The following is a 386,749-nucleotide window of genomic DNA, read 5'->3' as shown; positions in this document are numbered from 1 at the left end:
TGTCCCGGTCACCACACTGCTCGCCGCCCTGGTGGTCTCGGCCGACCGAACCGGCCCGGGCACCCCGGCACCGGCCGGGGCACAACCCGTCCCGGCACGCGGCGGCCGGGGGCGACGCCGGAAGCGGTAGGGCGAGCAAGCCGACGCGAGCGGCAGCGAGCGAGGTCGGCCTGCCGACTCTCGGCTCCTCGTGCAGAAGCGTTCCTGCACGATTCCACGCGGCACGGCGGAGCATCCGGTGCCCCATGCCGTAACGCTTCAGCCGGCGCTCTGCTCCTCGGCCAGGATGCGGTCCAGGGCCTCTTCCAGATGGGCGTCGAAGTCGGCCAGCGCGCCCTCCTGGCCGAGCGGCACGAGCTTGTCCGTCCGGTCCAGGAAAGCCACCAGCGGCGGCGCGGAGGAACGGAACAGGGCCTGGTCACTGCCGACCTGAAGCCTGATCAGCACCTCGCCCAGCACCTCGCAGTCGGCGGGTGCGATGTGCACATCCCCTTCGCCGCACGGCCGGCCGACGCCGTCGATCAGCAGTTCGCGCCCGAACGCCCAGGTCACCGGCGCATCACCGGGCAGATGGAAGGTGAGCCGGACGGCATAGGGATCACTGGTCTCGTAGCGCAACTCCACCGGAATGCGGAAGGAGAGCTCCTCCGACACGAGAAAGCTCATCATGACTTCTGCCTGTACGGACTCGCGCATCGTCTACCCCGTCGTATGGACGTCGACTGGCCGGGACTGATCCCTCTAAACCGTGGTCAAATCTTGCTGAACGTACACAGCAGATCACAAGGAGTAAGTTTTCAGATACTGATAGAGAGGGTGAGTGCCCCCAGATGCCGCCCGATCTCCGTCTGCAGCCGACGCGCCGCGGGCAACAGCCGGTCGGCCTGATGGGCGGGCAGCGACATGGCCATCGTGGCCACCGTGGTGCCGACCGTGATCGGGACCGCCGCGCAGACCGTCCCGAGCGCGTACTCCTGACGCTCCACCACCGGCTCCATGCGCGGCATCCGGGCGAGCCGGCGCAACAGGGCGTCGTTGTCACGCACCGTGTACGGAGTGATGGGCTGCACGGGATAGCGCGCGAGGTGGTCGCGGCGGGCGTCCTCGTCCAGCTGGGAGAGCAGACACTGCCCGATGGCATGCGCGTGACCGGTCTCGCGGAAGTCGGCCCACTCCTCGACCGCCGGCGCCTCGGGGGAGTCGGAGACGCACATGACCTCGATCTCGCCGTCCCGGTACATCGCGTAGTACACCGGCACTCCGATGGAATCGCGCCAGTGCGCGAGCGTGTCCGCCACCGCGCTGCGACGTTTCTGCTGTGCTCCGCTGCTGCCCAGCCGTTCGGCCGCGTCGCCGAGGAAGAACAGCCCCTTCTCGCGCCGCAGATAGCCCTCGTGCACCAGGGTGCGCAGCAGGTGGTAGGTCGTCGGGAGGGCCAGGCCGGTCTCGCGGGCGAGTTGTTTGGCGGGGGCGCCGTACACATGTGTGGCGACGGCCTCCAGCAGGCGCATGGCGCGCTGGACGGATCCGATGAGCGTCGCGGCGGCCGGCGAGCCGGGGGCGTCGGCGGGGTGCGGCACGGGAGGGTCCGTCCGATGCGGCGGCCCGCAGACGTCCGTGCGGTGGGGCACTCCGGGGACGTCGATCGTGTGCGGCGGCCCGGAGGAGGAGGTGGGCTGCGGTTGTCCGGGGACCACGACGGAGGGCGGCCGCTGGGCGGGGGGCGCGCAGGAGCGCGGTGGGGTGGGGGGTGCGTGCGGTTCTGCCGGTGCGGTGTCAACCGTGGCCAAGGGTCACTCCCGGAGCGCGAGGGGCAGCCCGTGCAGGGGAAGAGCACGGAGGGGATCTGCGCCGCCCGCGGGGCCGCACCCCGCGGGAGTCCGGACTCTAATCGTCCGCCGCCGCCCGCAGACGGCCCCACGGGGAAACTTCCCTCGCCCGAGGGAAACCGGTGATCGCCTTGCCAGGACCGGTGATGCCGTCGCCGGTCACCAGTTCCCCGGGTCCGTCACCAGTCGCTGCGTGACGATGAGTTCGACAAGAACTTGCGCACGATGTAGATGAGCCCGCCGACCAGGGCGACGAAGACCAGCGCCTTGAAGAGCAGGCCGATCACGATGTTGAGCACCGTTACTATCAGGCCGCCGAACACGACCAGGGCGATGACCGGCACCGCGACCCACTTCACCCACCACGGCAGTCCCGCGAAGATCTCTCGCATCGCCCTCGTCCTTTGCGTTCTCGTACGTCTGAGTGCTCGTACGCCTTTTCACGTACGGCCTGGATGTTCTGCACTCGATGCTAGGGCCGGCGAGGGGTCCCGCGGGGGCCTCGCATCCCTTGTCCTCCCCTGAGCCGTCCCCTAGGGAACCCTGGGGCCCCGGCTCACGCCTCGGGCGGAGAGAAGACGACCAGAACCCTCAGGTCCTCGCTGATGTGGTGGAACTTGTGGGCGACCCCGGCCGGCACGTACACCACGCTGCCCCGCGCCACCTCGGTGGTCTCCAGTCCCACCGTGATCGACGCCCGGCCGCTGACGACGAAGTACACCTCGTCCTGGTTGTGCGGCTTCTGGGGGTCGTGTTCGCCCGCGTTGAGGGCGTACAGGCCGACGGACATGTTCCGCTCCCGCAGGAACTGAAGGTACGCCCCCTCGTTGGCGGCGCGCTCCGCCTCCAGGTCGTCCAGCCGGAATGCCTTCATCGCCGCACTCGCCCTCGCCTCTGCTCTGTTCCGATCCGGTCTGCCACGATCAGACACATGAAGAATTTCGTAGTCAAGACGATCGCCAACGCGGGCGCCCTGGCGGTCGCTGTGTGGCTGTTGGACAAGATCACCCTGACGGGTGACAGCACGGCCAAGAAGGCCGGCACGCTGATCGTCGTCGCGCTGATCTTCGGCCTGGTGAACTGGCTGGTCAAGCCGATCGTGAAGGTCCTCACCTTCCCCTTGTTCATCCTGACCCTGGGCCTGATCACCCTGGTCGTGAACGCTCTGATGCTGCTGCTGACTTCCTGGGTATGCGGCAAGCTCGACCTGAGCTTCCATGTCCAGGGCTTCTGGACGGCCGTCGTCGGCGGTCTGATCATCTCCATCGTCTCCTGGGCACTGCACGTCGTCCTGCCCGACGAGGACTGAGCGCACCATGACCTACCGCGTCTGTTTCGTGTGCACCGGCAACATCTGCCGCTCCCCGATGGCCGCATCCGTCTTCCGCGCGCGTGTGGCGGAGGCCGGCCTGGATGACCGGGTGGAGGTCGACAGCGCCGGCACCGGCGGCTGGCACGAGGGCGAGCCCGCCGACCCGCGGACCGTCGCGGTCCTCGAGGAGCACGCCTACGACAGCGACCACGTCGCGCGCCAGTTCCAGTCGTCGTGGTTCTCCCACCTCGACCTGGTGATCGCCCTCGACGCCGGTCACCTCAAGGCCCTGCGCCGCCTCGCGCCCTCCGAGGACGACGCACGCAAGGTCCGCCTGCTGCGCTCGTACGATCCCACCGCCGGTCACGACCTCGACGTGCCGGACCCGTACTACGGACAGCGGGACGGCTTCGAGGAGTGCCTCGAGATGGTCGAGGCGGCGAGCGTCGGTCTGCTCGCCGCCGTACGCGAGCAGCTGGAAGGGCGGGCCGCATGACAGACATCCCCAAGGACCGGAGCCGTACCGGCGACGGCACGCGCGCGGTACGCGCCGGACTGCCCGAACCGGTCAAGCACGAGCCGACCCTGCCCGGACCGGTGTTCGCGGCGCACTTCCACCTGCCCGGCGAGGTGACGGGCCCGTACTCGTACGGCCGTGACGACAACCCGACCTGGACGCTGCTGGAGCGGGCCATCGGCGAGCTCGAGGCGCCCGGGCGGGACGACGTCGAGACGCTGGTCTTCGCCTCCGGCATGGCGGCGATCTCCTCGGTGCTGTTCTCCCAGCTGCGCGCCGGGGACGCCGTCGTGCTGCCCTCCGACGGCTATCAGGTGCTGCCGCTGGTCCGCGCCCAGCTGGAGGCGTACGGCGTCGAGGTGCGTACCGCCCCCACCGGCGGCGACGCCCAGCTGGAGGTTCTCGACGGCGCCCGGCTGCTGTGGATCGAGTCCCCGTCGAACCCGGGGCTCGACGTGTGCGACATCCGGCGGCTGGTGCAGGCGGCCCACGCGCAGGGCGCCCTGGTGGCCGTCGACAACACCCTCGCCACCCCGCTCGGGCAGCGTCCGCTGGAGCTGGGCGCCGACTTCTCCGTGGCCAGCGGCACCAAGCAGCTCACCGGCCACGGTGACGTGCTGCTGGGCTATGTCGCCGGCCGTAACGCCGAGGCGATGGCCGCCGTACGGCGCTGGCGCAAGATCGTCGGGGCGATCTCCGGGCCCATGGAGGCCTGGCTCGCGCACCGGTCCATCGCCACGCTCCAGCTGCGCGTCGACCGGCAGAACGCCACCGCCCTCGCGGTCGCCGAGGCGCTGAGACAGCGGCCGGAGGTGTCCGGCCTGCGCTACCCCGGACTGCCCGACGACCCCTCGCACAAGACCGCCGCGCAGCAGATGCGCCGCTACGGCTGCGTGGTCTCCTTCACGCTGCCCACACGCGCGCGTGCCGAACGTTTCCTCGAGGCCCTGCGCCTGGTGGAGGACGCCACGAGCTTCGGCGGGGTGCGTTCCACGGCCGAGCGGCGGCGCCGCTGGGGCGGGGACGCGGTCCCGGAAGGCTTCATCCGTATGTCCGTCGGCGCCGAGGACCCCGAGGATCTGATCGCCGACGTGCTGCGGGCCCTGGACGAGTCGGCCGAGTCCGCCGAGTGAGCCGTGGCCGTCCGGCCGACGGTGCACGACGGTCCGAGCCTCCCCCCTCGTGGCTCGGACCGTCTTCGGTTCCTGCGCGCGAAGAACCGCGCGAACAAGGCTAGTTGACTCTCTGTCAGTGTCCAATCACGCTAGCGACAGAGACCTATCGACTTATTTATAGTTGGGGCCTGCCTGGGGGCCGGAGGGGGGCAGAGACAGGGGAGGACACGCCATGGACCTGGCCTTGCTGCGCACTTTCGTCACGGTGCACCGGGCTGGTTCCTTCACCCGCGCCGCCGCCCTCCTCGGCCTCTCCCAGCCCGCCGTCACCTCGCAGATCCGCACACTGGAACGGCAGCTCGGCAGGCCTCTCTTCCTCCGTCAGGCACGCGGAGTGACCCCGACGACCATCGGCGACGAGCTCGCGCACAAGGCCGCTCCCCATCTCGACGCCCTGGTCGAGATAGCCGAGAGCGGCCTGGACGACGAGTCCTCGCTCAGAACCCTCCACCTCGCCGGCCCGCCCGAGTTCACCGCCGAACGCGCCCTGCCCGCCCTGACGGAGCTCACCGGTGACGACGGCCAGGGATTCGCGCTCCGCGCCTCCTTCGGCACAGCGGAGGAAACGCTGGAGGGACTGGCCGCCGGACATCATGATCTGGCCATCAGCACGGCGCGTCCACGCGGGGCCCTGCTCACCGCGGCTCCGCTCTGCGACGAGGAACACGTGCTGGTCGCCGCACCTCGCTGGCTGGAGCGGATCGGTGCGGAGGCGCTGCGCCTGAAAGGGGCGCCCGCACTGGAGAATCTGCCCGTCGTCGAGGTCCACGAGTCGCTGCCCTTCGTCTCGCGCTACTGGGCCTCCGTCTTCGACTCACGCCCAGCCGCCTCGGGCACGGTCATCGTTCCGGATCTGCGCGCGGTACTCGCCTGCGCGATCGCGGGTGCCGGACTCGCGGTGCTGCCCCGCTATCTGTGTGCCTCCGCCCTCGATGACGGCACGATCTCGATGCTGCACGATCCGGCCGTACCGCCTCTGCGCACCTACTTCCTGGTGGTGCGCACCGGCACCCTCGCCATGCCTCACATCGCGCGAGCCCATGAGTGGCTTCAGCGGGCGGCCACGGCTTGGTGCTGAGACTGCCGGCACAGCCTCCACGGAAGGCGATCACAAGGTGACTCCTCGCGATGTTTCACGTGGAACCAGCCGGGCCACATTTCTCCCATGACCGTCCGACCCGTGGTCAAGCGCACCGCCCGTGCCATTCTCCTCGACGGTGACGACCTGATCCTGATCAAGCGCACCAAGCCCGGTGTCGATCCCTACTGGGTCACTCCCGGTGGTGGGGTCGAGGCCGAGGACCCCACCGTTGTGGACGCCCTGCACCGAGAGGTGTCCGAGGAACTCGGCGCCAAGATCACAGATGTGGTGCCGTGCTTCGTCGACACCGTCGAGCACATCGGCGAGGACGGCGGCGCGACCGGCGTTAAGGTGCAGCATTTCTTCGTCTGCCGGCTGGAGTCCATGGACCCGGCCCGGCGGCACGGCCCCGAAGTGGACGAACCGGCCGGTGAGTACGAGATCGTCCGCGTCCCCTTCACCCGGGTCGGCATCGCCTCCGTCCACCTGGTCCCGCTGTCGCTGCGCCACTATCTGGACGGCAACATCGAAGGTGTGCGCGCCATGCACGCTCCCGACCTCGGTTAGCGCGCTCAGTTCCCGACGACGAGCAGTTCCTCCACCGAGTCATGCCGTATGCGGCCCGACGGGATCCCGATGTCCCGGAGCGTGTCGATACCGCTGCGGATCATTCCGGGCGGGCCCGAGAGATAGGCGTCGTACTCGTTCCAGGGGCCGTACTCGCGCAGGGCATCAGGGAGCTGGATGTGGGCCAGCTGGTCGATGACCGCCCGGACGGACAGCCAGGGGTGACTCTGCTGGAGCCGGAGCATGGTGTCGATGTCGTAGAGGTCGTGGTCGGTGCGGGCGCCGTAGAACACCTCGACAGGCCGACGCGCCCCACGCTCGGCGACGTCCTCGACCAGAGCCTTGATGGGCGCTATGCCGGTGCCGCCGCCCAGGCAGAGCAGTCCGCTGTCGGTCGTATGGTCGACGGTCATGGAACCGGTCGGCGGCCCGAGGCGTATGACGTCCCCGGGCCGCGCACGGTGCACCAGCGCATTGGAGACCCAGCCGGCCGGTACGGCCTTCACATGGAACGTCAGCAGACCGTCCGAGCGGGGCGCGGACGCGAACGAGTAGTGCCGCCACACCCGTGGCCACCAGGGTGTCTCCACGCTCGTGTACTGGCCCGCGAGGAAGGGATAGGGCTGGCCGGGGCGGACGGTGAGGACCGCGACATCGGGGGTTCTGAGGTCGTGGGTGACGATCTCGGCCTGCCACCAGGCCGGGGCCCGCAGTTCGTCCGCCGCCGCGGCGTCGATCATGACCTGGGAGATCGTCGTGTACGCCCGCACCCAGGCCGCCTCGGCCTCAGGGCTCCAGACCGAGGCGGCGTACCTGCTCAACGCGCCGATCAGGCATTCCCCGACGGCCGGATAGTGTTCGGCGCGCGTCCCGTACTTGCGGTGTCCACGGCCCAGGCCCTGCAGGTAGTCGACGAGGACCGAGGTGTTGTCCAGGTGCTCGGCCGCGGTGAGCAGCGCCTTCAGCAGGCGCTCACGCTGGCTGTCCATCGCGGCCGGGAACAGTGCCCGCAGCTCGGGATGGCGGACGAAGAGCAGCGCGTAGAAGTAAGAGGTGACCTTGTCGGCGATCGGGCCTATCTCGGCCATCGTGCGGCGTATGAGGATGGCGTCCGCAGACCCCTCCTCGACGGCCGGCGCCGGCCGCTGAGCAGGCACGAGCTCTGGGCTGTCCGGCGGCGGAGCCGGCGGTGCCGAGCGCGGAGTGAACCAGCCGGACCCGCCCGACATGCCGTTCTCCCCCGACGTGGTGGTCGGAGCGTCCATGGTGTGCCTCGCCTCGAACGTTTTGCGGTCGGTCTGCGCACCCCCTCCTCGAAGGAGGTGCATGCTTTCCCCCGGCGGGCGGCCTGCCGTAGCACCCCGCAGCGTTGCATCCCGATCGGATGCCGCGGTCGCATACCCGGAAACGCGGGTCTCGCGCTTTCCGTCCCGTTAGGCTGCTTGCCCTGCTCTCGGCCCGCACGGGACCGTGGACCCCATCCCGGACGTGAACCGGGGTCGACCCTACCGGCGATCGCCGCGCACACAAGTCCCCCCTTCCTTCCTCACGAATCCAGCAAGGGCGCGAACCATGCAGTCCGACAACTACAGGGCAGGACGAACCAATTCATAGGCGTCCCACAGATCCCGCCCCGTGTAGGAGTGCGTAGCGAGTCCTGCCAGGTGGGCGTCCCCATTGACCGCCACGGAAACCGGTACGACAGCAAACAGCTCCTTGTCCGACATCGAGTCGCCGTACGCCACACAGTCCGCCCGTGCCACGCCGAACTCCTCGCAGAGCCGGTCGGCAATGGTCACCTTGGCCGCGGCACTGAGCGCCCCGGACGGATCCACGGGCTCGGTGAACGGAACGGCCGGGAAGCGGGATCCATGGGCCGCGTGAGCACCCCAGTCGAGTAGGCGTTCCACGAAGAAGGACGGCGAGAGCGACACCACCGCGCAGTATTCGCCCGCCTCTGTGATCTCCGCCCAGACCTCACGGATGCGGGCCAGCCAGGGAGCCGCCTCGAACGCGGCGCTCACATGCGCCTCGGTCAGACCGGACCACAGGTCGTACACCTGCGCCGCATACTCCGGCGGACCGATCCGCCCCTCAGCGATCGCCCGGTCCAGCGCCACGGTCTCCTCTTCCAGCCCCAACTGGCGCGAAATCTCCACCGGAGCCGTACTGCCGTGCAGCAATGTGCCGTCAAGATCGAAGAGATGAAGTCTCGCCATGGCCCCCGAGGCTAACCGGCCGCCGATGTTTCACGTGAAACACGCCCAGCTGTCCGCCGGCCGTGCATAGGACCACGACATGACCAAAAGCACGTGTGTCTGCAGGGAAACGGGTGGACGTCGAGGGTGCCGGTCGGACAGCCTGACCTGCGTGTCGACTCCTTCCCTCGCCGCTCTGCCCATCCGCCGTCTGACGCTTCGTGATCTCACCGCCTGCGCCGACTTGTCCGAGGACCGGGGGTGGCCACGGGAGGAACACAAGTGGGGATTCCTCCTCACCGCCGGAAAGGGCTTCGGTATCGACGACCCTCAGGGTGGTCTCGTCGCCGCATGTGTCGTGACGGAGTACGGCCCGTGGGGGCGTCCGGATCTCGGCGCCATCGGCATGGTCCTGGTGGCCGGACGTCATGCCCGCCAGGGCGTGGGGCGCCGCCTGATGCGCCATGTCGTGTCGAGCATGGGGACCACACCGCTCACCCTGCACGCCACGCCCAACGGCCGCCCGCTGTACGAGGAGCTGGGCTTCAAGGTGACGGGCAGGGCGGAGATGCTGAGGGGCCGCTTCACTCCCGGCGGACCGGAATCCCGCGTGTTCACCCGTGCTGCCGCCGCGGAGGATCTGCCCGCGATCCTGAGTCTCGACGAGGAGGTGTTCGGCGCCGACCGCACTCCCCTGATCACCCGTCTGCCGGCCTTCGCAGACCAGCTGCGGGTGGCCGAGGAGGACGGCCGGATCATCGGCTACACGGCCGCGTGGCCCAACATGGACACCCATGTCGTCGGTCCCCTGGTAGCCCGGGACACGGAGACTGCCAAGGCCCTGATCACCTCGCTGGCGGCCCATACGGACCGTCCTCTGCGCACCGACATCGATGTGCGCCATGAGGGACTGCTGACATGGGCGAAGGCGCGGGGGCTGGCCTCCGTGGCCTTCAACGCCGTCATGACGTATGGCATCACGGATCTCCCGGGGGACTGGACCCGCCGGTTCGCACCGCTGACCGTTGCGGCGGGCTGAGCCCTCGTACGACGAACGCCGGTCCCGCCGCGTCATGCGGCGGGACCGGCGTTGTCCCTGTGGGGTCGCGGCTCAGGCGAGCGCCTGTACGGCCGCGGTGGCGAAGCCGTGGTCCTGCTCCGGTGCACCGCCGCCGACGCCGATCGCGCCGATCAGTCGTCCGTCCCGGTGGATGGGCACTCCGCCCGCGATGAACAGCAGGGGCCGGTCGAGGGCCGTCGGCAGCGTGTGGAAGAGGCCGCCCGGCTGCACGGCCTCGACCAGGTCGGCGGTGGGGGTGTTCAGCTGGAGTGCCGTGTAGGCCTTGCGGGTGCTGGTCTCGCCGGAGATCAGCACGGCCCGGTCGTCCCGGCGGAAGGCGAGCAGGTGGCCGCCCGCGTCCAGGACGGTGACGCTGACGGTCACCCTGGCGTCCTCGGCCGCGCGGCGGGCGGTGGCGACGAGAAGTTCGGCGTCCTCGATGGACAGCGGGGCGACGGCGATGGTGCTCATGGAGGTTCTCTCCTCGGGTGTTACGGAAGGGGTGCTTGCCGTGCCGGGGACGAGGGCCCCGGCACGGAGGTCTTTGGGATGCGGGGTGAGGGCTCTGTGGTGCGAGGGACTCAGCGGTGGACCGGCGCCTGCCGATCGGCGGGCGTCCCGGAGGCGACCACGGTGCCGCGAGCGCCGTTCCGGCGCTCGAGCGCCGCCGACAGGACGGCCAGGGCCAGTGCGGCCGCGGCGAGGGCGGCGCCGACCCAGTTGGGGGCCGTGTAGCCGAAGCCGGCCGCGATCACGATGCCGCCGAGCCAGGCGGACAGCGCGTTGCCCAGGTTGAAGGCGCCGATGTTCACGGCCGACGCCAGCGTCGGGGCACCATGCGCCTGGTCGAGAACGCGCTTCTGCAGCGGCGGTACGGTCGCGAAGCCCAGAGCACCGATCAGGGCGATGGTCACGGCCGCCGCGATCTTGTTGTGCGCGGTGAGCGTGAAGACCGCCAGGACGAGGGCGAGGGCGCCCAGCGACACGTACAGCATCGGCATGAGGGCGCGGTCGGCGAACTTGCCGCCGATGAGGTTGCCGCCGACCATGCCGAGGCCGAACAGGACCAGCAGCCAGGTCACCGAGCCGTCGGCGAAGCCCGCGACGTGGGTCATCATCGGCGCGATGTACGTGATGGCCGCGAAGACGCCGCCGAAGCCGAGGACGGTCATCGCCATGGCGAGCAGGACCTGGGCGTTCTTGAAGGCGGCCAGCTCGTGCCGCAGGTGCACACCCTCGGGCCTCGGCATCTCGGGTACCAGCTTGGCGATGCCGGCGAGGCCGACGACCCCGAGCACGGCGACCACGGCGAAGGTGACGCGCCAGCCGACGTGCTGGCCGACAAGCGTGCCCAGCGGGACGCCGATGACGTTGGCGACAGTCAGGCCGGTGAACATCATGGCGATGGCGCCGGCCTTCTTGTGGGGCGCCACCAGCTCGGCCGCCACGACGGAGCCGATACCGAAGAAGGCGCCGTGGGCAAGCGAGGCGACCACGCGTCCTATCAGCATGATCGCGAAGGCGGGGGCGACCGCGGAGAGCAGGTTTCCGGCGATGAAGAGGCCCATCAGCAGCATCAGCGTGCGCTTGCGCGAGACCTTGGTGCCGAGCACGGTCATCAGGGGGGCGCCGATGACCACACCGAGCGCGTAGCCCGTCACGAGCAGGCCCGCCGTGGGGATGGAGACCCCGAAGTCGCCCGCGACTTCGGGCAGCAAGCCCATGATCACGAATTCGGTCGTTCCGATTCCGAAGGCCCCGATGGCAAGGGCCAGGAGCGCGAGAGGCATGGGGGGTACCTTCCCAAACGATTGCAGGTGCGCTTTGCGTGCGTCCACAATAGTTGCAGACGCGGGATAACCGCAACCGCGCACTATTGCAGGCTTGCTCTACTCTGGATGCAGCCGCTCCAGGACGGAGGAGAACGCCAATGACAGCGACGGACCCCGCGCTCACCGCCCTCGCACAGGGCTGGTGCGCCCTCTCCGCCCTGCACGGAAGGATCGAGGCGCACATCGAGCGCGCCCTGCAGGCGAAGCACGACCTGAGCGTGCGTGAGTACTCACTGCTCGATGTACTGAGCCGCCAGCACGACGGCGAGGGCGGCCATCTACAGATGAAGCAGGTCGCCGACGCGGTCGTGCTCAGCCAGAGCGCCACCACACGTCTGGTGACCCGACTGGAGAACCGCGGCCTGCTGGAGCGCTACCTGTGCCCCACCGACCGGCGCGGCATCTACACCAACGTCACCGAGGCGGGCCTGCGACTGCTGGAGGAGGCGCGCCCCACCAATGACGCCGCCCTTCGCGAGGCCCTGGACGAGGCCTCCAGGAACCCCGAACTGGTCCCGTTGGTACGGGCCGTGGAGTCCTTGAACGTGCCTGCATAGGGTGCGTGCATGGGAGATCTTGAAATACGACGTGCGACCGCCGACGACCTTCCGGCGATCGTCGCGATGCTCGCCGATGATCCACTCGGCGCCCAGCGCGAGTCCCCCGACGACATGACCCCGTACCGGGCCGCGCTGGCACGCCTGGAGGCCGACCCGAACCAGCATCTCGTCGTCGCCGTCCGCGGCGACCGCGTGATCGGGACGCTCCAGCTCACGATCATTCCAGGGCTCTCCCGCAAGGGCGCGACCCGCGCACTCATCGAGGCCGTCCGCGTCCACGCGGATGAACGGGGCAGCGGCCTCGGCAGCCTGCTGATCGAGTGGGCGATCGGCACCGCCCGCCGACTGGGGTGCCGGATGGTGCAGCTGACGTCCGACAAGGCACGCACCGACGCCCACCGTTTCTACGAACGGCTCGGTTTCAGCGCCACGCACGAGGGCTTCAAACTGCCGCTCTGACAGCGCCGCCGGACCAGGTACGCCACAGGGGGTGTGTTTCACGTGAAACACACCCCCCTGTGCCGAGGAGGACTAGCCGATGCCCCGCCACCCCTCAGGATCCACACCACCGGGGACAGGCGCCTCGGGGTCGTACGGCTGACGGGTGAACACGAACGAGCCGAGGTCGAGATGGCTCAGAGACCCGTCCGTGCGCCGTACCGGCTGCAGCAGCTCTCCGGCGAAATAACCCTCCAGTCCCGTCCAGCTGCCGTCACCGTTGGAGCGGAAGCGGGAGCGCCGGCCGCTGCCGGTGAGCGGACCGAGCGCGAGCAGGCCGTCGGCGGTCACCCGAAGACCGAAGGCGTTGGTCCCCCAGTACCACTGCCCCGCCAGCTCCAGGACGACCGGGTCCACCTCGGGCAGCGGCCGCCAGGGCTCCGGGATCCGCGGTTCCGCCTCGGCGACGATCCGCACCAGGTCGGCACCCACCGCTCCCAGCAGCGGTCCGCTGGTGCAGTTGGCGAGCACCACCGCGGCCACGTCGTCCTCCACGCTGAGGGTGAGGTTCGCCAGGAAACCCGGCAGCGAACCGGAGTGGCCGACCAGGAGCCGGCCGTCACGACGTTGGATCTGCAGACCGAGTCCGTACGTGGCCCCGTCCAGCACGTCCGCCGCCTCGGCGGGCGCCGCAGGTGTGCGCATCTCCCGCACCGACGCCGCGCTCAGCACCCGGTCGTCGCCCGCGGCCAGAAACGCGGCGAACCGGGCCAGGTCCCCCGTGGTCGACCACAGTTGGCCGGCCGGCGCCATCCTGCCCAGATCCTCCAGCGGCTCCGGCAGCATCGCGTCCGCCCACGGATGCACGGCCCAACCGCCGGCATGCGGAGCCTGCGGCTGCGCGCTCGTACGGTGCAGTCCGAGAGGCTCGAGGATCTCGCTGCGCAGCACCTCTTCCCAGGGATCGCCTCGCAGTTCCGCCACCAGCGCGCCGAGCACGGTGTAGCCGGGGTTGGAGTAGTGGTGCCGTCGTCCGATGGGGTGCAGAAGGGGCTGCTCGCCGAGCACATCGCTCAGCTCCGGGCGCAGGGTGCCCGGGGTCCGCTCCCACCAGGGCCCGGGCGACTCGGCCGCCAACCCCGCGGTGTGAGCGAGCAGTTCGGCGATCGTCGCCTCGCCCGCGCCGGTACCGGGCAGATGCTTCTCCAGCGGGTCACCGAGGTCGAGCAGGCCCTCGTCGCGCAGCCGCATCACCAGGACGGCGGTGAAGGTCTTGGTGATGGACCCGATCCTGTACTGCACGTTCTCGTCCGGCCCGTGCCCGTCCACCGAGGTCCGCGCCCCGTGCCACACGGCCTGCCCGCCCCGCGCCACGGCCGCGACCAGCGACGGCGCCCGCCCTTCGGCCTGGGCGACGGCGATCCGGTGCAGCAGGGCGCGGCGCGTTCCGGGAAGCAGCTCTTCCTGAGATGACGTCATGCGCCAAGTTCATCTGCTCGGGCGGCGGACGTCGAGTTCATTGGCCCCGGGCGGAAGCCGTCCCCCAGGGCCGGCTTCCGGATCAGGTCTGGGCCATGTCCACGAAGCGGGAGTAGTGGCCCTGGAAGGCGACCGTGATGGTGGCCGTGGGGCCGTTACGGTGCTTGGCCACGATCAGGTCGGCCTCGCCCGCGCGCGGGGACTCCTTCTCGTAGGCGTCCTCGCGGTGCAGGAGGATGACCATGTCGGCGTCCTGCTCGATGGAGCCCGACTCACGCAGGTCGGAGACCATCGGCTTCTTGTCCGTGCGCTGCTCGGGGCCACGGTTGAGCTGGGAGAGCGCGATGACCGGGATCTCCAGCTCCTTGGCGAGCAGCTTGAGGTTACGGGACATGTCCGAGACCTCCTGCTGACGGCTCTCGGCACGCTTGGAGCCGCCGGACTGCATCAGCTGGAGGTAGTCGATGACGACCAGCTTCAGGTCGTTGCGCTGCTTCAGGCGCCGGCACTTGGCGCGGATCTCCATCATCGACAGGTTGGGGGAGTCGTCGATGTAGAGCGGCGCGGCCGAGACGTCCGGCATACGCCGGGCGAGCCTGGTCCAGTCCTCGTCGGTCATCGTGCCGGACCGCATGTGGTGCAGGGCGACCCGGGCCTCGGCGGACAGCAGACGCATCGCGATCTCGTTGCGGCCCATCTCGAGGGAGAAGATGACGCTCGGCAGGTTGTGCTTGATCGAGGCGGCCCGCGCGAAGTCCAGCGCGAGCGTGGACTTACCCATGGCGGGTCGGGCGGCGATGACGATCATCTGACCGGGGTGCAGACCATTGGTCAGCGAGTCGAAGTCGGTGAAGCCGGTCGGCACACCGGTCATCTCACCGCTGCGCGAGCCGATCGCCTCGATCTCGTCGAGAGCGCCTTCCATGATGTCGCCGAGCGGCAGGTAGTCCTCACTGGTGCGCTGCTCGGTGACGGCGTAGATCTCGGCCTGGGCGCGGTTGACGATCTCGTCCACATCGCCGTCGGCCGCGTATCCCATCTGCGTGATGCGTGTGCCCGCTTCGACCAGGCGGCGCAGCACCGCCCGCTCATGGACGATCTCCGCGTAGTACTCGGCGTTGGCCGCCGTCGGCACGGTCTGGACGAGGCTGTGCAGATACGCGGCCCCGCCGACCTTGTTGATCTCGCCGCGCTTGGTGAGTTCGGCGGCGATGGTGATCGGGTCGGCCGGCTCGCCCTTGGCGTAGACGTCCAGGATCGCCTGGTAGATCGTCTCGTGCGCCGGCTTGTAGAAGTCGTGGCCCTTGAGGATCTCGACGACGTCGGCGATGGCGTCCTTGGACAGCAGCATGCCGCCCAGCACCGACTGTTCGGCATCCAGGTCCTGCGGTGGCACCCGCTCGAAGGAGGAACCTCCGCCGTCCCAGGAGGCGTTCTCCTGGCCCCGGTCGTGCCGTTCGTCACGACCCCGGCCGTCGTCACCGCGTCGACGGGAGGCCGGCAGACGATCACTGGGTCCGGCATCGGCCCACGGATCGTCCAAGGGCTCGGAAATGCTCACCGAGCCACCTCCTCCCGTCCGCACGGCGGACCTCGCCGTGTCCTCTTTTGTACGGCACGACACTGACAAATGAGAGACCCAACTCCGGTTCCGACGCGTCGGATTTGCGACGATTCCCGGGCCGCGGAAAGCATGCTTTCCGGGCCGAGGGAAGGAGCGGGCGCCGGACAACGGTAGGCCCGTCGGCACCGTCAGCCAATCTGGTTATCCACAGGCCATGTGGACGACGGCCCGGATGCTGTGGAGAACTCGCCGAAACCTGTGCACGACCCGGTGGACAGCCCTGTGAACAAGCCCTCCCGTCCGCACACAAGATCGCTCTGACCTGCACCATTGCCATCCACCGGCTGTGCAGAAGAAAAACTTCTCCAGTCGGGCCGAGATCGCTTCGAACGGTGCGCGAAACGACACATCGAGAGAGCAGACGTAAGGACCACTAACGCATTGCATCACTTACCTGTGGACGATTAGATTAGTGCACATGACACAGGCTCCCCCGATACCCGAGGCCACCCGACAGCGGCACGACAGAGAGATCGTCGCGCTGGCCGTCCCGGCCTTCGGCGCACTCGTCGCCGAGCCTCTCTTCGTCATGGCGGACAGTGCCATCGTCGGCCATCTCGGGACCGCCCAACTCGCCGGCCTCGGCGTCGCCTCGGCCCTGCTCACCACTGCGGTGAGCGTCTTCGTCTTTCTCGCCTACGCCACCACCGCCGCCGTGGCCCGGCGCGTCGGCGCCGGCGATCTGCGGGCCGCGATCCGCCAGGGCATGGACGGCATCTGGCTGGCACTGCTGCTCGGCATCGCCGTCATCGCCGTCGTCCTTCCCCTGGCCCCCGGCCTCGTGCACCTCTTCGGCGCCTCCACGACCGCGGCCCCCTACGCCACGACGTATCTGCGCATCTCCTCGCTGGGCATCCCGGCCATGCTGGTCGTCCTCGCCGCGACGGGAGTGCTGCGCGGACTGCAGAACACCAGAACCCCGCTATACGTTGCCGTCGCGGGCTTCGTCGTCAACGGCGCCCTGAATGCGGGACTCGTCTACGGCGCCGGGCTCGGCATCGCCGGATCGGCCTGGGGCACGGTCATCGCCCAGTGCGGCATGGCAGCCGTCTATCTGACCGTGGTCGTACGCGGGGCCCGTCGGCACAAGGCTCCCCTGCGCCCGGACGCCGCCGGAATCCGTGCCTCGGCCCAGGCAGGCGTTCCACTCCTGGTCCGCACGCTGTCTCTGCGGGCGATCCTGATGATCGCGACGGCGGTCGCGGCGCATCTGGGCGACGCCGATATCGCCGCCCACCAGATCATCCTGTCCCTGTGGAACCTGCTTGCCTTCGCTCTCGACGCGATAGCGATCGCAGGACAGGCCATCATCGGGCGCTATCTCGGTGCGAACGACGCGCAAGGAGCGCGTGAGGCCTGCCGTCGCATGGTCCAGTGGGGCATCGCGACCGGTGTGGTCCTCGGTCTGCTCGTGGTGGCCGCCCGTCCGCTGTTCCTGCCGTTGTTCACCAGCGACTCCGTGGTCAAGGACGCGGCAGTGCCCGCGCTGCTGATGGTGGCGCTCTCGCAACCCGTCTGCGGGATCGTCTTCGTGCTGGACGGAATCCTGATGGGCGCCGGCGACGGGCCGTACCTGGCCGGAGCCATGGTCGTCACGCTCGCGGTGTTCGCTCCGGTCGCCCTGCTCATCCCCGCCCTCGGCGGAGGGCTCACCGCGCTGTGGGCCGCGATGACGCTGATGATGACCATGCGCATGCTGACCCTGTGGCTGCGCATGCGCTCGGGTAGCTGGATCGTCACCGGCGCCACCCGCTGACCGGATCACCAGGGACACACCGTCCCGGTTTCACGTGAAACATGCCGCGTCGGCGCGCAGAGAATTCCGGCACCGCACGCGAAGAGGGGCCGCCCCCGCAGGGGCGACCCCTCTCACCTGCTCAAACCGAGCGCAGCGTCAGGCCGCGACGACCTCGATGTTGACCTTGGCGGCAACCTCGGGGTGCAGACGCACGGACGTCTCGTGGGCGCCCAGGGTCTTGATCGGGGCGGACAGCTCGATGCGGCGCTTGTCGACCTCGGGGCCACCGGAAGCCTTGATCGCGGACGCGATGTCGGCCGGGGTGACGGAACCGAAGAGACGGCCGGCGTCGCCGGAGCGGACGGCCAGGCGGACCTTCACGCCCTCGAGCTGGGCCTTGACCTGGTTGGCCTGCTCGATGGTCTGGATCTCGTGGATCTTGCGAGCGCGACGGATCTGCGCGACGTCCTTCTCGCCACCCTTGGTCCAGCGGATAGCGAACTTCCGCGGGATCAGGTAGTTGCGAGCGTAACCGTCCTTGACGTCGACGACGTCGCCAGCGGCACCGAGGCCGGAGACCTCGTGGGTGAGGATGATCTTCATGAGTCGGTCACCCTTCCCTTAGCGCGCGGTGGACGTGTAGGGCAGCAGCGCCATCTCACGGCTGTTCTTGACGGCCGTGGCGACGTCACGCTGGTGCTGCGTGCAGTTGCCGGTCACGCGGCGGGCACGGATCTTGCCGCGGTCGGAAATGAACTTCCGCAGCATGTTCGTGTCCTTGTAGTCCACGTACGTGACCTTGTCCTTGCAGAAAGCGCAGACCTTCTTCTTCGGCTTGCGCACAGGCGGCTTCGCCATGGTGTTTCTCCTGTGTGATCAAGAAGTTTGGGATACGACCCACCCTCGACCAGGCCGGTCCCGCAGGACCGGGCCCAAGGCCTAGAAGGGGGGCTCGTCCGAGTAGCCGCCACCGCCGCCGGAGCCTCCGCCCCAGCCACCGCCGGCCTGACCAGCGCCCTGGTTGCCACCGGCGGGAGCGCCGGTCGCCCACGGGTCGTCGGCCGGAGCGCCGCCGCCCTGCTGGCCGCCACCGGGGCCTCCGCCCCAGCCGCCGCCACCCTGGCCGCCACCGCCGCCGTAACCACCCTGGCCACCGCGAGCGCCACCGGCGGTCTTGGTGACCTTGGCCGTGGCGTTGCGCAGGCTGGGGCCGACTTCCTCGACGTCCAGCTCGTAGACCGTGCGCTTGACGCCCTCGCGGTCCTCGTAGGACCGCTGCTTCAGCCGGCCCTGCACGATGACGCGCATGCCTCGCTGGAGCGACTCGGCGACGTTCTCCGCCGCCTGACGCCAGACCGAGCAGGTCAGGAACAGGCTCTCGCCGTCCTTCCACTCGTTCGTCTGGCGGTCGAAGGTGCGGGGAGTGGACGCGACGCGGAACTTCGCGACCGCCGCACCGGACGGGGTGAAGCGCAGCTCGGGGTCATCGACAAGATTGCCGATGACCGTGATGACGGTCTCGCCTGCCATGGGGGAACCTCTCGGCGGGTTTGCTGCTGGCTGCTTGGTGCTGCTACTCGAATCCCGAGATCAGCTGAGCGCGAGGGCTCAGTGCATCTCGGGGCGGAGGACCTTGGTCCGGAGGACCGACTCGTTCAGGTTCATCTGGCGGTCGAGCTCCTTGACGACCGCAGGCTCGGCCTGCAGGTCGATGACCGAGTAGATGCCCTCGGGCTTCTTCTTGATCTCGTAGGCGAGACGACGACGGCCCCAGGTGTCGACCTTCTCAACCTTGCCGCCGCCGTCACGGACGACGGACAGGAAGTTCTCGATCAGCGGGGAGACAGCACGCTCCTCGAGATCGGGGTCGAGGATGACCATCACCTCGTAGTGACGCATGTGGAACCCACCTCCTTTGGACTCAGCGGCCACGGTCGTTCCGTGGCAGGAGGGTTGTGATGCGTACGCAACGGTATCGGCCACCACTGACAATCGGGGGCCTCGGAGGGATCCCGCAGTGTTACCTGGGCAGGCGTGGGCAGACACCAGTGCAGACGGTACAGACTACCCGCACACCCGCTTCCGGTTGAAATCCGCCCGTGAAGGCCGTCACCCTGTATACGTCGGGTGTGTACGGCGCTACTGTGCGCCGTCTTCCGCAGGAGGTGCCCATGGCACAGGTATTGCATCCCAACGTCGCCGGTTCCCTCTTCGCCACGGACGGCAAGCGCCGTCCGCTCCAGGACGCGCTGACGGCGGGCACGCTCGTCCTCGGCGTGCTGGCATTCATCACGTCCTTCTTCCCCGGCCTGCACCTGCTGTCCTCGTGGACGGGGCTGGTGGGGCTGCTCGTTGGTGTCTACGGACAGTGGATCTCGGTGACCACGCGGGAGCGCTTCGGCCTCGTCGTGGGGATGGGCGCCTCGGGAGTCGGTTTCCTCATCAGCATGGCGAACGGCGGATTGTTCGGCGGCCTCTTCTAAGCCGTACGCCCAGTCGGGGCGCTCGCACGGCGCAGTAGGCTTCGGCGCGAGAGCCGGAGCCCCTGTACCCATGGGGACACACCAGCCCGAGGAGCGCCCCGACATGAGCCTGACCCTGAGGACCATCAGCCGCGAGCAACATCTGGCCTACATCCAGAGCCTGCCGGCGGCGAGCCACATGCAGGTCCCGGCCTGGGCCGATGTGAAGGCTGAGTGGCGCTCGGAGAACCTCGGATGGTTCGACGACCGCACCGGCGAGCTGGTCGGTGCGGGCCTGGTCCTCTACCGCCAGCTGCCCAAGATCAAGCGCTACCTCGCCTACCTTCCCGAGGGCCCGGTCATCAACTGGTACGCGCCGAATCTGGACGACTGGATCCAGCCGATGCTGGCGCACCTGAAGCAGCAGGGCGCCTTCTCCGTGAAGATGGGCCCGCCGGTGATCATCCGGCGCTGGAACGCCGAGACCATCAAGAAGGGCATCCAGGACCAGGACGTCAAGCGCCTGCGTGACCTGGAGGCCGACTTCATCGAGCCGCGCGCATTCGAGGTGGCCGACAAGCTGCGCCGCATGGGCTGGCAGCAGGGCGAGGACGGCGGCGCCGGCTTCGGCGACGTACAGCCCCGCTACGTCTACCAGGTGCCGCTGGCGAACCGCTCCCTGGAAGAGGTCCACAAGAACTTCAACCAGCTGTGGCGACGCAACATCAAGAAGGCCGAGAAGGCCGGCGTCGAGGTCGTCCAGGGCGGCTACCAGGACCTGGCCGAGTGGCAGCGGCTGTACGAGATCACCGCGGTGCGCGACCACTTCCGGCCCCGCCCGCTGTCGTACTTCCAGCGCATGTGGACGGCCCTCAACACCGAGGACCCGAACCGGATGCGGCTGTACTTCGCGCGGCACAACGGCGTGAACCTGTCCGCGGCGACGATGCTGATCGTCGGCGGACACGTCTGGTACTCCTACGGCGCCTCCGACAACATCGGCCGTGAGGTCCGGCCCTCGAACGCGATGCAGTGGCGGATGCTGCGCGACGCCTACGCGCTCGGCGCCACCGTCTACGACCTGCGCGGCATCTCCGACTCCCTGGACGAGACGGACCACCTGTTCGGTCTGATCCAGTTCAAGGTCGGCACCGGCGGTCAGGCCGCCGAGTACCTGGGTGAGTGGGACTTCCCGCTGAACAAGCTGCTCCACAAGGCACTCGACATCTACATGTCGCGCCGTTGAACCACGGGCGTTTGATTCCATAGGGTTCACAGCTTTCCCACCTCTGACACACCGCAGCGACGAGAAAGGTTCCGGGTCCGGCCATGGCGCTCACGCTCTACGTCGACACCGCGCGCTGGCGTGCGCACCACAAGCACGTGCAAGAGCAGTTCCCGGGCCTGGTCCCGGTCTGCAAGGGCAACGGCTACGGCTTCGGGCACGAACGGCTGGCGGAGGAGGCCACGCGGCTGGGCGCGGACCTGCTCGCGGTCGGCACGACGTACGAGGCCGCGCGCATCAAGGACTTCTTCGGCGGTGACCTGCTGGTGCTGACGCCGTACCGGCGCGGCGAGGAGCCCGTGCCACTGCCCGACCGGGTGGTGCGCTCGGTGTCGTCCATCGACGGGGTGTACGGCCTCGTCGGCGCCCGTGTCGTCATCGAGGTGATGTCCTCGATGAAGCGGCACGGCATCAGCGAGCAGGACCTGCCCCAGCTGCACCAAGCCATAGAGAATGTCCGGCTGGAGGGGTTCGCCATCCATCTGCCGCTGGACCGCACCGATGGCTCGGACGCCGTCGAGGAGGTCATCGGCTGGATGGACCGGCTGCGCGCGGCCCGCCTTCCGCTGCACACCATGTTCGTCAGCCACCTCAAGGCCGATGACCTGATCCGGCTCCAGCAGCAGTTCCCGCAGACCCGGTTCCGCGCGCGCATCGGCACGCGGCTGTGGCTGGGGGACCACGAGGCCACCGAGTACCGCGGTGCCGTCCTGGACGTCACGCGCGTGTCCAAGGGCGACCGGTTCGGCTACCGGCAGCAGAAGGCGGCCTCCGACGGCTTCCTGGTGGTCGTGGCGGGCGGTACGTCGCACGGGGTGGGTCTGGAGGCCCCGAAGGCCCTCCACGGCGTCATGCCGCGCGCCAAGGGCGTCGCACGGGCCGGCCTCGCCACGGTCAACCGGAACCTTTCTCCGTTCGTCTGGGGCGGCAAGCAGCGCTGGTTCGCCGAGCCGCCGCACATGCAGGTGTCGATCCTGTTCGTCCCCGCGGACGCCCCGGAGCCGCACGTCGGCGACGAGCTGGTGGCCCATCTGCGGCACACCACCACGCAGTTCGACCGGATCGTGGACCGCTGAGCCCGGCTCAGGACAGCGAGAAGGCCGTACACGCTCCCCGCGTGTACGGCCTTCCTCATGCTTGCTCATGGCCTTCCGACAGTGTGTTCGCTCAGAGCGAACGACCTTCGGCAGACGGCGGCTCCGGCCTCCCCCAGTCCACCTGAGGCCCCTCGAAGTGGGCGGCGTGCCGGGGCGGATGAGCTGCCGCGCCGAGCACGAAGACGTCCTGCGCGCCGTCGAGCACCCCGCCCGAGGGATCGTCGTCGCCCGACCGGCGCACCACGTCCCGCTCCGGCATGAGGATGTCCCGTACGACGACGGCGCACAGGTACAGCGTGCCCACCAGGTGCAGCACGATCGTCCAGTGATAGCCGAGCGTCGGCAGACCCTTGTGGGCGTCCCCGCTGGTCGTGTACGCGAGGTACATCCAGATGCCCATGAAGTACGCCACCTCGCAGGCCTGCCAGATCAGGAAGTCGCGCCACTTGGGCCGGGCGAGGACGGCCAGCGGCACCAGCCACAGGACGTACTGCGGTGAGTAGACCTTGTTGGTGAGGATGAAGGCCGCCACCAGCAGGAAGGCCAGCTGGGCGAAGCGCGGCCGGCGCGGCGCGGTGAACGCCAGAGCGGCGATGCCCAGGAAGGACAGCATCACCAGCACCATCGCGGCGGCGTTCACAAAACCCGTGCCCGGCGGGTTGCTGGAGTTCTGCGCCCAGATCAGCCAGAACGAGCCGAAGTCGACGCCCCGTTCCTGGCTGAACGTGTAGAACTTCGACCAGCCCTGGAAGGCGAAGAGCATCACCGGCAGGTTCACCACGAACCAGGCGATCACCGCGCCGCCCACGGCCTGGCCGAACTCCCGCCACTTGCCGGCCCGCCAGCACAGCACGAGCAGCGGGCCCAGCAGGAACACGGGGTAGAGCTTGGCTGCCGTGGCGAGGCCCAGGAGGACACCGAAGGCGACGGGACGGCTCCGGGACCACATCAGCATCGCGGCGGCCGTGAGAGCCACCGCCAGCAGGTCCCAGTTGATGGTCGCGGTGAGCAGGAAGGCGGGCGACAGGGCGACCAGCAGGCCGTCCCAGGGGCGCCGGCGGTGGGTGCGGGCCACACAGACGGCGATGACGGCCGCGCACACCAACAACATCCCGGCGTTGACGAACCAGTACCACTGCTCCTGGTGCTGGATGCTGCCGCTGTGCGGGGTCAGCCAGGACGCCACCTCCATGAACACACCGGTCAGCACCGGGTATTCGAGGTAGCCCATGCCCCCGGACATGTCGTCCGGGAGTCTGTCGAAGTACGGCACGAGATGGTCGGCGAACCCGCGGCCCTGGTAGAGGTGCGGGATGTCCGAGTAGCAGGCCTTCGTGTACTGGCTGCTCGCGCCGAAGAACCAGGCGGTGTGGTAGCAGGGCGCCTTCTGGACCAGGCCGAGGGCGAACATGCCGATCGCCACGAGCGCGACAACCCGAACGGGGGTCCACCAGGAGGTCCCGAGCAGGGCACGGCGCCCCAGGGGCCCGCCGATCAGCTCACTGCCGGCCCGGGCGATCTCGTCCTCACTGGTCGGCCGCACCGGCTCTGCGGTGGCGGGCCGCACGGGCTCGGGCTCGTGCATGCTCGCGGGCGTCATCTCTGCACTGGGCATGGGGCACATCCTGCCGCATTCAGCTGTGAGCGTCGCGAGGCCTGCACCCCTTTCAGATCATCTCATCGCAATGGTGAAGTTTGTTCATCTTGCCGTTATTCATCGAGCCCGGATAGTTTCGTGACCGGGTATTGACCCACCCAAAACGAGGGGTAAAAGAAGTGAAGAAGACGAGAATCGGACTGCCTGTCGCCATTTCGGCTCTGCTTGTGGGCTTTGCAGCCAGTCCGTCTCAGGCCGCCGCGCAGCACTACGCAAGCTGCTCCACCAGTCCGGCAGGCGCCTCGGGTTCCGTTTCGACCAGCGGCTGGGACTACGGTGACAGAAGCATCCCCAGCCTTGCCATGAAGGTGTACGACGAGGCTTCGGACGGAAATCACGTCCAGATAAGGCTGGTAGCGTCGTACGCGGATACCTTCAGCTATTTCCCGTGGCACTCCGACTATGACGGATACGGCACCTACAAGGAGTTCGACAGCTCCGTGCCCAAGGGCGGAAATATCTTCGACGTCGGAATTCAGGTTGCCGTGTACGACGGAAGCAAGCAGATACGGCACTGCACGAAGTGGGTCTCCGGTTCCACGAAGGATCCTTCCTAGTTTTTCGGCCGTCCGGAACGGCAGCCACAGAAAAGCGCGGAGGCCGGTGTGCGGCACCTTTCAGGTGCCGCACACCGGCCTCCGGCCATTCGGTCAGCCTGTCGGCCCGCCGAAGATGGTTCCATTTCCATTGCCACGGGTATTACCGCCGGTGCCAGTCGTATCCGTGACGCTGGGCGACGGATCGGTGCCTCCCGTGGTGCCGCCCGTGTTCGTGCCGCCGTTGGCGTTGCCATTGCAGGGGTTGCCCCAGCTCCACTGGCAGGTGTCGCTCGTCGACGGGGACGGAGACGGGGTCGTCACGCTGGGGCTCGGGCTCGGCGAGTTGCTCGGCGTCTGGCTCGGCGTGATGGTCACGCTCGGGGTCGGCGACGGGGCGCCGGCCTCGTCCTGGACCTTGCCGATCTCGGTGGCGCTCGGGAAGCCGAGGTCATTGGCTCCCTTCAGCGCGGCCTTCATGTACTCGGTCCACACCAGCGTCGGGATGTCACCACCGTGGATCGAGTCCTTGCCCGCCGTGCCGTTCATGGACAGCAGCTTGTGGTCCTTGGGATTCTCCCGGAACATCGCCACAGAGGTGGACAGCTGCTGGGTGTAGCCCACGAACCAGGCCGACTTGTTCTTGTCGGTGGTACCGGTCTTGCCCGCAGCCGTACGCCCGAGGCTCTTGGCGTTCTGACCCGTACCGTTCTGGATCACGTTCTGCAGGACGTCCGTGACGTTGTTGGCGATGTTCGGGTCCATCGCCTCCTTGGGGCTCGGCTTGGGCTTGGTGAAGCTCGGCGCGTCCACGCCGTTGGTCTTCACGGCCGTCACCGAGTACGGGTCCGCCTGCTTGCCCGACGCGGCGAACGTGGCGTAGGCATCCGCCATACGGATGGCGCTCGGAGTCGACGTACCAATCGCGAAGGACGGGTTGAGGTCCACCGACATGCTCTGCGGGAGGATGCCGGCCGACTTGGCCACATCCCGGACGTGCGTCATCCCCACATCGACACCGAGCTGCACGAACGGCGTGTTGATGGACTGCTCCATCGCCTTGCGGAGGGTGATGTATCCCCAGGGGTGAGGAGACTCGTTGTTCTGGTAGAAGGTCGAGTTGTCCTTGTTGAGGTAGTACGACCCATCCGGCTTGCGGACCTTGAGATGGTCGTTGCCGTTGTACTTGCTCAGTGGCGAAATGCCGGCGCCTTCCGAGTTGTACGTCCCGTACTCCATGGCCGCGGCCAGCACGAACGGCTTCCACGTCGAACCGACGGGGACACCCGAGGTGTCGGCGTTGTTGGTGAAGTGACCGTTCTCGTAACCGTCGCCTCCGTAAAGAGCGACGATCGCGCCGTCATTGGGCTTCACCGAGGCAGCACCGAACTGCACGTACTTGTCCAGATCCCGATGCTTCGGGTCGAGGCGTTGCGCCTGGACCTTCTTCACGGCTGCGGACAAGGCGTTGACCTTGTCCTTCTTGAACGTGGTGTAGATCTGGTAACCACCGCGGTCGAACTGCGCCTCCGTGATGTCGGAGTGCGCGAGGACATACTTCTTGGCCGTGTCCACCAGGTAGCTGATCTGGCCGGTCATGCCCCTGGTCGCCTTGCGGCCGTCGGGCATGGGGTAATGCGCTTTGGCTTCCTGGTACTGGGTGTCGCTCAAATGGTGATCGTTGTGCATCTGCTCGAGGATCCACGCCCAGCGTTCCGACGAGCGCTGCTTGTTGGCCTCGGGGGTCGCCGAGGGGTCGAGATCCGCGTTGCCCGCCGGGTCGAAGTACGTCGGGCCCTTGAGCAGCGCCGCGAGCACGGCGCACTGGCTCGGCGTGAGGTCCACGGCGTTCTTGCCGTAGTACGTCTGCGCGGCGGCCTGGATGCCGTACGCGCCCCGGCCGAAGTAGGAGGTGTTCAGGTAGCCCTGCAGGATCTGCTTCTTGTTGAGCTTCGTACCCACCTTGATGGAGATGAACATCTCCTTGAACTTACGGGTGAGGGTCTGCTGCTGGCTCAGGTACGTGTTCTTCACGTACTGCTGGGTGATCGTCGAACCACCCTGGGTCTGGCCGCCCCGCGCCATGTTGGCCACGGCGCGCAGGATGCCCATGGGGTCGACGCCCGAGTCCTGGTAGAAGCTCTTGTTCTCGGCCGAGATCACGGCCCACTGCATGGCGTCGGGGATCTGGGAGATGTCGATGTTCTGCCGGTTGATGCCCGTGCCGGTGGCCACCATCTGCTTGCCGTCGGCCCAGTAGTAGACGTTGTTCTGGGACTTGGCCGCGTCGTTCTCGTTGGGGATCGAGACCATCGCGTAGCTGACGCCGACCAGCACCACCAGGCTGCCGACGAAGCCGATGAACAGCCCGGAGACGAGCTTCCAGGAGGGCATCCAGCGGCGCCAGCCGTACTTCCCGGCTCGGGGATAGTCGATCAGCCGCTTCTTGCCGGGAGCGGTCGACGCACGGCCTCTGCCGCGCCCGGGACCGGTCGGGCCGCCGGGAGCGCCGCGCCGGCCGCCCGGGCCCGCGTTCTCGGCGCCTCTGCGGCGGCTGCCTCTCTGCGCCGCCCGGCGGGCCTCGGCTCGGCCGCCGTAGGGACGCTCTTCACCTTCCGGACCGCTGGAACCTGACCCATAGGAACTGGACCCATAGGAGTCGGCTGGAGATCCGGTGGCGCCTCGCGGTGCCGCACGGCGAGGCGAGGACGAGCCGGACTGGCCGCGTCGGGCCGCGGCACGTCCGCCTCCCTGCGGCTGCGGCGGTTTGCGACGGTGCTCGCTCATCGAACGATTACTCCTCGGGCAGGCGCACCCGTGCGCGCCTGGAACGGCGGCTGGTTTCCGGTCCCCCCGAAGTACGGATGTGGTCGGTGCTGCATTCACCCGTACTGCACCGGGGACGACGACGCTCCCCGGGCGTCACTTGGTTCCCGGTGGATTGCATGCCGCACAGACTACGCACCGCCAAAACCTGCTGAGCCCAGAAGTTCATCCCAAAACAGGCAACCTGCACCACATGAATCGGTGATGTGACCCCGTTCACCACCGTCCCTCTTGTCGCCTGCGCAAGGCCGTTCTATCGTCTTGATGTATCGAGTCGATACATCAGCGCGAGATAAAGATGCTGAGCGATCAGCGGGACCGAGGGGAGGCGACGATGAGCCGACGTTCCGGCATCCTCGAGTTCGCCGTGCTCGGCCTGCTGCGCGAGTCCCCGATGCACGGCTATGAGCTGCGCAAACGACTCAACACGTCCCTGGGTGTGTTCCGGGCGTTCAGCTACGGGACCCTGTATCCCTGCCTCAAGACGCTGGTCGCCAACGGCTGGTTGATCGAGGAACCGGGCAGCACCCATGAGGACGCCGCTCCTCTCGCCGGACGCCGGGCGAAGATCGTGTACCGATTGACGGCAGAAGGTAAGGAGCACTTCGAGCAGTTGCTCTCGCAGACCGGCCCCGACGCGTACGAGGACGAACATTTCGCCGCGCGCTTCGCCTTCTTCGGGCAGACGTCGCGGGATGTTCGCATGCGCGTACTGGAGGGCCGGCGCAGCCGCCTGGAGGAGCGCCTGGAGAAGATGCACGCCTCCCTGGCGCGCACGCGGGAGCGCCTCGACGACTACACACTTGAGCTCCAGCGCCACGGGATGGAGTCCGTGGAGCGCGAAGTGCGCTGGCTGAACGAGCTCATCGAGAGCGAGCGGGCCGGGCGGGACCTGAAGGGTTCCGCGTCCGGGGGGTCCGCTCAGCAGGACACCACCACTGGATCGACGGGCGGCCTGCCCCGTCGCGGGGACACCCCCCGCACGGATACGCCCGGCGACACCGCCACGTGAGACCCACTCAGGGCCTCACTCGTACACACAGGGAGCAACCGGAATGGGTTCGGTTCGCGTAGCCATCGTCGGCGTGGGCAACTGCGCCGCGTCGCTGGTGCAGGGAGTCGAGTACTACAAGGACGCCGACCCGGCGTCGAAGGTCCCCGGCCTGATGCACGTGCAGTTCGGTGACTACCACGTGCGCGACGTCGAGTTCGTCGCCGCGTTCGACGTCGACGCCAAGAAGGTCGGCCTCGACCTCGCGGACGCGATCGGCGCCTCCGAGAACAACACCATCAAGATCTGCGACGTGCCCAGCACCGGTGTCACCGTGCAGCGCGGCCACACCCTCGACGGCCTCGGCAAGTACTACCGCGCCACCATCGAGGAGTCCGCGGACGAGCCGGTCGACGTCGTCCAGGTCCTGAAGGACAAGCAGGTCGACGTCCTGGTCTGCTACCTGCCGGTCGGCTCCGAGGACGCGGCGAAGTTCTACGCCCAGTGCGCCATCGACGCCAAGGTCGCCTTCGTCAACGCCCTCCCGGTCTTCATCGCCGGTACCAAGGAGTGGGCGGACAAGTTCACCGAGGCCGGTGTGCCGATCGTCGGTGACGACATCAAGTCCCAGGTCGGCGCCACCATCACGCACCGCGTCATGGCGAAGCTGTTCGAGGACCGCGGTGTCATCCTCGACCGCACGATGCAGCTGAACGTCGGCGGCAACATGGACTTCAAGAACATGCTCGAGCGCGAGCGCCTGGAGTCCAAGAAGATCTCCAAGACGCAGGCCGTCACCTCCCAGATCCCCGACCGGGACCTCGGCGAGAAGAACGTCCACATCGGCCCGTCCGACTACGTGGCCTGGCTGGACGACCGCAAGTGGGCCTACGTCCGCCTCGAGGGCCGCGCCTTCGGTGACGTCCCGCTGAACCTGGAGTACAAGCTCGAGGTCTGGGACTCCCCGAACTCCGCGGGTGTCATCATCGACGCCCTGCGCGCCGCGAAGATCGCCAAGGACCGCGGCATCGGTGGCCCGATCCTGTCGGCGTCCTCCTACTTCATGAAGTCCCCGCCGGTCCAGTACTTCGACGACCAGGCCCGCGAGAACGTCGAGAAGTTCATCCGCGGCGAGGTCGAGCGCTAGCCCGACACGGCGCGACGCGCCGGCTCGACACGGCGCGTCGGGCCACGACGTCCGCTGAGGGCTGTCGCTTGCACCAGAACGCTCCTGCCAGGGCGGTGAAGGTCCCCGGGTTCCCTGATCCGGGGACCTTCCGCATGTGTGAGGCTGGGCCCCATGCCCGTCGTCCGTGACCTGCGCGTCCTGTTGCGCCTGCGGTACTTCCGACGCCTGCTCGCCATCCGCCTCCTGTCCCAGGGCGCCGACGGCGTCTACCAGGTCGCGCTCGCCGCGTACGTCGTCTTCTCCCCGGAGAAACAGACCTCGGCCACCGCCATCGCCTCGGCCATGGCGGTCCTGCTGCTCCCCTATTCACTGGTCGGCCCGTTCGCGGGCGTCCTGCTGGACCGCTGGCGCCGTCGGCAGATCTTCCTCTATGGCAACCTGCTGCGCGCTCTGCTGGCCGCGGCCACCGCCGTGCTGATGGTCAGCCAGGTCCCGGACTGGCTCTTCTACGTCTCGGCGCTGTGCGTCACGGCCGTCAACCGCTTCGTCCTCGCCGGGCTGTCCGCGTCCCTGCCCCGCGTGGTCGACGCCGAGCGTCTTCTGCTCGCCAACTCCCTGTCCCCGACGGCCGGAACACTGGCCGCGACCGCGGGCGGCGGTCTCGCCTTCGCCGTACGGCTCCTGGCATCCGACTCCGACGCGGCGGTGGTGCTCCTCGGCGCCTTCCTCTATCTGTGCGCCGGCCTGGCATCGCTGACCATGCCTCCCGCGCTCCTCGGTCCCGACCGGCAGCCGACACGGCCGCACATGGCCACGGCCCTCGCCACGACGGCACGCGAACTCCTGGCAGCCGTCCGCCATCTGACCGAGCCGAGGCGCAGGGAAGCAGCGTGGGCGCTGGCAGCGATGACGCTGATGCGCTTCTGCTACGGCGCGCTCCTCGTTCTTCTGCTGATGCTGTGCCGGTACGCCCTCTCCGCGACTCCCGAGGACGGGCTCCGGCTGCTAGGCCTCGCGCTGGCCCTGTCGGGTGCGGGATTCTTCGCGGCAGCCGCGGTGACGCCGTGGGCGGCGGGACGCCTCAGGCCCGGGCGCTGGATCGTGGTGTGCTCCGGCGCCGCCGCCGTACTGGAGCCCGCCCTCGGCCTCCCGTTCGCCACCGGGCCCCTCTTGGTCGCGTCCTTCGTCCTGGGGCTGATCACCCAGGGCGCGAAGATCGCCACGGACACGATCGTCCAGGCCTGCGTCGACGACAGTTTCCGCGGACGGGTCTTCTCCGTGTACGACGTGCTGTTCAACGTGGCCTTCGTGGGAGCGGCCGGAGTGGCGGCCCTGATGCTGCCGCCGGACGGACGCTCGGCAACGCTGGTCGTCACAGTTGCCGTCATCTACGCGGCAGTTGCGGCGGCTATGGCCCGCTTTGATCGTCGGTGAGTGTCACATCAAAGCCACAGAGTCCCCCTGGGTTACAGAACTGTCAGTGGAGCCCGGTAACTTACGTGCGTCTTACGCGCCGCTTATGTGCGCTGCTCACCAACTCTCTTAGGGGGACCCCCAAGTGACGACTCCGCCGCCCCAGGGCCAGAACCCATTCGCACAGGGCCAGCAGGCATACGGCCAGCCCCAGGCTCCGTACCCTCCGCAGGGCGGCTACCCGCAGCAGCCGGGCCAGCCTGGGTTCCCCCAGCAGGGCACGGCACCGTATGCACCGGTGCCTCCTCAGCGGCCGAAGCGCGGCGTCAGGTCGTACCTGCGCATAGCCGGCGGCGTCCTCGGCCTCATCGTCCTGGTCGGCGGCTGGTACTTCAACCATGAGGACGACACCAAGAAGCTGGCTGTCGGTGACTGCCTGACGAACAAGGGAACCGACAAGGACCCGAACATCGAGCAGCTGGACTGCAGCGACTCGAAGGCGGACTACAAGGTACTCAAGAAGGACGGCAGCACCAGCATCGCCATGCTCGCCTGCCAGTCGGTCAAGGGAACGACCGCTGCCCTCGAATGGAAGGAAGGCAGCGACTCGTTCGTCCTCTGCCTCGGAGACAACAAGTAGCGGTCGGACGTGCCAAGGGGCGATGTTTCACGTGAAACATCGCCCCTCGGGCTTGCTCGGTCCGGCCTGTGTTTCACGTGAAACATCGCCGATCCTGGCTCAGCAGAGATCAGCCCTGCTCCGCCCACCACTCCTTGAGGGCCCTCACGGCCGCGTCGTGCTCCATCGGCCCGTTCTCCAGACGCAGCTCCAGCATGTGCTTGTACGCCTTGCCGACGACCGGGCCAGGACCCACTCCCAGGATCTCCATGATCTGGTTGCCGTCGAGGTCCGGTCGGATCGCGTCCAGCTCCTCCTGCTCCTGCAGCTGGGCGATGCGCTCCTCCAGGCCGTCGTAGGCCCGGGACAGCGCGGCGGCCTTGCGCTTGTTCCGCGTGGTGCAGTCGGAGCGTGTCAGCTTGTGCAGGCGGTCCAGCAGCGGACCCGCGTCACGGACGTAGCGGCGCACCGCCGAGTCCGTCCACTCCCCGGTGCCATAGCCGTGGAAGCGCAGGTGAAGTTCGACCAGGCGTGAGACGTCTTTCACCAGCTCGTTGGAGTACTTCAAGGCGGTCATGCGCTTCTTGGTCATCTTGGCGCCGACCACCTCGTGGTGGTGGAAGGAGACCCGGCCGTCCTGCTCGAAGCGGCGAGTGCGCGGCTTGCCGATGTCGTGCAGCAGTGCGGCAAGCCGCAGCGTGAGGTCGGGACCTTCCTGCTCCAGGGCGATCGCCTGCTCCAGGACGATCAGCGTGTGCTCGTAGACGTCCTTGTGCCGGTGGTGCTCGTCACGCTCCAGGTGCAGCGCCGGCAGCTCGGGCAGCACATAGTCGGCGAGCCCGGTGTCGACGAGCAGGCCCAGTCCCTTGCGCGGGTGCGCGGACAGGATCAGCTTGTTCAGCTCGTCCCGGACCCGCTCGGCCGAGACGATTTCGATGCGTCCGGCCATCTCCGTCATCGCGGTGACGACCTCGGGGGCGACCGCGAAGTCCAGCTGGGCGGCGAACCGGGCGGCCCGCATCATCCGCAGCGGATCGTCCGAGAAGGACTCCTCGGGCGTGCCCGGCGTCCGCAGCACGCGCGCCGCGAGATCCTCCAGGCCCCCGTGCGGGTCGATGAACTCCTTCTCCGGCAGTGCCACGGCCATCGCGTTGACCGTGAAGTCCCGGCGGACCAGATCCTCCTCGATGGAGTCGCCGTACGACACCTCGGGCTTGCGTGAGGTGCGGTCGTAGGCCTCCGACCGGTAGGTGGTGACCTCGATCTGGAAGTTCACCTCAGTGTCTCCGACCCGGGCACCCTTGTGCGCGCCGACGGTGCCGAAGGCGATACCGACCTCCCAGACGGCGTCCGCCCAGGGGCGGACGATCTTCAGAACGTCCTCCGGGCGGGCGTCGGTCGTGAAGTCCAGGTCGTTGCCGAGCCGGCCGAGCAGCGCGTCGCGCACCGACCCTCCGACCAGGGCGAGCGAGAACCCGGCCTCCTGGAATCGGCGGGCGAGATCGTCGGCGACGGGGGCCACCCGCAGCAGCTCGGCGACCGCGCGCTGCTGCGCCTGGCTCAGGGCAGAGGGAGTGTCTTCGTTGGGGTTCGGCACAACAGAAAAGGGTACGTGCCCCGGCGACCAGGGACGCCCTCCATTTACCCGAAGGGCGGCCGGACGGCAGGGGCCACGGACAGCTCCCTTCATACCGTCGCAAGCACTGCCCTCGAGGCGTACGGAAGCTCTCCCCCGATACTGGATATAGAGGACGGGACGCGGCTGTTTCTCGATCTTGTGACGGAGACCGCGGCACTTCCCCTCCGCGCGCATCGTTACCATGCGTGGACGCACATTCCGACGACCACTGACGACGAGGGACGGGCGAGCGCGTGGCCGAGGCGGCTGAATTCCAGGGGACCAGTGCCTCACCTGCCCGCCGGTGGCTGCGACGCACCGGCGCGCTGCTCGCTGGTGCGCCGCTGCTGGCCGGGCTGCTCCAGCTGCCCGCCGCGGCGCCCGCCCAGGCCGCCTCCTCGGACACGGTGTCCGTCGCCCTGGACTCACTGACCCCCAGCGCCCCCACCGACGGGGACACGCTGACCGTGTCGGGCACCGTGACCAACAACGCCAAGCAGACCGTCACCGGCGCTCACGTGGGCCTGCAGGTGGGTCCCGTGCTGAGCACCCGCTCGGCGATCGATTCCGTCGCCGAGCACTCCGACGCCCTGCCGGGCGAAATCGGCTCCGAGGTCGGCGGCAAGTACGTGGAGAAGTTCGCCAAGCTGACCCCGGGCGTCGCCGAGCACTTCAGCATCTCCGTCCCCGTGGACAAGCTCGACCTCGGCGACGACGGCGTCTACGAGTTCGGTGTCTCCCTCTCCGGCAAGACCGCCGCCCAGCCCTGGGACCAGGTGCTCGGCATCCAGCGGACGTTCCTGCCGTGGCAGCCGTCCGACGCCGGCACCAAGACGAAGACGACGTACCTCTGGCCGCTGATCTCCACGGTCCACATGACGGCCAAGACGGGCGCCGGCGAGCTCCAGACGCCGGTGTTCCTCAACGACAGCCTGGCCAAGGAACTCGCGCCGGGCGGTCGGCTGGCACAGATGGTGGACCTGGGCAAGGACCTCGACGTCACCTGGGTGATCGACCCGGACCTGCTGGCCTCCGTGGACGCCATGGCGACCGGCAACTACCGGCTGCCCGGCAAGGCGGGCAGCACGACGCCCGGCCCGAAGGAGCACCAGGCGCTCGCCAAGCAGTGGCTGGCGAGCCTGCAGGACGCGGTGGCCGGCAAGGAGGTCGTCGCACTGCCCTTCGCCGACCCGGACCTGGCGTCCCTCGCGCACAACGGCACCAGCGTCACCGGCTCGCTCAGCCACCTCAAGGACGCCACCGACGTCGCCGCCACCACCGTCAAGACCGTGCTCCACGTCACACCGAGCACCGACTTCGCCTGGCCGGTGGAGGGTGCCGTGGACCCGGCGATCATGAAGGTCGCGACCTCCGCGGGGGCCGACCGCGTGATCGCCCGCAGCGACAGCCTCCAGGAGACCGCCGGACTGCCGTACACGCCCTCGGCCGCCCGCCCGGTCGGCGGTGGCACCACGGCGGTGGTCTCCGACGCCCGGCTGTCCACGGCCTTCGAGGGTGACCTGACCAAGGCGAACTCCGCCACGCTCGCCGTGCAGGAGTTCCTGGCGCAGAGCCTGGAGGTGAACGCGCAGACGGACAAGCAGCGCAGCATCCTGGTCGCCCCGCAGCGCATGCCCACCGCGGACCAGGCCCAGGCGATGGCGGCAGCGCTGAAGGCGCTCCAGGACGGGAACTGGTCCCAGTCCCAGGACCTCTCCACGACGGCCAAGGACAAGCCGGACCCGAACGCCACGACGCATATCCCGTCGGGTTCCGCCTACCCCTCCTCGCTGCGCTCGCAGGAACTGCCGCGGGCGGCCTTCGAGCAGATCGCGCGCACCCAGGACAAGCTCAACAGCTTCCAGGTGATCCTCTCCGACCAGTCCCGCGTCGTCACGCCGTTCGGACGGGCCATAAACCGCGAGATGTCCACGTCGTGGCGCGGCAGCAGCTGGCACGCGCAGCGCTACCGCGACGGCGTGGAGGGGTGGCTCGACGAGCTGGCCGACCAGGTCAAGCTGATCGACAAGTCGGAGACCAAGCTCTCCGGACGCAGCGCCACCATCCCGGTGACCGTCCAGAACAACCTCGTCCAGCCGGTCGGCCATCTGGTCCTGCGCCTGACCTCCACCATGCCGACCCGCCTGAACATCGGCGGCAAGGCGTACTTCGAACAGCGCGTCGAGGTCTCCGGCGGCCACAGCCAGTCCGTGAAGTTCACCACGTCGGCCAACGCCAACGGCCGGGTCACGGTGATCGCCCAGTTGTACACCGAGGACGGCCAGAAGTACGGCGACCCCGTCAGCTTCGACGTGAAGGTCACCGAGATCACTCCCACCGTGATGCTGGTCATCGGCGGCGGTGTGCTCCTCCTCGTCCTCGCCGGATTCCGGATGTACACCCAGCGCAAGCGCGCATCCGCCCGCCAGACGGACGAGAACGGCCCCGACGCGGAAGAGCAGGCCGCCGACGAGCCCGGGAACCCGGACGCCCCCGCAGACCGTCTCCCGGAGGAACCGGAGGATTCCGCCTCGCAGGCCGGGGCAGACGACCCGGAGCACCGGAGTGACCCTGCGCCGGACACCGCACCGGAAAGCCCCGACCCGTCCGGGACGGGTGAGAGAGTGGACCGTTGAGCGATGTCGTGGCCGGTGGGCCAGGGACGATGAGGTGGGGTAAGCATGAACGCGCCGTACGACGGTGATCGCGGCCAGGGCGCGGCCGGCTCGGGCTACCCCGAGACGCCGCCGGAGCCCGGTCAGGTGCCGCCGCAGCAGGCGGCCGACATGTACCTCCAGGACGCCTACGACCAGGACCCCTACCGGGGGCACGACCTCGCCGCCCAGGACCCCGTCGCCGAGGCGCTCTACGACCGCGCCGCGCACCCGCCGCCCCCTCAGGGCAGCCACGGGCAGCAGCCGCTCTACGGACAGCCCGCCCAGTCGCCGTACGCGCCCGACCCGCGGGTGTGGGCACAGACGCCGGCGCCGGAGCCGTACGGCGACGACCCGCGCACGACCCAGTACGTGGGCGTGGACGACCTGGTCACGCACTCGGGCGAGAACTACCAGGAACCGGACGCCTTCGCTCATCTCTTCAAGGACCAGCAGCAGAGCGGCGGGCACGCGCCCATGGATCCGCCCGGCTACTCCCAGCCGGCCACCGCTCCGGGCACCGGCTACGGTCCCGCCGGCCAGTACCCGCCGGCGCCCGGCCAGGGCCCCCAGCAGGGCAACCCGTACGCCGCGGCCTCCTACCCTGCTGCCCCGGGGAACCCGGCGCAGCCGCCCGTGCCCGCTCCGGCCGCGGCGCCGGATCCCGCCGGGCCGTACAGTGACGCGGAACCCGAGCCGGCAGCGGCCTCCGCAGTCTCCGCCGCACCCGCGAAGAAGGGCGGCAAGGCAACCGGGCTGCTGAAGTCCAGTGCCGTGATGGCGGCGGGCACGATGGTCTCCCGCCTCACCGGTTTCGTCCGCTCGGCGCTGATCGTCTCGGCGCTCGGCCTCGGCTTCCTCGGCGACTCCTTCCAGGTCGCCTACCAGCTGCCGACGATGATCTACATCCTCACCGTCGGCGGCGGCCTCAACTCCGTCTTCGTGCCGCAGCTGGTACGGGCGATGAAGGAGGACGACGACGGTGGCGAGGCCTTCGCCAACCGTCTGCTGACCCTGGTGATGGTGGCCCTGGCCGCGCTGACCGCTCTCGCGATGTTCGGGGCGCCGCTGCTGGTGCGCATGCTGTCCAACCCGGTCGCCTCCAACCCCGCGGCCAATGACGTGGCGGTCACCTTCACCCGCTACTTCCTGCCCTCGATCTTCTTCATGGGCATCCATGTGGTGATGGGTCAGATCCTCAACGCGCGCGGGAAGTTCGGCGCGATGATGTGGACACCGGTCCTGAACAACATCGTCATCATCGTGACGCTCGGCATGTTCATCTGGGTCTACGGCACCGCCGCCAACTCCCACATGACCGTCACGAACATCCCGCCGGAGGGCCAGCGCCTGCTCGGCATCGGTGTGCTGCTCGGTCTGGTCGTCCAGGCGCTGGCGATGATCCCGTACCTGCGCGAGACGGGCTTCCGGATCCGGCTGCGCTTCGACTGGCGCGGCCACGGTCTGGGCAAGGCCGCGATGCTCGCCAAGTGGACGGTCCTGTTCGTGCTCGCCAACCAGGCCGGCGCCATGATCGTCACCCAGCTGTCCACGGCGGCCGCCAAGGACTCCGGCGTCGCCGGCACCGGCTTCGCCGCCTACGCCAACGCCCAGCTGATCTGGGGCCTGCCACAGGCCATCATCACGGTGTCCCTCATGGCCGCTCTGCTGCCGCGCATCTCGCGGTCGGCCGCCGAGGGCGACGGCGGCGCGGTCCGCGACGACATCTCCCAGGGCCTGCGGACCACGGCCGTGGCCATCGTCCCCATCGCCTTCGGGTTCCTGGCGCTCGGCATCCCGATGTGCACGCTGATCTTCGGCTCCTCGGGCACCGGCGAGGCCACCAACATGGGCTACATGCTGATGGCCTTCGCCCTCGGCCTGATCCCGTACTCGGTGCAGTACGTGGTGCTGCGCGCCTTCTACGCCTACGAAGACACCCGCACGCCCTTCTACAACACCGTCATCGTCGCCGCCGTCAACGCCGGCGCCTCGGCGCTCTGCTACTTCCTGCTGCCCGCCCGCTGGGCGGTCGCCGGCATGGCGGCCGCGTACGGCCTGGCCTACGCGATCGGTGTGGGTGTCGCCTGGCGGCGACTGCGCAAGCGGCTCGGCGGTGACCTGGACGGCGCCCGGGTGATGCGGACGTACGCGCGCCTGTGCATCGCCTCGGTGCCGGCGGCCCTGCTCAGCGGCGCGGCCTGCTACGGCATCGGGCACACCCTCGGCCAGGGCGTCATCGGCTCCTTCGCGGCCCTGATCGCCGGCGGGGCCGTACTGCTCGGCATCTTCTTCGTCGCCGCCCGCCGGATGCGCATCGAGGAACTCAACTCGCTCGTGGGCATGGTCCGCGGGCGTCTGGGCCGCTGAGGCGGGGGTAGGCGCACAACCATCGTCCGCCGTCGCGTGTCGTGCATTGCGGCGGACTGTGGGCACAATTGGTTTCGGCGTCGGACAGCGTGCAACGGATGGGGAGGCAGGGACGACGGTGGCGGAACGGAGCACGGCTGCCGTCGACGTGGCAGACAACAGCGGTGAGCAGCCGCTGACCGCCAAGGCGGACCAGTCCACGGCCGACGGGGTGGCCATGAACCCGGAGCGGGACACGGACAGCGACAAGACGCAGGGGAGCGGGAGCGAGGATTCCGGACAGAAGGCCTCGCCTCCGGAACTGCACAGCGGTCACAAGCTCGCCAGACGCTACCGACTGGAGGAGTGCGTCACCCGTCTGGACGGATTCAGCAGCTGGCGTGCGGTCGACGAGAAACTCCGTCGTGCCGTCGGCGTCCACATCCTGCCCGCGGAGCACGTGCGGGCCCGTTCCGTCCTCGCTGCCGCCCGTTCCTCCGCGCTGCTCGGCGACCCCCGTTTCGTCCAGGTCCTCGACGCCGTCGAGGAGAACGACCTCGTGTACGTCGTGCACGAGTGGCTGCCCGACGCCACCGAGCTGACCACGCTCCTCACCAACGGCCCGCTGGAACCGCACGACGCCTACCAGATGGTCAGTCAGGTCGCCTCGGCCATGGCCGCCGCGCACCGCGAGGGCCTCGCCCATCTCCGGCTCAACCCCAACGCCGTGCTGCGCGCCTCGACCGGTCAGTGGCGCATCCGGGGCCTCGCCGTGAACGCCGCACTGCGCGGCATCAGCTCCGACACCCCGCAGCGCACCGACACCGAGGCGATCGGCGCCCTGCTGTACGCGGCGCTGACCCAGCGCTGGCCGTACGAGAGCGACGCGTACGGCCTGTCCGGCCTTCCCAAGGGCGTCGGCCTCATCGCTCCGGACCAGGTGCGGGCCGGTGTTCACCGGGGCCTGTCCGAACTGGCCATGCGCGCACTCGCCAACGACGGTGCCACCGCCTCCCGTCACGAGGCCCCGTGCACCACGCCGGAGGAGCTGGTGAAGGCGATCGGCGAGATGCCTCGCATCCGCCCGCCCGAGCCGGCGTTCACGGCCCCGCCGGAGTACCAGCGCACGACCTACCAGCAGGGCACGTACGGCCGCCCGGCGCCGCATCCCGGCGCCACCCAGCCGCTCACGACTCCGCCGCCCCCGCTGCAGAGCCGTACCGGCAAGGCCCTGAAGTGGGCGGTGTCGGCGCTTCTCATCGCCGCCCTGGGCCTGGGCAGCTGGCAGTTGGCGGACGCCCTGATGGACCGGAGCGGCAAGTCCGACGACACCAACAGAAGCCAGACGACAGGTGACGGCGACAAGGGCGACGCAAACCACAAGCCGACGGCGATAAAGATCCAGGGAAGCCAGGAGTTCATCGCCGAAGGAGACGCCCAGCACCCGGGCGACGTCCAGAAGACCTACGACGGCGACCCCTCGTCGTACTGGCGGACCAGGAGCTTCAACGAGGGACCGGCCATCGCTCCGCTCAAGCCGGGCGTCGGCATCGTCTACGACCTCGGCTCGCCCACGAAACTCGGCACCGCCACCCTCGACATGCGTTACGGCGGGGACCACACGACCGTCGAGCTGTACGCGGCCGACTCCCTGACACCGCCGTCGCTGGACTCGATGCAGCAGATCGGTAAGGTCACGACGACGACCAATACCGCTACCGTGAAGGTCACCAAGTCGGTGAAGACGCGGTATGTCCTCGTCTGGCTGACGGCCGTGCCGAATTCGGGGTATGACTCCACGCTGTACGCCGGAGCCGGCTACAAGCAGGCCATCGGCGAAGTGAAGTTCACGGGCTGACGTCTCACCCGGACCGGAGGGGGCAGATGGCGGAGGGCGCCGGATACGACGGAGTGAGCGACAAGGATCTGCTCGCCCGCCATGTGGAAGGCGACCGCGATGCCTTCAGCGAGATCGTGCGGCGGCACCGGGATCGGCTCTGGGCGGTCGCGCTGCGGACGCTGGGGGACCGCGAGGAAGCCGCCGACGCGGTCCAGGACGCCCTGGTGTCGGCCTACCGGGCCGCCCATACCTTTCGGGGCCAGTCGGCCGTCACAACCTGGCTGCACCGGATCACGGTGAACGCCTGCCTGGACCGCGCCCGTAAAGTGGCCTCACGGAAGACCTCGCCCGTCGACGACGCGGAACGGCTGGAGCAGCTGCTGGAGCCGCACGAGTCGGCCTCGGCGCCGGCCGAGCGCAACGACGTCCAGCGCCAGCTCCTCGAAGCGCTCGGCACCCTCCCGCACGACCAGAGGGCCGCACTGGTCCTCGTGGACATGCAGGGATATCCCGTGGCCGAGGCCGCCAAGATTCTCGACGTACCGACGGGCACGGTGAAGAGCCGGTGCGCCCGGGGCAGAGCGAGACTGTTGCCTCTGCTCACCCATCTACGACCCGAAGGTTCCGGAAGCGGAAAAGAACCCGGCGAGGGACGGAACCGGGTGGAGGGGACATCCGTCCCACCTGCAACGGGGACTCCGAGCGAGGGCCCCGAGGGCACGGGACCGAGCGATTCAGCCGTAGTGAAGGGCGGAGGTGGGCGAGCGTGACTTCGACGACAGACACGGCCGGGCACCCGGACGTCGAAGAGATCTCCAACCTCACCGAAGGCCTTCTGTCTCCTGGCCGCAGCGCGGACATACAGCGCCACCTGGAGACCTGTGAGCTGTGCGCGGACGTCCATAGCTCGTTGGAGGAGATCCGAGGGCTGCTGGGATCCGCATCGACAGCAGTGCGCATGCCTGCCGACGTGACCGGCCGGATCGATGCCGCGCTCGCCGCCGAGGCATTGCTCAGCGCATCCGGAGAGGAAAGCGCGAGCCATGTTTCACGTGAAACATCGGCTGCGACCGATCGTCCGGCGGGGCGCCCCCGTGCGGCGACCGGGCCAGGGCGGAAGAAGAGCGCGCGCAGCCGCCGCAGGACCATCGTTCTCGGCAGTGTCCTGACCGCGGCCGTACTGGGAGCCGGGGCACTGGTGCTCCAGGTGTTCGACAGTGCTCCGTCGACCATGACGGCTCATGGCAAGCCAAGTCCGTCCATCAGTGCCTTCTCCGGTGCCAGTGTCCAAAGCCAGGTACAGGACCTGCTGGCTTCCAAGAAGGGCACCCAGCGGGGACACACCAGTCAGCGACCGCGGTCCGGCACCGACTCCGGGCAGAACACGCCGGGGACCACGGAGAGCGCGAACACGCTGATTCAGACGGAGGTCCCGGTACCCGACTGTGTCCGGCGGGCGATCCCCGAGGGTGACCGCGCCCTGGCCTCGAAGGTGGGCACCTACGCCGGGAAGAGCGCCTATCTCGTCGTCCTGCCCGATAGCCATGACAGTGCCCAGGTCACGGCCTATGTCGTCGACGCGGCCTGCGTGCGTCAAGATCCCACATCTGCGGGCAAGGTCCTGGCGAAAGAGTCCTATCCCCGTCCCTGAACGTACCGGCCACCTCGGCCGCTCCGTCAGTTGCCCTGACGCATGCGTGTGCCCCGACACACCGGGAATGCGGGCCCCGTAGGATCCGTTGGGTGGGGTGAGAGTTTGGAAACGGGCTCCCACCGGTCGACCGACGCAGACCAGAGACGAGGAATCAAGCCGTGAGCGACGTCCGTAACGTGATCATCATCGGCTCCGGGCCCGCAGGCTACACGGCGGCGCTCTACACGGCGCGCGCGTCGCTGAAGCCCCTGGTGTTCGAGGGAGCCGTCACCGCCGGTGGCGCGCTGATGAACACCACCGAGGTCGAGAACTTCCCGGGCTTCCGCGACGGCATCATGGGTCCCGAGCTCATGGACAACATGCGGGCGCAGGCCGAGCGCTTCGGTGCCGAGCTCGTCCCGGACGATGTCGTCTCCGTCGAGCTCACCGGTGAGATCAAGACCGTCACCGACACCGCAGGCACGGTCCACAAGGCGAAGGCCGTCATCGTCGCCACCGGTTCCCAGCACCGCAAGCTCGGTCTGCCGAACGAGGACGCCCTGTCCGGTCGCGGTGTCTCCTGGTGCGCGACCTGCGACGGATTCTTCTTCAGGGACCAGGACATCGCCGTGATCGGCGGTGGTGACACCGCGATGGAGGAGGCCACCTTCCTCTCGCGGTTCGCCAAGTCCGTGACGATCGTCCACCGCAGGGACACGCTGCGCGCCTCCAAGGCGATGCAGGAGCGCGCCTTCGGCGACCCGAAGATCAAGTTCGTGTGGGACAGCGAAGTCGCCGAGGTCCAGGGCGAGCAGAAGCTCTCCGGTCTGAAGCTGCGCAACGTCAAGACCGGCGAACTGTCGGAGCTGCCCGTGACCGGTCTGTTCATCGCGATCGGCCACGACCCGCGCACCGAACTGTTCAAGAGCCAGCTGGACCTGGACGAGGAGGGCTACCTGAAGGTCGCCTCCCCGACCACCCGCACCAATGTGACCGGTGTTTTCGCCGCCGGCGACGTGGTCGACCACACCTACCGTCAGGCGATCACCGCGGCCGGAACCGGCTGCTCCGCCGCTCTGGACGCCGAGCGCTTCCTCGCCGCGCTCGCGGACGAGGACAAGGCGGAGCCCGAGAAGACCGCCGCCGTCTGACCTTCCCCTTCCCCCCTCCCCGCCTCACCGCACGACCGAGTTAAGGAGCCCGCCGTGGCCGGCACCCTGAAGAATGTGACCGACGCTTCCTTCGAGCAGGACGTCCTCAAGAACGACAAGCCCGTCCTGGTGGACTTCTGGGCCGCCTGGTGCGGTCCGTGCCGTCAGATCGCCCCCTCCCTGGAGGCGATTGCTGCCGAGTACGGTGACAAGATCGAGATCGTCAAGCTGAACATCGACGAGAACCCGGACACGGCCGCCAAGTACGGCGTCATGTCCATCCCGACCCTGAACGTCTACCAGGGCGGCGAGGTCGCCAAGACCATCGTCGGTGCCAAGCCGAAGGCTGCGATCGTTCGCGACCTCGAGGAGTTCATCGCCGAGTAAGGCGAAGAACCGAGCGGTGTCGTCCGAGCGACGGTGCGTGTTTCACGTGAAACACGAATGGGCCAACCCTCACGGGTTGGCCCATTCGCATGCAGTCCCCAGCGGATGCCCACTCCTGCGACGGCGTTCCTACAACGGCCTCAGCGCCGGTTCCTTCTGAACCGCTCCGAGGAGCCGGTCGAGAGCCATCTCCACGTCTTCCTTCCAGGAGAGCGTCGACCGCAGCTCCAGCCTGAGCCGGGGGTGCGTGGGATGCTGCCGGACCGTCTTGAAGCCAACGGCCAGAAGGTGGTCCGCCGGCAGAAGGCAGGCGGGTTCCTTCCAGCGGGCGTCACCGAAGGCCTCGATCGCTTTGAAGCCTCGGCGCAGCAGATCCTTGGCGACCGCCTGCACGAGGACGCGCCCCAGCCCCTGCCCCTGGTAGCCGGGCATGATGAACGCCGTCATCAACTGCACGGCGTCCGGCGAGACGGGACTCGTGGGGAAGGCCGTCGAGCGCGGGACATAGGCCGGAGGGGCGTAGAGAACGAAGCCCACCGGTACGTCGTCGATGTACACCACCCGGCCGCACGATCCCCAGTCCAGCAGGACGGCGGAGATCCAGGACTCCTTCTCCAGTGCCGAGGTCCCCGCCCTTACGGCTGCTTCTCCGCTGACCGGGTCCAGCTCCCAGAAGACACACGACCGACAGCGTTGGGGAAGGTCCTGAAGGTTGTCCAGCGTGAGCGGCACGAGCCGACGCCCCATGAAGGCTGATCCTCGCTTCCTTCGCCCGCCGCATCACGAGCGGCTGTCAGAGCGCTTCGCTCCCTGAGCAAGCTGCCGACGAATCCGCCGACCGCTCCAAGGCTCAGGCCCGCGCTCACCAGTCCGGTGCGGCTCATCGATCGCATGGCCCCCGTCTCCCCACTCAGAGATGCAGTTGCTGTCCGGTGGATGCGCCATACCCGTTCGCATCGTATCCACGATGCGATTCACTCGATAGCGCCTCAAAGCAAAGAGCGGGCCGTGTTCCGGTACACACCGGACACGGCCCGCTCTTGATACGGCATACGGCCGAGTGGGTCGCACCAGGATCAGTCGTCCTGGTCGTCCGTCGCGTCCTGAAGCTCCTGCGGCAACACCGGCCCCTCGCCCGGAGCGAGCGTGCTCAGAATCCGCTGGAGATCGTCCACCGAGGCGAACTCGACGGTGATCTTCCCCTTCTTCTGGCCGAGGTCGACCTTCACCCTTGTCTCGAAGCGGTCCGACAGGCGGGTCGCCAGCTCGTTCAGGGCCGGGGAGAGCCGAGAGCCGGCGCGCGGTCCCTTGGGACGCTGAGGCTTCTGGGGCCGCGAACCCATGAGGGTCACGATCTCCTCGACGGCACGCACCGAGAGCCCCTCCGCCACGATGCGGTGAGCCAGCCGGTCCTGCTCCTCGGAGTCCTCGATGGACAACAGTGCCCGGGCATGCCCGGCGGACAGGACACCGGCAGCCACACGCTTCTGTACGGCCGGCGAGAGCTTCAGCAGACGCAGCGTGTTGGAGACCTGAGGCCGGGAGCGCCCGATCCGGTCGGCCAGCTGGTCGTGCGTGCAGTTGAAGTCCTTCAGCAGCTGGTCGTAGGCGGCCGCCTCTTCCAGCGGGTTCAGCTGCGCACGGTGCAGGTTCTCCAGCAGCGCGTCCAGGAGGAGCTTCTCGTCCTCCGTGGCCCGGACGATCGCCGGGATGGCCTCAAGGCCGGCCTCGCGGCAGGCCCGCCAGCGGCGCTCGCCCATGATCAGCTCATAGCGGGCGGGCCCCAGCTGCCGTACGACGACGGGCTGGAGGAGACCGACCTCCCTGATGGAGGTGACCAGCTCCTGAAGCGCGTCCTCGTCGAAGACATCACGAGGCTGGCGCGGGTTGGGCGAGATCGCGTCTAGAGGGATCTCGGCGAAGTGCGCGCCCATCGGAGGAGCCGGCGTCTCCACGGCGGGGCCCGCCACGGGCTCCTCGGTTTCATGTGAAACAGGCGGCAGCGTGGCCACCTTCGCCGCGGCAACCCCGCGGTCGGTCGTCAGCACCGGGACGGCTGCGGGGGAGGCGGAGGCACCGCCCCCCAGCGCGGCCGGAGCCGGGGTCTTCTCCGTCGGGGCAGCGGGGATCAGTGCGCCGAGACCACGTCCCAGCCCCCTCCGTCGCTCACTCACTGGATCCCCTCCACCATGCTTGGATCGTTCTGGACGCCGATGTGGGCCTGGCTCGCGTCATAGCTGATGCCGATGCCCTTCAGCGCGATTTCTCGGGCCGCCTCAAGATACGAGAGGGCACCGCTCGATCCAGGATCGTAAGTCAGCACCGTCTGCCCGTAACTCGGCGCCTCGGAGATACGGACCGAGCGGGGAATGCTTGTCCGCAGCACCTCGTCGCCGAAGTGGGTGCGCACCTCTTCCGCGACCTGGGAAGCGAGACGCGTCCGGCCGTCGTACATGGTGAGCAGGATGGTCGACACATGCAGCGTGGGGTTGAGGTGCCCCCGCACCAGGTCGACGTTGCGCAGCAGCTGACCCAGGCCCTCGAGTGCGTAGTACTCGCACTGGATCGGGATGAGGACCTCCTGGCCCGCCACCAGCGCGTTGACCGTCAACAGGCCGAGCGAAGGCGGGCAGTCGATGAGGATGTAGTCCAGCGGCTGTTCGTATGCCTGGATCGCCCGCTGCAGCCGACTCTCACGGGCCACCAAGGACACCAGCTCGATCTCCGCACCGGCGAGATCGATGGTGGCGGGGGCACAGAAGAGACCCTCCACGTCAGGGACCGGCTGAACGACCTCGGCGAGAGGCTTGCTCTCCACCAAGACGTCGTAGATCGAGGGGACTTCTGCGTGGTGGTCGATCCCGAGGGCGGTGGATGCGTTGCCCTGCGGGTCGAGGTCGATCACCAGGACCCGGCCGCCGTGCAGAGCCAGCGAAGCAGCAAGGTTGACGGTGGTCGTCGTCTTGCCCACGCCGCCCTTCTGGTTGGCGACCACGATGACTCTGGTCTGCTCCGGCCGTGGCAGGCCTTCGCCGGCGCGGCCCAGAGCCTCCACCGCCAGTTGGGCCGCACGACCGATCGGAGTGTCGTCCATCGGAGGCGGTGTTTCACGTGAAACATCCGCCCCCATCGACTCGGTACGGGGACCGGGGACCGGATCGGTCATCGGTCCCGCGATGTTGGCGTCGGACCGCAAGGATTCACTCTCCTCGACTTCAGGCTCGCAATGAACAGAGCCTCCCATGTCTTCGGGGTCGTGAACCAGTGAGGCCTGGTGTTCTGTGGAGAAATCCACCTCTGTGGACAACTCCGTGCCCCTGGAGAGGGGCGGAGTGCCCCGTGACAGGGATGGAGTTCCCTGGGATACGGGATCCTCGCCCAGGGAACCGAGGGGCTTGCGGTCGCGAGGTTCGGCCGCAGCGCGGCCGCGACTGATGATGCCGTGGAGCAGTGAGCGACGTTTCACGTGAAACACGATGCACAGCGGCGGCGACCGGACCTTCGCGACACTCCGGCCTGCGTAGGTTTGGCAGCTTGTGTGGAGTACGTCTCGTCGTCAGGACGGATCAGAGCCGCCCCCTGCTCCGACCCAGGCTCCTGCCGCCACTCCTGCTCAACGGCGACGGCGGACCCGACCCGTCCGGGCCGCCTTGGCACGCTTGGCCGCGAACCGCACACCACCCGGGCTCTCCCCGACCTCGACCCGCACCACGGTGGACATGGGGTCCACGATGCCCTCACCCACATGCAGGATCGACGTCTCCACCGCGCCCAGCTTGCTGAGAGCCGTGGCGGCGGCCTTCAGCTCCTCCTCGGCGGTGTCACCCTTCAGCGCGAGCATCTCGCCGTAGGGACGCAGCAGCGGGATGCCCCAGGTGGCCAGCCGGTCCAGCGGGGCCACGGCCCGCGCGGTCACCACATGGACCGGCGGCAGCTTGCCCAGGACCTCCTCGGCGCGGCCCCGCACCACCGTGACGTGATCCAGGCCGAGCAGCTCGACGACCTCGGTGAGGAAGTTGGTGCGCCGCAGCAGCGGCTCCAGCAGGGTGATGTTGAGGTCGTTCCGGACCAGGGCCAGCGGGATGCCGGGCAGGCCGGCGCCGGAGCCGACATCGCAGACCGTCACTCCCTCGGGGACGGCCTCGGAGAGCACCGCGCAGTTCAGCAGATGCCGCTCCCACAGGCGGGGCACTTCCCGCGGGCCGATCAGGCCACGCTGTACGCCCGCCTCGGCGAGCAGCTCCGCGTAGCGGACCGCATCGGCGAAGCGATCACCAAACACTTCCCGCGCCTGCTCGGGCGCGGGGGGAAGCTCCGCTGCCTCCGTCACGGGGACCGTCCTTCCGTACAGCGCCGGTGCTTCGCGCACCGGCCACCAGAACTACCAGGCTGACAAAGTTCGGCCCCGTCTGCTCAACAGACGGGGCCGGTGAAACGTGGGGGCCGATCAGACGGGCAGCACGACGACGAACCGCTGCGGCTCCTCGCCCTCGGACTCGCTGCTCAGTCCCGCGGCCTTGACCGCGTCGTGCACGACCTTGCGCTCGAACGGGGTCATCGGCTTGAGCTTGACGGGCTCGCCGGTGTTCCTCGCCTCGGCGGCGGCCTTGGCGCCGATCTCGGACAGCTCGGCCCGCTTCTTGGCCCGGTAACCCGCGATGTCGAGCATGAGCCGGCTGCGGTCGCCGGTCTCCCGGTGCACGGCCAGGCGCGTCAGCTCCTGCAGTGCCTCCAGCACCTCGCCGTCCCGGCCGACCAGCTTGTGCAGGTCACGGCCGCCGGTGTCGCTGATGATCGACACGGAGGCGCGGTCGGCCTCGACGTCCATGTCGATGTCGCCGTCGAGGTCGGCAATGTCCAGCAGACCCTCCAGGTAGTCCGCCGCGATCTCACCCTCCTGCTCCAGGCGGGTCAGGGCGTCTGCCCCCTCGGCAGCGGCGGAGGTGGTGCCTTCCGTCACGGGATGGGCTCCTTCTTACTTCTTGGACGGGGACTTGGGCCGCTGCGGGCCACCCTTGCGCTGGCCGGACTGGGCCTTGCTGCGGGTGCCGGAGCCGGGCTTCTGGGCCTGCTGGGCAGCGGCGGGCTTGGCGTCCTGCGGCTCGTCGGACTTCTCCAGCGAGGTGGACCCGCCCGCTTGCTTGGGCCCGCCGGACTGACGCTGGGACTTGGACTGGCGCTTGGGCTGCTGGCGCCGGGCCGCGGTGCCGGTGCCGGCCTCGGTGGTGGTCTCCACGCCGTCCGCGGTCTGCGTCGCGGCCTGGGCCGTGCTCTTCACCACGGTGCCGTCGGCCTGGGCGGCGAGACCGGCCTTGTTCAGGGCATTGATGAACTTGCGCTCGAACTCGTTGCGCTCACGGCCCTTGGCGACGATCGCCTTGACGATGGTCTTCTCGCTGCGGCGGCTGACCTTGCCGGCGTGCGTGACGTGCTTGGTCAGGCGCTCCAGGTAGGCAGCCTGGGCCTTGGAACCCGGAGTCGGGTTGTTGCGGATGACGTACATCTGCTGACCCATGGTCCACACGTTGGTGGTCAGCCAGTAGACGAGGACACCGACCGGGAAGTTGATACCGAAGACGGCGAACATGACCGGGAAGACGTACATCAGCATCTTCTGCTGCTGCATGAACGGCGTCTTCACCGTCGTGTCGACGTTCTTCGTCATCAGCTGTCGCTGCGTGTAGAACTGCGACGCCGACATCAGGACGATCATGATCGCGGTGACGACCCGGACGTCGGTCAGCGTGGCACCGAGCGAGGCGACCTTGTCCGCGCTGTCCGTGAACTTCGCCGCAAGCGGTGCGCCGAAGATGTGCGCCTTACGGGCGCTGGCGAGCAGCGACTCGTCGAGGACGCCGATCGTCTTGCCCGTCGCGATCGCGTTGAGCACGTGGTACAGGGCGAAGAAGAACGGTGACTGCGCCAGGATGGGAAGGCACGAGGAGAGCGGGTTGGTGCCCGTCTCCTTGTACAGCTTCATCATCTCTTCGGACTGGCGCTGCTTGTCGTTCTTGTAGCGCTCCTGGATCTTCTTCATCTCCGGCTGGAGCGTCTGCATCGCGCGCGTCGACTTGATCTGCTTCACGAAGAGCGGGATCAGGCAGATGCGGATCAGGATCACCAGGGACACGATGGACAGGCCCCAGGCCCACCCGGTGTCGGCGCCGAAGATCGCGCCGTACATCTTGTGGAACTGGACGATGACCCATGAAACGGGTGTTGTGATGAAGCTGAAGAGGCTGGCAATCGTGTCCACTAATCATGCTCCTTGGGCATGGGACGAGGTCTCTGCGGCCGGGCTCGCAGGAAGCTCGGAAGACGGGCTCCCGGGCTTCGCTTCGGTGGCCGGTTCGGCGGCGGAGGGCCCGCCCTTGCGTGCGCGCCAGGCGTTGCGCAGCATTTCGTGCCACCGCGGGCGCTTGCGCGGCGGGACATGGTCCACACCACCCAGCGACCACGGATTGCACCGGAGGATGCGCCAGGCGGTGAGTGCCGTGCCCTTGATCGCACCATGCCGGTCGATGGCCGTGTAGCCGTAGTGGGAGCACGACGGGTAGTACTTGCACACCGGCCCCAGCAGTGGACTGATCGTCCACTGGTACAGCTTGATCAGAGCCAGCAGCGGGTACTTCATCGCGCGCCCCCTCCCAGCAGCCGCTGAACGGCGGCGTCCAGGTCTCGGGCCAGCTGTGCATGGTCTGCGTCGCCCGCTCCGGGCAGCGCTCGTACGACTACCAGGCTACCGGGGGGAAACAGGGCGACTCGCTCACGCATCAGATGACGCAGTCTGCGCTTCACTTTGTTGCGCACGACCGCGCCACCCACGGCCTTGCTGACGACGAAACCCGCACGCGTCGGGGGAGCGCTCTCCCCAGGCGCGTGCGGGTCCGTGGCACCGCTACGAAGGTGGACGACGAGAGTCGGGCGTCCTGCCCGGCGTCCTCGTCGGACCGCGGTCGCGAAGTCCTCGCGCCGCCTCAGCCGGTTCTCGGTGGGCAGCACGACGTCATGACCTGATCGGAATCAGGCGGACAGACGGGCGCGACCCTTGCTACGGCGGGACGCGAGAATCGCGCGGCCGGCACGGGTGCGCATACGCAGCCGGAAGCCGTGGGTCTTCGCGCGACGACGGTTGTTCGGCTGGAAGGTGCGCTTGCTCACTCGGGGGCTCCAGAAAGAAATCGGTAGTTGCGGGGTGCCGTCTTGGCTGTCACCGTGCGCCCACGAGTAGCTCGCGTCACGCCCGAGTGCACCGCTTCCCGATCACCTGACGTGACCTGTGCCCATCGGAGGCAGGCGGCAGCAGCCATCGACAACTCGACCTGGTTACGGTACGCGGGGCGGCGCCATCCGGTCAAACCGAGGGTCACGGAGAGACACTATCCACAGGCTGGGGACAACAACTTGAACCGCACCCGCCGCGCTGACTACCGTGGCTGAACTCCGATTCGTTCTTTTGTCCCCCGCCCCGGCGGGTTTGACCCACCGACCACCCGAAGTACACCCCGACCCGTCCCGCGATCACACGTTCGTGGGACCTGTGAGAGAGCGTGCCCTGTGGCTGACGTACCCGCCGATCTTGCCGCAGTGTGGCCGCGAGTACTGGAGCAGCTCCTCGGGGAGGGCCGCGGACAGGGTGTCGAGGCGAAGGACGAGCACTGGATCCGGCGCTGCCAGCCGCTCGCACTGGTGGCGGACACCGCCCTGCTCGCCGTACCGAACGAATTTGCGAAGGGCGTACTGGAGGGCCGTCTCGCGCCGGTCGTCAGCGAGACGCTGAGCCGCGAGTGCGGCCGCCCCATCCGTATCGCGATCACCGTGGACGACTCCGCGGGCGAGCCGCCGGCCCCTGCGGCGCCGGTGCAGCAGCCGCCCAAGCCACGCTACGAAGAGCCCGAGCTGCCGTCCGGCCCGTCGTACGAGGAACGGCCGTACGAGGGCTACGGCCGCCATCGCGCCGCCGAGCAGCCGCCGGCCGAGCAGCAGTCCCGCGCCGACCAGCTGCCCACCGGCCGCGCGGACCAGGTGCCCGTCGTGCGCCCGGCGTACCCATCCGAGTACCAGCGCCGTGAGCCCGGCGCCTGGCCGCGGCCAGCGCAGGACGAGTACGGCTGGCAGCAGCCGCGGCTCGGCTTCCCCGAGCGCGACCCGTACGCGTCGCCGTCGTCCCAGGACGCCTACGGCTCCGGATCCGAGGGCTACGGCTCCGGCCCGGACGCCTACGGCCCGCCGTCCACGGACTACCGCTCGCAGGGCAGGGACCGGCCGTCGTACGAGCAGCAGCGAGGCGACTACGACAAACCGCGCGCCGACTACGACCAGGTGCGCCCGGACTACGAATCCGCGCGCACCGAGTACGACCCGTCCCGCACCGAGTACGACCAGCGCGACCCCGTCCGCCGTGAGCTGCCCGAGCAGCCGGCGGTCGGCGGTCCTGCGCATCGCGGCGGCCCCGGCCGCCCGGACCTGCCCACGAGCGGCACCACCGGACCGCTCGGCGCACAGCCCGCGCCGGCGAGCGGTCCCGGCGAGCCGACGGCGCGGCTGAACCCGAAGTACCTGTTCGACACGTTCGTGATCGGCGCCTCCAACCGGTTCGCGCACGCGGCCGCGGTCGCCGTCGCCGAGGCACCGGCGAAGGCCTACAACCCCCTTTTCATCTACGGGGAGTCGGGGCTCGGCAAGACGCATCTGCTGCACGCCATCGGGCACTACGCGCGGAGCCTCTACCCGGGCACGCGCGTGCGGTACGTGAGCTCGGAGGAGTTCACCAACGAGTTCATCAACTCCATCCGCGACGGCAAGGGCGACAGCTTCCGCAAGCGCTACCGCGAGATGGACATCCTGCTCGTCGACGACATCCAGTTCCTCGCGGACAAGGAGTCGACGCAGGAGGAGTTCTTCCACACCTTCAACACGCTCCACAACGCCAACAAGCAGATCGTGCTCTCCTCCGACCGGCCGCCGAAGCAGCTGGTCACGCTGGAGGACCGGCTGCGGAACCGTTTCGAGTGGGGTCTGATCACCGACGTCCAGCCGCCCGAGCTGGAGACGCGTATCGCGATCCTGCGCAAGAAGGCGGTGCAGGAGCAGCTCAACGCCCCGCCGGAGGTGCTGGAGTTCATCGCCTCCCGGATCTCACGGAACATCCGTGAGCTGGAGGGCGCGCTGATCCGGGTGACGGCGTTCGCCTCGCTGAACCGGCAGCCGGTGGACCTCGGCCTGACCGAGATCGTCCTGAAGGACCTGATCCCCGGCGGCGAGGACAGCGCCCCGGAGATCACGGCCACGGCGATCATGGGGGCAACCGCCGACTACTTCGGGCTGACCGTGGAGGACCTGTGCGGCACCTCGCGCGGGCGGGCGCTGGTCACCGCGCGGCAGATCGCCATGTACCTGTGCAGGGAGCTCACCGATCTGTCGCTGCCGAAGATCGGGGCGCAGTTCGGCGGCCGTGACCACACCACCGTCATGCACGCCGACCGCAAGATCCGTGCGCTGATGGCCGAGCGGCGGTCCATCTACAACCAGGTGACCGAGCTGACGAACCGGATCAAGAACGGCTGACGGCGGCTGCGCCTGCCTTGCACCGACATCGAGGGCGCCTTCGGGATACGACTCCTGAGGGCGCCCTTCGGCATGGTCGCTGTCCGCAGTGGCGGGTGCCGGGCGCGGGTTTGCCCTGTGCCGCGGGCTGTGGAGTGTTCCTCGTTCGCCACCGGGTGTTCGATTAAGTGCCGGGTTACGGCCATCCTCCACAGATTCGCTGGGTTTCTTCCGTCCACATGCTGGGGACTGTGAAGTTGTCCCGAGCGGCGTCCACAGGAAGCCTGTTCATACGGCATTCGCCCAGCTCAGCTGCCTGTGGAATCGTGGACGAACGATCTCCACAGGCTGTGGACCGAGCGAAGATCCACAGCCTGTGCACGAGGTTTTCCACCGCCGGCCCACAGGCTGGGGCCCGTTGTCCCCAGTGATCCCCGGCTTCTCCACATGGCTGTCCACTGTTCGGCAACGCGACGCACCCTCTCACCGCGTCGAGTGAAAGCCGTCACACGAAGGTGCCGGATTGGGGTGTGGGAAACGTGGGTAAACCTGGGGACGCAGCTGGGGAGAACTGCCCTCGGGCTGTGGGCGGGGTGTGCAGAACTTTCTGTTCTCCACAGATGACCCCGGTTGTCCACCGCCGTCACCCACAGGCCCCGTGGACAAAATCTTGGCTCTGAGCTGGGAAAACGTGGTTATCCACGGTATCCACAGGCCCTACTACTACTCCCGACTAGAGAGAGCTCGGCAATCGTTTGGAAGCGGGGCCTGTGCACAACTCGCTGTCTCGTGTCCGGCTGCCTCCCGGAGCGACTTGACCCCGACGGGCACCTACTGTCAGTGCGGTGCGTCAGACTGGTCCCCGGTGTCCTTCCCTTCGCAGTGGGCGGTGACACCGAGTCGGAGGACTCAGTAGCAACAGCAGGAGGCGGCTTACGGTGAAGATCCGGGTGGAACGCGACGTACTCGCGGAGGCAGTGGCGTGGGCGGCACGCAGCCTCCCGGCCCGTCCGCCGGCGCCTGTCCTCGCCGGCCTCCTCCTCAAGGCCGAGGACGGCCAGCTGAGCCTGTCGAGCTTCGACTACGAGGTCTCCGCGCGGGTGTCCGTGGAAGCCGAGGTCGAGGAGGAGGGCACCGTCCTCGTCTCCGGCCGGCTGCTCGCCGACATCTCCCGCGCCCTCCCCAACCGGCCGGTGGAGATTTCCACAGACGGTGTACGGGCGACGGTGGTCTGCGGGTCCTCCCGGTTCACCCTGCACACCCTGCCTGTGGAGGAGTACCCGTCGCTGCCGCAGATGCCGAACGCCACGGGCACCGTCCCCGGCGAGGTCTTCGCGGCCGCCGTGTCCCAGGTGGCGATCGCCGCCGGCCGTGACGACACGCTGCCCGTCCTCACCGGTGTGCGCATCGAGATCGAGGGCGACACGGTCACCCTGGCCTCCACCGACCGCTACCGTTTCGCCGTCCGCGAGTTCCTGTGGAAGCCGGAGAACCCGGACGCCTCCGCGGTCGCCCTGGTCCCGGCCAAGACGCTCCTGGACACCGCCAAGTCGCTCGGCGCCGGTGACAGCGTGACCCTGGCGCTGTCCGGGTCGGGCGCGGGCGAGGGCCTGATCGGTTTCGAGGGCGCGGGGCGTCGTACGACCACGCGGCTGCTCGAGGGTGACCTGCCGAAGTACCGCACGCTGTTCCCGACCGAGTTCAACTCCGTCGCCGTGATCGAGACCGCGCCGTTCGTCGAGGCCGTCAAGCGTGTGGCGCTGGTGGCCGAGCGGAACACCCCGGTGCGCCTGAGCTTCGAGCAGGGCGTGCTGATCCTGGAGGCCGGGTCCAGCGACGACGCACAGGCTGTGGAAAGGGTCGACGCCCAGCTGGAGGGCGACGACATCTCCATCGCCTTCAACCCGACGTTCCTGCTGGACGGCCTGAGCGCGATCGACTCCCCGGTGGCTCAGCTGTCGTTCACGACCTCCACGAAGCCGGCGCTGCTCAGCGGGAAGCCGGCGGTGGATGCCGAGGCCGACGACGCGTACAAGTATCTGATCATGCCGGTGCGCCTCAGCGGCTGACCGTTCGTCCACAGCTGTGCACGGCGCCGGGTGCCTTTGTGGGTGCCCGGCCCCCGGCGCCTGCGGTTCGGCAGCCTCTGTGGAAAAAGTACAGGTCGCAGGGCCTACGCATGAGCGCGTATGCCCACAACTGTGCGTGAAGAGGGCGGTTTAGGCTCGGCTCGGCACCAAGGTGCCTGTCCCGCCACAGCGACCTAAGGAACACAACTGATGGAGCTCGGTCTCGTCGGCCTCGGCAAGATGGGCGGCAACATGCGCGAGCGGATCCGCCGCGCGGGCCACACCGTCATCGGATACGACCGCAACGCGGACCTCGCGGATGTCCACAGCCTGGAAGAGCTTGTGGGCAAGCTCAGCGGACCGCGCGTGGTCTGGGTCATGGTCCCGGCCGGCGAGCCCACCCAGTCCACCGTCGACCAGCTGGCCGAGCTGCTGGAGCCCGGTGACGTGGTCGTGGACGGCGGAAACTCCCGCTGGACGGACGACGAGAAGCACGCCGGGGAACTGGCGGCCAAGGGCATAGGCTTCGTCGACTGCGGCGTCTCCGGCGGCGTCTGGGGCCTGGAGAACGGCTACGCGCTGATGTACGGCGGCGACGCCGAGCACGTCGCCAAGGTGCAGCCGGTCTTCGACGCGCTGAAGCCGGAGGGCGACTTCGGCTCGGTGCACGCCGGCAAGGTCGGCGCGGGCCACTTCGCGAAGATGGTCCACAACGGCATCGAGTACGCGATGATGCAGGCCTACGCCGAGGGCTGGGAGCTGCTGGAGAAGGTCGACTCCGTGGAGAACGTCCGCGAGGTCTTCCGCTCCTGGCAGGAGGGCACCGTCATCCGCTCCTGGCTGCTCGACCTCGCGGTCAACGCGCTGGACGACGACGAGCACCTGGAGGGCCTGCGCGGTTATGCACAGGACTCCGGTGAGGGACGCTGGACTGTGGAGGCCGCGATCGACAACGCGGTGCCGCTGCCGGCGATCACCGCGTCGCTGTTCGCGCGGTTCGCATCCCGTCAGGAGGACTCGCCGCAGATGAAGATGATCGCCGCGCTGCGCAACCAGTTCGGCGGCCATGCCGTGGAGAAGAAGTAATCCACAGGGATCCACACAGATCCACAGTCCATCAGCACTCTGGGGAAGGCCGGCGAAACGACCATGCACGTCACGCATCTTTCGCTGGCCGACTTCCGCTCGTACGCCCGGGCCGAGGTTCCGCTCGACCCGGGCGTCACCGCCTTCGTCGGGCCCAACGGGCAGGGCAAGACCAACCTGGTGGAAGCGGTCGGATACCTCGCCACCCTCGGCAGCCACCGGGTCTCCTCCGACGCGCCCCTGGTCCGCATGGGTGCCGAGCGGGCCGTGATCCGGGCGCAGGTCCGGCAGGGCGAGCGGCAGCAGCTGGTGGAGCTGGAGCTGAACCCCGGCAGGGCCAACCGGGCCCGCATCAACCGGTCCCCGCAGGTCAGGCCGAGGGACGTGCTGGGAATCGTACGGACCGTGCTGTTCGCGCCCGAAGATCTCGCCCTCGTCAAAGGCGATCCGGGCGAACGCCGGCGGTTCCTCGACGAGCTGATCACGGCCCGTTCCCCGCGCATGGCCGGGGTGCGCTCCGACTACGAGCGCGTGCTGAAGCAGCGGAACACCCTGCTCAAGACCGCCGCCCTGGCGCGCAGGCACGGCGGACGGTCCATGGATCTGTCCACGCTCGACGTGTGGGACCAGCATCTCGCGCGCGCGGGCGCCGAGTTGCTCGCCCAGCGCCTCGACCTGATCGCCGCGCTGCAGCCGCTGGCCGACAAGGCGTACGAGCAACTGGCCCCCGGCGGCGGGCCGCTGGCGCTGGAGTACAAGCCGTCCGCGCCCGGCGAGGCCCACGCGCGCGAGGATCTCTACGCCCAGCTGATGGCGGCCCTGGCGGAGGCGCGCAAGCAGGAGATCGAGCGCGGTGTCACCCTCGTCGGCCCGCACCGGGACGATTTGATTCTCAAACTCGGTCAGCTGCCCGCCAAGGGGTACGCCTCCCACGGGGAGTCCTGGTCCTACGCGCTCGCCCTGCGCCTGGCCTCCTACGACCTGCTGCGGGCCGAGGGCAACGAGCCGGTGCTGGTCCTGGACGACGTCTTCGCCGAGCTGGACACGCGCCGGCGGGAGCGGCTGGCCGAGCTGGTCGCGCCCGGCGAGCAGGTGCTGGTCACCGCCGCCGTGGACGACGACGTACCGGATGTACTGGCCGGGGCGCGCTACACCGTGTCGGGCGGGACGGTGGAGCGCGTATGAGCACCGGCGAACCCACCCCCCAGGACCCGAAGAAGAGCGGAAACGAACCCTCCGGCGTCGACCTCGCGCGCGTGGCGTTGCGCGCGGCGAAGGAGCAGGCACGCGCGCGTGGGGACGCGGCGCGGCAGAAGAAGCAGGCCCGGCGCGGCGGCGGGCTGCGCTCCGGCGCGCGCGCCGACGGCCGCGACCCGATGGCGCTCGGCGCCGCGATCAACCGGCTGCTGACCGAGCGCGGCTGGGAGACCCCCGCGGCGGTGGGCGGGGTGATGGGCCGCTGGCCGCAGATCGTCGGCGAGGACCTGGCCAAGCACTGTGTGCCGCAGCGGTACGACGAGGACGAGCGCGTGCTGATCGTGAGCTGCGACTCCACGGCCTGGGCGACCCAGCTGCGCCACCTCGCGCCCGCGCTGGTCGCCCGCCTCAACGAGGACCTGGGGCACGGCACCGTACGGATGATCAAGGTGCTCAATCCGGGTGGCCCGGCCCGCCGCTACGGTCCGCTGAGGGCGCCCGGCAGCTCCGGTCCCGGCGATACGTACGGGTGACGTACGTCACGCCGAAAAGTTGGGCGGTGCCCTCGGAGCGGCGCCGTATCACGGGTGTGGAGAGCGGCTGCGGCACGGTCGGAGCGCCATCTGACCCCCCAGTAGCCAAGGGTTGACGCCTCGAAGCGCTGAATGCCGCTGTGAGCCCCTTGGAGCCCCCATCCGTATATCGGGACCCGGTCGAGCCCGGTTCAGGGCGGCACATGGGGACTCAGGTACCGGCAAACCCCCATCGATGTCAGAGCTACCGGTAGACTGGGAGACAATCCCGCCCCAATGTGGGGACCGCCCGGGAAAAGCTGAGCAACGCTGATCAAGGCTTACCAACGCAACATGCCGCAGCCGCTCCGGCAACCTGCCGACGAGCCCGGCTCGTGCTGTGCCAGAAAGGGCGCTTCGTGGCCGATTCCGGCAACCCCAACGAGAACATCCCGTCCACCGACGCCGGCGTGAACGGCGAGCCCGCCGAGGCCCCCGTGACCGGCGGGGCCGCAGATTCTGGCGCAGCCTCCGCCTCCTACGACGCCAGCGCCATCACCGTGCTCGAAGGGCTGGACGCGGTCCGCAAGCGGCCCGGCATGTACATCGGTTCCACGGGCGAGCGCGGTCTGCACCACCTGGTGTACGAGGTCGTCGACAACTCGGTCGACGAGGCGCTGGCCGGGTACGCGGACACGATCGACGTCACGATCCTCGCCGACGGCGGCGTCCGGGTCGTCGACAACGGCCGTGGCATCCCCGTGGGCATCGTGCCCTCCGAGGGCAAGCCGGCGCTCGAGGTCGTGCTGACCGTGCTGCACGCGGGCGGCAAGTTCGGCGGCGGCGGTTACGCCGTCTCCGGCGGTCTGCACGGTGTGGGCGTGTCCGTCGTCAACGCGCTGTCCACGAAGGTCTCCGTCGAGGTCAGGACCGACGGCCACCGGTGGACGCAGGACTACAAGATGGGCGTCCCCACGGCCCCGCTGGTCAAGCACGAGGCGACGGAGGAGACCGGCACGTCGGTCACCTTCTGGGCCGACCCGGAGATCTTCGAGACCACCGAGTACTCCTTCGAGACGCTGTCGCGGCGTTTCCAGGAGATGGCGTTCCTCAACAAGGGTTTGACGATCAAACTCACTGACGAGCGCGAGTCGGCGAAGGCCACCAGCGGTGCGGACGAGGCGGGTGCGGACGAGAAGGCCGAGGTCAAGGCCGTCACGTACTACTACGAGGGCGGCATCGTCGACTTCGTGAAGTACCTCAACTCCCGCAAGGGAGAGGCGGTGCACCCCACCGTCATCGACCTGGAGGCGGAGGACAAGGACAAGAGCCTGTCCCTCGAGGTCGCGATGCAGTGGAACAGCGGCTACACCGAGGGCGTGTACTCCTTCGCGAACATCATCCACACCCACGAGGGCGGTACCCACGAAGAGGGCTTCCGCGCCGCGCTGACGTCGCTGATCAACAAGTACGCGCGCGACAAGAAGCTGCTGCGCGAGAAGGACGACAACCTCACCGGTGACGACATCCGTGAGGGTCTGACCGCGATCATCTCGGTGAAGCTGAGCGAGCCGCAGTTCGAGGGCCAGACGAAGACCAAGCTGGGCAACACGGAGGCCAAGACCTTCGTGCAGAGGGCGGTCTACGAGCACCTCAACGACTGGCTGGACCGCAACCCGGTCGAGGCCGCGGACATCATCCGCAAGGGCATCCAGGCGGCCACCGCGCGCGTGGCGGCCCGCAAGGCCCGCGACCTGACCCGCCGCAAGGGCCTGCTGGAGTCGGCGTCCTTGCCGGGCAAGCTCTCCGACTGCCAGTCGAACGACCCCACCAAGTGCGAGATCTTCATCGTCGAGGGTGACTCCGCCGGCGGCTCGGCCAAGTCCGGCCGGAACCCGCAGTACCAGGCGATCCTCCCGATCCGCGGCAAGATCCTCAACGTGGAGAAGGCCAGGATCGACAAGATCCTGCAGAACCAGGAGATCCAGGCGCTGATCTCGGCCTTCGGCACGGGTGTGCACGAGGACTTCGACATCGAGAAGCTCCGCTATCACAAGATCATCCTGATGGCGGACGCCGACGTCGACGGCCAGCACATCAGCACCCTGCTGCTGACCTTCCTGTTCCGTTTCATGCGGCCGCTGGTCGAGGCCGGGCACGTGTACCTGTCCCGTCCCCCGCTGTACAAGATCAAGTGGGGCCGGGACGACGTGGAGTACGCCTACTCCGACCGCGAGCGCGACGCACTGATCGAGATGGGCCGCCAGCGCGGCAAGCGCGTCCGCGAGGACTCGATCCAGCGCTTCAAGGGCCTCGGCGAGATGAACGCCGAGGAGCTGCGCGTGACCACGATGGACCAGGAGCACCGGGTCCTCGGCCAGGTCACCCTCGACGACGCCGCCCAGGCCGACGACCTGTTCTCGGTCCTCATGGGCGAGGACGTCGAGGCCCGTCGCCAGTTCATCCAGCGCAACGCCAAGGACGTCCGCTTCCTCGACATCTGAGTCGGTCTCAGCTGACCGCACCAGGAAGGATCTTGACCAGCAATGGCCGACGAGAACACTCCGGAAACCCCTGAGACCCAGGGCGGCGAGCTCGTGATGCGCGTCGAGCCCGTCGGGCTCGAGACGGAGATGCAGCGCTCGTACCTGGACTACGCGATGTCCGTCATCGTGTCCCGTGCGCTGCCCGACGTCCGGGACGGCCTCAAGCCCGTCCACCGGCGCGTGCTGTACGCGATGTACGACGGCGGCTACCGCCCCGACCGCGGCTTCTACAAGTGCGCCCGTGTCGTCGGCGACGTCATGGGCAACTACCACCCGCACGGCGACAGTTCGATCTATGACGCCCTGGTGCGCCTCGCCCAGCCGTGGTCGATGCGGATGCCGCTGGTGGACTCCAACGGCAACTTCGGCTCCCCGGGCAACGACCCGGCGGCCGCCATGCGGTACACCGAGTGCAAGATGGCGCCGCTGTCGATGGAGATGGTCCGCGACATCGACGAGGAGACCGTCGACTTCACGGACAACTACGACGGCCGCTCCCAGGAGCCGACCGTCCTGCCGGCCCGCTTCCCGAACCTGCTGATCAACGGCTCGGCCGGCATCGCGGTCGGCATGGCGACCAACATCCCGCCGCACAACCTGCGCGAGGTCGCGGCCGGCGCCCAGTGGTACCTGGAGAACCCCGAGGTCTCCCACGAGGAGCTGCTGGACGCGCTCATGGAGCGCATCAAGGGCCCGGACTTCCCGACCGGTGCCCTGGTGGTGGGCCGCAAGGGCATCGAGGAGGCGTACCGCACCGGGCGCGGCTCCATCACGATGCGCGCGGTGGTCGAGGTCGAGGAGATCCAGGGCCGCCAGTGCCTGGTGGTCACCGAGCTGCCGTACCAGGTCAACCCGGACAACCTGGCGCAGAAGATTGCCGACCTGGTCAAGGACGGCAAGATCGGCGGCATCGCCGACGTCCGCGACGAGACCAGCTCCCGTACGGGCCAGCGCCTGGTCATCGTCCTCAAGCGGGACGCGGTCGCCAAGGTCGTGCTGAACAACCTGTACAAGCACACCGACCTGCAGACGAACTTCGGCGCCAACATGCTGGCGCTGGTCGACGGCGTGCCGCGCACCCTGTCCCTGGACGCGTTCATCCGCCACTGGGTGACGCACCAGATCGAGGTCATCGTCCGCCGTACCCGCTTCCGGCTGCGCAAGGCCGAGGAGCGCGCGCACATCCTGCGCGGTCTGCTGAAGGCCCTGGACGCCATCGACGAGGTCATCGCGCTGATCCGGCGCAGCGACACCGTCGAGATCGCGCGCACGGGTCTGATGGGCCTGCTGGAGATCGACGAGATCCAGGCCAACGCGATCCTCGAGATGCAGCTGCGGCGCCTGGCGGCCCTGGAGCGGCAGAAGATCGTCCAGGAGCACGACGAACTCCAGGCGAAGATCAACGAGTACAACCAGATCCTCGCCTCCCCGGTCCGCCAGCGCGGGATCGTCAGCGAGGAGCTGGCCGCGATCGTCGAGAAGTACGGCGACGACCGCCAGACCAAGCTGATCCCGTACGAGGGCGACATGTCCATCGAGGACCTGATCGCCGAGGAGGACATCGTCGTCACGGTCACGCGCGGCGGCTACGTCAAGCGGACCAAGACGGACGACTACCGGGCGCAGAAGCGCGGCGGCAAGGGCGTACGCGGCACGAAGCTGAAGGAAGACGACATCGTCGACCACTTCTTCGTCTCCACCACGCACCACTGGCTGCTGTTCTTCACCAACAAGGGCCGGGTCTACCGGGCGAAGGCGTACGAGCTGCCCGAGGCCGGCCGGGACGCGCGCGGTCAGCACGTGGCGAACCTGCTCGCCTTCCAGCCGGACGAGGCGATCGCCGAGATCCTGGCGATCCGTGACTACGAGGCGGCGCCGTACCTGGTGCTGGCCACCAAGTCCGGCTTGGTCAAGAAGACGCCTCTGAAGGATTACGATTCGCCCCGCTCCGGCGGCGTGATCGCGATCAACCTGCGCGAGCGCGAGGACGGAACGGACGACGAGCTGATCGGTGCCGAACTGGTCTCGGCCGACGACGATCTGCTTCTGATCAGCAAGAAGGCACAGTCGATCAGGTTCACCGCCTCCGACGACTCCCTGCGCCCGATGGGCCGCGCCACCTCCGGCGTGAAGGGCATGAGTTTCCGTGAAGGCGATGAACTTCTGTCGATGAATGTTGTTCGACCCGGTACGTTCGTGTTCACTGCCACCGACGGCGGGTACGCGAAGCGGACTGTCGTCGACGAGTACCGCGTCCAGGGCCGCGGCGGCCTCGGTATCAAGGCCGCCAAGATCGTGGAGGACCGTGGTTCGCTCGTCGGGGCGCTGGTCGTCGAGGAGACCGACGAGATCCTCGCGATCACCCTCTCCGGCGGTGTGATTCGTACGCGAGTCAATGAGATCAGGGAGACGGGCCGTGACACCATGGGCGTCCAACTGATCAACCTGGGCAAGCGCGATGCCGTGGTGGGTATCGCACGTAACGCCGAGGCGGGGCGCGAGGCGGAGGAGGTCGACGGCGGGGACGCCGTCGACGCCGTCGAGGGTGCCCAGGCCGTCGGCACGGACGAGGGTGAGGCGCCCTCGGCCGAGTAGCACGAGGAGTGAGTCATCGTGAGCGGAGCCACGGGCGCCGGATCGGCCGGTACCTCCACGGGTACTGACACGGACGGCGGCGGCCGTGGCTCCGCCGCGCACGCGGCGGGTGCGGGGAGCGCGACCGACCCGCACACCACCAACCTGAAGCCGGTGAAGGTGTCCGGGAAGGACTCCTCCGGCTCGTCTGGATCCCAGGGGGGAACTGTGACGGACACCCGAGGCCCCGCCGCGGCCGGCGAGGCACAGTCGTCGTCTCCGCTCCCCGGTGAGCGGCGCCCGGAGCAGCCCTCCGGGCCGTACCACCCGCCGCAGGCCTATCCGGCCCAGCCCCCGGCCGGTGCCGTACGACGGCCGCGTACGGGCGCCCGTACGGCGCCGCGCACCCGCAAGGCGCGGCTGCGGGTGGCCAAGGCCGACCCGTGGTCGGTGATGAAGGTCAGCTTCCTGCTCTCCATCGCGCTCGGTATCTGCACCATCGTCGCCTCGGCGGTGCTGTGGATGGTCCTGGACGCGATGGGCGTGTTCTCGACGGTGGGCGGCACGATCTCGGAGGCGACCGGCTCGAACGAGGCGAACGGCTTCGACCTCCAGGCGTTCCTGTCGCTCCCCCATGTCCTGACGTTCACGACGATCATCGCGGTCATCGACGTGGTCCTCGCCACGGCGCTCGCGACGCTCGGCGCGTTCATCTACAACCTCTCCGCGGGCTTCGTGGGCGGCATCGAGCTGACCCTGGCGGAGGACGAATAGGCCCTGCGGAGGCCCTCCGGACAGCCTGCGCGCCCCTGACCTGACGGTCCCCCGACAACCGATTTTGGGACTGACGTGGTCGTGCGCTAATCTTCAGGAGTCAGCGCGCGGGACACACACCGCACAGCGCGGCGGGGCTATAGCTCAGTTGGTTAGAGCGCATCCCTGATAAGGATGAGGCCACAGGTTCAAATCCTGTTAGCCCCACCAGCACGAAGGCCCCCGGTCCGGATGGATCGGGGGCCTTCGGCGTCTGCGCGGACATCCACCGGGTGGAACACGCCCAGTGGAACGAAAAGGCCCGACCGCTGGCGACGGGGGATGCACCAGCGATCGGGCTGTGGCCAAGGGTAACAAGCCCAGGGGCCTCGTGGGGGCAAGTCGATCGGAATTAAGTCAGCTTGGCCGATCAATGACCACACGGAGGGTCGTAGGAGAGCCGTGGAAGGTACTCGTCCCACCTCTGCGGGCTCAGTACGCTCCGGGTGACCGAGCAGATGTGCTCGATCGCCGCGCCGGCGTCCAGGTTCCACAGACGGACCGTGTCCGTGCCGCTGGAGACCCCGAGAACACGGCTCCTGGGGCTGAAGGACAGGAATGTGCCCGACCTGGCGTTGGGGCTCATCGACTGGCCGATGGGGCTCGCCGAGGCGGGGTTGCCGACGTTCCACAGCCGGACCGTGTTGTCATTGCCGCCGCTGGCCAGAACACGCCCGTCCGGGCTGAACGTCAGCAGCTTGACCGCCTCGGTGTGGCCGGTGAGCGGCGCGCCCAGCGCGGTCGCCGAGGCGGGGTCGGTGACGTTCCACAGCCGGACGGTGTCGTCGTCGCTGCCGCTGGCCAGAACACGCCCGTCCGGGCTGAAGGCGATCGCGTTGACCGGGCCGGAGTGCTTGGTGAGCCGGCCGAGGCCGGTCGGGCGGGCCGGGTCGGTGACGTTCCAGAGACGGACCGTGCTGTCCGCGCTGCCGGAGGCGAGGGTGTGTCCGTCGGGGCTGAAGGCGATCGCGTTGACGTAGCCCCGATGGCCCGTCAGCGGCTTGCCGATCGCGGTGGGATGCGCGGGGTCGGTGATGTTCCACAGCTGGATGGTGGTGTCGTCATAGGCGGTCGCCAGGGTGCGGCCGTCCGGGCTGAAGGCGATGGTGGCCGGCCCCGCGAAGCGCGTCCGCAGGGCGATGGGCGATCCGGCGACGACCGGGTGGGACGGATCACTGACGTTCCACAGATACACCGTGTGGTCGTAGGTGAGGACGGCGAGGACGCGGCCGTCGGGGGAGAACCGCAGCGAACGATGTCCGGCGTCTCCCCGCATGAACGGCTTGCTCAGCAGCACCGGCAGGTCGGGCCGCGTCACGTTCCACAGCCGGAGCCTGCCGTCCCGGGCCGCCGTGCCCAGCACCCGCCCGTCCGGCCGGAACGCGCTGGTGCGGCCGACGATGTCCGAGGTCGGCAGCGACCACAGGCGCACCTTGCTGTCGCCGCTGCCGGTGGCGAGGGTCCGCCCGTCGGGGCTGAACCCCAGGGCGTACATCTCCCCGCTGCTGCCCGCGAGCGGCTCCCCGACCTGCGACGGCGACGAGGGGTCGCTGACGTTCCACAGGCTCGCCGTGCTGTCCGCGCTCGCGGCGGCCAGCCTGCTGCCGTCCGGGCTGAAGGCCACCGACCAGATCGGCCCGGTGTGCCCGGCCAGCGGTGAGCCGAGCGCGGCCGGGTGGGCGGGGTCGGTGACGTTCCACAGCCGGATCGTGTCGTCCGCGCTGCCGCTGGCCAGGGTGTGCCCGTCCGGGCTGAACGCCACCGAGTGCACGAGGTCCGTGTGGCCCTTCAGCGCGGTGCGGTACGGCTTGGGGTGACGCGGGTCGGCCGTGTTCCACAGCATGATCGTGTCGTCGTCACCGCCCGCCGCGAGGGTGTGTCCGTCGGGGCTGAACGCGACGCTGCGCACCGCGGCGCTGTGCCCGCGCAGGGCGCCGAGCTCACCCGGCCGGCGCGGGTCGGACACGTTCCACAGCCGGACCGTGTGGTCCTCGCCGGCCGAGGCCAGCGTGCGTCCGTCGGGGCTGAACGCGATCAGGTAGATCGTGCCCCGGTGGCCGGCGAGCGGCTTGCCGAGCGGCTTCGGGCGGGCGGGGTCGGTCACGTCCCACAGCCGGATCGTCCCGTCGTCCCCGGCGCTGGCGAGGGTGTGCCCGTCGGGGCTGAACACGGCGCTGCTCACCCAGCTGGTGTGGCCGGTCAGCGGCCTGCCGAGCGGCTTGGGGTGGCGCGCGTCGGCCACGTTCCACAGCCGGACGGTCCGGTCGTAGCTGGCCGTGGCCAGCGTCCTGCCGTCGGGGCTGAAGGAGGTCAGATAGACCGCACCGGTGTGGCCGGACAGGGGTGTGGCCAGCGGCGCGTTCACGATCGAGATCAGCCTGCTGTACGTGCCCTCGTCGCCCGGGCGCAGATGGTGGGCGACCAGGTCGAGCTGGGCGGCCAGCGACGGATCCGTGCGCTGGACCCGGTCGGCCTCGGCGAGCACCTGCTCGAAGACGGCGTCGTCCCGTTGCTGCCGGGCGATCACCGCCGAACCGCCCGCGACCAGGGCCAGCACCACCAGCGCCGCCACCGCGGCCCGGCTGAGCAACACCGAGCGCTTGCGCAGCCGGACCGCCGCGGCCAGGAACTCCACCGCGCTGCGGGTCAGATACGTGTCCCCGGCCGACCGCGCCCAGTTGCGCGCCTGCTCCAGCCGGGAGCCGCGGTAGAGAAGGGAGCTGTCCCGGCCCGAGTCCTCCCAGGCCCGGCCGTCCTCCTCCAGCCGCTGGCGCAGCAGATGGTCGCCCCGGTCGTCGTCGATCCAGTGCCGTAGCCGGGGCCAGGCGTGCAGCAGCGCCTCATGGGTGATCTCCACGGTGTCCGCGTCCAGCGTCACCAGCCGGGCCCGTACGAGGGCCTCGAGGGACTCCTCCGTCTTGCCGGGGTCCGCCGACTCCTCCGCCAGCTGCCGCCGGGTGCCCCGCCGCCGCGTGGCCTGGGTGTCCTCGCCCAGCCGGACCAGCCGCAGCAGGAGCAGCCGGGCTGCCGCGCGGGCCGCGGGATCGAGCCCCGACCAGGCGCGCTCGGCGGTTGCCGCGACGGCCCCCTGGATGCCGCCCGCCGCGCGATAGCCGGCCAGCGTCAGCCGTCCGGCCTTGCGGCGCTGCCAGGTGGCGAGCAGGGCGTGCGAGAGCAGCGGGAGCACGCCCGCGTCGTGGGCGCCGCGCGGTCCGTCGGCGCTGACCTCGCGGACGATCAGCTCGGCGAGCCCCGGTTCCAGCTCCAGACCCACCGCCTTGGCCGGACCGGTCACCGCCTCGCGCAGCTCGGTGCTGGTCAGCGGGCCGAGCACCATGTGCCGGTGCTGGAGGGCGTCGGCCAGTTCCGGGTAGCCGAGGCACTGCTCGTAGAAGTCGGCGCGGATGCCGAGGACGACGAGCACCGGTGCGGGCTCGCCCGAGTCGGCGGGCGGGGTGCAGGCGGCGTGCAGGAGCTGGATGAACGTACGCCGGTCCGTCTCGTCGGCACAGAGGGTGAAGGCTTCCTCGAACTGGTCCACGACGACGACCGGGCGGCACCCGGCGGACGCCTCCCGTCGGGCCCACTCCGCCACGGCCTCGCGGGCCGCCTGGGCCACCCGTGGGGAGTCGGAGCCGGGAACCGCCGGGTTCTCCGTGGCCTCCTGTTCGGCCCGGCGCGCCTCGGCGGCGACAGTGCCGAGATCGGGGACGAGGCGGACCAGCTCACCGAGGGGGTCGGCACCCGGGACGAGGTGCAGGACGTAGTCGGCGGTGGTTTCCTGCGGATCCTGGGAGGTGGCGCTTGTGTGCGGTATGCCGGTGCCGCGTCCGTCGTGCAGCGCGCCGCCTCGTACGGCGGGGACCAGGCCGGCGTTCAGCAGGGAGGACTTCCCCGCTCCCGAGGCGCCCACCAGCATCACCAGACCGCCGGTCCGCTCGGCGGCGCGGAGTTGGGCGATGAGCGCGCTCGTGCTCCGTTCCCGGCCGAAGAACCACCGGGCATCCTCCTGCCGGTAGGGGGCGAGGCCCCGGTAGGGGCAGACGCCTCCGGTGAGGGGCGAGGCCTGGGCCGGAGACGGCCGGTTCTCCTCGGCGGGCGGTGCGGGCCGGTCGCCCACCGGGTCGGCCAGCGCGCGCTCCCACAGCCGCTGCCAGTGTGCGAGGTCGTACAGGCCCGTGGACACCGGCGAGGGCCGCAGCCGCCGTGCCTCCGGAATCAGGATGTGCAGCACCGCCGCGAGGGCGGCGAACTGGGCCGGTACGTTCCTGGCCCGGCGCCAGTCGCTGATCCGCTGCGCGGACACCCGCACGGGCCGCCCGCGTTCGTCGACCCGCTGCAGCCGTACGACCGCCTCGGCGACGCTCTTGAGGGGAGGGTTTCCAGCCTCCTTGTACAGCAGCGCGAGGCGCTCGGCGAAAGCTGTGCGTGTCCCTGAGTCGGAACTCAAGGTCCCACCCCTTTACGTTCCCCCCGCGTCTGGACGTCCGGACCGGAAAACCCACCCTATACGTCTGACCTGCGGATAAGTACCGGACCGGAGGCAGCGGTCTCCTCGCCGTGGGCAACAGATGGCAGGATCCGGACCCGGTAGTGAACCCGTCACACACCGTCCGGACAGGCCACGGCCCTGTGCGCGGGCAGACAGGCTTCGGTGCCGAAGGATCTCGGCCAACTTCGATCGAAGGCAGGGAGCGGCGACGAGACGGTCGCATGAGCCCGTGAGCCTGGAGAACCGGTTCCATTCTTCGATCGGTACCGAGCCGACGCGGCACCGATCGACACCTCTGCACCGTTCGGCACCGGTCCCCACGAGGGGAGGGACCGGTGCCGGACGGGCAGGGGGATGTGGCCGAGTGGGCCGGGTGACGTTTCACGTGAAACACCGCTCAGGCGAAACAGCGGGCGATGTCGGACACGTAGGCGCCGCGGCCCGGTCCGTTTCAGTCGGCCGTTGTGTTCACCTCGAGCCATCCGGCCGCGCGGGCGGTGGCCACGGCGTGGCGTTCGGCCTCCTCGGCGGAGGCGTTCAGAGCCGCGTCCTGCCCCCGCGCACTGCCCCCGGCCGCGAGAGCGGCGGCCTGGGACGCCGCCAGCGCCGCGCGCAGGGCGGCGGAGGCCGTGGAGGCCGTGCCGGATGCGAGTGAGTCCGTGGCTGCAGTCGCGCCGCGGTCGCCTCGTGCCGCGGCCACCTGGGCGGCCAGCGCCGCGGTGGCGGCGGCGTTGCGGGCGCAGCGGGCGTCCGCGGCGGGGTCGGGGGCGGACACGGTGAGCGCGGCGAGCGACTCGGCCGACAGTCGCAGCGCGTTGGCGGCCCGGCCGACGGGGTCCCTTGGGACGACCTCGGCCGCGTCCTGGCCGACACCGGCGTACCGGCACGCGGCTACGGCACGGTCGTAGGCGCTGTGCGCGCGGGCCCCGTGGAGCCTGCGCAGTACCTCGGCCCGGAGGCGGTGCGGCGCCTCGGCCTCCTCCGTGACCGCTCCGGCCGCCGCTTCTTCCCGTTCGCTCATCCTCGGCCTCCCTCGTCCGGGACGACATCGCACCCTGGTCCTGGGTGCGGGCAGGGTGCCACGTCGGCCGTGAAGAGGCCAGAAGCGTGGCTGCGGGCTCGGCGTGCCCTGGATATCTGACTGACCGTCAGATACGGTGCCCGTCGGTGGCTGTTCCCGAAGGTGAGCGTCCCGTTCCCGAAGGGGTGAGTGACATGCACAAACGTCCCCCGTGCCCGCGACCGCCCGGTGCTCCGCGCTGGGTCGCGATGTTCCACCTGCCGTCCCAGGACTCCTGGACGGTGGGCGCGGAGTCCGCCGACCGGGCTCCCGTGCAGTACGCCGTCGGAGACATGACCCAGACCGTGCGGGCGCGCGGCGAGGAGGTGACGGTCGCGCTGTGGGGGCCCAGGGACGGCGCCTGGCACCTCTTCGACACCCCGGCCGGCAAGGTGTCCGCTCCCGCTCCGGCCACCTCGGCCGGCCGGTCCGCGCCGGGCACCGGTGAACCGGCCAAGCTCGCGGAACGCATGACGGACCGCCGGCACCAGGTGCTCATGGCCGGCCTGAGCAAGGCGGGCCTGTACGACCTGAGCGCCGAGGACGGCGAGGCGGTGCGGACGATGGCCGACCTGCTCGACGAACCCACGGTCCGCCGGGTGGCCCACTGGCTCTCGGTCGCGGGCGGGGAGCGGTAGCGGGCACGGACCCGGTCGGGGAGCGGCCGCGCGTACAGGGGCCGGCTCACGGGAACGGGGCCGATCCGGCAGGCGATGGCGTGAACAGGGCTGATTCGGTGAGCGGTTCGCGGGGCAGTGACGTCCAGGAAGCCACCGTCCAGAGCTGGAGGACGCATGAAGGTCTCCGTCGACCGCTCCCTGTGCTACGGCTCTGCCGAGTGCGCACACCGGGCGCCGGGCGTGTTCGCGTTCGAGGACGGTTACGGCGTCGTACGGCCCGGCCGGGAGGGGGCCGCCGACGACCCGCAGGTCCAGGAGGCGGCCGAGAAGTGCCCCTCGCAGGCGATCGTGCTCACGGAGCGGGGATCCGGAGCAGGGACCCGGTGAGCCCTGATGACGTGACTCACGCGGTGGACGGCGTGGCGGCCGGCCCGGCCGGGTAGGACCACTCGAAGCCGGCCAGTGCCCGGGCCCGGGCCTCGGCGACCGCCATCCGGGCCGTGCGCTCGACGGGGTCGACGTGGGACGCCTGGCCCGTGACCTGGCCCTCCCACTTGCGGTACAGCAGGCCGGCCTCCGCGCAGAACCAGCCGCGGCTCACCGCGTCCAGCGCCAGCAGCAGCCCCGTGTCCTCCGACGCCGGCAGGGCCATCCAGCCGCCGAGCGCGAGGAGCAGCTCGCGCCGGACGCACAGGGTCGCCGGATGGACCGGTGCGCGGAAGTCGTTCCGCTTCCAGTGATCGAGCACGACACCGCGTTCGAGCGGGCCGTCGTCCGGATCGCCGGGGAAGCCTACCGTCGAGCCGTCCGGCAGCAGATCCAGAGCCCGGGACGTCGTCCAGCCGACGCTGCGGTGCGCCTCCAGTACGGCCACATCGCGGCCCAGCGCGCCCGGCGTGAGCCGGTCGTCGGCGTCCAGGACCTTGACGTACGCGCCCCCGGCGCGCGCCAGCGCGATCGTGCGGGCGATTCCGGGCCCGCCCGGCCGGCCCTGGCCGAAGCTCACGCGCGTGTCGTGCGGGACGTACGGGCGGACCTCGTCCGTCGTACCGTCCTGCTGGATCACCCACTCCCACTCCCAGCCACCGGGGAGCCGCTGCTCGCTCAGGGACGCGTAGGCGTCCGGCAGGAAGCGCGCGGACGGGCCGTGGACAGCGGTGACAACGGTGACGCGCCGGGTCACGGCAGCACTCACCACCTTTCCGGGATGTCGTCGGGGCATCCTCCCAGCTCATACAACAGCGCGAGACCCCCGGCCGAACCCGGCCGGGGGTCTTTTCGTGTCGACTGGTGCGTACGCAAGTCGCCGTGCGGTCGAGACGTTGCGGTACTGCGTGGGAGCGGGGGCTCAGCAGTCGAGCTGAGCGGCCGAGGGCCCTTCGGGGGTGGTCGTGGTCTCCGCCTGGGTGTCGGTGAGGGGACGGTGCCGGCAGCTGGGGGACTTACCGTGGGCCTCGGCCCGGATGCGCTGCTTCATCGTGGGGGGCAGGGCGCTGGCATGGGACCAGGCCCAGTGCCGTGGTGCCGGGATCGTCGGGATCGTCGGGATGGTCCTGTGCGCGGTGCCGGTGCTGGGGCCCTCGGGCCGGGGTGCGGCCGCCGCGGTCGTGGCGGTCGTGGTGGTGACGAGTCCGAGCGCGGTGCACAGCGCGAGAAAAGCGGTGACGAGAGCGGTCCACAGCTTCATGACCTTGTTCTGGGTCATGGCCCCTCACTTTCGGGTTGGGCGATTTGCGTACTTTGCTCATGATGTGTATGTGGGCCGCGAAGTGGTGGACCGACGCCCGCGACGCGTCGATGTTCCGATGAACACCACTCGGATGGCCGTAAGAGGGTCGGAAAACCCCAAAACCAGGTGAGAGTGAGCGAAGAGGGAGCAAAGTAACCGTCCGTGGGGGTGTGATCACCCTCCGATCGGAATGGCGCCGGACCTGGTTTATTGCGCTGCCGGAGGCGGGAGTTGGGGCCTCACGCAGGTCACCGATCGGTATCGGTCGGTGTGTATAGTCGGGCGCCAGAGGTCCCCTACGTCAAGGAAAGACGAGGTCGCGCGGTGAAGAAGCTGCTCCTGGTCGCACTGGCCGCCATCGGCGGGCTCCTCGTGTACCGCCAGATCCAGGCGGATCGCGCCGAGCAGGATCTGTGGACGGAGGCGACTGACTCCGTGCCCACGGGTTCGTGAGTGCCGATACCAGAATCTGAAACAGGCCCCGACCGCCCTACGCGGTCGGGGCTTTGTGCTGTCCGCGGTCCCGCCGGTCGTGTTGCGGGGACTCGCGGGGTGCTGTAGCCGCCGGACCGTGCGCCACTGGGCGTTGCCGGGCGTTTCGGACGGCCGTCCGCGTTGCCCGGATGGCGCAGGGGCGTACGGGGCAGGATGGAGCGCGGTCCGGTACGACTAGGGGAGGGCGGCACGTGTACGACTGGGGACGGCGGCACGTGCGGGAGCGAGGGCGGCGTACGGCGTGGTGGCGGCGGTACGGTCGCCGGGCGGTCTGCGGCGCCCTGCGGACGGCCCTGCTGCCGGGGCTGTGCGCGCTGCTGGTCCTGACGGGCGGTACGGCACCCGCGTCCGCGTACGGGAACGCCACCACCGCCGAGAGCGGGCCGCCGGAGCCGTACGCCTTCTCGCCCGGCGCCCGGAGCGTCGAGGGTGCGACGGGCGTCGCGACGGCACCCCGGCTGGACGCGGGCCGTACCTACCGCAGCTCCCTCCCGAGGAACGGCAGGCTCTACTACCGCCTCGAACTCGGGGCCACCGACACGGCCTACGTCCCCGTCACCGCCGTACCCCCTGCCGACGCCACCGTCTCCGCCACCGACGGCATCAGCGTGTCGGTCCAGGACGCCACCGGCACGCCCTGCTCCTTCGCCAGTGCCCGCTTCGGCGCCGGGCTCAGCCCGCGCCCGGTCACCGCGCTGGGACAGCGGGAGTACGGCAAGGCGGTGTGCCAGGGCAGGGGGACGTACTACGTGGTCGTCCGGCGCCTCGACGCCCAGGGCTCCGGTACGGCCGCCCCCTCGCAGCGCTGGGACCTGGAGATCGCGCCCGCCACGGAACCGCGTACGGCGCGAGCCGGGTCCACCGCGGCGCCGCAGGCCTGGGACTCCGCCACGCCCGAGCCGCTCACCGGTGAGCCCCGCGACCGTTCCGGCGGCGCCGGTTTCGCCTCCGCGAGCCCGCTCGGCCAAGGGGTCTGGCGGACGTCCCTCGTACCCGGCGAGACACGGTTCTACAAGGTGCCGGTCGACTGGGGGCGACAGCTCCACGCCTCCGCCGAACTGGGCAGCGCCACCGGGCACGGCTATGTCGGCGGCGCCCTGAACGTCTCCCTCTACAACCCCGTCCGCGGCCGTGTCGAGGACGCCGCCCTCGGCTACACCGGCACGCAGAAGCCCGCCGTACTCGCCCCGCTCCCGCCGGTGGAGTACGCCAACCGCTACGCCGTCCCCGCCGGGGTGACCTCCGTCCGCTTCGCCGGCGACTACTACCTGGTGCTGCATCTCAGCGAGCAGCTGGCCCGCACGTTCGGGCGGGGACCCTTCGGGGTGACCCTGCGGGTCCGGGTGGCCGGGCGGGCGCACGCCGGCCCGGAGTACGCCGGCCGGCCCGTGCCGGGGGAGGTGTTCACGGTCACGGAGCAGGACCGGGAGGAGGCGCTCACCGGGAGTACCGGGGGCGGGAACGACCCGGTGATGGGGCTCGTCGCGATCGGCGGAATCGGCCTGGGTACGGCGCTGCTGCTGGTGCTCGCAGGCTGGACGGTGACGGCACGGCGGGCCGAGCGGACCCAGCCGGCTCAGACGCGGGTCAACGCCCAGAAACCCACGGCGTAGCAGGCCAGCGCCAGCAGAACGATCGGGATCGCGACCTTGGCCGGCGGCCCGGGACGCCGGTTCCGCCTGGCCCGGCGTGCTCTCCGCCCTTGTGCGGGCGCGCCTGAAGCCGGCTGGGCCGGAGAGGGGACCTGCGCGTTCCGAGCGGTGTACGCGGCAGTGGAGGCATCGACAGGATCGCCCGCGCCCGCGCCGGGGGACGGTACGCCGCTCCAGGGGGCGGGGGCATACGGAGCCCGGGGAGCGTGGTGAGCGTGGGGGCTGTGGACCTGCGGGCCGATGTACGGCTCGTGGAGGGGGAGTTGAGGGGCGAGCGAGGGGGGTGGGAGCTGTTGGCTGTATGAGGGGTACGGGGTGGGATCCACGGCCCGCGGTCCGTGCTGCGCGCTGTACGGGCCCTGCTCGTCGGCATGCCGGGGCGCCCGCCAGGCGTACGGCTCGGAGGCCGGGGGTCCTTGGGAGGGGGTCCGGGGATCCTGGACGGACGCCGGGGGATCCAGCGGCGGCGGCAGACGGAAACTGCCGGTGTCCGAGAGCGAGCCGGTGCCCGCGTCGGCACCCGATTCCGTACCGTCACCGGCACTGCTGCCACCGGCTGCACCGCCGCCACCCACATCGGCGCCTGCACCCGTGGCCGGGCGCGTATCCGGGTCCTCGGTCGGTTCCGCGGCGACTCCGGAGGCCCTCCTGAAGGGGCCGTCGGGGCCGAACCCCGGCGGGAGCGCGCCGAGTTGGTCGAAGACCTCGATCAGCTCGTCGTCGGGTTCGGGCTCCGGCAGGAGTTCCACTGCCGAGGCGAGCGCCTTGCGCGTACCCGTGGCGGTGCGGAAACGCGCGGCCGGGTCGGGCTGGAGCAGACCGGACACGACCTGCCAGAGCGGCTCCGGGATGCCCTTGGGCGGGCCGGGCGTCCCGTGCTCCGCGAAGTACTGCACGAGCGCCTTGGCGTCAGGCTTGGCGCCCTCGAGCAGATACAGCGCGACCAGGCCCACGGCGAACAGGTCGGCGGGGAAGTCGGGTTCGGCGCCGAGCATCTGCTCGGGGGCGAGGTAACCGGGCGTCCCCACCACGAGGTTGGTCTCCGTCAGCCGGGGCTCGCCCAGCCGCATGGCGATGCCGAAGTCGGACAGCCGCAGCCGCGGCCGGCCGGTCCCGGTGGCCTCGAGCAGGACGTTGGCGGGCTTGATGTCCCGGTGGATGACGCCCTCGGCGTGCACGGCGGCGAGACCGGACAGCAGCTGGTCGAGGAGGGTGCACACGAACGCCGGCGGCAGCGGGCCGTAGTCGCCGACGAGGTGGACCAGGGAGCCGCCGGCCACCAGGTCCATGGTGAAGAGCACCTTGTCGTCGTCGGCGGCCCAGCTGGCCGGAGCGAGGACATGGGGGTGGTCGATCCGCAGGGCCTGCTCCCGCACGAAGCGCAGCAGGGAGTGGGCGTCACGCTGCTGGAGCACCTTGGCGGCCACATAGCGCCGTCGGCGGTGGTCCCAGGCACGCCATACGGCGCCCACGCCCCCGCGACCGATCGGGTCGGCCAGCTCGTACCGGCCGGCGAACACCTCACCCATGGCAGCCCATCGCTCCTCCCCCGGGACCGGCGCCGGTCCCCCTGCCCCTTGTTCCCCGATTCCCCCGCTTCCCCGCCTTGTTCCCTCCTGGTCTCCCCCGTGACGAGTGATACGACCCCGCTCCACCTTCGAGGACGGTCCACCCCCGTGGACCGACACCCCCCCCGCGCCCGGGCGTCCCTCCTTGCCGGACTCTGGCCCGGCCCACGGACCCCCTCCGTGAACCGGACCCGGCCGTGGAACCTAGTTCTGGTGGGACTGGTAGTGCGCGACGGCGTCGGAGGTGCGGCCGGCGCCGTAGACGCGGAGGAACTCCGCCAGCTCCGGATGGCTCGGCGCGAGGCTGTCCGCGGCGGCGATGATGTCGCCCGCGGCGGCCACCGAGCGCAGCAGCGACTGGATCTCGCGGACCACCCGCTTGACCGTCGGCGCCCCGGAATTGCTCGTGGTCTGGGTGGTGTTGCTGAGCACGGATCCCCCCTGAGACTTCTTGATCTCGTCCATGCGCTCGGTCGCCTCGGCGGCGCTCACACTGCCGTCCGCGACCTGCGCCGCCAGTTCCTGCAGCAGCTGCACCCGCTGGACCACGGCAGGATTGCCGATCTTCGCGCGCTGCCCGCTCATCAGCTGCGAGAGCATCGGAGCGGACAGGCCCAGGACCGCCGCGAGACGGGCCTGGTTGAGCCCGAGATCGTCGATGAGCTTACGGAAGAGCGCCCCCAACGGCTCCCCGTACCAGTTCCGCTGCAGCTCCCGCGCTCTCGCGGTGGCTTCCTGCTGTGCGGCGTCCATTGCGTCTCCCCATCGCTTCCCCTAAAAACCGCGCGGTTCGCTGTAGCGAACCACGTCGAGCATCTTACGGAGCGTGGTCATTCGCGGGGACCCCCAATCTTTTTGCGGGATACCGGGGGTGACCCGGTACTCTGGTCTGCGGCGCCCACCGGAACGCGGTTCCTCCGGACGGGTCGCTGCTTCCCGGGGCCTTAGCTCAGTTGGTAGAGCGCCGTCTTTGCATGGCGGATGTCAGGGGTTCGACTCCCCTAGGCTCCACCCCGAAATGCCTCCCGACCTGCGGAAACGCAAGGCCGGGGGGCATTCTTCATGTTCAGGCCGCTGTACGTACGCACAGTGGCGCGGCGGTCACACGGGGAAGCGGGGCCGCTGCTCGACGGGCTCGACGCGTGAGGGCTCGGGTCGGCGATCGCGGTGGACACCGGCCCGGCCGGACAAGGGGCCCAGCCGGACAAGGTCCAGCCGGACACCGCCGGACCCGGTGCTGAGGGGGCCTCTCCCGGACGGTGGGGGCATGCAGGTTGTCGGCGAGGTGAGGAGCGACGCCGGCGTCTCCTGTCCGGCCACCGGTTCACAGAGGACGAAGTCCGGTTGTTCTCTGCCCTGTTGGGCCTCGCCCACGGACGGGCCGGATGGTTTCACGTGAAACGGGCCGTGGGCAGCGGGCGTTCAACCCTGCTGGCCCACGGCCCGTTTGACGGCCGACGGTTAGGTGATCGTGTCTGCTGCTGCCCTCCGGCCGGGCTGCTACTGGTCGTCCTCGTCCGAGGCGTCCTCCTCGGCCTGCTTCGCCTGGACCTCGGGGTCCAGGGGCGAGGTGCCGTCCACCGAGCTGAGCCGGCCGCCCGACTCCGGTACCTCCGTCGCGGCCGGCGGTTCGACCAGCCAGTCGGGGTTGGCCTGCTTGTCCCACCACTTCCAGGCCGCGAAGGCACCCCCGGCCAGCACGGTCAGCAGTGCCAGCGCCTTCACGGCGCGGCCCGCCCGGCACCGACGCTCGTGCCGGCGGGCCAGCTTCTGGATCTCCTCCGCCGAGACCTGGCCACGCAGTGCGGCCAGGGCGGCTGCGCCACGTGCGGCGGCCTCCTCGCGGACAGGAGCGGTCGCTGCCACGGCCTGCTCGATCCTCGGACGCGAGTACTCGGCGGCCTGTCGCGAGTACTCGGCAGCCTGCCGGGCAGCCTTACGGGCGCGGACGGCCGCCTCCTGCGCGGCCAGGTCCACCCTCGGCGGTACATGCGCACGAGCCTGCTCCAGACGCGGGGCGAGCCGGGCGTCGTACTGCACGCGGGCCTGTTCGGCGGCCTGCGACACCACGGGCGCCAGCCGTACGCGTGCCTCCTGCGCGTAGAGCGCGGCACGCTCCTTGGCCGTGTCGGCGTAGGGCGCCACCACTTCCGCGGCGTGCAGCACGCTGTCCTTCGCCGAGCCGGTCGCGGCGCGCACGCTGTCGATGCGGGTCACGGGTTCCTCCTCCTCGGTGGCGTACGGTATTTCGACTTTCCACCCTTTTACGGATCATGCCTGCCAACGGTCCGCGCGGCATGCGCGGACGGGCATATGGGTGCCGATTGCTCCCTTCGGCGCGATTCCGGGTAATCCCTGGCAACCTGATCCTGTCGTCGACACTGCCACGAATCCCCGCCCAGCGCTGCCTTCCGGGCGGAACTCAGGCCTGCCGGGCGACGTACGGTCCCGACCGTGCGAGGATCGGAGAGTCACAGAAAGACAACGGAAGGCAGATCGTGGCTGAGCAGCTTTACGCCACCCTGAAGACCAACCACGGCGACATCGTGGTCCAGCTTTTCCCGAACCACGCGCCGGAAACGGTCAGGAACTTCGTCGAGCTGGCGCAGGGCGAGCGCGAGTGGACCCACCCCGGCACGGGTGAGAAGAGCAAGACGCCGCTCTACAACGGCACGATCTTCCACCGTGTCATCAGTGGCTTCATGATCCAGGGCGGCGACCCGCTGGGCAGCGGCATCGGCGGCCCCGGCTACAAGTTCGGGGACGAGTTCCACCCGGATCTGTCCTTCAACAAGCCGTACCTGCTGGCCATGGCCAACGCCGGCCCCGGCACCAACGGCTCGCAGTTCTTCATCACCGTCGCCCCGACGACGTGGCTGAACCGCAAGCACACCATCTTCGGCGAGGTCACCGACCCGGCCAGCCAGAAGGTCGTCGACGCCATCGCCGCCCTGCCCACCGGCCGCAACGACCGCCCGGCGAACGACGTCGTGATCAACGAGGTCGTCGTCGAGAAGCGCGAGGGCTGAGCCCACCGCTCCCCGGACACCCGCAGGGAAACGACGTCACGTCCCACCGGGACACACCGGAACGTCCCGCAGGGAACCAAACGCCCCGCTCGTCCGTACCAAGGATGAGCGGGGCGGGGCATTGCCGGGGGGCAGTCCCACGACGAACAAGGGGAACCGATGGACCACGCCGAAGGCAGCACGCAGAACGCCGCCCACCGCGTGCCCGTGTGCTACCGGCACCCGGACCGTGAGACCGGTGTGCGCTGCACCCGCTGTGAGCGCCCCATCTGCCCCGAGTGCATGGTCAGCGCCTCGGTCGGCTTCCAGTGCCCCGAATGCGTGCGCGGCGGCAGCGGCACCGGCCACGCGCCGACGGCGGCCCGGCCCCGCACGGTCGCCGGTGGCACGGTCACGGCCGACCCGCGGCTGCTCACCAAGGTGCTGATCGGCATCAACCTCGCCGTGTTCCTGGTGCAGATCGCCGTAGGTGACCGCTTCACCAACCGGTTCGAACTGATCGGACAGGCCTACGCCCCCCTCCTCCCCGGGGTGCAGGGCATCGCTCAGGGCCAGTACTACCGCCTGCTGACCGCGATGTTCCTGCACGGCGGCTACGCCCACATCCTCTTCAACATGCTCAGCCTGTGGTGGATCGGCGGCCCCCTGGAAGCCGCCCTCGGCCGCGCCCGCTATCTCGCCCTCTACTTCGTCTCGGGTCTCGCCGGCAGCGCCCTCACCTATCTGCTCGCCGCACCCAACCAGCCCTCCCTCGGCGCCTCCGGAGCGATCTTCGGCCTCTTCGGCGCGACCGCCGTACTGATGCGCCGGCTCAACTACGACATGCGCCCGCTCATCGCCCTGCTGGTGATCAACCTCATCATCACCTTCACCTGGGCGAACATCGCCTGGCAGGCCCACATCGGCGGCCTGGTCGCCGGCGTCGTCACCGGGTACGCCATGGTCCACGCCCCGCGCCGGCGGAGGACGCTCGTCCAGTACGGCACCTGTGCGGTCGTACTCGCCGTCGTGGTGGTGCTCACGCTGGTCAGGACCACTCAGCTCACCTGATACCGAACCGTTGTCCACAGGGTGTGCCGGATCTTGTGCACGCTGTGCGGGCACAGCTGTGCCCCCTGTCGCTCGGATGTGTTCCCGCAGGTCAGACAGGGGGCAAACAGGTGTATGGAGGGCGGTCGGCCAGTCATACCGGCGTCAACGCCCGATGGGTTATCCACAGATCGTCGTTCTTTTCCCCATGTGGAAAACGCCTGTGGATAACTCAGTGGATAGCCCTGGGCAGAGCTACTTCCACTGCGTGGAGACACCGAAGCCGGCGGCGATGAAGCCGAAGCCGACCACGATGTTCCAGTTGTCCAGCGCGTCGATGGGCAGCGAGCCGTCCGTCACGTAAAAGACGACGATCCAGGCCAGGCCGATGACGAACATGGCCAGCATGACGGGCGCGACCCAGCCACGGCTGTTCAGCTTGATCGCCTGTGCCTGCTTCGCCGCCGGTGGCGTGTAGTCGGCCTTCTTGCGGATACGTGACTTCGGCACGAGGGTCTCTCCTGTCGATGCGCTGCGTGGCCGCGCAGATAACCGGTTCGGGGCTCGGGGCAGCGTACAAGGGTCAAGACGACGACTCTGTGTGCTCCCCCGGGCGTCCGTTAGCGTAGTGCTTCCGTGGCGCCGAAGGAGATAAGGGTACGTTGAGCAATTCTGCCGACTCCACCGGGACGCAATCAACGGGCTCCGGCCCCGGCCGCCGCCTGCGTGTCCGCCCCGTGCGGATGCTCACCGCGGCCGTCTTCGCGCTCGCGGGACTGATCTTCTTCACCAGCTTCAACACGGCCAAGGGCACCGACATCCGCCAGGACGGCTCCCTGCTGAAGCTGTCCGACCTGATCCAGCAGCGCAGCCGCAAGAACAAGGAGCTCGACGAGTCCGACGCGGCCCTGCGCGGGAGCGTGGAGTCCCTCGCCGAGAGTGACGACGGCAGCAGCACGGCGCAGGACCGCAGGCTCAGTGGGCTGGAGGAGAGTGCCGGCACTCAGAAGCTCACCGGCCACGCCATCACCGTCACCCTCAACGACGCCCCGCCCAACGCCACCGCCAAGCTCCCCGGCTATCCCGAGCCGCAGCCCGACTACCTGGTCATCCACCAGCAGGACCTGCAGGCCGTGGTGAACGCGCTGTGGCAGGGCGGCGCCCGGGGCATCAAGGTCATGGACCAGCGGCTGATCTCCACCAGCGCGGTGCGCTGCGTCGGCAACACCCTGATCCTCCAGGGCCGGGTGTACTCACCGCCGTACAAGATCACGGCGGTCGGCGATCCGGACAAGCTGCAGCAGGCGCTCGCGGCGAGCAAGGCGATCCAGACCTACATGGTCTACGTCAACGTCTACGGCCTCGGCTGGAAAGTCACCGACGACGGGACGGTGACTCTTCCCGGCTACTCGGGCACAGTGGATCTGCACTACGCCAAGCCCGTGCAGTAGCCAGACACCCGTCAGCCGTCCGCCAGCCATCCGTCCCGGAGGCGCCGGTGCGAGTGATCGTCCGGACCGTCAGCGAGCTGTGCATCACCGTCGGCACTCTGATCGTGCTCTTCGTCGTCTATGTGCTGTTCTGGACGGGAGTGCGGGCCGACAGTGCCATGAACGAACAGATCGACCAGCTGCACCGGCAGTGGTCGAAGGGGAGTGTGCGGCCGGCGGCCGCCGCGCCGGGCGAGCAGACGGTCACCGCGACGAGACCGTCGCCCTACTACTACGGCAGGGCTTTCGCGATCATGTACATCCCGCGGCTCGGTTTCACGTGGAACAAGCCGGTCCTGGAGGGCACCGGCCGGGACGTACTGGCGCAGGGACTCGCCCACTACGCGGGCACCGCGCAGCTCGGCCGGGCGGGGAACTTCGCGGTGGCCGGTCACCGGCGCACGTACGGCGACCCGTTCAAGGACTTCCCCGCGCTGCGCCCGGGCGACGCCGTCGTCCTCACGGACGGGACGACCTGGTTCACGTATCGGATCGACAAAGGGCCCTACAAAACCGTGCCGACGGACGTTGAGGTCATCGACCCTGTGCCACGTAAGTCCGGGTATACGCGTCCGGGCCGGTATCTGACGCTGACCACGTGCGATCCGGAATGGGGGCACAGTCACCGGCTGATCGTCTGGGCGCACCTGGATTCCACACAGTCTGTGGAGGCAGGCGAACCGGAGGCGCTGCGCCGTTAGTCTGGTGGCGTACGGCGTGAGTCAGGTGCCGTGGGGATACGGAAGGAACGGCATGTACGGCTGGATCTGGCGGAATCTGCCGGGGAACGCGTGGGTGAAGGCGCTCATCTCACTCCTACTGATCCTGGCCGTGGTCTACATCCTGTTCCAGTACGTCTTTCCGTGGGCCGAACCGCTGATGCCCTTCAACGATGTGACGGTGGACAACCAGTGAGTGCGCGGATTCTCGTCGTCGACAACTACGACAGCTTCGTCTTCAACCTGGTCCAGTACCTGTACCAGCTGGGTGCCGAGTGCGAGGTGCTGCGCAACGACGAGGTGTCGACGGCGCATGCCCAGGACGGCTTCGACGGGGTGCTGCTCTCGCCCGGGCCGGGGACGCCGGAGGAGGCCGGGGTGTGCGTGGACATGGTCCGCCACTGCGCGGCCACCGGAGTGCCGGTCTTCGGGGTGTGCCTCGGCATGCAGTCGATGCAGGTGGCGTACGGCGGGGTGGTGGACCGGGCGCCGGAGCTGCTGCACGGCAAGACCTCGCTGGTGGAGCACGAGGGCAAGGGCGTCTTCGCGGGCCTGCCCTCGCCCTTCACGGCGACCCGCTACCACTCCCTGGCCGCCGAGCCGGCGACGGTCCCGGCCGAGCTGGAGGTGACCGCCCGCACCCACGACGGCATCATCATGGGCCTGCGCCACCGTGAACTCCTGGTCGAGGGCGTGCAGTTCCATCCCGAGTCGGTGCTGACCGAGCACGGGCACCGGATGCTGGCCAACTGGCTGGTGGAGTGCGGCGACCAGGGTGCCGTGGCGAGGTCGACGGGGCTGGCCCCGGTGGTGGGCAGGGCCACGGCGTGACCGCCCTGCGCCCGGAGCGCGAGACCGATGCCTCGTACGGGGATCAGTCGTACGAGGCTTCCGGTGCGCTTGGGGACTGGGACGCGGGGGCGTACCAGGAGCCGTACGGGGAGCCGTACGAGCGGACATACGAGCAGGAGTACGAGCGGGCGCCGCAGGAGCAGCCGTACCGGCCCGCGCTGGACGACGAGACGATGGCGCTGCGGGTCCCCGATCCGCTGACGGGCTCGGAGAGCGGGGCTCTCCGCGCCTCTGCGGCCCCGTCCGCCTCCTCCGCCACCGGACCGGCGGTCGGTGGCCGTGCGGCCCGCAGAAAGGCCGCCAAGCGCCGTGGCGGGCGTCATGGCGGCGGCCGGGAGACGGCACCCGCGGAGACGCCGGAGACCGGGGAGCCCGGCCGGCCGCTGTCCCGGGTCGAGGCGCGGCGGCAGCAGCGGCTGCGCAAGCCCAGCCCGGGCGTCGTCGCGAGCCGGGCGATCGGTGAGGTGTTCATCACCACCGGCGTGCTGATGCTGCTGTTCGTCACCTACCAGCTGTGGTGGACCAACATCCGCGCCAACGCGCAGGCGGGCAGCGAGACGCACCAGCTCCAGAACGACTGGGCGAGCGGCAAGCGCAACCCCGGGGTGTTCGCGCCCGGGCAGGGTTTCGCCATCCTGCACATCCCCAAGCTCGACGTGGTCGCGCCGATCGCGGAGGGCGTGAGCACCGAGAGGGTGCTCAACAAGGGCATGGTCGGGCACTACGGTGAGCCCCCGCTGAAGACGGCGATGCCCGATGCGAAGACCGGCAACTTCGGTCTCGCCGCCCATCGCAACACGCACGGCGAACCGTTCCGGTACATCAACAGGCTCGAGCCGGGGGACGCGGTCGTGGTCGAGACGCAGGACTGGTACTTCGTGTACAAGGTGACCTCGACGCTGCCGGTGACCTCGCCGACCAACACGAGCGTGCTGGACCCCATCCCGAAGGGCTCGGGCTTCACCAAGCCGGGCCGCTACATCACCCTCACCACCTGCACGCCGGAGTTCACCAGCAAGTACCGGCTGATCGTCTGGGGCAAGATGGTCGAGGAACGCCCGCGCAGCAAGGGCAAGCCGGACGCGCTCATCGAACAGGGCTGACGCGAGTAAGGGCAGAGGCAGAGGACACTGTGGCAGCGACCGCCGACGACACCGAAGAACACACGGACGCCTCCGATTCGAGTCCCGCCCGGCGGGGCCGGCGTCCGGGCCGCATAGCGACGGCGGTCAGCGTCCTTGGTGAAATCCTCATCACCGCAGGTCTGTTGCTCGCCCTCTTCGTCGTCTACTCCCTCTGGTGGACGAACGTAATAGCGGATCGCAAGGCGGACAAGCAGGCTGAAAAGGTGCGCCAGCACTGGGCGCATGCCACGGACTCCGGTCCCGGCGCACTGGACACCAAGGACGGCATCGGCTTCCTGCACGTGCCCGCGATGCACAACGGCGAGGTCCTGGTGGAGAAGGGCACGGGCACGGACGTCCTGAACGACGGCGTGGCCGGCTACTACACGGACCCGGTCAGGGCCACGCTCCCCACGAGCGGCAAGGACGGCAACTTCACCCTCGCCGCCCACCGGGACGGGCACGGCGCGAAGTTCCACAACATCGACAAGGTGGAGAAGGGCGACCCGATCGTCTTCGAGACGCGGGACAACTGGTACGTCTACAAGGTCTACTCGATCCTCCCGGAGACCTCGAAGTACAACGTCAAGGTCATCGATCAGGTCCCGAAGGAGTCCGGCAAGAAGAAGCCGGGGCACTACATCACCCTGACGACCTGCACGCCCGTGTACACCTCGGAGTACCGCTACGTGGTCTGGGGCGAGCTGGTCCGGGTGGAGAAGGTGGACAGCGAGCGGACGCCGCCGGAGGAACTGCGGGGCTGACGGCCGGGTCCCGGCGCCCCCTCGGGGGAGCCGGGTGCCCAAAGGGGCCCTTGGCACCACCGTGCGGTGCCAAGGGCCCCTTTGGCTGGGTCGGATTCAGTCTCCGTGCGCTAGCCCGTTATGCCGCCGAAGATGTTGCCCCCGTTGTTGCCGCCGTTGTCTCCACCGCCGAAGTCGGCGGTGGTGAGGACGATCTGGGTGTTGCCCGGGTCCGCCTGCGTGCCCTGCTGCGGGCTCTGCTGGATGACCCGCGCCTTGTCATCGGTGGGCCCGTTGACCTGGATCTTCGTGAAGCCCTGCTGTTGCAGGATCTGCTGAGCCTGCTTCAGGGTCTGGGTCGTGACGTTCGGCACCTGCGTCTGCTGGCTGCCCTGGAACATGCCGACGTTGATGGCGATCGGCGTGTTCTTGGCGACCTGCTTGCCCACCTCGGGATTGGTCGAGAGGACCTTTCCGTCGTCGTCCTGGTTGGGGGTGGGGGTTGGGGTGCAGGTGGCGTTGGGGGCCAGGCCCAGCTGCTGCAGCTCGGCCTTCGCGTCGTCGCAGGACTTGCCGATGACGTCGCCGGGAATGGTGACCTTGTCCTCGGGCTTGGCGACCGTGAGGGTGATCGTGGAGCCCTTCTGCTTCTGCGTGCCACCCTGCGGGTCCTGTTTGATGACCACGCCGGCCGTCCGGTCCGACACCTCGGTCTGCTTCTCGACCAGGAAGCCCTTGGCTTTGAGCTGGGCCTCTGCCTGGTCGTACTGCAGGCCCTGGACATCCGGCACGTCGACCTTCGGCGCGCCCGTCGAGACCACCAGGGTGATCGTGTCGCCCTTCTTGACGTCCACACCCGCCTTGGGGTCCTGGGAGCAGACGTTGCCCTTCGGCTGGTTGTCGCACGGCTTGCGGACGGGCGCCGCCAGTTTCAGGTCCGAGTTGGCGGCCATCTTCTGGGCCGTGGCGTAGCTGTTGTCGACGAAGTTCGGGGCCGGGAAGGTCTGGTCGGTGTTCTTCCCGTCGGCCACCCACTTCCCGATCAGGATCGCGCCGATCAGGACCAGGATGCCCGCGACCACCAGCAGGATCGTGGAGGTGTTGGACTTCTTCTGCGGCTGGCGGCGGCGGCTGGTGGGTTCGTCGTAGCCGTAGCCGCCGTCGTCCGGGTTCATCGGCGGGAGCATGGTGGTCGCTCCCGCGCCGGCGTCCGGGCGCAGGGCCGTCGTCGGCTGGTCGTCGGGGTAGCCGCCGTAGCCCACCGCGCCCATCGCGGCCGTCGCCGCGACCGGCTGGCCGTCGAGACAGGCCTCGATGTCGGCGCGCATCTCGTCGGCCGACTGGTAGCGGTAGTCCGGGTCCTTGACCAGTGCCTTCAGGACGATCGCGTCCATCTCGGGCGTGATCTCGGGGTCGAAGACCGACGGGGGCTGGGGTTCCTCGCGGACGTGCTGGTACGCCACGGCGACGGGAGAGTCGCCGACGAAGGGGGGCCTGACCGTCAGCAGCTCGTAGAGCAGGCAGCCGGTCGAGTACAGGTCCGACCGCGCGTCGACCTGCTCGCCCTTCGCCTGCTCCGGCGAGAGGTACTGGGCCGTACCGATCACTGCGGCGGTCTGGGTCATGGTCATGCCGGAGTCGCCCATGGCGCGGGCGATACCGAAGTCCATCACCTTGACCTGGCCGTTGCGGGTCAGCATGACGTTGGCCGGCTTGATGTCGCGGTGGACGATGCCGTTGCGGTGGGCGTACTCCAGACCCTGGAGGATGCCGATGGTCATCTCCATCGCACGCTCGGGCAGGAGCTTGCGCCCGGAGTGAAGAAGCTCACGCAGCGTCGAGCCGTCCACGTACTCCATGACGATGTACGGGATCGAGACCCCGTCGATGTAGTCCTCGCCCGTGTCGTAGACCGCGACGATCGCGGGATGGTTGAGCGAGGCGGCCGACTGGGCCTCCCGGCGGAACCGGGCCTGGAAGGAAGGGTCGCGTGCCAGGTCGGCGCGCAGGGTCTTCACTGCCACGGTGCGGCCCAGGCGGGTGTCATGCGCGAGGTAGACCTCTGCCATGCCACCACGGCCGAGCACCTGGCCCAGCTCGTACCGGCCGCCGAGGCGACGCGGCTCTTCCATAGCTACCTACCAGCCCTCTCCGTCGGTCTCGGCCGCGCACCCACGTGCACGGCCGGAGGCTGCCGTCCGGGCCTACCGTACCCGGCTCGCTTTGTGTGACCTGGCCAAGCCCGTAACCCGATACAGGACCGGTATCGCAACGTGCGGCGATGTGAAGGGGATGTGATGGGGGTCACTTCCGTCACTTCTTGGACTGGATGACCGCCTCCATGACGTTCTTGGCGATCGGCGCGGCCAGGCCGCCACCGGAGATGTCGTCGCGGTTGGCGCTCTCGTCCTCGATGACCACGGCCACGGCGACCGGCGAGCTGCCGTCGGGCAGCTTGGCGTAGGAGACGAACCACGCGTACGGGTTGGCGCTGTTCGCCACACCGTGCTGCGCGGTACCGGTCTTGCCGCCCACCGTGACGCCGGGGATCTGCGCCTTCGTACCGGTGCCCTGCTTGACGACCGTCTCCATCATGGACTGCAGGACCTGAGCGTTGGCCGGCGACAGGGGCCGGCTCATCTCCTGCGGCTGGGTCTTCTCGACCGGGTCGAGGTTGGAGGACTGCAGCTCGTCAACCATGTACGGCTTCATCAGCTTGCCGTCGTCGGCGACCGCCGAGGCGACCATGGCCATCTGCAGCGGGGTCGCGGCGGTGTCGAACTGGCCGATCGAGCTGAGCGCCGTCTGCGGGCGGTCCATCTCCTTGGGGAAGACGGACGCGCTCGACCGCACCGGGGTGAACTGCTCGGCGTTGAAGCCGAACTTCTCGGCCTCGGCCAGCATCTTGTCCTTGCCGAGCTGGGCACCGATGTGACCGAAGACCGTGTTGCAGGAGATGCGCAGCGCCTCCCGCAGGGGCACGTTCTTGCACTGGATGCTGCCCTCGTTCTTCAGCTCGCGCGTGGTGTCCGGCAGCGTGTAGGGCTGCGGGGAGTCCGTGGCCTCGTCCGCCGACTTGTACAGCCCGTTCTCCAGCGCCGCCGCCGCGGTGACCAGCTTGAACGTGGAGCCCGGCGGGTAGGTCTCGCGCAGCGCCCGGTTCAGCATCGGGTCGGAGGGGTCGTTCTTCTTCTGGAGCTTGTTCCAGTTCTTGGAGTCCGTGCCGGTGGAGTTCCCCGCGAAGGACGACGGGTCGTACGACGGGTAGGAGGCCAGCGCGAGGATCTTGCCGGTGGACGGCTCCAGGGCGACGACCGCGCCCTTGCCGCCCTGCGCCTTCAGCCCGCTGAACGCCGCCTTCTGCGCGGCCGCGTTCAGCGTGGTGACGACGTTGCCGCCCAGCTTCGGCTTGCCCGTGATCATGTCGAGGGTGTTGCGGAAGAAGAGCCTGTCGTCGTTGCCGGTGAGGATGCCGTCCTCGATGCTCTCCAGCTGGCTGGCGCCGAAGGCCTGCGAGGAGTAGCCGGTCACCGGGGACCACATGGCCCCGTCCTTGTAGGTGCGCTTGTACTTGAAGTCGCCGCTCTTGGACACGACGGATCCGGTTATCGGGTTGCCGTCGACGATGATGTCGCCGCGCGGGTTGGCGTACCGCTCGATGGAGACCCGGCGGTTGTCCTTCTCGGTCGCCAGCTGGTCGGCCTTGAGGTACTGCAGGTAGTTGTCGCGGATGAGCAGGGCCAGGATGAGGAGGCCACAGAAGATCGCGATCCGGCGCAGGGGCTTGTTCATGACGGGCGGACCACCTGGGTCATCTCGGCGTCGGGGTTCGTGGCGGGGGCGGGCGCCGGCCGCCGGGCCGTGTCGCTGATACGGATCAGGATGCCGATCAGCGCCCAGTTGGCCAGCACGGAGGAACCGCCGTACGCGACGAACGGCATCGTCATACCGGTCAGCGGGATGAGGCCCATCACACCGCCGGCCACGACGAACACCTGAAGCGCGAAGGCGCCGGACAGGCCGACGGCCAGCAGCTTGCCGAACGGGTCGCGGGCGGCGAGGGCGGTGCGCACGCCGCGCTCCACGATCAGGCCGTAGATCAGCAGGATCGCCATGATGCCCGCCAGCCCGAGCTCCTCGCCGAAGGTGGCGAGGATGAAGTCGGAGTTGGCGGCGAACCGGATCAGATCCGAGTGGCCCTGCCCGAGGCCGGTGCCGAGGGTGCCGCCGGAGCCGAAGGCCCACAGCGCCTGCTGCAGCTGCTCGGAGTGGCCGGCGACGCCCTGGCGGCTGAGGGTGAACTCCTTCATCGGGTCGAGCCAGGAGGCGACGCGGCTCTTCACGTGGGGCTCGAAGCTCGCCACGCCGACCGCGCCCACCGCGGACATCAGCAGACCGAAGACGATCCAGCTGGTCCGCTCGGTGGCGACGTACAGCATGATGACGAACATTCCGAAGAACAGCAGCGAGGTGCCGAGGTCGGTCTCGAAGACCAGGATGAGGATCGAGATCGCCCAGACGACCAGGATCGGGCCGAGGTCGCGGCCGCGCGGCAGATAGAGGCCCATGAAGCGGCGGCTGGCGAGGGCCAGGGCGTCCCGCTTCACCATCAGATAGCCGGCGAAGAAGATCGCGAGGACGATCTTCGCGAACTCACCCGGCTGCAGGGAGCCGAGGCCGGGGATGTTGATCCAGATCTTGGCGCCGTAGATGTTGGCCCCGAGGCCGGGCACCAGCGGCAGGATCAGCAGGACCAAAGCGCTGAACATCGAGATGTACGTGTAGCGCTGCAGGACCCGGTGGTCCTTCAGGAAGATCAGCACCGCGGCGAACATACCGATGCCCAGCGCGCTGTACAGCAGCTGGCGGGGCGCGGCTGCGGCGAAATGGGGCAACGACTGCAGCAGTTTCGACTGGTCCAGCCGCCAGATGACCACCAGCCCGAGCCCGTTGAGCAGCGTGGCCAGCGGCAGCAGCAGCGGGTCTGCGTACGGGGCGAACTTCCGTACGGCGAGATGGGCGACGCCGGCCAGCAGACCGAGACCGAGGCCGTAGGACAGCAGCCCGGCGGGCACCGAGTTGTTGATGGCCAGGCCCACGTTGGCGTAGGCGAACACCGGGATGGCCACGGCGAAGACCAGCAGGGCCAGCTCGGTGTTGCGGCGGCTCGGCGCGCCGATCGCGCCGATCGTGGACGTGTGGTGCGTCGGCGAGTTAGTCGTACTGCTCATCGTGTGACAGGGCCTCTCGCGGCTTCGCTACTGCTTGCCGCACTGATCGACGACCTTCTGCTCATCCTCGGAGAGGCTCGGGCCGGGGTTCGGAGTGGCGGTCGCGGACGGGGACGGGGACTTCGAGGGCGATGTCGGCTTCTTCGACGCCGACGGGTTCGGCGTCGGTGATGCCTTGGACGTGAAGGCGGTGGCGGTGGTTCCCGTGGTGCCTCCGGCCTGGCCCTGACCCGTCCTGGCGTTCCGCGTGGACTCGCCGGCCTGGCGCTCCGCCTGCTTCCGGCACGCGGAGGCCTGCACCGACAGTGCCTCGATCTTCGACTGGGCCTGCTGCAGACCGCCCGCCGTGATCGTGTTCTTGACCTGCTTCTGCTGGTACGGCGGCAGGTACTTGAGTTCGATCTCGGGGTGGTCCTTCTCCACCTTCGACAGCGACACCCAGGCCAGGTCCTGGCTGATCCCGCGGTACAGCGCCACGTGCTCGCCGTTGGCGCCGACGTAGTACTGGGTCTGCGTCCACCGGTAGCCGCCGTAGAGGCCGCCGCCGATGACGGCGAGGGCGAGGGCGCCGTAGAGGGATCTCTTCAGCCACTTGCGTCCGCCGCGCGGCTTGGTGAAGTCGCCGTCGGCGTAGTCGTCGAAGCTGCCCGCCGGGATGTAGCCGGTGGTGTCGCCGGAGCCGGGCGGGCCGAACTCGCCGCCGCCGTGCCCGGGCGCCCGGCGGCCCAGGTGGGAGGCGCGGCCGGCCGGGGTCTGCATGATGCCGTTGTCGTGCAGATGGTGCTGGTTCTCGGCGACCGCGCCGACCACGACCGGCTGGTCGGACAGCTGCGCGGCGAGCGTGTCATTGGTGTCGAGGTCCAGGACGTCGGCGACGATGACGGTGATGTTGTCGGGACCGCCGCCGCGCAGCGCGAGCTGGATCAGCTCCTGCACGGTCTCCTGCGGGCCCTGGTAGCTGGCGAGGGTCTCCTCCAGCGTCTGGTGGGAGACGACTCCGGACAACCCGTCGGAGCAGATCAGATAGCGGTCGCCGGCCCGCACCTCGCGGATCGACAGATCGGGCTCGACGTGCTCGGCGCTGCCGAGGGCGCGCATCAGCAGGGAGCGCTGCGGGTGGGTGGTGGCTTCCTCTTCGGTGATCCGGCCCTCGTCCACGAGCCGCTGCACCCAGGTGTGGTCCTGGGTGATCTGCGTGAGAACTCCGTCACGCAGCAGATAGGCGCGCGAGTCGCCGACGTGCACCAGACCGAGCCGCTGCCCGGTCCACAGCAGGGCGGTCAGCGTGGTGCCCATGCCCTCGAGCTGGGGATCCTCCTCGACCATGGCACGCAGCTGGTCGTTGGCGCGCTGCACGGCCGTGCCGAGCGAGGTGAGGATGTCGGAGCCGGGCACGTCGTCGTCGAGCGTGACCAGGGTGGAGATCACCTCGGAGGAGGCGACCTCGCCGGCCGCCTGGCCGCCCATGCCGTCGGCGATGGCGAGCAGGCGGGGACCGGCGTAACCGGAGTCCTCGTTGCCCTCGCGGATCATGCCCTTGTGCGATCCGGCGGCGAAGCGCAGTGACAGACTCATGCCCACCTCGCCCATCGGCTCCGGGTACAGCCGGTCGTGTCGAGCCACACTGCCCACCCTCCGGTCGGGAGCGCGCCGGCGGCCGGGTGGCGGCCTGCCGCTGCGTGCTCGCTCCGCTCGCTCATTGTCGTACTACTTCCGCAGCTCGATGACGGTCTTGCCGATGCGGATCGGCGCGCCCAGCGGGATCGGCGTGGGTGTCGTCAGCCGGGACCGGTCCAGGTAGGTGCCGTTGGTGGAGCCGAGGTCCTCGACGATCCACTGACCGTCGCGGTCCGGGTAGATCCTGGCATGGCGGCTGGAGGCGTAGTCGTCGTCCAGCACGATCGTGGAGTCGTGCGCCCGGCCCAGCGTGATCGTCTGGCCCTGCAGCGCGACCGTGGTGCCCGTCAGTGTGCCCTCGGTCACCACCAGCTTGGCGGGTGCGTTGCGGCCACGCCGGCCGCCGCCCTGCTGGCCGCGCTGCTGCGGCGGCGCGGCCTGCTGCCGGGCCGCCTGCTGCCGGCCCTGTTGCTGGGCACGCCCGGCCTCCCTACGCGATCCGCGCTGGGTGACGCGCGTACCGAACAGGTCGCTCCGGATGACCTGCACGGCCACGATCACGAACAGCCACAGTACGGCCAGGAAACCCAGCCGCATGACCGTGAGGGTCAGCTCTGACATTGCCCCCGCTTCACCCTTCGGCTTGCCTATAGATAACGGTGGTGCTGCCCACGACGATCCGCGAGCCGTCGCGGAGCGTAGCGCGGGTGGTGTGCTGCCCGTCCACCACGATGCCGTTGGTGGAACCGAGATCCTGGATCGTCGAGGGCGTTCCGGTCCGGATCTCGCAGTGCCGGCGGGAGACGCCGGGGTCGTCGATCCGCACGTCGGCGTCGGTGCTGCGGCCCAGCACCAGTGTCGCGCGGGAGATCTGGTGGCGGGTGCCGTTGATCTCGATCCAGTAGCGGGTGCGCCCGCCGCTCATCGGGGCGGCCGAGGGCCGCTGCGTGGCGGGCTGGGGGTAGCCGTAGCCGCCGGGCCGTGCGCCGGGCGGCGGCGCGGACGGCATCGGGGGCGCGCCGGCGGGCGTGGCGGGCGGGTAGCCGTACCCGCCCGGGGCGCCCTGCCCGGCACCGGGACGGCCGGGGGCCGGGGCCGCGGGGGCCTGCGGCGCCTGCTGTCCCGGCTGGCTGCTGGAGGAGGCGAGGGTGCGCGAGCGCACCCGGTACAGACCCGTGTCGAGGTCGTCGGCCTTCTCCAGGTTGACCTTGATCGGTCCCATGAAGGTGTAGCGCTGCTGCTTGGCGTAGTCGCGCACCATGCCGGCCAGCTCGTCGCCGAGCTGCCCGGAGTAGGGGCTGAGGCGCTCGTGGTCCGGCGCGCTCAGCTCCACGATGAAGTCGTTCGGTACGACGGTCCGGTCGCGGTTCCAGATCGTGGCGTTGTTGTCGCACTCACGCTGGAGCGCGCCGGCGATCTCCACGGGCTGGACCTCGGACTTGAAGACCTTGGCGAAGGTGCCGTTCACCAGACCTTCGAGACGCTGCTCGAACTTCTTCAGGACTCCCATGGGGCACCTCCTCCGTTCCTGCCGTTGCCTTGCCCTGCTGTGCGGCTGCTGTCCTGCCGGTTCCGCTGGTACTGCTCACTGATCGTATCTACGCGTCCGGCAATCAGCCGGTTCCCCCAGCGGCTCCCCTTCGAACTCCCGGTGCGCACTCCTGCTGCCATGGATCGTAGAGGGGGGCGAAGACCAGTGTCCCGCACCTGGCTGTGGACCCGGACCCCCTCCTGGGGAGATGCCGGGGACCGGTACGAGGTTGATACGTGAAGCGAGTCTGCTTGATACGTGGGGGAGGGAGGCGGCGGGGGTGGGATGTGGGTTTGAAGTGAGTGGGGGGCGGCTTGGGGTGACTGGGGTTGTTGGTGGGTGGTTGGTCGGCCACGGGCGGGCTGGATCGAGCCGGGGGAGGAGCGGGCTGAGCTGGGTCGGGCTGGGGTGAGGGCGGCTGGGACCGGACTGGAGAGAGCGGGCTCGGCCGGCGGGTGGGAGCGGGCGGGGGTGCGGCGGGGCTGGGGCGTTTCGGGGTGCGCGGTCCCGGGTCCGGGGCGGTCTCGGGCCGGGGGAAGGGATGTGAACCCACCCCGTACGGCGTGCTAATGTTCTGGGTGTCGGAAGGGGCCGGCCCGAAAGGGCAGGAGCCGGAAGACACACCCAATGCGCGGGTGGCGGAATAGGCAGACGCGCTGGATTCAGGTTCCAGTGCCCGCAAGGGCGTGGGGGTTCAACTCCCCCCTCGCGCACAGAGACGACACGGGTCTCTGCCAGTGACGGAAGTCACCGGCAGAGGCCCGTTTCGCGTTGTGCTCGCGGATGTGGCGTTGTGGCCGACGTGGCCGACAAGGGTGGCCGACCAAGGTGTCCGACGTGACGGACGTGAGGGATCGCACAGGGGGGTGTGCGGGGGCAGTCCGTCGGTACGTCGGTCTGACGGTGAGCTATCTCACGGAAGATGGCGGGGGCGGTTGGGCGATTGGGCGTCTGGGGCCGTTGGGGCCTGCGGTCGGCTAAGTCTTTGGCCGGTTGGCCGGCTGGGCGCTGGGGCGGTTGGGATCTGGGGTCGCTAGGTCTCTGGGGCGGCTGGGGCTGTGTGCGTGGAGCGCGGGGTCGGGGGGTGCCGGTCGTGCGCGGGCGCGGGCCGGGGTTACCAGTTGTGCGCAGGGCGCGTTGATCGGGCGGGGCTGTCATGCGGCGCGGCGGGGGCGGGTGACCGGTTGGGGCCGGTGGTGCGGCGGGGCGCGTGACCGGGTAACGGCCGGTGGTGCCGTGGGGGCGAGGAGACCGGGCGGGGGCCGGGTCTTCGGTCCTCCCGGGGTTCAGGTCCCGTCCGGCTGACACCGCGGGCACCACACCGTGCCGCGGCCTGCCAGGCGGGAGCGGCGCAGGTGGGTGCGGCAGCGGGGGCAGATCGGGTCGGGGTCGTCGCGGTGGCCGGTGAGCCACGCGTCGCGCGGTGGGACGCAGCCGGCGGTGACCGCGGAACGCAGCGTGCGCCGCATGTGGGTGTACAGGTGCCGGCGTTCGCTCTCCGTCAGTTCCCCGGCCCGGGCGCGGGGGTGCAGCCCGGCACGCCACAGGATCTCGTCGGCGAGCAGATTGCCGAGCCCGGCCAGCACGGACTGGTCGGTCAGCGCGGTCTTGAGATGACCCCGGCGTGCGCGGAGCACGGCCTCGAAGTCCGCACGGTCCACTGCCAGCGCGTCGGGACCCTGACGGTCCAGCAGCCGGGCCACGGCGGAGTCGTCGTCGGCCAGCCAGAGGCCCTGGAGCTTGCGCTGGTCGCGGTACCGGAGCTGGCGGTCGCCGCTCAGGCCGAACAGGACGCGGTCGTGGGCCTCCACGGCGTCGTCGGGACGGGCACAGAGCAGCCGGCCGGTCATGCCGAAGTGCAGCAGGACGGTGGGACCGCCGGTGTGGGCGAGCAGCCACTTGCCGTGCCGCTCCGGCTCGGTGAACCGCCGGCCCTCCAGCGCGCCGCGCAGCCGTCGTGCGCTCACCCCGTGCAGTACGCCCGCGTCGCGCACGTCGACGCGGCGGATTTCCCTGCCCTTCGCGCAGGACTCGAGCACTCTGCGGAAACTCTCGACGTCCGGCAGCTCAGGCACGGCGGACACCGCCCGGCGCGAGATGGGCGGAGCCCGTTGGAGCCGGAGTCGGCGCCGCAGCGGACGGGGTCGCAGACGCTCCCTTCTGCCTCAGGTCCACGGCGGCCTCCTAGCTGAGCTCGGCCGGTGCCGGTGCCGGTGCCGGTGCCGATGGAGATGGAGATGGAGATGGCGAGGCGACATCAATACCGATGCCGATGCCGGCGGCCGCCCCTCCCGAGTGCCCTGCACGTTGCCTTTCGTACCGTTCGCCTCCCCCGCTCCGCTCGACGAGAGCTTCCTCACATGCCGCTGGGCGGCTCGCTGTGCGGCGCAGGTTGTCCACAGGGCGTTGTCCACAGGGTCTGACGCGTTCCGGGCGTCGGCTGTACGGTCTGCACGAGTTGATGTTCGTGTCGATGTTCGTGCCGAAGGGCGTTCGGGGGAGGCGGTCGCGGTGACCGGAACCGGTCGGGAAGTGCTGGCGGACGCGGGGGACCGGGAGACGCTTCGGCTGCCGTGGGTGCGCGGGTTCGCCCAGTGGCCGCGACAGGGCTCGCCCAAGGAGGAGGGCAAGGCGCTGCGCAGGAGCGTGCCGCGCAGCGCGCACCGCACGCTCGACCTGGACGCCGCCCGCCCCGACGCGGTGAGCGCGGTCATCGAGTCCAACGCCGGCCGTATAGCGGAGCTGACCCCCATCCGCGTCGGACGAATGGCCGCGACCCCCTTCGCCTTCCTGCGCGGCTCGGCCGGGCTCATGGCGTACGACCTGGCCCGCACCCCCATGACCAGGATCGGCACCCAGATATGCGGAGACGCGCACGCGGCCAACTTCGGCCTGTACGGCGACCACCGCGGCGACCTGGTCATCGACCTCAACGACTTCGACGAGACCGTGCACGGCCCCTGGGAGTGGGATCTGAAGCGGCTCGCCGCGTCGCTGGTGCTCGCCGGGCGGGAGGCCGGCGCCGACGAGGACACCTGCCGTGCGGCCGCGCAGGACGCGGTCGGCGCCTACCGCCGCACCATGCGCCTGCTCGCCAAGCTGCCGGTGCTGGACGCGTGGAACGCCATCGCGGACGAGGAACTGGTCTCCCACACCGACGCCCACGATCTGCTCGGCACCCTGCAGCGGGTCTCGGAGAAGGCCCGCGCCAACACCAGCGGCCGGTTCGCGGCGAAGTCGACCGAGACGGCGGCGGACGGCGGACGCCGCTTCGTGGACGCCTCACCCGTCCTGCGCCGCATCCCGGACGCCGAGGCGGCGGCGGTCGCGGCGTCCCTGGAGGAGTACCTGACGACGCTGTCCGAGGACCGGCACCCCCTGCTCGCCCGGCACGCCGTCCACGACGTGGCCTTCCGAGTGGTCGGCACCGGCAGCGTCGGCACCCGGTCCTACGTCGTCCTCCTCCTCGACCACCGTGAGCAGCCGCTGGTCCTCCAGGTGAAGGAGGCCCGTCCCTCCGCGCTCGTCCCGCATCTGGCCACGGCCGGCTTCGAGGCGCCGCCGGTGGAACACGAGGGCCGCCGGGTCGTCCTCGGCCAGAAGCGGATGCAGGTGGTCAGCGACATCCTCCTCGGCTGGACCACCGTCGACGGCCGTCCCTTCCAGGTCCGTCAGTTCCGCAACCGCAAGGGCAGCGTCGACCCCGCCGCGCTCGCCGCCGACCAGATAGACGACTACGGCCGCATGACCGGCGCCCTGCTGGCCCGCGCCCACTCCCACAGCGCCGACCCCCGCCTGATCGCCGGTTACTGCGGCAAGAACGAGGAACTGGACGAGGCGACAGCCGCCTTCGCCGTCACCTACGCCGACCGCACCGAGGCCGACCACGCCGAACTGGTCACGGGCATCCGGTCGGGACGGATCGCGGCGGAGCTGGGCGTGTGAGGCGGGGCGGGGCTTTCCCAGGCGGAAGTGCAGCGTCCCGAAGGGGCGCGGGGCTCTGGCGACATGCGCTCCGCCCCGTGGGCACGAGCAACACGACGGGCTCGCAGTCGGCAGACGACCGGGAGCCGTGCGGCGCCCTAGGGCGCCGGGCCGCATCCATACCGCCTACCCTGTTCGCGTGACGACCCCCGATGCCGAACAGTCCCCGCGCCCCGAGGAGCGGCTCGAGCAGGCCGTGCGGGCCGCCGAGCAGGCGTTGATCGAGTACGAGATCGCCGTGGAGACGTTCCGCGTCGAGGTCGAGAACTTCTCCCGGCTGCACGAACAGCGCCTCGGCCCGCTCTACGCCCGCATCGAGGTGCTGGACGCCGAGATCGCCGAGGCCAGAGCCGCCCGCACCGGCGACCCGGAGGACATCCGCCATGCCGAGGAGGCCCGCGCGCGTGTCATGCCGATCCCCGGCGTGGAGGAGCTGCTGCACGGATGGATGGACGGCCACGGCCTGTTCCCGGAAGCCGCCGCCATGCTGACCGAACAGGCCGTACGTCCCCCGGAGCGGGTGCGGCCCAGCGAGGAGGCCCGCAGGCTCTACCGCGAGCTGGCCCGCAAGGCGCACCCCGACCTCGTACAGGAGGAAGAGGAGCGGAAGCGGCGCGAGGAGTTCCTCAGCCGCGTCAACGCCGCCTACGCCCGCGGCGACGAGACCCTGCTGAAGGAACTGGCCGAGGAGTGGGCGGCCGGCCCGGTGCCCCCCGAGCGGCGCCCCAGTCCGGCCGAGGAGCTGTACGCCCGTCTCGAATGGCTCGCCCAGCGCAAGGAACTGCTCACCCTCGTCGCCCGTGAACTGGAGGAGGGCGCGATCGCCGGCATGCTCCGGCTCGCCCCGGACGACCCCGACGGGCTGCTCGAGGAGATCGCCGCCAGGCTGCGCTCCGACATCGCCCAGCGGGAGGCGGAGCTGGCGGCCCTGCTGGGGCAGGGCTGAGCCGCGGCTCGTTTCGTCCGGCTGCGGGGACCGGGTAGCGTCGGGGACATGAGTTTCGGAGCTGGTGTGCCCACGGTCGAGGTCACGGACCTCAAGGACGACGACTTCCTGCTGGACGTCCGCGAGGACGACGAATGGCAGGCGGGCCATGCCGAGGGAGCGCTGCACATCCCCATCAGCGAGTTCGTCGCCCGCTACGGCGAGCTGACCGAGGCCGCCCCGCAGGACGGCCGTGTCCACGTCATCTGCCGCTCCGGCGGCCGCTCGGCGCAGGTCACCATGTACCTGGTCCAGCAGGGCATCGACGCGGTCAACGTCGACGGCGGCATGCAGGTCTGGCAGGCCGCGGGCCGCCCGGTGATCACCGACGACGGCCGGCCCGGCTTCGTCCTGTAGCTCGCCCCGCCTGCTGCCCGGGGGCCGCGCGGTCAGGCCAGCGGATGGGCGGCCAGCAGATCGCCGAGCCGCTCCTCGTACGCCGCCGCCGGGCCGAGCGCCAGCTCCAGGTGCTTGGCCCAGGCGTGATAGCGGTGCAGCGGGTAGTCGGTGTCGGCGCCGAACCCACCGTGCAGATGCTGTGCCGTCTGCACCACCCGACGCACCCCCTCCGCCGCCCAGATCTTCGCCACCGCGACATCCCCGGCGGCGGGCAGGGCCCCCGGCGCCCCCGAGGCGATCCGCCAGGCGGCCTGCCAGAGGGTGGCCTCCATGGCGCGCAGATCGATGTACCGGTCCGCGGCCTGCACGGCCACCGCCTGGAACGTCGCGATCGGATACCCGAACTGCTCCCGCTTCCCGGTGTACTCGGCGGTCATCGTCAGCACCCGCTCGGCCAGCCCGAGCGCCAGCGCGCAGCTGCCGGTGACGAGCAGCGCGTGCAGCCACTCCCAGGCCCCGTCGGCCTCGATGACACCGCCCGGGTCGATCCGCACGGACGTGAGCCGCACCTCGGCCAGCCGCTCCCCGCTGGTCGACACCTGCTCGGCGAGCACCACCCCGTCCTGCTCGCGCGGTACCAGCGCGAGCACGGTCCGCTCGGCTGCCGTGCCGTCGAGATGCGCCGGTACGACGACGAGGTCCGCGTCGTACGCCCACGGCACCGCCGTCTGCACCCCGTCCAGCACCCAGACCGGACCGTCCCGCCGTGCGCCGACGGCCAGTTCGGCCGGGTCGTGTCCGGTACGGCCGTTCGTCGCGACGGTCAGCACCAGTTCACCCCGCCCGGCCGGCGCCAGCACGCGGCCCGTCAACTCCGCGCCCCCGTATGCCTGTACGGCGGCTGCCGCCGCGCTGTGCTCCAGCAGCGGCACCCGGGCGAGCACCTTGGCGGCCTCCCGCAGCACCAGGCACAGCACGATCGCGTCCAGGCCGGAACCGCCGTACGCCTCGTCGAGCAGCAGGCTCAGCAGGTCCGCGTCGGCCAGTTGGGACCACAGCCCCCGGTCGAAGCCCTCGGCCACGGCACCGGTGGTGAGCGCCGGGCTGGGCACCGCGTCCGGTACCACGCCGCCGAACACCCCGCGCGCCGCCTCGGCCGCCGCCCGCTGCTCCTCGGTGAAGGTGAAGTCCACGGCCTGTCCCTCCGACGGGGTCGGTGATCTGACGGGCCGTCAAGATAGAACAGGTTCTAGAAGAAGGGAATGGCACGGACTCCCGGTCTTCCGGGGCTCCCCTCCCCCCCCCCGGCCCTCCCCCTCCCCACCCCGCCGCATTGGTCTCCTTGCCGAGTTGCCCCCAAACCGGCCCTCAGCGGTCGAAGTCCAGTTCCACCTGCTCGGTCAGCGGATGCGACTGGCAGGCCAGTACATAGCCGGCTTCCGTCTCCTCCGTCTCCAGGGCGAAGTTGCGGTCCATGCGGACCTCGCCGGAGACCAGGAAGGCACGGCACGTCCCGCACACGCCGCCCTTGCAGGCGTAGGGCGCGTCGGGGCGGTTGCGCAGGACCGTCTCCAGCAGCGTCTCGCCGTCGCGCACCGGCCAGGTGCCGCCACGCCCGTCGAGCCGGGCGGTGACCGAGCTGTGCGCGGGGGCCTGGGCGGTCGCGGCCGGGGGCGAGCCCGCGTCCACGTGGAAGATCTCCTGGTGGATACGGGACCGGTCCACGCCCAGCTCGCGCAGCGCCTGCTCCGAGCCCTGCACCAGACCGTACGGGCCGCACAGGAGCCAGCCCGCGACCTCGCCGACCGGCAGCAGCGCGGGCAGCAGCCCGGTGAGCCGCTCACGGTCGAGCCGGCCGGACGGCAGACCCGCCTGCTGCTCCTCGCGGGAGAGCACGGTCACCAGCTGAAGCCGCTCGGGATAGCGGTCCTTCAGGTCGGCGACCTCCTCCAGGAACATCGTCGAGGCGGCGGTGCGGTCGCTGCGTATCAGGCAGAACCGGGCCGCCGGCTCGCGGGCCAGCAGCGTGGAGACGATGGACAGCACGGGGGTGATGCCGCTGCCGCCGACGACCGCCGCGTACAGCCCCGGTGCCGGTTCCAGGGTGAAGCGGCCGGCCGGGGTCATCACCTCAAGCACGTCGCCGACGTTGATCTCCTTCAGCGCGTACGCGGAGAAGGCTCCGCCCTCCACCAGGCGCACGCCCACCCGCAGGGTGTCGGGGCCCGCGCCGGCCGGGTCGGGCGCGGGAGAGCAGATCGAGTAGGTGCGCCGTATCTCGGTGCCGTCGACCTGCCGGCGCAGCGCGAGGTGCTGGCCGGGTGCGTGCCGGTACTCCTCGCGCAGCTCGGGCCGGACGGCGAAGGTGAGGGCGACGGAGTCGTCGGTGATCCGGTCGACCTCGGCCACCGGGAGCGGGTGGAAGCGAGCCATCACAACTCCTTGAAGTGGTCGAACGGTTCACGGCAGGCGAGGCAACGGCGCAGTGCCTTGCACGCGGTGGAGGAGAACCTGCTGAGCAGCTCGGTGTCGGCGGAGCCGCAGTGCGGGCAGCGGACGGGCTCGGTGGATGCGTCCTCGGTGCGGCTCGCGGCCTCGGAGGCGGCCCGGGTCGGGCCGAGGGTCAGCGGGACCGGGCCGGAGGCTGTGCGCACGCGCGGGGGAGCGATGCCGAACTCCCGGAGTTTGCGTCGCCCTTCGGGGCTGATGTCGTCGGTGGTCCAGGCGGGGCTGAGTACCGTGCGGACCGTGACCTCGTGCATGCCGTGGGCGCGCAGCACCCGTTCGATGTCCACGCTCATCGCCTCGATGGCGGGGCAGCCGGTGTAGGTGGGCGTCAGGTCGACCTCGACCGTGCCGGGGCCCTGGAGCCGCACCGCGCGCACCACGCCGAGCTCCTGGAGTGTGAGCACCGGCAGTTCGGGGTCGGGTACCGAGCCCGCCAGCTCCAGCAGCTCCGTCTCCAGGGCGGTGGCGGTCACCATGTCGCCCCCGGGTGGCTGCGGTGCAGATGCTGCATCTCGGCGAGCATCCGGCCGAAGGGTTCGGTGTGCAGGCCCTGTCGGCCGGCGCCGGCCGACCAGGCGCCGGTGCGCGGTCCTTCGGGGAGGGGGAGCGTGGCCCGGCCGAGGATGTCCTGGACGGAGTCCTGCCACTGCTCGTCCAGGCGGGTCCAGTCGGCGTCGAGGCCCTCCACCGGCTGGAACATCTCCCCGGTGAACTTCCACAGGGCCCCGCAGGCGCGGCGCATCCGCTCGTGGCTGGTCTGCGTGCCGTCGCCGAGGCGGAGCGTCCACTGCTCGGCGTGGTCGCGGTGGTAGGCGACCTCCTTGACCGCCTTCGCGGCGAGGGGTGCGAACGGGCCGTCGCCTGCGGCCAGTTCGGCATAGAGCAGCTGCTGGTAGGTGGAGAAGTACAGCTGGCGCACGATCGTGTGGGCGAAGTCGCCGTTCGGCTGCTCCACCAGCTGGAGGTTGCGGAAGGCCCGCTCCTCGCGCAGGTAGGCCAGTTCGTCCTCGTCGCCGGCCATGGACAGCAGCACCCGGGCCTGGCCGAGCAGGTCGAGGGCGATGTTGGCGAGGGCGACCTCCTCCTCCAGGACGGGGGCGTTCCCGGCCCACTCCCCCAGCCGGTGGGAGAGCACCAGGGCGTCGTCGCCGAGGGCGAGGGCGGCGGTCACCGGGACGGTGGCGGTCACAGGTGCTTCACCCCTTCCGGGATCTCGTAGAAGGTCGGGTGCCGGTAGGGCTTGTCGGCGGCCGGTTCGAAGAAGGGGTCCTTCTCGTCCGGTGACGACGCGGTGATCGCGGCGGCCGGGACGACCCAGATGGAGACTCCCTCGCCGCGGCGGGTGTACAGGTCGCGGGCGTTGCGCAGGGCCAGTTCGGCGTCGGGGGCGTGCAGGCTGCCGGCGTGGGTGTGGGAGAGGCCGCGCCGGGAGCGCACGAAGACCTCCCACAGGGGCCAGTCGGTGGTGCTCATGCTCGCTCCGCTTCTGTCGCGTGGTCTGTCTCGTGTGCCGTCGCGCCAATGCCGGTGGTACCGGTGGTGCCACCGGTGTGCTTGGCCGCGTAGGCGGCGGCCGCTTCCCGCACCCACGCGCCCTCGTCGTGGGCGCGCCTGCGCTGGCTGATCCGCTGTTCGTTGCACGGACCGTTGCCCTTGAGGACCTCCCAGAACTCAGTCCAGTCGATCGGGCCGAAGTCGTAGTGCCCGCGATCCTCGTTCCACAGCAGGTCCGGGTCGGGGAGGGTGAGGCCCAGGGACTCGGCCTGGGGGACGCAGATGTCGACGAAGCGCTGGCGCAGCTCGTCGTTGGAGTGGCGTTTGATCTTCCATTCCATCGACTGCGCGGAGTGCTGGGACTCGTCGTCGGGCGGGCCGAACATCATCAGCGACGGCCACCACCAGCGGTCGACCGCGTCCTGCGCCATCGCGTGCTGCTCGGGTGTGCCCTTGCTGAGGGCCAGCAGCAGTTCGTAGCCCTGGCGCTGGTGGAAGGACTCCTCCTTGCAGATCCGTACCATCGCGCGGGCGTAGGGGCCGTAGGAGCAGCGGCACAGCGGAACCTGGTTGGTGATCGCGGCGCCGTCCACGAGCCAGCCGATCGCGCCGACGTCGGCCCAGGTCAGAGTCGGGTAGTTGAAGATCGAGGAGTACTTCTGGCGGCCGCTGTGCAGCTTGTCGAGCAGCTCGTCGCGGCCGGTGCCGAGGGTCTCGGCCGCGCTGTACAGGTACAGGCCGTGGCCGGCCTCGTCCTGGACCTTGGCCATGAGGATCGCCTTGCGGCGCAGGGAGGGCGCGCGGGTGATCCAGTTGGCCTCCGGCTGCATGCCGATGATCTCGGAGTGCGCGTGCTGGGCGATCTGCCGGACCAGGGTGGCGCGGTAGGCGTCGGGCATCCAGTCGCGCGGTTCGATGCGTTCGTCGGCCGCCACGGCCGCGTCGAAGGCGTGCTGGAAGGCCGCCGTGTCGACGGTGTCCGGTGCGCCGTCCGCCTCCGTGCGGGCCGTGCGCTGCGCGGCTGCTGTGGCCATGCGGTCCCCCTGACCTCGGGCTCTGCGGTTGATCTGTCCCGACCGATCGTTCGGTCCGTGCGGCATCAATGGTGTGCCGGGCCGCAGTGGGGTGTCAACCGCTGTGGAAAACTCGGGCGGGCCGCCTGTGGACAACGTGCGGGAGGGCAGGTGGTGCGGGGTGTCGAGCCGTACCGCGTGGCGAGGACCACGGCCGTGGCTCGTACCCGGGGCTGCGCCCGGCAGCCTGGGCTGAGTACCGTTTCGTGCTGACGCTGAGGAGTGGCGTACGTGAGGGGTGGGGCGCTCGTGGCAGGCGCAGCATCACTGAGCTGGACCACTGAACCGAACGACTGATCCGAAACGGGGGACGGGGCGGAATGGACGCGTACGACGAGGACCCAGGGGGCCGACCCGACCCCGGTGGGTCGGCCAGGGCGCGTCTGACGGAGGGTTCCCCGGCCGACGCCGGCTCCCCGGCCGACACGGAATCCCGGGCCGACACCGGCTCCTCGGCCGACACCGGCGCCCCGGCAGACACGGATTCCCGGGCCGACGTGGATTCCCGGACGGGCGCGGCTGCCGTCGGCGGTCCGGGTGCCGCGGCCCATGGAGCCGAGGCCCCCGTGCCGCCCCCCGCGCCCCGTACCGGCGTGGCAGCCCTCTCCCCCCGCTACCAGGTCGCCGCGGCGCTGGCGCTCGCCGTGATCGGTGTCGCCGCCGGTGTGCATCTGCTGATGGTGTTCCTCAGCCTCGCCCCCGCGAACACGGTGACCAAGCAGCACGGCAAGGCCGTCGAGGAATGGGTGTTCCCGGAGTTCGAGCAGAACTGGAAGCTGTTTGCGCCCAACCCGCTGCAGCAGAACATCGCCGTCCAGGTGCGCGCCGTGGTGCGGGCGAAGGAGGGCGGGCTGCGCACGACCGGGTGGACCGACCTCTCCGCCCAGGACGGCGCCGCCATAGACGGCAACCCGGTGCCGAGCCACACCCAGCAGAACGAGCTGCGCCGCGCCTGGGACTTCTTCACCGCCACGCACAGCGTCGACAACCGGGCCGTGGGTATGCGCGGCTCCCTCTCCGAGCAGTACCTGCGCCGGATCGTGGTGATGCGTCTGTACCGCACCTATCCGGCCGACCGCGACGGCGTCATCCAGCGCGTGCAGATCCGCTCGAGCACCAGCAATGTGCAGCCGCCCGAGTGGAGCCATGAGCGCGTGTCCGACAAGCCCGTCTACCGCGTGCTGCCCTGGTGGACCGTGACGGCCGACGAGGCAGCGGGAGGTGTGCGGTGAACAGGCTTTCCCTGACCCTCTCGCGCGGTATCGCCCGAGTCACCGAGTCGGCTCTCGGGCCGTACCAGAGCGCCGTGATCCGCATCGGGTTCGCCGGGACCTGGCTGCTGTTCCTGCTGCGCGAGTTCCCGTACCGCCAGGAGCTGTACGGCCCGGCTGGTCCCTGGGGGTGGAACCTCGCCAAGGAGCTGACCGCCGACAACCACGCCTTCACGGCCCTGCTGTGGTCCGACGGGCAGCTGTGGTTCGAGTGCTTCTACCTGCTGGCGATACTCGCCAGTGCGGCGCTGCTGCTCGGCTGGCGCACCCGGACGGCGTCCGTGCTGTTCATGGTGGGCGTGCTGTCGCTGCAGAACCGCAGCGTCTTCGTGGGCGACGGCGGCGACAACGTCTTGCACCTGATGTCCTTCTACCTCGTGTTCACGCGCTGCGGACAGGTGTGGTCCCTGGACGCGCGGCGGGCGGCGCACGCGCAGAGGGCACGCGCGCGTGGCGAGCGGGTCCCTGCCGACCGGGTGGGTCCGGCCCTGTGGGCGGTGTTCGGCCTGGCGCTGCTCCTGGCGGCGTTCACCGGCCGGTTCGACAACGACTGGCTGATTCCCGCGCTGCTGTGGACGGCCTGGGCCGTGCTCGGCCTGTGGTGGGCCGTGGGCCGCTGGGCGAAGTCGCAGCAGCCGCGGATCCTGCTGGACGTCGTCGCCAACGTCCTGCACAACGGCGCCCTGTTCGTGATCATGGCGGAGGCCTGCCTGATCTACGCGACGGCCGGCTGGTACAAGATCCAGGGCTCGCGCTGGCAGGACGGCACCGCCGTCTACTACCCGCTCCACCTGGACTACTTCTCGCCCTGGCCCGGACTCGCGGACCTGATGTCCTCCAGTGGCACGATCATGATGGCCGTCGCCTACGGCACGGTCATGGTGCAGGTCGCCTTCCCGTTCACCCTGTTCAACCGGCGGGTCAAGAACGTCCTGCTGGTGCTGATGATGACCGAGCACGCGATGATCGCGGTCGTGCTCGGCCTGCCGTTCTTCTCGCTGGCGATGATCACCGCGGACGCGGTCTTCCTGCCGACGCCGTTCCTGCGCCGGCTGGGCGCACTGGTCGCACGCGCGCGTGGGCGGCTCGGCCGGGGCCGGCCCGACGACCGCACGGTGCCCGCGCCGCGCTCCCTCGACGTGAGCCCCGAGGAGAGTCCTCAGGGCCGCGTAGGGTTCACCGCATGACCGACCCGCTGACCCGCTGGCGCGAGCACGCCGAAGACGCCGTGCTGCTCGACGGCTTCCACGCCCTCAAGCACGCGCTGCGCTTCGGGGCCGAGGTCCCGGTGGCGGTCACCACCGACCGGCAGGCGGCGCTCGCCCTCGCGGAGGAACTGGCCGGGGACGTACGCGACACGCTCGACGCGTTGCTGGCGCAGGTGCCCGGGGAGACGTACGCCTCCCTCGTCCCGCGGCCCCATCCGACCGGCGTGGCCGCGCTCGCCGTACGGCCGTCCCGCGAGGCCAACCTGCGCAGGCTCGCCCACACGCCCCGCACCGCGCCCGTCGTGGTCCTGGACCATCCGCGCAACCTGGGCAACGCCGGCGCCGTGATCCGGCTGGCCGCCGGTTTCGGCGCGACCGGCGTCGTCACCACGGGCACCCTCGACCCGTGGCATCCCACAGTGGTACGCGGCGGCGCCGGCCTGCACTTCGCGACGGCCGTGGAGCGGCTGGGCGTCGAAGAGCTGCCCCCGGGCCCGGTGTTCGCACTGGACCCCGAGGGCGACGACATCCGGGGCGTGAAGCTCCCGGACGATGCCGTCCTCGCCTTCGGCTCGGAGCGCAGCGGCCTGTCGGCGCAGCTGCGCGCGCGTGCAGACCATCTGCTGCGGCTGCCGATGCGCCCCCAGGTCTCCAGCTACAACCTCGCCACCAGCGTGGCGATGACGCTTTACCACTGGAGCGCGACCGGGGGCGCGCCTGCGGTCTCCTAGGCCTCGCGGCGGACCTCCACCACCCGGAACCGGTTGGCCACGAACGCTCCGTCGCACAGCGCGGCGTTCGCCGCCGGGTTGCCGCCCGAGCCGTGGAAGTCGGAGAACGCGGCGGTCTGGTTCACGTACACCCCGCCGGTCAGGTTGAGCGACAGCTGCGCCGCCTCCTCCAGGCACACTTCCTCGACGGCCTGCTCCACCTCGCTGTCGGTGGTGTAGGCGCCGACCGTCATCGCGCCCTTCTCGCGGACCGTGCGCCGCAGCAGCTCCACCGCGTCGTGCGCAGAGTCGACCGCGACGGCGAAGGAGACGGGCCCGAAGCACTCGCTCATGTAGGCGGCCTCGTCGTCCGGCTTGGCGCCGTCCAGCTTGACGATGACCGGGGTGCGCACGACCGCGCCCGGGAAGTCCGGGTTGCTGATCTCCCGGGAGGCGAGGGCGACTTCGCCGAGGCCGGCGGCGGCCTCCAGACGGGCCTTGACGTCCGGGTTGACGATCGCGCCCAGCAGGGCGTTCGCGCGGGCGTCGTCGCCGAGGAGGCCGTCGACCGCGCGGGCGAGGTCCGCGGTGACCTCGTCGAAGGTCTTGGGGCCCTCGTCGGTGCGGATGCCGTCCCGGGGGATGAGCAGGTTCTGCGGGGTGGTGCACATCTGGCCGCTGTACAGCGACAGCGAGAACGCAAGGTTGGACAGCATGCCCTTGTAGTCGCCGGTGGAGTGCACGATCACCGTGTTGACGCCGGCCTTCTCGGTGTAGACCTGCGCCTGGCGGGCGTTGGCCTCCAGCCAGTCGCCGAAGGACGTCGACCCGGTGTAGTCGATGATCCGGACCTCGGGGCGGGTGGCGAGGGTCTTGGCGATGCCCTCGCCGGGGCGCTCGGCGGCCAGCGCCACCAGGTTCGGGTCGAAGCCCGTCTCGGTGAGCACCTCGCGCGCGACCTGCACGGTGAGTGCGAGCGGCAGCACCGCGCGCGGGTGGGGCTTGACCAGGACCGCGTTGCCGGTGGCCAGGGAGGCGAACAGGCCCGGGTAGCCGTTCCACGTCGGGAAGGTGTTGCAGCCGATGAGCAGGGCGAGGCCGCGCGGAACCGGCGTGAACTGCTTGGTGAGGGCCAGCGGGTCACGCTTGCCCTGCGGCTTGGTCCACTCGGCCGTCTCCGGCGTGCGGACCTGCTCCGCGTACGCGTACGCCACCGCCTCCAGACCACGGTCCTGGGCGTGCGGGCCGCCGGCCTGGAACGCCATCATGAAGGCCTGGCCGCTGGTGTGCATGACGGCGTGCGCGAACTCGTGCGTCCGGTCGCTGATCCGCTTGAGGATCTCCAGGCACACCAGCGCCCGGGTCTCCGCGCCCGCGTCGCGCCAGGCCCGCTGCCCGGCCTTCATCGCGGGGATCAGCACGTCCACGTCCGCGTGCGGGTAGCCGACGCCCAGGTCGATGCCGTACGGCGAGACCTCGTCGCCCACCCAGTCGTCGGTGCCGGGCTGGCCGAGGTCGAGGCGGGTGTTCAGCAGGGCGTCGAAGGCGGCCTTGCCCGCCGCCGCGTCCAGGCTGCCGTTCTCGCCGTAGGCCTTCGGGTGCTCGGGGTGCGGGGACCAGTACGCGCGCGTGCGGATCGCTTCCAGTGCCTGGTCGAGCGTGGGCCGGTGCTTGGCGATCAGCTCGTGCGCGGTCAGTTCGGCGGCCATACGGGACCAACTCCTCGTCTGGAGAACTCTTCGTCGAGTCCATCGACCTGGCAGAAAGAGCAGCGGGATGGGACGGTCAGAGCTAGAGTAACCGAACGATCGGTCGGGACAAGGGGGCCTGCCGCATCTGTGGAAAACGTCGTGCGGGAGGATCGCGCACATGACAGCACTCGACCTCAGCAGCCCTGTGGCCGTCGTCGGCACCGGCACCATGGGCCAGGGCATCGCCCAGGTCGCTCTGGTCGCCGGTCACCCCGTGCGGCTGTACGACGCCGTCGCCGGGCGTGCCCGGGACGCGGCAGCGGCGATCGGCGCCCGCCTCGACCGGCTCGTGGAGAAGGGCAGGCTAGCCGCCGCCGACCGGGACGCTGCCCGCGCCCGCCTCGAGCCCGCGGAGAACCTCACCGAGCTGGCGGACTGCACGCTGGTCGTCGAGGCCGTCCTGGAACGGCTGGACGTCAAACAGCAGCTCTTCGGCGAGCTGGAGGACATCGTCGCCGAGGACTGCCTGCTCGCCACCAACACCTCCTCACTGTCGGTGACGGCCATCGGCGGTGCCCTGCGCCGGCCCGGCCGCTTCGTGGGCCTGCACTTCTTCAACCCGGCACCGCTCATGCCCCTGGTCGAGGTCGTCTCCGGGTTCGCCACCGACGTCACGTCGGCCACGCGCGCGTACGAGACCGCTCGCGCCTGGGGCAAGACCCCGGTGGCCTGCGCCGACACCCCGGGTTTCATCGTCAACCGGCTCGCCCGGCCCTTCTACGCCGAGGCCTTCGCGGTCTACGAGGCCCAGGCCGCCGACCCGGCCACCGTCGACGCCGTCCTGCGCGAGTCCGGCGGGTTCAGGATGGGTGCCTTCGAGCTGACCGACCTGATCGGACAGGACGTCAACGAGTCCGTCACCCACTCGGTGTGGCAGTCCTTCTTCCAGGACGTGCGCTTCACCCCGTCCCTGGCCCAGCGCCGGCTGGTGGAGTCCGGCCGCCTCGGCCGCAAGACCGGGCACGGCTGGTACGACCACGCCGAGGGCGCCGAGAAGCCCGAGCCGCACACCGCCGACAAGGAGCAGCCGCCCGCCTACGTCGTCGCCGAGGGCGGCCTCGGCCCGGCGGCCGAGCTGCTCACGCTGATCCGCGAGGCGGGCATCCAGGTCCGCGAGGAGGCCGAGGACAACGGCACCCGCCTGGTGCTGCCCAGCGGCGGCCAGCTGGTGCTCGCCGACGGCCAGACGTCCGTGGAGTTCCGCGACGTCGTCTACTTCGACCTCGCGCTCGACTACCGCACCGCCACCCGCGTCGCCCTGTCCGCCTCCCAGGACACCGCGCCGCAGACCCTCGCCGAGGCCACCGGCCTCTTCCAGGCCATCGGCAAGAACGTCAGCATCATCGGCGACGTCCCCGGCATGATCGTCGCGCGCACGGTCGCCCGGATCATCGACCTCGCGCACGACGCCGTCGCCAAGGGCGTCGCCACCCAGGAGGACATCGACACGGCGATGCGCCTCGGGGTGAACTACCCGCTCGGCCCGTTCGAGTGGGACCGCAGGCTCGGCCGCGAGTTCGCCTTCGACGTCCTGGACGAGATGCACCAGCGCGACCCCTCCGGACGCTACGCCCCCTCCCTCGCGCTCTACCGCCACGCGTACGCCATCGACGACAAGCGGGAGGGCACGTCATGACCACGGCCAAGCGCGACACCTACACGCCCGAGACGCTGCTCTCCGTGGCCGTTCAGGTGTTCAACGAGCGCGGATACGACGGCACCTCCATGGAGCACCTGTCCAAGGCGGCCGGCATCTCCAAGTCGTCGATCTACCACCACGTCAGCGGCAAGGAGGAACTGCTGCGCCGGGCCGTCAGCCGCGCCCTGGACGGCCTGTTCGCCATCCTGGACGAGGAGCACGCGCGCGTGGGGCGGCCCGTCGACCGGCTGGAGCACGTCGTACGGCGCATGGTCGAGGTGCTCATAGGCGAGCTGCCGTACGTGACGCTGCTGCTGCGGGTGCGCGGCAACACCGCCACCGAACGGTGGGCGCTGGAGCGGCGGCGCGACTTCGACCACCGGGTCGCGGAACTGCTGAAGGCCGCGGCGGCCGACGGGGACGTACGCGGTGACGTCGAGGTCCGGCTGGCCACCCGGCTCGTCTTCGGAATGATCAACTCGATCGTGGAGTGGTACCGGCCGGACCCGCGAGGCGCCGGTGAACGCGAGGTGTCCGAGGCGGTGGTCCGGCTGGTCTTCGCGGGCCTCAAGCAGGGCTGAGGTCAGACCTCCGCACGCCCCTGGTCACGCCTCCGGCTCCAGGTCCTCCTCCTCGAACACCAGCAGCGTGCGCGTGCTGAGCACCTCGGGGATCGCCTGGAGCCGGGTGAGCACCAGCTCGCGCAGCGCCCGGTTGTCGGGCGTGTGCACCAGCAGCAGCACGTCGAAGTCGCCGCCCACCAGCGCGATGTGGGAGGCGCCGGGCAGCTGCCTGAGCTGCTCGCGGACCGTGCGCCAGGTGTTCTGCACGATGTTCAGCGTGATGTACGCCGAGGTGCCGTGCCCCGCCCGCTCGTGGTCCACGCGCGCGCTGAAGCCCCGGATCACCCCGTCCTCGACGAGCCGGTTGATGCGCGCGTAGGCGTTGGCGCGCGAGACGTGGACGCGTTCGGCGACGGACCGTATGGAGGCGCGGCCGTCCGCCTGGAGGATTTTCAGGATGTCCTGATCGATGGCGTCGAGCGGGCGCGGCGGCGGCAGCACGGCGCCGTCCAGCGGGCGCGGGGGCGGGAGCGTGGTGTCGTCCTGCGGTCCGTCGGCCATTTGTTCAGCTGCCATTGCCTCCCGCTCCCTCGCCGTGGACGTACTGCGTTCATTCCAGGCTGTGGAGAACCGTTTGTCCACAGCCTGGAGGGGCCTGTAGCCAAAATGTGCCAACGACCGAACAATCGGTTGGTGAGGCGCCTCACAGCCGACGCGCCTCCCGTAGCCGCTCCCCACGAGGAGGTGCCGTCATGACGGTCATGGAGCAGCGGGGCGCGTACCGGCCATCGCCGCCGCCCGCCTGGCAGCCCCGTATGGACCCCGCGCCGCTGCTGCCCGACGCCGAGCCCTACCGCGTCCTCGGCACCGAGGCGACCGCCAAGGCCGACCCGGACCTGCTGCGCCGGCTCTACGCCCAGCTGGTGCGCGGCCGCCGCTACAACACGCAGGCCACCGCGCTCACCAAGCAGGGCCGCCTCGCCGTCTACCCCTCCAGCACCGGCCAGGAGGCCTGCGAGGTCGCCGCCGCCCTGGCCCTGGAAGAGCGGGACTGGCTCTTTCCCAGCTACCGCGACACCCTCGCCGTCGTCGCCAGGGGCGTGGACCCCGTTGAGGCCCTCACCCTGCTGCGCGGCGACTGGCACAGCGGCTACGACCCCCACGCCCACCGGGTCGCCCCCCTCAGCACCCCGCTGGCCACCCAGCTGCCGCACGCCGTCGGCCTCGCGCACGCCGCCCGCCTCAAGGGCGACGACGTCGTCGCGCTCGCCCTGGTGGGCGACGGCGGCACCAGCGAGGGCGACTTCCACGAGGCGCTGAACTTCGCCGCCGTCTGGCAGGCGCCGGTCGTCTTCCTCGTGCAGAACAACGGCTTCGCCATCTCCGTCCCGCTCGCCAAGCAGACCGCCGCGCCCTCCCTGGCCCACAAGGCCGTCGGGTACGGCATGCCGGGCCGGCTGGTCGACGGAAACGACGCGGTGGCCGTGCACGAGGTCCTCAGCGACGCGGTACGGCACGCGCGCGCGGGCGGCGGACCGACCCTCGTGGAGGCGGTGACGTACCGCATCGACGCCCACACCAACGCCGACGACGCCACCCGCTACCGGGGTGACGCCGAGGTCGAGGCCTGGCGTGCGCACGACCCGATCCAGCTGCTGGAGCACGAGCTCACCGAGCGCGGGCTGCTCGACGAGGCCGGGATCGAGGCCGCCCGGAAGGACGCCGAGGCGATGGCCGCCTCCTTGCGCGAACGCATGAACCGCGACCCCGAACTGGACCCCATGGCCCTCTTCGACCACGTCTACGCCGAGACCACCGCCCAACTGCGCGAACAGCGTGCCCTGTTGCAGGCCGAGCTGGAAGCCGAGCAGGAGCGGCACGGCGAGCAGGAAGGCGGCGCCCGATGACCACCGTCGCCGTCAAGCCCGCCACCATGGCGCAGGCCCTCACGCGCGCGATGCGCGACGCGATGGCCGCCGACCCGACCGTGCACGTCATGGGTGAGGACGTCGGCACCCTAGGCGGTGTCTTCCGGGTCACCGACGGCCTCGCCAAGGAGTTCGGCGAGGACCGCTGCACCGACACCCCGCTCGCCGAGGCCGGCATCCTCGGCACCGCCGTCGGCATGGCCATGTACGGCCTGCGCCCGGTGGTGGAGATGCAGTTCGACGCCTTCGCCTACCCGGCGTTCGAACAGCTCATCAGCCATGTCTCCCGGATGCGCAACCGCACGCGCGGCCGGATGCCCCTGCCCATAACCGTCCGCGTCCCCTACGGCGGCGGCATCGGCGGCGTCGAGCACCACAGCGACTCCTCCGAGGCCTACTACATGGCCACGCCCGGACTGCACGTGGTCACGCCCGCGACCGTCGCCGACGCCTACGGCCTGCTGCGCCAGGCCATCGCCTCCGACGACCCGGTCGTCTTCCTGGAGCCCAAGCGGCTGTACTGGTCGAAGGACTCCTGGAACCCCGACCACCCCACCGACGTGGAGCCCATCGGCCGCGCGGTGGTGCGCCGGCCGGGCCGCAGCGCCACGCTGATCACCTACGGCCCCTCCCTGCCGGTCTGCCTGGAGGCCGCCGAGGCCGCACAGGCCGAGGGCTGGGACCTGGAAGTGATCGACCTGCGCTCGCTGGTGCCGTTCGACGACGAGACCGTCTGCGCGGCCGTACGGCGCACCGGACGCGCGGTCGTCGTCCACGAGTCCACCGGGTTCGGCGGGCCGGGCGGCGAGATCGCGGCGCGGATCACCGAGCGCTGCTTCCACCACCTGGAGGCGCCGGTGCTGCGCGTCGCCGGTTTCGACATCCCCTACCCGCCGCCCATGCTGGAGCGGCACCACCTGCCCGGCGTCGACCGCATCCTGGACGCCGTGGCCCGGCTGCAGTGGGAGGCCGAGGGCTGATGGCACAGGTGCTGGAGTTCAAGCTCCCCGACCTCGGTGAGGGACTCACCGAGGCGGAGATCGTCCGGTGGCTGGTCCAGGTCGGTGACGTCGTCGCCGTCGACCAGCCGGTCGTCGAGGTCGAGACGGCCAAGGCGATGGTCGAGGTGCCCTGCCCGTACGGCGGTGTGGTCACCGCGCGCTTCGGCGAGGAGGGCACCGAACTGCCGGTCGGCGCACCGCTGCTGACGGTGGCGGTGGGACCGCAGGCCCCGGCGGCGGACACCGAGGGATCGGGCAACGTCCTGGTCGGATACGGCACCGCACAGGCTCCGGCCCGGCGCCGGAGGGTGCGCCCCACGCCGATGACCACAGGTGCCGCGAACGGCAGCACCGGTGCGGACAGCGGAACGCTCGCCTTCAACGGAACGGCGCACGCCGGGACGGCCCACGCACGCGTGGACGCGCTCCAGGCCGAGGGGCCGGTGCCGGTGATCTCCCCCCTGGTCCGCCGGCTCGCCCGGGAGGGCGGTGTGGACCTGCGGCAGCTGGCGGGCTCGGGCCCGGACGGGCTGATCCTGCGTGCGGACGTCGAGGGCGCCCTGCGGGCCAAGGCGGTCGTGGGCAGCCGTACGGCCGAGGCGCCCGCCACCGCGGCACACGCCACCGCCGCGACCCCCGTGGCAGCCGCTGCCGCTTCGGGCACGCGGGCCGCGGGCACCCGCGTCCCCCTCAAGGGCGTGCGCGGGGCGGTCGCCGACAAGCTCTCCCGCAGCCGCCGGGAGATCCCGGACGCCACCTGCTGGGTCGACGCCGACGCGACCGAACTCATGCGCGCGCGTGCGGCGATGAACGCGGCCGGCGGACCGAAGATCTCCCTGCTCGCGCTGCTCGCCCGCATCTGCACGGCCGCGCTCGCCCGGTTCCCCGAGCTGAACTCCTACGTCGACATCGAGGCCCGCGAGGTCGTCCAGCTCGACCAGGTCCACCTCGGGTTCGCCGCCCAGACCGAACGCGGGCTCGTCGTGCCGGTCGTCCGCGACGCCCACGCGCGCGACGCCGAGGCGCTGACCGCCGAGTTCGCCCGGCTCACCGAGGCCGCCCGCACCGGGACGCTCACACCCGGGGAACTCACCGGCGGGACCTTCACGTTGAACAACTACGGTGTCTTCGGTGTCGACGGCTCCACGCCGATCATCAACCACCCCGAGGCGGCCATGCTCGGCGTCGGCCGGATCGTCCCCAAACCGTGGGTGCACGAAGGCGAGCTGGCCGTGCGTCAAGTCGTACAGCTCTCGCTCACCTTCGACCACCGGGTGTGCGACGGCGGCACGGCGGGCGGCTTCCTGCGGTACGTGGCGGACTGCGTGGAACAGCCGGCGGTGCTTCTGCGCACGCTCTGACACACGCGGGGCCCTCGAAGAAGGGCCCCCGCGGAAGACACGAGTGAGGCCCCTCGGGACATACTCGGGGGGTGACCGACAACGCCCCCGCCGCTCCCGGGACGCCCTTGCCGTACGACGCCGTCGTGCTGGCCGGCGGCGCCGCCCGGCGGCTCGGCGGGGCCGACAAGCCCGGTCTGCGGGTCGGCGGCCGGGCGCTGCTCGACCGGGTGCTCGCGGCCTGCGCGGACGCCGCGACGACCATTGTGGTGGCCGGCCGGCGGCCCACCGTGCGGCCGGTGCTCTGGGCGCGCGAGGAACCGCCCGGCGCGGGACCGGTCGCCGCGCTGGAAGCCGGCCTGCGGCACACCACCGCCGAGCACGCCGTCGTACTCTCCGCCGACCTGCCCTTCCTCCGGCCGGCCACGCTGCGGCGCCTGCTGACCGCCCTCGGCGACAGCGGAGCCGACGGCGCGCTGCTCACCGACGCCGACGGCCGTGACCAGCCGCTCGTGGCCGCCTACCGCACCGCCGCGCTCCGCCGCGAGCTGGCCGCCCTCGCGGCCGGACCCGACGGCCTGACCGGACTGCCCCTGCGCCGGCTGACCGGCGCCCTCAGCCTCACCCGTGTCCCGGATCCGCTCGCGTCCTTCGACTGCGACACCTGGGACGACCTCGTCAACGCCAGGGCACGCATCAGGGAGCATGGGCACGTGTTGGATGAATGGATCTCCGCAGTCAAGGACGAGCTGGGCATCGACCTGGACGTCGACACCGGCGTCCTGCTCGACCTGGCCCGTGACGCCGCGCACGGCGTGGCTCGGCCCGCCGCCCCGCTGACCACCTTCCTCGTCGGCTACGCCGCGGCACAGGGCAAGGGCGGCCCCGACGCGGTCGCCGAGGCCGCCCGCAAGGCGACCGCGCTCGCGCTGCGCTGGGAGGAAGAGAACAACGGGGGCGGGAAAGAAAACGGCGGGGGCGGGCAAGAGAGCAGCGGGGGCCCGAGCGCCCCGGACGCCGGATGACCGCCCCCGGAACCCGGGCCGGAGCGCCCGCCGAGGACAGCGACGACCTCGACGTCGAGGAGGCCCTGGCCCTCGTGAGGGAAGCCAAGGACGAACGCGCGGGCCAGGTGCCCGCTCCGGCGCCGGAAGCACACGGCGAGCGGCACCGGGCCACCCCATGGGCCCAGGCCCGCGAGATCGCCGCCCGCGCCGCACGCTCCCGGGTCCGCAGCGCCCCCGTGTCCGTGCCCCTCGGCCACGCCCTCGGCCTGGTCCTGGCCGCCCCGCTCGACGCACTCACCGACCTGCCCTCCTTCGACACCTCCGCGATGGACGGCTGGGCGGTCGCAGGGCCCGGTCCCTGGGAGGTGCGCGACGAGGGCGTGCTCGCCGGGCACGCGCAGCCCGAGCCGCTCACCGACGGCGTGGCGGTCCGTATCGCCACCGGCGCCCGCATCCCGGCCGACACCACCGCGGTCCTGCGGAGCGAGCACGGCCGTACCGACGCGCAGGGGCGGCTCCACGCCACGCGGGAGATCGTGCACGGCCAGGACATCCGCCCGCGCGGCCAGGAGTGCCGCAGCGGCGACCAATTGCTGCCCGTCGGCACCCGGGTCACCCCCGCCGTCCTTGGGCTCGCCGCGGCGGCCGGATACGACACCGTCACCGCCGTACCGCGGCCCCGTGCCGAAGTCCTCGTGCTCGGCGACGAACTGCTGGCCGAGGGGCTGCCGCGCGACGGGCTGATCCGGGACGCGCTCGGCCCGATGCTGCCGCCGTGGCTGCGCGCGCTCGGCGCCGAGGTCGTCAAGGTGCGCCGGATCGGCGACGACGCCAAGGCCCTGCACCGGGCCGTCACCGGCTCCGAGGCCGACCTCATCGTCACCACGGGCGGCACCGCCGGCGGGCCCGTCGACCACGTGCACCCCATCCTGAAGCGCATCGACGCCGAACTCCTCGTCGACGGCGTCAAGGTGCGCCCCGGACACCCCATGCTGCTGGCCCGCACCAAGGACGCCCAGCACCTCGTCGGCCTCCCCGGCAACCCCCTCGCGGCCGTGTCCGGCCTGCTCACCCTCGCCGAGCCGCTGTTGCGCACTCTGGCCGCCCACCCGGCCCCGGAGCCGTACACGCTGCCGCTCGGCGAGGCGGTGCAGGGGCATCCCCACGACACCCGGCTGATCCCCGTGGTGCTGCGCGGCGACCGTGCCGTACCGCTGCACTACAACGGTCCGGCCATGCTCCGCGGCATCGCCGCCGCCGATGCGCTGGCCGTCGTACCACCCGGCGGGGCCCGGCAGGGGGAAGAGGCGGAGCTGCTGGACCTGCCCTGGGCGACCGCCGGAGTCGAGGTGTGTTTCACGTGAAACGGGGTGAGGTGGGCCGGCGGATCCCCATCGTGCGGGCGTGTTCGAGCGAGCGGGTCTGACCCGTGGACGGCATCCGCGGGGAGTAGCGTCACGGGCATGCATGCGATCACGATTCCCGAACCTGGTGGTCCCGAGGCGCTGGTGTGGGCGGAGGTCCCCGATCCGGTACCCGGCGAGGGCGAGGTGCTGGTCGAGGTGGTGGCCAGCGCCGTCAACCGTGCCGACGTCCTGCAGCGGCAGGGCTTCTACAACCCGCCGCCCGGCGCCTCCCCCTACCCCGGTCTGGAGTGCTCCGGCAGGATCGCCGCGGTCGGCTCCGGAGTGTCCGGCTGGGCCGTCGGCGACGAGGTGTGCGCGCTGCTCTCGGGCGGTGGGTACGCCGAGAAGGTCGTCGTACCCGCCGGGCAGTTGCTGCCCGTGCCCGAGGGTGTCGACCTCAAGCAGGCGGCCGCGCTGCCCGAGGTCGTCTGCACGGTCTGGTCCAACGTGTTCATGATCGCCCATCTGCGGCCCGGTGAGACGCTGCTCGTGCACGGCGGGTCCAGCGGCATCGGCACCATGGCGATCCAGCTCGCCAAGGCCGTCGGGGCCAAGGTGGCGGTGACGGCCGGTACGAAGGAGAAGCTGGAGCGCTGCGCCGAGCTGGGCGCGGACATCCTCGTCAACTACCGCGAGCAGGACTTCGTCGCCGAGATCAAGCAGGCCACCGGGGGCGCGGGGGCCGACGTCATCCTCGACAACATGGGCGCGAAATACCTGGACCGCAACGTCCAGGCGCTCGCCGTCAGCGGGCGGCTCGCGATCATCGGCATGCAGGGCGGCGTGAAGGGGGAGCTGAACATCGGCACGCTGCTGAACAAGCGGGCCGCTATCAGTGCGACCTCGCTGCGGGCGCGGCCGCTGAGTGAGAAGGCGGCGATCGTGGCGGCTGTGCGGGAGCATGTGTGGCCGTTGCTGGCCGGCGGGCATGTGCGGCCGGTGGTGGATCGCGAGGTGCCGATGGCGGAGGCGGCCGAGGGGCATCGCGTGGTGGAGGCCAGCGGGCACGTGGGGAAGGTGCTGCTGGTCACGTCGTAACGCCGGGGAGCTGGAGCGGCGCGGTGCCCGGTGCCGCGGGGTTGGCTGCGCCGGGTGCCGGGTGCCGGGTGCCGGGTGCGGGTGCGGGGGCGCCGGTGGTGCATGAGCGGCCGGTGTTGGTGCGGGCCGGGAGTGCGGCAGCTGGCCGGCGCTTGCCGGGGTGCCTCCCCCTCTCGGCCTCGCTCGAGCGGGGGGCCCACCGCCCACCCGTGCCGCCCCAGTGGCACGACTGCCCGCAGCTGTGGCGCCTCGACGGCCGCTGCTGGGCGGGCGGGGATCGGGTGGCACGCCTGTCGGCAGCTGCGCAGGGACGGCGGTCGGCCGCGACTGTGCGGTCAGTCTCTGCGGAGTCTGAGGCCCAGGAAGGCCAGGGCCAGGCCCAGGCCTATGAGGATCAGCCCGCTGCCCAGGGGGAGTACCTGCAGGACCGGCTCGGAGGGGTTCGTGCCCTGGGGGACGGCGTTCTGGGCCGGGGGGTGGGTGAGGCCGGCCTCGCCGGGGGCGGTCGGAGCCGTCGGTGCCGTGGTCGGGAGGTCCGTGGTCTCCGGTTCCTCCGCCCGGCCGGTGCGGGGGACCTGGGTGGGTACCGGGTCGTCGTCGCCCTCGACCTCGGCCGCGGGGCCGTCCGGTCGGCCCGGCCGCATCCGCCCCTCCCCGGCCCGGCTGCCCGCACGGGTCGGCTCGACGGCCGTCGGACGGTACAAGGCGGAGGCGGAATCAGAGGGCATGGGGAGGACTGGGGAGATCGGGAAGATCGGGGAGATCGGCAAGGGGCCGGTGGCCGGGAAGCCGCCGTAGCCGTGACCGTCACCGTGACTGTGGCCGTCATGACCGCCACCGTGACCGTGACCGCGACCGTGACTCGGACTGTGATCGGGGCCCATGTCGCCCGACGGCTCCCGAGCGGCGCCGTCCGTCGGTCCGCGGCCGCCGTGTGCTGAGTGTTCCGGGCGGCCGGTGCGGGCCGGGCGGCCCGCGTCCCCGGGCGCCGTGCGGGCCGGGTCTCCAGGGGCTGGGCGTTGCGCTTCGTCGGGCGTCGGCCGGTCCGGTGGGTCGGGGTCGGTGGAGCCTCTCTGGGCGGGCTCGGCGGCGTACGCGCTCGTGGCGTCGTCGGTGACGGTGCCGCACGCGGGCAGGGCCACCGCGAGGACGAGCAGCGGCCGTATGCCGAGGACGAGCAGCGGGCGTATGCAGCGGAGCGTGATGCGCAGCCATGGAGTCACGTCGGTGACCTCCCGGAGCCGGATGTCGTGATCGATGGGTGACCGGCAGGAATAAGCCTCACATTCAAGGGCGATAAGGGCATTTCAGATTGGGCCGTCGGGTCTAAACGGTGGATCAGCCCCACGAGGGGGCACCACGGTGATGAGGTGTACGGGTGCGAGAGAATGGCGGCATGGAGATGCCGAGGAACGAACGGTCGCCGGAGAACCCCCAGATCCTCGTCGTGGGCCAGGACGGGATGGCGCTCGGCGGCGGCAATGGGGACGACGAGTCCCGTGAGACCCCGCTGACGGAGCAGGTGGAACAGCCGGCCAAGGTCATGCGGATCGGCAGCATGATCAAGCAGCTCCTGGAGGAGGTGCGCGCGGCCCCTCTGGACGAGGCGAGCCGGGTGCGGCTCAAGGAGATCCACGCCAGCTCGGTGAAGGAGCTGGAGGACGGCCTCGCGCCGGAGCTGGTCGAGGAACTGGAGCGGCTCTCCCTGCCGTTCAACGACGACGCCACCCCGAGCGACGCGGAACTGCGCATCGCGCAGGCGCAGTTGGTGGGCTGGCTGGAAGGCCTCTTCCACGGGATCCAGACGACGCTGTTCGCCCAGCAGATGGCCGCGCGAGCCCAGCTGGAGCAGATGCGCCGCGCGCTCCCGCCGGGCGTGACCGGCCACGAGGGCGGCGACGACCCTCGCGCCGCCGGCCGCTCGGGCGGCCCCTACCTGTAACGAGGCGGGCGTACCCGTAATAAATGGAGCCCGGATGAATGGAGCCCGGCACGGACGACCGTGCCGGGCTCCCCTGTCTCCTGCCTGTCTACTGACCGTCTCCTGCCCGTCTCTCGCGGACGGCCGGTGTCAGGCAGGGTTGCCCGTCGAGACCGTGAGGTCGATCGTGCCCGGGTCCTTCTTGTCGACGTCCGTGCCCTCGGCCGGGAACTGGTCCAGGACGGTGTCCTTGCCCCAGGTGTTGTCGTCCTGCGTAGTGATCTTGTACTGCCAGCCCGCGGCCTGGAAGCAGGCCTTCACGGAGTTGATGTCCTTGTACCGGAAGTCGGGCAGCATGATCTTCTTCGCGTCGTCCCAGGACTCCGTCGGATCCGTGCACTTGGTCTTGTCGATGACCCGGGTCCGGTCCGGCCCGCGGTAGCCCGCCGGGTGGGAGGCGGACGCCGAGGCGCTTGCGCCGCCGCTGCCGCCCTTGTCGTCACTGCCGCCGCTGTTCATCGTCAGCGCGACGATCAGGGCGACGACCGCGACGAGCGACACCGCGACCGATCCGATGATCACCGGCTTGTTGCTCTTGCCGCCCGAGCCCGGAGCGGACGGCTGCGCGGCCGTCTGCGGCGAGATCGTGTACGGCGGCGGGGTCGACGCGGCCTGTGGCCCGTAGCCCATCGGAGGCGGCGTCTGGTAGCCGGCCTGCTGCGGATAGCCGTAGGCCGCGGCAGGCGTCTGCGGGGCGCCGTACGGGCCCGGCTGGTACGGCGTCTGGACCGGCCCGGGGGCCGCCTGTGCGGTCCGGTCGACCGGCGGGAACACCGCGGAGCCGACGCCCGCGCCGCTCTGCGTCGGCCCGGCGCCGGGCACGATGCTCGGCGCGGCCGCCTGGAAGGACGCGGCGACGCGCAGGCACTCGTCGCGCATGGCCTCGGCGGTCGGGAAACGCTCGTTCGGGTTCTTCTTCAGCGCGCGGGCGACCAGCGCGTCCACCGCGGGCGGCAGCGAACGGTTGATCGAGGAGGGCGCGACCGGCTCCTCCTGCACGTGCGCGTACGCGATCGCCAGCGGGGAGTCCGCGTCGAACGGGAGGCGCCCGGTGACCAGCTGGAACAGCATGATGCCGACCGAGTACAGGTCGGAACGGGCGTCCACGCCACGGCCGAGGGCCTGCTCGGGCGAGAGGTACTGCGGGGTGCCGACGACCATGCCGGTCTGTGTCATCGACGTCACACCGGACTGCATGGCCCGGGCGATGCCGAAGTCCATGACCTTGACCACGCCACGCCTGGTCACCATCACGTTGCCCGGCTTGATGTCGCGGTGGACCAGCCCCATCTCGTGGCTGATCTCCAGCGCGGCCAGCACGTCCGCGGTGACCTTCAGCGCCTTGTCGGCGGGCATGGCGCCGTACTGCCGGATGTCCTCCTCGAGGGCCGAACCCAGCGGGCGGCCCTCGACGTACTCCATGACGATGTAGGGGGTCGTCAGACCACCGAGATCGTCCTCGCCGGTGTCGAAGACCGACACGATGTTGGTGTGCGTGAGCTTGGCCACGGCCTGGGCCTCGCGGCGAAAGCGCTCGCGGAACGCCTGTTCCCTGCCGAGTTCCGTGTGGAGCGTCTTGATCGCGACCTGGCGGTCGAGCACGGCGTCGTACGCAAGGTGCACCGAGGCCATGCCGCCCTCGCCGAGCAGGTCCCGCAGCTGGTAGCGACCACCGGCCAGCGACTGCCCCGCGTACCGGCCGTGTGCGCCGTCCTGGCTCATCTCTCCGTGTCCCCCACTGGCCGTTCGGCGCCTTCGCTCATCGCACGGGCCTTGATCGAATGTGTCATTCCCGGCCAAGTCTGCCCCAGGGCACTGACACGTCAAGCTCGGTGCCCGTTCCGTGACCGTACGCGCCAGAAGCGTCGCGCAAGCGTTACAGGGGGCGTACGGCCGGCACACAGAATTTGCACGACAGCGCGTGCTACAGGTTTCATGGCCGGTCAGGCTTCGGCCGGTCCCGGTTCCGGTTCCGAACCGGTGGCTCACGCCGAGGCTGTAGCGTGGCCGACGGAGACCGTAACAACACCGCGCGCACCGCGGGCAGAAACGACGGCGAGGACTGATGGACCAGACGCAGCGCGCCCAGGGCCCGTCCGACCCCGAGGCGACTGGCGGCGGTATGTCGGATGCGCCGGAGATGTGGGGCAACGGAGGGCTCGTCGGCGACGGCCGGTACCGGCTGACGCACCGGCTCGGCCGGGGCGGCATGGCCGAGGTGTTCGCGGCCGAGGACGTCCGTCTGGGCCGTACCGTCGCGGTGAAGCTGCTGCGCGCGGACCTGGCCGAGGACCCGGTCTCCAAGGCCCGTTTCACGCGCGAGGCGCAGTCCGTCGCCGGGCTCAACCACCACGCGATCGTCGCCGTGTACGACTCCGGCGAGGACTTCGTCGGCGGCCAGTCCGTGCCCTACATCGTGATGGAGCTGGTCGAGGGCCGCACCATCCGCGATCTGCTGCTGAACGCCGAGGCGCCGGGCCCCGAGCAGGCCCTGATCATCGTCTCCGGGGTGCTGGACGCGCTCGCCTACTCGCATCAGCACGGCATCGTGCACCGCGACATCAAGCCCGCCAACGTGATCATCACGAACAGCGGCGCCGTCAAGGTGATGGACTTCGGCATCGCGCGTGCCCTGCACGGTGCGTCGACAACGATGACACAGACCGGCATGGTCATGGGCACGCCGCAGTACCTCTCCCCGGAGCAGGCGCTCGGCAAGGCCGTGGACCACCGTTCCGACCTGTACGCGACGGGCTGCCTGCTGTACGAACTGCTCGCCCTGCGGCCCCCGTTCACCGGTGAGACCCCGCTGTCGGTGGTCTACCAGCACGTCCAGGACATCCCGACCCCGCCCTCGGAGTTCTCCGACGGCTGCCCGCCGGAGCTGGACGGCCTGGTCATGCGCTCACTCGCCAAGGACCCGGACGACCGGTTCCAGACGGCCGAGGAGATGCGCGGCCTGGTCCAGTACGGCCTGCAGATGCTGTACGAGCAGGGCGGGCACACCGGCACCTGGCACACCGGCCCGGTGGAGGCGCACGACGGCCGGCACACCCCGGCGGGCGGCTTCACGGGGACGACCGCGATGCAGCACCCGGGCGACTTCGGCGCCGGGACCGCGCAGATCCCCCAGCCGATCCTGCCGCAGCGCTACGGAGGCGGCGACGACGGCGGCTTCGAGGGGCACGGGAACAAGGGCAGCGGCCGCGGCAAGATGTGGATCGTCGCCGTGCTCGCGGTCATCGCGATCGCGGCGGGCGTCGCATTCGCGGTCAAGCACACGGGCAACGGCACCGGCACCGGTACCGACACCAAGCCGCCGGCGACGCACTCGAAGTCCACGAAGGACCACTCGGACACCCCGACGCCGTCGGACGACACCACCGACCAGCCCACGGACACCAGCACGGACAACGGCTCGGACTCGGGTTCGGGCGGTTCCGGCTACACCCCGTCGGACCCGCAGACGTCCCAGTCGCAGACCACGGGGCCGACCGACGAGCCCACGGACCCGCAGACCTCCCCGTCGCAGTCCTCGGACACCTCGAACGGCGGCACGAACGCCGGTACGACGGACGGCGGCACGAACGCCGGTACGACGGACGGTGGCACCAACACCGGTACGACGAACGGCGGCACCAACACCGGCGTCACCAACGGCGGCACCGACGCCGGCACCACGACGGACGGCGGGGCCACGGGTGACCCCACCGGTTGAAGGACACCGGCCTCGCCTCTGACGGCGTCCCCCTGACTGTCTGACGGCATCCCCTGAGCGGTTCCCGCCGGGGGCGCCGTGACTCGGGCGCCGTCACTCGCTGAACGCGGCGCGCACCGCGTCGTACTCGCGTGTCCACCACACCACGAGCGCCGACGCGGCCGGGAACTGGCAGTCCGCGCGCGTGTCACCGCGTTCGTAGTGCCAGCGCAGCATCCAGAAGTCGTTCAGCCGCTCCCACCACACCCGGTGCACGGCCGCCGCCAGCTCGGCGGGTCCGGCGCCGGCCGCGCGCCGGTACGCGCGCGCGTACGCGCGTACCTTCGGCAGGTCCAGTGCGCCCGCGGGGCGTACGAAGAAGATCGCCGCGGCGCGTACCGCCTCCTCGGCGCGGGGCTGCACACCGAGCCGGTCCCAGTCGACGATGGCCGCCGGGGCGTCGTCCTTGTAGAGCACGTTGAACGGGTGGAAGTCGCCGTGCACCCAGCCCACCGAGCCGCCGCGCGGCGGGCGCCGGTCCGCGTGCTGCTCCAGGAGCGACCGGCGTTCCAGCAGCCGGTGCCGGGCCAGCTCGTCGAAGGCGTCGGCGGGGCGGTGCCGGCGCACATGGGCGAGCAGGTCGTCGATGAGGGCGAAGGTGTCGGAGGGGGCGGCGCTCTCCACGGGATGAGGGCTCGTGGCCGGCCGCGTGCGCCCCTTGGGCGGCATCACGCGCTCCAGGCAGGCGTGCACGGCGCCCAGGACCGCCCCGAGGTGTGCGCTCTCCGCGCGCGTGAGCTGTCCGCCGTGCCGGTGCCTGCCGTCGATCCAGGGGTGCAGGGCGTAGGCGTGGCCGCCGACGACGGCGACCGTACGGCCCTCGCGGTGCGCGAGCGGTACGGCGACGGGGACGCCGAGGTCGGCCAGGCGCTGGGTGGCGCGGTGCCGGCGTTCGATGGCGGCCGGGTCGGCGGTGTCGGGGTCGAAATGGTGCTTGAGGAAATAGCGGCCGCGGGTGGTGCGCAGCCGGTAGCCGCGGTTCAGCAGGCCCTGATCGACCGGCTCACAGGTGAGGGCGGAACCGGCGGCGTACAGGCGGAGCAGGGCGCCCAGAGGGGGCGCGTGGGGTACAAGGGGTGGTACACATGAGCGCGGCACGCCGCAGATGGTAGGGCACGAAAAACGGCCGTGAGCTGGGGCTTGTCACAGGCGGTCGCCGGCGATCTCTTTCGGTCACGCCGTGAGCATGCCGTGGACTTTCCCAAATGGTCCCGCCGCTTCCGATCTTCTCGCCTGGATTCGGATGACATAAGCGGCGCAGCCAGTGTCACACGCAAACAATTCGACTCTTCCCGTGACCCGGGTCAGCGGGATAACGTGCGGTTGCTCCGGCCTTTCGCAAGGCTGTGACCAGCACGCTTGCACACCTCCTCGATTTACTTGGAAATCCAAGCAAAATCGCAGGTCAGGTGGCGTTTCACAGATATGTGGAGCACTGGGTAACGTGATGGTTGCAGGGCGCTCGCCGGGGCACCTGTCACGCCTGTTCCCGGCCGAGTGGCACCCACCCCGTGCCCGGTGGTCGAAACAGGTGAGCCGCACTGGCCTACCGGCAACCCCGGGGGCCGGAACGACGGAGGAGCACACGTGACCGTGGACAGCAGTGCCGCGCGCGAGCCGCGACGCAGCGCCGCAGGCAAGGCCGGCACCACCGGCAGCAAGACCACCCGCACCACCCGCGCCGCCGCGAAGAAGAGCACCGAACCGGAGCTCGTACAGCTGCTGACGCCCGAGGGCAAGCGGGTCAAGAACGCCGAGTACGACGCCTACGTCGCCGGCATCACCCCCGAAGACCTGCGCGGCCTGTACCGCGACATGGTGCTCACCCGCCGCTTCGACGCCGAGGCCACCGCCCTGCAGCGCCAGGGCGAGCTGGGCCTGTGGGCCTCGCTGCTCGGCCAGGAGGCCGCGCAGATCGGCTCCGGCCGGGCGCTGCGCGACGACGACTACGTCTTCCCGACCTACCGCGAGCACGGCGTCGCCTGGTGCCGCGGCGTCGACCCGACCAACCTGCTCGGCATGTTCCGCGGCGTGAACAACGGCGGCTGGGACCCCAACGGCAACAACTTCCACCTGTACACGATCGTCATCGGCTCCCAGACGCTGCACGCCACCGGCTACGCGATGGGCGTGGCCAAGGACGGCGCCGACTCGGCGGTCATCGCCTACTTCGGTGACGGCGCGAGCAGCCAGGGCGACGTGGCCGAATCGTTCACCTTCTCCGCGGTCTACAACGCGCCCGTCGTGTTCTTCTGCCAGAACAACCAGTGGGCGATCTCCGAGCCGACCGAGAAGCAGAGCCGGGTGCCGCTCTACCAGCGCGCGCAGGGCTTCGGCTTCCCGGGCGTGCGCGTGGACGGCAACGACGTGCTGGCCTGCCTCGCGGTCACCAAGTGGGCCCTGGAGCGGGCCCGCAACGGCGAGGGCCCGACCCTGGTCGAGGCGTACACCTACCGCATGGGCGCTCACACCACCTCCGACGACCCCACCCGCTACCGGGGCGACGAGGAGCGGATGGCCTGGGAGGCGAAGGACCCGATCCTGCGCCTTCGCCGGTATCTGGAAGCCTCAAACCACACGGACGACGGATTCTTCGCGGAACTCGAGGCCGAGTCCGAGGTGTTGGGCAAACGAGTGCGCGAAGCGGTCCGCGCCATGCCCGACCCGGACCACTTCGCCATCTTCGAGAACGTGTACGCGGACGGGCACGCGCTCGTCGACGAGGAACGAGCGCAGTTCGCCGCCTACCAGGCGTCGTTTGCTGACGCAAGCGAAGGGGGTCGCTGAGATGGCCGAGAAGATGGCGATGGCGAAGGCCATCAACGAATCGCTGCGCCGTGCCCTGGAGGAGGACCCCAAGGTCCTCGTCATGGGTGAGGACGTCGGCAAGCTCGGCGGCGTGTTCCGCGTGACGGACGGCCTCCAGAAGGACTTCGGCGAGAGCCGGGTCATCGACACCCCGCTGGCGGAGTCCGGCATCGTCGGCACCGCGATCGGTCTGGCGCTGCGCGGCTACCGCCCGGTGGTGGAGATCCAGTTCGACGGCTTCGTCTTCCCGGCCTACGACCAGATCGTCACCCAGCTCGCGAAGATGCACGCGCGCTCGCTGGGCAAGGTCAAGATGCCGGTCGTCGTCCGCATCCCCTACGGCGGCGGCATCGGCGCGGTCGAGCACCACTCGGAGTCCCCCGAGGCGCTGTTCGCGCACGTGGCGGGCCTGAAGATCGTGTCTCCGTCGAACGCGTCGGACGCGTACTGGATGATGCAGCAGGCCATCCAGAGCGACGACCCGGTGATCTACTTCGAGCCGAAGCGGCGCTACTGGGACAAGGCCGAGGTGGACGTCGAGGCGATCCCCGCCCCGCTGCACAAGGCCCAGGTCGTCCGCGAGGGCACCGACCTCACCCTGGCGGCGTACGGCCCGATGGTGAAGCTGTGCCAGGAGGTCGCGGCCGCCGCGGCCGAGGAGGGCAAGTCCCTGGAGGTCCTGGACCTGCGCTCGGTCTCCCCGCTGGACTTCGACGCCGTCCAGGCCTCGGTGGAGAAGACCCGCCGCCTGGTCGTGGTCCACGAGGCACCGGTGTTCTTCGGCTCCGGTGCGGAGATCGCCGCCCGGATCACCGAGCGCTGCTTCTACCACCTGGAGGCACCGGTCCTGCGGGTGGGCGGATACCACGCCCCCTACCCGCCGGCCCGCCTGGAGGAGGAATACCTGCCGGACCTGGACCGCGTGCTCGACGCCGTCGACCGCTCGCTGGCGTACTGAGGAGAGGGTCGTGACGACGATGACGGAAGCGTCCGTGCGCGAGTTCAAGATGCCGGACGTCGGCGAGGGACTCACCGAGGCCGAGATCCTCAAGTGGTACGTCCAGCCGGGTGACACGGTCACCGACGGTCAGGTGGTGTGCGAGGTCGAGACGGCCAAGGCGGCCGTCGAACTGCCCATCCCCTACGACGGCGTGGTCCGCGAACTCCGCTTCCCCGAGGGCACCACGGTCGACGTGGGCACGTCCATCATCGCGGTGGAGGTGGCCGGCGCGGCACCCGCCGAGGCCCCGGCCGGGCAGCCGCAGGCAGCTGTTGCGGAGCCCGAGCCCGAGCCGGAGGCCAAGCCGCAGGCCCGCCAGCCGGTGCTGGTCGGCTACGGCGTGTCGACGTCCTCCACCAAGCGCCGCCCCCGCAAGGGCCCCGAGGTCACGGTCCCGGCACCGGCCCAGGCGATCGAGACCGAGCTGAACGGCCACGGCCACGGCCACGGCGCGGTCGCCGAGAAGCCCCGCCCGCTGGCCAAGCCGCCGGTGCGCAAGCTGGCCAAGGACCTCGGCGTCGACCTCGCCACGGTCACCCCGTCCGGCCCGGACGGCATCATCACCCGCGACGACGTTCACGCGGCGGCCACGCCGAAGCCGGCGGAGCCGGCGCCGGCCCCGGTCGCCGCGGCCGCGGTGACGCCGGCACCGGTCGCGTCCTACGACGGCATGCGTGAGACCCGCATCCCGGTCAAGGGCGTCCGCAAGGCCACGGCGGCGGCGATGGTCGGCTCGGCGTTCACCGCGCCGCATGTCACCGAGTTCGTGACGATCGACGTGACCCGCACGATGAAGCTGGTCGAGGAGCTGAAGCAGGACAAGGAGATGCAGGGCCTGCGGGTCAACCCGCTGCTGCTGATCGCCAAGGCCCTGCTGGTCGCCATCAAGCGGAACCCGGCGATCAACGCGTCATGGGACGAGGCCAACCAGGAGATCGTGCAGAAGCACTACGTCAACCTGGGCATCGCGGCGGCCACCCCGCGCGGCCTGATCGTGCCCAACATCAAGGACGCGCACGACAAGACGCTCCCGCAGCTGGCCGCCGCGCTGGGCGACCTGGTCTCCACCGCCCGCGAGGGCAAGACGTCCCCGGCGGCCATGCAGGGCGGCACGGTGACGATCACCAACGTCGGCGTCTTCGGCGTCGACACCGGCACGCCGATCCTCAACCCCGGCGAGTCGGCGATCCTCGCGGTCGGCGCGATCAAGCTCCAGCCGTGGGTCCACAAGGGCAAGGTCAAGCCGCGTCAGGTGACGACCCTGGCGTTGAGCTTCGACCACCGCCTGGTGGACGGCGAGCTGGGCTCCAAGGTGCTGGCGGACGTGGCGGCGATTCTGGAGGAGCCGAAGAGGCTGATCACCTGGGCGTGACGGCTCCGGGTGGGTAGTCGCGAAGCGTTGAGGGGACGGCCGCAACTTCGATTTGCGGCCGTCCCCTCTTCTTCAAGAGCGGGCTGTCTTCTACGAGAACGGGGCCGAGTCGGCCAGGACGGAGGCTTCACTTCGGCATCTTTCGCCCGGTCGGCTCCGGATCCGGACGGAACCAGTGGCCGCCGGTGCTCCAGCCCAGCAGGCGGCGGCCCGTGCCCGTGTCGGCCGGGGCGCCGGCCATGACCCGGTGGAGCCTGGTGAGGGCGGGAGCGAGGCGGCCGGAGACGTGCCAGGGCCGGCGGGCGGTCTCCTCGGTCAGGCGGTCCAGTACGCGCCGCTGCTCCTGCGGCTCGCACAGCGACAGGTGGAACACCATCTGCCGCCAGGCGTAGGCGACGTCCTTGATGGTGCCGAGCGGTCGCGGATTGTGGTGCACGCGTCCGGTCAGGAGGCACACGGTCTCGAAGCAGCGCAGGGCCAGTTCGGCCCAGTCGGCGCCGGGCTCGATGCCCACCCGGTGGACGAGGGTGGCCAGGTTGTGGGTGGTGAGGATCTGTGCCTGCTCGATGACCGTGCCGTTCCCGGCGACCCAGGAGCCCGACGCTCCCGTGCCCGTTCCCGGCTCGAACTGCGCGGCCCGTTGCCGGCACAGCGCGGCGAACCCGGGCGACGTACGCGCGCCGTGGGACCGGAGTGCCGCATCCCCCGCCTCGATGACGGCGAGGTTGCGCACCGCCCTGTAGTCGATGGCGTAGTACCGCTCGTAGAGCGAGCCGCCGCCGAGGAGTTCGGCCGCGACGCGCGCGGCCGCCAGGAACTTCGGGGTGAACGTGCCCATGAAGATGTCCGCCGCGAGTTCCTCGACGAAGGGCGCCCCCAGCTCGGCCTGGCGCGCGAGTACGGACAGTTCGCGGATCAGCGGGTTGGGGAGGATCGTGCCGGGGAACGCACGCACCGCGAGCCCGCCCAGTACCCGCAGCGCGGTGGCCGCCACCTCGTCCGCCCCCGCGTCGACGCGGTGGACGGCGACGGCCCGCACCCACGGCAGCTCCTCCACCCGCACCTGCCGCTGCAGGTTGAGCAGCAGCAGCGAGCGGCGGTTGCGGAACGCGCGGTAGTTCGCGGCGGCCAGCGTGCGCAGGGCCGGCTCGGGGTGTGCCGCGGCGGTGGTGGCGGCGACGAGCTGGGGGACCAGCTCGGCCAGGACCTCCGCCGAGGGGACGACACCGCGCTCCACCAGCGTGCCGACAGGTGCGCTGAGTGCCGCCTCGACGGGCCGTCGTACGGCGGGTGGGATCTCCGCGCCCTCGGGCACACCCGTCTTGGCGGCCTCCTCGGCGCTCACCGGCGCGACGGCCGGCGCGGTCTCGGTCACCCCGCCGTCCTGCGGCAGCGCGGACAGACGTCCCAGCACCACGCGGGCCAGCGCGCGGTGCGAGGGCAGCGCGCACTGGGCGGCCTGCTCCCGGCGCAGCGCGGTGTGCTCCGGCGAGCCGGGCCGGCCGCGCCGCCGCACCATGGAGGCGACGGCGTGCCGCAGCAGCCCGAGCCGCCGCGGCCCCAATTCCCGACCGGCGACGGTCTCCTCCAGCGCGCCGCGCAGAATGCCCAGGTTCTCCTTGGGCTTGAGGTGCTTGGTGCAGCGGGTGTGGCGCCGGGCCAGGTCGCGGTAACGGCGCAGCAGCTCGGCGGAGCGGGCGTGCCAGGAGCGGTCGTCGGCGGGTCCTGGGACACGGACGTGACCTTCCTCGTCCGTCACCTCCAGCCAGTGCAGCAGCAGTTCGTCGCCGAAGGGCTGCCAGACGGCAAGCGCCTCGCGCTGTGTCTCCACGGCCGTGCTGGGGCGCCGGCGCGCGAGTGCCGCGGAGGCGTCGGCGACGGTGGAGCGGTGCACGGCGTCGGGCCGTGGCGCGGGCCGGTCGGCCGGCCGCGGGCTGAACCGCAGCCGGCCCGCGAACGGCGCCAGCTCCTCGACCAGGTCCAGCGCGGCGTCCGGCTCCCCGGCCCGGACCAGCCAGGCCACGGTGAGCAGGGCGGCCTCTTCGGGAACGGTCACCTCGTAACGACCGCTGTCCAGAAGGCCGTAGAGGTGGGCGAGCCCCTCCTCGGACAGGAAGTGACCGAACAGCGCATGTCGTTCCACCGGCACACCGGCCCGGCGCGCGGCCGCGATCTCGAAGTCGAGCAGGGGGCCGCCCGCGCTCGGCTCGCCGGTGGCGAAGCCGCCCCGGACGACCTCCGGCGTGACCCACGCGGGCAGTCCGGCGACGGGCGTACGGGAACCGATCGTCAGCAGGCCGTTCGCCATCCCGTTCAGGACCGCACGCCACCTGCGGCCGCGTTCCTCGCCGCGTCGGCGGGTCTCCGGGTCCGGGTGTGCGGCGGCCGTGCGGAACGCGGCGGCCAGTTGACCGGCCGCGTATCCGGGGTTCGCCTGGGCGGGATGTTGCTGCTCAGCGTCGTCGTTCATAGCCGACGTGACGGGTTCCGCCCCCGTGCCCTCCGGGTCCCGAGCCCGGTGCTCTGCTGCTGAGCTACACGTCGATGGGGCGACGGTAGACGGCGGGAGTGCACTCGTACAAACGTGTTTCCTTCATTTTCTCGGGAGCTGGTCCCACTCAGGCAGAGGGGCCGTATGCACCGGGTGGCGTCGCGAGCTGCTCGGCGACCCGTGCCAGCCAGCCGCTCGGGGAGTACGGCGCCGGTGGGTCGACTTCCAAGCCCAGTTCGGCGGTGGCGAGTGCGTAGTCGGCCTCGTCCAGGCCCATCGTGAGCAGCTCATGGAGCTCTCCGACGAGTCGGGCCACGAGCTGCGGGTCGGTGGAGCCCCGGTAGTCGTCGACGGCTGCATCGTGATCGTCGAACTCGTCCGGCATGTCCTGGGAGAACCAGCCGCCGAGGAACTGGCCGAGTTCCGGGAAACGGGCGTGCCATTCCCAGTGGGTGACGGGGGACGTCGGAGGCGGTACCTCTCCGGTCTCGATGCTGTGCTTGACGTGGTCCGCGAGGCAGTACAGCCACTGCTGGATCTCGTCCTGGGGCAGGCCGATGTCGGGGAGCGCGTAGAACTCGCCGAGGCGCAGCCTGAGTCGTCCGGGCGGATTGTCGGCGTAGTCCCGCAACTGCCGTTCCGCGATGGCGAGGGCCCAGGGGCGGGTGTGCCAGGTGTGGCGGAGGTAGGCGGTCAGGGCCTGACTCGGCTTGTCGGGTGTGTCGTCGGCCGGCTGTCCGAGGAAGGAGCGCATCACCTGGTCGAGTTCGCCGTACCGGCGGTCGTGTTCGAGGGGGCTCAGGGGCACGGTGTCAGCCTCTACAGGTCGCTACAGGTAGATCGGGAAGGTGCCGCGGACGGCGAAGCCGTGCGGGCGAGTTGGGTCCCGCGCCAGGATCACCCTGGCCGCGTGCACGTCGACCGGCTCACGGCCGGCCAGCATCATCGCCTGCAGCAGCACGCGCCCCACTGGATCGGTTCGGGTGGGCCAGGACGCCTCGATGGTCAGACGGGACCGCGTGGACCGGGCGAGCCAACGGTGGATGACCTGTTCGTTGGCGGTGACGACCTGCTGGGTGGCCCACTGGGCGGTCTCGCGGTCGGGATAGGTGGAACTACGGGTACGCACCGTGCCAGCCTCCGTCAGATGGGATTGAACGACCAGAAAACGCCGACCTCCGCAGAGGAAACGACCACGATGCCGAAATCGCCGTCGTACTCGGTGAGGGGCAGCCAGCCGGTGACTCCGGCAGTGAGGTCGGGGGACGACGAGGTGCGTGCGGCGGTGATGTTGCTGTAACACTCCAGGTTGTCTCCGTACCGTTGGAGGACTGTCCAGGCGTCGTCGAACCTGTCCTGTGCGTCCTCCTCGCGGCCGATGGGTCCCCACTCGTATGTCATCGTCACCAACAGGCGGGCTGCTGTCTCCGGGGTGATGGGGAACAGGCGCTCGGCCAGTGACCCACGGGACAGAGTCAGGAAGGGGAAGGATGCCCCATGGCTCTTCTCGGCCTCGGCCGCCTTGTCCGGATCGAGAGTCAACCAGCCGCGGGGGTCGTAGGCCGTCCGGTTCAGCACGGCCAGTGCGTCGTTCTGCCAGTCGGGGTGCGTCCTCGGTCCGGTGACGGCGAACGCGTACACGTCTTCCAGGAGACGCGTCGCGGCCGCATCCCAGTCCGTACGGCTTACTTTCTGCATTTCCTGTCCAGAAGATCCGGTCAACGCGCCGGCATGGAAGTGATGACGACAAAGGGAGGATCGAGCCTGTCATCATACCTCAACCGTGTATCGATTCTCTTCACATCGGTGGGCTTCGCTTCCATTCCGCCCTGTTTGTAACCGGTCTGCGGATCCTGTGGGTCCCACGGTTGTTTCGTGACGCTTATGCCTGTCACTTCTCCGTTCGGGCCGTCGCCTACAAACTTCTTCACTTCGCCGTTTGTGGGTGGCGGCGGGCCGTCCAGCCATTTCTTGATATCGGTGGAATGCGTGTCGATGTTGTACTGCGTAAACCGCTGTGCACTCGCCAGATCCTTGAAACTGGAAGCGCCGCCGATTTTCGGCTTGTTGTGGGGCCAATCGTTAGTCGGCGGATCCGATTGGTCCCGCAGCCGCTGTGCGAGCTGTTCGGAAGTCTTTCCGACGTGCTTGTCGAGTGTGTGGCCGTTGTCGAGCCATTCACTGCTCGCGAGGTCGATCTTGTAGACACCCTGGTCGGTGTCCCCCGCCTTGGTCCACTTGTGCTCATCCTTGAAGGCGTTGAGTGCGCGTGCACCGAAAGCCTCTGCCCGAGCCTCCTCCGCGTTGTATGTGGGGGCGCTCCGCTTGGCCTCCTCCAAGTGAGGTTTCAGTGCCTCGAGTTTCGGTTTCAGGGGGTTGACGCGGGAGTTGTAGTGCTCCACCACGGCATTCAGCGCGGCGGTGTCGAGATTGAGGGTGATCTCGGTTCCGACCTCCGCACCTGCTTTGAGCAGGCCGCCGATGAAGCGGCCGACGGTCTTGGCTCCCTCTTCGACGTCGTCCATGCCGAGGCCGTCACTGAGGTCGATGTTCCCGACCGCCTGTTTCACCGCCTCGAAATAGATGTCCCACACCTTGCCGTTGAGCTCGACCGCCGCTTCCGCGAACTCCCGGAGCAGGTCGCTGATCTTCTTCGCGCTGTCGAAGAGGACCGACATGACGGGGTGCGTGGCGGTGGGGCTGGATGCCTTGTCGTGCTGCCACTGGTAAGCAGCACCCGGCTCGTTCTTGCCCCAGGCCGTCGTTCCCCAGAGCGAGCTGCAGAACTGCCGCATGGCGTCGTACCACTCGCTGTTGCTCTGCCGCGTGATCCCACTGACATACCCGGTCAGCATGCTCTCCGTCGTGGAGAGCGAGATGGTCATGTCGGCCCACGACTGGGAGAGGGAGTTGAGATAGTGCTGCTGCGGAAAGGGGTAGACGTCGGCCACCTTGCCCCAACGGAAGGCGTCCTTCAGCAGTGGGCGGATGATGTGCCAGACGACGTCGGGTATGTACTCGAGCAGCGAGCGGATGAAATCGTCACCGCCGTCGTCGTCACCCCATTTGAGGTCGGGTACCGAGCCGTAGTTCGGCGCCTTCTGGATGACGTGAGGCGGTGGCTGGGTCTGGGCCTGCGTCTTGCCGGAGGCATCATTGGCCGCCTCGGCCTTCGAGTAGTTGTTGGCGGTTGTGGCGAAGCCGATGGCGGCACCGCCGATGCTCTCCACGGATCTGGCCCACACGTCGAGGAAGAGGTTGCCGACCTCGAGGTATGCCGCGGCAAACCCCTCTGCGGCCGACCCCTTGCCGCCGGCGTCCGGATACTTGTGCAGTTCGGTGAGCAGGTCCCTGGCAGCCTTGTCGAACGGGGTCTGCTGCCCTGCGAAGCTGCTGGCGACGTAGTGCAGGTTGGACGGCTTGACATCGATGGTGCCGCTCTGCGCCGGGGTCGGCGTTGCCATCAGACGGCTCCCCAGCCCCGAAGAACGGCGCGGTGCGCGGCTGCATAGTTGGCGTGTCCGGTGGTGACGTATGCGTGCAGCCATTTCTGCGCCGCCTGCAGGTCATGTGCGGAGCGGTCCCACTCGTCGAGTTTCTCGACGAAGATCTCGCGGGCTTCGCCCTTCCAGGACAGTACGACCGGTTCGACGCGGTCGTGGAGGGCGTCCAGCTTTCCGTTGAGTTGCTTGAGGACGTCCTCCAACTCGGCGGCGAGTTCGTGAAGCGTGGAGAGCGAGACGGTTATGTGGTCATCGGCTGCGCCGGTCGACATGATCCCCCTTGGTGTCGGTGGCCGTGGCTGTGAGCTGGTGCCTGGCGCTCCCGGCCTCAGAATCCGTCCAGGCTGCTGTGCGGGCGAGCCGGTGCGCCGTCGGCTCCGGTGTTCGGCGTGGAGAGCTTGTCGACCTCGCTGTCGACGTCCACGTGGACCCGCCGCATCTGCTCCAGCACGTGCAGATCGTCGGCACTGAAGCCGTCGCGACTCAGCCGCACGGCCTGCTCCAGGCCCTTCATCACTTCCCGGATGCGTACGGCGTCCTCGGCCGCCGCGCGATGGAACTCCCGGTACGCCGTCGCCGCCGGGCCACGCCAGCCCGCCTCGATGCGATCGACGAGTTCGTCCATCCGCCGGACCTGCTTGTCGAGGTGGTCCTGCATGTCGTCCAGGTCCTGCGCGAGCTTGGTCAGGTCCCGAGACGACACCCGAAGGTCGGCGCCGCCGCCTTGCGCCGAATGTGCTCCACGAACGCCCATGTTGTGTCCCCCGGCCCGCACCATGTGAGTCCTGACGTTGAGGCAATCTTACGCAAAGACACCGTCAAGAATGAGGATGACCTGACCGGTTGATCGCATGACCAGAGATACGACGGCCGCGAACAGGGCCACAGCGCTTCGGCGAGCAGCCGCTCGCCGCCGGTGATCGCCAACTGCCGTAGATTTACCGCATGGTAACGGGGGAGAAGACCACCGCTCGGCATGCGAGACCCAAGGCGGAGGCGGGGGTCGGGCGGGCCTCGGCGCTCATGGCCGCCGGCACCGTCGTATCGCGGGCCAGCGGGCTGGTCCGGCAGGTGCTGCAAGGGGCCGCGCTCGGGACAGGGCTGCTCGCGACCACGTACAACACCGCCAACACCGTGCCGACCAGCCTGTACACCCTGCTGATCGGCGGCGCGCTGAACGCCGTGCTGGTGCCGCAGCTGGTGCGGGCCCGGGCCACGCATGCCGACGGCGGGCGGGCCTACGAGCAGCGGCTCGTGACCCTCGTCGTCAGCGTGCTGGCCGTCGGGACCCTGGTCGCCGTGTGGGCGGCGCCGGAGATCGCGAGCCTGTACATACGGGACACGCCCAAGGAACACGACGCGTTCCGGCTGACCGTCGTCTTCGCGCGGTTCCTGCTTCCGCAGATCTTCTTCTACGGGCTCTTCGCCATCTACGGCCAAGTGCTGAACGCCCGCGAGAGGTTCGGCGCGATGATGTGGACGCCCGTGCTCAACAACGTGGTCCTCGTGGCGATGTTCGGCGTCTACCTCGGGATGATGACCGTCCCGCACTCGGTCGCCGACGTCACCGCCACCCAGGTCCGCTGGCTCGGTGCCGGTACGACCCTCGGGATCGCCGTACAGGCGCTCGCGCTCATCCCGTTCGCCCGCGCCGCAGGCTTCCGCTTCCGGCCCCGCTTCGACTGGCGCGGCGCGGGACTCGGCTCAGGGATCCACGCGGCCAAGTGGACTCTGCTGTTCGTGCTGACCAATCTGGTCGGGCTCACCGTCGTCACCAACTATGCGAGTGCCGCCGACACGGAGCTTCCCGGGGCGGGCGTCGGGTACACCGCCTACAGCTACGCGCAGACCATCTGGATGCTGCCCCAGTCCATCGTCACCGTCTCGCTCGTCACCGCGCTGCTGCCCCGGATGAGCAAGGCGGCGGCCGAGGGACGGATCGGTGATCTGCGGGCCGACCTGTCCCGGGCGCTGCGGGTGAGCGGTGTCGTGATCGTCCCGGCCGCCTTCCTCTTCACCGCGCTCGGGCCGGACATCGCCGTCCTCCTCTTCGCCCACGGCGCCGCCGACCCCGCCACGGCCCAGCCCCTCGGGCACATGCTGCAGGCCTTCGGGCTCGGGCTGATCCCGTTCTCCGCGCAGTACCTGCTGCTGCGCGGCTTCTACGCCTTTGAGGACACCCGTACGCCGTTCTTCATGGCCGTGTGGATCGGGGTCGTCAACATCGCGCTCGCCACCGCCTGCCATCTGCTGCTGCCCGCGCGGTGGGCGGTCACCGGTATGGCCGGTGCCTACACCGTCTCCTACTTCGCCGGACTCCTCCTCACCGCCCGCCTGCTGGCCCGCCGTACCGGCGGCCGGCTGGACGACGGCGCCCTGCGCGGCACCTACGCCAAGCTGCTGTGCGCCGGAGGCGTCGCGGCGGTGGCGGGCTGGGCCGCGGGGCGGGGCTGTGCCGGGGTGGTGGGGCACGGCACGGCGGGGACGGCCCTTGCGACCGTCGCCGGTTCGCTCGCGCTCGGTCTCGTCTATCTGGTGGCGGGCAAAGCGCTGAAGATCGGCGAGCTTCGGCGGATTCCCGGATTCCGGTGACATCGGGTGCCTCAGGCCCCGAACGACCGACCCTGACGTCGTATCGGGGACGGATCGGGGTGCTGTCGGGGACGTCACGGATGGTGAGGGAGTGGCCACGGCGGCACGCTGGTCGCATGACGAAATCCCTTGCCGCTGGGCTCAGTTCGCCTTCCGTCCGCCGTGTCGCCGCCGTCGCGGGCGCCGCCGTCCTCGCCGGTACGGCGGCGGTGTGCGCGCCAGGAGTGGCCTACTCCGCGCCACGCGTCACCGCGGCGACCGCGACCGACTTCGGTGACTGTCCGCCCCTGCCCGACGGCGTCGACCCGGCCCGATGGCGGTGCGAAGTGCACACCGCCGCCCCGCGGTTGACCCTCGGCAAGGTCACGGTGAACCTCGCCCCGATCACCATGACGCACGCCGAAGGCCCGATGCCGGACGGCAGCAAGGGCCAGGTGTGGGGTGCGATGCACAGCTCCCCCACCGCCGTACCGGGCGGACTGACCGGCACGCCGGCGGGCGATCGCGCGGCCGTCCTGGGCCTGGCGATACAGCCGGAGTACGGCGGCCGGTCCGACTTCTACACCGGGCAGTTCAGCCTGCGCTTCCGGCTCATCGGCCCGCTGGTGCCGCACGGCTGCACGATCGGCGCGGGCGAGCCGGTCGACTTCCGGCTGAAGCGCTCGGGTCCTTCCAAGTGGGTCTCCCAGGACCCACCGGTGATCGAGTTCTCGGCGTACGACGACACCTTCACCGCCCCGGCCGCCGAAGACTGCGGACCCCTGACCGGAGCCCTCAACCGTCGCCTCGGCCTGCCGGCGACCGAAGGCAACCTGCTGTCCTACGACGCCTCGTACACCTTCAAGACCTACGACCAGCTCCCCACGGGGGAGCACGACAAGGAACAGAAGGGAGGGAACCTTTCGCGCTGATGCCGACTCCTGACCCGGCGACGCGGGCCCGACCGGGGGACCGCACCGGCCCGAGAGGGGTCAGGCATGGCACCGCACACCGACCGTACAGACCGTCCGCTGCCGAAGGACGAGCGTGCCGAGCACCGCATGCTGGACGTGGGCTCCACCAGGCTGCATCTCGCCGAGTACGGCGGCACCGGCACCCCGCTGCTGATGCTGCACGGCTTCCCGCAGCACTGGTACGCCTGGCACAAGGTCGCCGGGCAGCTGTCCGACGGATACCGGCTGCTCAGCCCGGACCTGCGCGGCTTCGGCTGGTCGCCGATCACGCGGCGCGGCTACGACATGGACAGCCTGGCCGAGGACGCCCTCGCGCTGCTCGACACCCTCGGGCTGGAGCGGGTCGGACTGGTCGGGCACGACTGGGGAGCGCATCTCGGGTTCCGGCTGTGCCTGAGGGCGCCGGAGCGGTTCACCGGCTACCTGGCGCTCAACATGACCCACCCCTGGCCCCGGCACCGCGCGGTCCTGCCCAACCTGTGGCGGCTGTGGTACACCGCGTTCGTCGAATACCCGGTGCTCGGGCGGGCCGTGCTGCGGCACTGGCCCGGCTTCACCCGCTTCCTGCTGCGCCACCAGGTCGCCGACCCGGCGGCCGCGTGGACGCAGGCGGAGATCGCCGAGTACGCCGCTGCCACCGCGCACAGCGCCCCCGCCGTCCAGTCCCTGTTCTGGCAGTACGTCCTGCACGACATCCCCGCGCTGGTACGGGGCACCGCGCGGCGGCAGCGGCTGACCGTGCCGACGCTGCTGCTCGGCGGGGAGCGGGACAACGTGGTCGTGCCGTCGATGCTGGCGGGCGCGGAGCGGTACGCCGACGAGCTGCGCGTGCGGCTGGTGCCGGCGGCCGGGCACCATCTGCCGCAGGAGCGGCCGGAGGAGGTGGCCGAGGCGATCCGCGAGCTGTTCGCCCCCTTCGCCGAGGAGGTCTAGCGCAGCGCCGCCCGCTCGGCGACCCGGTCGACGAACGCCCGTCCGCGCCGCTCGCCGAGCAGGCGGCCGTAGAGCCACTGGGCGGGACGCAGGGCGGTGGGGCGGGTCGCGCCGAGGACGGCGAAGCGCGTGCCGCCGGCCTCGGGGGCGGCCGCCATGCCGCCGACGATCAGCCGGGACTGCATCAGACACCAGCCGGGGGAGAGCCGTACCTCGAAGGACTCCGTCAGGCCCGAACGGCCCACCGCCAGCGCCCGTTTCCGCTCGGTGTCGCCGGGCGGCACGCGGAACTCGCGGAGGAACGGCACGAGACGGGGCAGTTCCGCCTCCAGGTCGGCGGCCACCGCCCACACCCTCTCGTAGGGCAGCGCCAGATGCTCCTCGGCGTACAGACCGGCGTGCAGCCCCGCGGCCAGCACGCGCAGCCGCAGCACCGGATCGGAGGAACTCATCGTGACCACGCCTTCCGGAAGGAGGAACGGGCCCGGCTCAGCCGGGACTTGACGGTGCCCTGCGGTACGCCGAGCAGGGCGGCGACGGTGGCCTCGTCCAGGCCCTCCAGCTCGCGCAGGACCAGCACCGCGCGGTGCCGTACCGGCAGCCGGGCCAGTGCGTCCCGCACGTCGGCCGACAGCTCACCGTCGGCGTCCGTGCGCAGTCCGCCGAGGCGGGCCAGGTCGGCGGGGTCGGCCGGTTCCTCGGCGGAGGTGCGGCGGGCGACCCGGACCGCCTCGCGGACCGTGGCCGTACGGACCCAGCCGTAGAAGGCCTGTGGGTCGCGGAGTGTGCGCAGGCCCTTGAAGACGGCCAGCAGTGACTCCTGTACGGCGTCGGCCGTGTCGTTCGGGGCGATCGGGCGGCAGAGCCGGGTCACGTACGGGGTGACCAGCGTGAGCAGTTCGTCCATGGCCAGGGCGTCCCCGTTCTGTGCGGCCCGGACCAGTGCGGCGGCCGTGTCCCAGGGCGCCGCCCGGCCGTCGCCCTCCCCTTGGACGCCCTGGGGGCTCCGGATGCCCATGGCCGGCTCAGGCCCGCCGCCGGAGCGCGTTCAGCAGGGCCGCGCCCCGTTCGGCGTCGTCCACGCTCACGGCGAAGTCGGTACGGCGGCCCCGGGGCCGTACGACCAGACAGTCACCGGCGCGGAGCATGACCGTCGTGCCGAGGCCGCTGAGGCGGTAGCCCCAGCCGCCGACCTGGGACGGCTGCCGGGGCTCGGCGCGGGCGGACTCGATGGCGGTCGGCGACCAGCGCCGGGCGGGCCAGCCGAGCGGGCCGAACGACACCTCCAGGCCCGCTTCCGACACCTTCGCCTGGACCGAGGAGGAGAGGGCGCCGGCGAGCGAGACGGCGGCGCAGACGGCGCACAGCGGGACCAGCACGGCGGGGTCCGCCAGCCCGGCGACCAGTGTCACCAGCGCGCCGACGGCGATCAGACCGGTCAGCGCGGCCACCAGTTGCAGCCAGGGGTTGGCCGCGCGGGAGAACCACACCAGGCGCTCGCCCGCGGGCAGGTCGAGTGCGGGGGTCGGGGCGGGTGGCGTGGTGGAGGTGGTGCGGATGGTCAGCCGCCAGGCCACCACGCCGGCGACCGCTGCCAGGGCCAGGGGAAGGACGACCCCGAGGGCCGGATCGCGGGCCTCGTGCCAGTCGGTGCGGTCGAGGTTGGCGCGGACGACGCAGGCCTGCGCGCCGACGAGCACCGCCGCGGCGGGCGCCAGCGCGATCGCCCGCCAGGGGCGTGCGGCCGGCCAGGACCGGCGCCGGCGCACGCTCAGCGCGAGGGCGACCAGCAGCCAGAGGCCGGCCGGCAACAGGGATGCCTCCCACAGCGGCATGGAGCCGTCGGGGGCGGCTCCCCCGCTCCAGTGGGTCGCGAGCCGGTCGGGCAGCCGGCCGCGCGCGACCCAGGGCAGACCCGCCAGCAGCGCCGCGACGGCCACCGTGCACCCCGCGAGCCCCCAGCGCGCGGTGCGACTGCGGGCACCTGCGCGGTCGTTCCCGTTCCGGCTGCGCCCGCCCCCGTTCCGGTACCGGTCGTTGCCGTCCCGGTCGTCCCCGTCGCTCATGTCGTCGTCCCCCGGATCATCTCGATGAGGTCGGTGCGGCTGTAGCCGAGCCGGGATGCCTCCGCGACCAGCTCACGCACCCTGATTTCCAGTCCGGAGCGCCGGGCCGCACCTTCGGCGACGGTGATCCCCCGGCCGCGGCGGAACTCCAGCAGGCCCTCGTCCCGCAGTTCGCGCAGGCCGCGCAGGACGGTGTTGACGTTGATGTCCAGGGCCGTGGAGAGATCGCGGGCGGAGGGCAGCCGGTCGCCCGCGCGGCACTCGCCCTCGGCGATGGCCCGCCGGATCGCCGCCGCGACCTGCTCGTGCAGGGGGCGGGTGTCGGTCTTGTCCAGACGGATCAGCATGGTGCCAATGACGCTAGCACCATGTGCTTCATCGCGCACCCGGCGGCAACAGAACGGGCCCGCCGCACAATGCGGCGGGCCCGTGGGCGTCCGAGCGTCCGGGTACGCGTCAGCCGAGCCGGGCGAAGCCGTAGTTGAGGAGCTTCGTGGCGTCCGTCGCGCGCTGTGCGTAAGTGGTGGAGGCCAGAACCGTGCCGATGACCGTCTTGCCGTTGCGGGTGGCGGCGAAGACGAGGCAGGCGCCGGCCTCGGGGCCGGAGCCGGTCTTCACGCCGATGGCACCGCTGTAGCTGGAGAGCAGCGTGTTGGTGTTGTTCCAGGTCCCCATGGTGCGCGTGCCACCGGTCTTGGTGATCGTCTTCGCGGTGTACGCCTTCGTCTTGACGATCGTGCGGAACGTGGAGTTCGTCATCGCGCTGCTGGCGAGCTTCGTCAGGTCGCGCGGCGTCGAGTAGTTGTTTCCGTTGCCGATGCCGTCGAAGGAGTCGAAGTGGGTGTTCTTCAGACCGAGGTTCTTGGCGGCGGTGTTCATCTTGCCGATGAAGTTGCTCACGCGCGCGGCGCGGGTGGAACCGGAGCCGTAGGTGTCGGCGAGCGCGTAGGCGGCGTCGCAGCCGGACGGCAGCATCAGGCCGTACAGCAGCTGGCGGACGGTTACCTTGTCGCCGACGATCAGGTGCGCCTGGGAGGCGTTGTTCGCGACGACGTAGTCGCTGTACGCCTTCTGGATCACCACCTGCTTGTCGAGGTTGAGGTTCGACTGCGCGAGCACGACCTTGGCGGTCATGATCTTGGTGGTGGAGCCGGTGGAACGCTTGTAGTCCGCCGTCTTGTTGTACAGCGTCGTACCGCCCGCGTTGTTCATCACGTAGCCGCCCTTGGCCACGATCGAGGGCGTCGTGACGGCCTGAGCGGGCGCCGCGGTGAGGGCACCGGTCGCGAGCAGCGCGCCGGAGGTGACAGCGACGGCGGCGGCTCTGCGGAGTCGCGAGGTACGGGTGCCCTTAATGCCGGTAATCAAAGTGATATACCCCGATTGTGTTGAATGCCCCTGAAGCGCGGCCGAGTTGAGGTGGCAAGAGCAGCGGGCCGCACGTGTGAGACACGTAAGTAGCACAGAAGGTTGTGCGGTCGCTGCGGGGGGTCCTGGTCACAGATCCGTCACGTCCGGATGCTGGACGCCGCCGCCCATGCGTACGTGTTGTATCTATCCTGTGGGCATGAAGACGGCCGTACAGCAGCCCGCCCGCCGCGACCCCAAGTCACCCCCCGCCGCCGACCGCGTGTACGCCCATGTCAAGCAGGGCGTCCTCGACCGGCGCTACGAGGGCGGCACTCTGCTCACCGAGGGCGAGCTGGCCGAGGCCGTCGGGGTCTCCCGCACCCCTGTGCGGGAGGCGCTGCTGCGGCTGGAGGCCGAGGGCCTGATCCGGCTCTACCCGAAGAAGGGCGCGATGGTCCTGCCGGTCTCCGCGCAGGAGATCGCGGACGTGGTGGAGACCCGCCAGCTGGTCGAGGAGCACGCCGCCCGCAAGGCCGTACCCGCCCCGCCCGCCCTGCTGCAGCGGCTGACCGAGCTGCTGGAGCTGCAGAAGGCGCAGGCGGCCGCCGGTGACCTGGCCGCGGCCGCGGTGACCGACCGCAGCTTCCACGCCGAGATCGTGCGCAGCGGCGGCAACGAGATCCTGTCCCGGCTCTACGACCAGCTGCGCGACCGGCAGCTGCGGATGGGCGTCGCCGTCATGCACTCCCACCCCGACCGCATCGCCAAGACGCTCACCGAGCACGAGGAGATCCTGAACGCGCTGCGCGACGGGGACGCGGAGGCGGCCGTCGGGGCCGTGCACCGGCATGTGAGCTGGTTCGAGCACCTCGCCCGGGGTGAGGCCCGATGAGCGCTCCGGCGCGGAACGTCACCCTTCCGGGTGATCCGCCGGGCGGCCGACGCGCCGTCACCGTGTGGTCCATAGGCGTCGCCGTCTACTTCGTCGCCGTCATCTTCCGTACGTCACTCGGCGTGGCGGGACTGGACGCGGCGGACCGCTTCCATGTGAACGCCTCCGCCCTGTCGACGTTCTCCATCCTCCAGCTGCTGGTCTACGCCGGCATGCAGATACCCGTCGGCCTGCTGGTCGACCGGCTCGGCACCAAGAGGGTGCTGAGCATCGGCGCCGTGCTGTTCACGGCGGGGCAGCTGGGCTTCGCCTTCTCCCCGTCCTACGGCACCGCCCTCGCCTCCCGCGCCCTGCTGGGCTGCGGTGACGCGATGACCTTCATCAGCGTGCTGCGGCTCGGCACCCGCTGGTTCCCGGCCCGGCGCGGGCCGCTGGTCGCGCAGCTCGCGGGGCTGGTCGGCATGGCGGGTAACCTGGTCTCCACCCTGGTCCTCGCCCGGCTGCTGCACGGCATCGGCTGGACCCCGGCGTTCGCCGGCAGTGCGGTCGCGGGTGTCGTCGTCCTCGTGCTGACGCTGCTGTTCCTGAAGGACCACCCCGAGGGGCACGAACCCGAGCCGGCGCCGCACCAGGGCGCGGCCTACGTCCGCCGGCAGATCGCGGCGTCCTGGCGGGAGCCCGGCACGCGCCTCGGGCTGTGGGTGCACTTCACCACCCAGTTCCCGGCGATGGTGTTCCTGCTGCTGTGGGGCCTGCCGTTCCTGGTGCAGGCGCAGGGGCTCAGCCGGGCCACGGCCGGTGAACTGCTCACCCTGGTCGTTCTGTCCAACATGGTGATCGGGCTGGTCTACGGCCAGATCGTCGCCCGGCACCACGCGGCGCGGCTGCCGCTGGCGCTGGGCACGGTCGGGGCGACGGCGCTGCTGTGGGCTTCGACGCTGGCCTATCCCGGTGCACATGCGCCGATGTGGCTGCTGGTGGTGCTGTGCACGGTGCTGGGGGCGTGCGGGCCGGCCTCGATGCTCGGGTTCGACTTCGCGCGGCCCGCCAACCCGCCCGAGCGACAGGGGACCGCGTCGGGCATCACCAACATGGGCGGTTTCGTCGCCTCGATGACGACGTTGTTCGCGGTCGGGGTGCTGCTGGACGCGACCGGGGACGACTACGCCGTGGCCTTCAGCGCCGTGTTCGTGCTGCAGGCGCTCGGGGTGTCCCAGATCCTGCGGCTCCGGGGGCGGGCCGCCCGGCGTGAGCGCGAGCGGTTGGTCGCCAGCCGGGTGGAGACGGTGCACGTCCCGGCGGCTTAGCCGTTCACCCCATCCCGCGCACCACCCGGCACCGGTCGGCCAAGAGGCAGGACAGGCAACCTGCTCGGGCGCTCGCCGTCGGTGGCTCGGCTCCCGCAGCCGTGTCGGCTACGGCGTCACCGCGAAGTTGCGCAGGATCGCCGCCGTCAGGTCGAGGTCCCCCTCGGCCTTCACCCGGTCGGCCACCGCCTCCGGTGTCACTCGGCCGCAGGCGAGGCGCACGTAGGTCTCCCAGTCGAGGGTGAGGGTGGCGGCGGGGCCGAGGGCCGGGGCGGTTTCCAGGGATCCGCGTCCCTGGATGTCGACGCGGATGGTGCGCAGGAACTCCACCGGTCCGTGCACGTCGAAGACGACGGCCGAACTGCGCGGCGCGTCCGCGTCCTTCGCGACGACCTTGGGGAGTGCCTCCAGGAGGACGTCCCGGGCCACGTGCGCGCCCGGCGAGTCCAGGTTGCCGGGGCGGCCGAGGGCCGTGCGCAGGTCCTGCTCATGCACCCACACGTCGAAGGCGCGGGCGCGGTAGGCCTGTTCCACCGTGATGTCCTTGCTCAGCGGGCCGCGGACCGTGGTGCCGGGGTCACGCGACTCGTTGCGCAGCTGGCGGTTGCGGCGGATGACCGTGTACTCCAGCTCGGCCGTCATCTCCGGCGCCGTGTGGTGGCGGCGGACGTCGACCTGCATCTCCATGTACCGCTGGTGCTCGTTGGTGACGTGGAAGAGGTCACGGGGCAGGGAGTGGATCGGGCGCGGGTCGCCGAGCAGCTCGCAGTCCATGCCGATGACGTGCGACACGATGTCCCGGACCGACCAGCCCGGGCAGGGGGTCCGCCGGTTCCACTCGCTCTCCGCGAGCGACTGGACCATCTCGGATATCGCTTCGATGGAGTGCGTCCAGGCGTCGGCGTAGGGCTGGAGGGTGGGATGCAGACTCACGGAACGGGACCCCTCGGCGGTCGGTACACGGGCGGGTTGTGGCGGCGTTGCCAGCGGGCGGCGGCTGCACTTCGGCGGGTGTCTGGGAGGCTAAGTTACGCTGCCTGCAGGCACCCCGGCAGTGCTTTCGTGTGACGATCGTAGGCCTGTGTGGGCTACTCGAATGCCAGGACGGTGGTAGTGTGCGCGCCTCGCTGATCCAGATCGCCGTGAACGAGGACGAATCGGTCGACACCCGGCGGCAGCGGGTGGCCGCGCTGGTCCGCGAGCAGGCCGGAGCCGACCTGGTGGTCCTGCCGGAGCTGTGGACCACCGGCGCCTTCGCCTACGAGGAGTTCGGCCGCGAGGCCGAGCCGCTCGAAGGGCCGACGTACGAGGCGATGGCCAAGGCCGCGAGCGACGCGGGCGTCTGGCTGCACGCTGGGTCCGTTCCGGAGCGGGCCGCGTCCGACAGCGGCTCCGCCGCGGGCGAGGGAGCGCTCTACAACACCTCTCTCGTCTTCTCCCCCTCCGGTGAGCTCGCCGCCGCCTACCGCAAGATCCACCGCTTCGGCTTCGACAAGGGCGAGGCCGTACTGATGGGCGCCGGGCGGGACCTGGTGACGGTCCGGCTGCCCGGCACGACGCTCGGCGTGGCCACCTGCTACGACCTCCGTTTCCCCGAACTGTTCCGGTCACTGGTCGACGCCGGCGCCGAGACCCTGGTGATCCCGGCGGGCTGGCCCGAGCGGCGACGCGCGCACTGGACGCTGCTGGCCCAGGCGCGGGCGGTGGAGAACCAGGCGTTCGTGCTCGCGTGTGGAACGGCCGGAACCCATGCGGGAGTTCCGCAGGCGGGTCACTCGATCGTGGTCGATCCGTGGGGCGAGGTGCTCGCCGAGGCGGGCCCGGACGAGGAGGTCCTCACCGTCGACTTCGACCCGGCGAAGGTGACGGCCACCCGCGAGCAGTTCCCGGCGCTGAAGGACCGCGTCCTGGGCCTGGAGCCGCCCCGGCGCTAGCGGGCCCTCGAGCCCTTCGACCCCCGTCAGTCCTCCTCCCGCTCCTTCTGCGCCAGGTGGATCACGCACACCGCCACCGCGATCAGCAGGGCCGGGTCGGCGTCCTCGCGCACGATGTCGACACCGTAGGTGTCCCGGAGGGACAGGAAGCGGCGGGAGATCACGGCCAGGAGTTCGCCGTCGTACTCGATGGCGAACTCGTGGTCGAGGATCCTGCCGCTGACGTCCAGCACGGTGCCGTCGACCAGGGACACCCGGTAGTGGTGGCGCAGCAGGGACAGCCGTTTGCGCCTGATGGTGGCCAGGCCCTCGCCGTCCCGCTCGATCACCATGGTGTCGCGCAGCGCGAACATCTTCTGGTGGATGTCGATCAGCACGCGCCCGTGGGCGTCCTTCAGCTGGAAGGTGTCCCGCAGCCGCATGGCCTTGCCGTCGACGAGGAAGACCTTCCGGCCGTGCTCGTCCTCGATCCAGTAGTCGTCGCCGATGCCGAGCAGCCGGTCGTGTACGAGGAGTCTCATGCGCATACCGTTCCCCGCCGCGCGCTGATCGTCACGGTCCGGCCGGCCGAAGGGCCCGGCGGTCGCGCTCGTCGGGACCCGCCGGCCCGAACCGCCTCCGGTACGCCGACGGGCTCAGCCCCGTCTCCCGGCGCAGCCGGGCGCGCAGATTGGCCGCCGTACCCAGGCCGCTGCGGGCCGCGACGACGTCCAGGCGCTCCTCGCCCCGTTCGATCAGCCGGCAGGCCAGCGCCACCCGCTCCCCGGTGAGCCAGGCCAGCGGCGTCGTACCCAGCTGGGCGCGGAACCGGCGGTGCAGGGTGGCGGGGCTGACGGCCGCGCGGGCGGCGAGGTCCGCCACGGTCAGCGGCTCGCCCAGCCGCTCCTGCGCCCAGGCCAGCAGCGGGCCGAGCGATTCGTCGGGCACGTCGGGCACGGGGCGCTCCACGAACTGCCGCTGCCCGCCGTCGCGGTGGGCGGCGAAGACCAGGCGCCGGGAGACGGCGTTGGCGAATTCGGCGCCGTGGTCGCCGCGCCACAGGTGCAGCCCGAGGTCGAGCGCGGCCGCGCTTCCGGCGGCGGTGAGGATGTCGCCCTCGTCCACGAACAGGACGTCGGGCTCCAGCAGCACCTCGGGGTGCAGATCCCGGAAGGTGTCCGCCCACATCCAGTGGGTGGTGGCCCGGCGCCCGTCGAGCAGACCGGCCTCGGCGAGGGCGAAACTGCCGGTGCAGAAGCTGACGATGCGCGCCCCGCGCGCGTGCGTGCGCCGGATGGCGTCCAGGACGTCGGCGCCGCGCGGTACGACGTTGTCGGGGCGTCCGGGTACGACGAGGGTGTCGGCCTCCTCCACCGCCTCCAGGCCGGGTACGCCGGCCAGGGTGAAGAAGCCGTGGTTCATCCGGATCCCCGGGGTGGGCGCGCACAGCGTCACCGTGTACAGCGGCCCCGGACCGCCCAGTTCGGGCCTGGGCAGGCCGAACAGTTCGGTGGCGACGCCGACCTCGAAGGGGTTGGTGCCCGCGTCCACGATCACGACGACCCGGTGCGGCGGCACGGCCCGATCCGGTGGCACGGTCCGTTGCGGCGGCAGGGTACGGTCCGGTGGCTGAGAGGATCCTTGCGGCATATGCGATTCCTAGCACTCGTGCGCCGGGCGGGCCGGCCCGAGGATGACGGCATGAGCAGCGAACCGATCTCCCTGGACAAGGCCCTGGCCTCCTTCACCGAGTGCTGGAGCCCGCGCATCGTCGCCACCGTCAACGACTACGACGTCCGGATCGCCAGGTTCGAGGGCGAGCACGTCTGGCATGTGCACGAGGACACCGACGAGTTCTTCCTGGTCCTCGACGGCGAGGTGCACCTGGGCCTGCGCGAGCCGGCCGGCGAGCGCACCGTCGTCCTGACCAAGGGCTCGGTGTTCACCGTGGCGCGCGGCACCTGTCACAAGCCGTCCGCGCCCCATCGCGCCGAAGTCCTCCTCTTCGAGCCCACCGGCACCCTCACGGTCGGCGACCGGCACGAGGAGGTTCCCGGACACGTCGACGTCACCACCGGCCACGCCCTGACCTGACCGGGCGCCTGAATCCACCGGGCCGACAGGTGTAGCGCAGATGAACTCCCCGTATGCCCAAGGGAGTTGACCAACCAAGAGGCGGGGTCCCCGAGTCGAACGGTGCGGAAGTCGCCCATCCGCCCGTTCCCTCGGAGGCACCTCATGCCCTCGCGCACCGCGCTCGCCGCCCTGGCCCTGGGCACCGCCCTGGCCGCACCCCTCGCCGTGGCCGGAACCGCCGGCGCCGCCACCGCCTCGGCCACCGCCGCGGTCAACCAGTACGACTGGCAGCTGACCTACCGTGCCGCCCCCGGCCAGACCAACAAGGCCACCGTCACCGCCTCCCTCACCGCGGACCGCACCGGCATCACCTATGTGATCGACGACGTCGTTCCCATCATGGCGGGCCACGACTGCGCCCACCCCGACCGCAAGGACCGCACGAAGGTCTTCTGCACGGTGACCCTGGTGGACAGCCAGGATCCGTACGCCGCCCTGATCACGAACCTCGGCGACCGCGACGACACGTTCGCCTACGACAACGCCACCGGCCAGGTCTACTCCTACGCCCGGATATCGCTGGGCGCGGGCAACGACAGGGCGACCGACTCCGGCCGCCTCGACGGCGCCTACGTCTCCGGCGACGCCGGCGACGACACCATCGCCGTCGGCGCGGAGGGCCTGGCCCGGGGCGGTGACGGCAACGACACGGTCAACGCGAGCGGCGGCGACACCATCGTCCAGGGCGGCAAGGGCGACGACGTGCTGCACGGCGGCTCCGGGACCCAGTACCTGTCCGGCGACGACGGCAGGGACACGATCACCGGCGGAACCGGCGACGACACCCTGAACGGCGGCACCGGCAACGACGTCCTGTACGGCAACAGCGGGAACGACAAGCTGTACGGCAACAGCGGCAATGACACGTTGTACGGCGGTCCCGGCCGGGACACGCTCTCCGGCGGCCCCGGCACGGATGTGATCCACCAGGACTGAGAGCCACTGGGCGGCTGGGCGGCTGGGCGCGACTTTTCCACAGGCGTCCGAGCGGGTCCGGCCGGTTGTCCACAGGGGCCCGAACGGCTGTCGGAGTCGGGTGGCACTCTTGGAGCCATGACCGACTCCGCACCCCGCCGCGTTCGCGTCCGCGCCCCCGAGCTGATCGGCAAGGGCGGCTGGCTGAACACGGGCGATCAGCAGTACACCCTCGCCGACCTGCGCGGACGCATCGTCGTCCTGGACTTCTGGACCTTCTGCTGCATCAACTGCCTGCATGTCCTGGACGAGCTGCGCGAGCTGGAGGAGAAGCACCGGGACACCGTCGTGGTCATCGGCGTGCACTCGCCGAAGTTCGTGCACGAGGCCCAGCACCAGGCGGTCGTCGACGCCGTGGAGCGCTACGGCGTCGAGCACCCGGTGCTGGACGACCCGGAGCTCGCCACCTGGAAGCAGTACGCGGTGCGGGCCTGGCCGACCCTGGTCGTGATCGACCCGGAGGGGTACGTCGTCGCCCAGCACGCCGGCGAGGGCCACGCCCACGCCATCGAGCGGCTGGTCGAGGAACTGGAGGCGGAGCACGAGGCGAAGGGCACCCTGCGCCGCGGCGACGGTCCGTACGTGGCGCCGGAGCCCGAGCCGACGACCCTGCGCTTCCCGGGCAGGGCGCTGCTGCTCCCGTCCGGGAACTTCCTGGTCAGCGACACCACCCGGCACAAGCTGGTGGAGCTGGCCGAGGACGCCGAGACCGTCGTACGGCGCATCGGCTCCGGCGCGCGCGGGTTCACCGACGGCGGCCCCGAGCAGGCCTCCTTCAGCGAGCCGCAGGGCCTGGCGCTGCTGCCGGACGGCTCGGTGGTCGTCGCCGACACCGTCAACCACGCCCTGCGCCGCCTCGACCTCGCCACGGGCGCGGTGACCACCCTGGCCGGCACCGGCAGGCAGTGGTGGCAGGGGTCCGCCACGTCCGGCCCGGCCCGCGAGGTGGACCTCTCCTCGCCCTGGGACGTGGCGGTCTTCGGCGGCAAGGTGTGGATCGCGATGGCGGGCGTCCACCAGCTGTGGACGTACGACCCCGCGGCGGGCACGGTCGCCGCGGCGGCGGGCACCACCAACGAGGGCCTGGTCGACGGCCCCGGCGCCGAGGCCTGGTTCGCCCAGCCCTCCGGTCTCGCGGCGACCGCCGACCGGCTGTGGCTCGCCGACTCCGAGACGAGCGCCCTGCGCTGGGTGGACCTCGACGGGCACGTGCACACCGCCGTCGGCACCGGCCTGTTCGACTTCGGCCACCGCGACGGCGCCGCCGGACAGGCCCTGTTCCAGCACCCGTTGGGCGTCACCGCCCTCCCCGACGGCTCGGTGGCGGTCGCCGACACCTACAACCACGCCCTGCGACGCTACGACCCGGCCACCGGCGAGGTCAGCACGCTCGCCACCGACCTGCGTGAGCCCAGCGGCGCCGTGCTCGTCGGCGAGGACATCGTGGTCGTGGAGTCGGCCCGGCACCGGCTGACCCGGCTGCGGCTGCCCGAGGAGGCGGTGCGGGTGGAGTCGGTCGCCCACCGCACCCGGCGCGCGGCGACCGAGGTCGCCCCCGGCCGCCTCGGACTGGACGTCATATTCCAGGCCCCTGCGGGCCAGAAGCTGGACACCCGCTACGGCCCGTCGACCCGTCTGCTGGTCTCCTCGACCCCGCCCGAGCTGCTGCTCAGGGGCGAGGGCGCGGACACGGACCTGAGCCGCGAGCTGGAACTCAACCCGGCCGTGGCGGAGGGCGTCCTGCACGTCTCGGCCATGGCCGCCTCCTGTGACGACGACCCGGCCAACGCGTACCCCGCCTGCCACGTCCACCAGCAGGACTGGGGCGTCCCGGTCCGCCTCACCGAGGGTGCGGCGGACCGCCTGCCGCTCGTCCTCGCGGGCATGGACGACCAGTAGGCAGGCGGCGCGTCAGACACCGTAGCCGTCGTTGTAGCCGTCGACGCGGTGGTGGTGATGGTGCGGTTCCTCCTCCACCACCGGTGCCGGCGGCATCACGACGCGCCGGCGTCGCGCGATACCGCTGAACGTGGCGACGCCGATCAGGCCCACGGCCATCAGGATCACGCCGACGACGTCGAGGTTGACGCCGCGCATGTGCCAGTCGGTCGCGAACGTGAGGATGGCCCCCACGGCGATGAGGATGATGCATCCTCCGAGCCCCATGAGAAGTCGCCTCCCCTTTCGGTTCCGGAATCTCCGGTGCCGTCCGGGTACCCGGGGCAGTGCCGGCTAGCCCTCCAGGAAGGCCGTCAGGGCGTTCGCCAGCAGGAACGGGTCGTCGGCGCCGCACAGTTCACGCACGCTGTGCATGGAGAGGATCGCCACGCCGATGTCCACGGTCCGGATGCCGTGCCGGGCCGCGGTGATGGGGCCGATCGTCGTGCCGCAGGGCATGGAGTTGTTGGAGACGAACGACTGGAAGGGCACGTCGGCCTTCTCGCAGGCGGCGGCGAACACCGCGCGGCCCGAACCGTCCGTGGCGTAGCGGTTGTTGACGTTGACCTTGAGGATCGGTCCGCCGTTGACCCGGGGGTGGTGCGTCGGGTCGTGCCGCTCGGCGTAGTTGGGGTGGACGGCGTGGCCCGTGTCGGAGGACAGGCAGACCGTGCCGGCGAAGGCCCGGGCCCGGTCCTCGTACGAGCCGCCGCGCGCGAAGACCGAGCGCTCCAGCACCGATCCGAGCAGCGGGCCGTCCGCGCCGGTGTCCGACTGGGAGCCGTTCTCCTCGTGGTCGAAGGCGGCGAGCACGGGGATGCGGGTGAGCGCGGCACCGGAGGTCGCGACGGCGGCCAGGGCGGCGGCGCCCGCGTGCACCGACAGCAGGTTGTCCATGCGCGGGCCGGCGACCAGGTCCCGGTCGCGGCCGAGGTAGGCGGGGGCCTCCACCGGGTGCGTCATCAGGTCCCAGCCGGTGACCGAGCCGGCCGCGAGCCCCGCCTCCTGCTCCAGGAAGGCGATCAGATCGCCGTCGCGCACGTCGTCGCCGAGGCCCCAGACCGGCTGCAGATGACGCTGCTTGTCGAGCTTGAGCCCCTCGGTGCTGACCGAACGGTCCAGGTGGATGGCGAGCTGGGGCACACGCAGCAGCGGCCGGTCCACGTTGACCAGGACCGAGGAGCCGTCCCGCAGGCTCAGCCGGCCGGCCAGGCCCAGGTCGCGGTCCAGCCAGGAGTTCATCAGCGGACCGCCGTAGATCTCGACGGCGACCTGGCGCCAGCCGTGCGCCCCGCTGTCCGGCCGCGGCTTGATCCTCAGGTTCGGGGAGTCGGTGTGCGCGCCGACGATGTGGAACGGCGTGTGCGCCTCGGCACCCTCGGGGACGTACCAGGCGACGATCGCGCCGCCGCGCAGTACGTACTTGCCGCCGCTCGAGGAGTCCCAGGCGTCCGTCTCGGCGACCTGCCTGAAGCCGGCCTTCTCCAGCCGCTCGGCGGTGTTCGCCACGGCGTGGTACGGCGACGGGCTCGCCGCCAGGAAGGACATGAGGTCGTCGGTGTGGCCGCGGTCGAAGCGGGCTGGTGCGCTCATGGGTTCACCTTAACGACGTGCGCGGGCCCGCTCCCGGAAAGGGAGCGGGCCCGCACAGGGAATCCGCAAGTACCTGCTAGAACGCGGCCTCGTCCAGCTCCATCAGGTCCAGCTCGACACCGGAGGCGACCTTGCGGGCGAGGGTGACGCCCGGCAGGACGTTGGCGGCGAAGAACTTCGCCGCGGCGATCTTGCCGGTGTAGAACGCCTGGTCCTTGGCGGAGGCCGTGGCCAGCTTCTCGGCGGCGATCGCGGCGCCCTTCAGCAGCAGGTAGCCGACGACGACGTCACCGGAGGCCATGAGCAGGCGGGTGGTGTTCAGGCCCACCTTGTAGATGTTCTTGGTGTCCTGCTCGGTGGCGGCGAGGTCGGTCAGCATCAGGCCGACGATCGCCTCCAGCTCCACGGCGGCCTTGGCCAGGTGCTCGCGGGCGCCGGCCAGTTCCTCGCCGCCGGTGCCGAGCGCCAGGAACTTCTTGATGTCCTCGGCCAGGGAGTTCAGCGCGGCGCCCTGGTTGCGGACGATCTTCCGGAAGAAGAAGTCCTGGCCCTGGATCGCGGTGGTGCCCTCGTACAGGGTGTCGATCTTGGAGTCCCGGATGTACTGCTCGATCGGGTACTCCTGCAGGAAGCCGGAGCCGCCGAAGGTCTGCAGCGACTGGGCGAGCTGCTCGTAGCCCTTCTCGGAGCCGTAGCCCTTGACGATCGGCAGCAGCAGGTCGTTCAGCGCGTGCTCGGCGGAGGCGTCCTCGCCGGCCGCCTCCTTGACCTGGATCGCGTCCTGGACGGAGGCGGTGTACAGCACCAGGGCGCGCATGCCCTCCGCGTACGCCTTCTGCGTGATCAGCGAGCGGCGCACGTCCGGGTGGTGGGTGATGGTGACCTTGGGCGCGGTCTTGTCCATGAACTGCGCGAGGTCGGGACCCTGGACGCGCTCCTTGGCGTACTCCAGCGCGTTCAGGTAGCCGGTGGACAGCGTGGAGATCGCCTTCGTGCCGACCATCATGCGGGCGAACTCGATGATGCGGAACATCTGGCGGATGCCGTCGTGCTTGTCACCGATGAGCCAGCCCTTGGCGGGGTGCCGGTCGCCGAAGGTCATCTCGCAGGTGTTGGAGGCCTTCAGGCCCATCTTGTGCTCGACGTTGGTGGCGTAGACGCCGTTGCGCTCGCCCAGCTCGCCGGTCTCGAAGTCGAACTCGTACTTCGGGACGAGGAAGAGGGACAGGCCCTTGGTGCCGGGGCCGGCGCCCTCGGGACGCGCGAGCACGTAGTGGAGGATGTTCTCGGACATGTCGTGCTCACCGGAGGTGATGAAGCGCTTCACGCCCTCGATGTGCCAGGAGCCGTCCTCCTGCTGGACCGCCTTGGTACGGCCGGCTCCCACGTCGGAGCCCGCGTCGGGCTCGGTGAGCACCATCGTGGAGCCCCACTGCTTCTCCACGGCGATCTTGGCGATGTGCTTCTGGACCTCGTTGCCCTCCTCGAAGAGGATGCCGGCGAACGCCGGGCCCGAGGAGTACATCCACACGGCGGGGTTGGCGCCCAGGATCAGCTCGGCGTAGGCCCAGATCAGGGAGCGCGGCGAGGTGGTGCCGCCGATCTCCTCGGGCAGGCCGAGCCGCCAGTACTCGGAGTCCATGAAGGCCTGGTAGCTCTTCTTGAAGGACGCCGGGACCGGCGCGGTGTTGGTCTCCGGGTCGAAGACCGGCGGGTTGCGGTCGGCGTCGGCGAAGGACTCGGCCAGCTCGTTCTCCGAGAGGCGGGTCAGCTCTTCCAGGACGCTCTTGGCGGTGTCGACGTCCATCTCCTCGAACGGGCCGGTGCCGTACACCTTGTCGCGCCCCAGTACTTCGAAGAGGTTGAACTCGATGTCGCGCAGATTCGACTTGTAGTGCCCCATGACGACGGCTCCGTAGAGGGATCGGCGAGGCACTGACTCCTCGCACCTAGTTCACGTACCAACAAGTAGCTCCGATGATGCTACCCGTCGGTAATAAGAAGCAACCCCTGCCGGCGCAAGTGTGAGAAGGGTCTACTCCGGCGTGTCCTCCACCGTGCCGGTGAGCAGGGCGGCCCACCGGCACGGCTGCCCGGCGAAAGGCAGGCGACCGCCCGGTATATCTCCGCCGGCGGGCCCCGTATCCGCTCCGGGACCGCGCGGTGCAGCCTTGGCGGGGCCGGCGGGACGTCGACCGGCGAGATCACCGGCAGCGGCCCGCTGACGCGGGTCAGGCCCGCGGTCGCCTCCAGCTGCGGTGTGCATCCCCAATGCCCGCTGCACAAATACGTCCCGCACCCGCTCTTCCCCCGCCCCTCGGTACTCTTGCGCCCATGTACGGCTACGACCAGAACGTTGGCGCTCAGCAGCAGTACGCCCCGCCGCAGCAGCAGATGCCGGGCGGTGTCGGCGGGTACGGCCAGCAGCCGCCGCTCTACCCGGAGCCGTCGCCGCCCTCTCTCGCGGACGCGGTGCGGGCCTTCACCACCGGGCAGATGTCCGCGGAGGACTTCCAGCAGATCTTCGCCACGTCGAAGGTGTACTGCCCGCGCGGCGACACCCCCGGCTTCCTCGCCCTGCACAACACCCAGCAGCCGGTGATCCCGATGTTCACCTCGCTCAAGGAGCTGCGCCGGTACGCGGGCAAGGAGTCCAAGTACTTCGTGATCACCGGCGCCGAGGTGATCGACCTGCTGCCCACCGGCTACGGCTTCGTCCTGGACATGGAGGGTGAGCACCGGATGGTCTTCGATGCGAAGGCGGTCGAGCAGATGGTCGACTTCGCCATGCGCCGGATGTACGGCTAGTCGCCATCGCTGCGCGGACGGCGGCCGAGCCCCGCGCACCTCGCACACCCCTGGGCCCGGAGGGAATTCCCTCCGGGCTTGTTCCGTTAGGGGTGGCAGAAAGTTCAACGCTCAACTAAAGTGAGTGCAGAAGGAGGTCCGACCATGCCTGCAGTGACCGTCGAGAACCCGTTGACGCTGCCCCGTGTGACCGCTCCCGCCGATGCCGTGGCGCGTCCGGTACTGGCCGTCTCGACCGCTCCGAGCGGGTTCGAGGGCGAGGGCTTCCCGGTGCGCCGGGCCTTCGCGGGGATCAACTACCGCCACCTCGACCCGTTCATCATGATGGACCAGATGGGCGAGGTGGAGTACGCGCCCGGGGAGCCCAAGGGCACCCCCTGGCACCCGCACCGCGGCTTCGAGACCGTCACCTACATCATCGACGGCACCTTCGACCACCAGGACTCCCACGGCGGTGGCGGCACCATCACCAACGGCGACACCCAGTGGATGACGGCCGGCTCCGGACTCCTGCACATCGAGGCGCCGCCGGAGTCCCTGGTCGTGTCCGGCGGTCTCTTCCACGGCCTGCAGCTGTGGGTGAACCTCCCGGCCAAGGACAAGATGATGGCCCCGAGGTACCAGGACATCCGGGGCGGCCAGGTCCAGCTGCTCACCACCCCCGACGGCGGCGCGCTGCTGCGCGTCATCGCCGGTGAGCTCGACGGCCACGAGGGCCCCGGCGTCACGCACACCCCGATCACGATGATCCACGCGACCGTCGCCCCGGGCGCCGAGGTCACCCTGCCCTGGCGGGAGGACTTCAACGGCCTGGCCTACGTCCTCGCGGGCCGCGGCAGCGTCGGTGCGGAGCGCCGGCCGATCCACCTCGGCCAGACCGCCGTGTTCGGCGCCGGGTCCGCGCTGACCGTCCGGGCGGACGAGAAGCAGGACTCCCGCACCCCGGACCTGGAGGTCGTCCTGCTCGGCGGGCGGCCCATCCGGGAGCCCATGGCGCACTACGGCCCGTTCGTCATGAACACCAAGGAAGAGCTGATGCAGGCCTTCGAGGACTTCCAGAAGGGCCGCCTGGGTTCGATCCCGGCGGTGCACGGGATGTCAGCGGGCGGTATGTGACCCCTCCGCCCTCTGGGGTCCGTCCGTACGAGAAAGGGGACAGGTCGCGGATCTTCTGATCCGACGGCCTGTCCCCTTTTCACAAAGAGGTCACCTTCGCAAGCAGGTCACCAGCAGAGCGAACTGATCGTATGGGTGTCGCAGACGTGAGACCCTCCCTCCCCGGCGGAAGCGGCGGGGGCCGCAAGAACCGTGAGGAGTGCGGCGGCGAAGAAGGCAGCGATGTGTCGCATGGTGAGTGATCCTTCCTGGGTCCTCCGGCAAGACGTGTGTCTTGGGGGAATGCCCTCAGGCTTGCCCACATCGTCACAGTGCGCATCTCGAACCGGTACGGACGGTGATCGACTGCCTCGACCGCCCCGCAGGGCCGGGTGAGCCGCCGTCACCCGGCCGGGCCGTCCACGCAGGACAGCCCGGCCGGGCCCGTGGTCCGCTGGACGCGTGCAGCTCCTGCCCGACCCCGCCCGACGTGTCGCCGCCTGGTGCGCCGTGCTGCTCCTCGTCGCCGGGGTGGGGTGGGTCGGGGTGCGGCTGTGCGGGGAGTTCCGCACGGCGGTCACCCCGGTGCTGCTCGCCCTGCTCGGCACCGCGCTGCTCGGCCCGCTGCACCGGAGGCTCGTGCGGGCCGGGGTGCAGGCGTCGGTGGCGGCCGGGCTCACCTGTGTCGCCGTCGTGGCCGTCGTCGGCGGTGCCGTGTACATCGTCGTCGCCGCGCTCATCGACACCGGCGACCAGATCATCGCCTCGCTGCGGGACGCCGCCAAGAGCGTCTCGGCGCACTTCGGGGCCGCCGGCACCGGACTCGACGACCTCGCCGCCAACTCCCGCAAGCTGCTGGGCAGGTTCGGGGCCACGGCCGCGTCCAACGTCATCAGCGGGGTCAGCGTCGTCGGCGAGTCCCTCGCGATGGCCGTGCTCGCCCTGCTGCTCGTCTTCTTCTTCCTGCGCGACTCCCACCGGGCCGTGGAGACCCTGCGGGCCGTGGCGCCCGGCGGCACCGCCGACACCGTGGAGGCCGTCGCCCGGCGCGCCTTCGCGGCGGTCGAGGGGTTCATGCGCGGTACCACCCTCATCGCGCTCATCGACGCCGTGTGCATCACCCTCGGCCTGCTGGTCCTCCGGGTGCCCGGCGCGGTCGGACTCGGCGCGCTGGTCTTCGTCGGCGCCTACATCCCCTACCTCGGCGCCTTCCTCTCCGGCACGGTGGCCGTCCTGGTCGCCCTCGCCGACCGTGGGTTCGTGATCGCGCTGTGGGTGGTCGGAGTCGTCGTCGCCGTGCAGGTGCTGGAGGGGCATGTGCTGCAGCCGGTCATCCAGAGCCGGACCATGCAGATGCACCCGGCCGTGGTGATGCTCGCCATCACCGCCGGGGCGTCCGTCGCGGGGATCCTCGGCATGCTGCTCGCGGTCCCGCTGACCGCGGCCGCCTTCGGCGTCGTACAGGAGCTGCGGACCCGCTACGCGGCGCCCTCCGACTCGTCGCCCTCCCCTGCATCCCCTCCCGGCTCGCCGCCGCCCGGTGCATCCCCCACCGGCACACCGCCTTCGGCCACGCGCCCTTCGGATGCGCCGCCTTCGGATGCGCCGCCTCCCGCCGCGTCCCCCACCGGTACGCCGCCTTCCGCCGAGCCGCCTTCCGCCGCGCACCCCGAGTCGTCGGCCGACGCACCCCACGACGCACCCTCGGATACGCCCCCGGGGTCACCGGCCGACGGGTCCCACGACGCACGTCCCGCCGCACGTCCGGACGCGCCCCGCGACTCACCGACGGAGTCACCGGCCGACGAGTCCCATGAAGTGCCTCCCGTCGCACGCCCGGACGCGCCCCGCGACTCACCGACGGAGTCACCGGCCGACGCATCCCACGACACGCCCACCGAGTCACCCCCCGACGCGCCCCCCATCGCACCCCCCGACTCATAGAGCTCGAACCAGATGCTCTTGCCCTCGCCCCGGGGATCCACCCCCCAGGCGTCCGCGAGGAGTTCGATCAGCATCAGGCCGCGGCCGGAGGAGGCCAGTTCGCCGGGGCGGCGCCGGTGTGGCAGGTCGTCGCCCGCGTCGGTGACCTCCACCCGCAGCCGCCGCGTGCCCGCCTCGCCGGTCATCTCGGCGAGCAGCAGCGCGTCGGCGTCGGTGTGGACGAGGACGTTGGTGACCATCTCGGAGACCAGCAGCACCGCCGAGTCGACCTGCTCGGGCGAGGCCCAGTCGTGCAGCAGCTCGCGCAGGTGCCGGCGGGCCTCGGCGATCCGGTCCGGCTCGTCCTGCGCCACCGACAGCAGGGTGCGCCGTACGGCGGGCCGGGCGGCGCCCTCCAGCAGCCGGCAGAGCAGCACCAGGGCGATGTCGTCCTCGCGGCGGTCGGCCAGGGGACCGGTGGTGTGGTGCGAGGACGGCCCGTGCACACCCTGCACCAGCGCGTCGGCCAGCGACTCCAGATCGACCTCGTCGTCCCCCGGGTGGGCCTCCAGGATCGCGCGCAGCCGGCGCCAGCCGCTCTCCAGGTCGTGTCCGCCGGTCTCGATCAGGCCGTCGGTGCAGAGCATCAGCGTCTCGCCCGGCTCCAGGGTGAACCGGGTCGTCGGATAGTCCGCGTCCGGGTCCACGCCCAGCGGCAGCCCGCCCGCCGTCGGCCGCAGCATCACCGTGCCGTCGGCCATCCGGATCGCCGGGTCCGGGTGCCCGGCACGGGCGATCTCCAGCATCCCGGTCGCCGGGTCGGCCTCCGCGTACACGCAGGTCGCGAAGCGGACGTCGGTCATCTGGTCGTCGTGGGTGATGCCGTGCAGGAACCGGGAGGCGCGGGAGAGCACGGCGTCCGGGCGGTGGCCCTCGGCGGCGTAGGCGCGCAGGGCGATGCGCAGCTGGCCCATGAGGCCCGCGGCGCGTACGTCATGGCCCTGCACGTCCCCCATGGCCAGCGCGAAGCGGCCGGCGGGCAGCGGGATCATGTCGTACCAGTCGCCGCCGACCTGGAGTCCCCCGCCGGTCGGGATGTACCGGGCGGCCACCTGCATCCCGGGGATCTCCGGGCCGAGCGAGGGCAGCATGGAGCGCTGCAGGCCCTCGGTCAGCTCCCGCTCCGATTCGGCGGCCTCCGCCCGGGACAGCGCCTGGGCGAGCATCCGGGCCACCGTCGCCAGCACGGCCCGCTCGTCCGGTGTGAACGCCACCGGGTAGGCGAAGGCCGCCATCCAGGCGCCCATCGTGCGGCCGGCCACCGTCAGCGGCAGGAAGGCCCACGAGCGGCGGCCGAAGCGCCGGGCGAGCGGCCAGGTCGCCGGGTAGCGGGCCTTGTACTCCGCCGGAGAGGACATGTACACCGCGCGGCCCGTGCGGACGACCTCGGCCGCCGGATAGTCGGTGGTCAGCGCCATGTGCGAGAAGGGGCCCATGTCGCCGGGCTGGTGCCCGTGCTGGCCGGTGATGGTCAGCCGGTCGCCCTCCACCCCGAACACCACCAGACCGTCGGGGGAGAAGCCGGGCATCGACAGGCCGCCGACCACCCGCAGCACCTCGGCCGTGGACCGGGCCTCGGCCAGCGCCCGGCCCGCGTCCAGCAGGAACGCCTCCCTCGAGCGCCGCCAGTCGCCGGTGACCGCGCTGCGCGCGGCCCGGGTGCCGGGGGTCGGCTCGGTGACCTCCTGCAGGGTGCCGATCAGCTCGTACGCCCGCCGCTCGGGGTCGAAGGACGGCTTGGACCGGCTGCGGACGACCCGCAGGATGTTCCCCTGCTCGTCCATGATCCGGATGCGCACCTCGGCGAGCGTGCCCTCGTCGACGGCCAGCGGGACCACCCCGGTGATCTCGTTCCAGTCCTCCGGGTGCAGCCGGGCTCGGGTCTGGACCTCCGTGAGGGTGGTCGCCTCCGGGGGCAGCCCGAGCAGCCGCGCCGCCTCCGCGTCCACGGTGACCAGTCGGGCGGCCGTGTCCCAGTGCCACAGCCCGGTCGCGAGGGCGGCGAGGACGGCCCCGACGGACGGGAGGGGCTCGCCTGTACGCATTCGCCCACTTTAGGAATATCTGAGCGATAGCTGCCACCGTAGGAACAGAGGATCCCGCACCCCTCGGGCTCGGAGGATCCTCCAGTGCGGAGGCACGGGAAAAGGGTGGGGAGCCGAGCTGGGGGTGCCCGGTACCCTTGGGGTGGCCTAGGCCGTACCCGCCTGGCGACACCCGATCCGCAAAGACTGGATGAACGACGATGCATCGGTACAGGTCCCACACCTGCGGCCAGCTCCGCGCTTCTGACGTCGGCACCGACGTCCGGCTGAGCGGCTGGCTGCACAATCGGCGCGACCTGGGCGGCATCCTCTTCATCGATCTGCGCGACCACTACGGCATCACCCAGCTGGTCGCCCGCCCCGGCACGCCCTCGTACGAGGCCCTGGACAAGATCTCCAAGGAGTCCACGGTCCGCGTCGACGGCCGCGTTGTTTCACGTGGAACCGAGAACATCAACCCCGACCTGCCCACCGGTGAGATCGAGGTCGAGGTGGCTGAGGTCGAGCTGCTGGGCGCCGCCGCGCCGCTGCCGTTCACGATCAACGCCGAGGACGGGGTCAACGAGGAGCGGCGCCTGGAGTACCGCTTCCTGGACCTGCGCCGCGAGCGCATGCACCGCAACATCATGCTGCGTACGGCGGTCATCTCGGCGATGCGCCACAAGATGACGGCGATGGGCTTCAACGAGATGGCGACGCCGATCCTGTCCGCCACCTCCCCCGAGGGCGCGCGCGACTTCGTGGTCCCCTCTCGTCTGCACCCCGGCAAGTTCTACGCGCTGCCGCAGGCCCCGCAGCAGTTCAAGCAGCTGCTGATGATCTCCGGCTTCGACCGCTACTTCCAGATCGCGCCCTGCTTCCGCGACGAGGACGCCCGCGCCGACCGCTCGCCCGGCGAGTTCTACCAGCTCGACGTCGAGATGAGCTTCGTCGAGCAGGAGGACGTCTTCCAGCCGATCGAGAAGCTCATGACCGAGCTGTTCGAGGAGTTCGGTGACGGCCGGCACGTCACCTCCCCCTTCCCGCGGATCCCGTTCCGCGAGGCGATGCTGAAGTACGGCTCCGACAAGCCGGACCTGCGCGCCAAGCTGGAGCTGGTCGACATCACGGATGTCTTCGAGGGCTCGGAGTTCAAGGCGTTCGCCGGCAAGCACGTGCGCGCGCTGGCCGTCCCGGCCGTACAGGACCAGCCGCGCAAGTTCTTCGACCAGCTCGGCGAGTTCGCGATCTCGCTGGGCGCCAAGGGCCTGGCCTGGGTCCGCGTGGGCGAGGACAGCGCGCTGTCCGGCCCGATCGCGAAGTTCCTCACCGAGGACAACGTCGCCGAGCTGACCAAGCGCCTGTCCCTGGCCCCCGGCCACGCGGTCTTCTTCGGCGCGGGCGAGTTCGACGAGGTCTCCAAGATCATGGGCGCTGTCCGCGTCGAGGCCGCCAAGCGCGCCGGCCACTTCGAGGAGGGCGTCTTCCGCTTCTGCTGGATCGTCGACTTCCCGATGTACGAGAAGGACGAGGAGACCGGCGCGATCGACTTCTCGCACAACCCCTTCTCCATGCCGCAGGGCGGCCTGGAGGCCCTGGAGACCCAGGACCCGCTGGACATCCTGGGATGGCAGTACGACATCGTCTGCAACGGCGTCGAGCTGTCCTCCGGCGCCATCCGGAACCACGAGCCGGAGATCATGCTCAAGGCCTTCGAGATCGCGGGCTACGACCGCGAGACCGTCGAGGAGAAGTTCGCGGGCATGCTCCGCGCGTTCCGCTTCGGCGCCCCGCCGCACGGCGGGATCGCCCCCGGCGTGGACCGCATCGTCATGCTCCTCGCGGACGAGCCCAACATCCGCGAGACGATCGCCTTCCCGCTCAACGGCAACGCCCAGGACCTGATGATGGGCGCCCCGACCGAGCTGGAGGAGGCCCGCCTGCGCGAGCTGCACCTGAACATCAGGAAGCCGCAGCCGAAGTAGTACGGCAGAAGTTTCAAGGGAGAGGCCCGGAACCCCGGCGTGGGGTTCCGGGCCTCTCCGTCGTCAGTCCCCGTCCTCCGCGTCGGGCGACGCGCCGTCCTCCAGCAGGCGCTCGCCGATGTCGTCGGACCACTGCTGGGCCCAGGCGCGCAGGGCGGTGACCTCGGCCTCCTGCAGGCCGTACCGGAGGAAGTCCACGTCGGAGTAGAAGTCCGTGCCCGTCAGCCGGGACTGCAGGGTCGGCAGGTCGAACGGGTCGTGGGCGTGCCGGCGGCCCAGTTCCTCCAGATCGGGCAGGGAGAACCGGGTCGCGGCGGCCCGCGCGTCGATCAGGTCGACGGCCGCGCCCCGGTCGTACAGCGCCCGGATCTTCGTGCCGACGGCGTCCTCCAGGGAGAGCGCCGGGCCGTACGCGGTGAGGTCCGGCGGCTGCCAGAAGGCCTCCTTGTGCAGCGCCAGGGCGCACGGCTCACCGGTCGGCGGGTCGGTGACCGTCAGCTGTGCGGTGAGCGCGGAGACGGCACCGGTCCGCACCTGCCGGCCGCGGGCCTCCAGGGCGGCGCCGACCGCGGCGGCGATCCGGTCCATGCCCTCGGAGCTCTCCGTGGCGAAGTCGAGGTTCGCATGCGGCCGCGCCACCAGACCGTGCGCCTGCAGGGCATATCCACCGGCGAGCACCAGCCCGTACGGACCGCCCGCGGTGACGACGTCGGCGAGGAGCCGGTGGTGGGGTTCGGGGACGTTCAAGATTTTTTCCGGGTTCCTGTCACACGGGCGCGGGCTCGGGGTTCAGAGAGGTGTCCGCACTTCTTCGACCGCTCGATGCTCGATGGGAGCCTCTCATGCGTACCGCTCAGATCGTCGTCACCCTGCTCGCCGCGCTGATGGCCGGTTTCTCCGGTGCCGTACTGCTGCTGCGGGCCCAGTGGATCGTCAAGGCGCTCACCGACTACCGGGTGCCGCAGTCGTGGTGGACCCTGCTCGGCGTGGCCAAGGCCGCCGGAGCCGTGGGGCTGGTGGTCGGGCTGTTCGAGCCGGTGATCGGGGTGCTGGCCGGAATCGGGCTGGTGGCCTACTTCCTCGGCGCGGCCGTCACCGTGGCCCGCGCCCGCTGGTACTCGCACATCCCCTTCCCGCTCGTGTACGCCGCACCCGTCGTCGGCGCGCTCGTCCTCGGGTACGCCTCCTGAGCCGGAGATTCTCACCGCGAGGCGGCAACTTCCTTGCCGGCGGCGGCCACTGAGGAGTCGTAAGGCATGTTCAGCACACCCTTAAGGACTCCTCCGTGGCTGCTCCCTCCCACCGCCGGTCCCTCCGCAAGCGGCGCACCCTCGCCGTGCCCGCCGCCGTCGTGGCCGCGGGTGTCGGCGCCGGGATGTACGTGATGAGCGCGAACGCCGGCGCCGTCGACCTGTACCACCAGACGCTCCCCGCCAAGGACGGCTGGGCCGCCTCCGGCACCGGGACCACCAGCGGCGCGAAGGCCGACTCCGCGCACCACAACCTGTGGAAGGGCATCGTGCAGCGCGCCCCGCTGGCCCGGATCGGCCGGATCCACGTCTACGACAACGTCTACGACACGACGACCGCCGACGGCTACGCGCCCCTGTACGCCGGCGGAACTGGCGGCCACCACCGGCGCCGGCGTGCTGAAGTAACCCCGGCGCGTACGGGGCGGGCCCGGGAAGTACGCCTTCCCGGGCCCGCCTCGGCTGTCGGAGTTGTCAGCCTTCCTCGCCGCCGAAGCGCTCCTTGTACGCCGCCAGGTCCTCGTCGGTCAGCTTGGCGAAGAGGACCGGGGGGACCGTGAAGGGCGTGCCGGCGGGGACGGCGGTGAGGGACCTGGCCTCGGCCTCGGTGATCCAGGTGGCGGTGTCGGCCTGGAGGGAGAAGGCCTGGCGCATGGCGGCGGACGTGGCCGGGATCAGCGGCTCGGAGACCACCGCGTACAGGTGGATCAGGTTCATCGCCGTACGCAGGGTGAGGGCCGCGGCGTCCTTGTCCGTCTTGATCTGCAGCCAGGGGGCCTTCTCCTCCAGGTAGGAGTTGCCCGCAGACCACAGGGCGCGCAGGGCCGCGGCGGCCTTGCGGAACTGCAGGGCCTCCATGTGCCCCTCGTACTCGGCGAGGAGCTCGGCGATCTGCCCGCCCAGCTTCGACTCGGCCTCGCCGGGGGTGCCGCCCGCGGGGACCTCCTCGCCGAAGCGCTTCTTCGAGAACGACAGCACGCGGTTGACGAAGTTGCCGAGGGTGTCGGCGAGGTCCTTGTTGACCGTGGCGGTGAAGTGCTCCCAGGTGAAGGACGAGTCGTCCGACTCCGGGGCGTTGGCGATCAGGAAGTAGCGCCAGTAGTCGGACGGGAGGATGTCCAGCGCCTGGTCGGTGAAGACACCGCGCTTCTGGCTGGTGGAGAACTTGCCGCCGTAGTACGTCAGCCAGTTGAAGGCCTTGACGTAGTCGACCTTCTTCCACGGCTCGCGCACGCCCAGCTCGGTGGCCGGGAACATCACCGTGTGGAAGGGGACGTTGTCCTTGGCCATGAACTCGGTGTAGCGGACCGGGTTCTCACCGGAGTCCGCGTCGTACCACCACGACTTCCAGTCACGGTTCTCCGGGTCCTGGTCGGCCCACTCCTTCGTCGCGCCGATGTACTCGATCGGCGCGTCGAACCAGACGTAGAAGACCTTGCCCTCGGCAGCCAGCTCCGGCCAGGTGTCGGCCGGGACCGGGACGCCCCAGTCCAGGTCACGGGTGATCGCGCGGTCGTGCAGGCCCTCGGTCAGCCACTTGTGGGCGATGGAGGAGGCGAGCTGCGGCCAGTCCCTGTCGTGCCGGGCCACCCACTCGCGGACCTCGTTCTCCAGCTTCGACTGGAGCAGGAAGAGGTGCTTGGTCTCGCGGACCTCGAGCTCCGTGGAGCCGGAGATCGCCGAGCGCGGATTGATCAGGTCGGTCGGGTCCAGCACGCGGGTGCAGTTCTCGCACTGGTCGCCGCGGGCCTTGTCGTAACCGCAGTGCGGGCAGGTGCCCTCGACATAGCGGTCGGGCAGGAAACGGCCGTCGGCGGGGCTGTAGACCTGACGGATCGCCCGCTCCTCGATGAAGCCGTTCTCGTGCAGCTTGCGGGCGAAGTGCTGGGTGATCTCCCGGTTCTCCGGCGACGAGCTGCGGCCGAAGTAGTCGAAGGCGAGGTGGAAGCCGTCGTAGACCGCCTTCTGCGCGTCGTGCGCCTGCGCGCAGAACTCGGCGACCGGCAGGCCCTGCTCCTTCGCGGCCAGCTCGGCCGGGGTGCCGTGCTCGTCGGTGGCGCAGATGTACAGGACGTCGTGGCCGCGCTGGCGGAGGTACCGGGAGTACACGTCCGCCGGGAGCATGGACCCCACCATGTTGCCCAGGTGCTTGATCCCGTTGATGTACGGAAGGGCGCTGGTGATGAGGTGTCGAGCCATCGTGGCTGCTCCCAGGTCGCTGCTTTTCTGCGGTTTCGAACCTTGAAATCGTAGCCGACATGGGTGGGCCGCCCGCTTCCCGTTTTGCAGGGTGGGAAGCGGGCGGCCCGGGGTCACTGACGGTTACGGCCCGTCGTGGCTCCGTGTTACGGGCGCCAGGTGTCGAGGACGCCCTCGTACAGTTCCGCGTCGGTCAGCTCGCGGGGGGTGGGGCCCGCGTGGAAGAAGGACGTGTTGCCGGTCTTCAGCTTGCGGAGGTAGTCGAAGGCCTTGTTGTCGTGCTCTCCGAAGGCGACGAAGGAGAAGAAGACGGCGGGGTGGGTGTCCGCCGCCGTGGTGAGGGCCTGGGTCGCGGGGGTCTTCGCGTCCGGGGCGCCGTCGGTCTGGAAGACGACGAGGGCGGGGGTGGCCGGGGCGGTGTCCTTCTCGTACGCGTCGTAGTGGGCGAGTACGGCCTCCACGGCGGCGTGGTAGCTGGTACGGCCCATGCGGCCGAGGCCGGCGTGCACGTCGTCGATCTTCGTCTCGTGGTCCGGGGTGAGGGTGAGGTCGGCGGTTCCGTCGATCTCCGTGGAGAAGAAGACGGTGTGGACCGTGGCCTCGGGGTCCAGGTGGGCGGCGAGGGCGAGGGTCTGGTCGGCGAGGGCCTGGGCGGAGCCGTCCTTGTAGTACGGCCGCATGCTCGCGGAGCGGTCGAGGACGAGGTAGACCTTGGCGCGGGTGCCGGTGAGGTCCTTCTCCTTCAGGGTGGCCGTGGCGGCCTTGTAGGCGGTGGCGAGGGAGGGGGTGCGGGACCTGACCTTGGCGAGGGTGGTGGCGGGGGTCTTCGGCGTGGGGGCCGGGTCGTCGCTGGCCTCGGCTTCGCCTTCGGCGTCGGTGTTCCCACCCGCACCACCCGTGCGGGTCTCGTCGTCGGGTGCGGGTGGCCCCTGTGGGGCGTCCTCGCCGTCGGCGGCTTGCGGGGCCGTCGTCTCGTCGGACGCGGTCGGCTCCTCGGCTTCGGCCGTCTCCTCGACCTGCGGCTCGGTCTGCTCAGCTTCGGCTGCCTGCGACGCCTCCGGCTTGGCCTGCTCCTCGGCGTCGGCGCTTTCCGCGGCCGTCGGCTCGGTCTGCTCGTCGGCTTCGGCCGTCTCCTCGACCTGCGGCTCGGTCTGCTCAGCTTCGGCTGGCTGCGACGCCTCCGGCTTGGCCTGCTCCTCGGCGTCGGCGCTTTCCGCGGCCGTCGGCTCGGTCTGCTCGTCGGCTTCGGCCGTCTCCGCGGCCTGTGGCTCGGTCTGCTCAGCTTCGGCTGGCTGCGACGCCTCCGGCTTGGCCTGGTCCTCGGCGTCGGCGCTTTCCGCGGCCTGCGGCTCGGTCTGCTCGTCGGCTTCGGCCGTCTGGGCGACCTGCGGCTCGGCCTCGGGCGTGGTGTCCGCTTCGGTCGGCTCCTCGGGCTCGGCCTTCTCGGTGACCGGCTGCTCGGACTCGGCCTTGTTCTCCGGCTCCGGCTTCGGCTCCGGCTCCGCGGTGTTCTTCGTGGGCTCCGGCTCCGGCTCGTCCTCCGTCGGGTCCGCCGGGTGGGGGACCTTCACCTTGTCGAAGGCCGCTGCCACCAGGTCGTGTTCCGAGGAGGAGGAACGGCGGGGTTCAGGGACCGTGGGGTCGGCCGCGGTGGGCGTGGGCTGGGAGGTTTCCGGTTGCGCCGGCAGGCGGTCCGCACCCTCCGCCCCGATGGCGCGTCCCTTGCGGGAGCGGCTGAATGCGTTCCGCAGGAGAGTGAGAATGCCCATGTGTGCAACCCTTCGCGTGAGTTGATCCACGTCGATCCCTGGCCAGGACGGACACGTAAGGTTAGCGAAGCGCTCAGTGGGGGGAAGCGATCGACCGGGCCGCCGCGACCTCCTGGCGCAGGGGCTCCAGGACGCTGCCCGCAGGACCGGTGAGGTCGGTGCGGACCGGGACGAGGATTTCCGCGTCCCGTACGCCTTCCGACAGCTCCCGGAGCTGCAGCACCACCTGGGCGATCTCGGCCGGGGCCGGGGGCGGCGCCCCGTGCCGTACGCGGACGCGCGCGGCCGTGGTCGCGTCGATGATCCGTTCCACCGCGACGACCAGCGGCCACCACGCGGCGGCGCGGCGCCCGGTCGGCGGCGGTTCGGTCAGGGCCCGCTGGAACTCCGTACGGATCACCGACAGGTCGCGGTAGAGCCGCCTGCGCATGCGGGCCCGGGCGGCGGGGTCCCCGTCGGCGCCGAACGCCGTCTCCACGTACCGCGCCGTGTCCGCCACCGCGTCGGCCAGCCGGTCGCCGACCCTGGTGCGCCAGCTCTCCGGCCAGAGCAGGTAGCCGGCTGTCAGCGCGATCGCGCAGCCCAGGAGTGAGTCCGTCAGGCGGGGGAGCAGCAACGCCGTGCCCTGGTGGTTCAGGATGTCCGAGAGGAGGAGGATCACCGGGGTGATCGCTGCCGTCTGGTAGCCGTAGCCCCGGGGGGTCAGCGCCGGGATCAGGGGGGCCAGGAGCAGCATCACGAGGACGTCCCACCAGCCCAGCGGGACCTCCGCCAGGACCACCGCCGCGATCAGCAGGCCCGCCACCGTGCCGAGGGCGCGCAGCAGCGCGCGGGAGAAGACCGAGCCGAAGTCGGGCTTCAGGACGAAGGTGATCGTCAGGGCCACCCAGTAGGAGCGGGGAACGGGGATCAACGACACCAGGGCCTGGGCGATGCCGATGCAGACCGCGAGGCGCAGGCCGTAGCGCCAGGAGTTGGCCGAGAGGACGACACTGCGGGCCGCCCTGGCCGTTCGGATGCCCAGTGCCGCCGGGCGGCCCAGCCGGTCGTCGATGCCCCGGGGGTCCACGTCGGGGGCCGTCACCACCTCGGCCGTGTGGCGCAGGGCGTGGTCCACCGCCCGGGCCGTCTCCGTCGTCGGCACCGGGAGGTCCAGGGGTGTCGGGCCCGTGCGGCCCGTCTCGACCGCCTGGGCCAGGTGGCGGACCGCCTCCGGGATCCGGGCCGGCAGCGGACGGGCCGCCAGGTGGGCCGCGGGGGCCGCCTCCACCACGGGGATGACGGCGTTCAACTGGGCCAGCAGGCGGGTGAGTTCACGGCTGCGGCCGTGGTGGCGGGCGCGCCGGGCCAGGATCAGGTCGTAGGACTGGTTGAGGGACTGGGTGACGGACCGGCGGGCCTCGTCGTACTCCTCGGTGCGGTCCGTGCCGGAGACGGCGAGGAGCGTGGCGACGGAGCGGTAGGCGGCCGCCACCGCCGCGCGTTCGGGTACGCCCGAGCGGAACGGCCAGGACAGCAGGGCGAGGAGGAGGACCAGCAGGCCGCCGCCCGTCATCAGGGCCGGGGCCAGCCACCAGGGACGGGGGAGCGGGAGGCCCGCGCCGATCACGCAGTTCAGCAGGAGGAGCAGGCCCGAGACCGAGGCCACCGCGCCGATCGTCGAGATCATGCCGGAGAGCAGGGCGATCCCGGTCACCGCGGCCACCGCGTACCAGCCGTGGCCGTACACCAGCGTGCCCAGCGTCACGCCGACCGCGCCGAAGAGCTGGGGGACGGCGATGTTGAGGATGCGCATGCGGTAGGCGTCGGCGGTGTCGCCGATGACGCCGGACAGGGCGCCCATGGAGGCGAGGGCGCCGTACGCCGGGTGGCCGGTGGCGAGGCCGACCGCCAGGGGGAGCGCCATCGCGACGGCGGCGCGGGCCATGGCGGCCTTGTTGACGGGGGCCTGCTGGGGGCGGAGGTTCCGGACCAGCCAGTCGGGAGGGGTGAGGCCGATGGGGAACTCTCGCGACATGCGGCCATTATCGCCGGTTCGTTCCCGCCGGCCGGAGTCGTCCCAGGTCCGCGCCCTGGTCCGCCCGGAGTCGTCCGGGAGTGGGCGCCCGGCGTGGTGAAGTGCGGCGAGAGCAGCACGTGGTCGGCCCCGGTCCGCTGAACTCCGCGCAGGTATCCACAGGCTGGGGACAGTGCGCGCCGGGGCGTGTACCGGGGGTCGTCAGGCCTGCGCCCGGGTCGTCAGGCCTCTGCCCGGGTCGGTGTCTGGGCCGGGGCGTGGGGTGGGGGCGACACCGGTGGGGCGGAGGGGTGGGGGGCGTGTGCGGGCCGGAGCGGGAGCAGACGGCGGGTCAGGGGCAGGTGGCGGGTCAGCCATGCGGTCAGCGCCACCGTGAGGCCCAGGCCGAGCAGTAGCCAGGCCGCCGTGCGCAGGGTGCCGGTGAGGGCGTCGTAGACCGCGCCGGCTGCCGGATGGGGCACGTCGGCGGGCAGGCCGGCGAGGGTGAGGCCGCGGCCGACGGCGAGGGCCAGGGCGAGCAGTCCGCCGCCCAGGGCCGTGCCCAGCGCGGTCGCGGCGACGGCGCGGCGGCGGCGGACGGCGAGGGCGATCCCGGTGGCGGCGAAGGCGACGGCCGCCACCGGCAGCCAGAAACCGGCGACTTCGAGCACGTGGAAACCCTTCCGGAAGGAGGCCAGTTCGCCCGCCGGCAGCACGGGGACCGCGGTGTGCTCCACCGGGATCCGTGCGGCGAGCGGCACATGGTCCCGGGTCAGCTGACGCTTGACCTGGTCGGTGACGGCGGCGAGGTCGACGGTGACCGGCCGCCCGGCCGCCCCGCCGTCCTCCTCGTCGCGCAGGGCCCGCACGATCGCGTCGTGGGTGACCCGGTTGCCGGTGTCCCAGGCCAGCCGGAAGGCCTCGGTCTGGGTGAAGGAGCGCACCGCGTCGCGCACGAACGGGCGGACGGAGCCGCCCGCCGGACGGACGCCCAGATGCTGGTCCACCGCGCGCAGGATGCCGTCACCGACCGTGTCCACGACGGCCTCCCGCACATTCGGGTCGGCGGCGAGCGGCGCCATCGTGGTGACGTACCGGCCCGTGTCGACGAGCCCGTACGCCGCCCAGGCCGCCAGCGCGCCGAACGGCGCGAGGAGGCAGGACAGGGCGAGCAGTACGGCCGACAGGGCGCTCCTGAGACGTGGGGGCACGCTTTCAGACAACGGCTCCGCGGGCGCGTGCGCGAGCGGGGCGCGTGCATTCGGGCGAAGGCCCTGACCCCTTGGGAGAACTGCCCCGCACTCCTTGGCGGAAGCGACCGCACTCCTTGGCGGAAGCGACCGCACCCCTTGGCGGAACTGGGCTCTCCGATCTCCGGTGGAGGGTTCACCCGAACGGGTGTTTCCTGGTGTTGGGGGGAGGAGACCGGTGCAAGGCCGGGGCGAGGGAAGTGGGGAACACGGGGGAGGTGTGGGTCCCGTCCCGCCGGGACCCACGCCCACACCCGCGCGGCCCGCCCGCGGCCCGTCCGGCTCAGCGGACCCGGCGCCCGAAGGCGTCCTCGCGCGTGTAGTAGCGGTAGAAGAACGTGCCGAAGGTGCACCCCGCGACGAGCAGCGACATCATCACGGACCGCCAGATCGAGTGCGGAGTCTGGATGTACAGGAAGCCGAACGCGATACCGGTGAACGCCGACCACAGCAGCGCGTGCAGTTCCCGCGACATCCGCGGGGCCAGCCTCAGCAGGGCGATGGACACCACCGCGAACACCAGCGCACTGAGCCAGCCGAGCAGCAGGTTCCCGCCGGTGATGGGGCCGCCCTGGCGCGCGTCGGCCGCGACCCAGTAGCCGTAGATCAGGCCCAGTACGACCGGGACGGCGAAGTGCGCGATGCGGTGCGTGCGCCCGCCGAAGACGTCGGGCGGACGGGTGCGCCGCCCACCGGGAAGCCGTTCTCCGATCTCCCTGCGGCCGGGGCGGGACATGCCGCCGGGCACGGGTGTCGCTTGAGCCATGAGAGCACTCCTCTCCTCGCCCCCGCCTTCCAGAGCACACCTGGGGGCAGGGCCCGGCAAGTCGGCCAGGAGAGTGACGGGTGCCCGGATGCGGCGGTTTGTCTCCCGTGTTTCGCTGGGAGACGCCGAGAGACATGGAGGGCTGCCCGCCGTGACGGAGATGGAGTACGGGCGGCGCCGCCAGCTGCTGCGCGTACGCGGCCGGAATGTCGCCTGGGTGCCGCCCCTGTTGCTGCTCGTCGGCATCGTGCTGCTGGACTTCAACACCACCGAGCGGTTCCGGATCATCACCTGGATCGTGCTGGTCCCCGGTACGGCCGCCGCGATCTGCGGGGTGTGGACGACGGGTGCCTTCGCGGTGCTGGCGGTGGTGACGTACGTCGCCGTCGACAGCGCCTGGCCGGGCCAGTACCAGGCCGGTCTCGGCGACTTCGTCCTGGTCGCCGTCGGCGGCATGCTGGCCGTGGTGGCCTGTGCCGTGCGCCTGCGCAAGGAGCGGCAGACCCTGCACATCCAGGACATCGCCGAGACCACCCGCCGTACCGTGCTGCGCCCGCTGCCGCCGCGCTGGGGCGGGCTGGAGCACGCCGGGGTGTATCTGGCGGCCGACGTCGAGGCCCGGGTCGGCGGCGACTTCTACGACATCCAGCCCGGCCCGCACGGCACCCGCCTGTTCGTCGGCGATGTGCAGGGCAAGGGGCTCGGCGCGGTGGAGACGGCCGCGGCGCTGCTCGGGACCTTCCGCGAGGCCGGTTACCACGAGAAGGACCTCGCGACCGTCGCCGAGCGCCTGGAGATCCGGATGCTGCGGCACCGCCGGCACACCACCGCGCTCGGCCGCGCGGACGGCGACCGGTTCGCCACCGCCGTGCTGATCGGCTTCCCCGAGGACACCCCGGAGACCATCGAGGTCGTCAACTTCGGCCATGAGGCCCCGCTCGCCATCGGCCCGGGCGGAGTGCGCGAGCTGCCCAGCGGCGACGGGCTGCCGCTCGGCTTCGCCGACCTGGTGGGCGGTCTGCCGCCCGTGCACCGGGTGCCGCTCGCCGCCGACGAGACCCTGCTGCTGGTCACCGACGGGGTGACCGAGGCCCGCGACCGGCGGGGCACCTTCTATCCGCTGGTCCGGGAGCTCGGGCCCGCGGTCGCCGCCGGGACGGGCCACCCCGACCCCGGGCTGCTGGTCCGGCTGGTCCGCGACGGCGTCCTGCGGCACTGTGGCGGCCGGCTGGTCGACGACACCACGGTGTTCGCCGTGCGGCGGGCGCGGGAGGCGGCGCGCGAAGACGGCGAAGACGGCGAAGAGGGACGTTTGCGGTCCTGAGGCCTTCCCGGGGCACACGTTTGCAGCCGCAGCGGTTACGGTGCTGGCTGGAGAGCGTGAAGAGCCGGCCGGCCTCGGCAGGGTCGGCAGGCCCGACAGGGCTACCGGGCCCGACAGGGCTACAGGGGGAGGACCGATGCCCGGAACCGTGCTGCTGCTCGCGGCCTCGCCGGTGGGCCGGGGGCGCCTGGTGGACGCGGCCGGTGTGCTGCCGGTGCTGGCAGCCGTCGCCCCCGCCGTGCTGTCCGGCACCGACACCGCCAACGTCGTCGAACTCGCCGACCCGCTGGAGCCGCAGGCGGTACTGACCCGGCTGCGCGCCGCCGCGGCCACGCCCGGGTCACTGACCCTGTACATCGCCGGGCAGCTGCAGCTGGACCGCCGGCAGCGGCTGCCCCATCTGGCGCTGGCGCGCACCACCGCGGCGACCGTGCGCTACACCGCGCTGCCCTGGCACTGGATACGGGAGGAGCTGCGGTTGCGCTCCGCTGCGGACACCGCGCTGGTCGTGGACCTGCACGGGGATGCGGAGGCGTGGCAGTACGTCGCCGAGCGCGGGCTGGACTGCGGTGCCAATGCCGCGGTTTACGGTCGTGTGGCGCCGGGGGCCGGGCGGCGGGGGATGGCCGAGCCGGCGTACATGAAGGCGGTGGCGACGCTGCTGCGCAGTGGGCACCGGCCGCCGCTTCCCCGGTTGCACGAGCAGGCGTTGGCTCGGATCGCGGAGTCGAGTGCCGGGCGTGACCTGGTGCTGGCCATTCCGGGGGGCTCCGCCCCCAGACCCCCGTTCGCCCACCCGCCCATCCGTCTCGGCCGGCCGGAAGGCCGAGCCCCCACCGCGCCCGGCACCGAGCAGACGCCGCATCCCGCCGAGCAGCACCCACCCGTCATCACGCAGCCCGCGCCCCCGCCCACCGCCGGGCGGGCCCCGTATGCAGCAGGTCAGATCCCACCCGCCATCGGGCAGGCCCCGTCCTCGCCCGGTACCGGGCAGTCCCCGCACGCCGTCAAGCGGCCGCCACAGGCCGTCGAGCAGGTCCCGCCCGGAACCAGGCAGCTGTCGCACGCCGCCGTGCAGGTCCCGCCCCCGCACGGCACCAGGCAGCCCGCGCACGCCCTCAACCAGCCTCCGCACGCCGCAGGGCAGGCCCCGCCCCCGCCCGGCAACGGGCAGCGGTCACACCCCGTCGAGCGAGACTTCCCCGGCGCCGGGCTGGACCCCCATGCCGCCATCAGCGCTGCCGTGCAGGGCGGGCGGCACGGGGAGGCCGATGTGCTGGCCGCTCAGCAGGAGCAGCTTGCCGTGGGTGCCCATGGCGCGGCCTCCGACGAGGCCCTGCACTGGGCCGAAGTCCGGGCGGACCTCGCGATGTTCGCGGGGGACGCGGTGCGCAGTTGCCGGGCCTGGCTCGCGGTGGCCGGGGTGCGGCTGGCCGCCGGGCAGGCGGTGGACGCACCCGCCGTGGAGGCGGCCGTGGACCGGGCACACCACCAGTGGGGCAGGATCACGGCCCCGGACGACGCCCGTGAACTCGGGCCCGCCCTCGCGGAGTTGCGGCTGCGGGTGCCGGGCAGACGGCAGGGCGCGCTGGAGAACGTCCAGCGGCAGCTGCGCCAGCTCCAGGCGGCCCGGTAGGTCCCGTCACGCCACCGGCAACAGCGCCAGTGCCCCGGAGACCAGCGTGCGCACGCCGGGCGCGATCACGGACAGGTCGGGCGCGAAGTGGGGGCTGTGGTTGCTGGGTACGGCCGCGAACTTCTCCGGGAAGGTGTCGCCGGGGGCCTGGGCCCACACCTCGGCCGGGGTGGTGGTCACGAACCAGTACGAGTACGGGATGGCCCCGTCGAGCGCCAGCGCGGGGAAGTCCTCGCTGCCCATCGCCGGGCCCGGGTCGAACACCGTGCCCGCGCCGAAGACCTCGCCGTGCACGGCGGCCACCGTCCTGTCGGTGGGCGCGTCGTTCACCGTCACCGGGAAGATGTTGCCGATCGTGATGTCGGGTTCGCGCGGGCATCCCGCGGCCAGGCACTCGCCCCGCGCGATGCGCCGGATCGCGGCCAGCATCCGCTGCCGTACCTCCTCGGACTGGCTGCGCAGGTTCAGCGAGATGCGGGCCTCGGACGGGATGATGTTGTGCCGGGTGCCGGCCTCGATCCGGCCCACGGTCAGCACGGCGGACTCGCCGGCGGCGAGCTCCCGGGAGACGACCGTCTGGAGGCGGGTGACCAGGTAGGCGGCGGTCACCACCGGATCGACGGTCGCCTCCGGACGCGAACCGTGCCCGCCCACGCCGTGCACCACGATGTCCACGTCCGTCGCCGCCGACATGATCAGTCCCGGCGCGTGCGGGTACAGGCCCGCCGGGCCGGGAGCGGCATGCTGCCCGAGCAGCACGTCGGGCCGGCCGAACCGCTCGTACAGCCCGTCCGAGACCATCCGGGCCGCGCCCTGCCCGGTCTCCTCGGCCGGCTGGCCCACCACCAGCAGGGTGCCCTGCCAGGTCTCCCGCCCGGCGGCCAGTGCCTCGGCGGCGCCGGTCAGCCAGGTGACGTGCAGATCGTGCCCGCACGCGTGCATCACCCCGTCCGCCTCCGAGGCGTACGGCAGCCCGGTGGCCTCCCCGACCGGCAGCGCGTCCATGTCGGCCCGCAGCAGTACGGTCGGCCCGTCGCCGTTGGCCAGCCGGCCCACGACCCCGGTGCCGCCGACGCCCTCGACGGTCTCGAACCCGGCGCCCTTCAGCCGCCCGGCCAGCGTCCCGGCGGTGCGGTGCTCGCGCAGGGACAGCTCGGGGTGGCGGTGCAGGTCGCGGTAGAGGCCCTCCAGCTCCGCAACCGGGAGGTCGGCGGTCAGGTCCAGGGCCGTTCGGGCGGCGGCAGAGGTCATGCTCGGCAGCGTAGGCCTCCGGCGGTTTGGCGAACAGGGCCACCTGTACGCGTTCGGGGCGTTACCCTCCGCTGCATCGTGGACCTTCGCGAACTCGATCCGAATCCCTCGCGGTTGGACGAACCGTGGTGGTGGCGTATGTCCTCCTACAGCGGCAGCACCGGAGGCGACTGCGTCGAGGTCGACCGGGGCTGGGCCGTCGGCCGGGGTTCCGCCGCGCGGGCCGGGCCCGCGTTCGCCGCGAGGATCAGGGCTGTCGCGGCGATCAGCGCGGCGGCGACCGCCCTGCGTGCGGTGGTGTTTCCGTAGGGTTCGGATGTACGTCCGGGCACGGTGACCTCGCAACACAACAGCGACGTATTAAGCAGACTTAATCCGCCGTTTAACCTAGGGGCTGAACGGGCCCAACGGCAAGGGGTCCCAGGGCAGTTGGGGGTTCGGCGCGATGCGGGAACGGGACGACCCTGCGGTCATCGGACGGCGCGTACAGCAGCTGCGCAACCAGCGCGGGCTCACCCAGCGGCAGTTGGCGGAACCCGCCTACACACCCGCGTACATCTCCACCCTGGAGGCGGGCCGGGTGCGGGCCTCCGACGAGGCGCTGCGGCACATCGCCGGCCGGCTCGGCGTCGCCTTCGAGGAGCTGGCCGTCGGCCGCCCCGCCCGCCTCGCCACCGACCTGCGCCTGCGCCTCACCGAGGCCCAGCGCGTCCTCGCCGACGGCAGGGCCGAGGAGGCCGCCGGACAGTACACGGCGCTGCTCGCGGAGGCGGAGACCCACGGACTGGGCTGCGAGCAGGCCACCGCACTGCTGGGCCTGGGCGAATGCGCCCTGGAGACGGGCGAGTTGGACAAGGCGCGGGAGTCCTTCGAGCGCGCCGAGGCGCACCTCGCGGACGACTCCCTCCCGGTGCGTGTACCGGCGGTCCGGGGCCGCGCGGTCGCGCACTACCTGGCCGGTGAACTCCGCTACGCCGTCTACCTGCTGGAGTCGACGCTGGACGAACTCAACCGCGGCGGACTGCACGACCCCGACGCCCTGCTCCTGCTCTACGCCAGCGTGATCGGCCCGTACATGGACATGGGCGCGCACGCCCGTGCCGCCCAGGCCGCCGAGTTCGCCCTCGCGCTCGCGCCGCAGGCCGGCGACCCCGCACTGATCGCCCGGATGCACCGATCGGTGGCCCGCACGCTGATCGCCGAGGGCCGGGTCACCGAGGCCGACGCCTCCCTCGCCAAGGCCGCCGAGCTGTACCGCCGGCTGCGCCTGCGCACGGAGCTGGCCAACTGCCACTGGATGCGCGGCTACGTCTGCGCCCAGAACGGCGACCTGGAGCGCGCCGAGTCCGAGTTGCGCCAGGCGCACGCCATGCTCGCCGAGTCCCGGGCCGCCCTGTACCGCAGCCAGGCCGCCGTGGAACTGGCCGACGTGCTGCACCGCAGGGGAAAGCCGGAGGAGTCCGCCGTACTCCTGGAGGGCGTCCTCGGCGACTTCTCCTCCGAGCGCGGCGCGGTGCACGCCGCCGCGGCCCACCGCCTGCTCGGCATCATCGCCGAGGACGCCCGCGACACCGAGGCCGCCGAGGAGCACTACGTCCGCGCGCTCAGCATCCTGGAACGCGCGGGTGCCGCCGGTGACCTGGCCGACCTGTGCCGCCTCCTGGGCGACCTGCTGCGCCGCACGGGCCGTATCGAGGCCGCCCTGGACGCCTACCGCACCGGCCTCGGCCACCGCACCACCCCGGGCACGACGACCCTGGGCCCGGCACCGGCGCAGCCGCCGCTGTAGAGGCCGACGGTCACACCTGTGCCCGCCCCTGCCTGCGGATGTCCGTCAGGCGCAGGGCGCCGATCTGGACGGCGGCCTGGGTCGCGTCGTTCGGGACGTCGCCGAAGCCGCCGTTGGTGAGGGCGAACGCGTCCGGGCCGACCCGGACGGCGGCCACGTCCAGCGTGAGCACGGCGTGGCGGTTGCGGGAATCGGTGGCGGCGATGCTGACCCGCAGGCCCTGGCGCGCGTCCCCGACCTGCGGCAGCGGGGCGTCGCTGACCTGGACGTCCTCCGTGATCCCGGTCCCCGTGGTGGCCGTGAACCGCGCGCACTGCGCCGGCATAGTCTTCAGCCAGGCGAGGGCCGCGTCCACCTCGGCGGGGCGGCGGGCGGCGATCTGGTAGCGCAGCTGGGCGTCGGTGTCGGTGTTGTCCAGGCCTACGGCGACGCGGGCGGGGCCGCCGAGGAGTTCGTCGGTGTAGAGGGCGTCCAGCAGCCGCTGGCACGCGCCGGCCGAGGTGGTCGCCTTCAGCAGCTGGTCCCGCCAGGTGGCCGCCCCGCGGGTCGCCGTCCAGGGGGCGCCGAGGTCGTTCTCGTTGAGGAGCGCGGCCTGTGCCTGCCCGTCGGTGAGGGTGGAGCCGTCGGCCCGCTTGGACGTCTTCGGCGACGGCGACGGCTTGTCGATCGTCGGGAGGGGCGGGGTCGCGGTCTCCGGCTGGTTCAGAGCGAGGGCCGCGCAGCCGCCTATGGCGAGGAGACCGGCGATGGTGAGCCAGAGGGGGAGGCCGCGGGGGCGTAGCGCGTCGTGCAGAGAGGTCATCGAGGTGCCTCCGGGGCTGCGGCCGGTGGGGGTCCTGGTGTGGTGCCTGATCTCACGGCACCACCGCCCCGACCGGCCCACCAGCGCTCCCGGACCATCCGGGTGAGTGGTCCGCCGGATCCGGGTGAGTGGTCCGCCGGATCCGGGTGAGTGGCCCGCGGGAATTGCCTCGACCCGCCGCTTCCGCGCTTGTTACGTTCGCCTCATGCAGCGCGCCCAGCAGTGCCCGAAGAGCACGACGACGCCGGAGACCGTCCCGGCGCGCTGACACCTGACCAGCATCGAAGCCCCGGGGCGAACGCCCCGGGGCTTTGTGTCTTCCGTGGGCGTTCGCCTCCCGCAGCGAGGAGACCCCGTGAACGCCCCATTCCCCGACCACCGCCGGCTCGGCCGCGAGCTCGGTCTGTTCGACACCGACCCGCTGATGGGCGCGGGCCTGCCGTACTGGCTGCCGGACGGAGCTGTCGTACGGCACACCCTGGAGGAGTACATCCGCGAGGCCGAACGCCGGGCCGGCTACCGGCACGTGTACTCGCCCGCGCTCGGCAAACGGGAGCTGTACGAGATCTCCGGGCACTGGGACCACTACAGCGACGACATGTATCCGCCGATGAAGCTGGGCCCCCAAGGGTCCGAGGAGCTCGTGCTGCGGCCCAGCCTGTGCCCCCACCACGCCCTGATCTACCGCTCCCGCTCCCACAGCTACCGGGAACTTCCCCTGCGCATCGCCGAGTTGGGCAGCATGCACCGCGCCGAGCTGTCCGGCGTCCTCGGCGGCCTGACCCGCGTCCGCGCCATCCAGCTCAACGACGCCCACATCTTCTGCACCCTGGACCAGGCGGTCCAGGAGGCCCGGGCCGCGCTGGAGCTGATCGCCCGCGCCTACGCCGACCTGGGCATCGAGGCCGTACGGCACCGGCTGTCCCTGCCCGGGCAGGGCGGGAAGTACGTCGCCGATCCGGAGCTGTGGCGCCGGGCCACCGAACTGCTGCGGGAGGTCCTGGACGCGTCCGGCGCGGCGTACGAGGAGGCGGAGGGCGAGGCCGCCTTCTACGGCCCGAAGATCGACGTGCAGATCGCCGACCCGGCCGGCCGCGAGTCCACCCTGTCCACCGTGCAGATCGACTTCCACCAGCCGGCCCGCTTCGACCTGCACTACATCGGCGCGGACGGCGCCAGGCACCGCCCGGTCATGGTGCACCGCAGCATCATCGGCAGCGTCGAGCGGGCCGTCGCCCACCTGATCGAGGCGCACGCCGGCGCCTTCCCGGCCTGGCTGGCCCCGGTGCAGCTGGCCGTCCTGCCGGTCGGCGAGGAGCAGCTGGAGCAGGCGGCGCAGGTCGTGCGCCAGGCCGTGGAGAAGGGTCTGCGGGCCGAGGTGGCGGGTCCGGAGCAGGGCAGCCTCGGCGCCCGGATCCGCGCCGCGCGCCTGGTGCCGTACCAGGCGGTGATCGGCGCCCGTGAGGCCGCGGCGGGCCTGGCCGCCGTACGGCTGCGGGACGGCCGCCGGCCCGGCGAGCTGCCGGTGCCGCAGCTGTTGTCCCGGATCGCCGGACGGGTGGCCGCACGCGGCACCGCGCTGTGGGAGTGACGGTTGCCTGCGGGGGTGACCGCACCTGTGGGAGCGGCGGTACTGATCTAAGGTCGGCTTGACGGAAGGAGTCCGCCGTGACAGGTCAGCCCATTCCCGTGATCATCGACTGCGACACCGGCGTCGACGACGCCCTCGCCCTGCTGCTCGCCGTGCGCCACCCGGGTCTCGATCTGCGGGCGGTGACCTGCGTGGCCGGGAACACGGACGTCGACGGCGTGGTCCGCAACACCCTGACCGTGCTGGAGCAGGCGGGCGCCCCGGACATCCCGGTGGGCCGGGGCGCCGACCGCCCGCTGATCGAGCCGGCCCGGTCGGCGCAGCACGTGCACGGCTCCGACGGCATGGGCGACCTGGGCCTGCCCGCGCCGAGACGCAGCGCGTCCGAGCTGGACGCCGTAGCCCTCCTGCGCCGCGAGATCCTGGCCTCGCCGCGCCCGGTCACCCTGATCCCCACCGCGCCGCTGACCAACATCGCCCTGCTCCTGCGCACCCATCCGGAGGTGACCCGCAACATCGAGCGGATCGTCTTCATGGGCGGCGCGGTGTCCGTCGGGAACGCCACGCCGGTCGCCGAGTTCAACGTCTGGCACGACCCGGAGGCGGCGGCGGTCCTGCTGACCGCCGGGGTGCCGATCACGATGTACGGCCTCGACGTGTTCATGCAGGTGGTCGTGGACGCGGCGGACGTCCACCGGATGCGCGCGAGCAGCGACCCCGGCACCCGTCTGGCCGGCGAACTCCTCGCGCACCGGCCGACCGCCCAGGGCGAGGCCCCCGAGGCGGAGGAGGCGGGCGGCCTCGGCGACGCGGGCGCGGTGTGCGCGGTCGCCGACCCGCAGGGCATCACCACCCGCCTGCTGCCGGTCGAGGTCTGCCTCGCCCCCGGCCCGACCCGGGGCCAGACGATCGTCGACCGCCGTCCCCGCCCCGGCGAGTCCGAGATCCACGAGGGCAGGCGCGAACAGGCCCTGGTGCACGTGGCGTTGGAGGTCGACGTGGACCGTTTCGTGAAGCTGTACCTGGAGACGGTGGAGCGCCCGTAAGCGGCGGGCCGGTACCCTCCGGCACCGGCCGAAGGTTCCTTTTCCGGGCAATGTGGACAGATTCCCTGTATCGTCCTCCTTCCCGAAGGGATCCCGTATGGCAGAGCGCTCCCCCGACCTCTCCCCCAAGAACCCCGACTGGTGGCGGCAGGCCGTCATCTACCAGGTCTATCCCCGCAGTTTCGCCGACGCCGACGGCGACGGACTCGGCGACCTGCGCGGCATCACCCAGCGCCTGGACCACCTCGCCGGCCTCGGCGTCGACGCCGTGTGGCTGAGCCCCTTCTACCCCTCGGAACTGGCCGACGGCGGCTACGACGTCGCCGACCACCGGGACGTCGACCCCCGCCTCGGCACCCTGGACGACTTCGACGCTCTGGTCGGCGAGGCCCACCGGCTCGGCCTGAAGGTCGTCGTCGACATCGTTCCGAACCACACCTCGCACCAGCACCCCTGGTTCCAGGAGGCCCTGCGCGCCGCCCCCGGCTCCCCGGCCCGCGAGCGCTATGTCTTCCGGCCCGGCCGGGGCCCGCACGGCGAACTACCGCCCACCGACTGGCAGTCCGTCTTCGGCGGCAGCGCCTGGAAGCGGACCCCGGACGGCGAGTGGTACCTGCACCTCTTCGCCCCCGAACAGCCCGACCTCAACTGGGACAACGAGGACGTCCGCGCCGACTTGCGCACCACCCTGCGCTTCTGGTCCGACCGGGGCGTCGACGGCTTCCGTGTCGACGTCGCCCACGGCCTCGCCAAGGACCTCGCCGAGCCGCTGCGGGACATCGGGAACATCGGCGCCACCGGCGAGGAGTCCCTGCCGCTGGTCCCGCCGGGCAGCCACCCGTACTGGGACCGCGACGAGGTCCACGAGATCTACCGGGACTGGCGCAAGGTCCTCGACGCCTACAGCCCGCCGCGCACCGCGGTCGCCGAGGCCTGGGTCCCGGGCCCCCGCCGCGCGCTGTACGCCCGCCCCGACGAACTCGGCCAGGCCTTCAACTTCGAGTACCTGGAGACCCGTTGGGACGCCGACGAGCTCCGCCGGGTCATCACCGACGAACTGGCCACCGCCCGGGCCGCCGGCGCCACCGCGACCTGGGTGCTGTCCAACCACGACGTCGTACGGCACGCCTCCCGCCTCATGCTTCCGCCCGGCACCGACCCCGCCGCCTGGCTGCTGTCCGGCGGCAGCGCACCCGCGATCGACCCCGGAGCCGGGCTGCGCCGGGCCCGCGCCGCGACCCTGCTCATGCTCGCGCTGCCCGGATCGTCGTACCTCTACCAGGGCGAGGAACTCGGCCTGCCCGAGGTCGCCGACCTGCCCACCGAGGTGCTGCAGGACCCGATCTGGGAACAGACCGGCCATGTCCGCAAGGGCCGCGACGGCTGCCGGGTGCCGCTGCCCTGGACGGCGGACGGGCCGTCGTACGGCTTCGGGCCGGGCGGCGCCTGGCTGCCGCAGCCGTCGTCCTTCGCGGCGTACGCCGTCGAGGCCCAGACCGGGGCCGAGGGCTCGACCCTGGAGCTGTACCGCACCGCCCTGCGGCTGCGCCGCAAGCTGCTGGAGGGCGAGGAGCTGACCTGGACGCCGGACGCCCCCGCCGGAGTGCTGGACTTCACCCGCAGCGAGGGCTGGCGCTGCGTGACCAACCTCGGCGACGGGCCGGTACGGCTGCCGCTGGGCGAGGTGCTGCTGACCAGCTCCCCGATCGACGGCAGGACCCTCCCGCCGGACACGACCGTGTGGCTGGCCTAACCCGCGGTCGGGCCGGGGCTCGCCCCCGGACTCGCGCCCACGCCGCCGCTGCCGCCGGTCAGCCCGCTGAGGTCGACGGGCGTCGAGGTGGGGTTCGGCGGCGGCGTGAGCACCACCTCCGGCTGACCGGCGGCCGGGGGTGGCGGGGTCAGGTCGGAGTTGGGCAGCTTGGGCGGGGTGGTCTGCTGGAAGATGGTCTGGTCGAAGTCGACCAGACCGGTCTTCTCCATCACCGTCATATGGTCCAGCACGGTGTCGTTGGCCTGGTCGGCGAGGGCGCGCACCAGCGAGTTCTTGGTGGTGGAGCGGATCTTCGAGATGGTGTTGAAGATCGCGCCGTGCGTCATCCGCAGGATGTTGGCGAAGTCGCTGTCGAACTTCTTCCCGCTGTCCGCCTTCAACTGGCTGACGAAACCCTGCTGCTGGGGACTGGGCAGGTTGGGCAGCGTGATGTTCAGCATCGGTGCGATCTTGCGGCAGGTGGTGTCCAGCGCCGCGTGCCCGTCGACCAGGTGCTTGCTGGCCGTGAGGACCCCCGGTGTGGTGCCCTTCTGCAGCCCTATCTGCCCCACCGGGTACTCCCACAGACCGGCGGCCCGCACCTTCACCACGAAGTCCCGGTCCTGCTCGGTGAGCGGCCCCCACTGGGTGTTGGCGATGACGCGGTCCTGCGCGGTGGTCGCCTTGGTCAGCCCGAGCATGCTCGGGTAGGCGAGTGCCGCGAGGGTCACGGCCATCGCACCGCCCACGAAGAGGGTTCCCGTCGCGTTCCGCGAAAAGCGCACCGTGCCTCCTGCCCGGTCGTGGATCCGCCCACGCTGACGGCACGGGGCGGTTCGGACGCACAGCAGTACGGACGCGGAGGCGGTTCGTATCGGTGCGGCAGGTAAAGATTTGTATTTTGCCGCGGGTAAAGAAGAGTTGACCATTCCTCGGGAGCGGCGAGAGGGAACCCCGGCATAGATTCCCCGCATGCCCCCACAGCCACCGCCCCGCATGCCCGCCGCCCTTCCCGTCCTGCCGTACCGCAAGCCCACCAAGGGCCGCGACTACTGGGTCCTCGACGACGTCCTGCCCGAGGTGGACGCCGTACGGGAGCGGTGTCTGGCCAAGGACGACTGGGTCGAGGGCTACCCGTACACCTCCGAGACCTGGCCCGGCCTGCGCGCCATGCCCGGCCTGGAGCCCGGTGAACTCGCCCGCGTCGAGAACCTGGTGAAGAAGGCCACCGGCGCGAAGAAGCTGTGGGTGCAGCAGGCGCCCGGCGGCGGCACCCTCAACCACAACTGCGTCCAGGTGGTCGGCGAGGGCGAGAGCGAGCCCCGCCCGCACACCGACTCCCGCGCGCTGTGCCGGTACGCCGCCGTGCTGTACCTGAACCCCCGTGTCCACAAGGACTGCGGCACCGCCTTCTACCGTCAGTCACTGCCCGGCGGCCGGCTCGGCGGCAACATCGTCCAGGCCCCGCACAACAACCTGGTCGAGGCCCTCGGCACGAGGTTCGTCCCCGCCGACCACTTCGAGGAGGACGTCCGCGTCCCCCACAAGTACAACCGCCTCCTCCTCTACAACGCCAACCTCGTGCACAGCGCGACGGGTTACTGCGGCAAGGAGCTGGAGGACAAGCGGATGACGGCGGTGTTCTTCTGGATGGCCTGACGGGTCACAGGAGCAGGAACAGCGTCGCCAGGGCCGTGCAGCTCGCGCACACCGCGAGGGTCAGGGCCACGCAGCGGCGTCTGAGTTCCTGGTAGCGGTGTTCGTACTCGGCGCGCAGCGACCTGCAGCGGGCCGCGATGCGTTCCAGGTCGGTCCGGGAGCGGGCCAGGCTGTCGGCGACGTAGCGGTGTTCGATCTCCTCGCGCTGCGCCGTCGTCAGCCACTCCAGGGGCCCGGTGAACTCCCGTGCGCGCTGCTCCGCCTCGGCGATGCGGGCCTGCCAGAGCAGGTATCCCTCGACCTCGTTGGCGAGCGCGTCGTCGGCGCCCTGCCTCGGCGGACCGCTCACCCCTGTCCTCGGTCGGGCCGCGCCGGGACCGGGCGCTCGTGCTCCTGCATCGCGATGTCGGGGTGGTGCAGGTCGAACGCCGGGGACTCGCTGCGGATGCGGGGCAGGGTGACGAAGTTGTGCCGCGGCGGCGGGCAGGAGGTCGCCCACTCCAGGGAGCGGCCGTAGCCCCAGGGGTCGTCGACGGCGACCGGCTTGCCGTACTTGGCCGTCTTCCAGACGTTGTAGAGGAACGGCAGCATCGACAGGCCGAGCAGGAACGAGCCGATGGTGGAGAGGGTGTTCAGGGCCGTGAAGCCGTCGGCGGCCAGGTAGTCGGCGTAGCGGCGCGGCATGCCCTCGGCGCCCAGCCAGTGCTGGACCAGGAAGGTGGTGTGGAAGCCGACGAACAGCGTCCAGAAGGTGATCTTGCCGAGGCGCTCGTCCAGCATCTTGCCGGTGAACTTCGGCCACCAGAAGTGGAAGCCGGCGAACATCGCGAACACGACCGTACCGAAGACCACGTAGTGGAAGTGGGCCACCACGAAGTACGAGTCCGAGACGTGGAAGTCCATCGGCGGTGAGGCCAGGATGACACCGGTCAGGCCACCGAAGAGGAACGTGACGAGGAAGCCCGCCGCCCAGAGCATCGGGGTCTCGAAGGACAGACTGCCCTTCCACATCGTGCCGATCCAGTTGAAGAACTTCACGCCGGTCGGTACGGCGATCAGGAAGGTCATGAAGGAGAAGAAGGGCAGCAGCACCCCGCCGGTGACGTACATGTGGTGGGCCCACACGGTGACGGACAGGCCGGCGATGGAGATGGTCGCGGCGATCAGGCCCATGTATCCGAACATGGGCTTGCGGGAGAACACCGGGATGATCTCGCTGATGATGCCGAAGAACGGCAGCGCGATGATGTACACCTCGGGATGGCCGAAGAACCAGAAGAGGTGCTGCCACAGCAGCGCGCCGCCATTGGCGGAGTCGTAGATGTGCGCCCCGAACTGGCGGTCCACCTCGATGGCGAACAGGGCGGCGGCCAGCACCGGAAAGGCGAGCAGGACCAGGACGGCGGTCAGCAGCACGTTCCACACGAAGATCGGCATGCGGAACATGGTGATGCCCGGAGCGCGCATGCAGATGATCGTGGTGATGAAGTTGACCGAGCCGAGAATGGTGCCGAAACCGGAGAAGGCCAGACCCATGATCCACAGATCCGCGCCGACACCGGGCGAGTACACCTCGCCGTGGAGCGGGGCGTAGGCGAACCAGCCGAAGTCGGCGGCGCCGTCAGGGGTGAGGAAGCCGCCCACCGCGATGGTCGAGCCGAACAGGTACAGCCAGTAGGCGAACATGTTCAGCCGTGGGAACGCCACGTCGGGTGCGCCGATCTGCAGCGGCATGATCCAGTTGGTGAAACCGGCGAACAGCGGCGTCGCGAACATCAGCAGCATCACGGTGCCGTGCATCGTGAACAGCTGGTTGAACTGCTCCTTGGAGACGATCTGCAGGCCCGGCCGGGCCAGCTCGGCGCGCATGATGAGCGCCATCACGCCACCGATCAGGAAGAACGCGAACGACGTCACCAGATACAGCGTGCCGATCGTCTTGTGGTCGGTGGTCGTCATCCACTTCACCACGACATTGCCGGGCTGCCTGCCCCTGACCGGCACCTCGCTCTCGTAGGCGTCCTCGGCTGCGGCGGCACCATGGGGTTCGTTGAGGATGCTCACAAGTCGTCTGTCTCCTGATGCTCGCGGTCCGCGCACGCCATACGTCGGCTACTGGCCATCCTTTGCCGTGGGACCGGGCACGCGCCGCCCGACGCGCGGCCAACCGCGTGACGGATGCACCCGGACGGCGTAGCGGCGACCCTTGCCCGAGGCCTCTGGTGGCCTGCGGCTTTCGTACGACAGGATGGCGGGATGACCGAAGTGGAAGATCAGTTCACCGCCCACCGGCCGGCGTACCGGCCGGTGCAGGTGGCCGGGCGGCTGGCTGTCGGGGGACTGCTGCTCGCCGGGCTCGCCTGGCTCGTGCGCGGGGTGTGGGAGGTGCGGCTCGCCGTCGCGGGGGAGCCGGGCGACGGGCCCCCGGACCAGGGGAACGGGGTGCACCGGCCGCTCAACTCCCTGGAGGACTCGTACCACTGGGTGACCTCGGCGGGGGCCGGGCTCGCCCTGGTCTGTGCGCTGCTGTACCTGTCCTGGCTGTGGCGGCTGCGGGACAACGCGCGGGCGCTGTCGGGGGAAACGCCGAAGTACCTGGGGTTCTGGGTGTATCTCGGGTGGGTCCTGCCCGTGTTCAATCTGTGGATACCGCGCGGGATCGTCGTCGACGCCTTCCGCTGCAGCGCTCCCGGACGGCGGCTGCCCGGATCGGTCAACGTGTGGTGGGCGCTGTGGCTGCTGGGGACGCTCGGCGGGGTGGGGGTCGTGTACCGCGACTCCACGGACGAGATCATCGGGCGCGCCTACGGCGAGGTGTGGCCGCTGCTCGTGTGCGACGCCGCCGTGGTGGGCGCCGCGATCGCCGGCGCCCTCGCCGTACGGGCCGTCACGGCCGTACAGGTGGAACGGCTCCGCGGGCCCCACGCTCAGGCGGTCGAGCTCGAGGCCGTCTAGGGCCTGTCGTCGAATTCCCGTCCGCCCCCGCGTGGTCCCGCCAGGGAAGGGAGTTCCGCGCGTGTGTGGGGTGGTGCCGGGTGCGGTACGGATGGTCGGCATGAGCAGCATCGCCATTGTGGGCGCCGGGCCCGGGCTCGGGGCCGCCGTCGCGCGGCGGTTCGGGCGGGAGGGTTTCGCGGTGGCCCTCTTCGCCCGGGAACGGGACCGGCTCGACGCGCTGGTGCGCGACCTCGAGGGCAGTGGGGTGACGGCCCGGGGGTTCGTCGCCGACGTGCGCAGGCCGGAGGAGCTGTCCGCGGCTCTGCGGCGGGCGGCCGACGAGATCGGCACCGTCGAGGTGCTGCAGTACAGCCCGGTGCCGCACCGGGACTTCATGCGGCCCGTGCTGGAGACCCGGTACCGGGATCTGGTCGGGCCCATCGAGTTCTCCGTGTACGGCCCCGTCGCCGCCGTGCAGCAGGTGCTGCCGGGGATGCGCAGGCTGGGGCGCGGCACGATCCTCTTCGTCAACGGCGGGACCGCCGTCGTACCGCACACCGAACGGGCCGGGACGTCCATCGCGTTCGCAGCGGAGAGCGCGTACGGCCATCTGCTGCACGAGCGGCTGGCCGGCGAGGGTATCCATGTCGCGCAGCTGGTGATCCCGGGGGCGATCACTCCGGGGCACGCCCGCAAGGATCCGGAGGTGCTGGCGGAGACGCTGTGGGGCATGCACCGGGACCGGCACGGGTTCCGGCACTTCGCCGACGACCTCGACAGCTGAGCCGGGGGCCCTGAGGCTGACGGAGCACTGTCACCCTGCGGTGCGGGGCTTTGTGCGCCAATATGGTGATGTTGGCCGTATTGCTCTCTTCAAGGGGGCCTCCGTGGCTGTCGAAATCCCCGCGATCGTCAAGCCGTCCCGGCTCAGAGCCCGGGGCGGACTGCTGGGCGAGTGCCTCGCCGAGTTCCTCGGGACGTTCGTGCTCATCTCCTTCGGCTGCGGTGTGGTCGCGACGGCGGTCGCCGCGCTGCCCGGTTCCGGCCGTGCGGCGACGCCCACCACGATCTTCCTGGCGGCCGGCGACTGGCTGCTGATCGCCTGGGGCTGGGCGTTCGCGGTCGTCTTCGGCGTGTACGTGGCCGGCGGCGTCAGCGGTGCCCACATCAACCCGGCGGTGACCCTGGCCATGGCGGTGCGCCGCGGATTCTCCTGGGCCAAGGTCCTGCCGTACTGGTTCTCGCAGGTGGCCGGCGCGCTCACCGGCGCCGCGCTGGTCTACCTCGTGTACCACCAGGCCATCAACGCGTACGACGCCGTCTCGCCCGCGCCGAAGGTGAACGGGCACACGAACGCCACCTTCTCGATCTTCGCCACCTTCCCGGCGGCCTACTACCACGGCGGGATCTGGGGACCGCTCATCGACCAGATCGTCGGTACGGCGTTCCTGCTGATGCTGATCGCCGCCGTCCTCGACCTGCGCAACCAGGCCGTGAAGGCCAACCTCGGCCCGCTGATCGTCGGCTTCGTCGTCGCCGCCATCGGCCTGTCCTACGGCGCCAACGCGGGCTATGCCATCAACCCGGCCCGTGACTTCGGGCCGCGGCTGCTCACCTATGCGGAGGGCTGGGGCAGCCTCGCCTTCCCGGGCAGCGTGTCCGGCGTGTACAGCGGCTACTGGTGGATCCCCATCGTCGGGCCGCTGATCGGTGGTGTGGCCGGGATCGTCGTGTACGACCTCTTCATCGGTGACGTCCTGCTGGTCCGGGCGGAGCTGGCCGAGCTGCCGGAGCCGGGGCGCGCGACCCCGGTGCGCACGATCGACGAGGAGTAGGCATCAGGGTGCGGTACCTCAGCCGCCGGGGGTCTCCTCCGTGCCCGTACCGGCACCCGCGGCGCGCCGGGCCGTCGCCGCGATCTCCTCCAGCGCGGCCAGATGGCGGGCGAGCGCCCTGCGGCCGGTGAGCGTGAGCGCGGCCCAGGTGCGCGGGCGCTTGCCGAGGTGGCCCTTGCGGATGCCGACGTAGCCGGTCTTCTCCAGCGCGGAGAGGGTCTTGCTCAGCGTGGAGTCGGAGACCTGGCAGTAGTCCCGCAGGACGGCGAACTCCGCCTCGCCGCACGCCGAGAGGTAGGCGGCGAGGGCCAGCCGGGTCGGGTGGTGCAGTTCGCGGTCGAGAGCGGGGGGCGCGCCGCCCGTGGGGCCGGTCATGCGGTGCCGACCCGCTGCTGCCGGAACGCGCGCAGCAGGTGTTCCGCGCCGGTGGTCAGGCCGAAGGCGATGAGCCAGCCCGTCTCGCCGTACGGGATGGCGGCCAGCGCGCTGACGGCGAGCGAGAGGAGGGGAGCCACCCAGAGCTCCCAGGCCCGGCGCCGGGATCCGCAGTCCCGGCTGAACCAGCGCGTCACTCCTCCGTGGTGGGCGCCGATCCAGACCAGCGTGAAGAAGCCGACCGTGCAGGCCAGTCCGGCGAGCGTCAGCCATGTCCCGTACCGCGGCATCAGGTTGGCCAGCCCGAACGCGGTGAAGCCGGCCGCGAAGGTCAGGCCCTGGCCGATGACGTAACGCCGGGGCCTGCTCCGCTCGTTGGCCTCGCTCGCCCTGCGCGCCGCGGTGCGTGCGGCGCAGGCGGCGGCGAGCGCGTCCCGTGCCTGCCGGGCGTCCATCGGGTCCCCCGTGCTGGTCATGTGTGCCTCCATGCGGGCGGTTGTCCTGGAGGGGCGGGTGGTCGGGCCGCCCCGGTGGATACCGTAAGCATGGACAGTACTTTCCGTAAATGCAAGTACTTTCGGCATGCCGGGGCCGCCGCTCACAGGGGCCGGTTCGGCCAGTCCAGCAGGCGGGCGCCGATCACGGCCGTCTGGAGCATGTAGCGCTGCGCCGGGTCGGCGGGATCGGCGCCGGTGAGCTTGTGGATGCGTTCCAGGCGGTAGGTGAGCGCGCGGACGCTGAGGGAGAGCCGGCGGGCGGCCTCGGCGGCCACGCAGCCGGAGTCGAAGTACGTGCTGAGCGTGTCCAGGAGGGGTACGGCCCCGCCGCGGGCCCTGGTGAGCGGGTCGAGGGTGTGGGACACCAGGTCGACCAGCGCCTGCCGGTCCCGGGTCAGCACCGGGTAGACGAGGAGGTCGGCGGCGCGCAGCACCGGCCCGGTCAGGCCGAGCCGGGCGGCCATCTCCAGCGCGGCGAGGGCCTCCTCGTACGACTGCACGACCCCGCCGGCGCCGTGCTGCGGGCGGCCGACGGCGACCCGGCAGCCGTCCGTCGCCGCGTACGCCTGCTTGGCGAAGTGGACGAGGATCTCGTCCTCGTCGCCGGGCGCGATGCACAGCAGCCGGCCGTTCTTGGTGGTGAGCAGGATGCTGCGCGAGTCGAAGCGGGCGAGCACGGCGGCCTCGACCCGGCGGGCGACCGGCCCGCTCTCGACATAGGCGGCCGGGCCCTCGGCGACCGCCACCGCGTGCGCCCGGGACAGGTGCAGGCCGAAGCGTTCGGCGCGCTCGGCGAGGCGGCCGAGGTCACTGCGGCCGTAGAGCAGGTCGTCGATGAACTCCCGGCGGGCGGCCTCCTCGCGGCGTACGGAGAGCCGCTGGGCGCGTTCGTAGCCCTCGGCGAACGCGTCGATCGCCTGCTCGACGGCGGCCAGCGTGGCCAGGTCGCTCTCGGCCGAGCAGGGCACGGACGGCCAGGCGGCGCGGGTGGCGGCCAGGTGGGCCACGATCAGCGCGCGCAGTCCGTGCCCGGCCTCGGCGGCCTGCTCGCCCAGGGTCCGCCTGGTCTTCAGCTCCTCCCTGGTCAACCGCCGTCCGGTGGCCGAAACCTCGGACAGTGTCCGGGTGAAGCCGTCCAGATAGTGCTCGGACGTGTCGCGTATGTCGTGCTTGTCCCCCATGCCGGTCCCGGCCCCCGTCCCCCGTGCTCCCGCGATCTTGACGCGCCGGTGACGTTTTCTTAGCGCCTGTCCGGCATCCAGACCCTAGTGAACACTGCCGGACACCGGCAATGCGCGGGGGTGTGCCCCGGCCGCACCATCGTCCGCGGGGAGCACTACGGAGGATCGCGGTGCCGGACACCGGCGAACGACCGGTGGTCAAGGACCGGTACGGGGGTCCGGTACATGGTCCGGCACCGCGATCCCGGGGGGCTCCGTACTTCATCGTCTGACGCAAGGACGTATGCCATGGAAGCCCTCGGCGTGCTCGTCGCCGTCTGTCTCGTCGCCGTGGTGCTCGCGGTGTTCGCGTTTTCCCGGCTGTACCGCAAGGTGGACCAGAGCCAGGCCCTGATCGTGTCGAAGACGCGCCAGGTGGACGTGTCCTTCACCGGCCAGGTCGTGCTGCCGATCCTGCACAAGGCCGAGGTCATGGACATCTCGGTGAAGACCATCGAGATCAGCCGCTCGGGGCGGGACGGACTGATCTGCCGGGACAACATCCGCGCCGACATCCGGATCCTGTTCTTCGTGAAGGTCAACAAGACCGTCCCGGACGTCATCAAGGTCGCCCAGACCGTCGGCACCGAGCGCGCCAGCCACCAGGACACGCTCCAGGAGCTGTTCCACGCGAAGTTCTCCGAGGCGCTGAAGACCGTCGGCAAGCAGATGGACTTCACCGACCTCTACACCAAGCGCGAGGAACTCCGGTACCACATCATCGAGTTGATCGGCATCGACCTCAACGGCTACCACCTCGAGGACGCGGCGATCGACTACCTGGAGCAGACCCCGCTCTCCCAGATGGACCCGGCCAACGTCCTCGACGCCGAGGGCATCCGCAAGATCACCGAACTGACGGCGATCGAGCACGTGCGCACCAACGAGGCCAAGCGCAACGAGCAGAAGGAGATCACCCGCCAGGACGTCGACGCCCGCGAGGCCATCCTGGAGCTGGAGCGGCGCCAGGCGGACGCCGAGATCAAGCAGAAGCGGGAGATCGAGACCTCCCGGGCCCGCGAGGAGGCCGAGACCGCCCGCGTGGCGGAGGAGGAACGGCTGCGCGCCCAGGGCGCCTTCCTGCGCACCGAGGAACAGCTCGGCGTGCAGCGCGAGAACCAGGCCCGCGAGATCGCCGTCGCCGCGAAGAACCGCGAGCGGGTCCTCGCCGTGGAGAACGAGCGCATCGAGAAGGACCGCCTGCTGGAGGTCATCGCGCGGGAGCGGGAGACCCAGCTGACGAAGATCGCCGCCGAGAAGGAGGTCGAGGCGGAGAAGCGGGAGATCGCCGAGGTCGTCCGGGAGCGGGTCGCGGTGGACCGTACGGTCGCCGAGCAGGAGGAGTCCATCAAGAAGCTGCGCGTGGTCGAGGAGGCGGAGCGCGAGCGGCAGGCGCTCGTCATCGCCGCCGAGGCGGAGGCGCAGGAGAAGCTGGTCAAGGACATCAAGGCCGCCGAGGCCGCCGAGCAGGCCGCCACGCACCGCGCCGCCGAGGAACTCACGCTCGCCGAGGCCCGCTTGAAGACCGCCGACCTCGACGCCCGGGCCAAGCTGCGGCTCGCCGAGGGCGTCCAGGCCGAGGCCGCCGCCGAGGGGCTCGCCGCCGTGCAGGTCCGCGACAAGGAGGCCGAGGTCACCGTCAAGGCCGGGCGCGCGGCGGCGGAGGCCACCGGGGCGCGGCTGCGCGCGGAGGCCGAGGGCACCCAGGCCAAGGCGCTCGCCGAGGCCGAGGGCGCGCGGGCGAAGGGGCTCGCGGAGGCCGAGGGTGCGCGGGCGGCGGCGGAGGCCACCGAGGCGCGGCTGAAGGCCGAGGCGGAGGGCGCGCGGGCCAAGGGCCTGGCCGAGGCCGAGGGGACCAGGGCGAAGGCGCTCGCGGAAGCCACGGCGATCGGCGAGAAGCTGAAGGCCGAGGCCGCCGGCCTGACCGAGAAGGCCGCCGCGATGGCCGCACTGGACGAGGCCTCGCGCGGGCACGAGGAGTACCGGCTGCGGCTGCAGGCGGAGAAGGAGATCCGGCTGGCCGGCCTGGAGACACAGCGGCAGGTGGCCGAGGCGCAGGCGACGGTGCTGGCGACCGGCCTGGAGCACGCGGACATCGACATCGTCGGCGGGGACTCCGTCTTCTTCGACCGCCTGGTGTCCTCCATCTCCCTCGGCAAGGGCGTGGACGGCTTCGTCGCCAACTCCCGCACCGCGCAGGCGCTGGCGAAGCCCTGGCTGGACGGCTCGGGCAGCTTCACCGACGACCTCTCCCACATCCTTGGCTCACTCGGCTCGGCGGACGTGCGGAACCTGACGGTGTCGGCGCTGCTGGCGAAGCAGATCAAGAACGGCGGCCCGCAGGCGGGGCAGCTGCAGAAACTCCTCGACCGGGCGAGCGAACTGGGCCTGTCGGACACACCGGTGACAGCACTGAACGGAAGCGGCACGGGGAGCTGAGGTGGGGGCCGGGGCGCTGCCGGCAAGCGCCCCGAAGGGGCGCGGGGCCGTATCCGATGTGCGGCTCCGCCGCGGGGGCGCGACCGGCCCACCACTGACCCGCACTCGGCATACGACTCGCAGCCCCGAGCCCGTAGCCGCACAGCCCACGAAGGGAAGCACAGCCATGGCCACCGCTGAGGCGCCGCAGGCAAGCGTCGACGCCGGTACCTACGAGGTGCTGCGCGACCGGCTCGCCGGGCACGCCGCAGAGCTCGCCCGGCGGGCCGAGGACCTCAACGCGCGCCGGGCCGAGGAGTTCGGCTCGGCGCGGCTGGACCTCGCGCGCACCGCTCGCCTCCACACCGAGCACGCGGGCATGCCGAGCGACATCGTGGCCGTAGGGGACGCGCTCCTCTTCGGCGTGACCGGCGGAGCCACGGACGTCCTCGCGCTGTACGGCCGTGACGGCGAGCGGTCGGCCGAGGACGCCGTACCCGGTCTGCTGGACGACCCTGCGTTCGTTCGGGAGTTCGGCGCCCTGCACCGTTACTACCGCGGAGCGAGCCTGCTGCGGCTGCGCCGGGTCGACAGCCGGCTGCTGGCGGTGTTCCGCACCGGTGAGAAGGCCGAGGACGTCCGCGTGCTGCGCTGGAGCCTCGCCGAGGACGGCCGCGTGGCGTTCCTGGACGCGCGCGGCGACCGCGACGACGTCTTCCCGCCGGCCCAGGACGTGACCTGGACGGAGACCACCCGCGAGGATCACGTCCTCGGCCGGGACCAGTACGTCGCCGTACCCGGGGGTCTGGGGGTGACCACCGTCGGCGGAACGCTCACCGTAGGCACCCCGGAAGGGGAGGAGCTGTACGCCGAACCCGTGCAGGAGCCGCTGCAGGCACTCGCCGACGCGGCGGTCGCGCATGCGCGGGTCGGTGCACTCGTGCTGCTGCGGGTGCGGCCGTACAAGGAGGAGGACGACCGGTACCTCGTGTTCGACACGCTGTCCCGGACCGTCGTACGGCTCGACGGGATCGGGCAGGCGTGCCGGCGGCTGCCCGAGGAGCAGGGGATCGTCTTCCCCGGCGGGTACTGCCTGGCGGGCGGGGCCCACAAGACGTACGAACTCGACGTCACCGGGCTGGAGTTCGAGCGCGAGGTGCACGCCCCGAACGGCGAGGACGTGCTGTACGCCTTCCGGTCCCGGGCCGGCGGACGCGCGCTGCTGCTGTCGTACAACACCCTGCGCAAGGAGGTCGCGAACCCGCTGCCGTGCCGGGGCTGGGCGCTGTTCGAGGACGGTGCGCTCGCCGTGCTGCGCGCCGGGAGCGAGGAGCCGGCGCACACCCATCCGGTGCAGTGGTGGACCTCGCCGTACGTGTCCGACACGCACGCCGCCGCGCTGCGCACCGGCACCGGCGCGTTCGCCCGGGTCGGCAACGCCGATCTCGTGCGCGGGCTCGCCGACTGCCTGTCCGTGGCCCGGCTGGTGGCCGACGGAGTCGAGACGAGCGAGGGGTACCGGGCGCTGGTGGCGGCCTGCGTGCGGGCCGCCGACGTCCATCACTGGCTCACCGATCCCGAACTGGGCGGTCTGGATGGCCCGTTGGGTGAGGTCCGTACGGCCGCCGAGCAGGTGCTGGGCGAGTTCGAGACGGTACGGGAGCTGACCCGGCACGCCGCGGACACCCTCGACGAGGCCGAGGGGCGGATCGCCGCCGTGGTGCGCCGGCTGCGCGGCGAGGCGCCGCGCGAGGCCGACGCCTGGGTGCGCGGACTGACCGAACTCCGGCACGCGCACGGGCACCTGCTCACCCTGCGGGAGCTGCGGTACGTCGATGCCGCCCGGCTGGCGGAACTGGCGGCCGCGGCCGAGGACGACCTCGCCTCCTTCGGGCGGCGCGCGGTGCAGTTCCTGGCGCGCGAGGACGCCTTCGCGGGGCAGCAGGCGGAGGTCGAGCGGCTGGTCGGGGAGGCGGCCGCCGTCGAGACCGTGGCCCAGGGCGCGCCGGTCGCCGCCCGGCTCGACGAGCTCGCCGACGGGCTGCGCACGGTCACCGAGGTCGTGACCGGCCTCGACATCGCCGACGCCACCGTCCGTACGGCCGTCCTGGAGCGGATCGCCGAGGTGCTGGGCGGTGCCAACCGGGCCCGGGCGACCTTGGACGCCCGCCGCCGCAGCCTCCGGGACAGCGAGGGACGGGCCGAGTTCGCCGCCGAGACCGCGCTGCTCGCCCAGGCCGTCACCGCCGCGCTCGCCGCGTCCGGCACCCCCGAGGAGTGTGACGACCAACTCGCCTCCGTCCTGGGCCGGTTGGAGGACCTGGACGGACGGTTCGCCGAGTTCGACGACTTCCTCGCGGAGCTCGCCGACCGGCGCGCCGAGATCTACGAGGCGTTCGCCGCCCGCAAGCAGTCTCTCGCCGACGCCCGCGCCCGCCGCGCCGAACAGCTCGCGCTCTCGGCGGGGCGCATGCTGCAGACCGTCGCCCGCCGGGCCGCCACGCTGGCCGACACGGACGCGGTCACCACGTACTTCGCCTCCGACCCGCTGGTCGCCAAGGTGCGCCGCACCGCCGGCGAACTGCGCGCCCTCGGCGACAGCGTGCGCGCCGAGGAACTGGACGGCCGGCTGAAGTCCGCCCGCCAGGAGGCCGCCCGCGCCCTGCGCGACCGCGCCGACCTGTACGCCGACGACGGCCGCGCCCTGCTGCTCGGCGGCCACCGTTTCGCCGTCAACACCCAGCCGCTCGACCTCACCCTCGTCCCGCACGGCGACACCCTCGCCTTCGCGGTCACCGGCACGGACTACCGCGCCCCGGTCGCCGACCCGGACTTCGCCGCGTACCGCTCCTGCTGGGACCGCCATCTGCCGTCCGAGTCCCCCGAGGTCTACCGCGCCGAGCACCTCGCCGCCCGCCTGCTCGCCGAGCAGGGCCCGGCCGCCCTCGCCGCCGCCGACGACCTGCCGGACCTGGTCCGCCGGGCGGCGCAGGAGTCGTACGACGAGGGCTACGAGCGCGGCGTCCACGACCACGACGCCACGGTCGTGCTCCAGGCTCTGCTGCCCCTGTACGAGGGCGCCGGCACCCTGCGGCACGAGCCCGCCGCCCGCGCCGCCGCCCAGCTGTTCTGGGCGCACGGCACGACGGAGGAGGCCCGGACGGCCTGGTCCCGGCGGGCGGTGTCGCTGGCCCGGGCCCGGGACGCCTTCGGTGCCGTACCGGCCATCGCGGAGCTGGAGGGGGAGCTGGCCGGGGCGATCGAGGCCTGGGACGCGTCGGTGGCGGGCGGGCCGGCCGCCGCGTACCTCTTCGAGGAGCTGACCGGTGGCCCCGAGGGCTTCGTCCTCGGCCTCACGGCGCGCACCCTGCTGGAGAAGTTCCGGCACGCGGAGGGGAGTTACCGCGCCGACCTGGAGGCGCTGACCGGCCTGGCCGCGCGCCGGCAGGTGGTGCACGCCTGGCTCGCCGCGTACGCCGCCGCCACCGGCACCGAGGCCGGGCCCGGCGAGCTGGCCGAGGCGGTCGCCGCCGAGCTCTGCCCGGACCTGCCCCGCTACGACGGCGACGCCCCGCTCACCGCGACGGCGGAGGGCCTGCTGGGCACGCACCCGCGCGTGGCGGGCGGCCGACTGCCGTTGCGCCTCGACGAGTTCCTGGCCCGCACCGCACGCTTCGCGGCCGAGGAGGTCCCCGCCTTCCGCGCCTACCAGCGCCGCCGTACGGCCCTGGTGGCCGCCGAGCGCGACCGGCTCCGCCTGGACGACCACCGCCCGCGGGTGATGTCGGCGTTCGTCCGGAACCGGCTCGTCGACGAGGTCTACCTGCCGCTGATCGGCGACAGCCTGGCCCGGCAGCTGGGCACCACCGGCGAGTCCAAGCGCACCGACACCGGCGGCCTGCTCCTGCTGGTCTCCCCGCCCGGCTACGGCAAGACGACGCTCATGGAGTACGTCGCCGACCGGCTCGGCCTGATGCTGGTCAGGGTCAGCGGCCCGGCGCTCGGCCGCACCGTCACCTCGCTGGACCCCGCCGACGCCCCGAACGCCACCGCCCGCCGCGAGATCGAGAAGATCAACTTCGCGCTGGCGGCCGGCAACAACACGTTCCTGTACCTGGACGACATCCAGCACACCTCGCCCGAGCTGCTGCAGAAGTTCATCCCGCTGTGCGACGCCACCCGGCGGGTGGACGGCGTGTGGGACGGCGAACCGCGCACCTACGACCTGCGCGGCAAGCGCTTCGCGGTCTGCATGGCCGGCAACCCCTACACCGAGTCCGGCGAGCGCTTCCGCATCCCCGACATGCTCGCCAACCGCGCCGACGTGTGGAACCTCGGCGACGTCCTCACCGGCAAGGAGGACGTCTTCGCGCTCAGCTTCGTCGAGAACGCCCTCACCGCCAACCCGGTGCTCGCCCCGCTCGCCGCCCGCGACCGCGCCGACCTGGACCTCCTGGTCCGGCTGGCCGGCGCCGACCCGACGGCCCGCGCCGACCGCCTCACCCGCCCGATGCCGCCGGCCGAACTGGCGGCCGCCGTGGCCGTGCTGCGCCATGTGCTGGCGGTCCGCGAGACGGTGCTGACGGTGAACGAGGCCTACATCGCCTCCGCCGCCCAGTCGGAGGCCGCCCGCACGGAACCCCCCTTCCGCCTCCAGGGCTCCTACCGCGACATGAACCGGATCGCCGGGCGCCTGCGTCCGGTCATGAACGACACCGAACGCGAGGCCGTCGTCGACGACCACTACACGGCCGAGGCGCAGACCCTCACCACGGGCGCCGAGGCCAACCTGCTCAAACTCGCCGAACTGCGCGGCACGTCGACCCCGGCGCAGGCCGCCCGCTGGACCGAGGTGAAGACCGCTCACACGCGCGTCCGCGCCCTCGGCGGTCCCGAGGAGGATCCCGTGAGCCGGGCGGTGGCCGCACTGGGACTCCTCGCGGACCGGATCGCGGCGGTGGAGTCGGCCATCGAGCGGGGGCGGGGGCGGTGAGGGGCGCGGTGCGGGGGCACGGCGAGGGGGGCGGCGCCGTCGGCCGCGCCGGGAACCCGACGTCAGCAGCCGGTGTCCGGGTACAGCGGGACGAACTGCACGCGGGTGCGGTCGTCGGCGTCCAGGACCCGGTTGTAGTCGAGGCGGTCGACGCGGTACCACACGTCGTCCTGCCTGCGGTTGCCGTTCACGTCGTCCAGGCGGACGCACCACCGCTCCGGGCGTGTTTCCCTGCGGTACGTCTCGGTGCCGCTGCGCACCTTGTGGCAGTCCTGGTAGCGCTCGGTGGTGTACCAGGTGCGGGTGCGGCGGTGACGGCCGGAGCCGGAGCGGGAGCTGTGCCGGACCTGGTGGGTGCCCGTGGTGCACCTCTTGACCAGGTGCGGGCGGGTGGCGCGGGTGGTCTGCCGGGAGACGTGCCGGGTCGTGTCCTTGAGGCCGTGGACGGGGTCGGGGCTCGGGCTGCCGCCTGCGTGGCCACCGCCGCCGCACGCGGCGAGCGCGGCCAGCAGGAACGCCGTCGCACCGGCCGCCTTGAGTCGTTTGCCGTACTCGAACATGTGTCTCTCCCCCGTCGTCGGACGCGTAGCGTAGCCGATCGACGGGGGCGGCCCAGGGGGTGTGCGTGCCGTCAGCCGAGGCAGACCAGGACCAGGCAGAGCTGGTGGGAAGACGTCGAGGACGGGGACGTCGGGGACGTCGGTGAGGTGGAGGTACCGCTGCCCGTGCCGGTGGAGGAGGCCGGCTGGGACGCCGTACCGGAGGAACCCGTGCCCGTGCCCGTGCTGGTGCCGGTGCTCGTGCCGGTGCCGCTGCTCGTGCCCGTGCCGGTGCCGGAGGAGGACGGTGCGGTGCTCCGTGGCTGTGCGGCGGCCGGCGCGGCCGGTTGCGGGGCCGCCGCGGCGGTGTGCGGGTGGCCGGCGGACTGTGCCGTGCGGGGCGCGGGGGCGAGGGAGTGCTGCCGCGGGGCGTTCACGGCGGGCGTCTGTGCCGCCGGTGCGGCGGGGGCGTGCCGGTGTGTGGCGGCGGGCGGGGCCGGTGTGGACGGCGGGCTGCTGGGCGCGGCCGACGGGTCCTCGGTGAGGCCCATGCTCCGGTGGTCCGGTGCGGTGGCCGCCTGGGCCTTGTCGCCGTTGCCGCGGTCCAGCGAGGCGAGCGTCAGGCCGCCGCCGACGAGTGCGACGGCGGTCGCCACCACGGCCCGGCGCTGGTTCTTCCTCCAGCGCGCCAGCTGCCGGCGCCGGGCGGCGCGTCCCTGCGGGGCGCGCGGCGCGTCGGTGACGTCGGCGGGCGGTGCGTCCGTGGCCGTGTCCGCGAGGTCGGCGGACGGCTCGGCGGCGGGTTGCCCGGCGCCGAACCAGTTGTCGGCGGCGAGCGGTGCGGCCGTGACACCGGCGTGGGCGCGGGGCGGGGCTATGTCCGGGGCGTAGGCACCGCACCCGGGACAGACCAGGGCGCCGTTGAGGTGCCGGCGGCACGAGGAGCAGTAGTCCATCTGTGGTCTTCCTGAGTCCTGGGGGAGCGGGCGACCGTCACGGTAACGAGCCTTTCGAAAGGCTGTGTGCAGCACATGTGTCACTCCTGCGCAGATTCGCGGGGTTCTTTTCCCGTGTCCCGGCCGGGTCCGACCGGGTCCGTCGGCATAGTGGCGGGCGGCTTCCGCACCGGACCGGCAGGAGGAGACGCATGCTCGGCACAGAGTTCCGCACCGGATCGCCCATCTGGATCGACCTCGGCAGCCCCGACACACAGGCGGCCGCCGCCTTCTACGGTGCCGTCTTCGGCTGGGAGTTCGCCTCCGCCGGCCCGCAAGGCGGCGGCTACGGCTTCTTCCAGAAGAACGGCGGTACGGTCGCCGGGCTCGGCCCGCTGACCGAGCCGGGGGCGAGATCCGCCTGGATGACGTACTTCCGCACCGACGACGCCTGGGCCACCGCGCGGGCCGTGACCGACGCGGGCGGCCGGGTGCGCGCCGAGCCGGCCGGCATGGGCGAGACCACCTTCGCCCAGTTCACCGACCCGCAGGGCGCGCAGTTCGCGGTGCTGCAGAACGGGCAGGGTCTGCAGCGGGTGTCGGAGGACGACGCGCTGGTCTGGGTGGAGCTGCACGTCAGGGACCCGCAGGCGGCCATCGGTTTCTACCGCGGGCTGTTCGGCTGGCGGTCGCAGGAGATGCAGGCGCCGGGCATGACGTACCAGGTGCTCAGCATCGCGGAGGGCGACCAGCAGGAGGGCTCCTTCGGCGGCGTGGCCCCGCTGCGGGACGACCGGGAGGACGCCCGCTGGGTGCCGTACTTCGCCGTGGCCGACGCGGACGCGATCGTCACGGCGGTGGGCGACAGCGGCGGCTCGGTGCTGATGCCGGCGGCGAACGTCCCCGGCGTCGGCCGCATCGCCTGGCTGGCCGACCCCGCCCAGGCGGTCTTCGCGGTCCTGAGGCCTGATCCGCGCCGGCCCTGAGGGCACTCGGGGGCCACGCATGCCCTTGGCCGTTGCCGTTCATCCCCCGCGGCGAAGGAGGGAGCCCCGCGCCGGTGTGGTGACCCGGCGCCCCCACGGCTTGAAGACGGACAGCACGACGATCGAGACATACAGCAGCAGCGCGACGGCCGGCACGATCACGGTGTTGTAGCGGATGAACCCCAGGTGCATTTCCGCGATCGAGCCGGTCGGATGCCGGGCCACGGCGTGCACCGCGTCGTGCAGCCGGGCGCTGAGGGCGAAGACCGACGCCGCCGTCGCCGCGAGGGTCAGCCAGAACTTGACGGCGACCCAGTAGTGGCGGAACAGCCCCCAGGGCGTGCCGAGACTCAGCACCATCCCACTGAGCAGGGTGAGCAGGCTCAGCGGGACGATCAGCGCATCCCCCAGCATCCCCGTCGCCCGGTACGCGCTCCGCAGGGTGTCCGCGTCGTCGGTCGCAAGTGCCGTGGCCCCGAGGGTGAGCAGGCAGAGCATCAGCGCCAGCCAGCTGACCGAGACGACCACATGGACGACGACCCAGCTCTTCCGGGCTCTGGGCGACAATCGACGGCTCACTTCGCTTCCTTCGGATCCGGGGCCGGGCGTACGACCAGACTCGCCCGCGGCGCCGGCCCGGGGCGTCCGACGGGGGAAGCAACGTCCACTGCGCCCGGCCGAGTACGCCCGGCGCGGCGAACACCGAGCGCAGCCCGTTGTTCACCCACTGTTCGAGCGGGCTTTCCGGTACCCCCGGCGTGTCATCACATACCGTCCTGCTGCCGACGAGTGATCGTCGGCATCCAAGAGCACAGGGGGGCTTCGAGTTGAGATCTCGCACGCGCCGCCGTCTCGCGGCGCTCACGTCGGCCGCCTCGCTGGCGGCGGCCGGCCTGCTCGGTGCGGCGGCACCCGGCGCGCAGGCCGCGACCGCGACCGATGGCGTGACGGCCGGCCAGATCGGGCTGTACGGCGGTTCCACGGGGGTGGAGACCGTCAACGCGGACGGAACGGGTCTGCGTTCCGTGCCCAACATCCCGAACTACGGCTACACCCCGAACTGGGCGCCGGACGGCAGCAGGGTCGTGGCGGGCTGGAGCCAGCTGTCCACCGGCCGGGTCACCGGCAGCACCTCGCTCCTCACGCTGCCGTGGGCCACCAAGGTGCGCTCCAGCGCGTCGTACGAGGATCCCGCGTTCTGGCTGGACGGCCGGTACGTGGTGTTCAGCACGGGCGGCCAGCTCGCCTACGGGCCCTCGGACGGGTCGTGGGCGCCGGAGCCGCTGCTGACGGCCACCCAGGAGCCGTCGACGGTCTGTGACGTCCACCCGACGGCGAGCCCGGCCGGAACGCTGGCCTTCGAACGCCGGCACAACTACGGCTGCTACGACAGCCAGGGCATCTGGACCTACAACCCGTCCACCAAGGCGCTGAAGAACATCATCGCCTCCGGTTCCTCGCCGGTGTTCTCGGCGGACGGCGGCAAGCTGGTCTTCACGCGCGAAGTGGACGGCTGGACCCAGCTGTTCACGGCGAACGCCGACGGCAGCGACGTCAAGCAGGTCACCACCGACCCGTCCGACCACCTGTCCCCGACCTGGGACCCGGCCGGCGGACGGATCGCGTACGAGGCGCACAGCTCGCACGCCGGCTGGTCCGACGACGTGCAGACAGTGCGCGTCCTCGACCTGGCGGCGGGTACGTCGGCCCAGGTCACCGGCGCCGGCAAGGGCGCCAAGCCCGCCTGGCAGCCGCTGCGGAAGAACACCCTGGTCCGGGTCTACGGCACCGGCTCGGTCGGCATCGACGGTGCCGCGTCCCGGTGGACGTTCGACACCGTGGGCGGAACGCACGTACCCGGGCTCATCACGGCCAGGTCCGCGGTGCTGGTCAACAAGGGCAACGGCACCTACTCGGCCCCCGCGATCGCGCTGGCCGCGGAGAAGCAGGGCCCGGTCCTGATGACCTCCGGCAGCGGCCTGGACTCCGCCGCGGCCACCGAACTCAAGCGCTCGCTTCCCAAGGGCAGCACCGTCTACCTCGACGGCAGCACCCGCATCCTCGCCTCCAAGGTGGCCGGCCAGGTCCAGGCACTCGGCTACAAGCCGCTGCGTCTCGACGCCCCCGACCTCTCCTCGCTGTCGGCCCGGGTCGCCAGGCAGATCAGCGCGACCCCGAGCTGGATCTTCGTCGCCGACGGCAACGACTACCACGACCCGATCGCCGCCTCCACGGCCGCGGGCGCGCTGGGCTACCACGGCACCGGCGTGGTCCTGCTGACGAACGGCAAGACGGTCCTCACTTCGGTGAAGAACTACCTCAACGCCCTGAACCCCAAGACCACGAACATGGTGACGGTCGGCTACAACGCCACCCAGGCGATGGAGCACACGCCCCTGAACAAGGTCTGGAGCTTCTGGACGATCGGCGGCAAGGCCCATGAGGACGTCGCCGCCAACCTGGCCCGCTTCTGGTGGTCCGCACCGACGCAGGCCGTCGTCGAGGACACCTGGACCTGGCAGAACGCGGTCGCGGGCGGCGCGGCCACGGCCACGTACGGCCCGATGCTCTGGTCCGCCGAGTCCAGCCTGTCGGCACCGGCCTCGAACTACCTGAACCAGGAGGCCGCCAGCGTCTGGGTGGTGCAGACCTTCGGGGGCAACGCCTCGTACCCGGCGGCCAACCGCACCGCGATCGCCTCGGCGATCGCCGCGAGCAGCGCCTGGACGACCACCCACTGGGTGGCGAACGGCGAGCTGCCCGCGACGGCCGCGGCGCGGTCCACGTTCGCCTCGGCGGGCTCCGCCGCCGACAGTGCCCGGCCCGCACCCGACCCCACCGTGGTTCCCGGCCGCCACCTGCCCGCCCCCGACGCACACGGCACCCGCTAGCCGAGCCGTCGGATCGCAGCCCCCGGGCCCCGCCGGCCCGGGGGCTGCGCATGGACCGCCTCAAGCCCGAACTCGCCCTGCGGGCTAGGATCGCGGGCATGGCGCTGACCGTGGACGACGTGGACCGGTTCGAGGCGTGCAGGCCCCGGCTGGAGGCCATCGCCTATCGTCTGCTGGGCTCCGCGAGCGAGGCGGAGGACGCCGTACAGGAGACGTTCCTGCGCTGGCAGGGCGCCGACGTCGGCCGCATCGAGGTGCCCGAGGCATGGCTGACGAAGGTGCTCACCAACCTGTGCCTCAACCAGCTCGCCTCGGCCCGTGCGCGGCGCGAGACCTACGTGGGCCAGTGGCTGCCCGAGCCGCTGCTCGCCGGGGACCCGATGCTCGGGCCGGCCGACACCGCCGAACAGCGCGAATCGGTGTCGTACGCCGTCCTCGCCCTGCTGGAACGCCTTTCCCCCGACGAGCGGGCGGTGTACGTGCTGCGGGAGGCCTTCGGCTATCCGCACCGGGAGATCGCCGCGATCCTCGACCTCACCGAGGCCGCCAGCCAGCAGATCCTCCACCGTGCCAAGAAGCACGTCGCCGAGGGCAGGGCCCGCACCGAGATCGACCGGGCCGCCGCCCGGCGGGTCGTGGAGGAGTTCCTCGCGGCCGCCACCAGCGGGCGGACCGAGCCGCTGGTACGGCTGCTCACCCAGGACGCCATCGCGGTCGGCGACGGCGGCGGGAAGGTCCCGGCCCGCGCCAGGGCGTTCGAGGGCGCCCTCGCGGTCGCGAAGTTCATGCGGGGCCTGTTCAAACCCAGCGAGGCCAAGCGCCGCCTGATCGGCGGCCCGTCCGAGGTCTACGTCACGACCGCCAACGGCGGCCCCGCCCTGGTCGCGGTCGTCGGCGGCCGGGTCGTCGGCGTGATGTGCCTGGAGATCACCGCAGAGGGCATCGCCGCCTTCCGCAACCAGGTCAACCCCGACAAGCTGGAACGCGCGACGCGGCGGTGGGCGGCCGGCGACCACGGCGAACCCCTGCTCGGCATCTTCTGACGACCTCGGACGCCTTCCGGCTCGAATGTGAGCTGCTTCACATCCGGTTCCTGTCAGGAAACGGCGGGCCGCCCGGTTCAAGGGGCGGATCCGCTGAAGGCAGCGGCCGAGGACAGCAGCAGACAGGAGCCGGAAATGCAGCACCGCATCGTCGTCCTGGGAGCCGGATACACCGGAACCGTCGCCGCCGGGCGCCTCGCCGGGCGGCTGCGCCCCGAAGACGTCGCCATCACCCTCGTCAACGCCGAGTCCGACTTCGTGGAACGCGTCCGGTTGCACCAGCTCGCGGTCGGCCGGTCCCTCAAGCCCCGGCCGCTCGCCGAGATGTTCGCGGGCACCGGTGTCGAAGTGAGGCTCGCCCGGGTCACCGGCGTCGACGCCGACCGCAGAACCGTCGCCGTCACCGGCGCGGACGGAGCCGAGGAACTGCCGTACGACACCCTCGTGTACGCCCTCGGCAGCGGCTGGAACGACCAGGGTGTCCCCGGCACCGCCGAGCACGCCGAGCAGCTCGCGAGCCGGCCCGGAGCGCTCCGGCTGCGCGAGCGCCTGGCCGCCCTGGCCGCCGGACAGCCCGTGGTCGTGGTCGGCGGCGGCCTCACCGGCCTGGAGGCCGTGACCGAGATCGCCGAGGCCCGCCCGGACCTCGACGTCGCCCTCGTCGCCCGCGACGGCCTCGGCGACTGGCTCTCGCCGAAGGGCCGCCGGCACCTGCGCAGGGTCTTCGGCAGGCTCGGCATCACCGTGCACGAGCACACCGCCGTCACCGCCGTCGAGGCCGACCGCGTCGCCACCGCCGACGGCGCGTCCCTCCCCGCCGCGGTCACCGTGTGGACCACCGGCTTCGCCGTCCACCCGATCGCGCGGGCCACCGCCCTGGAGGTCACCGACGCGGGCCAGCTCGTGGTCGACGCGACCATGCGCTCGGTCTCGCATCCGGACGTGTACGCCGTCGGCGACGCGGCCATGGCGATGGGCCCCGGCGACAAGCCGCTGCGGATGTCGTGCGCCTCGGGCGGCTTCACCGCGTGGCAGGCCGCCGAAGCCATCGTGGCCCGCCTGACCGGCGGCAAGCTCCCGAACGTACCGATCCGGTACTACAACCAGTGCGTCTCGCTGGGCCGCAGGGAAGGGCTGATCCAGTTCGTCACCGCCGACGACCGCGCCGTCCGGGCGGCCCTGACGGGACGGTTCGCGGCCCTGTACAAGGAACTGGTCTGCAAGGGCGCGGCCTGGAGCGTCGCCAACCCGACCTTCGGGATGCCGGTCCGGCGCCGCCGCGTCGTACCGGAGCCGGCCCCAGCGGGCGCGACGGCCACGGCGCGGGCCTGACTCCCGCCGCACACCCCACCATCCCCCCACATCCCCAACTTCCTTTCCCGTACGCATCGTTGTCCGAACAGAAGGCTTTATGTTCCACTGATGTCCTTTCACCACAACGATCACCTGCTCCTGGGCGGGAGAGCATCCATGGGGGATCCGTGTGTGAGGACGTGGGGTTCGAAAGACTCCTCGCGGAGGAGGGCTTCTTCGCGCGCCTGCTCGGGCGGTCGCCGTCCGGCGCCGGCCGGGAACCGCTGTACGGCCCCGACCTGCCGGTGGTGCTGCTCACCGGAGGCCCGGGCATGGGCAAGGGCCGGCTGCTGCGGGCCGTGCGGGACCGGTTCGCCACCAAGGTGCCGGTGATCTACCTGGACTGCGGGTCACCGGCCTACGCGGACCGGGCGGAGCCGGAGCCCGGCGCCCGCTCGGCCGCGACCGAGGTCCTGGCCGAGGCCGCCCGGCGGCTCGCCGGCTGGCAGGGGACGGGCGGCTCGTTCGCCTTCCCCCGGCTCTTCGCGGGCCTCGCGATGGTCGCGACCGGCGTCACGGGGGGCACGGCCGAGGCGGTCGCGGCAGAGGTCGAACGCTACGAGGAGTTACTCCAGAAGCAGCGTCTGCGCGGCCTGGGCACGGGCGACTTCTGGCGGGGTGCGCTGCGCGGCGCCCTGCGGAACCTGCTGACGACCCTGTCCGGGCAGGCGCTCGACCCGTACGCGGCCTCGGTGAGCACCGCGCTGCTGGACGCCATCTTCGCGAGCCTGGCGCCCCGGGGCCGTACGGAACTGGCGCGGATCTACGGCGCCTACCCCGGCGCGGCCGGTCAGCCCGAGCACGGGCTGCGCGATCTCGCCGCCGACTTCCAGGCCGGCGGCGAGGAGCGGGAGCTGGCGGAGAGCTTCCTCTTCCGGGCGCTGCGCGAGGACCTCGAGGCGGCGTACGCGGGGGCGCTGGGCTGGCTGAGCCGGGTCGGCCGCCCGGCGGTGCTGCTGGACCGCGCCGAGTCACCGCTGGGGGAGCAGCTGCTGCGCGCCGTGCTCTTGGACCGCAGGGCCGGGCAGCGCGACCGCGTGGTGGTCGTGGGCACGGCCCGCCGGGCGGACGGCGGTGCCTTCCTGTACGGCGGACTGCCGCCGCGGGAGGTGCCGGCCCCGGCGGAGTTCCGGCCGGCCGACGGCGTGCCGGCCGACTGGTCCCGGCGCACGGACTCGGGGGCGGACCGGGCACCGCTGGCCGACGGGGTGCTGCTGCTGCGCATGCCGTTGCTCACCGGCGACCAGCTCCGGCTGGAGACCGAGCGAAGACAGCGGCGCGCGGAGCCGGAGGGCGGCACGAACCGCCGCCGTATCGACGCGGCCGTGGCACGGCTGAGCGGCGGACGGCCGCACACGGTGATCCGGCTGGCCGCCGCTGCCGCCGCCTTCCGGATGCCGGCCGACGCCAACGACCGGGACATCCTCGACGCCCGGCTGCCACTCCCGGGCGACGGCGGCCCCGAGCGGCCCGTGGCGGACGTACTGCTGCGGGAGCTGGTCCTGGACCAGCTGCCGGTCAGGCTGCCGGCCGAGCACCACGACCAGTGGCTCGACCTGCTCACCCATCTGTCGGTGGCACACGACACCGAGTGCGCCGACGTCCTGCTCCGCCACCACCAGTCCGGCCGCGTCCACCGCCTGACGGCACATCACGTCGCGCAGCTGCTCACCGACACCGGCTGGCCCGGTTGCGAGCGGCACTTCATCGGGGACTTCGGGCTGCGCCAGCTGCTGGTGCACCGGCTGTACGGGCTGCGCCCCGACGGCGAGGCCTGGGTCGCCGACCACCACCTGCTGCGGGACCACTACACCGCACGCACGGCGGAGGAGGGGGCGCCGGGCGGCGGTGCCTTCCGCTCGGTCATGGCGCACCGGATGAACCACCACCTGGTCTCCGGCGGTGTGGACGACGTGGTCCGCCACCTGGCCGCCACGCTGCCCGGGCGACCCCGGGAGTGGTGCGCGGAGCTGCTGGAGGTCGCCCAGGCGCCGTATCCGGGCGGAGCGGACACCCGGCGGGAGCGCGCCCAGGGCCTGGTGCCGGTGGACGGGCCGGCGCTGCGCCGCACGGTCGACCAGCTGCTGCACGCGGTGTGGCTGTGCGAGGAGCGGACCAGGCCGACCGGCAGACAGACCGCCCGCACGCTGGACAAGCTGCTGGGCCTGCTCTCGATCATGGAGTTCGACGGCGCCGGGGAGCTCGGCCGGACGGCCACCGACTGGAGTGCCCTGGCGGAGAACGAGCAGCCGTTGCTGCGCTGCGCCTGCACCGACCAGCTCGGGCGAAGGAGGTAACGGCGATGCCCAGATGGAAGAAGATCCTCTACGCGCTGCTGGTCACGGCGGCGGTCGTGGCGGGCGGTCTGTTCGGCTGGTCCGTCGTCAGCCGGCCGGACACCTGCACCGAGGGGGTCGAGCGGATCGGCGGCGAGTGCGTCGGCGTCAACGGCGAGGGCTACGACTTCGGCACACCGGAGATCAGGCAGGTGGCCCGGGCCATTGCCCGGGAGAACAGGAAGATCCAGGGCCAGCCCCATGTGACGGTGGCGATGATGCTGCCGCTCCAGTCGGACAAGGCGGCCCTGCGACGGGAGATGCGCAGCGACATCCAGGGCGCGTACCTGGGGCAGCTGGAGGCCAACGAGGGCGAGGGCGAACCGCCGAAGATCCGGCTGGTGCTGGCCAACCCCGGCCGGGACTACCGGCACCAGTCGACGGTCGTGGACACCCTGCTGCGCATGGCCGACTCGCCCGGGGACCGGCTGCGCGCCGTTACCGGCTTCAACCTCAGCCTCGACGCCACCCGGGCGGCCGTCAGGCGCCTGACGGACCACCGGATCCCGGTGCTCGCCTCCCGGATCACCGGCGACCAGATCGCGAACGCGGACGGGGCGGACGGGATGGCGAAGCCCAGGTTCCCCGGCCTGGCCCGGATCATCCCCGCCAACCACGACGTGGCCGAGGCGCTCGCCGACTTCAACGGGGCGCAGGGCCGGGAGAACAGCAGGACGGTCCTGGTCTACGACAAGCGGCCGGACGGCTACGACGAGTCGCTGGCGAAGGCGTTCAGCGGGATCCGGGAGACGGGCGCGCCCGGTCCCGCCGCGATGCCCTTCACCTCCCCTGCGATCGACGAGGCGGGCTCGACCGGCAACCAGTTCACCCAGATAGCCAACAACATCTGCGACTCCGAGGCCGACACCGTCTACTTCGCGGGCCGCACCCTGCACCTGCGGCTCTTCGCGCTCAAACTCGCCCAAGTCGGCTGCGAGAACCGGCACTACACGATCATCAGCGGTTCCGACGCCGCCTCGCTGCAGCAGAACATGACGGACGGGGACTGGCAGCAGCTGCGCGGCGCGGACGGCAGGGCCAAGGTGACGGTGCAGTACGCCGCCCCCGCGCACCCGGACGCCTGGAGCACCGAACTGGCCGCCTGGAAGAAGCAGTTCAGGGCGGCCCGCCACCGCGAGCCCACCGGGGACGAGCTCCCCCAGTACCTCACCGAGCCGCAGGCGGCCCTGGACAACCTGAAGAAGCTGATCGGCACCACGAAGGCCACCGACCTCGGCTCCGCTCCGAACCTGGACGACTCGCGGACGATGCTCGTGTACGACGGCCTCGTCACCATAGGCACGGCCCTGCACCAGGTGCAGAGCGGCGACGCCGCGAGGATGCCGTCCCTGGACGACGTCGGCGGGGAGTGGTCGCAACTGCAGTCCCGGCACCGGGTGCAGGGCACGAGCGGCCTGATCTGCCTGACCAGCGCCGGGAATCCGTACGACAAGCCGGTCGCGGTGGTCGAGCTGGATCCGGGCCGGGCGGGCCAGGGCGGGCTGAGGTTCGTCGGCCTCGGCTGGCCCACCGGCCGCGAACAGCCGAAGAACTGCGTGATCCCCAGCGGCACGCCCTGACGGACAGGACGTGCTCCACCCGGTCGGTGCTCCCGGTCGGCGCTGCCGGTCAGTGCTTCCCGCCGGCCCCGCCGCCGCCCGACCGGCCCTTTCCGGCGGAGTCGCCCGTACCGCCGGAGCTGTTGCCGGAGCTGTTGCCGGAGGTGCCGGTCCCGCCGGACGTGCCGTGGCCGGCGGCCCCGGCGCTCTCGCCGGGCTTGCCCTGGCCGGTCCGCCGGCCCGGCGTGGCGGTCGCCCGCGTCAGCTGCTCGGAGCAGTACGCGGCGACCTTGTCCTTGCCGCCGGCGGCCGTGACGAGCCGCTGCCAGGCTGTCGCGTCGAGTGCCTTGCCCCGGCTCCGGACCTGCTCGTAGGCACGGCAGTGGGCCTGGGTGTCCTTGGCGGACGGCGGGCGGTCCGTCGGCCGGGAGCCGGCGGAGGGAGCCGACGGCGCCGTACCGCCGGGCCGGGCCGGGGCGACCGCCGAGGGCTGCCCGGTCCGTGGGCCGGCCCCGGCACCGCCCGTCGACGAGCCGGCCGAGCCGATGGCCGCGACGGCGACCCCGCCCAGGGCGACGCTGGCGAACACCGCGCCGAACGTCATCCTCACCGTCCGCCCGGCCCGCCGCTCCGCGGCCGGCCGCCAGTCGTCCCGCCGCCGGGTACGTGCCCGCCGCGCGCCCGTGGCGCCGGCGTCCCGGAACGCGGCCACGGCCCGCTGCTCGGCCCGGGGGTCGACATCACCGGTGCGCAGGACGGCGGCCAGCACCGTCTCCAGCGCGGTGACGTCAGCCGCTTCCGACGCGCCGGACACGGTGCCGGCCTGCACGCGTCGACGGCTCGGTCCTCCGTCGCCGCTCAGCCGTTCACCCATGTCCGTTGTCCGTTCTCGTCCGTTCCTGTCCGGCCGTATCGATTCGTGCGGTTCGTGTGGTTCGTGCGATGCACCGGGTGTAGCTCATGTCGACTCCCCCAGCGTTCGGGAAGCCCCATCCGTCACACCCTTCTCCGTCTCACTGCTGATGCCGAGCTGGCGCGCGAGGCGTTTCAGGCCTCGGTGGGCCGCCGTGCGCACCGCTCCGGGGCGCTTGCCGAGGACGCGAGCGGCGGCGGGACCGTCCAGGCCGACCACGACCCGCAGCAGCACGGCCTCGGCCTGGTCCCGGGGCAGCCCGCGGACCAGTTCCAGGGCCCGCTCGGTAGAGAGGGACTCCAGGGCCTGTTCGTGGGTGCTGTGCGGACCGGCCAGGTGCAGTACGTCCTGCTCGGTCCCGCCCGAGCGGGGCCGCACGCGCTGGCGGCGCAGGTGGTCCAGGGCCCGGTGCCGGGCGATGGTCGCGGTCCAGCCGCGGAAACCGGCGCCGTCGCCCTTGAAACGCCCGAGGTCGCGGGCTATGTCCAGCCAGGCGTCGGAGGCCACGTCCTCGGCGTCGTCGCCGACGATGCCGTGCAGATAGCCCAGCAGGCCCGGCTGCACGAACCGGTAGGCGACCGCGAAGGCGGCCTCGTCGCCCTCCTGGGCCCGCGCGACCGCCGCGCCCAGTTCCTCGTCGTACGCCTGTACGCGCCGGGGTTGCCGTACCTGGCCCAAGATCATCCTCGTTCGCGCCGGTTCGTAGCCAGTTCGTGCCGTCAGCCGCGCACCGTTCGCATCGACGGCCCCATGGCGATCAGCGTCTGCCCCCGCAGAAGTGTCACAACGTACCAGGCACCCTTCACGAGGCCGCAGGGGACCGGGGCGGTCGCGGCCGGGTGACGTTTCCCGCGGGCCGCGCGCTGGGTGAGTGCCGGGCGCGGTACCGCCCGGGCCGGCCGCCGCTCGCCGGCGCAGGTGCCGCGGCCCGCCCCGGACCCCTCTCCGTGCCGTTCCGGTCTCCCCCCTCGTGGGCGGCACGGAGAGGGATGGGGCGGCCAGGGTCCTGACCACTGCACGAGGCCCCGGCCGCCCCGCGCGGGGCGGACCGGTCCTGTCCGGCCGCGTGATGCTTCGACGCCCTCGTGCGCTCTTCTGGCATGAGCGCGTACCTCCGTCTGCGAGCGGTGCCGCCGCCGGCACTGCGCAACAGCTCGACCTGGCTGGAACGGCTTTTCGACGACGCCTCGGAGACCGTCCGGCACTACCGGGACCAGGAGCGCATCTACGCCGGCGCCTGCCCAAATCCCCTTGCCCGGGACCGGCCCGGGACCCACGTGGTGCTCGGCGGCCGGCCGGTGTTCCGCGCCGACCGGCGCAAACCGCCGCTGCTGGTGCTGACGGCGGCCCAGGCCCGCCGAGTGTCCGGGTTCCTGGCCGCGGCCGACTTCGACACGCTGTGGGACTTCGCCCGGGACGCGGTGCTGCCGCACTACGGCGGTGCGACCGCGGAGCCCGAGACATGGGGTGCGTTCGCGGCGGCGCACCAGGAGCTGAAGGCGTTCTACACGCACACCGCCGAGTGTGGAGACGCGGTGGTGAAGTGGGTGCCTGAGGACTGAGGTGTAACAGTTCCGGGGTGCCGCGCTCTGTCCATGCGGATGACCATGTCGGTCGGCCAGGACAGGGGACACGAGTCGTGCAGTGGACGGACGACAGCGGCAGGGCGTACGGCGAGGAGCCGTACGGCGGTGCCGGGTACGGGTATGCCTACGGCCACCAGGGCGGGGGAGCCGTCACCGACACCGCCCCCCTGCCCTGGGACGCCGTGCACCAGGGGCAGATCGACACGCAACCCATCCCCTTCATGCAGGAAATCCCCTTCATGCCGGAAATCCCGTTCGTGCCGGAACCGGACACGCCGGTGAGCGAGCCGGCGCGGCCCGTCTTCGTGGACTCCTCGGGGCGCCGCCAGCGCCGTGCGCTGCGCGCCGCCCGGCTGCTGATGATCCCCGCCGGCGGATACGTCGTCCTGCTGATCAGCACCCTGCTGGGCGGCCCGAGCGTCAGCGCCCCGTTCTTCCCGCAGCCGGCCGCCACGCACCCGGCCGCGCCGCGCGTGCACGCCCCGTCCGGCACCGGCCGCCCGGCGGTGAGCGCGAACCCCGCCGCGGCGCACACCGGCCCCCGTCCGGTACGGAAGGCGCCGGGCACCACGGCAGCCCCGACCGCCCGCGGGACGGGGACCACCGTGACGCAGACGCAGACCACCTCCCCGGCCTCCGCCCCCACCCGCACCCCGGCCCCGAAGGGGCGCGCCCTCGGCTCGTCCCACAAGCCCGTGAAGTGATCCCAAGGCCCTGACGTGACCGACCGCCGACGCCGCACCGCCCCCTCCCGCCGCAAGGCCCCCGTCCGCCGCCACGGCCGCACCCGCCAGATCACACCCCGCACCCACTGGCTCCTGCTGAGCGTGCTCGCGGTGACGCTGTCGACGGCACTCCTGCTGCAGGGCTACACCCACCACATGTTCGGGATCAGCCCGGACGACGTGACCGGTGCCCGTGGCCGGAACGACGCGGTGCCCGCCCGGGTGACCCACGGCGGCCCGGTGATCGCGAACGCCGCCTCCTCCGCGCACACCGTCCGGGTCAGGGACCGCACCATCGCCCTCACCTTCGACGACGGCCCCGACCCCGTCTGGACGCGGCGCATCCTCGACGTGCTGCGCCGCGACCATGTGCGCGCGACCTTCTTCGTCGTCGGCACCGAGGTCGTGGACCACCCGGACCTGGTCCGCCGCATGATCGCCGACGGCCACCAGATCGGCATCCACACCTTCACCCACCCCGACCTGGCCCGCCTCGCCCCCTGGCAGCGTTCCCTGGAACTGCGCGAGACCCAGCTGGCGGTGGCCGGCGCGGCCGGGGTCACCACCGCGCTGCTCAGGCCGCCGTACTCCTCGTCGAACGCCGCGCTGGACGACGCCGACTGGTCCGTCCTCGAGCAGGCCGACCAGGCCGGCTATGTCACGGTGCTCTCCACCCAGGACGCCGAGGACTGGCAGCGACCCGGCACCGCCCGCATCGTCGCGAACGCGACGCCGCACGGCCACGCCGGTCAGGTCCTGCTGATGCACGACGGCGGCGGGGACCGCGCGGAGACCGTCGCCGCGCTGGCCACCCTGATCCCGAGACTGAAGGCACGGGGCTTCCGGTTCGCGACGGTCGGCGCCGCCGTCGGCATGGCCGGGCCGGTCCAGCGCGCCGGCCTCGGCGACCACCTCCAGGGCCTGGCCCTCATCACGGTGCTGCGGACCGGCGACTGGGTCGTATGGCTGCTGGGCGTGCTGATGTACGCGGCCGGAGCGATCAGCGTGCTGCGCGCGGCGGTCGTGCTGATCGCGGCCCGCCGGCACCGGCGCCTGCGTTCCGGGCGCCGGGGCCGCTCCTGGGGGCCGCCGGTGACCGTACCGGTCAGCGTCATCGTCCCCGCGTACAACGAGAGCGCCGGGATCGAGGCGGCCGTGCGCTCCCTGATCGCCTCCGACCATCCGGTGGAGGTCATCGTGGTGGACGACGGCTCCTCCGACGGCACCGCGGACCTGGTGGAGTCGCTCCGGCTGCCGGGGGTGCGGGTGATCCGGCAGGAGAACGCGGGCAAACCGGCCGCGCTCAACACCGGGCTCGCCGCGGCGAGTTGCGACCTGGTGGTCATGGTCGACGGCGACACGGTCTTCGAACCCGACGCCGTCCGCACCCTCGTGCAGCCCTTCGCCGACCCCCGCGTGGGCGCCGTCTCCGGCAACGCCAAGGTCGTCAACCGCGGCGGCCTGCTGGGACGTTGGCAGCACATCGAGTACGTGGTCGGCTTCAACCTCGACCGCCGCCTGTTCGACCTCGCCGAGTGCATGCCCACCGTGCCCGGAGCCGTCGGCGCCTTCCGCCGCCGCGCGCTGCTGGACCTCGGCGGCGTCAGCGACGTCACCCTCGCCGAGGACACCGACCTCACCATGGCCCTGTGCCGCGACGGCTGGCGCGTGGTGTACGAGGAGGGCGCGGTGGCCTGGACCGAGGCGCCCGCGTCCCTGAACGCCCTGTGGCGGCAGCGGTACCGCTGGTGCTACGGCACCCTGCAGGCGATGTGGAAGCACCGTGGCGCGCTGGTCCAGCGCGGCGCCGCCGGCAAGCTGGGCCGCCGGGGCCTGGTGTATCTCCTCCTCTTCCAGGTCCTGCTGCCGCTGCTCGCCCCGGCCGTGGACATCTTCGCCCTGTACGGCCTGGTCTTCCTCGACCCGCTCCGGATCGCCGGCCTGTGGCTGGCCTTCCTGCTGCTGCAGCTCGGCATGGGCCTGTACGCCTTCCGCCTGGACGGCGAACGCCCCGGCCCGCTGTGGAGCCTGCCGCTGCAGCAGTTCGTCTACCGGCAGCTGATGTACCTGGTGGTGATCCAGTCCGTCTTCACCGCCGTGTCCGGCTCACGCCTGCGCTGGCAGCGCATGGAGCGCTACGGCAGCCTGCAGGCTCCGCTGGCCGTTCCCCAGGCCGGTCACCGGCCGCCCGTCCCCCACGACACCACCCAGTGGTACTGAACCCAGTGATACCGAAAGGAAAGTGATCCGAGCCCATGAGCGGAACCCGGCGCCGACCGCCGCAGCGGACCAGCTCCGGCAGGCGTGCGGCCGGCGGCCGCGGCAGGGGCCGTACCGACGTGCGGAAACGTTTGATCGACTATCCGCGCGCCGGCCGGACCGGCCCGCGCCGCTGGCTGCCGTCGTGGCGCCAGGTGCTGGCGTCGTTCCTGCTCTGCGTCGGCGCAGTGGCCGCGGCCGTCGGGTACGCCTACGCCACGATCAGCGTCCCCGACCCGAACCCCCAGACGCTGCTCCAGAACAACGTCTACTACTGGTCCGACGGCACCGTGCTGGCGACCGACGGCAGCGTCAACCGGGAGAACGTCACCCTGGCCCAGGTCCCCGCCGACGTGCAGGGGGACTTCATCGCCGCCGAGAACGCCTCCTTCTACACCGACCCGGGCATCGACCCGCAGGGCGTCGCGCGCGCCCTCGTGCACATGGCCGAGGGCGGCTCCGTCCAGTCCGGATCGACGATCACCCAGCAGTTCGTCAAGAACACCTACCTCGACCAGTCGCAGACGCTGTCCCGCAAGTTCAAGGAACTGCTGATCTCCGCCAAGATCGGCGCGAGCATGAGCAAGCAGCAGATCCTCCAGGGCTATCTGAACACCTGCTTCTTCGGCCGCCAGGCCAACGGCATCCAGGCCGCCGCCCGCGTGTACTACGGCCTCCCGGTCGAGAAGCTCACCGTGAGCCAGGGCGCGTTCCTCGCCGCCGCGGTCAACGAGCCGAGCCTCTTCCAGTACGCCGACGCCGACCCCCGGGCCCGGGCGCAGGCGCAGGCCCGCTGGTCCTGGGTGCTCGACCGGATGGTGAAGACCGGCAGGCTGACGCAGCAGCAGCGCGCCCGCATCGCGGCGGCCGGCTTCCCCGCGCCCCGCAAGTGGGCCCCCGGATCCGGGCTCACCGGCCAGACCGGCTATCTGGTCCAGCTGGCCCGCTCGTACGTCCAGGCACACGACCCCGGCGTCACCGACGGCAGCCTGAGCCGCGGCGGCTACCAGATCCACACCACCTTCGACCGCAAGAAGACGGCGGAACTGGCCAGGGCCGTCGCCAAGGTGCGCGCCGAGCGTCTCGACCCCGCCCACCGGGCGGCCGACCGGAACGTCCAGGCCGGCGCCGCCTCGGTGGACCCGGCGACCGGCCGGATCCTGGCCGTCTACGGCGGCCCCGGCTACCAGCAGGCCCACTACTCCGACAACGCCGACACCTCCGGCGTCCCGGTGGGGTCGACCTTCAAACCGCTCGTCCTCGCCTCCGCGCTCCAGTACGGGGCCGTCCTGAAACCGGGCACGCCTCCGGCACCGATCACCCCGGGCAGCAGGTTCGACGGCGACGACGGCATCCAGATCAAGGACCGGCAGGGCGACTACGTCACCGACGACAAGGACCCCACCGGCCTCCTCCACCAGCACAACGACACCCCGCACCGCTGGGGGTACATCTCCCTGCGCACGGCGATGGAGCAGTCGGTCAACACGCCGTACGTGCAGCTGGGCGAGGACGTCGGCTACGGCGACGTGGCCCGCACGGCGAAGACCCTGGGCCTGCGCCCGGAGAGCCTCGCCGCGCCCAGCGCCGGCTTCTACATCGGCACCTCCACGCCGAGCGCGATCCGCATGGCGGGCGCCTACGCGACGTTCGCCGCCTCCGGGATGCAGGCCACGCCGTACTCGGTGACCAAGGTGACCCACGACGGCGCGGTCCTGCCGGGATTCACGGCTCCCGCCCCCGTACGGGCCCTGCCGGCGGCGGTCGCCGACAACGTGACCGACGTCCTGCGGGGCGTCATCACCCGCGGCACCGGCACCAGGGCCCAGGCACTCGGCCGTACGGCGGCGGGCAAGACCGGCACCACCGACGACTACCGCTCGGCCTGGTTCATCGGCTACACCCGCCAACTGGCCACGTCGGTCGTCCTCTTCAAGGAGGACCCCGCCCATCCCCAGCTCCAGTCCCTGGCGGGCGTCGGCGGCCTGCAGAAGGTGTTCGGCGGGGACATCCCGACCGAGATCTGGACCGCGTACATGCGCAACGCCCTGTCCGGCCTGCCCGACCTCCCCTTCCCCGCCCCGGCACCCCTGGGCCACGGCAGCAACGAGCCCGGCGCCCCCTCACCCTCCCCCAGGCCCACCCACACCCCGGCCAAGCACGCCACCAGACCGGGCAAGCACACGCCCGTCACGACCACCCCCGCGCCCGGCCTTCCGGCGCCGGGCCCCAGGTGCCATGCGCACAAGTGCCGTTGACAGCACTTCGCCCCGTCGGCCGACCGGCGGGGCGAAGCGGACTGTGCGGTTCTCGGTGTGTTACTTGGTGAAGGCGGCCACGCCGTTCGGGGTGCCGAGGCCGGTCGGGCCGTCGTAGCCCTTGCCCGCCTTGCAGAGGTAGTTGCTGCAGGACCCGTTGGAGCCGTCGCTGACGTCGTTCAGCTTGTCCGGGTGGGCGTAGGGGTAGGACGCCGGGACGTCACCGCTGCCCGGGGCGCCCGCGAGGGCGTAGACGCCGGCGACGAACGGTGCGGAGGCGCTGGTGCCGCCGTACACGTTCCAGCCGCTGGCCTGGTAGGTGTCGTAGACGGCGAGACCGGTGGCCGGGTCGGCGACGGCGGCGACGTCGGCCACGGCGCGCTTGGCGCAGTCGGTGTCCTTCTGCCAGGACGGCTTGGCGTCGTACTGCGAGCAGCCCGAGCCCGCTCCCTCGCCGCCGGCTGAGGTGCCCCAGACGGACTCGGACCAGCCGCGGGTGCTGCTGTCCTTCTTGAGCGAGGTGCCGCCGACGGCCGTCACGTACTGGGAGGCGGCCGGGTACTCGGTGCCGTAACCGCTGTCGCCGGAGCTGACGGTGATGGCGACGCCGGGGTGCTTGAAGTACTTGTCGTCCGCCTGGGTGTCGGCGGCCTCCTCGCCGCCGCCGTAGCTGTTGGAGACGTACTTGGCGCCCTGCTTGACGGCCTGGTTCACGGCCGCGCCGAGGTCGTCCATGCTGGCGGACTTGGCCTCGACGAGCAGGATGTGGCACTGCGGGCAGGCCGCGCTGACCATGTCGACGTCGAGGGAGATCTCGCCGGCCCAACCCGAGTCGGGCGCCGGGTAGTTGGTGCCGCCGTCCTGGTCGATCTTCTTGAAGCAGCCGTTGCTCGTGCTGCACTCCGGCAGGCCGTACTGGGACCGGTAGGCCGCCAGGTCCTTCTCGGCGTTCGGGTCGTCGTTGGCGTCGACGATGGCGACGGTGGCGCCCTTGCCGCCGTCCTTGGGCAGGTTGTAGGCGGCCTGCAGATCGGCCGGCCCGAAACCCTTGGGGGTGTCGTGGCGGCCGAGGGACTTCTGCGGCGTGAGGTCGGTGCGGACCACCGCCTGGCAGGCCATGTAGCCGGGCTTGGTGGGCTCCGAACACAGCGGGCGGGTGTGCACCGTGGAGGCCGTGGAGGCGGTGGGCGACGCGGTGGTCGTCGTGGCGAACGCCGACGACTGCGCGGCGACGGCGAGGCCGCCGGTGATCAGAGCCGCCGCGGACAGGAACGCGGGCGCGCCGCGGCGTATCAGGGTCCTTCTGCGGTGAGAACGCAATGAACTGCCCTCCGTGGGGGGATGGGTGGCTCCGCACCGGCGGCCGGAAGTGCTGTTATGTCATAGACATGACAAGCGCTTGCCGTTGGGGGTGGCCGGGCGGAGTCGATTTGGGCATCCTGCTGATGCTGCCACCCTGGTCAGTGGTGGCTAGATACGAGGCTATGGACAATTTGCCGAAGAGAACAGAGCCAGTTGGTAAAAACCTTGGGATCAACTCTCGGCGCGGCCCGGTACGTTGTGCAGCCATGGAGCTTGAAGACGGAACCGTCAACGACCTGATGTCGCTGGGCCTGGCCCGCTACGAGGCACGGGTCTACCTGACCCTCGTCAGGCGTGGTTCTTACACGGCCGCCGAGGTGGCCCGGGAGGCCGACGTGCCGCGCCAGCGCGTGTACGACGTGCTGGACGCCCTCGTGCGGCGGCAGCTGGCCACCGTCCACCCGGGGCGGGTGGCGACGTACTCCGCCGTCACACCCGAGCTGGCCCTCGCCCGCCTGATGGCCGCGCAACGGGAGACCGTCGACCGACTGGAGCGGGTCTCCCAGGACTTGGCCGGCCTCCTGCAGCCCCTGTGGTCCCAGGGCCGGGACCACACCGACCCGCTGGACTACATCGAGATCCTGCGCGACCCCAAGGCGATCTCCGAACGTTTCGCCGACATCCAGCGGCAGGCGCGGCACGAACTGCTCACCTTCTGCAAACCGCCGTTCGTCGCCCCCACCGAGAACGCGGACGGCCTGGCGGTGGTCCATCGGCTGCACCGTTCGGGCGGCACCGTCCGCGCGATCTACCTCGACGACGCCTTGGACGACCCCGAGCAGGTGGACCACGTACGGCGCTTCGCCGCGGCGGGCGAGGAGGCCCGCTTCGCCCCCGAACTGCCCCTGAAACTCGTCGTCGCCGACGCCTCCCTCGTCCTGTGCGACATGCCCGATCCGGTGGCCGGTGCCGGCTCCACCACCACGCTCTTCATCGAACACCCGGCCCTGGCGGGCTGCCTGCGGCTGGCTTTCCACACGGTGTGGAAGGACGCCGCGCCGAGCCGCGAGCCGGGTCCGACACCCTGAGAGCCGTGCGACACGACCGGGTGAGCCCGGGGGGCTCCGGATGGCGCTGCTGGTGAGCGCCATGGTGCATATCGGATTAGCCTCCGAAATGAGCGCTTAATGGATCTCTCGACGATGCGCTCCACTCGACCCAAGGAGGACACATGCGCAAGCTCTCCAAGGCCGCTGTCGCGGCCGCGGTTGTCGCTAGCGTGAGCTTCATAGCCACCGGCACCGCCACCACCGCCGCCACCGCCCAAGCCGCGGTCGCGCCTCGCGGCGGGTGCGTCGACATCCTGGGTGAGGTGGGCATCGGCAACGGCGTGCTCGGCAACTTGCTGAACGGCGAGGGCAATCCAGGCGCGCAGTTCACCGAGTGCTAGCCGGTCACCCAGTGTTGTCCTCACGTGTGTAGTGGATGCCGAAGGCCCCGGACCGTGACCGGCCCGGGGCCTTCGCGCGCAGCCGTGCCGGCCGTGGACAGCACCATCCGGCCCCCGCCCGAAGGCGCCGCTGATCCCATGCCATGACCCCTCTCACAGCAGGGGCGGGCGCCGGGTGAGCACCTGTGAATCGATGTCTTACGCACGGGAAACGAGGCGCCTGCCGGACCGCCTCTAGCCTCGCCGTGCATGAGGGGGAACCGAATCCGCCGACCCGACCACTTCGTCCGCATGCCCGGCTGGGGCTCCATCCGCGGCCGTATGGCGATCGTCCTCGCCGTACCCACCTGTCTGCTCCTCGCCCTCACCGGGCTGGGCGTCGCCGGCCGCGCCCACGACTGGTCCGCCGCGCGGGCCACGGAGTCCCGGGTCGGCCTCCTGCTGCGGGAGCAGGACCTCGTCCGTGAGCTCCAGCGCGAACGTGGCCTCACCAACGGCCTGTTGAGCGGCGCCGAGCAGTACCGGGACGAGGTGCGCGGGCAGCGGGCGCGCACCGACGACGCGCGTACGTCCCTGACGGCGGCGCTCGCAGAGCAGAGCGGCGAGCTGCCCGGGGCCGCCGCCTCCGCCTTACGCCGGGCCCAGCTCCCGCTCGTCGGCCTCACCGCGACCCGTACCGCCGTCGACACCGGCACGGCCGACCGCACCGCCACCCTCCGCTTCTACACCGGGGCCGTCACCGCGCTGATCGACGCCGAAGGGGCCGGCGCGCCCGACGGCGACCGCCGCATCGAGCGAGGTGTGCAGGCGCTGCAGTCCCTGGCGCGGGCCACGGAGGCCGTGGCCCTCGAACGCGGCTCCCTGAACGGAGTGTTCGCGGCCGGGCGGTTCCGGGCCGGCGAGTACCTCGACTTCACCGACGTCCGCGCCACGCGGGTCGCCGCGCTCGGCCAGTACCGCCAACTCGCCGACGGGGCCGAGAAGTCGTCCCTCGACCACGCCTTCGCAACGGCTGCCGCCCGCCGCGTCACCGGGTACGAGGCCAGGGCCGAGGCGGGTGCCGACGGCTCGCGCCTCGGCGTCGCCCCCACCCGCTGGTGGGCCGACATGACGACGCTCGTCGACGCTCTGCACGGCGTGCAGAAACAGGTCGGTGACGACGTACGGGCACGAGCGGACCAGGTCGGCGACGCGGCCACCAGGGAACTCGCCGGATTCCTGGCGCTGGGCGCGCTGATCCTCGCCGTGGCCTGCGCGCTCGCGGTGTTCTCGGCCCGCTCCATCACCCGCCCCCTGGGCGCCCTGGCCGACGAGGCGGACGCGGTCGCGGGCACCAGGCTGCCGGACGTGGTCAGGCACATCCAGGAGGCCGACCCCGACACCCCGGTGCCCGCGCATCCCGAGGCGGCCGAAGTCCCCGGCACCGCACGGGAGATCACCCGGCTGGTCGCCGCTCTGCGCAATGTCGAGCGCACCGCCGTGGGCCTCGCCGCCGAGCAGGCCGCCCTGCGCCGCACCAGCACCGAGTCGCTGGCCAGTCTCGGCCGCCGCAACCAGGCGCTCCTGAGCCGGCAGCTCGGGCTGATCACCACGCTGGAGAGCCAGGAACTCGACCCGGACGCCCTCGCCGAACTCTTCGAGCTCGATCACCTGGCGACGCGCATGCGCCGCAACGCCGAGTCCCTGCTCGTCCTCGCCGGCGAGGAGCCCCCGGCCCGCCGGTGGCCCGGCACGGTCACCGTCACCGAGGTGGTGCAGTCGGCCGTCGCCGAGGTGGAGCAGTACCAGCGGGTCGCCGTGACCGACGTCGAGCAGTGCCGCGTCCGGGGTCACTGTGTCGCCGAACTCTCCCACCTGCTGGCCGAGTTGGTGGAGAACGCGCTCATGTTCAGCCCGCCCCAGCAGCCCGTCGCGGTGTACGGCTGGCGGGACGGCGGCGAGTACTGCCTCGCCGTGGTCGACCGGGGAATCGGGATGACGCAAGAGCGCATGTCCCAGGCCAACGCCCTGCTGTCCGGCAGGGCCGGCTCCCTGCTCGCCGCGCCCACCCGGTTCCTCGGCCACCACGTCGTCGGCGCGCTCGCCGTCCGCCTAGGAGCCCATGTCGAGCTGCGTCCCACGCAGGGCTCGGGCGTCACGGCGTACGTCGCCCTGCCCACCGCCCTGGTCCAGCAGCCGGACGCCTCGACGACCGCGGCGGCCACGTGAAGGCCGGTGAGGCATCCCACGCCAAACTGCTCGTCCGCCCCAACGAGCAGGTCTGACCCCCGCCGGTCCGTGTCGGACCTGCAGGGTCGGACGCACCGGTTGCCGCCGCGCTCTTCGGCGACAACCGGGCGGAGCGGGCCGTACCGGTCTCGTGCGGCTCGCGGCTCTTTTCCGAACCGCCGGCCCGTGCGGGACGCGGGTCGCGTGCCCGCTCCCTGACCGGGTGCCACATCCTCGGCCTTCCAACCCGCAAACAGTGCGTGATCCGCCGTCGTACCGGAGGTACGGGAAAGGTCACGAATCGAGCGCACGCTCGTCGGCTCGCGCGTCCCAGACCGGCGCGGCCGGGCGCGCTTCGTGGCAGGTGAAGCCGAGCCGGGTCAGTGCCCGCCGCATCTCGGTGGTGGTGAAGTCGCGGCGGTCCTGCCGGGTGATCACTTCACCGACCTGCATCACGGGGTAGACGCGGCCCTCGATGGTCACGGCCACGCCGGTGACGGGTTCGGGCGCGATCCCGCTCATGGACTGCTCGACCTCACTCTTGATCAGGTCGAAGGGGAATCTGGCGATGACACAGCGCATGGATGCCTCCACAGGGACGACGGTCAGGGCGTGAGAGCGAGGATGCCGAGGGCGTAGCCGTGCTGGTCGATCACGGGGGACACCGCCAGGGCCCGGTCCCGTATGGCGGCTTCCGCCTCGCCGAGCGCGGCCATGGACGAGGTGAACGGTCCGCGGTCGAGCGGGATGTCCCGCAGTCGCGTCCGGTCGCTGTACCACGTGCGGCCGCGGTGTGCGGCGAGCTGGGCCCGCGTGACCAGTCCCGCGCACCGTCCGTCCTCGTCGCGCAGGAGCAGGTGCGGGACGCGGGCACCTATGAGGACGGACAACGCCACGTCCACGGCCATGTGGTCGTCCACCTGGGGCCCCGGAGCGTGCATGGCGTCACGAGCGGTCAGACCGGTGCCGTGGGAGTCGTCGGTGCCGTCGGCCTGTCGGGGCCTGGGCGGAGTCGGCGTCAAGGGCTTCTCCTCTTCGTCGGGCCTGAGCGGGCCGTGCGGGCCGGGCCACGGCTCCCACCGGCCACCGGGAGCGCACCCCCGTGCTCGGCGCTACGAGTTCTTCCTCGAGGCGAGGCGACGGGCTCGGGCGGCGGCCCGGTCACCACCCCCGCTGCGGGCGGCGGCCCGATCACTCCTGCCGCGGCCGGCGGCCCGGGCTCTGCGGCTCCGGCCGACGGATCCCTCGCCCTCGCGTCGTCCCTCGCCCTCGGGTCGTACGTCGGCCGGTGGGGTGACGGTGACGGGCACGCCGGAGGGGGTCCGGGCGCCGGTGATGCGGTGCAGTTCGGCCTCGCCGGGACGGATCCGGACGGCTTGCGGAGTGATTCCGGCGTCGGTCATCAGTCGGTCCACGGTGCGCCGCTGGTGCGGCAGGACGAGGGTGACGACGGTGCCGGACTCGCCGGCGCGGGCGGTACGGCCGCCGCGGTGCAGGTAGTCCTTGTGGTCGCCGGGAGGGTCGACGTTCACGACGAGGTCGAGGCCCTCGACATGGATTCCGCGGGCGGCGACGTTGGTGGCCACCAGGACCGTGACGTGGCCGTCCTTGAACTGGGCGAGCGTCCGGTTGCGCTGTGCCTGGGACTTTCCGCCGTGCAGGGCCGAGGCACGCACCCCGACGGACAGCAGGTGCTTGGCGAGCCGGTCCGCCGCGTGCTTGGTGTCCAGGAACATGAGCACGCGTCCGTCGCGGGCGGCGATCTCGGTCGCGGCGGTGTGCTTGTCGGCGTCGTGCACGTGCAGCAGATGGTGCTCCATGGTGGTGACGGCTCCCGCGGACGGGTCGACCGAGTGCACCACGGGGTCGTGGAGGTAGCGGCGCACCAGGAGGTCGATGTTGCGGTCCAGGGTGGCCGAGAACAGCAGGCGCTGGCCGTCGGCGGGGACCTGGTCGAGCAGCGCGGTCACCTGCGGCATGAAGCCCATGTCGGCCATCTGGTCGGCCTCGTCCAGGACGGTGACGGCGACCTGGTCCAGCCGGCAGGCTCCCCGCTCGATGAGGTCCTTGAGCCGGCCGGGCGTGGCGACGACGACTTCGGCCCCGGCGCGCAGGGCACTCGTCTGACGGCCGATCGACAGGCCGCCCACCACGGTGGTGAGCCGCAGTCGCAGGGCGCGGGCGTAGGGGGTGAGCGCGTCGGTGACCTGCTGGGCCAGTTCCCGGGTGGGCACGAGTACGAGGGCCAGCGGCTGCCGGGGCTGGGCCCGCTGTCCGTCCAGGCGGGCCAGTACCGGCAGACCGAAGGCGAGCGTCTTGCCCGAGCCCGTACGGCCCCGGCCCAGGACGTCCCGGCCCGCCAGTGCGTTCGGCAGCGTGGCCGCCTGGATCGGGAAGGGCACGGTCACGCCCTCGGCACGCAGCGCGGACTGCAGCCGGTCGGGGATGTCCAGTGCGGCGAAGGTCTCGACCGCGGGCAGCGGCTCGGTCAGGGTGACCGGCAGGGCGAACTCCTGCCGGCGCGTCTGCTGACCACGGAAGCGGCTGTCGCGGGCGGATCCCGACGAACGGGCGGAGGTCTTGTCTGTGCGGTAGCGCCTGGAATTGCCGCTGGTACGACGGGTTCGGTTCATGGGGGAACCTTCCTCGATGCGGCGTATCGAGGAATTCCCGTCGGCGGCGGGCGGCCGCACGAGGAATCACAAGAATGAGCCGAAGAAAAAAAGACAAAAGCTGGGGCCCGCACCCCTAGAGCGCGGGCCTCAGCCACATCATGCGCGAGCCGGTGGCTCGCGACGGTTCGCGTCAGCGTCAGGCGGGAACGATGTTCTCCGCCTGCGGGCCCTTCTGGCCCTGCGTGACGTCGAAGGTCACCTTCTGGCCTTCCTGAAGCTCGCGGAAGCCGCTAGTGGCGATGTTCGAGTAGTGGGCGAACACGTCAGCGCCGCCGCCGTCCTGCTCGATGAAGCCGAAGCCCTTTTCCGCGTTGAACCACTTCACGGTGCCAGATGCCATATTGAATCTCCCTTGGGGGGCAGTGCCGACCCCGCACTTTGCGGAGTCGAGTCGCCGCGATGATCACCCCTCCGGAAAGATCCGGAAAGCTCTGCAAAGAAAAATTCTCTGGCAACCAAAACTGCAACTGCTATCACGCTAACACAGGTGGGTGGCAGGGCCCATGCATTTTGTGGGGCGTCCGGTAATTCTCGCCCCACCGCAGTCCATAATTCTGTACCGGCGGGACTAGCTATCCGCGTCGTGCTGGTCCAGCTTCCGGCGCATCTCCCGGTTCAGCCGGAGGGCGTCGTCTAGCTGGTCCTCCAGGGAGACGATGCGGCACGCGGCCTCGATGGGGGTGCCCTGGTCGACCAGTTCACGGGCGCGGGCGGCGGTGCGCAACTGGCGGCGGGAGTACCGGCGGTGGCCGCCTTCCGAACGCAGGGGAGTGATCAGCCCGGTCTCGCCGACGGCACGGAGGAAGGCGGGGGTGGTGTCGAGAACGTCCGCGGCCCGTCCCATGGTGTAGGCGGGGTAGTCGTCGTCGTCGAGGTTGCCGGCGACAGGGGCGTTCTCGGCGGGCATGGCACCTTCGTTTCGAAGCGCGGCGGGGAACCCAGGCGTGCGTGGCACCCGCGCTCCGAAGACCCAGCGCCATCTGCCTCGTGCAGCAACCCTAACTCCGCCGGGGCCGGACATGTGGCCTCGCCATTGCAGACTTCCGCGTACGCGGGCGGCGCCGGCCGGCGAGTCCGCCGGAGCCGTAGTACCCCGGTACCACCCGCCCGGCAGTGTTCGGCCCCCGGTACCACCGGATCCGGGAGGTCGCCGACCTAGCGTGGCGGAGGAGGCGCCGGCCGTGCCGGGTGCCGGAGTCCGAGGGAGAGAACGCGAATGATCGAGGCACAGCAGCTCACCAAGAGGTACGGGGAGAAGACGGCCGTCGACGGTCTGGACTTCACCGTGAAGCCGGGTACGGTGACCGGCTTCCTCGGCCCCAACGGGGCGGGCAAGTCCACGACCATGCGCATGATCGTCGGGCTCGACGCGCCGACGAGCGGCTCCGTCACGGTGAACGGTCACCGCTACGCCCGTCACCAGGCGCCGCTGCAGGAGGTCGGGGCGCTCCTGGAGGCGAAGTCGATCCACCCGGGCCGCTCGGCCTACCACCACCTCCGTGCGCTCGCACTGACCCACGGGATTCCGCGCCGCCGGGTCGACGAGGTCGTCGAACTCGCCGGTCTCGGCAGCGTCGCGAAGAAGCGGGCCGGTGCCTTCTCCCTCGGCATGGGACAGCGGCTCGGCATCGCGGCCGCGCTGCTGGGCGATCCGCAGACGGTGATGCTGGACGAGCCCGTGAACGGACTGGACCCCGAGGGCGTGCTCTGGATCCGCAACCTGCTGACCTCGCTCGCCGACGAGGGACGGACGGTGTTCGTCTCCTCGCACCTGATGAGCGAGGTGGCGCTGGTGGCGGACCACCTGATCATCGTAGGGCGGGGCCGGCTGCTGGCCGACACGACCGTACGGGACCTGGTCCGCGAGGCGGGCGGCGACACCGTGAAGGTCGCCACGCAGGATCCGGCACGGCTGCGGGACGTGCTGGCCGGGCCCGGCGTGGAGATCACCGGCCGCATCGGCACGGAGGAACTGCAGGTCACCGGGATGAGCGCCCGTGAGATCGGGCTGAAGGCGGCCGAGCACGGGATCCCGCTGTTCGAGCTGACCACGAAGGCGGTGTCGCTGGAGGAGGCATTCATGGAACTGACCAGGGACGCCGTGGAGTACCACGGCTCCACCGGCACCGAGACCTCCGGGAGCGCGGCATGAGCACCCTCACGGCGACACCAGAGACCCCCGAAGCCGCCACTCGGGCTCCGGCCCGCCCCGTCTACCGGGTGACCGGACGGCGCGTGCTGGCCTCGGAGTGGGCCAAGCTCTGGTCCCTGCGGTCCACCTGGATCACCCTCGGCCTGGGCCTGCTGTTCCTCGTGGCCTTCGGCGTCATCGCGGCGAGCCACTACAAGTCCAACCTCGACTCCGGCCGGCACATGGACCGCGACTTCGCCACCGCGACGGCGGTCGGTCTGTCGCTGTTCGGCACGAACTTCGCCCAGCTCGCCCTCGGCGTGCTCGGCGTGCTGGTCACGGCGGGCGAGTACTCCACCGGCATGATCCGCTCGACCCTCGCGGCCGTACCGCGCCGGCTGCCCGTGCTGTGGTCCAAGGCGGCGGTGTACGGACTGGTGGCCCTGGTGGTCGCGACCGCCGGCGCGTTCGTCGCCTTCCTCGTCGGCAGCCGGATCGTGTCCGGCACGCCCGCCGCCATGGGCCTCGGTCACGCCGGCGTCGTACGCAGCCTGCTGGGCGCGGGGCTCTACCTCGGCCTGGTCGGCGTGATCGGCGCCGCCCTCGGGGCGCTGCTGCGCTCCGTGGCCGGCGGCATCTCGGTCCTGGTCGCCGCCCTCATGCTGGTGCCCGGACTGGTCTCCTTGCTGCCCACCTCCTGGCAGGGCGACATCGACCCGTACCTGCCCAGCCACGCGGGCGAGTCGATCTTCGCGCTGACCCATGACTCCACCACCCTGTCGCCCTCCGCCGGACTCCTGGTCTTCCTCGGCTGGACGGCGCTGGCGCTGGCGGGGGCGGCGTACCGGCTGCTGCGCAGCGACGTCTGAGCGACGGCCGGGTGACGGCACCCGCATCATGGACGGGTGAATTCCGTGACCACCGATGATCTCGGCGGGATGGGGCCGCTGGTCGCCCGGCTCGGCCGGGCCGGCCAGCGGCTCCGGCACGCCGACCGGGACCGTCCGTGGGTGCTGGACACCGCGGTGGTGGTGCTGGTCTTCCTGATGTTCTGCCTGCCGGACCTGCTGCACGGAGTCCACGGGGACGGCGACGGCCCGCGCCGCTTCCGCCTCGCGTTCACCCAGCTGCCCACGCCCGGCATGCTGGCCCTGCAGGCCGGGCTGGTGCTGCCGCTGCTGTGGCGGCGGCGGGCGCCCGCGGCGGCCTTCGGCGCCGTCACGGCCGTGTTCGTCGTCCAGTGGTCCCTCGGCGCCGTACTCCGTGCGGACGTCGCCCTCTTCGTCGCCCTGTACAGCCTGGCCCTGCACGGGAGGCTACGGCAGCTGTCGTGGGCCTGTGCGGTCGTGGCGGGGGCGCTGGGCCTGGTCGCGGCGCGGGTCTCGGCCGCGGTGCCGGTCTGGGACGCGCTCTTCTTCCTGCTCAGCACGGCGACCGCGGCCCTCGCGCTCGGCCTGATGATCCGCATCCGGCGGGCTCAGCTGGCCGGGCTGCGGGAACGCGCGGCCCGGCTGGAGATCGAACGCGACCAGCGCGGCAGGCTCGCCGTCGCGGCCGAACGGGCGCGGGTGGCCCGCGAGATGCACGACATCGTCGGCCACAACCTGTCCGTCATCATCACCCTCGCCGACGCGGGTGCCTACGCCACCGCCGCCGCCCCGGAGCGGGGCAAGGAGGCCCTGCACCTGATCGGCGACACCGGTCGCCAGGCCCTGGGTGAACTGCGCCGCGTGCTCGGCGTGCTGCGTGAGGCGGACGGGCCGCGGGGCGAGCCCGAACTGAGCCCGCAGCCAGGTCTCACGGACATCGACGCGCTGTGCGAGGGGGTGCGCGCCGCCGGCCTGGAGGTCGTCTACCGGACCGCCGGTGACGTCGACGCCCTCGACAGCGGGGTGCAGCTCACGGTCTACCGCATCGTGCAGGAGGCCCTGACGAACACCCTCAAACACGCCGGCGCGGGCGCCCGTGCGAACCTGGCGATCGTCGTGGAGGACGCACGGCTGACCATCACCGTCCAGGACTCCGGCCCCACCGCACCGGCCGAGCGTCCCGGTACGGCGGACGAGGAAGGACACGGCCTGGTGGGCATGCGCGAACGAGCAGCGCTCTACGGCGGACACGTCAGCGCGGGTCCCGCGGGCGCGGGATGGACGGTGCGCGCCGCCCTCGACCTCGCTCCCCAGGGCGGTGCCCGGTGACCACCGTGCTCGTCGTGGACGACCAGCCGCTCCAGCGGTACGGCTTTCGCATGCTTCTGGACTCCGTACCCGAGACGGAGGTGGTCGGGGAGGCGGCACACGGGGCCGAGGCGGTGCGCAGGGCCGCCGAACTCCGCCCGGACGTGGTCCTCATGGACGTACGCATGCCCGGCATGGACGGCATCGAGGCCACGCGCCGTATCGTCGCCGCCGGCGACCGTTCCCGCGTCCTCGTCCTGACCACCTTCGACCTCGACGAGTACGTCCACGCGGCCCTGCGTGCCGGAGCCAGCGGCTTCCTCCTCAAGGACGCCCGCCCCGAGGAACTCCTCGCCGGCATCCGCGCGGTGGCCGTCGGCGACGCGGTGATCGCGCCCGCGCTCACCCGGCGCCTGCTGCACGAGTTCGCCCGTCTCGTGCCACCCGGCGGCGGCTCCGCCGAGGACCCGCGCCTGGGTGCCCTCACCGACCGCGAACGCGAGATCCTCGTCGCGATCGGCAAGGGCTGGACCAACGGCGAGATCGCCACGCGTTTCGTCCTGTCGGAGTCCACGGTGAAGACGCACGTCGGCCGCGTGCTGTCCAAGATCGGCGCCCGTGACCGCATCCAGGCGGTGATCTTCGCCTACGACCACGGCCTGGCCCGGCCCCACCCGGACTGACCGGCGCCTTCGGCCACGGGCAGGCACCTGCGCGCCCGGCTCACCTCTGGGGGCTGCAGTCGTACAGGGTGAAACTGCCGCCGGTGCGGCGGCCGTAGGCCGAGGGCCGGATACGGGTGCAGTGGGACTTCACCCAGGTGGTGGCGGGGGTGGTGGGGCGTGCGGTGGTGAGCAGCGCGTAGCGCACCTGGTGGGCGGTGACGAGGCTGCCGAGCTGCTGGGCGGTGGGGAAGGGCGTGCTGCCGGTGAAGCCGCCCATGACGAGGATCGGCTCGGACTTCGCGCGCAGCAGGGGCTCGGCGGTGTAGGCGGCCTGGGTGGCGAGCAGGTACTTCTCGCCGTGACGGTGCGTGGTGAGGTAGCCGAGCAGGGCGGTGTCGCGGGCGCCGGGCTGGTCGAGCCCTACCCTCCGCGGGGCGTGGCGGGGGTGGTACGCCTTGCCGACCGGACCGGTCATCGGCGAGGTGGCGGCGCCCGCGTAGAGCGGGTCGAGGCCGGCGAAGGCCCAGCCGGCCGGTACGACCAGGGTGGCCGCGATGCCGGCGGCGAGTGCGCCGTGGACCAGCCGCGGGGAGGTGCGCGGCCCGCGGGTCCACAGGCCCACCGCGCTGCACAGTGCGAGCATCACGGCGACCGGCAGCAGCCAGGAGACGAATCGGGTCGGCCAGTCGAGCACCAGCGCCCACGCCGCCGTCAGCACGATCGCCGCCGGCAGGGCCGTGCGCCGCCGGGCGCCCGGCTCGGACTGCGAGTCGTACTCCGACCGGAACAGCGCGAGCCCGCCGCCGGCCAGCGCGGCGAGTGCCGGGGCGATGACGGCCGTGTAGTAGGCGTGGTTGCCGTTGGAGGCGCTGAACACCACGGCATGCACGGCCAGCCAGCCGCCCCAGAGCACGAATCCCGTGCGCAGCGGGTCGGTTCGCGGTTGTCCGGTGCGCCAGACGACGCCCAGGACCGCGGCGAGCACGGCGAGCGGCAGGAACCAGGCGATCTGCGGGCCGACCGTGTGGTTGATCAGCATGTCCCAGCCGGTGTTGCCGGTGGTGCGGCTCGCGGCGGTGCCCGCGACGGCGCCGAACGCGGTGGAGTCGCTGCTGAAGCGGCTCAGGCCGTTGTAGCCGAAGACCAGGGTGAACGGATCGTTGTCGGACGTGCCGTCGAGGTACGGGCGGCTCGCGGCCGGTGTCACCCAGGCGATCAGCACCCAGGAGCAGGAGACCGCCAGGGCGACCGCACCGGCCAGCAGGACGCGCAGTGCCCGGTTCAACCGGGTTCCGGGCGCGGCGAGTTGGTAGACCGCGGCGAAGACCGGCAGCACCAGCCACGCCTGCAGCATCTTCGCCTGGAAGGCGAGCCCCACCCAGATCCCGCAGGTGATCAGCGGCAGCAGCCGCTCGGTGCGCACCGCCTTCTGCAGCGCCCCGGCGGCCGCCACCAGCAGCAGGGTGAGCGCGGTGTCGGGGATGGTGGCCCGGTCGAGGGCCACGGTGACCGGGGTGAGAGTGAGCGTCAGCGCGGCGACCAGCGCGGCGAACGGCCCGGCCCAGGCCCGGACGATCCGGTGCAGCAGCCATACGGTGAGCACGCCCTCGACGACCTGCGGAAGCGCGGCCGCCCAGGTGTGCGGGCCGAAGAGCCAGACGGAGACGGCGTCGGGCCAGAAGGCGCCGGGCAGCTTGTCGATGCTGATGGAACCGCTCGCGTCGAGCCCGCCGAAGAAGAAGGCCCGCCAGCTGTCGGCCATCGACCGTATCGCCGCACCGTAGTAGGGGTGGAGCGCGGCGTGCCCGATGCCCCAGGAGTACAGCACCGTGGCGAGGACCAGCACCGCGGCGAGCGCCGGGCGCTCCCAGCGCGGGGCGTCTTCCGGCGGGCCGGAGCGGCGGTTCGCCGCCCGGCGGCCTCGGTGCGCGCCGGTGGGCTGGGCGGCGGGGATGGCGGTCATGGCAGTGGTCCTCGGATCAGCAGGTCAGGTGAGGCGGTGGTGCACAGGCGGTGGGATCACCGGGCGGGGGTCACGGGCGCGGGGTCACAGGCGGCGGGCCGCCCGGAAGCCGCGGGCGTAGAAGTCGGTGCCGTCCAGCAGCGAGCGGCCCGACAGGTCGCCCAGCGTGGGGCCGTTGGCGGCGGAGCGGCTGGAGTAGAAGCGGTGCCGGCCCTGGTCGTCGAGGCCCATGTACATGCCGCAGTGGTCGATGAAGTCGGGCCGGTCCTTGATGATGGCGAAGAAGACCAGGTCGCCGGGTTGCAGGGCGCCCAGGTCGGTGGGCTGCTCGCCGGTGTCGGGGATCACCAGGCGGCCGGGGCCGTAGGCGGCGATGGCGAAGGCGCGGCGCGGCAGGCCGGTGCCCCGGGTGTTGGTGTTGTGCAGGGGGATGCCCATGCGGTAGCCCCACACCAGACGCTGGAAGCCGGAGCAGTCGACGTCGCCGTAGCGGGCCTTGTCCGGCTGCACGCGCGTGCCGTCCGGGAAGGTCCAGTCAATGCCCAGATAGTCGTAGAAGTCCGACTGTTCGTCGTGGTAGGCGAAGTCCAGCGGGTTGTTGACCTTGGAGTTGCGCGGGCCGAAGTGGGCGGTGCCCGCGTAGCGCACGCCGGACGCGTTGTGCTTGTCGGGCGCCCCGGCGCTCGAGTACTCGAACGCCACCGCGAAGACGTCCGGGCTGCTGTCGCCGAGCGCCTTGCGGAACCAGCCCTTGAACCAGGCGGACTTCTCCATGCCCTGCCGCCACTCGTGCGGCAGCACCCGCACCCAGGCGTCGGTGGTCACCTTGGCCTCGGTGGTCCGCGGCTCGCTGAAGGTGCGGCTGGGCCCGGTGAGTACGGCCGTACGGGCTCCGTCGGTGAAGGTGGCGAGCGTGCCGCCGTCGGCGGCGCGGACCACGGTGCGGTCGGGGGCGGACAGCCGCTCGAAGGTGTGGGGTCCGGTGGGCCGGGCGCTCGGGCCGGTGCCCGTGCCGTCGGCGGCCGTACCGCCGAGGTCGTCGCCGCCGCCGCGGTCGTGCCCGAGGTGGTCCCAGGCGTACCCGCCCGCCACTCCGGCGGCCGCCACGCCCGCGATCGTCCCGAGCACGGCCCGGCGAGTCGGGCGGCTGCCTGTGCCGACGGGTTGGGAGTGCATGGCCGGTCCTCCTGGAAGTGCGAGGTGAGGGGCGGTGGTCAGGTCAGCCGGTGGGCAGGACGCCGATCAGCAGACCGGAGACCAGCACCACGTACGTGGCCAGCGTCACCGCCGTGGTCGAGATCAGTGTGGCCGCCATCGGCTGGCGGACCATCTGGTAGGAGACCAGGCCGGGGACGATGAAGCCAAGGGTCTGTGACGTGTACAGCAGCGGAAACTCGTGGCTGAGGGCGAGCATCACGGTGGTCTGCATCAGCACCGCGCACAGCACGACCGCGGCGAACAGCCGCTTGCCGTAGAGAATCACCGTGCGCTGCACCAGCTTCGTCGCGAAGTACGTGAGCGCCGCGACGCCGACCATCAGGGCGGCCATCTGCACGTCGGTGACGAGCGTGAGGGCGATCCAGCCGGGGGTGATCATCCCTCCGGGGGAGAGGTTGGTGGTCAGGTAGCAGACGAGCGAGAAGACCAGCCCGAGGGCGATCCCGAGCGCGGCGGTCTGTGCGGTGAGGTTGGCGGGGATCACGGGTTCCTCGTGGGCTGGTGCGGGTCGTAGGAGGGGTGCGGGACGTCCGCGGCGCGCTCGCCGTCGGGCCGGCCCTGGCGGGCGGCGAACCGGCGGGCGAGTTCGCGCTGTTCCGGGATGTGGAAGCCGTACGCCGGTGTCTCCAGCGGTGCCACCCAGCTGTACGGCTCCGGCTCGGGCGGCCGGGCCACCGCGATCCGCGGCCGGGGCACGGCGATCTGCATGGTCTCCTGGTCCAGGCCGTCGCCGTCGGGTACGGCGTCGAGCGGGTCCTCGGAGTCGTCCAGCGGCAGTTCGGCGAGGCATTCCAGGAACAGCTCGCCCTGGCCGTGGATGTTGCCGATCGCCACCAGCGAGGAGGCCGGGCCGAGTTCCGCGAGCATCGCCGCGGTCAGCTCCTCGGGGTCCCGGCGGTCGCCGCCGAGGTCCACCACCCGCCCGGTGAAGTCGGCCGGGATCGCGTCGCGGGCGCTCTTGGTCGGGTGGCCGATCAGGAACACCGTCTCGGCGGCGAGGTCGGGGACGATCGCGCCCATCTGGCCGTTGCGCTCCACCCGGTCCGGGCGGCAGTTGATGACGACGCTGAGCGGCCGTCTGATCGCGCCCAGGTCCTCCAGCTGCTTGACGTTCATCAGCGTCGACTCGGGGTCGTTGGCCGCGAAGACGTTGGCGAACCGCAGCCGCTTGCCCTCGGGGGTGACGTAACGCTCCACCGACAGCACGCCCGGGTCGGGCGGCGCGTCCCACATGCCCTGCATCGCGGTCTGCCGGTCCACGCCGAGCAGTTCGGCGACGGTGAGCGCGATCGCCACGTTCTCCTTGAAGGTGAACCAGCTGAAGCCGCGCAGCTCCTCGTCGGTGACCGTCTCCGGATCGGCGTAGACGAGCTTGCAGTTACGGGCGTCGGCCTCCTCCTGGAGGATGTGGAAGCGGTCCTTCTCCGCCGTCACGCACACCCCGCCCACCGGCATCGAGCGGGACAGGGAGCGGGCGACGTCGTCCAGCGTCGGCCCCATCTCCTCCAGGTGGTCCTCGCGGACGTTGCACAGCACGCCGATCGTGGACCGGATCAGCTTCTCCTGGTTGATCTCCTGCAGCGCGGGCATCACCGCCATGCACTCGATCACCAGCGCGTCCGGCCGGTAGGTGGCCGCCCGCCGCACGATGCCGATCTGCTCGACGATGTTGGACAGCCCGAACTTGCGGTACACCGGCTCCTCGGTGGCATCCGGGTGGATGAACCGGGCCGCGGTGCCGGTGGTCTTGGCCACCGTGACCAGGCCGCCGCCGCGCAGCGCGCCCGCGCACAGCCGGGTGATCGAACTCTTGCCGCGGATGCCGTTGACCAGCACCCGCGTCGGTATCTGCTCCAGCGAGGCGAAGTGCCGCTGCTGCTCCAGGATTCCGGCGATCCACAGCGCGGCACAGGACAGCAGGACTATGACATAGAGGAAGAGCATGCCGATTCCGTCCTTCTACCGCTGGAGGGTGTTCTCGCGCAGGGACCCGGAGGCCCTGGCGGCGTGCCCGGATCTGGCCGCCCGGTCGCGGTCCGCCAGGGCCTGGCGTATCAGCTCCAGGCCACGGGTGACGGAGCCGATCTCGTCGTGGTTGACCGGGTGCAGCACGGTGCGGCGGTCTCCGCCGGCGAGCCGCTCGACGAGCACGGCGACGGCGCGCAGCGGCCGGATCACCACGACATGCAGCCAGCCCAGGCAGGCCGCGCCCAGGCTGAGGCCCAGGATCCCGGCGAGCATGGTGCGCTGCTCGGCCTGCACCGCGGGGATCTGGAGCGCCGCCGCGGGCTCCGCGGTCACCACGTGCCAGCCGAGGCGGGCCGTCGGGCCGCTCTGCGCCAGCGGCGCGGCCGCGTCGACCGACGGGCCGGAGGACGTGCGGAGCACCGCCGAGGTCGCGGTGCCGGCCGTACCCGCGGCGCCCTGGGTGGCGCGGGCGAGACGGGTCATGCCGGAGTCGGGCAGCGACTGGAAGGCGCGGTAGCCCACGCTCGCCGCCAGCACCCTGGTGTCGTCGTCCGTCACCCAGACGCTGCCCAGCTTCGGCCTGGCCAGAACGGAGTTGAGCGCCTTGACGTCGATCTCGCCGAACAGGACCACCCCGGCCGCCGGGGCCTTGCCCCTGACGGCCCGGACCTGGGCGTAGGCGGCGATCGCCGGGATCCTGCCCGAGGTGTTGACGGTGGTGATCCCGCCGCCGTCGGGCACGTGGACGAGGGTGCGCAGCGGTGTGTCGCCCACCCTCAGCGTGATGCCGCCCGAGCGGTCCAGGAGATACAGCGAGCGGTACTGCTTGTGGTCGGCGAGGGTGTGCCGCAGAACCTCGGTCTGGGCGGCGCGGCTCCGGCCCGGCAGACCCGCCGCCACGTCGCTCAGGTCGGTGTACGACTGGTCGAGGGACTGCCGGATCCGGTTCGCCGCGATCTGGGTGCGCGCCTGCTGGTCGGCGAGGACCGGGACCGGAACCGCGGTCGCGGTGTCCGCCCGGTTGAGCATGAAGATCATCGGCACCGCCCAGCAGGCCAGCACCAACACGCCGACCACGGCCAGCGCCCGGTAGCCCGGTCCGCGCCGTGCCGGGAACTCCTGCGGGCCGCTCTCGCCGAGCAGTTGCCGGCGCAGCGACTCAAGGGCCCGCCCGATCCGTGCCAGTTCCCCGAAGCCGTGCACCGGAACCGGCCGGAACAGCTCCTCCAGCGCGCCCGGCCCGTCCTCGGTCGCGCCCCGGGCCAGGCGGCCGGCGGACAGGTACAGCCGCAGCAGGGGCTGCTGTACGAAGAAGTGCAGCACCAGCCCGAGCAGCAGCGCGAGCGCGGCCAGCGCCCCCGCGGCCTCGAGCGCGAAGCCCGAGTAGTCGGCGGCGGTGGTCGTGGCGGGCACCGCGCGGGAGGTGAACACCACCAGACCGAGGTCGTCGGTGTCGCCCGAACCGGTCGCCGAGGCGACCTGGGCCCAGCCGGCCACCGTGCGCCGGTTGCCCGTGGCGGCACCCAGCAGGCTTCCCGAGGCGTCGGTGTCACGACCCGCCCCCTTCGCCGCGCGGGCCGCCGACGCGGGCAGACCGCTGTCGGCGGCGGCCGGCGACGCCGCGCCGTGGGCCGTGGTGGCGAGCGCCGTGCCGCCGGCGTCCAGCACTTCGGCGGTGCGTCCGTCGCCGTACGTCGTGAGGGCGGGGAGGGCCTCGCAGACCACCAGCAGCCACTGCCGCTCGGGCCGGCTCGGGGCCTGGAACTGGTCCTGGTTGGCGTCCTCCTGCTGTGCTGGCAGCGTGACCCTGGCGAAGTACAGCAGTTGCCGCGTGCCGCCCGAGGTCACCAGCCGGGGCGGGATCGTCCCGTGCCCGGAGGCCGTCCTGGGGACGTCCACCCCGCCCAGCGGCACCGGTCTGCCGCCGGCCGCCAGCAGTTTGCCGGTGTGCGGGTCGAGCAGCGCGCTGCCGAGGACCGCCTTCCTGGCCGAGGTCAGCGCCTTGAGCGCGGTCGTGGGGGTCGAGGTGCTCGTCGCCGGGTACGCGCCCGCCGTACGGCGTACGGTGCCCGCCTCGACGTCGATCGTGGTGCGCACCGACTGCGCGGTGTCCGCGGCGATCTGCTGCTCGCCGTTCAGCACGGCCTGCGGCACCCGCTCGGCGTGTACGCCGTCGAGGCCGATCACGGTCAGGGCGGCGACCACCAGCAGGAGTACGACGAGCGCGGCTATCGGCGGGCGCACCCCGCCAAGCATCGGCATATCGGCGCGGCGTCGGATGCGGTGCCGGCGCGGCGCCCGGGGTGCGGAGGGCAGGGCAGCGGGTCCTTCCTCAATTGGCGCCGAGCGCCCGAATGTTCGATCAGACGAACACCCTAGCTGCGTACGATCACATAACCATCACACTTTCACCCCTGTGACGTAGGTGTGACATACGTGTGCGTTGGGGGCCCCGCACACAGGCTCGCGGGGCCCGCCTTGCGCATCCCCGGTCAGCGGACGAAGGAGATCTCCGGGTACTTCTGGTTGGGTCCGTCGAGCAGGCTGCTGTGCTGGTGGCGCAGCTCCTGGTCGAAGAAGGCCGCGAGGTAGTCGCACTGGACCTTGACCGCTCTGCCGGGATCGATCGTGCCGAACTGCTGCTGGAGCTGAGCCTGGGAGAGCCCGAGCAGGCCCGCCTCCTGCGGCACCATCCACTCGTTGTCGCTGAACGACAGGTGTGCGGCGCCGTGGAGCTGGACGTCGACCCGGTAACCCTTCAGATGCGACCACAGCGTGCGCCACGACCCGTCGTTGTTGCGGTTGTGGGTGCCGGAGCTGAACAGCATGAAGGGGCGGTCCAGGTCCTTGCTCGGCGCCGTCCCGAAGAACTGGCCGTCCAGGTCGGCACCGGCGGCGATGCGGTGGTCGAGCTGCATGGCGGTGTCGACCGCCCCGCCGCCCAGCGACCAGCCGAACATCCCGATCCGGGACATGTCCACGGCGCCCGACAGCCCGGTGGGGAGCGTCGGGTGGCCGGGGTCCGGGTTGCCGCCCTTGCTGATCGTGCCGAGCTGGTTGATGACGAACCGGATGTCGGCAGCGCGCACCTTGAGCGTGTCGGAGGAGTGGGCGCCCGCCGGCATCGTGTTGACCTCGACCCGGTTGCCGGGGAACTGCACCTCGTTGGCGTCGTGGGTGTGGTCGACCATGACGACGAGGTAGCCGCGGCTGGCGAGATCCTGGGCGTGGGCGGTGCCCATCGCGCGGTCCGAGTGCAGCCCGGTCGAGTACAGCAGGACGGGCAGCTTGCCGAGCTTGGTGTTCACCGGGGCGAGGACATGGCCCGCGGTCCTCGGCAGGGTCACCTGCTGCGGCGACAGCCCGCGCGTGGCGAGGAAGTGGGCGCCGGAGAGCGACGGCATCCACGGCGCCTGGTAGTGCCCGGACGTGGCGGTGGCCGGATAGAAGAGCGACACCATCAACTCGCGAGGAGTGTCGCCGAACACGTACGGATCCGTACGGGACTTGTCGACGAGGTGCAGGCCGACCATGCCCACGCTGTACGGCCCGGTCGGCGCGGGCATGTTGAGCTGGAGGGCGGACGCGCCCGTGCGGCCGGACGAGAGGGCCTCGGGGTGTACGGCCTTGTGGTGCAGCGGCGCGTCGTCGTTCTCGGGCGCCCAGGGCACGTTCTGGCCGGGCTGGTCGGTCTGTTCGGGCTGGTCGGGCGAGTACCCGGTGGCCGCGGGCTTGTCGGACGTCTTCCCGGCGGCCATCGCCGGCGTCATCCCCGCACCCAGGGCGACGGCCAGCGCACCCGCCGTACCGACCGCTCTGGCTATCCCTCTGCGACGGTGGCGCGGGCGGCGGTGTTTCATGGGACCCCCTTGTTGGTCTGCGATCGCAGAACGGGCGATCGACTGCCGCACACCGTACCGCCGCAGCGGCCGACGGACCCACGCTCCCCCGGATGCCACCGGAGCGGACACACTCGGCGTGGAGGTCCACCGCCGCGAAGCCTTCCTCATTTACACTCTCGTCGTCACATAGGGTGAGTATAGCGCAACATAGGGTGATGATGGATGTGAGAAGCGTTCTCGAAGCGCTGCGTAGTCCGCGGCGCCCCCTTGTGCTCGGCGCAGTGCTGACCGTCGCGCTCGTCGTGCAGTCAGCCGTGCTCATCGCCCAGCAGATGTGGATCGACGATCTGCAGACGCAGCCGGTCGGCCTCCAAGAGAGCGTCCAGACCGGTCCGTCCGGCCCCCCCGGCCCCCCGGGACCTCCCGGTCCCATCGGCCCGCCGGGCAAGGACGGGACGGACGGTCAGGACGGTCAGAACGGGACTGAGGGCCGTTCCGGGAAGGACGGGACGGACGGGAAGGACGCTGTCTGCCCGCCGGCGTCGAGCTAGACGCTCGGTCGGCTGCGGACGGCGCCCCCGGCGAACTGCAGTACCCGACTCGCACTTTGGGTGTCACACAGCACGAGGAGCGATGTGAACAGCGTGAACGAGGCATTGCGTGGCCCGCGGCGCCGCCTTGTGCTCGGCGCAGTGCTGACTGTCCTGCTCATCGCGCAGTCAGCCGCGATCGTCGGCCATCAACAGCGGCTCGACGAGCTCCAGGCACGGCGCATCGACCTCCAGGGGAACGGCATCAGGCACGACCCGCTCGGCTCGCCCGGCCCCTCAGGTCCCTCCGGTCCGCCCGGCCCCACCGGCCCGACAGGCAGACCGGGGCACCACGGGCGTCCCGGTCATCCCGGCAGGAGGGGGCGTCCCGGCCTGCGGGGGAGAAACGGCAGGCCCGGGCAAGTCATCATCGCCAGGCCGTCCTCGAGTGCGCGGGGTGAGCGGCATGACCGGGACGAGCGGGACGACGACGAGTAGAAGACGGCCGACGCCGTTTCACGGTCTTCGCGGCGGGCCGGCGCAGCGGCGGACCTCCACCCGGCCCGAATCGCGGAGCGGCATCCGTTCCGCCCAGCTCAGCGCCTCCTCCTCGGAGGGACGTCGGTGATCCACAGCCCGCCGGCCTCCAGCACCCCCTCGCCGGCGCTCCTCGTGTTAGGCGGCGGGCGGGTCGAGCTGCATGTGGCGGGCCCCCGTGATCCGCGGGCCTCGACCGCCTGCGGACCAGGATCCGACGGCCGTCACCCCGGGGCGTCCGCCGTGGCGTTCGGCGGGCTGGGCTCGAGCCGGACGGCGACGCGTTCGGCGGTGGCGGTGGCCCAGCGGCCGGTGGTGACGGCGCCCAGCGCCAGGATGGCCGCCCCGCACCCGGTGATGATCCACCAGGCCGCAGGCCGCGCACCGGAGGCGACCGCGGCGCCGATCACCGCGATGCCGAGCGAGGAGCCGACCTGACGGCTCGTCGCCGCGACCGCGGCGGCGACCCCGGCCTGGGCGCGCGGCATGCCGGACACCGCCGTGTAGGTGATCGGGGCGTTGACGAAGCCGAAGCCGAGACCGAACAGTGCGTACGTGACGTACAGCAGGAATTCCGAGGGGTGGGCGGAGCGGGTCACGGCGACGGCCAGTACACCGCTGGCGGCGATGCCGGCCCCCGCGAGCAGCAGCGGAATCCGCGGACCGCGGCTGCCGACGATCCGCCCGGACAGCGGCGGGCACACCAGGGACGGTACCGCCATCGGCAGCAGGTGCAGCCCGGCGCCCAGGGCGCTCAGCCCCACCACCCGTTGCAGATAGAGGGTGTTGGCGAACAGGAAGCCGCCGAGCGCGCCGAAGGCGAGGACCGCTGTCGCGGTGGCCCCGCTGAAAGGTGCGCTGCGGAAGAGCCGCGGATCGATCAGCGGTTCGGCGCGCCGGTTCTCGTACGGTACGAAGGCGGCCAGCGTGCCCGCCGCCACGATCAGGCAGGCCACGATCGGCGGCGCGGTCCAGCCCTCGCCGGGCGCCTCGATGACGGCGTACGTCAGCGTGCCGAGCAGGATGATCACCAGCAACTGGCCCACGGGGTCGGTGCGTCGGACCGTCGGCGCGCGGGACTCCGGGACGAACAGTGCGGCGAGCGCCAGCGCGGCCAGCCCGAGCGGCACGTTCAGCCAGAACATCGACCGCCATCCGGCCGACTCCACCAGTACCCCGCCGAGAACCGGCCCGGCCGCCATGCTCAGGCCGACCACCGCGCCCCAGACGCCGATGGCCCGTGCCCGCTCCCGTGGTGCGGTGAAGGTGTTGGCGAGGATGGCCATGGCGACGGGGGTGAGCATGCTGCCGCCCACCGCCTGCACCATGCGGAAGACGACCAGCCAGTCAGTCGTGGGCGCCAGGCTGCACAGGGCCGACCCACCGGTGAACAGCACGAGACCGAGCTGGAAGACGCGCCGCCGTCCGACGCGGTCGGCGGTGGCACCGGCCAGGGTCAGCAGCGAGGCCAGGACGATGGTGTACGCGTCGAGCGTCCACTGCAGACCTGGGACGGACGAGTGCAGGGACCGCTGCATCGAGGGGAGCGCGACGTTGAGGATGGTGACGTCGAGACTGACCAGCAGCACGCTCAGGCAGCAGACGGCCAGGACGGGGCCGCGCCGCCCCGGTACGGGATCGGGCACGTGGGCTCCCGGCTTCAGTCGGTGGGCCGGTGGGTGGCGTGTGCGTCGGCGAAGTCCCAGACCACGGGCAGGAGTTGCGCGGGGGTTTCGATCTGGGGCATGTGACCGGTGCGGGGGAGCAGTTCGAACGCGGCGCCGGGGACGGCGGCGGCGTACGCACGTCCGTACTCGACGTCGACGACCTGGTCGCTCTCGCCCCACGCGACGAGGAGCGGGAGCGCGACCTTGGCCAGGCGCTCGCGCAGGGTGGGGTCGGCCATGGCGTGCGGGTCCGAATAGACCTGCAGCGCCGCCCGGTTGGCGGCCGCGAGGGCGCGCTGCTCGTCGGAGAACGTGCTGGGGTCGACGCGGAACTTCTCGACGTCGTGGAAGGAGAGAGCGGACAGTTCGGCGGGCGTCAGGGTGAAGGGGTCGGCGACCGGGTGGCCGGGGACCTGGATGCCGGCGGCGTTGACGAGGACGGCGCTGCTGATCCGGTCACTGCCGAGCAGGGCGATTTCGGCGGCGATCCAGCCGCCTATGGAGTTGCCGACGACGGTGACGTCCTCCAGGCCGAGCTCGTCCAGCAGCCGTACGTAGACCTGGGCGAGGGCGGGCACGTCGGTCAGCCAGTCGGGCCGGGCGGTGCCGCCGAAGCCGGGGTGGACGGGGGTGATGACCCGGGCCGGCCGCTGCCCGGCGAGGAGGGCGGCGAACCCCGTGACGGTCTGCGGGCCGCCGCCGCCGTGCAGGAGCAGGAAGGGGTGGCCCTCGCCCCGCTCGTCGACGGTGAAGCTCAGGTCGACGTCGCCGGAGTCGAGGGTGAGGGTGATCGTGCGGGCGGTGCTGGTCATGTGAGTCTCCAAGTCGGTGTCCGGCGAAGGGGGGTTGCTGACGCGAGCCGTCACGCGTAGTCGGTCGCCGGTTCGGTGGCGTACCGGCTCATCACCTGGGCGGTCGCCTGCGGGGTCAGTTCCCGGCCGCCGGCGATCATGTCCCTCAGGTCGCGGAAGTACTGCACGTACAGGTCGGGGGTGAAGGTGTTGAGCATCACCGCCGGCTCGTCGCCGAGGTTGGCGAAGGTGTGCGGGGCGCCGGGCGGGATCATCGCGAGGGTGCCGGCCGGCGCGACATGGGTCGTCTCCCCGACGGTGAAATGCACGGTGCCGGAGACCACGTAGAAGCCCTCGTCGTGCTGGGCGTGGCGGTGCTGCGGGGGTCCTTCGCCGTGCGGGGCGAGGGTGATCTCGCCGATGCCGAGACGGTGCCCGGTGGTGCTGCCGTCCTCGAGGATGCGGATCTGTGCCGGCCCCAGACGGATCGTCTCGCCGTCGTCCGGGCCGACCACGGAAACCTCGGTCATCGTCATCTCCTTCGTGAGAGTCAGCTCTCACGAAGGAGATTAGAGGGCGGTGTCTCGTTATGCAAGTGGACTCTCACTACGAGAGCAGTCAGTGATAAGGTCGCGGTGGATGGACGGACACGAAAGGGGACGTACCGGTGGCGACGACGCAGACGGACACCGGCCGCAGCAATCAGAAGAGGCGCACGCGTACGGCGATCGTCGAAGCCGCCCGCGAGCTCATCGGCACGGGCGGCGACGTGACCATGCCCGCGATCGCGCGCGCGGCCCTCGTTTCCGAGGCCACCGCCTACCGGTACTTCCCCGACCTCCCCTCGCTGATCAGCGAGGCCCTGGCCGGCGCCTGGCCACCCCCCGCCGAAGCGCTCGCACCGGTCGCGGACTCCGCCGACCCCGTCGAACGGGTCGCCTTCGCCTGCGAGTTCCTGTTGCGCGGCGTACTCCTCCGGCAGGGAGCGGTGCGCGCCATGATCGCGGCCACCATCACCCGCCCCGAGGCGGCGACCGCCAGGCCGGGTATCCGATTCGGTTTGATCGATCTCGCGCTCCAGCCCCTGGAGGAGACGCTGGGGGTGTCGGATCCGGAAGCCCTCGCCCAGCTCAAGCGGGACCTCGCCGTGGTCGTCAGCGCCGAGGCCCTCTTCTCCCTCACCGACCTGTGCGGCCTCGCCCCCGACGACGCCATCGCCAGCGCGGTACACACGGCGACCACGCTGACCGAAGCCGCACGGCGGACGACCCCGCGAAGGTGAGCACGGAGAGCTCCGAAGCGTTCCCGGCAACGACCGAGCCCCAGGCCACTGACCTGGGGCTCGGGCGGTTTGGGCGCCGACCCGGGCGAACGGCCGGGGAACGGCCCGCCGGGCCGGCTGTCGTTACGAGGTCCGCGGAGTCGTGCGGTGGCGTCCGCCCGGCAGGGCCGTCCTGGCCGTCAGCCCGCGTGACTGCCAGGCGTTGTCGCGGAGCTTGAACAGTGCCCAGTAGCGGGTGGGGCACAGCAGCACGATGTTCATGAACACGGCCGCGGGTGTCCCGACGAGCCACGAGCGCCAGCGCTGGCGTGTGGTCAGGTCAGGCCGCATGAGCACGTACAGACCCGCCTGGCCGTACCGGACGACGACGTACGTCGCCAGGTACACCAGGGCCACGCCGGGATCGTGGTAGCGCCCGCCGAGGGTCAGCACCGTCATGACGACGGTCCAGGCCAGCATGATCGGGGTGATGACCAGCTGGAGCAGACCGAACGTCGGCGATATGAGCTGCTTGAAGGACAGCCGCGCGTACACGAACGGCAGCATCCACCACCAGGACCGCGCCCAGCGCAGACGCTGGCGGTACGTCTTGCCGAGGGTGGTCGGCATGTCGGTGACCACGCCGGCCTCGTTGACGGCCACGACCTCACCGCGCATGAGGGCCCTGAGCGCGAGCCACCGGTCGTCACCCGTGCCGCACTCGACCTCGTAGGCGTCCAGGTGGTCGTAGAGCAACCCGGCCCGGTAGAGGGCCAGTGCTCCCGACGTCGTCTCCAGGGCTCCGAGCATGGAGCGCGAGGAACGCATCATCACGCAGGACGTGCCGATGTCGATGTCCGCGGCCCGGGAGACCCAGGTCTCCTCGAAGTTGCGGATGTAGATCATTCCGGTGGTGGCCTGGATCTTCGGGTTGCTCATGGCGCGCAGCTGCTGCTCCAGGGCGTCGGGGAAAGGCTCGCCGTCCGAGTCGATGGTGAGGACGAAGTCGAAGTGCTTCCCCTCCGCCTGGAGATGGCGGAGCACGGTGACCTGGGCCCCGCGTTTGCCCTTGTTCTCCTGCCGGTGCCAGAAGACCCGGGGGTGGTCGAAGGGCTGCACGGGATGGTGCCGGGAGCCGTCGTCGATCACGTGGATCTCGTCGACCGGGTGTGTCTGCGCCAGGAGTGAGCGCACCGTACGGTGCAGGTTCTCCGTGGGTTCTTCGAAGGCCGGGATGATCGCTACCGTACGGCCGGGAGCGACCGGAAGGTGAGCGAAGGACCGGCCCTTGAGGAACGAGAGCAGGCAGAGCAGGATCACGACCATGCCCAGCCACCAGTAGAACGTCAGGATCGGGCTCTTCGACCGAAGGTGGACCACCACGGTGGCAGCGGCGAGAGCCGCCGCCACCACAGCGGTCACCACGGTGAACCTGGCCCGTGATGAGGTGCTCAAGCGGCCACCCGCCTGCCGCGGGTCGCCAGGCGGAAGACCGCCGCCCCGCCGATGACCAGGAGCATCGCTCCCAGCACGATCCATCCCAGCCCCGTGCCGCCGGTGGCGGCCAGTGCTGCTCCTCCTGCTGCGGTGCCGATCGCGGCACCCGCACCGTTGTGTCCGTACATGCTTCTGTCCTTGTCGGGGTGTCGAACGCGCCGTGGGCATCGGGCGGGCAGGAGACGTCCACTGCGAGTGGAAGGGGATCCGTGCCGGGTGTCGTCCGTGCTTCGGGTGTCCCGACGGCGCCTGCCGGCCGTCGCTTGCCCAGGCGGCTGTTCTACGGGTGAGTCAGAGCCGCTCGACGTGCGGCGCGGGTGCCATGGCCCCACGGGTGTCGAGCACGTAGGCGGCCTCGTCGGCGAGCTGGGCGAGGTCGAACTCGGCGTGCGGCGTGAGCAGCACGACGGCGTCGAAGTCGGCGACGCTCTCGCCGCTCGCTGCCCCGGCGAAGGGAATGTGCCGGCAACTGCCGTCGGGCAGATGGGGATCGACGACGACGACTTCGGCTCCCATGGCACGCAGCCGGTCGATGACCTGCACGGCCGGCGACTGCCGGGCGTCCGACGTCCCCGGCTTGTAGGCCGCGCCGAGCGCCAGAATGCGTGCTCCGTGCACGCTGCGGCGGAAGCGGCTGCTGAGGGCGTCCTGCAGACGCCGGACGACGTAGTCGGGCTGGCTCTCGTTGATGTCCTGGGCCAGTTCGATGAGCCGGAAGGTCTGCCCGTGCCGTGCCTTGACGTGGTGGCTGAGGTACACGGGGTCGATGGGCAGGCAGTGCCCGCCGACACCCGGACCGGGCAGGAACTTGGTGAAGCCGAACGGCTTGGTCGCTGCCAGCTCCAGGGTGTGCCACACGTCGACTCCCAGCGTGTGGGCCATGCGTGAGAGCTCGTTGACCAGGGCGATGTTGACGTGCCGGTAGGTGTTCTCGAACACCTTGGCCAGCTCCGCCTCTTCGAGCCCGGAGGCGGGCACGGTGACGTCGGTGACCGAGTCGTAGAAGGTCTTCACACGGTGCAGGCAGGCGTCGGTGAGACCCGCGACGATCTTGGGTGTGTTCTCCAGGCGCCAGTCGGCGTTGCCGGGATCGATGCGCTCGGGACTGAACCCGACATGGAAGTCCCGTCCTGCGATGAGGCCGGAGCCCTCCTCCAGCAGGGGTATGAGCACGTCGCGGGTGGTGCCGGGGTGCGTGGTGGACTCCAGCACCACGGTGGCGCCCGGCTCCAGCCACATCGCCAGTGTCCGCCCGGCCTCACGCACGCAGGTGAGGTCCGGGGCTCTGTCGGTCAGGGGCGTCGGCACGGTGATGACCGCGACGTCGAAGCCCTTGAGGCCCTTCGGATCCGAGCCGGGCCGGTAGGCGCCCGAACTCAGCACCGCCTTGAGTCGGTCCGACGGGATGTCCTCGACGTACGACATGCCGGAAACCAGCTTGTCGCAACGCTCCCGATCGGGTTCGTAGCCGGTCACGACGTGTCCGGCCTCGGCGGCACTGAGGGCTAAGGGCAGGCCGACATAGCCCTGCCCGAGCACACAGATGTGCATGGTGGTTCCTCCCCTTGAGCCGGTCCGCGAACGAGCGCAGACCGGAAAACGGCGCCCCTGAAGTGCGGCTGCCTGTTCCTGAGGCAGGCAACCGCGGCGTCGGGTACTGCATGAACCGCGGTGTGTCAGCGACTCGGCCGGAGCCCCCCGTCGGGCCACTGCGGTCGCTGCTCTCGATGCACCGCCATCTCAATCGCGGGTCTGGGGACCTCGTGTCCGGTACCGCGAGATGATCTTCACAATTCCCCCCTATATGTGGACCTTAAGGGTTCAGTAGGCCGCTCCGGCGTGGAACCCTCTTTGCCGAGCCGATACCTGTGAATCGCCTCTGAGGTCTGTGCGGGCACCCGGCAGGTCGCCAAGTCGCCCCACATGCACGGTGATCCACCGTGAGGCCTTCGACGGATGCCCGGTCTGGAGTTGCCCGGCACCGGCAAGGGCCCGCGATCCACCGGTGCGGGCCCAGTCCCGGCCCGTCGGTTGATCTTCACGATTTCTTCCCGTTCGTGCTTGGTCAGGGTTTCAAGTTGTGTCCCTCAAACGGAAGCGGTGTTCCCATATCACTACCCGTGAGCTGAAGCACGGGCAGTGGCCGCGCGCCGTTGCGTGCGCCCATGTACCACCGCCCGAGGTCGTGCTGCCGGCTGTCGAGCAGTCATCTTCGAAAGTCGCCACGAAGCCGGGGCCGGCTGCGCGACGCTGTGCCAGGAGGCGCGGTCACATCCCGGAGGACGGGGAATCGGGGCGAGCGGTGAGCACGCGACCGGATCGGCTGAGCAGCGCCGGGGGCACAAATGCGTACAGGGGGCACGTCGTGAGCGCACCGTCTTTCGACCGAAGGTCGGTCCTGCGCCTTGCCGGAGCGTCCGGCCTGGTCGTGGCAGGGGGCGCAGTGCTGGGGGGCGCCACCGCGCTCAACGGCGCCGCGACGCCGGCCCACGCCCCTTCCGGGCGCCGCCCGCGGTACCGCCGTGCCGTGTGGTCGCAGCAGCTCCAGCGGGGTCACGGGTGGACGGCCGCCGGAGCCGGCACCGTGTCCAGCGACCTCGGCGACAGCGCGGATCTCGCCCGCGGAAACCAGTCGGTGCGAGTGACCACCGACGGCAGCGGCAGGCAGTCGTACGTCCGCAGGACCGGCATGACCGGGCTGGACCTCACCGGCAGGATGATCCGCCTGACCTTCCGTGTCGAAGACACCACCCGGCTGGCCAGGCTCGCCTTCTACGTGGGCACCGACTCGTTCGCCAACCACTTCGTCTGGCAGTTCCACACGCACTCCGCGACGGCGGCCAACTACGTGCAGTCGGGGGAGTGGGTGACGGTCCACCTGCAGTGGGCCGACGTCACCTCGGCAGCCGGGACCTGCTCGATCGGCCCGACGGGGGTGCCTTCCCCCAAGGCCGGCTTCACCGACATGTCGTTCGCCGTGTACGACAACGCCGGGGGGCCGGTGACGTACTGGTTGCGGGCAGTGGAACTGGTCCCCGACACCACGTCCGTCTTCCCCAAGGGAGTCGTCTCCGTCACCTTCGACGACTCGCACGGCTCGGTGCACGATCTGGCGCGGCCGGTGATGGACCCCTACGGGTTCCCGGGCACGAGTTACAACATCGCGGACGCCATCGGTGCCGGCGGCTCCCTGACGATCGGCAGGATGCGGTCGCTGCAGGACCACTCGGGATGGGAGATGGCCGGGCACGCGTACGCGACGAGTGCTCATGCGGCGGGCTACGGCGCGCTGACCGCCCAGCAGGTCGACGACGACTTCCGCAGGATGCGCGAGTGGCTGGTGTCGAACGGCTTCACCAGCGAGCACTTCGCCTACCCGCACGGCGCCTTCGGGAAGACCAAGGACGGGGTACCGGTGGATCTCTTGGCCGCCAGGCACTTCACCACGGCCCGGTCGATCATCTCGGAGACGACCGAGTCCTTCGCACCGGCCATGCCGTACCGCTTGAAGGCGCTGACGGGCATCACCGACGGCAACGGCATCGGCGGCACGGTTCTGTCCCGGCTGACGAGCCCGGGCGGCAGACTCGACCGCTGCGCCACCAACGGCGACTGGCTCATCCTGTGTCTGCACCGGGTCGTCGCCGGGCGGCCGCGCAGCAGCACCGAGATCAGCCAGAGCGGCCTGGCGGCACTGATGAAGGCGATCTCGGACCGGCACATCCCCGTCGCGACCGTCGGTGAGGTGATCGAGTACCACACGTGACGCGCCCCGAGGCGGGCCGCCTCTGTCCCGGCGCCCGGATATCGGGGCACAGCGTGACCACCGCTTGATCGTTGTCACGTTGGATTCCCAAGTATTTCCCGTTCGTCTTCGCTCCGTTCGGCCTTCGCACGACCGTGCGCACAGACACCCCACAGCCGGTGACTCTCAGGTGCGCCAGGCGCTTTCTGTATGTGCCGACGGAGGAAATTGGCATGGCCCCGTCGCTCAGCTAACAGAGACATGCCAGACCGGACGGCGGGTCCAGACCCGTCGGCCGGCGGTTGATCGGCGCCAACAACGGTGAACTCGGCCGATGCGCCGCCACGTTCGAGAGCCTGGCCGCGTGTCAGGCCGCGGTGAACCAGCCGTGGCGAGGACCGGCCGTACGTCCGCTACGCGCTCGCGGACCTATCAGCGGCACCGGGAGTGCCGGCACAACCTGGGCCTGTGCCACCGCGAGCCCGACGGGCACCGCGTCGCCGACCGGCACCGCCACGCCCACGGACACGGCGAGTCCCACCGACTCGGCCGTTCAACCCAACTCGTCCACCACGGGCGGCGGTTCGGGAGGCAGGGCCTCCCGCGGTTCCGAGGACGTCGGCACCAAGGTCAGCGGCGGGGCTCCACCGGAGGCGGCGGGACCCTGGCCCACACCGGCGGCAACGCGGCCCTGCTCTCCGCCGCCGCCGCGGCCCTCGTCCTGGTGGGCGCCGTCCTCGTCCGGTCGGTCCGCCGGCGCGGACTGCTGGGCCTGGAGCGCCGCGGCGGCGGGGCGGCGGTGGTCACAGCCCGCAGGAGCCGCGGTCGAGGTGGAAGTAGCGGGCGTTGGCCCAGCGGCACAACCGGATCCCGACGGTGACGCCGACGATGGTGACCAGGGCGGGCAGGTATCCGCTGGCGACCTGGACGATCGGGATGGCCGGGCATCCCCCGGAGATCGCCCAGCCGGTACCGAACAGCACTGCGCCGGGGATCACGCCGGCGTGGATGCGCCCCGGGGTGCGGCGGACGCGTAGCAGAGCGAATGCGCACACGATGATCACGACGGCACCGGCGAAGGAGAGGAGCATGCGCAGGTCCTGGAAGGTGAACATGCGGTTCAGCTCCGTGTAGTCGCCGAAGCCGATGTTGGAGACGGTAAAGCCGAGGGTGAGGCCGGTGATGATGTTGGCCAGCAGTATCGCGCCCCGAGTGCGCATCAGATCACCTTCCACAGCAGGAACGACACCGCGACGGCGGTGCCGAAGAACACGGCGGTCGCGACGAGGCTGACCGGGCGTAGACGGCCGCAGCCGTTGAGTCCGTGGCCGGAGCTGCACCCACCGGCCAGCCGCGTACCGAAGCCGACCAACACGCCTCCGGCGAACAGCAGGACGGTCATGGTGGCCGGATTTGCGGTCACCACGTTCCGGAATCCCGGGCCCATGTCGAAGCGGAGGTGGAACCGCCCGGAGGCGACCGCGGCGATCAGTCCGCCGAAGAAGATCGAGACCAACAGGGCAGCCTGGGTGACCAGCGGGGCGGGGCCCGGGCTCGTGACCGGGGTGTCCTCACTCACCGTCGCTTCGGCGTCCGTTTCGAGCGGTTGTGACGTCCCGTACGGAACCGGCGGCACGGTGGGCGCGGCGGGGCCCGGGCCGAAGTGCTCCGCCGTAGCCGCGGCGAGAGCGTCGGCGAGAGCGCGCTCGTCGGTGAACTCCTCGTCCATCCGCTCCAGGCGGCGCTCCCTGCGCCAGTGCAACACGCGGTCCCACGCGGACGACACCCCGAAAGACCGGTCCGTGGTGAGGGCGTAGTTGATGGTGATCAGAGCGAGCCCGGCAGCGCCGGCCCACCAGGGCCAGTAGCCGCTCATGCGGGGCCTCCCATCCATTCGGTGAATCGAGCCCACCAGCCGCGCTTCGAGCCGGGCCCTTGCCCCGCGTGTCGAGATGGGCGGTCCGGAGGCCGGGGAAACGGCGGGGATGGTGACGGCCGGTAATGCGAGACCGGAATCGTCGGAGATGCCGCCCCGAACTGAGCCGTCTCCGGTGCCGCGGTCACAGGTTCTGACAGCTCTGGTGGCCGAGCCGGTGCCGGCTGCGACCAGGACGCGTTCTCCGGCGGCCAGGGATTGTGTTGTGGCGGAGGGGCCTGCTGGGGTTCCTCTTCCGGGCCGGCGGCACCGGACCGGTCCGGGCCGGGGGCCGCGTCTTCAAGGTGTCGCGCGCGGGCTCCGTTGGGCAGCAGGCTGATCGGCACACGCTCGCCGGTGAGTGACACCTGGTAGCGCGCACAGCCGAGCCATCGATCCTCGCTGTCGCAGTAGTAGTCGCGCCAACCTTGCAAACTGGCCCTGAGCAAGGGGAAAAGGGGGCATCCAGCGGCGTGCGAGCAACTCACGTTGCTCCCTTCTGACCGGCGCACACCACCCGTTCCCTGAGGGCGGTTGCCGTTCTCGGTCTCCTGCCCTCGCCGCGCCCGGGTCGACGATCTCGAATGGACGCGGTGACGGCCTGTTACAACGCGGAAGAGTTCCTCCATTTCTCGACCGGGCGAGATGGAACCACTGTTTCGGTGTTCCGGGCAACCTCAGCGGAATTCCGGCCGTCAGCGCTTGACATCGCCAAGTGAGGTATGCCACGCGATACTTATGGTGTGACGCGACCCCATGGCCGGCCCTTGTGCGGGCGAGATGCGGCTATTCGTGGAGACGGTGCACGTGTGGGCGTCGGTTGTGGCGAAATCGTGAATTCGGCTGTGATGAAACTGTTGATATTACTGGGTCGTCAATGAGGGCGTTGATGAAGGGGAATCATGTGCCGACGCGCTGTCTGTCAGTCATGCCGGAAGGTGACCTACGAGGGCTGCGGCAGACACGTGGAGCAAGTGCTCGGCGGCGTACCAAGAGCTCAGCGGTGCATGTGCGAGTCGGCGGAGTGCAAGCCTGTACGCACAGGGGGGCCGGTGACTCGAACGGGGCCGGAGCAGGGGCGCCCGGGCGGGACGGTGCGACGCGCACCGGACGGCTGGTGGAGCCGGCTCATCGCGTGGATGAAAAGTCCAGCATGAAGTGAGCGGAGGCAGGGCGCTGCGCTCGCTGGACGGGCGCGGAGAATCGAACTCGCGCTCACCGATGCTGTCCGGCAAAGCGGGGCAAGTTCCGTGTGGGCTTGCCGCTCAGGAAGCGATGGCCAAGTGAAGTCCGCGCACCGCAATCCCAGTGATCTACGTCACTGCGGCCTGTGTTCCCCGTGATGTTCGTCGGTCGGGGCGCGCTGTATGTATGGGCCACCTGTGTGATGGGTGTGCCTCACGGTGACTTTTCTCTGCAGCCTTTGCCGGCCTTCTGATGGGGTGGATACGTCGTGAGTCGTCGTACGTCGCATGCGTACAGACCGCTGAGCCTGAAACGACGGGCGTGGCTGACGCTCGGTGCCGTGGTCCTGGGAGGTGGCGGCGTGGTGACGTACGCGGTCGCCAGCCCTTCCGGCGGACCTGGTGCGGCGGGCCGGGCCAAGCGGCCCGTGAAGGTCTACGACCTCGCGCTCAAGGGGACCACGGGCGGCAAGCGAGAGCTGCCCCGCACGCAGACGCAGCAGTTCTCCCTGGTGGGCGTCTCCTGGACGGGGGCCGTCAAGCGGCTCGACGGCACGGCACAGGTGCGCACGCGCAATCTGGACAGCGGTGCGTGGAGCGCCTGGCACGACCTCGAAGTGAACCTCGACCCGCCGGAGGACCCCAAGGCCGGGATGCGCGGCGCGTCCGAGCCGCTGTGGGTCGGTCCCTCCGACGGCGTCCAGGTCCAGGTGGTCCACAAGGACGGCACCACGGGCGCGCTGCCCAAGGGACTCCAGGTCAACCTGGTCGACCCGGGCGTGGTGACCGACGCCGAGGCCAAGGCGACCGAGCCGGCGGCGTTCGTCGCCGATGCGAGCAGCCCAGCGGCCACGCCCACCGATTCCACGGCACCCACCGACGGTACGACGGTGACGCCGACGGACGGCCAGACCGGCACGTCCCCCGCGCCGACCGATCCCACGTCCCCGGCTGCCACCGACACCATGACCACGGCGACGCCCACCGACTCGGCGTCCGCCTCCGGGTCCCCCTCGGCTTCGACGAGCGCGTCCCCGAGCCCGTCGGTCACCACGCCGTCCGCGCCGCCGTCCACCGTGCCCCGGCCGCCGATCACCTCGCGCGCCGACTGGGGCGCCGACGAATCGCTCAGCCCCGACCCGTCGGAGTACAACGCCGACGTCAAGGCCGTCTTCGTCCACCACACCGACGGGGCCAACGACTACTCCTGCGCCGACTCGGCCTCGATCGTGCGCGGCATCTACGCGTACCACACGCAGGTCAACGGCTGGAACGACATCGGCTACAACTTCCTCGTCGACAAGTGCGGCACCGTCTTCGAGGGCCGCAAGGGCGGCGTCGACCTGCCCGTGCTCGGCGCCCACACCTACGGCTGGAACCGGGAGTCCGCCGGCATCGCGGTGCTCGGCGAGTACACCTCCACCAGCGCCTCCGACGCCGCGCTGGCCTCCATCGCCCGCGTGGCCGCCTGGAAGCTCGGCCAGTACGGCGCCGACCCGGCCGGCACGGTGCAGCTCAACGCCGGTGCCAGCCAGCAGAACTACTTCGGCACCGGCTTCACCGCCGGCACCGCGTACACGTTCCAGCGGATCTCCGGCCACCGCGACGGCTACAACACCCAGTGTCCGGGCGACTCCCTGTACGCCCAGCTGCCCACCATCCGTGCCTGGGCGGCCGGCCCGGTGCAGGGCCTGAAGGTGGCCTCGGTCGGCGGCGCGGGCCTGTCCGGCTCGACGTACTACACCAAGGGCGCCGTCACCCTGAACTGGACGACCACCACGCCCGGTTCGCTCATCTCCAAGTTCGAGCTGCTGGTCGACGGCAAGGCCGTGACGTCCGTCGCCGGCACCGCCACCTCCGTCGGCACCACCCTGGCCCTCGGCAGCCACACCGTCGCCGTGCGCGCCGTCCACCAGTCCGGCAAGACCACCACCAGCGCCGCGGTGAACGTGGTGGCGGAGACGACCGCGCCGACGTTCACCACCACGCCGAACCTCTCGCTGCGCACCGGCACGGTCAACACCAGCGCGGTCCCGGTCACGCTCGGCTGGAAGGCCGCCGACAACGCGGCGCTGCAGAGCGTGAAGCTGCTGTCGCCGGCCACGGCCACCTTCGGCCCGACCACCACCAGCTCCAGCCGCACGGCCGCGTCCGGCACCGCCGCCACCTGGTCGATGCGGGCCTACGACTACGCCGGCAACTACCGCACCTCCTCCCCCTCCTACACCCCGGTGATCCTGCAGGAGACCTCGGCGGTGAAGTCCGGCAGCTGGACGACCCGTTCCTCCACCAGCTACCTCGGCGGGAAGTCGTACTCCAGCGGCTCCAAGGGCGCGAGCCTCACCTGGACCTTCACCGGCCGCTCCGCCTCCTGGGTGGTCTCCCGGGCCTCCAGCTCCGGCCAGGCGTACGTCTACGTCGACGGCGTCAAGGTCAGCACCCTCGACCTGAAGTCCTCCACCACCCTCTACCGGCAGGCGATCTGGACGAAGACCTGGTCCAGCAGCGCCCAGCACACCGTCAAGATCGTCGTGGTCGGCACCAGCGGCCGCCCCACCGTCACCACCGACGGCCTCGTCTACATCAAGTAACCCCCGACCCCCCGTCGGATCGGGGGTGTACGGCACAGGGGCCCTTGTCCCGCCCGGTCAGCCAGGCGGGACAAGGGCCCCTTGCGATGCGAGAGGCCGGGACCTGCTGACGACGGCAGCCCAGCCTCGGATGCGGTGGCGGGGCGTGAGGGAAACGCGGTAGGTGCCGTCCCGGACCCGGTGGACGGAGGCCGCGCGGTCCCGGTGGGCCGTGGCGGCCGGTCCGGCGTTCGTCATCGCCAGGGACGAGCCGCTGTGGCTGGCTGACCGGCCGCGGCGGCTCGTGTGCCGTCGTCCCAATGACGGGCTTGCTGACCCGCATCCCGTGCAGTCAGCAATTGCGCTGCCTGGCGCTGTGTGTGTTCCGCGGCGAGTTGAGCTTCGGCGACGACGTCACCCCGCTCGCGTATCAGGTCCTCATAGATCGGAGTGTGATCTTTTCCAGTGGAGCTGTATGTCATGGTCGGCCCACTTTCATGGCGATCAATAAAGAGGCCGGTCCACTGTCAGGCTCGGTTGAGCCGGGCAGCGATCCCGTGACCGATCAGCAAGTAGATGACGGCCGGGAGACCGTAATTGAGGACGACGCGTAGCCCCTCTGTGTCCATCGTGAAGATGTCCTGTGCCCACCAGGACAGCCAGCCCGCCGTGCCCCGTACGAATTCGACGAACACATTCGCGCGGTTCGCGTCGAGCAGGAACAGCAGGATCCACAGGCCCAGCAGTCCCGCCGCGATGTCGGCGATCGTGCAGATGGTGACGGCCGTACGCCGTGTGGTGGCCTGACGGTGCACAGAGCGGTCCGGGTCCGGCCGGTCGTTGTATGCCTGGACCGGGTCGATGTTTCTCACAGGAATATCCGATCTGACGTGGTGCCGTATCTGCGCGCTCGCGCCAGGGCACCCGGATTTAGTCGGCCGGTACCCCGCTTCTCCCCACTTCTGCGTTCCGCACGCAGTGCAGCGTTACACCGGGGTCTGTGATGTCCCGAATATGGCTGCCTATAGGGGCACTTACCTGCATGTTCACATGCCATGGCAATTTTCCGGACGGAATGGAGAAGTGTGATTGCGTGGTGCCGCAGTCCCTGACCGCCGGTATTCGCGTAATGCGTGACCGGATTATGAAGGAGGCCAGGGCGTTCCTTCACATAGTTGTCGGTCCCGCAACCGTTTCCGTTCCCCCGTGACGCTCCTGACCTGTGGCGCGCTGTTGGAAGTGACCCCGGACGGGGTCATGGCGCCCATCCTCCGGGGGGAGGCTTTGCAGGCGCCGACGTGCTGGGGCAGGTCCGGTTCCCCCCGTGCCGGGCCTGCCCCTGCTCTCCCGGAGCGGAGAGCCGTGTGGCGTTGGGCGCTCCAGGGTGTGACGGCCCGTCACTCCGGTGCGCTGTAGGAGTGGGCCCAGGGACCCAGGGGGCCTCGTGGCACCTGCTCGCCCCCTGTTCCGAGCGGGTGGTCGCGCAACGAGGGGCAGGCAGGTGAATCCCCCACGTCTGCCTGCCCCATGCGCATTCCCCCACGAAGGCTTCCGGTGCGACAGGGAGTGTGTGTCGGCCCGGGCAACCGGGACCCGAATGCCCGCAAGCCGCACCTACTGGGCCGGGGGAACTATGAGCAACGCGATGATCGGGGTGGGTGTGCAGGGTCTGCTGGCGGACCGCTATGAGTTGCAGGAGCTGCTGGGACGCGGCGCGATGGGCGAGGTGTGGCGGGCCCGCGACCACCTCCTCGGGCGGCCCGTGGCGGTCAAACTGCTGCGTGCCGAGGAGGCGGAAGACGCCGAGCGTTTCCGCCTGGAGGCACAGATCGCGGCCCGGCTCAACCACCCCAACGTCGTCGGCATGTACGACTTCGGCGCGCACCATGACCAGCCCCACCTGGTCATGGAACTCGTCGACGGCTGGAACCTGGCCCAGGAACGCTCCCTGCGCGGCGCCCTGCCCCCGGCCGAGGCGGCGGCCATCACGGCCCAGGCGGCCGCCGGCCTCGCCGCGGCACACCAGGAGGGAGTGGTCCACCGGGACGTCAAACCCGCCAACGTCATGCTGACCACCGACCGCACGGTGAAGATCACCGACTTCGGCATCGCACGCTTCGCCGAGGCGGCCGCCAGCGGCCTGACCGCCACAGGCAAGATCATCGGCACCGCCGACTACCTCGCTCCGGAACGCGCGCTGGGCCGTCCCGCGCAGCCCGCGTCCGACGTCTACTCCCTCGGCTGCGTCCTGTACGAACTGCTCACCGGGCGGCCTCCGTTCAGCGCAGCCACGTCACTGGCCGTGGTCCAGCAGCACGTCAGTGCCACACCGGCACCCCCCGACCGCCTGCGCCCCGACATCCCGCAGCCGCTCTCCGACTACGTGCTGCACATGCTCGCGAAGGACCCGGCCCACCGGCCCACCGCAGAGCAGGCAGCGGGCTGGCTCGCCGCGCAGAACGGGACACCGCGACCGGCCGAGCACGCCGGCACCACCCTCATGCCCGCCCCGGCCATTCCACCGCCTCCGGTCCCGCACGCCGGTGAATCCCGCGCCGGCACGCACTCCCGCCCGAGCGGTCGCCGCACACTGGCATCCAAAGCCGTTCTCGCCGGCGTCGGCCTCGCGCTGTTCGCCGGGGCTACGGCCCTGGGAGCCTCGCTGAATTCCCATGCCACGGCGCCTACGCCTCCGGCCGCTCCCTCACCCACTCGCATCGGATCAGCGCCCGCCGGTCGGACCCCGGCCACGACGCCATCGCCTGCCCCTTTGTCCGCCGGGACGTCGCCCGGGCCGGCGCACGGTGGCGACGAGGGCGGCGAGTGGTCAGGCAAGCACGACGACGGGAAAGCAGGAAAAGGACGGCAACGGCACTCCGGCGACTGAGCGGCTGACAGACGCCGTATACAGCCGTGGGGCAGCCAGAGGGGCCGGCTGGAGGGCCGAGACGAGGCAAGGGCTGGGCTCGCACCGCAGTAGTGCGACGCGAGCCCAGCCCTTGCCGGTCAGGGAGCGCCGTCGTCAGAAGGCGCCGGTGCCGTTGGGCGTGCCGAGGCCGGTCGGCCCGTCGTATCCCGGACGTGCGGTGCACAGGTAACTGCCGCCGCAGGAGCCGTTGCTGCCCGAGGTGACGTTGTTGAGCGCCGAGGTGTGGCTGTACGGATACGAGCCGCCGACGACCTGAGAGGTGTTTCCGGCCAGTGCGTAGACGCTCGCGATGATCGGCGACGAGACGCTGGTGCCGCCGACTTCGACCCATCCGTCGGCACCCTGTGCGACACCGAGTTGAAGCTCGGTGTCGCACAACAACCCGCCGCCGCAGCTGTTGTACGAGTCGTAGACCGCCACCCCGGTGTTGGGGTCGGCGACCGCAGCCACATCGGCGACCGTGCGCTTGGCGCATCCGGAGTCATGCTGCCAGGACGGCTTGGCCTCGTACGCCGAGCAGCCCGAGCCCGCCCCGCTCCAGGCCGTCTCCGTCCAGCCACGCGCGTTGGACGCCCTGCTCAGCGAGGTGCCGCCCACGGCAGTGACGTACCGGGAGGACGCCGGCCAGGAGACGCCGTAACCGGAGTCACCCGAGCTCGCTGTGATCGCGACGCCGGGGTGGTTGAAGTGCGAGTCGAAGGAGGTGACGGTGTTGTCCTCGGACCCACCCCAGCTGTCGGAGACCGAGACGACGCCCGAAGTGGTGGCGGCGGTGTCCTCGGCCCTCATGAGATCCGATACGTTCGCCGACTTCGCCTCGACCAGGAGGATGTGGCAGCCGGGGCATGTCGCCGAGACCATGTCGAGGTCGAGGCTGATCTCCTCGGACCATCCGTAGTCACCGGCGGGCAGCGGCGATGCCTGCCCGCTCTGGTTCACCTTGCGGAAACAGCCGTTGGCGCGGGTGCACGACGGCAGACCGTAGGCGCGGCGGTAAGCGGCCAGGTCGGACTCGGCGTTCGGGTCGTCCATGGCGTCGACGATCGCCACCGTTCGACCGGATCCCGAGGTACCGCCCAGTTTGTAGGCGGAACGCAGATCGGACGGCACGTACCCCATTGTGGTCGGGGATCCGGTGGTGAACGGTGACATGCGGCCCGAGGCGGTGCGGTGGGCCTTCATGACGCCGAAACAGCGGGCTTGTCCGGCTTGCAGGGGATGGAAGCAGCCGAAGCCCGTCGCCCCCGCGGACGCGGACGTGCGCGGGGCGGACGAGAGCGTGGCGGCCTGGACACCGGTGGCCAGACCGATGGTGAGGCCGGTGACGGTGAAGATGAGCATCGCGGTGAGGGCAGCTGCCATCCGCCGCACCCGCCGTCTCGGTCGGTGGTGGTGGATCACCGGGGATCCGGAGGGTATCTCGCGTCGGTGCATCAAGCCTCCGTGCGGTTTCGGGCGGTTCGGAAGGGCCACATGACGAAAAGCAGCCTTGACAGACGGCATGTCAGGACAGCTGCGGGCCGGATGGTTTCACCATGCGGCCGCCGTCTTCCGCCGGTCAAGGCCATGCCAATGCAGGTGTTGTGGGGCTGCCGCGGTGAGCGAGTGAACCGCCGGTGATGACGCCGGACACGGACTGGACTGCCGAGCCGGACGGCGCGGAATGCACGATTGTGGTGGGGCGCGTCGTACAGCACGGGCCCGACGGGTGCCGTCCGAGCCGTCGCCGACCCGGAGCAGGTGCAGTCCGGGTACGTCGATGATCGAAACAACAAACCCCAGGCCACTGACCTGGGGTTTCATCGTGGAGCGGGTGACGAGAACCGAACTTGCGCTCTCAGGTCGGGAAGCGACGACGCCTGGACGGGTTCCGTGGGCCCTGACCAGCGCAGATACCTGGTCCGGGTGGGCTCGGCCACCGGCTGTCGTTCGACGTCGACTCCGTAGGCGCGGGTGAGGCCGCCGAGGCCGTCTGCCCATCCCTGACCGAGGGCCTGTGGCTTCCATGCGGGTAGGCCGTCGCCAGCCCGTGCCGCCCCGGCTCAAGCACCAGCTCGACGGTCACACCCCGGTCGGCATGAAACCGCTTCGGCGTCCACATCGAGGACGCGGGGGCCACCTCCGAGGCCTGGTGGCCGCCGGCATTCCGAAACCGGCCGAAGGCTTCACCGACCGCCCCTCGCCGAGTACCGGCCGGGGGGCCATGGACCCGGAAGGCAACTGGTTCGACCTCTCGGAACACGGCTTCGGCGGCCCGTGACCGCCGTCCGACGCCACCGGTTCCCGAACCCCGACCGGACGTTCATCAGCCGGCCCGGACGGTCCCAGGACGGGGGCAGCACCCACGCGAACAGCTCCCGGGACCGCCCGGACCGGATCAGTCGGCCAGCCGGTTGACGGCACCGGCGGTGATGCCCTCCATGTAGCCGGGGTCGTCGCTGGGCTGACCGGTGAGTTCGACGATGCCGAACCTGTGGCCGCTGCGGATCACCGCGACGCCGCCGGCAACCTTGCCGTCGCCGCTGAAGGCCGGGTACCAACTTCCCTCGCCGGCTTTGACGGTGATCGTGTGCCCCTTGCCGTAGTGCCAGTGACCACGCGGCTCGTCCTGGCAGCCGCGCACCAGCTTGTCGAGCTGCTTCTCGTACGAGGCCGCCGATGTGTCGGTGGTACCGTCCGCGACGGATTCGGTCAGCGAGGTGTCTTTGGTGTCGAAGGTCCAGGTCACGTCGGCATAGGCGGCGGCCTTCCCCTTGGTCAGCTCTCGCATCGTCTTCTCGCCGGAGCATGCCGAGAGAGCTTGCTTCCCGGTCAGGTCCACCGTCGCGCGGACCGGGGCCAGGCCCTGCTGGAAGAAGTCGTCACTCTGCATCAGGCCGGCGGAGCCGAGGCCGGGTGCGGCAGGAGCGGCGGCAAGGGCGGTCGCCGACCGGCTCGCAGAACTCGTGTCCGCGCCGGCGGCGGGAAGCGCGCCGATGCCGACCGCTATCAGGGCGGCACCGACACAGGCGGCTGTTCCTGCGGTACGACCGCGACGCGCGAACTTCCTGCGGGCTGCCTGGTTGTCGAACATCTCATCTCCTGTCTGGTCGCGACGCGGTTGGCGTCGTCGTACATCTGGGAGATGCCGGAGGTGCGGGAGATGTTGGATAGCGACCTACCGCGATCAATGTGACCCCCGTCACGTCCACTGGTGGGGCGGGGGCGGTCTCAGAGCCGTGTCACGGCCGCACGGACGATCCGCGTCATCGCTGCCGTGTCCAGACAGGCATCAATCTCCAGGACCCCGTAGTGCGAGCCGTTGCGGAGTATGGCGACGCCTCCACACGGCTCCTTGCCTCGTGGCGCGGTCCCTGTGGTGTTCAGGTCGCCGCCGTACACACCCATCCAACTCGCGGTGATGTCCGCAGCGACGTCGATCGTGTGCGTCGGCCCGTAGATCCAGTGGGTGGCGGGCTCGCTCTGGCACGGCACTTCCTCCAGCAGCAGGCGTTCCGCAAAGTTCTGAGCCAGTGCGCGGCTTCCGGCGTCGTCGGCGACTTCGCGTGCGACCTGATCGTCGATGTTCGCCGCCTCGGTAGGGTCGCCGTGGCCCGTGTCCTTGCTCGTCACCAAGCCGCGGAAGTGCGCGTCGTACGCTCCCAGCGTCTCACCGAGGGTCTTCTCGCCGGTGCAGGTCGCGTTGGCGTAGTTGCCGTCTCCGACGCGGTCCCGCACGTAGATGCGCTTGGAGAGACCCACCTTCCGGAACTCGGCCGCTGTCAGCAAGTGCCGGTTCGTCATGGGTCCGCTCGCGGGCCTCGGCGTCGGAGAGCCGTTGCCCGGCGAGGACGCCGCAGCGCCTGGCGTCACCTTCGGGGTGGCCGGAGCAGAGGGCGCGGGCAGGACGAACCGGCCGGTCAACAGGCCGAGTCCGACGGCTACCGCCAGGATGACGACGATCGTCCGAGGACGCACGGCAGCACCTCCCGGCCAGCGGTCGAGCTGATGCCAGGTGAGAGCGGGAGGCCGGGGCGTCTCAGAGGCCACCGCCGAGGCGGTCCCGCATGAAGCGACGGGCCTGATGGATGCGGTCCTTGACCGTGCCCAAAGGAGCGCCGGTGATCTCGGCGACCTGAAGATAGGTCAGGTCTCCGAGATCGCGGAGCACGAAGGACTCCACCAGTGCCGGGTGCCGCTCCTCCAGTGCGGCCAGCGACTCCATCAGGTCCAGGCGGGTCCCCGCGATGACGCTCGTCGTCCGTGGATCGACACCGTCGGGAACGATGGCATGGCTGTCCTCCGCGCGTCGGCGCATCGAGCGATACGTGGACCTGGCGGCGTTCGAGGCGATCACTGTCACCCAGCCGAGGAACGAGCCTCGCCCGGTGTACTCGTGCAGATGGGTGCTGATGGACAACAGGGCGTCCTGCGCCGCCTCTTCGGCGTCGGCGTGGTGCGGAAGAAACCGGGAGCAGCGGCGCATCACGGTGGGCCGAAGCCTGACGAGGAGGCGGTCCAGGGACGCCCGGTCACCTGCCTGGGCAGACGCCACGAGCTGCGTCAGCTCATCCTCCTCGAGCACCCTGCTGTCCCCCCGCTATCGTCCGACCTGGACCCCACTGGGTCGCACGGAAGTTCCCGACTACAGCCGGCCACATCCGCCACATCCGCCACATCGCCCCGGGAAAAATGTTGCCACATGCAGAAGCTAGGTCGTTATCTCCTTGAGGACAGGCTGGGAGCCGGTTCGTTCGCCACTGTCTGGAAGGCATACGACCCCGAGCTCGACACCGATGTCGCGGTCAAGGTGCTGGCCGACAACTGGGCGTCGAACGCCGATGTACGACAGCGCTTCCTGGCGGAGGCGAGGCTGCTCCGCAGGATCTCCAGCCCACGTGTCGTGCGCGTTCACGACGTCGGCGTCCAGGACGACCGGCCGTACTTCGTCATGGACTACGTCCGAGGCGGCACGCTGGCCGAGAAGACAGGGCACTGCCGGCCCGCGGAGGCGCTCCGGCTCGCGGCCGAGGCCGGGTACGCAGTTCAGGTGCTCCATGACGCGGGCGTCATCCACCGCGACATCAAGCCGTCGAACCTCCTGCTCGACACCGGCCGCACGCCTGCCGCCGTACTTGTCGCGGACCTCGGCAGCGCGAAGCAACTGGCCGATGCGTCGGGGCTGACGGTCACCACCGGCACTCCCGCGTACATGGCGCCCGAACAGGCCTTCCAGACGGGCGGGTTCGACGGTCGAGCCGATGTGTACGCCCTCGGTGTCGTCGCGTTCGAGTTGTTGACCGGACGCAAGCCGTTCGGGTCGGGCGGTCGCACAGTCCTTGTGACGCAGCAGGCGTCGACGACGTCGTTGCCGACCCTTCCCAGGGAGCTGGGGGTTCCGGACGGCATCGAAACACTGCTTCGCGCTGCGCTGTCCGTTGAACCTGACGAACGACCGCAGACCGCGCAGGCGTTCGCGGATGCGCTGCTGTCACGGGAGGGAGAGGAGCGGGCGTCGGTCAGGTCTTCGGGGCCGACGCGCCTGATGGTCTGGCTCGCGGCGGTCGTCGTGTTCCTGATGACAACGGTGCTGACCTGGTTGTTCCGCTGAACTTGCGGGTACCGCGTCCCATACGGAAGGTGCCGCCTGTTCGCGAGCGTGCACTGCTGGGCGAGCGGGCGCACTGCACTGGCGACGTACCGGTGACGAGTCCACCCGCTTGCGGATCTCCGTTCTCGCCCGCCGACCTGTACTCGTACCCGACACGGGAGAGCCGGCCGGTCATGGTCGAGCCGTCGGAGCCGGGCGCTTCTGGCCGTACGGCCTGGATCACGACAACGAGTACTCGAACACGGCGGCCGACCGCCACGTCCGGAAGCCGGGGCGAAGGGAGCCCCGGCTCACTGGGTCAGGACCCCCGGTGGGCCCGTCGCGACTCGGCCCGCCAAGGGGACAACAAAACCCCAGGCCACTGACCTGGGGTTTCTCTCTGGAGCGGGTGACGAGAATCGAACTCGCGCTCTCAGCTTGGGAAGCTGATGTTCTACCATTAAACTACACCCGCGTAACTCGGACATGATCCTCGCGGGGTCGATGTCCGGACCTTGCTCACTCTACATCATCGCAGACCCCTGGTGCTCGGGCCCGGGGGTCTGAGTCTGTTTCAGGGGTGGGATCCGGCTGCGCGTGGGGCGAGTTGGGGCGTACCGTGGAGGCCTCGCGGAGGGCTCGGGCGAGGCCGGAGTGCCGCCTGGAGAGTCGTGTCTTTGATCCCGTAATGTGGCTTTTGTCGTCAGGGTGGGAAGCCCGACGAGGCTCTTGGGGAAGGGACTTAAGGGACTTGATGGAACGCACCGTCGTCCGCTGTGCGGACGGGCACGTCTTCAGCGCCGCTTCGTTCCCGATGCAGCAGGCCGATCGGCTCGGCCCCGGCCGGCTCATGAGGTGCCCCCGGTGCGCCCGGCTCCGCAGTGTGGTGCCGGTCGCCCTGGAGAAGCGGTAGCGCAGCAGCGGTACCAGAGGCACCAGCGGTAACGAGGGACAGCAGGGCTAACACAGACGGCCAGCTGCAACAGACACGCCAGCGGTAACACAGGCGCGCGGAGTCGTCACGATTGTCACGGCTCCGCGCGCCTTGCGTATCCTCGCTACGTGCTTCTCTCAGACAAGGACATCCGGGCCGAGATCGACGCCGGGCGGGTACGGATCGATCCCTACGACGAATCCATGGTGCAGCCGTCGAGCGTCGATGTTCGGCTGGACCGTTACTTCCGGGTGTTCGAGAACCACCGGTACCCGCACATCGACCCCTCGGTCGAGCAGCCCGATCTGACCCGGCTGGTCGAGCCGGAGGGCGACGAGCCGTTCATCCTGCACCCCGGGGAGTTCGTGCTCGCCTCCACGTACGAGGTCATCAGCCTGCCCGATGACCTCGCCTCCCGTCTCGAGGGGAAGAGCTCGCTCGGGCGGCTCGGCCTCGTCACGCACTCCACCGCCGGGTTCATCGACCCCGGCTTCAGCGGGCACGTCACCCTTGAGCTGTCCAACCTCGCCACCCTGCCGATCAAGCTCTGGCCCGGGATGAAGATCGGCCAGCTGTGCATGTTCCGGCTCAGCTCGCCCGCCGAGTTCCCGTACGGCAGCGAGCGCTACGGCTCCCGGTACCAGGGGCAGCGCGGGCCCACCGCCTCGCGGTCCTACGTCAATTTCCACCGGACCCAGGTGTGAGGTCAGCCACAAACATGAGTGACGTTCGGGAGAATCTGACCTACGAGCGGTTCGGCGCCGCGGTCCGCGAGCTCGCGCAGACCATCGCCGACGACGGGTACGAGCCCGACATCGTGCTCAGCATCGCCCGGGGCGGGGTGTTCGTCGCGGGCGGCCTCGCGTACGCCCTCGACTGCAAGAACATCCACCTCGTGAACGTGGAGTTCTACACCGGCGTGGGGACCACCCTGGAAATGCCCGTCATGCTGGCGCCCGTCCCCAATGTGATCGACTTCTCCGACAAGAAGGTGCTGATCACCGACGACGTCGCCGACACCGGCAAGACGCTGAAGCTCGTGCGCGACTTCTGCCTCGACACCGTCGCCGAGGTGCGCTCCGCGGTGATCTATGAGAAGTCCCACTCCCTGGTGAAGTGCGAGTACGTCTGGAAGCGGACCGACGACTGGATCAACTTCCCGTGGAGTGTCCTGCCTCCGGTGAGCAGGTCGGGGGAGGCTGCCAAGCCGAACAAGGAGGCCCTGTAGGCCGGCCCCGATTCACTTCGCGCCCTGTACGCCGCGGGGAGCGCCAGGACGCGGCGCGGTGGGACGAGGTGAACCCGTAGGGACAGGAGCGGCACTCGGTCGCCGAGGGCGGCACGACGAGCCTTCGCCGACGCGCCGCCCCGGACGAGAAGCACTGCACCGGCGACCGGCGGTCAGTGCCCTGCGGCTGCGCCTTCTCCGTCCCGGTCCGTGGGTCATCGAGTCACATCAGTCCGGAGTGTCGAGCCGCCCGTGGTGAAGCGGAAGGCTAGAACGTGCCCAGCTTCACGATCGACAGCAGCGCGATCAGCTGGATCGCCGACGCCCCCAGCGCCCGCGGCCAGGGCAGGTCGTGGGAGCGGGAGACCATCAGGGTCAACAGGGCGCCCGCGCCGATCCAGGTGGCCCAGCCGAGCAGCTGGACGAAGGTCGCGTCGCCGCCGAAGAACATGGCGACCAGCAGTCGTGGCGCGTCCGTGAGGGCCGTGATCAGCATGGACAGGCCGACCGTCGGCTGCCAGGCGCCGTCGCCGCCGAGCTGACGGGCCAGGGTGTGGGTGACCACGCCCAGGACGAACAGGCCGAGCACCATCACGACCGCCGTGATCAGCACGATCGGCACCGCGTTGGCGAGCGTGGCGCCGATGGCGTCCTTGCGGGCGTTGTCGAAGCCGAAGACGGCCAGCAGGCCGTACAGGAAGGTGGTGATGAGCGCCGGGGCCCACATCGTGTAGTCGCGCATGCGCAGGAACGTCTGGTCGGGGGAGAGGACGATCCCCTTCAGCAGTTCCTTCCAGTGCAGCCGCGGGCCCAGCGGGGCGGCGGGCGCCGCGGTCGAGCCGGCCTGGTAGGTCGCGCCGTGCGTGTAACCGGCGGCCTCGTCGATCGAGAACGCCTGGGTGTGGCCCGGGTTGTTGGCCGCGTACGGGTCTGGACCGGGAGCGCCGCCGCCCGGGTGGCCGTCGTCGTCCCCGAAGTACTCCGGCCCGTCGTCGCCCCGGCCGGGGTAGCCGTAGGACTGTCCCGGCCGTCCGTACGGCTGCTGCCCCTGCTGCGGGTACGACCGCTGTCCGGGCGGCGGGTACGACTGCTGCGGGTACGGCCGCTGCGGTGCCTGCGGGTAGCCGTACGCGGGCCCCGCGGGCTGCCCGTACGACGGTCCCGGCTGCCCGTGCTGCGGTCCGGGCCGGCCGTACGACGGTCCCTGCGGCGCCTGCTGTCCTTGGGGGGTGCGGTTGTCCCGGCCCCCGCGTCCGATCCTGAATCCAGCCACGTCATCGAACGTACCTGGTCCCGGAGAGTGACATGCCGGGCCCGGGCGTCCGGGCCCGGCTTTGCGGCCGACCTGTGACATCCCCTAAGGGACCGTCAGCGAATCGACCAGGGGGCGCTCAGGGATTTCCCCCGGTTTCCCGCTCCGGCAGGGGGCCCCGGCGTTCATGCGTGTGTCCGACAGGCCGCGACACCCCGGGGCGGCGGCGGAGCGCGGTGGTGGTGGGCGAGGATGGTGCCATGAGCGTAGTGAAGATCAATGTGCTGACCGTGCCCGCCGAGCAGCGGGAGGTGCTGGAGAAGCGGTTCGCCTCCCGGGCCCACGCGGTGGAGAGCTCCGACGGCTTCGAGTGGTTCGAGCTGCTGCGTCCCGTCGAGGGCACCGACACCTACCTCGTCTACACGCGCTGGCGTGACGACGAGTCCTTCCAGGCGTGGCTGGAGGGGCCGATGAAGGCCGCCCACCAGGGCGGCGGCGAGGGCGGCGGCGAGGGCGCCGAGCGCCCGAAGCCCGCGGCCTCCGGCTCCACCCTGTGGTCCTTCGAGGTGGTGCAGCAGGCGGGGCCGAAGGAGGCGTAGCCGCTGGCCGGCAACTGCATTGGCAGCAGGGCGTGTTGGCATGCGTCCTCTCGGTGCATGGGGTCTGCCCGTGACCTGTAGTCGCCCGCTGACCATCCCCGAAAGGCGCCGGCACCATGGACGAGCGACAGCAGCACACCGAAGCCGCGCTGGAGGAGGCGGCGGAGGTGTTCCAGCGGCTGCGGCCGCGGCTGTTCGGGGTCGCCTACCGCATCCTGGGCAGCGTCGCGGAGGCCGAGGACGTCGTCCAGGAGGTGTGGGTGCGCTGGCAGGGCGCCGACCGGGGCGCGGTGCTGGACCCCGGGGCGTTCCTCGCGACGGTCGCTACCCGGCTGGCCGTCAACGTGGCCCAGTCGGCGCGGGTCCGCCGTGAGGCCTACGTGGGACCGTGGCTGCCCGAGCCCGTGGACACCAGCGTCGATCCGCAGGTCGGCGCGGAGTGTGGTGAGGCGCTGGAGCTGGCCGTGCTGGTGGTCCTGCAGAAGCTGAACCCGGTCGAGCGGGCGGCCTACGTGCTGCGCGAGGCGTTCGCGTACTCGTACGGCGAGATCGCGGGCATGCTGGAGCTGAGCCAGGCCAACGCGCGGCAGATCATCAGCCGGGCTCGCAAGCGCCTGTCCGCCGAGCGCCGCGAGCCGGTGGCGGCGGCACAGCACCGACGGCTGGTCGAGGCCTTCGTCGCCGCCGCGCGGCACGGTGACGTGGCCGCCCTGGAGAGAGTGCTGTCGGCCGACGCCGTCGCCTACGCGGACGGCAACGGCATGCGCGGTGTGGCCCGGCTGGCGGTGGTGGGGGCCGGGCGCGTGGCCAGGATCAGCGCCTTCACCCGGAAGTTCTTCCCCGGCGCCGAGTACGGCGTCGTCGAGGCCAACGGCCGTCCCGGCCTACGTCTCACGCAGGACGGGGTCACCGTCGCCCTGGTCGGCGTCACGGCCGGCCCGGACGGCATCGACGGGCTGTACTGGATCCTGGCCCCCGACAAGCTACGCGCCTACGAGCGGTCCGCCCGCAGACCCACGGGCCACGCGTGAGGCACGTCCGCCATCGCAGGGCGTTCGGCTGGCCGCGGCGCAAGGGCGGCGCCCCGGCCGCAGACCCACGGGCCACGCGTGACGCACGCCCAGCCGCCGCGGGTCCGTCGGTCGCCGGCGGTGCACGGGCGGCGCTCCGGCCGATCGGGGGTCGTAGCGGACGGGTGATGCCGCGGGCGGCCTCTTCGGTCGGCCGTGACGGGCGATGAGCTGCGGGCCTGCGAGCGGTCCGCCCGCAGACCCACGGGCCACCCCTGACGGACGTCCGTCACCGCAGGGTGGTCGGCTGGCGGCGACGCCGCGGGTCCGTTGGCCGCCGGCGACACAAGGGCGGCGCTCCGGCCGATCGGGGGTCGTAGCGGACGGGTGATGCCGCGGGCCCCTTCGGTCGGCCGTGACGGGCGATGAGCTGTGGGTCTGCGAGCGGTCCGCCCGCAGGCCCACGGGCCGCCCGTGGCGCACGCCCAGCCGCCGCAGGGCGGTCGGCTGGCGGCGACGCCGCAGGTCCGTGGGCCGCCCGCGGCGCAAGGGCGGCGCCCCGGCCGACCGGGGGCCGTAACGGACGCGCGACGCCGCAGACACTCGGTCGCCCCTGGCGCACCCGCGGCGGTGGGCCGTCGGCTAGTTCCGCGCGAGCCAGTCCTCGTACCGGGTGGCGGCGAGGTGCGCGGTGGCGTCGCCCACGAGTACGTCGGGCATGCCCGCGAACGGTCCGGCGGTCTCGTCGGTGACGACGGTACGGCCGTCCGGCTTCGCCGCCAGGGTGATCTCGCCGAACCGGTCGAGCCGCTGGATCTCGGGGCCCGCGATGTTGCGCACGCCGTTCGACGGCTCGCCCTGCGCCGCCTCCGCGACGGCGGCGGCGACGTCGGCGGAGGCCATGGGACGCAGCCGCAGGGACGGCAGGTGCACCTCCGTGCCCTCGGTGCACATGTCCATCACCGGAGCGATGAACTCGAAGAACTGCGTGGCGCGCACGATGCTGTAGGGCACGCCGCTGTTGCGCACGGCCTCCTCCTGGGCGACCTTGGCCCGGTAGTAGCCGTAGTCGGGTACCTGGTCGACGCCGACGATGGACAGCGTGACGTGGTGGCGCACGCCCGCCTCCTTCTCGGCCGCGAACAGGTTCCGCGCCGAGCGGGTGAAGAAGTCCAGCGCGGGCTCGGTGTCGAAGGACGGGGAGTTCGAGACGTCCACGACCACGTCCGCGCCCTTGAGCGCGTCCGCCAGACCCTCGCCGGTGAGGGCGTTCACCCCTGTGGAGGGAGCGGCCGGTACGGCCTCGTGACCGCCCTCGCGCAAGCGTGCGACCACCTGTGAGCCGATGAGCCCCGTACCGCCGACAACCACGATCTGCATTACTGTCTCCGTTCGCTGACCGGACCTTCCGGCGGGTGCCGGCGCCTTCCGCCGGACCCGGTGCGTGAGCACGCACACCAGCAGGACAGGGCAGCGGCCGGATCTGTGACAGCCGGGCGGGGCGTCCGGGTGTCGGTGCGCCCCCGCGATCAACCGTGCCGTCGCCGCCCGGCGAGCATCTTCGGCAAGCCCGGCCTCACCGTCTCCGAGGAGACGCACCCCCGGGTGCCGGCCGTACGGGCCTGTCCGAACCGGTGAGGACATGACGGCGCCCCCTGCCTGTGCGGGGCAGGGGGCGCCGTACGACGGGGACAGCCGCCGTCACTTCACCGGCTCGGGCTCCGGCTCGGTCTCGCTCTCCGTCTCGCCGGCCGGGTCGACCGGGGTCCTCACCGAGTCGAGCAGCAGCTGGGCCACGTCCACGACCTGGATGGACTCCTTGGCCTTGCCCTCGTTCTTCTTGCCGTTGACCGAGTCGGTCAGCATGACCAGGCAGAACGGGCAGGCCGTGGAGACGATGTCCGGGTTCAACGACAGAGCTTCATCGACGCGCTCGTTGTTGATGCGCTTGCCGATCCGCTCCTCCATCCACATCCGGGCGCCGCCGGCGCCGCAGCAGAAGCCGCGCTCCTTGTGGCGGTGCATCTCCTCGTTGCGCAGGCCGGGGACCTTGCCGATGATCTCGCGCGGGGGCGTGTAGATCTTGTTGTGGCGGCCCAGGTAGCACGGGTCGTGGTAGGTGATGATGCCCTCGACCGGGGTGACCGGGATCAGCTTGCCCTCGTCCACCAGGTGCTGCAGCAGCTGGGTGTGGTGGATGACCTCGTAGTCGCCGCCGAGCTGCGGGTACTCGTTGCCGATCGTGTTGAGGCAGTGCGGGCAGGTGGCGACGATCTTCTTCGCCGACTTCGGCTTCTTGGTCGACTCGTCCTCGTCGTCCTCGCCGAACGCCATGTTCAGCGCGGCCACGTTCTCCATGCCGAGCTCCTGGAACAGGGGCTCGTTGCCCAGGCGGCGGGCGGAGTCACCGGTGCACTTCTCGTCGCCGCCCATGATCGCGAACTTGACGCCCGCGATGTGCAGCAGCTCGGCGAAGGCCTTGGTGGTCTTCTTGGCGCGGTCCTCCAGGGCGCCGGCGCAGCCGACCCAGTACAGGTACTCGACCTCGGTGAGGTCCTCGATGTCCTTGCCGACGACCGGGACCTCGAAGTCGACCTCCTTGGTCCACTCCAGGCGCTGCTTCTTCGCCAGGCCCCAGGGGTTGCCCTTCTTCTCCAGGTTCTTGAGCATCGTGCCCGCCTCGGAGGGGAAGGCGCTCTCGATCATGACCTGGTAGCGGCGCATGTCGACGATGTGGTCGACGTGCTCGATGTCCACGGGGCACTGCTCGACGCAGGCGCCGCAGGTGGTGCAGGACCACAGCACGTCCGGGTCGATGACGCCGTTCTCCTCGGCGGTGCCGATCAGCGGGCGCTCGGCCTCGGCGAGCGCGGCGGCGGGGACGTCCTTCAGCTGCTCCTCGGAGGCCTTCTCCTCGCCCTCCACGGTCTTGCCGCCGCCGGCCAGCAGGTACGGCGCCTTGGCGTGGGCGTGGTCCCGCAGGGACATGATCAGCAGCTTCGGGGAGAGCGGCTTGCCGGTGTTCCAGGCGGGGCACTGCGACTGGCAGCGGCCGCACTCGGTGCAGGTGGAGAAGTCCAGCAGGCCCTTCCAGGAGAACTGCTCGACCTGGGAGACGCCGAAGACGTCGTCCTCGCCGGGGTCCTCGAAGTTGATCGGCTTGCCGCCGGAGGTCATCGGCAGCAGGGCGCCGAGGGAGGTCTCGCCGTCCGCGTTGCGCTTGAACCAGATGTTCGGGAAGGCGAGGAAGCGGTGCCAGGCCACACCCATGTCCGTCATCAGCGAGACCGTGATCATCCATACGAAGGACGTCCCGATCTTGATCATGGCGGTGAGGTAGACCAGGTTCTGCAGCGTGGAGACGCTCAGGCCCTTGAACGCGAGCACCAGGGGGTACGAGGCGAAGTACGCGGCCTCGTAGCCGTGCACGTCGGCGAGGGCACCCTCCAGGCCGCGCAGGGTCATGATCGCGAGGCCGATGACCAGGATGACGGACTCGACGAAGTAGGCCTGGCCGAAGTTGGAGCCCGCGAAGCGGGACTTCCGCCCCGGGTTGCGCGGGTGGCTCAGCTGGCGGATGACGATCAGGGTGAGGATGCCGAGCGTGGTCATCGTGCCGATGAACTCGACGAACAGCTCGTACGGCAGCCAGTGCCCGATGACCGGCAGCGTCCAGTCGGCCTGGAAGAGCTGGCCGAAGGCGTTCACCAGCGTCAGCACGAGCGAGAAGAAGCCGACGGCGACGAACCAGTGCGCGACGCCGACGACGCCCCACCGGTTCATCCGGGTGTGGCCGAGGAACTCCCGGATCACCGTGGCGGTGCGGGCGGTCCAGTCGTTGGTCCGGGTACCCGCCGGGACGTCCTGCCCGAGCCGGACGAACCGGTAGATCTGCGCGATGGCGCGGCTGAACAACGCGACGCCGACCACGGCGAGTACCAGCGACACGATGATCGCGGCGAGTTGCATGTGGGGCTCCTCGGGCCTGCGAGGGGTTCTTCGAGGGAATTATTACTAAGCGGTAACTTATGTAGTCCGTCTGAGACTACCCCCATCTTCCTGCGGGTTGCAGCCGGGCGCGGGGTGATGAGCGTCATCCCAGGGTCATCGGATCGTGTTATTCATACCTAATCGCCCCTTTCGCCCCTACCTTAGAGCCGTGCTCTACGGGATCGCCGCCGCCACCGCCGCCCTGCTCCTCGCCGCCTTGCTCTCGGCGCTGCTCAGGGTGCCCGCGCTGCGGGCGGGCATCGTCGACCGGCGCCGTCAGCGGCGGCTGCCGCTGCTCGGCGGGCTCGCCGTGGTGGTGGTCACCTGTCTCGTCGCCTGGGTGGGGCAGCGCACCGCGATCGCGCCGCTCGGGGAAGGGGTCGACCGGCTGCTGGTCGCCGCCGCCTCGGTCGCCGCGCTGGGCCTGGTCGGCGACGTCTGGCGGATCCGCGCGCGCGTGCTCGTCGCCGGTACGGCCGTGGCGGCGGCCTGCGTGGTGCCGTACCAGGAGACGGGCGTGCTGGGCGGGATCCTCGCCGTGGGGTGGATCGTCGTCGCCTCCCTCGCCTTCAAGGGGCTGGATCACGCGGACGGGCTCGCGGGGACCGTCGGGGTCGTCACCGCGTTCGGGGCGGGGGCCTGCGCGGCCGCCGAACTGATGGACGGGCTCGCGGTCCTGCTGAGCGTCCTCGCCGCCGCCCTGACCGGCTTCCTGATGCACAACTGGCATCCCGCGCGGATCGGGCTCGGCGCCTGCGGCTCGCTGTTCACCGGGTTCCTGCTGTCGTCGTCCCTCGTCTTCACGCGCGCGGGGTACGGGCTCGTGCCGAGCGTGGCGGTGATGTTCTGTCTCAGTGCGGTGGCCGTCGCCGACGCCGTCCTCGTGGTCCTCGCCCGGCGGCTGGCCGGGCGTCCGCTGCTGCGGCGCGGCCCCGACCATCTCGTGCACCGGCTGCGCCCGCTCGGTCTCACCCCGCAGGGATCCGTCGTGCTCCTGGGGGCCGGCACCTTCTCCTCGGTGCTCGTCGGGGTGCTCGTGCACACCGGATGGACCGGCGAGGGGGCCGTGCTGTGGGTGGCCGGAGGGGTGCTGTTGATCGTCGGTGTCGTCCTTCGCATCCCTGTCCAGCAACCCCGGCGGGCGCCATCGACGCAGGTCAGCGGCCCATTGCGTGTAAGGAACGGATAAGACTTGAGTCCGGCCGACTCAGGTCTGTTGACCCGGGGCGGGCCGTCGTGCACACTTGAGTCCGTTCCACTCAAGTCAGCTGGAGGAATCAACCATGGCACGTGCGGTCGGCATCGACCTGGGCACGACTAACTCCGTCGTCAGCGTTCTGGAGGGCGGCGAGCCCACCGTCATCACCAACGCCGAGGGTGCCAGGACCACGCCGTCCGTCGTCGCCTTCGCCAAGAACGGTGAGGTGCTCGTCGGCGAGGTCGCCAAGCGTCAGGCGGTCACGAACGTGGACCGGACCATCCGCTCGGTGAAGCGCCACATGGGCACCGACTGGAAGATCCAGCTCGACGGCAAGGACTTCAACCCGCAGCAGATCTCCGCGTTCATCCTGCAGAAGCTGAAGCGGGACGCCGAGGCCTACCTGGGCGAGAAGGTGACCGACGCGGTCATCACCGTCCCGGCGTACTTCAACGACTCCGAGCGTCAGGCGACCAAGGAGGCCGGTGAGATCGCCGGTCTGAACGTCCTGCGCATCGTCAACGAGCCGACCGCGGCCGCGCTGGCCTACGGCCTCGACAAGGACGACCAGACGATCCTCGTCTTCGACCTCGGTGGCGGTACCTTCGACGTCTCGCTGCTGGAGATCGGCGACGGTGTCGTCGAGGTGAAGGCCACCAACGGTGACAACCACCTCGGTGGTGACGACTGGGACCAGCGCGTCGTCGACTACCTGGTCAAGCAGTTCGCGGCCGGCCACGGCGTGGACCTCGGCAAGGACAAGATGGCCCTGCAGCGTCTGCGCGAGGCCGCCGAGAAGGCCAAGATCGAGCTGTCCTCCTCCACCGAGACCTCGATCAACCTGCCGTACATCACGGCGTCCGCCGAGGGCCCGCTGCACCTGGACGAGAAGCTCACCCGGGCTCAGTTCCAGCAGCTGACGGCCGACCTGCTGGAGCGCTGCAAGACGCCGTTCCACAACGTCATCAAGGACGCCGGCATCTCCATCAACGAGATCGACCACGTCGTCCTCGTCGGTGGCTCCACCCGTATGCCCGCCGTCGCCGAGCTCGTCAAGGAGCTGACCGGCGGCAAGGAGGCCAACAAGGGCGTGAACCCGGACGAGGTCGTCGCCATCGGCGCCTCGCTCCAGGCCGGTGTCCTCAAGGGCGAGGTCAAGGACGTCCTGCTGCTCGACGTCACCCCGCTGTCCCTCGGTATCGAGACCAAGGGCGGCATCATGACCAAGCTGATCGAGCGCAACACCACGATCCCGACCAAGCGCTCCGAGATCTTCACCACGGCCGAGGACAACCAGCCGTCGGTGCAGATCCAGGTCTACCAGGGCGAGCGCGAGATCGCGGCGTACAACAAGAAGCTCGGCATGTTCGAGCTGACCGGTCTCCCGCCGGCGCCGCGCGGCGTCCCGCAGATCGAGGTCTCCTTCGACATCGACGCCAACGGCATCATGCACGTCACGGCGAAGGACCTCGGCACCGGCAAGGAGCAGAAGATGACCGTCACCGGCGGCTCCTCGCTGCCGAAGGACGAGGTCGACCGGATGCGCCAGGAGGCCGAGCAGTACGCGGAGGAGGACCACCGCCGCCGCGAGGCCGCCGAGACCCGCAACCAGGGCGAGCAGCTCGTCTACCAGACCGAGAAGTTCCTCAAGGACAACGAGGACAAGGTCCCGGGCGAGATCAAGACCGAGGTCGAGGAGGCCGTCGCCGAGCTGAAGGAGAAGCTCAAGGGCGAGGACACCGCCGAGATCCGCACCGCCACCGAGAAGGTCGCGGCCGTCTCCCAGAAGCTGGGCCAGGCCATGTACGCCGACGCCCAGGCCGCACAGGCCGGCCCGGAGGGTGCCGCCGCCGGTGGCGCCAAGGCCGCCGACGACGACGTCGTGGACGCCGAGATCGTGGACGACGAGCGCAAGGACGGTGCCGCGTGACGGAGGAGACCCCGGGCTTCGAGGAGAAGCCCGACGTCCCCTCCGGCGCCACCTCCGACGACGCCGAGCCGAAGGCCGCCTCCTCCCAGGAGGGGGCGGCCCCGGCCGGGGACGGAAACGAAAGTGCCGGTCTGGTCGCCCAGCTGGACCAGGTGCGCACCGCGCTGCACGAGCGCACGGCGGACCTCCAGCGGCTCCAGGCCGAGTACCAGAACTACCGCCGCCGGGTCGAGCGGGACCGGATCACGGTCAAGGAGATCGCCATCGCGAACCTCCTGACCGAGCTCCTGCCCGTGCTCGACGACATCGGCCGCGCGCGGGAACACGGCGAACTGGTCGGCGGCTTCAAGTCGGTGGCCGAGTCGCTGGAGACCGTCGCGGCCAAGATGGGCCTGCAGCAGTTCGGCAAGGAGGGCGAGCCCTTCGACCCGACCATCCACGAGGCCCTGATGCACAGTTACGCGCCGGACGTCACGGAGACGACCTGCGTGGCGATCCTGCAGCCCGGGTATCGCATCGGCGAGCGCACCATCCGCCCCGCGCGGGTGGCCGTCGCCGAGCCGCAGCCCGGCGCGCAGACCGTCAAGGCCGAGGGCGCCGAGGACACCACCGAGGCGAAGCAGGCCGACGACAAGGAGAACGGTGGCCCGGACGAGGGCTGACGTGAAGACCACTGAGGGGAAGGAGGGACGTCGGGGATGAGCACCAAGGACTTCATCGAGAAGGACTACTACAAGGTCCTCGGCGTCCCCAAGGACGCCACCGAGGCCGAGATCAAGAAGGCGTACCGGAAGCTCGCCCGCGAGTTCCACCCGGACGCCAACAAGGGCAACGCCAAGGCCGAGGAGCGCTTCAAGGAGATCTCCGAGGCGAACGACGTCCTCGGCGACCCCAAGAAGCGCAAGGAGTACGACGAGGCTCGCGCCCTGTTCGGCAACGGCGGCTTCCGCCCCGGGCCGGGCGCCGGCGGCTCCTTCAACTTCGACCTGGGCGACCTCTTCGGAGGCGGCGGGACCACCACCCAGGGCGGAGGCTTCGGGGGCGGACTCGGTGACGTCTTCGGGGGCCTGTTCAACCGGGGCGGCACCGCCGGCACGCGGACCCAGCCCCGGCGCGGCCAGGACATCGAGTCCGAGGTCACGCTGAGCTTCACGGAGGCCATCGAGGGCGCCACGGTGCCCCTGCGGATGTCCTCCCAGGCGCCCTGCAAGGCCTGCTCGGGCACCGGCGACAAGAACGGCACACCGCGCGTGTGCCCGACCTGCGTCGGTACCGGGCAGGTCGCCCGGGGCTCCGGCGGCGGCTTCTCGCTCACCGACCCCTGCCCCGACTGCAAGGGCCGCGGCCTGATCGCCGAGCACCCCTGCATGGAGTGCAAGGGCAGCGGACGCGCCAAGTCCTCGCGCACCATGCAGGTCCGCATCCCGGCCGGGGTGACCGACGGCCAGCGCATCCGGCTGCGCGGCAAGGGCGCGCCCGGCGAGCGGGGCGGACCGGCGGGCGACCTCTACGTCGTCGTACACGTCGGCGAGCACCCGGTGTTCGGGCGCAAGGGCGACAACCTCACGGTGACCGTCCCGGTGACCTTCGCCGAGGCCGCGCTGGGCGGCGAGGTGCGGGTCCCCACCCTGGGCGGTCCGCCCGTCACCCTCAAACTGCCGCCCGGCACGCCCAACGGCCGCACCATGCGCGCCCGGGGCAAGGGCGCGGTCCGCAAGGACGGCACCCGCGGCGACCTGTTGGTCACCGTCGAGGTGCGTGTGCCCAAGGACGTGTCGGGGAAGGCTCGTGACGCGCTCGAGGCGTACCGCGAGGCGACCGCGGGCGAGGATCCGCGGGCGGAGCTGTTCGAGGCCGCGAAGGGAGACTGAGAGAGATGGACGGCCGTCGACGTAACCCGTATGAACTGACCGAGGAGACCCCGGTCTACGTCATCTCGGTGGCGGCCCAGCTCTCCGGACTCCACCCGCAGACGCTGCGCCAGTACGACCGCCTGGGCCTGGTCTCCCCCGACCGCACCGCGGGACGGGGCCGCCGCTACTCGGCCCGCGACATCGAACTGCTCCGCCAGGTGCAGCAGTTGTCGCAGGACGAGGGCATCAACCTGGCCGGCATCAAGCGCATCATCGAACTGGAGAACCAGGTCGCCGCCCTGCAGTCCCGCGTCGCGGAGCTGGAGGCGGCCCTGGACGGCGCGGCGGCCGCGATGCAGCAGCGCGAGGCCGCCGTCCACGCCTCCTACCGCCGCGACCTGGTCCCGTACCAGGAGGTCCAGCAGACCAGCGCGCTGGTGGTGTGGCGGCCGAAGCGGCAGCAGGACTGAGCAGGACCGAGCAGGACCGAGCGAACACGGTGAAGGGGCCCGCGGTCTTCCGCGAGCCCCTTCGGCTTGTCAGGAGCCGCTCGGCGCCTGGCTGGGTTCGTTCGGTCGTCTGGTCGAGTCGGGGAAGCGGCGCACCACTGCCGGTGATCACGACTCGCGGAGAACCCGGCTGGTTGCACCGATCTTTGCCGACCCATGAACTCCCTTTGAATGGAGGGTCCGTAAAGAGTGTTTGGAGGCGATTCCGCTCCTCCTTCACAGGGTCAGCCGAGCGTGGTGTTGCGGACTCGTTAAGTGATTCCGCTTGACGCCGGGTGGGGCCTCCGCGTTGTCTTTTCAGACACCTGGGTCGTATAGCAGCCCTACGTCCGGAACGCACCTGAAGTGAGCCCTCGAATGCGTCGTATCGCCATATCCGTGGCCACATCCACGATGACCCTCTCGCTCGCCGGTTGTGGCGTGTTGGGAGCAACGGGGGACGGCGCGAGCGCGAGCCCGAGCAAGGGCAACGACATCACCGTGGGCCTGCTGCTGCCGGAGAAGGCGAACACCCGTTACGACAAGTTCGACTACCCCATCATCAAGAACAAGGTGGCCGAACTCACCGGCAAGCAGGGCAAGGTCGAGTACGAAAACGCCGACGCGAACGCCTCCCAGCAGGCCTCGCAGATGCAGAAGATGATCGACGAGAAGGTCGACATCATCATGATCGACGCGGTCGACTCGCACGCCATCGCCCCCGAGGTGACGAAGGCCAAGGACGCGGGTATTCCGGTCATCGCCTACGACCGTCTCGCCGAGGGCCCGATCGACGCCTACGTCTCCTTCGACAACGAGCTCGTCGGCGAGGTGCAGGGCCGCACCCTGCTGGAGGCCCTCGGCTCGGCCGACAGCTCCCACAAGATCGTCATGGTGAACGGCTCGCCCACCGACCCGAACGCCAAGCAGTTCAAGCAGGGCGCGCTCTCCGAGCTGACCGGTCATGCGACGATCGCGGCGACGTACGACACCACGGACTGGAAGCCGGAGCTGGCCGAGACCGAGATGGCCAGGGCCATCAGCGCGATCGGCAAGAGCAACATCGCCGGCGTCTACGCCGCCAACGACGGCATGGCCGGCGGCGTCATCAAGGCCCTGAAGGCCGCCGGCGTCACGAGCCTGCCGCCGGTCACCGGCCAGGACGCGGAACTCGACGCCGTCCAGCGCATCGTGGCCGGTGAGCAGTACATGAGCGTCTACAAGGCCTACCCGGACGAGGCCGAGGCCGCCGCGCAGATGGCCGTCGCCAAGGTCCAGGGCAAGGACATCCAGTTCGACGCGCTCACCCAGGACAAGGTCGACAGCCCCACCACCAAGAGCATCCCGGCCAAGCTGATCCAGCCGGTCGCCCTGACCAAGAGCAACATCAAGTCCACGGTCGTCGCGGACGGCATCTACACCGTGGCCGACATCTGCACGCCCAAGTACAGGACGGCGTGCGCGGCGCTCAACCTGAAGTAGGGCACGAATCCCCGCGCCCGAAGGGGCGCGGGGCTGTGGCCGGCATGTGGCTTCCCGGCGGAGCGCGCCCGCCCCGCGCCACCCCCGTGGGCGCGGGGCGCGAGCCCGGACGGGATCCCTCGGGTTTGCCGGTGTGGCACCCGGGGGAAGTGGGACCAACGATGCCGTGACGCCGTCCGGGCCACCACCATCAGCTTGTTGCAATGCGAGGGGCGGAGCCTGCCCGATACTCGGACATAACACCGTTTAACGGCAGCCCCGTTGTGGTGAGCCGTGTTGCGGACCCGGTCGGCGCCGCGCATAGTTGCGCTGCGGAAGTGGCAGCACACCGGGGGTGAAATGGGCGATGGCCGGGCGCGGGGCGGAGGAACATCCACACGGTGCCGACCGACTGTGCGCGGCCGGCGACCGGATCTATTCCCGGGCCGTACGCCGGGGGCGCGTGTCGCGCACTGATGCCGAGGCGGTGCCCTGCCTGCTGGAACTGGCCCTGCTGCACCCGGACCCCGACGACATGGACTGGTTGGTGCCGACCTCCCCGCAGGAGGTCATGACCAGGCTGCTGCGCGGGGTCTACGACGAGGTCAGCGAGAGCCAGCGGCGGGTGGGCTCGGCGGTGGCCGCCTTCGAGTGGTACGCCGGACTCGGCCGTCAGCTGGGCGCACTGGCCGCACCGGCCGAAGGCAGTGCGATCCGGGTGCTGGACGGGCTCTCCCGGATCCAGGCCGCGATGGACGAGGCGACCGAGGCGTGCACGACCGAGGTGCTCACCGTGCAGCCCGGCGGCATCCGCCGGGAGGCCGAGCTGACCGAGGGGCTGCACCGGGCGCTGGCCCTGCGCGGCCGGGGCGTGCGCATGCGCGACCTGTACACGCATGTGGCCCGGCACGGCCAGGGCCTGCTGAACTACCTGGAGCTGATGGGCGGCACGGTGGAGGCCCGCACCCTGGACGAGGTGATCGACCGGCTGATCCTCTTCGACCGCACGGTGGCCTTCATCCCCGCCAACGCCGACCGCACGATGGCCCTGGAACTGCGTCACCCGGCTCTGGTCGAATACCTGGTGACGGTCTTCGAGCGGCTCTGGCGCCTCGCCATCCCGCTGACGGCCCCCCTCCCCGACACCGGCATCGAGGGCATCTCGCACCGCGAGCAGTCCATCGCCGCGCTGCTCGCCGAGGGCCACCAGGACGCGGTGATCGCCGAGCGGCTCGGCATCAGCGTGCGCACGTGCCGCGCCCACATCGCCCGGCTGTCGGAGACCCTCGGCGCGGCCAGCCGTACCCAGCTGGGCGTCCGGATCGCCCAGGTCGGCCTGGACGGCCACCGCGGGCCCGGCCTGCCGGCCGGCGCGCTCACGGTTCCTGATCAAGAATCCCCGAGCGTGCGATGAGATAGCCCAGCTGGGCCCGGCTGTCGCTGCCGAGGGTGGCGGCGAGTTTGGCGATGTGCAGGCGGGCGGTGCGGATGTTCATGCCCAGGCGGTCGGCGATGACGGCGTCGGTGTGTCCCTCGACCAGCAGGGCGGCGATGGCGCGCTGGCGGGGCGTGACGCCGTTCACCGACGGCGGCTGCACCGCCTTCGGGAACATCGGCGTGGCCAGCCGCCAGAGCCGGTCGAAGGTGGTGACGAAGTACTTGATCAGGGCCGGGTGGCGGACCTCCAGGGCGAGGGTGCCGTCCTCGTTGGCCGGGAGGAAGGCGATCTTGCGGTCGATGACGATGAGCCGGTCCGGCACCTCGTCCAGGCTGCGGGCCTCGGTGTCGCCGTGCCGGAAGTGCTCCAGCGGGCCGTACACGAGCGGCACATGGCGCAGGGTGTGCTGGTAGAGGACGCGGATGCGGCCGCCGCGGTCCAGCAGGGCCTGGTCGCGCAGGAAGGCGGCGTCGCGGGCCGCCTCGCCGCGCGCCCCGGTGAGGCCGGAGTGCGGCTGGATGGTCAGGGACTCCTCGGTGGCGTCGACCATCGCGTCGGTGATGGCCCGGTTGATCTGCTCGGTGCCGCTGAGCAGCCGCAGCATCGCCGGCCCGGTGCCGGTGCCGGGCGTCTGCCGTACGCCGATCCGCAGGAGCTGCCCGAACCGCTCCACCAGCCGGTCCTCGCGCCGCCGTTCCTCGGCGACCCGGGCCGCGGAGGCGCGCAGCAGCCGGTGCAGTGCCGCGGCGGGCGCGACCGGTTCGAGCAGGCCGACGTCGTCCAGGGCCGGGTGGAGCAGCCCGAAGTCGGTGAGACAGGGCACCTCGGCGGCCTCGCCGACGGGTATCCGGCCCTCCCGCAGGGCCCGCTCGTACACCTCCTCCCCGGCGGCGCACAACTCCTCGACCCCGTGTTCCCGGTGCGTCACCGGCCCGCCTCCCCCTGCTCGTCGAGGATCCCGGAGCGCCCGATGAGATAGCCCAGCTGGGCCCGGCTGTCGCTGCCGAGGGTGGCGGCGAGTTCGGCGATGTGCAGGCGGGCGGTGCGGATGTTCATGCCGAGCCTCTCCGCCATGTCGGCGTCGGTGTGGCCTTCGATCAGGAGGGCGGCGATGGCGCGCCGGCGGGGCGTGACGCCGTTCAGGGTGGGGGGCTGGGCGGCTTCGGGGTACATGGGGGTGGCCAGGCGCCAGAGGCGGTCGAAGGCGGTGGCGAGGAACTCGACGAGGGCGGGATGGCGGATCTCCAGGGCGAGGGTGCGGCCGGAGTCCGCCGGGATGCAGGCCACCGTGCGGTCCACGACGAGGAGGCGGTCGGTGATCTCGTCCAGGGTGCGGGCCCCGGCGGCGCCTCTCAGCTGCTCGTAGCGGGCGGCGACCGAGGGGGCGTGCCGGAGGGTGTGCTGGTAGAGGGTGCGGATACGGCCGCCGCGGTCGAGGAAGTCCTGGCAGCGGGCGAGTACCTCGGCACGCGCCTCGGCAGGCGTCCGGGTGTGACTCACGTGCGGCTGGACGGCGAGCAGTTCGCCGTGGCTGTCGGCCATGGCCCGGGCGATGGCCCGGCCGATGCCGGGGAATCCGGTGAGGACGGTGACCGCCGGCGGGTCGTCGGTCCCGGTGCGCCGGCCGTCGATCCGCAGCAGGGGTTCGAACAGCTCGGCCAGCCGGGCCTCGCGCCGCCGTTCGTCGGCGATGCGGTCCTCCGAGGCGCGCAGCAACCGGTGCAGGGCGACGGCGGGCGCGAGGGGCTCCGGTCTGTCCGGCGCCCCGGCCGACGGCCGCAGCAGGCCGAGACCGACCAGGCAGGGCGCCTCCTCGGCGTCCCCGGCGCGCAGGTGGCCGTCGCGCAGCGCGCGTGCGTACAGCGCCGCTGCCTCGGCGCACATCTCCTGCGCGCCGTGTGCCACATGTGTGGCCCGGGCCATCGTGCCCTCCCTCCCGGACTCAGAGGTCCTGGTCCAGGATCCCCGACTGCGCTATGAGAAAGCCCAGCTGGGCCCGGCTGCCGCTGCCCAGTGCCGTCGCGAGCTTGGCGATGTGGGCCCGGCAGGTGCGGACGTTCATGCCCAGGCGCCGGGCGATGGCCTCGTCCACGTGTCCCTCGACCAGCAGCTTGGCGATGGAGTGCTGGATCTCGGTGATGCCGTCGGGGGCGGTCTCGTAGGGGGCGCCGGCGCTCAGCGGGACGGCGCGGGCCCACATGAACTCGAAGACCTTGACCAGGTAGCGGACGAGCCCCGGATGCCGGAGTTCCAGGGCGATCTCCCCGTCGTCGCGCGTCGGGATGAAGGCCACGGTCTCGTCGCAGATGATCAGTCGCTCGACGAGTTCGTCGATGGTCCGGTACTCCACCTTGCCGTCGGTGAACTGGGCCACGTACGCGAGCGTCTCCGGGCTGTAGCGGGCCGGGTGCTGGTAGAGGGTGCGGATGCGGCAGCCGCGCTCGATCATCGGCCGGTCGCGCTCCAGTGCCTTGGTGAGGGTGTGCTCCAGGCGGCGGCGGCTCGGCTGGACGGTGAGCATCTCGGTCTGGCACTGGGAGGTGGCCAGATCCAGTGCCGCGTTGATCCGGTCGAGGCCCTCCAGCACGGTGATGGAGTGCGTGGTCGCCGTGGGCTGGGCACTGATGCTCATGAACGGCTCGAAGGCGTCGGCCAGTTCGACGGAGTGCCGCCTGCGCTGGCTGATCTCCTGCTCGATGGGGTTGAGCCGCTGGGCCAGGGCAATGGATGGGGGGACCGGGCGTAGCCAGTTCGGGTCGTCGGGGTCGGGATGAAGGAGGGCGAACTCCATCAAACACGGCGCGGGTTCCACCTCCGCACGGGCTAGGCGTCCCGTCCGGAGAGCGTTGCCGTACAGGCGGCGCCCGTCCTCGCACAGGTCGGTCAGCCCGTGGGGATGTGTCCGCTTAGTCTCATTTATCGCCAAATCTCCACCCCCCAGGGTCCTGAACGTGCAGGAACATGATGCATCGATTGTGTGGCCATGACGTGCCGGAATGGGCCATCGTCGTATTCGGACGGGGGAGAGGTGACCTTCAAATGAGGACGAAGCCGACTATGCATAAGAGAATGCTTCGCTCGGCGCTTGTCGCCGCCTTCTCCGCCGTGCTGGCCTTCGGAGTGATGACCGGTCATGCGGGCGCGAAGAGCGATGCCGCACAGGACAGCAGCTGGCTGGTCAAGGCCGCGCCCGGCGACAGCAGTTGGGTGATCGCGGCGTCCGCCGCCCCGGGCGACAGCTCGTGGCTTGCTCCTGCCGACAGCTCGTGGGTCGCCCCCGCCGACAGCAGTTGGGCTGTGCGGTCATGACCACCCCACCCGACGACCGGTCCTTCCGTCGCGAAATGGCCACGGCCTACCGCTCCGGCTGGCACTTCATCGACCTGGTCACCGCCATCCCCCACAGCGGTGACTCGCTGATGGTGACCGTGTTCGGTGAGCCGGTCGTCGTGACGCGGGACGAGGACGAGGACGTGCGGGCGTACCGGTGCCTGCGCAAGCCGCGCGGTGCGCCCCAGCCGGTGCGGTGTGCCGTCCGGTACGGAATGATCTTTGTGAACCTTGACCAGCGGGACCACCGGCTCGCCGAGCCGACGGACCAGAACCTCAGGACCATTTCAGCCACCCCCCGCAGTGCCTGACGCGATTCCCCCGTCGTAAAAGATCGCTCAGGTGCTTCCCCCCGCAGCGGCGTCACCGTGACCTGAACACGGTGACGCCGCTGCAGTTTCTGGGGATATTCCATGGCATGTGGCGGTATGGGACCGCCGCCAGGGTGGCTGAAAGTTTTCGGTCGTCTCAGTCGTTCCCCAGGGTCCGCTCGACCGCGATCTCGATCACCACGCGCGCCGGATTCGGCCTCGGTGTCCGCTCGTAGCGTTCGGCGTAGCGCCGTACCGCCTCCGCGACCCGTTCCGGTTCCGTGCGCACCCTCGCCCGCCCCTCCAGCGTGGCCCAGCGCCGGCCGTCCACCTGGCACACCGCGACCCGGGCACCCTCGGGCCCGGCCGCCAGGACGTTGCGGACCTTCGCGCTCGACCTGCCGGTGATCACCCGCGCCAGCCCGGCCTCCGCGTCGTACGTCACCCCCACCGGCACCATGTGCGGGCTGCCGTCGGGCCGGAGTGTCGTCAGGGTGCACAGGTGACGTTCTCGCCAGAACTGCAGGTACTGCTCGGAGTGCTTCGCCATGACCGCAACCTAGTCCCCGGCGAACGGGTCCCCGCGGCCTGGTCCCCGCAAGGCTTCCCTTCTACCTTGAGCGGAATAGACTCAACTTTGTGTACGCTGTCTAAGTCAGCAGTGGAGAGTGCGGCCGAGGAGGAGAACGGACAACGTGGACGCCGAGCTGACCAACAGGAGCCGGGACGCGATCAACGCGGCCGGCAACCGGGCCGTGACCGAGGGGCACCCGGACCTCACCCCTGCTCACCTGCTGCTGGCTCTGCTCCAGGGGCAGGACAACGAGAACATCACCGACCTGCTCGCGGCCGTCGAGGCCGACCAGGCCGCCGTGCGCGCGGGCGCCGAGAAGATCCTGGCCGCGCTGCCCAGCGTGACCGGATCCACGGTCGCGCCCCCGCAGCCGAACCGCGAGCTGCTGGCCGTGCTGGCCGACGCCGATGAACGCGCCAAGGACCTCGGTGACGAGTACCTGTCGACCGAGCACCTGCTCATCGGCATCGCCGCCAAGGGCGGCCGCGTCGCCGAACTGCTCCAGGCGCAGGGCGCCGACGCCAAGAAGCTGCTGGAGGCCTTCAAGAAGGCCAGGGGAGGACGCCGCGTGACCACCGCCGACCCCGAGGGCCAGTACAAGGCCCTGGAGAAGTTCGGCACGGACTTCACCGCCGCCGCCCGGGAGGGCCGGCTCGACCCGGTCATCGGCCGGGACCAGGAGATCCGGCGGGTCGTCCAGGTGCTGAGCCGCCGTACGAAGAACAACCCCGTCCTCATCGGTGAGCCGGGTGTCGGCAAGACCGCCGTGGTCGAGGGGCTCGCCCAGCGGATCGTCAAGGGTGACGTGCCCTCGTCGCTGAAGGACAAGCGGCTGGTCGCCCTCGACCTGGGCGCGATGGTGGCCGGCGCCAAGTACCGCGGCGAGTTCGAGGAGCGGCTGAAGGCCGTGCTGTCCGAGATCAAGGAGAGCGACGGCCAGATCATCACCTTCATCGACGAGCTGCACACCGTCGTCGGCGCCGGCGCCGGCGGCGACTCCGCCATGGACGCGGGCAACATGCTCAAGCCCATGCTGGCCCGCGGCGAGCTGCGCATGGTCGGCGCCACCACCCTGGACGAGTACCGGGAGCGGATCGAGAAGGACCCCGCGCTGGAGCGCCGCTTCCAGCAGGTGCTGGTCGCCGAGCCGACGGTGGAGGACACGATCGCGATCCTCCGCGGCCTCAAGGGCCGGTACGAGGCCCACCACAAGGTCCAGATCGCCGACAGCGCGCTGGTCGCGGCGGCCACCCTCTCCGACCGTTACATCACCTCCCGCTTCCTGCCCGACAAGGCCATCGACCTCGTCGACGAGTCCGCCTCCCGGCTGCGCATGGAGATCGACTCGTCCCCCGTCGAGATCGACGAACTCCAGCGCGCCGTCGACCGGCTGAAGATGGAGGAACTGGCGATCGCCAAGGAGACCGACCCGGCCTCCGTCGCCCGCCTGGACAAGCTGCGCCGCGACCTCGCCGACAAGGAGGAGGAACTGCGGCACCTCACCGCCCGCTGGGAGAAGGAGAAGCAGTCCCTCAACCGGGTCGGTGAGCTCAAGGAGCGCCTGGACGACCTGCGCGGCCAGGCCGAACGCGCCCAGCGCGACGGCGACTTCGACACCGCCGCCAAGCTGCTCTACGGCGAGATCCCGCAGCTGGAGAAGGAGTTGGAGGCCGCCTCCCAGGCCGAGGAGGAGGCCGCCAAGGACACCATGGTCAAGGAGGAGGTCGGCTCCGACGACATCGCCGACGTCGTCGCCGCCTGGACCGGCATCCCGGCCGGCCGCCTGCTGGAGGGCGAGACGCAGAAGCTGCTGCGCATGGAGGACGAGCTGGGCAAGCGGCTCATCGGCCAGAGCGAGGCCGTACGGGCCGTGTCGGACGCCGTACGACGCTCCCGCGCGGGCATCGCCGACCCCGACCGCCCCACCGGCTCCTTCCTCTTCCTCGGCCCGACCGGCGTCGGCAAGACCGAGCTGGCGAAGGCCCTGGCGGACTTCCTCTTCGACGACGAGCGGGCCATGGTCCGCATCGACATGTCGGAGTACGGCGAGAAGCACAGCGTGGCCCGGCTGGTCGGCGCGCCTCCCGGGTACGTCGGCTACGAGGAGGGCGGCCAGCTCACGGAGGCGATCCGCCGGCGCCCCTACTCCGTCGTCCTGCTGGACGAGGTGGAGAAGGCCCACCCCGAGGTCTTCGACATCCTGCTCCAGGTGCTGGACGACGGCCGCCTGACGGACGGCCAGGGCCGCACGGTCGACTTCCGCAACACCATCCTGGTGCTCACCTCCAACCTGGGCAGCCAGTTCCTGGTCGACCCGCTGACGTCCGAGGTGGAGAAGAAGGAGCAGGTCCTGGAGGCCGTCCGGGCGTCGTTCAAGCCGGAGTTCCTCAACCGGCTCGACGACCTGGTGGTCTTCTCGGCACTGACCAAGCCCGAGCTGGAGCGGATCGCCCAGCTCCAGATCGACCGCCTCGGCAAGCGGCTGGCCGAGCGGCGCCTGACCCTTCAGGTCACCCCGCAGGCGCTGGCCTGGCTCGCGGAGGAGGGCCTGGACCCGGCCTACGGCGCCCGCCCGCTGCGCCGCCTGGTCCAGACCGCCATCGGCGACCGCCTCGCCAAGGAGATCCTCGCCGGCGAGATCAAGGACGGCGACACGGTCCGCGTCGACCGCTTCGGCGAGGGCCTGCTGGTGGGGCCGGCGACCGGGAAGACGCTGTGACGCCCACACGGTGAACGCCGGGAACCGTACGGGGGTCCGGACCGGGCCCTCGTACGGGAAATGCGCCGCGGTCACCACGACCGGAGCCCGCTTTTCCGGCGCCCGCCCCGCCATGCCGGCCCTCACCCGTCCACCGGCCGGCCACCCGACCAGCCGGATCCTGTCGGCCAAAGGCTGACAGGATCCGCCAGGGCTTGCCACCCCCCTCCCCGCATGGGGGAGGATGGCGGAATCCGCATGAAGGGAAATTCACGGTGAGCATCGACCCGTCCTCGATTCCGAACTTCGGGGGCCAGCCCGAACCGCAGCCCCAAGGACCGGCGGGCCCCGTCGTCCCGGATCAGGATCTTGTGAAGCAGCTCCTCGACCAGATGGAGCTGAAGTACGTCGTCGACGAGGAGGGTGACCTCGCCGCTCCGTGGGAGCAGTTCCGCACGTACTTCATGTTCCGGGGAGAGGCCGAGCAGGCGGTCTTCTCGGTGCGGACGTTCTACGACCGCCCCCACAAGATCGACGAGAAGCCGCAGCTGCTGGAGTCCGTCGACGACTGGAACCGCCGCACCCTGTGGCCCAAGGTGTACACCCACACCCACGACGACGGCACCGTCCGTCTGATCGGCGAGGCCCAGATGCTGATCGGCACGGGCGTCGACATCAACCACTTCGTCTCCTCGACCGTCAGCTGGGTGCGGGCTGCGATCGAGTTCGACCGGTGGCTCGTCGAGCAGCTCGGCCTGGAGCAGGAGGTCAACGAGGCGGACAAGCCCGAGGGCGAGGACGAGTAACCCCGCTCTACAGCGGTGCCTGCGCGTACACCACCAGGTACGCGCCGTAGACATAGCTGAGCCCGGCCAGGGTCGCGACCAGCACGGTCGCGTGCCAGGGCCGGGCTTTCGCCGTGCGTGCCAGCCCCTGCGCCAGCGGCAGCAGCAGCGGGAACGCCGGCAGCAGGAACCGCGGCTTGGACTCGAAGAAGCCCGACCCGCCGAGCGCGATCAGCAGCAGCACCCCGCTGTGGACGAGCAGCGGCAGCGGGGCGCGGTCCAGGAGCAGCAGCGCGTACAGCACCGTCGCCGCCGCGACCAGGACCAGCGCCATCGGGAACACGAACCGGCTGCCGTGCAGCAGCACCTCGCGCAGGAACTGCAGCGAGCCGTACCCGAAGTCGAACGTCGACCCCCACAGCCGCTGCACCTCGAAATAGCCGCCGAGCAGATCCCCCTTCCGCCGCCCGACCCACAGCACGTACGCCGTCCAGCCCAGCGGGGCGAGCGCCGCGCCCGTCCACAGCCTGTGGGAAACCTTTCCGCGCCGCCGCCACACCTCGGCCGCGGCCGCGGCCAGCACCGCGGCGGCCACCGCGAGCCCGTTCGGCCGGGCCAGCCCCGCGAGCGCCGCGAGCGCGCCCGCCCACAGCCAGTTCCCGGCCAGCAGCGCGTACAGCGCCCAGGCCGCGAACGCGGACAGCACCGGCTCGGTGTACGCCATCGACAGCACCACCGCGTGCGGCAGCAGCCCCCACAGCAGCACCAGCGCCATACCGGTGGCCCGCCCGTGCAGCCGGGAGCCGACCGCATGGATCCCGGCGGCGGCCAGCGCGGCCGCGGTCCACGAGATCAGCAGCCCGGCGGCGCCACCGCCGACGGGCGCCAGCGCGGTCACCGCCCGCAGCAGCGCCGGATACAGCGGGAAGAACGCCAGGTCGCTGTGCGGGTACGGGTCGGAGGAGGGCAGGTCGTGACCGTAGCCGTGCGCGGCGATGCCCAGGTACCAGACCGAGTCCCAGGACCGGGCGAGCAGGGTCACCGGGTGCCGGCCGGCGACATGCGCGACGAGGGCGAGCACGGCCACCCCGGTGAGCCGGACGCCGAGGAAGAGGCCCACGGCGACCCCGCTCGCTCGCACGAGTGACGGCCCGGTCCGTGCGCGTGGCGCCGGCGCGGGCGCGGCTACGGGCGTGGCGAGGGTGGTACTGGCGTGGGTCACATCTGAGCACCCTGCAAGGGCGGGGCCGCGGATGCGAGCAGGTGACGGCCGAGTGCGGGGTGGGTTCACCTGTGTCGAGTACGTCGGGAGTCCCGAAGGGGGGCGGGGCGCGGGACCCTGTGCACGGAGGCTCGGGGCTTCGGGGCTTCGGCGGCGAGGCGCCTGCCACCGCCGCTCCGCCCGCCCCGTTCACCGGCCCCGGCCGTGCCGGTCCGCGCCCAATTCCGGCATCCGGCGCGGGTTCCGGGGGCGGTCACCCGCTGCACATGATGTGGGCATGAAGATTCCCGACCGCCGAAGTGCTCCGGACTGGGGCCGGAGTCGGCCCTGCGTTCCGTGTCCCCGTCCTCGCGGCATCGAGGACCACGACCCCTGGCGGGGCCCGGTCTCCCTGCGCGGGTCCTCATCCACATGATCGAGGAGTACGCCCGTCACAACGGACACGCCGACCTGATCCGCGAACGGATCGACGGCGCGGTCGGGGTGTGACTCCGCGCCCGCGGCGACCTCGTGCATGCCGGGCGGTGCCTACCTGCCGGACAGGGCTCACATGCGCCGCAGCCGCTCCGCCGCCTCCCGCAGGACCTCCTCGCGCTTGCAGAAGGCGAACCGCACGAACGGCGCTCCCGCATCGCGGTCGTCGTAGAAGACCGCGTTGGGAATGGCCACCACGCCCGCCCGCTCCGGCAGGGCCCGGCAGAAGGCGAAGCCGTCCTTCTCGCCCAGGGGGCGGATGTCGGTCGTGATGAAGTAGGTGCCGGCCGGCTTGAAGACCTCGAAACCGGCCTCCGTCAGACCGGCCGCCAGGATGTCCCGCTTGGCCAGCATGCCGGCGCGGTACGCCTCGAAGTACGCGTCCGGGAGAGCCAGGGCCTCCGCCACCGCGTACTGGAAGGGGCCGGAGGAGACGTACGTCAGGAACTGCTTCACCGAGCGGACCGCGGTCACCAGCTCCGGCGCGGCCGTCACCCAGCCGACTCCTCATTCGTACATCTATTCGCACGTCGTGCCGTACGCCCACCGGAGGGACGTTCAGCGACGCTGGTGAGCCGGCTGCGGCTCGTGCCCCACGACGTATGCCCGAGGACACCTGTGCTTGCCCTGGTGCTCTTCCGCTGGACGGCGGAGCCGGGCTGACCGCAGAACCTGCTCCGACCGTTCTCGCAGCCGTACCGCCAGGCTCGATGGCCAGGCGCTGTCCGCCGTATCCTGACCACACACGGGAAGGAGCCGTCCATGAGCGTCGACGCGATCGTGCACACCGAGTTCCCCGAGGGGTACACGGTCCTGTTCGGGGCCGACGGAAAGGTGATCATGACGCCGCAGAGCGAAGAGCACTCCAGCACCATCCGATCGATGCAGATCGACTCCGCTCTCGCCCTCGGCCGTCACGCGAAGGTCACCTCCGACGTCTACATCGACTTCCCCGCTGACGAGAATTCCGCCCCCGATCTGGCGATCCTTCGTGAGGACGCCCGCCGGTCGGGCAAGCGCTACAGCTTCGAGGACGTCCTGCTGATCTCCGAGGTCGTCTCGACGTCCTCCGCACGCAAGGACTACGACGACTGCACCGCGAAGTACGGCCGCTACGGCATCCCGATCTACCTGGTGGTGGACCCCTACGCCCAGGAAGTCGTCCTCCACACCCAGCCGACCGGCACCGGTTACATCGCGGCGCACACCCACAAGTACGGCACGGGCAAGCTCCCCATCCCGCTGGCTGACGGTCGCACTTTCACCCTCGACCTCGACGAGCTCCCGCGTCCGGAGCCCGAGGCGGACGCCCGCTGACGAAGGCTCCCGGTGTGGCCGTGCCCTTGGCACGGCTCTCGTCGGACGTGGTCGTTCCGGGGCGGGCGCGACGGGCCGTGGTCGGCGGGGGTGACTGCCCACGTACCGCCCCGAGGCAGCGGGCTGCTCGTCCTCGGCAGAGTCCACGGCCGTGGTGCGGCGGTAGCGTGGCACGGCAGGGACTGCTTCGGACAGGTGGGGCGTTACGCGCATCGCTGCCTGGAAGCCCTTCGCGCAGACCCGCTGTCGTGGCCAACTGGAACCGCCGGCCGACTGTGATCCTTGTGTACGCTTCCCCGCGACACCCGAAGGACACCGAATAACCCCGGCTGTGCCACGTCGCTACCCTCATCGACGAGATACCCGCAAGTAGGGCGTCCGGAATTGTGACTTTCGGTATCGGCGATGCATCTGGCCACTGACCCGAACCTGCCGGACAGCAACAGGGTGACAGCAGCGGTGGCACTGGCGGAATGCGGTGACGGTCGGGGCACGGCCCTCCTCGATGCCCAGGCGGCGGACGATCGGTTCGGAGGCGGACAGCGGCTCCGCGCAGCCACGGAGTTGACGCGGTTCGCTCCGTCGCGTGGCCGGGACGTGCTGTGCGCGCTGACCGTGGAGCAGCGATTGGAGGACGTGTACCGAGTCGGGGCGGCGAATGAACTCACCCGCCTGCGTGACCCCTGGGCGCGGGACGCGTGGGCGGGGCTTGCAGCCGACGCAACCCTGACCGCAGAACACAGGGTTGAGGCGGCTCGTACGCTGCAGGGCCTCGGGGATCCCCGTGGCGCCGACCTTCTCGCCGGCCTCGCCGCCCTGGACGGATTGCCTGCCGCCCAGCGCATTCGGGCCGCATCCTTCCTCATGGAATCCGCTGACCCGCGGGGGGCGGACGCGTTGAACACGCTTGCTGCCGGCCCAGGCATCGACGGTGCTCATCGCATCGAGGCCGCTGCGGCTCTGGCGCGGTTCGGTGACCCACGCGGCGGCGATGCGCTCCGCGCGCTCGCCATCGCCTCTACGCTGGCAGCGGGACACCGTATCGCGGCGGCGCGCGTCCTCGCCGAACTCGGTGATCCTCGCGGCGCCGATCTCCTTGAGTCGCTCGCGCGGTCGCGGCAACTGGAGAACTCGCATCGGGTCGATGCCGCCCTGGCACTGACGGATATGGGGGATGCACGCGGTCCCGACACGCTTGCGACCCTGGCCTCGGACCCGGCATTCGACGTCGGCTCCCGGATTCGTGCCGCCCAGCTGCTCGATGAGGCGGGTGACCCACGTGGGATCGCCGCCCTCCATGCCCTTGCATCGGCTCCCCGGATCGCAGACCCGCAGCGTATCCAGGCTGCTGAGGCACTGGGCCGGCTCGGTGATTCCCGCGGAGCCAATGTCCTGTTCGTTCTGGCATCTGACACAGGCAGGAAGGGCGGCGACCGGGTCGATGCGGCCAAAGCCCTGGATCGGCTGGGGAATCCGTCCGGCAAGCAGTTGCTGACCGAGCTGGCGGCCGATGACAGGATCGGCCGTCTGGCCCGGTTCAAGGCGCGCGAGGCGGTGAGCAATCCCCTGCGGTTCAGAAGGAAGTGATCAACTAGGCGCCGAAAGCGATGATCCTTCTTCGGCGCCGATGAGTCCGGGGGCGACAGCCCCCGGACAGGGCTCACATGCGCCGCAGCCGCTCCGCCGCCTCCCGCAGGACCTCCTCGCGCTTGCAGAAGGCGAACCGCACGAACGGCGCTCCCGCATCGCGGTCGTCGTAGAAGACCGCGTTGGGAATGGCCACCACGCCCGCCCGCTCCGGCAGGGCCCGGCAGAAGGCGAAGCCGTCCTTCTCGCCCAGGGGGCGGATGTCGGTGGTGATGAAGTAGGTGCCGGCCGGCTTGAAGACCTCGAAACCGGCCTCCGTCAGACCGGCCGCCAGGATGTCCCGCTTGGCCAGCATGCCGGCGCGGTACGCCTCGAAGTACGTGTCCGGGAGAGCCAGGGCCTCCGCCACCGCGTACTGGAAGGGGCCGGAGGAGACGTACGTCAGGAACTGCTTCACCGAGCGGACCGCGGTCACCAGCTCCGGCGCGGCCGTCACCCAGCCGACCTTCCAGCCCGTGAAGGAGAACGTCTTGCCGGCCGAGCCGATCGTGACCGTGCGCTCGCGCATCCCGGGGAAGGACGCGAGCGGCAGATGCTCGGCGTCGTCGAAGACCAGGTGCTCGTAGACCTCGTCCGTGACCACCAGCAGGTCCCGCTCGACCGCCAGCTCGGCGATCGCGGCCAGCTCCGCGCGGGTGAGGACCGTGCCGGTCGGGTTGTGCGGGGTGTTGATCAGCAGCAGCCGGGTGCGGCCGGTGACGGCGGCGCGCAGTTCGTCCAGGTCGAGACGGAAGCCGCCGTCGTGCGGGCGCAGAGTCACCGGCACGCGCGTGCCGCCCGCCATGGCGATGCTCGCCGCGTAGGAGTCGTAGTACGGCTCCAGGGCCACGACCTCGTCGCCCGGCTCCACCAGCGCCAGCAGCGCGGCCGCGATCGCCTCCGTCGCGCCCGCCGTGACCAGCACCTCGGTGCCGGGGTCGTACGACAGGCCGTAGCGGCGCCGCTGGTGCGCGGCGATCGCGGTGCGCAGCTCCGGGATGCCCGGCCCCGGCGGGTACTGGTTGCCGCGGCCGTCGCGCAGCGCCCGTACGGCCGCCTCCCTGACCTCCTCGGGCCCGTCGGTGTCGGGGAAGCCCTGGCCCAGGTTGATCGACCCGGTGGACTGGGCGAGCGCGGACATCTCGGCGAAGATCGTCGTCCCGAACTCGGCGAGCCGGCGATTGAGGTGAGGGCGTGCGCTGGAGGTCATGGCGGCCATCCTGCGCCCAAGCTCTGGACTTCCTCAACTCCGCTTTGAGCCCCGGGACGGCCGGGCATCTGCCGGTCACCGCGGTCCACGGGGGCCGCCCAGGGGGATGGGAAGGAGGGTGACGCCATGGTCGTCGGCATCATCTTCGTGCTGGTGGTGGCCGCGTTCGTGACGGTCACGGCGCTGGCGGGGGCCCGGTCCGGGAACCGGCAGCGCAAGGTGTCGCTCGGCAAGAGCGGCCGCGGCCGGTCCCGGTCGTACCGCTCGTCGTCCTCGTCCTCGTCGTACGACGGCAGCGGCAGCTGGTGGGCGGGCGGCGTCGACTCCGGCTCGTCGGGCGGGCACCACGGGGGCCACCACGGCGGCCACTCCTGCGGAGGTCACTCCTCCTGCGGCGGGGGCTCGTCCTGCGGCGGCGGTTCGTCCTGCGGCGGGGGTTCGTCGTGCGGCGGCGGGGGAGGATGCGGGGGAGGCAGCTGACACGGGGCAGCCGAGCTCGTCGGGGGAGCCGTATCCGGGCCGCATGCGAGCGCCCGCCGGGCAGGACGACCGGCGGGCGCTCGCCGTTGGTTTTCAGCGCCCGGCGTACGCCGTAGTTGAACAGTTGAGCTGTGGAGCCCCCTGAGGGATGGAAACCCGGCGAAGTTGGGTAAAAACGCTGTGGGGGCGCCTCCGTTCATGATTCCCTCTAAACCGCCAACGCAGCCCCTCGGAACCTCACTGAGACTCCCGCCCCGGCCGAGCCGGCTGGGCTGACATGGCCGATCTCCCCGTCATCGCGTGTTAGCGGAGCCGATCCATGCTCACGACCCTGAACACCTCCTACACCGATACGCGGGCTGCCGACCTGGCCTGGGCCCTAGGACGCGAGCCGCTGCCGGCGCTGGCCACCCTGGATCTGGAACTCGTCGGCGCGAAGCTCCAGTTGAGACTCCTCGGCGCCTCCCACCAGGTGCTGCTGGACGAGGAGCGCGGCGGCTGTTCGGAGACGGTGGCCTGCATCCCCGGCTCCAGCACCCCGCTGCCGCTCGGCGTCGCCAAGCGCGTCGGCGACTGGGAGTACGAGTTCGCCGCGCGCGTCGAGGTGCTCACACCCGGCTCGTTCGCGGGCCGCGCCCAGGAGTTGCTCGCCCTCGTCTCCGACCATCCGCACGGCCTCGCCGGCGTCTTCCCCGGCAGCCCGCACGCCTTCACCGCGATGCTCGCCCAGCGCCACGAGGGCCAGGTGCACTGGCGCACCTGGCACGCCTACCCGCAGGACGGGCAGTTGGTGGCGACCCGGACCCGGGTCGGGATGCGGGGCAGACCGCACACCTGAGCTGAGCGCGCCCGCGCGGAGATAAACCCCCCAGACGTCAACTGCCCCCAGATCCACACGTGTGGGTGACGAAGCGTACCGCGCGTGTGACGTAACGTCGCAGAGTGATCGAACCGCACGCTCCCGCGCCCCCGCGTTGCCCGCCGTCCTGGACAGCCCCCGCCCGGCTGCCCGTCCGGCCCGGCACCGGGCGGTTCCTGGTCCTCGTGTGCGTCTTCGTCTGCGCGGCCTGCGGACTCGTCTACGAACTCGAACTCGTCGCATTCGCCTCGTACTTGATGGGGGACTCCGTCACCCAGGCCTCCGTCGTGCTGTCCGTGATGGTGTTCGCGATGGGCATCGGCTCCCTCGGCGCCAAGCGGCTGCGCTGGCACGCGGCGGCCGGCTTCGGCGCCATCGAGACCGCCCTCGCGCTGATCGGCGGGTGCAGCGCGATGGCCCTGTACGCCGTCTTCGCGTGGACCGGCGGCTGGGGCGGGCTGTGGGGCGAGGGCCCGCGCTGCCTCCTGGTCGCGTTCTCCCTCGCCATCGGCCTGCTCATCGGCGCCGAGGTGCCGCTGCTGATGGAGCTCATCCAGCGCATCCGCCACCAGGACGCGGGCGGGGCGGTGGCCGACCTGTTCGCGGCGGACTACGTCGGGGCGCTGGTCGGCGGCCTGGCCTTTCCCTTCCTCCTCCTGCCCGTCCTGGGCCAGTTGACGGGTGCGCTGCTCACCGGCACGGTCAACGTCGTGGCCGGCGGCGCCCTCGTCCTCGGCCTCTTCCGCCGCGACCTCACCCGCCGGGCCCGCTGGACCCTGCTCCTCGTCGGCCTCGCCGTCCTCGGCGTCCTCGCCTCCGCCGCGGCCCTCGCCGACGAGTTCGAACGCGCCGCCCGGCACGCCGTCTACGGCAAGGACGTCCGGGTCGCCGAACAGACCGACGTCCAGGAGGTCGTCCTCGCCGGAGGCACCGACGGCAAGCCCCTCGACCTCTTCCTGGACGGCCGGCTCCGCGTCGGCGGCCGCGACGAACGCCGCTACCACGACGCCCTCGTCCACCCGGCCATGTCCGGCGGCCGCCACGCGCGCGTGCTGATCCTCGGCGGCGGCGACGGCCTGGCCGCCCGCGAGGTGCTGCGCCACGGGGCGGTGCGCCGCGTCGACGTCGTCGAACTCGACCCCGGCCTGGTCCGCCTGGCCCGCCACGACCCCGGCCTCGCCGCCGCCAACGGCCACGCCTACGCCGACCCCCGCGTCCACGTCACCTACGCCGACGCCCTCGGCTGGCTGCGCGGCGCACGCCCCTCGGCGTACGACGTGGTGATCGCCGACCTCCCCGACCCCGGCATCACCGCCAGCACCAAGCTGTACTCCCAGGAGTTCTACGGCCTCGCCCGCCGCGTCCTCGCCCCCGGCGGCCGGCTCGTCGTCCACGCCGGCTCGGTCACCACCCGGCCCCGCGCCTTCTGGACGGTCGCCGCGACCCTGCGCGCCGCGGGCTTCGCCGGTTCCGCCTACCGGGTCCTCGGCCACGACACCGGCTTCCCGGCCGGCCCCGACCGCTCGGCGGGCACGCCCGGAACCCCGCACGACTGGGCCTTCCTGCTGGCGAGCCCGGGGGCCGTTCCACCACCGCTGCGCCTGATCCCCGGGCCGCCGCACATCCTGACGCAGGCGGAACTGACCGCGGACGCGCGGGCGGCGGAACGGACCCGGATCGACGGGCTGCCCGCGTCGACGCTGGTGCATCCGCGGTACTGACGAGCCGGTCAGGTGGGAGTGAATTCCGGTCACACCTGGGTAGGCTCACCGGACATGGAGCACCAGGTCTTCGTCCCGGTACCGCTCGAGTCGCTCAGAGCCGCCCTCGCCGACCCCGCGCGCATCGCCCGCGCGGTCCCCGGCCTGCAACAGGACGCCGGTGCCGAACCCGTCACCGGGCGCCTGAAGCTCCGCGTCCAGGGACACTCGGTCACCTACCGGGGTACGGCACGGGTGGCCGCCCGCGCCGACGGCACGTACGCCCTCGAGGCCGACGCCGCCGAGGCCCGCGGCACCGGCGCCGTGAAACTCGCCCTCACCCTGCGCCTCGCGGACACCGGAGGCGGTACGACGGTGACGGTGGGGGGCACGGCGGGCGCGGACGGCCGGATCGCCGAGCTCCCCGCGGACGCGGTGCACGCGGCGGCCACCCGCCTGCTGAACCGTTTCCTGGAGAACCTGGCGACGCCGGAGCCTGCGGCGGCGTCGGAGGAGAGCCGAGAGAAGGCACCCGAGTGTGAGGCCGAGCAGCCCTCCGTCTTCGACACCGAGATCCCGCCACCGCCCCTGGACCCGGCGGCCGACCGTCTCGCCGAGGACTTCGCCGACACCGGCGAGCCCCCGGCCGAGGCCGCGCACGCGCGCCGGACGATGATCGGCCGCAGCGCGGAGGAGGTCGACCACGCTCCCCCGCGGGGCCGTTACGCACCCGTGCCGGCACCCCAGACGGTGACAGCGACCTCGGCACTGCGCTGGGCGGCACCGGCGGCGGCGCTGGTCGTGGCGTCGGCGATCGTCGTGAGCAGGGCACTGCGCAAACGCCGGTGAGCGCCCCCGAAGCGGGCACGGCGCTCAGCCCCTGTGACCAGTCGCCCCCCAGTAGCCTCTTCTCGTGAGTAACGAAGACATCACGCTGACCGCAGGCAACGCAGAAGTACACGTCAGCCCCGCCAACGGCGGCCGTATCAGCAGTCTCAAGGTCAACGCCCTCGAACTGCTGAGGCAAGGGCCCCGCTACGGCTGCTTCCCCATGGTGCCGTGGTGCGGCCGTATCCGAGACGGCCGCTTCCTGGACGGCGGCACCGTCCGTCAGATGCCGCTCAACTCCCCGCCCCACGCCATCCACGGCACCACCCGCGACGGCGCCTGGCGCACCGCGCGCGTCTCGGAGAACGAGGCGGTGATCACGTACGACCTGGTCGACCCCTGGCCGCACCCCGGCCGCGTCACCCACGTCGTCACGCTCGCCGAGGACGGCCTGACGCTGACGATGTCGGTGGAGGCGCGGGACGACTCCTTCCCGGCGCAGATCGGCTGGCACCCCTGGTTCAACCGGACCCTCGCCGGCGAGGACGGTGCAGTCGGCGAGGACGTCACGGTCCGCTTCGAGCCCGCCTGGCAGGAGGAGCGCGGGGACGACCATCTGCCCACCGGGAACAGGATCGACCCGAAGCCCGGCCCCTGGGACGACTGCTTCGGCATGCCCGGCGGCGTCGACGTCTCCCTCACCTGGCCCGGACAACTGGAGCTGAAGGTGACCAGCCGCGAGGAGTGGGTGGTCGTCTACGACGAGCAGGCCGAGGCCGTGTGCGTGGAGCCGCAGACCGGCCCGCCCAACGGCCTGAACACCCTCCCGCACCTGGTCACCCCGCTGGAGCCGCTGGAGGCGAGCACCACCTGGAGCTGGCGGCGCCCTTAAGCTGGTCGGCATGACGGACGTACGCGGCGCGCTGCTGCAGCAGATCAAGGACAAGGCCGTGGTGCACGGCAAGGTGACCCTCTCCTCGGGTCTGGAGGCGGACTACTACGTCGACCTGCGCCGCATCACCCTCGACGGCGAGGCCGCCCCGCTGGTCGGCCAGGTGCTCCTGGATCTGACCGCGGACCTGGAGTTCGACGCGGTGGGCGGCCTGACCATGGGCGCCGACCCGGTCGCCGCGGCCATGCTGCACGCCGCCGCCGCGCGCGGGCAGCGGCTGGACGCGTTCGTCGTCCGCAAGGCCGCCAAGGCGCACGGTCTGCAGCGGCGCGTGGAAGGCCCGGACATCACCGGTCGGCGGGTGCTCGTCGTCGAGGACACCTCCACCACCGGCGGCTCCCCGCTCACCGCCGTCGAGGCCGTGCGCGAGGCCGGCGCCGAGGTCGTCGCCGTCGCGACCATCGTGGACCGGGCCACCGGTGCCGCCGAGAAGATCGAGGCCGGCGCGGGCGTTCCGTACCGTTTCGCCTTCTCGAAGGATGAACTGGGTCTGGACTGACACGCCCCGGTGACCTGGACTTGGCGGGGCGCCGACCAGCACCCCGTGTCTGGAAAGATGGGGCCGACGACGACGTCACCCCCCAGGTCTAGGTCAGGGCCGTAACGCAGCAATCCACCCGCAACACAAGGAGCGGACAGATGCCCATCGCAACCCCCGAGGTCTACAACGAGATGCTCGACCGGGCGAAGGCAGGCAAGTTCGCCTACCCGGCCATCAACGTCACCTCGAGCCAGACCCTGAACGCGGCGCTGCGCGGCTTCGCGGAGGCGGAGAGCGACGGCATCGTCCAGATCTCGACCGGCGGTGCCGAGTTCCTCGGCGGCCAGTACAGCAAGGACATGGTCACCGGCGCGGTCGCCCTCGCCGAGTACGCGCACATCCTCGCCGAGAAGTACCCCGTCAACATCGCGCTGCACACCGACCACTGCCCGAAGGACAAGCTCGACGGGTACGTACGTCCGCTGATCGCGGTCTCCGAGGAGCGCGTGAAGGCCGGCCGGAACCCGCTGTTCCAGTCGCACATGTGGGACGGCTCGGCCGAGACCCTCGCCGACAACCTCGCCATCGCCCAGGAGCTGCTGGAGCGCACCCGCGCCGCCCACATCATCCTCGAGGTGGAGATCACCCCGACCGGCGGCGAGGAGGACGGCGTCTCGCACGAGATCAACGACTCCCTCTACACCACCGTCGATGACGCGATCCGTACGGCGGAGGCCCTGGGCCTGGGTGAGAAGGGCCGCTACCTGCTGGCCGCCTCCTTCGGCAACGTGCACGGCGTGTACAAGCCGGGCAACGTCGTGCTCCGCCCCGACCTGCTGAAGGAGCTGAACGACGGCGTCGCCGCCAAGTTCGGCAAGGCCTCCCCGTTCGACTTCGTCTTCCACGGCGGCTCCGGCTCCACCGAGCAGGAGATCCTGACCGCGCTGGAGAACGGCGTCGTGAAGATGAACCTCGACACGGACACCCAGTACGCCTTCACCCGTCCGGTCGCCGCCCACATGTTCCAGAACTACGACGGCGTCCTGAAGGTCGACGGCGAGGTCGGCAACAAGAAGGCCTACGACCCGCGCACCTGGGGCAAGCTGGCCGAGGCGAGCATGGCCGCGCGTGTCGTCGAGGCCACGCAGAACCTGCGCTCGGCGGGCAACAAGATCAAGTAAGCGGTACGTCCGATCCGCAAGGGGCCCGGCGGCTGTTCTCGGTCGCCGGGCCGCTGTATACCTGGGGACGTGCCCGACGTCCGGCTGGCCTCGCCCCAGGGCAAGTGGATCCTGCTCACCACGGTCCTCGGCTCCAGCATGGCCCTGCTGGACTCGACCGTCGTCAACGTGGCGCTCCCCCGCATCGGCGAGGACCTGGGCGCGAGCCTGGCCGCCCTGCAATGGACGGTCAACGCGTACATGGTCACGCTGGCCGGGCTGATCCTGCTGGGCGGCTCGCTGGGCGACCACTACGGCCGGCGGAAGATCTTCGTGCTGGGGGTGGTGTGGTTCGCCGCCGCATCCCTGCTGTGCGGTCTGTCGCCGAACCCGCCGGTGCTGATCGCCGCCCGTGCCCTGCAGGGCATCGGCGGCGCGCTCCTGACCCCCGGCTCCCTGGCGATCATCCAGGCGTCCTTCCACCGCGACGACCGCAGCCGGGCCGTCGGCCTGTGGTCCGGCTTCGGCGGGATCGGCGCGGCGGTCGGCCCGTTCCTGGGCGGCTGGCTGGTGGCCGGCCCCGGCTGGCGCTGGGTGTTCCTGCTGAACGTCCCGCTGGCGCTGCTGTGCGTGCCGGTGGCGCTGCGGCACGTCCCGGAGTCGAGGGACAGCGGAAAGCACGGCCGCTTCGACGTCCTCGGCGCGGCCCTCGGCGCCCTGGCCCTGGCCCTGGTGACATACGCGCTGATCGAGGCGCGGGCGGGCGGTCCGGCGGTGGCCCTGACCGGGGCGGCGGGTGTGCTGGCGGCGGTGGCCTTCGTCCACGTCGAACGGCACCGCCCGGACCCGATGCTCCCGCCGGACATCTTCGCCTCGCGCCAGTTCACGGCAGTCAACTTGGTCACCCTGTGCGTCTACGCGGCGTTCGGTGGCTTCTTCTTCCTCACCGCGCTGCAGCTCCAGGTGGTGGCGGGCTACTCACCGCTGCAAGCCGGCACAGCCCTGCTGCCGACGACGGCCCTGATGCTCCTCTTCTCCGCCCGCTCCGGCGCCCTCGCGGACCGTACCGGCCCGCGCCTTCCGCTCACGGTCGGTCCCCTGCTCTGCGCGGCGGCGATGCTGCTGATGCTGCGGGTGGGCAAGGGCGCCGACTATCTCACCGACGTGCTTCCGGCCCTGCTGGTCATGGGTGCGGGCATGGTGACTCTCGTAGCCCCTCTGACGGCGACGGTGCTCGCCTCGGTCGACAGCGCGCGTGCGGGTCTGGCGAGCGGCATCAACAACGCGGCGGCGAGGGCGGCGGGCCTGATCGCGGTCGCCGCGCTGCCGCTGCTGGCGGGGATGGGGCCGGAGGCGTACCGGGTCCCATCGGCCTTCGACGCGGCGTTCGACCGTGCGATGCCGATCTGTGCGGGGGTGCTGGTGGCCGGGTCCCTGCTGGCCTTCACCATGGTCCGCCGCCCGCCCCCCGACTGCCGTCACCCGGAATGCCACGTACACGGCTGCGTGACGGCGCCCCCGTTGGAGGGTGAGCGGCGTACCTAGCCGGCGCGCTCGTGCTCGGGGCGGCACGGGGCACATGCCACCAGCACGGGAAACCGTGGGGTGGGCCAAACTGGACCCCATGACGATTCACCAGAACCTCCTCGGCGGTCCGCCCCCCACCCACCTCCCCGACGAGCCCGAGCCCCGCGAACAGCTCGCGGCCGGCATCGCTCCCGCGGACGTCGCCGCCAAGTACCCGACCTCCTCTCTCGCCTGGGCCCAGCTGGCCGACGAGGCGTTCGAGCGCGGCGCGGTCGTGGAGTCGTACGCCTATGCCCGTACGGGCTACCACCGCGGCCTCGACGCCCTGCGCCGCAGCGGCTGGAAGGGGCACGGCCCGGTCCCCTGGGAGCACGAGCCGAACCGCGGCTTCCTGCGCGCCCTGCACGCCCTCGCCCGCGCCGCCCAGGCGATCGGCGAGCAGGAGGAGTACGAGCGCTGCACGCAGTTCCTGAACGACTCCTCGCCCACGGCGGCCGAGACCCTCGGCTAGTCCGGCCGGCGCGACGGCAGTGACCGGTGTGGCCCGTCTGGCAGCGGACGGGCCTTGCCGGATCCGGGTCGATTGCGGAGGATGCCGGTGGGGACCGGGGCCCCCGTGCCGGCATCGGCAGGGGCGGACCGCTACCCGGAGCTACAACAGGAGACAGCGATGTCCCAACCGGCTCAGCAGTCCTTGGAGACTCAGGAGCCCGAGACTCCGCATCTCGATTTCGCGGGCACGACGCCGTACGAGGACTACGTCAGGGCGGACGTGCTCACCCACCTCCAGCACACCCTCTCCGACGATCCCGGAGAGATGGTCTTCCTGGTCACGACCCAGGTCATGGAGCTGTGGTTCACCGTCGTCGTCCATGAGTGGGAGACCGCGGCGGCCGCCCTGCGCGGCGACGACGTACCGACCGCGATCGCCGCGCTGAAGCGTTCCGTACGGGAACTGGAGGCCCTCAACGCCTCCTGGACGCCCCTCGGCCAGCTCACCCCGGCGCAGTTCAACTCGTACCGCTCCGCCCTCGGCGAGGGTTCCGGCTTCCAGTCGGCGATGTACCGCCGCATGGAGTTCCTGCTCGGCGAGAAGTCCGCGTCCATGCTGGTCCCGCACCGCGGCGCCCCCCGCGCGTACGCGGAGCTGGAGAAGGCGCTGCACGAGCCGAGCCTGTACGACGAGGTGCTGCGGCTGCTGGCCCGGCGCGGGCATCCGGTCCCCGCGTCCGTCCTGCGCCGTGACGTCTCCCAGCGCTACGAGCCCTCCGACGCGGTCGAGCGGGCCTGGGCGGCGATCTACTCCGGCGACCAGGACGCCGAACTCGCGCGGCTGGGCGAGGCGTTGACCGACGTGGCCGAACTGGTCTGGCGCTGGCGCAACGACCACCTGGTGGCCACCCGCCGAGCCATGGGGGCCAAGCCCGGCACGGGCGGCTCGGCCGGCGTGGCCTGGCTGGAGAAGCGCGCCCGCAAGAACGTGTTCCCGGAGCTGTGGACGGCGAGGTCCCATGTCTGAGCTCGCCCTGGAGGCAGAGAAGCTGGACGCGGCCGACGAGCTCGCCCCGCTGCGTTCCCGTTTCGTCCTCGATGACGTGGTCTACCTGGACGGCAACTCGCTCGGCGCGCTCCCCGCGAACGTGCCCGACCGCGTGGCCGACGTGGTGCGCCGGCAGTGGGGCGAACTGCGCATCCGCTCCTGGGAGGAGAGCGGCTGGTGGACCGCGCCGGAGCGGATCGGCGACCGGATCGCCCCGCTGGTCGGCGCGGCGGCCGGACAGATCGTCGTGGGCGACTCCACAAGTGTCAACGTGTTCAAGGCACTGGTGGCCGCCGTACGGATGGCGGGCGAGGACCGCACCGAGATCCTGGTCGACGCCACCACCTTCCCCACGGACGGCTACATCGCCGAGTCGGCGGCCCGCCTGACCGGCCGCACGCTGCGCGCGGTGACGCCGTCGGAGGTGCCGGGGGAGTTGGGCGGCCGTACGGCGGCGGTGCTGCTGAACCACGTCGACTACCGCACGGGCCGCCTGCACGACCTGCCGTCCCTCACGTCGGCGATCCACGCCGCCGGCGCCCTCGCGGTCTGGGACCTGTGCCACAGCGCGGGCGCGCTGGAGGTGGGCCTGGACCAGCACGGGGTCGACCTGGCGGTCGGCTGCACCTACAAGTACCTGAACGGCGGCCCGGGTTCCCCGGCGTACCTGTACGTCCGCAAGGAGCTCCAGCCCCGGTTCGACTCCCCGCTGCCCGGCTGGAACTCCCACACCGACCCCTTCGGCATGAGCCCGTCGTACGCCCCGGCGCCGGGCGCCCTGCGCGGCCGCGTGGGCACCCCGGACATCCTGTCGATGCTGGCCCTGGAAACGGCCCTGGACGTCTGGGACGACGTGTCCGTCTCCGCCGTCCGCGCCAAGTCCCTCGCGCTGACGGACTTCTTCCTGCGGTGTGTGCGGGCGTACACCGGGCCGGGGCGCGTGGAGTCCGTGACCCCGGAACGCCACGAGGAGCGCGGCAGCCAGGTCGCCCTGCGCTGTGACGACGCGGGTGAGGTGATGAAACGCCTGATCGCCCGGGGCGTCGTGGGCGACTTCCGCCACCCCGACATCCTCCGCTTCGGCTTCACCCCGCTCTACGTCGGCTTCGGCGAGACCGAGCGGGCGGCGCGGATCCTGGGCGAGGAACTGGCGTAGGGGCGTCTGGCAGAGGCCTGGGAGGGGCACCCCTCTCCCGGGCCTCTCCGCGCAGAACCGTTTATCCCTACCCTGCGTGACATCCCCATGTCCCCGCACGTCACCGGCCTGATACCGTCCCGCCACGGCGAACTGGTCGGTCAGACGCCAAAAGAGTTCCGTCGCTGAGAGGTTGGAGCATGCCGGACGACGCCGCAGCAGCCCGCGCCGCCGCCGAAGAGGAGTCGGCCTTCTCGCACCCCCCGGTCGACCCCGACGTCACGTCCGCCTACGGCAGCCACCCCGACCAGGTGATCGACTTCTACGCTCCCCGGACCGCCCCGGACGCCCCGGCCCCCCTGGTGGTGGTCCTGCACGGAGGTGCCTGGCGCGCCCGCTACGACCGCCGCCACATCACCCCCTTCGCCGACTACCTGGCCCGCCGGGGCTTCGCCGTGGCCAACCTCGAGTACCGCCGCGGCGGTGACCCGCTCACCGAGGAGACCGGCGACGACAGCACCCCTCCGGCCGGCCGCTGGCCCGACACCTTCGACGACGTCGCGGCCGCGCTGGACGCGCTGCCCGCCCTGGTCCGGGAGGCGCTCCCGCAGGCCGACCCCGGCCGTACGGTGCTGACGGGCCACTCGGCCGGCGGCCACCTCGCCCTGTGGGCCGCCGCCCGCCACGTCCTGCCCGCGGACGCGCCCTGGCGCATCGACGAGCCCGCCCCGCTGCGTGGTGTCGTCGCCCTCGCGCCGATCGTGGACTTCGAGGTGGCGGAGAAGCTGGACGTCTGCGGCAACGCGAGCCTGCAACTCCTCGGCGGCCACGACACCTTCGCCGAGCGCCGCCCCTGGGCCGACCCCGTCCTGCTCCTCCCGACGGGCATCGCGACGACACTCGTCCAGGGCCGTACGGACCTGGAGGTGCCGCAGGCGGTGGCCGAGTCCTACGCGGACGCGGCGGCGAAGGCCGGCGAGGTCGTGGGCCTGACGCTGCTGGAGGACGTCGGACACTTCCCCCTCATCGACCCGGCGGCGGACGCGTGCGCGGTGGTGGCGGAGGAGATCGCCCAACTCGCGTGGTAACGGCGGCAGTTCGATACGGGTGAACGGTTGCCCGGGCCGACCCGGGCGGGCCGGCCCCGCTGATACCCGTAGTACCTGAGAGCTACCCCGCGGAACAGCTCCCTGGCGGGACGCGGGCGACACGCCCCCATCCATAACTTCCTTGTCGGACAAGCCCGATGGCCGGGCACCCCGAAAGGAAGCCCGCCCATGGGGCCCACCCACGAGACCGCACACTCGCACCCGCCGAAGACCACCTCTTTCCCCGCCACGTCCCCGCAGCCGCCGACGGCGACCGCGCCCCACGAGGGCCACCCGCACCCGACGACGAAAGCAGCACGGGTGGTGCGGTCGGGAACACGAGCCCGGCCGAAGTCCGGCTGCCCGCCCACGGACCCGCAGCCGTACCCCGACGGCACGTCCCACCCCACCCGCCGCCCCCGAAGGGGCCTGCGCGCCCTCCTCGCCACCCTCCTCACCGCAGCCATAGCCGTCCCCCTCTCCGGCGCCGCCCGCCGCCAGATCCCGGCCCCGGCCCCCGCCGCCCTCCCCAAGCTCACGGCGACCACCCTCCAGTCGGCCTACGCGGCCAACCGTGCCGACGCCACCCGCGCCGCCGACATGGCCGCCGCACACGGCGACACCCACCGCGCCGCCGCCGACCGCACCCTGGCCGCCCCGTCCCGCCACCTCCTCACCTTCGACGGCCGAGGCGCCGGCCGGGCCACGGAGGTGCTCGGCGACCTCGCCCACGCCGACCACATCGCCGTCCTGGTCCCCGGCTCGGACACCTCCCTGGACACCTACGCCCGCTTCCACAAGGCGGCCGCGGCCCTGTACACGGACCTCACCCACCGTGCCCCCCGCGGCACCCGCACCGCGGTCGTCGCCTGGCTCGGCTACGAGACACCAGCCACCGTCAGCACCACGGTGACCACGACCACCCGGGCCGAGGAAGCCGCCCCCCGCCTGCGCGCCTTCGTACGCGACCTGCGCACCGCGACCCAGCCGCAGGCGCACCTCTCCCTTCTCTGCCACTCCTACGGCACGGCCGTCTGCGGCCGGGCCGCCCATGGTCTGGACGCCGACGACATCGTCCTCGTCGGCAGCCCCGGCACCGGCGCGGACTCCGTCGCGGCCCTGCACACCCGCGCAAGAGTGTGGGCGGCCCGCGGCAGCGAGGACTGGATCGCGAACGTGCCGCATGTCAGCGCCACCTTCTTCGGCACCACCGTCGGTCTGGGCGCCGACCCGGTCTCCCGCGCCTTCGGCGCCCGGGTCTTCGACGCGGGCGACGCCGACCACAGCGGCTACTTCACCCCGGGCTCGGCGTCCCTCGCCAACCTCGCCCGGATCACCCTCGGCGAGACCTCGGAGGTGCCCCGTGCCTGACCCAACCGCACCCCACACCCCCCACCGCACCACTGCTCCCGGCCCCCCAGCCGAGGGCCGCCCGCACCCGGCGCCGAAACCGCCACGGGCGGTGCCGGTGGGGACCCGGATCCCGCCGAAGGCGCCCCACACCACCAGCCCCCTCCAGGCCCTGCGCCGATCCGCCCGCCACCTCGACGCCCTCACCCCCGCCTCCCGGGACCGAGGCGTCGACGCCCTCCGGGCAACAGCCGTCCTCGGCGTCGTCCTGGGCCACTGGCTGGTGACGGCACTCGTGGCCAAGGACGGCGGACTGCACACCACGAGCCCGCTGCAGCACATGCCCTGGCTGGCCCCGATCTCCTGGCTGTTCCAGACCCTGGCCGTGTTCTTCCTGGTCGGCGGCCATGTGGCAACGCGAAGCCTCGCCACCGCCCGCGACAGAGGCGAGACCTACGGCACCTGGCTGCGCGCCCGCCTGACCCGCCTCCTGCGCCCGGTGGCCGCACTCCTGTGCCTGTGGGCGGTGGCCGCCACGGCCCTCCTCCTCACCGGCACCCCTCTGGCCACGATCGAGGCCCTGCTCAAGCTGGCCCTGTCACCGCTGTGGTTCCTGCTGGTCTTTGCCGGGCTGACGGCCGCCACCCCGCTCCTCACCCGCCTCAACCCGCTCTGGCCCCTGGCCGTCGTCCTGCACGTGGACCTGCTCCGCTTCGGCCTGCACACCGGCCCGTCCTGGCTCGGCTGGCTGAACCTCCCGGCGGGCTGGCTGGTCCCGTACACCCTGGGCGCGGCGTGGACGCGGGGCGAGCTGGACACCCGCCGCGCGGCCCGGGTCCTGTTCCTCGGCGGTACGGCCGCCACGGCCGTCCTCGTCGGCTGCGCCGGATACCCGGCGTCCATGGTCGGCGTCCCCGGCGCGCGGATCTCCAACCTGAACCCCCCGACCCTGGCGGCCGTCACCTTCGGCCTGGCCCAGTGCGGGCTCGCCCTCCTCCTTCGCGACCGGCTGCGCCGTGCGATGGCCCGCCCGCTGCTCTGGGCGGCCGTGGCCCTGGTCAACCTCTCCGCGATGACGATCTACCTGTGGCACCAGACGGCCATGATGGCCACGACGGCCACGGGCCTCCTCGCCGGCCGGCTGCCCGGACTGCACACCTCACCCGACTCGCTGGGCTGGGTGCCGTACCGCCTCGCCTGGCTTCCGGTCTTCACCCTGGCCCTCGCCCTGTGCTGGACGGCCTTCCGCCACCACGAACAGGGTCCCCGCCGCCCCCGAAACCGCAGGTCCCATGTGGTCCGCCACCATCTGCCCCCAGCAAAGAACCCGCGCAATGCCTAGTGTTGACCCCGTGAAGCCCGCGGCCGCCGACGGTGAGAACGCCCCCGAGGGGCCACCCGCACCCGACCACGCACCCGCGACCGCCAGTACAGCCACCCCCAGGACCCCCCGGCGCAGACTGCGTGCCTGGCTCGGCGAGAACCCCACGCCGAACTCACCCCCCTTCTCCCGGCACCGCTGGGTCCGCCTCCTCACCTACCTGCTCGCCTTCTACCTCGCCCTGGGCATCGCCCTCGGCGGCGGCGAGGAGCTGGCCAGCAGCTACGGCTTCACTCCGGCCGTGGCGTTCTTCATCACGCTCCTCCAGGCCGCCGCCGTCGTCCTGGCCCTGTGGCGCCCGGTAACCGCCTGGGCCCTGTCCCTGACCGGCGCCGTCGCCACCGCGCTGCTCGCCCGTCCGCAGCTGGCGACACCGGGGCTCCGGCCGCCCGGCCCCAACTGGCCCTGGACCACACCGGTCCTGCTGGCCCACATGGCCGTACTGCTGCTCCTGGCCCTGCGCGTCCGGTTCCGCGGGACGGTCGCCGCGCTTGTCACGACCGCCCTGGTGACCGCCGTGGTGGAGGGCGGCATGGGAGCCGTGCGCTACTCCCCGACAGGCGTCGTCGCCGTCGGCCTCTTCGCGATCGCCGCCGCCATCGGCGCGGCCCTGCGCAGCCGCAGCGAGGCCCGTACCGAACTGGTCCAGCAGACGACGATCACCGCCGAGGAGCGGGCCCGGCGCACGCTCCTGGAGGAGCGCAGCCGTATAGCCCGCGAGCTGCACGACGTGGTCGCGCACCACATGTCGGTGATCTCGATCCAGGCCCAGGTGGCCCCGCACCTGGTGGAGAACCCCTCCGAGGAGCTGAAGGAGAACCTCGCCGGCATCCGCAACAACGCCCTGGAGGCCCTGACCGAGCTGCGCCGGGTCCTCGGCGTGCTGCGGTCGGAGGGCCCGGACGACCCCGAGGCCGTCGAGGAGACCCACCGGCTGTCCGCCCCCGGCACCGGCCCGGCCCCCCATGCCCCGCAGCCGGATCTCGCCCGTCTGGACGCCCTGATGGAGAACACCAGGGCGGCCGGCCTGGACGTGGTCAAGACGGTCGAGGGCGAGCCCCGCGGCTATCCGCCGGGCGTGGAGCTGTCGGCGTACCGGATCGTCCAGGAGGCCCTGAGCAACGTCCTGCGGCACGCCCCGGGCGCGAAGGTCGACGTGGTGGTCGTCCACCACGCCCACGGGCTGTGCCTGGACATCACCAACTCCCGGCCCAGCCGTCCCGCCCCGCCGTCCCCGGGCAGCGGTCACGGTCTGCTCGGCATGCGGGAGCGGGCGGCGATGCTGGGCGGGCACGTCGTCGCGACGGGGGAGCAGGGAGGCGGCTTCCGGGTGACCGCGTTCCTCCCGCGTGACGGCACCCCGGTCCGGACCGACCTCGTCCTGCCCGCCGCGTTCCGGAGGCAGCTGCCATCCGGCTCCACCCACGATCCGTACCCGCCCGAGCCCCCGACAGGAGAACAGGACACATGACGAGCGGCGCCGGTCCCATCCGCGTACTCATCGCCGACGACCAGCAGATGGTCCGGCAGGGTTTCGGCGTGCTGCTCAGCGCCCAGCCCGGCATCGAGGTGGTCGGGCAGGCGGTGGACGGTCTGGACGCGATCGTGCAGACCGCCGAACTGGTCCCGGACGTGGTGCTGATGGACATCCGGATGCCCGAGCTCGGCGGCATCGAGGCGACCCGCAGGATCACCGCCGGGCATCCCGCCATCAAGGTGCTGGTGCTGACCACGTTCGACCTGGACGAGTACGTGTACGAGGCGCTGCGGGCCGGGGCCTCCGGCTTTCTGCTGAAGGACGCCTCCGCGGACAAGCTGGCCGAGGCGGTCCGGGTCGTGGCTGCGGGCGACGCCCTGCTCGCGCCCGGCATCACCCGCCGTCTCATCGCCGAGTTCTCCCGTCTGGACGGCAGCCGCCGGGCCCCGCTCAAGCAGCGCGTCGGCGACCTCACCGAGCGGGAGACGGAGGTGCTGGCGCTGATCGCGCAGGGCCTGTCGAACGCGGAGATCGCCGAGCGGCTGGTCGTGGCCGAGCAGACCGTGAAGACGCATGTGGGCCGGATCCTGGTGAAGCTGGGCCTGCGCGACCGCACCCAGGCGGCGGTCTTCGCCTACGAGTCCGGCGTGGTCCGTCCCGGTGGCCGGTGACACCCGCAAGGGGCGACCCGTAGTACCTGAGGGGGATGTCCGGGAACCCGCCTCCAAGGTGACGACCGCGCCCCCGGCCACGCCTACCGTTTTCCTCGTGACCGAGACGACGCACACGCAGACGACACCGCCCGGCCCGGCCGGCCGGCCGCGCAGCCCGGAGTTCCGGCTGGCCGCGGACGCCCTGCGCAGCCTGCGGCAGGACCTGTTCGAGGACGCCTTCGCCTATCGCCCGCTGCCCCGCCTGAGCGCCGACGGCCCGCGCACCCGTCGTCTGTCCGGCGTGCGCCTGCTGCCGCACGCGGTGGTGGCCGCGCTGGGCGTGATGGCGTTCTTCCTGGCCATGGCGAGCTCCGACTCCGGGCCGGCCGCCCTGCTGTGCGGGCTGCTGGCCCTGGCGCCGGTCCTGCTGACGCTGGCGCGTCCGGTGGGAGCCTTCTGGTTCTCGCTGGGCGCGAGCACGGTCGCCGCCGTGATCGGCCGGGCCGACGGGAGCGACTGGCCCTGGCTGCCGGGCAGCTTCCTGTCCCACCTGGTGGTGCTCACGCTCGTCGCACTGCGCACCCGCCCGCGCACCGCGGCCTCGATGTGGGTGATGACCGCGGTCTACGGCTTCGCCGCCGGAGGCCTCTTCGGCTGGCACCGCTACGACACGAACGTGCCCCCGATGCTGCTCGCGTCGGCCCTGATCCTGCTGGCCGTCTCGCTCCGGCACATCCGCCGTCAGGCCCAGCAGGAGGTGACCGCCCAGCAGACGGTCACCGAGCACGAACGCTCCCGCCGCACCCTCCTGGAGGAGCGCACGACGATCGCCCGTGAGCTGCACGACGTGGTCGCCCACCACATGTCCGTGGTGGCCATCCAGGCGGAGGCCGCGCCCTACCGGGTGGAGAACCCGCCGGAGGAGCTGGAGAAGGCGTTCGCCACCATCCGGGAGAACGCGGTGGCGGCCCTGACCGAGCTGCGCCGGGTCCTCGGGGTCGTACGCGCGGAGGACTACGAGGCGCCGGACGCACCCCAGCCGACCCTGGCCGATCTCGACGGGCTGCTGGCCAATGTGCGGGAGGCCGGCCTGACGGTGGACAAGGCGGTGACGGGAGCGGTGCGTGAACTGCCGCAGGGCGTGGAGCTGTCGGCGTACCGAATAGTGCAGGAGGCCCTGAGCAACACCCTGCGGCACGCACCGGGAGCGAGCGCCCGCGTGGAGATCGGCTATGTCCTCGGCGGCCTGGGCCTGCGCATAGTCAACACCCCGCCGCCCGCGCCGCACCTCGTGAAGCCCTCGCCGGGCGCGGGGCACGGCATCACGGGTATGCGGGAGCGCGTGTCGATGCTGAACGGCGAGATGACGGCGGGCCCTTCGGAGGACGGGGGCTACGAGGTGACGGTGTTCCTGCCGGTGCCGGCGGTCACCGCGAGTGAAGAGGACGCATGACCATCCGCGTACTGATCGCGGACGACCAGATGATGGTCCGCGAGGGCTTCTCCGTCCTGCTGAACGCGATGCCGGACATCGAGGTCGTCGGCGAGGCCGTCAACGGAAGGGAGGCGGTGCACCGGGTCCGTGAACTCGCCCCGGACGTCGTCCTGATGGACATCCGCATGCCGGAGCTGAACGGCATCGAGGCCACCCGGGAGATCGTGGCGGCGGACGCGACGGCGAAGGTGCTGGTCCTGACGACCTTCGACCTGGACGAGTACGTGTACCAGGCGCTGCGCGCGGGAGCCTCCGGTTTCCTGCTGAAGGACGCCTCGGCCCGCCAGCTGGCGGACGGTGTGCGGGTGGTGGCCGCGGGCGAGGCCCTCCTGGCTCCCTCGGTCACCAAACGCCTGCTCACCGAGTTCTCCCGCCTCTCGGACCCCCCGCGCCTGGTCCCGTCGGGGCACGCGGCCTACGGCGAACTCACCGAGCGTGAGACGGAGGTCCTGATCCTGATCGCCCAGGGCCTGTCCAACGCGGAGATCGCCGAACGCCTGGTGGTGGCCGAGTCGACGATCAAGACCCACGTGAGCCGCATCCTGGTCAAACTGGGCCTCAGAGACCGCACCCAGGCAGCGGTGTTCGCGTACGAGGCACGCCTGGTGACACCGGGCTGACGGCGCCCGAGCGGGTGGGACGGAAACCGAAGAGCCATGGATCCGCTCCTCGACCCGCCCCACGGAGTCGTACCGCTCCCCCTGGTCAGACCTCGGCCCGGCGCGTTAGCGTCCCCGCATGGCTGGCACCACCGACCTGACCTTCGACCCCTGGGACCCGGCGTTCGTGGCCGACCCGTACCCGGTCTACGCAAAGCTGCGGGAGCGGGGCCGGGTGATCCGGTACGAGCCGACCGACCAGTGGCTGGTGCCGCACCACGCGGACGTCTCGGCGCTGCTGCGGGACCGGCGGCTGGGGCGGACGTACCAGCACCGGTTCTCGCACGAGGAGTTCGGCCGGACCCCGCCCCCGCCGGAGCACGAGCCGTTCCACGTCCTCAACGACCACGGGATGCTCGACCTGGAGCCGCCGGACCACACCCGGATCCGGCGCCTGGTGTCGAAGGCGTTCACACCGCGCACGGTCGAGCGTCTGAAGCCGTATGTGCACGGCCTGGCGAACGACCTGGTGGCGGCGCTGGTCCGCAACGGCGGCGGTGACCTGCTGACCGATGTCGCGGAGCCGCTGCCGGTGGCCGTGATCGCCGAGATGCTCGGCATCCCCGAGGCGGACCGCGCCCAGCTCCGCCCCTGGTCGGCGGCCATCTGCGGGATGTACGAGCTGAACCCGTCGCAGGAGACGGCCGCGCAGGCGGTCCGGGCCTCGGTGGAGTTCTCGGAGTATCTGCGGACGCTGATTGCGGCCCGCCGCAAGGAGCCGGGTGAGGATCTCGTCTCCGGCCTGATCGCGGCCCACGACGAGGACGACGACCGGCTGACCGAGCAGGAGATGATCTCCACGGCGGTCCTGCTGCTCAACGCCGGTCACGAGGCCACGGTCAACGCCACGGTGAACGGCTGGTGGGCGCTGTTCCGCAACCCCGGTCAGCTGGCCGCCCTGCGCGCCGACCACTCCCTGGTCCCGTCCGCGATCGAGGAGCTGATGCGCTACGACACCCCGCTCCAGCTCTTCGAACGCTGGGTGCTGGACGACATCGAGATCGACGGCACGGTGATCCCGAGGGGCTCGGAGATCGCGATGCTCTTCGGCTCCGCCAACCACGACCCGGCCGTCTTCGCCGACCCCGAGCGCCTGGATCTGACCCGCGCCGACAACCCGCACATCTCCTTCAGCGCCGGCATCCACTACTGCATCGGCGCCCCGCTGGCCCGCATCGAGCTGGCCGCCTCGATGACGGCCCTCCTCCGGCAGGCTCCCACGCTGACCCTGGCGGCGGAGCCGCGGCGGAAGCCGAACTTCGTGATCCGGGGGCTGGAGGGGCTGAGCGTCGAGGTCGGGTGATCACCCGTTCGGCTGATCACCGAGCGATTCCGCTCGAAGGCCGCCGGTGGCTTGTCACGCTGGTGCCTGCCTGCGAAGGAGGGCACCATGACGGTTATGGCAGAGCGCACCTCGTCTCAGATGTCGGTGGACGTGTTCGAGCGGATCGCGGAATTCGCCGAACGCGAGGACGAGACCGTCAGGTTCGAGTTCATCGACGGACGGATCGGGGTCAAGAAGGTGACGAACGGCAGCCACGGTGAGATCGCCATGTGGTTGGCTTTCCGGTGCAAGGAAGCTCGGCCCGACCTCACCCTCAACACGACAGGCCAGGGGCTGAAGGTCGAGGCGTACCGGAAGGGCCGCGCCCGGCCTGACGGCGTTCTTGCACCAGTGGGTTACTTCAACGGGCAAGGTGAGTGGGCCAACCCCGACGGTGTGCTGATGGCGGTCGAGATCACGTCGTACGACTCTGACACCCACCACCGGGATCGGGTGGACAAACCCCGGGCGTACGGTGAGGCGGGCATCCCGGTGTACTTGCTGATCGACCGTGACAACCACTCGATCCTTGTGCACACTGTCCCGGACCCGCAGGTCGGATACCGGGACATCCATTTGGTCGCGCTCGGCGGCAAAGCCATCCTCCCCGACCCCGTCGGTATCGAGCTCGACACCGAGGACTTCAAGCAGTACCTCGACTGACCTCAACCCGCCAGATCACGGCGCCGCACGCCCGCCAGCCCGCCGGCCACCAGCACCGCAGCCAGCCCCAGCAGCACCCCCACCGGCCCCCACTCCATCCCCCCGCCCGGCAGCTTCGGCAGATGCCCGAACGGGGACAGGTCCAGCACCGCCCGCGGCGCGTTCAGCGCGGGGCCGATCCAGCCGATCAGCAGCACCGCGCCGGCGACACCCCACGCCGCGACCGCGCCCCGTGGCAGCACGCCGAACAGCAGGACCGCGACCCCGCCGATCACCCAGACCGCGGCCACCTGGAGCAGGCACGCCCCCAGCACCGGGCCGACCTCCCGGCCGTAGCCGACGGCGAAGCCCAGGCCGGCCAGGAGCATCAGCAGGGCCGAGCCGCCGAAGGCGATGACCAGGTGGCCGGCGGCCCAGCGCAGCCGGCCCACGGCCGCGGCCAGCACCGGTTCGGCCCGGCCGGAGGTCTCCTCACCGCTCAGCCGCAGCACGGAGGAGACGACGTAGAGCGCGGCGACCAGACCGAGCATGCCGACCATCGCGGCGAGGAACGCGTCCGTCGGTCCCGACCGGCCGCCCATCCGCTGGAAGATCTCCCGCGCCTTGGCGTTGTCGCCGACGAGCTCGGCCGCGCCGTCCGTCATCCCGCCGTAGACGACCCCGGCGAGGAAGAAGCCGATCGACCAGCCGAGCACGCTGCCGCGCTGCAAGCGCCAGGCCAGCGCGCCCGCCGTGCCGAGGCGGCCGGCCGCCGGTCCCGGCCGGGTCGGCAGGAAGCTCATGCCGATGTCCCGGCGCCCGGCCAACCCGTAGGCCACGGCCGCCTGGAGGGCTACGGCGGCGGCGAACAGCAGCAGCACCCACCAGCGTTCGGCCGCGAAGGCGCGCAGGTCCTCCAGCCAGCCCAGCGGGGACAGCCAGGTCAGCACCGACGAACCTCCCCCAGTGCCCCCGTCCGACGCCGAGTCGCCCGCCGCGCGCAGCACGAACGCCGCGCCCAGCACGGCCGCCGTCAGCCCCCGGGCCAGCCGGGCGCTCTCCGTCAGCTGGGCGACGACCGCCGCCATCGTGGCGAAGACCATGCCCACGCCCGCCACCCCGAGCCCGAAGGCCAGGGCACCCGGCGCGCCCTGTCCGGCCAGTCCCGCCACGAGCAGGGCGCACAGGGCCGCGTTGGCGACGGCCGCCGTCAGCAGGGCCGCCGTGAGCGGCGCCCGGCGCCCCACCATCCCCGAGGACACCAGCTCCTGCCGCCCGCTCTCCTCCTCGTCCCGGGTGTGCCGTACGACGACGAGCAGGCTCGTCACGGCGGCGAGGGCGCCCGCGTACACCCCGACCCGCCAGGCCGTCAGCGCGCCGAGCGAGTCGCCGAAGACGGGTCCGACCATGGCGCGCAGGGAGGTGTTGGCCGCCATCTGGTGCCTGAGGTCGGCGCGGGCGGCCGGGGTGCCGTACAGGCCCTGCAGGGTCTTCGGCATGGAGAGGACCATCAGCGCGTTCACCGCGACCCAGACCGGGATCAGCACGCGGTCGCGGCGCAGCGCGAACCGCAACAAGGTCGCGGTGCCGGTCAGTTGGCGCGTCATACCGTCACCTCGCCCGGCTCGTCCTGGTAGTGCCGCAGGAACAGCTCCTCCAGGGTCGGCGGCGTCGAGGTCAGCGAGCGCACTCCGGAGGCGGTCAACGAGCGCAGTACGGCGTCCAGTCGGTCGGTGTCCACCTGGAGGCGGACCCGGTGTCCCCGCACGTCGAGGTCGTGCACGCCCGGCAGGTGGGCCAATCCGTCGGGGGGCCCGGCGAGTTCGGCGCTCACGCTGGTCCGGGTCAGATGACGCAGGTCCGCCAGCGACCCGCTCTCCACCGTCCGGCCCTTGCGGATGATGCTGACCCGGTCGCAGAGTTCCTCGACCTCGCTCAGGATGTGCGAGGAGAGCAGGACCGTACGGCCGCGCTCGCGCTCCTCCTCCACGCAGCGCTGGAAGACCTCCTCCATCAGCGGGTCCAGGCCCGAGGTCGGCTCGTCCAGGATCAGCAGGTCCACGTCGGAGGCGAAGGCGGCGACCAGGGCGACCTTCTGGCGGTTGCCCTTGGAGTAGGTGCGGCCCTTCTTGGCCGGGTCCAGCTCGAAGCGCTCGATCAGCTCGGCGCGGCGCCGGGTGTCGAGTCCTCCGCGCAGGCGGCCGTAGAGGTCGATGACCTCGCCGCCGGAGAGGTTGCGCCACAGTGTGACGTCGCCGGGCACGTAGGCGATCCTGCGGTGCACCTCCACCGCGTCCCGCCACGGGTCGTGGCCCAGCACCTGCGTGGCGCCCGAGTCGGCGCGCAGCAGCCCGAGCAGCACCCGGATCGTGGTCGACTTGCCGGCGCCGTTCGGGCCGAGGAAGCCGTGCACCTCTCCGGCCTCGACGTCCAGGTCGAGGCCGTCCAGCGCGCGCGTACGGCCGAAGGACTTGTGGAGCCCGGAGACCGTGATTGCCTTCGTCATGGATCCGAACGTACGCTTCTTTCAGAAATTTGTGAAGTTAAGGAAGTCCATGAATCCCGGTTAGGGTGAGGGCATGACGGAGTCGAGGACAGGTACGCCGGAGCGGGACCCGGAGTCGGTCTCGCGGTTCGTGGAGCACTTCGCGGCGCAGCTGGTCGAGGCGGGGATGGCGCGCATGCCCTCGCGGGTCTTCGCCGCCCTCCTCGCCTCCGACACCGGCACCCTGACCTCGGCCGAGCTGGGCGAGCAGCTGAAGATCAGTCCCGCCGCCGTCTCCGGTGCCGTGCGCTATCTCGCGCAGGTCCACATGGTGTCGAGGGAACGGGAGCCGGGCTCGCGCCGGGAGCGGTACCGGGTGCACAGCGACCAGTGGTACGAGGCCCTCACCAGCCGCGAGGCCGTCATCAAGCGCTGGGAGGAGGCCCTGCGGGAGGGCGTGGCCGGCCTCGGCGCCGACACCCCGGCGGGGCGCCGGCTGGCCGAGACGCTTGCCTTCTTCGAGTTCATCGAGCAGGACGTGGCGCAGATGATGGAGCGCTGGCGCGCTCATCGGGAGCAGAAGTACGGCCGCTGAGCCCGTTCAGCGTTCCTTCGTCTCCTCCAGCACCGTCCGCCCCAGCAGCGCGTACCGCTCGGGCGCCCGCCGCTTCAGGTACTGCGCGTAGCCCACGCCGGTCGCCGCGACCAGCGCCACGAGCCACGGCGTCGCCTTGAGCAGCAGTGAGCCGGACTCCGCCCCCGCCGCGACCCCCATGTTGGACACCAGCAGGACGACCACGCCGAGCATCGCGATGCCGCCGACGAGCGGGGCGGTGAAGGTCCGGAACCAGTGGCGGCTCTCGGGGTGGTGCCTGCGGAAGTAGACGAGGACCGCGAAGGAACACACGGCCTGGACCACCAGGATCGCCATCGTGCCGAGGATGGCCAGCAGGACGTAGAGCGCGTTGTACGGGTCCTTGCCCGCGATCCAGAACGCGGCGATCAGTACGGCGCTCACCACCGTCTGCACCAGTCCGGCGATGTGCGGGGAGCCGTGCCGGGCGTGGGTGCGGCCGATGGTGTTCTTCAGTGACGGCAGGACGCCCTCCCGCCCGAGGGCGTACAGATAGCGGGCGGCGCAGTTGTGGAAGGCCATGCCGCAGGCCAGTGAGCCGGTGATCATCAGCCACTGCATGACATCGACGGCCCAGTGCCCGACGTACCGATCGGTGGGGCCGAAGAACAGGGCGAGAGGGTTGGCGGAGGAGGCGGCCTTCACGGCCTCGGCCTCGCCGTTGCCCGTGATGGCCATCCAGGAGACGAAGACGTAGAAGACACCGACGCCCAGGACGCTGATCATCGTGGCCTTGGGGATGATCTTCTTCGGGTCGCGGGACTCCTCGCCGTACATCGCGGTGGACTCGAAGCCGACCCAGGACCAGAAGGCGAAGAAGAGCCCGAGCCCGGCGGACGTGCCCTTGAAGGCGTTGACCGGGTTCACCGGGGCGAAGGTGAACCCGTGCGGGCCGCCGCCGTGGAAGGCGACCGAGACCGCCATGGCCGCCAGCACGGTCACCTCGGTCGCCAGCAGCGCCACCAGCAGCTTCTCGGCGACGCTGATCCCGAACCAGGTGCCGGTCGCGTTGATCGCGAGCATCAGGATCGCGAAGGCCCACCAGGGCACGTGCAGGCCCGTCTGGTCCCTCAGGGTGGTCGTGGCGAAGGTGGAGAAGATGCCGATCAGCGCCGGTTCGAAGACGACGTACGCGAAGGTCGCGAGCAGCCCGGAGGCGAGGCCGGCGGTCCGTCCGAGGCCGTAGGAGATGAAGCCGTAGAAGGCCCCGGTCGATGTGATGTGCTTCGCCATCGACGTGAAACCCACGGAAAAGATTGCCAGGACGACCATTGCGACGAGATAGCTCGCGGGCGCCCCGATGCCGTTGCCGGACGACACCATGAAGGGCACGTTGCCGGTCATCGCGGTGATCGGCGCGGCGGTGGCGACGGCCATGAAGACCACCCCGAGCAGCCCCACGGCATTGGGTTTCAGCCGATGAACCGTTTCCTCGTCCGCCGTGCCCGCCGCCGGGGCAACGCCCTCGTCCACTGCCATCGGGTGGCCCCTTCCGTGTCGGGTCCCTGGGTTCTGGTGGGTCCTGATGGAGCAGGATGGTGCACGGGGGAGGGGCGCGGGAAGGGGTCGGCGCGGTTAAATATTTGTCACCAGACCATTGGATGGAGGGGTTGTGGAATCTCGGCCTGGGCGCGTGTTCGTTCAGTCGCCCTGAGTGGTGACCGGTTCGCGTGCGTGGGACATGCAGGATGAGCGGGCCACCGTCTTCCGGTTGCCGACAGACCGTGGTCACCAGGCGTGAGTGAGCAAGTCGTTCGGTGAGAAGTGGGACATTCCGGATCCCTTCGGCCGCTCGCTCGACACCGCCGGTTTCAAGGAACTCGGCTCAAGCTGGAGGCAGCACCAGCCCCCAGGCCCCCTCCACCACCCGCCACGTCCGCCGCCGTACCGGCCCCGACACCCCCGCGTCCGCCCGGTAACGGAAGTCCGCGCCGACCACCGTCACCGTCCGCCCGGACGCCCGTACCGGTGTCGCCTCCGCGCCCACCGACAGCGGCCGTACCTCCACCGCCGCGAGCCCGCCGGTGCCCGGTGTGACCGACACGGTCTCCACGGGCTGGTCCAGGTCGAGCACCGTCTGCCCGTCGACCTCGACCCGGAGGCGGGCGGGGCCGGGGGACGGCACGGCGGCGAGGCGGGGCGGGCGGGGGGCGAGGGTGCGGACCAGGGAGCGGTACCAGGCCCGGCCCGAGGACGCGGTCACCGGCACGGCGGCCGCCGCCCGCACCACCGGCCGCGGCGGAATGCCCAGCCCGCTCAGGACGACCCCGTCGCTGTCGTCGACCAGCAGGTCCAGGCGCCGCTCGGCCCCGTCCAGCACGGCCCGCGCCGCCGCCACCGCCCCGCCCGGCACCCCGAGCGACTCGGCGAGCCCGGTGTCACCCACCGGGACCACCGACAGCGCGCATCCGGCCAGCTCGCGCGCCCGGTGCAGCAGCGTCACGGTCCGCACCAGAGCGTGACCGTCGCCCACCACGACCGGCCGTCTCGAACCCCGCCGGCCGAGCGCGCGGGCGAATTCCTCGGGCCCGTCCGGCAGGCACACCTTGGCCGCCGCACCCGCGCTGAGCACGTCTTTCGCGATCCGTACGGACTCCCCGTCCGTCTGCCGTGCCGCCGGATCGATGATCACCAGCAGCTGTTCGGACGTCGCGAAAGTCGCCACCTCGGTCCTGCCTCGCTTCCTCGGGTAGCATCTTTGTGCAAGAGCCCCTTGCGCTATTGCGCCAGGGGCTTCGTCTATTCCGGGGCATCCGGTCCGACGGTTGGCGACCAAAGGCGGTCGCTGTGGTACGCGGCGGTGAACCTTACGCCCACGCCCCCGACCTTGGACATGCCCCACCCGGAAGGGGTGTACGCGCGTGCCCGCACTTGTGCTGCTCGGTGCTCAGTGGGGTGACGAAGGCAAGGGAAAGGCGACCGACCTGCTCGGTGGCTCGGTGGACTATGTGGTGCGATACCAGGGCGGCAACAACGCCGGCCACACGGTCGTCGTCGGCGACCAGAAGTACGCACTCCACCTCCTCCCTTCCGGAATCCTCTCGCCTACTTGTGTTCCGGTCATCGGCAACGGCGTCGTCGTCGACCCGTCGGTCCTGCTCTCCGAGCTGAGCGGTCTGAACGAGCGTGGCGTCGACACGTCCAAGCTCCTGATCAGCGGTAACGCGCACATCATCACGCCTTACAACGTGACCGTCGACAAGGTGACGGAGCGCTTCCTCGGCAAGCGGAAGATCGGGACGACGGGTCGCGGCATCGGCCCGACCTACGCCGACAAGATCAACCGCGTCGGCATCCGGGTCCAGGACCTGTACGACGAGTCGATCCTGCAGCAGAAGGTCGAGGCGGCCCTCGACGTCAAGAACCAGATCCTCACCAAGCTGTACAACCGGCGCGCCATCGCCGCCGACCAGGTGGTCGAGGAGCTGCTGGGCTACGCCGAGCAGATCGAGCCGTACGTCGCCGACACGGTCCTGATCCTGAACCAGGCCCTGGAGGAGAACAAGGTCGTCCTGTTCGAGGGCGGCCAGGGCACGCTGCTCGACATCGACCACGGCACGTACCCCTTCGTGACCTCCTCGAACCCGACCGCCGGCGGTGCCTGCACCGGCGCCGGCGTGGGCCCGACGAAGATCAGCCGCGTCATCGGCATCCTCAAGGCCTACACGACCCGCGTCGGCGCCGGCCCCTTCCCGACCGAGCTGTTCGACGAGGACGGCGAGGCGCTGCGCCGGATCGGCGGCGAGCGGGGTGTGACGACGGGCCGTGACCGCCGCTGCGGCTGGTTCGACGCCGTGATCGCCCGCTACGCGACCCGCGTCAACGGCCTGACCGACTTCTTCCTCACCAAGCTGGACGTGCTGACCGGCTGGGAGCAGATCCCGGTCTGTGTGGCGTACGAGATCGACGGCAGGCGCGTCGAGGAACTGCCGTACTCGCAGACCGACTTCCACCACGCCAAGCCGGTCTACGAGACGCTGCCCGGCTGGTCCGAGGACATCACCAAGGCGAAGTCCTTCGCCGACCTGCCGAAGAACGCCCAGAACTACGTCAAGGCGCTGGAGGAGATGTCCGGCGCCCCGATCTCCGCGATCGGCGTGGGCCCGGGCCGGGACGAGACGATCGAGATCAACTCGTTCCTGTAGGCAACTCCGGGCACCGGGCGGGAGCGCCCGCCGGTCCGCCTCCGGGCGTGATCGGCGGGCGCTGAGTCGTCCCGCGCGGTGCAATCGGAGTATGAGCGTTCACCGGGACATGCGGTGCCGGGGACCGTACGGCGGCGAAGGCGCCGACGCCGAGCTCACGGACTGCTCCGACCCCGCGATCTTCGAGGTCGCCCGGTACCAGCTGCCTCCGCTGCGGGTGTGCCCGGTGCATCTCGGTCCTTCCCTGCTGATGGCGAGCGGGGTGCTGTGGCCGCCGGAGGTCAGACTCATCGGCCGTGTCTGAACATCGGGGTCATCGGCCGTATCCGACACCGGCTGTTTCCCCAGGGTTCGCACAGGCCGCACAACTGACCCATCCTTGACCTGGACATGACCTTTTCCTGGTTTTCCGGCAATCCCGGACGCGAGCAGCATCTACGCGGGTAGCCTCCGCACTGCACCGCCACTGCTCGTCGCCAACTCCAGCCAAACCAGGAGCCTTGAATGCCCCTCAGTCCCATGAACCGCCGGGAGTTCGTGAAGAAGTCGGCCGTCACCGGGGCGGCCGTCGCCGCTGCCGGGACCGTCGCGGCGGCCCCCGCGCAGGCGGCCGAGCAGAAGCGCGAACACAAGCCGCGCACCTGGTCGTTCTCCATCCTCGGCACGACCGACCTGCACAGCCACGTCTTCGACTGGGACTACTACAAGGACGCCCCCTACACCGACAAGGCGGGCAACTCCGTGGGCGTGGCGCGCGTGGCCACCCTCATCAAGCAGCAGCGTGCGGCCAAGGGCGAGGACCACGTCCTCCTCGTCGACGCCGGCGACATCATCCAGGGCACCTCGCTCGCCTACTACTTCGCGCGCATCGACCCGATCACGGGCACCGACGGCAAGAGGGGTCCCAGGCACCCGATGGCCGTGGCCATGAACCACATGCGCTACGACGCCGCCGCCCTCGGCAACCACGAGTTCAACTACGGCATCGAGGTGCTGCGCAAGTTCGAGAGCCAGTGCCGCTTCCCGCTGCTGGGCGCCAACGCCCTCGACGCGAAGACGCTGCGCCCGGCCTTCAAGCCGTACACCGTCAAGCGCATCTGCGTGCCGGGCGCCCCGGACATCAAGGTCGGCATCCTCGGCCTGACCAACCCCGGTATCGCGCTGTGGGACAAGGACAACGTCAGCGGCCGGATGGTGTTCCCGGGCCTGGTCGAGCAGGCGAAGAAGTACGTGCCGCGCCTGCGCGCACTGGGCTGTGACGTCGTCTTCCTGACGGACCACTCGGGTATGGACGGCTCGTCCTCCTACGGCGACTCGCTCCCGTACGTCGAGAACGCGTCGAACCTGGTGGCCGAGCAGGTGCCGGGCATCGACGCGATCCTGGTGGGCCACACGCACGTCGAGGTCCCGTCCTACACGGTGAAGAACGCGGAGACCGGCGAGGAAGTGCTCCTGTCGGAGCCGTACTGCTGGGGCTACCGCCTCAGCGTCTTCGACTTCGAGCTCGAACTCCACCACGGCCAGTGGAAGGTGACGAGCAAGACGGCACAGACCCTCAACCCCAACACCGTGGACGAGGACCCGGAGATCAAGAAGCTCCTGGAGGCCGACCACGAGCTGGTGGTCAAGTACGTCAACACGGCGGTCGGCACGTGTACGGCGGACCTCTCGGCGGCGGATTCCTGCTGGAAGGACGTGCCGATCATGGACTTCATCCACAAGGTCCAGATGGAGAGCGTGAAGGCCGGCCTGTCGGCGTCGGACGCCGCGCTCCCGCTGATCTCGGTCGCGGCCCCCTTCTCCCGCACGGCCGACATCCCCCAGGGCAGCGTCACCATCAAGGACATCGCCGGCCTCTACATCTACGACAACACCCTGTACGGCAAGAAGCTGACGGGCGCCCAGCTCAAGGACTACCTGGAGTACGCGGCGAAGTACTACCACCAGGTCCCGGCCGGCACGAAGGTCGACACCGCGACCCTCACCAACGCCAACAACTTCTGGGACTACATGTACGACACGGCGGCGGGCGTCGACTACGAGATCGACATCGCGCAGCCGGAGGGTTCGAGGATCAAGAACCTCACCTACAACGGCGCGGCGATCGCCGACGACCAGGTCTTCGTCGTCGCGGTCAACAACTACCGCGCGAACGGCGGCTCCGGCTATCCGCACATCGCCTCGGCGCCGATCGCCTACAGCTCGACCAACGAGATCCGTCAGCTGATGATCGACTACGTGACCGCGAAGAAGACCCTGGACCCGGCCGACTTCGCCGCCACCAACTGGAAGCTGACCCAGGCCGGCACGCCGGTCTTCTAGGAGCGGCGTCCTCGACCGACGCGGAGCGCTGAGCGGTGCGGACGACCAGGTCCGCACCGCTCACCGCTCGGACGAGCGTGTGGCGCCGAAGTTCGTCTCGTGGGTCCATACGTGGGTGCACGAGGGGCACTGCAGGTGCAGCAGGCTGCCGGTGTTGGAGAGCAGGTAGCGCCAGTGCGCGGTGCAGGTGCCGCCCTGCCGGCAGGTCTCGCAGCCGGCCCGGTCGTCACAGTTCGGGCACGCCACCCAGGCGCGCCGTCCTATGTCGGCCTGCGGATCAAGCGGCAGCATCGCCGGGCCCCGCCGGGAGCACACCGGCCGCCACCAGCTCGTCGTAGATGCGCTGCTGCTCGGCGTCCAGCCCGGAGTACAGCAGCGCACGCGCCTCCTCCTCGCCGCGCAGCGCCGCCGCGGGGTCCCAGTCGGGGCCGAGGGCGGCCATGACGTGGGTGCGCCGGAGCATCTCGTGCGAGCTCAGGTCGACGCTGAAGTCGAAGGCGGGGTCGTGGGGGGACATGCCACCGAACGTAGGCAGGCATTTCCCCCACGGCAAGAAGAGGTGGGTGAAATCACACCAGCTCACACATCCCCGGCCGACGTGACACTCAGCTGAAGACGATCATCGACCCCTGCGCCAGGGAGCGCGTCGCCGCCGCGTGCAGCCCCAGCCACACGTGCCGTTCGCGGGCGAAGGGGCTGGGGTCGTACGGCGCCGGGACGGCCGGTTCCTCCAGCTCCGTGGGGGCCGTGGGCGGGGCCGGGGCGGCCGGGGGGTTGGCCGGATCGATGCCGATCGACCCGGCGACGTACTCCAGTTCGCGCAGCAGGGTCTGGGAAGAGCCCAACGGGCCGCCGCCCGCCAGCAGTTCGTCGTTGGACAACGGGTGCGGGAAGTCGACCGGGACGTAGGCGCCCGCGTGGTCGTAGTGCCAGACCAGGTGGGACTGCTGGGCCGTGGACTCGAACATCTCCAGGAGCTGCTCGTAGTCGCCGCCGAGGTCGTCCACGGGCGTCACCGGCAGGCCGCAGACCTGGAGCAGGTACGCACGGCGGAGGAAGTGCAGGGCGTCGTAGTCGAAGCCCGCCACGGGGGCGACCTCGCCGGACAGGCCCGGCATGTACTGGTACACGGGCACCGGCGGGAGGCCGGCCGCCGCCAGTGCGTCGTTGTACTGCGCGAGTTCCTCGGCGAACGGGTTGTCCGGGGTGTGGCACAACACGTCCACGAGCGGTACCAGCCACAGGTCACAGGCCAAAGAGAGCTCCTCGCACAGATGGGTTCGCCAGTAGGTCCGCAGAAGGTGGTCTGGGCAGGGTACTGGTCATCTACCCGTTGGTCAGGTGTTCCAGCAGCTCCAGCGAATGGGCGTTGGAGGCGGCGACGATGCCGCGGGCGGTGTCGGCCTCGCGGCGGGCCAGCGCGTCGACCAGGTCCGTGTGCCCGGCCCACAGGCGGCCGCGCAGGTCGGGGAGGCGGAGCAGGTGCTGCACCGCGCAGACCCAGGACTGCACGCGCAGCCGGTTGAGGAAGTCGCCGAGGTAGGGGTTGCCGAACAGCGCGCTGAGCTCGCGCCAGAAGCGGAGGTCGTAGCCGATCAGGATCGTCAGGTCGCCGGCCGCGGCGGCCCGCGCGGCCTCCTCGCCGCGGCGGCGCACCGTGGTCAGCGCGGCCGTCGTCCGGGGGTCCTCGGGCGGGGTGCGGAACGCGGGGTGGCCGGTGCTGAGGGCCTGGAACATGCCGTCGGTGACCAGGTTGCGGGCCTCGATCATGTTCCGGTAGTCGGTGACGGAGTACTCCGGCACGCGGAATCCGCGGTGCTGGTCGGCCTCGAGGATGCCCTGCGCGGACAGGTCGACCAGCGCCTCGCGGACGGGGGTGGCGGAGACGCCGTACTGCTCGGCGATCTCCTTGACCGTGAACGCCCGGCCCGGCCGCAGCCGCCCCGCGAGCACCTCGTCACGGAGCGCGTCCGCGATCTGCTGGCGCAGGGTGCTGCGTGTCACGGCGCCGTTGCCGGGCATGGTCGGGGTCACTCCTCACGCGTGGACGACGTGCTCGCGCATCTCTCACGAGATTTTCTTACGAGCACGTCACCATACGCGTTCGGGTCTCCCCGGCGGCAGGCGTGGTTCGGTTACGCCGTGTACTCGTCCGCCACGCTCAGCGCGGCGTCGAGGGCGGCGAGGCCCTCCTTCAGCTCGGCCTCCGTGACATTGCACGGCGGGACCACATGGGTGCGGTTCATGTTCACGAAGGGCCACACGCCGTGCTGCTTGGCGGCGGCCGCGAACGCGGCCATCGGGGCGTTCGCCTCACCGGCCGCGTTGTACGGCACCAGCGGCTCGCGGGTCTCGCGGTTCTTCACGAGCTCCAGCGCCCAGAACATGCCGACGCCGCGCACCTCGCCGACGCTCGGGTGGCGTTCGGCCAGCCCGGCGAGGGCGGGGGCGAGGACGGTCTCGCCGAGGCGCGCCGCGTTCTCGACGACGCCCTCCTGCGCCATCACGTCGATCGTGGCGACGGCGGCGGCGCAGGCCAGCGGGTGCCCGGAGTACGTCAGACCGCCGGGGTAGGGCCGCTTGCCGAAGGTCTCGGCGATCTCCTGTGAAATGGCGACACCGCCGAGCGGCACGTAACCCGAGTTCACACCCTTGGCGAAGGTCACCAGGTCGGGTACGACACCGAAGAGATCGGCGGCGAACCACTCACCCGTGCGCCCGAAACCGGCCATGACCTCGTCCAGGATGAAGACGATGCCGTGGCGGTCGCAGATCTCGCGGACCCCGGCCAGGTAGCCGGGCGGCGGGACCATGATTCCGGCCGTGCCGGGGATGGTCTCCAGGATGATCGCCGCGACCGTGCCCGGCCCCTCGAAGGCGATCGTGGTCTCCAGGTGCTCCAGGGCGCGCGCGGTCTCCTGCTCCTCGTTCTCGGCGTAGAAGCGGGAGCGGTAGAGGAACGGCGCCCAGAAGTGGACGACGCCGTTCGTGCCGCTGTCGCTGGCCCAGCGGCGCGGGTCGCCGGTGATGTTGACCGCCTGCTGGGTGCCGCCGTGGTACGACCGGTAGGCCGAGAGCACCTTGGGGCGGCCCGTGTGCAGCCGGGCCATGCGCACCGCGTGCTCGACGGCGTCGGCGCCGCCGTTGGTGAAGAAGATCTTGTCCAGGTCGCCGGGGGTCCGTTCGGCGATCAGCCGGGCCGCCTCCGAGCGCGCCTCGATCGCGAAGGCGGGCGCGAAGGTCGTCATCTTCGCCGCCTGCTCCTGGACGGCCGCGACGACCTTCGGGTGCTGGTAGCCGATGTTCGTGTAGACGAGCCCGCTGGTGAGGTCCAGGTACCGCTTGCCGTCGTAGTCCCAGAAGTACGACCCCTCGGCGCCGGCGACGGCGAGCGGGTCGATGAGGTCCTGGGCGGACCAGGAGTGGAAGACGTGCGCGCGGTCCGCCGCCTTGACTGCGGCTCCGGCGTCGGGGTTGGGCTGAGGGGTCATGCGGCCGAGGGTAAATGTCCGCGATGCGGAAGCGACATCGGCGTCTTGTTCCCTGGACGGGGGGTTTCCGCGACAGGTTGTCGACACCCGGTACGGCTGCCGGAGCGGCTGCCGGCGGTCCCGGACGAGCGGGGCAAGCCGGACAAGCCTGTTACGGAACCGTAGGCGCCGGGCCACGCGACTCCGCGTGGGGCCGCATTATTCTCAGTCTGTTGCACGCGTATGCGACGTGTGTCCCGGGGGAGGGCAGGGCGGGCATGGAGAAGCTCGGGGCGGGGGATCCGCAGCGCATCGGGGGTTACCGGCTGCTGGCGCGACTGGGCGCGGGCGGCATGGGGCACGTGTATCTGGCCCGGTCGGACCGGGGCCGGACCGTCGCCGTGAAACTGGTCCGCCAGGAGCTCGCCGAGCAGGAGGAGTTCCGGGCGCGGTTCCGGCAGGAGGTGCAGGCCGCGCGGCGGGTCGGCGGGTACTGGACCGCGCCCGTGCTGGACGCGGACACCGAGGCGCCGGTGCCGTGGGTGGCCACGGGGTACGTGGCCGGGCCGAGCCTGCAGCAGGTGGTCGGGCACGACCACGGGGCGCTGCCCGAGCGGTCGGTGCGGATCCTCGCGGCGGGGCTCGCGCACGCGCTGAAGGACATCCACGCGGCGGGCATCGTCCACCGGGACCTGAAGCCGTCGAACGTGCTCGTGACGATCGACGGGCCACGTGTCATCGACTTCGGGATCGCCCGGGCGCTGGAGACGACCTCGCTGGGCGGGGAGGGGCTGACCCGGACCGGGTCGCTGGTGGGTTCGCCGGGGTTCATGGCGCCCGAGCAGGTGCGGGGGGACCGGATCACGTCGGCCTGCGACGTCTTCTGCCTCGGGTCGGTGCTGGCGTACGCGGCGACCGGGTCGCTGCCGTTCGGGAGCGCCAACAGCGGGGTGCACGCGCTGATGTTCCGGATCGCTCAGGAGGAGCCGGATCTGACGGGGGTGCCGGAGGGGATCGGCGATCTGGTGCGGGACTGCCTGCGCAAGGATCCCGGGGCCCGGCCCTCGCTGGATGCCGTTCTGGAGCGGACGGGGGCGGAGGACACCGTGGCCGGGGGGCGGTCCCGGGATCCCTGGCTGCCGGGGGCGCTGGTCGCGCAACTCGGCCGACATGCGGTGCAGTTGCTGGAGGTCGAGGATCCGGAGGGGGACGGGTCTGCGTCGGCGGGGGCGGGTACGCCGGGGGGCACCGGGCCTGCGGATGGCCCCGGTGGGGCGGATTCGCCGCCGGCGGGCGCGGGTGGTGCCGGTGGGGCGGCTTCGGCGCCGGCGGGCGCCGTGGGTTCCGGCCCGGGCAGTGGTGACGGCGTCGTGTCGCCCGAGCACGCTGCCGTTGCCGATGACGGGAGTGCGCCGGGGGCGGTGGGACAGCCGGGGGGCGCGGGCGGGGTGAATCATCTGCCGACCGTCGTGGCGGGGCAGACTCCGCCGCCGGGGGCGCCGCCGACGGTACCGGGGTTCGGGGCCGCGCCGGGGGCGTACGGGTATCCGCAGCAGCATCCGCAGCCTCAGCCGTATGCGCACTCGGGCGGTGCCTACGGGTATCCCCAGCCGGGCGCCGGGGCGTGGGGCGGGGCCCCGCAGTCGTACACCCCCTATGGCGGCGGGCTCGGGTCCACGCCGCCGTACGGGCCGCCGCCCGCCGGTGGGGTGCGGGAGCCGGAGCGGCGCAGTGGCCGGTCGACCGCGCTGCTCGTCGTGATCGCGCTGGTGGTGGCGCTGGGCGCGGGCGGCTCGGTGTATGCGCTGATGAGGAACGGCGGCGGGGACGACGACAAGGGTGGCGGCCCCGTCAGCCCCGCGCCCACCGTCAGCACCTCGGGTACCTCGGGGGCGCCCAGCACGACCGGGCCGGAGCCGTCCGACTCCGCGTCCGCCTCCGCCTCCTCGGACGGGGCGGTTCCGGCCGCCTACCTGGGTACCTGGGAGACGACCATCGACAACGCCAACGGGACCAACACCCGCCAACTGACCATCCGGCAGGGGCGGGTGGGCGACAGCGTGCTGACGCTGGTCGCGGACGGGCCGACGGACGGCGGTGGCACCTACCACTGTGTCTTCGACGCCAAGCTCGCCCAACAGCCCAGCACGGACGGGCCGTTGGAGATCGGGCCGTCCACCGTCACCAGTGGCGAGCCCGCCTCGTCCTGCACTCCGGGCGAGGCCACCGAGGTCACCCTGCTGCCGGACGGCAGCCTGAGGCGGGCGAAGGCGGGCGGCGGGGAGAGCCTGACGTACACCAAGCAGTGACGCACACCGGGCAGTGAGGTTCGCGGACCCGTCACCGGGCTGCCTACCGCGGCTCCGGCGGCCGCTGCCGTGGCATGTTCGGCCGGGTCCCGTTCGCGGGCGGCAGCGGAAAGCGGCCCGCCGGTCCCGCGGCCTCCTGCCGGGGCACGTAGGCCACCGCCGACTGCATGCCCAGCGGCGCGGAACCGGTGCGGAACTCGACCATCCAGTCGGTCGTCTCCGTGCGCACCAGTTCCGTGACGTCCTCCGCGAAGCGCCGCAGCACCGCCAGGCACCGCTCGGCCGCCTCGCTCGCCGTGCCCTCCGCCGGGCCCAGCACCTCCCGGATGCTCTCGGAGGCCCAGTCGAACTGCAACGCCTGCAGCCGCCGCTGTACCGCCTGTGCGGTGGCCACGTCCCTTATCCAGCCCGACGTCACGCCGAAGAACCGGTCGATGCCGACGCAGGCGACGGCGAGCAGCAGCGCCAGGCAGCCCCAGGGCGCGACCCCGTGGGCCGCCCCGGCGAGGTCCAGCAGGGGGAGCGCCGCCCCGGCCACCGCGCCCGCCGCCGCGCCCGAGCGCAGGATCCGGGCGCCGCGCCGCTTCCACGTCCGGTCCCGCAGATACCAGGACGCCGTCTGCAGTGCCCCGCGCTCCACCCACCGGTACAGCTCGTCGAGCCGTTCGGCGGGCTCGCCCCAGTCCCCGAGCGGAAAGGCCCGCCCGGTCAGATCGCCCGGCCGCAGCCCGGCCGCACCCTCGCCCCGCCCGTCCTGAGGCGGACCCTCGGGCTGCATCTCCGGCTGACCCACCCGGCACTCCCTACTGATCCCAGCTGATCCCTGACGCACGACCGGTCACGCTGTGTGACAGCCCATGCCGATTCCATGCCGCTCACATGCCGATTCCATGCCGACGCGCGGCACCCTTCCTACCGCCCAATGGGTGGCGAAGAAGGACCTTTGCCGGCTTTTCCGCTCGGAAGAGGGCCTTGATCAGGTATAGGGCTGCCGCGCTTCTCACTCGAAAGAGTGGCGGGGCGACGCGCGCGTGGACCACGTAGGCTCGTGCTCAAGGAGAAGAACGCAGAGGAGCTGATCGTGATCCCCGGTGGTGGCCAGCCCAACATGCAGCAGTTGCTCCAGCAGGCCCAGAAGATGCAGCAGGACCTGCAGCGGGCGCAGGAGGAACTGGCGAACACGGAGGTCGACGGGCAGGCGGGCGGCGGGCTGGTGAGGGCCACGGTGACCGGCGCCGGCGAGCTGCGCGCGCTGAAGATCGACCCGAAGGCGGTCGACCCGGAGGACACCGAGACCCTCGCCGACCTGATCGTCGCGGCCGTGCACGCGGCGAACGAGAACGCGCAGACGCTGCAGCAGCAGAAGCTCGGCCCCCTGGCCCAGGGTCTCGGCGGCGGCACGGGCATCCCCGGTCTGCCGTTCTGAGGCCGGGCCAACTACGGTACGTACCGATAGGTCTTAAGGAAGGGCAGTCCGGTGTACGAAGGCGTGGTCCAGGACCTCATCGACGAGTTGGGGCGGCTGCCCGGCGTCGGTCCCAAGAGCGCGCAGCGGATCGCCTTCCACATCCTGCAGGCCGAGCCGACGGACGTGAAGCGGCTCGCGCAGGCGCTCCTGGAGGTCAAGGCGAAGGTCCGCTTCTGCGCGACCTGCGGCAACGTGGCGCAGGAGGAGCTGTGCAACATCTGCCGTGACCCGCGGCGGGATCCCTCCGTCATCTGTGTGGTGGAGGAACCGAAGGACGTCGTGGCCGTCGAGCGGACCAGGGAGTTCCGCGGCCGGTACCACGTCCTGGGCGGCGCCATCAGCCCGATCGAGGGTGTCGGTCCCGACGACCTGCGTATACGAGAACTTCTCGCGCGGTTGGCCGACGGTACGGTCATGGAGCTGATCCTTGCGACGGACCCCAATCTTGAGGGCGAGGCCACGGCCACCTATCTCGCCCGCATGATCAAACCCATGGGCCTGAAGGTCACCCGCCTGGCCAGCGGCCTCCCGGTGGGTGGCGACCTGGAATACGCGGACGAGGTCACCCTCGGCCGCGCCTTCGAGGGGAGACGACTCCTAGATGTCTGACGCCACACTGCACGCGACCGGTCGGAACCCGGACGACTTCGCGGTCCAGATCGCGGACCAGATCGAGAGCTTCCTGGTGGCCGTCACGGAGGTGGCGAGGGGCGACGAGCCCGGCTCGACCGTTCCCTTCCTCCTCCTGGAGGTCTCCCAGCTGCTGCTGGCCGGCGGACGCCTGGGCGCCCACGAGGACCTCGTCCCCGAGGAGCGCTACGAGCCCGACCTGGGCCCCGAGCCGGACGTGGACGGACTCCGCGAGAACCTGGCCCGCCTCCTGGAGCCGGTCGACGTCTACTCCGAGGTCTTCGACCCGTACGAGCCCCGCAAGGCCCCCGTGCCGGCCCGGATCTCCGACGACCTCGCCGACGTCATCACCGACCTCCGCCACGGCATGGCCCACTACCGCGCGGGCCGCACCACGGAGGCCCTGTGGTGGTGGCAGTTCTCCTACTTCTCCAACTGGGGCCCCACGGCCTCCGCCGTCCTGCGCGCCCTGCAGTCGGTCCTCATCCACGTCCGCCTCAACCAGCCCCTGGAGGAACTGGACGGCCTCGACACCGACCAGTCCGACATGGGCGACGAGACCCTGGAGTTCGAGGCGGGACGGGTCATGGCCCAGGAGATCGGCGGACCGCTGGGGATGCGGCAGGGGAAGTGACCGCGAGCGGCGCCTCCGCGTCGGCGTACGGCGGGGTGTGCGTCGGCCCGGCCGCCTCGCCTTGAGTCCGGCACCGCCTTCGCAGTCCTCACAGCCCTGAAAGCCCCCACAGCCCCTTCCCCATCGCCGTGCCGCCGCCCGTCAGAGCCAGGAGGAGGACCAGGTGGCGGGCCCGGTGCTCGGGGATGCGGGCGGCGACGGTGTGGCCGATCAGGGCGCCGAGTGTCATCGCCGCGACGACCACGGCGACTTGAGTGGCCGTCAGATGCGGTGTGCCGTTCGCGGCGATCGAGAAGGCGTTGACGGCGACGCCGTAGAACTGCGCGTTCGGCACGAACTCCCGTACCGTCCAGCCCGCGTTGAGGGCGTACAGGGACACCGGCGGGCCGCCCACGCCCGCCGCCGCGTTCATGAAGCCGCCGAGGGCGCCGGCCGTCACCGCTCCCCTGCCGCCCCGCAGGGCCGGCACCCGGGCGCCGCGCATCACCAGCAGGACGGCCGTCGTCACCAGGGCGCCCATCACCAACAGCAGGGCGGGACGGGGGAGTTGGCGGGTCGTCCAGGCGCCCGCCGGTACCGTGCAGGCCGCCGCCGCGCACAGCGGCACCATCGCCGCCGGACGGACGCGGCGCCAGCCGCCCGCGAGGCCCACGACACTGATCGCGCCGGCGGCACAGTTGGCGAGCACCACCCCGTCGGCGGGGCCGAGCAGCAGTACCAGCGCCGGTACGGCGACCAGGGCGAAGCCCATTCCGGTCAGCCACTGCACGCATCCGCCGACCAGGACGATGGCCGCGAGCAGCGCCTCCGTCATCTCGCCCCCCGTTGGTTGAAAGTTCATGTGGCAACCAGGTGCCACCAGTGTGACCCGGGGCACTTTCCCGCGTGGCCCGGCGGAGGCTGGGCAGGTGCCGGACGCGGGACGCACGATGTCTCACCATGCGGGAGCAGGGTGGTGGAATTCGGGCGCTCGTTAGACTGAGCCGACACAAACGAACCGAGCGAGGAGCGCACGTGGGCCTTGTCGTGCAGAAGTACGGAGGCTCCTCCGTAGCCGATGCCGAGGGCATCAAGCGCGTCGCCAAGCGGATCGTGGAAGCGAAGAAGAACGGCAACCAGGTTGTCGTCGTCGTTTCCGCGATGGGCGACACGACGGACGAGCTGATCGATCTCGCCGAGCAGGTTTCTCCGATGCCTGCCGGGCGTGAGTTCGACATGCTGCTGACCGCCGGAGAGCGGATCTCCATGGCCCTGCTGGCGATGGCGATCAAAAACCTGGGTCACGAGGCCCAGTCCTTCACCGGCAGCCAGGCAGGCGTCATCACCGACTCGGTCCACAACAAAGCCCGGATCATCGACGTCACGCCGGGCCGGATCCGGGATTCGCTGGACAAGGGCAACATCGCGATCGTCGCCGGGTTCCAGGGCGTCAGCGCCGACAAGAAGGACATCACCACGCTGGGCCGTGGCGGGTCCGACACCACGGCCGTGGCGCTCGCCGCCGCGCTCGACGCCGAGGTCTGCGAGATCTACACCGACGTCGACGGCGTGTTCACCGCCGACCCGCGTGTGGTGAAGAAGGCGAAGAAGATCGACTGGATCGCCTTCGAGGACATGCTGGAGCTCGCGGCCTCCGGCTCCAAGGTGCTGCTCCACCGCTGTGTGGAGTACGCCCGCCGCTACAACATCCCGATCCATGTCCGGTCCAGCTTCAGCGGGCTGCAGGGCACCTGGGTCAGCAGTGAGCCGATTGGGGACAAGAAGGTGGAGCAGGCCATCATCTCCGGTGTCGCGCACGACACCTCCGAGGCCAAGATCACGGTCGTCGGTGTGCCGGACAAGCCGGGTGAGGCGGCCGCGATCTTCCGGGCCATCGCCGATGCCGCGATCAACATCGACATGGTCGTGCAGAACGTGTCCGCCGCCTCCACGGGCCTGACGGACATCTCCTTCACGCTGCCGAAGACCGAGGGCCGCAAGGCCATCGACGCGCTGGAGAGGAGCCGGTCGGGCATCGGCTTCGACTCGCTGCGCTACGACGACCAGATCGGCAAGATCTCGCTGGTCGGCGCGGGCATGAAGACCAACCCGGGCGTCACCGCCTCCTTCTTCGAGGCGCTGAGCGACGCGGGGGTGAACATCGAGCTGATCTCGACCTCCGAGATCCGTATCTCGGTCGTCACCCGCAAGGACGACGTGCCGGAGGCCGTGCGCGCCGTGCACACCGCCTTCGGGCTCGACTCCGACACCGACGAGGCCGTCGTCTACGGCGGCACCGGCCGATGACCGTCTCCACGACGTACGGAGGCGTACGACGATGACCGGCAAGCCGACGCTCGCGGTCGTGGGAGCGACCGGAGCCGTCGGCGCGGTCATGCTCCAGATCCTGTCCCAGCGCGCGGACGTCTGGGGCGAGATCCGCCTGATCGCCTCCCCGCGCTCGGCCGGCCGCAAGCTGGCCGTGCGCGGCGAGGAGGTCGAGGTGGTGGCCCTGAGCGAGGAGGCCTTCGACGGCGTCGACATCGCCATGTTCGACGTCCCCGACGAGGTCGCCGCGCAGTGGGCGCCGATCGCCGCCGCGCGCGGCGCGGTGGTCGTCGACAACTCCGCCGCCTTCCGGCTGGACCCCGAGGTGCCGCTCGTGGTGCCCGAGGTCAACCCGCACGCCGTACGGGTGCGCCCGCGCGGGATCGTCGCCAACCCCAACTGCACGACTCTGACGATGATCGTCGCCCTGGGCGCGCTGCACGCCGAGTTCGGCCTGCGCGAGCTGGTGGTGTCGTCGTACCAGGCGGTGAGCGGGGCCGGGCGGGCCGGTGTGGACACCCTGCGGGCCCAGCTGTCCCTGGTGGCCGGCACCGAGCTGGGCACCAAGCCCGGCGACGTACGGCGGGCCGTCGGGGAGGACACCGGGCCGTTCCCGGAGCCGGTCGCGCTGAACGTCGTGCCGTGGGCCGGGTCGCTGAGGGAGGACGGCTGGTCCTCGGAGGAGATGAAGGTCCGCGACGAGTCCCGCAAGATCCTCGGGCTGCCGCGGCTGCCGGTCGCCGTCACCTGTGTGCGCGTCCCGGTGATCACCACCCACTCCCTGACCGTGCACGCCCGCTTCCAGGGCGAGGTCACGGTCGACCGCGCCCGGGAGATCCTCGCGACCGCGCCCGGCGTGGTGCTGTGCGACGATCCGGCCGCCGGCGAGTACCCCACACCCGCGGACGTCGTGGGCACCGACCCGACCTGGGTGGGCCGGCTGCGGCGGGCCCTGGACGACCCGACCGCGCTCGAGCTTTTCGTGTGCGGCGACAACCTCCGCAAGGGGGCCGCGCTGAACACCGCCCAGATCGCGGAGCTGGTCGCGGCGGAGTGGGCCGACCGCTGATCCCGGTCTTACAAGAACTTTGTAGGATCTGTGTAAGAAGTGTGGCCCGGGACATGGTCCAAACCACTTGAACCATTGCTCAAGGCAACAGAGGATTTCCCTCCCCGTCCCCGCAACCGTGCGGAGGGCGGGGAGCGTCTTTGCCGTCACTCTTCGGGCGTGGGGACGCCGTGATCGGGCCGGGTGTGGGGACACCCTCCCATATCGGATATAGGGGAAGAGCGGGACGCATGACGTCACTTGAGGCTCGGCCGGTTGTCGCACATGTGACGCCCGGCACGTACAACCCTGGCGGGGGGAGACGTGTCCAACTGGCGTGGCAGAGGTACTCGAACTCAGCGCGGCCCGCGGCGCGGCGGCCCTCCGGCCGCCCCGTGCGGCGGTCCGGCCCCGCACGCCCGGCGGCATGCCGGTGATCGCGCCCATGCCCGCAGCGCGGCCCGCCCGCATACCCAGTCAGCGTGACGGTGCCGAGGACGCCGCGACCACCGCGGCGACCGAGGTCGCCGGCACGACCGTCGACCACCTCACCGAGACCTACCGGGCGCACTACCGCTCGCTGCTCGGCCTCGCCGCGCTGCTCCTGGACGACACCGCCTCCTGCGAGGACGTGGTCCAGGAGGCCTTCATCCGTGTGCACTCGGCCCGCAAGCGCGTCCGCGACCCAGAGAAGACCCTCGCCTACCTCAGGCAGACCGTCGTCAACCTCTCCCGCTCGACCCTGCGCCGCCGCATACTCGGCCTGAAGCTGCTCTCCAAGCCGATGCCGGACATGGCGAGCGCGGAGGAGGGCGCCTACGACCAGCTGGAGCGCCGCGACCTCATCAAGGCGATGAAGGGCCTGCAGCGCCGCCAGCGCGAGGTCCTGGTCCTGCGCTACTTCGCGGACATGACCGAGGCGCAGGTCGCCGAGAGCCTCGGGATCTCCCTGGGCTCGGTGAAGGCGTACGGCTCGCGGGGCATCGCCGCGCTGCGGGTGGCCATGGAGGCACCGGCATGAGCGAGCGCGCCGAAGGGGGCGATTCCGATGAACGCCATTCCCACGAACGTCACGAGCCCTTCGCCTGGCACGAGCCGACGAGGCGGGATGAGCAAGAACACACGCAATCGCACGCTGGGAACGGAACTGTGAACCACGGCCCCGACGAGAAGGGCCCGGAGGGCCTCGACCAGGGCCCGGACGGACGCGGCAGGCGTCAGGGCGGTCCCGGCGCCGATGCGGACGGCTTCGAGCCCGACGGCCTCGGCAAGGATCTCGACGGTCTCGGGAAGGATCTCGACGGCCTCGGTGGCGACGAGTCGGCCCTGCGCCGGATGCTGCACTCCGCCGTCGACGACATCGAGCCGCGCACCGGCACGCTGGAGCATCTGCGCCGGGCCGTGCCCGCGCGGCGGGCCCGCAAGCGGCAGGCCGCCGTCGGCATGGCCGCCGCGGCCCTGTTCATCGGCACCGCGATCCCCGCCCTCGTGCACGTCTCCGAGTCCGGCGGCACCGACCCCAACACCGCCATGGCCGGCCAGTCCTCCCAGGCCCAGGGCGGCACCGGGCAGGGCAAGGACAAGGGCGGCGCCACGGGCGGCACGAAGGACGACGGCGGTACGACCGCCAAGCCCGGCAAGGAGCCCGGCAGGTCCGGGACGAAGGGCAAGGGCGGCGGCAGCGGCACCGCCGGCTCCACCGGCGGCGCCAACCCGTCCTCCACCCTCGCCTCGAGCGGCGTCCCGCTGTGCACGACGGCCCAGCTGGGCTCGGCCACCGGCACCGCCGTCGCCCCCGACACCGCGGGCGTGGTCTACGGCACCTTCCGCGTCGTCAACGTCTCCTCCACCGCCTGCACCGTCGCCGGCGCGGGCACCATCACCCCAACCGCGACGGGCGCGGCCGACCCGGCCAAGATCGGCACCGCCCGGCATGTGGCCGGGGACGCGGCGACCGGACTGCCCGACCCCTCCCTGGAGGTCACCGGACTGGTCCTGCAGCCGAGCGCGGCGTACGAGGAGAAGTTCGCCTTCGTACCCTCCGAGACCTGTCCCACCACCGGCGGCGGCACCAGCACCACCGGCGGCTCGCAGACCGGTGGTCCCACACCGGATCCGTCGCCGAGCCAGGACGCGAGTGCCACCGGCGGTTCGGCCGACGGCGGGAGCTCGGCGGGGACCACCACCCAGCTGATGACCGAGGACGGCACGGCCGACGGCAGCGTGCAGATCACCCACACCGCGCAGGGGGGGTCCCCCGCGGCCACGGCGACGGTGACGGGGGAGTGTGCGGGGACGGTCATCTACACCGGGGTGCTGGCGGGGGCGTAGCCCTTCGGGCCGCTCGTGCTCAGCCGCCGGCCACCGGCTCCCGGTCCGGCTCCTGCGGCACCAGGCCCAGCGCGGCGTCCCGCGCGGCCTCGGCCTCTCGTCGTACCAGGCGGAACCACATGAACACCACGAACCCGGCGAAGACGAACCACTCCCCGGTGTAGCCGAGGTTCTGGAAGGCCTTCAGGTCCAGCCCGGTGCCGTCCGGTGCCGTCGCGGGCACGGCCTTCATCCCGGCGTCGGCCTTGTCCAGGGTCACCCAGGCGTCGTACAGCTTGTCCGGCACCAGGTTCACCAGCGAGGCCGTGCTGATCGCCGCCGTCTGCCCGGCCGGCAGCCCGCCGGCCGCGCTGACCCCGTTGTCCCCCGGCGTCTCGGAGGCCTGCAGCGCGCCGGTGACGGTGACCTCACCGCTCGGCGCAGCGGGCGCCTTCGCCGCCTCCGCCCTGCCCGGCAGCCAGCCCCGCACCACCGGCAGCGCCTTGCCGGAGCCGGTGCGCAGCAGGGTGAGGACGTAGAAGCCGTTCCTGCCGTCGAGCTGCCGGCCGGGCACCAGCAGCTGCGCGCCGTAGTGCCCGCTCGCGGTGACCCGGCGGCCCGAGGTGGCCTTGTCGACGGGCAGCATCGACTCCAGCGGGCGCGCGGCCTCGTGCCGGTCGGACGCGGCCTGCTCGGTCGCGCTGCGGTGCTCCTGCACCCGGCCCTCGAACCGGCTCAGCTGCCAGGACCCCATGAAGACGCAGAACGGGATGGCGAGCAGCACGAAGACGTTGATGCCCCACCAGCGGGGTGTCAGCAGAAACCGGTACACGCCTCCCACGGTACGGCGCCGCCGCCGGGCGCCCGCCCGCGGGTCAGCCCTTGCTCGCCTTGAGGGAGTAGATCAGCGGGATGCGCGGGTGGTCCGCCGGGAAGCGGTGGTAGCCGTCGCGGACCTCGAAGTTCTGGAAGCGCGGGAACAGCGACACGTCGTGCTCGTGCAGGAACTCGATGCGCAGCCCGGCCGCGGCGAGCGCGGAGACCACGTCGCCGAGGGTGTGCTGCCACTCCACGCTGCGGTTGTGGACGGTGACGGCGTCCGGGTCGGCGTAGGTGCCGGGTTCGTCCCACACCTGGGCGCCGCGGCGGAAGTAGTCGCGCACGATCAGCGAGCCGGTCGCGTCGTCCAGGGCCTCGGTGATCGGGTGGAACTCGGCGAGGTAGAGGAAGCCGCCGGGGGCGACGAGGGAGGCGGCCGTCCGCGCCCAGCGGCGGATGTCGGGCAGCCAGCACAGCGCGCCCAGGCCGGTGTAGACGATGTCGTACGAGGACTCGGGCACGGCGTCGGCCGCGTCGTACACGTCGCTGGTGACGAAGGCGGCGCGCTCGGGACCGTGGCCGAGGCCGGCGGCGAGGGAGCGGGCGGCCTCCACGGCCGGGGCGGAGAAGTCCAGGCCGACGACGCGGGCGGCGCCCCGGTGGACCCAGGACAGGGTGTCGGTCCCGATGTGGCACTGGAGATGGAGGAGTGTCCTGCCGGTGACGTCGCCGACCTCGGCGGTCTCGAAGTCGCGCAGGACGTCCGGGTGGGCCCGGAAGCCGTCGAGATCGTAGTACTCACCGGCCACATGCACCGGCACACGCTCGTCCCACATGGCCCGGTTGTCCTCGCGCCAGCCGTCGGGGGCGGAGTGGTGGTCGACCTGGGTGCTCATGGTCGGGAAGTTATCCACAGGCTGCGCACACCCGCCACCCAATTGTCGGCGCGGCCAGGCAGTATGGGCGCATGATTGGGGCGATGAGTGAGAGCAACGGGCCGGGCGTGCGGGACACGGCCGGCATGCCGGACTGGGAGAAGCGCTTCCGGGCGCCGCGGGTGTCGCTGCCCGACTGGGCGGAGGACGCACCGGACCGCTCCCTGTTCGTGTCGAACGCGACGGGCACGTACGAGCTGTACGCATGGGACCGCGCGACGGGCGGGCAGCGGCAGGCGACGCACCGGCCGACCGGCACGACGGACGGCGAGCTCTCTCCGGACGGCGCCTGGATCTGGTGGTTCGACGACAAGGACGGCGACGAGTTCGGCATCTGGCGCCGCCAGCCCTTCGAGGGAGGGCCGGACGAGCCGGCCGTCCCGGGCCTCGGCCCGTCCTACCCGGCGGGGCTCGCCCTGTCCCGGGACGGGCGCACGGCGGTCGTCGGCCGCTCCACGGACGAGGACGGTACGACGATCCACCTGGCCCGCGAGGGCGAGGACCCGGTCGAGATCTACCGGCACCGCGAGTCGGCGGGCGTCGGCGACCTCTCGCACGACGGCTCCCTGATCGCCGTCGAGCACACCGAGCACGGCGACGCCATGCACGCGGCGCTGCGCGTGCTCCGCCCGGACGGCACGCCGGTCGCCGAGCTGGACGACACCAAGGGCGGCACCGAGGAACTGGGCCTGGAGGTGCTGGGCTTCGCGCCGGTCGACGGCGACACCCGGCTGCTCATCGGCCATCAGCGCCGGGGCCGCTGGGAGCCGCTGGTGTGGGACGTGGCGACGGGCGAGGAGACCGACCTCGCCCTGGACCTGCCGGGCGACGTCAGCGCCGAGTGGTACCCGGACGGCTCGGGCCTCCTCGTCGCCCACGGCTTCGAGGCCCGCAGCGAGCTCTTCCGCTACGACCTGGCGAGCCGAGACCTGGCCCGCATCCCCACCCCGCCCGGCACGGTCTCCGGCGCCACCGCCCGCCCCGACGGCAGCGTGGAGTACCTGTGGTCCTCGGCCGCCGAACCGCCCGCGGTCCGCTCGACGTCCGGCGGCATCGTCCTGGACCCGCCCGGCATGGCCTGCCCGCCGTCGGTGGCCGTGGAGGACGCGTGGGTGGAGGGCCCCGGCGGCCGCGTCCACGCCCTGATCCAGAAGCCGGCGGGCGCGAGCGGCCCGCTGCCCACGGTCTTCGATCTGCACGGCGGCCCGACCTGGCACGACAGCGACTCCTTCGCCGCCGGCCCGGCCGCCTGGGTCGACCAGGGGTATGCGGTGATCCGTATCAACTACCGCGGCTCCACCGGCTACGGCCGCGCCTGGACCGACGCCCTGAAGCACCGGGTCGGCCTGATCGAGCTGGAGGACGTGGCCGCGGTCCGCGACTGGGCGGTCTCCTCCGGTCTCGCCGACCCCGCCCGGCTGGTCCTCACCGGCGCCTCCTGGGGCGGCTACCTCACCCTGCTCGGCCTCGGCACCCAGCCCGACGCGTGGACGGTGGGCATCGCGGTCGTGCCCGTCGCGGACTACGTCACCGCGTACCACGACGAGATGGAGGCCCTGAAGGCCATGGACCGCACCCTGCTGGGCGGCACCCCCGAGGAGGTCCCCGAGCGCTTCGAGGCCTCGTCCCCGCTCACGTACGTCGACGCGGTCAAGGCCCCGGTCTACATCTCGGCGGGCGTCAACGACCCCCGCTGCCCGATCCGGCAGATCGACAACTACGTCAAGCGCCTGGAGACGAGAGGCGCGATCCACGAGGTGTACCGCTACGACGCCGGGCACGGCTCCCTGGTGGTGGACGAGCGGATCAAGCAGGTCAGACTGGAGATGGACTTCGCGGCCCGGCACCTGGGCGCTTCCTGAGCGCCGCCACCCGGGGGGCTGCTGGAGCGAGCGTCAGCGGAGCTCCGCCAGTCCCCTGCGGGTGGCGGCGACGACGACCCGGTCCCCCTTCTCCAGCACATGGTCCGGTGCCGTGTCGGTGCGCCCCTCCAGTGCCAGCACCCGCCAGGACCCGGCCCGGAAGGCGTCCCGTACCGTCCGTCCCTCCAGCTGGGGGTGCCCGGCGACATCGACCGCGGCGAACAGCAGCACCCGCCGCTCCACCGCGATGGCGCCCAGCACCTGCCGTCCCAGCATCGCCCCGGCGAACGCGGGCGCGGCAAGATGGGTGACGCTCCGGCTCCGGGTGAGGGCGTGCGGGTAGGCGGCTCGCAGGGTGCGGTACACCGCGGTGGCGAAGTCGTCGTCGTACAGCCGCAGCACCACCCGCAGATCGGGCCGTACGCTCCGCGCGTACAGCACGGCCTCCAGGTTGGTGGTGTCCGCGCTGGTCACCGCGAGCAGCGCGTACGCCCGGTGGATCTTCGCGGACTCCAGCACCCCTTCCTGGGTGACGTCCCCGAGCACCACCGGCACCCGCAGCCGTCGCGCGGTCGCAAGGCCTCGCGCGTCCGGGTCGGACTCGACGCACACGACCGGGATGTTGAGCTCACGCAGCCGGGTCAGCACCCGGGTGCCGATCTTCCCGAGTCCGAGCAGCACCACATGACCGCCGAGACCGCGCGGCGGTTTGCGCAGGGCGGAGGCGGTGCGGAAGGTGCCCAGCGCCTCCAGCACGGCCGCCAGCAGCACCGGGAGCAGCAGCAACCCGACCAGTCCGGAGAGGAGCTGGAGGATCTGCCGGCCGAGCGGCGCCCCGAGGGCGGGGTCGTCGATCGCGAACATGTCCAGCAGCGTCAGATAGAAGGCCCGCAGCGGATGGATCCCGGTGACCACCCACAGCGCGACGGCGAGCGCGAGCACGCACGCCACCATGCCCGCCAGCGACCACCGCAGCCGCCGGGAGAACAGCGAGGCGAACGGCGGCACCCCGCCACGGCCGGGCGCGGCCGACTCGCCGCCGCCCGCCGAGGACACCTGCTCCAGCACCACGGCCGGCCGGCCGGCGGCCTGCCGTACCTCGTCGTCGTCCGGCAGCAGCCGGGGGTCCTGGTCCCCGCCGGCCTCGGGATCCGCGCCCGGCGGGGAGAGCAGGGCGAGGGTGCACAGTCCGGTGCCGGCCGTCGGCCGTTCGACGGCCCGCAGCAGCAGCCCCTCGGTCTGGACGACCTTGCTGGTGCCGGCGACGGCGGTGGCGGCCAGTGCGGGCGCGGCGGTGTCGGCGTCGGACAGCACGGTGGTGGACGCGTCGGTGCCGCCCTCGCCGTTGCCCGTGGCCAACGCGGCGGCCTGGTCGAGGAGTTCCTCGATGTGCTGGCCCAACCGCCGGTTGTAGAGCCTCAGGACGAGCCGCAGCCGCGGGTTGAGCCGGCGGGCGGTCAGCGCGGCGCGGATGTTGGTCTCGTCGTCGTCGAAGACGAGGGCGAGCGCGGCGGCCCGTTCCACTCCGGCCCGGGCGAGCACGGACTCGGTGATCTCGGCGGCCTCCAGCACCCCGTGGGCCTCACCGCCGTTGCCACCACCGGCGGCGCCGCCCGAACCGCCGGTGCTCGGGTCCGTCGCTGCCGATCCGGAGCCGGAGCCGGACCCCGAGCTGGAGCCGGGCCCCGACCCGGATCCGGTGCCGCCGCGGCCGACCGCGGCGTTGACCATACGGTCGAACAGCGCGGCCGAAGCGGACCGGGCCCGTCCGACCACCGGAGGTCTGGCGGTGCGCTCGTTCGGCGGTACCACGAGGGTGACCTGCTCGCCGTAGACTCCGCGCAGCTCGGCGGCCAGCCGGTGCGCGAGCCCGTCGTCACCGCACACCACCATGTGCGGGGCCCTGGGCCCACCTTGATACGGAACGCTCCCCACGAGGGAAAAGACTGCCCCAAGGAGAGGAGTGGTTCCAGCAACGGTGTGAACACCCGGGGGACGACTCGCGTACCGAAGGGGAGGGAGCGAACGAGGACAGCCAGCCGGAGGTAACCGCACGTGGCCATCACGGAAGACGCCCCGCCCGGCGCGGAGGCAGGTCCCGCCGGCGAGCCGGGCGGCCCAGGCAGCCGCAGGCTCAGCTCCCCGCTCGTGCTGACGCTGATCCTGCTCCTCGCGGTGCTCGCCCAGTCCCCGATCCGCGGGCTCCTCGGCACCCCGCTGATGCAGAGCTGGATGACGGTGTTCGTCGCGGTGACGGTCCAGGCGCTGCCCTTCCTCGTCCTCGGCGTGCTGCTGTCGGCGGCGATCGCGGTGTTCGTACCGCCGGCCTTCTTCGCGCGCGCCCTCCCGCGCCGCCCCGCCCTGGCCGTCCCCGTCGCCGGGATCGCGGGCGCGGTGCTGCCCGGCTGCGAATGCGCCTCGGTCCCGGTGGCGGGCGCCCTGGTGCGCAGAGGGGTCACCCCGGCCGCCGCCCTCGCCTTCCTCCTCTCCGCCCCCGCGATCAACCCGATCGTGCTGACCGCCACCGCCGTCGCCTTCCCGGGCCGGCCCGAGATGGTCCTGGCCCGCTTCCTGGCGAGCCTGCTGGTGGCGTGCGCGATGGGCTGGCTGTGGCAGCGGCTGGGCCGCACCGACTGGCTGCGCCCGCCGGCCCACGGCGCGCACGAGGGCGCGACGAAGGGGGAGGCGTTCTGGAACTCGGTACGGCACGACACCGTGCACGCGGGCGGCTTCCTGGTGCTCGGGGCGATGGCCGCGGCCACGCTGAAGGCGGCGACCCCCGCGGACTGGCTGCGCACGGCGGCAGGAAACCCCGTCTTCTCTGTGCTGGCCCTGGCCGTCCTCGCCGTCCTGCTGTCCATCTGCTCGGAGGCCGACGCGTTCGTCGCGGCCTCCCTCACCCAGTTCTCCCTGACGGCCAAGCTGGTGTTCCTGGTGGTGGGCCCCATGATCGACCTCAAGCTGTTCGCGATGCAGGCCGGCACCTTCGGCCGTACCTTCGCCCTCCGCTTCGCCCCCGCCACCTTCGCGCTGGCGATCACGGGGGCTGTCGTCACCGGGACGGTCCTGCTGTGAACCGCCAGTCCCAGTCCGCCGTCATGTTCCTGCTCGGCGCCGCCCTGCTCCACGCGGGCAGCACCGACCTCTATCTCCGCTACGTCAAGGAGGGCCTGCGCCCGCTGCTGCTCGCCTCGGGAGTGGTCCTGATCGCGGCGGCGCTGGCGACGGTCTGGTACGAGCGCCGGCGCGCCAGGGCCGCCGCCACCGAGGCGCACGCACACCCCGAACCCCGCATCTCCTGGCTCCTGTTGCTCCCCCTCCTCGCCCTCATCCTCGTCGCTCCTCCCGCCCTCGGCTCCTACAGCGCCCTGCGCTCCGGTACGGCCCTGCAGAAGCCGTACGTCTACGGCGCACTGCCCGCCGCCGACCCGGCCCCCCTCTCCGTGATCGACTACGCCTCCCGCGCGGCCTACGGCCACGGCCGCTCCCTGCACGGCCGCACCGTCCGCGTCACCGGCTTCCTCGCCCTGGACCACTCGGGCGCGCCGTACCTGGTCCGGATGGCCCTCAACTGCTGTGCCGCGGACGCCCAGCCGGTCAAGATCGCCCTTACCGGCGAACTCCCCCCGGTCCTGCGCCCGGACGCCTGGCTGGAGGTGACCGGCACCTACACCCCCCGCATGACCCACGACCCGGTCAACAACGGCCCCATCCCCTATCTGAAGGTCACCGCGGCGAGACCGGTACCGGTGCCGCACGACCCGTACGACGAGAGCTGGAACAACTGACGTCCGATCACGGCAGTGCCGGTCGCCCCTTCGTTGCCGGAGCCGGTACAAGAGCGGCCTGCCCGGCGCTGCGACAATCCCGGGCATGAGGAGCAGGGTTGGTCAACTGGCGGTCTGCGCGCTGCTGCTGGTGTGCGCGGGGGCGGCCGCCTGGTTCGTGCCGGCGGTCACCGCGGAGGAGCGGGCCTGGCACGCGGCCCGGCCCTGCGCCTCCGGTGCGCGCGGGAACGACTGTCTGCGCACCCTCCCGGCCGTGATCGAGCGCACCGATCCGCGCTCGCCCAAGCAGGGCGGCCGCCTGTACTTCGCCGGGGGCCGCCCGACGCCCCGGATGTGGGTGTCGTACGACGCCGCCGAGGCCTTCGAGGCCGGTGACCGGGTCCGGCTGACCGTGTGGCGGGGCCAGGTGATGAAGGTCGCCGGGGCGCGGTACGTCTGGCACGAGCATGTGGCCACCGGCGGCAGCCAGGCGGTGGTCGCGGCCCTGTGTGCGCTGGCCGCGGGCTGGCCGGGAGCCCGGCTGCTGCTGCGGGCGCGCGGGCGCCGGCTGCCCGAGGGCGAGGCCCCGCCGTCCGCGCTGCCGTTCCTCGTCCCGCTCCTCGGCACGGCGGTGTGGCTCTTGCCGCTGTGCTACCGGCACCCCGTGTCCCTGTTCGGCTCGACGGCCACGCTCGCCTGGTGGGCGGTGGGCGCGCTGGTCAGCGTGGCGCTGTCCGGCTGGGCGTGGCGGGCGACGCGGATCCGCACGCCCGGCCGGTCCACGGCGCCCGAACTCCCCGCGGACGGCGAGGTGTTCCTGTCGGCGCGTTTTCTGGAGCACACCGACTACAACCCGCACGGCTTCGGTACCCACATCGTGCTCGGCGCCGGCGAGCCCGCGGTGACGCCCCACGCGGGGCCGGGGAGGTTCGCTGCGAAGCGGATCCCGGTGGGACGGCTCACCGTTCGGGCCGTGCGGCGGCCGCGGGGGGAGGAGGGTGACCTCGTTCCGCGCAGCTGGCACATCGCCGAACTCGACGACGCGGGTACGCCCGTACGGCTCGCTGCCGCACCGGACGACCTCGCACGCATCCTTCGTGCGCTTTCAGCGGTGCGGGCCTGAGCCCCCCGCGCCCCTTTCGGGGCGGCTACGCCTCCGTCTCCGCCGAGTTGAAGCGTTCCAGATCCCGCAACCACGCCTGCGCCGTCCCGTCCGACGGAGCCCGCCAGTCGCCGCGCGGTGAGAGGGAGCCGCCCGCCGAGACCTTCGGGCCGTTCGGCATGGCCGAGCGTTTGAACTGGGAGAAGGCGAAGAAGCGGCGGATGAAGACCTCCAGCCAGTGCCGGATCTGCGCCAGGTCGTAGGTGCCGCGCTCGGCCTCCGGGAAGCCGGGGGGCCAGGCGCCGTTCTCCCGGTCGTGCCAGGCGTGCCAGGCGAGGAAGGCGATCTTCGAGGGGCGGAAGCCGTAGCGCAGCACGTGGAAGAGGGTGAAGTCGTGCAGCGCGTACGGGCCGATCTTCGACTCGGTGGACTGCATCTCCTCGCCGGGCACCAGCTCGGGGCTGATCTCGGTGTCGAGGATCGCGGTGAGGATCTTGCCGGTCTCCTCGTCGAACTGCTCGCTGCCGACGACCCAGCGGATGAGGTGCTGGATCAGCGTCTTCGGCACGCCGGAGTTGACGTTGTAGTGGCTCATCTGGTCGCCGACGCCGTACGTCGACCAGCCGAGCGCCAGCTCGGAGAGGTCGCCGGTGCCGAGCACGATGCCGCCGCGCTGGTTGGCGAGGCGGAACAGGTAGTCGGTGCGCAGGCCCGCCTGGACGTTCTCGAAGGTGACGTCGTACACCGGCTCGCCGGAGGCGAAGGGGTGGCCGATCTCCTTCAGCATCAGCCGTGCGGTCGGCGTGATGTCCAGCTCGGCCGCGGTGACGCCGAGGGCCCGCATCAGCCGGTGGGCGTTGTCCTTGGTGTGGTCGCTGGTGGCGAAGCCGGGCAGGGTGAAGGCCAGGATGTCGCTGCGCGGGCGCCCGGCGCGGTCCATCGCCCGGGCGGCGACGATCAGCGCGTGCGTGGAGTCCAGGCCGCCGGAGACGCCGATGACGACCTTGGGGCCGCCGATCGACGCGAGCCGCTGCTGCAACCCCGCGACCTGGATGTTGTACGCCTCGTAGCAGTCCAGGGCGAGCCGTTCGGCGTCGGCCGGGACGAAGGGGAAGCGCTCCACGCGGCGGCGCAGGCCCAGGTCGGCGGTGGTGGGCGGGGCGAGTTCGAAGGAGACGGTCCGGAAGTCGCCGGTGCGCGCGGCATGGGTGCGGCGGTTCTCGCCGAACGTGCCCGTCCGCTGCCGCTCCTGCCGCAGCAGGTCGAGGTCCACGTCGGCCATCGCGTACTGCTCGCCCAGCGGGAAGCGTTCGGTCTCGGCCAGCAGCACCCCGTTCTCGTAGATCAGGGTCTGGCCGTCCCAGGACAGGTCGGTGGTCGACTCGCCGAGGCCGGCCGCCGCGTAGACGTACGCGGCGAGGCAGCGGGAGGACGCCGAGCGGCACAGCAGCTTGCGGTCCTCGGCCCGGCCGACCGTGATCGGGCTGCCCGAGAGGTTGACCAGGACGGTCGCCCCGGCCAGCGCCGCCTCCGCGCTCGGCGGCACCGGCACCCACATGTCCTCGCAGATCTCCGCGTGCAGCACGAGCCCGGGCACGTCCGCCGCCGCGAAGAGCAGGTCCACGCCGAACGGCACGTGCGCACCGCCCAGCCGGATCGTTCCGCCGCGCTCGCCGTCGCCCGCGGCGATCTGCCGGCGCTCGTAGAACTCCCGGTAGTTCGGCGGGTACGACTTCGGTACGACGCCGAGGATCCGGCCGCGGTGCACGATCACCGCGCAGTTGTAGATCACATCGCGGTGGCGCAGCGGGGCGCCGACGACCAGCACCGGCAGCAGGTCCGCCGACTCGGCGACGATCGTGGCGAGCGCCGTCTCGACGTCGTCGAGCATGGCGTCCTGCAGCAGCAGGTCGTCGATCGCGTACCCGGACAGGCACAGCTCGGGGAACACGGCGACGGCGACGCCCTCCTCGGCGCACCGGCGGGCGTGGCGCAGGACCGCCTCGGCGTTGGCGGGCGGGTCGGCGATGACGGTGTGGCCCGTGCACGCGGCGACGCGGGCGAAGCCATGCTGATAGATCGACCAGAAGTTCAACGCGGCGTCCCTCACAGCCGAAGCGAATCTCGTACAGAAGGAAGCCTAGATCCCCGCCGTGCGCGGGCCCCGGTCAGTCCGGGGCAGCCACGGCAGCCGGCTGAAACCGCGGCCAGGAGTCAGGAGAGGCCCGAGGCCCTGAGCACCGCCTGCACCGTCTCGTCGTCGATGCGGTGACCCAGGCGGTGAAGGACTTCCGCACCGCGGCGCAGGGTTCCGCGTTCCAGGGAGCGGCGGACGCCGGTGTCGAGTTCGTGCCAGAGCAGGGGGTTGGCCGCGAGGATGCGGGTGTCGAGTTCCAGGCGGTGGCCGTGGACGTCCCGCAGGACCAGGTGGGAGGAGACGCCGTCGTACTGCCGTACGGAGACCAGGGCGTCCGTACGGACCACGTGCCGGCGCCAGGGCGTGCGGACCGCGAGCCAGCCGGGGCCCGCGGTGACCCGCTGGGGGATCAGGACTGCGCACACCGCGGCCGACAGGGTGATCCAGAGCAGGGCGCGCAGGGGGGTCAGGCTGCCCGCGTCCCAGTCGACCAGGAAGCACAGGGCGCAGAAGGTCAGGGCGCAGGTGAGCGCCAGCCGGGCGCTGCCGCGCCAGTGGCGGTCGCCGGCCGAGCCTGGCGGTCCGCTCCGTCGCATGGGGCCGACGCTAGGCGGCTGTGCGGGGTGCGGCGCCGCTGCATACGGCGTCCTAGCGCCGTACGGGTGCATCTTGACGGAATCCTGACGCGGACGCCCCGGTCCCCGGCGGCTTCAGCCGGTGTGCACGCGGGGGCGCAGGGGCCGGTTCGGTTCGGCCTCGCGCAGGACCTCGCGGGTGACCGGGGCGACCTCGCCCTGGCCGAAGAGGAAGAAGCGCAGGAAGTTGGCGAAGGGGTTGCCCTCGGTCCACTCGAAGTAGATGTGCGGAGTGCAGCCGGTGGCGTCGCGGGCGTGCAGGAGGAGCGCGGCCAGGGCGTTGGGGATGGAGGAGGAATCCAGGGTCAGCACGCGGTAGCGGCCGTGCAGGACCTCGCCGCGCACGGCCAGGCCGGCCTCGAACTCGGAGGGGTCGGTGACCGTGACCTCGACGAAGACGAAGTCCTCCGAGGACGGGATGTCGTTGTCGGCCCTGATCTGCTCGACCTTGTCGCGGTACTCGGCCTTGTCGCGCCGGCCGGGCTTGTTGGCGATGAAACGGATGCGGCGGTGCGACATGTCCCGGATGAACCGTTCCGCCATGTCGTCGAGCTCGATGTGCGTGACGCGCAGCTCGAAGGCGCGGGCCAGCCGGGAGAGGAAGGAGACGAGCATGATGCCGACGATGAAGCAGGCGCCGATCTTCACGCCGTCCGGGCGTTCGACGACGTTCGCCACGGTCACGTAGAGCAGGACCGCAAAGACGGCGCCGAAGCCGGCGGTCCAGCCGCGTTGGCCGGCCCGGTGGGAGGCGATGGTCACGGCGATCGCCGCGGAGGACATCAGGACCAGCACGCCGGTGGCGTAGGCGCCGCCCTGCTTGTCGACGTTGGCGTCGAAGAGCCAGGTGACCAGGAAGGCGACCAGGGTGAAGACGATGACCATCGGGCGCACGGCACGGGCCCACTGCGGGGCCATGCCGTAGCGGGGCAGATAGCGCGGCATCAGGTTCAGCAGACCGGCCATGGCCGAGGCGCCGGCGAACCACAGGATCGCGATGGTCGAGACGTCGTAGACCGTGCCGAAGGCGCCGCCGAGGTACTCGTGCGCGAGGTAGGCGAGCGCGCGGCCGTTGGCCTGGCCGCCGGGCTTGAACTCGTTCTCCGGGATGAGCACCGTGGTGATGAAACTGGTCGTGATCAGGAAGACGCTCATGATCAGCGCGGCCGTGGTGAGCAGCTTCTTCGTGTCCCGGATCCGGCCCTTCGGCTTCTCCTCGGTGTCGTCCGGGTCGCCCTGGACGTGGGGCATGACGGCGACGCCGGTCTCGAAGCCGGACAGGCCGAGCGCGAGCTTGGGGAAGACCAGCAGGGACACCCCGATCATGGCCAGGGCGTTGCCGTGCTCGGCGGTCAGGGCGCTGGTCCAGTCGGTGACCAGGTGCCCGGCGGTGAGCACGTGCCACAGGCCGACCACCACGACCACCGCGTTCAGGGCGAGATAGACCACCACCAGGGCGAACGCGACGCCGATCGCCTCCAGGAAGCCCTTGAGGAACACCGCGCCCAGCAGGGCCACGAGCAACAGCGTGATCAGCATCTGCAGGCCGTGCAGGGTGCTCGTCAGGTGCGGGTTCTCGATCAGGTGGGTGGAGGCGTCGGCGGCCGACAGGGTGATGGTGATCAGGAAGTCGGTGGCGGCGAAGCCCAGCAGTGTCAGGACGAACAGCTTGCCCTTCCAGAAGGACAGCAGCCGCTCCAGCATGGCGATGGACCCCTCGCCGTGCGGGCTCTCCTCGGCCACCCTGCGGTAGACGGGGAGGGCGCCGGCGAGGGTGACGGCGACGAGGACCAGGGTGGCGACCGGGGAGAGCAGACCGGCCGCCAGGGCCGCGATGCCGGGCTGGTAGCCGAGGGTCGAGAAGTAGTCGACACCCGTCAGGCACATCACCCGGTACCAGCGCTGGCCCTTGTGCGGGGGCTCGGGCTCGGCGTGCGGGCCGGTGTGGCCCCCGGCCTTGCCCATGTCGGACAGGCCCTCCAGCATCCAGGCGCGCAGCCGGCCGGTGTGCGGAGCGTGTTCGGACGTGGCCATCGGCGTGCTCCCGACGTGCGGCTCAGCGTGAGGTTCCGGCCATCACGCGACGGCGCCACCAGCGTAAGCAGACCGCGCCGCACGGGCCCATGGGTCATGCCGTCGGCCTGTCGGGCCTGTGCGAGGACCGGCGCGGCGAGCGCTGGCCGGACACCGGGGTCGAGGCGTCCCCCTGCGCGGCGGGCGATTACGCCGTACGGGGGAGCCGAGGCCCGGGCCTGCGCCCGAGGCCGGCGGAGTTCGACCGAGCAACGGAGCCGGGAGCGCTCACGCATCGGTCAGCCGGGCCTCCTCGAGGTCCAAGGCCCGCTGCAGCCGCCGCCGCGTCGTGTCGCTGATCGCATGCGCGTCGTACAGCCGCTGCAGTTCGCCGGTCTCCACGGCGATCAGGTCGCGCCGCAGCTGGCGGTAGACCCGGTCGGCGGACTCGGTGGCCACGCCCTCGGTGCCGTTGCTCCGGGCGAGGCGGTCGCGGGCGTCGTCGAGGCGGGCGTTCAGGCCGCGGCGCAGCCGGTCCAGGACGACGTCCGGTACGACCTCCAGCTCGGCGAGCTCCTCCAGGCGGGCGAGGCCGGCGTGGGCGAGCCGGGAGCGGGCCTCGGCCTCCTCGCGCGCGGTGTGGGCGGGCTCCAGGGCGATGCCGGAGGCGCGGACGACCGGGGCGAGGGTGAAGCCCTGGACGACCAGGGTGACCACCACGACCGAGGTGGTCAGGACCAGGACCAGCGGCCGGTCGGCGAGCGGGCCGCCGTCCTTCATGACCTCGGGTATGGACAGCGCGGCGGCCAGCGGCATCACCCCGCGGGTGCCCGCCCAGGTCAGCACCACCGGCACCCGCCAGTTCAGGCGGCCGGCCCCGCCCTTGCGCTGCACCACCGCCGACAGGGGCGCCAGCCACAGCAGACGTACGGCGACGAGGGTGGCGGCGACGGCGAGGGCGTACAGCGGCCAGGCACGGTCGCCGTCCGCCAGGGCCCGTACCTGGGAGGGCAGGGCCAGCCCTATCAGGCTGAAGACGACGCTCTCCAGGAGGAACACCACCGTGCCGTACACCGCGTGCAGCTGGAGCCGTATGCGGGCGTTGGTCAGCCGGTCGCCCCGGCCGCCCAGCACCACCCCGGCCACCACGCAGGACGTCACCCCGGAGGTGTGCGCGACCTCGGCCAGCAGATAGGCGGCGTACGGGGTGACCAGGGCGATCACCGTCTCCAGCACCGGGTCCTCGGTGCGGCGCCGGATCAGGGCGACCACACCGGCCACGGCCGCCCCGATCACCGTGCCGCCGCCCGCGAGCAGGAAGAACTCGCCGCTCGCCGAGCCCCAGTCGGCGGCGGCCGCGGCGACGGCGATGCCCGCCGCCACCCGGACGAGCACCAGGGAGGTCGCGTCGTTGAACAGGCTCTCCGCCTGGACGAGCACCTGGACCCGGGGCGGCAGGGCGAGCCGGCGGCCGAGCGCGGTCACCGCCACCGGGTCGGTGCTGGCCAGCACCGCGCCCAGCACGAACGCCATCTGCCAGGACAGGGGAGTGACCAGCACCGCCACGGCGGCGACGGCCGCCGCGGAGGCCAGCACCAGGCCGATGGCGAGGATCCCGACCGGCTTCCACACCGCCCGCAACTCCCGCCAGGGCATGTCCTCGGCGCTCGCGTACAGCAGGGGCGGGAGGACGACGAGGCCGATGATCTGGGGGCTGATCTGGATCTGCGGGGTGCCCGGCAGCAGCGCCACCGCGAGACCGGCGACCACGAGCAGGGAGGGGGCGGGGATGCGCCAGCGGCGCGCGAAGGTGGCGACCACCGTGGCGAGGACCACGAGGGCGAGAACCGTACCGACGCTGCGCATGCCGTCCCCCTGGAATTGCGGAAGCCGCTCCGGCTCCCGGCCGACCAGACTTCCCGGCACACCAGCCCTCACCCTATCGGGCCAGGTCACGTCAAGACAGTGTCAAGGTCCACCGGACCGGCGCCAAGGAACCGCTAACACGCGCGCCGGCCGCCCCCCGGAGCGGCTTCCTTGGGAGCAGGAACCCTCCCGCGAAGGGGAGTTGGATGGCGAGCGGAGCGCGTCGGCGGCGATGAGTGACGTACGGCCCGGACGACTGAAGGTCTACCTCGGGGCGGCCCCCGGGGTCGGCAAGACCTACCGGATGCTCGACGAGGGGCGCCGCCGTGCCGCGCGGGGGGCGGACGTGGTGGTGGGGTTCGCGGAGTGCCACGGGCGTCCGCGCACCGAGGCGATGCTCGACGGCCTGGAGACCGTCCCGCGCCTGGCCTGCACCTATCGCGGCGGCGGCTTCGAGGAGATGGACCTCGCCGCGGTCCTCGCCCGCCGCCCGCAGGTGGCGATCGTGGACGAGTTCGCCCACAGCAACGTCCCCGGCGACGGCCGCAACGCCAAGCGCTGGCAGGACATCGAGGCCCTGCTCGACGCCGGCATCGACGTGATCAGCGCGCTGAACGTCCAGCACCTGGAGTCCCTCAACGACGTCGTCGAGAAGATCACCGGGGTGCCGCAGCACGAGACGGTGCCGGACGAGGTGGTACGGCGGGCCGGGCAGATCGAGCTGGTGGACATGCCGCCCGAGGGGCTGCGCCGGCGCATGGCGCACGGGAACATCTACACCCCGGAGAAGATCGACGCCGCGCTGGCCAACTACTTCCGGCCCGGCAACCTGACGGCCCTGCGGCAGCTGGCGCTGCTGTGGACGGCCGACCGGGTGGACGAGGCGCTGCAGGAGTACCGCTCGCAGCACGGGATCGGGCGGGTGTGGGAGACCCGGGAGCGGGTGGTGGTCGCGCTGACCGGCGGCCCGGAGGGCGACACGCTGGTACGGCGGGCCGCCCGCATCGCGGACCGGTCCGCCGGCGGCGATCTGCTGGCCGTGCACGTGGCCCGCAGCGACGGCCTCGCCGACGGCGTCTCGCACGCCTCGCTGGCCAGGCAGCGCCGGCTCGTGGAGGACCTCGGCGGCAGCTACCACTCGGTCGTCGGCGACGACGTCGCGACCGCGCTGGTGGAGTTCGCCCGCGCCGAGAACGCCACCCAGCTGGTGCTGGGTACCAGCAGGCGGGGGCGGCTGGCCCGGTTCCTGACCGGGCCCGGCACGGGGGAGACCGTGACCGAGCTGTCCGGCGACATCGACGTGCACCGGGTCACGCATGAGCGTGCCGGGCGCGGCACCCTGCTCCCCTCCCGGCGCCGCACGCTCTCGACGGCCCGGCTGATCGCGGGCCCGGTGGCCGGTCTGGTGCTGCCGGTCCTCCTCACCGCCGTCCTCGCCCAGCTGCGGGGCACGCTGAACCTGACCAGCGAGGCCCTGCTGTTCCTGCTCGCCGTGGTGGGCGTGGCCTGCATAGGCGGGGTCGCCTCCGCGGTGATCGCGTCGGTGACGGCGTCCCTGCTGCTCAACTACTGGTTCATCCCGCCCATCGGCGCCTTCACGCTGGACGACCCGAACGCCCTGCTCGCCCTGGCGGTGTTCGCGGTCGTCGCGGCCACGGTCGCCGCCGTCGTCGACCGGTCCCTGCGCCTGTCGCGCCGCTCCGCCCGGGCGACGGCCGAGGCGGAGACCATGTCGTCCCTGGCCGGCAGCATCGTGCGCGGTGAGGCGACCATCCCGGCCCTGCTGGAGCGGACCCGGGAGACCTTCGGCATGGAGTCGGCGGACCTGGTGGACGAGCCGCCCGACGCGGCGGCAGGGGTGACGGCCGTACCCGCCGGCCCCGGCGCCTTCCTGGTCCTGCGCGGCCGCACCCCCTCCTCCTCCGAGCGGCGGGTGCTCGCCGCGTTCGCCGCGCACGTGGGCTCCGCGGTGGAGCGGGCCCGGCTGGCCGAGGCGGCGGCCGAGGTGGAGCCGGTGAGGGCCGCCGACCGGCTGCGTACGGCGCTGCTGCGGGCCGTCGGCCACGACCTGCGCACGCCGCTGGCCGCCGGGTGGGCCGCCGTCACCTCCCTGCGCAGCCGGGACGTCGCCTTCTGCGAGGAGGACCGCGACGAGCTCCTCGCCACCGCCGACGAGTCCATGGCCAAGCTCAACCGCCTGGTGGAGAACCTGCTCGACCTCAGCCGTCTGGAGGCCGGCGCGCTCACCCTGAACCTGCGGGCCACCTCCTTGGAGGAGGTGCTGCCCATGGCGCTGGCGGACGTGCCGGCGGTCGAGGTGGCGGACGTGGAGGACATGCCGGCGGTGCTGGCCGACCCGCCGCTGCTGGAGCGGGTGATCGCCAACCTGGTCGGCAACGCCGCCCGGCACACCCCGCCCGGGAAGAGGGTGCTGGTCACCGCGAGTGCCCTGGCGGGCCGGGTGGAGCTGCGGGTGGTGGACCGGGGGCCCGGGCTGCCCGCCGACGGGCGGGAGCGGCTCTTCGAGCCCTTCCAGCGGCTCGGCGACACCGACAACACCACGGGCCTGGGCCTCGGCCTCGCCCTGGCGCGCGGACTGACCGAGGCGATGAACGGCACTCTCGGCCCCGAGGACACCCCCGGCGGCGGCCTCACCATGGTGGTGTCGCTGCCCTTCGCGGCACACCCGGCGGGCGCCGAACCGACCGAGCAGAGCATGGGAGGCGCCTGACGGGAGCCGCCCCCGGTTCCCGGCAGCGCGGACGTGGCGGCTGCCCGGTCCGGTCCGGGCCCCGCACGGCTCACTCCAGGCCGGAGACCCGGAACACGGCATGGGCGGTCTCGCGGTCCACGCGCCGGGCGAGGCCGCCCAGGGCGGTCGTGCCGCACCGCAGCGAGCCGTCGGCGGCGGCCTTCCGCGCACCCTCGTCCGGGCGGAACCACAACTGCGGGTTGCGTACCAGGACGTGGGGGTCGATCCCGACGCGGCCGCCCCTCGCGTCCCGCAGCACGAGCCGTGGGGAGACGCCGTCCAGGCAGCGGACCGACACCAGCAGACCGTCCGCACCCGGTGCTCGCGCACCAGCCGGCGCGAGGCCGGCCAGTTCCCGCCCGCGGACACCCGGGCGGGACACAGCACGACGAGGAGCAGCCCGGAGAGGGCGAGCCACGGCGCGGCGCGCCACAGGGCGATCCGGCCGGACCCCCAGTCGATCAGGCCGTACCCGTCAAGATCGCGTCAAGGCGGGCCGGTCGGGCGCGAAGATGCCGCAAGGACCGGTCGGACGCGGTGGGAAGGGGACACAACCTGGGTGCACCCGCGCGCACTTCAGTCCCCGCGCGCGGTCGCAGCACGATAGGAGCACGCGCCATGTCCGTCCTGACCACCGAGCCGGATGCCGTCCCCGCCGGCGAGGAGCCGCCCGATACCGGCGAACGCCACCGGCTGACCGCCGTCACGGGGCTCGCGGCGCTCTCCCTGGACGCGATGGCGTCGGTGGCGTACGGCCCCGAGGCGATCGTGCTGGTCCTGGCCGCGGCGGGCGCGCACGGGCTGGGCTTCACGCTGCCGGTGACGCTGGCCATCGCGGCCCTCCTGGCGGTGCTGGTGGCCTCCTACCGGCAGGTGATCGCGGCCTTCCCGGACGGCGGCGGCTCCTACGCCGTGGCGAAGACGCACCTGGGGGCGCGGACCAGCCTGGTGGCCGCCGCCTCGCTGGTGCTGGACTACGTCCTCAACGTCGCCGTCGCCGTCACGGCCGGCGTGGCGGCCCTGACCTCCGCCTTCCCCGCCCTGTACGACGACCGGCTGTGGCTGTGCCTGGCCGTGCTCGCGCTGGTCACCGGGGTGAACCTGCGGGGGATCGTGGAGTCGGCGAAGGCGTTCATCGTGCCGACGGCCGTCTTCGTGGGCGCGATCTTCGTACTGATCGTGGCGGGCCTGCTGCGGTCGGCTCCGGCGAGTACGGCCACCACGGCCGGGCATGCCTCGGTCGTCGCGGACAACGCCACGAGCGTCGGTGTCCTGCTCCTGCTCAAAGCCTTCGCCTCCGGGTGTTCCGCCCTGACCGGCGTCGAGGCCATCGCCAACGCCGTCCCCTCCTTCCGCGTCCCGCGGGCCCGCCGGGCCCAGCGCGCGGAGGTCGCCCTGGGCGCCGTACTCGCACTGATGCTGATCGGCCTGGCGGTGCTGATCGGCCGCTTCCACCTGCAGCCGGTCGAGGGCGTCACGGTCCTCGCCCAGCTCGCGGACGCCTCCCTCGGCCACAACTGGGCTTTCTACGTCATCCAGTTCGCGACGATGGTCCTGCTGGCGCTGTCCGCGAACACCTCCTTCGGCGGGCTGCCGGTGCTGCTGAAGCTGCTCGCCCGCGACAACTACGCGCCGCACGTCTTCGCCCTGAAGGCCGACCGCCAGGTGCACCGGCACGGCGTTCTGGCGCTCGCCGTGGTCTCGGCCGCGCTACTGGTCTTCTCCGGCGGCGACGCCAACACCCTGGTGCCGATGTTCGCCATCGGTGTGTTCGTCGGCTTCACGATCGCCCAGATCGGCATGGTCCGGCACTGGCGCCTGGAGCGGGGCCCGGGCCGGCGGGGGAAGGCGCTGCTGAACGGCTTCGGGGCGGTGCTGACCGGGGTCGCGACCGTCGTGGTCACGGCGAGCAGGTTCACCGAGGGCGCCTGGCTGATCGTCGTCGCTCTGCCGTTGCTGGTGCTGGGCTTCACCACCGTGCACCGCGCCTACGGCCGGATCGGCGAGCGGCTCGGGCTCGGCCGCATACCCGAGGCCCCGCACCGCGAGCGCTCGCTGGTCGTCGTCCCCGTGGCCGGCCTGTCCCGGCTGACCTCGGAGGCCCTGACGGCGGCCGCCTCCCTCGGCGACGAGGTCCGTGCGGTGACCGTCTGCTACCCGGACCCCGAGGACCGGGCCCAGCTGCACGCCCTGGAGCGGTCCTGGGCCGAGTGGGACCCCGGTGTGCCCCTGGTGCGGCTGTCCTGCACGCGGCGCAGCCTGGGCCGCCCCATCGCCGCGTACGTCCGTGAGGTGGCCGCCGCCGAGCCCGGCACCCGGGTCACCGTGCTGATCCCGGAGGCGGAGCCGGAGCGGCTGTGGCAGCGGCTGCTGCAGAACCAGCGGGGCGCGGTCGTCGCGCACGCCGTGCGGCGGGAGACGGACGCGGTGATCTGCCGGCTGCGGTTCCGGCTGTGAGCCGGGGCACCGACCGTCACGGCGGGCTGCCCACCGGTACGGATCAGGGGTCGTAAGAGACCCGTCAAAGCCGTGAGCGTGGCCGTAAGAGGGTCGTCAACGGGCGACCGGATCAGGCCGGACAGGCGCTTTCCTCGTACACGTCCGTTTCAACCGAACCTCACTCCAGGAGTTCGCGATGGCCGATCTGGCCTTCGTCGTCACCGTGCTCGCGGGTTTCGCGCTGGTGGCACTCGTCGCCAAGGGGGTGACGAAGCTGTGACCGTCGAGAACGTCGTCGGCCTGGTCGTGGCCGTCGCCCTGCTGGGCTATCTCGTCCTCGCCCTGATCTTCCCGGAGAGGTTCTGAGACACGACATGGGTCCCGTACTTGCAGGCGTGCTCCAGCTGATCGCCCTGATAGGCGCGCTGGCACTCGCCTACATCCCGCTCGGCAACTACATGGCCAAGGTCTACTCCTCGCGGGGGCACCTGCGCGTCGAGAAGTGGATCTACAAGGCCATCGGTGCCGACCCCGACACCGAGATGACCTGGCCCGCGTATCTGCGCGGTGTGCTGGCCTTCTCGGCGGTCAGCGTCCTGTTCCTCTACCTGCTGCAGCGGCTGCAGGGCGTGCTGCCCGGCTCGCTGCACTTCTCCGCGGTCAACCCGGCGCAGTCGTTCAACACGGCTGTGTCCTTCGTGACGAACACCAACTGGCAGTCGTACTACGGCGAGCAGACCATGGGTCACGTCGTGCAGACCGCCGGTCTGGCCGTGCAGAACTTCGTCTCGGCGGCCGTCGGCATCGCCGTCGCGGTGGCGCTCGTGCGTGGTTTCGCCCGCTCGCGCACCGGTGAACTGGGCAACTTCTGGGCCGACCTGGTGCGCGGCACGCTGCGCATCCTGGTGCCGGGCGCGGCGATCGCCGCGGTGATCCTGGTCGCCTGCGGTGCCATCCAGAACTTCTCCGGCATCCACGAGGTCGGTCAGTTCATGGGCGGCTCGCAGCAGTGGAACGGCGGCGCGGTCGCCTCGCAGGAGGCCATCAAGGAGCTGGGCACCAACGGCGGCGGCTACTTCAACGCCAACTCCGCCCACCCCTTCGAGAACCCGACGCCCTTCACCAACCTCTTCGAGATCTTCCTGATCCTCGTCATCCCCTTCTCCCTGACCCGCACCTTCGGCGTGATGGTCGGCAGCGTGAAGCAGGGCTACGCGATCCTCGCCACGATGTTCACCATCTGGCTGGGCTTCACCGCGCTGATGATGTGGACCGAGTTCGCCCACCACGGCCCGGCGCTCCAGGCGGCCGGCGGGGCGATGGAGGGCAAGGAGGTCCGCTTCGGTGTCGGCGGCTCGTCGATCTTCGCGGTGGCGACCACGCTCACCTCGACGGGTGCGGTGGACTCCTTCCACTCCTCCTTCACCGGACTCGGCGGCGGCATCACCATGCTGAGCATGATGCTGGGCGAGATCACGCCCGGCGGCACCGGCTCGGGGCTCTACGGCATCCTGATCATGGCGGTCATCGCGGTGTTCATCGCCGGCCTGATGGTCGGCCGTACGCCCGAGTACCTGGGCAAGAAGATCGGCGGCCGCGAGATGAAGCTCGCCGCCTGCTACATCCTCATCACCCCCGCCCTGGTGCTGGTGTTCACGGCCGCCTCGATGGCCCTGTCGACCCCGCCGCACTCGATGCTCAACTCCGGTGCGCACGGGTTCTCCGAGGTGCTGTACGCGTTCACCTCCGCGTCGAACAACAACGGTTCGGCCTTCGCCGGTCTGAACGCGAACACCGACTGGTACAACACCATGACCGGGCTCGCGATGCTGCTGGGCCGCTTCCTGCCGATGGTGTTCGTGCTGGCGCTGGCCGGCTCGCTTGCCGAGCAGAAGCCGGTACCGGTGACCGCCGGCACCCTGCGCACCGAGAAGCCGCTGTTCACCGGCCTGCTCGTGGGCGCGATCCTGATCATCACCGGTCTGACGTACTTCCCGGCGCTGGCGCTGGGCCCGCTGGCCGAGGGGCTGGCGTCATGACGACCGACATCAAGAAGCAAGAGGACTCCATGTCCACTCCCACCCTTGCGCCCCACCAGGACGCGCCGACCGGGCACAAGCCCGACGAGGGCCGTGTCGGAGCGGGCCTCTTCGAGCCCAGGCAGCTGCTGAAGTCCCTGCCGGAAGCCTGCCGCAAGCTCGACCCGCGGGTGATGGTCAAGTCCCCCGTGATGTTCGTGGTGTGGATCGGCTCCGTGCTGACCACGGTCTTCTCCTTCCAGCACCCGGGTGACTGGTTCGGCTGGACCATCAGCGCCTGGCTGTGGCTGACGGTGATCTTCGCCAACCTGGCGGAGGCCGTGGCCGAGGGCCGCGGCAAGGCGCAGGCCGACACCCTGCGCAAGGCCAAGACCGACACCGTCGCCCGGCGGCTCCTCGCGGACGGCTCCGAGGAGCAGGTCCCCGGCACCGCGCTGACCATCGGCGACCTGGTGGTCTGCGAGGCCGGGGACGTCATCCCCGGTGACGGTGACGTCGTCGAGGGTGTCGCCTCGGTGGACGAGTCGGCGATCACCGGTGAGTCCGCTCCGGTGATCCGTGAGTCCGGCGGCGACCGCAGCGCCGTCACGGGCGGTACGAAGGTGCTGTCCGACCGGATCGTCATCAAGATCACGACGAAGCCCGGTGAGACCTTCATCGACCGGATGATCAACCTGGTCGAGGGCGCCGCCCGGCAGAAGACGCCCAACGAGATCGCGCTGAACATCCTGCTCGCCTCGCTGACCATCGTCTTCCTGCTGGCGGTCGCGACCCTGCCGCCGTTCGCCGACTTCGCCTTCAAGAACGTCGGCAGCCACGAGCACCTGACGATGGTGGTGCTGGTGGCCCTGCTGGTCTGCCTGATCCCGACCACGATCGGCGCCCTGCTGTCCGCGATCGGCATCGCGGGCATGGACCGGCTGGTGCAGCGCAATGTGCTGGCCATGTCCGGGCGTGCGGTCGAGGCCGCCGGTGACGTCTCCACCCTGCTGCTGGACAAGACCGGCACCATCACCCTCGGCAACCGCCAGGCCGCCGAGTTCGTGCCGGTCAAGGGCACCACCGAGGCGGAGGTCGCCGACGCGGCCCAGCTGTCCTCGCTGGCCGACGAGACGCCCGAGGGCCGCTCGATCGTCGTCCTCGCCAAGGAGAAGTACGGGCTGCGCGAGCGGCACCAGGGCGAGCTGGCCGGCGCCGAGTGGATCGAGTTCACCGCCCAGACCCGCATGTCGGGTGTGGACGTCGACGGCCGGAAGATCCGCAAGGGCGCCACCGCATCGGTCATCGCCTGGGTCGAGGAGCAGGGCGGCACGGTCGCCGAGGACGCGGACGGCATGGCCAACCGCATCTCCGAGGCAGGCGGCACCCCGCTGCTGGTCGCCGTCCACGACGACGAGGGCGCCCGCGTCCTGGGTGTCATCCACCTGAAGGACGTCGTCAAGGAGGGCATGCGGGAGCGGTTCGAGGAACTGCGCCGCATGGGCATCAAGACCGTCATGATCACGGGTGACAACCCGCTGACCGCGAAGGCGATCGCCGAGGAGGCGGGCGTCGACGACCTCCTCGCCGAGGCCACTCCCGAGGACAAGATGGCCCTCATCAAGCGGGAGCAGGCCGGCGGCAAGCTGGTCGCGATGACCGGTGACGGCACCAACGACGCCCCGGCGCTGGCCCAGGCGGACGTCGGCGTGGCGATGAACACCGGTACGTCGGCCGCCAAGGAGGCCGGCAACATGGTCGACCTCGACTCCAACCCGACCAAGCTGATCGAGATCGTGGAGATCGGCAAGCAGCTGCTGATCACCCGGGGTGCGCTGACGACGTTCTCCATCGCCAACGACGTCGCGAAGTACTTCGCGATCATCCCGGCGCTGTTCGCGGCGGTCTACCCGGGCCTGGACAAGCTGAACATCATGCACCTGTCCTCGCCCGACTCCGCGATCCTGTCGGCCGTCGTCTTCAATGCGCTGATCATCATCGCCCTGGTTCCGCTGTCCCTGAAGGGCGTGCGCTACCGGCCGATGAGCGCCGACAAGATGCTGCGGCGCAACCTCGGGATCTACGGCATCGGCGGCCTGGTCGCGCCCTTCATCGGCATCAAGATCATCGACATGCTCATCTCCCTCATTCCCGGAATCGGCCGATAGCCATGAACAACTCCGTGACCAACACCGTCCGGTTGCTCGGGGCGGGCCTCAGGGCTCTCCTCGTGCTGACCCTGGTGACGGGCGTCATCTACCCGCTGGTCGTCACCGGCATCGCCCAGGGGCTGTTCGGCAACAAGGCGAACGGCTCCGAGATCAAGGCGGACGGCAAGGTGGTCGGCTCGTCGCTGATCGGGCAGTCGTACAACCTGCCGCTGAAGAAGGGCCAGGAGACCCCGGACCCCGACCTGAAGTGGTTCCAGGGCCGCCCGGCCAACGGCCTCGGCGCGAACAGCGTCAACACGCGGTACAAGCTGATCCTGTCGGGTGCCACCAACCTGTCCGCCGACAGCAAGGTGCTGATCAAGCAGGTCGGGGACGCCAAGGCGGCCGTGATCAAGGACAACTCGGTCCCCGGCTACACCGTGAAGCCGGCCGACGTCCCCGCCGACGCCGTCACCTCCTCCGGTTCCGGACTGGACCCGGCCATCTCCCCGGAGTACGCCGAACTCCAGGTCCACCGCGTCGCCGCGAAGAACGGCCTGCCGGTCGACCGGGTCGAGAAGCTGGTCAAGGACCACACCACCGGCCGCACCCTCGGCTTCATCGGCGAGCCGCGGGTGAACGTCCTGGAGCTCAACATCGCGCTCAAGGACCTCGTGGCGAAGAAGTGACCGCCTTACGCGATTCGCGACGGGAGCCGGCGCCCGAGGGCGCCGGCTCCCGCGGGCATGACAGGAGACACACACCCATGACCAGGGTGCTCGTGGTGGAGGACGACCCGCAGCTGGTACGGGCCCTCGTCATCAACTTGCAGGCACGTCACTACGGCGTGGACGCCGCCCCCGACGGCGCCACGGCCCTCCGGCTCGCCGCCTCGCGTCAGCCCGACGTGGTGCTGCTGGACCTCGGCCTGCCCGACATGGACGGCGTCGACATCATCAAGGGCCTGCGGGGCTGGAGCCGCGTTCCGGTCCTGGTGCTGTCCGCCCGGCAGGCCTCCGACGAGAAGGTGGCCGCGCTCGACGCCGGCGCCGACGACTACATCACCAAGCCGTTCAGCATGGACGAGCTGCTCGCCCGGCTGCGGGCCGCCGTCCGCCGCACCGAGGACACCCCGCTGGTCCCCGAGACCACACTCGTCGAGACCGAGCACTTCACCCTGGACCTGCTCGCCAAGAAGGCCGTACGGAACGGGCGGGAGGTCCGGCTGACCCCGACCGAGTGGCACCTGCTGGAGATCCTGGTCACCAACCCGGGCCGGCTGATCACCCAGAAACAGCTGCTCCAGGAGGTCTGGGGCGTCTCGCAGAGCAACAAGACCAACTATCTGCGGGTCTACATGGCCCAGCTGCGCCGCAAGCTGGAGTCGGACCCCTCCCAGCCCCGCTATCTGATCACCGAGCCCGGCATGGGCTACCGCTTCGAGGGATGACATGGCACGTGGCAGGCTCCGGATCTACCTCGGCGCGGCACCCGGCGTCGGCAAGACCTACGCGATGCTGTCCGAGGCACACCGCCGTATCGAGCGGGGCACCGACTGCGTGGTCGCGTTCGTGGAACACCATCACCGGCCGCGCACCGAGGTGATGCTGCACGGCCTGGAACAGGTGCCGCGCCGGGAACTCACCTACCGGGGCAGCGTCTTCACCGAGATGGACGTGGACGCCGTCCTCGTGCGCCGCCCCCAGGTGGCGCTCGTCGACGAACTGCCCCACACCAACATCCCCGGCTCGCGCAACGCCAAGCGCTGGCAGGACGTCGAGGAACTGCTCGCCGCCGGGATCGACGTGATCTCGACCGTCAACATCCAGCACCTGGAGTCGCTCGGCGACGTGGTCGAGTCGATCACCGGGGTGCGGCAGCAGGAGACCGTCCCGGACGAGGTCGTACGCCGCGCGGACCAGATCGAGCTGGTCGACATGTCCCCGCAGGCCCTGCGCCGCCGCATGGCGCACGGCAACATCTACCAGCCGGACAAGGTCGACGCGGCCCTGTCCAACTACTTCCGCCCCGGCAACCTGACCGCCCTGCGCGAGCTGGCGCTGCTGTGGGTGGCGGACCGGGTCGACGAGTACCTGAACGAGTACCGGCGCGAGCACCGGGTGTCGGCCATCTGGGGCTCGCGGGAGCGGATCGTGGTCGGCCTGACCGGCGGACCGGAGGGCCGGACCCTGATACGGCGTGCCGCGCGCCTGGCGGAGAAGGGCGCCGGCGGCGAGGTGCTGGCCGTCTACATCTCCCGCAGCGACGGACTGACCTCGGCCTCCCCGAAGGAACTCGCCGACCAGCGCACCCTCGTGGAGGACCTGGGCGGCACCTTCCACCACGTCGTCGGCGACGACATACCGGCCGCCCTGCTCGACTTCGCGCGGGGCGTGAACGCCACCCAGATCGTCCTGGGCGTCTCCCGCCGCCGCAGCTGGCAGTACGTCTTCGGGCCGGGCGTCGGTGCCACGGTCGCCCGCGAGTCCGGTCCCGACCTCGACGTCCACCTCATCACGCACGACGAGGCGGGCAAGGGCCGCGGACTGCCGGTGGCGCGCGGCGCCCGCCTCGGCCGCTCCCGGGTGATCTGGGGCTGGGCCGTGGGCGTGCTGGGCCCCGCCCTGCTCACCTGGCTCCTCACCAGCACCACCCCGGACGTCGGCCTCGCCAACGACATGCTGCTGTTCCTCACCCTGACGGTGGCGGCGGCCCTGCTCGGCGGGCTCTTCCCGGCGCTGGCCTCCGCGGTGGTCGGCTCCCTGTTGCTCAACTGGTACTTCACCCCGCCCGTCCACACCCTGACGATCGCCGACCCGAAGAACATCGTCGCCATCGCGATCTTCGTCGGGGTCGCCGTGTCCGTGGCCTCGGTGGTGGACCTCGCCGCCCGGCGCACCCACCAGGCCGCCCGGCTGCGCGCCGAGTCGGAGATCCTCTCCTTCCTCGCGGGCAACGTCCTGCGCGGCGAGACCACTCTGGAGGCGCTGCTGGAACGCGTCCGCGAGACCTTCGGCATGGAGTCGGTGGCCCTGCTGGAGCGCACCGGCGAGACCGCTCCCTGGACCTGCGCCGGCAGCGTGGGGCCGAGGCCGGCGGAGATCCCGGAGGACGCGGACGTCGACGTGCCCGTCGGCGACCACATGGCGCTGTCCCTGCGCGGCCGGGTGCTGCCCGCCGCCGACCGCCGGGTGCTGGCCGCGTTCGCCGCGCAGGCCGCCGTCGTGCTGGACCGGCAGCGGCTGCAGAGCGAGGCCGGCCGGGCGAAGGAACTGGCCGAGGGCAACCGCATCCGCACCGCCCTGCTGGCCGCCGTGAGCCACGACCTGCGCACCCCGCTGGCCGGCATCAAGGCCGCGGTGACCTCGCTCAGGTCGGACGACGTCGAGTGGTCCGCGCAGGACCGGGCGGAGCTGCTGCAGGCCATCGAGGAGGGCGCGGACAGGCTCGACCACCTGGTCGGCAACCTGCTCGACATGTCCCGCCTGCAGACCGGCACGGTGGTGCCCATCATCCGCGAGACCGACCTCGACGAGGTCGTGCCCATGGCGCTCGGCGGGGTGCCCGAGGACAGCGTGGAACTGGACATCCCCGAGTCGCTGCCGATGGTGTACGTCGACCGGGGCCTGCTGGAGCGGGCGGTCGCCAACGTCGTGGAGAACGCCGTCAAGTACAGCCCGCCGGGGCAGCGGGTCCTGGTCTCCGCGAGCGCCCTCGCCGACCGGGTCGAGGTGCGGGTCGTGGACCGCGGGCCGGGTGTTCCGGACGAGGCCAAGGACCGCATCTTCGAACCCTTCCAGCGGTACGGGGACGCTCCGCGCGGGGTCGGCGTCGGGCTCGGCCTCGCCGTCGCCCGGGGCTTCGCGGAGGCGGTCGGCGGAGCACTGGCCGCCGAGGACACGCCGGGTGGCGGGCTCACGATGGTGCTCGCCGTGCCGACGGCGCCGGATCGCCTGCCTGTGGCCATGACCTGACCTCAGGTTCGGGGGGCTTGCCGTGTTCGGCCGGCTGCGCAGCCCCCCGACGTCCTCAGGACTCCGGCGGCACCATGTGCAACTCCCGCTCCAGATGCCCCGTGTTCAGCCGCAGCCCCCAGGCGTTGCGCCGGTGTACCGCCGCCAGTTCCGCCTGCAGCGGTGACGGCGGGACCGCGAGCACGGGACACATGGCGTGGGCCAGGCAGTGGCGGCCGACCGACGGCCACAGTGCCCGGCGCAGCCGGCCCCGCTGTCCGGCGCCGACGACGAGCAGGTCGTCGTGCCGGTCGGCGGTCCGCACCAGCGCCGGTCCGGGGGCGCCCCGCACGACGAGCGCCTGCCCGGGCAGCCCGGTGTCCGTGCTGCCGAACACCTCGCGCAGGGCTCTGACGAGCCGCTCGCACGCCAGCCGTTCCCATTCCTCGGCCATGGGGGCCGAGGACGGGAACCTGCGGGCGAGGGCGTCCCCCTCCGGCGGCTCCCACGCCAGCACCGGCCAGAGCTCGGCTCCCCGGCTCCCGGCCTCGTACGCGGCCCGGCCCAGGGCGGTCGCTCCGCCCAGTGAGCCGCTGACTCCCACCACGACCCGGGCGGCCGAAGGCGGGCGGTACTCGGACATGGGCTCCTCCTTGGAAATCCCCTCCATCACACCTCTCGCCGGAGCCCTCGAACAGGGCGTACGCCTGTTCCTGACACCCTTCTGACGGCCCTTCGCTGCTCGTTCACCTGCGGCGTCAGCATGCCGTCAAGGCCCGCCGGATCGCCGTCAGCGTCACGTCAGGGCTCGTCCCGGTACCCCCGGCACCGGGCATACCGTCGACACCGCGCCCCGGTCCGCCTCCCCGCGTCCGGGGCTTCCAGAACCTCGCTCACTGCCTTCCGGGAGGCACCCCATGGCAGAACTCCGCTACGGCGAAGACCCCGAGCCCTCCGATCCGTTCCCGGCCGGACCCCTGTACGTCCCGGTCCGGCCGGGTCCCGCCGGGTGTGCGGCCCGGCTCTTCCGCACACCGCTCGGCGACCGTACGGCCGTCGGTTTCACCTCCGCCCGGCGGCTGGCCGCCGTCCTCGGCGCCGACCAGGCCTGGATCCGCCTCGCCGAGCCGGCCCTGCGCGCCCTGACCGTCCCGCTGGGCGTCACCCACCTCACGGTGGACCCCCAGTTCACCGCGCCCGCTCCCGGGCCGGTGTCCGCCCCGGCACCCGTTTTCGCAGCCTGAGAGGGGAGGACGACGATGACCACGGTCCACGAACCCGCCACCGCCGCCGACCTGTTGGTGTGGCCCGCCTCCGCCGCCGAACCGGTCCGCGGCGACCTCACCGTGGGCGGCGTACCGCTCGCCGAGGTCGCCGGCCGCTTCGGCACCCCCGTCTACGTCCTGGACGAGGCCGAGGTCCGCGACCGCTGCCGTACCTACCGGGACGCCTTCCCGGACGCCGAAGTCCTGTACGCGGCGAAGGCGTTCCTGTGCCGGGCCATGGCCCACTGGACGGCCGAGGAGGGCCTCGGCCTGGACGTCTGCTCCGCCGGTGAACTCGAACTCGCCGTCACCACCGGCTTTCCGCCCGAGCGCATCGTGCTGCACGGCAACGCCAAGTCCCCGCACGACCTGGACGCCGCCCTGCGCCTCGGCGTGGGCCGGGTCGTCATCGACAGCCCCGCCGAGATCGCGCGGCTCGCCGCCGCCGTCGGGCCGGACGGCCACCAGAGGGTCATGGTCCGTGTCGTGCCCGGGATCAGCGCGGGCGGCCACGAGAAGATCCGCACCGGCACCGACGACCAGAAGTTCGGCCTGTCCATCGCCGACGGCCACGCCCAGTACGCCATCGCCCGCATACTCGACCAGCCACAGCTCGAACTCACCGGCCTGCACTGCCACCTGGGCTCGCAGATCACCAGCGTCAAGCCGTACCTCGTCGCCGTACGCCGCATGGTCGGGCTGATGGCCCGCCTGTACGAGCAGCACGGCCTGGTCCTGCCCGAACTCGACCTCGGCGGCGGCCACGGCATCGCCTACCGCCCCGGCGAGGCGGCTCTCGACCTCACCGCACTGGCCCGCAAGGTCCGCGCCGAACTCGCCGACTCCTGCGCCACGGCCGGACTCCCCCTCCCGCGCCTGATCATCGAGCCCGGCCGGGCGATCGCGGGCCCCGCCGGGATCGCGCTGTACCGCGTACTGTCCGTGAAACACACGGGCGGCCACGTCTTCGTGGCGGTCGACGGCGGCATGAGCGACAACCCGCGACCGGCCCTGTACGGCGTCCGGTACGCACCGCGCCTGATCGGCCGCCCCGGTTCGGCGGAGCGCGCCCGGGTCACCGTGGTGGGCCGGCACTGCGAGGCGGGGGACGTCCTGGCCGCCGACGTCGAACTGCCCGCCGACACCCGTCCCGGTGACCTGCTCGCCGTCCCGGTGGCCGGTGCCTATCACCTGTCCATGGCCTCCGGCTACAACCTGGTCGGCCGCCCGCCCGTGGTCGCCGTACGCGACGGCCTCGCCCGCCTCCTGGTCCGCCGCGAGTCCCTGGAGGACATCCGGGGCCGGGACGTGGGCCTGTAGCCGACCGCCGCGGCACACCGGAGCGGACCTGCCGGTCTCCCCGGGCAAGTACATCGTCGGCTGGTCCCTGCTCACCCCGGGCCTGCCCACCGCCGCTCCTTCGGCCTGCTGTGGCCGCAGCAGGCCGCCATCGGCTTCCCTGCGGACACTGATCGTGGGGTGGTGCGCCCCGGCCGCGACCGCGGCCGGGGCGCACCACCGGTTCAGCCGACGCGCAGGGTGAGCGCCGCGGTGTGGAGCTTTCCGGCGGTCTGGAACTGGAGGAACAGCCGCCAGTTCCCGGACCGGGCGAACTCGGCGTGGAAGGTCAGGGACGGCCCGCCGTGGTCGCCGTCGACCTTCGTCTCCGGGTGGAGGTGGGCGAAGGCCTGGTCGCCCTGGTGGAAGGCGGTCAGGTGGGCGTAGGTGTCGAGGTACGGCTGGAGGTCGGTGACCGGCTTGCCGTCCTTGGTGACCGTGGCGGTCAGCTGGTGGGCCATGCCCGCCATCGGCGCGCCCTTCACCGTGAGGGTGTAGCCGTCGACGGTGGCGGTGCCGGACGCCTTCGGCAGGGACGACGGCATGGCCATGCCGGGCACCTTCACGGTGCGGCTGAGCACGAAACCCTTGCCCTTGCCGGCGCCGCCGTCCGGGGTGAAGGAGGCGTACAGCCGCCAGGTGCCCGGCTGCAGCGCCGCCAGCGGCGCGGTCCAGGTGCCGTCCGCGGCCATGGTGGGGTGCAGGTGCTGGAAGCCGCTGAGGTCGGAACGGATGGCGTAGAAGTGCATCCGCTTGGTCTGGTCGACGGCGAAGCCGGTGACCTGCCTGCCGTCCGGGCCGGTGATGGCGAAGCGGTAGTCGGCCGCCCTGCCGGCGGGCAGGGTGGTGGCCGTGGAGGTCATCTTGTAGCCGTCCTTGGCGGCGGCCAGACCGTTGCCGGTGGACGCGGTGCCCATGCCGGGCATCGCCGCCATGCCGTCGGACGACCCCGAGGGGGAGGGCGAGGCGCTGTGGTCCATGCCGGCCATGCCGGAGTCGTGGCCCTTGCCGGAGTCGGAGCCGGAGCCGCAGGCGGCGAGGGTCAGGGTGAGTGCCGCGGTGGCGGCGGCGGCCGCGAGGGCGCGACGGGGCGTGCGGAAACGCTGGGACATGAGTTGTGTCTTTCCAGGTGGGCGCCGTGAGCCGGCGCGGGTGAACGTGAAGGAGCCGTACGGGACCGCGGCGATGGGCCGCCGGATCCCTCAGGGCGCCTCACGTCCGCGCGATGCACACCTGGAGCAGGAGTTGACGCCCGCCGGCCGGTGGACCCCGGCGACGGATGCCGTGGGAACCATGCCGGGCCCACGGCAGCAGGACGGCGGCCGGGAACACGAGGGCGCTCGCCGCGATCGGAGGCGACGGCATCGCGGACCGGGGCGTCGTGGCCAGACACAGCGCGCCCCGCATGGCCTCGTCCGTGCGCGGGGCGGCCTCGGCGGCTGCGGCCGCGGGATGGGCGGCGGGGTGCACGGCTGTCGGCGCGGTCGCCGGCCGGACCGGGTCCGGGTGTCCGGCCGTCATCGCGGGTGCCGGTCGCATCGCGTCCATGTGCGCGGCCGCCCGCGCGGGTGCCGCGTGCGGGACGGCGGTGTCCGTGTCCGGCATGGCCCCGTGGCAGCCGCCCGCGGCCGCGGCCGGGCCGCCGTGCATGAGGAACAGCCCGAGCAGGACGGCGACCAGAACACAGGCCCGCACCGACTGACGGATGCGGGCCCGGGCCGTTCCGACGGCGGGCTGCGCGAGGATCACGGCTCCCACCCTACGGGAGCGCACGAGCGGGAACGCGGGAAGCGGGCCGAACGGGCGAGGGAGGGGAGGAGGGGTGCCGTGGGCGATCGATATACCGGTAGGGGGTATACCAAAATGAGGTGCGGGTTCTCTTGCGTCGTATACGGCGCACGGCGCTGCCTCCGGCGGTGCCGAGGCGCTCGGCCGGCCGTCAGGAGACGCCGGCCGTCCTCAGCAGCAGATGAAAGTCGTGGGCGGCCTCCGCGGTGGCGAGGGTCGCCGCGGTCAGGACGGCCGCCGTCGCCGCGGTGAGGGCCGGGTGGCGGCCCAGCGGCGGGGCCAGGAGGGCGGCGACGCGGCGCGGGACCGGGCCGGCCTTGGCGAGGGGGCTGCGGCGGCCGAGGATGCCCAGGGTCGCACCGGCGAGACGGGTCAGGGCGGGGGTGCGGTGCGCGGCGAGGGCTGCCTTGCCGACCGTGCGGGCGACCCGCCTGCGGTCACCGGTCGAGGCGGCCGCGTTCTCGTCGGCCCAGCGCTCGACGGTGTAGGTGACGGCGGTGGCGAGGGGGCGCAGGAACGGGTTGGCGGCGGCGCCGAGCTGGGCGAGGGCGACGAAGGCGTAGTGGTGGGCGGTCAGATGCGCGCGCTCGTGGGCGAGCAGGATGTCGTGTTCGGACGCGTCCAGGCTGTGCAGCATGCCGGTGGAGACGACGACCCGGCCGGGCAGTCCCGGGATGGCGAAGGCGTCGGGGGCGTCGTCGGGGACGACGACCAGGCCGTCCCGGGCGGGCATGCAGGCGGCTTCCCACGCGGCGGCGGCCAGTGAGCGGGCCCGTCGCCACAGCATCCGCGCCGCCATGAGCACGGCGCCGCCGAGCAGCAGGCCGGCGATCAGCGAGACGGACAGCGCGGCGGGGTCCTCGTGCTGTGCGGTGCCGGCCGACCAGTGGCCCAGCGCGGCGAGCTGCGGTACGCGGATCAGGCCGGCCACGGCCAGCAGGCCCAGCGAGATCGTGCTCGCCACGCCCAGGACCAGGGCCGAGGCGGTGAGCAGCCAGGTGGCCAGGCGGGGTTCGCAGCGTTCGGCCAGCGGGCGGGCGCCGAGCGGGGCGATGAGCGAGAGCAGCAGCGGCAGATAGACGGCGACGTGCATTCCGGGCGGCCCCTTCCTGTGCCTGCCGGACCTACGGGCTCCTGTGGTCCTGCGGGTTCCTGCCGGACCTACTGGCCGGGGTGCTGGTCGGGGCCGAGCAGCTGGCGCAGCAACTCGGCGTCGTTGTCGGACAGTTCGTCGGCGAAGCGGGCGAGGACGGCCTCGCGGTCGGGCCGCTCCTCCAGGACGGTGCGCATCCGGCGGGCGGCGAAGCCGGCGTCGTCGGTGACGGGTGCGTAGGCGTACGCCCTCCCGCGTGGCGTGCGGCTGAGCAGGCCCTTGGCGTGCATGCGGGTGAGGATCGTCACCACGCTGCTGTAGGTGAGCTCGTCCCCGAGCCGCTCGGCGACCTCCCCGGGGGTCAGCGGGTCCTCGGCCCGCTGCAGCAGGCCGAGGAGCTCGGCCTCGCGCACTCCGTTGGCCCGCCTGGGGCCGCGTCCCTGTGTGTGGGCGCCCATGGGTTTGTCGTTCTCCCACTCATCTTCTACAGTCGCGTAGAACTTCTACGGCCGTGTAAATGCTGCCGTCGCCCGAGTGTGCCATGCGCCCCCGCCCGGGGGACAGGCGGGACGGCCGACAGCGAGGACGGCGAGGACGAAAGGGACCCGATGAGCGCCATCAGCCTCGGTCAGGCCGTTGTTCTGGGCATCGTCGAGGGGGTGACCGAGTTCCTGCCCGTCTCCTCGACCGGCCATCTGAAGATCGCCGAGGGGCTGATGGGCGTCCCGGTCGAGGACACCTCGGTCGTCGGTTTCACGGCCGTCATCCAGGTCGGTGCCATCGCCGCCGTGCTCGTGTACTTCTTCAAGGACATCAAGCGGATCGTCTCCGCCTGGGGACGTGGTCTGACCCACCGTGAGGAGCGCTACCACCACGACTACAAGTTCGCCTGGTGGGTCATCTACGCCACCATCCCGATCGTCGTGGTCGGCCTGGCCGCCAAGAAGCTGGTCGAGGGCCCGCTGGGCTCGCTGTGGGTGGTGGCCGGCTCGCTGATCGTCGGCTCGGGTGTGATGTGGGCGGCCGACCAGATGGGCCGGCACAAGCGCGGTGAGGACGACACGTCGTTCAAGGACGCGATGTGGGTGGGCTGCTCGCAGATCCTCGCCCTGCTCTTCCCCGGCTTCTCCCGCTCCGGCGCCACCATGTCCACCGCGCTCATCCTGGACCTGGACCGCGTCGCCGCCACCCGCCTGTCCTTCTTCCTCGGCATCCCGGCCCTGACCGGCGCCGGCATCTACGAGCTCAAGGACGCCGTGGGCGCGGGAGTCGGCGCCGTCCCGCTCGCCGTGGGCACCGCCGTCTCCTTCGTGGTGGCGTACGGCTCCATCGCCTGGCTGCTGAAGTTCGTCGCCAAGCACTCCTTCAACGCCTTCGTGGTCTACCGCGTCGTCATCGGCGTGGGCCTGCTGGGCCTGCTGGCCACCGGGGTGCTGAACGCCTGACCCTGCGGACGGCCGAGGCCCCCGGACCCTGAGCGGTCCGGGGGCCTCGGTAATCCACCGGCGTTGCCGGTATCGCGTTACGGCGTCCGGGTCTTCCAGATGCCACGGCCGTGCGTGGCCACGTACACCTGGCTGCCGTCCGGGCTCGGCGAGAGGTAGACCGCCGGCGCGGTGGGCAGGTTCGTGCCCAGGCGCGCCCAGTGGCCCGCCGAGGTGCTGGTGAACACGCCCAGGTCGGTGGCGACCACGAGGGTGCCGTTCCGGGTGATCAGCGCCGAGTTGGCCGGGGCGTCCGGGAAGGAGTCCGAGGCCGCGGGGTCACTGCTGGCGTCCGTCCAGGTCGCGCCGCCGTCGGTGGTCTTCCAGACGTGGCCGTAGCCGGCGCCGGGGCCCTCGTTCCAGTGCCGCGAGAAGCCGTTGATCACCGCGTAGACCGTCTTGCCGGAGGCGTCGGACGGGTCGATGGCCAGACCGGAGACGTAGCGGTTGGGGAAGGCGGCGGGCAGGCTCACCTGGTGCCAGGTGCCGCCGTAGTTGGTGGCGATGCCCCGCCCGAAGGTGCCGTCGACCTTGGAGCAGGGGCCGCACCAGGCCGCCCACGTCACGTGGTTGCGGCTGGCGACCGCCGAGGCGGAGTGGCCGGCGCCCAGGTCGTACAGCTTCGTCCAGTCGGCGCCGGAGGTGCTGTGCCAGGTCCTGGTGTTGCCCCAGACGTACTGGCCGCCCGCGACCCACAGGCCGTTCGGGTCGGTCTCGTCCGCGCTGAACGGGGCGATGAAGCGGGCGCCCGGGTCGCCGGGTGCGATGTCGGTGATGACGTCCTCGGAGCCGTCGTCGCTCGCGGTGTAGCCGCAGTTGTTCGTGATCTGCAGCGCGAGGTCGACGTACTCGCCGACGGTCTGGCAGCCGTTGTCCGGGTTGACCAGCTGGTCGCCGCCGTCACCGCCGAACGGGGAGACCATCTCGCCGTCCGGGTTGAGCTGCTGCCCCTGGTACGTGGCGCCCTTGGGAGCGAGCAGCGAGACGCCGTTGTCCTGCAGGCCGCCCCAGACGGCGTCGCCGCTGCCGTCGGTCGTCCTGCCCGCGCGCACCGAGTAGTACTGCAGGTCGCGCAGGGTGCCGGACTCGTTGAGGTTGCGCCAGCCGGCGGTCGTCTGCGCGGTCGGGCGGGCGTAGGCGCCGCCGTCGTTGCCGACGAACACCTCCGGCGTGCCGCCCTTCCACTGCGAGAAGGCGAGGGCGTGCTGGTCGGAGTGCATCACGTCGCCGTCGCAGGAGTTCGCGGCCGGGTCGTACGAGAAGCACTTCATGCCGAAGTCCCAGTACCGGCCGATCGCCTTCCAGGTGGCGCCGCCGTCCCGGGACTCGAACATCTCCTCGAGGCCCAGGTAGACGTGGTTCGGGTCATTCGGGTCCACCGCGACGACCTGGTCGTACCAGGCCTGGGAGCCGGGCTGGTAGCCGGAGCCGATCGCGTTGATCTTCATCGCGGAGCCGCTCGCCGACAGCGACGAGGAGGTCGCGATCTGCTGGAACGAGCCGCTGGCGTTGCCGCTCCGGCTGACGTACACGCCCGCGAGGACCGAGTACACCCCGGAACCGGACGTCTTGTTGAGGAGCTTGGGGGACTCCATCGAGACGTACAGCCTGCTGCCGTCGGCCGCGTAGGCGAAGGCGGCGTTGCCGATCTCGGCGGGGTTGATCGCGCCGGTCGGGTTGGACCGCTTCCAGGTGGTGCCGGCGTCGTCGGAGTAGTAGAAGCCGTTGTAGTCGGCGCCGCTGCGCCAGGCCACGTTCGCCAGCAGCTTCCTGCCGTCGCTGCCGGGCTGTACGGCGATGTCGTTGGCGATGTCCGCGTAGTGGCTGTCCACCCCGCAGCCCACGCCACTGATGCCGATGCCCGCGCAGGGGGCGAGGACCTTCGACCAGGCGGCGTCCTGCCCGGCCGACAGCGGGCGCCGGAAGACGCCGTGCGAGGAGGCCGCGAAGACGTAACCGGCGGCCTGGTCGAAGGTCAGGGTGTGGACCGAGCTGGAGTCCAGTTCGGTGCCGCCCACCTTGTCGCTCTCGCCGAACGAGCCGGTGACCGGGTCCGCGAGCCGGTAGACGCCGCTGCCCAGGTAGTTGTCGGAGGCGGTGGTCGCCTCGCCGGTGGCCAGCCACAGCGCGCCGTCGGGCGCGACCGCGAGGGCGCCCACGGACAGGGCCGGCAGCCGGTCGGCGATCGGCGTCCAGGTCTTCCCGTCGTCGGCGGACCGGAACACACCGCCGCCCGCGGCGCCCGCGTACACGACCCCCTGATGCGTCGGATCGGTGGCCAGGGCGGCGATACGGCCGGCCGAATGACCCGCGCCGCCGCCGGAGTTGGAGGCCGACTGGTCGCGGTAGTGCAGCGCGTCCTCGTTGTACGGCGAGGTGGTGACCTCGCTCCAGCTGCCGGACGCGACCGGCATGTTCTTGATGTGTGCCCACGCGCCCGCGTACGCGCCCGGCGCGAGCTGCCCGCCGGGCGAGAGCCTCGGCTCGTTGAACGAGTCGACGGACTCCATCAGTTCGTGGGACTCCTCGCCCGCCACGTCATGGCGGCCCGATCCCGAGTCGCTGTCCACTCCGTACGCGGCGACGGGTCCCGTCCCCGCTATCAGAAGTGCGGCGGCGACGACGGCGAACGCCGCCCGCCCACCGCCCTCCGCCCCGCGGCGCGGTCTGCGCCGTGCGGAATACACACGCATGGACTGTCTCCGGCTTCTTCGGCGTAAGTGGCAGCCGCCCCTACGGCCGCACTTGATCTCCTACTGCCGAGCGCCGGAACCGTACTCCCGTGCCCTGCCTCAACCCCAGAGGCTTACAGCGAATTTATAGGCTGACAAACGTAACGATTGTCAAAAACCGCCTCGTTCGCCGCTTCACGCCTCGGAGTAACAGCACGCACTCACCACTTGCAGCGCAGCGGACCGGTTCTCCGTTACTGACAAGGGCCCGGGCTCAGCTCAGCTCGGTGGTGAGCTGGACCAGGCAGGTGGCGTACTGGGTCAGCATGAACGCGCGGTAGGGCAGCCGGCTGCGGCGGCGGGGGGCGTCCGAGGAGGTGGTGCGCACCAGGCATGCCGTCACCACAGCCCCGGCCAGCAGGACCGCGGCGGAGGCGAGCAGGGACGGCACGACGACGGCGGCGGTCGTCAGGTAGGCGAGCGCGAGCGCCACGGGGTTGAGCGCGCAGACGACTCTCGCCCGCCGCTCGCCCCAGCGGATCAGTGCCGTGCGCCGCCCGGCCGCGGCGTCTCCGCGCACGTCGGACAGGTCCTTGACCAGTGCTCCGACCGCCCCCATCCACAGGGTCAGCGCGCCGCCGAAGACGATCACGGGGAGGGTGTCCGCGCGGCCGCCCGCGGTCGTCCAGCCGGCGGCGAAGGTCAGTCCGCCGAGCAGCAGGACGGCGGCGACGGTCGTGGACGTGCGCCGTTTGAGCGCCACGGCCGGGGCGGAGTAGGCGTGGCCGCACAGCAGATGGACGATCACCAGCGGTGTCAGTGCCGGTACCCCGCTCGTCACGGAGACCAGCACCGCGAGGACGGCGCAGGCGTGGGCGACGGTCCGCGCGCGGAGGGGCGGCAGTTCGCCCCTGCCGATGGGGCGGCCCGTTGCGTTCAGCCGGTCCTCGGGAGCGTCGTGCACGCCGTTGATCACGTACACGTACAGCGTGGCCAGGGTCCAGGCGGTCGCGCCGGCGGCCAGGGCGGGGAGATCCGGGGCCGCCGTCCCCGTACCCATCAGGAACGCCACCGCGAACCGCAGCAGGAACACGGCCTGTACGGACGGTCTGGCCTCGGCGAGGCACAGCACCAGGGTGCGCGCCGCCGACGGCGGGCGTCTTCGGGCACGGTCCTGCGACGGGCGGCTCTCCGTGACGCCGGTGGACCGCTGTTCGGTGACATTCATGATCAAATCATTGCATTCGAGGGAGAGGTCCGGACGGCCCGAGATGCCGCGGCCGTCCGGACCCGCTGTCGCCGGCCGTGCCGCTCGTCCGCGGTCAGTCCACCGCGCTGAGGCGCGCCCGTGCGGACTCGACGGCGGCCGCGTTGACCGCGTGGGGAACCGGCCTGCCCGCCAGCGCGTCGTACACGGCCCGCACGGCCTCCCGGCCGGCCCGGTCCTGCGCCTCGCGCGTGCTCGCGCCCAGGTGCGGGGTGGCCACGACCGCGTCGAGGTCCAACAGGGGCGACCCGATGGGGGGTTCGACCTCGAAGACGTCCAGCGCGGCTCCGCCGACCGAACCCTCCCGCAGCGCCGAGAACAGGGCCGACTCGTCGACGATGCCGCCGCGCGAGGTGTTGACGAGGTGCAGGTTGGGCCGGGCGAGCGCCAGTTCGCGCCGGCCGATGAGGCCGGTGGTCTGCGGGGTGCGGGGCAGATGGACCGTCACCACGTCGCTCCGGGCCATCAGATCGTCCAGCTCCAGGAGCCGGCAGCCGTGCGTGGCCGCGTCGGCGGCCGGGACGTACGGGTCGTAGGCGAGCAGGGTGACGTCGAAGGCGGCCAGCCGCCGGGCGACGAGCCTGCCGACGTTGCCCAGGCCCACGATGCCCACGGTGCGGCCCGCGAGCTCGCTCCCCTTGAACGCCTGGCGTTCCCAGCGGCCCGCGCGCAGCGAGGCTCCGGCGGCCTGGACCCCGCGCAGGGAGGCGATGATCAGGCCCACGGTGAGTTCGGCGACGCTGAGCACGTTGGAGCGCGGGGCGTTGGCGACGAGGACGCCCGCGGCCGTGGCCGCGTCGATGTCCACGTTGTCCAGGCCCACTCCGGCGCGGGCGACGACCCGCAGGTGCGGGGCGGCGGCGATGGCCTCCGCGTCGACCTTCGTGCCGCTGCGGACGAGCAACGCGTGCGCCTCCGTCAGTGCCGCGCGCAGCGCCGCCGGATCGGTGCCGTCGCAGTGGCGGATGTCGTGGGCGTCGAGGCCGGCCAGTGTCTCGGGAGGCAGCGGGTCGCTGACGAGGACGACGGGGCGGTTCACCGGGCGACGCCCGCCATTTCGGCGTCCGCCGGTTCTGCGTCCGCCGGTACTGCGTCGGCTGCCTCGTGGGCCGGCAGGTCGCGGGGGAGATCCAGCTCGTGCCAGATGGCGTCCAGCGCGTCGGCGAAGATGTGGATCTGCGACTCGGTGTGGTGGGGGGTGGGGGTCACCCGCAGGCGCTCGGTGCCGACCGGGACGCTCGGCGAGTTGATGGGCTGCACATAGATGCCGTAGCGGTCGAGGAGCGCGGCCGCCACGCTTCGGCACTTGTCGGCGTCGCCCACCAGGACCGGCACGATGTGTGCCGCGTCCGACACCACCGGGATGCCCCGCCCGGCCAGCAGGCGGTGCAGCAGCGCGGCTTTGCCGCGCAGGTCCGTGCGCTCGCGGTCGGACCGCTTGAGATGGCGTACGGCGGCGAGCGCGCCGGCCGCCACGGCGGGCGGCAGCGAGGTGGTGAAGATGAACGCCGAGGCGAAGCTGCGGACGGCGTCGATCACGGGTGCGGGCCCGGCCACGTATCCGCCGGCGATGCCGAACGCCTTGGCCAGGGTGCCCTGCACGAGGTCGAAGCGGTCCGCGAGACCCAGCTCGGCGGCGAGGCCGGCGCCGCGCGGGCCGTACATGCCGACGGCGTGCACCTCGTCGAGGTAGAGGAAGGCGCCGTGGGCGCGGGCGATGTCGGAGATGCGCTCCAGCGGCGCCCGGTCGCTCTCCATGGAGTAGATGCTCTCCAGCGCGACGATCTTCGGCACCGCCGGGTCGGCGGCGGCGAGCAGTTCCGCCAGGTGGTTGGCGTCGTTGTGCCGGAAGATGCGCTTCTCGGCCCCGCTGTGCCTGATGCCCGCGATCATCGAGGCGTGGTTGAGCTCGTCGGAGAAGACCAGGCAGCCGGGCAGGCGGCCGGCGAGCACCGTCAGCGCGGCGTCGTTCGCGGCGTACCCGGAGGGGAAGATCAGGGCGGCCTCGGTGCCGTGCAGGTCGGCCAGCTCCTGCTCCAGGAGCACGTGGTAGTGGTTGTTGCCGGAGATGTTGCGGGAGCCGCCGCTGCCGGCGCCGGACTCGTCGATCGCCTTCCGCATCGCCTCCAGGACGAGCGGATGCTGCCCCATGCCCAGGTAGTCGTTGCTGCACCACACGCTGATGCGGCGGCCGGGGTCGTCGGGGCCCGTGCCGTGGCTCAGGGCGTGCGGGAACTCCCCGGCCCTGCGCTCGATGTCGAGGAACGTGCGGTAATTGCCCAGTGTCCTGAGCTTCTCTATTTCCGCGGCGAAAAATCCTCGGTAGTCGTACAACGGTGCACCCTTTCTGGTCGGTGATTCTGGCGGTGTCTCTCTCCGGCGTGGCGAAGCTAGCGACGTCACCGCAGGTCACGGAAATGTCGAGAGTGCGACAGCTATGCGCGAGTTGCATTTATGCGACTTCCGTATGGGTCGTCGGCATCGTGTATTTCACTCACCGGGGGGCGCACGCCTACGTTTTTTCTTCATGTCATCCGGAAACACACGCATCGAGGAGCGGAACGGCTCTTTGGAGGCGTCGGCGGCCGAGCCCGCCTACGCGCCCCTGGGGCCCAGCCTCCTGGTGTTCGTCATCACCGCCGTGCTGGCGACCGGTCAGATGTACGCCGTGATCCCGGTCATGGACGCGATGGCCGCCGCCTGGCACGTCGGCACCTCGTCCCTGACCTGGATGGCGAGCGCCTTCGGCTTCGGCTACGCGGGCGGCTTCGTCCTCTTCGGACCGCTCGCCGACCGCTTCGGCCACCGCCGCATCGTGGTCACCGGCATCGCCGCCACCACCGTCACCACCCTGCTGGTCGCCTGCGCGCCCGGGCTCGGCGTGGGCATCGCCCTGCGGGTCCTGCAGGGCGTGACCGTCGCGGCCTTTCCTCCCACCGCGCTGTCGTACATCGCCGAACGCATCCACCCCCGGCACCGGATGGTCACCACGACGGCCGTCACCACGTCCTTCCTCGCCTCCGCCGTGATCGCCCAGGTCGCCTCGCAGGCCCTGGCCTCGGCGTTCGGCTGGCGCGCGGTCTTCGTCGCGGGTGCCGCCGCGTTCGCGGTCATGGCCGTGGCGCTGCGCGCCGTCATGGTGGCCGACCTGCCGCCGAAGGCGACCTCCCCGCTGGCCGCCTACCGCGCCATCCCGAGGACCCTGGCCACCCCGGGGCTTCGGCTGCTCTACCTGGCCACACCCGCGGTGTTCGGCTCGTTCGTCGCCATGTACACGGGCATCCAGCTCAGCGGTACGGTGAAGGACGGTCAGGCCCTGCTCGCCCTGCGCGCCAGCTCGCTTCCGGCCATGATCCTCATCCCGGTCCTCACCCCCTGGCTCAGCCGGGTCCCGCACGCCCTGCGGGTGGTCCTCGGCATGGTGCTCGCGGCCGCCGTCACCGTCACGACCGGTGTCCTGGCGCCGGGCACCGGCGGGCTCGCGGCCCTGCTGCTGGTGTTCGTCGCCGCGATCACCGTCGCCACGCCGGCCATGGTCGCCACCGTGGCCGAGCGCTCCGGGGCCGCGCGCAGCACCGCGCTCTCGCTGTCCACCTTCTGCTTCTTCGTCGGCGCCAGCCTGGGGCCGCAGGTCGCCAGGGCCCTGGTCGGGCACGGATTCGGGGCGCTGATGTACGTGCTGTCCGGGGTGCTGGCCGTCGCGGCGGTCATCGTCTTCGTCACGCGCAGGGCACCCGCCACCGCCGACTGATCCCGGCAAGCCCCCACCCTGGACCCAACCTGGAGAGACCCGATGGACCTGGACCTCAAGGAACCCTTCGCCACCCCCACCGTCATCGGCGCCCCGGTCGGCAAGTACAGCCACCTCGCCGCCACCCCGCCAGGCCACCGCCTGGTGCAGATCGCGGGGCAGGTGGGCACCCTGCCGGACGGCTCGCTCGCGGGGCCCGACGTCACCACGCAGACCCGGCAGATCTTCGCCAACATCGAGGCCCTGCTCGGCACGCTCGGGGTCGGCCCGCGCGAACTGGTGAAGCTGACGACGTTCGTCTCCGGGCGCAGCTGCCTGCCCGGTTTCCTCACGGCACGCGACGAGGTGTACGACCGCTGGTACCCCGACGGCGTGTACCCGGCGCACTCCCTGGCCGTGGTCGAGGGACTGGCCCTCCCCGAGCTGGCGGTGGAGATCGAGGGCATCGCGGCGGTCCCGGAATGAGCCCCGACGCCCTGAGTGTCCTGGCCTCCGCCTCGGGTTCCGGCGGCGGGGAGTGTGCCCCGGCTTCCGGCGGCGGGGACTCTTCCTGGGCCTCTGCGGGCACCCCCACCACCCCGCTCGACGCCCAGGCATTCCGCGCCCTCTTCCCCGCCCTGCGGCACACCGTCTGGCTCGACACCCCCGGTGCCCCACCCGCCGCCGAGCCGGTCCACCGGGCCCTGGACGACGTGCTGACCGAGTGGCGTGAGGGGCGGTTCGAGTGGCTCGACTGGGACGCGGCGGCCGGGACCGCCCGCACCCTGTTCGCGGACCGTCTCGGCATCCCGGCGGCCACGGTCGCCACCATGGCGTCCGTGGCCGAGGCCGCCGCCACGGTCGCGGCCACCCTGCCCGCCGGGCGCGTCGTCGTACCGGCCTGCGAGTTCCGCAGCAACCTCCTGCCGTGGACGGCACTGGACCCCGCCCGCCACGAGGTCGTCCTCGTCCCGGCCCGCGACGGCGCCGTCCGCACGGAGGACCTCGTCGCCGCCGTCGACGAGCGCACCGTACTGCTCGCCGTCAGCGAGGTGCTCAGCCGCGACGGCGTACGAGCCGACCTCCCCGCGCTGCGTGCCGCCACCGACCGCTGCGGCGCCCGCCTGTTCGTGGACGCCACCCAGTCCATGGGCGTCCTGCACCCCGACCTGAACCGGGTCCGGCCCGACTACCTCGCCGTCCACGGCTACAAGTGGCTGCTCTGCCCGCGCGGCGCGGCCTGGCTGGCGGTGCGCCCGGACCGCTTGGACGAACTGGCCCCGCTCATGCCCAGCTGGAAGTCCTCCCCCGCTCCGCACGCCTACTTCGGGGGCGGTCTCGACCCGGCGCCGGGCGCGGCACGCTGCGACACCTCACCCGCCTGGTTCTCCTGGATCGGCGCGAACGCGGCCCTGCGCCTGGTGGGCCGGCTCGACCCCGCCGAGGTGGAGCGGCACTGCCTGTCCCTCGCCGACGAGTTCCTCAGCGAGGCCCGGACGCTGGGCCTGCGGCGGGTCGCGAACGGCGGCCCCTCGCACATCGCGGTGGTCAGGACCGACCACGCCGAGCGGCTGGCCCGCCGGCTGGCCGCGCGCCGGATCCGGGCGACCGCGCTGGCCGACCGGCTCCGGGTCGGCTTCCACTACTTCAACGACTCCTTGGACGTCCACACCGTGCTCAGCGCCGTACATGAGGCGCTGGCGCACGGCTGACCCCGCGTCATCGGCGTCGCCCGTGTGCAGCCCCTGACCTCCCCTGAGGTCATCCGCGGGAACTCCTCGGCCGACGTACCGCGTGTAATCTGCACGGAGATGAATGACGATCAGGGACATGTCGCTTCTGTCGTGGAAGCACTCTCCGCGGCCCGGGAGCCGATGCTGCGCGCCTACCGGGACGCCCTCCGCGACAGCGGCAACCTGCTGTGCGACCCCCCGCACTGGGACGCGTGCGTGCGGCAGGCGGAGTCCATCGTCGACGACTGCGTGGCCGCCCTCACCGGCGACTGGGAGCAGCCCGACGACCGCTCGCTGACGGCCTCTGCGGCGCTGGGCAGGTCCAGGGCCCTGCGGGGAGTGCACCCCGCGCACTCGTTCCACGCCTGCACCCTGCTGTTCGAGATCTTCCTCACCCACGCCCAGCAGGCCGTGCTCCACCTCCCCAGGGAGACGGCCGACCGGCTGCTGACCCGTGTCCTGCGCGTCTACAACAGCAGCGTCGGCCTCCGCGTCGACTCGGCGATGCAGGCGTACGACGCCTTCCTGCTGACCGAGGTCAAGAAGGCGAACTCCGACGACCGGCTGCAACTCGCCCGGGACATCCACGACCACCTCGGCAGCTCGCTCGCCCTCACACTGCGCTGTCTCGAACTGCACGAGGCGCAGGAACTCGACGGCGCGCCGGGCAAACGGCTCAAGAGCGCCTACGACGCCCTCCGGGAAGCGCTGAGATACACCCGCGAACTCGTCGGCGACCTCCGCATCTCCATGCCCCGTACGGGAATCGAGGCATCCCTCAGGGAGTTCACGGAGAGCGCCGCGTTCGACACGCCCACGACCAGGATCCAGGTCAGCGGCGACGAACAGTGGCTGGACCAGCGGTTCCGCGCGGAACTCTACGTCGTCCTGCGCGAATGCCTGCGGAACTCCTTCAACCACGCCGAGGCGTCCGTGATCGACGTGGTCGTCGACATCGCCCCGCGGGAGGTCACCGCCTACGTCGAGGACGACGGCAAGGGCTTCGACGTCGCCGCGGTCCTCCGCTCCGACGTCTCCTCGGGCCTGTCGTCGGTCCGCGAACGCGTCGTCGGCCTGGGCGGGCGGGCCCGCTGGACGAGCACCCCCGACACCGGCACACGGGTGATCCTTCGCATACCGTACGTCAGGAGCGGCGACGCCTCCGTGCGCGCATGAGCCGAGGAGTGGCCCCGATGACCGAGCGCATCCGCATCGTCCTGGCCGACGACCACCAGCTGCTGAGAGGCGCACTGGCGGACATCCTGCACCTCGACGAGAGCTTCGAGGTGGTCGCCGAGGTCGGCGACGGCGCCGCGGCCGTGGAGAAGGCGCGGGCCCTGCAGCCCGACGTCGTGCTGCTGGACGTCGAGATGCCGCACAACGACCCGCCCCGCACCGTCGAGCGGATCATCGCGGCATCGCCCCGCACCCGCGTCATCGTGCTCACCATGCACGACGACGACCCGGTGCTGATCCGCACCCTCGTGGCCCATCGGATCAGCGGGTTCCTGCACAAGGGAGTGAGCAGGAACGAGCTGGTCGGCGCCATCAGGGAGGCCGTCACCTCCCCGGACCGCGTCACCATATCCGCCTCCCGCGAGGCGATCCTCGGCGTCTCCCGGGCGACGGACCTCCCGGCGGCCGCCGAGGACGACGGCACGGCGACCTCGCCCAAGGAAGGACCGCTGTCCGTACGGGAGTTGCAGGTCCTGACCTACGTGGGCACGGCACTGAGCAACCGGCAGATCGCGACGCGGCTGGACATCACCGAGACGACCGTCAAACGCCATCTGCGCAACATCTTCCGAAAGCTGGGCGCCACCTCACGCCTGGATGCCTACAACAAGGCGGTCGCCGCCTCTTTGCTGACCCCCGTCAGAGCTTCTCGATGACGTG

General features: G+C 71.3%; 333 protein-coding genes, 5 tRNA genes and 4 pseudogenes. 187 read left to right on the top strand and 155 right to left on the bottom strand.

Annotated features, from left to right (window positions below; genetic code table 11):
* Window positions 1-258: 258 nt before the first annotated feature.
* The 4 genes from LMU33_RS19190 to LMU33_RS19175 all read right to left on the bottom strand — a co-directional run bounded on the left by LMU33_RS19190 (window position 259) and on the right by LMU33_RS19175 (window position 2,703).
* Complete coding sequence (locus tag LMU33_RS19190) at window positions 259-696, bottom strand: SsgA family sporulation/cell division regulator (protein WP_228621692.1); 438 nt, start codon at window positions 694-696, stop codon at window positions 259-261.
* A gap of 101 nt (window positions 697-797) precedes the next feature.
* Window positions 798-1,580: an IclR family transcriptional regulator gene (locus tag LMU33_RS19185; RefSeq protein WP_308280794.1), complete on the bottom strand. Its 783-nt coding sequence runs from the start codon at window positions 1,578-1,580 to the stop codon at window positions 798-800.
* A gap of 428 nt (window positions 1,581-2,008) precedes the next feature.
* The gene (locus LMU33_RS19180; protein ID WP_228621691.1) at window positions 2,009-2,221 is read right to left on the bottom strand and encodes a DUF5326 family protein; all 213 of its coding nucleotides are present in this window, start codon (window positions 2,219-2,221) and stop codon (window positions 2,009-2,011) included.
* A gap of 164 nt (window positions 2,222-2,385) precedes the next feature.
* Window positions 2,386-2,703 (bottom strand): cupin domain-containing protein, encoded by a 318-nt coding sequence (locus LMU33_RS19175; protein WP_153540230.1) that lies wholly within the window; start codon window positions 2,701-2,703, stop codon window positions 2,386-2,388.
* 57 nt (window positions 2,704-2,760) lie between these two features.
* On the opposite strand from LMU33_RS19175, the gene LMU33_RS19170 reads away from it, so the two are divergent.
* The 5 genes from LMU33_RS19170 (at window position 2,761) to LMU33_RS19150 (ending at window position 6,481) form a co-directional block, all read left to right on the top strand.
* Complete coding sequence (locus LMU33_RS19170; protein ID WP_228621690.1) at window positions 2,761-3,138, top strand: phage holin family protein; 378 nt, start codon at window positions 2,761-2,763, stop codon at window positions 3,136-3,138.
* Window positions 3,139-3,145: 7 nt separating this feature from the next.
* Complete coding sequence (locus LMU33_RS19165) at window positions 3,146-3,637, top strand: low molecular weight protein-tyrosine-phosphatase (RefSeq protein WP_228621689.1); 492 nt, start codon at window positions 3,146-3,148, stop codon at window positions 3,635-3,637.
* Window positions 3,634-4,791, top strand: coding sequence for a cystathionine gamma-lyase (locus LMU33_RS19160; protein ID WP_228621688.1), 1,158 nt, complete (start codon window positions 3,634-3,636; stop codon window positions 4,789-4,791). Before LMU33_RS19165 ends, LMU33_RS19160 begins: the two co-directional genes overlap by 4 nt.
* A 214-nt stretch (window positions 4,792-5,005) precedes the next feature.
* Window positions 5,006-5,911 carry a LysR family transcriptional regulator gene (locus LMU33_RS19155; RefSeq protein WP_228621687.1) on the top strand — a complete coding sequence of 302 codons (906 nt, stop codon included), beginning with the start codon at window positions 5,006-5,008 and terminating at the stop codon, window positions 5,909-5,911.
* Between the two features lie 87 nt (window positions 5,912-5,998).
* On the top strand, window positions 5,999-6,481 hold the full coding sequence (locus LMU33_RS19150; RefSeq protein WP_228621686.1) for an NUDIX domain-containing protein: 483 nt from the start codon (window positions 5,999-6,001) through the stop codon (window positions 6,479-6,481).
* A 5-nt stretch (window positions 6,482-6,486) separates the two neighbouring features.
* Here LMU33_RS19150 and LMU33_RS19145 read toward each other — a convergent pair whose 3' ends face one another.
* Entirely contained in the window at window positions 6,487-7,746 is a 1,260-nt protein-coding gene (locus LMU33_RS19145) for a globin domain-containing protein (RefSeq protein WP_228621685.1), read from the bottom strand.
* Between the two features lie 321 nt (window positions 7,747-8,067).
* Window positions 8,068-8,700 (bottom strand): HAD family hydrolase, encoded by a 633-nt coding sequence (locus LMU33_RS19140; RefSeq protein WP_228621684.1) that lies wholly within the window; start codon window positions 8,698-8,700, stop codon window positions 8,068-8,070.
* Window positions 8,701-8,851: 151 nt separating this feature from the next.
* On the opposite strand from LMU33_RS19140, the gene LMU33_RS19135 reads away from it, so the two are divergent.
* A complete protein-coding gene (locus tag LMU33_RS19135) occupies window positions 8,852-9,718 on the top strand; it encodes a GNAT family N-acetyltransferase (protein WP_228621683.1) in 867 nt (288 codons plus the stop codon).
* Between the two features lie 72 nt (window positions 9,719-9,790).
* On the opposite strand, the gene LMU33_RS19130 is transcribed toward LMU33_RS19135, so the two are convergent.
* Complete coding sequence (locus LMU33_RS19130) at window positions 9,791-10,210, bottom strand: GlcG/HbpS family heme-binding protein (RefSeq protein WP_228621682.1); 420 nt, start codon at window positions 10,208-10,210, stop codon at window positions 9,791-9,793.
* 110 nt (window positions 10,211-10,320) lie between these two features.
* The gene (locus tag LMU33_RS19125; RefSeq protein WP_228621681.1) at window positions 10,321-11,529 is read right to left on the bottom strand and encodes an MFS transporter; all 1,209 of its coding nucleotides are present in this window, start codon (window positions 11,527-11,529) and stop codon (window positions 10,321-10,323) included.
* 140 nt (window positions 11,530-11,669) lie between these two features.
* Here LMU33_RS19125 and LMU33_RS19120 point away from each other — a divergent pair, with 140 nt between their 5' ends.
* A complete protein-coding gene (locus tag LMU33_RS19120; protein ID WP_228621680.1) occupies window positions 11,670-12,128 on the top strand; it encodes a MarR family winged helix-turn-helix transcriptional regulator in 459 nt (152 codons plus the stop codon).
* Window positions 12,129-12,137: 9 nt separating this feature from the next.
* A complete protein-coding gene (locus LMU33_RS19115; RefSeq protein WP_228621679.1) occupies window positions 12,138-12,590 on the top strand; it encodes a GNAT family N-acetyltransferase in 453 nt (150 codons plus the stop codon).
* A 72-nt stretch (window positions 12,591-12,662) separates the two neighbouring features.
* On the opposite strand, the gene LMU33_RS19110 is transcribed toward LMU33_RS19115, so the two are convergent.
* Window positions 12,663-14,048 carry a serine hydrolase domain-containing protein gene (locus LMU33_RS19110; protein WP_228621678.1) on the bottom strand — a complete coding sequence of 462 codons (1,386 nt, stop codon included), beginning with the start codon at window positions 14,046-14,048 and terminating at the stop codon, window positions 12,663-12,665.
* 82 nt (window positions 14,049-14,130) lie between these two features.
* Window positions 14,131-15,609: a replicative DNA helicase gene (gene dnaB / locus LMU33_RS19105; protein ID WP_228621677.1), complete on the bottom strand. Its 1,479-nt coding sequence runs from the start codon at window positions 15,607-15,609 to the stop codon at window positions 14,131-14,133.
* A gap of 481 nt (window positions 15,610-16,090) precedes the next feature.
* Here dnaB and LMU33_RS19100 point away from each other — a divergent pair, with 481 nt between their 5' ends.
* Window positions 16,091-17,428, top strand: a complete 1,338-nt coding sequence (locus LMU33_RS19100) for an MATE family efflux transporter (RefSeq protein ID WP_228621676.1) — start codon at window positions 16,091-16,093, stop codon at window positions 17,426-17,428.
* A 138-nt stretch (window positions 17,429-17,566) separates the two neighbouring features.
* Here the strand turns inward: LMU33_RS19100 and rplI are convergent, their stop codons facing one another.
* The 4 genes from rplI to rpsF form a co-directional block, all read right to left on the bottom strand.
* Complete coding sequence (gene rplI / locus LMU33_RS19095) at window positions 17,567-18,013, bottom strand: 50S ribosomal protein L9 (protein ID WP_228621675.1); 447 nt, start codon at window positions 18,011-18,013, stop codon at window positions 17,567-17,569.
* Window positions 18,014-18,031: 18 nt separating this feature from the next.
* Window positions 18,032-18,268 carry a 30S ribosomal protein S18 gene (gene rpsR, locus LMU33_RS19090; protein ID WP_003949403.1) on the bottom strand — a complete coding sequence of 79 codons (237 nt, stop codon included), beginning with the start codon at window positions 18,266-18,268 and terminating at the stop codon, window positions 18,032-18,034.
* Between the two features lie 81 nt (window positions 18,269-18,349).
* Entirely contained in the window at window positions 18,350-18,940 is a 591-nt protein-coding gene (locus LMU33_RS19085) for a single-stranded DNA-binding protein (protein ID WP_228621674.1), read from the bottom strand.
* A gap of 78 nt (window positions 18,941-19,018) precedes the next feature.
* Window positions 19,019-19,309 (bottom strand): 30S ribosomal protein S6, encoded by a 291-nt coding sequence (gene rpsF, locus LMU33_RS19080; protein ID WP_043502363.1) that lies wholly within the window; start codon window positions 19,307-19,309, stop codon window positions 19,019-19,021.
* A 272-nt stretch (window positions 19,310-19,581) separates the two neighbouring features.
* On the opposite strand from rpsF, the gene LMU33_RS19075 reads away from it, so the two are divergent.
* The 3 genes from LMU33_RS19075 to LMU33_RS19065 all read left to right on the top strand — a co-directional run bounded on the left by LMU33_RS19075 (window position 19,582) and on the right by LMU33_RS19065 (window position 22,233).
* Window positions 19,582-19,893 (top strand): hypothetical protein, encoded by a 312-nt coding sequence (locus tag LMU33_RS19075; protein ID WP_228621673.1) that lies wholly within the window; start codon window positions 19,582-19,584, stop codon window positions 19,891-19,893.
* Window positions 19,894-19,996: 103 nt separating this feature from the next.
* Window positions 19,997-21,118 (top strand): peptidoglycan bridge formation glycyltransferase FemX, encoded by a 1,122-nt coding sequence (gene femX, locus LMU33_RS19070; RefSeq protein WP_228621672.1) that lies wholly within the window; start codon window positions 19,997-19,999, stop codon window positions 21,116-21,118.
* Window positions 21,119-21,201: 83 nt separating this feature from the next.
* Window positions 21,202-22,233 (top strand): alanine racemase, encoded by a 1,032-nt coding sequence (locus tag LMU33_RS19065; RefSeq protein WP_228621671.1) that lies wholly within the window; start codon window positions 21,202-21,204, stop codon window positions 22,231-22,233.
* A 91-nt stretch (window positions 22,234-22,324) separates the two neighbouring features.
* Here LMU33_RS19065 and LMU33_RS19060 read toward each other — a convergent pair whose 3' ends face one another.
* Window positions 22,325-23,869 carry a glycosyltransferase family 87 protein gene (locus LMU33_RS19060; protein WP_228621670.1) on the bottom strand — a complete coding sequence of 515 codons (1,545 nt, stop codon included), beginning with the start codon at window positions 23,867-23,869 and terminating at the stop codon, window positions 22,325-22,327.
* A 161-nt stretch (window positions 23,870-24,030) separates the two neighbouring features.
* Between LMU33_RS19060 and LMU33_RS19055 the strand changes: the two genes are divergently transcribed.
* The gene (locus LMU33_RS19055; protein WP_228621669.1) at window positions 24,031-24,468 is read left to right on the top strand and encodes a hypothetical protein; all 438 of its coding nucleotides are present in this window, start codon (window positions 24,031-24,033) and stop codon (window positions 24,466-24,468) included.
* A gap of 93 nt (window positions 24,469-24,561) precedes the next feature.
* Here the strand turns inward: LMU33_RS19055 and LMU33_RS19050 are convergent, their stop codons facing one another.
* Window positions 24,562-26,841, bottom strand: a complete 2,280-nt coding sequence (locus LMU33_RS19050; RefSeq protein ID WP_228621668.1) for a transglycosylase domain-containing protein — start codon at window positions 26,839-26,841, stop codon at window positions 24,562-24,564.
* Between the two features lie 766 nt (window positions 26,842-27,607).
* On the opposite strand from LMU33_RS19050, the gene LMU33_RS19045 reads away from it, so the two are divergent.
* The 4 genes from LMU33_RS19045 to LMU33_RS19030 all read left to right on the top strand — a co-directional run bounded on the left by LMU33_RS19045 (window position 27,608) and on the right by LMU33_RS19030 (window position 31,446).
* Entirely contained in the window at window positions 27,608-28,285 is a 678-nt protein-coding gene (locus LMU33_RS19045; protein WP_228621667.1) for a PadR family transcriptional regulator, read from the top strand.
* Window positions 28,286-28,328: 43 nt separating this feature from the next.
* Window positions 28,329-29,411 carry an inositol-3-phosphate synthase gene (locus LMU33_RS19040; protein ID WP_228621666.1) on the top strand — a complete coding sequence of 361 codons (1,083 nt, stop codon included), beginning with the start codon at window positions 28,329-28,331 and terminating at the stop codon, window positions 29,409-29,411.
* A 153-nt stretch (window positions 29,412-29,564) separates the two neighbouring features.
* Window positions 29,565-30,827 (top strand): MFS transporter, encoded by a 1,263-nt coding sequence (locus LMU33_RS19035; protein WP_228621665.1) that lies wholly within the window; start codon window positions 29,565-29,567, stop codon window positions 30,825-30,827.
* A gap of 277 nt (window positions 30,828-31,104) precedes the next feature.
* Complete coding sequence (locus tag LMU33_RS19030) at window positions 31,105-31,446, top strand: LppU/SCO3897 family protein (protein WP_228621664.1); 342 nt, start codon at window positions 31,105-31,107, stop codon at window positions 31,444-31,446.
* A 109-nt stretch (window positions 31,447-31,555) separates the two neighbouring features.
* Here the strand turns inward: LMU33_RS19030 and LMU33_RS19025 are convergent, their stop codons facing one another.
* A complete protein-coding gene (locus tag LMU33_RS19025; protein WP_228621663.1) occupies window positions 31,556-33,022 on the bottom strand; it encodes a CCA tRNA nucleotidyltransferase in 1,467 nt (488 codons plus the stop codon).
* A gap of 275 nt (window positions 33,023-33,297) precedes the next feature.
* On the opposite strand from LMU33_RS19025, the gene LMU33_RS19020 reads away from it, so the two are divergent.
* The 7 genes from LMU33_RS19020 (at window position 33,298) to trxA (ending at window position 43,057) form a co-directional block, all read left to right on the top strand.
* Window positions 33,298-35,679, top strand: a complete 2,382-nt coding sequence (locus LMU33_RS19020) for a DUF6049 family protein (protein WP_228621662.1) — start codon at window positions 33,298-33,300, stop codon at window positions 35,677-35,679.
* 45 nt (window positions 35,680-35,724) lie between these two features.
* Window positions 35,725-38,067 (top strand): murein biosynthesis integral membrane protein MurJ, encoded by a 2,343-nt coding sequence (murJ, locus tag LMU33_RS19015; RefSeq protein ID WP_228621661.1) that lies wholly within the window; start codon window positions 35,725-35,727, stop codon window positions 38,065-38,067.
* Between the two features lie 118 nt (window positions 38,068-38,185).
* A complete protein-coding gene (locus tag LMU33_RS19010) occupies window positions 38,186-39,904 on the top strand; it encodes a protein kinase family protein (RefSeq protein WP_228621660.1) in 1,719 nt (572 codons plus the stop codon).
* 26 nt (window positions 39,905-39,930) lie between these two features.
* Window positions 39,931-40,656: an RNA polymerase sigma factor SigM gene (gene sigM, locus LMU33_RS19005; RefSeq protein WP_228621659.1), complete on the top strand. Its 726-nt coding sequence runs from the start codon at window positions 39,931-39,933 to the stop codon at window positions 40,654-40,656.
* Window positions 40,653-41,537 (top strand): RsmA family anti-sigma factor, encoded by an 885-nt coding sequence (locus tag LMU33_RS19000; protein ID WP_228621658.1) that lies wholly within the window; start codon window positions 40,653-40,655, stop codon window positions 41,535-41,537. The genes sigM and LMU33_RS19000 overlap by 4 nt, the downstream gene beginning before the upstream one ends.
* 161 nt (window positions 41,538-41,698) lie before the next feature.
* Complete coding sequence (gene trxB, locus LMU33_RS18995; protein WP_228621657.1) at window positions 41,699-42,670, top strand: thioredoxin-disulfide reductase; 972 nt, start codon at window positions 41,699-41,701, stop codon at window positions 42,668-42,670.
* Window positions 42,671-42,724: 54 nt separating this feature from the next.
* A complete protein-coding gene (trxA, locus tag LMU33_RS18990; protein ID WP_228621656.1) occupies window positions 42,725-43,057 on the top strand; it encodes a thioredoxin in 333 nt (110 codons plus the stop codon).
* Between the two features lie 129 nt (window positions 43,058-43,186).
* Here trxA and LMU33_RS18985 read toward each other — a convergent pair whose 3' ends face one another.
* From LMU33_RS18985 to rpmH, 9 genes are all read right to left on the bottom strand, one after another.
* Entirely contained in the window at window positions 43,187-43,804 is a 618-nt protein-coding gene (locus LMU33_RS18985) for a GNAT family N-acetyltransferase (RefSeq protein WP_228621655.1), read from the bottom strand.
* A gap of 329 nt (window positions 43,805-44,133) precedes the next feature.
* Window positions 44,134-45,231 carry a ParB/RepB/Spo0J family partition protein gene (locus tag LMU33_RS18980; RefSeq protein WP_228621654.1) on the bottom strand — a complete coding sequence of 366 codons (1,098 nt, stop codon included), beginning with the start codon at window positions 45,229-45,231 and terminating at the stop codon, window positions 44,134-44,136.
* A complete protein-coding gene (locus tag LMU33_RS18975; RefSeq protein ID WP_079133866.1) occupies window positions 45,228-46,301 on the bottom strand; it encodes a ParA family protein in 1,074 nt (357 codons plus the stop codon). Before LMU33_RS18975 ends, LMU33_RS18980 begins: the two co-directional genes overlap by 4 nt.
* A 369-nt stretch (window positions 46,302-46,670) precedes the next feature.
* On the bottom strand, window positions 46,671-47,387 hold the full coding sequence (gene rsmG, locus LMU33_RS18970; RefSeq protein ID WP_228621653.1) for a 16S rRNA (guanine(527)-N(7))-methyltransferase RsmG: 717 nt from the start codon (window positions 47,385-47,387) through the stop codon (window positions 46,671-46,673).
* Between the two features lie 117 nt (window positions 47,388-47,504).
* Window positions 47,505-48,017, bottom strand: coding sequence for a Jag family protein (locus tag LMU33_RS18965; RefSeq protein WP_228621652.1), 513 nt, complete (start codon window positions 48,015-48,017; stop codon window positions 47,505-47,507).
* 15 nt (window positions 48,018-48,032) lie between these two features.
* Window positions 48,033-49,313, bottom strand: coding sequence for a membrane protein insertase YidC (gene yidC / locus LMU33_RS18960; protein WP_228621651.1), 1,281 nt, complete (start codon window positions 49,311-49,313; stop codon window positions 48,033-48,035).
* A gap of 3 nt (window positions 49,314-49,316) precedes the next feature.
* Complete coding sequence (gene yidD, locus LMU33_RS18955) at window positions 49,317-49,691, bottom strand: membrane protein insertion efficiency factor YidD (protein WP_228621650.1); 375 nt, start codon at window positions 49,689-49,691, stop codon at window positions 49,317-49,319.
* Window positions 49,688-50,059, bottom strand: a complete 372-nt coding sequence (rnpA, locus tag LMU33_RS18950) for a ribonuclease P protein component (RefSeq protein ID WP_228621649.1) — start codon at window positions 50,057-50,059, stop codon at window positions 49,688-49,690. Before rnpA ends, yidD begins: the two co-directional genes overlap by 4 nt.
* Window positions 50,060-50,080: 21 nt before the next feature.
* A complete protein-coding gene (rpmH, locus tag LMU33_RS18945; protein WP_003956500.1) occupies window positions 50,081-50,218 on the bottom strand; it encodes a 50S ribosomal protein L34 in 138 nt (45 codons plus the stop codon).
* Between the two features lie 396 nt (window positions 50,219-50,614).
* Here rpmH and dnaA point away from each other — a divergent pair, with 396 nt between their 5' ends.
* The 9 genes from dnaA (at window position 50,615) to LMU33_RS18900 (ending at window position 63,571) form a co-directional block, all read left to right on the top strand.
* Entirely contained in the window at window positions 50,615-52,624 is a 2,010-nt protein-coding gene (gene dnaA / locus LMU33_RS18940; RefSeq protein WP_228621648.1) for a chromosomal replication initiator protein DnaA, read from the top strand.
* A 917-nt stretch (window positions 52,625-53,541) separates the two neighbouring features.
* Complete coding sequence (dnaN, locus tag LMU33_RS18935) at window positions 53,542-54,672, top strand: DNA polymerase III subunit beta (RefSeq protein ID WP_228621647.1); 1,131 nt, start codon at window positions 53,542-53,544, stop codon at window positions 54,670-54,672.
* 210 nt (window positions 54,673-54,882) lie between these two features.
* Window positions 54,883-55,758: a phosphogluconate dehydrogenase (NAD(+)-dependent, decarboxylating) gene (gene gnd / locus LMU33_RS18930; protein WP_228621646.1), complete on the top strand. Its 876-nt coding sequence runs from the start codon at window positions 54,883-54,885 to the stop codon at window positions 55,756-55,758.
* 63 nt (window positions 55,759-55,821) lie between these two features.
* A complete protein-coding gene (gene recF / locus LMU33_RS18925; RefSeq protein WP_228621645.1) occupies window positions 55,822-56,943 on the top strand; it encodes a DNA replication/repair protein RecF in 1,122 nt (373 codons plus the stop codon).
* On the top strand, window positions 56,940-57,488 hold the full coding sequence (locus LMU33_RS18920) for a DciA family protein (protein ID WP_228621644.1): 549 nt from the start codon (window positions 56,940-56,942) through the stop codon (window positions 57,486-57,488). Before recF ends, LMU33_RS18920 begins: the two co-directional genes overlap by 4 nt.
* 374 nt (window positions 57,489-57,862) lie before the next feature.
* Window positions 57,863-59,971, top strand: coding sequence for a DNA topoisomerase (ATP-hydrolyzing) subunit B (gyrB, locus tag LMU33_RS18915; protein WP_308280793.1), 2,109 nt, complete (start codon window positions 57,863-57,865; stop codon window positions 59,969-59,971).
* 42 nt (window positions 59,972-60,013) lie between these two features.
* On the top strand, window positions 60,014-62,608 hold the full coding sequence (gyrA, locus tag LMU33_RS18910) for a DNA gyrase subunit A (RefSeq protein WP_228621643.1): 2,595 nt from the start codon (window positions 60,014-60,016) through the stop codon (window positions 62,606-62,608).
* Between the two features lie 18 nt (window positions 62,609-62,626).
* The gene (locus LMU33_RS18905; protein ID WP_228621642.1) at window positions 62,627-63,361 is read left to right on the top strand and encodes a DUF3566 domain-containing protein; all 735 of its coding nucleotides are present in this window, start codon (window positions 62,627-62,629) and stop codon (window positions 63,359-63,361) included.
* Window positions 63,362-63,494: 133 nt separating this feature from the next.
* A tRNA-Ile gene (locus tag LMU33_RS18900) sits at window positions 63,495-63,571 on the top strand.
* 199 nt (window positions 63,572-63,770) lie between these two features.
* Here LMU33_RS18900 and LMU33_RS18895 read toward each other — a convergent pair.
* The gene (locus LMU33_RS18895) at window positions 63,771-67,850 is read right to left on the bottom strand and encodes a WD40 repeat domain-containing protein (RefSeq protein WP_228621641.1); all 4,080 of its coding nucleotides are present in this window, start codon (window positions 67,848-67,850) and stop codon (window positions 63,771-63,773) included.
* A gap of 493 nt (window positions 67,851-68,343) precedes the next feature.
* Window positions 68,344-68,913 carry a hypothetical protein gene (locus tag LMU33_RS18890; RefSeq protein ID WP_228621640.1) on the bottom strand — a complete coding sequence of 190 codons (570 nt, stop codon included), beginning with the start codon at window positions 68,911-68,913 and terminating at the stop codon, window positions 68,344-68,346.
* A 194-nt stretch (window positions 68,914-69,107) separates the two neighbouring features.
* Here LMU33_RS18890 and LMU33_RS18885 point away from each other — a divergent pair, with 194 nt between their 5' ends.
* Complete coding sequence (locus LMU33_RS18885) at window positions 69,108-69,590, top strand: hypothetical protein (RefSeq protein ID WP_228621639.1); 483 nt, start codon at window positions 69,108-69,110, stop codon at window positions 69,588-69,590.
* Window positions 69,591-69,746: 156 nt separating this feature from the next.
* Window positions 69,747-69,959 (top strand): ferredoxin, encoded by a 213-nt coding sequence (locus tag LMU33_RS18880; RefSeq protein WP_228621637.1) that lies wholly within the window; start codon window positions 69,747-69,749, stop codon window positions 69,957-69,959.
* Window positions 69,960-69,975: 16 nt separating this feature from the next.
* Here the strand turns inward: LMU33_RS18880 and LMU33_RS18875 are convergent, their stop codons facing one another.
* Window positions 69,976-70,755 carry a glycosyltransferase family 2 protein gene (locus LMU33_RS18875; RefSeq protein ID WP_228621635.1) on the bottom strand — a complete coding sequence of 260 codons (780 nt, stop codon included), beginning with the start codon at window positions 70,753-70,755 and terminating at the stop codon, window positions 69,976-69,978.
* Window positions 70,756-70,920: 165 nt separating this feature from the next.
* Window positions 70,921-71,277, bottom strand: coding sequence for a DUF6344 domain-containing protein (locus LMU33_RS18870; protein WP_228621633.1), 357 nt, complete (start codon window positions 71,275-71,277; stop codon window positions 70,921-70,923).
* Between the two features lie 348 nt (window positions 71,278-71,625).
* Between LMU33_RS18870 and LMU33_RS18865 the strand changes: the two genes are divergently transcribed.
* Both LMU33_RS18865 and LMU33_RS18860 read left to right on the top strand, forming a co-directional pair.
* Entirely contained in the window at window positions 71,626-71,754 is a 129-nt protein-coding gene (locus tag LMU33_RS18865) for a DLW-39 family protein (protein ID WP_003999697.1), read from the top strand.
* A 233-nt stretch (window positions 71,755-71,987) separates the two neighbouring features.
* The gene (locus LMU33_RS18860) at window positions 71,988-73,409 is read left to right on the top strand and encodes a hypothetical protein (protein ID WP_228621631.1); all 1,422 of its coding nucleotides are present in this window, start codon (window positions 71,988-71,990) and stop codon (window positions 73,407-73,409) included.
* On the opposite strand, the gene LMU33_RS18855 is transcribed toward LMU33_RS18860, so the two are convergent.
* Together LMU33_RS18855 and LMU33_RS18850 are read right to left on the bottom strand one after the other, a co-directional pair.
* Window positions 73,373-74,977 carry a serine/threonine-protein kinase gene (locus LMU33_RS18855; protein ID WP_228621629.1) on the bottom strand — a complete coding sequence of 535 codons (1,605 nt, stop codon included), beginning with the start codon at window positions 74,975-74,977 and terminating at the stop codon, window positions 73,373-73,375. The two genes, LMU33_RS18860 and LMU33_RS18855, sit on opposite strands and share 37 nt — an antisense overlap.
* Before the next feature lie 243 nt (window positions 74,978-75,220).
* Window positions 75,221-75,769 (bottom strand): helix-turn-helix domain-containing protein, encoded by a 549-nt coding sequence (locus tag LMU33_RS18850; protein ID WP_228621627.1) that lies wholly within the window; start codon window positions 75,767-75,769, stop codon window positions 75,221-75,223.
* Window positions 75,770-75,954: 185 nt separating this feature from the next.
* Between LMU33_RS18850 and LMU33_RS18845 the strand changes: the two genes are divergently transcribed.
* Window positions 75,955-76,027 (top strand) — tRNA-Ala (locus tag LMU33_RS18845).
* Between the two features lie 489 nt (window positions 76,028-76,516).
* Here LMU33_RS18845 and LMU33_RS18840 read toward each other — a convergent pair.
* A complete protein-coding gene (locus LMU33_RS18840; protein ID WP_228621625.1) occupies window positions 76,517-77,233 on the bottom strand; it encodes a DUF5324 family protein in 717 nt (238 codons plus the stop codon).
* Window positions 77,234-77,514: 281 nt separating this feature from the next.
* On the opposite strand from LMU33_RS18840, the gene LMU33_RS18835 reads away from it, so the two are divergent.
* Both LMU33_RS18835 and LMU33_RS18830 read left to right on the top strand, forming a co-directional pair.
* Complete coding sequence (locus tag LMU33_RS18835; RefSeq protein WP_228621623.1) at window positions 77,515-78,045, top strand: peptidylprolyl isomerase; 531 nt, start codon at window positions 77,515-77,517, stop codon at window positions 78,043-78,045.
* Between the two features lie 159 nt (window positions 78,046-78,204).
* A complete protein-coding gene (locus tag LMU33_RS18830) occupies window positions 78,205-79,095 on the top strand; it encodes a rhomboid family intramembrane serine protease (protein WP_228621621.1) in 891 nt (296 codons plus the stop codon).
* 234 nt (window positions 79,096-79,329) lie between these two features.
* On the opposite strand, the gene crgA is transcribed toward LMU33_RS18830, so the two are convergent.
* Window positions 79,330-79,584 carry a cell division protein CrgA gene (gene crgA, locus LMU33_RS18825; RefSeq protein WP_228621619.1) on the bottom strand — a complete coding sequence of 85 codons (255 nt, stop codon included), beginning with the start codon at window positions 79,582-79,584 and terminating at the stop codon, window positions 79,330-79,332.
* A gap of 152 nt (window positions 79,585-79,736) precedes the next feature.
* On the opposite strand from crgA, the gene LMU33_RS18820 reads away from it, so the two are divergent.
* Genes LMU33_RS18820 through LMU33_RS18795 form a run of 6 tightly spaced genes read left to right on the top strand, consistent with a single transcriptional unit; the run spans window position 79,737 to window position 84,023 of the window.
* A complete protein-coding gene (locus tag LMU33_RS18820; protein ID WP_228621617.1) occupies window positions 79,737-80,525 on the top strand; it encodes a DUF881 domain-containing protein in 789 nt (262 codons plus the stop codon).
* Window positions 80,526-80,572: 47 nt separating this feature from the next.
* Window positions 80,573-81,265, top strand: a complete 693-nt coding sequence (locus LMU33_RS18815) for a class E sortase (RefSeq protein WP_228621615.1) — start codon at window positions 80,573-80,575, stop codon at window positions 81,263-81,265.
* 52 nt (window positions 81,266-81,317) lie between these two features.
* Window positions 81,318-81,479, top strand: a complete 162-nt coding sequence (locus LMU33_RS18810; protein WP_228621614.1) for a hypothetical protein — start codon at window positions 81,318-81,320, stop codon at window positions 81,477-81,479.
* A complete protein-coding gene (locus LMU33_RS18805; protein ID WP_228621612.1) occupies window positions 81,476-82,114 on the top strand; it encodes an aminodeoxychorismate/anthranilate synthase component II in 639 nt (212 codons plus the stop codon). Before LMU33_RS18810 ends, LMU33_RS18805 begins: the two co-directional genes overlap by 4 nt.
* On the top strand, window positions 82,111-83,238 hold the full coding sequence (locus tag LMU33_RS18800; RefSeq protein ID WP_228621610.1) for a class E sortase: 1,128 nt from the start codon (window positions 82,111-82,113) through the stop codon (window positions 83,236-83,238). Before LMU33_RS18805 ends, LMU33_RS18800 begins: the two co-directional genes overlap by 4 nt.
* A gap of 29 nt (window positions 83,239-83,267) precedes the next feature.
* On the top strand, window positions 83,268-84,023 hold the full coding sequence (locus tag LMU33_RS18795) for a class E sortase (protein WP_228621608.1): 756 nt from the start codon (window positions 83,268-83,270) through the stop codon (window positions 84,021-84,023).
* Window positions 84,024-84,133: 110 nt separating this feature from the next.
* On the opposite strand, the gene pknB is transcribed toward LMU33_RS18795, so the two are convergent.
* The 6 genes from pknB to LMU33_RS18765 all read right to left on the bottom strand — a co-directional run bounded on the left by pknB (window position 84,134) and on the right by LMU33_RS18765 (window position 92,360).
* The gene (gene pknB, locus LMU33_RS18790; protein WP_228621606.1) at window positions 84,134-86,134 is read right to left on the bottom strand and encodes a Stk1 family PASTA domain-containing Ser/Thr kinase; all 2,001 of its coding nucleotides are present in this window, start codon (window positions 86,132-86,134) and stop codon (window positions 84,134-84,136) included.
* A gap of 181 nt (window positions 86,135-86,315) precedes the next feature.
* Entirely contained in the window at window positions 86,316-87,794 is a 1,479-nt protein-coding gene (locus LMU33_RS18785) for a peptidoglycan D,D-transpeptidase FtsI family protein (RefSeq protein WP_228621604.1), read from the bottom strand.
* On the bottom strand, window positions 87,791-89,233 hold the full coding sequence (locus LMU33_RS18780) for an FtsW/RodA/SpoVE family cell cycle protein (protein WP_228621602.1): 1,443 nt from the start codon (window positions 89,231-89,233) through the stop codon (window positions 87,791-87,793). The genes LMU33_RS18785 and LMU33_RS18780 overlap by 4 nt, the downstream gene beginning before the upstream one ends.
* A 27-nt stretch (window positions 89,234-89,260) precedes the next feature.
* Window positions 89,261-90,808 carry a Stp1/IreP family PP2C-type Ser/Thr phosphatase gene (locus LMU33_RS18775; RefSeq protein ID WP_228621704.1) on the bottom strand — a complete coding sequence of 516 codons (1,548 nt, stop codon included), beginning with the start codon at window positions 90,806-90,808 and terminating at the stop codon, window positions 89,261-89,263.
* Window positions 90,809-90,940: 132 nt separating this feature from the next.
* Window positions 90,941-91,471 (bottom strand): FHA domain-containing protein FhaB/FipA, encoded by a 531-nt coding sequence (locus LMU33_RS18770; protein ID WP_228621600.1) that lies wholly within the window; start codon window positions 91,469-91,471, stop codon window positions 90,941-90,943.
* A gap of 10 nt (window positions 91,472-91,481) precedes the next feature.
* Window positions 91,482-92,360: an FHA domain-containing protein gene (locus LMU33_RS18765; RefSeq protein WP_228621598.1), complete on the bottom strand. Its 879-nt coding sequence runs from the start codon at window positions 92,358-92,360 to the stop codon at window positions 91,482-91,484.
* A gap of 650 nt (window positions 92,361-93,010) precedes the next feature.
* On the opposite strand from LMU33_RS18765, the gene LMU33_RS18760 reads away from it, so the two are divergent.
* Window positions 93,011-93,094, top strand: a tRNA-Leu gene (locus tag LMU33_RS18760).
* Window positions 93,095-93,667: 573 nt separating this feature from the next.
* Here the strand turns inward: LMU33_RS18760 and LMU33_RS18755 are convergent.
* Complete coding sequence (locus LMU33_RS18755) at window positions 93,668-94,456, bottom strand: Fpg/Nei family DNA glycosylase (RefSeq protein ID WP_228621596.1); 789 nt, start codon at window positions 94,454-94,456, stop codon at window positions 93,668-93,670.
* 436 nt (window positions 94,457-94,892) lie between these two features.
* Here LMU33_RS18755 and LMU33_RS18750 point away from each other — a divergent pair, with 436 nt between their 5' ends.
* The 3 genes from LMU33_RS18750 (at window position 94,893) to LMU33_RS18740 (ending at window position 97,707) form a co-directional block, all read left to right on the top strand.
* On the top strand, window positions 94,893-96,326 hold the full coding sequence (locus LMU33_RS18750) for a DUF2252 domain-containing protein (protein WP_228621594.1): 1,434 nt from the start codon (window positions 94,893-94,895) through the stop codon (window positions 96,324-96,326).
* A 178-nt stretch (window positions 96,327-96,504) separates the two neighbouring features.
* Entirely contained in the window at window positions 96,505-97,311 is an 807-nt protein-coding gene (locus tag LMU33_RS18745) for a hypothetical protein (protein WP_228621592.1), read from the top strand.
* A gap of 66 nt (window positions 97,312-97,377) precedes the next feature.
* Window positions 97,378-97,707 (top strand): rhodanese-like domain-containing protein, encoded by a 330-nt coding sequence (locus tag LMU33_RS18740; protein WP_228621703.1) that lies wholly within the window; start codon window positions 97,378-97,380, stop codon window positions 97,705-97,707.
* 32 nt (window positions 97,708-97,739) lie between these two features.
* Here LMU33_RS18740 and LMU33_RS18735 read toward each other — a convergent pair whose 3' ends face one another.
* From LMU33_RS18735 to paaA, 6 genes are all read right to left on the bottom strand, one after another.
* Complete coding sequence (locus tag LMU33_RS18735; protein ID WP_228621591.1) at window positions 97,740-98,882, bottom strand: acyl-CoA dehydrogenase family protein; 1,143 nt, start codon at window positions 98,880-98,882, stop codon at window positions 97,740-97,742.
* A 175-nt stretch (window positions 98,883-99,057) separates the two neighbouring features.
* Window positions 99,058-100,122 carry a 2Fe-2S iron-sulfur cluster-binding protein gene (locus LMU33_RS18730; protein ID WP_228621589.1) on the bottom strand — a complete coding sequence of 355 codons (1,065 nt, stop codon included), beginning with the start codon at window positions 100,120-100,122 and terminating at the stop codon, window positions 99,058-99,060.
* Window positions 100,122-100,673, bottom strand: a complete 552-nt coding sequence (gene paaD, locus LMU33_RS18725) for a 1,2-phenylacetyl-CoA epoxidase subunit PaaD (protein WP_228621587.1) — start codon at window positions 100,671-100,673, stop codon at window positions 100,122-100,124. The genes LMU33_RS18730 and paaD overlap by 1 nt, the downstream gene beginning before the upstream one ends.
* Window positions 100,667-101,386, bottom strand: coding sequence for a 1,2-phenylacetyl-CoA epoxidase subunit PaaC (gene paaC / locus LMU33_RS18720; RefSeq protein WP_228621585.1), 720 nt, complete (start codon window positions 101,384-101,386; stop codon window positions 100,667-100,669). The genes paaD and paaC overlap by 7 nt, the downstream gene beginning before the upstream one ends.
* Window positions 101,383-101,670: a 1,2-phenylacetyl-CoA epoxidase subunit PaaB gene (gene paaB, locus LMU33_RS18715; protein WP_014673816.1), complete on the bottom strand. Its 288-nt coding sequence runs from the start codon at window positions 101,668-101,670 to the stop codon at window positions 101,383-101,385. Before paaB ends, paaC begins: the two co-directional genes overlap by 4 nt.
* Window positions 101,667-102,725 carry a 1,2-phenylacetyl-CoA epoxidase subunit PaaA gene (paaA, locus tag LMU33_RS18710; RefSeq protein WP_228621583.1) on the bottom strand — a complete coding sequence of 353 codons (1,059 nt, stop codon included), beginning with the start codon at window positions 102,723-102,725 and terminating at the stop codon, window positions 101,667-101,669. Before paaA ends, paaB begins: the two co-directional genes overlap by 4 nt.
* Before the next feature lie 359 nt (window positions 102,726-103,084).
* Between paaA and LMU33_RS18705 the strand changes: the two genes are divergently transcribed.
* The 3 genes from LMU33_RS18705 to LMU33_RS18695 are packed head-to-tail and all read left to right on the top strand — an operon-like array spanning window position 103,085 to window position 105,974.
* The gene (locus tag LMU33_RS18705; RefSeq protein ID WP_228621581.1) at window positions 103,085-103,996 is read left to right on the top strand and encodes a DUF5819 family protein; all 912 of its coding nucleotides are present in this window, start codon (window positions 103,085-103,087) and stop codon (window positions 103,994-103,996) included.
* Window positions 103,993-105,222 (top strand): HTTM domain-containing protein, encoded by a 1,230-nt coding sequence (locus tag LMU33_RS18700; protein WP_228621579.1) that lies wholly within the window; start codon window positions 103,993-103,995, stop codon window positions 105,220-105,222. Before LMU33_RS18705 ends, LMU33_RS18700 begins: the two co-directional genes overlap by 4 nt.
* Complete coding sequence (locus LMU33_RS18695) at window positions 105,219-105,974, top strand: TrmH family RNA methyltransferase (RefSeq protein ID WP_228621577.1); 756 nt, start codon at window positions 105,219-105,221, stop codon at window positions 105,972-105,974. The genes LMU33_RS18700 and LMU33_RS18695 overlap by 4 nt, the downstream gene beginning before the upstream one ends.
* Here LMU33_RS18695 and paaN read toward each other — a convergent pair.
* Complete coding sequence (gene paaN, locus LMU33_RS18690; protein ID WP_228621575.1) at window positions 105,971-107,662, bottom strand: phenylacetic acid degradation protein PaaN; 1,692 nt, start codon at window positions 107,660-107,662, stop codon at window positions 105,971-105,973. The genes LMU33_RS18695 and paaN overlap by 4 nt on opposite strands.
* Before the next feature lie 160 nt (window positions 107,663-107,822).
* Here paaN and LMU33_RS18685 point away from each other — a divergent pair, with 160 nt between their 5' ends.
* Both LMU33_RS18685 and LMU33_RS18680 read left to right on the top strand, forming a co-directional pair.
* The gene (locus LMU33_RS18685; RefSeq protein WP_228621573.1) at window positions 107,823-109,340 is read left to right on the top strand and encodes a 3-hydroxyacyl-CoA dehydrogenase; all 1,518 of its coding nucleotides are present in this window, start codon (window positions 107,823-107,825) and stop codon (window positions 109,338-109,340) included.
* On the top strand, window positions 109,337-109,924 hold the full coding sequence (locus LMU33_RS18680) for a TetR/AcrR family transcriptional regulator (protein WP_228621572.1): 588 nt from the start codon (window positions 109,337-109,339) through the stop codon (window positions 109,922-109,924). The genes LMU33_RS18685 and LMU33_RS18680 overlap by 4 nt, the downstream gene beginning before the upstream one ends.
* 24 nt (window positions 109,925-109,948) lie before the next feature.
* Here LMU33_RS18680 and LMU33_RS18675 read toward each other — a convergent pair whose 3' ends face one another.
* Entirely contained in the window at window positions 109,949-110,482 is a 534-nt protein-coding gene (locus tag LMU33_RS18675) for an Lrp/AsnC family transcriptional regulator (RefSeq protein ID WP_228621570.1), read from the bottom strand.
* Between the two features lie 176 nt (window positions 110,483-110,658).
* Here LMU33_RS18675 and pdhA (LMU33_RS18670) point away from each other — a divergent pair, with 176 nt between their 5' ends.
* The 6 genes from pdhA (LMU33_RS18670) (at window position 110,659) to LMU33_RS18645 (ending at window position 117,626) form a co-directional block, all read left to right on the top strand.
* Window positions 110,659-111,813: a pyruvate dehydrogenase (acetyl-transferring) E1 component subunit alpha gene (gene pdhA, locus LMU33_RS18670; protein WP_228621568.1), complete on the top strand. Its 1,155-nt coding sequence runs from the start codon at window positions 110,659-110,661 to the stop codon at window positions 111,811-111,813.
* Window positions 111,810-112,814, top strand: coding sequence for an alpha-ketoacid dehydrogenase subunit beta (locus tag LMU33_RS18665; protein ID WP_228621566.1), 1,005 nt, complete (start codon window positions 111,810-111,812; stop codon window positions 112,812-112,814). The genes pdhA (LMU33_RS18670) and LMU33_RS18665 overlap by 4 nt, the downstream gene beginning before the upstream one ends.
* Window positions 112,814-114,196, top strand: a complete 1,383-nt coding sequence (locus LMU33_RS18660) for a dihydrolipoamide acetyltransferase family protein (RefSeq protein ID WP_228621564.1) — start codon at window positions 112,814-112,816, stop codon at window positions 114,194-114,196. Before LMU33_RS18665 ends, LMU33_RS18660 begins: the two co-directional genes overlap by 1 nt.
* Window positions 114,197-114,267: 71 nt before the next feature.
* Complete coding sequence (locus LMU33_RS18655; protein WP_228621562.1) at window positions 114,268-115,200, top strand: NTP transferase domain-containing protein; 933 nt, start codon at window positions 114,268-114,270, stop codon at window positions 115,198-115,200.
* Entirely contained in the window at window positions 115,197-116,546 is a 1,350-nt protein-coding gene (locus LMU33_RS18650) for a molybdopterin molybdotransferase MoeA (RefSeq protein WP_228621560.1), read from the top strand. Before LMU33_RS18655 ends, LMU33_RS18650 begins: the two co-directional genes overlap by 4 nt.
* Window positions 116,547-116,645: 99 nt before the next feature.
* Complete coding sequence (locus tag LMU33_RS18645) at window positions 116,646-117,626, top strand: NAD(P)H-quinone oxidoreductase (RefSeq protein WP_228621558.1); 981 nt, start codon at window positions 116,646-116,648, stop codon at window positions 117,624-117,626.
* Between the two features lie 335 nt (window positions 117,627-117,961).
* Here the strand turns inward: LMU33_RS18645 and LMU33_RS18640 are convergent, their stop codons facing one another.
* A complete protein-coding gene (locus LMU33_RS18640) occupies window positions 117,962-118,849 on the bottom strand; it encodes a hypothetical protein (RefSeq protein ID WP_228621556.1) in 888 nt (295 codons plus the stop codon).
* A gap of 173 nt (window positions 118,850-119,022) precedes the next feature.
* Between LMU33_RS18640 and LMU33_RS18635 the strand changes: the two genes are divergently transcribed.
* Window positions 119,023-119,568, top strand: a complete 546-nt coding sequence (locus LMU33_RS18635) for a bacterial proteasome activator family protein (protein WP_228621554.1) — start codon at window positions 119,023-119,025, stop codon at window positions 119,566-119,568.
* Window positions 119,569-119,697: 129 nt separating this feature from the next.
* On the opposite strand, the gene LMU33_RS18630 is transcribed toward LMU33_RS18635, so the two are convergent.
* On the bottom strand, window positions 119,698-121,329 hold the full coding sequence (locus LMU33_RS18630) for a Stk1 family PASTA domain-containing Ser/Thr kinase (protein WP_228621552.1): 1,632 nt from the start codon (window positions 121,327-121,329) through the stop codon (window positions 119,698-119,700).
* 343 nt (window positions 121,330-121,672) lie between these two features.
* Here LMU33_RS18630 and LMU33_RS18625 point away from each other — a divergent pair, with 343 nt between their 5' ends.
* Complete coding sequence (locus LMU33_RS18625; protein ID WP_228621550.1) at window positions 121,673-123,325, top strand: protein kinase domain-containing protein; 1,653 nt, start codon at window positions 121,673-121,675, stop codon at window positions 123,323-123,325.
* 93 nt (window positions 123,326-123,418) lie between these two features.
* Here the strand turns inward: LMU33_RS18625 and LMU33_RS18620 are convergent, their stop codons facing one another.
* Window positions 123,419-124,462, bottom strand: coding sequence for a phosphotransferase (locus LMU33_RS18620; RefSeq protein ID WP_228621548.1), 1,044 nt, complete (start codon window positions 124,460-124,462; stop codon window positions 123,419-123,421).
* Window positions 124,463-124,951: 489 nt separating this feature from the next.
* On the opposite strand from LMU33_RS18620, the gene pdhA (LMU33_RS18615) reads away from it, so the two are divergent.
* Genes pdhA (LMU33_RS18615) through LMU33_RS18605 form a run of 3 tightly spaced genes read left to right on the top strand, consistent with a single transcriptional unit; the run spans window position 124,952 to window position 128,544 of the window.
* Window positions 124,952-126,151, top strand: coding sequence for a pyruvate dehydrogenase (acetyl-transferring) E1 component subunit alpha (gene pdhA, locus LMU33_RS18615; protein ID WP_228621546.1), 1,200 nt, complete (start codon window positions 124,952-124,954; stop codon window positions 126,149-126,151).
* A 1-nt stretch (window position 126,152) separates the two neighbouring features.
* Entirely contained in the window at window positions 126,153-127,130 is a 978-nt protein-coding gene (locus LMU33_RS18610) for an alpha-ketoacid dehydrogenase subunit beta (protein WP_228621544.1), read from the top strand.
* A gap of 10 nt (window positions 127,131-127,140) precedes the next feature.
* On the top strand, window positions 127,141-128,544 hold the full coding sequence (locus tag LMU33_RS18605) for a dihydrolipoamide acetyltransferase family protein (RefSeq protein WP_228621542.1): 1,404 nt from the start codon (window positions 127,141-127,143) through the stop codon (window positions 128,542-128,544).
* 127 nt (window positions 128,545-128,671) lie between these two features.
* Here LMU33_RS18605 and LMU33_RS18600 read toward each other — a convergent pair whose 3' ends face one another.
* From LMU33_RS18600 to LMU33_RS18565, 8 genes are all read right to left on the bottom strand, one after another.
* Window positions 128,672-131,014 carry a hypothetical protein gene (locus tag LMU33_RS18600; RefSeq protein ID WP_228621540.1) on the bottom strand — a complete coding sequence of 781 codons (2,343 nt, stop codon included), beginning with the start codon at window positions 131,012-131,014 and terminating at the stop codon, window positions 128,672-128,674.
* 2 nt (window positions 131,015-131,016) lie between these two features.
* Window positions 131,017-131,088, bottom strand: a tRNA-Pro gene (locus LMU33_RS18595).
* Window positions 131,089-131,162: 74 nt separating this feature from the next.
* Window positions 131,163-131,843 carry a contact-dependent growth inhibition system immunity protein gene (locus LMU33_RS18590; protein WP_228621539.1) on the bottom strand — a complete coding sequence of 227 codons (681 nt, stop codon included), beginning with the start codon at window positions 131,841-131,843 and terminating at the stop codon, window positions 131,163-131,165.
* 21 nt (window positions 131,844-131,864) lie between these two features.
* The gene (locus LMU33_RS18585; protein ID WP_228621537.1) at window positions 131,865-132,164 is read right to left on the bottom strand and encodes an RNase A-like domain-containing protein; all 300 of its coding nucleotides are present in this window, start codon (window positions 132,162-132,164) and stop codon (window positions 131,865-131,867) included.
* 14 nt (window positions 132,165-132,178) lie between these two features.
* A complete protein-coding gene (locus tag LMU33_RS18580; RefSeq protein WP_228621535.1) occupies window positions 132,179-132,733 on the bottom strand; it encodes an acyltransferase in 555 nt (184 codons plus the stop codon).
* A 20-nt stretch (window positions 132,734-132,753) separates the two neighbouring features.
* Window positions 132,754-134,499 (bottom strand): RNase A-like domain-containing protein, encoded by a 1,746-nt coding sequence (locus LMU33_RS18575; RefSeq protein WP_228621533.1) that lies wholly within the window; start codon window positions 134,497-134,499, stop codon window positions 132,754-132,756.
* A complete protein-coding gene (locus tag LMU33_RS18570) occupies window positions 134,499-134,810 on the bottom strand; it encodes a WXG100 family type VII secretion target (RefSeq protein ID WP_228621531.1) in 312 nt (103 codons plus the stop codon). The genes LMU33_RS18575 and LMU33_RS18570 overlap by 1 nt, the downstream gene beginning before the upstream one ends.
* Before the next feature lie 56 nt (window positions 134,811-134,866).
* A complete protein-coding gene (locus LMU33_RS18565) occupies window positions 134,867-135,292 on the bottom strand; it encodes a WXG100 family type VII secretion target (RefSeq protein ID WP_228621529.1) in 426 nt (141 codons plus the stop codon).
* 191 nt (window positions 135,293-135,483) lie between these two features.
* Between LMU33_RS18565 and murJ (LMU33_RS18560) the strand changes: the two genes are divergently transcribed.
* The 3 genes from murJ (LMU33_RS18560) (at window position 135,484) to LMU33_RS18550 (ending at window position 139,016) form a co-directional block, all read left to right on the top strand.
* A complete protein-coding gene (gene murJ / locus LMU33_RS18560; protein ID WP_228621527.1) occupies window positions 135,484-137,130 on the top strand; it encodes a murein biosynthesis integral membrane protein MurJ in 1,647 nt (548 codons plus the stop codon).
* 116 nt (window positions 137,131-137,246) lie between these two features.
* The gene (locus LMU33_RS18555; protein WP_228621525.1) at window positions 137,247-138,041 is read left to right on the top strand and encodes a hypothetical protein; all 795 of its coding nucleotides are present in this window, start codon (window positions 137,247-137,249) and stop codon (window positions 138,039-138,041) included.
* 66 nt (window positions 138,042-138,107) lie between these two features.
* On the top strand, window positions 138,108-139,016 hold the full coding sequence (locus LMU33_RS18550) for an alpha/beta fold hydrolase (protein WP_228621524.1): 909 nt from the start codon (window positions 138,108-138,110) through the stop codon (window positions 139,014-139,016).
* On the opposite strand, the gene LMU33_RS18545 is transcribed toward LMU33_RS18550, so the two are convergent.
* The 5 genes from LMU33_RS18545 to LMU33_RS18525 form a co-directional block, all read right to left on the bottom strand.
* On the bottom strand, window positions 139,013-139,468 hold the full coding sequence (locus LMU33_RS18545) for a hypothetical protein (RefSeq protein WP_228621522.1): 456 nt from the start codon (window positions 139,466-139,468) through the stop codon (window positions 139,013-139,015). The two genes, LMU33_RS18550 and LMU33_RS18545, sit on opposite strands and share 4 nt — an antisense overlap.
* On the bottom strand, window positions 139,465-140,034 hold the full coding sequence (locus LMU33_RS18540) for an RNA polymerase sigma factor (protein ID WP_228621521.1): 570 nt from the start codon (window positions 140,032-140,034) through the stop codon (window positions 139,465-139,467). The genes LMU33_RS18545 and LMU33_RS18540 overlap by 4 nt, the downstream gene beginning before the upstream one ends.
* Before the next feature lie 7 nt (window positions 140,035-140,041).
* Window positions 140,042-141,082 (bottom strand): DUF1648 domain-containing protein, encoded by a 1,041-nt coding sequence (locus tag LMU33_RS18535; RefSeq protein WP_228621520.1) that lies wholly within the window; start codon window positions 141,080-141,082, stop codon window positions 140,042-140,044.
* Window positions 141,079-141,429 carry a GntR family transcriptional regulator gene (locus LMU33_RS18530; protein ID WP_228621518.1) on the bottom strand — a complete coding sequence of 117 codons (351 nt, stop codon included), beginning with the start codon at window positions 141,427-141,429 and terminating at the stop codon, window positions 141,079-141,081. Before LMU33_RS18530 ends, LMU33_RS18535 begins: the two co-directional genes overlap by 4 nt.
* A gap of 109 nt (window positions 141,430-141,538) precedes the next feature.
* Window positions 141,539-142,450 (bottom strand): D-alanyl-D-alanine carboxypeptidase family protein, encoded by a 912-nt coding sequence (locus LMU33_RS18525; RefSeq protein ID WP_228621517.1) that lies wholly within the window; start codon window positions 142,448-142,450, stop codon window positions 141,539-141,541.
* A 199-nt stretch (window positions 142,451-142,649) separates the two neighbouring features.
* Here LMU33_RS18525 and LMU33_RS18520 point away from each other — a divergent pair, with 199 nt between their 5' ends.
* Together LMU33_RS18520 and LMU33_RS18515 are read left to right on the top strand one after the other, a co-directional pair.
* Window positions 142,650-143,324, top strand: coding sequence for a GntR family transcriptional regulator (locus LMU33_RS18520; RefSeq protein WP_228621515.1), 675 nt, complete (start codon window positions 142,650-142,652; stop codon window positions 143,322-143,324).
* On the top strand, window positions 143,321-144,631 hold the full coding sequence (locus tag LMU33_RS18515) for an MFS transporter (protein ID WP_228621514.1): 1,311 nt from the start codon (window positions 143,321-143,323) through the stop codon (window positions 144,629-144,631). Before LMU33_RS18520 ends, LMU33_RS18515 begins: the two co-directional genes overlap by 4 nt.
* A 108-nt stretch (window positions 144,632-144,739) precedes the next feature.
* On the opposite strand, the gene LMU33_RS18510 is transcribed toward LMU33_RS18515, so the two are convergent.
* Complete coding sequence (locus LMU33_RS18510; RefSeq protein ID WP_228621512.1) at window positions 144,740-145,564, bottom strand: maleylpyruvate isomerase family mycothiol-dependent enzyme; 825 nt, start codon at window positions 145,562-145,564, stop codon at window positions 144,740-144,742.
* Window positions 145,565-145,746: 182 nt separating this feature from the next.
* Between LMU33_RS18510 and LMU33_RS18505 the strand changes: the two genes are divergently transcribed.
* Window positions 145,747-146,565 (top strand): carbon-nitrogen family hydrolase, encoded by an 819-nt coding sequence (locus LMU33_RS18505; RefSeq protein ID WP_228621511.1) that lies wholly within the window; start codon window positions 145,747-145,749, stop codon window positions 146,563-146,565.
* 26 nt (window positions 146,566-146,591) lie between these two features.
* On the opposite strand, the gene LMU33_RS18500 is transcribed toward LMU33_RS18505, so the two are convergent.
* A complete protein-coding gene (locus tag LMU33_RS18500; protein ID WP_228621510.1) occupies window positions 146,592-147,086 on the bottom strand; it encodes an LURP-one-related/scramblase family protein in 495 nt (164 codons plus the stop codon).
* Window positions 147,087-147,117: 31 nt separating this feature from the next.
* Complete coding sequence (locus tag LMU33_RS18495; RefSeq protein ID WP_249813927.1) at window positions 147,118-148,194, bottom strand: helix-turn-helix domain-containing protein; 1,077 nt, start codon at window positions 148,192-148,194, stop codon at window positions 147,118-147,120.
* Between the two features lie 51 nt (window positions 148,195-148,245).
* On the opposite strand from LMU33_RS18495, the gene LMU33_RS18490 reads away from it, so the two are divergent.
* From LMU33_RS18490 to LMU33_RS18480, 3 genes are all read left to right on the top strand, one after another.
* Window positions 148,246-148,638: a cupin domain-containing protein gene (locus LMU33_RS18490; RefSeq protein WP_228621507.1), complete on the top strand. Its 393-nt coding sequence runs from the start codon at window positions 148,246-148,248 to the stop codon at window positions 148,636-148,638.
* A gap of 144 nt (window positions 148,639-148,782) precedes the next feature.
* Complete coding sequence (locus LMU33_RS18485) at window positions 148,783-149,616, top strand: calcium-binding protein (protein WP_228621505.1); 834 nt, start codon at window positions 148,783-148,785, stop codon at window positions 149,614-149,616.
* Window positions 149,617-149,733: 117 nt separating this feature from the next.
* Window positions 149,734-151,554, top strand: a complete 1,821-nt coding sequence (locus tag LMU33_RS18480) for a thioredoxin-like domain-containing protein (RefSeq protein WP_228621504.1) — start codon at window positions 149,734-149,736, stop codon at window positions 151,552-151,554.
* A 12-nt stretch (window positions 151,555-151,566) separates the two neighbouring features.
* On the opposite strand, the gene LMU33_RS18475 is transcribed toward LMU33_RS18480, so the two are convergent.
* From LMU33_RS18475 to LMU33_RS18465, 3 genes are all read right to left on the bottom strand, one after another.
* Entirely contained in the window at window positions 151,567-151,821 is a 255-nt protein-coding gene (locus LMU33_RS18475) for a hypothetical protein (RefSeq protein WP_228621503.1), read from the bottom strand.
* Between the two features lie 66 nt (window positions 151,822-151,887).
* The gene (locus LMU33_RS18470) at window positions 151,888-153,186 is read right to left on the bottom strand and encodes a M18 family aminopeptidase (protein WP_228621501.1); all 1,299 of its coding nucleotides are present in this window, start codon (window positions 153,184-153,186) and stop codon (window positions 151,888-151,890) included.
* Window positions 153,187-153,262: 76 nt separating this feature from the next.
* Window positions 153,263-155,089, bottom strand: a complete 1,827-nt coding sequence (locus LMU33_RS18465; RefSeq protein ID WP_228621702.1) for an acyl-CoA dehydrogenase — start codon at window positions 155,087-155,089, stop codon at window positions 153,263-153,265.
* Window positions 155,090-155,520: 431 nt separating this feature from the next.
* Between LMU33_RS18465 and LMU33_RS18460 the strand changes: the two genes are divergently transcribed.
* From LMU33_RS18460 to LMU33_RS18450, 3 genes and pseudogenes are all read left to right on the top strand, one after another.
* Window positions 155,521-155,994 carry an SseB family protein gene (locus tag LMU33_RS18460; RefSeq protein WP_228621500.1) on the top strand — a complete coding sequence of 158 codons (474 nt, stop codon included), beginning with the start codon at window positions 155,521-155,523 and terminating at the stop codon, window positions 155,992-155,994.
* 144 nt (window positions 155,995-156,138) lie between these two features.
* Window positions 156,139-157,110: a pirin family protein gene (locus LMU33_RS18455; RefSeq protein ID WP_228621498.1), complete on the top strand. Its 972-nt coding sequence runs from the start codon at window positions 156,139-156,141 to the stop codon at window positions 157,108-157,110.
* 441 nt (window positions 157,111-157,551) lie between these two features.
* Window positions 157,552-158,619 (top strand): annotated as a pseudogene (locus LMU33_RS18450) (AI-2E family transporter); the annotation flags it as partial.
* A gap of 380 nt (window positions 158,620-158,999) precedes the next feature.
* Here LMU33_RS18450 and LMU33_RS18445 read toward each other — a convergent pair.
* Window positions 159,000-161,117, bottom strand: a pseudogene (locus LMU33_RS18445) (SpoIIE family protein phosphatase); the annotation flags it as partial.
* A gap of 200 nt (window positions 161,118-161,317) precedes the next feature.
* On the opposite strand from LMU33_RS18445, the gene aspS reads away from it, so the two are divergent.
* The gene (aspS, locus tag LMU33_RS18440) at window positions 161,318-163,081 is read left to right on the top strand and encodes an aspartate--tRNA ligase (RefSeq protein WP_228621497.1); all 1,764 of its coding nucleotides are present in this window, start codon (window positions 161,318-161,320) and stop codon (window positions 163,079-163,081) included.
* Between the two features lie 63 nt (window positions 163,082-163,144).
* Here aspS and LMU33_RS18435 read toward each other — a convergent pair whose 3' ends face one another.
* Window positions 163,145-163,828, bottom strand: coding sequence for a nucleotidyl transferase AbiEii/AbiGii toxin family protein (locus tag LMU33_RS18435; protein ID WP_228621495.1), 684 nt, complete (start codon window positions 163,826-163,828; stop codon window positions 163,145-163,147).
* A gap of 95 nt (window positions 163,829-163,923) precedes the next feature.
* Between LMU33_RS18435 and LMU33_RS18430 the strand changes: the two genes are divergently transcribed.
* Both LMU33_RS18430 and LMU33_RS41180 read left to right on the top strand, forming a co-directional pair.
* A complete protein-coding gene (locus tag LMU33_RS18430; protein WP_228621494.1) occupies window positions 163,924-164,271 on the top strand; it encodes a DoxX family protein in 348 nt (115 codons plus the stop codon).
* A gap of 95 nt (window positions 164,272-164,366) precedes the next feature.
* Window positions 164,367-164,891: a pectate lyase family protein gene (locus tag LMU33_RS41180; RefSeq protein WP_228621493.1), complete on the top strand. Its 525-nt coding sequence runs from the start codon at window positions 164,367-164,369 to the stop codon at window positions 164,889-164,891.
* Here the strand turns inward: LMU33_RS41180 and metG are convergent.
* The 5 genes from metG to LMU33_RS18400 form a co-directional block, all read right to left on the bottom strand.
* The gene (gene metG, locus LMU33_RS18420; protein WP_228621492.1) at window positions 164,806-166,530 is read right to left on the bottom strand and encodes a methionine--tRNA ligase; all 1,725 of its coding nucleotides are present in this window, start codon (window positions 166,528-166,530) and stop codon (window positions 164,806-164,808) included. The two genes, LMU33_RS41180 and metG, sit on opposite strands and share 86 nt — an antisense overlap.
* 146 nt (window positions 166,531-166,676) lie before the next feature.
* On the bottom strand, window positions 166,677-168,299 hold the full coding sequence (locus LMU33_RS18415) for a VWA domain-containing protein (RefSeq protein ID WP_228621491.1): 1,623 nt from the start codon (window positions 168,297-168,299) through the stop codon (window positions 166,677-166,679).
* A 73-nt stretch (window positions 168,300-168,372) separates the two neighbouring features.
* Window positions 168,373-170,316, bottom strand: a complete 1,944-nt coding sequence (locus tag LMU33_RS18410) for an FUSC family protein (RefSeq protein ID WP_228621490.1) — start codon at window positions 170,314-170,316, stop codon at window positions 168,373-168,375.
* A 221-nt stretch (window positions 170,317-170,537) separates the two neighbouring features.
* On the bottom strand, window positions 170,538-171,506 hold the full coding sequence (locus LMU33_RS18405; protein WP_228621489.1) for a hypothetical protein: 969 nt from the start codon (window positions 171,504-171,506) through the stop codon (window positions 170,538-170,540).
* Between the two features lie 322 nt (window positions 171,507-171,828).
* Complete coding sequence (locus LMU33_RS18400) at window positions 171,829-172,311, bottom strand: hypothetical protein (RefSeq protein ID WP_228621487.1); 483 nt, start codon at window positions 172,309-172,311, stop codon at window positions 171,829-171,831.
* A gap of 160 nt (window positions 172,312-172,471) precedes the next feature.
* Between LMU33_RS18400 and LMU33_RS18395 the strand changes: the two genes are divergently transcribed.
* Window positions 172,472-173,635, top strand: a complete 1,164-nt coding sequence (locus LMU33_RS18395; RefSeq protein WP_228621701.1) for a PP2C family protein-serine/threonine phosphatase — start codon at window positions 172,472-172,474, stop codon at window positions 173,633-173,635.
* A gap of 136 nt (window positions 173,636-173,771) precedes the next feature.
* A complete protein-coding gene (locus tag LMU33_RS18390) occupies window positions 173,772-175,271 on the top strand; it encodes a hypothetical protein (protein WP_228621486.1) in 1,500 nt (499 codons plus the stop codon).
* Between the two features lie 6 nt (window positions 175,272-175,277).
* Here the strand turns inward: LMU33_RS18390 and LMU33_RS18385 are convergent, their stop codons facing one another.
* On the bottom strand, window positions 175,278-176,522 hold the full coding sequence (locus tag LMU33_RS18385) for an amidohydrolase (RefSeq protein WP_228621485.1): 1,245 nt from the start codon (window positions 176,520-176,522) through the stop codon (window positions 175,278-175,280).
* 138 nt (window positions 176,523-176,660) lie between these two features.
* Here LMU33_RS18385 and LMU33_RS41695 point away from each other — a divergent pair, with 138 nt between their 5' ends.
* Window positions 176,661-176,831, top strand: coding sequence for a DUF397 domain-containing protein (locus LMU33_RS41695; RefSeq protein ID WP_308280792.1), 171 nt, complete (start codon window positions 176,661-176,663; stop codon window positions 176,829-176,831).
* A 136-nt stretch (window positions 176,832-176,967) separates the two neighbouring features.
* Window positions 176,968-178,311 carry a helix-turn-helix domain-containing protein gene (locus LMU33_RS18370; RefSeq protein WP_228621483.1) on the top strand — a complete coding sequence of 448 codons (1,344 nt, stop codon included), beginning with the start codon at window positions 176,968-176,970 and terminating at the stop codon, window positions 178,309-178,311.
* Between the two features lie 10 nt (window positions 178,312-178,321).
* Here the strand turns inward: LMU33_RS18370 and LMU33_RS18365 are convergent, their stop codons facing one another.
* Window positions 178,322-179,113 (bottom strand): hypothetical protein, encoded by a 792-nt coding sequence (locus tag LMU33_RS18365; protein WP_228621482.1) that lies wholly within the window; start codon window positions 179,111-179,113, stop codon window positions 178,322-178,324.
* A gap of 355 nt (window positions 179,114-179,468) precedes the next feature.
* On the opposite strand from LMU33_RS18365, the gene thrS reads away from it, so the two are divergent.
* From thrS to LMU33_RS18350, 3 genes are all read left to right on the top strand, one after another.
* On the top strand, window positions 179,469-180,704 hold the full coding sequence (thrS, locus tag LMU33_RS18360; protein ID WP_228621481.1) for a threonine--tRNA ligase: 1,236 nt from the start codon (window positions 179,469-179,471) through the stop codon (window positions 180,702-180,704).
* Between the two features lie 77 nt (window positions 180,705-180,781).
* Window positions 180,782-181,750: a nucleoside hydrolase gene (locus LMU33_RS18355; protein WP_228621479.1), complete on the top strand. Its 969-nt coding sequence runs from the start codon at window positions 180,782-180,784 to the stop codon at window positions 181,748-181,750.
* A gap of 97 nt (window positions 181,751-181,847) precedes the next feature.
* The gene (locus LMU33_RS18350; RefSeq protein ID WP_228621477.1) at window positions 181,848-183,503 is read left to right on the top strand and encodes a glycoside hydrolase family 13 protein; all 1,656 of its coding nucleotides are present in this window, start codon (window positions 181,848-181,850) and stop codon (window positions 183,501-183,503) included.
* Here LMU33_RS18350 and LMU33_RS18345 read toward each other — a convergent pair.
* Window positions 183,500-184,240, bottom strand: coding sequence for a DUF4142 domain-containing protein (locus LMU33_RS18345; RefSeq protein ID WP_249813962.1), 741 nt, complete (start codon window positions 184,238-184,240; stop codon window positions 183,500-183,502). The two genes, LMU33_RS18350 and LMU33_RS18345, sit on opposite strands and share 4 nt — an antisense overlap.
* A gap of 235 nt (window positions 184,241-184,475) precedes the next feature.
* Here LMU33_RS18345 and LMU33_RS18340 point away from each other — a divergent pair, with 235 nt between their 5' ends.
* A complete protein-coding gene (locus LMU33_RS18340; RefSeq protein WP_228621476.1) occupies window positions 184,476-185,162 on the top strand; it encodes a DUF6445 family protein in 687 nt (228 codons plus the stop codon).
* Window positions 185,163-185,166: 4 nt separating this feature from the next.
* Here LMU33_RS18340 and LMU33_RS18335 read toward each other — a convergent pair whose 3' ends face one another.
* Together LMU33_RS18335 and ctaD are read right to left on the bottom strand one after the other, a co-directional pair.
* Window positions 185,167-185,511 (bottom strand): cytochrome C oxidase subunit I, encoded by a 345-nt coding sequence (locus tag LMU33_RS18335; RefSeq protein ID WP_228621475.1) that lies wholly within the window; start codon window positions 185,509-185,511, stop codon window positions 185,167-185,169.
* Window positions 185,508-187,226: an aa3-type cytochrome oxidase subunit I gene (gene ctaD, locus LMU33_RS18330; protein ID WP_228621474.1), complete on the bottom strand. Its 1,719-nt coding sequence runs from the start codon at window positions 187,224-187,226 to the stop codon at window positions 185,508-185,510. The genes LMU33_RS18335 and ctaD overlap by 4 nt, the downstream gene beginning before the upstream one ends.
* 192 nt (window positions 187,227-187,418) lie before the next feature.
* Between ctaD and LMU33_RS18325 the strand changes: the two genes are divergently transcribed.
* The 3 genes from LMU33_RS18325 (at window position 187,419) to LMU33_RS18315 (ending at window position 189,934) form a co-directional block, all read left to right on the top strand.
* Window positions 187,419-188,117: a DUF4328 domain-containing protein gene (locus tag LMU33_RS18325; RefSeq protein ID WP_228621472.1), complete on the top strand. Its 699-nt coding sequence runs from the start codon at window positions 187,419-187,421 to the stop codon at window positions 188,115-188,117.
* 100 nt (window positions 188,118-188,217) lie between these two features.
* Entirely contained in the window at window positions 188,218-188,883 is a 666-nt protein-coding gene (locus LMU33_RS18320; protein WP_228621470.1) for an SDR family NAD(P)-dependent oxidoreductase, read from the top strand.
* A 103-nt stretch (window positions 188,884-188,986) separates the two neighbouring features.
* Window positions 188,987-189,934 carry an MIP/aquaporin family protein gene (locus LMU33_RS18315; RefSeq protein ID WP_228621469.1) on the top strand — a complete coding sequence of 316 codons (948 nt, stop codon included), beginning with the start codon at window positions 188,987-188,989 and terminating at the stop codon, window positions 189,932-189,934.
* Window positions 189,935-189,952: 18 nt separating this feature from the next.
* On the opposite strand, the gene LMU33_RS18310 is transcribed toward LMU33_RS18315, so the two are convergent.
* The 3 genes from LMU33_RS18310 to LMU33_RS18300 form a co-directional block, all read right to left on the bottom strand.
* Window positions 189,953-190,309: a winged helix-turn-helix domain-containing protein gene (locus tag LMU33_RS18310; protein WP_228621468.1), complete on the bottom strand. Its 357-nt coding sequence runs from the start codon at window positions 190,307-190,309 to the stop codon at window positions 189,953-189,955.
* Entirely contained in the window at window positions 190,306-190,785 is a 480-nt protein-coding gene (locus LMU33_RS18305; protein WP_228621466.1) for a hypothetical protein, read from the bottom strand. The genes LMU33_RS18310 and LMU33_RS18305 overlap by 4 nt, the downstream gene beginning before the upstream one ends.
* Before the next feature lie 122 nt (window positions 190,786-190,907).
* Complete coding sequence (locus LMU33_RS18300; RefSeq protein WP_228621465.1) at window positions 190,908-191,987, bottom strand: PucR family transcriptional regulator; 1,080 nt, start codon at window positions 191,985-191,987, stop codon at window positions 190,908-190,910.
* 288 nt (window positions 191,988-192,275) lie between these two features.
* Between LMU33_RS18300 and LMU33_RS18295 the strand changes: the two genes are divergently transcribed.
* Together LMU33_RS18295 and LMU33_RS18290 are read left to right on the top strand one after the other, a co-directional pair.
* Window positions 192,276-194,465 (top strand): flotillin family protein, encoded by a 2,190-nt coding sequence (locus LMU33_RS18295; protein WP_228621464.1) that lies wholly within the window; start codon window positions 192,276-192,278, stop codon window positions 194,463-194,465.
* Window positions 194,466-194,631: 166 nt separating this feature from the next.
* Window positions 194,632-199,437 (top strand): DNA repair ATPase, encoded by a 4,806-nt coding sequence (locus tag LMU33_RS18290; protein ID WP_228621463.1) that lies wholly within the window; start codon window positions 194,632-194,634, stop codon window positions 199,435-199,437.
* Between the two features lie 62 nt (window positions 199,438-199,499).
* On the opposite strand, the gene LMU33_RS18285 is transcribed toward LMU33_RS18290, so the two are convergent.
* Window positions 199,500-199,997, bottom strand: coding sequence for a hypothetical protein (locus LMU33_RS18285; protein WP_228621461.1), 498 nt, complete (start codon window positions 199,995-199,997; stop codon window positions 199,500-199,502).
* A 71-nt stretch (window positions 199,998-200,068) separates the two neighbouring features.
* Entirely contained in the window at window positions 200,069-200,932 is an 864-nt protein-coding gene (locus LMU33_RS18280; RefSeq protein ID WP_228621460.1) for an SCO2400 family protein, read from the bottom strand.
* Window positions 200,933-201,123: 191 nt separating this feature from the next.
* Between LMU33_RS18280 and LMU33_RS18275 the strand changes: the two genes are divergently transcribed.
* Window positions 201,124-201,897, top strand: coding sequence for a VOC family protein (locus LMU33_RS18275; protein ID WP_228621459.1), 774 nt, complete (start codon window positions 201,124-201,126; stop codon window positions 201,895-201,897).
* 39 nt (window positions 201,898-201,936) lie between these two features.
* Here the strand turns inward: LMU33_RS18275 and LMU33_RS18270 are convergent, their stop codons facing one another.
* Entirely contained in the window at window positions 201,937-202,476 is a 540-nt protein-coding gene (locus tag LMU33_RS18270) for a DUF2269 domain-containing protein (protein WP_228621458.1), read from the bottom strand.
* A gap of 248 nt (window positions 202,477-202,724) precedes the next feature.
* Here LMU33_RS18270 and LMU33_RS18265 point away from each other — a divergent pair, with 248 nt between their 5' ends.
* From LMU33_RS18265 to LMU33_RS18245, 5 genes are all read left to right on the top strand, one after another.
* Window positions 202,725-204,788, top strand: coding sequence for a TolB-like translocation protein (locus LMU33_RS18265; RefSeq protein ID WP_228621456.1), 2,064 nt, complete (start codon window positions 202,725-202,727; stop codon window positions 204,786-204,788).
* Between the two features lie 98 nt (window positions 204,789-204,886).
* Window positions 204,887-205,831, top strand: a complete 945-nt coding sequence (gene sigJ / locus LMU33_RS18260) for an RNA polymerase sigma factor SigJ (protein WP_228621699.1) — start codon at window positions 204,887-204,889, stop codon at window positions 205,829-205,831.
* Between the two features lie 135 nt (window positions 205,832-205,966).
* Window positions 205,967-207,163, top strand: coding sequence for an NAD(P)/FAD-dependent oxidoreductase (locus LMU33_RS18255; protein WP_228621454.1), 1,197 nt, complete (start codon window positions 205,967-205,969; stop codon window positions 207,161-207,163).
* A gap of 161 nt (window positions 207,164-207,324) precedes the next feature.
* Window positions 207,325-209,481 carry an amino acid adenylation domain-containing protein gene (locus LMU33_RS18250; protein ID WP_228621453.1) on the top strand — a complete coding sequence of 719 codons (2,157 nt, stop codon included), beginning with the start codon at window positions 207,325-207,327 and terminating at the stop codon, window positions 209,479-209,481.
* Window positions 209,482-209,486: 5 nt separating this feature from the next.
* On the top strand, window positions 209,487-211,100 hold the full coding sequence (locus LMU33_RS18245) for a type 1 periplasmic-binding domain-containing protein (protein ID WP_228621450.1): 1,614 nt from the start codon (window positions 209,487-209,489) through the stop codon (window positions 211,098-211,100).
* Between the two features lie 49 nt (window positions 211,101-211,149).
* On the opposite strand, the gene LMU33_RS18240 is transcribed toward LMU33_RS18245, so the two are convergent.
* Complete coding sequence (locus LMU33_RS18240; RefSeq protein ID WP_228621449.1) at window positions 211,150-211,953, bottom strand: hypothetical protein; 804 nt, start codon at window positions 211,951-211,953, stop codon at window positions 211,150-211,152.
* A gap of 84 nt (window positions 211,954-212,037) precedes the next feature.
* Window positions 212,038-212,670 (bottom strand): RNA polymerase sigma factor, encoded by a 633-nt coding sequence (locus LMU33_RS18235; RefSeq protein WP_228621448.1) that lies wholly within the window; start codon window positions 212,668-212,670, stop codon window positions 212,038-212,040.
* Between the two features lie 422 nt (window positions 212,671-213,092).
* Between LMU33_RS18235 and LMU33_RS18230 the strand changes: the two genes are divergently transcribed.
* The 4 genes from LMU33_RS18230 to LMU33_RS18215 all read left to right on the top strand — a co-directional run bounded on the left by LMU33_RS18230 (window position 213,093) and on the right by LMU33_RS18215 (window position 218,820).
* Window positions 213,093-213,554 carry a DUF1877 family protein gene (locus tag LMU33_RS18230; RefSeq protein ID WP_228621447.1) on the top strand — a complete coding sequence of 154 codons (462 nt, stop codon included), beginning with the start codon at window positions 213,093-213,095 and terminating at the stop codon, window positions 213,552-213,554.
* A 77-nt stretch (window positions 213,555-213,631) separates the two neighbouring features.
* Entirely contained in the window at window positions 213,632-214,282 is a 651-nt protein-coding gene (locus LMU33_RS18225; protein ID WP_228621446.1) for a hypothetical protein, read from the top strand.
* Between the two features lie 15 nt (window positions 214,283-214,297).
* Window positions 214,298-216,523 carry a bifunctional polysaccharide deacetylase/glycosyltransferase family 2 protein gene (locus tag LMU33_RS18220; RefSeq protein WP_228621445.1) on the top strand — a complete coding sequence of 742 codons (2,226 nt, stop codon included), beginning with the start codon at window positions 214,298-214,300 and terminating at the stop codon, window positions 216,521-216,523.
* 119 nt (window positions 216,524-216,642) lie between these two features.
* On the top strand, window positions 216,643-218,820 hold the full coding sequence (locus tag LMU33_RS18215; RefSeq protein WP_228621444.1) for a transglycosylase domain-containing protein: 2,178 nt from the start codon (window positions 216,643-216,645) through the stop codon (window positions 218,818-218,820).
* Window positions 218,821-218,880: 60 nt separating this feature from the next.
* Here the strand turns inward: LMU33_RS18215 and LMU33_RS18210 are convergent, their stop codons facing one another.
* Window positions 218,881-220,140, bottom strand: coding sequence for a S53 family peptidase (locus LMU33_RS18210; protein WP_228621443.1), 1,260 nt, complete (start codon window positions 220,138-220,140; stop codon window positions 218,881-218,883).
* Window positions 220,141-220,388: 248 nt separating this feature from the next.
* On the opposite strand from LMU33_RS18210, the gene LMU33_RS18205 reads away from it, so the two are divergent.
* The 3 genes from LMU33_RS18205 (at window position 220,389) to LMU33_RS18195 (ending at window position 223,780) form a co-directional block, all read left to right on the top strand.
* Complete coding sequence (locus LMU33_RS18205) at window positions 220,389-221,210, top strand: TrmB family transcriptional regulator (RefSeq protein WP_228621442.1); 822 nt, start codon at window positions 220,389-220,391, stop codon at window positions 221,208-221,210.
* Window positions 221,211-221,353: 143 nt separating this feature from the next.
* The gene (locus LMU33_RS18200) at window positions 221,354-221,572 is read left to right on the top strand and encodes a hypothetical protein (RefSeq protein WP_228621441.1); all 219 of its coding nucleotides are present in this window, start codon (window positions 221,354-221,356) and stop codon (window positions 221,570-221,572) included.
* A gap of 249 nt (window positions 221,573-221,821) precedes the next feature.
* The gene (locus LMU33_RS18195) at window positions 221,822-223,780 is read left to right on the top strand and encodes a sensor histidine kinase (protein ID WP_228621440.1); all 1,959 of its coding nucleotides are present in this window, start codon (window positions 221,822-221,824) and stop codon (window positions 223,778-223,780) included.
* A 294-nt stretch (window positions 223,781-224,074) separates the two neighbouring features.
* Here the strand turns inward: LMU33_RS18195 and LMU33_RS18190 are convergent, their stop codons facing one another.
* The 5 genes from LMU33_RS18190 to LMU33_RS18170 form a co-directional block, all read right to left on the bottom strand.
* On the bottom strand, window positions 224,075-224,362 hold the full coding sequence (locus LMU33_RS18190) for an SCO5918 family protein (protein WP_228621439.1): 288 nt from the start codon (window positions 224,360-224,362) through the stop codon (window positions 224,075-224,077).
* Window positions 224,363-224,385: 23 nt separating this feature from the next.
* Complete coding sequence (locus tag LMU33_RS18185) at window positions 224,386-224,802, bottom strand: CBS domain-containing protein (protein WP_372477994.1); 417 nt, start codon at window positions 224,800-224,802, stop codon at window positions 224,386-224,388.
* 90 nt (window positions 224,803-224,892) lie between these two features.
* Window positions 224,893-226,413 (bottom strand): DEAD/DEAH box helicase, encoded by a 1,521-nt coding sequence (locus LMU33_RS18180; RefSeq protein WP_228621438.1) that lies wholly within the window; start codon window positions 226,411-226,413, stop codon window positions 224,893-224,895.
* 178 nt (window positions 226,414-226,591) lie between these two features.
* A complete protein-coding gene (locus LMU33_RS18175; protein ID WP_007383480.1) occupies window positions 226,592-226,795 on the bottom strand; it encodes a cold-shock protein in 204 nt (67 codons plus the stop codon).
* 228 nt (window positions 226,796-227,023) lie between these two features.
* Window positions 227,024-227,362: a helix-turn-helix domain-containing protein gene (locus tag LMU33_RS18170; RefSeq protein ID WP_228621437.1), complete on the bottom strand. Its 339-nt coding sequence runs from the start codon at window positions 227,360-227,362 to the stop codon at window positions 227,024-227,026.
* 309 nt (window positions 227,363-227,671) lie between these two features.
* Here LMU33_RS18170 and LMU33_RS18165 point away from each other — a divergent pair, with 309 nt between their 5' ends.
* The 4 genes from LMU33_RS18165 to LMU33_RS18150 are packed head-to-tail and all read left to right on the top strand — an operon-like array spanning window position 227,672 to window position 231,446.
* Window positions 227,672-228,607, top strand: a complete 936-nt coding sequence (locus LMU33_RS18165) for an ABC transporter ATP-binding protein (RefSeq protein WP_228621436.1) — start codon at window positions 227,672-227,674, stop codon at window positions 228,605-228,607.
* A complete protein-coding gene (locus tag LMU33_RS18160; RefSeq protein WP_228621435.1) occupies window positions 228,604-229,455 on the top strand; it encodes an ABC transporter permease in 852 nt (283 codons plus the stop codon). The genes LMU33_RS18165 and LMU33_RS18160 overlap by 4 nt, the downstream gene beginning before the upstream one ends.
* Before the next feature lie 45 nt (window positions 229,456-229,500).
* Window positions 229,501-230,784, top strand: coding sequence for a sensor histidine kinase (locus LMU33_RS18155; RefSeq protein WP_228621434.1), 1,284 nt, complete (start codon window positions 229,501-229,503; stop codon window positions 230,782-230,784).
* The gene (locus LMU33_RS18150) at window positions 230,781-231,446 is read left to right on the top strand and encodes a response regulator (protein ID WP_228621433.1); all 666 of its coding nucleotides are present in this window, start codon (window positions 230,781-230,783) and stop codon (window positions 231,444-231,446) included. Before LMU33_RS18155 ends, LMU33_RS18150 begins: the two co-directional genes overlap by 4 nt.
* A gap of 40 nt (window positions 231,447-231,486) precedes the next feature.
* Here the strand turns inward: LMU33_RS18150 and LMU33_RS18145 are convergent, their stop codons facing one another.
* From LMU33_RS18145 to LMU33_RS18105, 9 genes are all read right to left on the bottom strand, one after another.
* Window positions 231,487-233,391: an ArnT family glycosyltransferase gene (locus LMU33_RS18145; protein ID WP_228621432.1), complete on the bottom strand. Its 1,905-nt coding sequence runs from the start codon at window positions 233,389-233,391 to the stop codon at window positions 231,487-231,489.
* 84 nt (window positions 233,392-233,475) lie between these two features.
* Complete coding sequence (locus LMU33_RS18140; protein ID WP_228621431.1) at window positions 233,476-234,567, bottom strand: NlpC/P60 family protein; 1,092 nt, start codon at window positions 234,565-234,567, stop codon at window positions 233,476-233,478.
* A 43-nt stretch (window positions 234,568-234,610) separates the two neighbouring features.
* Window positions 234,611-235,093: a poly-gamma-glutamate biosynthesis protein PgsC/CapC gene (locus LMU33_RS18135; RefSeq protein WP_228621430.1), complete on the bottom strand. Its 483-nt coding sequence runs from the start codon at window positions 235,091-235,093 to the stop codon at window positions 234,611-234,613.
* Window positions 235,090-236,553: a poly-gamma-glutamate synthase PgsB gene (gene pgsB, locus LMU33_RS18130; protein WP_228621429.1), complete on the bottom strand. Its 1,464-nt coding sequence runs from the start codon at window positions 236,551-236,553 to the stop codon at window positions 235,090-235,092. Before pgsB ends, LMU33_RS18135 begins: the two co-directional genes overlap by 4 nt.
* 15 nt (window positions 236,554-236,568) lie before the next feature.
* On the bottom strand, window positions 236,569-238,821 hold the full coding sequence (locus LMU33_RS18125; RefSeq protein ID WP_228621428.1) for a HAMP domain-containing protein: 2,253 nt from the start codon (window positions 238,819-238,821) through the stop codon (window positions 236,569-236,571).
* A 248-nt stretch (window positions 238,822-239,069) separates the two neighbouring features.
* The gene (locus LMU33_RS18120) at window positions 239,070-240,437 is read right to left on the bottom strand and encodes an alpha/beta hydrolase family protein (protein WP_228621427.1); all 1,368 of its coding nucleotides are present in this window, start codon (window positions 240,435-240,437) and stop codon (window positions 239,070-239,072) included.
* A gap of 1,273 nt (window positions 240,438-241,710) precedes the next feature.
* Window positions 241,711-243,132 (bottom strand): DHA2 family efflux MFS transporter permease subunit, encoded by a 1,422-nt coding sequence (locus LMU33_RS18115; protein WP_228621426.1) that lies wholly within the window; start codon window positions 243,130-243,132, stop codon window positions 241,711-241,713.
* A 14-nt stretch (window positions 243,133-243,146) separates the two neighbouring features.
* On the bottom strand, window positions 243,147-243,965 hold the full coding sequence (locus LMU33_RS18110) for an alpha/beta fold hydrolase (protein ID WP_228621425.1): 819 nt from the start codon (window positions 243,963-243,965) through the stop codon (window positions 243,147-243,149).
* Window positions 243,966-244,015: 50 nt separating this feature from the next.
* Window positions 244,016-244,474, bottom strand: a complete 459-nt coding sequence (locus LMU33_RS18105; protein ID WP_228621424.1) for a cupin domain-containing protein — start codon at window positions 244,472-244,474, stop codon at window positions 244,016-244,018.
* 137 nt (window positions 244,475-244,611) lie between these two features.
* Here LMU33_RS18105 and LMU33_RS18100 point away from each other — a divergent pair, with 137 nt between their 5' ends.
* Window positions 244,612-245,226, top strand: coding sequence for a TetR/AcrR family transcriptional regulator (locus tag LMU33_RS18100; protein WP_228621423.1), 615 nt, complete (start codon window positions 244,612-244,614; stop codon window positions 245,224-245,226).
* 123 nt (window positions 245,227-245,349) lie between these two features.
* Here the strand turns inward: LMU33_RS18100 and LMU33_RS18095 are convergent, their stop codons facing one another.
* The 3 genes from LMU33_RS18095 to LMU33_RS18085 form a co-directional block, all read right to left on the bottom strand.
* Window positions 245,350-246,660 (bottom strand): glycosyltransferase family 2 protein, encoded by a 1,311-nt coding sequence (locus LMU33_RS18095; RefSeq protein ID WP_228621422.1) that lies wholly within the window; start codon window positions 246,658-246,660, stop codon window positions 245,350-245,352.
* Entirely contained in the window at window positions 246,657-246,830 is a 174-nt protein-coding gene (locus LMU33_RS18090; protein ID WP_228621421.1) for a hypothetical protein, read from the bottom strand. The genes LMU33_RS18095 and LMU33_RS18090 overlap by 4 nt, the downstream gene beginning before the upstream one ends.
* Window positions 246,831-246,993: 163 nt before the next feature.
* Window positions 246,994-248,253, bottom strand: a complete 1,260-nt coding sequence (locus LMU33_RS18085) for a nucleotide sugar dehydrogenase (RefSeq protein ID WP_228621420.1) — start codon at window positions 248,251-248,253, stop codon at window positions 246,994-246,996.
* Between the two features lie 814 nt (window positions 248,254-249,067).
* On the opposite strand from LMU33_RS18085, the gene LMU33_RS18080 reads away from it, so the two are divergent.
* Window positions 249,068-250,468 (top strand): polysaccharide deacetylase family protein, encoded by a 1,401-nt coding sequence (locus LMU33_RS18080; RefSeq protein WP_228621419.1) that lies wholly within the window; start codon window positions 249,068-249,070, stop codon window positions 250,466-250,468.
* Window positions 250,469-251,250: 782 nt separating this feature from the next.
* Here LMU33_RS18080 and LMU33_RS18075 read toward each other — a convergent pair.
* Entirely contained in the window at window positions 251,251-251,667 is a 417-nt protein-coding gene (locus LMU33_RS18075) for a YeeE/YedE thiosulfate transporter family protein (RefSeq protein WP_228621418.1), read from the bottom strand.
* The gene (locus tag LMU33_RS18070) at window positions 251,667-252,323 is read right to left on the bottom strand and encodes a YeeE/YedE family protein (RefSeq protein WP_228621417.1); all 657 of its coding nucleotides are present in this window, start codon (window positions 252,321-252,323) and stop codon (window positions 251,667-251,669) included. The genes LMU33_RS18075 and LMU33_RS18070 overlap by 1 nt, the downstream gene beginning before the upstream one ends.
* 941 nt (window positions 252,324-253,264) lie before the next feature.
* Here LMU33_RS18070 and LMU33_RS42310 point away from each other — a divergent pair.
* The gene (locus LMU33_RS42310) at window positions 253,265-253,519 is read left to right on the top strand and encodes a DUF8730 family Cys-rich protein (protein WP_504967695.1); all 255 of its coding nucleotides are present in this window, start codon (window positions 253,265-253,267) and stop codon (window positions 253,517-253,519) included.
* 335 nt (window positions 253,520-253,854) lie between these two features.
* Entirely contained in the window at window positions 253,855-256,137 is a 2,283-nt protein-coding gene (locus LMU33_RS18065; RefSeq protein WP_228621697.1) for a peptidoglycan recognition protein family protein, read from the top strand.
* A gap of 506 nt (window positions 256,138-256,643) precedes the next feature.
* Here the strand turns inward: LMU33_RS18065 and LMU33_RS18060 are convergent.
* Entirely contained in the window at window positions 256,644-256,988 is a 345-nt protein-coding gene (locus LMU33_RS18060; protein ID WP_372477993.1) for a hypothetical protein, read from the bottom strand.
* Window positions 256,989-257,749: 761 nt separating this feature from the next.
* Here LMU33_RS18060 and LMU33_RS18055 point away from each other — a divergent pair.
* A complete protein-coding gene (locus tag LMU33_RS18055; protein ID WP_228621416.1) occupies window positions 257,750-259,003 on the top strand; it encodes a serine/threonine-protein kinase in 1,254 nt (417 codons plus the stop codon).
* Window positions 259,004-259,138: 135 nt separating this feature from the next.
* On the opposite strand, the gene LMU33_RS18050 is transcribed toward LMU33_RS18055, so the two are convergent.
* The 4 genes from LMU33_RS18050 to LMU33_RS18035 all read right to left on the bottom strand — a co-directional run bounded on the left by LMU33_RS18050 (window position 259,139) and on the right by LMU33_RS18035 (window position 263,609).
* Window positions 259,139-260,407 (bottom strand): S53 family peptidase, encoded by a 1,269-nt coding sequence (locus LMU33_RS18050; protein WP_228621415.1) that lies wholly within the window; start codon window positions 260,405-260,407, stop codon window positions 259,139-259,141.
* Window positions 260,408-261,422: 1,015 nt separating this feature from the next.
* Complete coding sequence (locus LMU33_RS18045; RefSeq protein WP_228621414.1) at window positions 261,423-262,118, bottom strand: hypothetical protein; 696 nt, start codon at window positions 262,116-262,118, stop codon at window positions 261,423-261,425.
* 137 nt (window positions 262,119-262,255) lie between these two features.
* A complete protein-coding gene (locus tag LMU33_RS18040) occupies window positions 262,256-263,002 on the bottom strand; it encodes a hypothetical protein (protein ID WP_228621413.1) in 747 nt (248 codons plus the stop codon).
* 61 nt (window positions 263,003-263,063) lie between these two features.
* The gene (locus tag LMU33_RS18035) at window positions 263,064-263,609 is read right to left on the bottom strand and encodes an RNA polymerase sigma factor (protein WP_228621412.1); all 546 of its coding nucleotides are present in this window, start codon (window positions 263,607-263,609) and stop codon (window positions 263,064-263,066) included.
* Window positions 263,610-263,726: 117 nt separating this feature from the next.
* Here LMU33_RS18035 and LMU33_RS18030 point away from each other — a divergent pair, with 117 nt between their 5' ends.
* Window positions 263,727-264,635: a serine/threonine-protein kinase gene (locus LMU33_RS18030; RefSeq protein ID WP_228621411.1), complete on the top strand. Its 909-nt coding sequence runs from the start codon at window positions 263,727-263,729 to the stop codon at window positions 264,633-264,635.
* Window positions 264,636-265,015: 380 nt separating this feature from the next.
* Here the strand turns inward: LMU33_RS18030 and LMU33_RS18025 are convergent.
* A tRNA-Gly gene (locus tag LMU33_RS18025) sits at window positions 265,016-265,089 on the bottom strand.
* Between the two features lie 587 nt (window positions 265,090-265,676).
* On the opposite strand from LMU33_RS18025, the gene dcd reads away from it, so the two are divergent.
* A complete protein-coding gene (gene dcd, locus LMU33_RS18020; RefSeq protein ID WP_055705140.1) occupies window positions 265,677-266,252 on the top strand; it encodes a dCTP deaminase in 576 nt (191 codons plus the stop codon).
* A 14-nt stretch (window positions 266,253-266,266) separates the two neighbouring features.
* Window positions 266,267-266,776 carry a phosphoribosyltransferase gene (locus LMU33_RS18015; RefSeq protein ID WP_228621410.1) on the top strand — a complete coding sequence of 170 codons (510 nt, stop codon included), beginning with the start codon at window positions 266,267-266,269 and terminating at the stop codon, window positions 266,774-266,776.
* 268 nt (window positions 266,777-267,044) lie between these two features.
* Here LMU33_RS18015 and LMU33_RS18010 read toward each other — a convergent pair whose 3' ends face one another.
* The gene (locus LMU33_RS18010; protein ID WP_228621409.1) at window positions 267,045-268,130 is read right to left on the bottom strand and encodes a Yip1 family protein; all 1,086 of its coding nucleotides are present in this window, start codon (window positions 268,128-268,130) and stop codon (window positions 267,045-267,047) included.
* A 158-nt stretch (window positions 268,131-268,288) separates the two neighbouring features.
* Between LMU33_RS18010 and LMU33_RS18005 the strand changes: the two genes are divergently transcribed.
* Window positions 268,289-268,627 (top strand): antibiotic biosynthesis monooxygenase family protein, encoded by a 339-nt coding sequence (locus tag LMU33_RS18005; protein WP_228621408.1) that lies wholly within the window; start codon window positions 268,289-268,291, stop codon window positions 268,625-268,627.
* A gap of 116 nt (window positions 268,628-268,743) precedes the next feature.
* Window positions 268,744-269,658, top strand: coding sequence for an RNA polymerase sigma factor SigJ (gene sigJ / locus LMU33_RS18000; protein WP_228621407.1), 915 nt, complete (start codon window positions 268,744-268,746; stop codon window positions 269,656-269,658).
* Between the two features lie 621 nt (window positions 269,659-270,279).
* Here the strand turns inward: sigJ (LMU33_RS18000) and LMU33_RS17995 are convergent.
* Both LMU33_RS17995 and LMU33_RS17990 read right to left on the bottom strand, forming a co-directional pair.
* Window positions 270,280-271,017 carry an SDR family oxidoreductase gene (locus tag LMU33_RS17995; protein ID WP_228621406.1) on the bottom strand — a complete coding sequence of 246 codons (738 nt, stop codon included), beginning with the start codon at window positions 271,015-271,017 and terminating at the stop codon, window positions 270,280-270,282.
* Window positions 271,018-271,338: 321 nt separating this feature from the next.
* Window positions 271,339-273,606, bottom strand: a complete 2,268-nt coding sequence (locus LMU33_RS17990) for a (Fe-S)-binding protein (protein WP_228621405.1) — start codon at window positions 273,604-273,606, stop codon at window positions 271,339-271,341.
* 190 nt (window positions 273,607-273,796) lie between these two features.
* Between LMU33_RS17990 and LMU33_RS17985 the strand changes: the two genes are divergently transcribed.
* The 7 genes from LMU33_RS17985 to LMU33_RS17955 all read left to right on the top strand — a co-directional run bounded on the left by LMU33_RS17985 (window position 273,797) and on the right by LMU33_RS17955 (window position 281,971).
* Window positions 273,797-274,816 carry an MraY family glycosyltransferase gene (locus tag LMU33_RS17985; protein ID WP_228621404.1) on the top strand — a complete coding sequence of 340 codons (1,020 nt, stop codon included), beginning with the start codon at window positions 273,797-273,799 and terminating at the stop codon, window positions 274,814-274,816.
* Window positions 274,817-274,910: 94 nt separating this feature from the next.
* Window positions 274,911-276,755, top strand: coding sequence for a molecular chaperone DnaK (gene dnaK, locus LMU33_RS17980; RefSeq protein WP_228621403.1), 1,845 nt, complete (start codon window positions 274,911-274,913; stop codon window positions 276,753-276,755).
* Complete coding sequence (gene grpE / locus LMU33_RS17975) at window positions 276,752-277,417, top strand: nucleotide exchange factor GrpE (protein ID WP_228621402.1); 666 nt, start codon at window positions 276,752-276,754, stop codon at window positions 277,415-277,417. The genes dnaK and grpE overlap by 4 nt, the downstream gene beginning before the upstream one ends.
* Before the next feature lie 36 nt (window positions 277,418-277,453).
* Complete coding sequence (dnaJ, locus tag LMU33_RS17970) at window positions 277,454-278,626, top strand: molecular chaperone DnaJ (RefSeq protein WP_228621401.1); 1,173 nt, start codon at window positions 277,454-277,456, stop codon at window positions 278,624-278,626.
* Between the two features lie 5 nt (window positions 278,627-278,631).
* Window positions 278,632-279,078: a heat shock protein transcriptional repressor HspR gene (locus LMU33_RS17965; protein ID WP_228621400.1), complete on the top strand. Its 447-nt coding sequence runs from the start codon at window positions 278,632-278,634 to the stop codon at window positions 279,076-279,078.
* A 396-nt stretch (window positions 279,079-279,474) separates the two neighbouring features.
* The gene (locus LMU33_RS17960; RefSeq protein WP_228621399.1) at window positions 279,475-280,578 is read left to right on the top strand and encodes a sugar ABC transporter substrate-binding protein; all 1,104 of its coding nucleotides are present in this window, start codon (window positions 279,475-279,477) and stop codon (window positions 280,576-280,578) included.
* Window positions 280,579-280,924: 346 nt separating this feature from the next.
* Window positions 280,925-281,971: a helix-turn-helix transcriptional regulator gene (locus LMU33_RS17955; RefSeq protein WP_228621398.1), complete on the top strand. Its 1,047-nt coding sequence runs from the start codon at window positions 280,925-280,927 to the stop codon at window positions 281,969-281,971.
* Here LMU33_RS17955 and LMU33_RS17950 read toward each other — a convergent pair.
* Genes LMU33_RS17950 through LMU33_RS17940 form a run of 3 tightly spaced genes read right to left on the bottom strand, consistent with a single transcriptional unit; the run spans window position 281,934 to window position 284,786 of the window.
* Complete coding sequence (locus LMU33_RS17950; RefSeq protein ID WP_228621397.1) at window positions 281,934-282,923, bottom strand: helix-turn-helix transcriptional regulator; 990 nt, start codon at window positions 282,921-282,923, stop codon at window positions 281,934-281,936. The genes LMU33_RS17955 and LMU33_RS17950 overlap by 38 nt on opposite strands.
* The gene (locus tag LMU33_RS17945) at window positions 282,920-283,918 is read right to left on the bottom strand and encodes a helix-turn-helix transcriptional regulator (protein ID WP_228621396.1); all 999 of its coding nucleotides are present in this window, start codon (window positions 283,916-283,918) and stop codon (window positions 282,920-282,922) included. Before LMU33_RS17945 ends, LMU33_RS17950 begins: the two co-directional genes overlap by 4 nt.
* Before the next feature lie 19 nt (window positions 283,919-283,937).
* Window positions 283,938-284,786, bottom strand: coding sequence for a helix-turn-helix domain-containing protein (locus LMU33_RS17940; RefSeq protein WP_228621395.1), 849 nt, complete (start codon window positions 284,784-284,786; stop codon window positions 283,938-283,940).
* A gap of 266 nt (window positions 284,787-285,052) precedes the next feature.
* Here LMU33_RS17940 and LMU33_RS17935 point away from each other — a divergent pair, with 266 nt between their 5' ends.
* Together LMU33_RS17935 and LMU33_RS17930 are read left to right on the top strand one after the other, a co-directional pair.
* On the top strand, window positions 285,053-285,304 hold the full coding sequence (locus LMU33_RS17935; protein WP_228621394.1) for a hypothetical protein: 252 nt from the start codon (window positions 285,053-285,055) through the stop codon (window positions 285,302-285,304).
* On the top strand, window positions 285,301-285,636 hold the full coding sequence (locus LMU33_RS17930; protein ID WP_228621393.1) for a Rieske (2Fe-2S) protein: 336 nt from the start codon (window positions 285,301-285,303) through the stop codon (window positions 285,634-285,636). Before LMU33_RS17935 ends, LMU33_RS17930 begins: the two co-directional genes overlap by 4 nt.
* Before the next feature lie 157 nt (window positions 285,637-285,793).
* On the opposite strand, the gene LMU33_RS17925 is transcribed toward LMU33_RS17930, so the two are convergent.
* Window positions 285,794-286,186, bottom strand: a complete 393-nt coding sequence (locus tag LMU33_RS17925; protein WP_228621392.1) for a pyridoxamine 5'-phosphate oxidase family protein — start codon at window positions 286,184-286,186, stop codon at window positions 285,794-285,796.
* Between the two features lie 145 nt (window positions 286,187-286,331).
* Here LMU33_RS17925 and clpB point away from each other — a divergent pair, with 145 nt between their 5' ends.
* Both clpB and LMU33_RS17915 read left to right on the top strand, forming a co-directional pair.
* Window positions 286,332-288,929: an ATP-dependent chaperone ClpB gene (gene clpB / locus LMU33_RS17920; RefSeq protein WP_228621391.1), complete on the top strand. Its 2,598-nt coding sequence runs from the start codon at window positions 286,332-286,334 to the stop codon at window positions 288,927-288,929.
* Between the two features lie 254 nt (window positions 288,930-289,183).
* Window positions 289,184-289,714, top strand: a complete 531-nt coding sequence (locus LMU33_RS17915; RefSeq protein ID WP_228621390.1) for a type III secretion system chaperone family protein — start codon at window positions 289,184-289,186, stop codon at window positions 289,712-289,714.
* Window positions 289,715-289,721: 7 nt separating this feature from the next.
* On the opposite strand, the gene LMU33_RS17910 is transcribed toward LMU33_RS17915, so the two are convergent.
* Window positions 289,722-290,915: a mannosyltransferase family protein gene (locus tag LMU33_RS17910; protein ID WP_372477988.1), complete on the bottom strand. Its 1,194-nt coding sequence runs from the start codon at window positions 290,913-290,915 to the stop codon at window positions 289,722-289,724.
* Window positions 290,916-291,282: 367 nt separating this feature from the next.
* Between LMU33_RS17910 and LMU33_RS17905 the strand changes: the two are divergent.
* Window positions 291,283-291,404, top strand: a pseudogene (locus LMU33_RS17905) (mycothiol transferase); the annotation flags it as partial.
* Between the two features lie 57 nt (window positions 291,405-291,461).
* On the opposite strand, the pseudogene LMU33_RS17900 reads toward LMU33_RS17905, so the two are convergent.
* A pseudogene (locus LMU33_RS17900) lies at window positions 291,462-291,893 on the bottom strand (aminotransferase class I/II-fold pyridoxal phosphate-dependent enzyme); the annotation flags it as partial.
* 258 nt (window positions 291,894-292,151) lie between these two features.
* Between LMU33_RS17900 and LMU33_RS17895 the strand changes: the two are divergent.
* Both LMU33_RS17895 and LMU33_RS17890 read left to right on the top strand, forming a co-directional pair.
* Window positions 292,152-292,706: a Uma2 family endonuclease gene (locus tag LMU33_RS17895; protein WP_228621389.1), complete on the top strand. Its 555-nt coding sequence runs from the start codon at window positions 292,152-292,154 to the stop codon at window positions 292,704-292,706.
* A 405-nt stretch (window positions 292,707-293,111) separates the two neighbouring features.
* On the top strand, window positions 293,112-294,293 hold the full coding sequence (locus LMU33_RS17890; RefSeq protein ID WP_228621388.1) for a HEAT repeat domain-containing protein: 1,182 nt from the start codon (window positions 293,112-293,114) through the stop codon (window positions 294,291-294,293).
* Between the two features lie 73 nt (window positions 294,294-294,366).
* On the opposite strand, the gene LMU33_RS17885 is transcribed toward LMU33_RS17890, so the two are convergent.
* Window positions 294,367-295,551: a pyridoxal phosphate-dependent aminotransferase gene (locus LMU33_RS17885; protein ID WP_228621387.1), complete on the bottom strand. Its 1,185-nt coding sequence runs from the start codon at window positions 295,549-295,551 to the stop codon at window positions 294,367-294,369.
* 117 nt (window positions 295,552-295,668) lie between these two features.
* Here LMU33_RS17885 and LMU33_RS17880 point away from each other — a divergent pair, with 117 nt between their 5' ends.
* From LMU33_RS17880 to LMU33_RS17785, 20 genes are all read left to right on the top strand, one after another.
* Entirely contained in the window at window positions 295,669-296,022 is a 354-nt protein-coding gene (locus LMU33_RS17880) for a hypothetical protein (RefSeq protein WP_228621386.1), read from the top strand.
* 319 nt (window positions 296,023-296,341) lie between these two features.
* Window positions 296,342-296,860: a DUF2617 family protein gene (locus tag LMU33_RS17875; protein ID WP_228621385.1), complete on the top strand. Its 519-nt coding sequence runs from the start codon at window positions 296,342-296,344 to the stop codon at window positions 296,858-296,860.
* 104 nt (window positions 296,861-296,964) lie between these two features.
* A complete protein-coding gene (locus LMU33_RS17870) occupies window positions 296,965-298,602 on the top strand; it encodes a polyamine aminopropyltransferase (RefSeq protein ID WP_228621384.1) in 1,638 nt (545 codons plus the stop codon).
* 54 nt (window positions 298,603-298,656) lie between these two features.
* On the top strand, window positions 298,657-299,430 hold the full coding sequence (locus tag LMU33_RS17865; protein ID WP_228621383.1) for an SRPBCC family protein: 774 nt from the start codon (window positions 298,657-298,659) through the stop codon (window positions 299,428-299,430).
* 64 nt (window positions 299,431-299,494) lie between these two features.
* Window positions 299,495-300,301: an aldose epimerase family protein gene (locus LMU33_RS17860; protein ID WP_228621382.1), complete on the top strand. Its 807-nt coding sequence runs from the start codon at window positions 299,495-299,497 to the stop codon at window positions 300,299-300,301.
* A 10-nt stretch (window positions 300,302-300,311) separates the two neighbouring features.
* Window positions 300,312-300,860: an orotate phosphoribosyltransferase gene (gene pyrE, locus LMU33_RS17855; protein ID WP_228621381.1), complete on the top strand. Its 549-nt coding sequence runs from the start codon at window positions 300,312-300,314 to the stop codon at window positions 300,858-300,860.
* Between the two features lie 140 nt (window positions 300,861-301,000).
* The gene (gene fbaA, locus LMU33_RS17850; RefSeq protein ID WP_228621380.1) at window positions 301,001-302,023 is read left to right on the top strand and encodes a class II fructose-bisphosphate aldolase; all 1,023 of its coding nucleotides are present in this window, start codon (window positions 301,001-301,003) and stop codon (window positions 302,021-302,023) included.
* Window positions 302,024-302,092: 69 nt separating this feature from the next.
* Entirely contained in the window at window positions 302,093-303,547 is a 1,455-nt protein-coding gene (locus LMU33_RS17845) for an MFS transporter (RefSeq protein WP_228621379.1), read from the top strand.
* A 79-nt stretch (window positions 303,548-303,626) separates the two neighbouring features.
* Window positions 303,627-304,040, top strand: a complete 414-nt coding sequence (locus LMU33_RS17840; RefSeq protein ID WP_228621378.1) for a DUF3151 domain-containing protein — start codon at window positions 303,627-303,629, stop codon at window positions 304,038-304,040.
* A gap of 159 nt (window positions 304,041-304,199) precedes the next feature.
* Window positions 304,200-305,048, top strand: a complete 849-nt coding sequence (locus LMU33_RS17835) for a tryptophan 2,3-dioxygenase family protein (protein WP_228621377.1) — start codon at window positions 304,200-304,202, stop codon at window positions 305,046-305,048.
* Window positions 305,041-306,225, top strand: a complete 1,185-nt coding sequence (kynU, locus tag LMU33_RS17830) for a kynureninase (protein WP_228621376.1) — start codon at window positions 305,041-305,043, stop codon at window positions 306,223-306,225. The genes LMU33_RS17835 and kynU overlap by 8 nt, the downstream gene beginning before the upstream one ends.
* Before the next feature lie 179 nt (window positions 306,226-306,404).
* Window positions 306,405-307,292, top strand: coding sequence for an alpha/beta hydrolase (locus LMU33_RS17825; protein WP_228621375.1), 888 nt, complete (start codon window positions 306,405-306,407; stop codon window positions 307,290-307,292).
* Between the two features lie 189 nt (window positions 307,293-307,481).
* Window positions 307,482-308,663, top strand: a complete 1,182-nt coding sequence (locus LMU33_RS17820; protein WP_228621374.1) for an alpha/beta hydrolase — start codon at window positions 307,482-307,484, stop codon at window positions 308,661-308,663.
* A 97-nt stretch (window positions 308,664-308,760) separates the two neighbouring features.
* Complete coding sequence (locus LMU33_RS17815; RefSeq protein ID WP_228621373.1) at window positions 308,761-309,984, top strand: acyltransferase family protein; 1,224 nt, start codon at window positions 308,761-308,763, stop codon at window positions 309,982-309,984.
* A 10-nt stretch (window positions 309,985-309,994) separates the two neighbouring features.
* A complete protein-coding gene (locus LMU33_RS17810) occupies window positions 309,995-311,494 on the top strand; it encodes a sensor histidine kinase (RefSeq protein ID WP_228621372.1) in 1,500 nt (499 codons plus the stop codon).
* A complete protein-coding gene (locus tag LMU33_RS17805; RefSeq protein WP_228621371.1) occupies window positions 311,491-312,171 on the top strand; it encodes a response regulator in 681 nt (226 codons plus the stop codon). Before LMU33_RS17810 ends, LMU33_RS17805 begins: the two co-directional genes overlap by 4 nt.
* A 97-nt stretch (window positions 312,172-312,268) precedes the next feature.
* Complete coding sequence (locus LMU33_RS17800; RefSeq protein WP_228621370.1) at window positions 312,269-313,606, top strand: sensor histidine kinase; 1,338 nt, start codon at window positions 312,269-312,271, stop codon at window positions 313,604-313,606.
* Window positions 313,603-314,268, top strand: a complete 666-nt coding sequence (locus LMU33_RS17795) for a response regulator (protein WP_228621369.1) — start codon at window positions 313,603-313,605, stop codon at window positions 314,266-314,268. The genes LMU33_RS17800 and LMU33_RS17795 overlap by 4 nt, the downstream gene beginning before the upstream one ends.
* Before the next feature lie 118 nt (window positions 314,269-314,386).
* Window positions 314,387-315,610: a cytochrome P450 gene (locus LMU33_RS17790; RefSeq protein WP_228621368.1), complete on the top strand. Its 1,224-nt coding sequence runs from the start codon at window positions 314,387-314,389 to the stop codon at window positions 315,608-315,610.
* A gap of 87 nt (window positions 315,611-315,697) precedes the next feature.
* Window positions 315,698-316,294, top strand: a complete 597-nt coding sequence (locus LMU33_RS17785) for a Uma2 family endonuclease (protein ID WP_228621367.1) — start codon at window positions 315,698-315,700, stop codon at window positions 316,292-316,294.
* A 2-nt stretch (window positions 316,295-316,296) separates the two neighbouring features.
* Here LMU33_RS17785 and LMU33_RS17780 read toward each other — a convergent pair whose 3' ends face one another.
* Window positions 316,297-317,880, bottom strand: a complete 1,584-nt coding sequence (locus tag LMU33_RS17780) for an ABC transporter permease (protein ID WP_228621366.1) — start codon at window positions 317,878-317,880, stop codon at window positions 316,297-316,299.
* Window positions 317,877-318,779 carry an ABC transporter ATP-binding protein gene (locus LMU33_RS17775; RefSeq protein WP_228621365.1) on the bottom strand — a complete coding sequence of 301 codons (903 nt, stop codon included), beginning with the start codon at window positions 318,777-318,779 and terminating at the stop codon, window positions 317,877-317,879. The genes LMU33_RS17780 and LMU33_RS17775 overlap by 4 nt, the downstream gene beginning before the upstream one ends.
* Before the next feature lie 73 nt (window positions 318,780-318,852).
* Between LMU33_RS17775 and LMU33_RS17770 the strand changes: the two genes are divergently transcribed.
* Window positions 318,853-319,353: a GbsR/MarR family transcriptional regulator gene (locus LMU33_RS17770; protein WP_228621364.1), complete on the top strand. Its 501-nt coding sequence runs from the start codon at window positions 318,853-318,855 to the stop codon at window positions 319,351-319,353.
* A gap of 6 nt (window positions 319,354-319,359) precedes the next feature.
* On the opposite strand, the gene LMU33_RS17765 is transcribed toward LMU33_RS17770, so the two are convergent.
* Both LMU33_RS17765 and LMU33_RS17760 read right to left on the bottom strand, forming a co-directional pair.
* On the bottom strand, window positions 319,360-320,871 hold the full coding sequence (locus LMU33_RS17765; RefSeq protein WP_228621363.1) for an APC family permease: 1,512 nt from the start codon (window positions 320,869-320,871) through the stop codon (window positions 319,360-319,362).
* 346 nt (window positions 320,872-321,217) lie between these two features.
* Window positions 321,218-322,057 (bottom strand): diacylglycerol kinase family protein, encoded by an 840-nt coding sequence (locus LMU33_RS17760; RefSeq protein WP_228621362.1) that lies wholly within the window; start codon window positions 322,055-322,057, stop codon window positions 321,218-321,220.
* A gap of 196 nt (window positions 322,058-322,253) precedes the next feature.
* On the opposite strand from LMU33_RS17760, the gene LMU33_RS17755 reads away from it, so the two are divergent.
* From LMU33_RS17755 to LMU33_RS17745, 3 genes are all read left to right on the top strand, one after another.
* A complete protein-coding gene (locus tag LMU33_RS17755) occupies window positions 322,254-323,537 on the top strand; it encodes an adenylosuccinate synthase (protein ID WP_228621361.1) in 1,284 nt (427 codons plus the stop codon).
* Between the two features lie 91 nt (window positions 323,538-323,628).
* Window positions 323,629-323,841: a hypothetical protein gene (locus LMU33_RS17750; protein ID WP_228621360.1), complete on the top strand. Its 213-nt coding sequence runs from the start codon at window positions 323,629-323,631 to the stop codon at window positions 323,839-323,841.
* A gap of 200 nt (window positions 323,842-324,041) precedes the next feature.
* A complete protein-coding gene (locus tag LMU33_RS17745; protein WP_228621359.1) occupies window positions 324,042-325,859 on the top strand; it encodes a bifunctional metallophosphatase/5'-nucleotidase in 1,818 nt (605 codons plus the stop codon).
* A gap of 60 nt (window positions 325,860-325,919) precedes the next feature.
* Here the strand turns inward: LMU33_RS17745 and LMU33_RS17740 are convergent, their stop codons facing one another.
* The 5 genes from LMU33_RS17740 to LMU33_RS17720 form a co-directional block, all read right to left on the bottom strand.
* Window positions 325,920-326,150, bottom strand: a complete 231-nt coding sequence (locus tag LMU33_RS17740) for a hypothetical protein (RefSeq protein WP_228621358.1) — start codon at window positions 326,148-326,150, stop codon at window positions 325,920-325,922.
* Window positions 326,137-326,376, bottom strand: a complete 240-nt coding sequence (locus LMU33_RS17735) for a DUF6400 family protein (RefSeq protein ID WP_228621357.1) — start codon at window positions 326,374-326,376, stop codon at window positions 326,137-326,139. The genes LMU33_RS17740 and LMU33_RS17735 overlap by 14 nt, the downstream gene beginning before the upstream one ends.
* 88 nt (window positions 326,377-326,464) lie before the next feature.
* Window positions 326,465-327,115 (bottom strand): putative DNA-mimic protein, encoded by a 651-nt coding sequence (locus LMU33_RS17730; protein WP_228621356.1) that lies wholly within the window; start codon window positions 327,113-327,115, stop codon window positions 326,465-326,467.
* Between the two features lie 70 nt (window positions 327,116-327,185).
* Window positions 327,186-327,881, bottom strand: coding sequence for a GntR family transcriptional regulator (locus LMU33_RS17725; protein ID WP_228621355.1), 696 nt, complete (start codon window positions 327,879-327,881; stop codon window positions 327,186-327,188).
* Between the two features lie 113 nt (window positions 327,882-327,994).
* On the bottom strand, window positions 327,995-329,350 hold the full coding sequence (locus LMU33_RS17720) for an aspartate aminotransferase family protein (RefSeq protein ID WP_228621354.1): 1,356 nt from the start codon (window positions 329,348-329,350) through the stop codon (window positions 327,995-327,997).
* Window positions 329,351-329,607: 257 nt separating this feature from the next.
* Here LMU33_RS17720 and LMU33_RS17715 point away from each other — a divergent pair, with 257 nt between their 5' ends.
* On the top strand, window positions 329,608-331,638 hold the full coding sequence (locus LMU33_RS17715) for a serine/threonine-protein kinase (protein ID WP_228621353.1): 2,031 nt from the start codon (window positions 329,608-329,610) through the stop codon (window positions 331,636-331,638).
* 43 nt (window positions 331,639-331,681) lie between these two features.
* Here LMU33_RS17715 and LMU33_RS17710 read toward each other — a convergent pair whose 3' ends face one another.
* Window positions 331,682-332,431, bottom strand: coding sequence for an SLATT domain-containing protein (locus tag LMU33_RS17710; protein ID WP_228621352.1), 750 nt, complete (start codon window positions 332,429-332,431; stop codon window positions 331,682-331,684).
* Window positions 332,432-332,719: 288 nt separating this feature from the next.
* On the opposite strand from LMU33_RS17710, the gene LMU33_RS17705 reads away from it, so the two are divergent.
* Genes LMU33_RS17705 through LMU33_RS17695 form a run of 3 tightly spaced genes read left to right on the top strand, consistent with a single transcriptional unit; the run spans window position 332,720 to window position 334,370 of the window.
* Window positions 332,720-333,064 carry a YbaB/EbfC family nucleoid-associated protein gene (locus LMU33_RS17705; protein WP_228621694.1) on the top strand — a complete coding sequence of 115 codons (345 nt, stop codon included), beginning with the start codon at window positions 332,720-332,722 and terminating at the stop codon, window positions 333,062-333,064.
* Between the two features lie 51 nt (window positions 333,065-333,115).
* Window positions 333,116-333,715: a recombination mediator RecR gene (recR, locus tag LMU33_RS17700; RefSeq protein ID WP_228621351.1), complete on the top strand. Its 600-nt coding sequence runs from the start codon at window positions 333,116-333,118 to the stop codon at window positions 333,713-333,715.
* On the top strand, window positions 333,708-334,370 hold the full coding sequence (locus LMU33_RS17695; protein WP_228621350.1) for a DUF5063 domain-containing protein: 663 nt from the start codon (window positions 333,708-333,710) through the stop codon (window positions 334,368-334,370). The genes recR and LMU33_RS17695 overlap by 8 nt, the downstream gene beginning before the upstream one ends.
* A gap of 88 nt (window positions 334,371-334,458) precedes the next feature.
* On the opposite strand, the gene LMU33_RS17690 is transcribed toward LMU33_RS17695, so the two are convergent.
* The gene (locus LMU33_RS17690; protein ID WP_228621349.1) at window positions 334,459-335,211 is read right to left on the bottom strand and encodes a sulfite exporter TauE/SafE family protein; all 753 of its coding nucleotides are present in this window, start codon (window positions 335,209-335,211) and stop codon (window positions 334,459-334,461) included.
* Window positions 335,212-335,384: 173 nt separating this feature from the next.
* Here LMU33_RS17690 and LMU33_RS17685 point away from each other — a divergent pair, with 173 nt between their 5' ends.
* The 4 genes from LMU33_RS17685 to LMU33_RS17670 all read left to right on the top strand — a co-directional run bounded on the left by LMU33_RS17685 (window position 335,385) and on the right by LMU33_RS17670 (window position 340,056).
* Window positions 335,385-336,656, top strand: a complete 1,272-nt coding sequence (locus LMU33_RS17685) for an aspartate kinase (protein ID WP_228621348.1) — start codon at window positions 335,385-335,387, stop codon at window positions 336,654-336,656.
* A gap of 31 nt (window positions 336,657-336,687) precedes the next feature.
* Window positions 336,688-337,746, top strand: coding sequence for an aspartate-semialdehyde dehydrogenase (locus LMU33_RS17680; protein ID WP_228621347.1), 1,059 nt, complete (start codon window positions 336,688-336,690; stop codon window positions 337,744-337,746).
* A 316-nt stretch (window positions 337,747-338,062) separates the two neighbouring features.
* Window positions 338,063-338,746 carry a SigE family RNA polymerase sigma factor gene (locus LMU33_RS17675; protein WP_228621346.1) on the top strand — a complete coding sequence of 228 codons (684 nt, stop codon included), beginning with the start codon at window positions 338,063-338,065 and terminating at the stop codon, window positions 338,744-338,746.
* A 128-nt stretch (window positions 338,747-338,874) separates the two neighbouring features.
* A complete protein-coding gene (locus LMU33_RS17670; protein WP_228621345.1) occupies window positions 338,875-340,056 on the top strand; it encodes a hypothetical protein in 1,182 nt (393 codons plus the stop codon).
* A 19-nt stretch (window positions 340,057-340,075) separates the two neighbouring features.
* Here the strand turns inward: LMU33_RS17670 and LMU33_RS17665 are convergent, their stop codons facing one another.
* Together LMU33_RS17665 and LMU33_RS17660 are read right to left on the bottom strand one after the other, a co-directional pair.
* Window positions 340,076-340,867, bottom strand: a complete 792-nt coding sequence (locus LMU33_RS17665; RefSeq protein ID WP_228621344.1) for an SURF1 family protein — start codon at window positions 340,865-340,867, stop codon at window positions 340,076-340,078.
* A 43-nt stretch (window positions 340,868-340,910) separates the two neighbouring features.
* Complete coding sequence (locus tag LMU33_RS17660; protein WP_228621343.1) at window positions 340,911-341,750, bottom strand: class I SAM-dependent methyltransferase; 840 nt, start codon at window positions 341,748-341,750, stop codon at window positions 340,911-340,913.
* 83 nt (window positions 341,751-341,833) lie between these two features.
* Between LMU33_RS17660 and LMU33_RS17655 the strand changes: the two genes are divergently transcribed.
* Complete coding sequence (locus LMU33_RS17655) at window positions 341,834-343,651, top strand: S9 family peptidase (protein ID WP_228621342.1); 1,818 nt, start codon at window positions 341,834-341,836, stop codon at window positions 343,649-343,651.
* Window positions 343,652-343,684: 33 nt separating this feature from the next.
* On the opposite strand, the gene LMU33_RS17650 is transcribed toward LMU33_RS17655, so the two are convergent.
* Entirely contained in the window at window positions 343,685-345,544 is a 1,860-nt protein-coding gene (locus LMU33_RS17650) for an NAD-binding protein (protein ID WP_228621341.1), read from the bottom strand.
* Window positions 345,545-345,706: 162 nt separating this feature from the next.
* Between LMU33_RS17650 and LMU33_RS17645 the strand changes: the two genes are divergently transcribed.
* From LMU33_RS17645 to LMU33_RS17635, 3 genes are all read left to right on the top strand, one after another.
* Entirely contained in the window at window positions 345,707-346,726 is a 1,020-nt protein-coding gene (locus LMU33_RS17645; protein ID WP_228621340.1) for a permease, read from the top strand.
* Window positions 346,723-347,439: a TIGR03943 family putative permease subunit gene (locus tag LMU33_RS17640; RefSeq protein ID WP_228621339.1), complete on the top strand. Its 717-nt coding sequence runs from the start codon at window positions 346,723-346,725 to the stop codon at window positions 347,437-347,439. Before LMU33_RS17645 ends, LMU33_RS17640 begins: the two co-directional genes overlap by 4 nt.
* A gap of 85 nt (window positions 347,440-347,524) precedes the next feature.
* The gene (locus tag LMU33_RS17635) at window positions 347,525-348,541 is read left to right on the top strand and encodes a hypothetical protein (protein ID WP_308280791.1); all 1,017 of its coding nucleotides are present in this window, start codon (window positions 347,525-347,527) and stop codon (window positions 348,539-348,541) included.
* Between the two features lie 25 nt (window positions 348,542-348,566).
* Here the strand turns inward: LMU33_RS17635 and LMU33_RS17630 are convergent, their stop codons facing one another.
* The 4 genes from LMU33_RS17630 to LMU33_RS17615 form a co-directional block, all read right to left on the bottom strand.
* A complete protein-coding gene (locus LMU33_RS17630) occupies window positions 348,567-350,615 on the bottom strand; it encodes an NAD(+) synthase (RefSeq protein ID WP_228621693.1) in 2,049 nt (682 codons plus the stop codon).
* A gap of 119 nt (window positions 350,616-350,734) precedes the next feature.
* Window positions 350,735-351,253, bottom strand: a complete 519-nt coding sequence (locus tag LMU33_RS17625; RefSeq protein ID WP_228621338.1) for a hypothetical protein — start codon at window positions 351,251-351,253, stop codon at window positions 350,735-350,737.
* 114 nt (window positions 351,254-351,367) lie between these two features.
* Window positions 351,368-353,326: an APC family permease gene (locus LMU33_RS17620; protein WP_228621337.1), complete on the bottom strand. Its 1,959-nt coding sequence runs from the start codon at window positions 353,324-353,326 to the stop codon at window positions 351,368-351,370.
* A 267-nt stretch (window positions 353,327-353,593) separates the two neighbouring features.
* Window positions 353,594-355,171 carry a Na+/H+ antiporter gene (locus LMU33_RS17615; protein ID WP_228621336.1) on the bottom strand — a complete coding sequence of 526 codons (1,578 nt, stop codon included), beginning with the start codon at window positions 355,169-355,171 and terminating at the stop codon, window positions 353,594-353,596.
* A gap of 232 nt (window positions 355,172-355,403) precedes the next feature.
* On the opposite strand from LMU33_RS17615, the gene LMU33_RS17610 reads away from it, so the two are divergent.
* Window positions 355,404-357,902, top strand: coding sequence for an ATP-binding protein (locus LMU33_RS17610; RefSeq protein WP_228621335.1), 2,499 nt, complete (start codon window positions 355,404-355,406; stop codon window positions 357,900-357,902).
* 70 nt (window positions 357,903-357,972) lie between these two features.
* Here LMU33_RS17610 and LMU33_RS17605 read toward each other — a convergent pair whose 3' ends face one another.
* Window positions 357,973-358,305 carry a hypothetical protein gene (locus tag LMU33_RS17605; RefSeq protein WP_308280790.1) on the bottom strand — a complete coding sequence of 111 codons (333 nt, stop codon included), beginning with the start codon at window positions 358,303-358,305 and terminating at the stop codon, window positions 357,973-357,975.
* A gap of 236 nt (window positions 358,306-358,541) precedes the next feature.
* Between LMU33_RS17605 and LMU33_RS17600 the strand changes: the two genes are divergently transcribed.
* The 7 genes from LMU33_RS17600 to LMU33_RS17570 all read left to right on the top strand — a co-directional run bounded on the left by LMU33_RS17600 (window position 358,542) and on the right by LMU33_RS17570 (window position 368,504).
* Window positions 358,542-360,380: an APC family permease gene (locus LMU33_RS17600; protein ID WP_228621334.1), complete on the top strand. Its 1,839-nt coding sequence runs from the start codon at window positions 358,542-358,544 to the stop codon at window positions 360,378-360,380.
* A gap of 258 nt (window positions 360,381-360,638) precedes the next feature.
* Window positions 360,639-360,728 (top strand): K(+)-transporting ATPase subunit F, encoded by a 90-nt coding sequence (gene kdpF / locus LMU33_RS17595; protein ID WP_037770757.1) that lies wholly within the window; start codon window positions 360,639-360,641, stop codon window positions 360,726-360,728.
* Window positions 360,729-360,736: 8 nt separating this feature from the next.
* A complete protein-coding gene (gene kdpA, locus LMU33_RS17590; RefSeq protein WP_228621333.1) occupies window positions 360,737-362,401 on the top strand; it encodes a potassium-transporting ATPase subunit KdpA in 1,665 nt (554 codons plus the stop codon).
* Entirely contained in the window at window positions 362,398-364,548 is a 2,151-nt protein-coding gene (gene kdpB / locus LMU33_RS17585) for a potassium-transporting ATPase subunit KdpB (RefSeq protein ID WP_228621332.1), read from the top strand. Before kdpA ends, kdpB begins: the two co-directional genes overlap by 4 nt.
* A 2-nt stretch (window positions 364,549-364,550) precedes the next feature.
* Window positions 364,551-365,219 carry a potassium-transporting ATPase subunit C gene (locus LMU33_RS17580; RefSeq protein ID WP_228621331.1) on the top strand — a complete coding sequence of 223 codons (669 nt, stop codon included), beginning with the start codon at window positions 364,551-364,553 and terminating at the stop codon, window positions 365,217-365,219.
* 77 nt (window positions 365,220-365,296) lie between these two features.
* Complete coding sequence (locus LMU33_RS17575) at window positions 365,297-365,980, top strand: response regulator (protein ID WP_228621330.1); 684 nt, start codon at window positions 365,297-365,299, stop codon at window positions 365,978-365,980.
* Between the two features lies 1 nt (window position 365,981).
* The gene (locus tag LMU33_RS17570; RefSeq protein WP_228621329.1) at window positions 365,982-368,504 is read left to right on the top strand and encodes a DUF4118 domain-containing protein; all 2,523 of its coding nucleotides are present in this window, start codon (window positions 365,982-365,984) and stop codon (window positions 368,502-368,504) included.
* A gap of 55 nt (window positions 368,505-368,559) precedes the next feature.
* Here LMU33_RS17570 and LMU33_RS17565 read toward each other — a convergent pair whose 3' ends face one another.
* A complete protein-coding gene (locus LMU33_RS17565; RefSeq protein ID WP_228621328.1) occupies window positions 368,560-369,126 on the bottom strand; it encodes a universal stress protein in 567 nt (188 codons plus the stop codon).
* Between the two features lie 274 nt (window positions 369,127-369,400).
* Here LMU33_RS17565 and LMU33_RS17560 point away from each other — a divergent pair, with 274 nt between their 5' ends.
* Window positions 369,401-369,727, top strand: a complete 327-nt coding sequence (locus tag LMU33_RS17560) for an SAV_915 family protein (protein ID WP_228621327.1) — start codon at window positions 369,401-369,403, stop codon at window positions 369,725-369,727.
* Window positions 369,728-369,742: 15 nt separating this feature from the next.
* Window positions 369,743-371,068, top strand: coding sequence for a diaminopimelate decarboxylase (lysA, locus tag LMU33_RS17555; protein ID WP_228621326.1), 1,326 nt, complete (start codon window positions 369,743-369,745; stop codon window positions 371,066-371,068).
* A gap of 203 nt (window positions 371,069-371,271) precedes the next feature.
* Here lysA and LMU33_RS17550 read toward each other — a convergent pair whose 3' ends face one another.
* The 4 genes from LMU33_RS17550 to LMU33_RS17535 form a co-directional block, all read right to left on the bottom strand.
* Entirely contained in the window at window positions 371,272-372,198 is a 927-nt protein-coding gene (locus LMU33_RS17550; RefSeq protein WP_228621325.1) for a DUF8832 domain-containing protein, read from the bottom strand.
* A gap of 100 nt (window positions 372,199-372,298) precedes the next feature.
* Window positions 372,299-372,835: a hypothetical protein gene (locus tag LMU33_RS17545; RefSeq protein ID WP_228621324.1), complete on the bottom strand. Its 537-nt coding sequence runs from the start codon at window positions 372,833-372,835 to the stop codon at window positions 372,299-372,301.
* 190 nt (window positions 372,836-373,025) lie between these two features.
* Window positions 373,026-373,967, bottom strand: a complete 942-nt coding sequence (locus LMU33_RS17540; RefSeq protein WP_228621323.1) for a M56 family metallopeptidase — start codon at window positions 373,965-373,967, stop codon at window positions 373,026-373,028.
* Between the two features lie 68 nt (window positions 373,968-374,035).
* Window positions 374,036-374,425 (bottom strand): BlaI/MecI/CopY family transcriptional regulator, encoded by a 390-nt coding sequence (locus LMU33_RS17535; RefSeq protein WP_228621322.1) that lies wholly within the window; start codon window positions 374,423-374,425, stop codon window positions 374,036-374,038.
* A 150-nt stretch (window positions 374,426-374,575) separates the two neighbouring features.
* On the opposite strand from LMU33_RS17535, the gene LMU33_RS17530 reads away from it, so the two are divergent.
* Complete coding sequence (locus tag LMU33_RS17530; RefSeq protein WP_228621321.1) at window positions 374,576-375,412, top strand: undecaprenyl-diphosphate phosphatase; 837 nt, start codon at window positions 374,576-374,578, stop codon at window positions 375,410-375,412.
* Between the two features lie 77 nt (window positions 375,413-375,489).
* Here LMU33_RS17530 and LMU33_RS17525 read toward each other — a convergent pair whose 3' ends face one another.
* The 4 genes from LMU33_RS17525 to hemA form a co-directional block, all read right to left on the bottom strand.
* Window positions 375,490-378,144 (bottom strand): WD40/YVTN/BNR-like repeat-containing protein, encoded by a 2,655-nt coding sequence (locus tag LMU33_RS17525; protein ID WP_228621320.1) that lies wholly within the window; start codon window positions 378,142-378,144, stop codon window positions 375,490-375,492.
* 253 nt (window positions 378,145-378,397) lie between these two features.
* Window positions 378,398-379,351: a UbiA family prenyltransferase gene (locus tag LMU33_RS17520; RefSeq protein ID WP_228621319.1), complete on the bottom strand. Its 954-nt coding sequence runs from the start codon at window positions 379,349-379,351 to the stop codon at window positions 378,398-378,400.
* 94 nt (window positions 379,352-379,445) lie between these two features.
* Entirely contained in the window at window positions 379,446-380,429 is a 984-nt protein-coding gene (locus LMU33_RS17515; protein ID WP_228621318.1) for a hydroxyacid dehydrogenase, read from the bottom strand.
* Entirely contained in the window at window positions 380,426-381,724 is a 1,299-nt protein-coding gene (gene hemA / locus LMU33_RS17510; protein WP_228621317.1) for a 5-aminolevulinate synthase, read from the bottom strand. The genes LMU33_RS17515 and hemA overlap by 4 nt, the downstream gene beginning before the upstream one ends.
* Window positions 381,725-381,917: 193 nt before the next feature.
* On the opposite strand from hemA, the gene LMU33_RS17505 reads away from it, so the two are divergent.
* The 5 genes from LMU33_RS17505 (at window position 381,918) to LMU33_RS17485 (ending at window position 386,745) form a co-directional block, all read left to right on the top strand.
* Window positions 381,918-383,141, top strand: a complete 1,224-nt coding sequence (locus LMU33_RS17505; protein ID WP_228621316.1) for an MFS transporter — start codon at window positions 381,918-381,920, stop codon at window positions 383,139-383,141.
* A gap of 42 nt (window positions 383,142-383,183) precedes the next feature.
* On the top strand, window positions 383,184-383,606 hold the full coding sequence (locus LMU33_RS17500; protein WP_228621315.1) for a RidA family protein: 423 nt from the start codon (window positions 383,184-383,186) through the stop codon (window positions 383,604-383,606).
* Window positions 383,603-384,832, top strand: a complete 1,230-nt coding sequence (locus tag LMU33_RS17495; protein ID WP_283844160.1) for an aminotransferase class V-fold PLP-dependent enzyme — start codon at window positions 383,603-383,605, stop codon at window positions 384,830-384,832. The genes LMU33_RS17500 and LMU33_RS17495 overlap by 4 nt, the downstream gene beginning before the upstream one ends.
* Window positions 384,833-384,964: 132 nt before the next feature.
* Complete coding sequence (locus LMU33_RS41690; RefSeq protein ID WP_228621313.1) at window positions 384,965-386,029, top strand: sensor histidine kinase; 1,065 nt, start codon at window positions 384,965-384,967, stop codon at window positions 386,027-386,029.
* Window positions 386,030-386,046: 17 nt separating this feature from the next.
* The gene (locus tag LMU33_RS17485; protein WP_228621312.1) at window positions 386,047-386,745 is read left to right on the top strand and encodes a response regulator; all 699 of its coding nucleotides are present in this window, start codon (window positions 386,047-386,049) and stop codon (window positions 386,743-386,745) included.
* The last annotated feature ends 4 nt before the right edge of the window (window positions 386,746-386,749 follow it).

Origin of the sequence: Streptomyces barringtoniae (genome assembly GCF_020819595.1) — a bacterium.
Lineage (GTDB): Bacteria > Actinomycetota > Actinomycetes > Streptomycetales > Streptomycetaceae > Streptomyces > Streptomyces barringtoniae.
This window is presented reverse-complemented; position numbering and strand designations above follow the sequence as displayed.

What these genes read in the sequence shown, in the direction of transcription:
- LMU33_RS19190 (WP_228621692.1), bottom strand. Translation starts at nt 696, where the DNA reads ATGCGCGAGTCCGTACAGGCAGAAGTCATGATGAGCTTTCTCGTGTCG.
- LMU33_RS19180 (WP_228621691.1), bottom strand. Translation starts at nt 2,221, where the DNA reads ATGCGAGAGATCTTCGCGGGACTGCCGTGGTGGGTGAAGTGGGTCGCG.
- LMU33_RS19175 (WP_153540230.1), bottom strand. Translation starts at nt 2,703, where the DNA reads ATGAAGGCATTCCGGCTGGACGACCTGGAGGCGGAGCGCGCCGCCAAC.
- LMU33_RS19170 (WP_228621690.1), top strand. Translation starts at nt 2,761, where the DNA reads ATGAAGAATTTCGTAGTCAAGACGATCGCCAACGCGGGCGCCCTGGCG.
- LMU33_RS19165 (WP_228621689.1), top strand. Translation starts at nt 3,146, where the DNA reads ATGACCTACCGCGTCTGTTTCGTGTGCACCGGCAACATCTGCCGCTCC.
- LMU33_RS19160 (WP_228621688.1), top strand. Translation starts at nt 3,634, where the DNA reads ATGACAGACATCCCCAAGGACCGGAGCCGTACCGGCGACGGCACGCGC.
- LMU33_RS19155 (WP_228621687.1), top strand. Translation starts at nt 5,006, where the DNA reads ATGGACCTGGCCTTGCTGCGCACTTTCGTCACGGTGCACCGGGCTGGT.
- LMU33_RS19150 (WP_228621686.1), top strand. Translation starts at nt 5,999, where the DNA reads ATGACCGTCCGACCCGTGGTCAAGCGCACCGCCCGTGCCATTCTCCTC.
- LMU33_RS19145 (WP_228621685.1), bottom strand. Translation starts at nt 7,746, where the DNA reads ATGGACGCTCCGACCACCACGTCGGGGGAGAACGGCATGTCGGGCGGG.
- LMU33_RS19140 (WP_228621684.1), bottom strand. Translation starts at nt 8,700, where the DNA reads ATGGCGAGACTTCATCTCTTCGATCTTGACGGCACATTGCTGCACGGC.
- LMU33_RS19130 (WP_228621682.1), bottom strand. Translation starts at nt 10,210, where the DNA reads ATGAGCACCATCGCCGTCGCCCCGCTGTCCATCGAGGACGCCGAACTT.
- LMU33_RS19125 (WP_228621681.1), bottom strand. Translation starts at nt 11,529, where the DNA reads ATGCCTCTCGCGCTCCTGGCCCTTGCCATCGGGGCCTTCGGAATCGGA.
- LMU33_RS19120 (WP_228621680.1), top strand. Translation starts at nt 11,670, where the DNA reads ATGACAGCGACGGACCCCGCGCTCACCGCCCTCGCACAGGGCTGGTGC.
- LMU33_RS19115 (WP_228621679.1), top strand. Translation starts at nt 12,138, where the DNA reads ATGGGAGATCTTGAAATACGACGTGCGACCGCCGACGACCTTCCGGCG.
- LMU33_RS19110 (WP_228621678.1), bottom strand. Translation starts at nt 14,048, where the DNA reads ATGACGTCATCTCAGGAAGAGCTGCTTCCCGGAACGCGCCGCGCCCTG.
- LMU33_RS19100 (WP_228621676.1), top strand. Translation starts at nt 16,091, where the DNA reads ATGACACAGGCTCCCCCGATACCCGAGGCCACCCGACAGCGGCACGAC.
- rplI (WP_228621675.1), bottom strand. Translation starts at nt 18,013, where the DNA reads ATGAAGATCATCCTCACCCACGAGGTCTCCGGCCTCGGTGCCGCTGGC.
- rpsR (WP_003949403.1), bottom strand. Translation starts at nt 18,268, where the DNA reads ATGGCGAAGCCGCCTGTGCGCAAGCCGAAGAAGAAGGTCTGCGCTTTC.
- LMU33_RS19085 (WP_228621674.1), bottom strand. Translation starts at nt 18,940, where the DNA reads ATGGCAGGCGAGACCGTCATCACGGTCATCGGCAATCTTGTCGATGAC.
- rpsF (WP_043502363.1), bottom strand. Translation starts at nt 19,309, where the DNA reads ATGCGTCACTACGAGGTGATGGTCATCCTCGACCCCGATCTCGAGGAG.
- LMU33_RS19075 (WP_228621673.1), top strand. Translation starts at nt 19,582, where the DNA reads ATGGCACAGGTATTGCATCCCAACGTCGCCGGTTCCCTCTTCGCCACG.
- femX (WP_228621672.1), top strand. Translation starts at nt 19,997, where the DNA reads ATGAGCCTGACCCTGAGGACCATCAGCCGCGAGCAACATCTGGCCTAC.
- LMU33_RS19065 (WP_228621671.1), top strand. Translation starts at nt 21,202, where the DNA reads ATGGCGCTCACGCTCTACGTCGACACCGCGCGCTGGCGTGCGCACCAC.
- LMU33_RS19060 (WP_228621670.1), bottom strand. Translation starts at nt 23,869, where the DNA reads ATGCCCAGTGCAGAGATGACGCCCGCGAGCATGCACGAGCCCGAGCCC.
- LMU33_RS19050 (WP_228621668.1), bottom strand. Translation starts at nt 26,841, where the DNA reads ATGCCCTCCTGGAAGCTCGTCTCCGGGCTGTTCATCGGCTTCGTCGGC.
- LMU33_RS19045 (WP_228621667.1), top strand. Translation starts at nt 27,608, where the DNA reads ATGAGCCGACGTTCCGGCATCCTCGAGTTCGCCGTGCTCGGCCTGCTG.
- LMU33_RS19040 (WP_228621666.1), top strand. Translation starts at nt 28,329, where the DNA reads ATGGGTTCGGTTCGCGTAGCCATCGTCGGCGTGGGCAACTGCGCCGCG.
- LMU33_RS19035 (WP_228621665.1), top strand. Translation starts at nt 29,565, where the DNA reads ATGCCCGTCGTCCGTGACCTGCGCGTCCTGTTGCGCCTGCGGTACTTC.
- murJ (WP_228621661.1), top strand. Translation starts at nt 35,725, where the DNA reads ATGAACGCGCCGTACGACGGTGATCGCGGCCAGGGCGCGGCCGGCTCG.
- sigM (WP_228621659.1), top strand. Translation starts at nt 39,931, where the DNA reads ATGGCGGAGGGCGCCGGATACGACGGAGTGAGCGACAAGGATCTGCTC.
- LMU33_RS18985 (WP_228621655.1), bottom strand. Translation starts at nt 43,804, where the DNA reads ATGGGGCGTCGGCTCGTGCCGCTCACGCTGGACAACCTTCAGGACCTT.
- LMU33_RS18975 (WP_079133866.1), bottom strand. Translation starts at nt 46,301, where the DNA reads ATGGGAGGCTCTGTTCATTGCGAGCCTGAAGTCGAGGAGAGTGAATCC.
- yidD (WP_228621650.1), bottom strand. Translation starts at nt 49,691, where the DNA reads ATGAAGTACCCGCTGCTGGCTCTGATCAAGCTGTACCAGTGGACGATC.
- gnd (WP_228621646.1), top strand. Translation starts at nt 54,883, where the DNA reads ATGGAGCTCGGTCTCGTCGGCCTCGGCAAGATGGGCGGCAACATGCGC.
- recF (WP_228621645.1), top strand. Translation starts at nt 55,822, where the DNA reads ATGCACGTCACGCATCTTTCGCTGGCCGACTTCCGCTCGTACGCCCGG.
- LMU33_RS18920 (WP_228621644.1), top strand. Translation starts at nt 56,940, where the DNA reads ATGAGCACCGGCGAACCCACCCCCCAGGACCCGAAGAAGAGCGGAAAC.
- gyrA (WP_228621643.1), top strand. Translation starts at nt 60,014, where the DNA reads ATGGCCGACGAGAACACTCCGGAAACCCCTGAGACCCAGGGCGGCGAG.
- LMU33_RS18890 (WP_228621640.1), bottom strand. Translation starts at nt 68,913, where the DNA reads ATGAGCGAACGGGAAGAAGCGGCGGCCGGAGCGGTCACGGAGGAGGCC.
- LMU33_RS18885 (WP_228621639.1), top strand. Translation starts at nt 69,108, where the DNA reads ATGCACAAACGTCCCCCGTGCCCGCGACCGCCCGGTGCTCCGCGCTGG.
- LMU33_RS18880 (WP_228621637.1), top strand. Translation starts at nt 69,747, where the DNA reads ATGAAGGTCTCCGTCGACCGCTCCCTGTGCTACGGCTCTGCCGAGTGC.
- LMU33_RS18870 (WP_228621633.1), bottom strand. Translation starts at nt 71,277, where the DNA reads ATGACCCAGAACAAGGTCATGAAGCTGTGGACCGCTCTCGTCACCGCT.
- LMU33_RS18855 (WP_228621629.1), bottom strand. Translation starts at nt 74,977, where the DNA reads ATGGGTGAGGTGTTCGCCGGCCGGTACGAGCTGGCCGACCCGATCGGT.
- LMU33_RS18850 (WP_228621627.1), bottom strand. Translation starts at nt 75,769, where the DNA reads ATGGACGCCGCACAGCAGGAAGCCACCGCGAGAGCGCGGGAGCTGCAG.
- LMU33_RS18830 (WP_228621621.1), top strand. Translation starts at nt 78,205, where the DNA reads ATGGACCACGCCGAAGGCAGCACGCAGAACGCCGCCCACCGCGTGCCC.
- LMU33_RS18810 (WP_228621614.1), top strand. Translation starts at nt 81,318, where the DNA reads ATGTACGGCTGGATCTGGCGGAATCTGCCGGGGAACGCGTGGGTGAAG.
- pknB (WP_228621606.1), bottom strand. Translation starts at nt 86,134, where the DNA reads ATGGAAGAGCCGCGTCGCCTCGGCGGCCGGTACGAGCTGGGCCAGGTG.
- LMU33_RS18785 (WP_228621604.1), bottom strand. Translation starts at nt 87,794, where the DNA reads ATGAACAAGCCCCTGCGCCGGATCGCGATCTTCTGTGGCCTCCTCATC.
- LMU33_RS18780 (WP_228621602.1), bottom strand. Translation starts at nt 89,233, where the DNA reads ATGAGCAGTACGACTAACTCGCCGACGCACCACACGTCCACGATCGGC.
- LMU33_RS18775 (WP_228621704.1), bottom strand. Translation starts at nt 90,808, where the DNA reads ATGAGTCTGTCACTGCGCTTCGCCGCCGGATCGCACAAGGGCATGATC.
- LMU33_RS18770 (WP_228621600.1), bottom strand. Translation starts at nt 91,471, where the DNA reads ATGTCAGAGCTGACCCTCACGGTCATGCGGCTGGGTTTCCTGGCCGTA.
- LMU33_RS18765 (WP_228621598.1), bottom strand. Translation starts at nt 92,360, where the DNA reads ATGGGAGTCCTGAAGAAGTTCGAGCAGCGTCTCGAAGGTCTGGTGAAC.
- LMU33_RS18730 (WP_228621589.1), bottom strand. Translation starts at nt 100,122, where the DNA reads ATGGCTCGCTTCCACCCGCTCCCGGTGGCCGAGGTCGACCGGATCACC.
- paaD (WP_228621587.1), bottom strand. Translation starts at nt 100,673, where the DNA reads ATGGTGACCGCCACCGCCCTGGAGACGGAGCTGCTGGAGCTGGCGGGC.
- paaB (WP_014673816.1), bottom strand. Translation starts at nt 101,670, where the DNA reads ATGAGCACCACCGACTGGCCCCTGTGGGAGGTCTTCGTGCGCTCCCGG.
- paaA (WP_228621583.1), bottom strand. Translation starts at nt 102,725, where the DNA reads ATGGCCACAGCAGCCGCGCAGCGCACGGCCCGCACGGAGGCGGACGGC.
- LMU33_RS18705 (WP_228621581.1), top strand. Translation starts at nt 103,085, where the DNA reads ATGGACGCGTACGACGAGGACCCAGGGGGCCGACCCGACCCCGGTGGG.
- LMU33_RS18695 (WP_228621577.1), top strand. Translation starts at nt 105,219, where the DNA reads ATGACCGACCCGCTGACCCGCTGGCGCGAGCACGCCGAAGACGCCGTG.
- paaN (WP_228621575.1), bottom strand. Translation starts at nt 107,662, where the DNA reads ATGGCCGCCGAACTGACCGCGCACGAGCTGATCGCCAAGCACCGGCCC.
- LMU33_RS18685 (WP_228621573.1), top strand. Translation starts at nt 107,823, where the DNA reads ATGACAGCACTCGACCTCAGCAGCCCTGTGGCCGTCGTCGGCACCGGC.
- LMU33_RS18680 (WP_228621572.1), top strand. Translation starts at nt 109,337, where the DNA reads ATGACCACGGCCAAGCGCGACACCTACACGCCCGAGACGCTGCTCTCC.
- LMU33_RS18675 (WP_228621570.1), bottom strand. Translation starts at nt 110,482, where the DNA reads ATGGCAGCTGAACAAATGGCCGACGGACCGCAGGACGACACCACGCTC.
- pdhA (WP_228621568.1), top strand. Translation starts at nt 110,659, where the DNA reads ATGACGGTCATGGAGCAGCGGGGCGCGTACCGGCCATCGCCGCCGCCC.
- LMU33_RS18665 (WP_228621566.1), top strand. Translation starts at nt 111,810, where the DNA reads ATGACCACCGTCGCCGTCAAGCCCGCCACCATGGCGCAGGCCCTCACG.
- LMU33_RS18660 (WP_228621564.1), top strand. Translation starts at nt 112,814, where the DNA reads ATGGCACAGGTGCTGGAGTTCAAGCTCCCCGACCTCGGTGAGGGACTC.
- LMU33_RS18650 (WP_228621560.1), top strand. Translation starts at nt 115,197, where the DNA reads ATGACCGCCCCCGGAACCCGGGCCGGAGCGCCCGCCGAGGACAGCGAC.
- LMU33_RS18645 (WP_228621558.1), top strand. Translation starts at nt 116,646, where the DNA reads ATGCATGCGATCACGATTCCCGAACCTGGTGGTCCCGAGGCGCTGGTG.
- LMU33_RS18635 (WP_228621554.1), top strand. Translation starts at nt 119,023, where the DNA reads ATGGAGATGCCGAGGAACGAACGGTCGCCGGAGAACCCCCAGATCCTC.
- LMU33_RS18630 (WP_228621552.1), bottom strand. Translation starts at nt 121,329, where the DNA reads ATGAGCCAGGACGGCGCACACGGCCGGTACGCGGGGCAGTCGCTGGCC.
- LMU33_RS18625 (WP_228621550.1), top strand. Translation starts at nt 121,673, where the DNA reads ATGGACCAGACGCAGCGCGCCCAGGGCCCGTCCGACCCCGAGGCGACT.
- LMU33_RS18610 (WP_228621544.1), top strand. Translation starts at nt 126,153, where the DNA reads ATGGCCGAGAAGATGGCGATGGCGAAGGCCATCAACGAATCGCTGCGC.
- LMU33_RS18600 (WP_228621540.1), bottom strand. Translation starts at nt 131,014, where the DNA reads ATGAACGACGACGCTGAGCAGCAACATCCCGCCCAGGCGAACCCCGGA.
- LMU33_RS18580 (WP_228621535.1), bottom strand. Translation starts at nt 132,733, where the DNA reads ATGCAGAAAGTAAGCCGTACGGACTGGGATGCGGCCGCGACGCGTCTC.
- LMU33_RS18575 (WP_228621533.1), bottom strand. Translation starts at nt 134,499, where the DNA reads ATGGCAACGCCGACCCCGGCGCAGAGCGGCACCATCGATGTCAAGCCG.
- LMU33_RS18570 (WP_228621531.1), bottom strand. Translation starts at nt 134,810, where the DNA reads ATGTCGACCGGCGCAGCCGATGACCACATAACCGTCTCGCTCTCCACG.
- LMU33_RS18565 (WP_228621529.1), bottom strand. Translation starts at nt 135,292, where the DNA reads ATGGGCGTTCGTGGAGCACATTCGGCGCAAGGCGGCGGCGCCGACCTT.
- murJ (WP_228621527.1), top strand. Translation starts at nt 135,484, where the DNA reads ATGGTAACGGGGGAGAAGACCACCGCTCGGCATGCGAGACCCAAGGCG.
- LMU33_RS18555 (WP_228621525.1), top strand. Translation starts at nt 137,247, where the DNA reads ATGACGAAATCCCTTGCCGCTGGGCTCAGTTCGCCTTCCGTCCGCCGT.
- LMU33_RS18550 (WP_228621524.1), top strand. Translation starts at nt 138,108, where the DNA reads ATGGCACCGCACACCGACCGTACAGACCGTCCGCTGCCGAAGGACGAG.
- LMU33_RS18545 (WP_228621522.1), bottom strand. Translation starts at nt 139,468, where the DNA reads ATGAGTTCCTCCGATCCGGTGCTGCGGCTGCGCGTGCTGGCCGCGGGG.
- LMU33_RS18540 (WP_228621521.1), bottom strand. Translation starts at nt 140,034, where the DNA reads ATGGGCATCCGGAGCCCCCAGGGCGTCCAAGGGGAGGGCGACGGCCGG.
- LMU33_RS18535 (WP_228621520.1), bottom strand. Translation starts at nt 141,082, where the DNA reads ATGAGCGACGGGGACGACCGGGACGGCAACGACCGGTACCGGAACGGG.
- LMU33_RS18530 (WP_228621518.1), bottom strand. Translation starts at nt 141,429, where the DNA reads ATGCTGATCCGTCTGGACAAGACCGACACCCGCCCCCTGCACGAGCAG.
- LMU33_RS18520 (WP_228621515.1), top strand. Translation starts at nt 142,650, where the DNA reads ATGAAGACGGCCGTACAGCAGCCCGCCCGCCGCGACCCCAAGTCACCC.
- LMU33_RS18515 (WP_228621514.1), top strand. Translation starts at nt 143,321, where the DNA reads ATGAGCGCTCCGGCGCGGAACGTCACCCTTCCGGGTGATCCGCCGGGC.
- LMU33_RS18500 (WP_228621510.1), bottom strand. Translation starts at nt 147,086, where the DNA reads ATGAGACTCCTCGTACACGACCGGCTGCTCGGCATCGGCGACGACTAC.
- LMU33_RS18495 (WP_249813927.1), bottom strand. Translation starts at nt 148,194, where the DNA reads ATGCCGCAAGGATCCTCTCAGCCACCGGACCGTACCCTGCCGCCGCAA.
- LMU33_RS18490 (WP_228621507.1), top strand. Translation starts at nt 148,246, where the DNA reads ATGAGCAGCGAACCGATCTCCCTGGACAAGGCCCTGGCCTCCTTCACC.
- LMU33_RS18485 (WP_228621505.1), top strand. Translation starts at nt 148,783, where the DNA reads ATGCCCTCGCGCACCGCGCTCGCCGCCCTGGCCCTGGGCACCGCCCTG.
- LMU33_RS18480 (WP_228621504.1), top strand. Translation starts at nt 149,734, where the DNA reads ATGACCGACTCCGCACCCCGCCGCGTTCGCGTCCGCGCCCCCGAGCTG.
- LMU33_RS18475 (WP_228621503.1), bottom strand. Translation starts at nt 151,821, where the DNA reads ATGGGGCTCGGAGGATGCATCATCCTCATCGCCGTGGGGGCCATCCTC.
- LMU33_RS18470 (WP_228621501.1), bottom strand. Translation starts at nt 153,186, where the DNA reads ATGAGCGCACCAGCCCGCTTCGACCGCGGCCACACCGACGACCTCATG.
- LMU33_RS18465 (WP_228621702.1), bottom strand. Translation starts at nt 155,089, where the DNA reads ATGGGGCACTACAAGTCGAATCTGCGCGACATCGAGTTCAACCTCTTC.
- LMU33_RS18460 (WP_228621500.1), top strand. Translation starts at nt 155,521, where the DNA reads ATGTACGGCTACGACCAGAACGTTGGCGCTCAGCAGCAGTACGCCCCG.
- LMU33_RS18455 (WP_228621498.1), top strand. Translation starts at nt 156,139, where the DNA reads ATGCCTGCAGTGACCGTCGAGAACCCGTTGACGCTGCCCCGTGTGACC.
- aspS (WP_228621497.1), top strand. Translation starts at nt 161,318, where the DNA reads ATGCATCGGTACAGGTCCCACACCTGCGGCCAGCTCCGCGCTTCTGAC.
- LMU33_RS18430 (WP_228621494.1), top strand. Translation starts at nt 163,924, where the DNA reads ATGCGTACCGCTCAGATCGTCGTCACCCTGCTCGCCGCGCTGATGGCC.
- metG (WP_228621492.1), bottom strand. Translation starts at nt 166,530, where the DNA reads ATGGCTCGACACCTCATCACCAGCGCCCTTCCGTACATCAACGGGATC.
- LMU33_RS18415 (WP_228621491.1), bottom strand. Translation starts at nt 168,299, where the DNA reads ATGGGCATTCTCACTCTCCTGCGGAACGCATTCAGCCGCTCCCGCAAG.
- LMU33_RS18410 (WP_228621490.1), bottom strand. Translation starts at nt 170,316, where the DNA reads ATGTCGCGAGAGTTCCCCATCGGCCTCACCCCTCCCGACTGGCTGGTC.
- LMU33_RS18400 (WP_228621487.1), bottom strand. Translation starts at nt 172,311, where the DNA reads ATGGCTCAAGCGACACCCGTGCCCGGCGGCATGTCCCGCCCCGGCCGC.
- LMU33_RS18395 (WP_228621701.1), top strand. Translation starts at nt 172,472, where the DNA reads ATGGAGTACGGGCGGCGCCGCCAGCTGCTGCGCGTACGCGGCCGGAAT.
- LMU33_RS18390 (WP_228621486.1), top strand. Translation starts at nt 173,772, where the DNA reads ATGCCCGGAACCGTGCTGCTGCTCGCGGCCTCGCCGGTGGGCCGGGGG.
- LMU33_RS18385 (WP_228621485.1), bottom strand. Translation starts at nt 176,522, where the DNA reads ATGACCTCTGCCGCCGCCCGAACGGCCCTGGACCTGACCGCCGACCTC.
- LMU33_RS41695 (WP_308280792.1), top strand. Translation starts at nt 176,661, where the DNA reads ATGTCCTCCTACAGCGGCAGCACCGGAGGCGACTGCGTCGAGGTCGAC.
- LMU33_RS18370 (WP_228621483.1), top strand. Translation starts at nt 176,968, where the DNA reads ATGCGGGAACGGGACGACCCTGCGGTCATCGGACGGCGCGTACAGCAG.
- LMU33_RS18365 (WP_228621482.1), bottom strand. Translation starts at nt 179,113, where the DNA reads ATGACCTCTCTGCACGACGCGCTACGCCCCCGCGGCCTCCCCCTCTGG.
- LMU33_RS18350 (WP_228621477.1), top strand. Translation starts at nt 181,848, where the DNA reads ATGGCAGAGCGCTCCCCCGACCTCTCCCCCAAGAACCCCGACTGGTGG.
- LMU33_RS18345 (WP_249813962.1), bottom strand. Translation starts at nt 184,240, where the DNA reads ATGGCCGTGACCCTCGCGGCACTCGCCTACCCGAGCATGCTCGGGCTG.
- LMU33_RS18340 (WP_228621476.1), top strand. Translation starts at nt 184,476, where the DNA reads ATGCCCCCACAGCCACCGCCCCGCATGCCCGCCGCCCTTCCCGTCCTG.
- LMU33_RS18325 (WP_228621472.1), top strand. Translation starts at nt 187,419, where the DNA reads ATGACCGAAGTGGAAGATCAGTTCACCGCCCACCGGCCGGCGTACCGG.
- LMU33_RS18320 (WP_228621470.1), top strand. Translation starts at nt 188,218, where the DNA reads ATGAGCAGCATCGCCATTGTGGGCGCCGGGCCCGGGCTCGGGGCCGCC.
- LMU33_RS18310 (WP_228621468.1), bottom strand. Translation starts at nt 190,309, where the DNA reads ATGACCGGCCCCACGGGCGGCGCGCCCCCCGCTCTCGACCGCGAACTG.
- LMU33_RS18305 (WP_228621466.1), bottom strand. Translation starts at nt 190,785, where the DNA reads ATGACCAGCACGGGGGACCCGATGGACGCCCGGCAGGCACGGGACGCG.
- LMU33_RS18300 (WP_228621465.1), bottom strand. Translation starts at nt 191,987, where the DNA reads ATGGGGGACAAGCACGACATACGCGACACGTCCGAGCACTATCTGGAC.
- LMU33_RS18295 (WP_228621464.1), top strand. Translation starts at nt 192,276, where the DNA reads ATGGAAGCCCTCGGCGTGCTCGTCGCCGTCTGTCTCGTCGCCGTGGTG.
- LMU33_RS18290 (WP_228621463.1), top strand. Translation starts at nt 194,632, where the DNA reads ATGGCCACCGCTGAGGCGCCGCAGGCAAGCGTCGACGCCGGTACCTAC.
- LMU33_RS18285 (WP_228621461.1), bottom strand. Translation starts at nt 199,997, where the DNA reads ATGTTCGAGTACGGCAAACGACTCAAGGCGGCCGGTGCGACGGCGTTC.
- LMU33_RS18280 (WP_228621460.1), bottom strand. Translation starts at nt 200,932, where the DNA reads ATGGACTACTGCTCCTCGTGCCGCCGGCACCTCAACGGCGCCCTGGTC.
- LMU33_RS18275 (WP_228621459.1), top strand. Translation starts at nt 201,124, where the DNA reads ATGCTCGGCACAGAGTTCCGCACCGGATCGCCCATCTGGATCGACCTC.
- sigJ (WP_228621699.1), top strand. Translation starts at nt 204,887, where the DNA reads ATGGCGCTGACCGTGGACGACGTGGACCGGTTCGAGGCGTGCAGGCCC.
- LMU33_RS18255 (WP_228621454.1), top strand. Translation starts at nt 205,967, where the DNA reads ATGCAGCACCGCATCGTCGTCCTGGGAGCCGGATACACCGGAACCGTC.
- LMU33_RS18245 (WP_228621450.1), top strand. Translation starts at nt 209,487, where the DNA reads ATGCCCAGATGGAAGAAGATCCTCTACGCGCTGCTGGTCACGGCGGCG.
- LMU33_RS18240 (WP_228621449.1), bottom strand. Translation starts at nt 211,953, where the DNA reads ATGGGTGAACGGCTGAGCGGCGACGGAGGACCGAGCCGTCGACGCGTG.
- LMU33_RS18230 (WP_228621447.1), top strand. Translation starts at nt 213,093, where the DNA reads ATGAGCGCGTACCTCCGTCTGCGAGCGGTGCCGCCGCCGGCACTGCGC.
- LMU33_RS18205 (WP_228621442.1), top strand. Translation starts at nt 220,389, where the DNA reads ATGGAGCTTGAAGACGGAACCGTCAACGACCTGATGTCGCTGGGCCTG.
- LMU33_RS18200 (WP_228621441.1), top strand. Translation starts at nt 221,354, where the DNA reads ATGCGCAAGCTCTCCAAGGCCGCTGTCGCGGCCGCGGTTGTCGCTAGC.
- LMU33_RS18195 (WP_228621440.1), top strand. Translation starts at nt 221,822, where the DNA reads ATGAGGGGGAACCGAATCCGCCGACCCGACCACTTCGTCCGCATGCCC.
- LMU33_RS18190 (WP_228621439.1), bottom strand. Translation starts at nt 224,362, where the DNA reads ATGCGCTGTGTCATCGCCAGATTCCCCTTCGACCTGATCAAGAGTGAG.
- LMU33_RS18180 (WP_228621438.1), bottom strand. Translation starts at nt 226,413, where the DNA reads ATGAACCGAACCCGTCGTACCAGCGGCAATTCCAGGCGCTACCGCACA.
- LMU33_RS18175 (WP_007383480.1), bottom strand. Translation starts at nt 226,795, where the DNA reads ATGGCATCTGGCACCGTGAAGTGGTTCAACGCGGAAAAGGGCTTCGGC.
- LMU33_RS18170 (WP_228621437.1), bottom strand. Translation starts at nt 227,362, where the DNA reads ATGCCCGCCGAGAACGCCCCTGTCGCCGGCAACCTCGACGACGACGAC.
- LMU33_RS18165 (WP_228621436.1), top strand. Translation starts at nt 227,672, where the DNA reads ATGATCGAGGCACAGCAGCTCACCAAGAGGTACGGGGAGAAGACGGCC.
- LMU33_RS18160 (WP_228621435.1), top strand. Translation starts at nt 228,604, where the DNA reads ATGAGCACCCTCACGGCGACACCAGAGACCCCCGAAGCCGCCACTCGG.
- LMU33_RS18145 (WP_228621432.1), bottom strand. Translation starts at nt 233,391, where the DNA reads ATGACCGCCATCCCCGCCGCCCAGCCCACCGGCGCGCACCGAGGCCGC.
- LMU33_RS18140 (WP_228621431.1), bottom strand. Translation starts at nt 234,567, where the DNA reads ATGCACTCCCAACCCGTCGGCACAGGCAGCCGCCCGACTCGCCGGGCC.
- pgsB (WP_228621429.1), bottom strand. Translation starts at nt 236,553, where the DNA reads ATGCTCTTCCTCTATGTCATAGTCCTGCTGTCCTGTGCCGCGCTGTGG.
- LMU33_RS18120 (WP_228621427.1), bottom strand. Translation starts at nt 240,437, where the DNA reads ATGAAACACCGCCGCCCGCGCCACCGTCGCAGAGGGATAGCCAGAGCG.
- LMU33_RS18110 (WP_228621425.1), bottom strand. Translation starts at nt 243,965, where the DNA reads ATGACCAGCACCGCCCGCACGATCACCCTCACCCTCGACTCCGGCGAC.
- LMU33_RS18105 (WP_228621424.1), bottom strand. Translation starts at nt 244,474, where the DNA reads ATGACCGAGGTTTCCGTGGTCGGCCCGGACGACGGCGAGACGATCCGT.
- LMU33_RS18090 (WP_228621421.1), bottom strand. Translation starts at nt 246,830, where the DNA reads ATGTACGGACACAACGGTGCGGGTGCCGCGATCGGCACCGCAGCAGGA.
- LMU33_RS18085 (WP_228621420.1), bottom strand. Translation starts at nt 248,253, where the DNA reads ATGCACATCTGTGTGCTCGGGCAGGGCTATGTCGGCCTGCCCTTAGCC.
- LMU33_RS18075 (WP_228621418.1), bottom strand. Translation starts at nt 251,667, where the DNA reads ATGCGCACTCGGGGCGCGATACTGCTGGCCAACATCATCACCGGCCTC.
- LMU33_RS18070 (WP_228621417.1), bottom strand. Translation starts at nt 252,323, where the DNA reads ATGAGCGGCTACTGGCCCTGGTGGGCCGGCGCTGCCGGGCTCGCTCTG.
- LMU33_RS42310 (WP_504967695.1), top strand. Translation starts at nt 253,265, where the DNA reads ATGTGCCGACGCGCTGTCTGTCAGTCATGCCGGAAGGTGACCTACGAG.
- LMU33_RS18055 (WP_228621416.1), top strand. Translation starts at nt 257,750, where the DNA reads ATGAGCAACGCGATGATCGGGGTGGGTGTGCAGGGTCTGCTGGCGGAC.
- LMU33_RS18050 (WP_228621415.1), bottom strand. Translation starts at nt 260,407, where the DNA reads ATGGCAGCTGCCCTCACCGCGATGCTCATCTTCACCGTCACCGGCCTC.
- LMU33_RS18045 (WP_228621414.1), bottom strand. Translation starts at nt 262,118, where the DNA reads ATGTTCGACAACCAGGCAGCCCGCAGGAAGTTCGCGCGTCGCGGTCGT.
- LMU33_RS18030 (WP_228621411.1), top strand. Translation starts at nt 263,727, where the DNA reads ATGCAGAAGCTAGGTCGTTATCTCCTTGAGGACAGGCTGGGAGCCGGT.
- LMU33_RS18015 (WP_228621410.1), top strand. Translation starts at nt 266,267, where the DNA reads ATGAGTGACGTTCGGGAGAATCTGACCTACGAGCGGTTCGGCGCCGCG.
- LMU33_RS18010 (WP_228621409.1), bottom strand. Translation starts at nt 268,130, where the DNA reads ATGTCACAGGTCGGCCGCAAAGCCGGGCCCGGACGCCCGGGCCCGGCA.
- LMU33_RS18005 (WP_228621408.1), top strand. Translation starts at nt 268,289, where the DNA reads ATGAGCGTAGTGAAGATCAATGTGCTGACCGTGCCCGCCGAGCAGCGG.
- sigJ (WP_228621407.1), top strand. Translation starts at nt 268,744, where the DNA reads ATGGACGAGCGACAGCAGCACACCGAAGCCGCGCTGGAGGAGGCGGCG.
- LMU33_RS17995 (WP_228621406.1), bottom strand. Translation starts at nt 271,017, where the DNA reads ATGCAGATCGTGGTTGTCGGCGGTACGGGGCTCATCGGCTCACAGGTG.
- LMU33_RS17990 (WP_228621405.1), bottom strand. Translation starts at nt 273,606, where the DNA reads ATGCAACTCGCCGCGATCATCGTGTCGCTGGTACTCGCCGTGGTCGGC.
- dnaK (WP_228621403.1), top strand. Translation starts at nt 274,911, where the DNA reads ATGGCACGTGCGGTCGGCATCGACCTGGGCACGACTAACTCCGTCGTC.
- dnaJ (WP_228621401.1), top strand. Translation starts at nt 277,454, where the DNA reads ATGAGCACCAAGGACTTCATCGAGAAGGACTACTACAAGGTCCTCGGC.
- LMU33_RS17965 (WP_228621400.1), top strand. Translation starts at nt 278,632, where the DNA reads ATGGACGGCCGTCGACGTAACCCGTATGAACTGACCGAGGAGACCCCG.
- LMU33_RS17960 (WP_228621399.1), top strand. Translation starts at nt 279,475, where the DNA reads ATGCGTCGTATCGCCATATCCGTGGCCACATCCACGATGACCCTCTCG.
- LMU33_RS17955 (WP_228621398.1), top strand. Translation starts at nt 280,925, where the DNA reads ATGGCCGGGCGCGGGGCGGAGGAACATCCACACGGTGCCGACCGACTG.
- LMU33_RS17945 (WP_228621396.1), bottom strand. Translation starts at nt 283,918, where the DNA reads ATGGCCCGGGCCACACATGTGGCACACGGCGCGCAGGAGATGTGCGCC.
- LMU33_RS17940 (WP_228621395.1), bottom strand. Translation starts at nt 284,786, where the DNA reads ATGGAGTTCGCCCTCCTTCATCCCGACCCCGACGACCCGAACTGGCTA.
- LMU33_RS17935 (WP_228621394.1), top strand. Translation starts at nt 285,053, where the DNA reads ATGCATAAGAGAATGCTTCGCTCGGCGCTTGTCGCCGCCTTCTCCGCC.
- LMU33_RS17930 (WP_228621393.1), top strand. Translation starts at nt 285,301, where the DNA reads ATGACCACCCCACCCGACGACCGGTCCTTCCGTCGCGAAATGGCCACG.
- LMU33_RS17925 (WP_228621392.1), bottom strand. Translation starts at nt 286,186, where the DNA reads ATGGCGAAGCACTCCGAGCAGTACCTGCAGTTCTGGCGAGAACGTCAC.
- LMU33_RS17895 (WP_228621389.1), top strand. Translation starts at nt 292,152, where the DNA reads ATGAGCGTCGACGCGATCGTGCACACCGAGTTCCCCGAGGGGTACACG.
- LMU33_RS17890 (WP_228621388.1), top strand. Translation starts at nt 293,112, where the DNA reads ATGCATCTGGCCACTGACCCGAACCTGCCGGACAGCAACAGGGTGACA.
- LMU33_RS17885 (WP_228621387.1), bottom strand. Translation starts at nt 295,551, where the DNA reads ATGGCCGCCATGACCTCCAGCGCACGCCCTCACCTCAATCGCCGGCTC.
- LMU33_RS17880 (WP_228621386.1), top strand. Translation starts at nt 295,669, where the DNA reads ATGGTCGTCGGCATCATCTTCGTGCTGGTGGTGGCCGCGTTCGTGACG.
- LMU33_RS17875 (WP_228621385.1), top strand. Translation starts at nt 296,342, where the DNA reads ATGCTCACGACCCTGAACACCTCCTACACCGATACGCGGGCTGCCGAC.
- LMU33_RS17865 (WP_228621383.1), top strand. Translation starts at nt 298,657, where the DNA reads ATGGAGCACCAGGTCTTCGTCCCGGTACCGCTCGAGTCGCTCAGAGCC.
- pyrE (WP_228621381.1), top strand. Translation starts at nt 300,312, where the DNA reads ATGACGGACGTACGCGGCGCGCTGCTGCAGCAGATCAAGGACAAGGCC.
- fbaA (WP_228621380.1), top strand. Translation starts at nt 301,001, where the DNA reads ATGCCCATCGCAACCCCCGAGGTCTACAACGAGATGCTCGACCGGGCG.
- LMU33_RS17840 (WP_228621378.1), top strand. Translation starts at nt 303,627, where the DNA reads ATGACGATTCACCAGAACCTCCTCGGCGGTCCGCCCCCCACCCACCTC.
- LMU33_RS17835 (WP_228621377.1), top strand. Translation starts at nt 304,200, where the DNA reads ATGTCCCAACCGGCTCAGCAGTCCTTGGAGACTCAGGAGCCCGAGACT.
- kynU (WP_228621376.1), top strand. Translation starts at nt 305,041, where the DNA reads ATGTCTGAGCTCGCCCTGGAGGCAGAGAAGCTGGACGCGGCCGACGAG.
- LMU33_RS17825 (WP_228621375.1), top strand. Translation starts at nt 306,405, where the DNA reads ATGCCGGACGACGCCGCAGCAGCCCGCGCCGCCGCCGAAGAGGAGTCG.
- LMU33_RS17820 (WP_228621374.1), top strand. Translation starts at nt 307,482, where the DNA reads ATGGGGCCCACCCACGAGACCGCACACTCGCACCCGCCGAAGACCACC.
- LMU33_RS17805 (WP_228621371.1), top strand. Translation starts at nt 311,491, where the DNA reads ATGACGAGCGGCGCCGGTCCCATCCGCGTACTCATCGCCGACGACCAG.
- LMU33_RS17795 (WP_228621369.1), top strand. Translation starts at nt 313,603, where the DNA reads ATGACCATCCGCGTACTGATCGCGGACGACCAGATGATGGTCCGCGAG.
- LMU33_RS17790 (WP_228621368.1), top strand. Translation starts at nt 314,387, where the DNA reads ATGGCTGGCACCACCGACCTGACCTTCGACCCCTGGGACCCGGCGTTC.
- LMU33_RS17785 (WP_228621367.1), top strand. Translation starts at nt 315,698, where the DNA reads ATGACGGTTATGGCAGAGCGCACCTCGTCTCAGATGTCGGTGGACGTG.
- LMU33_RS17780 (WP_228621366.1), bottom strand. Translation starts at nt 317,880, where the DNA reads ATGACGCGCCAACTGACCGGCACCGCGACCTTGTTGCGGTTCGCGCTG.
- LMU33_RS17775 (WP_228621365.1), bottom strand. Translation starts at nt 318,779, where the DNA reads ATGACGAAGGCAATCACGGTCTCCGGGCTCCACAAGTCCTTCGGCCGT.
- LMU33_RS17770 (WP_228621364.1), top strand. Translation starts at nt 318,853, where the DNA reads ATGACGGAGTCGAGGACAGGTACGCCGGAGCGGGACCCGGAGTCGGTC.
- LMU33_RS17765 (WP_228621363.1), bottom strand. Translation starts at nt 320,871, where the DNA reads ATGGCAGTGGACGAGGGCGTTGCCCCGGCGGCGGGCACGGCGGACGAG.
- LMU33_RS17750 (WP_228621360.1), top strand. Translation starts at nt 323,629, where the DNA reads ATGAGCGTTCACCGGGACATGCGGTGCCGGGGACCGTACGGCGGCGAA.
- LMU33_RS17745 (WP_228621359.1), top strand. Translation starts at nt 324,042, where the DNA reads ATGCCCCTCAGTCCCATGAACCGCCGGGAGTTCGTGAAGAAGTCGGCC.
- LMU33_RS17740 (WP_228621358.1), bottom strand. Translation starts at nt 326,150, where the DNA reads ATGCTGCCGCTTGATCCGCAGGCCGACATAGGACGGCGCGCCTGGGTG.
- LMU33_RS17735 (WP_228621357.1), bottom strand. Translation starts at nt 326,376, where the DNA reads ATGTCCCCCCACGACCCCGCCTTCGACTTCAGCGTCGACCTGAGCTCG.
- LMU33_RS17725 (WP_228621355.1), bottom strand. Translation starts at nt 327,881, where the DNA reads ATGCCCGGCAACGGCGCCGTGACACGCAGCACCCTGCGCCAGCAGATC.
- LMU33_RS17720 (WP_228621354.1), bottom strand. Translation starts at nt 329,350, where the DNA reads ATGACCCCTCAGCCCAACCCCGACGCCGGAGCCGCAGTCAAGGCGGCG.
- LMU33_RS17715 (WP_228621353.1), top strand. Translation starts at nt 329,608, where the DNA reads ATGGAGAAGCTCGGGGCGGGGGATCCGCAGCGCATCGGGGGTTACCGG.
- LMU33_RS17695 (WP_228621350.1), top strand. Translation starts at nt 333,708, where the DNA reads ATGTCTGACGCCACACTGCACGCGACCGGTCGGAACCCGGACGACTTC.
- LMU33_RS17690 (WP_228621349.1), bottom strand. Translation starts at nt 335,211, where the DNA reads ATGAACTTTCAACCAACGGGGGGCGAGATGACGGAGGCGCTGCTCGCG.
- LMU33_RS17680 (WP_228621347.1), top strand. Translation starts at nt 336,688, where the DNA reads ATGACCGGCAAGCCGACGCTCGCGGTCGTGGGAGCGACCGGAGCCGTC.
- LMU33_RS17660 (WP_228621343.1), bottom strand. Translation starts at nt 341,750, where the DNA reads ATGAGCACCCAGGTCGACCACCACTCCGCCCCCGACGGCTGGCGCGAG.
- LMU33_RS17655 (WP_228621342.1), top strand. Translation starts at nt 341,834, where the DNA reads ATGAGTGAGAGCAACGGGCCGGGCGTGCGGGACACGGCCGGCATGCCG.
- LMU33_RS17650 (WP_228621341.1), bottom strand. Translation starts at nt 345,544, where the DNA reads ATGGTGGTGTGCGGTGACGACGGGCTCGCGCACCGGCTGGCCGCCGAG.
- LMU33_RS17635 (WP_308280791.1), top strand. Translation starts at nt 347,525, where the DNA reads ATGAGGAGCAGGGTTGGTCAACTGGCGGTCTGCGCGCTGCTGCTGGTG.
- LMU33_RS17625 (WP_228621338.1), bottom strand. Translation starts at nt 351,253, where the DNA reads ATGCGACGGAGCGGACCGCCAGGCTCGGCCGGCGACCGCCACTGGCGC.
- LMU33_RS17620 (WP_228621337.1), bottom strand. Translation starts at nt 353,326, where the DNA reads ATGGCCACGTCCGAACACGCTCCGCACACCGGCCGGCTGCGCGCCTGG.
- LMU33_RS17615 (WP_228621336.1), bottom strand. Translation starts at nt 355,171, where the DNA reads ATGCGCAGCGTCGGTACGGTTCTCGCCCTCGTGGTCCTCGCCACGGTG.
- LMU33_RS17610 (WP_228621335.1), top strand. Translation starts at nt 355,404, where the DNA reads ATGAGTGACGTACGGCCCGGACGACTGAAGGTCTACCTCGGGGCGGCC.
- LMU33_RS17600 (WP_228621334.1), top strand. Translation starts at nt 358,542, where the DNA reads ATGTCCGTCCTGACCACCGAGCCGGATGCCGTCCCCGCCGGCGAGGAG.
- kdpA (WP_228621333.1), top strand. Translation starts at nt 360,737, where the DNA reads ATGGGTCCCGTACTTGCAGGCGTGCTCCAGCTGATCGCCCTGATAGGC.
- kdpB (WP_228621332.1), top strand. Translation starts at nt 362,398, where the DNA reads ATGACGACCGACATCAAGAAGCAAGAGGACTCCATGTCCACTCCCACC.
- LMU33_RS17580 (WP_228621331.1), top strand. Translation starts at nt 364,551, where the DNA reads ATGAACAACTCCGTGACCAACACCGTCCGGTTGCTCGGGGCGGGCCTC.
- LMU33_RS17575 (WP_228621330.1), top strand. Translation starts at nt 365,297, where the DNA reads ATGACCAGGGTGCTCGTGGTGGAGGACGACCCGCAGCTGGTACGGGCC.
- LMU33_RS17570 (WP_228621329.1), top strand. Translation starts at nt 365,982, where the DNA reads ATGGCACGTGGCAGGCTCCGGATCTACCTCGGCGCGGCACCCGGCGTC.
- LMU33_RS17565 (WP_228621328.1), bottom strand. Translation starts at nt 369,126, where the DNA reads ATGTCCGAGTACCGCCCGCCTTCGGCCGCCCGGGTCGTGGTGGGAGTC.
- LMU33_RS17560 (WP_228621327.1), top strand. Translation starts at nt 369,401, where the DNA reads ATGGCAGAACTCCGCTACGGCGAAGACCCCGAGCCCTCCGATCCGTTC.
- lysA (WP_228621326.1), top strand. Translation starts at nt 369,743, where the DNA reads ATGACCACGGTCCACGAACCCGCCACCGCCGCCGACCTGTTGGTGTGG.
- LMU33_RS17550 (WP_228621325.1), bottom strand. Translation starts at nt 372,198, where the DNA reads ATGTCCCAGCGTTTCCGCACGCCCCGTCGCGCCCTCGCGGCCGCCGCC.
- LMU33_RS17540 (WP_228621323.1), bottom strand. Translation starts at nt 373,967, where the DNA reads ATGCACGTCGCCGTCTATCTGCCGCTGCTGCTCTCGCTCATCGCCCCG.
- LMU33_RS17535 (WP_228621322.1), bottom strand. Translation starts at nt 374,425, where the DNA reads ATGGGCGCCCACACACAGGGACGCGGCCCCAGGCGGGCCAACGGAGTG.
- LMU33_RS17530 (WP_228621321.1), top strand. Translation starts at nt 374,576, where the DNA reads ATGAGCGCCATCAGCCTCGGTCAGGCCGTTGTTCTGGGCATCGTCGAG.
- LMU33_RS17525 (WP_228621320.1), bottom strand. Translation starts at nt 378,144, where the DNA reads ATGCGTGTGTATTCCGCACGGCGCAGACCGCGCCGCGGGGCGGAGGGC.
- LMU33_RS17520 (WP_228621319.1), bottom strand. Translation starts at nt 379,351, where the DNA reads ATGAATGTCACCGAACAGCGGTCCACCGGCGTCACGGAGAGCCGCCCG.
- LMU33_RS17505 (WP_228621316.1), top strand. Translation starts at nt 381,918, where the DNA reads ATGTCATCCGGAAACACACGCATCGAGGAGCGGAACGGCTCTTTGGAG.
- LMU33_RS17500 (WP_228621315.1), top strand. Translation starts at nt 383,184, where the DNA reads ATGGACCTGGACCTCAAGGAACCCTTCGCCACCCCCACCGTCATCGGC.
- LMU33_RS17495 (WP_283844160.1), top strand. Translation starts at nt 383,603, where the DNA reads ATGAGCCCCGACGCCCTGAGTGTCCTGGCCTCCGCCTCGGGTTCCGGC.
- LMU33_RS17485 (WP_228621312.1), top strand. Translation starts at nt 386,047, where the DNA reads ATGACCGAGCGCATCCGCATCGTCCTGGCCGACGACCACCAGCTGCTG.